The organism is Mucilaginibacter agri (assembly GCF_009928685.1).
Lineage (GTDB): Bacteria > Bacteroidota > Bacteroidia > Sphingobacteriales > Sphingobacteriaceae > Mucilaginibacter > Mucilaginibacter agri.
The window spans coordinates 230686-692058 of record NZ_WWEO01000045.1; the positions used below are offsets into that span (position 1 = coordinate 230686).

General features: G+C 42.0%; 385 protein-coding genes, 3 tRNA genes and 1 riboswitch (2 of these 389 cut by a window edge). Of the genes, 187 read left to right on the forward strand and 201 right to left on the reverse strand.

Going from position 1 to position 461373, the window contains the following annotated elements; translation table 11 throughout:
* Positions 1-1895, forward strand: the 3' portion of a protein-coding gene (locus GSY63_RS21180) for an endonuclease MutS2 (RefSeq protein ID WP_166587853.1). Its footprint begins 472 nt before the window's first position; 1895 of the gene's 2367 nt are visible here — the last part of the coding sequence; its start codon lies off the left edge, out of view; it ends in the stop codon at positions 1893-1895.
* Between the two features lie 34 nt (positions 1896-1929).
* Here the strand turns inward: GSY63_RS21180 and GSY63_RS21185 are convergent, their stop codons facing one another.
* Positions 1930-2499, reverse strand: coding sequence for a Crp/Fnr family transcriptional regulator (locus GSY63_RS21185; protein WP_166587854.1), 570 nt, complete (start codon positions 2497-2499; stop codon positions 1930-1932).
* Positions 2500-2561: 62 nt separating this feature from the next.
* Here GSY63_RS21185 and GSY63_RS21190 point away from each other — a divergent pair, with 62 nt between their 5' ends.
* The gene (locus GSY63_RS21190; RefSeq protein ID WP_166587855.1) at positions 2562-3638 is read left to right on the forward strand and encodes an SGNH/GDSL hydrolase family protein; all 1077 of its coding nucleotides are present in this window, start codon (positions 2562-2564) and stop codon (positions 3636-3638) included.
* 31 nt (positions 3639-3669) lie between these two features.
* Here GSY63_RS21190 and GSY63_RS21195 read toward each other — a convergent pair whose 3' ends face one another.
* Complete coding sequence (locus GSY63_RS21195) at positions 3670-4242, reverse strand: hypothetical protein (RefSeq protein WP_166587856.1); 573 nt, start codon at positions 4240-4242, stop codon at positions 3670-3672.
* Between the two features lie 164 nt (positions 4243-4406).
* On the opposite strand from GSY63_RS21195, the gene GSY63_RS21200 reads away from it, so the two are divergent.
* Positions 4407-5096 carry a CoA transferase subunit A gene (locus GSY63_RS21200; RefSeq protein ID WP_166587857.1) on the forward strand — a complete coding sequence of 230 codons (690 nt, stop codon included), beginning with the start codon at positions 4407-4409 and terminating at the stop codon, positions 5094-5096.
* Positions 5097-5225: 129 nt separating this feature from the next.
* Positions 5226-5855 (forward strand): 3-oxoacid CoA-transferase subunit B, encoded by a 630-nt coding sequence (locus GSY63_RS21205; protein ID WP_166588507.1) that lies wholly within the window; start codon positions 5226-5228, stop codon positions 5853-5855.
* Between the two features lie 59 nt (positions 5856-5914).
* Here GSY63_RS21205 and GSY63_RS21210 read toward each other — a convergent pair whose 3' ends face one another.
* From GSY63_RS21210 to GSY63_RS21220, 3 genes are read right to left on the reverse strand one after another with little or no spacing between them, the layout of a single operon-like run.
* Positions 5915-6559: a uridine kinase family protein gene (locus GSY63_RS21210; protein WP_166587858.1), complete on the reverse strand. Its 645-nt coding sequence runs from the start codon at positions 6557-6559 to the stop codon at positions 5915-5917.
* Positions 6552-7757 carry a LysM peptidoglycan-binding domain-containing protein gene (locus tag GSY63_RS21215; protein WP_166587859.1) on the reverse strand — a complete coding sequence of 402 codons (1206 nt, stop codon included), beginning with the start codon at positions 7755-7757 and terminating at the stop codon, positions 6552-6554. The genes GSY63_RS21210 and GSY63_RS21215 overlap by 8 nt, the downstream gene beginning before the upstream one ends.
* Before the next feature lie 19 nt (positions 7758-7776).
* Positions 7777-8529 carry a DUF4905 domain-containing protein gene (locus GSY63_RS21220; protein ID WP_166587860.1) on the reverse strand — a complete coding sequence of 251 codons (753 nt, stop codon included), beginning with the start codon at positions 8527-8529 and terminating at the stop codon, positions 7777-7779.
* Between the two features lie 105 nt (positions 8530-8634).
* On the opposite strand from GSY63_RS21220, the gene GSY63_RS21225 reads away from it, so the two are divergent.
* Positions 8635-9114: a Dps family protein gene (locus GSY63_RS21225; RefSeq protein ID WP_166587861.1), complete on the forward strand. Its 480-nt coding sequence runs from the start codon at positions 8635-8637 to the stop codon at positions 9112-9114.
* A 95-nt stretch (positions 9115-9209) separates the two neighbouring features.
* Here the strand turns inward: GSY63_RS21225 and GSY63_RS21230 are convergent, their stop codons facing one another.
* The gene (locus GSY63_RS21230; protein WP_166587862.1) at positions 9210-10667 is read right to left on the reverse strand and encodes an OmpP1/FadL family transporter; all 1458 of its coding nucleotides are present in this window, start codon (positions 10665-10667) and stop codon (positions 9210-9212) included.
* Positions 10668-10694: 27 nt separating this feature from the next.
* Complete coding sequence (locus GSY63_RS21235) at positions 10695-11603, reverse strand: hypothetical protein (protein ID WP_166587863.1); 909 nt, start codon at positions 11601-11603, stop codon at positions 10695-10697.
* Between the two features lie 103 nt (positions 11604-11706).
* On the opposite strand from GSY63_RS21235, the gene proS reads away from it, so the two are divergent.
* The 8 genes from proS to GSY63_RS21275 all read left to right on the forward strand — a co-directional run bounded on the left by proS (position 11707) and on the right by GSY63_RS21275 (position 20087).
* Positions 11707-13179: a proline--tRNA ligase gene (gene proS / locus GSY63_RS21240; RefSeq protein WP_166587864.1), complete on the forward strand. Its 1473-nt coding sequence runs from the start codon at positions 11707-11709 to the stop codon at positions 13177-13179.
* A 118-nt stretch (positions 13180-13297) separates the two neighbouring features.
* Positions 13298-14437 carry a cystathionine gamma-synthase gene (locus GSY63_RS21245; protein WP_166587865.1) on the forward strand — a complete coding sequence of 380 codons (1140 nt, stop codon included), beginning with the start codon at positions 13298-13300 and terminating at the stop codon, positions 14435-14437.
* Positions 14438-14540: 103 nt separating this feature from the next.
* Complete coding sequence (locus tag GSY63_RS21250) at positions 14541-15368, forward strand: TIGR02757 family protein (protein WP_166587866.1); 828 nt, start codon at positions 14541-14543, stop codon at positions 15366-15368.
* An 83-nt stretch (positions 15369-15451) separates the two neighbouring features.
* A complete protein-coding gene (locus tag GSY63_RS21255) occupies positions 15452-16033 on the forward strand; it encodes an HD domain-containing protein (protein ID WP_166587867.1) in 582 nt (193 codons plus the stop codon).
* Entirely contained in the window at positions 16034-16660 is a 627-nt protein-coding gene (locus GSY63_RS21260) for a chloramphenicol acetyltransferase (RefSeq protein ID WP_166587868.1), read from the forward strand.
* Positions 16661-16780: 120 nt separating this feature from the next.
* Entirely contained in the window at positions 16781-17329 is a 549-nt protein-coding gene (locus tag GSY63_RS21265) for a hypothetical protein (RefSeq protein WP_166587869.1), read from the forward strand.
* A gap of 78 nt (positions 17330-17407) precedes the next feature.
* A complete protein-coding gene (mnmE, locus tag GSY63_RS21270) occupies positions 17408-18778 on the forward strand; it encodes a tRNA uridine-5-carboxymethylaminomethyl(34) synthesis GTPase MnmE (protein ID WP_166587870.1) in 1371 nt (456 codons plus the stop codon).
* Between the two features lie 163 nt (positions 18779-18941).
* Positions 18942-20087, forward strand: a complete 1146-nt coding sequence (locus GSY63_RS21275) for a glycoside hydrolase family 130 protein (protein WP_166587871.1) — start codon at positions 18942-18944, stop codon at positions 20085-20087.
* Positions 20088-20135: 48 nt separating this feature from the next.
* Here GSY63_RS21275 and GSY63_RS21280 read toward each other — a convergent pair.
* The 6 genes from GSY63_RS21280 to GSY63_RS21305 form a co-directional block, all read right to left on the reverse strand.
* Positions 20136-20222 (reverse strand) — tRNA-Ser (locus tag GSY63_RS21280).
* 82 nt (positions 20223-20304) lie between these two features.
* Positions 20305-21291, reverse strand: a complete 987-nt coding sequence (locus GSY63_RS21285; protein WP_166587872.1) for a YihY/virulence factor BrkB family protein — start codon at positions 21289-21291, stop codon at positions 20305-20307.
* A gap of 11 nt (positions 21292-21302) precedes the next feature.
* A complete protein-coding gene (locus tag GSY63_RS21290) occupies positions 21303-21710 on the reverse strand; it encodes an acyl-CoA thioesterase (RefSeq protein ID WP_166587873.1) in 408 nt (135 codons plus the stop codon).
* Positions 21710-22762, reverse strand: a complete 1053-nt coding sequence (mltG, locus tag GSY63_RS21295; RefSeq protein ID WP_166587874.1) for an endolytic transglycosylase MltG — start codon at positions 22760-22762, stop codon at positions 21710-21712. The genes GSY63_RS21290 and mltG overlap by 1 nt, the downstream gene beginning before the upstream one ends.
* Positions 22763-22768: 6 nt before the next feature.
* Entirely contained in the window at positions 22769-23083 is a 315-nt protein-coding gene (locus GSY63_RS21300; RefSeq protein WP_166587875.1) for a rhodanese-like domain-containing protein, read from the reverse strand.
* Positions 23067-23855, reverse strand: coding sequence for a PASTA domain-containing protein (locus tag GSY63_RS21305; RefSeq protein WP_166587876.1), 789 nt, complete (start codon positions 23853-23855; stop codon positions 23067-23069). The genes GSY63_RS21300 and GSY63_RS21305 overlap by 17 nt, the downstream gene beginning before the upstream one ends.
* 185 nt (positions 23856-24040) lie before the next feature.
* On the opposite strand from GSY63_RS21305, the gene GSY63_RS21310 reads away from it, so the two are divergent.
* From GSY63_RS21310 to GSY63_RS21325, 4 genes are all read left to right on the forward strand, one after another.
* Positions 24041-24703: an HAD family hydrolase gene (locus tag GSY63_RS21310; protein WP_166587877.1), complete on the forward strand. Its 663-nt coding sequence runs from the start codon at positions 24041-24043 to the stop codon at positions 24701-24703.
* A gap of 81 nt (positions 24704-24784) precedes the next feature.
* A complete protein-coding gene (locus GSY63_RS21315) occupies positions 24785-25777 on the forward strand; it encodes a D-alanine--D-alanine ligase (RefSeq protein WP_166587878.1) in 993 nt (330 codons plus the stop codon).
* A gap of 99 nt (positions 25778-25876) precedes the next feature.
* Complete coding sequence (locus tag GSY63_RS21320) at positions 25877-26512, forward strand: ABC transporter ATP-binding protein (RefSeq protein WP_166587879.1); 636 nt, start codon at positions 25877-25879, stop codon at positions 26510-26512.
* Entirely contained in the window at positions 26512-27627 is a 1116-nt protein-coding gene (locus GSY63_RS21325) for a hypothetical protein (protein WP_166587880.1), read from the forward strand. The genes GSY63_RS21320 and GSY63_RS21325 overlap by 1 nt, the downstream gene beginning before the upstream one ends.
* Before the next feature lie 88 nt (positions 27628-27715).
* Here the strand turns inward: GSY63_RS21325 and GSY63_RS21330 are convergent, their stop codons facing one another.
* Positions 27716-28138 carry an acyl-CoA thioesterase gene (locus tag GSY63_RS21330; protein ID WP_166587881.1) on the reverse strand — a complete coding sequence of 141 codons (423 nt, stop codon included), beginning with the start codon at positions 28136-28138 and terminating at the stop codon, positions 27716-27718.
* Positions 28139-28325: 187 nt separating this feature from the next.
* On the opposite strand from GSY63_RS21330, the gene rpsO reads away from it, so the two are divergent.
* The 6 genes from rpsO (at position 28326) to GSY63_RS21360 (ending at position 34393) form a co-directional block, all read left to right on the forward strand.
* Positions 28326-28604, forward strand: a complete 279-nt coding sequence (gene rpsO / locus GSY63_RS21335) for a 30S ribosomal protein S15 (protein ID WP_166587882.1) — start codon at positions 28326-28328, stop codon at positions 28602-28604.
* A gap of 129 nt (positions 28605-28733) precedes the next feature.
* Entirely contained in the window at positions 28734-30875 is a 2142-nt protein-coding gene (pnp, locus tag GSY63_RS21340; protein WP_166587883.1) for a polyribonucleotide nucleotidyltransferase, read from the forward strand.
* Between the two features lie 155 nt (positions 30876-31030).
* Positions 31031-31300 (forward strand): hypothetical protein, encoded by a 270-nt coding sequence (locus GSY63_RS21345; RefSeq protein WP_166587884.1) that lies wholly within the window; start codon positions 31031-31033, stop codon positions 31298-31300.
* 153 nt (positions 31301-31453) lie between these two features.
* Entirely contained in the window at positions 31454-32113 is a 660-nt protein-coding gene (rpe, locus tag GSY63_RS21350; RefSeq protein ID WP_166587885.1) for a ribulose-phosphate 3-epimerase, read from the forward strand.
* A gap of 170 nt (positions 32114-32283) precedes the next feature.
* A complete protein-coding gene (gene serC, locus GSY63_RS21355; protein WP_166587886.1) occupies positions 32284-33351 on the forward strand; it encodes a 3-phosphoserine/phosphohydroxythreonine transaminase in 1068 nt (355 codons plus the stop codon).
* A gap of 79 nt (positions 33352-33430) precedes the next feature.
* On the forward strand, positions 33431-34393 hold the full coding sequence (locus tag GSY63_RS21360; RefSeq protein ID WP_208094630.1) for a D-2-hydroxyacid dehydrogenase: 963 nt from the start codon (positions 33431-33433) through the stop codon (positions 34391-34393).
* A 113-nt stretch (positions 34394-34506) separates the two neighbouring features.
* Here GSY63_RS21360 and GSY63_RS21365 read toward each other — a convergent pair whose 3' ends face one another.
* From GSY63_RS21365 to GSY63_RS21380, 4 genes are all read right to left on the reverse strand, one after another.
* Positions 34507-35901 carry an MBL fold metallo-hydrolase gene (locus GSY63_RS21365; RefSeq protein WP_166587887.1) on the reverse strand — a complete coding sequence of 465 codons (1395 nt, stop codon included), beginning with the start codon at positions 35899-35901 and terminating at the stop codon, positions 34507-34509.
* Positions 35902-36018: 117 nt separating this feature from the next.
* Positions 36019-37848: an ABC transporter ATP-binding protein gene (locus GSY63_RS21370; protein ID WP_166587888.1), complete on the reverse strand. Its 1830-nt coding sequence runs from the start codon at positions 37846-37848 to the stop codon at positions 36019-36021.
* A 21-nt stretch (positions 37849-37869) separates the two neighbouring features.
* Positions 37870-38412 (reverse strand): hypothetical protein, encoded by a 543-nt coding sequence (locus tag GSY63_RS21375; protein WP_243749294.1) that lies wholly within the window; start codon positions 38410-38412, stop codon positions 37870-37872.
* Between the two features lie 15 nt (positions 38413-38427).
* Positions 38428-39204 (reverse strand): SAM hydrolase/SAM-dependent halogenase family protein, encoded by a 777-nt coding sequence (locus GSY63_RS21380; protein WP_166587889.1) that lies wholly within the window; start codon positions 39202-39204, stop codon positions 38428-38430.
* A 105-nt stretch (positions 39205-39309) separates the two neighbouring features.
* Here GSY63_RS21380 and GSY63_RS21385 point away from each other — a divergent pair, with 105 nt between their 5' ends.
* From GSY63_RS21385 to GSY63_RS21400, 4 genes are all read left to right on the forward strand, one after another.
* A complete protein-coding gene (locus tag GSY63_RS21385) occupies positions 39310-40266 on the forward strand; it encodes a PhoH family protein (protein ID WP_166587890.1) in 957 nt (318 codons plus the stop codon).
* Between the two features lie 86 nt (positions 40267-40352).
* Positions 40353-41297 carry a phosphoribosylaminoimidazolesuccinocarboxamide synthase gene (locus tag GSY63_RS21390; protein WP_166587891.1) on the forward strand — a complete coding sequence of 315 codons (945 nt, stop codon included), beginning with the start codon at positions 40353-40355 and terminating at the stop codon, positions 41295-41297.
* A gap of 55 nt (positions 41298-41352) precedes the next feature.
* Positions 41353-41730, forward strand: a complete 378-nt coding sequence (locus GSY63_RS21395; RefSeq protein ID WP_166587892.1) for an STAS domain-containing protein — start codon at positions 41353-41355, stop codon at positions 41728-41730.
* Between the two features lie 22 nt (positions 41731-41752).
* Positions 41753-42670 carry a ribonuclease Z gene (locus GSY63_RS21400; RefSeq protein ID WP_166587893.1) on the forward strand — a complete coding sequence of 306 codons (918 nt, stop codon included), beginning with the start codon at positions 41753-41755 and terminating at the stop codon, positions 42668-42670.
* A 30-nt stretch (positions 42671-42700) separates the two neighbouring features.
* Here GSY63_RS21400 and GSY63_RS21405 read toward each other — a convergent pair whose 3' ends face one another.
* The gene (locus tag GSY63_RS21405; protein WP_166587894.1) at positions 42701-43645 is read right to left on the reverse strand and encodes an MlaD family protein; all 945 of its coding nucleotides are present in this window, start codon (positions 43643-43645) and stop codon (positions 42701-42703) included.
* A gap of 30 nt (positions 43646-43675) precedes the next feature.
* The gene (locus tag GSY63_RS21410; RefSeq protein ID WP_166587895.1) at positions 43676-44554 is read right to left on the reverse strand and encodes an N-acetylmuramoyl-L-alanine amidase family protein; all 879 of its coding nucleotides are present in this window, start codon (positions 44552-44554) and stop codon (positions 43676-43678) included.
* Between the two features lie 145 nt (positions 44555-44699).
* On the opposite strand from GSY63_RS21410, the gene GSY63_RS21415 reads away from it, so the two are divergent.
* Genes GSY63_RS21415 through GSY63_RS21425 form a run of 3 tightly spaced genes read left to right on the forward strand, consistent with a single transcriptional unit; the run spans position 44700 to position 50268 of the window.
* The gene (locus GSY63_RS21415) at positions 44700-47366 is read left to right on the forward strand and encodes a putative LPS assembly protein LptD (protein ID WP_243749295.1); all 2667 of its coding nucleotides are present in this window, start codon (positions 44700-44702) and stop codon (positions 47364-47366) included.
* 6 nt (positions 47367-47372) lie between these two features.
* Positions 47373-48617, forward strand: a complete 1245-nt coding sequence (locus GSY63_RS21420; protein WP_166587897.1) for a competence/damage-inducible protein A — start codon at positions 47373-47375, stop codon at positions 48615-48617.
* A gap of 49 nt (positions 48618-48666) precedes the next feature.
* Positions 48667-50268, forward strand: a complete 1602-nt coding sequence (locus GSY63_RS21425) for a dihydrolipoamide acetyltransferase family protein (RefSeq protein ID WP_166587898.1) — start codon at positions 48667-48669, stop codon at positions 50266-50268.
* A 2-nt stretch (positions 50269-50270) separates the two neighbouring features.
* Here the strand turns inward: GSY63_RS21425 and GSY63_RS21430 are convergent, their stop codons facing one another.
* The 6 genes from GSY63_RS21430 to GSY63_RS21455 form a co-directional block, all read right to left on the reverse strand.
* On the reverse strand, positions 50271-50891 hold the full coding sequence (locus tag GSY63_RS21430; RefSeq protein WP_166587899.1) for a DUF1579 family protein: 621 nt from the start codon (positions 50889-50891) through the stop codon (positions 50271-50273).
* 125 nt (positions 50892-51016) lie between these two features.
* Entirely contained in the window at positions 51017-51808 is a 792-nt protein-coding gene (locus tag GSY63_RS21435) for a polysaccharide deacetylase family protein (protein ID WP_166587900.1), read from the reverse strand.
* Positions 51789-52745 (reverse strand): glycosyltransferase family 2 protein, encoded by a 957-nt coding sequence (locus GSY63_RS21440; RefSeq protein ID WP_166587901.1) that lies wholly within the window; start codon positions 52743-52745, stop codon positions 51789-51791. The genes GSY63_RS21435 and GSY63_RS21440 overlap by 20 nt, the downstream gene beginning before the upstream one ends.
* Positions 52742-53914 (reverse strand): glycosyltransferase family 87 protein, encoded by a 1173-nt coding sequence (locus tag GSY63_RS21445; RefSeq protein ID WP_166587902.1) that lies wholly within the window; start codon positions 53912-53914, stop codon positions 52742-52744. The genes GSY63_RS21440 and GSY63_RS21445 overlap by 4 nt, the downstream gene beginning before the upstream one ends.
* Positions 53915-54202: 288 nt before the next feature.
* Positions 54203-55258 carry a homoserine O-acetyltransferase family protein gene (locus GSY63_RS21450; protein WP_166587903.1) on the reverse strand — a complete coding sequence of 352 codons (1056 nt, stop codon included), beginning with the start codon at positions 55256-55258 and terminating at the stop codon, positions 54203-54205.
* A gap of 55 nt (positions 55259-55313) precedes the next feature.
* Positions 55314-56639 (reverse strand): O-acetylhomoserine aminocarboxypropyltransferase/cysteine synthase family protein, encoded by a 1326-nt coding sequence (locus GSY63_RS21455; protein WP_166587904.1) that lies wholly within the window; start codon positions 56637-56639, stop codon positions 55314-55316.
* A 237-nt stretch (positions 56640-56876) separates the two neighbouring features.
* Positions 56877-56988: riboswitch (SAM riboswitch) on the reverse strand.
* 206 nt (positions 56989-57194) lie between these two features.
* Between GSY63_RS21455 and GSY63_RS21460 the strand changes: the two genes are divergently transcribed.
* A complete protein-coding gene (locus tag GSY63_RS21460; RefSeq protein WP_166587905.1) occupies positions 57195-57353 on the forward strand; it encodes a Loki-CTERM sorting domain-containing protein in 159 nt (52 codons plus the stop codon).
* A 3-nt stretch (positions 57354-57356) separates the two neighbouring features.
* Here the strand turns inward: GSY63_RS21460 and GSY63_RS21465 are convergent, their stop codons facing one another.
* Positions 57357-58478, reverse strand: a complete 1122-nt coding sequence (locus GSY63_RS21465; protein ID WP_166587906.1) for a trans-sulfuration enzyme family protein — start codon at positions 58476-58478, stop codon at positions 57357-57359.
* A gap of 93 nt (positions 58479-58571) precedes the next feature.
* Between GSY63_RS21465 and GSY63_RS21470 the strand changes: the two genes are divergently transcribed.
* The 7 genes from GSY63_RS21470 (at position 58572) to GSY63_RS21500 (ending at position 65796) form a co-directional block, all read left to right on the forward strand.
* Complete coding sequence (locus GSY63_RS21470; RefSeq protein ID WP_166587907.1) at positions 58572-59108, forward strand: hypothetical protein; 537 nt, start codon at positions 58572-58574, stop codon at positions 59106-59108.
* 74 nt (positions 59109-59182) lie between these two features.
* Entirely contained in the window at positions 59183-60376 is a 1194-nt protein-coding gene (mqnE, locus tag GSY63_RS21475) for an aminofutalosine synthase MqnE (protein WP_166587908.1), read from the forward strand.
* Positions 60377-60396: 20 nt separating this feature from the next.
* Complete coding sequence (locus GSY63_RS21480; RefSeq protein WP_166587909.1) at positions 60397-61011, forward strand: histidine phosphatase family protein; 615 nt, start codon at positions 60397-60399, stop codon at positions 61009-61011.
* 12 nt (positions 61012-61023) lie between these two features.
* On the forward strand, positions 61024-61767 hold the full coding sequence (locus GSY63_RS21485) for a menaquinone biosynthetic enzyme MqnA/MqnD family protein (protein WP_166587910.1): 744 nt from the start codon (positions 61024-61026) through the stop codon (positions 61765-61767).
* A gap of 87 nt (positions 61768-61854) precedes the next feature.
* Complete coding sequence (locus GSY63_RS21490) at positions 61855-62661, forward strand: SDR family oxidoreductase (protein WP_166587911.1); 807 nt, start codon at positions 61855-61857, stop codon at positions 62659-62661.
* 301 nt (positions 62662-62962) lie between these two features.
* Positions 62963-63466, forward strand: coding sequence for a hypothetical protein (locus GSY63_RS21495; protein WP_166587912.1), 504 nt, complete (start codon positions 62963-62965; stop codon positions 63464-63466).
* 134 nt (positions 63467-63600) lie between these two features.
* Complete coding sequence (locus GSY63_RS21500; RefSeq protein ID WP_166587913.1) at positions 63601-65796, forward strand: bifunctional alpha,alpha-trehalose-phosphate synthase (UDP-forming)/trehalose-phosphatase; 2196 nt, start codon at positions 63601-63603, stop codon at positions 65794-65796.
* Between the two features lie 52 nt (positions 65797-65848).
* On the opposite strand, the gene GSY63_RS21505 is transcribed toward GSY63_RS21500, so the two are convergent.
* Entirely contained in the window at positions 65849-67918 is a 2070-nt protein-coding gene (locus GSY63_RS21505; RefSeq protein WP_166587914.1) for a tetratricopeptide repeat-containing sensor histidine kinase, read from the reverse strand.
* A gap of 304 nt (positions 67919-68222) precedes the next feature.
* Here GSY63_RS21505 and GSY63_RS21510 point away from each other — a divergent pair, with 304 nt between their 5' ends.
* Both GSY63_RS21510 and GSY63_RS21515 read left to right on the forward strand, forming a co-directional pair.
* The gene (locus tag GSY63_RS21510) at positions 68223-69383 is read left to right on the forward strand and encodes an MFS transporter (protein ID WP_166587915.1); all 1161 of its coding nucleotides are present in this window, start codon (positions 68223-68225) and stop codon (positions 69381-69383) included.
* A gap of 353 nt (positions 69384-69736) precedes the next feature.
* A complete protein-coding gene (locus GSY63_RS21515; protein WP_166587916.1) occupies positions 69737-70027 on the forward strand; it encodes a hypothetical protein in 291 nt (96 codons plus the stop codon).
* Positions 70028-70100: 73 nt separating this feature from the next.
* Here GSY63_RS21515 and GSY63_RS21520 read toward each other — a convergent pair whose 3' ends face one another.
* On the reverse strand, positions 70101-70832 hold the full coding sequence (locus tag GSY63_RS21520; RefSeq protein WP_166587917.1) for an outer membrane beta-barrel protein: 732 nt from the start codon (positions 70830-70832) through the stop codon (positions 70101-70103).
* Positions 70833-71105: 273 nt separating this feature from the next.
* Here GSY63_RS21520 and GSY63_RS21525 point away from each other — a divergent pair, with 273 nt between their 5' ends.
* Complete coding sequence (locus GSY63_RS21525; protein WP_166587918.1) at positions 71106-72890, forward strand: DUF885 domain-containing protein; 1785 nt, start codon at positions 71106-71108, stop codon at positions 72888-72890.
* A gap of 169 nt (positions 72891-73059) precedes the next feature.
* Complete coding sequence (locus tag GSY63_RS21530; RefSeq protein ID WP_166587919.1) at positions 73060-74724, forward strand: ATP-binding protein; 1665 nt, start codon at positions 73060-73062, stop codon at positions 74722-74724.
* Here the strand turns inward: GSY63_RS21530 and GSY63_RS21535 are convergent.
* A complete protein-coding gene (locus GSY63_RS21535; protein ID WP_166587920.1) occupies positions 74721-75731 on the reverse strand; it encodes a PAS domain-containing protein in 1011 nt (336 codons plus the stop codon). The genes GSY63_RS21530 and GSY63_RS21535 overlap by 4 nt on opposite strands.
* A gap of 93 nt (positions 75732-75824) precedes the next feature.
* Complete coding sequence (locus tag GSY63_RS21540; RefSeq protein ID WP_166587921.1) at positions 75825-76817, reverse strand: hypothetical protein; 993 nt, start codon at positions 76815-76817, stop codon at positions 75825-75827.
* A 271-nt stretch (positions 76818-77088) separates the two neighbouring features.
* Between GSY63_RS21540 and GSY63_RS21545 the strand changes: the two genes are divergently transcribed.
* The gene (locus GSY63_RS21545; protein WP_166587922.1) at positions 77089-78063 is read left to right on the forward strand and encodes a hypothetical protein; all 975 of its coding nucleotides are present in this window, start codon (positions 77089-77091) and stop codon (positions 78061-78063) included.
* 71 nt (positions 78064-78134) lie between these two features.
* Here GSY63_RS21545 and GSY63_RS21550 read toward each other — a convergent pair whose 3' ends face one another.
* The 3 genes from GSY63_RS21550 to GSY63_RS21560 all read right to left on the reverse strand — a co-directional run bounded on the left by GSY63_RS21550 (position 78135) and on the right by GSY63_RS21560 (position 83020).
* Positions 78135-78722: a DUF4142 domain-containing protein gene (locus GSY63_RS21550; protein ID WP_166587923.1), complete on the reverse strand. Its 588-nt coding sequence runs from the start codon at positions 78720-78722 to the stop codon at positions 78135-78137.
* A gap of 230 nt (positions 78723-78952) precedes the next feature.
* The gene (locus GSY63_RS21555; RefSeq protein WP_166587924.1) at positions 78953-81040 is read right to left on the reverse strand and encodes an ATP-binding protein; all 2088 of its coding nucleotides are present in this window, start codon (positions 81038-81040) and stop codon (positions 78953-78955) included.
* Positions 81041-81235: 195 nt separating this feature from the next.
* Positions 81236-83020: a glycoside hydrolase family 15 protein gene (locus GSY63_RS21560; protein ID WP_166587925.1), complete on the reverse strand. Its 1785-nt coding sequence runs from the start codon at positions 83018-83020 to the stop codon at positions 81236-81238.
* 338 nt (positions 83021-83358) lie between these two features.
* Here GSY63_RS21560 and GSY63_RS21565 point away from each other — a divergent pair, with 338 nt between their 5' ends.
* The 7 genes from GSY63_RS21565 (at position 83359) to GSY63_RS21595 (ending at position 91575) form a co-directional block, all read left to right on the forward strand.
* The gene (locus tag GSY63_RS21565) at positions 83359-83556 is read left to right on the forward strand and encodes a cold-shock protein (protein WP_074489033.1); all 198 of its coding nucleotides are present in this window, start codon (positions 83359-83361) and stop codon (positions 83554-83556) included.
* A 109-nt stretch (positions 83557-83665) separates the two neighbouring features.
* Positions 83666-84928, forward strand: coding sequence for an MFS transporter (locus GSY63_RS21570; protein WP_166587926.1), 1263 nt, complete (start codon positions 83666-83668; stop codon positions 84926-84928).
* A gap of 46 nt (positions 84929-84974) precedes the next feature.
* On the forward strand, positions 84975-85886 hold the full coding sequence (gene hemF, locus GSY63_RS21575; RefSeq protein ID WP_166587927.1) for an oxygen-dependent coproporphyrinogen oxidase: 912 nt from the start codon (positions 84975-84977) through the stop codon (positions 85884-85886).
* 119 nt (positions 85887-86005) lie between these two features.
* Complete coding sequence (locus GSY63_RS21580; protein WP_166587928.1) at positions 86006-86404, forward strand: hypothetical protein; 399 nt, start codon at positions 86006-86008, stop codon at positions 86402-86404.
* A gap of 165 nt (positions 86405-86569) precedes the next feature.
* Positions 86570-89191, forward strand: a complete 2622-nt coding sequence (gene gyrA, locus GSY63_RS21585) for a DNA gyrase subunit A (RefSeq protein ID WP_166587929.1) — start codon at positions 86570-86572, stop codon at positions 89189-89191.
* Between the two features lie 50 nt (positions 89192-89241).
* Positions 89242-90315, forward strand: a complete 1074-nt coding sequence (locus GSY63_RS21590) for a tetratricopeptide repeat protein (RefSeq protein WP_166587930.1) — start codon at positions 89242-89244, stop codon at positions 90313-90315.
* A 6-nt stretch (positions 90316-90321) separates the two neighbouring features.
* Positions 90322-91575: a tetratricopeptide repeat protein gene (locus tag GSY63_RS21595; protein ID WP_166587931.1), complete on the forward strand. Its 1254-nt coding sequence runs from the start codon at positions 90322-90324 to the stop codon at positions 91573-91575.
* A gap of 95 nt (positions 91576-91670) precedes the next feature.
* Here the strand turns inward: GSY63_RS21595 and GSY63_RS21600 are convergent, their stop codons facing one another.
* Complete coding sequence (locus tag GSY63_RS21600) at positions 91671-92162, reverse strand: SRPBCC family protein (protein WP_166587932.1); 492 nt, start codon at positions 92160-92162, stop codon at positions 91671-91673.
* Positions 92163-92285: 123 nt separating this feature from the next.
* On the opposite strand from GSY63_RS21600, the gene GSY63_RS21605 reads away from it, so the two are divergent.
* Positions 92286-93488, forward strand: a complete 1203-nt coding sequence (locus GSY63_RS21605; protein WP_166587933.1) for a DUF763 domain-containing protein — start codon at positions 92286-92288, stop codon at positions 93486-93488.
* Here GSY63_RS21605 and GSY63_RS21610 read toward each other — a convergent pair.
* From GSY63_RS21610 to GSY63_RS21620, 3 genes are all read right to left on the reverse strand, one after another.
* Complete coding sequence (locus tag GSY63_RS21610; RefSeq protein WP_166587934.1) at positions 93480-94013, reverse strand: DUF4142 domain-containing protein; 534 nt, start codon at positions 94011-94013, stop codon at positions 93480-93482. The two genes, GSY63_RS21605 and GSY63_RS21610, sit on opposite strands and share 9 nt — an antisense overlap.
* A gap of 91 nt (positions 94014-94104) precedes the next feature.
* Positions 94105-94419: a hypothetical protein gene (locus tag GSY63_RS21615; RefSeq protein ID WP_166587935.1), complete on the reverse strand. Its 315-nt coding sequence runs from the start codon at positions 94417-94419 to the stop codon at positions 94105-94107.
* 167 nt (positions 94420-94586) lie between these two features.
* Positions 94587-97166, reverse strand: a complete 2580-nt coding sequence (locus GSY63_RS21620) for a phosphoenolpyruvate carboxylase (protein WP_166587936.1) — start codon at positions 97164-97166, stop codon at positions 94587-94589.
* A gap of 181 nt (positions 97167-97347) precedes the next feature.
* On the opposite strand from GSY63_RS21620, the gene GSY63_RS21625 reads away from it, so the two are divergent.
* The gene (locus GSY63_RS21625; protein ID WP_166587937.1) at positions 97348-99537 is read left to right on the forward strand and encodes an FUSC family protein; all 2190 of its coding nucleotides are present in this window, start codon (positions 97348-97350) and stop codon (positions 99535-99537) included.
* On the opposite strand, the gene GSY63_RS21630 is transcribed toward GSY63_RS21625, so the two are convergent.
* The 3 genes from GSY63_RS21630 to GSY63_RS21640 all read right to left on the reverse strand — a co-directional run bounded on the left by GSY63_RS21630 (position 99529) and on the right by GSY63_RS21640 (position 104527).
* Complete coding sequence (locus tag GSY63_RS21630; RefSeq protein ID WP_166587938.1) at positions 99529-100884, reverse strand: PhoH family protein; 1356 nt, start codon at positions 100882-100884, stop codon at positions 99529-99531. The two genes, GSY63_RS21625 and GSY63_RS21630, sit on opposite strands and share 9 nt — an antisense overlap.
* A gap of 1630 nt (positions 100885-102514) precedes the next feature.
* A complete protein-coding gene (locus GSY63_RS21635; protein ID WP_166587939.1) occupies positions 102515-103270 on the reverse strand; it encodes a TIGR03915 family putative DNA repair protein in 756 nt (251 codons plus the stop codon).
* Complete coding sequence (locus GSY63_RS21640) at positions 103271-104527, reverse strand: putative DNA modification/repair radical SAM protein (RefSeq protein ID WP_166587940.1); 1257 nt, start codon at positions 104525-104527, stop codon at positions 103271-103273.
* 88 nt (positions 104528-104615) lie between these two features.
* Here GSY63_RS21640 and GSY63_RS21645 point away from each other — a divergent pair, with 88 nt between their 5' ends.
* Positions 104616-105029, forward strand: a complete 414-nt coding sequence (locus tag GSY63_RS21645) for an organic hydroperoxide resistance protein (protein ID WP_166587941.1) — start codon at positions 104616-104618, stop codon at positions 105027-105029.
* A gap of 97 nt (positions 105030-105126) precedes the next feature.
* Here GSY63_RS21645 and bioB read toward each other — a convergent pair whose 3' ends face one another.
* The 6 genes from bioB to ribD all read right to left on the reverse strand — a co-directional run bounded on the left by bioB (position 105127) and on the right by ribD (position 110516).
* Positions 105127-106134 carry a biotin synthase BioB gene (gene bioB, locus GSY63_RS21650; RefSeq protein WP_166587942.1) on the reverse strand — a complete coding sequence of 336 codons (1008 nt, stop codon included), beginning with the start codon at positions 106132-106134 and terminating at the stop codon, positions 105127-105129.
* A 25-nt stretch (positions 106135-106159) separates the two neighbouring features.
* Positions 106160-107509: a magnesium transporter gene (gene mgtE / locus GSY63_RS21655; RefSeq protein ID WP_166587943.1), complete on the reverse strand. Its 1350-nt coding sequence runs from the start codon at positions 107507-107509 to the stop codon at positions 106160-106162.
* A 90-nt stretch (positions 107510-107599) separates the two neighbouring features.
* Positions 107600-107878 (reverse strand): hypothetical protein, encoded by a 279-nt coding sequence (locus GSY63_RS21660; protein WP_166587944.1) that lies wholly within the window; start codon positions 107876-107878, stop codon positions 107600-107602.
* A 103-nt stretch (positions 107879-107981) separates the two neighbouring features.
* The gene (locus GSY63_RS21665; RefSeq protein ID WP_166587945.1) at positions 107982-108596 is read right to left on the reverse strand and encodes an IMPACT family protein; all 615 of its coding nucleotides are present in this window, start codon (positions 108594-108596) and stop codon (positions 107982-107984) included.
* A complete protein-coding gene (locus tag GSY63_RS21670; protein ID WP_166587946.1) occupies positions 108597-109463 on the reverse strand; it encodes a DMT family transporter in 867 nt (288 codons plus the stop codon). It lies immediately after the preceding gene.
* Positions 109464-110516 carry a bifunctional diaminohydroxyphosphoribosylaminopyrimidine deaminase/5-amino-6-(5-phosphoribosylamino)uracil reductase RibD gene (gene ribD / locus GSY63_RS21675; RefSeq protein WP_166587947.1) on the reverse strand — a complete coding sequence of 351 codons (1053 nt, stop codon included), beginning with the start codon at positions 110514-110516 and terminating at the stop codon, positions 109464-109466.
* Between the two features lie 33 nt (positions 110517-110549).
* On the opposite strand from ribD, the gene prmC reads away from it, so the two are divergent.
* Positions 110550-111416 (forward strand): peptide chain release factor N(5)-glutamine methyltransferase, encoded by an 867-nt coding sequence (gene prmC / locus GSY63_RS21680; RefSeq protein ID WP_166587948.1) that lies wholly within the window; start codon positions 110550-110552, stop codon positions 111414-111416.
* 71 nt (positions 111417-111487) lie between these two features.
* On the opposite strand, the gene xerD is transcribed toward prmC, so the two are convergent.
* On the reverse strand, positions 111488-112387 hold the full coding sequence (xerD, locus tag GSY63_RS21685; RefSeq protein WP_166587949.1) for a site-specific tyrosine recombinase XerD: 900 nt from the start codon (positions 112385-112387) through the stop codon (positions 111488-111490).
* A gap of 40 nt (positions 112388-112427) precedes the next feature.
* On the opposite strand from xerD, the gene aroQ reads away from it, so the two are divergent.
* Positions 112428-112847: a type II 3-dehydroquinate dehydratase gene (aroQ, locus tag GSY63_RS21690; protein ID WP_166587950.1), complete on the forward strand. Its 420-nt coding sequence runs from the start codon at positions 112428-112430 to the stop codon at positions 112845-112847.
* 42 nt (positions 112848-112889) lie between these two features.
* Positions 112890-115490, forward strand: a complete 2601-nt coding sequence (locus GSY63_RS21695) for a mechanosensitive ion channel domain-containing protein (RefSeq protein ID WP_166587951.1) — start codon at positions 112890-112892, stop codon at positions 115488-115490.
* On the opposite strand, the gene GSY63_RS21700 is transcribed toward GSY63_RS21695, so the two are convergent.
* Positions 115456-116502, reverse strand: a complete 1047-nt coding sequence (locus GSY63_RS21700) for a glycosyltransferase family 2 protein (RefSeq protein ID WP_166587952.1) — start codon at positions 116500-116502, stop codon at positions 115456-115458. The genes GSY63_RS21695 and GSY63_RS21700 overlap by 35 nt on opposite strands.
* A 4-nt stretch (positions 116503-116506) precedes the next feature.
* The gene (locus tag GSY63_RS21705; protein WP_166587953.1) at positions 116507-117385 is read right to left on the reverse strand and encodes a lysophospholipid acyltransferase family protein; all 879 of its coding nucleotides are present in this window, start codon (positions 117383-117385) and stop codon (positions 116507-116509) included.
* Positions 117386-117423: 38 nt separating this feature from the next.
* On the opposite strand from GSY63_RS21705, the gene GSY63_RS21710 reads away from it, so the two are divergent.
* Together GSY63_RS21710 and corA are read left to right on the forward strand one after the other, a co-directional pair.
* Positions 117424-118038 (forward strand): WbqC family protein, encoded by a 615-nt coding sequence (locus tag GSY63_RS21710; protein WP_166587954.1) that lies wholly within the window; start codon positions 117424-117426, stop codon positions 118036-118038.
* Positions 118039-119154, forward strand: coding sequence for a magnesium/cobalt transporter CorA (corA, locus tag GSY63_RS21715; RefSeq protein WP_166587955.1), 1116 nt, complete (start codon positions 118039-118041; stop codon positions 119152-119154).
* 259 nt (positions 119155-119413) lie between these two features.
* Here corA and GSY63_RS21720 read toward each other — a convergent pair whose 3' ends face one another.
* The 4 genes from GSY63_RS21720 to GSY63_RS21735 all read right to left on the reverse strand — a co-directional run bounded on the left by GSY63_RS21720 (position 119414) and on the right by GSY63_RS21735 (position 121669).
* Positions 119414-119653: a hypothetical protein gene (locus tag GSY63_RS21720; protein WP_166587956.1), complete on the reverse strand. Its 240-nt coding sequence runs from the start codon at positions 119651-119653 to the stop codon at positions 119414-119416.
* A gap of 66 nt (positions 119654-119719) precedes the next feature.
* A complete protein-coding gene (msrA, locus tag GSY63_RS21725) occupies positions 119720-120376 on the reverse strand; it encodes a peptide-methionine (S)-S-oxide reductase MsrA (protein WP_166587957.1) in 657 nt (218 codons plus the stop codon).
* Positions 120377-120463: 87 nt separating this feature from the next.
* Complete coding sequence (locus GSY63_RS21730) at positions 120464-120709, reverse strand: DUF3820 family protein (RefSeq protein ID WP_317168593.1); 246 nt, start codon at positions 120707-120709, stop codon at positions 120464-120466.
* Positions 120710-120724: 15 nt separating this feature from the next.
* Positions 120725-121669 carry an MBL fold metallo-hydrolase gene (locus GSY63_RS21735; RefSeq protein ID WP_166587958.1) on the reverse strand — a complete coding sequence of 315 codons (945 nt, stop codon included), beginning with the start codon at positions 121667-121669 and terminating at the stop codon, positions 120725-120727.
* A 133-nt stretch (positions 121670-121802) separates the two neighbouring features.
* Between GSY63_RS21735 and GSY63_RS21740 the strand changes: the two genes are divergently transcribed.
* Positions 121803-122027: a hypothetical protein gene (locus tag GSY63_RS21740; RefSeq protein ID WP_166587959.1), complete on the forward strand. Its 225-nt coding sequence runs from the start codon at positions 121803-121805 to the stop codon at positions 122025-122027.
* A gap of 15 nt (positions 122028-122042) precedes the next feature.
* Positions 122043-122993: an aldo/keto reductase gene (locus GSY63_RS21745; RefSeq protein WP_166587960.1), complete on the forward strand. Its 951-nt coding sequence runs from the start codon at positions 122043-122045 to the stop codon at positions 122991-122993.
* An 80-nt stretch (positions 122994-123073) separates the two neighbouring features.
* On the opposite strand, the gene GSY63_RS21750 is transcribed toward GSY63_RS21745, so the two are convergent.
* Entirely contained in the window at positions 123074-123868 is a 795-nt protein-coding gene (locus GSY63_RS21750) for a hypothetical protein (RefSeq protein WP_166587961.1), read from the reverse strand.
* 344 nt (positions 123869-124212) lie between these two features.
* Between GSY63_RS21750 and GSY63_RS21755 the strand changes: the two genes are divergently transcribed.
* Both GSY63_RS21755 and GSY63_RS21760 read left to right on the forward strand, forming a co-directional pair.
* A complete protein-coding gene (locus GSY63_RS21755) occupies positions 124213-125505 on the forward strand; it encodes a PQQ-dependent sugar dehydrogenase (protein WP_166587962.1) in 1293 nt (430 codons plus the stop codon).
* Complete coding sequence (locus GSY63_RS21760) at positions 125505-125945, forward strand: c-type cytochrome (protein ID WP_166587963.1); 441 nt, start codon at positions 125505-125507, stop codon at positions 125943-125945. The genes GSY63_RS21755 and GSY63_RS21760 overlap by 1 nt, the downstream gene beginning before the upstream one ends.
* 103 nt (positions 125946-126048) lie before the next feature.
* Here the strand turns inward: GSY63_RS21760 and GSY63_RS21765 are convergent, their stop codons facing one another.
* From GSY63_RS21765 to GSY63_RS21785, 5 genes are all read right to left on the reverse strand, one after another.
* A complete protein-coding gene (locus GSY63_RS21765; RefSeq protein ID WP_166587964.1) occupies positions 126049-126570 on the reverse strand; it encodes a tetratricopeptide repeat protein in 522 nt (173 codons plus the stop codon).
* Between the two features lie 316 nt (positions 126571-126886).
* Positions 126887-127159 carry a hypothetical protein gene (locus tag GSY63_RS21770; protein ID WP_166587965.1) on the reverse strand — a complete coding sequence of 91 codons (273 nt, stop codon included), beginning with the start codon at positions 127157-127159 and terminating at the stop codon, positions 126887-126889.
* Positions 127160-127202: 43 nt separating this feature from the next.
* The gene (locus tag GSY63_RS21775) at positions 127203-127952 is read right to left on the reverse strand and encodes an ABC transporter ATP-binding protein (protein ID WP_166587966.1); all 750 of its coding nucleotides are present in this window, start codon (positions 127950-127952) and stop codon (positions 127203-127205) included.
* Positions 127945-128817 (reverse strand): ABC transporter permease, encoded by an 873-nt coding sequence (locus tag GSY63_RS21780; RefSeq protein ID WP_166587967.1) that lies wholly within the window; start codon positions 128815-128817, stop codon positions 127945-127947. Before GSY63_RS21780 ends, GSY63_RS21775 begins: the two co-directional genes overlap by 8 nt.
* Complete coding sequence (locus tag GSY63_RS21785; RefSeq protein WP_166587968.1) at positions 128818-129789, reverse strand: ABC transporter substrate-binding protein; 972 nt, start codon at positions 129787-129789, stop codon at positions 128818-128820.
* 80 nt (positions 129790-129869) lie between these two features.
* Here GSY63_RS21785 and GSY63_RS21790 point away from each other — a divergent pair, with 80 nt between their 5' ends.
* The 9 genes from GSY63_RS21790 (at position 129870) to GSY63_RS21830 (ending at position 145420) form a co-directional block, all read left to right on the forward strand.
* Positions 129870-131015, forward strand: coding sequence for a methionine aminotransferase (locus GSY63_RS21790; RefSeq protein WP_166587969.1), 1146 nt, complete (start codon positions 129870-129872; stop codon positions 131013-131015).
* A 53-nt stretch (positions 131016-131068) separates the two neighbouring features.
* Positions 131069-131848 carry an amidohydrolase gene (locus GSY63_RS21795; RefSeq protein WP_166587970.1) on the forward strand — a complete coding sequence of 260 codons (780 nt, stop codon included), beginning with the start codon at positions 131069-131071 and terminating at the stop codon, positions 131846-131848.
* Positions 131849-131911: 63 nt separating this feature from the next.
* Positions 131912-134506 (forward strand): phosphatidylglycerol lysyltransferase domain-containing protein, encoded by a 2595-nt coding sequence (locus GSY63_RS21800; RefSeq protein WP_208094631.1) that lies wholly within the window; start codon positions 131912-131914, stop codon positions 134504-134506.
* 39 nt (positions 134507-134545) lie between these two features.
* On the forward strand, positions 134546-135979 hold the full coding sequence (locus GSY63_RS21805) for a virulence factor family protein (protein WP_166587972.1): 1434 nt from the start codon (positions 134546-134548) through the stop codon (positions 135977-135979).
* A gap of 79 nt (positions 135980-136058) precedes the next feature.
* On the forward strand, positions 136059-137333 hold the full coding sequence (locus GSY63_RS21810) for a TolC family protein (RefSeq protein ID WP_166587973.1): 1275 nt from the start codon (positions 136059-136061) through the stop codon (positions 137331-137333).
* A 31-nt stretch (positions 137334-137364) separates the two neighbouring features.
* Positions 137365-138465: an efflux RND transporter periplasmic adaptor subunit gene (locus GSY63_RS21815; protein WP_243749296.1), complete on the forward strand. Its 1101-nt coding sequence runs from the start codon at positions 137365-137367 to the stop codon at positions 138463-138465.
* A 57-nt stretch (positions 138466-138522) separates the two neighbouring features.
* Positions 138523-141642, forward strand: a complete 3120-nt coding sequence (locus tag GSY63_RS21820) for an efflux RND transporter permease subunit (RefSeq protein WP_166587974.1) — start codon at positions 138523-138525, stop codon at positions 141640-141642.
* Positions 141643-141767: 125 nt separating this feature from the next.
* Positions 141768-144806: a GH92 family glycosyl hydrolase gene (locus GSY63_RS21825; protein ID WP_166587975.1), complete on the forward strand. Its 3039-nt coding sequence runs from the start codon at positions 141768-141770 to the stop codon at positions 144804-144806.
* A 71-nt stretch (positions 144807-144877) separates the two neighbouring features.
* Positions 144878-145420, forward strand: a complete 543-nt coding sequence (locus tag GSY63_RS21830) for a contractile injection system tape measure protein (RefSeq protein WP_166587976.1) — start codon at positions 144878-144880, stop codon at positions 145418-145420.
* A gap of 8 nt (positions 145421-145428) precedes the next feature.
* Here GSY63_RS21830 and GSY63_RS21835 read toward each other — a convergent pair whose 3' ends face one another.
* Complete coding sequence (locus tag GSY63_RS21835) at positions 145429-146310, reverse strand: polyphosphate kinase 2 family protein (RefSeq protein ID WP_166587977.1); 882 nt, start codon at positions 146308-146310, stop codon at positions 145429-145431.
* 105 nt (positions 146311-146415) lie between these two features.
* Between GSY63_RS21835 and GSY63_RS21840 the strand changes: the two genes are divergently transcribed.
* The 4 genes from GSY63_RS21840 to msrB all read left to right on the forward strand — a co-directional run bounded on the left by GSY63_RS21840 (position 146416) and on the right by msrB (position 153269).
* On the forward strand, positions 146416-148740 hold the full coding sequence (locus GSY63_RS21840; protein ID WP_166587978.1) for a transglycosylase domain-containing protein: 2325 nt from the start codon (positions 146416-146418) through the stop codon (positions 148738-148740).
* Between the two features lie 43 nt (positions 148741-148783).
* Positions 148784-151984, forward strand: a complete 3201-nt coding sequence (locus GSY63_RS21845) for a DPP IV N-terminal domain-containing protein (RefSeq protein ID WP_166587979.1) — start codon at positions 148784-148786, stop codon at positions 151982-151984.
* 101 nt (positions 151985-152085) lie between these two features.
* Positions 152086-152706 carry a fasciclin domain-containing protein gene (locus GSY63_RS21850; protein WP_166587980.1) on the forward strand — a complete coding sequence of 207 codons (621 nt, stop codon included), beginning with the start codon at positions 152086-152088 and terminating at the stop codon, positions 152704-152706.
* An 86-nt stretch (positions 152707-152792) separates the two neighbouring features.
* Entirely contained in the window at positions 152793-153269 is a 477-nt protein-coding gene (gene msrB / locus GSY63_RS21855) for a peptide-methionine (R)-S-oxide reductase MsrB (RefSeq protein WP_166587981.1), read from the forward strand.
* Here the strand turns inward: msrB and GSY63_RS21860 are convergent.
* Positions 153259-153612: a GIY-YIG nuclease family protein gene (locus tag GSY63_RS21860; RefSeq protein WP_166587982.1), complete on the reverse strand. Its 354-nt coding sequence runs from the start codon at positions 153610-153612 to the stop codon at positions 153259-153261. The genes msrB and GSY63_RS21860 overlap by 11 nt on opposite strands.
* 85 nt (positions 153613-153697) lie before the next feature.
* Between GSY63_RS21860 and GSY63_RS21865 the strand changes: the two genes are divergently transcribed.
* The 6 genes from GSY63_RS21865 to GSY63_RS21890 all read left to right on the forward strand — a co-directional run bounded on the left by GSY63_RS21865 (position 153698) and on the right by GSY63_RS21890 (position 157968).
* On the forward strand, positions 153698-154471 hold the full coding sequence (locus tag GSY63_RS21865; protein ID WP_166587983.1) for an XRE family transcriptional regulator: 774 nt from the start codon (positions 153698-153700) through the stop codon (positions 154469-154471).
* A 63-nt stretch (positions 154472-154534) separates the two neighbouring features.
* The gene (locus GSY63_RS21870) at positions 154535-154909 is read left to right on the forward strand and encodes a hypothetical protein (protein ID WP_166587984.1); all 375 of its coding nucleotides are present in this window, start codon (positions 154535-154537) and stop codon (positions 154907-154909) included.
* Between the two features lie 66 nt (positions 154910-154975).
* Positions 154976-156103 carry an aminotransferase class I/II-fold pyridoxal phosphate-dependent enzyme gene (locus tag GSY63_RS21875; protein ID WP_166587985.1) on the forward strand — a complete coding sequence of 376 codons (1128 nt, stop codon included), beginning with the start codon at positions 154976-154978 and terminating at the stop codon, positions 156101-156103.
* Positions 156096-156704, forward strand: a complete 609-nt coding sequence (bioD, locus tag GSY63_RS21880) for a dethiobiotin synthase (protein WP_166587986.1) — start codon at positions 156096-156098, stop codon at positions 156702-156704. The genes GSY63_RS21875 and bioD overlap by 8 nt, the downstream gene beginning before the upstream one ends.
* A gap of 21 nt (positions 156705-156725) precedes the next feature.
* Positions 156726-157613: a 3-hydroxyacyl-CoA dehydrogenase family protein gene (locus GSY63_RS21885; RefSeq protein ID WP_166587987.1), complete on the forward strand. Its 888-nt coding sequence runs from the start codon at positions 156726-156728 to the stop codon at positions 157611-157613.
* Positions 157614-157674: 61 nt separating this feature from the next.
* The gene (locus GSY63_RS21890; protein WP_166587988.1) at positions 157675-157968 is read left to right on the forward strand and encodes a YXWGXW repeat-containing protein; all 294 of its coding nucleotides are present in this window, start codon (positions 157675-157677) and stop codon (positions 157966-157968) included.
* A 221-nt stretch (positions 157969-158189) separates the two neighbouring features.
* On the opposite strand, the gene argS is transcribed toward GSY63_RS21890, so the two are convergent.
* Positions 158190-159956, reverse strand: coding sequence for an arginine--tRNA ligase (gene argS / locus GSY63_RS21895; protein ID WP_166587989.1), 1767 nt, complete (start codon positions 159954-159956; stop codon positions 158190-158192).
* A gap of 82 nt (positions 159957-160038) precedes the next feature.
* On the opposite strand from argS, the gene GSY63_RS21900 reads away from it, so the two are divergent.
* The 4 genes from GSY63_RS21900 (at position 160039) to GSY63_RS21915 (ending at position 165021) form a co-directional block, all read left to right on the forward strand.
* Complete coding sequence (locus GSY63_RS21900; protein WP_166587990.1) at positions 160039-161484, forward strand: arginine deiminase family protein; 1446 nt, start codon at positions 160039-160041, stop codon at positions 161482-161484.
* Positions 161485-161574: 90 nt separating this feature from the next.
* Complete coding sequence (ctlX, locus tag GSY63_RS21905; RefSeq protein ID WP_166587991.1) at positions 161575-162510, forward strand: citrulline utilization hydrolase CtlX; 936 nt, start codon at positions 161575-161577, stop codon at positions 162508-162510.
* A 204-nt stretch (positions 162511-162714) separates the two neighbouring features.
* Positions 162715-164109, forward strand: coding sequence for an arginine decarboxylase (locus tag GSY63_RS21910; protein ID WP_166587992.1), 1395 nt, complete (start codon positions 162715-162717; stop codon positions 164107-164109).
* A 189-nt stretch (positions 164110-164298) separates the two neighbouring features.
* Entirely contained in the window at positions 164299-165021 is a 723-nt protein-coding gene (locus GSY63_RS21915; RefSeq protein WP_166587993.1) for a hypothetical protein, read from the forward strand.
* On the opposite strand, the gene GSY63_RS21920 is transcribed toward GSY63_RS21915, so the two are convergent.
* Positions 165022-165741, reverse strand: a complete 720-nt coding sequence (locus GSY63_RS21920; RefSeq protein WP_166587994.1) for an RluA family pseudouridine synthase — start codon at positions 165739-165741, stop codon at positions 165022-165024. It lies immediately after the preceding gene.
* Positions 165742-165886: 145 nt separating this feature from the next.
* Between GSY63_RS21920 and GSY63_RS21925 the strand changes: the two genes are divergently transcribed.
* Positions 165887-166369: a hypothetical protein gene (locus tag GSY63_RS21925; protein WP_166587995.1), complete on the forward strand. Its 483-nt coding sequence runs from the start codon at positions 165887-165889 to the stop codon at positions 166367-166369.
* Between the two features lie 47 nt (positions 166370-166416).
* Here GSY63_RS21925 and GSY63_RS21930 read toward each other — a convergent pair whose 3' ends face one another.
* From GSY63_RS21930 to alaS, 4 genes are all read right to left on the reverse strand, one after another.
* Positions 166417-167106 carry a response regulator transcription factor gene (locus tag GSY63_RS21930; RefSeq protein ID WP_166587996.1) on the reverse strand — a complete coding sequence of 230 codons (690 nt, stop codon included), beginning with the start codon at positions 167104-167106 and terminating at the stop codon, positions 166417-166419.
* Between the two features lie 96 nt (positions 167107-167202).
* The gene (locus tag GSY63_RS21935; protein WP_166587997.1) at positions 167203-168315 is read right to left on the reverse strand and encodes a redoxin domain-containing protein; all 1113 of its coding nucleotides are present in this window, start codon (positions 168313-168315) and stop codon (positions 167203-167205) included.
* Positions 168316-169785, reverse strand: a complete 1470-nt coding sequence (gene gatB, locus GSY63_RS21940; protein WP_166587998.1) for an Asp-tRNA(Asn)/Glu-tRNA(Gln) amidotransferase subunit GatB — start codon at positions 169783-169785, stop codon at positions 168316-168318.
* Positions 169786-170396: 611 nt separating this feature from the next.
* Positions 170397-173039: an alanine--tRNA ligase gene (gene alaS / locus GSY63_RS21945; RefSeq protein WP_166587999.1), complete on the reverse strand. Its 2643-nt coding sequence runs from the start codon at positions 173037-173039 to the stop codon at positions 170397-170399.
* A gap of 317 nt (positions 173040-173356) precedes the next feature.
* On the opposite strand from alaS, the gene GSY63_RS24700 reads away from it, so the two are divergent.
* The 5 genes from GSY63_RS24700 (at position 173357) to GSY63_RS21965 (ending at position 178981) form a co-directional block, all read left to right on the forward strand.
* A complete protein-coding gene (locus GSY63_RS24700; protein WP_208094632.1) occupies positions 173357-173749 on the forward strand; it encodes a hypothetical protein in 393 nt (130 codons plus the stop codon).
* A 56-nt stretch (positions 173750-173805) separates the two neighbouring features.
* Positions 173806-174144, forward strand: a complete 339-nt coding sequence (locus GSY63_RS21950) for a MerR family transcriptional regulator (protein ID WP_166588000.1) — start codon at positions 173806-173808, stop codon at positions 174142-174144.
* A gap of 78 nt (positions 174145-174222) precedes the next feature.
* The gene (locus tag GSY63_RS21955; protein WP_166588001.1) at positions 174223-176325 is read left to right on the forward strand and encodes a ComEC/Rec2 family competence protein; all 2103 of its coding nucleotides are present in this window, start codon (positions 174223-174225) and stop codon (positions 176323-176325) included.
* Between the two features lie 72 nt (positions 176326-176397).
* Positions 176398-177045 (forward strand): hypothetical protein, encoded by a 648-nt coding sequence (locus GSY63_RS21960; RefSeq protein ID WP_166588002.1) that lies wholly within the window; start codon positions 176398-176400, stop codon positions 177043-177045.
* Between the two features lie 67 nt (positions 177046-177112).
* Positions 177113-178981, forward strand: a complete 1869-nt coding sequence (locus GSY63_RS21965; RefSeq protein WP_166588003.1) for an LTA synthase family protein — start codon at positions 177113-177115, stop codon at positions 178979-178981.
* Here GSY63_RS21965 and GSY63_RS21970 read toward each other — a convergent pair.
* Genes GSY63_RS21970 through GSY63_RS21985 form a run of 4 tightly spaced genes read right to left on the reverse strand, consistent with a single transcriptional unit; the run spans position 178971 to position 182278 of the window.
* On the reverse strand, positions 178971-179597 hold the full coding sequence (locus GSY63_RS21970; RefSeq protein ID WP_166588004.1) for a hypothetical protein: 627 nt from the start codon (positions 179595-179597) through the stop codon (positions 178971-178973). The genes GSY63_RS21965 and GSY63_RS21970 overlap by 11 nt on opposite strands.
* Position 179598: 1 nt before the next feature.
* Positions 179599-180864 (reverse strand): adenosylmethionine--8-amino-7-oxononanoate transaminase, encoded by a 1266-nt coding sequence (gene bioA, locus GSY63_RS21975; RefSeq protein WP_166588005.1) that lies wholly within the window; start codon positions 180862-180864, stop codon positions 179599-179601.
* Positions 180861-181301: an NUDIX domain-containing protein gene (locus GSY63_RS21980; protein WP_166588006.1), complete on the reverse strand. Its 441-nt coding sequence runs from the start codon at positions 181299-181301 to the stop codon at positions 180861-180863. The genes bioA and GSY63_RS21980 overlap by 4 nt, the downstream gene beginning before the upstream one ends.
* Entirely contained in the window at positions 181301-182278 is a 978-nt protein-coding gene (locus GSY63_RS21985) for a cation diffusion facilitator family transporter (RefSeq protein ID WP_166588007.1), read from the reverse strand. The genes GSY63_RS21980 and GSY63_RS21985 overlap by 1 nt, the downstream gene beginning before the upstream one ends.
* Before the next feature lie 89 nt (positions 182279-182367).
* On the opposite strand from GSY63_RS21985, the gene GSY63_RS21990 reads away from it, so the two are divergent.
* Positions 182368-183561 (forward strand): pyridoxal phosphate-dependent aminotransferase, encoded by a 1194-nt coding sequence (locus tag GSY63_RS21990; RefSeq protein WP_208094633.1) that lies wholly within the window; start codon positions 182368-182370, stop codon positions 183559-183561.
* A gap of 77 nt (positions 183562-183638) precedes the next feature.
* Here the strand turns inward: GSY63_RS21990 and GSY63_RS21995 are convergent, their stop codons facing one another.
* From GSY63_RS21995 to GSY63_RS22010, 4 genes are all read right to left on the reverse strand, one after another.
* Positions 183639-184208 (reverse strand): hypothetical protein, encoded by a 570-nt coding sequence (locus GSY63_RS21995; protein WP_166588008.1) that lies wholly within the window; start codon positions 184206-184208, stop codon positions 183639-183641.
* 378 nt (positions 184209-184586) lie between these two features.
* Positions 184587-187766, reverse strand: coding sequence for an efflux RND transporter permease subunit (locus GSY63_RS22000; protein ID WP_166588009.1), 3180 nt, complete (start codon positions 187764-187766; stop codon positions 184587-184589).
* Positions 187767-187791: 25 nt separating this feature from the next.
* A complete protein-coding gene (locus tag GSY63_RS22005; RefSeq protein ID WP_166588010.1) occupies positions 187792-188934 on the reverse strand; it encodes an efflux RND transporter periplasmic adaptor subunit in 1143 nt (380 codons plus the stop codon).
* Positions 188935-188942: 8 nt separating this feature from the next.
* The gene (locus GSY63_RS22010) at positions 188943-190319 is read right to left on the reverse strand and encodes a TolC family protein (RefSeq protein ID WP_166588011.1); all 1377 of its coding nucleotides are present in this window, start codon (positions 190317-190319) and stop codon (positions 188943-188945) included.
* A gap of 300 nt (positions 190320-190619) precedes the next feature.
* Between GSY63_RS22010 and spt the strand changes: the two genes are divergently transcribed.
* From spt to GSY63_RS22065, 11 genes are all read left to right on the forward strand, one after another.
* The gene (gene spt, locus GSY63_RS22015; protein WP_166588012.1) at positions 190620-191828 is read left to right on the forward strand and encodes a serine palmitoyltransferase; all 1209 of its coding nucleotides are present in this window, start codon (positions 190620-190622) and stop codon (positions 191826-191828) included.
* The gene (locus tag GSY63_RS22020) at positions 191825-192943 is read left to right on the forward strand and encodes a hypothetical protein (RefSeq protein ID WP_166588013.1); all 1119 of its coding nucleotides are present in this window, start codon (positions 191825-191827) and stop codon (positions 192941-192943) included. The genes spt and GSY63_RS22020 overlap by 4 nt, the downstream gene beginning before the upstream one ends.
* Positions 192940-193923, forward strand: a complete 984-nt coding sequence (locus GSY63_RS22025) for an NAD-dependent epimerase/dehydratase family protein (protein ID WP_166588014.1) — start codon at positions 192940-192942, stop codon at positions 193921-193923. Before GSY63_RS22020 ends, GSY63_RS22025 begins: the two co-directional genes overlap by 4 nt.
* Before the next feature lie 27 nt (positions 193924-193950).
* Complete coding sequence (locus tag GSY63_RS22030) at positions 193951-195273, forward strand: inositol-3-phosphate synthase (RefSeq protein WP_166588015.1); 1323 nt, start codon at positions 193951-193953, stop codon at positions 195271-195273.
* A gap of 333 nt (positions 195274-195606) precedes the next feature.
* The gene (locus GSY63_RS22035; protein ID WP_166588016.1) at positions 195607-198150 is read left to right on the forward strand and encodes a DUF5686 and carboxypeptidase-like regulatory domain-containing protein; all 2544 of its coding nucleotides are present in this window, start codon (positions 195607-195609) and stop codon (positions 198148-198150) included.
* Between the two features lie 22 nt (positions 198151-198172).
* Positions 198173-198898, forward strand: coding sequence for a CDP-alcohol phosphatidyltransferase family protein (locus GSY63_RS22040; RefSeq protein WP_166588017.1), 726 nt, complete (start codon positions 198173-198175; stop codon positions 198896-198898).
* An 11-nt stretch (positions 198899-198909) separates the two neighbouring features.
* Positions 198910-199497, forward strand: a complete 588-nt coding sequence (locus tag GSY63_RS22045) for a DUF4833 domain-containing protein (protein WP_208094634.1) — start codon at positions 198910-198912, stop codon at positions 199495-199497.
* An 8-nt stretch (positions 199498-199505) separates the two neighbouring features.
* Positions 199506-200135 carry a sterol desaturase family protein gene (locus GSY63_RS22050; protein WP_166588018.1) on the forward strand — a complete coding sequence of 210 codons (630 nt, stop codon included), beginning with the start codon at positions 199506-199508 and terminating at the stop codon, positions 200133-200135.
* Complete coding sequence (locus tag GSY63_RS22055) at positions 200135-201082, forward strand: phosphatase PAP2 family protein (RefSeq protein ID WP_166588019.1); 948 nt, start codon at positions 200135-200137, stop codon at positions 201080-201082. The genes GSY63_RS22050 and GSY63_RS22055 overlap by 1 nt, the downstream gene beginning before the upstream one ends.
* Before the next feature lie 187 nt (positions 201083-201269).
* The gene (locus tag GSY63_RS22060) at positions 201270-201995 is read left to right on the forward strand and encodes a hypothetical protein (protein ID WP_166588020.1); all 726 of its coding nucleotides are present in this window, start codon (positions 201270-201272) and stop codon (positions 201993-201995) included.
* Between the two features lie 124 nt (positions 201996-202119).
* A complete protein-coding gene (locus GSY63_RS22065) occupies positions 202120-202698 on the forward strand; it encodes a CAP domain-containing protein (RefSeq protein WP_166588021.1) in 579 nt (192 codons plus the stop codon).
* Between the two features lie 3 nt (positions 202699-202701).
* Here GSY63_RS22065 and GSY63_RS22070 read toward each other — a convergent pair whose 3' ends face one another.
* A complete protein-coding gene (locus GSY63_RS22070; RefSeq protein ID WP_166588022.1) occupies positions 202702-203166 on the reverse strand; it encodes a DinB family protein in 465 nt (154 codons plus the stop codon).
* 47 nt (positions 203167-203213) lie between these two features.
* On the reverse strand, positions 203214-203606 hold the full coding sequence (locus GSY63_RS22075; protein ID WP_243749297.1) for a DUF5655 domain-containing protein: 393 nt from the start codon (positions 203604-203606) through the stop codon (positions 203214-203216).
* A 156-nt stretch (positions 203607-203762) separates the two neighbouring features.
* Here GSY63_RS22075 and GSY63_RS22080 point away from each other — a divergent pair, with 156 nt between their 5' ends.
* Positions 203763-204623 carry a YitT family protein gene (locus GSY63_RS22080; protein ID WP_166588023.1) on the forward strand — a complete coding sequence of 287 codons (861 nt, stop codon included), beginning with the start codon at positions 203763-203765 and terminating at the stop codon, positions 204621-204623.
* Positions 204624-204716: 93 nt separating this feature from the next.
* Positions 204717-207485 (forward strand): TonB-dependent receptor, encoded by a 2769-nt coding sequence (locus GSY63_RS22085; RefSeq protein ID WP_166588024.1) that lies wholly within the window; start codon positions 204717-204719, stop codon positions 207483-207485.
* Positions 207486-207548: 63 nt separating this feature from the next.
* Here the strand turns inward: GSY63_RS22085 and GSY63_RS22090 are convergent, their stop codons facing one another.
* The 5 genes from GSY63_RS22090 to GSY63_RS22110 all read right to left on the reverse strand — a co-directional run bounded on the left by GSY63_RS22090 (position 207549) and on the right by GSY63_RS22110 (position 212216).
* Positions 207549-208433: a TIM barrel protein gene (locus GSY63_RS22090; RefSeq protein ID WP_166588025.1), complete on the reverse strand. Its 885-nt coding sequence runs from the start codon at positions 208431-208433 to the stop codon at positions 207549-207551.
* Between the two features lie 114 nt (positions 208434-208547).
* Entirely contained in the window at positions 208548-209570 is a 1023-nt protein-coding gene (locus GSY63_RS22095) for a PorP/SprF family type IX secretion system membrane protein (RefSeq protein WP_243749298.1), read from the reverse strand.
* Between the two features lie 9 nt (positions 209571-209579).
* Positions 209580-210533 (reverse strand): T9SS type B sorting domain-containing protein, encoded by a 954-nt coding sequence (locus GSY63_RS22100; RefSeq protein WP_166588026.1) that lies wholly within the window; start codon positions 210531-210533, stop codon positions 209580-209582.
* A 22-nt stretch (positions 210534-210555) separates the two neighbouring features.
* On the reverse strand, positions 210556-211266 hold the full coding sequence (locus tag GSY63_RS22105; RefSeq protein WP_166588027.1) for a hypothetical protein: 711 nt from the start codon (positions 211264-211266) through the stop codon (positions 210556-210558).
* A gap of 20 nt (positions 211267-211286) precedes the next feature.
* Positions 211287-212216 (reverse strand): hypothetical protein, encoded by a 930-nt coding sequence (locus tag GSY63_RS22110; protein WP_166588028.1) that lies wholly within the window; start codon positions 212214-212216, stop codon positions 211287-211289.
* Positions 212217-212469: 253 nt separating this feature from the next.
* Between GSY63_RS22110 and GSY63_RS22115 the strand changes: the two genes are divergently transcribed.
* Positions 212470-212976: a molybdopterin-dependent oxidoreductase gene (locus tag GSY63_RS22115; protein WP_166588029.1), complete on the forward strand. Its 507-nt coding sequence runs from the start codon at positions 212470-212472 to the stop codon at positions 212974-212976.
* Positions 212977-212979: 3 nt separating this feature from the next.
* Here the strand turns inward: GSY63_RS22115 and GSY63_RS22120 are convergent, their stop codons facing one another.
* Both GSY63_RS22120 and GSY63_RS22125 read right to left on the reverse strand, forming a co-directional pair.
* Complete coding sequence (locus tag GSY63_RS22120; protein WP_208094635.1) at positions 212980-214038, reverse strand: cytochrome-c peroxidase; 1059 nt, start codon at positions 214036-214038, stop codon at positions 212980-212982.
* 108 nt (positions 214039-214146) lie between these two features.
* Entirely contained in the window at positions 214147-214662 is a 516-nt protein-coding gene (locus tag GSY63_RS22125; protein ID WP_166588031.1) for a DUF2306 domain-containing protein, read from the reverse strand.
* A 263-nt stretch (positions 214663-214925) separates the two neighbouring features.
* Here GSY63_RS22125 and GSY63_RS22130 point away from each other — a divergent pair, with 263 nt between their 5' ends.
* A complete protein-coding gene (locus tag GSY63_RS22130) occupies positions 214926-216164 on the forward strand; it encodes a dicarboxylate/amino acid:cation symporter (RefSeq protein ID WP_166588032.1) in 1239 nt (412 codons plus the stop codon).
* Between the two features lie 70 nt (positions 216165-216234).
* Here the strand turns inward: GSY63_RS22130 and GSY63_RS22135 are convergent, their stop codons facing one another.
* From GSY63_RS22135 to GSY63_RS22175, 9 genes are all read right to left on the reverse strand, one after another.
* Positions 216235-217317: an efflux RND transporter periplasmic adaptor subunit gene (locus GSY63_RS22135; RefSeq protein WP_243749299.1), complete on the reverse strand. Its 1083-nt coding sequence runs from the start codon at positions 217315-217317 to the stop codon at positions 216235-216237.
* Between the two features lie 7 nt (positions 217318-217324).
* Complete coding sequence (locus GSY63_RS22140) at positions 217325-220567, reverse strand: efflux RND transporter permease subunit (RefSeq protein WP_208094636.1); 3243 nt, start codon at positions 220565-220567, stop codon at positions 217325-217327.
* A 5-nt stretch (positions 220568-220572) separates the two neighbouring features.
* On the reverse strand, positions 220573-221961 hold the full coding sequence (locus GSY63_RS22145; protein WP_166588034.1) for a TolC family protein: 1389 nt from the start codon (positions 221959-221961) through the stop codon (positions 220573-220575).
* An 83-nt stretch (positions 221962-222044) separates the two neighbouring features.
* Positions 222045-222413, reverse strand: a complete 369-nt coding sequence (locus tag GSY63_RS22150) for a hypothetical protein (protein WP_166588035.1) — start codon at positions 222411-222413, stop codon at positions 222045-222047.
* 133 nt (positions 222414-222546) lie between these two features.
* Positions 222547-223221: a flavodoxin gene (locus tag GSY63_RS22155; RefSeq protein ID WP_243749300.1), complete on the reverse strand. Its 675-nt coding sequence runs from the start codon at positions 223219-223221 to the stop codon at positions 222547-222549.
* A 17-nt stretch (positions 223222-223238) separates the two neighbouring features.
* The gene (locus GSY63_RS22160; RefSeq protein ID WP_166588036.1) at positions 223239-223751 is read right to left on the reverse strand and encodes a nuclear transport factor 2 family protein; all 513 of its coding nucleotides are present in this window, start codon (positions 223749-223751) and stop codon (positions 223239-223241) included.
* Between the two features lie 26 nt (positions 223752-223777).
* Positions 223778-224239, reverse strand: a complete 462-nt coding sequence (locus tag GSY63_RS22165; protein ID WP_166588037.1) for a cupin domain-containing protein — start codon at positions 224237-224239, stop codon at positions 223778-223780.
* A gap of 13 nt (positions 224240-224252) precedes the next feature.
* A complete protein-coding gene (locus GSY63_RS22170; protein ID WP_166588038.1) occupies positions 224253-225236 on the reverse strand; it encodes an aldo/keto reductase in 984 nt (327 codons plus the stop codon).
* A gap of 17 nt (positions 225237-225253) precedes the next feature.
* The gene (locus GSY63_RS22175; RefSeq protein ID WP_166588039.1) at positions 225254-226105 is read right to left on the reverse strand and encodes an aldo/keto reductase; all 852 of its coding nucleotides are present in this window, start codon (positions 226103-226105) and stop codon (positions 225254-225256) included.
* Positions 226106-226257: 152 nt separating this feature from the next.
* Between GSY63_RS22175 and GSY63_RS22180 the strand changes: the two genes are divergently transcribed.
* Positions 226258-227154 (forward strand): helix-turn-helix domain-containing protein, encoded by an 897-nt coding sequence (locus GSY63_RS22180; protein WP_166588040.1) that lies wholly within the window; start codon positions 226258-226260, stop codon positions 227152-227154.
* A gap of 4 nt (positions 227155-227158) precedes the next feature.
* Here GSY63_RS22180 and GSY63_RS22185 read toward each other — a convergent pair whose 3' ends face one another.
* The 3 genes from GSY63_RS22185 to GSY63_RS22195 form a co-directional block, all read right to left on the reverse strand.
* On the reverse strand, positions 227159-228109 hold the full coding sequence (locus GSY63_RS22185; RefSeq protein ID WP_166588041.1) for a hypothetical protein: 951 nt from the start codon (positions 228107-228109) through the stop codon (positions 227159-227161).
* A 47-nt stretch (positions 228110-228156) separates the two neighbouring features.
* Positions 228157-229062 carry a metallophosphoesterase family protein gene (locus tag GSY63_RS22190; RefSeq protein ID WP_166588042.1) on the reverse strand — a complete coding sequence of 302 codons (906 nt, stop codon included), beginning with the start codon at positions 229060-229062 and terminating at the stop codon, positions 228157-228159.
* A gap of 114 nt (positions 229063-229176) precedes the next feature.
* Positions 229177-230667 carry a TonB-dependent receptor gene (locus GSY63_RS22195; RefSeq protein ID WP_166588043.1) on the reverse strand — a complete coding sequence of 497 codons (1491 nt, stop codon included), beginning with the start codon at positions 230665-230667 and terminating at the stop codon, positions 229177-229179.
* Positions 230668-230979: 312 nt separating this feature from the next.
* On the opposite strand from GSY63_RS22195, the gene GSY63_RS22200 reads away from it, so the two are divergent.
* Together GSY63_RS22200 and GSY63_RS22205 are read left to right on the forward strand one after the other, a co-directional pair.
* Positions 230980-231066: transfer RNA gene (locus GSY63_RS22200), tRNA-Ser, on the forward strand.
* 212 nt (positions 231067-231278) lie between these two features.
* The gene (locus GSY63_RS22205; RefSeq protein WP_317168609.1) at positions 231279-231407 is read left to right on the forward strand and encodes a helix-turn-helix domain-containing protein; all 129 of its coding nucleotides are present in this window, start codon (positions 231279-231281) and stop codon (positions 231405-231407) included.
* 113 nt (positions 231408-231520) lie between these two features.
* Here GSY63_RS22205 and GSY63_RS22210 read toward each other — a convergent pair whose 3' ends face one another.
* From GSY63_RS22210 to GSY63_RS22245, 8 genes are all read right to left on the reverse strand, one after another.
* Positions 231521-231748, reverse strand: a complete 228-nt coding sequence (locus tag GSY63_RS22210; protein WP_166588044.1) for a tautomerase family protein — start codon at positions 231746-231748, stop codon at positions 231521-231523.
* Positions 231749-231750: 2 nt separating this feature from the next.
* A complete protein-coding gene (locus tag GSY63_RS22215; protein WP_166588045.1) occupies positions 231751-232161 on the reverse strand; it encodes a cupin domain-containing protein in 411 nt (136 codons plus the stop codon).
* Positions 232162-232179: 18 nt separating this feature from the next.
* Entirely contained in the window at positions 232180-233349 is a 1170-nt protein-coding gene (locus GSY63_RS22220; RefSeq protein ID WP_166588046.1) for an NAD(P)-dependent alcohol dehydrogenase, read from the reverse strand.
* A complete protein-coding gene (locus tag GSY63_RS22225) occupies positions 233346-233918 on the reverse strand; it encodes a sugar O-acetyltransferase (RefSeq protein WP_166588047.1) in 573 nt (190 codons plus the stop codon). Before GSY63_RS22225 ends, GSY63_RS22220 begins: the two co-directional genes overlap by 4 nt.
* Positions 233919-234004: 86 nt before the next feature.
* Positions 234005-234304 (reverse strand): DUF2255 family protein, encoded by a 300-nt coding sequence (locus GSY63_RS22230; protein ID WP_208094637.1) that lies wholly within the window; start codon positions 234302-234304, stop codon positions 234005-234007.
* A gap of 1 nt (position 234305) precedes the next feature.
* The gene (locus GSY63_RS22235; RefSeq protein WP_166588048.1) at positions 234306-235019 is read right to left on the reverse strand and encodes a carboxymuconolactone decarboxylase family protein; all 714 of its coding nucleotides are present in this window, start codon (positions 235017-235019) and stop codon (positions 234306-234308) included.
* 10 nt (positions 235020-235029) lie between these two features.
* Positions 235030-235491 carry a cupin domain-containing protein gene (locus GSY63_RS22240; protein ID WP_166588049.1) on the reverse strand — a complete coding sequence of 154 codons (462 nt, stop codon included), beginning with the start codon at positions 235489-235491 and terminating at the stop codon, positions 235030-235032.
* Between the two features lie 12 nt (positions 235492-235503).
* Positions 235504-236346 (reverse strand): SDR family NAD(P)-dependent oxidoreductase, encoded by an 843-nt coding sequence (locus GSY63_RS22245; RefSeq protein WP_243749302.1) that lies wholly within the window; start codon positions 236344-236346, stop codon positions 235504-235506.
* Between the two features lie 77 nt (positions 236347-236423).
* Between GSY63_RS22245 and GSY63_RS22250 the strand changes: the two genes are divergently transcribed.
* A complete protein-coding gene (locus GSY63_RS22250) occupies positions 236424-237320 on the forward strand; it encodes a helix-turn-helix domain-containing protein (protein WP_166588050.1) in 897 nt (298 codons plus the stop codon).
* Positions 237321-237527: 207 nt separating this feature from the next.
* Here the strand turns inward: GSY63_RS22250 and GSY63_RS22255 are convergent, their stop codons facing one another.
* Both GSY63_RS22255 and GSY63_RS22260 read right to left on the reverse strand, forming a co-directional pair.
* A complete protein-coding gene (locus tag GSY63_RS22255; protein ID WP_166588051.1) occupies positions 237528-237998 on the reverse strand; it encodes a nuclear transport factor 2 family protein in 471 nt (156 codons plus the stop codon).
* A 35-nt stretch (positions 237999-238033) separates the two neighbouring features.
* Positions 238034-238789, reverse strand: coding sequence for an SDR family NAD(P)-dependent oxidoreductase (locus GSY63_RS22260; protein ID WP_166588052.1), 756 nt, complete (start codon positions 238787-238789; stop codon positions 238034-238036).
* Between the two features lie 105 nt (positions 238790-238894).
* Here GSY63_RS22260 and GSY63_RS22265 point away from each other — a divergent pair, with 105 nt between their 5' ends.
* The 4 genes from GSY63_RS22265 (at position 238895) to GSY63_RS22280 (ending at position 241350) form a co-directional block, all read left to right on the forward strand.
* Complete coding sequence (locus GSY63_RS22265) at positions 238895-239254, forward strand: winged helix-turn-helix transcriptional regulator (RefSeq protein WP_166588053.1); 360 nt, start codon at positions 238895-238897, stop codon at positions 239252-239254.
* A 71-nt stretch (positions 239255-239325) separates the two neighbouring features.
* Positions 239326-239904 (forward strand): TetR/AcrR family transcriptional regulator, encoded by a 579-nt coding sequence (locus GSY63_RS22270; protein ID WP_166588054.1) that lies wholly within the window; start codon positions 239326-239328, stop codon positions 239902-239904.
* A gap of 104 nt (positions 239905-240008) precedes the next feature.
* Positions 240009-240338 (forward strand): nucleoside triphosphate pyrophosphohydrolase family protein, encoded by a 330-nt coding sequence (locus GSY63_RS22275; RefSeq protein ID WP_166588055.1) that lies wholly within the window; start codon positions 240009-240011, stop codon positions 240336-240338.
* 4 nt (positions 240339-240342) lie between these two features.
* Complete coding sequence (locus GSY63_RS22280; protein ID WP_243749303.1) at positions 240343-241350, forward strand: saccharopine dehydrogenase family protein; 1008 nt, start codon at positions 240343-240345, stop codon at positions 241348-241350.
* Between the two features lie 73 nt (positions 241351-241423).
* On the opposite strand, the gene GSY63_RS22285 is transcribed toward GSY63_RS22280, so the two are convergent.
* Genes GSY63_RS22285 through GSY63_RS22295 form a run of 3 tightly spaced genes read right to left on the reverse strand, consistent with a single transcriptional unit; the run spans position 241424 to position 243511 of the window.
* Entirely contained in the window at positions 241424-241765 is a 342-nt protein-coding gene (locus GSY63_RS22285) for a nuclear transport factor 2 family protein (protein ID WP_166588056.1), read from the reverse strand.
* A 10-nt stretch (positions 241766-241775) separates the two neighbouring features.
* A complete protein-coding gene (locus tag GSY63_RS22290) occupies positions 241776-242693 on the reverse strand; it encodes a helix-turn-helix domain-containing protein (RefSeq protein WP_166588057.1) in 918 nt (305 codons plus the stop codon).
* The gene (locus GSY63_RS22295; protein WP_166588058.1) at positions 242690-243511 is read right to left on the reverse strand and encodes an SDR family oxidoreductase; all 822 of its coding nucleotides are present in this window, start codon (positions 243509-243511) and stop codon (positions 242690-242692) included. Before GSY63_RS22295 ends, GSY63_RS22290 begins: the two co-directional genes overlap by 4 nt.
* A gap of 960 nt (positions 243512-244471) precedes the next feature.
* Between GSY63_RS22295 and GSY63_RS22300 the strand changes: the two genes are divergently transcribed.
* Both GSY63_RS22300 and GSY63_RS22305 read left to right on the forward strand, forming a co-directional pair.
* Positions 244472-244660, forward strand: a complete 189-nt coding sequence (locus GSY63_RS22300) for a hypothetical protein (protein ID WP_166588059.1) — start codon at positions 244472-244474, stop codon at positions 244658-244660.
* Between the two features lie 2 nt (positions 244661-244662).
* Positions 244663-246408, forward strand: a complete 1746-nt coding sequence (locus GSY63_RS22305; protein WP_166588060.1) for a c-type cytochrome — start codon at positions 244663-244665, stop codon at positions 246406-246408.
* A gap of 2 nt (positions 246409-246410) precedes the next feature.
* On the opposite strand, the gene GSY63_RS22310 is transcribed toward GSY63_RS22305, so the two are convergent.
* The 6 genes from GSY63_RS22310 to GSY63_RS22335 all read right to left on the reverse strand — a co-directional run bounded on the left by GSY63_RS22310 (position 246411) and on the right by GSY63_RS22335 (position 253370).
* On the reverse strand, positions 246411-247379 hold the full coding sequence (locus GSY63_RS22310; protein WP_208094638.1) for a transporter: 969 nt from the start codon (positions 247377-247379) through the stop codon (positions 246411-246413).
* A 117-nt stretch (positions 247380-247496) separates the two neighbouring features.
* Positions 247497-248036 carry a DUF4199 domain-containing protein gene (locus GSY63_RS22315; protein ID WP_166588061.1) on the reverse strand — a complete coding sequence of 180 codons (540 nt, stop codon included), beginning with the start codon at positions 248034-248036 and terminating at the stop codon, positions 247497-247499.
* A gap of 115 nt (positions 248037-248151) precedes the next feature.
* Positions 248152-248622 carry a response regulator transcription factor gene (locus GSY63_RS22320; RefSeq protein WP_166588062.1) on the reverse strand — a complete coding sequence of 157 codons (471 nt, stop codon included), beginning with the start codon at positions 248620-248622 and terminating at the stop codon, positions 248152-248154.
* Positions 248623-248689: 67 nt separating this feature from the next.
* On the reverse strand, positions 248690-250381 hold the full coding sequence (locus tag GSY63_RS22325) for a sodium:solute symporter family transporter (protein WP_166588063.1): 1692 nt from the start codon (positions 250379-250381) through the stop codon (positions 248690-248692).
* 64 nt (positions 250382-250445) lie between these two features.
* Positions 250446-253190 carry a DNA ligase D gene (gene ligD, locus GSY63_RS22330; RefSeq protein ID WP_166588064.1) on the reverse strand — a complete coding sequence of 915 codons (2745 nt, stop codon included), beginning with the start codon at positions 253188-253190 and terminating at the stop codon, positions 250446-250448.
* Between the two features lie 6 nt (positions 253191-253196).
* Positions 253197-253370 (reverse strand): DUF3606 domain-containing protein, encoded by a 174-nt coding sequence (locus GSY63_RS22335; protein ID WP_166588065.1) that lies wholly within the window; start codon positions 253368-253370, stop codon positions 253197-253199.
* Between the two features lie 77 nt (positions 253371-253447).
* Between GSY63_RS22335 and GSY63_RS22340 the strand changes: the two genes are divergently transcribed.
* Entirely contained in the window at positions 253448-253687 is a 240-nt protein-coding gene (locus GSY63_RS22340; RefSeq protein ID WP_166588066.1) for a hypothetical protein, read from the forward strand.
* Positions 253688-253690: 3 nt separating this feature from the next.
* Here the strand turns inward: GSY63_RS22340 and GSY63_RS22345 are convergent, their stop codons facing one another.
* From GSY63_RS22345 to GSY63_RS24705, 13 genes are all read right to left on the reverse strand, one after another.
* Positions 253691-254476: a mechanosensitive ion channel family protein gene (locus GSY63_RS22345; RefSeq protein ID WP_166588067.1), complete on the reverse strand. Its 786-nt coding sequence runs from the start codon at positions 254474-254476 to the stop codon at positions 253691-253693.
* A 219-nt stretch (positions 254477-254695) separates the two neighbouring features.
* A complete protein-coding gene (locus GSY63_RS22350) occupies positions 254696-254920 on the reverse strand; it encodes a hypothetical protein (RefSeq protein WP_166588068.1) in 225 nt (74 codons plus the stop codon).
* A 286-nt stretch (positions 254921-255206) separates the two neighbouring features.
* Entirely contained in the window at positions 255207-256634 is a 1428-nt protein-coding gene (locus GSY63_RS22355; RefSeq protein WP_243749319.1) for an alpha-amylase family glycosyl hydrolase, read from the reverse strand.
* A gap of 10 nt (positions 256635-256644) precedes the next feature.
* A complete protein-coding gene (locus GSY63_RS22360) occupies positions 256645-259098 on the reverse strand; it encodes a glycoside hydrolase family 31 protein (protein WP_166588070.1) in 2454 nt (817 codons plus the stop codon).
* 59 nt (positions 259099-259157) lie between these two features.
* On the reverse strand, positions 259158-260210 hold the full coding sequence (locus tag GSY63_RS22365; RefSeq protein WP_166588071.1) for a SusE domain-containing protein: 1053 nt from the start codon (positions 260208-260210) through the stop codon (positions 259158-259160).
* 13 nt (positions 260211-260223) lie between these two features.
* Positions 260224-261813, reverse strand: coding sequence for a RagB/SusD family nutrient uptake outer membrane protein (locus tag GSY63_RS22370; RefSeq protein WP_166588072.1), 1590 nt, complete (start codon positions 261811-261813; stop codon positions 260224-260226).
* An 11-nt stretch (positions 261814-261824) separates the two neighbouring features.
* Positions 261825-264821 (reverse strand): SusC/RagA family TonB-linked outer membrane protein, encoded by a 2997-nt coding sequence (locus GSY63_RS22375; protein WP_166588073.1) that lies wholly within the window; start codon positions 264819-264821, stop codon positions 261825-261827.
* Positions 264822-265032: 211 nt separating this feature from the next.
* A complete protein-coding gene (locus tag GSY63_RS22380; protein ID WP_166588074.1) occupies positions 265033-266652 on the reverse strand; it encodes a DUF6377 domain-containing protein in 1620 nt (539 codons plus the stop codon).
* Between the two features lie 170 nt (positions 266653-266822).
* Positions 266823-267752, reverse strand: coding sequence for an alpha/beta fold hydrolase (locus GSY63_RS22385; protein WP_166588075.1), 930 nt, complete (start codon positions 267750-267752; stop codon positions 266823-266825).
* A gap of 18 nt (positions 267753-267770) precedes the next feature.
* Entirely contained in the window at positions 267771-268907 is a 1137-nt protein-coding gene (locus tag GSY63_RS22390) for a sensor histidine kinase (protein WP_166588076.1), read from the reverse strand.
* Between the two features lie 2 nt (positions 268908-268909).
* The gene (locus tag GSY63_RS22395; RefSeq protein ID WP_166588077.1) at positions 268910-269323 is read right to left on the reverse strand and encodes a hypothetical protein; all 414 of its coding nucleotides are present in this window, start codon (positions 269321-269323) and stop codon (positions 268910-268912) included.
* Positions 269324-269575: 252 nt separating this feature from the next.
* Complete coding sequence (locus tag GSY63_RS22400; RefSeq protein ID WP_166588078.1) at positions 269576-271525, reverse strand: sigma 54-interacting transcriptional regulator; 1950 nt, start codon at positions 271523-271525, stop codon at positions 269576-269578.
* Between the two features lie 136 nt (positions 271526-271661).
* Complete coding sequence (locus tag GSY63_RS24705; RefSeq protein WP_208094639.1) at positions 271662-274313, reverse strand: sigma-54-dependent Fis family transcriptional regulator; 2652 nt, start codon at positions 274311-274313, stop codon at positions 271662-271664.
* A gap of 211 nt (positions 274314-274524) precedes the next feature.
* Between GSY63_RS24705 and GSY63_RS22410 the strand changes: the two genes are divergently transcribed.
* Complete coding sequence (locus GSY63_RS22410) at positions 274525-275418, forward strand: AraC family transcriptional regulator (RefSeq protein WP_166588079.1); 894 nt, start codon at positions 274525-274527, stop codon at positions 275416-275418.
* 19 nt (positions 275419-275437) lie between these two features.
* Positions 275438-276715, forward strand: coding sequence for an NAD(P)/FAD-dependent oxidoreductase (locus tag GSY63_RS22415; protein ID WP_166588080.1), 1278 nt, complete (start codon positions 275438-275440; stop codon positions 276713-276715).
* 17 nt (positions 276716-276732) lie between these two features.
* On the opposite strand, the gene GSY63_RS22420 is transcribed toward GSY63_RS22415, so the two are convergent.
* The 3 genes from GSY63_RS22420 to GSY63_RS22430 form a co-directional block, all read right to left on the reverse strand.
* The gene (locus tag GSY63_RS22420; RefSeq protein ID WP_166588081.1) at positions 276733-277185 is read right to left on the reverse strand and encodes a DoxX family protein; all 453 of its coding nucleotides are present in this window, start codon (positions 277183-277185) and stop codon (positions 276733-276735) included.
* A gap of 63 nt (positions 277186-277248) precedes the next feature.
* A complete protein-coding gene (locus tag GSY63_RS22425) occupies positions 277249-279567 on the reverse strand; it encodes a sensor histidine kinase (RefSeq protein WP_166588082.1) in 2319 nt (772 codons plus the stop codon).
* 280 nt (positions 279568-279847) lie between these two features.
* Entirely contained in the window at positions 279848-282043 is a 2196-nt protein-coding gene (locus tag GSY63_RS22430) for an alpha-galactosidase (protein ID WP_317168595.1), read from the reverse strand.
* Between the two features lie 462 nt (positions 282044-282505).
* Here GSY63_RS22430 and GSY63_RS22435 point away from each other — a divergent pair, with 462 nt between their 5' ends.
* Positions 282506-283423 carry a phytanoyl-CoA dioxygenase family protein gene (locus tag GSY63_RS22435; RefSeq protein WP_243749304.1) on the forward strand — a complete coding sequence of 306 codons (918 nt, stop codon included), beginning with the start codon at positions 282506-282508 and terminating at the stop codon, positions 283421-283423.
* Between the two features lie 3 nt (positions 283424-283426).
* Here GSY63_RS22435 and GSY63_RS22440 read toward each other — a convergent pair whose 3' ends face one another.
* The 7 genes from GSY63_RS22440 to GSY63_RS22470 form a co-directional block, all read right to left on the reverse strand.
* On the reverse strand, positions 283427-283750 hold the full coding sequence (locus GSY63_RS22440; protein WP_166588085.1) for a DUF6686 family protein: 324 nt from the start codon (positions 283748-283750) through the stop codon (positions 283427-283429).
* Between the two features lie 81 nt (positions 283751-283831).
* Positions 283832-284860 carry a hemin-degrading factor gene (locus GSY63_RS22445; RefSeq protein WP_166588086.1) on the reverse strand — a complete coding sequence of 343 codons (1029 nt, stop codon included), beginning with the start codon at positions 284858-284860 and terminating at the stop codon, positions 283832-283834.
* An 11-nt stretch (positions 284861-284871) separates the two neighbouring features.
* Positions 284872-285660: a heme ABC transporter ATP-binding protein gene (locus GSY63_RS22450; protein WP_166588087.1), complete on the reverse strand. Its 789-nt coding sequence runs from the start codon at positions 285658-285660 to the stop codon at positions 284872-284874.
* Positions 285657-286706, reverse strand: coding sequence for a FecCD family ABC transporter permease (locus GSY63_RS22455; protein ID WP_166588088.1), 1050 nt, complete (start codon positions 286704-286706; stop codon positions 285657-285659). The genes GSY63_RS22450 and GSY63_RS22455 overlap by 4 nt, the downstream gene beginning before the upstream one ends.
* Entirely contained in the window at positions 286706-287551 is an 846-nt protein-coding gene (locus GSY63_RS22460) for a heme/hemin ABC transporter substrate-binding protein (RefSeq protein WP_166588089.1), read from the reverse strand. Before GSY63_RS22460 ends, GSY63_RS22455 begins: the two co-directional genes overlap by 1 nt.
* 137 nt (positions 287552-287688) lie before the next feature.
* Complete coding sequence (locus GSY63_RS22465) at positions 287689-289050, reverse strand: HmuY family protein (protein ID WP_166588090.1); 1362 nt, start codon at positions 289048-289050, stop codon at positions 287689-287691.
* Positions 289051-289095: 45 nt separating this feature from the next.
* On the reverse strand, positions 289096-291357 hold the full coding sequence (locus GSY63_RS22470) for a TonB-dependent receptor (protein ID WP_166588091.1): 2262 nt from the start codon (positions 291355-291357) through the stop codon (positions 289096-289098).
* Between the two features lie 526 nt (positions 291358-291883).
* Between GSY63_RS22470 and GSY63_RS22475 the strand changes: the two genes are divergently transcribed.
* From GSY63_RS22475 to GSY63_RS22490, 4 genes are all read left to right on the forward strand, one after another.
* Positions 291884-292651, forward strand: coding sequence for a helix-turn-helix transcriptional regulator (locus GSY63_RS22475; protein WP_166588092.1), 768 nt, complete (start codon positions 291884-291886; stop codon positions 292649-292651).
* 204 nt (positions 292652-292855) lie between these two features.
* Complete coding sequence (locus tag GSY63_RS22480) at positions 292856-294448, forward strand: flavin monoamine oxidase family protein (RefSeq protein ID WP_208094640.1); 1593 nt, start codon at positions 292856-292858, stop codon at positions 294446-294448.
* Positions 294449-294473: 25 nt separating this feature from the next.
* Positions 294474-295646, forward strand: coding sequence for a pyridoxal phosphate-dependent aminotransferase (locus GSY63_RS22485; RefSeq protein WP_166588093.1), 1173 nt, complete (start codon positions 294474-294476; stop codon positions 295644-295646).
* A gap of 111 nt (positions 295647-295757) precedes the next feature.
* Positions 295758-296753 (forward strand): Hint domain-containing protein, encoded by a 996-nt coding sequence (locus GSY63_RS22490; RefSeq protein ID WP_166588094.1) that lies wholly within the window; start codon positions 295758-295760, stop codon positions 296751-296753.
* A 58-nt stretch (positions 296754-296811) separates the two neighbouring features.
* Here GSY63_RS22490 and GSY63_RS22495 read toward each other — a convergent pair whose 3' ends face one another.
* A complete protein-coding gene (locus GSY63_RS22495; protein WP_166588095.1) occupies positions 296812-297180 on the reverse strand; it encodes a DUF1304 domain-containing protein in 369 nt (122 codons plus the stop codon).
* 165 nt (positions 297181-297345) lie between these two features.
* Here GSY63_RS22495 and GSY63_RS22500 point away from each other — a divergent pair, with 165 nt between their 5' ends.
* On the forward strand, positions 297346-298605 hold the full coding sequence (locus GSY63_RS22500) for a BamA/TamA family outer membrane protein (RefSeq protein ID WP_166588096.1): 1260 nt from the start codon (positions 297346-297348) through the stop codon (positions 298603-298605).
* A 47-nt stretch (positions 298606-298652) separates the two neighbouring features.
* On the opposite strand, the gene GSY63_RS22505 is transcribed toward GSY63_RS22500, so the two are convergent.
* A complete protein-coding gene (locus GSY63_RS22505; protein WP_166588097.1) occupies positions 298653-300341 on the reverse strand; it encodes a mechanosensitive ion channel family protein in 1689 nt (562 codons plus the stop codon).
* Positions 300342-300890: 549 nt separating this feature from the next.
* On the opposite strand from GSY63_RS22505, the gene GSY63_RS22510 reads away from it, so the two are divergent.
* Positions 300891-301307, forward strand: a complete 417-nt coding sequence (locus tag GSY63_RS22510) for an ankyrin repeat domain-containing protein (RefSeq protein ID WP_166588098.1) — start codon at positions 300891-300893, stop codon at positions 301305-301307.
* Positions 301308-301588: 281 nt separating this feature from the next.
* Here the strand turns inward: GSY63_RS22510 and GSY63_RS22515 are convergent, their stop codons facing one another.
* From GSY63_RS22515 to GSY63_RS22535, 5 genes are all read right to left on the reverse strand, one after another.
* Positions 301589-303556, reverse strand: a complete 1968-nt coding sequence (locus tag GSY63_RS22515; protein ID WP_166588099.1) for an OmpA family protein — start codon at positions 303554-303556, stop codon at positions 301589-301591.
* Positions 303557-303562: 6 nt separating this feature from the next.
* Positions 303563-304558 carry a PorP/SprF family type IX secretion system membrane protein gene (locus tag GSY63_RS22520; RefSeq protein ID WP_166588100.1) on the reverse strand — a complete coding sequence of 332 codons (996 nt, stop codon included), beginning with the start codon at positions 304556-304558 and terminating at the stop codon, positions 303563-303565.
* Positions 304558-315624: a gliding motility-associated C-terminal domain-containing protein gene (locus tag GSY63_RS22525; RefSeq protein WP_166588101.1), complete on the reverse strand. Its 11067-nt coding sequence runs from the start codon at positions 315622-315624 to the stop codon at positions 304558-304560. The genes GSY63_RS22520 and GSY63_RS22525 overlap by 1 nt, the downstream gene beginning before the upstream one ends.
* Before the next feature lie 239 nt (positions 315625-315863).
* The gene (locus tag GSY63_RS22530) at positions 315864-318434 is read right to left on the reverse strand and encodes an NACHT domain-containing protein (protein WP_166588102.1); all 2571 of its coding nucleotides are present in this window, start codon (positions 318432-318434) and stop codon (positions 315864-315866) included.
* Between the two features lie 221 nt (positions 318435-318655).
* Entirely contained in the window at positions 318656-321448 is a 2793-nt protein-coding gene (locus GSY63_RS22535; protein WP_166588103.1) for an SdrD B-like domain-containing protein, read from the reverse strand.
* Between the two features lie 124 nt (positions 321449-321572).
* Between GSY63_RS22535 and GSY63_RS22540 the strand changes: the two genes are divergently transcribed.
* Genes GSY63_RS22540 through GSY63_RS22550 form a run of 3 tightly spaced genes read left to right on the forward strand, consistent with a single transcriptional unit; the run spans position 321573 to position 324362 of the window.
* Positions 321573-322106, forward strand: coding sequence for a hypothetical protein (locus tag GSY63_RS22540; protein WP_166588104.1), 534 nt, complete (start codon positions 321573-321575; stop codon positions 322104-322106).
* 11 nt (positions 322107-322117) lie between these two features.
* Positions 322118-322981, forward strand: a complete 864-nt coding sequence (locus tag GSY63_RS22545; protein WP_166588105.1) for a fimbrial biogenesis chaperone — start codon at positions 322118-322120, stop codon at positions 322979-322981.
* Positions 322950-324362, forward strand: a complete 1413-nt coding sequence (locus tag GSY63_RS22550) for a hypothetical protein (protein WP_166588106.1) — start codon at positions 322950-322952, stop codon at positions 324360-324362. Before GSY63_RS22545 ends, GSY63_RS22550 begins: the two co-directional genes overlap by 32 nt.
* Before the next feature lie 63 nt (positions 324363-324425).
* Here GSY63_RS22550 and GSY63_RS22555 read toward each other — a convergent pair whose 3' ends face one another.
* On the reverse strand, positions 324426-325832 hold the full coding sequence (locus GSY63_RS22555; protein ID WP_166588107.1) for a glycoside hydrolase family 30 protein: 1407 nt from the start codon (positions 325830-325832) through the stop codon (positions 324426-324428).
* 306 nt (positions 325833-326138) lie between these two features.
* Here GSY63_RS22555 and GSY63_RS22560 point away from each other — a divergent pair, with 306 nt between their 5' ends.
* A complete protein-coding gene (locus GSY63_RS22560; protein WP_166588108.1) occupies positions 326139-328049 on the forward strand; it encodes a hypothetical protein in 1911 nt (636 codons plus the stop codon).
* Positions 328050-328143: 94 nt separating this feature from the next.
* Positions 328144-328509 carry an SPW repeat domain-containing protein gene (locus GSY63_RS22565; protein ID WP_166588109.1) on the forward strand — a complete coding sequence of 122 codons (366 nt, stop codon included), beginning with the start codon at positions 328144-328146 and terminating at the stop codon, positions 328507-328509.
* A 17-nt stretch (positions 328510-328526) separates the two neighbouring features.
* Here the strand turns inward: GSY63_RS22565 and GSY63_RS22570 are convergent, their stop codons facing one another.
* On the reverse strand, positions 328527-329357 hold the full coding sequence (locus GSY63_RS22570) for an MBL fold metallo-hydrolase (protein ID WP_166588110.1): 831 nt from the start codon (positions 329355-329357) through the stop codon (positions 328527-328529).
* A gap of 112 nt (positions 329358-329469) precedes the next feature.
* Here GSY63_RS22570 and GSY63_RS22575 point away from each other — a divergent pair, with 112 nt between their 5' ends.
* The 8 genes from GSY63_RS22575 (at position 329470) to GSY63_RS22610 (ending at position 336242) form a co-directional block, all read left to right on the forward strand.
* Positions 329470-329733, forward strand: coding sequence for a hypothetical protein (locus tag GSY63_RS22575; protein WP_166588111.1), 264 nt, complete (start codon positions 329470-329472; stop codon positions 329731-329733).
* 371 nt (positions 329734-330104) lie between these two features.
* Positions 330105-330791, forward strand: a complete 687-nt coding sequence (locus GSY63_RS22580) for a GNAT family N-acetyltransferase (protein ID WP_166588112.1) — start codon at positions 330105-330107, stop codon at positions 330789-330791.
* Positions 330792-330798: 7 nt separating this feature from the next.
* Positions 330799-331992 (forward strand): argininosuccinate synthase, encoded by a 1194-nt coding sequence (argG, locus tag GSY63_RS22585; protein ID WP_166588113.1) that lies wholly within the window; start codon positions 330799-330801, stop codon positions 331990-331992.
* A gap of 44 nt (positions 331993-332036) precedes the next feature.
* Positions 332037-332411, forward strand: coding sequence for a cupin domain-containing protein (locus tag GSY63_RS22590; protein ID WP_166588114.1), 375 nt, complete (start codon positions 332037-332039; stop codon positions 332409-332411).
* A gap of 19 nt (positions 332412-332430) precedes the next feature.
* Positions 332431-333462, forward strand: a complete 1032-nt coding sequence (gene argC / locus GSY63_RS22595) for an N-acetyl-gamma-glutamyl-phosphate reductase (protein WP_166588524.1) — start codon at positions 332431-332433, stop codon at positions 333460-333462.
* 33 nt (positions 333463-333495) lie between these two features.
* The gene (locus GSY63_RS22600; protein WP_166588115.1) at positions 333496-334626 is read left to right on the forward strand and encodes an aspartate aminotransferase family protein; all 1131 of its coding nucleotides are present in this window, start codon (positions 333496-333498) and stop codon (positions 334624-334626) included.
* Between the two features lie 44 nt (positions 334627-334670).
* Positions 334671-335618 (forward strand): Rossmann-fold NAD(P)-binding domain-containing protein, encoded by a 948-nt coding sequence (locus tag GSY63_RS22605; RefSeq protein WP_166588116.1) that lies wholly within the window; start codon positions 334671-334673, stop codon positions 335616-335618.
* A 3-nt stretch (positions 335619-335621) separates the two neighbouring features.
* Positions 335622-336242: an FMN-binding negative transcriptional regulator gene (locus GSY63_RS22610; protein ID WP_166588117.1), complete on the forward strand. Its 621-nt coding sequence runs from the start codon at positions 335622-335624 to the stop codon at positions 336240-336242.
* Here the strand turns inward: GSY63_RS22610 and GSY63_RS22615 are convergent.
* Entirely contained in the window at positions 336231-337490 is a 1260-nt protein-coding gene (locus tag GSY63_RS22615) for a cation:proton antiporter (protein WP_166588118.1), read from the reverse strand. The genes GSY63_RS22610 and GSY63_RS22615 overlap by 12 nt on opposite strands.
* Before the next feature lie 51 nt (positions 337491-337541).
* A complete protein-coding gene (locus tag GSY63_RS22620) occupies positions 337542-338846 on the reverse strand; it encodes an NAD(P)/FAD-dependent oxidoreductase (RefSeq protein WP_166588119.1) in 1305 nt (434 codons plus the stop codon).
* A gap of 222 nt (positions 338847-339068) precedes the next feature.
* Between GSY63_RS22620 and argB the strand changes: the two genes are divergently transcribed.
* From argB to GSY63_RS22640, 4 genes are all read left to right on the forward strand, one after another.
* Positions 339069-339890 carry an acetylglutamate kinase gene (gene argB, locus GSY63_RS22625; RefSeq protein WP_166588120.1) on the forward strand — a complete coding sequence of 274 codons (822 nt, stop codon included), beginning with the start codon at positions 339069-339071 and terminating at the stop codon, positions 339888-339890.
* Position 339891: 1 nt separating this feature from the next.
* Positions 339892-340704, forward strand: a complete 813-nt coding sequence (gene proC, locus GSY63_RS22630; RefSeq protein ID WP_166588121.1) for a pyrroline-5-carboxylate reductase — start codon at positions 339892-339894, stop codon at positions 340702-340704.
* 97 nt (positions 340705-340801) lie between these two features.
* On the forward strand, positions 340802-342178 hold the full coding sequence (locus GSY63_RS22635; RefSeq protein WP_166588122.1) for an aspartate kinase: 1377 nt from the start codon (positions 340802-340804) through the stop codon (positions 342176-342178).
* Positions 342179-342346: 168 nt separating this feature from the next.
* Positions 342347-345181, forward strand: coding sequence for an alpha/beta hydrolase family protein (locus GSY63_RS22640; protein WP_166588123.1), 2835 nt, complete (start codon positions 342347-342349; stop codon positions 345179-345181).
* Positions 345182-345248: 67 nt separating this feature from the next.
* Here GSY63_RS22640 and GSY63_RS22645 read toward each other — a convergent pair whose 3' ends face one another.
* Complete coding sequence (locus tag GSY63_RS22645) at positions 345249-345677, reverse strand: hypothetical protein (protein WP_166588124.1); 429 nt, start codon at positions 345675-345677, stop codon at positions 345249-345251.
* Between the two features lie 54 nt (positions 345678-345731).
* Positions 345732-346421 (reverse strand): 2,3-diphosphoglycerate-dependent phosphoglycerate mutase, encoded by a 690-nt coding sequence (gpmA, locus tag GSY63_RS22650; RefSeq protein ID WP_166588125.1) that lies wholly within the window; start codon positions 346419-346421, stop codon positions 345732-345734.
* A 101-nt stretch (positions 346422-346522) separates the two neighbouring features.
* Between gpmA and GSY63_RS22655 the strand changes: the two genes are divergently transcribed.
* Both GSY63_RS22655 and GSY63_RS22660 read left to right on the forward strand, forming a co-directional pair.
* Positions 346523-347128: an acetate uptake transporter gene (locus GSY63_RS22655; protein WP_166588126.1), complete on the forward strand. Its 606-nt coding sequence runs from the start codon at positions 346523-346525 to the stop codon at positions 347126-347128.
* Between the two features lie 23 nt (positions 347129-347151).
* A complete protein-coding gene (locus GSY63_RS22660) occupies positions 347152-347535 on the forward strand; it encodes an SRPBCC domain-containing protein (RefSeq protein WP_166588127.1) in 384 nt (127 codons plus the stop codon).
* A gap of 127 nt (positions 347536-347662) precedes the next feature.
* Here the strand turns inward: GSY63_RS22660 and GSY63_RS22665 are convergent, their stop codons facing one another.
* From GSY63_RS22665 to GSY63_RS22675, 3 genes are all read right to left on the reverse strand, one after another.
* Complete coding sequence (locus GSY63_RS22665; protein ID WP_166588128.1) at positions 347663-349018, reverse strand: OmpA family protein; 1356 nt, start codon at positions 349016-349018, stop codon at positions 347663-347665.
* A 413-nt stretch (positions 349019-349431) separates the two neighbouring features.
* Positions 349432-350613: a trans-sulfuration enzyme family protein gene (locus GSY63_RS22670; protein WP_166588129.1), complete on the reverse strand. Its 1182-nt coding sequence runs from the start codon at positions 350611-350613 to the stop codon at positions 349432-349434.
* 18 nt (positions 350614-350631) lie between these two features.
* A complete protein-coding gene (locus GSY63_RS22675; protein ID WP_166588130.1) occupies positions 350632-351060 on the reverse strand; it encodes an OsmC family protein in 429 nt (142 codons plus the stop codon).
* A 103-nt stretch (positions 351061-351163) separates the two neighbouring features.
* On the opposite strand from GSY63_RS22675, the gene GSY63_RS22680 reads away from it, so the two are divergent.
* Entirely contained in the window at positions 351164-351640 is a 477-nt protein-coding gene (locus tag GSY63_RS22680; protein ID WP_166588131.1) for a hypothetical protein, read from the forward strand.
* On the opposite strand, the gene GSY63_RS22685 is transcribed toward GSY63_RS22680, so the two are convergent.
* Positions 351637-352044: a DUF3052 family protein gene (locus GSY63_RS22685; RefSeq protein ID WP_166588132.1), complete on the reverse strand. Its 408-nt coding sequence runs from the start codon at positions 352042-352044 to the stop codon at positions 351637-351639. The genes GSY63_RS22680 and GSY63_RS22685 overlap by 4 nt on opposite strands.
* A gap of 84 nt (positions 352045-352128) precedes the next feature.
* Between GSY63_RS22685 and GSY63_RS22690 the strand changes: the two genes are divergently transcribed.
* The 7 genes from GSY63_RS22690 (at position 352129) to GSY63_RS22720 (ending at position 363724) form a co-directional block, all read left to right on the forward strand.
* Positions 352129-353367 carry a nucleoside recognition domain-containing protein gene (locus GSY63_RS22690; RefSeq protein ID WP_166588133.1) on the forward strand — a complete coding sequence of 413 codons (1239 nt, stop codon included), beginning with the start codon at positions 352129-352131 and terminating at the stop codon, positions 353365-353367.
* A gap of 28 nt (positions 353368-353395) precedes the next feature.
* Complete coding sequence (locus tag GSY63_RS22695; RefSeq protein WP_166588134.1) at positions 353396-355447, forward strand: S9 family peptidase; 2052 nt, start codon at positions 353396-353398, stop codon at positions 355445-355447.
* A gap of 191 nt (positions 355448-355638) precedes the next feature.
* On the forward strand, positions 355639-360351 hold the full coding sequence (locus GSY63_RS22700) for a PKD domain-containing protein (protein ID WP_166588135.1): 4713 nt from the start codon (positions 355639-355641) through the stop codon (positions 360349-360351).
* A gap of 7 nt (positions 360352-360358) precedes the next feature.
* Complete coding sequence (locus GSY63_RS22705; protein ID WP_166588136.1) at positions 360359-361393, forward strand: PorP/SprF family type IX secretion system membrane protein; 1035 nt, start codon at positions 360359-360361, stop codon at positions 361391-361393.
* A complete protein-coding gene (locus GSY63_RS22710) occupies positions 361317-361847 on the forward strand; it encodes a hypothetical protein (protein ID WP_166588137.1) in 531 nt (176 codons plus the stop codon). The genes GSY63_RS22705 and GSY63_RS22710 overlap by 77 nt, the downstream gene beginning before the upstream one ends.
* A complete protein-coding gene (locus GSY63_RS22715; RefSeq protein ID WP_166588138.1) occupies positions 361847-362260 on the forward strand; it encodes an OsmC family protein in 414 nt (137 codons plus the stop codon). The genes GSY63_RS22710 and GSY63_RS22715 overlap by 1 nt, the downstream gene beginning before the upstream one ends.
* Positions 362261-362587: 327 nt before the next feature.
* Entirely contained in the window at positions 362588-363724 is a 1137-nt protein-coding gene (locus GSY63_RS22720) for a mechanosensitive ion channel family protein (RefSeq protein ID WP_243749305.1), read from the forward strand.
* Here the strand turns inward: GSY63_RS22720 and GSY63_RS22725 are convergent.
* From GSY63_RS22725 to GSY63_RS22745, 5 genes are all read right to left on the reverse strand, one after another.
* Positions 363711-364199 (reverse strand): DUF4126 family protein, encoded by a 489-nt coding sequence (locus GSY63_RS22725; protein WP_166588139.1) that lies wholly within the window; start codon positions 364197-364199, stop codon positions 363711-363713. The two genes, GSY63_RS22720 and GSY63_RS22725, sit on opposite strands and share 14 nt — an antisense overlap.
* Positions 364200-364354: 155 nt before the next feature.
* Positions 364355-367765 carry an efflux RND transporter permease subunit gene (locus GSY63_RS22730; RefSeq protein ID WP_166588140.1) on the reverse strand — a complete coding sequence of 1137 codons (3411 nt, stop codon included), beginning with the start codon at positions 367763-367765 and terminating at the stop codon, positions 364355-364357.
* A gap of 20 nt (positions 367766-367785) precedes the next feature.
* On the reverse strand, positions 367786-368898 hold the full coding sequence (locus GSY63_RS22735) for an efflux RND transporter periplasmic adaptor subunit (protein WP_166588141.1): 1113 nt from the start codon (positions 368896-368898) through the stop codon (positions 367786-367788).
* A 32-nt stretch (positions 368899-368930) separates the two neighbouring features.
* Positions 368931-370286 carry a TolC family protein gene (locus GSY63_RS22740; protein ID WP_166588142.1) on the reverse strand — a complete coding sequence of 452 codons (1356 nt, stop codon included), beginning with the start codon at positions 370284-370286 and terminating at the stop codon, positions 368931-368933.
* Between the two features lie 34 nt (positions 370287-370320).
* Positions 370321-370932: a TetR/AcrR family transcriptional regulator gene (locus GSY63_RS22745; RefSeq protein ID WP_166588143.1), complete on the reverse strand. Its 612-nt coding sequence runs from the start codon at positions 370930-370932 to the stop codon at positions 370321-370323.
* Positions 370933-371036: 104 nt separating this feature from the next.
* Here GSY63_RS22745 and purB point away from each other — a divergent pair, with 104 nt between their 5' ends.
* From purB to GSY63_RS22760, 3 genes are all read left to right on the forward strand, one after another.
* Positions 371037-372380 carry an adenylosuccinate lyase gene (purB, locus tag GSY63_RS22750; RefSeq protein ID WP_166588144.1) on the forward strand — a complete coding sequence of 448 codons (1344 nt, stop codon included), beginning with the start codon at positions 371037-371039 and terminating at the stop codon, positions 372378-372380.
* Between the two features lie 90 nt (positions 372381-372470).
* Positions 372471-373019, forward strand: coding sequence for a NifU family protein (locus tag GSY63_RS22755; protein ID WP_166588145.1), 549 nt, complete (start codon positions 372471-372473; stop codon positions 373017-373019).
* 278 nt (positions 373020-373297) lie between these two features.
* Positions 373298-373690: a VOC family protein gene (locus GSY63_RS22760; protein ID WP_166588146.1), complete on the forward strand. Its 393-nt coding sequence runs from the start codon at positions 373298-373300 to the stop codon at positions 373688-373690.
* A gap of 158 nt (positions 373691-373848) precedes the next feature.
* On the opposite strand, the gene GSY63_RS22765 is transcribed toward GSY63_RS22760, so the two are convergent.
* The 4 genes from GSY63_RS22765 to mtaB are packed head-to-tail and all read right to left on the reverse strand — an operon-like array spanning position 373849 to position 377602.
* Positions 373849-374640 (reverse strand): inositol monophosphatase family protein, encoded by a 792-nt coding sequence (locus GSY63_RS22765; protein ID WP_166588147.1) that lies wholly within the window; start codon positions 374638-374640, stop codon positions 373849-373851.
* Positions 374609-375091: a GtrA family protein gene (locus GSY63_RS22770; protein WP_166588148.1), complete on the reverse strand. Its 483-nt coding sequence runs from the start codon at positions 375089-375091 to the stop codon at positions 374609-374611. The genes GSY63_RS22765 and GSY63_RS22770 overlap by 32 nt, the downstream gene beginning before the upstream one ends.
* Positions 375081-376250, reverse strand: coding sequence for a prolipoprotein diacylglyceryl transferase (locus GSY63_RS22775; RefSeq protein ID WP_166588149.1), 1170 nt, complete (start codon positions 376248-376250; stop codon positions 375081-375083). Before GSY63_RS22775 ends, GSY63_RS22770 begins: the two co-directional genes overlap by 11 nt.
* Positions 376251-376282: 32 nt before the next feature.
* A complete protein-coding gene (gene mtaB, locus GSY63_RS22780; protein ID WP_166588150.1) occupies positions 376283-377602 on the reverse strand; it encodes a tRNA (N(6)-L-threonylcarbamoyladenosine(37)-C(2))-methylthiotransferase MtaB in 1320 nt (439 codons plus the stop codon).
* 111 nt (positions 377603-377713) lie between these two features.
* Between mtaB and GSY63_RS22785 the strand changes: the two genes are divergently transcribed.
* The gene (locus GSY63_RS22785) at positions 377714-378079 is read left to right on the forward strand and encodes a DUF4174 domain-containing protein (RefSeq protein WP_166588151.1); all 366 of its coding nucleotides are present in this window, start codon (positions 377714-377716) and stop codon (positions 378077-378079) included.
* An 80-nt stretch (positions 378080-378159) separates the two neighbouring features.
* Here the strand turns inward: GSY63_RS22785 and GSY63_RS22790 are convergent, their stop codons facing one another.
* Positions 378160-379044 (reverse strand): fructosamine kinase family protein, encoded by an 885-nt coding sequence (locus tag GSY63_RS22790; protein ID WP_166588152.1) that lies wholly within the window; start codon positions 379042-379044, stop codon positions 378160-378162.
* A 74-nt stretch (positions 379045-379118) separates the two neighbouring features.
* Between GSY63_RS22790 and lepA the strand changes: the two genes are divergently transcribed.
* Genes lepA through GSY63_RS22805 form a run of 3 tightly spaced genes read left to right on the forward strand, consistent with a single transcriptional unit; the run spans position 379119 to position 382143 of the window.
* The gene (gene lepA, locus GSY63_RS22795) at positions 379119-380906 is read left to right on the forward strand and encodes a translation elongation factor 4 (RefSeq protein WP_166588153.1); all 1788 of its coding nucleotides are present in this window, start codon (positions 379119-379121) and stop codon (positions 380904-380906) included.
* 20 nt (positions 380907-380926) lie between these two features.
* Complete coding sequence (locus GSY63_RS22800; RefSeq protein WP_166588154.1) at positions 380927-381262, forward strand: hypothetical protein; 336 nt, start codon at positions 380927-380929, stop codon at positions 381260-381262.
* On the forward strand, positions 381262-382143 hold the full coding sequence (locus GSY63_RS22805; protein WP_166588155.1) for a bifunctional 5,10-methylenetetrahydrofolate dehydrogenase/5,10-methenyltetrahydrofolate cyclohydrolase: 882 nt from the start codon (positions 381262-381264) through the stop codon (positions 382141-382143). Before GSY63_RS22800 ends, GSY63_RS22805 begins: the two co-directional genes overlap by 1 nt.
* A gap of 159 nt (positions 382144-382302) precedes the next feature.
* Here the strand turns inward: GSY63_RS22805 and GSY63_RS22810 are convergent, their stop codons facing one another.
* From GSY63_RS22810 to GSY63_RS22820, 3 genes are read right to left on the reverse strand one after another with little or no spacing between them, the layout of a single operon-like run.
* The gene (locus GSY63_RS22810) at positions 382303-382743 is read right to left on the reverse strand and encodes a hypothetical protein (protein ID WP_166588156.1); all 441 of its coding nucleotides are present in this window, start codon (positions 382741-382743) and stop codon (positions 382303-382305) included.
* Positions 382744-382751: 8 nt separating this feature from the next.
* Positions 382752-383081, reverse strand: a complete 330-nt coding sequence (locus GSY63_RS22815) for a Rieske (2Fe-2S) protein (RefSeq protein ID WP_166588157.1) — start codon at positions 383079-383081, stop codon at positions 382752-382754.
* Positions 383082-383088: 7 nt separating this feature from the next.
* Positions 383089-383856 (reverse strand): hypothetical protein, encoded by a 768-nt coding sequence (locus GSY63_RS22820; RefSeq protein WP_166588158.1) that lies wholly within the window; start codon positions 383854-383856, stop codon positions 383089-383091.
* Positions 383857-383954: 98 nt separating this feature from the next.
* Here GSY63_RS22820 and GSY63_RS22825 point away from each other — a divergent pair, with 98 nt between their 5' ends.
* Both GSY63_RS22825 and GSY63_RS22830 read left to right on the forward strand, forming a co-directional pair.
* Positions 383955-384578 (forward strand): 7-carboxy-7-deazaguanine synthase QueE, encoded by a 624-nt coding sequence (locus GSY63_RS22825; protein ID WP_166588159.1) that lies wholly within the window; start codon positions 383955-383957, stop codon positions 384576-384578.
* 37 nt (positions 384579-384615) lie between these two features.
* Positions 384616-386523: an OmpA family protein gene (locus GSY63_RS22830; protein ID WP_166588160.1), complete on the forward strand. Its 1908-nt coding sequence runs from the start codon at positions 384616-384618 to the stop codon at positions 386521-386523.
* A gap of 51 nt (positions 386524-386574) precedes the next feature.
* On the opposite strand, the gene recQ is transcribed toward GSY63_RS22830, so the two are convergent.
* Positions 386575-388767 carry a DNA helicase RecQ gene (recQ, locus tag GSY63_RS22835; protein WP_166588526.1) on the reverse strand — a complete coding sequence of 731 codons (2193 nt, stop codon included), beginning with the start codon at positions 388765-388767 and terminating at the stop codon, positions 386575-386577.
* A 255-nt stretch (positions 388768-389022) separates the two neighbouring features.
* Here recQ and GSY63_RS22840 point away from each other — a divergent pair, with 255 nt between their 5' ends.
* Positions 389023-390108 (forward strand): mannose-1-phosphate guanylyltransferase, encoded by a 1086-nt coding sequence (locus GSY63_RS22840; protein WP_166588161.1) that lies wholly within the window; start codon positions 389023-389025, stop codon positions 390106-390108.
* Positions 390109-390331: 223 nt separating this feature from the next.
* Here GSY63_RS22840 and rlmB read toward each other — a convergent pair whose 3' ends face one another.
* The gene (gene rlmB, locus GSY63_RS22845; protein ID WP_243749306.1) at positions 390332-391099 is read right to left on the reverse strand and encodes a 23S rRNA (guanosine(2251)-2'-O)-methyltransferase RlmB; all 768 of its coding nucleotides are present in this window, start codon (positions 391097-391099) and stop codon (positions 390332-390334) included.
* A 323-nt stretch (positions 391100-391422) separates the two neighbouring features.
* Between rlmB and dnaB the strand changes: the two genes are divergently transcribed.
* Positions 391423-392976 (forward strand): replicative DNA helicase, encoded by a 1554-nt coding sequence (gene dnaB, locus GSY63_RS22850; protein ID WP_166588162.1) that lies wholly within the window; start codon positions 391423-391425, stop codon positions 392974-392976.
* A 148-nt stretch (positions 392977-393124) separates the two neighbouring features.
* Here dnaB and chrA read toward each other — a convergent pair whose 3' ends face one another.
* Entirely contained in the window at positions 393125-394300 is a 1176-nt protein-coding gene (chrA, locus tag GSY63_RS22855; RefSeq protein WP_166588528.1) for a chromate efflux transporter, read from the reverse strand.
* Positions 394301-394337: 37 nt separating this feature from the next.
* The gene (locus GSY63_RS22860) at positions 394338-394682 is read right to left on the reverse strand and encodes a tetratricopeptide repeat protein (protein ID WP_166588163.1); all 345 of its coding nucleotides are present in this window, start codon (positions 394680-394682) and stop codon (positions 394338-394340) included.
* 47 nt (positions 394683-394729) lie between these two features.
* Between GSY63_RS22860 and GSY63_RS22865 the strand changes: the two genes are divergently transcribed.
* The 5 genes from GSY63_RS22865 to GSY63_RS22885 all read left to right on the forward strand — a co-directional run bounded on the left by GSY63_RS22865 (position 394730) and on the right by GSY63_RS22885 (position 400180).
* Positions 394730-395467, forward strand: a complete 738-nt coding sequence (locus tag GSY63_RS22865; protein ID WP_166588164.1) for an electron transfer flavoprotein subunit beta/FixA family protein — start codon at positions 394730-394732, stop codon at positions 395465-395467.
* Between the two features lie 30 nt (positions 395468-395497).
* A complete protein-coding gene (locus GSY63_RS22870; RefSeq protein ID WP_166588165.1) occupies positions 395498-396475 on the forward strand; it encodes an electron transfer flavoprotein subunit alpha/FixB family protein in 978 nt (325 codons plus the stop codon).
* 30 nt (positions 396476-396505) lie between these two features.
* Positions 396506-397105: a bifunctional nuclease family protein gene (locus tag GSY63_RS22875; RefSeq protein WP_166588166.1), complete on the forward strand. Its 600-nt coding sequence runs from the start codon at positions 396506-396508 to the stop codon at positions 397103-397105.
* A 430-nt stretch (positions 397106-397535) separates the two neighbouring features.
* Positions 397536-398795 (forward strand): nucleoside permease, encoded by a 1260-nt coding sequence (locus GSY63_RS22880; RefSeq protein WP_166588167.1) that lies wholly within the window; start codon positions 397536-397538, stop codon positions 398793-398795.
* Between the two features lie 140 nt (positions 398796-398935).
* Positions 398936-400180 carry a DUF3667 domain-containing protein gene (locus tag GSY63_RS22885; RefSeq protein WP_166588168.1) on the forward strand — a complete coding sequence of 415 codons (1245 nt, stop codon included), beginning with the start codon at positions 398936-398938 and terminating at the stop codon, positions 400178-400180.
* A 451-nt stretch (positions 400181-400631) separates the two neighbouring features.
* On the opposite strand, the gene GSY63_RS22890 is transcribed toward GSY63_RS22885, so the two are convergent.
* The 13 genes from GSY63_RS22890 to GSY63_RS22950 all read right to left on the reverse strand — a co-directional run bounded on the left by GSY63_RS22890 (position 400632) and on the right by GSY63_RS22950 (position 422496).
* A complete protein-coding gene (locus GSY63_RS22890; RefSeq protein WP_166588169.1) occupies positions 400632-402911 on the reverse strand; it encodes a glycoside hydrolase family 3 N-terminal domain-containing protein in 2280 nt (759 codons plus the stop codon).
* Between the two features lie 44 nt (positions 402912-402955).
* On the reverse strand, positions 402956-404719 hold the full coding sequence (locus tag GSY63_RS22895) for a glycoside hydrolase family 9 protein (protein ID WP_166588170.1): 1764 nt from the start codon (positions 404717-404719) through the stop codon (positions 402956-402958).
* Positions 404720-404874: 155 nt separating this feature from the next.
* Positions 404875-405486, reverse strand: coding sequence for a porin family protein (locus tag GSY63_RS22900; RefSeq protein ID WP_166588171.1), 612 nt, complete (start codon positions 405484-405486; stop codon positions 404875-404877).
* A 123-nt stretch (positions 405487-405609) separates the two neighbouring features.
* A complete protein-coding gene (locus GSY63_RS22905) occupies positions 405610-406938 on the reverse strand; it encodes a TolC family protein (RefSeq protein WP_166588172.1) in 1329 nt (442 codons plus the stop codon).
* Between the two features lie 7 nt (positions 406939-406945).
* The gene (locus GSY63_RS22910) at positions 406946-407623 is read right to left on the reverse strand and encodes an ABC transporter ATP-binding protein (RefSeq protein ID WP_166588173.1); all 678 of its coding nucleotides are present in this window, start codon (positions 407621-407623) and stop codon (positions 406946-406948) included.
* A gap of 255 nt (positions 407624-407878) precedes the next feature.
* The gene (locus GSY63_RS22915) at positions 407879-408913 is read right to left on the reverse strand and encodes a DUF4097 family beta strand repeat-containing protein (protein ID WP_166588174.1); all 1035 of its coding nucleotides are present in this window, start codon (positions 408911-408913) and stop codon (positions 407879-407881) included.
* Positions 408914-409054: 141 nt separating this feature from the next.
* Positions 409055-411529: an ABC transporter permease gene (locus GSY63_RS22920; RefSeq protein ID WP_166588175.1), complete on the reverse strand. Its 2475-nt coding sequence runs from the start codon at positions 411527-411529 to the stop codon at positions 409055-409057.
* Between the two features lie 217 nt (positions 411530-411746).
* A complete protein-coding gene (locus GSY63_RS22925) occupies positions 411747-412775 on the reverse strand; it encodes a DUF4097 family beta strand repeat-containing protein (protein ID WP_166588176.1) in 1029 nt (342 codons plus the stop codon).
* Between the two features lie 141 nt (positions 412776-412916).
* On the reverse strand, positions 412917-415340 hold the full coding sequence (locus tag GSY63_RS22930) for an ABC transporter permease (RefSeq protein ID WP_166588177.1): 2424 nt from the start codon (positions 415338-415340) through the stop codon (positions 412917-412919).
* 89 nt (positions 415341-415429) lie between these two features.
* Positions 415430-417853 (reverse strand): ABC transporter permease, encoded by a 2424-nt coding sequence (locus tag GSY63_RS22935; protein ID WP_166588178.1) that lies wholly within the window; start codon positions 417851-417853, stop codon positions 415430-415432.
* Between the two features lie 92 nt (positions 417854-417945).
* A complete protein-coding gene (locus GSY63_RS22940; RefSeq protein WP_166588179.1) occupies positions 417946-420339 on the reverse strand; it encodes an ABC transporter permease in 2394 nt (797 codons plus the stop codon).
* Positions 420340-420425: 86 nt separating this feature from the next.
* Positions 420426-421103, reverse strand: a complete 678-nt coding sequence (locus tag GSY63_RS22945; RefSeq protein ID WP_166588180.1) for an ABC transporter ATP-binding protein — start codon at positions 421101-421103, stop codon at positions 420426-420428.
* A gap of 139 nt (positions 421104-421242) precedes the next feature.
* Entirely contained in the window at positions 421243-422496 is a 1254-nt protein-coding gene (locus GSY63_RS22950) for an efflux RND transporter periplasmic adaptor subunit (protein WP_166588181.1), read from the reverse strand.
* A gap of 633 nt (positions 422497-423129) precedes the next feature.
* Here GSY63_RS22950 and GSY63_RS22955 point away from each other — a divergent pair.
* From GSY63_RS22955 to GSY63_RS22985, 7 genes are all read left to right on the forward strand, one after another.
* Entirely contained in the window at positions 423130-426372 is a 3243-nt protein-coding gene (locus GSY63_RS22955) for a SusC/RagA family TonB-linked outer membrane protein (protein WP_166588182.1), read from the forward strand.
* A gap of 21 nt (positions 426373-426393) precedes the next feature.
* The gene (locus GSY63_RS22960; RefSeq protein WP_166588183.1) at positions 426394-428055 is read left to right on the forward strand and encodes a RagB/SusD family nutrient uptake outer membrane protein; all 1662 of its coding nucleotides are present in this window, start codon (positions 426394-426396) and stop codon (positions 428053-428055) included.
* A 167-nt stretch (positions 428056-428222) separates the two neighbouring features.
* Positions 428223-429581 carry a sigma-54-dependent transcriptional regulator gene (locus GSY63_RS22965; RefSeq protein WP_166588184.1) on the forward strand — a complete coding sequence of 453 codons (1359 nt, stop codon included), beginning with the start codon at positions 428223-428225 and terminating at the stop codon, positions 429579-429581.
* Positions 429571-430920, forward strand: coding sequence for a sensor histidine kinase (locus GSY63_RS22970; RefSeq protein WP_166588185.1), 1350 nt, complete (start codon positions 429571-429573; stop codon positions 430918-430920). The genes GSY63_RS22965 and GSY63_RS22970 overlap by 11 nt, the downstream gene beginning before the upstream one ends.
* A complete protein-coding gene (locus GSY63_RS22975; RefSeq protein ID WP_166588186.1) occupies positions 430920-431456 on the forward strand; it encodes an NADPH-dependent FMN reductase in 537 nt (178 codons plus the stop codon). Before GSY63_RS22970 ends, GSY63_RS22975 begins: the two co-directional genes overlap by 1 nt.
* A gap of 89 nt (positions 431457-431545) precedes the next feature.
* Positions 431546-433429, forward strand: coding sequence for a molecular chaperone HtpG (gene htpG, locus GSY63_RS22980; protein WP_166588187.1), 1884 nt, complete (start codon positions 431546-431548; stop codon positions 433427-433429).
* Between the two features lie 148 nt (positions 433430-433577).
* Complete coding sequence (locus tag GSY63_RS22985) at positions 433578-434078, forward strand: DUF4251 domain-containing protein (RefSeq protein ID WP_166588188.1); 501 nt, start codon at positions 433578-433580, stop codon at positions 434076-434078.
* Between the two features lie 92 nt (positions 434079-434170).
* On the opposite strand, the gene GSY63_RS22990 is transcribed toward GSY63_RS22985, so the two are convergent.
* Complete coding sequence (locus GSY63_RS22990) at positions 434171-436795, reverse strand: MGH1-like glycoside hydrolase domain-containing protein (RefSeq protein WP_166588189.1); 2625 nt, start codon at positions 436793-436795, stop codon at positions 434171-434173.
* A gap of 115 nt (positions 436796-436910) precedes the next feature.
* On the opposite strand from GSY63_RS22990, the gene GSY63_RS22995 reads away from it, so the two are divergent.
* The 3 genes from GSY63_RS22995 (at position 436911) to GSY63_RS24880 (ending at position 439475) form a co-directional block, all read left to right on the forward strand.
* The gene (locus GSY63_RS22995) at positions 436911-437705 is read left to right on the forward strand and encodes a glycosyltransferase family 2 protein (RefSeq protein WP_166588190.1); all 795 of its coding nucleotides are present in this window, start codon (positions 436911-436913) and stop codon (positions 437703-437705) included.
* A 126-nt stretch (positions 437706-437831) separates the two neighbouring features.
* Positions 437832-438236 carry a response regulator transcription factor gene (locus GSY63_RS23000; RefSeq protein WP_166588191.1) on the forward strand — a complete coding sequence of 135 codons (405 nt, stop codon included), beginning with the start codon at positions 437832-437834 and terminating at the stop codon, positions 438234-438236.
* A 3-nt stretch (positions 438237-438239) separates the two neighbouring features.
* Positions 438240-439475 (forward strand): sugar transferase, encoded by a 1236-nt coding sequence (locus GSY63_RS24880; protein ID WP_166588192.1) that lies wholly within the window; start codon positions 438240-438242, stop codon positions 439473-439475.
* Between the two features lie 465 nt (positions 439476-439940).
* On the opposite strand, the gene GSY63_RS23010 is transcribed toward GSY63_RS24880, so the two are convergent.
* From GSY63_RS23010 to GSY63_RS23025, 4 genes are read right to left on the reverse strand one after another with little or no spacing between them, the layout of a single operon-like run.
* Positions 439941-440330: a hypothetical protein gene (locus tag GSY63_RS23010; RefSeq protein WP_166588193.1), complete on the reverse strand. Its 390-nt coding sequence runs from the start codon at positions 440328-440330 to the stop codon at positions 439941-439943.
* Positions 440331-440390: 60 nt separating this feature from the next.
* Positions 440391-441005, reverse strand: a complete 615-nt coding sequence (locus tag GSY63_RS23015) for an acyltransferase (protein ID WP_166588194.1) — start codon at positions 441003-441005, stop codon at positions 440391-440393.
* A gap of 13 nt (positions 441006-441018) precedes the next feature.
* On the reverse strand, positions 441019-442191 hold the full coding sequence (locus GSY63_RS23020) for a glycosyltransferase family 2 protein (protein WP_166588195.1): 1173 nt from the start codon (positions 442189-442191) through the stop codon (positions 441019-441021).
* Complete coding sequence (locus GSY63_RS23025; RefSeq protein ID WP_166588196.1) at positions 442192-443112, reverse strand: glycosyltransferase family 2 protein; 921 nt, start codon at positions 443110-443112, stop codon at positions 442192-442194.
* 46 nt (positions 443113-443158) lie between these two features.
* Here GSY63_RS23025 and GSY63_RS23030 point away from each other — a divergent pair, with 46 nt between their 5' ends.
* Genes GSY63_RS23030 through GSY63_RS23045 form a run of 4 tightly spaced genes read left to right on the forward strand, consistent with a single transcriptional unit; the run spans position 443159 to position 445745 of the window.
* Positions 443159-443731, forward strand: a complete 573-nt coding sequence (locus tag GSY63_RS23030; RefSeq protein ID WP_166588197.1) for a hypothetical protein — start codon at positions 443159-443161, stop codon at positions 443729-443731.
* Positions 443731-444873 carry a fused response regulator/phosphatase gene (locus GSY63_RS23035; RefSeq protein WP_166588198.1) on the forward strand — a complete coding sequence of 381 codons (1143 nt, stop codon included), beginning with the start codon at positions 443731-443733 and terminating at the stop codon, positions 444871-444873. The genes GSY63_RS23030 and GSY63_RS23035 overlap by 1 nt, the downstream gene beginning before the upstream one ends.
* A 3-nt stretch (positions 444874-444876) precedes the next feature.
* Entirely contained in the window at positions 444877-445212 is a 336-nt protein-coding gene (locus GSY63_RS23040; protein WP_166588199.1) for an STAS domain-containing protein, read from the forward strand.
* Between the two features lie 17 nt (positions 445213-445229).
* Positions 445230-445745 carry an ATP-binding protein gene (locus GSY63_RS23045; RefSeq protein ID WP_166588200.1) on the forward strand — a complete coding sequence of 172 codons (516 nt, stop codon included), beginning with the start codon at positions 445230-445232 and terminating at the stop codon, positions 445743-445745.
* Here the strand turns inward: GSY63_RS23045 and GSY63_RS23050 are convergent.
* A complete protein-coding gene (locus tag GSY63_RS23050; RefSeq protein ID WP_166588529.1) occupies positions 445742-447085 on the reverse strand; it encodes an oligosaccharide flippase family protein in 1344 nt (447 codons plus the stop codon). The genes GSY63_RS23045 and GSY63_RS23050 overlap by 4 nt on opposite strands.
* Before the next feature lie 87 nt (positions 447086-447172).
* Here GSY63_RS23050 and GSY63_RS23055 point away from each other — a divergent pair, with 87 nt between their 5' ends.
* Together GSY63_RS23055 and GSY63_RS23060 are read left to right on the forward strand one after the other, a co-directional pair.
* Positions 447173-447961: a glycosyltransferase family 2 protein gene (locus GSY63_RS23055; RefSeq protein WP_166588201.1), complete on the forward strand. Its 789-nt coding sequence runs from the start codon at positions 447173-447175 to the stop codon at positions 447959-447961.
* 53 nt (positions 447962-448014) lie between these two features.
* On the forward strand, positions 448015-448788 hold the full coding sequence (locus tag GSY63_RS23060; RefSeq protein WP_166588202.1) for a glycosyltransferase: 774 nt from the start codon (positions 448015-448017) through the stop codon (positions 448786-448788).
* A 24-nt stretch (positions 448789-448812) separates the two neighbouring features.
* On the opposite strand, the gene GSY63_RS23065 is transcribed toward GSY63_RS23060, so the two are convergent.
* From GSY63_RS23065 to GSY63_RS23090, 6 genes are all read right to left on the reverse strand, one after another.
* The gene (locus tag GSY63_RS23065) at positions 448813-450015 is read right to left on the reverse strand and encodes a glycosyltransferase (protein WP_166588203.1); all 1203 of its coding nucleotides are present in this window, start codon (positions 450013-450015) and stop codon (positions 448813-448815) included.
* 14 nt (positions 450016-450029) lie between these two features.
* Positions 450030-451559 carry an O-antigen ligase family protein gene (locus GSY63_RS25100; RefSeq protein ID WP_317168597.1) on the reverse strand — a complete coding sequence of 510 codons (1530 nt, stop codon included), beginning with the start codon at positions 451557-451559 and terminating at the stop codon, positions 450030-450032.
* Between the two features lie 139 nt (positions 451560-451698).
* A complete protein-coding gene (locus GSY63_RS23075) occupies positions 451699-452886 on the reverse strand; it encodes a glycosyltransferase (RefSeq protein WP_166588204.1) in 1188 nt (395 codons plus the stop codon).
* 3 nt (positions 452887-452889) lie between these two features.
* Positions 452890-455055: an exopolysaccharide transport family protein gene (locus tag GSY63_RS23080; protein ID WP_166588205.1), complete on the reverse strand. Its 2166-nt coding sequence runs from the start codon at positions 455053-455055 to the stop codon at positions 452890-452892.
* The gene (locus GSY63_RS23085; RefSeq protein ID WP_166588206.1) at positions 455055-455765 is read right to left on the reverse strand and encodes a TolC family protein; all 711 of its coding nucleotides are present in this window, start codon (positions 455763-455765) and stop codon (positions 455055-455057) included. Before GSY63_RS23085 ends, GSY63_RS23080 begins: the two co-directional genes overlap by 1 nt.
* 200 nt (positions 455766-455965) lie before the next feature.
* Complete coding sequence (locus GSY63_RS23090) at positions 455966-457915, reverse strand: polysaccharide biosynthesis protein (protein ID WP_166588207.1); 1950 nt, start codon at positions 457913-457915, stop codon at positions 455966-455968.
* Between the two features lie 633 nt (positions 457916-458548).
* Between GSY63_RS23090 and GSY63_RS23095 the strand changes: the two genes are divergently transcribed.
* A tRNA-Pro gene (locus tag GSY63_RS23095) sits at positions 458549-458622 on the forward strand.
* 80 nt (positions 458623-458702) lie between these two features.
* Here the strand turns inward: GSY63_RS23095 and GSY63_RS23100 are convergent.
* The 3 genes from GSY63_RS23100 to GSY63_RS23110 form a co-directional block, all read right to left on the reverse strand.
* A complete protein-coding gene (locus GSY63_RS23100) occupies positions 458703-459668 on the reverse strand; it encodes a hypothetical protein (RefSeq protein ID WP_166588208.1) in 966 nt (321 codons plus the stop codon).
* A 176-nt stretch (positions 459669-459844) separates the two neighbouring features.
* Positions 459845-460819 (reverse strand): FimB/Mfa2 family fimbrial subunit, encoded by a 975-nt coding sequence (locus GSY63_RS23105; protein ID WP_166588209.1) that lies wholly within the window; start codon positions 460817-460819, stop codon positions 459845-459847.
* Positions 460820-460859: 40 nt separating this feature from the next.
* On the reverse strand, positions 460860-461373 hold the 3' portion of the coding sequence (locus GSY63_RS23110) for a hypothetical protein (RefSeq protein ID WP_166588210.1). 455 nt of this gene lie beyond the right edge of the window; the window shows 514 of its 969 coding nt (coding positions 456-969); its start codon lies off the right edge, out of view; it ends in the stop codon at positions 460860-460862.

The window sequence follows — 461373 nt, forward strand, 5'->3', positions numbered from 1 at the left end:
CATCGGGGATTACCCGTGCAGAACAGGAAGCCCGCAAAAAGATCGACCAGATCTTTAAGAGTGCCACAGCCAATGGTTGGACAGCAGACGGGTCACTTACCATACGTGATGGCCGTTTGTGTATCCCGATTCTGGCCGAAAACAAGCGTAAACTGAAAGGTTTTATCCATGACGAGTCGGCCTCGGGGCAAACCGTATTTATGGAGCCAGAGGAAGTTTTTAGTTTGAACAACCAGATTCGTGACCTGGAATTTGAGCGTCGTCGCGAGATAATAAGGATATTAACTATTCTTACAGACGAACTAAGGCCGTACGTCCCATTATTATTGTCGTACCATAGTCTGCTTACTAAACTCGATTTTGTACGCGCCAAGGCCTTGTTTGCAATAGATATAGAGGCCGAAATGCCTGTGGTAGTTAATGAAGGAAGTGTGCGATTGGTTAATGCCCGCCACCCTTTACTTACGCTTAGCTTTAAAAAGGAAAAGAAAACTGTTGTTCCGCTTAATGTGGTAATAGACGAGGGTACGCGCATTGTTGTAGTATCGGGCCCGAACGCTGGCGGTAAATCGGTTTGTATGAAAACCGTTGGTCTATGTCAGATGATGGTTCAGGCTGGTTTATTGATTCCCGCAGATGAGCATAGCACCGTTGGGGTGTTTAAGCAGATCTTTGCCGACATTGGCGACGACCAGTCGATAGAAAGTGATTTGAGTACCTACAGCGCCCACCTTTCTAAAATGAAATATTTTGTAGAGCAGGCCAATGGCAAAACATTGATATTAATTGATGAGTTTGGTACCGGTACCGACCCACAATTTGGTGGACCTATTGCCGAGGCGGTGCTCGAATCCCTGAATCATAAAAAGGTGAGGGGCATGGTTACCACGCACTACTCCAATCTTAAAGTATTTGCCAGCAATGCAGAGGGTATCGAAAATGCTTCAATGCTGTTTGACAACGTGCAAATGAAGCCGCTATATATCCTGGAAGTTGGTAAACCGGGAAGTTCGTATGCATTTGAAATCGCACAGAAGATTGGCTTACCACCCAATGTGCTTAACCTGGCCAAAAATAAGATCGGTTTTACGCAAAAGAAAGTAGACACGTTACTGGTTGATCTGGAGCGTGAAAAAAAGGAGATTTTCGACACCAAAACCAAACTTGATAAACAGCAACGTAAGGTTAACGAGTTGTTAGCTGAAAACGAGAAGCTGAAAAGTTATCTCGAAGAGAACAAACGCACCCTGATCCGCGAAGCTAAACAAGAAGCGCAGAGTATCATTTTAAATGCTAATAAGCTGGTTGAGAACACCATTTCCGGTATAAAAAGTGCGCAGGCGGATAAAGAAGTTACCCGTCAACTGCGTGAGAATCTAAACCAGGAGTTAAAGAAAAATACAGTTAAATCGACAGCTCCTAAACCCTCGGTATCTGCCGAAGATGAAGAATTAAAACCAGGTGACTGGGTCAAATTTACAGACTCTGAAACAACCGGGCAGGTGATGGAGATAGCCAAAGACAATGTAATCATAGCCATTGGCGAACTACGTACGGTAGCCAAGCGCAAAAGGGTGATCAGGATCTCGAAGAAAGAGGTTCCGAAAGATATTCGCCGGACATTTAGTGCGCAAACAAGTGATGTTGCCAGCTTTAGTCCCGAAATTGATGTGAGAGGTATGCGAGGTGAAGATGCCGTGCATGCCATTGAAAAACTGTTTGATCGTGCATTGATGATGGGTGTAGGTTCGCTAAAGATCCTTCACGGCAAAGGCGATGGTATTCTTCGCAAACTAATACGGGATTATCTGAAGAAGTATGATCAGGTTGGCCGTATGGAAGACGAACATGCCGATCGTGGTGGTAGCGGAATTACCTATGTGTATTTGAAATAACCTCTCCCAACCCTCTCCAAGGAGAGGGCTTTAGCTATTTTTTCGATTTTAAACGGCTCAGGGTTTCCTGCGATATGCCCAGGTAGTCGGCAATAATTTTGGAAGGCAATTTCTTGATAAGCTCGGGCTGGCTTTCTAAAAGCAAGTTATATCTGTCCTTAGCGTCCATGGTAATCAGGCTTTCTATACGTTGTATAGACTCGATATAGGCTTGTTCTATGCTAATACGGTACATGGTTTCCCAACCGGGTACTTCTTTTAATAAACGCTCGCGATCATGATAACTTAAGGTAAGTAATTCAGATGGCTCGGGGCTTTGAATGGTTGCTACCGATGCTTGCTGTAGTATGTAGCTTGGAAAGGCTGTTCCCATGTTACCTTCAAATATCAGGAACCGGGTTGATTCGTTGCCGTCTTCGCTCGTCAAAAATACGCGTAGATATCCCTTAACCACAAAATAAAGGTGGCGTGCAATGTCACCCTTTTGTAGTAGCACTTCATTCCGTTTAGTGAATTTGGGTTTAAAGCAATTACCCACCAATGCCTCATGCTCAGGCGAAAGTTTGAGCTTACCTTCAAGATATTTTTGTAGTGCGGGGTGCATACTGCAAATTAATATTTGGCTTTTATATTATTCGAATATTGATTTTTTTATATTTATCAACCATGAGACGATACCTGATAACCCTTACGATTCTGCTATTACTAAATCGATATTCTTCTGCACAATCTATCATTAAAAACGACGATAGTCACATCCATTATATGGGTAGGGTAGCGGTTACCGATAGCGCAACAATATTCAGTTGGGCGGGGAACTCGGCCACCATTAATTTTACCGGAACCGGAGTAAAAGCTTTGTTAAAAGACGAGCACGGTACCAACTATTTTAAAGTAATTGTAGACGGTAATGTGCAACCAGATATTCAGCTAGATAGTACTAAACGTTTGTATACGCTGGCAAGTGGTTTATCCTCAGGCAAACACAACCTCGTATTATTCAAACGTGGTGAATGGGCATTTGGCAAAACATGGTTTTATCAATTTGTATTGGATAAGGATAGCAGGATTGAGATGGCTCCCGCTGCCAAAAAGCGAAAAATAGAGTTTTTTGGCAATTCTATTACCTGCGGGTATGCGGTTTTGGATACGGCAGGCAAAGATCGCGGAACAAGCCCGTTTGAAGATAACTATATAGCTTATGCAGCCACCACCGCACGTTATTTCGATGCCGAGTATAGTTGCATTGCCAAAAGTGGTATTGGTGTGCTGGTAAGTTGGTTTCCGTTGATTATGCCCGAAATGTATGATCGCTTAGATGCTACAGATGCTAACAGTAAATGGGATTTTAAGAAATATACGCCTGATGTTGTAGTGATCAACCTGTTTCAAAATGATTCGTGGATTGTGATGCAGCCGCAAAACCCCGAATTTAAGCACCGCTTCGGCACTACACCTCCAGGTGACGATAAGATTGTTGCGGCTTATAAAGACATGGTGAAAAATATTCGCGGCAAATATCCTAAAGCACAGATCATTTGCGTGTTAGGTAGCATGGACGCTACTAAGGAAGGGTCGCCGTGGCCGGGTTACATTGTGCAGGCCGTTAATCAATTAAAAGATAAAAACATCAAAACGCATTTCTTCCCTTATAAAAACACCAACGGTCATCCAAGCAAAGCTGAGCAAAAAGCAATGGCCGATGACCTGATCAGTTATATTGAAAAGAATATTAAATGGTAATAAAAAAGCCCCTTATTAAGGGGCTTTTTTATTAGGTTTCTATATGTTCTTTTTCTTCTGGACTATTGCTGCCATAATCGGGGCCACGCTCATAGTCTGAGTTCCAATTGGCTTTACCAGGTTCGCTTTGATTGCCGCCATCGCCAATTTTATTTTGTACGGGGTTGGCATTAGCGGGTTCGCCCTTTTGCGTGCCACCGTCATAATCTGAAGTGCCTTCCTGGTAAATATTGCTGTTGGTAGATTGCCCTTGGCCATCTTTGGTGGGCGATCCTTCCTGATGGGCCGGCTTAAAGTTGCTATTCTCAGGATGCTCTTCTGCCGGTTCAGTGCGTTTAAAGTAGGCATTGGTATAACCGGCGTTACGCGACGGGTTAGCTGAATCATCGCCCGAAGTAGTTACATTGGTTTTGCCAAAATTTTGGCCGCCGTCGCCTACACCTTCGTGACCAGGACTATCTGGATCGGCCATGTGTGCTTCGCCAAACAGATAATGGCGTTTCAAATCTTTTTCTTTAAGATTTTTATCATCATCAACATGGTAGCCCCGCGGTTCGTTGCTGCTATCGGCATCTTGCGGGTTATTATATTCTTCTGCATTCATAATTGTAGATATTGATTATAAATACAAGTTGCCTACAGTTGATTTTGTTTCATAATAATTAAATTGATGGAGGGCGCTAATTATCGTTGATCATAAATGATTGGCATACGGTTAAAACATTCAACCTATTTACTACTTTAGCCTTAAACCAATTATATAATTTCATGAATAAAGTTGTCAGTAATGCCGAAGAAGCAATTGCTGGTATCAGAGATGGGATGACGCTGATGCTCGGTGGTTTCGGTCTGTGTGGCTTGCCCGAAAATTGCATCGCCGCCCTGGTAAAAAGTGGGATTAAAGATCTTACCTGTATATCTAACAACGCCGGAGTTGACGATTTTGGCATCGGCCTGATGCTCAAACAGCGCCAGGTTAAAAAGATGATTGCTTCCTACGTTGGTGAGAACGCCGAGTTCGAACGTCAGTTACTCAGTGGAGAATTGGATGTTGAATTGATTCCGCAAGGTACGTTAGCTACCCGTTGCATGGCTGCCGGTTATGGTATGCCGGCAATATTCACCCCCGCCGGTGTAGGTACCGAGATTGCCATCGGTAAGGAAGTAAGAAATTTCAACGGTAAAGATTACCTGATGGAAATGGCTTTTGATGCTGATTACGCCATTGTAAAAGCCTGGAAAGGAGATACGATGGGTAATCTCGTTTATCGTTCAACCGCACGAAACTTTAACCCGGTAATGGCCATGGCCGGCAAAATAACTATTGCAGAAGTAGAGGAACTTGTTGAGCCGGGAGCATTAGATCCCGACCATATTCACACTCCAGGGATCTATGTACACTGTATTTTCCAAGGTAGAGATTATGAGAAACGGATTGAGAAGAGAACTGTAAGATAAAATAATACTTGTCATTGCGAGGGACGAAGCAATCTCGTAGCTGTGCAGATCGAGCAATTTATGCAAGGAGATTGCTTCGTACCTCGCAATGACATCGAAGAGAAACTACCAAATCCTCAAATTAACACCATGTGGACTAAAGAAGAAATTGCACAACGCATTGCGCTAGAAATAAAGGACGGCTACTATGTAAACTTAGGTATTGGAATTCCAACATTGGTAGCCAACTATATACCCGAAGGTATGGATGTGGTTTTACAATCGGAAAATGGATTGTTAGGCATGGGGCCTTTTCCATTTGAGGGTGAAGAAGATGCGGATACCATTAATGCGGGTAAACAAACCATTACCATGTTACCAGGCTCGGCGGTATTTGATTCAGCTATGAGTTTTGGGATGATCAGAGCTAAGAAAGTAAATCTTACTATCCTTGGCGCTATGGAAGTATCAGAAAATGGAGACATAGCTAACTGGAAAATTCCCAGCAAAATGGTAAAGGGTATGGGGGGCGCTATGGATCTGGTGGCGTCGGCAGACAATATTATCGTGGCTATGCAGCATGTAAACAAAGCGGGCGAGTCAAAGCTACTGCCCGAATGCACATTGCCCTTAACCGGCGTTAAATGTGTAAAACGAATAGTAACAGAATTAGGGGTGTTGGACGTGCTGCCTGAAGGTGGTTTTAAGATTGTGGAGTGTGCACCCGGAGCGAGCGTAGAGGATATTAAGAATGCGACAGCTGGACGAATACTGACCTAAGATGTTATCTATAAATCGTCATCGCTGTAAGGTACCTCAATGACGATTTAGCCAATTTTTTAAATATCCTGTGAGAACACCTTCTTATGCAACTCCTTCGAAATTTCTTCAGTTATTATAATAATATCTTGTGCTACGTGAGTATTATTGGTGACAACTCTATCCGTTTGATCTTTGTATGGTAACAGATACTCCTCGTAAGCCGGTTGAACATGGTTGTGCCATTTATACAGTACATCGTCGTGCGAGTAGCCGCGTTCCAATAAATCGCGTTTTAGGCGGCGTTCTAAGGCAACGTGCTCTTCGGTATCTATAAAGATCTTCATGTCCAGCAGGTCGGCGATCTCTTTAAAGTGCAGAATGAACAGACCTTCCACGATAATAATCGGAGCTGGCTTAACCTCCAAAGTTTTGGGTACGGCTGTAGGATTGTTAAAAGTATATTCCTGTTTGTAAACCGTTTCATAACGCATTAGCTTTTGGATATCATCCAAAAAGTGTTCGTTATCTATGGTTGCAGGTAAATCAAAATTGTAAAGTTTATTTTCCTCAGGCGTCATGTTGTGCGCCACAGGGATATAATAGTCGTCCTGCGAAACAAGGCATACTTCTTCGGGCTTAAAATGTTCCAGAAAACATTTTAAGAAAAAGGTTTTGCCTGAGCCGCTTCCGCCCGCAATACCAATAATATAAGGTTTATTCATTCGAAACGCCGTAGCTTATGTTTACATGAAAACGTTTGTCCAAAGCACCTAATGACTCAGCAACACTTTTGGTCATTACAATAATAACATCCTTTGTCGACTCATTATCTGTAAAGCTACCAACAACTTTGGCAAAAGTTGTACGGTTGGTCATGGGGTTGGTAATTTTTATAACCGTACCAATGGGGGCGGTACGGTGCAATATTAATTTCTTGTTTTGATCGAGGGTTGGATCATCCAATGTAGTGGCTACGCCTTTCTCATTTTTCTCAAACAACCCGTATTTAGATGGCGAATGATGTTCAACATTGGCGCTATCAGCAATTCCAGCCAAATTACTGTCGCGTTTGGCAGGAGGGATAGTATCTGTAACCGGAGGTTTCTCCTGCACCACAACGCCCTGTGGAGCGGCCGCTGTGGCAGACGAAGCACCTTGCAAAATATTTAATACCATACCGGGGGTAAGACTATTGCTTTTGAGGTTGTTACGCTGTTTTATATCTTCAACTGTACTGTTAAAGCGTTTAGCTACACTATAAAGATACTCGTGCTTGGCAACCTTATATTGGATAATAGTGCCGGTTTCGCCGGTATTAGCAGCGGGCTGTTGAGCAGGAGCCTGAACAGGAGCGGCCGCAACAGGAGCCGGTTGAACAACTGGCTGAGTTGGTGCAGGTGCAGTAGTTTGCGGTTGCGTCTGAATAGTTGTACCTGCACCCTGGCGAATGTTTAATAACTGGCCCGGAGTAAGGGTACTGCTTTGCAGGTTGTTTAATTTTTTAATCTCTTCTGCAGTGGTATTAAATCGGCGAGCAATACCATATAAGTACTCGTGCTGGGCGACTTTGTACTGTACAATGGCGCCTGTTTCTGCAGAATTAGCCGCCGGTTGTTGGGTTTGCACGGCAGGGGCGGCTGCTACCGGCGCTGCTTGTTGTGCAAACGGAATATCTGTAGGCACTTTAACAATATCGCCAATATGCAAAGTGGCGTTGGTGTTAAATTTAATAAGAACCTGTGGTTTTACATTGTATTTGCGGGCTATGCCGTAATAGGTTTCTTTAACTTCTACTTTGTGTAATATGACTTTCTTCCCGTTCTGATTTTCTACACCAACCGAATCAACAAGCGGGTTGGCCAATAGCTTGGCAGACGTTGCAGAAAATGCTATAACGAGTAATAAAATTCTGAATCTCATAAAGGGGATTATGCTGTATTTACAGGTTTAAAACTTTTATTTCCGATCGGTTCTTAAGCCAGATCAGTTTATTTTTATAGCTAATAAACGCTTCGGGTTGCAATTTTTGTATGTCATTATTCAGAATATCGTCAAATAACAAATTGCCGTCTCTATCAAATACATACATGTTCTGTGTTAAATGGCTCCCATCAAGCGCGTGCAAAGATACAATTCTAAAGTTATTGTACTCCAGATAATGCACTACATTTAGATGCGGCTCCAAAACTAATAGTTGAGGTGGTAAGGTCTCTGCCTGTATCATTTCTGGTAGCTTTATATTGCTTTCAACAGCGGTTGCCGATGATATATAAGACTCGCGACGGAGCCCCGTTTGCTCATCAATAACAAATAGGTTCTTAGGTTGGATCCGGGCATCATAAACCACAATGCCTTGAATGGTAAGTGCCTCGAAGTTAATGTTATAGTCGCTCCATAGTATGTCTCCAGTAACACCGTCGACACCGGTTAAACCTCTGTGAACAGGCATTGATTCTGACTGATAACCGTGCAAAACCAGTGCGCCATTATAAGCAGTTTCTATTCCACAAAGCCAGCGCTCGGGTAAAGTAAGCGCCTTGAAATTCGCATTGCCGTTTGATAAATTGATGGCTGCAAAGCTAACCCGCTTGTCGGCATTATCGCGTAATTCGGCAAAAAGCGTGTCGGTAATTTCGTCAATTTCCATGCGCCAAACTGGTGCGTCGAAAGGCTCTGTTATAAAGGTTTTCAATAGCATATCAATTTTACAAATATCAGAAATTAACGCCAATCGCTTAGTTTTGTATTCAAACAATGACACTCAAATCACTGTTACATCAATCACAAATTATCACTTATGGATGCTAAAGAAATAGGCCTTGAAGAAGGCAAAGTACGCCCGGTTGTTGACCACTTAAATGATTACCTGGCTAATTACCATATTCACTATCAGAAACTGCGCGGCTGCCATTGGAATGTTAAAGGTAAAAGCTTTTTTACCCTGCACGTAAAGTTTGAGGAACTTTATACAGATGCCTTAACCACTATTGACGAGCTGGCCGAAAGGATACTGGCTTTAGGTAAGCCGCCGATCAGTACTTTTAACGACTACATCACCACTTCTAAACTTAAAGAGATCAACACCATTGGTATGCTGGATACCGATATGGTGAAGGCTATTATTGATGATATGGCCTCATTAATTGACGTGGAGCGTGAACTTCTTACGATCACCGCTGATGCCGGCGACGATGGCACCAACGATATGGTTAACCGCTTTATGCAGTTTAAAGAGAAAAATACCTGGATGCTACGTTCATTTGTAAACGAAGATTAATAAATCCAAAAGAACACAACATTTGTGCTTATACTAAAAACGAAAGAAGCCCGGTTGCTATGCAGCCGGGCTTCTTTCGTTTCAATCTTTATTTGTTAGAAACGAATACCCAATGTCAGATAAACATTGTTGAATTCGTTTTTTAAATCTGCTACGGGGCTATCCAAACCTAAATCGTAAGGGATGTTGGTGCTGTAGCCTTTAACATGGGTATAAGTAGCATCGATATAATAAGAACCGAAACGGTAACCTAAACCACCACTTGCAGTTTTGGTATCCTGACCGCCATTTTTATATGGAGTGCCTTGTATGCCATAACCACCGCGTAGAAAGAAATTACCCGGGATGCGGGCTTCTGCACCGAAACGTGCGTTAACAGCAGATTGGTAGTTTCTTTTGATATCGTCGTTGTCAAGGCTTACATCATAGTCGCCACTTGATAGGTGGGTGCTAGAATAATCCAGATAATCGATATCAGCCGTTAAGAAACCATATTTGCCAATAAATACTGCAGCACCGCCTGATACTTTAAGCGGAGTGCGCAGGTTGTAGCTAGCGGGGTAAGAAGCACCGTCGGTATAGCGTTGACCACCAGTATAGCTTGTGTTTAAGCCTTCCGCACTATTATCGTCAATATTGTACCAGGTAGGGGTTGTAAGGGTAGCACCTAAACGTAATGCCTCAACCGGTTTATAGATTACACCAAAACGGGCGTTAAAACCTGTTCCGCGGGTAACCTGGTCGCGTACGTAGTTAGAAACATAATCCTGGTGCACGTTAACGTACTCGGTATTGTCTTCACTAAAAATAGAGGTTGAGTTATATCTGATGTCGGTAATACCGAAACCAAAACCTAAGTAAAGTTTATTACTGTAGTTGGCACCCATAGAGAAACTCATTTCTGTCTGGCCGCCACTGCTGGTGATTGCGTTTGATTGCGTACCGCCCAAGGTTGTACTTGGCTCGTAAACATTGGCGTTCGCATTGTTATTAATAAGGCGCTGACGATACGCCCAGCCTTCAAGGTAACCATCCAGGGAGTAGTTATTAGCTACATCATAATTAGCCAAATTAGCATAATAATCGGCAATGGAGCTGGTATGGTTAATGCCTGAATAATAGGTGTTTTGATAAAAATCGTTAGTACGGTTGTAAGATAAACCATAGTTTAAACTTAACCAGCCTTTAGATTTATCCTGACCTCTAGGTGTATTTAAACGGGTGTAAAACACGGCCGAAGCATTATTAAAATTGCCCTGATCGTGACTGGTAGAATTACTTGAACCCAGATAAGAAGAGCTCACTTTCGAATTATTGTATTCAGGAGTAATGCTCAACTCTGAGCGGGTAAAGAAACCTAAACCCGCGGGGTTTCCACTAACGTTACTTAAATCGCCACCCACCGCTTGCTGGGCGTTACCAACTGCTTTGATACGTGATGTAGAACCCGTTTGCGCACCCGAAAAACGGATAGCATCTTGCGAATACTGCGCAAAACTGGTCTTAGTAATAGCTACTGTAGCTATTGCCAATAGTAAGTATTTATTTTTCATACGATGTTTCTGTGATAGATTAGCTTGTTATGGTCTTCCCGGACGGCCGCCACCTCTGCTGCCACCACCTGAACCGCCGCCCATATTACCACCACCGCTGTTGTTGCTCGGCATAGAGTTGGTAGTACGTTGTGGTGGATTATTATAATTGTTTGGATTATCTGAGCGTTGTGGGCGAGCCGGACGACCCTGGCCATAGCCATAATTTGCATTACCGCTATAAGCGCCATTGGTACGCGGAACGCCGCCGTTAACTGTACGACCAGGGTAGTAGCCCGCTGCATTTGGATATGCACCATTGTAGCCTACTCCACGTACAGAACGGTTTACATAATTGCTGCCACCCGGTACGCCAGAACCACGGTAAGGCCTTGCGCGTGCATAGTAACCGCCACCGCCCCAGCCGCCATAGCCGTAAGCAGAATAGATACCCCAATAAGGATAACCACCACCCCAGCCAATGCCGTATGGAGAGTAACCATAATAAGGATAGCCGTAACCCCAAGGGTTGTAACCGTAGTAACCGCCATAGCCGAAACCAAAACCTATACCCAGGCCAAAGCCGTAGCCACCATAAGCATAAGAATTTACACCCCAACCAGCGTTACCATAAGTAGTAGGTGAGGCGTAGTCGTAGTAATAATCGTCGTAGTAGTTAAACGGAGAGTTGTAGGCAAACCTGTTGATACGCGATGCGTAGCTATCATAGTAATAATAGTCATCATCCGCCGCGTCAGCGTAAGGCGGCTGCTGGTCTGCATACACATTTACGTCTTGTTGACGGTAAACTGGTACTGGTAGTTCGTCGCCCGCTTTGGCCTTGCTAAAATATACATCGTCATCAGCTTTCTGATCAGATGCGAGTTTCTGTGTTGAACATGAAGCTAATGCCAGGGCGCTTACAAGCATTAGTCCACTAATTATATTGCGTTTCATTCTGCAGAAGTTAAAAGTTCAGTTCAAATAACGTTTAAATTTATAATTTTGGCAGCAAGTATACATAATTCAATAGTCAAATTCTATTCCATAAATATATAACATGAGCAAAGGTATCATCAGTAAAGACGAAGATTATTCACAATGGTTTAATGACCTGGTAATAAAAGCTGATTTAGCTGAATATTCTCCGGTGAGGGGCTGCATGATCATTAAACCGTATGGTTATTCGATCTGGGAGAAAATGCAGGCAGTGCTTGATAAAATGTTTAAAGATACCGGGCACAGTAATGCTTACTTTCCGCTGTTTATACCAAAATCTTTCTTCTCAAAAGAAGCCAGCCACGTTGAAGGCTTTGCCAAAGAATGTGCTGTTGTAACACATTACCGTTTAAAAAACGACGGCGAAGGCAACATTATTGTTGATGAAGAAGCTAAGTTGGAAGAGGAGCTGATTGTTCGCCCAACTTCGGAAACTATTATCTGGAACACCTATAAAGGTTGGATCCAATCGTACCGCGATTTGCCGATTTTAGTTAACCAGTGGGCTAACGTTGTACGTTGGGAAATGCGTACCCGTTTGTTTTTACGCACCAGCGAATTTTTATGGCAGGAAGGCCATACTGCCCATGCAACAGCTGAAGAAGCGATTGCCGAAGCAGAACAAATGCTGGAAGTATATGCAGACTTTGCCGAGAACTGGCTGGCTGTACCGGTAGTGAAAGGCCGTAAAACGCCTAACGAGCGCTTTGCAGGGGCATTAGACACTTATTGTATCGAAGCTTTGATGCAGGACGGTAAAGCTTTACAGGCAGGTACTTCACACTTTTTGGGCCAGAACTTTGCCAAGGCGTTTGACGTTAAATTTACCGATAAAGAGAATAAACTCGATTACGTTTGGGCAACCTCATGGGGTGTTTCAACCCGTTTGATGGGGGCACTGATTATGTCGCATTCTGACGATGCTGGTTTAGTTATCCCGCCAATGCTGGCGCCAATACAAGTTGTTGTTGTGCCGATTTACAAACACGACGAAGAGCTGGAAAATATTACGGCCTACGTAAAGGGTTTAACAACCGAACTGAAAGCAAAAAATATCTCTATCAAATTTGATAATCGCGATACGCAACGCCCGGGCTTTAAATTTGCCGAGTATGAACTGAAGGGTGTGCCTTTGCGCGTAGCCATCGGTAGCCGCGATATGCAGAACGGTACGGTTGAATTGGCTCGTCGTGATACACGTACAAAAGAGACAGTAGCGCAGGAAGGCTTAGCAGATCGTATCGAAGCTTTGTTGGAAGAGATCCAACAAAATATTTTCAAAAAAGCATCAGATTTTAACAAAGAAAATACAACTGAGGTAGATACTTACGAAGAGTTTAAACGTTTACTGGACGAAAAACCGGGCTTTTTGTCTGCACATTGGGACGGTACACCAGAAACCGAACAACGTATAAAAGATGAAACTAAGGCTACAATCCGTTGTATACCTTTGAATAATAAACAAGAAGAAGGTAAATGTATATTAACCGGCAAACCATCAACCCAAAGGGTATTGTTTGCAAGGGCGTATTAAGCCCCCCGGCCCCCTAAAAAGGGGGGGCAGGAGTGGCAAATTGTAGTGCATATCCTTTCCCTAAAGGATAAGATGTTTTTAATGCTCCCCCTTTAGGGGGCTGGGGGGCTGTAGCTATATGAAATTCGGAACAAAAGCAATACATGCAGGGCAGGAGCCCGATCCATCAACCGGCGCGGTAATGACGCCCATATATCAAACGTCAACCTACTGGCAGAAAGCCCCTGGCGATAACCAGGGTTATGAGTATTCGCGCGGAACAAACCCAACCCGCAAGGCTTTGGAAGACTGTTTAGCAGCCCTGGAAAACGCTAAATTCGGTTTGGCATTCTCGAGCGGTATGGGCGCCACAGATGCGGTAATGAAATTGCTACAACCTGGCGACGAAGTAATTACAGGCAACGACCTGTATGGCGGTTCGTACCGGATCTTCACCAAAATATTTGCTAACTACGGCATTAAGTTTCATTTTCTTGATCTTTCTGATCCTGAGATTGTTAGCCAATACACAAACGAAAAAACTAAATTGGTTTGGGTAGAAACTCCAACCAACCCAACAATGCAAATTGTTGATATCGAGGCAATCGGTAAAATCACCAAAGCTAAGAACCTGCTTTTTGTAGTGGATAATACCTTTGCTTCTCCGTATTTGCAAAATCCTATCGATCTGGGAGCAGATGTGGTTATGCACTCGGTTACGAAATACATCGGTGGTCACTCTGATGTTGTAATGGGAGCACTGATGTTAAATGACGAGGATCTGTACAAACGCCTTTGGTTTATTTACAATTCATGCGGCGCTACACCGGGGCCAATGGATAGTTTTTTAGCGTTACGTGGAATCAAGACCCTGCACCTGCGTATGAAAGCACATTGCGAAAACGGTCGCGCGATAGCCGAATTCCTTAAAACGCATCCAAAGGTTGATAAAATTTACTGGCCTGGCTTTACAGATCATCCTAATCACGAAGTTGCCAAAAAGCAAATGCGCGACTTCGGTGGCATGATCTCAATTACCTTGAAAGATGCGGATTTGCAAGAAACCTTTCGTATTGCATCAAACTTTAAAGTATTTACCCTGGCCGAATCATTAGGTGGTGTTGAATCACTGATTAATCACCCGGCTACCATGACCCATGGTTCGATACCAAAAGAGGTACGCGAAAAAGTTGGTGTGGTTGATAGCCTTCTTCGCTTAAGCGTAGGAGTAGAGGATGTAGAGGATTTATTAGAGGATTTGAAGAACGCTTTGGCATAAAATAGAAACAAGAGCCAAGAATCAAGAAACACGAGCGAGTTCCTAAAGAACGGATTCTAAAGGTGTCTTGATTCTTGGCTCTTGTTTCTTGATTCTATTTTACATGGTAACCGACATCAAAGCCTTCCTCGATGCCAAAGTTGAACAGTATAACCGTCCGGATTTTATTGCAAATGATCCAATAGTTATACCACACAGCTTCACGCAGAAACAAGATATCGAGATTATGGGTTTTTGGGCAGCTATACTGGCTTGGGGACAGCGTGTTACCATTATCAATAAGTGTCGCCAGCTTATCGAACTGATGGACGGCGTACCTTATGATTTCATAATGAACCATGAGGAACCTGATCTAAAGAAACTGCTTAACTTTAAGCATCGCACCTTTAATGATGTGGATACGCTTTATTTTATTAGTTTCTTTAGATGGCACTATGAAAACTTTGATAGTCTGGAAGATGCGTTTTTGCCAAACTCAAAAATCGTTGTCATTCAGAGCGACAGCGAAGAATCTTCTTCGAGCGTCGAATCCTCACTAAATCACTTCAGAAGATACTTTTTCTCTTTACCCGATTACCCGCATCGTACAAAAAAACACGTATCATCACCCGCACAAAAATCAACCTGTAAACGCTTAAATATGTTTTTGCGCTGGATGGTTCGTCAAGATAATAATGGCGTAGATTTCGGCATCTGGAATCGCATTAAACCGGCAGACCTAATTATGCCCTGTGATCTTCACGTAGACCGCGTTGCGCGGCGACTTAAACTGATTACCCGTAAACAAACCGACTGGCAAACTGCCGTCGAATTAACCGAACATCTCCGCAGCTTCGATCCTCTCGATCCCGTGAAATACGACTTCGCTTTGTTTGGATTGGGGATTGAAGAACTATGGGGGATTGAGGGGTTGCTTTATCCGGGTGAATAATTAAGCTAATTATCAAATCTTGAAATCGAATTCCGGTTATTTTTTTGATATTTAGGCGCTTTCTAATAACCAATTATTAAATAATGAAAGTTGAAGCCAAGAAAATCCTGGAGTTTCTTCACGTTGCCGAAAATCTCAAAAAACTTATCAGGCATAGTTGGCTGTCTGATGGCCGGCAAGAAAGTGTAGCAGAACACACCTGGCGAATGTCGCTGATGTTTTTGTTGGTTGAACCCCACTTAGGGATTAAAGTAGATGCCCAAAAGACGCTCGAAATGATTATAATCCATGATATTATCGAAGCACTAGTCGGCGATATCCCTGCGTTTGAGCAGTTTGATGCAGAAACGAAGTTGCAGAAAGTAAAAATGGAGACTAATGCCATAAATGAGATCAGGCAGACATTAGACAACCAAACCGGGGAGAAATTCTATGAGCTTTGGCATGAATTTGAAAACAAGCAATCGAACGAAGCCAAAGTAGCCAACGCTTTAGATAAGCTCGAAGCGCAAATTCAGCACAATGAAGCAGATATTTCAACATGGCTCGATATTGAAAAAGAAATGCTCTACATGATGCAAAAACATGTGGAATTTAATGAGTTTTTAACCGTTTTTAAGGATGTGATTGTTGAAGAAGGTGAATTAAAATTGACTATTAAATAAATGAAACAAAAACTTGACCTCGATAGCTGGAATAGAAAAGAACATTTTAAATTTTTCAACCAATTTGAGGAACCCTATTATGGGGTAAATGTCACTATAGATTGCACTACAGCATATAAGGCTGCTAAACAAAACGGGGTTTCTTTTTTCTTGTATTACTTATATCAATCGTTATCAGCAGCTCAAATTATCGAACCTTTTAAGCTACGGATTGAAGAAGATGAGGTTTTTATATATGATCGTGTAGATGCTGGTTCAACGATAGGTCGGCCTGACGGCACTTTCGGTTTCGGCGATTTTATTTACTACGCTACGTTCAACGAATTTTATCCCGAAGCGCTAAAAGTAATGGAAAGAGTCAGTAGCTCTACTACATTAGATCGTTCGCCTGCGAAAAATGTAATTCGTTATTCGCCATTGCCCTGGATAGATTTTACGGCCCTTTCTCATGCGCGGATGTTTTCATTTAAAGATAGTTGCCCCAAAATATCCTTTGGCAAAATGACCGACAACTCGGGTAAAAGAACCATGCCGGTTTCGATACATGTTCACCACGCATTGGTAGACGGATTGCATGTGGGACAATATATTGATTGTTATCAGCAGCTGCTTAACACGGCTTTGTAAACCAATATTTGTTTTCTGGGTTAAATATTAACTTGCATGTTGGCTTAGAAACGAGAGGAGTTTGGGGTGTAGGATTTTAGCTTACAATAGCTATATTAGTTGCCAAAACCAACCCTTATTATGGTAACCAAAGAAGACCTGCAAGCTAAATATGCCACGTATTCAACCGCTCAACTACTGGATTTAATTGACCATAAATTTGATTACACAGAATTGGCAGTTAGTATTGCTATCGAAGAGCTTTCAAAACGAAATGTTTCTGAAGAAGATATTAAGGAATATAAAGAAAGCAAGGTTGAAAATGTTGCCACTTATATCAGAAAAAACATTGTAGATGACCTTACACTACTTCAGAAGAATGTGTTTTATTTCTTATGGGTTCCGTTTGTACGTGGTGCTATTAAAATGAATTTTCACGATGATGGATCTATTCTAAAGCTAAAGCAAGCCAACTATTATCAGTTTTACGGTTTTATATTCTTTTTAATTGCTGGTGTTATATCGGTTAAATTTGATCTTGATGTTTGGGCTACTGCTGCGGTATGGATACTCTTCTTTATTCCTACCTATTTGTTTGATGAATCATTTAACAGAAATCGGCTCTACAATAAATTAAAAGACTTATATAATATTAGCGACGAGCCGGAAAATGATAACGTAATAAAATAAATGGCTGACTTAAAGCCAAAACATGATTTTGTATAGACGCTGCAATACCATAATTATTCCGAACTTTGTTGCAACGATATGAACTATACTACCGACGATACCATAGTGGCCTTAGCCACGCCGAATGGAATAGGGGCAATTGGCGTTATTCGCCTTTCGGGACCTGATGCCGTGCAGATAACCCAAAAAGTTTTTAAGGGTAAGGATCTTACCAAACAGGCTTCGCATACCATACACTTTGGCCATATTGTAGATGGTGACGTTATTTTAGATGAAGTATTGGCATCTTTATTCATCGCACCAAAATCATATACACGTGAAAACGTTGTGGAGATCTCGTGTCACGGATCGGCATACATTATCGAGTCGGTTATTAAACTATTAGTAAAAAGCGGAGCCCGTCCTGCACAACCAGGTGAGTTTACGTTGAGAGCCTTTCTTAACGGGCAGATGGATCTTTCGCAGGCCGAGGCCGTTGCCGATTTGATCGCCGCTAATTCGAAGTCCTCACAGCAGGCTGCTATGAATCAGCTAAGAGGCGGCTTTAGCAATCAATTAAAAGGCTTACGCGAACAATTGGTGAATTTTGCTTCGCTGATCGAACTCGAACTAGATTTTTCTGAAGAAGATGTAGAGTTTGCTAACCGCGATCAGCTGAAACAATTGGTAGTAAATATTCTCACCATCTTAAGTAAATTAATCCAGTCGTTCGAATTGGGTAATGCCATTAAGCAGGGCATTAATACCGTTATCGCCGGTCGCCCGAATGCAGGTAAATCGACCTTGCTAAACGCACTGCTTAACGAGGAGCGTGCCATTGTAAGCGATATAGCCGGTACTACGCGCGATACCATCGAGGAGATCTTAAACATTAACGGTGTAAACTTTCGCTTAACAGATACTGCTGGTATTCGCGAAGCTACTGACACCATCGAGGCCATCGGTGTACAAAAAGCCTACGAGAAGATTAATCAATCGGCGATATTGATCTACGTGTTTGACGCTGTGCAAACTTCATTAGAGGATTTAAATGCCGATTTAGAAAGCCTACAACGCCCGGACTTTCCGATGCTGGTTGTAGCTAATAAGATCGACCTCCTGAGCGAAGAACAATCTGAAAACATCCCGCACTCTGAAAATATGCTGAAGGTTTCTGCCAAGCAAAAACAGCACATAGAAGAGTTAAAGCATAAAATTTACCATACGGCCATTAAAGGTCAACTAGGCGGCGACGAAACGCTGGTAACTAATGTTCGCCACCTGCAGGCGCTTCAAAAAACCGAAGACGCCTTAAGTAAAGTATTGGAAGGTATAGATAACCCCATTACGTCTGATTTTCTCGCTACAGATATTAAACAAGCGCTACACTACCTGGGCGAAATAACCGGTACTGTAACTACCGACGATTTGCTCGAGAATATATTTTCGAAGTTCTGTATCGGCAAGTAACCTATTTGCATTTAGATGGCCGATATTTAAAAACCTTATAACTTCTGCAATTATTTTAATCCATAAAAAAAGTTTATAATAGTAACTTATACCAATGCCTAAACGGCTGTTTTAGAAACAGCCTGCAAACTCTCGCTATATCAAACCAAAACATATAGTTAGCATGGAAAATGTTACTGTTTTTATCAAAACCCTTATACTATTTCTCATAGTTTCCATTAGCGCCGTAGCACAACAAAATCGTTTGCCGGACTGGGCGTTTGGAGGGTTTAAAAGACCCGCCAATATTAATCCGATCATTTCTCCGGATAGTACTTCTCAGTTTGTCGATCCGGTTTTAAATCAAACTGTGCGCTGGGAATCTAACGATACGTTTAACCCGGCGGCTGCACTGATTAATGGCAAAATAGCGGTCTTATATCGTGCAGAAGATAAATCTGGTGTAGGGATCGGTTTCCGCACCTCACGACTGGGATATGCATCGAGCTCAGATGGTTTACATTTTAAGCGAAACCATACGCCTGTGTTCTATCCTGCTAATGACAGTCAGAAAAAGTATGAATGGCCTGGTGGTTGTGAAGATCCTAGGATAGCAGTTACCACTAACGGAACATATGTTGTCTTTTACACCCAATGGAATCGTGAAGTGCCACGGCTTGGTGTAGCTACCTCAAAGGACCTGAAACACTGGACCAAGCATGGCCCAATATTCGAGGATGCCTACAATGGCAAATTCTTAAACATTCCGCATAAATCTGCATCGATATTAACAAAGGTGGTAAAGGGCAGGCAGGTGGTTACCAAAATAAATGGCAAGTACTGGATGTACTGGGGGGAATTACACGTGTATGCAGCAACCTCTGACAACTTGGTAAACTGGAAACCTCTCATTAATGCAGATGGCTCGCTTAAAGAGTTGATTTCGCCAAGAAAGGGGTATTTTGATAGTGAATTAACCGAGTGCGGCCCTCCTGCAATATGGACGAATAAGGGGATAGTCCTTTTTTATAATGGCAAAAACAAGGCGGGAGAAGAAGGCGATAAGCGTTTTAATGGGAACTCTTATTGCGCCGGCCAGGCGTTGTTTGATAAAAATGATCCATCAAAACCAATAACCCGCCTCGATGTGCCGTTTTTGCGGCCGATGGAAGCATTCGAAAAAAGCGGACAGTATATCAATGGAACAGTATTTATAGAAGGGATGGTATTTTTCCATAAGAAGTGGTTTCTTTATTATGGATGTGCAGATTCCAGAGTTGCTGTGGCCATATATGATCCGGCTCACCCTGCATTTCCAGATCCGTTTTAAAATCAAAAAGCCTGTAATATTTACTACTACAGGCTTTTTGATTTTAAGCGGAGAGTTAGGGATTCGAACCCCAGGAACCTTTCACAGTTCAACAGTTTTCAAGACTGCCGCAATCGACCACTCTGCCAACTCTCCGGGGACAAAAGTACAAATCCGGAGCGGATTGACAAATTTGATTTTAACTTTTTTTTAACACAAATAAAATACTGACAGTCAATTATTTATGCTGGTTAATTCCCTTTTGGTTACTTTTAAATGTATTGAAACGCGGCTTGCTGATCTTAATATTCCGCTTAGAAAGGTCGATGCTGGCGTTAAGTTCAAAGCCAATCAGGATGATCAGCGAGTTTAAATAGAGCCAAATCATAATCACGATCAATGTACCGATCGAACCGTAAATTTTGTTGTACGCTGAGAAATTATTGATGTAATAACTGAACCCTAAAGAGGTAAACACAGCCAATGCGGTGGCTAATATCGCACCTGGACTGATAAACTTCCACCGGGTTTGTTTGTGGGCCGGGCCGTAGCGGTAAAGCAGCGCAACGGTAAAAAAGAAGATCACAATTACTATCAGCCATCGGCCTAAAAAAATAAGGTAAGTCCAGAACGAGCCATTGGTGTCTATTTTAGATTGCAGCACGTTTACAACGGCTTGGCCAACTATCAATATAATAATGGCAAGAAACAACGATATACTGATCACTACCGTTAAAATTAGGGCTATCCAGCGCTTTCTAACCCATGTGCGTGTCTCTACTGTTAATGTAGACTTGTTGAAAGCCTGCATCAGCTTATAAACCCCGTTTGTTGCAAAGAAAAGGGCTGTTGCAAAACCAACGGATAACAACTTGCCATTTTGGTTTTTAATGATGTCTTTGATAGTGCTCTCGAATGCCAAATAGGCGTTGGTAGGTAATATTACCTCTATAAGTTTTAACAGCGTATCTTGAAAATGCGGAACAGGTATATAGGGGATAAGCGTGAACAAAAAGATAATGCCCGGAAAAAAAGCCAACATAAAAGTATATGCAAGCGAGGTTGCCTTATTAACCAACGACTCTTGCTGAATCTCTTTGAAAAAGAAAACGGCAACCGTATGCAGGGGCAAGGGCCTGAAACCGGGAAGGTATATCACCTTAGTCCAGTCAACCAGGTACTGATAAAATTTAAAACGGCTTAAAAAACGGTGTAACCATTTCATTTAAGTCAAACTTACTCAAAAAAATGCTTCAAAGCATCCAGAAACTCTTGTGATGGTAAGCATGGGCGACCGGTAGTCATGTTTACAAATGCCAGCAGGGTTTCGCCCACATGTATCAGAACATCAGCTTCGTTATAGAGCTCGTAGGTGAAGTGGATTTTTACCCCGGGCATCTTGTGCATAATTACCTTAACGCTAATCAGCTCGTCATAGCGGGCAGGTTTAATGTATTTACATTTGAGCTCCAGCACCGGCATCATGATACCCGAAGCCTCCATAGATGCATAAGTCAAGCCTAGGCTGCGCAGCATTTCTACACGGCCAACTTCAAAAAACTCGGCGTAATTACCATAGTACATGTAGCCCATCTGGTCAGTTTCGCCATAACGGACGCGTATTTTAGTTGTATGGGTAAACATCAGCGCTTAATGTTTCTTGCGTCTAAAGCCTGTTGAAAGCGACGTGCGTTAGCTCTGTGATCAGCTTCGTTGGTAGCATAGTTATGATAGCCGGAAAAATCTTCTTTTGCACACATATACAAATAGTTATGTTTTTCATGGTTAAGTACTGCTTTAACCGCGGCAACAGATGGCATCATCACTGGGCCGGGCGGCAAACCAGTATGTACATAGGTGTTGTAGGGCGATGGATTAACCAAATATTTATTCAATACGCGTTTTATAGTAAAGTCGCCTGTCGCAAAAATAACGGTCGGATCGGCTTGTAATTTCATCCCTTTGTTAAGGCGATTAAGATATAGGCCAGCTATGCGTGGCATCTCATCATCGTGCAATGCTTCGGCATCAACTATAGAAGCTAAGATCGATACCTGAACAGGGGTGAGGTTAATGGCTGCTGCCTGTTGCTTACGCGCGGGCGTCCAGAATTTTTCGTAATTGGCATACATGCGATTGAAAAACTTCTCTGGCGATGTATTCCAATACATCTGATAGCTGTTTGGCAAAAACATGGTGTACACATCTTCGGTAGTGAAACCAAATTTCTGCACATATTCGGTCGAGTCTAACAAACGCAATATTGATAACGAATCTGGCTCGATCTTTTTGGCAATAAAGCCAGCAAACTGAGTTTTTAAACGCAAGTTGTGGAACGACACGGTAACCGGCTCCTGAGTGCCCGACGCCAGCATGTTGATGAGGCGACGGTTGCTCATACCCGAATGTAAATGGTACCTGCCCGGTTTAACCCGGGTAGTATAATTCATGTTTTGGGCCGCCCAGTTAAAGGTGGTAGTATCCTTAACAATTTCTTTAGTGCGGATGCTGTCATAAACATCTTTATAGGTTGCACCTGTGTGGATATATAAATATTCCTGTTTATCAGTTACGTTAGGGCCAAAATAACGCAGGTAGTAAAATACTCCCGTGCCTGCAAGGGCCAATATGATAATGACCACCAATGCAATGATGAATTTTTTGAATGTTCCGCCTTTTGGTTGGTTCTCAGACATATGTTTTTAAATAGATTGAAGCTTTTCTATTGCCAGCAAACCACCTGTAAGGTTCCTGACATTTTGATAACCATTTTCTTCGAGAATTGATTTAGCTGTTTCGCTGCGCAAACCTGCACTGCATATAACTATAATTTCATCGTTATATTGCCACGGCAGGTTATTGAGGTTTTCCTTAAGCTTATTTACAGGAATATTTAACCCGCCAATGTTGTGGGTATGATATTCTATATTTTCGCGCACATCGAGCAAATTAAGCGCTTCGTTGTGGTTTAAACGTTGCTTAATTTCTCTGGCATTAATATCACTGCTGTGGCTCATCGGTTTTCTTGCCTTGCGAAACGGTTAAGTTAATGCGTGTCCCTATACTGGTTTTGCTTAAAGAGTCTGTTTTCATTGGCGATTGAGCTGTTACAATAACATTGGTTGAGTCGGTAATAGCGCCCGAGTACATAATAGTACCAATAGTTAAGCCAGCACCTTTAATAGCAAATTTGGCGGCATCCAGATCAAGGTTTATTAACTCTGGAATATCAACTTCGCTTGCGCCTCCGCCATCGCCCAATACCAAATCAACTTTAGAGCCTTTTGGTAGCTTGGTGCCTGGTTTAATAACCTGCCCGCCGAAACGGATTTCCAATACGCGGTCGCGCGCTATGTCAGAACGATAGGTAGTGTCACCGATCTTAATCCCGAAATTGGAAAGAGTGGCTTCTGCCTCACGGAAAGTACTCTGCTCTACATCGGGCAAGGCAATATTAGGCGCCAGTTTAGTTACTACCGTTAAATAGATAGTACGATTTTCTTTAACATTAGTTCCCGCATCGGGGTCTTGTTCAATAACAGTTCCCGGATCATGGTCGAGCACGTAAACAGAATCTACCTGATATTTGAAACCTTGTTGCTCCAGTAAAGCAGCAGCACGGTCTATGTTCATTCCTTTTAATTGCGGTACTGGCACACCTTCACCATGGCGGGTGTAGTAGCCTAATGAAAAATATGCCACCAACAATACAAACACAACTGTGCCTATGGCTGCAAGGAAATTATTACGAAAGCTTTTGGTTTTTAAGTAAGTCCAGAATTTACTCATTTGTAGTTATTGATCAGAATTTACGTCCTGAATTAAGCAATCAAACATAACTATTATTTTCTAAATCAGAACTCGAAATTTGGAAGTGCCCTGGTTTCCAGGGCATGTTTTTGCGAAACGATAATAACGTATATCCGAAACAAATAGCTTATCCGAGCTGAAAAAATAATAGCTTTGGTTAACCTATGAAGTTAAAAGCAATAATATTTGACCTGGATGGCACTATCGCCGATACATTGCCACTCTGCATCGCTGCATTTAAAAAAAGTATAGAACCCTTACTAGGCAAATCGCTCAGTGAAGAACAAATTATTGCGACGTTCGGTCCATCAGAAGAAGGAACCATCCGCAAGCTCATTCCACAGTATGAAGCTCAAGGAGTTAGTGATTACCTTGTTCATTACGAAAACCTGCATGGCACCTGTCCGGATGTTTTTCCTGGTATTAAGGAGCTGCTGGAGTTACTGCATCAAAAAGGCATTCAACTAGCAATGGTAACCGGGAAAGGCACCCACAGTACGCGTATTTCGCTTAAGCAATTTGGTGTCGAAAGCTATTTTGAAGTGTTGGAAACCGGTTCGCCCGAAGGCCCCAATAAGGTTAATGGTATTCGTAAAGTATTGAAGCGATTAAATGTTGATGCAAAAGAGAGCCTATATATTGGTGATGCGCCAAGCGATATTAAGTATTGCAAGGAATTAGGCGTTCCGATAGCCGCCGCGGCCTGGGCGAGCACAACGAATGCCGATGAATTGATACCCTTACAGCCGGAATATATTTTTTATTACGTTGAAGATTTTAAAGAATGGATAGCCACAGTGTTGGACAGTGGCGAGTTTGGAGGCTAGGCTAATTTAACTTCTACACAGCTTTTGCCGCATAAAATTTAGCCTCACAGTTTATTATAGTATATATTATATTTGGCCATTATGTCGAAAAAAAACATCGCCCTGGTAGCCGGTGGATATTCCGGTGAATACGAGGTATCTATTAATAGCGCCAACAATATAGCAGCCAATTTGCCTGCAGAGCAATTTAATGTTTACAAGATCCTGATCAATCGCGATAGCTGGTTCCACGAAGCGGCCACTGGGAAAGTCGAAGTTGATAAAAATGATTTCAGCATTACCGTTGATGGCAGCAAGATCAATTTCGATGCTGCATTTATCACTGTACACGGTACACCTGGTGAAGACGGGAAGCTGCAAGGCTATTTTGATATGCTGGGCTTACCATATAATACTTGCGATGCGGCAACATCGGCTTTAACCATGAATAAGGCACATACTAAAAGCATCGTACATGGCATTAAACACCTTAACGTTGCCAAATCGTTGCAGTTATTTAAAAAAGACATGCACGATGTAGGTACTATTACCGCTTCTTTGAAATTTCCTTTATTTATCAAACCTAATAACGGCGGTAGCAGCGTAGGCATGAGTAAAGTGCACAATGCAGCCGAGCTTCCGCATGCATTAGATAAAGCCTTTAAAGAAGACAGCCAAATATTGGTTGAAGAATTTATAAAAGGTCGTGAATTCAGTATTGGTATCGCGCGGCTTAACCATCATTTAAAGGTGTTACCTGCTACAGAGATCATTAGCTCGAAAGAGTTTTTTGATTACGAGGCCAAATATACCCCAGGTGTATCCGAAGAAATTACACCGGCCAACCTTACCGCCGAACAAAACGAACGTATATCAGAGGTTGTTGCCGAAGCTTACCTGCGGCTAAACTGTAAAGGCATGACCCGCATAGATTTTATTTTGCAGGAGGAGACAGATGATTTTTACTTCATCGAGATCAATACCACACCAGGCCAGTCTGCCGCGAGTTTGATACCGCAACAGGTACGCGCCGCCGGAATGGATGTCCAGCAATTCTATACAGATATTATTAACGGCGCGTCGACAAGCGCTTAACCGATTAGTAAAAGAGACACAAGGTATTGTGTCTCTTTTACTTTATGCCTTTTCTGTAACAACACACAAGATATTGTGTCTCTACGTAGAATTACTTTCATGCTTCAGTTTGTAAACTTTCAAAAAAATTACGGCAATTTCGCTGCACTAAAGATCGATGAACTACAGATCGGGCAGGGCTTATATTGGCTTAAAGGGGTTAACGGTTCCGGCAAGAGTACACTCCTGAAATCCGTTGCCGGTATGCTGTCTTTTAATGGCGATGTGTTACTAGACGGGAACATCAGCGTTAAAAAAGATGCTGTAAATTATCGCCGATTAGTAAGTTTTGCCGAAGCGGAACCCTTGTTCCCGGAATTTTTGACGGGGCGCGAAATGATCAATCTCTTTGCTAAAGCACGGGGGGCCGAAGCAGGGCAGGAGGAGCTTTATATCGAAAGCATGCAGATGCAACACTACGTCGACAGGCCGATTGGTTCTTATTCGAGTGGTATGAATAAAAAACTTTCGTTATTGCTGGCATTTTTAGGCAGGCCAAGATTGATTTTGCTCGATGAACCACTAATCACCATAGATACTGAGTCCTTATTGATTCTCTACAAATGGATCAACGAGCGACAGGAGCAGGAGGGGACCAGTTTTATCCTTTCCTCCCATCAGGCGCTCGACCGGGAGATATTGCCTAATGCCGGTGAATTGTTGATCGAGAATCAAACCTTAACCCACATTTTGTAATGGGCAGCCCGCTAACCAATGTGCTGAATAAGATTTTTGTAATTGGGTTTTACAGAGCACATGCCGGTATACTGTTGTTTATTTTCCTCGTATTGTTTGGTGCTGTGCCGGGTGATATGTTACTGAGTTATCACAAAGCGCTTATGATAGCTTTTTTAACCAGTCCGTTGCTATTTTCGGTTGTATTTGTGGTGTGGTTACTTTACTTATTTAAAACATGGCATTACATGGCGGGGCAGTTATCAGCACCGCATCATCAGTTTTTATTCTACAGTATTTCGGCCTATAGTTTGCGATCGCAATTCTTGGGCTGGCTGGTTGTGCAGTTTAATATGCTGTTACCGGTTATTGTTTATTCTGCTATTACCGTTAGTGTTGGCCTTGCAAATCATTGTTACCTCGCGTCGGCGGGTATTGCGCTATATCTTTTATTGTTATGTATTGCTGGTGCTTTGTTCTGCATCAAATTAACGCACACTTTGCCTGAGGGCAATAAGTTATCCCTGTTGCTGAGATTTGGGCACTCCATTCCTAAACCATATTTCAGTTTGTTTATCTTGCATATTTTTAATCAAAAGAAACTTACTTATGTAATAATTAAAGGGATTTCCTGGTTAATTATCACTGCCGTTTTCGCGCTCTTTGCTGATGTTAAACACGACGCACGTGTGGCCGGTATTGCGGTGCTGGCTATTGTGGTAGCACATGTGGCAATTGTATTTGAGGAAAGGGTGTTCGAAGAAACGTTCCTTCGCTTTGGTCGGAATCTTCCTTATAGCAGGTGGACTTTGTTCGGCGGATTTATAATGGTTTACCTGATTATGCTCTTACCCGAGATCATTTGGTTATATAACCGTTTTGATCCTTTATTTGCAACGCAGCTAATGGTATTTGGATTGAGCTGTATCATATTATTCCATAGTTTACTATACCGAATTGGTTTAGCAATGGACATTTACATGCAGTGGGTGCTTGGCTTGTTTATGCTCATCTTTTGGATTGTGATGTTCAAGGCTATGTTATTTGCCGCTGCGTTATGCTTAACGGCAGCCTTTGCTTTATTCTATTACAACTACTACAAGTCCTTCGCCGTATTGCCGGAGGATGAGAAATAGGTTGAAAAAAGACGCAAAAAAAGAGACACAAAGCTTTGTGTCTCTACCTAATATTTTTTATCCGGCTCCCCCTTTAGGGGGCTGGGGGCTAATGCTGATAATGATCAATAATATCTTGCGGAAGCCTCGCTGCTTTATTGGTTTTAATATCTATGAGGCTAAAATCAAACCAGCCATCGCAGCAGATCTTTTTAGTGGCTTTATTGCTGATCACAAAATGGACCTTACAGCCACGCTCGTCGATGGTGTCTATATTGGTTTTCACCAAAAAGTAATCGCCCAGCATTAAAGCCCGTTTATATTCTATAAACGCCGTGCGTACCACCCAGCCGTATCCACGTTCCATAAAGCTTTCCATCGACATGCCGTAGAATACGTCCATCTGCTCGTAGCGCGCAGCCATTACGTAATCAAAGTATTTGCTGTTGTGTACATGTTGAAACATATCGATGTCATCGGGCCGTACCCGGTGTTCGGTTTCAAAGCTGGCATATTTCTTTTTGGTAGTCATCTTAAAGTTTGTAAAGTTTCGGGTCAAAAGTATAATTAAAAGCACTATGCGGGATTAATGTTTTACTTTTATACCGCGGGATGTCGAGGCTAAATGTTTTTGAATTCGGGCTTTTTAATCTCAACTATAAAAACTACCTTTGTGCCACAATTAACAAAATATTTAACGCTTTAATATCATTCAAGTAATGTATCTAAGTAAAGAAGCGAAAGCAGAGATTTTCGCAAAACACGGTGGCGAAGCCACTAACACTGGTTCAGCAGAAGGTCAGGTTGCATTGTTTACTACTCGTATTGCACACTTAACCGGTCACCTGAAAAAAAACAAAAAAGATTTTTCTACTCAATTATCACTGCAAAAGTTAGTAGGTAAACGCCGCGCGCTGTTAGCTTACTTGTATAAAAAAGATATTGCAAGATACCGTGCTATCATCAAAGCTCTAGAGCTGCGTGATATCATCAAGTAACTTTTTAGAAATTTCAATAAAAAGCCGTTCGAATTTATCGGATGGCTTTTTTTCATTAAAAACAACGATTTTTAAATAAGCAAAACGATACGCTCCGAAAGATGAAAAGCGTATTACAAAACAACAAAAATGAGTTACAACGTAATTAAAAAAACCATCGATTTAGGTGACGGCCGCACCATTGAGATCGAAACCGGTAAACTGGCTAAACAAGCAGATGGCTCTGTAGTAGTTAAAATGGGCGACACCATGTTATTGGCTACTGTAGTTTCATCGCCAGAGGCAAAAGAAGGGGTAGACTTCCTGCCACTTTCTGTTGACTACCAAGAAAAATATGCTGCTACAGGCCGTATCCCAGGTGGTTTCTTACGCCGTGAGGCACGTTTATCAGACTACGAGGTTTTGATCTCGCGTTTGGTTGACCGCGCTTTACGCCCAATGTTCCCTGAAGATTATCACGCTGATACGCAGGTAATGATCTCTTTGATCTCTGCCGACAAAAACATTATGCCAGATGCGCTTGCTGGTTTAGCAGCTTCTGCTGCTTTAGCTGTTTCGGATATCCCTTTCAACGGTCCGATCTCTGAAGTTCGCGTTGCTAAAATCGACGGTCAACTGGTAATTAACCCAACCTTGAGCGATTTAGAGCGCGCTACCTTAGAATTTATTGTAGCAGGTTCTGAGCACGACATCAACATGGTTGAAGGTGAATCAAAAGAAATTCAGGAAGCTGAATTGGTTGAAGCCATCAAATTTGCTCACACTGCGATTAAAATTCAGTGCTTAGCTCAAAAAGAATTAATGGCTGAAGTTGGCAAAACCGAAAAACGTATTTATAGCCATGAGAACAGCAATGAAGACTTGAAAAAAGCTATCTACGCTGCTACTTACGATCAGGTTTACGCTATTGCTTCTTCTGCTTCTGCGAAAGACGAGCGTGCTACCAAGTTTAAAGAAGTACGTGATGCTTATATCGAAACTTTAGGTGAGATTGATGACGTTACTAAATTCTTAGCTAAAAAATATTACCACGACGTAGAGTACGATGCTATCCGTAACCTTGTATTAGATGAAGGTAAACGTTTAGATGGTCGTAAAACTACTGAGATCCGTCCAATCTGGAGCGAGGTAAGCTATTTGCCATCTGCTCACGGTTCGGCAGTATTTACCCGTGGCGAAACTCAATCTTTAACCACCGTTACTTTAGGTGCTAAAGATGATGAGCAAATGATTGATGGTGCGTTTATTAACGGTTACCAGAAATTCTTATTACACTACAACTTCCCAGGTTTTTCAACCGGAGAGGTTCGTCCTAACCGTGGCGCAGGCCGTCGTGAAATTGGTCACGGTAACCTGGCTATGCGTTCATTAAAACAAGTATTACCGGCTGAAGACGAAAATCCTTACACAATCCGTGTGGTTTCTGATATCCTGGAGTCGAACGGTTCATCGTCTATGGCTACTGTTTGCGCTGGTACATTGGCGTTAATGGATGCAGGTGTTAAAATTAAAGCACCGGTATCTGGTATCGCAATGGGCTTAATCACCAACGAAATGGGTACTAAATATGCTATCCTTTCTGACATTTTAGGTGATGAAGACCACTTAGGTGATATGGACTTTAAAGTAACTGGTACCGAAAAAGGTATTGTTGCTTGCCAAATGGACTTAAAGATCAATGGTTTATCATACGAAGTCTTAACCAACGCGTTGGATCAGGCTAAACAAGGTCGTTTGCACATTCTGGGCGAAATGGCTAAAACCATCAGCGCACCTCGCGAAGATTACAAGCCGTTTGCACCACGTATTGTTACCATTAAAATTGATAAAGAATTTATTGGTGCAGTTATCGGTCCCGGTGGTAAAATCATCCAGGAAATGCAACGCGAAACCGGTGCAACTATCTCTATCGAAGAGAAAGACAATCAAGGTATCGTACAAATTTTTGCTGATGACAAAGCGTCTATCGATGCTGCGGTATCACGCATCCGAGCCATTGCTTCTAAACCAGAAGTTGGCGAAATCTACGAAGGTAAAGTAAGATCGATTATGCCATTCGGTGCATTTGTTGAAATTATGCCAGGTAAAGATGGTTTACTGCACATCTCTGAGATCGACCACAAACGTATCGAAACTATGGACGGCGTGTTCGAAGTAGGCGAGATGGTTAAAGTAAAACTGATCGACGTAGATAAACAAGGTAAATTGAAATTATCGCGCAAGGTTTTATTACCAAAACCAGAGCGTAAAGATGCGGAGCCAAAAGCTTAATTGCATATAAATCATATACTTAAAGGGGTGTCTAATACAGACACCCCTTTTTTGTTTTAGAAAGTTTTCCACATTTTAAAACAATTCAATCGGATATGTACTTTAGTCACTGTAATGTTCCAAGATCCTTTAAAATACGTCGCCCCCTATAAGTAATGGTAACTGCCAGACAAGATCCTTTAAACTTTTTAAATGAGAAGCCGGTAGTTAGTCAGCATAACGAGACCGACATTGTGCAATCCCTGCTTTACGAAATTGTAAGGGTAAAGGAGCTTATTGGTTATTACGAAGAAATTCCAAATGGGGTGGGCCAACTCGGCGCATCCATACTAACAGAACTGGTATCAGAAGCCTACAACTCACTGGTTAACTACGATACCCAACTTATGTTCAAATATTACGACCTGTTGCTTAATTGTGATTGATGTTAAGTTGATTATGTTGGATTAGGTTGATTAAGTTTTAATTGATAATAGTTTGGTTTATGAAGTTTGTCACAGAACACCTAACGGAACTTCAAGAATCTAATCAATCCAGTCGCAATTCAACTATTCACCCAATATACTATCTTTGAATCCATGAACCACCTAGTTGCTCCATCTATACTTGCGGCAGATTTTGCCAATTTACAGCGCGATATCGAAATGATTAACCGAAGTGAGGCCGACTGGTTTCATGTTGACGTTATGGATGGCTTGTTTGTACCCAACATATCATTTGGTTTCCCGGTAATGAAAGCAGTTGCCAAATACGCAACTAAACCCTTGGACGTACACTTAATGATTGTGGATCCTAACCGGTATCTAAAGGAATTTGCTGAAGCTGGTGCGCATGGTATTACCGTGCACATAGAAGCTTGTCCGCATTTACATCGTACTGTGCAAAGTATCAAAGAACTTGGCTGTAAAGCAGGGGTGGCACTTAACCCGCATACACCGGTATCTTCGTTGGTTGATATTATCACCGATCTGGACATGGTGCTTATTATGTCTGTTAATCCGGGCTTTGGTGGGCAGAAGTTTATACCCAACACTTATAAGAAGATAAAGGACCTCACAATGCTTGCTGCCGAAGCAAATCCCAACCTTATTATTGAGATTGACGGCGGAGTTGACCAAAATAATGCTGCACAATTGGTAGAAGCCGGGGTAACAGCGCTTGTTGCAGGCAGTTCAGTATTTGCAGCGCCGGATCACGAAAAAGCCATCATGGGGCTCAAAAATCCACTAAAATCATAGATTTTATATACTATCGCCTTCCAATAAGCAATAATCTTTTTAAACAGAGTGATTTAATGATATTGCTGTGTTAATAAATGATTCATTTTTTTGCCATAATTATATTCCATTTATTTAATTTCGGGGCGGCTAATAAAACTTTTAACCCTTAGCCCATTATACAAACTGATATGAAACATAATTTTGGAGCCGGTCCAGGCATCCTGCCTCACGAGGTATTGAAACAAGCTGCGGAAGCTGTTGTGAATTTTAACGGTATTGGTCTTTCGGTACTTGAAATTTCGCACCGCTCGTCGGAGTTTGAGGCGGTACTTGATGAAGCAGTAAGTTTGGTAAAGGAGCTTTTTGAAGTTCCTGCTGGTTACTCGGTTTTATTTTTACAGGGAGGAGCAAGCACTCAGTTTGCGATGGTTCCGTATAACCTGTTACCAGAAACTGGTAAAGCTGCTTACGTTGAATCTGGCGTTTGGGCAAATAAAGCTTTGAAGGAAGCCAAATATTTTGGTGGGGTAGAGGTTATTGCTACTGCTAAAGAAAGCAATTTTACCTACATCCCTAAAGATTTCACCGTACCATCTGATGCAGCGTATCTGCATTTAACATCAAACAATACGATCTATGGTACTCAGTTACATGAGTTCCCTGCATCTCCAATCCCGGTTGTTTGCGACATGTCGTCTGATATATTCAGCCGCAAGGTTAACGTTGCCGACTTCGGTATCATTTACGCCGGCGCTCAGAAAAACATGGGCCCTGCAGGTGTTACTTTGGTAATTGTTAAAGACGATATCCTGGGCAAAGCAGATCGTAAGATACCTGCAATGTTAAACTATCAAACGCAGATAGAAGGTGGATCTATGTACAACACACCTCCGGTATTCGCTATTTTGGTATCTATGCTTACCCTGCGCTGGTTAAAAGCTAAAGGTGGTGTTGAAGCCATTGAAAAAGAAAACGATGCTAAAGCAAAAGCTTTATACGCCGAGATTGACCGTAACCCATTATTTAAAGGTGTTTGCGTACCAGAAGACCGTTCTAAAATGAATGTTTGCTTCGTGGTAGAAAATCCTGAACATGAAAAACCATTCCTTAAATTCTGTGATGAAAAAGGTATCGTAGGTATCAAAGGTCACCGTAGTGTAGGTGGTTTCCGTGCATCAATTTACAATGCATTGCCTATCACAAGCGTGCATGTACTGATTGACGCAATGCAGGAATTTGCAGAAAAGAATAAATAAATTATTCCTCCGCCCCCTAAAGGAGGGCACTAAACAGACTCCCCCTTTAGGGTGCGGGGGGCTTAACATTAAGAAAATCATGATCAAAATATTAGCCAATGATGGCATCGACCCGATAGGAAAAAAAATGCTTGAGGAAGCAGGTTTTGAAGTTGATACCAATACCATCCCTCAAGACGAATTACCAATTAAATTACAGGCTTACGACGGTATTACTGTACGTAGTGCAACTAAAGTGCGTAAAGCATTAATAGATGCTTGCCCTAATTTAAAAATGATTGGCCGTGGCGGCGTTGGTGTAGATAATATCGACGTGGCGTATGCTAAAGAAAAAGGCATCCCGACCTATAATACTCCGGCATCTTCTTCTAACTCTGTTGCAGAATTGGTATTCGGTCACTTGTTTACCGGTGCCCGTTTTCTGCAAGACAGCAACCGCAAAATGCCGGTTGATGGTGCAACCAAATTTAACGACCTGAAAAAATCATATGCTAAAGGCGCTGAACTGCGCGGTAAAACTTTGGGTATCCTTGGTTTTGGTCGTATTGGTCGCGCGGTAGCTAAAATCGCTTTAGGTGTTGGTATGGATGTTTTAGCATTCGATGTTTATGATTTTGATCCGGAGCTTGAATTAGAACTGGGTGGTGGCAATGTGGTTAAAGCATCTGTTAAAAAAGCTTCACAGGAAGAGGTTATTGCTCAAAGCGATTTCGTAACCCTGCACACGCCTTTTATAGACAAACCGATTTTAGATGCAGCTGCCTTTGCTACCATGAAAAAAGGTGCGGGCGTGATCAACTGCTCACGTGGCGGCTTAATCAACGAGCTCGATCTGATTGATGCCCTTAACAGCGGCCAAATCAGCTTTGCTGGCTTAGACGTGTTCGACAACGAGCCTACACCAAGAGCAGAGATCTTATCTCACGCTAAAATCTCTTTAACCCCGCACATTGGCGCTTCTACAAACGAAGCTCAAGAGCGTATTGGTGTTGAATTAGCTACGCTGATCATTAACCACTTTAAGAGTTTAGAGTTAGCGTAAGCGTTAGAACTAAGAAAGGAGAATCAGGAGTTAAGACCTGATCTTGCATATAAACAAAGTCCCGGTCCATTAAGACCGGGACTTTTCTTTTTTACATATTCTCCATTTTAGAATTACAGCTCGTAACTCAATCCTTTTTCTGGAATTATAACCGGATATTCCTCAGTTTCCAAAGCTACAGCCAATGCTTCCATACTTTGCGGATCACCGTGTACCAGGAATACTTGCTTTAGCTTGGTTTTATCCTGCTCCTTAACAACGTTCATCAGATCGTTATGGTCGCCGTGGGCACTGAACAGGTCAGTTTGTTTAATGGTCGCATATACCGCGAGATCACGGTCTTTAATATGCACTATCGAATCGCCGCGCAATAAGCGATGACCTAAAGTTCCCTTAGCACAATAGCCAATAAACAGGATGGTGCAGTAATAATTTTGGATGTTATAAAAAAGGTGGTCTTGTATGCGGCCACCCTCCAGCATCCCAGCTGAGGAGATGATGATACAAGGCTCAAAATAATTAGAGATCTGCCTGCTGTCCTTAAGATTTTCTATATAGGTAAGGTTATCGAATTCAAATTCGTCGCCCTTTTTATTATAAAAATCATGTGCTTCCTCATTCAGAAGGCTATGAAATTTGCGGAACGTTTGTGTCGATCTCGCTGCCAGTGGGCTATCAACAAATACTTTAACTGGTGGCAGTAACCCACTGCTAAAGATCTTGTTAAGTGAATAAACCAGTGACTGTGTACGACCAATACTAAAGGCTGGGATTATCAAACGGCCAGGCTCTTTAATGCAAGCTTTTTCTACCGTTTCTATCAATACCTGTTCTACTGTTTTATCTGTACTATGGAAACGGCCGCCATAGGTCGACTCTGTGACGAGATAATCAACCGGAGGGATAGTTTGTGGGTCGTTAAGCACAGGATAGTTCTTGCGTCCTATATCGCCCGTAAAGGCGATAGATTTTTCTGTGCCCTGATCATTGATCTTCAATACTGCTGCGCCAGCACCCAGTAAGTGTCCAACGGGGATAAATGTAAGTTCGATATCGCCGGTTAACCGGAACGGTCTGTTAAAGCCGATAGTAACAATACGATCCATGGTATCCATTACATGCTTATGCAGATATAATGGCTGGCTAATTTGATGGTGTTTACCTCCACGGCCACGTTTGCGCGAGCCTTGCGCCTTGTTTAAAAAGATGCTTACCGAATCCATCAGCAACATTTCTGTAAGGTCGGCTGTGGGAGGGGTGCATAAGATCTGGCCTTCAAAACCCAAGCGTACTAATGTGGGCAAATTGCCCGAGTGGTCGATATGGGCGTGGGTTAGTATCACCACATCTATATCTTTGGGTTTAAAGGGGAAATTCTCGTTCGATTGCACACTGCGGTCTTTCTCGTAATCAAGTCCGCAGTCAATCAATATTTTATATCCGGCAACGTCGAGCAAATGCATGCTTCCCGTTACCTGACGGGCTGCCCCGTGTATGGTTAACTTCATTTGTTAGGGTAGGCTTTTTTTGTTCATAGTAGATGGTTCATAGATCATAGCCGTTAAAAATCCAAGCCTCAATATAGTTCATTTACTATGAACAATGAACTATTAGCCATGAACAAGCTACGCTTCCAGTTGCAATTGGCTCAGATAGCGGTACAATCCTGCTTCATTATGCATTAACTCGGCGTGGCTGCCGGTTTCGGTAATGGTACCTCTGTCTAACACAATAATTTTATCAGCTTCGCGAATAGTTGACAGACGGTGTGCAATAATGATAGAAGTACGGTCTTTCATCAGCACCTCTAATGCTTCTTGTACCAAACGTTCAGATTCTGAGTCTAATGACGAGGTTGCTTCGTCTAATATTAAAATAGACGGATTTCTGAGTAAGGCCCTGGCAATGGCAATGCGCTGGCGCTGGCCACCTGAAAGTTTGACACCACGTTCGCCAACCATCGTATCATATCCTTCGGGGAAGTTACTGATGAAACTATGGGCATTGGCTTTTTTAGCCGCCTCCATAACCTCATCCCGGCTCGAACCTAGTTTTCCATAGGCTATATTCTCCAGTATACTGCCGCCAAATAATAATACATCCTGTGGTACAATGGCCACCTGGTTACGGATATCGGTTAATGCAAACTGATCAGCTGTTTTACCATCAAAAGTGATATTACCCTCTTGCGGATGATAAAATTGTAAAATCAACGACGCCATGGTAGACTTACCCGAACCACTCGGGCCTACAATGGCAATCTTTTGTCCGGCTTCAGCATCAAAAGAAACACCTTTTAACACTTCAATTTCGGGACGTGAGGGGTAGTGGAAGTTAACTTTGTTAAAGCTGATGTTACCATCAATTTTTTGTTTTATTTTGTTTTCTTCCGCATCGATAGATACTTCTTCACCTTGTTCAGCCAGTATTTCCAATACGCGCTCGCTTGATCCTACGGCCTTTTGGATATTAGCATATAGATCGGGTAAACTACCCATTGCTGCACTTATGAAGGCTGCATAGACGATAAAGGTGGTTAATTTACCGAAGGTAAATCCGTTATCATGGATTGATACCAGGTACGAACCATACCAGATCTCACCGAAAATAGTTCCGAACAAACAGAATACGATAAACGCACCGAACAGCCCGCGGTATTTGGAACCTTTAATAGCAAGATTAACCACATCGCGCAGGTTACGATCATAACGACCTGCCTCAAAAGCTTCATTTACAAAGGCTTTAACATTGGCTATGCCTTGTAAAGTTTCTTCGACAATGGTGTTAGAATCTGCTAATTTATCTTGTGCCTGGCGCGATAGTTTGCGGATAAATTTACCGAAGAAAATTGCGGTTGCGATTAAAAAGGGCAATACGATTAATAGCGCGAAGGTTAATTTTATGGAAACGACCATTAATAAAATGATACCGCCTACAAGTATAATTATTTGCCTGATAGCCTCAGCAATAGTGGTTGTTAAGGTATCCTGTATTTGTGATAAATCGGCTGATATGCGGCTGTTTAATTCACCAACCCTGCGGTTAGAGAAGAAGTTCATTGGCAGCGTGATCAGTTTGAAATAAGTATCCCTGCGGATATCGGCCAGTGATTTTTCGGCAACTTGCACAAACCACGTAATACGGAAATAGGATACAAAAGCCTGAACAAACAACACAGCAATGGCTACCTCACCAATGGTTGTAAGGTTAGCGGGCATAAATGCGTAGCGTTGTTTACCTTGTGCGGCATCAATCAACGCTCCAAAAAAGCCAGGAAAAGCGAGGCCTGTTAAACTTGATAATACCAGGAAAATAAGGCCGCCTATAAATTTAGCGCGATATGGTTTGATGTAGCTTAAAAGCTTGCCAATATTTTGCAGGCTCTGTTTATTTAATTTTGCTTTTGGTAATTCCTTCTCCGCAGCGTTCCCACTGTTCAATCTTTGTCGCGCCATGTTTATTTCAAAGCAGCTAAATTACATTTTAATCGCTCGCTTTTTACTTAAAACAAATAAAATTGACGTTATGATGAATAGGAAGATCACTGCAATCAGCCAAAACTCCATCGTCGACTGGCCTTTTTCGGCGTTTTTAATACCAGCTTGTAGCTTATCGTTTTGGTCTCTAAGCTTGTTAATGGTATTCATATAAGCAAGCACATTACTCTCAGTTTCATGCACTTTAGTCTGGATGGTTTGTTGTTGGAAAACGCGCGAATCGAGTTGGTTATTCTTAAATGTCAACAATACTTTGGTTTGCTTTAAAATGTCGTTGTCGGTTTTTACAATATCCATCAAAATATCGTTAGAGCGGCGGATATCCTTTTTAGTTTGCATGCCGAAAATGCCCGTATGTTTGCTCAAACTGGCATCGTACTGATCGAATTTGGCCGAACGGGCAGCCAGCATGGCATTGATTTTTTGACGTTGGTTTTGATAAGCAAGCGAATCGGTATTGGGCTGGGCATAAATGCTGCCGCAAGCCAGGCAAGTAATTATCAGCAAAAAGTATTTCTTCATAAGTATTGGGTCAGATCAATGAAAATCTATGATCACGCTGTCACCGAGATTCAACCCTAATAACCCACTTGCATTGCCTTTGTTTATGGCAATTTCTAAATGGTCGCTTATGCCGAATAAACAAAGCTTTTCACCTTCGGGCACTTCGTTATAGTGCCAGCTAAGCTGGGTAATAGTCTCGTTGCGTTTAAAGTAAAGAACGAAGCGACGGCCGTGTTGTACTTTGTTGAAGAAATCTTTAGTGATATTGGTGATCACATTCTGGAATGAATCGATGTAGATCACTACACCTTTAATGAGGTTGCGCTCAACCGCAGGTTGCAGGTTCATCTTCTTCTCGATACTGGTAACGGAGATGCCTATTTCGGTAAGTTTACCGCCTTGCGCCAGGTGGCAGGCTGCCTTTACAAATATGTCGGCGAGTGGGAAGTGCAAAAATTTTAAATCCTGCATAATGTTAAGCTCTACAATTTCGTCGGGCTCGGCATTAAACATCAAAGAAAAAATTCCATTATCAGCACCAACGAAATAATGTTCTTTGTATCTTACTGCCAGGTACCGGGTATGTGCATTGTAAACCGTGTCTATACCTATAAGGTGTACCGTATTTGCAGGAAAATAATGATAACTGTTTTTAAGAACAAACGCTGCCTGCTGCACGTTAAAAGCAGCTACGCTGTGCGTAATGTCAATAATACTAACATTTGGCAACAAGCTAAGTATGCTGCCTTTGAGGGCAGCCTGGTAGATATCTTTATCACCCAGATCAGTTGTTAATGTTATTATCGGCATTACTTTTTTAAATATTTATTGTTAATCTTGTACAAGGAGATTACAAGCTGCAAATATTCAAAATTTTTAAGCATAAAAAATCTGTAACTATAAAATCAGTTAATATTGAACGAACTTAAATTATCTCTAGAGAATATAAACCCGGCGGTATTGTGGGGACCTAATAATGATCACTTCGAAATTATTAAAAAACAATACCCTAAGCTTAAGATCGTTGCACGCGGTAGTGAGGTAAAAATATTGGGCGACGATAACGAACTAAACGTGTTCGGCGAGAAGTTTCAACACTTGCTCAATCACGTCGAAAAATTCGACAATCTCAATATTACTGATATCGAACGCATTCTTGGATCGAAGGTGCAGATTCAGCAGGCAGAACCAGCTAATGATAAATCGACCACAGGCGAAGTAATTGTATTTGGCCCCAACGGCATAATGGTTAAGGCGCGTACAGCCAACCAACGCCGCATGGTCGATAGCATTGTTAAAAGCGACATCCTGTTTGCTATTGGCCCCGCAGGTACTGGTAAAACTTATACGGCGGTAGCTTTGGCTTGCAGGGCGCTGAAAAACAAGGAGATCAAAAGAATTATCCTAACCCGACCGGCCGTTGAAGCAGGGGAGAACCTGGGCTTTTTACCGGGCGATTTAAAGGAAAAGATCGATCCGTATCTGCGCCCATTATATGACGCGCTGGATGATATGATCCCTGCTGAGAAATTAAAAACTTACCTGGAAAACCGTACCATAGAAATTGCCCCCTTGGCATTTATGCGCGGCCGTACACTGGATAACTGCTTTGTGATATTGGATGAAGCACAAAATGCCACCGATATGCAGCTTAAAATGTTTTTAACCCGTATGGGCCCAACCGCCAAGTTTATTGTAACCGGCGACGTAACCCAAATCGATTTACCAAAAAAACAACAGTCGGGCCTACACACTGCTTTGCGTATCCTTACGGATATAAAGGGCATTGATATTATATACCTGACGGGCGAGGACGTAGTGCGCCACAAACTGGTTAAGCGTATTTTGGAAGCCTACGGGGATATACAATAAAATTTCAGAATCAAGAATCAAGAGTCAGGAATCAAGACTATATTTGCGGCTCTTGATTCCTGACTCTTGACCCTTGATTCTATACTATGAATGCTATAAAAGAAACACACTTCAACTTTCCTAACCAAACATCTTTTTATAAAGGAAAAGTACGTGATGTGTACACCATCAATAACGAATACCTGGTAATGGTTGTTAGCGACCGCATCTCTGCTTTTGATGTGGTTTTACCGGAGCCGATTCCGTACAAGGGGCAGGTGCTCAATCAAATCGCTGCCAAATTCTTAAAATCGACAGAAGATATCGTACCTAACTGGGTGGTATCTGTACCAGATCCAAGCGTTACTATTGGCCGCATTTGCGAACCCTTTAAGGTAGAAATGGTAATTCGCGGTTATCTTGCAGGGCATGCCTGGAGAGAGTACAGCGTCGGTAAACGCGAAGTTTGCGGTGTGAACCTACCCGAAGGTTTGAAAGAAAACGACAAACTTCCGGAGCCTATTATTACCCCAACCACCAAGGCCTCAGTAGGGCACGATGAAGATATTTCGAGAGAAGATATAGTAGGCAGGGGCATTGTAAGCAGTGAAGACTACGAACAATTGGAAAGATACACCCGTGCTGTTTATCAGCGTGGTACTGAGATTGCCGCCCAACAGGGTTTAATACTAGTTGATACCAAGTACGAATTTGGTAAATATGATGGTAAAATTTACCTGATTGATGAGATCCATACGCCAGATTCTTCACGTTATTTCTATAGCGAAGGGTATGAAGAACGCCAGGAGAAAGGCGAGCCACAGAAACAGCTTTCGAAAGAGTTTGTAAGAAAGTGGTTAATAGAAAACGGCTTCCAGGGTAAAGACGGGCAAACAGTTCCGGAAATGACGCCTGAAATTATTACTTCGATCTCCGAGCGCTATATAGAGCTTTACAATAAAATTACCGGCGAAACATTTGTTAAACCAGAAGGTGGCGAAGTTACAGCGCGAGTTGAGAAAAATGTTAATGCAGCGCTTGCCGCACTGTGATTTCATTTGTAATCAAATTAATGTATCTTAGCTTATAATTTATAAACAGACAATAATGAAGTTTACGATTGATAAACACGAGAAATATGTAGTTCTGAAGCTGAACGAATCGAAATTGAATTCGTTATTCACCCCGCAGCTAAAATCAGAGCTAATACTTGTGAATGCAGAGGGGCAGCGAAATATAATCCTTGACTTATGCCACGTTAAGTTTGCAGATTCATCGGGCTTAAGTAGTTTACTGGTAGGTCATCGTCTATGCAAAAATGCTGAGGGTGTATTTATTCTTTCGGGTTTAAGTGAGGCAGTAGCGCGTTTGATCACGATCTCTCAGTTAGACACTGTTTTAACCATTGTGCCAACTACTGAAGAAGCTGTTGACCTGGTATTTATGGAAGAAATAGAAAAAGAACTAAAAAAAGAAGCAAAATAAGCCATTTGTATGTTTAGCCTTCATGAAGTTTGAAGTAACCATACTTGGCAGCAGTTCTGCTACCCCAATATACAACAGAAACCCTACTGCACAGGCGCTCAATATAAACGAACGCCTATATTTAATTGATTGCGGCGAAGGCACCCAGCAGCAAATGCTAAAGTTTGATGTAAAGGCCAGCCGCATTGATCATATCTTCATCAGCCATCTTCACGGTGATCATTATCTAGGACTTGTTGGTTTACTATCTTCCTTGCATCTTAACGGGCGCTCAAAGCCGTTAAAACTATTTGGGCCAGCCCCGCTTAAAGAGATCATCGATCTGCAATTTAAATACTCTGACACTACGCTCAACTACGAAATAGAATTTTATCCGACGGACCCTACCCAACCCGCCGTTATACTGGATACCAACGAAATTACCGTAGAAACAATACCGCTCGATCACCGCATTGCCTGTACTGGCTTTTTCTTTAAACAAAAGAAAACACTGCGCAAACTAATTAAAGAGAAAGTTGAAGCACTTGCTATCCCGGTAAATTACTTCTCGTTGTTAAAGCGCGGGCAAAATTATGTGGCTCCGGATGGAACGGTTTACCAAAATGATGAACTGACCATCGATTCCAGCGTTCCTAAATCATATGCTTATTGTTCGGATACACTGTACAATCAAAACTATTTCGCGCAAATAGCCAATGCAGATTTACTTTATCACGAATCGACATTCCTGCATAATATGCTCGATCGTGCTTTGCAAACGCACCATACCACAGCCTGGCAGGCAGCAGATGTAGCCTTGCAAACTGGCGCACATCAGTTACTGATCGGCCATTTTTCGGCGCGCTATAAAACCTTGAATGAACTTTTGGATGAAGCCAGAAGTGTTTTCCCCAACACCGAGCTGGCTATAGAAGGCAAAACATTTACAGTAGGAGCTTAGCCCTGCTGTAAATGTTTTGATTTTAAGATCTTATTTATCTTTTTTTCCGAATACTGAGAAGCTTACGTAACGGCTTGGGTGGGCTTTGATATCTATAAACAGGTTGTTTAAGTTACCCGATGCTGCATTAAGATTTTTATACATCTGATCGTCGTTGATCAGTAGAGATAAAGAACCAGTGCCGCTATTGATTTTGTTAACTGTGGCTTGCAGGTCGGCCATTGTTTTATTGGCGTTGTCTAAAGTCTGTTTAATATTAGAGCTGGCCAGATCGTTACTAAATGTTTCGAAGTTGGATGATACATTTTGAAAATGCTCTGTAGTAGTTTTTAAGTTGGCTGACACTACCTCCGCATTTGCCAATACATTATTAATGTGCCCTGTTTGTGAGCCAACAAGATTATCTATTTTCTTAGTAGTGCCTTCTAATGTTTGTAATGAGTTGGCAATGCTCAAAAAGCTGCGGTCTACGTTTTTCTGAAAATCAGGATTAAGGATCTTGTTAACGGAGCTTAAAGTCGAATCCATTTTAGAGATCAGCAGCTCGGCTTTCTTTTGTACGGGTTGGAGGCTTTCTGCAAGGCTGCCTGCTACATTAGCACGGAGCGTATCTTTATCTTCCGCATATTCCTTACTGGTACCTAGCTGAAATACGATGGCTTTACTGCCTAAAAGGTCGGTACTTTCCAACTCCGCCAAGGTGTTAACGGGTACGTTATATTGGTGCTCTATCTTAAATTCAACAATAGTACGGCCATCTGGCAGTAACTCCATTTTTGAAACCTTACCGATAGGGAAACCATTTACTAAAACAGGTTTTGAAACTGTAAGCCCTTCTACACTTCGATAGATGGCATAAAAACGATTGGAGCTCGAGAATACCTCCGATCCCCTCAAATAACTGAAGCCTAATAATAATATGGTGATGGCAAGTACGGTAAGTATGCCTACTTTGGTTTCGTTCGCTATTTTCAAAATGTAGATGTTTAGTTTTTCGGCTTAAAGTTAATTAGATTGTTCTACTTGTTGCTTATATATCTGTATAGATCGAATTAAAGTTGCCACAATTTCGTCCTGTCCGGCGTCTGAGTTAAGATAATCTTCCTCCTTAGGGTTATTAATATATCCCGTTTCAACCAGTACCGAAGGCATAGCACTATGGCACAAAATTAAAATACTTTGCTCTCGCACACCTTCGCTCGGTCTTCCATCGGTTTCTTTAAATTCATCATTAACAATATCTGCAAAACGGATACTTTGTTTGCGATACTTATTTTTAAATGCGTTTAGTAAAATCATCTGCGTTGGGTCATTAAAATCAACCCCACTGCCACCTTTAACATCTTTTTCCTCAAATAAGTTTTCCCTTATTGCTGCAGCTTCTTCTATATCGCCGCCATTTGCGTTGCCGCCACGGTGAAAACCATATACTAGAACCAGTACTCCGCGTCCGGATTGGTCGGGAACGCGCTTTTTACGGCCATTTACGGTAATAGTCTTATCCGACAATGAATTGCAGTGCAGTGAAATAAAAAGATCGCCTTTAGCGTCGTTAGCAATGTCAGATCGTTTTTGCCACAGAATATCGTCATCAGTGGTACGTGTCATTACTACTTTAACATCGGGCACATCTTTTTCTATTGCTTTCTGCAATTTAAAAGCCAATGCCAGCGTTACATTCTTTTCGAGCGAATAAGCGCCATTTGCACCGGCTCTTTTTCCACCATGGCCAGCATCAACAACAATTGTTCTAACTTTATATCCGTTGTAAACGGAGCTATCCTTTTTAGTTGTGTCTGGCAAAATTTTAAAAGAAAATAATGGAAGAGAGAACAGTAATACACAAGTACGGTAAATGAATCTTTTGAATGCTTTATTTTTCATTATTTTTGAACGCTGTTATCTTTAACTGCAAAAATACTATTCGAAACTAATTTTGAAATTCGCCAGTCTATTTTTTCTCTTATCACTTGTTATCGCGGCGAATGTATCATTTGCTGCCCCTAATAACGCTTTAAACCGGCATTTATTGGCAATTGATACAATTATTAAACGCGATAGCCTACCAAAAGTAAAATCACCCGCAGGTAAAAAAAATCTACCTGCTAAGGGGGCTAAGCCGGCTACCGCAGCTAAAGATACGTCATCGAAGTCAAAAGGCAATCTGGAAAATTTAGTTAAATGGACTGCAGAAGACTCCAGCTATGTGGATAAAGAGCGTAATATCATGTATTTATATGGCAGGGCACGTGTTACTTACGAGGATTTTGAGGTTGATGCCGACTATATACGTGTAAATCAAAAGACCCATGAGATCTTTGCCCGCGGACAAAAGGATCCTAAAACGCATCGTTACGTAGGTAGGCCTATTGTTAAGCAAAAGAGTGATAAACCTGCTGCTGCCGATTCTATGTTTTATAATTATGAAACAAAGAAGGCAAAGGTATTTAACCCCGCATCTGAGCAAACGGGTAACTTTATATCTGGCGGTGTGGCCAAAAAATTAAACGAAACCGAGGTAGCTTATCACAATGTACTTTACAGTACCTGCGATCTGCCTTATCCGGATACGCACTTTGGTATAGTGATCACCAAAGGTATTGCCGAAAAAAATCAGATCGTATCGGGGCCAGCATATCTGGAAATAGCCGGAGTGCCATTACCGCTGGCCATTCCGTTCGGATTTTTCCCAAAACCAAATTCAAGGGCGTCGGGTGTTATCCTGCCCACATTTGGAGAGGATGCCAAGCGTGGTTTCTTCTTACAGAACTTTGGTTACTATGTGGGTATTAATGATAATATCGACTTAACCAATATGGCGTCGGTATATTCAAAAGGATCATACGAGTTAAGCACTACCGCGCGATATATCAAAAGATATGCCTATCAGGGTACAGCCAAACTAAGCTACAGCTCAAACAAATATGGTAACCCCGGCGATCCGGCTACAAAAAGCTATAATATTTTATGGTCGCATGCACAGGATCCTAATGCAAGCCCAGGTTCAATATTCAGTGCCTCGGTAAACGCAGGTTCAAGTAATTATTATTCAAATTCGCCCGGCACGCAGAATTATAATTATCAGCAAATGACCCAGGCAACTCTGCATTCCAGCATTGCATATTCTCGTACCTGGGCCGGTACTCCGTTTAACCTTGCAGTAAGTGCCACACATAGCCAGGATATAGCCAATAAGACCATTAGTATCGAACTACCTTCATTTACTTTCAATATGGCCAGTATAAGCCCATTTGACTCTAAGGATAGGGTAGGCGAGCAAAAATGGTATCAGAGGCTTACGATAAGCTACAGCTCTACAGGTACCAACAAGGTGGATAATGTACCGGAAAATAATTTATTTAAAAGCTCCATTACCAAGCGTCTGCAAAGTGGTTTTAAACAAACCATCCCTGTTGGGTTGAACCTTACATTCCTGAAATATTTTCAGTTTAGTACCAATGCTACTTATAATGAATTTTGGAACTTCCAGACAGTTAATCAACATTATGATCGCTTAAACACCAGTATTACCAGCACAACTTCGAGCTCAAATCCAAATTTGGTTATAGATACAGCATTTGGCTTTAAAAGAACTGGTCAGTATAATTTAGGAGCATCGCTCTCTACTAAATTGTATGGAACCATGAATTTTAAAGGCAAACTTCAGGCTATCAGGCACGTAATGACACCATCGTTCAGTTTTAACTATTCGCCTGACTATACAAATGCGAGTTATAACAAAACCATAGTAAGTCAGGTTGCCGTTCCTTACCCATATCAGCTTACCCGTTATTCTACATATGCTAATTCGGCTTATCCCGTAACCGCTACCCCCAAACAGGCGGGAATAGGTTTTAGTCTCGACAATACGCTCGAAGCAAAGATTCGCCCTAAGGCAACCGATACTTCGCAAACTGCTAAAAAGGTGCAGATATTGCAGGGCTTCTCTATATCAACGTTTTACAACTTTGCGGCCGACTCATTTAGGTTATCAACTATTTCGTTAACCGGACACACTGCCGTATTTAATCAAAAATTGAATATCAGTTTTGGCGGTATTTTAGATCCTTACGTGCTTAACGTACGCGACTCGATACAAAATGGGGTAATTGTAAAATATTCAAAGCTTGTTGATCGGTTCACGCTTCAGGATGGCCATTTGCCGCGCCTTACGAGTTTCTTTGTGTCCGCGAGTATTAACCTCAATTCGAAATCAAAGATGCCTAACAAATTCAATCCGAATTTGCCGAATAGTATAAATGCCAATACCATGCGGGGGCTAACGCCTGATCAGGCAGAACGGTTGGCATTGGTAAGTCAGGATCAAACCGCATTTGTTGATTTTAACGTGCCCTGGAACGTAAATTTGAATTATAATTTCACTTACGGGAATACCAATGGTTACCAAACCACTGTGGCGCACACTATACAGGCTAATGGCGATTTAAACATTACGCCGAAATGGAAGGTTACGGTACAGTCTGACGTGGACATCCGAAAGCAGAAGGTAAGTAATATACAATTTGGCTTTTACCGCGATTTACATTGTTGGGACTTATCGATGCAATGGACGCCATTTGGATATTACAAAATGTATAACGTAATGCTTAGGGTTAAGGCGTCAATATTACAGGACCTGAAACTTAGTAAACGAAACGATTATACAACAAACTCGAGCTACAACCCTTATTATTAGAAAAATATGCTTGCTGAAATTATCACCATAGGAGATGAAATACTGATAGGGCAGATTGTTGATACCAATTCTGCTTGGATGGCTACACATTTAAATGAAGCTGGCATCCGTGTAAAACAGATCTCATCCATATCGGACGATAAGCAGCATATCCTCACGGCTTTGGCAGAAGCGCATCAACGAGCTGATGTTATCCTGATTACAGGCGGCCTTGGGCCAACCAAGGATGACATTACTAAAAAAACGCTGGCTGAATATTTTGGTGTGGGTTTCCGGATGGATGAGTCGGCGCTCGAAAATGTCAAAAAAATATTTGCCAAATACAACCGCCCGCTGCTTGATGTTAATGTAAAACAGGCCGAAGTGCCCGAAAATTGTGAGGTAATACCTAACAACAATGGCACCGCGCCGGGTATGTGGTTTGAGCATGAGGGCAAGATTTATGTGTCGATGCCGGGTGTGCCTTTTGAGATGCAATATATGATGGAGGAAACGGTTACCCCGAAATTGATGCACCGTTTTCAACTACCTAGAGTGATCCATAAAACGATACTGACAGTAGGCGAGGGCGAATCATTTTTAGCCGAAAGAATTGCTGATATTGAGAACAGTTTACCGCCAACCATTAAGCTAGCTTATTTGCCAAAACTAGGGCAAGTGAGGTTAAGGCTAAGTGGGTACGAAGATAAGGCAGGCGATTTGCAAAAGCAGATTAACCATTATGCCCAATTGCTTATTGAGCGGATTGGCAAGGTTGTAGTTACCGACCAGGATGTGCCACTGGAGAAAGCTATTTTAAATAAAATGGCCGTTAAAGGTCTTACACTTTCTGTTGCGGAAAGTTGCACAGGTGGGTACATCTCTCATTTATTTACCCAACATGCCGGTTCATCTGAAGTATTTTTTGGTGGGGCAGTATCCTATTCGTATGAGTTAAAAGAAAGCCTTTTGGGTGTTAAGAATGAAACCTTATGGCAACATGGGGCTGTGAGTGAGCCCACGGTTATTGAAATGGTTGAAGGGGCGCTCGCTAACTTCAAATCTGATTATGCAATTGCCGTTACCGGTATTGCCGGGCCAGGTGGAGGTTTACCCGATAAGCCTGTGGGTACGGTTTGGATAGGCGTGGCCAGTGGTGGTAAAACTATGGTTAAAAAGCATACTTTTGGTAGCAAGAGATTACAAAATATCGAAAGAACGGCTATCGCGGCTTTAGGGATGTTAAATACTTTATTAACAGAACTTGATTAATAGCCCCGAAATAGTTTAATTTTGACTCATTAATAATAGGAAAGCATCTATGTCTAACTATCAGTTGTTGCTGCCAAAAATGGGCGAAAGCGTAGCGGAAGCAACCATTATAAAGTGGTTAAAGAACCCTGGCGATTATATCGAAGCAGATGAAGCGGTTTTAGAAATAGCTACCGATAAGGTAGATTCTGAAGTGCCTTCGCCTGTGGCAGGTAAATTAACCGAGCAACTTTTCCGTGTTGATGATGTAGTACAGGTGGGTTCGCCCATTGCACTGATACAAGTTGAATCGCCCAATGGCGTTAGTGCACCCGAGCCCGCCAAGGCAGCACCGGTTGCTACGCCGGCTCCACAACCTGCCGCTTCAGAACAAACAACATCTAATATTCCTGGCATCGATCAGCTGGAAAACAGATCTGCAGCATCAGCACAAAAGCCGTTGCAAACCGGCGGCAGCCAATCTAATAAGTTTTATTCGCCTTTGGTAAAAAGTATTGCCGCACAAGAAGGTATTACTATAGCCCAACTGGACACTATTGTGGGTACAGGAGCCGAAGGTCGCCTTACCAAAGAAGATCTGCTAGCCTATCTGCAAAACAAGAATGGCAGCACGTCACAAGCGGCAGTTACAATTCCACAACCTTTAACTCAACAACAACCAGCGCAGCAGCAATACCAACCGCCTGTGCAACAAACAGAGCAACCCCAAGCAACGCAGCAAGTTGCGCAGCCTTATGGCGCGCCGGTTCAACAACCGTATCCGCAACAGTTTATGCCGCCTCCGGGGTATCCGCAAATGCCTTACATGGTGTTTCAGCAAATACCACAACCTGTGTATTATGCAGTGCCGGGCTATCCGCAACCATATCCGGTTCAGCCCGAAGCTCAACAACCGCAACCACTGGCGCAACCTGCAAATAAACCTGCTGTTTCTTTAAGTGCAGGTGATGAGATTGTGGAGATGGATCGTATGCGAAAGCTAATTGCAGAGCATATGGTAAACAGCAAGCAAACTGCGCCGCATGTTACATCATTTATAGAGGCCGACGTTACTAACCTGGTACAATGGCGCGATAAGAATAAACAGCAGTTTGAAACGCGCTACGGCGAAAAGTTAACCTTTACTCCAATCTTTGTAGAGGCGGTAGCCAATGCAATTAAGGCCATGCCGATGATCAATGTATCGGTTAGCGGCACGCAGATCATCAAACGTAAAAATATTAATATAGGCATGGCTACTGCTTTGCCAACCGGTAATCTAATTGTTCCGGTTATACGTAACGCTGACGGGCTTAATTTACCCGCATTAGCAAAATCTGTTAACGACCTGGCCAACCGCGCGCGCAACAATAAATTGCAGCCCGATGAAGTTAAAGATGGCACTTTCACCATTACCAACGTCGGTACGTTTGGCAATGTAATGGGCACGCCGATAATTAACCAGCCTCAGGTAGCTATACTAGCACTTGGCGCTATCAAGAAAAAGCCGGCCGTAGTAGAAACGCCTTCAGGAGATGTAATTGCTATCCGACATATGATGTTCCTGTCCTTATCTTACGATCATCGTGTTGTGGATGGATCACTAGGTGGATCATTCATTAAAAAAGTAACCGACTATCTGGAAAGTTGGGACGTTAATAGAGAAGCGTAATATCATTTAATCCGGTTGTAGTCTAACTCGCGCACTTTGATATCTTTTCCATTATTGATCTCGAAGTACTCTTCTTTGTAGTGATCTTGATCGATTACGGTCAATACGCGTTTGTTATTAACTAAAGCACCCGGTGTCAATAAATCATCCCAGATAAAGGTAAATTGCTTTTTATCTGGGTTATAATCGCCGGTTTGCTCCTGAATATCGCTGCCGATGTGGTTATTGATACTAGTCATCACAAATTTTTTGCGCGGGTTATCATAGCCTTCTATTTGCATGCTTTGGTAATTGTCTTCTTTCATTTGCCCGTTGGCAACCGGAACGCTTAGCTTACCGCCGGTGAGCTCCACCAAGAAGAACCGTCCACTGTAAATAGCTTTACGGGTCAAAGTACCTTTAACGAAAGCCAGCTTCGCATCCTGAAAGTTCCAATTGCCCACCAACTGCGCAAGAAGCAGGTGATTTGCGCCTGGCGCCGAAAGACTTAACATCTGCTCCATAGGATCGGGCTGCTTTGCATCATTCTGTGCAAATGCATCGATACGGACCGTAAATACGACTGCAGTAATTAAAATGGCTGTCTTGAAAAAGATACTGTACTTGGTTTTCTTATTTTTCATAACCTATGTTGCTAATTACTAAGATACAAGGTATCAATCAACTACGTGTTCATGTTAGTCGATTGTTCATTAATGAGAAAGTGCTTTACACAAGAAAGGCCTTCCAAATTGGAAAGCCTTTCTTGTTATTTTTCTGATTCTATTTGTATCTTCTTCACAAAATTATCTGTTCTGTCAAAGACATAACCTTTGCTTTGAGCCCAGGCTATAAAATCAGTCAACCGTTTTACAAAAGCATCACCAGTATTTTTGGTTACATATCCCGGGAAGCCATATTTTTCGGGCTTATTCAGATCCGTAAATTCCCATGGGTGAAAATAAAGGTTAAGGTAACCATCTTTACGGTGCGTTGTCTTGCTAAACCATTTCAACAAACCCATGGGCAAGTTATGAAAGCTTAGCCAGAACAATGGAAATCTGATTAAAGGCGACACCGAAGATGGTAATTGCAATACATTCTGATAGTAAAACCAACGGCGCGGCTTGCTAAAGTTATTATACCTGCCCGGCAACCAGGTTGGATTAATAGACGAATTATATACGTAACCTGCTTTTTCAATCTCCTTTTCATCAACCGGCATCATACGTGCCATACGGTAACCAATTACCGGTTTGCCTGTCAGTTCCTCGAGCTTGAGTTTGGATTGAATCAGATGCTCTGGTTTAAAGTCGGAATGGTAATACCCGTGCGAAGCAACTTCGTGTCCTTGCGCAATAATGTCATTAATTACTTCGGGCTTATGCTGCGCGTAATTGGCTGTGCAGTAAAACGTAGCTTTAACTCCAGCTTGTTTCAGGATATTCAGAATTTTGTTAGTGCCTTCCGTTGATACGGCTAATTGCTCGGGAAACGACAATTCTTTGTTGTATTCAAACGGCATATCGAATTCTTCGATATCAAAACTTAACAGTATCATTATTATTTACACGTAGTAGGTTAGTAGATCTGATAATATAATTTGGCCGTTGTTTACTCTGCATAAACAACTTGCCGAGGTACATGCCTATAATACCTAACACCATTAATTGTACCCCACCAAAAAACACAATGGTAGCCAAAATAGACGACCACCCTGAAACCACATGTCCAGTGAAATAACTAATTAGGATATAAGGGATGTACAAAATAGCCAGCAGGGAAAAGAAAAGCCCAATGCCTGTAGCAATGTAAAGCGGCCTTACGCTGAACGCGGTAATACCCTGAACAGCAAATTTCACCATCTTTTTTATGGTGTATTTGCTTTTGCCAGAGAAGCGTGCTTCTGCCTGATAATATATGGCGTATTGTTTAAAGCCCAGCCATTTAATAAGGCCACGCATAAACAAGCCATTTTCATTTAAAGTGTTCAACACATTGGCGACTTTGCGGTCGATTAAGCGAAAATCAGCGGTGCCTTTTTCCAGTTTGGTGTCAGACAGGGAATTAATCATGCTGTAAAACAGATCGGACGACTTGGTTTTGAAAATGGTAGCTTCATCCTGATATTCGCGGCAAGTGTACACCACGTCGTAACCTTCTTCCCATTTCTGCATAAACTGCGGAATCATTTCGGGCGGATGCTGCATATCGCCATCCATGCTGATAATGCAATCGCCATCGGCATAATCATAGCCGGCCTTAAGTGCGTTCTGATGGCCGAAATTGCGCGACAACTCTAAATAATATACATTGCTATCCAGATCGCTGATGGACCTGAGCTTTTCAATGGTACCGTCGGAACTGCCGTCGTCCACAAAAATAACTTCGTAAGTGTAAGGCAATTGTTTCAGGACACTCATAAGCCGGCTCGCTAAAACCTCGATATTGCCAACTTCGTTAAAAGAGGGTATTACAACTGAAATCTTCTTCTTCATGATAAAACCACGTTTTCAGTTTGATTAGGGCTGAATTTTCTTGTCAAAATTTCGTAACTAATTCTAAGCCAAATAACAAAGCAAGGTAGTGCTTTAAATGCATAAGGCTTTATATAATTTTTGTTGATGTATTTCGGAAACAAATCGGAAGGGGATAAGCTGGTTATTAGCAAAGCGAAAACCAACAAAAATATCTCAAAACCTGTAACCGGTCTGTCTAAATTCATAAACCAGATGGCTACGCCGGTAAAGGCAATAATATAGGTAGGCGACTCGGACCCAGTGCTGAAGATCACTGTAAAAATCAGCGTTGAGGCCAATAAAAGGTATCTGAATTGCAAGTTGCTAAACCATTTAAATCTCAAGTAAGCTGTAGCAAACAGTAATAGCCCTGGCAATATTACCAACGTGTTAGATAGTTCTGGATATTTGAATATCCGTCTTATCATGCCCATCACCGAAATATCCTGCATGGTAGATATCGCGTTACTTGCGTTTTTATGCGCCAGGCTGTCATACCAATCCTGGTACGACTGGATTACAAAATGAGGCGAGGATACTACCATCGGCAATACAAATAATACAACCAACCACATCAAAAAGCTCCAGATAAACTTCACTTTATCTTTGGAAAAGAAGAAGAAAGCCAGGCCGACAATACCATATAATTTAATCATCGTACCGAGCACTATCATTAAAGTGGCCCAGATATCCTGCTTACGGTTAACAAATACGAAGGTGAGGATGATAATAGCTGCCATGCATGGATTAAACTGCACGTTGAAAGACGCGGTCATTAACTCGTGTGCGCATATAAGCAGTACTGCCAATCTTTGATTAACCGTAAAAGGCAGTTGCCAGATAGCCACGTACAGGATTAACGCATTGCACATTACCCAAATAATACATCCCGCCCAATCGGGCATAAGGGCAAACGGGGCAATCACAAGGCCAAATAATGGGCCGTAGTGGTTAGAGTCGAAATAAAACTGGGGCTGTTCGTTGTATAGATTATGTTGGTCTATAAGATTAAAGTAAACGTACTTATAGATATCGTAGTTGTTGATGTGGTGATGAGCAACCTGCTTAATGACAGCAAACAGGCTAAGGCCGAACCAGAGAATTGCAACAAAATATTTGTTAAACAGGAGTTTATTTAGTTTTGACATTAATTAGAGTTTGTCAACTTTCTGTTACAAATATAATTATTAGCCACAGATATCGCGTTAGCAGGCCATAAAAAAGAAAAGGTCCCGCCGAGCGGAACCTTTCTTTTAAAAACAACATCAGGAATTTTAACAATTCAGGTTATTTGGCTGCCCATTTAACCGACCCCTCGTAAACAGGCAATAACCTTAACTGACTAAATCATATACGGTATTGCCTAACACTCAGTTTTTTAGATATTGCTTTTTTTGTTAAAAACTGTTAAACACTCAAAAAATCTTTTGCAACCCTTAAGCAGATTGCTGTAACTCTATTATTTTACCCTTTACATCGGTTTTAAAAAAAGATGTGGTGATGTTGGTAAGGGCTTCTGTTTCTATTAAAAAGCCATCGTGGCCATAAAATGAATCTAATTCTGCAAACGCTGCTTTGGGTATATGCTGAAATAAGTACTGCTGTTCTTCCAATGGAAATAACACGTCAGAGCGGATGCCAATTACCAGCGTTTTAGCTTTAATAGTACTTAAAGCCTTCTCAACACCTTTACGGCCACGACCGGTATCGTGCGAATCCATCACTTTGGTCAGGTACCAGTAACTATAAGCGTTAAAGCGTTTTACCAGCTTTTCGCCTTGGTAGTTTTGATACGAAGAGGCTTTAAAATTATCAGTCAGGTCCGCATTTTCTTCCTGCTGTGTAATGGCGTAGGTTTTGTAGTTACGGTATGATAATAATGCGAAGCTGCGTGCTGCCTTTAAACCTTTAGCGCCACCCTGTGGTGTATTCGCATAAAAGGTACGGTCTGAAGTGATAGCAAGGCGCTGCGACTCGTTAAAGGCAATGCCCCAAGGCGAGTGCTTAGCATTAGTGGCAATCAATATCAGGTTTTTAATTCTTTCTGGTTGGTCGATGCTCCATTCCATGGCTTGTTGGCCGCCTAATGAGCCGCCAATTAGGATGTGTATATCATCGATGCCAAGGCTTGCCGCCAACACCTGATGAGCTTTTACGATATCTCTTACTGTAAATTGTGGAAAGCTTAAATAATACGGAGCGCCTGTTGTCGGGTTTGTCGATAGCGGATTGGTTGTGCCATAAGGTGAACCCAGAATATTAGCGCAAACAATAAAATGCTCGTCAGGATTAAAGAAACTACCTTCACCAAAATAGCCTTTCCACCAGTCGAATACATCGGAGTTTGCGGTGAGGGCATGGCATACCCACACCACATTATCGCGATGTTTATTTAACCGGCCATACGTGTGGTAACCTATTTCGAGGCCGGTGATCTTTTTACCCGATTCCAGAACAAATTCTTCCGGATGTTGATATACTTCAGTATTCATGTATTACTATAACCCCTCCTGACCTCCCCGAAGGGGAGGAAAGTTGGTTGTGTGTTTATGCTGTTTCTAATTTGTGTTCTGTAACGTTTATTTTGGCAAATGCCTGTTCAAAATCGGCTTTGATATCATCTATATGTTCAATGCCAACGGCTACACGTAGTTGTGTTGGTGTAACTCCCGCAGCCAATTGTTCTTCGTCGCTTAACTGCTGATGTGTAGTTGCCGATGGCTGTATGATCAGTGTTTTGGCATCGCCTACGTTTGCAAGGTGGCTCACTAACTGCAGGCTATCAATCACCTTGGCAGCATTGGCTTTATCACCCTTTAATTCGAATGATAAAACTGCGCCAAAGCCATTTTTAAGATATTTTTTTGCTAACGCGTGGTGTGGTGAAGAGGGCAGGCCAGGGTAATTAACTTTGGCTACCTGCGGTTGTTGTTCCAGCCACTTGGCCAATTCGAGGGTATTGTCCACATGGCGTTGTACGCGCAGAGAAAGCGTTTCTAAGCCCTGTATTAACAGGAATGAATTGAATGGCGATTGTGACGAACCAAAATCGCGTAAACCTTCAACACGCGCACGGATAATGAATTGGATATTTCCAAACGGGCCGCCAATGCCAAATACATCTGCAAAAACTAAACCGTGGTAACCTTCTGATGGTTCGGTAAATTGAGGGAACTTACCATTAGCCCAGTTATAATTACCGCCATCGATGATAACACCGCCTATGCTGGTGCCATGTCCGCCGATCCATTTGGTGGCCGACTCGACCACGATGTGTGCGCCATGTTGTAACGGACGGAACAGGTAGCCACCTGCGCCGAATGTATTATCTACTATTAAGGGTAGATCGTGTTTGTTAGCCAGTGCAGCTAGTTTTTCAAAATCGGGAATGTTGAAGCCAGGGTTTCCAATGGTTTCAACGTATATCGCTTTGGTCTTTTCGTCTATAAGTGGTTCAATAGCTTCTGCTGTATCGTCTTTAGCAAAACGCACGTCGATGCCCAGGCGTTTAAATGCTACTTTAAACTGGTTGTAACTGCCACCATATAAGTAAGGCGAGCTTACAAAGTTATCGCCTGCTTGTAAAATATTATTTAATGCTATAAACTGCGCTGCCTGTCCCGATGCTGTTGCCAAGGCTGCCACACCGCCTTCTAAAGCAGCAATACGCTTTTCAAAAACGTCGGTAGTGGGGTTCATTATCCGGGTGTAAATGTTGCCAAACTCTTTTAGTGCGAACAAGTTGGCGCCGTGCTCGGCGTTGTTAAAAACGTATGAGGTAGTTTGATATAAAGGTACAGCACGTGAACCGGTTGTTGGATCAACTTGTTGACCAGCATGTAGCTGTAGTGTTTCGAATTTTAATGTAGACATGGGAGATAGATTTAGTAGTTAAACAAATTATTATTTAAAAACACACGACCGGATATAGGATATCCATGGATACACGTAACAATTTCAGGAAGGAGAAAGGGAACGTGTTATCGCATTAGCGACAGCAACAACAAGCCTGCATTCGGTTGTTAGCTTTAACGGGAATTAAAACTACGGTTAAACCTTGCTGAGGTGCTAAATACTGCTGAATGATGCGAATTAATTTTTCCATTTTATCATTTATATGCCCCGGGTCAATTATTTCCGGGTCAGGAATTGGCACCTTCTCCACTTTGGAGGGTTGCCAGCGGGTTTCTGAGCCTGTTCTCTCGCCGCTTCTATATAAATCAAAAACCTTTTGAGGGAGATTGATCGTGGTATTGCTACCAAATATTATTTCAAAGGTAGGCTAAATGGAATTACAAATCCAAATTAAATTTCAAATTTGTTGGAAAGGGTGTGTCATAAGCGATTCATATTTGTTAACAGAATGATAACATCAGCCCGAAAACAATTCCTTTAAAGCAACACTTGTACTTTTAAACACCAAATAAGATGAACTATCCCGTAACAGGCTTAATTGTATTAGCGGTGCTAATAGGCATTATTTACCTCATTAAACGTAACCGCAAAGACGAAAAAGATTTCGAAAAGCAAATAGGGCGCTCCGACATTAAGCCAGAGCGTCATAACGATCCTGAAAACAGGCCTTAGCTATTAAATAGCAGCAAGCGCAGCCGACATATCTTCAATCAAGTCGTCGATATGTTCGAGCCCTACGGATACCCTTAGCAAGTTTTTTGGCGTCTTGGTGTCTGGCCCTTCTACAGATGCACGGTGCTCTATCAGGCTCTCTACGCCTCCTAAACTGGTAGCCTGAGTAAAGATCTTAACTGTGTTAACAACTTTACGGGCTTCATCGGCACCGCCTTTTACAGTAAACGATAACATCCCCCCAAAAGCCAGCATTTGTAGCTTGGCCAATTGATGCTGTGGATGACTAGGTAGCCCTGGATACATCACCTGGCCAACTTTTGCATGGTTTTCTAAAAACTCTGCAAAAAGTTGGGCATTATTAACATGCCCGCGCATGCGGTATGGCAATGTTTTAATACTACGGGTAAGCATATAACAATCGATAGGGGCCGGTATGGCGCCACCCATTTCCTGCACCTGCCTAATGCGTGCCCACCAGTCGTCTTTTACCGGCGTAATTAACACGCCGCCTGTAATGTCGCTATGGCCCCCAAAATATTTGGTGGTTGAGTGCATTACCAAATCGGCACCAAGTGTTAAAGGAAGTTGGCAGATAGGTGTAGCAAACGTATTGTCAACCACCACTTTAATGTTATTTTCGTGCGCAATTTTTACGAGGCCGGTAATGTTGCTTAGTTTTAATAAAGGGTTGGATGGTGTTTCTATCCAAAGTAAACCGGTATGTGGTTTTATGGCCTGTTGTACCATTTCCGGATTGCTCTGATCTACAAAGTCAAACCAAAGTATCCCTGCAAAAAGTGTTTTAAGCTGGTTGCGCAAACCGTGATACATATCATCGGGTGCTATAATATGAGTGCCTGGCTTTAACGACTGGAACACAGCCATACCTGCAGCATTGCCCGATGAAAAAGCCGCTGCTTCTTCGCCCAGTTCTAGCTTAGCCAAAACGTTTTCTAATAATGCTCGGTTAGGATTGCCTGCGCGGCCATAAATAAACCCTGAGGGGTATTCACCGTCGGGTCCACGTTCAAACGTGGTCGACATTACAATTGGTTGTATAACCGCTTTAGATGATTCGTCGATATGGTTTCCGGCATGTATGGCAATAGTCTCGATGTGCATGGTATCAAAATAAAGAAGAAAATTTCAGCTTTGGTTGTAGCAATTAAAAATATTACCACGTACTGTTTACAACGAACCAATTAACATATAGGTATGAAAAGCGCATTACATTTATTACTCTCATTAAGCGTATTATTATTTGCCGCCTGTAAAAAAGATAATATTAGTAAAAAGAGTGAGTACGACGATAGCTATGAAAAATTTCAGGCTTTTAAAAAATCTTCGGCCAATACTTATTCTTATGTTGCTGCAAGCGGTTCTGTTTTTGGGGTATCGAGCTCAACAACTATTTCGGTGATAAATGGCCAGGTGGTATCACGCTCTTATAAACGCTATCAAACTCGGGGTAATGGTGGAGGGAATGTTTTAGTTACCAGCTGGACTGAGGATAAAGCCACCTTAGGGTCACATACAGAGGGTTACCAAGCCTTAACATTAGATAAGGTATACGAACAGGCAAAAAACGTTTGGTTAAAGGCCGATAAAAAAGCTAATGATATTTATTTTGAGGTTGATGCTAATGGCCTTATATCTAGCTGTGGCTATGTACCAAAGGGTTGCCAGGATGATTGTTTTACAGGCATAACCATAAGCTCAATTAGTACCGTGATTGCGGACTACGCAAAATAACGCAACTTTTGTTACACCGATGTGATAAGGAATAAGGCCTTTATTGTTACTTTTGCAACAAAAAAAGTGATTTAATGGACGCTGAACAACATCTACAGTTATTATTAAATGACGACCGCCTCTCAGACGATCTAAAAAATATAGCCGCTAAAGTACTTCATAACGAACGCATTACCTTTGATGAAGGAGTAATCCTTTACGAAAAAGGAGAGCTTGGATATCTCGGGGTTTTAGCTAATTACATTCGTGAAAAGCGCCATGGTGATAAAACCTATTTCAACAGAAACTTTCATATCGAGCCTACCAATCTGTGTGTTTACGACTGCAAGTTCTGCTCGTATTCGCGCCTGATTAAGCAAAAATCGGAAGGATGGGAGTATACCATGGACCAGATGCTGGACATGATCAAAAAATATGATGATGAGCCGGTTACCGAAGTGCATATAGTTGGTGGTGTTTTGCCGCAATACGATGTGCCGTTTTATGCTGAATTATTCCGTCAGATTAAAGCACACAGACCAGAACTACATGTTAAGGCATTAACGCCGGTAGAATACCACTACATTTTCAAAAAAGCCAAAATCGACTATGCTTCTGGTATGGCCCTGATGAAGGAAGCCGGATTGGAATCAATGCCTGGTGGTGGTGCCGAGATCTTCCATCCGGAAATTAGAGATCAGATAGCTAAAGATAAATGTACTGCCGATCAGTGGCTGGATATTCACCGCGAATGGCATAAACTGGGTATGCGTTCCAACGCAACTATGTTATACGGGCATATCGAAGAGTTTCGCCATCGGGTTGATCATATGGAACGCTTGCGTCAATTGCAAGACGAAACCGGTGGTTTCCAGACTTTCATTCCGCTGAAATTCCGTAACAAAGATAACCAGATGTCCAGCGTTGCCGAATCGACCGTTGTGGAAGATTTGCGCAATTACGCTATTGCTCGTATCTATCTGGACAACTTCGACCACATTAAAGCTTATTGGGCAATGATTAGCCGTACTACGGCGCAACTGTCATTAAACTTTGGTGTAGATGATATCGATGGTACCCTGGATGATACTACCAAGATTTACTCTATGGCTGGTGCCGAAGAGCAGAATCCGGGCATGAGCACCAAAGAGCTGGTGAACCTCATTAAAAATGCAGGCCGTGTTGCAATAGAACGCGATACTTTATATAATGTAGTTACAGATTTTACTAACTACGAATTTCCGGAAGAAGCAAAACCACAATTTTACAGACTACCGGTAGTTAACTAAGCATATACTTTATACAATAAATGGTCATTAAAACTTTATACATCGTACGTCACGGGCAAACTGATCTGAATAAACAAGGGATAGTACAGGGGCGGGGCATGAATACAGATTTAAATGACGAAGGTCGCAGGCAAGCAGACTTGTTTTTTAAGGCATATAATAACGTTGCTTTTGATAAGATCTACATATCTACTTTAAAACGCACCCAACAAAGCATTCAAGGTTTTATAGACAAAGGTATACCTTACGAAAAGCTTGAAGGGCTGGATGAGTTAGCCTGGGGCGTGCACGAAGGACAAGCCAGTACACCAGAAACCAAAGCAGCCTTTTTGCAACTAATGCGCGACTGGACTGCCGGACGCCTCGATGTAAAGTTTGAGAACGGTGAAAGCCCTAATGAGGTAAAAGCAAGACAAGAGAAAGCTTTAGACCACATTATGAGCCAGCCAGACGAAAAAACGGTACTGATATGTATGCACGGCAGGGCGATGCGTTTATTGTTATGCCTGCTTACCAACCAGCCGCTTACTAAAATGGAAAGCTTTCCGCACCAGAATTTGGTATTGTATAAAGTAACCTACGATGGCGATAAATTCGACATTGTAGATTTTAACAATTCTATCCATTTAAAATAATAATACTCCGTTTTGAATAAGATCCGCATATCGGCTGTTAGTTATACTAACACCAAACCGTTTTTGTATGGTATTAACCATACCGATATTATCAATAAAATAGACCTTAGCCTGGATATCCCGGCAGACTGTGCGCAGAAACTAATAGACGATAAAGCAGATATCGGCTTGATACCGGTAGCCGCAGCGCTTAACTTGCCCGAATGGCATATCGTGTCTGACTATTGTATCGGTGCGGTTGGTAGGGTAGATTCGGTATTTATTTTTAGCAATTGCGAGATTCACGATATAAAGACTATTCAGCTGGATCCGGAATCGCGTTCATCAAATAACCTGGCTAAGGTACTGATGAAAAATCACTGGAATATTACTCCTGAACAAATTGTGGGTGCCGCTGACTACAGCCATTCTACCGAACCTAATACCGCATTTGTACAAATAGGCGACCGTACTTTCGGTAAAAAAGATAAGTACCACTACGTATATGATTTAGCCGAAGAATGGCAGAAGCTAACCGGCTTGCCATTTACTTTTGCGGCTTGGATCTCCAATAAGCCAATCCCTCAGGAGTTTATCGAAGAGTTTAATAAATCTTTGCAGTATGGCCTCGATCATCGTGAGGAACTGTTCAAGGAACTTCCTATGCGCGATGACTTTGACATTAAAGACTACCTAATGCATAAGATAGACTACCCGCTTACGGATGCCAAGAAGCAAGCCTTATACCGGTTCCTGGATTATATTAAGGCACTCTAACATTAACAAATTGCTAATTCTGGTCTGAGCCAAAACATTATCGGGGGTATTTTATTGGTTAAATATCAATCAACAAATATCCCGATAATGGATAATACTACATTAAAAGGCCAGGCCGCCCTGGTAACAGGCAGCGACAGCGGAATAGGAAAAGGCGTAGCACTCGAATTAGCTAAAGCAGGCGCCCGCCTGGTTATCAACTACGCACATAATCACGATGCCGCCGACGAGGTGGTAAAGGAGATTACAGATGCCGGTGGTGAAGCCTATGCCCACCAATGCGATGTAAGCCACGAAGGTGAAGTGCAGGCCATGTTTCAGGAAATGTATAAGCGATATGGAACTATCGATATACTGGTTAACAACTCCGGCTTACAAAAAGACTCCAAATTTATAGATATGACGCTCGATCAGTGGAACACCGTGATCAGCGTTAATTTAACCGGCCAGTTCTTATGCGCCCGCGAGGCTGCCCGCGAGTTTATACGTAGGGGAGTGGTTGAAGGTGTAAGTAAAGCCGCGGGTAAAATAATATGTATGAGCAGCGTGCATGAAGTTATCCCCTGGGGAGGACATGTTAACTATGCAACCAGCAAAGGCGGTATTATGATGCTGATGAAAAGTATGGCGCAGGAACTAGCATCGCATAAAATCCGCGTAAACGCTATTGGCCCAGGTGCAATACAAACACCTATTAATAAAGAAGCATGGGATACACCCGAGGCTTTGGATAAACTTTTAACCCTGATACCTTATAATCGCATCGGTCAGCCAGATGACATCGGTAAGCTGGCCGCATGGCTGGCGTCAGACGAGTCGGATTACATAACCGGAGTAACTATTTTCGCTGACGGCGGCATGACATTATATCCCGGTTTTGCCGATAACGGTTAAAAAAAGGAAAAAGTATATAACAGAAAAAGAAGAGGCTGATGCCTCTTTTTGTGTTTCTAAAGGTCGTTTTTGCGCAGAAATTACTTATTGTAATAATAACACTAACTGCTTATTGTAAAATATACACTAAGTATCTGCAAAAAACTTTACCATATTGTAAAAATAACACTAAGTATAGGGCATTTTTTTACAAAAATTCAAATCAAAGCAGTTTAATTATTAAATTATCATAAAAATTAAAATAAATTTATCATTTATTCATTTATGACTTACCTTTGTTAAGGATTTAAAAATAAAGACGATGAAAAAATTGATTTTAACCGCAGCTATTGCTGCTACCTTGAGCACTGGCGCATTTGCATTTGAAGGCACTAAAAGTGCAGCTAAAAATACTAACACTGTTTCTTATCAAGTACTGAATCAATTCGATGTTCAGTTCCAAAATGCTGAGAACGTTAATTGGTCTGCAACTTCTAACGGTCAGAAAGCTGACTTCGTTATCGATGATGTTAAAATGACTGCATTCTACGATAACCGTGGTCAATACATTGGTTCTACTGAAAACGTTGAATTCAAAAAATTACCTGCTGCAGCTAAAAAAGAAATTGCTGAGAAATACAAAGGTTACGAAATTGGTGAAGTAATTAAATTCCAAAGCGGCGAACCAGCTTCAAGCGCTTTAGACCGTTTAGTTGGTGAAACTGATCCATTAGCTTACTTCGTTGATCTTAAAAACGATAAAGAAGAAATCCTGGTACGCGTAACTCCAGCTGCTAGCGTATACTTCTACAAACAAATCAAATAATTATCCCAGTATATATATGAGAGCGACGCCCTTCGGGACGTCGCTTTTTTTGTTTTACGGGGGGCTAAAAAGCCTTTTTTCGACAACAAAAAGGGGCAAATGGTGTTATAATACTTTAACATTTATTTGCTACTATGCCAAAAACAATAATTGTATCCAACCGACTTCCTGTAAAAGTAACAAAACAAGATGATGCCTATCAACTCTCGTCTAGCGAAGGTGGATTGGCTACCGGTTTAGGATCGATTTACAAACAAGATGACAATTTATGGGTTGGCTGGCCCGGCTTGGAGATTGATAGGCACGATGACCAACTATCTGTAACCGAACAATTAAAAGAACTGAGCTTAATGCCGGTTTTTTTAAGTCAGGACGAAATCAATCAATACTACGAAGGTTTCTCTAACGAAGTTTTGTGGCCGGTATTTCACTACTACGCTTCAACATACGCACATTACGCCGAAGCCAATTGGGAGTGCTATCAACGCGTAAATCAAAAATTTTGCGACGCTATTTTAGAAGTTGCTAATCCGGGAGATACGATCTGGGTGCACGATTATCAATTAATACTGTTACCCAAGCTTATCCGTGATGCAAGACCCGATGTTTCGATAGGTTTTTTCCAACATATTCCTTTTCCTTCCGACGAGATGTTCAGGCTAATTCCCTGGCGCTCGGAGTTATTGGAAGGTATGCTGGGCGCCGACTTGATCGGTTTCCACACGTTTGACGACGTACGCCACTTTTTAAGCGCAGTGCAACGACTATTGCCTGTACAAGTATCGGCTAATATTATTACCAGTGGCGAACGGGCTATCGTTATCGAATCGTTCCCAATGGGAATTGATGATAAAAAGTATGGTAATTTATCACAACAGCCTAATGTAAAGATAGAAGCAGAGTTGATCAAAGAAACCTTTAAAAACCAAAAGCTAATTTTATCTATAGACAGGCTCGATTACAGTAAGGGTATTCTACAACGCTTGCACGCCCTGGAGGTACTGTTCGAAAAACATCCTGAGCTGATTACCAAGATCACTTTATACATGATCGTGGTACCCTCTCGCGATCAGGTACCCCAGTACAAAGAGCTGCGCGATAACATAGATAAAAAGGTGGGAAATATTAATGCACGCTACCGAACGCTGGAGTGGAGCCCGATTCAATATTTCTACAAATCCTTTCCGATTGAAACGCTTTCAGCGCTCTTTAGCACCGCCGATGTGTGCCTTATTACACCTATGCGCGATGGAATGAACCTGGTGAGTAAAGAATATGTTGCCAGCAGAATGCATAACGATGGTGTGCTGATTCTCAGTGAAATGGCCGGGGCATCTAAAGAATTAATTGATGCTATAATAGTAAACCCAAGCAATGTGCAGGAGGTGAGTCGCGCTATTGTGAAGTCCATCAATATGCCCAAGGCAGAACAAGCGCGCCGCATGGTGCAAATGCGTCAAAATGTATCAAAATTCAATATTTCGCATTGGGTTAAAATCTTTATGGATCGCCTGAGTGAGGTTAAACAAATGCAGCGGTCTATGCAAACAAGGCATGTGAGCAATGGTACGCGGCAGTCTATTATTAACCGCTTTGCTAAAACCCATCAGCGCATTATATTTCTGGATTATGATGGTACATTGGTTGATTTTAAAGCTAATGTAGATCAGGCAAAACCAGATAGAGACTTGTACGAACTTTTAGATCAATTAACATCAGACCCAGCTAACGATGTAGTATTAATAAGCGGCCGTAAGCACGAAAACCTTGACGAATGGTTTGGTCACCTGCCAATATATCTCGTTGCAGAACATGGTGCGTGGTTTAAACAACAGCATACCCAGTGGCATAAGTTGGGCGGCATGTCTAACAACTGGAAACAGGATATTTTCCCAATACTCGAAACTTATGTAGACCGCACGCCAGGTACCTTTATCGAAGAGAAAACATACTCATTGGTATGGCATTACCGCAAAGCACAAAACGGCCTTGGAGAACTGCGTGCTAACGAGTTAACTAATACGCTTAAATATCTTGCCGGCGACAAAGGCTTACAGCTACTGCCCGGAAATAAGGTTGTAGAGGTAAAGAACATGGAGATTAACAAAGGGAAAGCAGCGCTTACCTTGTCGGAGAAAAAGGACTACGACTTTGTGATTGCCTTTGGCGATGATTATACCGATGAGGAGATCTTTAAAAGCTTACCAGATTCGGCCATAACTATAAAAGTGGGAGGGAACCTATCTGCGGCGAAATTTTATCTTCGCAACCCAGCCGAGGTACGTGATCTGTTACGCTCTCTAACTGTACCCGCTTCCGTTAGTCATTAACAAATTACTGCATACTATAAAAAACAGCTATCCATAAACAGATAGCTGTTTTTTATGTTGCCGGTAGTTCCAGATAAAAGGTAGTGCCTTCCCCTGGGTTACTTTCAAACCAAATACGTCCCTGGTGCTTTTCTACAATGCGTTTCGAAATAGATAAGCCCAAACCAAAGGGCTGCTCGCCGTTGGTGCCAAATTTTTTCGCCGAAGTAAACATCTCAAAAATGCTTTCTTTTTCGCTTTCCGGAATTCCGATACCATTATCGGCTATCGATATAAGTACGGTGTCTTTTTGCTGTTTAATGCCAACATTAATTATTCCTCCATCGTGGCTAAATTTAATGGCGTTTACAATCAGATTATTAAACACCCGCCATATCTTTTCGTGGTTTATGTTGGCCATTATTGGCTTATCACCACTATCAAAAACTATCGTCTGGCTTTTTTCTTTCGCTTTAAACTGCAACAACTCGACAGAGTCGTAAAGCAAAGCCTTTATATCCAACACGTGCTTTTTTAACACGCCATCGTCTTCTGCCAAGCCAGATTTTAAGAGTTCGGCTATCATTTCCATCGAATAGATGCCTGTTGTCTCAATCAGCTTAATCATTTGGCGGTTGTCGTCCGAAAGGTCATCCTCACTCAGCAGCACTGTAGCCAACCCGGTCATGCCCGAAAGCGGATTTCTTAAATCGTGCGCCATAACACGCATAATCCGAATGTAGTTTTGGTTTACGCGTGCAAGCTCATCGAGTGTAGCACGTAATTCCTCATTTTGTTGTGTGGCACTTTTATGGCTAAGCTGACTTTTCTTTAGGTTTCTGGCAATCAATATCATAATAACAATAGCCAGAAAGACAATAACGCTGATACCGAACAAGTAAACCTTCTTAATATGGTTACGTTGTTGCAGGTCGATCAACGACTGTTTTTGACTTAACGAATTCAGCTCCCGGTCAACATCCAGCTGATACAGACTTGAGGAGTTATTAAAAACGGAATCCCTGAGCCTGATATAGGCATCTTGGTATCTATAAGCCTCAACAGAACGCTTTAACTTCAAAAGATACTGCGCGTATAGTCTATTCCATTCTATGTTTGATTCGGGATTGGCTTTATAAAAACGGTTTAATAGTAGCCGCGACTGATAAAATGCATCTTCGGCCTTTTTATTATTACCGGTCAGCATACTCACCTTCGCCAGTTTAATAAACGGAGGGATTTTCATCCCATCTATATTTGCTGTTGGGATAGAAAGGCTTTGATCGAGGTATTTCTGTGCCGAAGGCAAATCGCCTTTAACGATGCTTAAACCAGCCAGATTATCATATACTACAACCCGTGCGCCATTAATATAAGACTTATTAACAAGGTGATCTGAGTCTGCCTGCGCGGTTAGCTTAAGATCTTCGGTAAAATAATAATTGGCAGTATCATACCGGCCAGCCTTAAAAAACGAGTACCCTGCATTATTGAGTGCGCCTTGTTGTTTAAAGAATATTTTTTGTTTTGAATACCGATCGTGGCAGGTTGCTAATTTTGAGTTACTTTCTACCCAGTATTTGGCCGCCAATTCGTATTTCTTTTGGCTAAAAAAGATATATGCCATTTTAGAGGATAGGTCGCCATTGTCGCAACTACCCTCGCTTGTTAACGCCTTTTTTGCCTTAAAATAATAGTTTAGTGCAGAGATATATTTCTGTGAGCGTATACCGGCATCACCCTTAACCAGCATCGTTTGAAAATACTCGTTGGGATATTGTTTAATGCGCGATTGATCTTTCTCAAAAAAAGCCAATGCACTGTCTGCATACAAGTTTATCTGCTCGGCGTTGGTGGTATCTACCGTACCGCCATCAACATAACCGGCTTTCATGCAATAAAAAGTGGCAATGTTAGGGCTGTTGTCTGGTATTAATGATTTTAGGCTATTGAGCAGGCGGAACGCACTGTCTCTTTTCGAAGCGATAAAAAGACTATCTACTGTTTTAAACTGTCTTTTTATTTTTTCGTTATCGATTGTCTTTTCCCTGCCGCAAGATGGTAATAACAGAATAAGCAGCAAAAACGATGCTATTGTTATAATATTATTTATAGCCGGTTTTCTGAAATATAGCTGATACATGAGATGGTTAGGTTGATGCAAAGTACGTTAATTTTTAACACAGCATAATACTTTAACATCATACGGCTTTGAATTTAACAAAACCACTTCAGACATATTTACAGAAAAAGTATTTCTTAAAGTCATAGTTTTTAAAGTTTCTTTAAGGGCAAAAAGCATTTTTCCTTTTAAGAAAATTTGGTGATAATAATGGTTTAAATTCTGTATGTGGAGTATGTACGATAGAATTGTAAGGTTGGTTTTTGAGTGCCTATATTGGCTACATTCCGCTTTTGTAAAAGTTAAAAACCTATTTTTGCAGTACATGTCTGCTGCTGTACCACTTACGCCATCTCCGCGAAATATCCGGATAGCTAATGCTATATTTTTCTTCATATCAGGTTTTGGTTATTCGGCCTGGGCATCACGTATCCCCAGCATAAAACACAATCTGCATCTTAACGAGGCACAATTAGGGGCCATATTATTTGCATTGCCTGTAGGTTTGATACTTACCATGCCCTTAACTAATTATTTACTGAGCAGGTATACAAGCAAAGCCATCATGTTGGTAGGTGCTATTGCCTTTAACATAATGTTGTGTTTTGTGGGGTTTGCTTCGGCACCGTGGCAGTTGGTTATCGTCTTAGTCGGTTTTGGCTCATCCCGTAATTTGTTTAATTTGAGTACCAATGCACAGGCTGTAAGTGTACAGCGGTTGTATAGCAAGTCTATTATCACCACTTTTCATGGTATCTGGAGCATGGCGGGTTTTGCAGGTGCAGCACTCGGATATATTATGGTTAGTTTTAATGTGGCTACCAATTGGCATTTACCAGCAGTAGGGCTAAGCATGACATTGCTATCCTTATTTGCTTATTCTAATACACTTTATGAACCTGTTGTTAAGCAAACAGAAAAGAAACCCATATTTTCTTTACCCGATAAGTTCCTGATCAAATTTTCGGTTATCGCTTTTGTAAGTATGGCCTGCGAAAATACCATGTACGATTGGAGCGGTATTTATTTCGAGAAGGCTGTACATGCGTCGAGATCAACTGCCACCGCCGCGTTTGTATTTTACATGATAGCTATGACCAGCGGCCGTTTCATCGGCGACAAATTGGTTAACCGTATCGGTATCAAAAGAATATTGTTCTACAGCGGCATTTTTATAACGCTCGGCCTTTTTACGGCTGTATTATTGCCATATACGATAACCGGCTTTATTGGTTTTATGTTTACGGGTTTGGGCGTATCGTGCATAGTGCCTTTAATTTATAGCCTGGCGGGTAGGGTTAAATCTATGAGTAGCGCCAGGGCACTGGCCTCAATTTCTACCATCAGTTACCTTGGTTTCTTAATGGTACCGCCATTGGTTGGTTTTATTGCCGAGGCTACCAATATCCGTGTTTCCTTCGCCGTAATCGGTTTAATGGGCGGCATCGTAATCTGGATGGTTTCGAAGATCAATGAAGAGGATTAGGCATTGTATTCGTTACGTTTCGCCTAACAAATTTCGTGGGTTTTCTGCTGGTGGAATTCTGACATTGAAAATGACTTAAAAGTTATTAAAAGTGGAACATGTTTTATTTTTTATGACTTAAAAGTATTGAATGTAATTTTCTGAATATCAAATAAATATGGATAGGTATTAGAAAAAAAATGACTTAAAAGTTGGAACGCAGTGGTGCATGTGGAACTTTGCACCATGCACCGGCCGGCCGCCTAAAGAACTATAAATCATTCGCCATAATTTAATCTCCCATCATAGAAATTTCAAACAATCATATCCAAATCCTGTTGACCTTATAACTGTTTAACCAAAAACGAACAACAATGGATAAGATAAGAAAATTCGATTTGATGGAAAAGATTGTCCACGAATTGCAGGACTTGAAAAACAGTCAACAAGCTGTAATCCAAAAACTGGCCAAAATTGAAGTCGACAATATAGACCTGGGCGACAAACGCCTTGATAAAGACCTGCCAGATATGCACCAACGTGTTGCAGACAACCTGGATACCATAGCTGCTATATTAGAATATTTTGCGGGCCAAACTGATGCTTTCAGCGATAAAAATAATATTGCCGCATTGAAAGAACAGGAAGCGATATCTAAGGTTTAAGCTTATTAAAATCATTTTAAAAAGAGAAAGCCTCCCAAAATTGGGAGGCTTTCTCTTTTTATTTTACAGCTGCCTACAGCGCAAAGCGTAAACCTAAGCTTGTTTGGTATACCGACATTGGCTGATGATCAACCGTGCGGCCGCTATGTGCATCGGTCGAAATTTTAAAGCCAGTTGGTGCATCTATTAAGTTTTCTCTTAACACCAGGCCAACACCGTCAGAAAGTTTATAGGTAAATGAAGCGCTGCCGCCATAGGCCCAGGCAAATGATTTTGAGCTATTTTGTGTAAACGTACTGGTTTGGATGTTTTCGTAATTCTCCAAAATCACAACAACTTTTGGAGAGGAGAAGCTTTTCAAAGCACCTACCATAACACGCGCATCAACAATAAATTTACCGAAAGCAATATTATATTGTGGACCAGCCATTAATGCGAAGGAACTGTAACGTTTGCTCGCTGTAACGGTAGATGTGTAAGCACCATCTTCTAAACGGTAGCCGTCAGATAATGCAGTAGCGTCGTCAGTATTTAAACGGCCTTGATCCTGATAGGTAAGCATTACGCCTAAGCCCCAATTTTTGTGTAGGTAAAACCCACCTTCAAAATCATACATTACACCTTTTTTTGCAAAACCGGCTTTGTTGTTACTGTAATCGGCTTTCTTAAAATCACCAAATGGTGTTGAAAGACCTGCTGTGATACTTAAATAGCTACTTGGTTTTTCGGGAGGGGTATCTTGGGCTTTTGCAGTAAAAACAAAAAATACACTGCACAGTAGGGGTAATAGTATGGTTTTTTTCATCTGAAACTTAACGACGTGGTTGTTTTATTATTACATTATATTCCGCACCAAAATTAGATAAATATGTTAAACCGAGGCAGTATTTGAACCAAAATGCATTCTATTTCACATTTTTTAACATATACAACTTAATCACAACCAGTTAATGTGTTTTGCTGTAAGTAAATAGCTTAATACTTTCTCAAAAAAAACAGAAACATTTTGCGCTTTAGAATATCTAACGTGTATTAAGTTTTACGGCTATCTTAGCTAATTATAAAAATACATCTTGTAATGAATAATAAATCTTTATTCGGGAAGGCCGCTGCACTGGCCATTTGTATAGCCCCGCTGAGCGCAAGGCTGCAACCTAAACCCGAGGCTAAGGCCTGGGTTGCAAAATCGGATCAATACACTCAGTGGCTAATAGACCTTGATAAGAAATATTCGCCGGAATATGGGTCATCACAAGGCTTGGCCGAGTATGATACCAAAATATCGGTGCCTACGCTCGCAAATGAACTAGCGGAACGTAAGGACGAAGAGTCTCTGGTAGCCCGTTACAACGACGCTTTAAAAACGGAGAAAGACGCGCCCGTAGCACAAGATCTTAAGATTTTGATTGCTCATTTAACGCTCGGGTTTCGATCTCAAGACTTTGAGAAAAAAAAGGAGGTGCCATTTTTAAATGCTACGGATATAATTTACAATGGCTTGGATATTTTGCTGGATGAGCAAACACCCGAAGCACGCCATACGGCGGCTGTTGAACGGATCCGTAAGTATGCAGGTTTGGAGAAAGGCTATCGCCCCCTAACCGAAATACTCCAAGAACGGGTTGCCCAACAAATTGCTAAACCCGATATGATTTACCCGGGTAAACAACAAATGGAGGTGCAACTATCTCGTAATGCCAGTATTTTGGCGGGTATCCCTGAGCTATGTAAAAAATATAAGCTCACAGGTTGGGAAGAGCCGTTTGCTAAATTGAAAAAGCAGGTCGAGGCCTATGATCAATGGACTCGCGAAAATGTATTAAGCAAAGCCAGAACTGATTTCCGCTTACCGCCCCAAGAGTATAAACTAGCTTTAGAAAATTATGGGGTTGATATTGCTCCTGCAGATTTAGCCAAAATGGCTCATGCAGCTTTTATCGATATCCAAAATCAAATGAAACCGATAGCGGAAGAAGTGGCTAAACAACGCCATCTGGCATCCTCAGATTATCGCGATGTGATCCATGAACTTAAAAAAGAGCAGATTCATGGCGATTCTATTATCCCGTTATACGAAAAGCATTTAAAGGATATTGAGGCAATTATCCGCGAACATCAATTGGTAACCCTGCCAAGCCGCCCGGCCATTATCCGTCTGGCCACCGCTGCCGAAACCGCGCAGGGGCCGGCTCCGCATATGGTTCCGCCACCATTTTTAAACAATACCGGCCAGCGTGGCGTTTTTGTGTTGCCTTTAAACATGCCACCTGCGCCGGGTGAAAAGGAAGCCTCGAAATTTGACGATTTTACTTTTGATGCCGCATCATGGACTATCATTGCGCATGAAGCCCGCCCCGGTCATGAGTTACAATTTGATAAAATGGTGGAGGAAGGCGTATCGAAAGCCCGCGCCTTATATGCATTCAACTCAACTAACGCCGAAGGCTGGGGACTTTACGCAGAATATATCACCCGCCCTTACATGCCGCTCGAAGGCCAATTGGTGTCATTAGATTATCGTTTATTGCGTGCGGCGCGCGCATTTCTTGATCCTGAATTGCAGGCTGGTACAGTAACCCAACAACAGGCACTCGACGTGTTGATGAAAGACGTTGTACAATCGCCTGCTATGGCGCAACAGGAGGTTGAACGCTATTCGCTTCGTTCTCCCGGACAGGCTAACAGCTACTTCTACGGGTATACCAAAATGATAGCGTTGCGCAAGGATACGGAGGAAGCTCTGGGAAATAAGTTCAATGCCCTGCATTTTCATGATTTTATCCTGTCTCAGGGATTATTGCCTCCTGCATTGATTCGCGAAGCCGTGATGAATGATTTTATTCCGGCAGAGAAAGCGAAATAATTTAAGTGCCAGATCTTAAAAAAGGACAGCACCTGGTAATTAGATTATCGGGTGCTGTCCTTTTAATTTTCAGAGCGCCTGGATTATTTCTGTTCAGATGGAACCAACAGTTTCAATATTGCGTTAAATAGTATTAATTTGTGTTTTTACTCAACAAAGCATAAAATTGGTGAACCAGCAATCAGATATTCAGGCAGACATTGAAGCGATAGGGCAGATCCCAATTGTTGAAAATCTTTTGGAAGTAATTTGTCGCTCTACAGGTATGGGCTTCGCAGCTATAGCGCGTGTTACAGAAGAACACTGGATAGCTTGCAGTGTACGCGATGAGATTAATTTTGGTTTAATACCGGGCGGCGAGTTAAAGCTCGAAACTACTATTTGCCACGAAATTCGCCAAAGCGGTAGAGAAGTAATTATTGACCATGTTGCTGATGACCCGCAGTTCTGCACGCATCATACCCCAGCGATGTACGGTTTCCAAAGTTATATTTCGATGCCTATTATCCGTAAGGATGGAAGTTTCTTTGGTACCCTTTGTGCTATAGATCCCCGGCCAGCGAAGCTTCAGAATCCGCAGACAATAAATATGTTTAAGCTGTTTGCAGATCTTATCGCTTTCCATCTTAATGCCATAGAACAGATGGATACGGAGTATAAAAACATTTCAGACGAACGCAGAGATATTGAGCGCCGGGAGATATTTAACAGAGAACTAGAAGCTGCCAACAGAAAGCTGGCGGAAACCAAAAGGGAACTTCAGGCGGCTGTAACCAGACTGACGGAAAGCGAAGAAAAACTATTGCAAGCTATTGAAACCGGACGAATGGGTACCTGGAGTATTGATCCGGCTACCACGCAGGTTACCATGTCGGGCTTTATTAAGGAAATGTTTGGTTTTCCAACGGATAGTGAACCATCCATGGAAGAGATTATGGACGCTGTTGACCCAGATTATCGTCAAATGCTAATAGATGTGCTTAGTAACGCCATATCCAATCACCAGTCAAGCGATACCGAATATCCCATTACTAACAGGCTTACCAATGAGCGCAAGTGGGTAAAGGCTACTGGCAGGGTATTTTTAGATGCTAATGGAAATGCTACTGAGTACTCGGGTGTGCTGATGGATATTACCGAACGTAAAACCGACGATCTTCGTAAGAATGATTTCATCGGCATGGTAAGCCACGAGCTTAAAACGCCACTCACCTCCCTTGGTGCCTACATTCAAATGCTTTATGCGAAGGCACAAAAAACGGAAGATGTATTTACTGCGAACGCTTTGGAAAAGGCCAACACACAGGTTAAAAAAATGGGAACCATGATTAATGGTTTCTTAAATGTTTCGCGGTTAGAGTCGGGTAAAATTCAGTTACTCAAAATGGATTTCAGGCTGGATGAACTTGTAAAGGAGGTAATAGCAGAAATATCGCTGGTAAATCCGTCACACAACATCATATTTTTGCCATGTCAACCATTAACTATAAATGCAGATAGCGATAAAATAGGTAATGTGCTATCTAACTTACTTAGTAACGCCATTAAATATTCGCCTAAAGGGAAAAATATAGAAGTAGTTTGCCAAATGGTTGATGATTATGCACAAGTCAGCGTACATGATCAAGGGATGGGTATTAAACCACATGATATCGAGAAACTTTTCAATCGCTTCTACAGGGTGAATAACAAGCATACTCAACACATTTCCGGCTTTGGGATAGGCCTCTACTTAAGCGCCGAAATTATAGAACGGCACGACGGTAAAATTTGGGTAGAAAGTGAATCGGGAGTGGGGTCTACTTTTTATTTTAGTTTGCCCTTAGCCGGCTAGGCAACTGTTTTATCAACAATCCTTCTGATAACTTCGTCTAGTTCAAAGGCGGCTACTTTGAGATGTTCTAACAACTCACGACTTGACTCGTCCGTTATTTTTTCACTATCAAACAATTGTAGCAGCCCCAGAATGCTCGCAACGGGCCTCCTTAATTCATGCGAGTTAATTTGGGCGATATCAGTTAGCCGCTCATTTTGATTGCAAATGCGGAGTTCTTTCTCTTTTAGTTCGGTAATATCCTGCATGGCGCCAACCATACGGATAGCTTTACCATCGTGGTTTCTGATGATATAGCCTTGGTCTATGATTAACGCAATAGATCCGTCGGCCCTGTAGTATCGATATTCTTCACGCCAAAATTTATCACTCGGCGTAGTTATTGCCTCGCGGATGCTGTTTATTACGCTTTCTTTATCATCCTCGTGTATATGCTTGGACCAGGTTGTAATGGGTTCTTTTTTTTGACCAGTTGGATAACCGAAATTATCTTCGAAGCTTTTGCTCCATTTTAAGGTATTTCGTTTTAGATCCCAATCCCAAATCACATCATGAGTGGCAGCTGTAACCAATTTATATCGCTCGTTGCTGAGTTTAAGCTTTTTAAGTGCATTTTGCTTAATCTTATTAGCAATTATTATATCCGATACATCCCTGGCTGAAGCATAAAGCGTACCATCAGGCAGTTGGTTGGCATTCCAAGAAAGCGATTTATATTCACCATCGGCGCAGCGGTATCGGTTACGGAATAATAACGCACTTTCGTTTCTGGTGAGAGCTTTATATTTCAGAAACGTTGCCTCCACGTCATCGGGGTGGACAAAGTCTATAAAATCCTGTAATACTATGTCTTCATCCTTGTAGCCCAATGCATTTTTAAAAGCGCAATTAGCTTTAAGGATTTTGCCGTCTATAGAAAACAAGCATAACAAATCTGGTGAAAGGTTAAACAATACATCGATCCCTGCAATAAAGTTATAGGCGTTTATCTCTTTTGTCTGTCCCATCTGGCGCATATCTTTCTATCAAACAATATATAAAAGATATACACTCAGCATCTGTTCATGTTCTGTTCATTTTCAGATAATAAAATGTAAAATTTAATAATTGGTATAAACCGTGGCAGTATCGGCGTGAGGATCAGGTGCTGCAGTGCGCCCTTTTACGTGAAGCGAGATAGTACTTGCGTGAGGCATACCTAACGTACTTCCAGGTATTACTTTAAAATAATACATTAGGTAAGAGTTCATAATAGCCTCAGATTCTTTGATAAATGTTTTCTCGAAACCTGAATCTGTAAAAGGCACCAGCGGCTTCCCGTAATGCATCGCACCCATATTGTCTACGTAAACGGTAAACGAGTAATAAAAATCGCGATATGCCTTGTTAATGACGATGTCGAATGTAGGAGCGAGGTAATCGTCGGAAGTATCGAAGTGGTTTTCGAGCGTTGGTTTAGTCTTTCGCTGTTTGGCAAAAACCAAGGGGCTTTGGCTGATAAGCTGCACAGGCTGTCGCGCCGAAAAAGCTTTAGTGTAGTCGGTATTGGCCTTAGTTACTAATTCTTTTACATAAGCAGTATCTCTGCGACTTGGATGGCGCACAACAGCCTCGGTAGTGTGAAGGGTATTTTTGATATAATTGTCGGCATATAGTATCATATAAACTTTAGCACCCGAAACGTCCACCGAATCATTATTGGATTTAAGGATTTCCAGAACCAGGCTATCCTTATTCATCTTTTTAACCTTTAACCAGGTACGCGCGGTGTTAAAAATAGAGTCGTAACCACGACTAAGCGGAAAATTAATCAATTGCTTTTTGATGGGGCTGTAGATCCGGGTCGAGTCATCGGATATAAAGCTCAATTTCCACTCGGGCTCCAATTGGTAACCATAATCATTAAAAGATAAACCGTTTTGTAGACGGCGGGCCACCTCTGTATACTTAATGCCCTCTATAGATTTAAATGAAATCAGATCTTTAGCACCGTTGTGGGCCACAATGCCTTTACGTTTACAACTTGTAAAAACAAGGGATGCGAATAATAATAGTGTGAGATATTTTAGAGCCTTTTGTTTGATAGTTAGCATAGTTAGATATGTACTTCATTTTACAGTCCCGAATATAAATTGTTTTTTAAACAATGCCCGGAACCAGAGAATTTTAAAATCAATTATGAAACGGCTGAATGTAAAATTATTGTCTAAATCTTGTATCACATTTAATATGTTGTTTCATATTTAATTAGTGCAACCGGCAATTGTAGTTTTTAGGGTAATTTTAATGATAATTAACCGCCGCTTAGCACCTTATCGTTAAAATATGTGGTTACGCGGGATATAGTTATTTTATAAATTACCTATGAAAAACTACAGTCAATCTACACTTACCCAATTACAACACAAGGCTAGGGCAATACTTTTATGCAGTATCACATTGTGTTTGTTATCTGCTGTTAGTTATGCTCAGAGTGAAACTTCATTACTCGCAGCTAACAGTATCAATGCCAATAGCCTGAGATATTTACATATCGATACGGCACTGCAACCAGAAAAAGTTCATACAATGCGCGATGTTCCCTGGTTTGTAGAAAAGTTTAAACTCTCGCTCGGCGTGTTCTTCCCCGTAAATAATACCGATATAAAAGTTAGTAATGTACACACCGGCAATGGTACAGATCTGGATTTTGAAGACGATTTAGGTTTCAATAAAAATTCGACAACCTTTTTAGCCGATTTTCAATGGAGGTCATCCAGTCGTTCGAGATTTGATCTGAGCTATTATCGCATCAACAGGAGCTCTGATTATTCCTTGAAAAAAGACATCACCTTTGGCGATCATACTTACAATATAAACTCTAGTGTAAATGCATTCTTTAACACCAGCATTTACCGGTTTTCTTACGGTTACGCTATTTTAAGCAAGCCTACCTATGAAGCAGGCCTTTTGGTTGGAGCACACGTAGTAAAGGCCAATTTAGGGATCGGTTTAAATGGAGAGAACTTAAATTTAGCCTATAGCGATGATCTTGGATTTACAGCACCGCTGCCAGATTTTGGACTTTGGGGTGGAGTTAGCCTAAGCGACAGGTTTGCTTTAAACGGAGAGGCTGACTATCTATCCCTAAAGATAGGGGATATATGGGGCCGCATTTTAGGTTTTAACTTTTTAGCGACTTATAAAGTGCTTCCCAATTTGCAACTTAGCGCGGGTTACACCGGGTTAAATTTTAAGGTAGATGTAACCAAAACAAACCTCGAAGGCAACCTCAAGTGGGGATACAATGGACCTAACATCACCGCGGCCTTTACCTTTGGCCGCAAAAGCTGGCAATAATGTATTGCATATAAAATCAAAAGGGGAGCCGGTATATCCAGTTCCCCTTTTGATGCATAATTTTAAGGCTATTATTTCAAGCCGTCGTGAATTTTGTTGATAGCATCTAAGTGTGCTTTAACAATCGGTGCAGTTTCGGTAGCGAAAGCTTTTAATTCGGCATCTTTACCGTCTTTAGCTTCGCCATTCATCAGGTCTAAAGTTTTCTTATGACCGTCTACCATAGCGTCTACGTAAGCTTTATCAAAGTCTGAACCTGTTTTTTTGCTCAGTTCGTCCATTTTTTTCTGGTGATCTTCGTCAACCGCCATCGGTAAGGTAATGTTTTTAGTTTTAGCAAGCGCCATCAGTTTTTCGTTGGCTTTACCATGGTCTGATACCATCATGGTAGCAAACTCTTTAACAGATGGGTTAGTGCTTTTTTCTAAAGCCAGTTTGCCTAAGGCAACTTCTGCCATGCCACCAACTGCTGCATCGGTAGCAAATTTAGCGTCGCTTTGGTCTACCGCAATGCCGCCTGTAGCTGCTACATTAGTGGTAGTGTCTTTAGTTTTGTTTAAACTGTCGGCGTTTTCTTTAGCGTCTTTGGGTTGATTGCTACAGCTTTGAATTGTTAATGCTGTTGCAGCGATCATAACCATGTAACTTAACTTTTTCATAATAGATGTGTGTTTTTTATAGATATGTGTAAACAACATACAACACCTGCGTTAAGTTTTAATTAATATGTTTTTACCAGCGGATATATAGCAGTATTATTGAATAATAAAACATAAATAATTGCGTATGAGGCTTATGCCTTGACGGTAAAATCGCGCTGGTTAATAGCTTAGCGTCCGTTCGTTGGTGCCTGCCCATTTGATTGGACGCGGTGGACAAACCGGGACGACTAAGCTACCGGCAGGGTAAACCAAAAGGTACTGCCGTGTCCGAGCTCACTGTCGACACCTATTTCGCCGCCATGCCGCTTAACGATCTCTGAGCTAATATAAAGGCCAAGGCCAAGGCCCGAATACTGTGAACCCGCATAGTCCGCGCGATAGTATCTGTCGAAAAGATGCTCTATTTTATCTGCCGGTATACCAGGGCCGCTATCTTTAACCGAAATCTTTGCCATATTATTAGCGGCCTTCTCCACAATCAGATAAATCTCTCTGCTATCGGGCGCATATTTAACAGCATTATTTACCAGGTTAACTATCACCTGGTCTATACGATGCTCATCGGCATAAACCTCGAGTTCCGGGTCTCCTTTAAATATCAACTCGTGTTTACCTGCCACCCTAACATGGTTACAGCATTCGTTAAGCATGTTTGCTACATTAAAAACACTGCGGGTTAAATGCAACTGGCCTTCTGTTGTGCGGGTAGAGTTAAGCAACTCGTCAATAAGAATGGTTATCTTGTCTATACTCCGGTTTGCCTGTTCTATTAAACGCGGAAATATTGGCGAAGGCTTATCCTTCATCCGATCTAACAGCTGTAGAGAAGCTTTTAATGCCGTTGTGGGGGTTTTTAATTCGTGGCTGGCTATGCTTATAAAATCGTCTTTACGTTGTTCTTCCAGCTTCTGATCGGTAATATCCATCACAATACCCGAAAAATTAGCCGGATTATTACCGCTTTCAGCATAAAGTTTACCGGTTGCTTTTACCCAGCGCAATTGCTTATCGTGAAAGCCTGTAATTGCATATTCCAGTTCGTAATTCGTATTGTTTATGATAGCTTCATTTACGGTACGTATTACCTCATCGCGGTATTCGTCGGTAATTTGTTTGGTTGCCAGCTCGTTGGTCATCTCCTCGTGAGCATAGAAGCCGAAAATTTCTTTAAGCCGTGCCGAAAATACGTACTCGCCCTTATTAACATCGAAATACCATGTGCCCAACTGGGAGGCTTCTATGGCCATTCTTAACTTGTTTTCGGCCTGCTCCACCTGCTGACGCGATAATACCTTGTCTGTAACGTCTATAACGGTGGCAAGGACGCTTACTAGTTTACCGGCGGTATCTTTTAAGGGTTGGTAATGATAATCGACGTAATAGAGCCTTTTAGTGCCATTGGCTTTATTAAATATTACCGGCTTTTCGCGATTAACTATGATTTCGCCTGTGTTTAAAACATGTTTCCACTGTGCGGGGAAAGGCTGACTCCGAAGTTCGGGAAACACTTCGAGCATGGGTTTCCCCAATACCTCGTCGCGGGTTTTATCCCAAAAGGATAGTAGGGCTTCGTTAGTGGTGGTAATAACCTGGTCGGGACCTTCTAAAACAACAACCGGTGCGGGCAACTGGCTCAGTATCTGATCCAACCATGTTTCGCTACGCTTCAGTTCACTATTTAAATTTTCGAGCGCTTCTTGCGATGTAACGAGTTTCAACGTGCGGTCGAACACGCGTTCTTCCAGTTCTACATTTAGAGAATAAAGGTTCTCCTGAGTTTGTTGTAGTTCGTCATTTATGGCGCTTAATTCTTCATTGGCCGATGCCAGTTCCTCATTAGCAGAAGCAAGTTCTTCGTTCAGTGCCTGCTCGCGAAACAAAGCCTCTTCTCGCTCTGCTGCTAATTCGATGGCCTGCTGGCCTAAAAAGCGCTCGGTGATATCAGTTGCGGTATGTAAAATGCAAATGGTTTTACCTGCTGCGTCTTTTATAGCCCGGTACTCAAAATCAAAATAAACGGTTGTTAACGTTCCATCTATCATCAGGTCGGCAGGGGTATCTGTACCCGAAATGGTTAAGCCTTCATTCCAAACCCTTTTAAACATATCTATAAAGGGTTGGCCTTTTAACTCGGGTAGGGCATCTTCCAAGGTTTTGCCAATAACGCTACTATCTTTATCCCATACTCTAAGCATGGCTTCGTTAGCCAATTGTATTATAGCATCTTCGGTTACGTGTATGGCGGTAGCAGTTTTTGTCAGCGATAATACGTCTATGAGCTGCTCATTACTTAGAAAATAGTCGGAAGAGTTCATCAATAGGAAAGATAGAAATAAAAGCCTAAAGTTAAATTATTCTACTATAACAAGAGTAGTGCCGAATATTTTGATGTAGAGCTTTTGAGAATATCCAAATGCGATTATTTTGAATGGGGGATCCAACTATTTCGAAAAAGTCTTCGACGCCATTTGCGTCGAAGACTTTTCGTTACTGATAGAGCCTTCTTAATCCTATAGAAATATCGGTCTGTCCAATTTCATAGCGATACGGTAGGCGGCGTTCATCAAGCCTACGTGGCTGTAAGCCTGCGGAAAATTACCCCACATGCTACCGCTTTCTTCGTCAACATCTTCACTAAACAGTTTCAGGTGGTTACTGTACTGTAGCAGGTTTGCAAATTCTTTTTGAGCGTCATCTAAACGGCCTACGCAAGCCAACGCTTCCACATACCAAAATGCGCAGATGAGGAAGGTTGTTTTTGGCTTGCCGAAATCGTCGGCGTGCAAATAGCGGTAGAAGAGCCCGTTAGGCGTTTTAAGTTCTTTCTCAAGTGCTATCAAATGATCCTTCGCACGATCACTTTCCGGGTCGAGGTAATTCATCATGATCAGCTGCAGCGTGCTGGCATCCAGATATGGGCTTCCTGCTGCATTGGTATATACCTTACGTATTGGATCGTAACAGCTTTCAATATGCTCTGCTGCGCGATTTTTAAGAGCTATTGCTTTTTCAATTAGTTCTTCATTGTTTATGGTGCGGGCCATTTTCTCGGCAGCGTTTGCACCCGCCCATTGAAACAGGTTGCTGTAACAGTGAATATTAGCCATGTTACGGAACTCCCAAATCCCGGCATCTTTTTCGTCAATAGTGAGCTCTATTTTGCTTAAAATATAACTGATCCATTTAGCGGAATCTTTCCGTTCGGCAAAGATGAACCGGTGATCGGTATAAAGCGGTAGCATAGAAACCATAACCTGGCCGTATATGTCATTCTGGATATGCTCATAAGCCTGGTTGCCAATGCGCACGGGTTGTTCGCCCTCGTAGCCTTCCAGGTCGCTTAATATTAGTTCTACCAGATCTTTTTTACCTGTAATACCATAAAGCGGCTGGTATCTGAAATCTTCGGCGAAAGAAATATCGGTTACGTAACTGAAATACTTCTCCATTTCCTCAAAATGGCCTATGTGATTTAAGGCCTGTATCACATAGTAGGTATCACGCAGCCAGCAATAACGGTAATCCCAGTTACGCGTACTACCCGGAAACTCGGGCAAACTGGTGGTACTGGCTGCTATGATAGCGCCTGTATCTTCATACTGGTGTATTTTTAAAGCCAGGGCCGAGCGGATAACATACGGCTGGTAAAAGCCCGCGATAGACGAGTGCTTGATCCAGCGGCGCCAGTAGGCGGTAGTTTCGCTTAAAAATCTGTCAGCGGTGCTGATTAGTGGGGCTTCCAGTGGCTCCCCGTAAGTGAGCACCAGGTATTTACATTCGTTAAGCACAAAAGCCTGTTCGGCAAATACATAACTGATAGGTATATTAGTGGTAAGCCTGATGCGCTCGTCGCCACCCAAAAACTGAATGTGATTGCTGCCTCGGTTTACGGTTAGCCTGGTTTCGCCATAATCCGACATCGGCGAGCATTTTACGGTGATGCGGGGCGAGCCCTCCAGCGCCTCAATTTTACGAATCAGCATTAGCGGTTTATAGTAACGCTGGTGCTCAAAAAAACGAGGTGCAAAGTCGGTTACACGATAGCTTTCACCATTTTCTAAGGTAATTTCTGTGATGAGTACGTTGGTGTTCTCGAGATAATATTGATTACTGGTGTACTCACCTTCGGGACGAATGTTAAATTCGCCGCCTTTGTGCTTGTCGAGCAAACCTCCGAAGATGAATGTACTGTCGAATCGCGGCCAGCAAAGCCAGTCGATATTTGTATTTTTATTTACGTGGGCTAAAAAACCGCAATTGCCTATAATTCCGGTCTCATAAACGTGTCTTTCCATTACAGCTTGAACAAGCTTGCTGGTGATTTGTTGATGTAACCCCTACGTTTATTTATCTTTTTATGGTATTTTAAATAAAATTGAAAAAAATGTCTCGCACGGCAAGCAGTTGTTTACAACAATCAACCTAAAAGACCTTAAAATAACCTAAAATGCCCCATAATGAACTTGCTTTTTTCGATGAAATTCACGAAAAATTAATTTTTATTATTTCAAATACATTTTTATATATTTGAGATGTAAGGGTTAATCCTTTTGCTTTCTGATAATTAAGTGTTATTTTTCAGTTGGGCTAATGAAATTAATCTACAATAAATCTTTAATACGTATTTATAATTATGAAAACTGGAAAAGTAAAATGGTTTAACACACAAAAAGGCTACGGATTTATCGTAACTGAAGATGGTAAAGACCTTTTTGTACATTTCAAAGATGTACAAGGTGGCGTAAATGCCATTAAGGACAACGACGACGTAGAGTATGATGTGGAAGAAGGCAGAAAAGGATTACAAGCTGTAAAAGTGAAAAAGATATAATCTATCGTTCTGATATGATAAGACCTCTGCAAGTGCGGGGGTTTTTTTATGCTTTTTATTTTGGTGTTGGCGTACATTTATTACTTTAGATATTCCAATTATTAAGCTAATGACCCCAACATCTGATAAGATCACTAAAAACGTTGTATTTCTTGTGCTGGTTGCCGCATTAGGCTATTTTGTAGATATCTACGATTTGGTTGTATTTTCGGTAATCCGTATTAAAAGTTTGCAAGATATTGGCATATCCGAGGCCGATATGCGTACTACAGGTGCGTTTATACTCAACATGCAAATGTTTGGATTGTTGGTAGGAGGCATTATATGGGGCATTATAGGCGATAAGTTTGGCCGTATCAAAGTATTATTTGGCTCGATACTAATGTATTCAGTAGCCAACTTTGCCAACGGGTTTGTGCATGATATTACCTGGTATGCCATTGTACGTGTTATTGCTGGTATTGGCCTCGCGGGCGAGCTAGGCGCGGGTATTACCCTGGTAAGCGAAACGTTAAGCAAAGAGAAACGCGGCTACGGAACCATGATTGTGGCGGTAGTTGGTTTGTTTGGGGCAGTTGCAGCGGCACAGGTTGGTAAACACTATGAATGGCGTACGGCTTATTTTGTGGGCGGTAGCTTAGGTATAGCATTGCTGCTGCTACGTATGGGCACTTTCGAATCGGGAATGTTTAAAAATGTTGAGAAGGCCAATGTATCCAAAGGCAACATGCTGATGCTGTTTAATAACTGGGGCCGCTTTAGCAAATATCTTTGCTGTATACTCATAGGCGCTCCACTTTGGTACGTTGTAGGTATCCTGATCACTCAATCGCCGGAGTTTGGTAAGGCTTTGGGCGCCACAGAAAAACTTAGCCCTGGGGATGGAATTATGTACTCTTACATCGGCATCGCAATCGGGGATATAGTAGCGGGCTTATTTGCTCAGTTTACACGCTCACGTAAGCTTACCATGGCTATATTTTTATTGCTCACGCTAGTAAGCACTTTTACCTACCTGGGTAGCACAGGCATTACGCCACAGAAATTTATCTGGTTAAGCTTCTTTATGGGCTGCACCGTAGGTTACTGGGCAACCTTTGTTACCATTGCATCAGAGCAGTTTGGCACCAATATCCGTTCTACAGTTACTACAACGGTACCTAATTTTGTACGTGGAGCACTAATCCCCATTAGCGCGGGGTTTAATGCCCTGGTTTTACATTACGGCATGATTAAAAGTGGTTACATTATGATGGTTATTTTAACGGTAATATCATTAATTGCCCTTAGTCGTTTGAAAGAAAGCTTTGGTAAAGATTTGAATTACGTGGAGGCCGACGGCGAATCGGTTAGTCATGTAAATGTAGCTTAGTGATATTAGTTTTTGTCAGTTCCATTATTTCTGCATTTTTGCGCCCATGATCACTAAGGACCAGATAGCCGAAAGTTACCGCTTAATTCAGGATGAAATTTGTGCAGGTTTAGAGGCACTCGACGGCCAGGCCAAATTTGAAGAAGAGTTATGGGAGCGCGATGGTGGCGGTGGTGGCCGTACCCGTGTTTTGCAAAATGGCAACATCCTCGAAAAAGGTGGCGTAAACTTTTCTGCTGTGTATGGTGAACTACCCGAGGCTATTAAAAAAGCTTTTAAAGCTGAAAGTAATGAGTTCTTCGCTACCGGAGTATCTATCGTGATGCATCCCAACCATCCAATGGTGCCTATCATCCACATGAATATCCGCTACTTCGAAATGCCGGCTGCGGTGGCAGGAGAGGAGCCGATCCGTTGGTTTGGTGGTGGGATAGATGTAACACCTCACTATGTTTTGGAGGATGATGCACGATTCTTCCACAATCATCTTAAATCTGTGTGCGATCAGTTTAACGCAGATTTCTACACCAAATTTAAAACCTGGGCCGATGATTATTTCTACATCAAACACCGCGAAGAAACCCGTGGTATTGGCGGTATATTTTACGACAGGCTAAAAGCCGACGAGAACCTAAGCTGGGAAACCATATTTGAATTTTCTAAAGCTGTTGGTCGTTCATTTTTACCTATCTATACAGAACTGGTAAATCGTAACAGAAATAAAACCTATACCGAAGCAGAGCAACAATGGCAATACCAACGCCGCAGTCGCTACGCAGAGTTTAATTTGGTTTATGATGCAGGCACTAAATTTGGCCTGGAAACTAATGGCCGTATCGAATCTATATTGATGAGCTTACCGCCAACAGCAAAATGGTTATATAATTTTAAAGCCGAAGCAGGCAGCAATGAAGAGCATACTTTGTCGTTATTGAAAAAAGGAATTGATTGGGTGTAAATATCCAATTTTGTCATTGCGAGCGATAGCGTGGCAATCTCGTCGCATTTATTATTCGATCTGCAGGGCTACGAGATTGTTTCATGCCGCGCAATGACAAATTACAGAACAACATCGTCATGAAAAAACTTTTTCTATTCATACCATTACTGCTTGTTATCTTTTGCTCGTGGCAGCAACCTAAAACCCTTAAGGGTAAATGGCAGTTTGTAAGCGGTGTTTATAACGGCAAAAAAGATACTGCTACCACCGAGTATACGTTGCGACGAAACTACGATAAAGACCATTTCGAAGCATTTATAACTGAGCCGGGTGAGAAGCCCGTTAAATATCAGGCAGGAGATTATACTCTACAGGGCGATACCTGTTTAGAGACGGAGACCTTTAGCACACAACCTTCCAATCTTACCCATAAAACCATCCATTACTATATTCAGCTTAGGCACGATACACTCATTTTGAGCGGGAAACTGCCTACGGGCATGGAGGTAGAAGAGTATTGGAAGAAAATTAAATAATTACGTATTGGTTTTACCCTAGAAACGCGTTGTGACGTGCCCTGAGGCCACAGTGTTGGTAACTTAATGTGGTTTTTATGTTAAATTTCTTATCTTCGCAGGTCGCTTATAAAACATCTAAAAACCAGTTACAAGCGTAAAGATTTCTACAGAATAATTTAAAAAATGGCTGAAGATACAGAGAACGAAAATCAACACAGAGAAGACAGAATAATTCCCATAAATATTGATGAAGAGATGCGTTCGGCATACATTGATTATTCAATGTCTGTTATCGTATCACGTGCCCTTCCCGATGTGCGCGATGGTTTAAAACCGGTACACCGCCGTGTGCTTTACGGCATGCTGGATCTTGGTTTAAATGCCAATAAACAACATAAAAAATCTGCCCGTATTGTGGGCGAGGTGTTAGGTAAATACCACCCGCATGGTGATACTTCGGTTTATGATGCTATGGTACGTATGGCTCAGGACTGGAGCCTACGCTATCCGTTTGTAAACGGACAAGGTAACTACGGTTCGATAGACGGTGACCAACCTGCGGCAATGCGTTATACTGAGGCAAAGCTTGAGCGTATTGCTGAAGAGATGCTGGCCGACATCAATAAGGATACTATTGATTACCAGTTAAACTTTGACGACTCTTTAGAAGAGCCGACTGTACTGCCTGCCAAAATCCCTAACCTGTTGGTTAACGGAGCTTCTGGTATTGCGGTAGGTATGGCAACCAACATGGCGCCGCACAACCTTACCGAGGTTATTACAGCGACCGTTGCCTATATAGATAACCGCGATGCAGAGGTTAGCGAACTGATGCAATACATCAAAGGCCCCGATTTCCCTACAGGTGGTATTATCTACGGTGTAGAAGGAGCGAGGGAGGCTTTCGAAACCGGTCGTGGAAGGGTTGTTATCCGTGCACGTGCCGAAATTGAAACCTACAACAACGAGCGTGAGCGAATTATTGTTAGCGAGATACCTTACCAGGTGAACAAAGCGATGATGATTGAGCGTACTGCCGAGTTGATCAATGATAAAAAGATTGAAGGTATTTCAGCTATTCGCGATGAGTCTAACCGTGAAGGTATCCGTATCGTTTATGAAATTAAACGTGAAGCAAACTCATCTATTGTATTAAATAACTTATACAAATACACGTCATTACAAACATCTTTCAGCGTAAATAACATTGCGTTGGTAAAAGGTCGCCCGATGCTGCTGAACCTTAAAGACCTGATCCACCATTTTGTGGAGCACCGTCATGAGGTGGTTATCCGTCGTACTAAATATGACCTTGCCGAGGCAGAAAAACGCGCACATATTTTAGAAGGTTTATTGATCGCATTAGATCATTTGGATGAGGTTATCCAGTTGATCCGTAGCTCAAATACGCCAGACGAGGCCCGCGATGGTTTAATGACCCGTTTCGGCTTAAGCGAAATTCAAGCCCGTGCTATTCTGGATATGACCCTTAGAAGGTTAACCGGACTGGAGCGTGACAAGATCAAAGACGAGTACGCAGCCTTAATGGAAACTATCGAGTACTTGAAAAGCATTCTTGCTGATGAAGGCCTGCGTATGCAGATCATCAAAGATGAACTGATAGAGATGCGCGACAAATATGGCGACGAACGCAAAACCGAAATAGTTCACTCTGCTGCAGAAATGCAAACTGAGGACTTTATCGAGGACGAAGACGTTGTTATCACTATTTCGCACGAAGGTTATATTAAACGTACTGCACTTACCGAATACCGACGTCAGGCGCGTGGTGGTAAAGGCGCCATCGGTAGCAATAGCCGCGATGAAGATTTTATCGAGCACTTGCTTATCGCGTCTAACCATAACTATATGCTGTTCTTCACCGAAGCCGGCCGTTGTTTCTGGTTACGCGTATTCGAAATTCCGGAAGGAACACGTACTTCTAAAGGCCGTGCCATCCAGAACATTATCAATATCCCTAAAGAAGAGAAGATCAAGGCTTACATCAAACTGATCAGCCTCAAAGATCAGGAATACCTGGAGAACAACTTTATTATTATGTGTACCACCAAAGGTACCATCAAGAAAACTTCATTAGAAGCCTATTCTCGTCCACGCTCTAACGGTATCAACGCCATTAACATTAACGAGGGTGATACTTTATTAGCAGCTACGTTAACTACAGGAACCAGTGAAGTTGTAATGGCGTTAAGATCTGGCCGTGCTATTCGTTTCAACGAATCGACAGTTAGACCGATGGGCCGTACTGCAACGGGTGTACGCGGTATCACCTTAGAAAACGAGCAGGACGAGGTTGTTGGCATGATTGCTATCAATGATCCAGGTACTTCGGTTCTGGTAGTATCAGAAAAAGGTTACGGTAAACGTACTGATATTGACGACTACCGCGTTACTAACCGTGGTGGTAAAGGTGTTAAAACTATCAGTGTAACTGAAAAAACCGGCAAACTTGTTGCCATAAAAGATGTTACTGATCAGGATGACCTAATGATCATCAATAAATCGGGTATTATTATCCGTATCGCGGTTAGCGAAATGAGGGTAATGGGCCGTGCAACACAAGGTGTAAGGCTGATAACCCTTAAAAACAATGATGAGATTGCTTCGGTAGCAAAAATTGAGCACAGCGAAGAAGAAGAACTGGAAGATGCGATAGCAGAAGACGGAACCGAGGGAACATCTGCACCGGTTGCAGCCGCTACTCCAGCCAGTGAAGAAGATGCTGATGAAGCTACAGACGAGCCAGATACCGAAGAAGATCAGGACGACACTGAAGAAGAATAACTAATATAATTATGCCAGGGCGTAAAATAATTTTATCGCTTTTTATCTTAATGTTTACTTCGCCTTTGGCGTTTTGCCAAACGGAGGCGCTTAAAGGCGTAGTAAACAACTTGGCTTTTTACAGGCAGCAAAAAGATCTAAAGTATCTGAGCAATGCTAAAAGGCAGGTTGATAGTTTGATCAAAACCAAAAAAGATTCGGCTAACGTTCCAAAAAGTGTTTTTAGAGCCGTTGTTTACAGTAGCATCCTTTATACAGATTCGCTCAACAAACTTGGTTTACCCGCTAATACTTTAGGGGATATAACTAATCTGGTAGATCGCCTGTCTGCAGGTAACCGGGTTTTTAAATACCAGGTGGAGATCGATTTCTCTAAACGTTGTCTCAGCAATGTTTACATCCGTAAAGGCGATGGTGAATTAAAAGGCCAGAAATACGAACAGGCATTGGCGTCTTTTCAAAAAGCGCAGGAATATGCGCCACGCTACAAACGTATAAGCGCATATATTGCTTATACAAATACCCGCTTGGGTAACCTTCCAGAAGCTGCAAAGGGTTATGCGTCTTTATTAAATACCGACACCATACGTATTGATGACATTGTAGCTGCCGCAAATGTGTACAAAGCAATGAAGGACACTACTAAGGCGTTACAAGTAATACAAAAAGGCCGTAAACTTTTGCCCGATAATAAAGATTTGTTATTTGATGAGGCAAATATTTATTATAACCGTAAGGATTACAGGGGGTTACAATCTATTTTACCGCAATTGTTAGAAAAAAATCCAGGCAACTATGAAGTAGCATTCATAGCAGCTAATTGTTACGACCATTTAAACGATTACGATAGGGCAGAGTCTATGTACCTGCAGGCGATTGAGTTAAGAAGCCGTTATTATGATGCCATTTTTAATTTAGGCCTGTTATATTTTAAAGGTTATACCACCAAAAACGGCGACCAGCAGAAAAATATTGATCGAGCCATTCAATGGTTTGAAAAAGCAAATACTATATTGCCAAATAATTTACAATGCCTGCAATTGTTGCAGTGGGCATATTTAAAAACCCGTAACGAAGACCAATTAAATAGGATAAACGACAAATTAAAACAACTAACAAACTAAATAACCATGAAAATCAGATTTTTGATGACCGGCGTGCTTGGCCTTGTTGCAACAGCAACCTTTGCACAAAAAGGAGAGTTGAACAACGCGCAAACCGAGTTCGACAAATATGAGACCTCAAGAGGGAATAAAGTAACCGCTTCAATTGCTGCCACAAGCATTGTTGCTGCAAAAACTTCGATAGATAAAGCAGCGGTTAATGAAAAGACCGCTAATCTGCCACAAACTCAGGCATTAAAAGGAGCAATTTACTCATCTTTAGCGGTTCAGGATTCAGTTCCGGCTACATCGGCTCCTTTATTTGCAACTGCCGAAGAAGCAGTAAAAAAAGCAAAAGAGCTGGATACTAAAGGAGAAAACAAAAAGCTGATTGATCACGCTAATGTTAACCTTGCGCAATACCAATTATCAAAAGGGGTTAAGAGCTACCAGGATAAAGACTACAAAAGCGCATACAAGGCATTCGATTACTACCGCACTGTATTACCAGAGGATACTAATGCAATTTATTATACTGGTTTAGCTGCAGCTAACGCTAATATGCTGCCAGAAGCAATTACCAACTATAACAAATTATTAACTACCAACTATTCTGGCAAAGAGCGTGTTTATACCGACTTGTCGAGCCTTTATTTAATGAATAAAGACACTGTTGGTGCTTTAAAAGTAGTTAGCGATGGTGTTGCTAAATATCCAACCAATGCAGACTTCCGCAGACGCGAAGTGGAGATCTATTTGCAAACAGGCAGACAAAAAGAGGTTACCGATAAGATCAACGCAGCTATTGCTAACGATCCTAAAAATAAATCTCTTTACTATTATGGAGGCTTAACTTACTCAACAGCCGCTGAAAGTGCAGCTAAAGATTTAAAGACTGCTAAGGATCCTGCCGCTAAAGCTACAGCTCAAAAAAGCAAGGAAGAAAATTATGCTAAAGCTGCCGAGATGTACAAAAAGGCATTAGAAATTGATCCAAATTATTTCGAAGCTAATTTAAATTTGGGTTATGTATTAATTAATCCAGCAATTGATCTGTACAATGCTGCTAACAAATTACCTGCAAACCAACAAAAAGCTTATGATGCTGCTGTTGCTAAAGCAGGTGCACAGTTTGATTTAGCAAAACCATATTTGTTAAAAGCGGTTGAGCTTAATCCAAAGTCATACGATGCCTTAAACAATTTGAAAACCTACTACTTAGGTAAAAAGGATGCGGCTCATGCAGCTGAGATCCAAAAGCAAATTGATGCATTAAAATAATATTAAAAGCCCCTTGGAAAAGGGGCTTTTAAATAAATCATTTACTTAACATAATGTTAATTATAGGAAATAATAATTAGTCTTTAAATAGGACGTTATGACTTAAATTTAGTTAGTAACACGTCCAGCCGTTCGTACGATTCTTTTATACCACGTTCCATATCTGCGGCGTACATTCCATCACGATCTGCCACAGTTTGAAAAATAGATTGATTAGTAAATTTGGTACGCCGGTTATCAAGTGCCTCAAATTTGCTGGTTTCTAAAACCACGTGACCACTTTCTGGTAAGCCGTCAAATTCAAAAGTTTTTATAATCCGCTCAGGAAATTTAATCTCGTGATAAACGCCATGAAATTTGTAATCATTTCCAGCTGAATCAGAATGTACAAATTCATAGCTTCCGCCGGAGCGACTATCAGAAATTACAGATTTTGTAACCAGATCCTTTGGGCCTAACCATTGTTTGTACAGCTCAGCATCTGTAAAAGCGCTGAAAACTAATTCGCGCGGCGCGTTAAATTCCCGCTCTATTAATATTTCTTGTTTACCGGGTAGTATGGTAATTGTTGTCTCTAAGGTTGTCATGTTTTCGATTTATTGATACCCAAATGTCTGAAATTTATTAAAGCGGTATCAGCACTAACCGCGACATGATACAGGTGCATTTACGACAAAATAATGAATTAAATTTACTAATTTTGTTAGTAAATGAAACGCTCAGGATCTGCAGATTTGCCTTTGCATTATGGCTATGTACCACAGTGGCTTGCTGTTCGTATGGCTAAACTTGGGCACGCAGTGGCAGAAACTATTGTAATGGATTTCGGCGCAGACGAATTTATACGACGATTGAGCGATCCGTTTTGGTTTCAAAGCCTTGGCGCGGTTATGGGCATGGATTGGCACTCGTCGGGTATTACAACTTCGGTTATGGGTGCGCTTAAAAGATCCATTAATCCGCATGCTAAAGAACTGGGTATTTATATTACAGGCGGCAAAGGCAAGTATTCGCGCGAAACTCCGAATGAATTGATGAAAATTGGCAATCAAACTGGCCTAAACGGCATTGAGTTGGTTAAATGCAGCAAATTGGCAGCCAAGGTTGATAATACAGCTATTCAGGATGGATATCAGTTATATACTCACAATTTTGTTGTAAGTAACACCGGTCAATGGACTGTTGTTCAGCAAGGTATGAGCGCTGAAAATAAAACAGCAAGGCGCTATCACTGGCATTCTGACGGTTTAAAGTCATTCGTAAATGATCCACACACATTTATATATGGCCAGAATGCCGGCACGATCTTAAATATGGCCGACAAAAACGCCAATTCTTCGCGAAATGCCATTATGCAAATGGCTGGCGAACATCCAAACGACATGCTGGCTGAGGTAAATAAACTTGTAATGCCACGCCATCATGATGTACGTGCCGAAGATGTAGATTTAAAAAGATTAGGTTCGGTTTTGTGGTTGGCTCACGAAAAGCAACCTAAGGATTTTGAAGATCTATTGTTATTAGAAGGTTTAGGTCCGCGAACGCTGCAATCTTTAGCACTGGTAAGTGAAGTTATTTATGGAACGCCGGCCCGTTTCAAAGATCCCGCCCGTTTTTCGTTCGCCCATGGCGGAAAGGATGGTCACCCCTTCCCTGTTCCAATTAAAGTTTATGATGAGACTTTGAATACTCTACAAACTGCAATTCATAAGGCAAAGCTGGGGCAGTCTGAAAAAAAAGATGCCATTCGTCGCTTAACAGAGATAGTCCAAAATGCAGAGAACGACTTCACTCCTAACGCCAATTTCGATAAAGTGATTCAACAGGAGCGCGATAATTCCTGGCGATATGGTGGCCGCACGGTTATGGGCAAAGCTAAGCCGCCAGTGGAGCAGCAATTACGTTTATTTTAACGACGCAAAAATAGCTTTCGCCGAATCCAAATGCATGTTTAAAGTCGGAATTGTTTCTTTCGCAAAATTGATAACCTTTTTATCGGTATTACCTGTTGCATCCTGGAATAATTGCACCGCTTTACTATGATCGTTTTGCATCATTTGCATATAGGCTTTGTCAAATTCAATCCCCGTTAATTTCATCATTCCGTTGATCATGGCTTTATGGGCTTGCGATATCGTGTCGGTTAAAGTAACCAATTTATCTGCCGCAATGCTTTTAAGTTGGTTGCCCAATTGCGCATGATCAGTAATCATCATTTTAGCAAAATCAATTACCCGGGGATTTTTAGAGTTGTTTTCGGCAAGTGTAGCGGCTTTTATTTCTGCAAGTCCGGCTTCATTTGCTTCTTCTAAAAATTGGTGGCCTTTATCATCCACAAGAGTTTTTTGATTGAAGTTTTTTGCTTTTCTATTATCGCCGCACGATTGCACAACAATTAGCAAAGCCATGATTGCTGATAAAAGCATCAAATTTTTCATGTAGAGTTAATTAGTTTCAAATTAATTAACAGCTACACATCAGTATTGGTTTACACTAAAATGACAATAATAAAATCAGGTTTAAATAAAACTATTTAACGAAGAAATCCTCAGTGGAAGCAACTAATGAAAGTAGTTCGAGTTGCGGTTCAACCTCTAGCTTACTGGCCCAAAGGTCTTCATCAAATTTTTTGAATGAGTTCAACGACGTTAGAATATTATGCGCTTCCTCGCTCTCAAACTGATCGAAATGCATGAATGTCTTTCCGTCTGGCAATAGCCAGGCACCGTATTTAATCCCATGATGATTTAAATCCTTTAGCTCTGCAACTATGGCTGCAATATTAGCCTGGTTTTTGGGCGCAAATTCGGCTGTGGTGGTATAATGCACTCTTACAATTTTCATGGTTCAATAATTTATTGGCTATCGATCATGTAAATATCGTTGCAAAGTATCGACAACAAAATGACCATACCGGACTATTTGCGGGGTGATTTAAGACAAAAAAGCTTTAGATTTTTGAAGAGAAATTAATCCCGATAATCTTCGTCAATTACCGGGATTAATAAGATTTACGCCAGGTTACGGCCGGCATTTACAATGCCATATACTGTGCGGATTACCAACTTGTTGTAAGTGCTGATCAATTCTTCGTCAGTTGTATTATTTAAGCATTCTAACGCATAATGTTGAACAATAACCAATGGCAAAATAATTCTTTCACGGATGGCTATCGAACGCTTTTCCAATGGGTAAGCTTGCATTAATACCTCCGTACCGCTAAGTTCCAATAACAGCGACTTGGTTTGCTCAAACTCGTTGTGAAGCATTTCCCAAAACTGGCCGAACTTTGCATCGTCTTTTAAATGCGCCGTGATCCTGAAATCTGATTTCGACATAGACATCATGCAGTTGTCGATCATCGTTTTAAAGAAACCCGATTTCTGGTATAATTCTACAACTTCATCCCAACGGCCTTCAGCTTTTACTTTCTGAAGTGCAGCGCCAACGCCGTAAAAACCCGGGATATTTTGTTTCAATTGGCTCCAGGCTGTCACGAAGCTAATAGCACGCAGATCCTCCAATTTCAAAGGTGCATCGCTGTTGCTGCGTTTGGTTGGCCGGCTACTGATATTAACGCCAGACAATAATTTCAGCGGACTTAGTTTCTCCAGATATTCTGTAAATAACGGATGCTTGCGTAAGCCCATAAACAAGGCGTAGCTTTCATCAGCCATTATAGAAATTAATTCTTTATGCTTGTCGTCCAGTAAGTCCTTGTTGCTCTGGTGTAAAGCTGATGCAATACCTGCATTAAATAACTGTTCGATATTAAATCTGGCCGTGTCAACCGAACCGTATTGCGAACTTACCGTTTGACCTTGTATGGTTAACTGGATATGATTATTGGCAATTTCTTGCCCCATCGACGCATAGAAACGGTGTGTTTTACCACCTCCGCGAGCTGGAGGCCCCCCTCTCCCATCAAAAAACGCCAAATCGATATCGTATTTACGGGCCATAGCTGTTAACTCAACCTTGGCTTTATAGATAGACCAGTTAGCCATTAAATAACCACCATCCTTGGTACTATCAGAGAAACCAAGCATAATAGTTTGTTTGTTGCCTCTATTGGCAAGGTGTTTTTTATAGAATGGATGAGTATATAGGGTCTCCATTACTTCTGCCGCAACCTTTAAGTCGTTAACGGTTTCAAATAATGGCATAAAATCAATAGGCAAAGCATCCTGTTTCCAGCCGCTCCATAAAAACAGATTGATGAGCTGTAAGATATCCGAAGCCTGTTGGCAATTGCTGATAATAAACCGCTGGCAGGCCTTAAAACCGTTCTGTTGCTGAATTTGTTTAACCAGGCGAATGGTGTTCAATGTATCCTTAATCAATGGCTCGGCATCATCCGGGCAATGGAAATCTGCCTCACTAAAAGCAATCGCCTTTATCTTATCGCTTTCAGAAAGGTCGTCGTATCCTTCGGGTAAAGTTACGCCTACTCTTGGCGCTATATAATGATTTACATCGCGCAATACGCGGCTATCTTGCCTGATGTCGAGCGTCGCAAAATAGCAACCAAATATTTTAATCTTATGGGCCAGATCGTCGATAATGTCTACAAATAAACCGTAGTTGTCGGCAATCAGCATTTCTTTAACAGACTGTAGTAAAGAAAGCATTTGACTCTGTAAATCCTCTGGCGATTCTTTAGGGTTAAATGCGTTTTCGTACAGGATATTTTCCAACGATTGCATTGCCCCTTCAACACCTCTAAAGGTAATACGGCGTTTCAATAGCCTGAAATCGCGGTAATAGCAACGGAATATAATTTGCCTTAATAAGGAAGCAACTGTTTTGGTAGAATCTGTTTTAACGTTCGGGTTGCCATCGCGGTCGCCGCCCGGCCAGAAACCTAATTCGAGCAATTGGTTAGCAAAGCCGTCAACATCAAACGCCTCGTTTAATTTAGATTGTGTTGCTGCCAGTGCATGATAAAATACATTCTCCAGGAACCAGATCAGGCTCACTGCTTCATCAACCGGAGTTGGCGAAGTTTTATTGAAGAACGGCGTTTTACCCAATTGCTGTAAAAGCAGATTGATGGAGTTGATATCATTAGTTTTCAGAGCCTCAATAAGGTCCGTCATGATACTGAGTACCCTGCTTGGATAAAATTGTGTGGGGTGCGCTGTAAGCACCAAGCGCAAAGAGAAATTTTTCAGTTTCTCTTTAATGGCGTCGCGTTGTTGATCATCATCGCCTATCTGCTGCAATAAAGTTTGTAAGGTGCCACTCTCGTCGGCCTTGGTAGTTTTACTGAATGATGAATCTTCTATGGCATCAAACAACACCACCTGGCGTTCTATATATTGTATAAACCTAAACAAGCGGTTAAGCTGTTCTTTTTGGTCGATATCGGGTACGTACTTTTTAAAGAACGATTTAATGATATCAGAAGGCGACTCCTGGTTGGCCGTTCCCTTTTCGCAATGGGCGCTAAAAAATGGTAACAGGTTGCCGGTATCTTTAACCTGGTAAAATGGTAACGTTAAAAATAAACTGTTGTACAGCTCGAAGCGGGTGATAACTTCCTGATTAAATACCGACTCGCGCTGACTTAGAGTGTTTGCAGATGACATAGACGATTTAGAGAGAACTGAAAAAAACGACAGACCATGTTACGATCTGTTTTAATTGTTCTGTAAATATAATTATCTACCGAGATTATCGACAATGTTTTTGTTACAATCTTCGCACGTTTTTAAAGCAGGAACATTATTTGTTATAAATTTGCAGTCACCAACCGCTGCAATCTAAAAAATGGCCGTTCACCAACGCGAAATAAAAAGCTTCTTTTACAGTCAGTATTTTTCGGATGGGTTGCGCATCACCCTTGGGGTTTTACTCCCATCTCTCATATTAGCGCAATTTGGGCAGCTTGAGTTAGGACTTACCTTATCGCTGGGTGCTGTTTGCGTTTGCGTGGTTGATACCCCCGGGCCCGAAGTTTACAAGCGCAATGCGATGCTTATTTGTAACGCACTAGTTTTACTCGTGGCAATAATAACGGGTTTTGCAAGGCTTAATGTATATACACTAGGTATTGAGGTGGTGGCCGCATCATTCGTATTCTCTATGTTTACGGTATACGGTAACAGGGCTGCATCTATAGGCACATCGTCACTATTAGTGATGATATTTATGATGGACAAAGGCCTGCAACCCAATGAAGTACTAAAATACAGCGCGATCATTACCGCTGGCGGGGTTTGGTACATGATTATGAGCCTCGTGTTTTTTGGCATCAGACCATATCGCGCAGCACAGCAGGCCCTGGGGGAAAATATTGTTGATGTGGTGAAATTTCTGCGTATCAAAGCCGATTTCTATTTACCAGAAACCGATATAGAGCAAAACTATCGTAAGCTAGTTTCTCAACAAATAAAAGTAAGTCAGCATCAAGACAATGTGCGCGAGTTGCTATTTAAAACACGTTTAATTGTAAAGGAATCGACTCACGCGAGCCGGGTACTGGTACTTACGTTTGTTGATCTGGTTGATATGTTTGAGCAGATTATGGCCACGCATTATGATTATCAGGAAATTCGCGACCGCTTTGCCGGCACTGATATATTACCGCACATTGGCCATCTGATACATCAAATGGCAGGCGAATTGGACAACGTGGGGTACGCCATATTAGCCAACTCGAGGTATCGGCGCATCAAAAATTTCAATACCCAGTTGGAAGAATTGAAGTTGGAAATCGATAATACTTCGGCCCATCTTTCGGGATCAAGTAATTTGGTGCTCAAAAAAATCCTCATTAACCTTCGCGATTTTAATCAGAAGATCATTGATATCTGCAAATACTATAACTCAAAATCTGCGGAAGGCCTGATCTCAAAAAAGGGAGATGTGGAATACACCAAGTTTGTTGCCCATCAGGATTATACACCGCATATATTATTTGATAACCTTTCATTTAAATCGTCGGGATTTAAACATGCTTTAAGAGTATCATTAGTTTGTTTAGTTGGCTTTATTATTACCAAAAGCAACGGCTTGCTCGAACTAATTAATGATTTCACCGGCCAGAACATCAAATTCGGACACCATAGTTACTGGGTATTACTTACCATTATCGTAATCCTTAAACCTGGTTTCAGCCTATCAAAACAGCGGAATTACGAGCGAGTTGCAGGTACTATTATAGGCGGCGCCATAGGTGTTTTGATACTAACCTTTCTTCATAACAAAACATTGGAAGTAGTGCTGCTAATGTTGTTTATGATGGGGGCTTACAGTTTTTTAAGGGTGAATTATATTACTAGCGTTATTTTTATGACGCCCTATGTACTCATCCTCTTCAAATTTTTAGGCGTTGGACACCTGGATGCAGCCGAAGAACGTATTATCGATACCATCTTAGGCGCGTCTCTTTCATTTTTGGCCAGTTATCTCCTATTCCCATCTTGGGAGTCGGAACAGCTACGGGAAACTTCGCTGGATGTGGTGGATGCCAACATTAGATATTTGATTACGCTGGGCGAAAACCTTACTGGCAAGCCACGATCAACAATGGACTATAAACTGGCTCGCAAGGATGTGTTTGTAAAATCCGCCAACCTTTCGGCAGCTTTTGAACGCATGGTGTCCGAACCCAAAAGCAAGCAAAAGAAAAGCAAAGACGTGCACAAATTTGTGGTTTTAAACCATATTCTATCATCTTACCTCGCAACTATTGCGTCAAATATTGCAGCAAACACCGTGATCCATCTGCGTGCAGACAATTTGAAAATGCTGAAACGCGATATCGCCGTGTTAAATGAAAGCAGTAAAAAACTGGGTGGCAATAGCTTTGAGTTTACGGCCGAAAAAACCGTAGCCGACGATGAGCTGACACCTGAAAGTACAGCAGATCAGGAACTACTGAAAGAGCAACTGGGCTTCATCAATAAAATAGCCAACGATATTGGCCGGATAACCGATAATCTGGTTTTACAATAATTCGGTAGCCAGGTTAGCCAGTTCGCTCCGCTCCCCTTTTTGCAGGGTGATATGCGCATAAAGCGGATGGTCTTTCGCCCGATCTATCAAATAAGACAACCCATTACTTTCCGCATCTAAATAAGGTGTGTCTATCTGATAAATATCACCCGTGAATACAAACTTGCTGTTTTCGCCGGCACGCGATATAATGGTTTTAATTTCGTGCGGAGTAAGATTTTGAGCTTCGTCTACTATAAAGAAGATTTTGGTAAGCGTACGCCCACGTATAAACGCAAGCGGAGCTATCGATATTTTGTCTGTAGTAACCAGTTCATCTATCTTGATCTGCATTTTAGGATCATCGGCAAATTGCTCGCGGATAAACTTAAGGTTATCCCAAATGGGCGCCATGTATGGGTCCACCTTGCTTTTTACATCGCCCGGCAAAAAACCAATATCTTTGTTGCTTAGCGGAACTATCGGGCGGGTAACATAAACCTGTCGGTAAGTTTTGCGCTGTTCTAACGCACTGGCAAGCGCTATAAGGGTTTTACCCGTGCCGGCGTTACCTTGTATGGTTACCAGCTTAATTTCGGGGTCTAACAGGGCGTGTATAGCAAAGGCTTGCTCAGTGTTTTTAGGTGAGATTCTAAAAGCAGACTGCTCTGCTACATATTCTACCGCCTCGGTTGCTGAATTGTAGAAACCCGGAATCGATTTGTTTTTACTGTTTAAAATGTAAAAGCGGTTGCCTGGAGGCGGTTTAATACCCAAAGTATCTGGCGAGGCAATACGTTGCTTAATAAACTGATTGATGGTTTTATCAGTAAGCTTATCCAGTACCGTTTTACCGGTATAAAGCTCGTCTAAATTTTTAATCTTACCAGTTTCGTAATCTTCGGCATTAAGGTTAAGTGCTTTGGCTTTCAGGCGGAGACATATATCTTTAGAAACTAATATCACCCGCTTGTCCGGGCTTTCCTCTTGCAGGCTCAATGCTGCATTTAATATCCTGTGATCGGTTTTGTTATCGCCGAAAATAGCTACGGCATCTAATGTGGCAATTGATTTATCCATTACCACCCGGAAGCTACCTTTGTTATGTCCTTTTAGCGGCAACCAATCGTTGAGCGTATGTTCACCGGCAAACTCGTCCATTAGGCGAATAAAGCTTCGGGCTTCGAAATTACGGGTATCGTTACCCGTTTTCATATTGTCGAGTTCTTCCAAAACCTGCACCGGGATGGCCACATCATGTTCCTGGAAGTTTTCAAAAGCATTATGATCGTAGAGGATCACAGACGTATCTAATACAAATATTTTTTTAGTACCGGCAGCTGCACGGCCCCTGCTCTCTTTAGCCATTATGCTAAATTAAAAGATTTTACGAATGGCGAAGATAAATGGACAGTTTTTATGGATGCATTTTACGATGAGCAACCTTGACAATGCGAATCTTGTGGAATTAGATTTAGCAACACATTTGTCATCTCGAACGATAGTGAGAGATCTTCTGCGCTTTTATAGGCGATGAAGTTTATAAGCAATATGATATGCACAGGCATTGCGCGTCCCCATAGCCATGGAGAGTATCCGCTCCTGCTGGTGGAAAAGTAAGAATGACAAGATATTTAGGGGGGGGCAAGTAATCAACGAAAACCTGTATAAAACGAAAACGGAGATCAATATTCTGTTCGAATACGATCTCCGTTTTACACTTCATGATAAACCGTAGCCTCTCGTGAAGCACCAATAACGCTGTGTAGTAATTTAACCGATTTACCTTTCTTAAACTGCAACGCAGTAGCTTACTTGTTAAATCATTGCTTTAGTTCCACTTTTTCAACACATTACCCCGTAGAGCAAGCATCTTAATTTGTAACCACAATACCTCTGGTAAATTAGCTTCAGTAATTTTATCACCTTAATGATCTTCTGCTTGCGCATATCTTCATTTTGGATAAGTTTTTCGCTCACGCGAATCCTTCATCTTTTTGCAGTGACATTGATTGTCCGTAGTAACTTAGGGTCTTCCCTTGATCTTTAGCGCTTCCGAAGATTTGCCCGATTCAATTTCCGTATCCCAAGGCTGTCAAAGTACGTCGTTCTTGATAAATGCAATATCGGACGAAAATCAATACGTGTCAAGTAAAAAGTTAAAATAATTAAAATATATTTATTAAGTTATTGATTTTCAGTTAGAATAATTTAATCTTAAACCTCTAAACTAATATAACTATGCCTGAGTGCAGATTATATGTATTTCCAGCAAGCAGATTTCTCCTAACGTCGAAATACAAAATTTATATTGGAGAAGGTTATAAATGCAAAACGGAGGCCAACTTCCGTTAAGATGTTGCCTCCGTTTCTAACTCCGCATTGGGCCGTGGCCTTCAGAAGAGCACCAAAACGCTTATAGTACGATTTAACCGATCAGACTTTCCGCCCCGCCGAAGCAAAGCATACTTGTCAACGATCATTGTTTTTGCTTGCATTTTTCGCGCTACACTCCGTAGAGCAAGCGGCTAATTACAAACAACAATACCTCTGGTAAATTGGCCCCGGTGATTTCATCATTATTGTGAGGTTATACTTGCGTAAATTTTCACACCGTAAAACATACACTCACGTTTATGTTAAACTCTTAATGAAGATTGATCTTCCGTGGTAATTTAGGGTCTTCCCTTGATCTTTAGCGCGCCCGAAGGTTTGCCCGATTCAATTTCCGTATCCCAAGGCTGTCAAAGTACGTCGTTTCTGATATTTCTAAGGTACTGTGTTACAATGCTTTTGTCAAGCCTAAAATCGAACTTTTTCTTAACAGGCTTATTAACAGAAAAATGATCGTTATTAACATTCTAAAAATGAGTCAATTAGCTATTAAATGCTATTTAACCCCTTTTTCACTACAGTAATTAACATTTAACTTATAAACATTTTGCAGGTGTTTAACGCTTTATTTTCAATCTGTTACCTGTTAAAATTATTTACGAGCTTATATTTTTTCGGTTAAATGTTTCCAGTATCGCTTGGGCACATGGCGTAAATGGAGCTTGGTATTTTTGCGGGCTGGTATATTTACGCTGGTAAAATAGTTACGCCATAAATCCTGATATACCGCCTCGTCATCATTATAGGCAGAGATTACGTTACCTGGATTAACGGTTGCAAAATCGAGTGAGATAAATTGGGTTTCGTTCATGTCGTAATACAAGCCGTAGTTTCGTCTGACGTCATAAATGATCCACTTTTGATCGGCATAACGGTTTCTGAAATGCCTTATCAATAAAGGCAATACATTATAATCGGGTTCTATGGCCGAGTAAAATGTTTTATCCTTCAATTCCTGAAAACGGATAAATGCTTCCATCCTGTGCTTTTCGCGCCGCACCATGCGCACTATTTCGGATACGCGCATCACATATTTGTTGCCGTAATCTTCCTCAATATTTTTAGGTGAATCAAATACATAACGTATATAGCCAATCAAATTATCGTCCTCCCCTTCCATTTCGGCCATGTGAGCTGCATATAAGCGCTGCAGGCCCTGCGCGGATAGCTTTTGCTTTATTCCTTTCAAAACCCTGCTCGCCCTGTTGTCGTCGGTTACTACCTTAATCACATTTTCAAATAAGGCCGTATTGTGCCACTCACCTTTTTGCATACGCACATGGGTTAGCCGGTGTTCATAAATTTCAAAAACGGCCGTCAGTAATCCTTCAAACGTGCCGTCGTATATCAGCGTAGTCATTTAAAAGAGATTGAGTTGTGTAGTCGAGTTTTTAATGTATTTACTTTGCGATTCAGCCAGTATATATTGCTTAATCGCCGTGCCGGTTAAATCACGCCGCTCGTGTTGCGGGCTATTACAGGTGATAAAGTATCGCGCCCTGTTTACGGCGATGCCCAGATTTTTCAAATGATCCCAATTTAATTTTCTAAACTGGCGCGCTGCAACGATTTTTTGTGCCGATTGCACCCCGATACCGGGTACTCTCAAAATCATGCGCAGATCGGCTTTATTAATATCTATCGGAAACTCTTGCAGGTTGCGTAAGGCCCAACTTAGTTTAGGGTCGATATCCAGATCGAGGAGCGGATTATCCTGGTTAACGATCTCGTTCACCTTAAAATGGTAAAACCGCATCAACCAATCAGCTTGATAGAGTCGATTCTCGCGTACCATCGGCACAGCTGTATTTAAAGCAGGCAAGCGATTATCGCTTAACACCGGAACGTATCCCGAATAATATACACGCTTAAGTTTAAAGTCCCTATAAAACTGATCAGACATTTGCAGAATCTGCTGGTCCGTTTCTGGCGTTGCCCCTATAATAACTTGCGTACTTTGCCCTGCCGGTGCAAACATCGGGGCCTTTTTAAACAGCTTCTTTTCTTCAGTCCGCAGGATGATTTCATTTTTAAGAAACCCCATCGGATCTATCATATCCTGCCGGTTCTTTTCAGGAGCTAAAAGTTTCAAGCCTTCTTCGGTAGGCATTTCGAGGTTTATACTCAACCGATCAGCATACAAGCCAGCTTCGCGCATTAATTCGTCGCTAGCTCCGGGAATACTTTTTAAATGGATATAGCCATTGAAGTTATGCTCAAGCCGAAGTTTCTTAGCTACCTGTACCAAACGTTCCATCGTGTAATCGGCATCTTTAAATATGCCCGAACTCAGAAATAAACCTTCAATATAATTGCGCCGGTAGAAATTGATAGTTAAATCTACTACCTCCTGTACGGTAAAAGCTGCGCGTTTAATATCGTTGCTTTTACGCGAAACACAGTAAGCGCAGTCGTAAATACAAACGTTGGTGAACAAAATTTTTAACAGAGAAACGCACCGCCCGTCTTCGGTATAAGTATGGCAAATACCATTACTGGCATTACCCAAACCTTTATTTTTATTCTCCCGCTTACTGCCACTTGATGCGCACGATACATCGTATTTAGCTGCATCGGCCAATATGTTCAACTTCTCGGTTATCCTGTCCACGTTCATACAAATCAAAAATACTAAAAATATTAGCAAATTAAAATTATTGCAAACTATAATCAGCACAGCAGGTTGTAAAAGAAAATATTTATAAATGGAACCAATATATACCGCTGTGGTTACAGCAAAGGGCGGCCGCGATGGCCATATTAAATCTTCTGATGGTGTGTTAGATCTCGACCTCAGAAAACCAAAAGAAATGGGCGGCGAAGGCGGCGCTTATACTAACCCGGAACAATTATTCGCCGGTGCATACGGTGCCTGTTATTTAGGCGCCTTGGGATCGGTTGCCAAAAAGCACGATATCGACGTAAGTGAAGCTACCGTGGATGTTCACATCATTTTTAACAAAGACGACAATGCGTTTGCGCTGTCAGGAGAATTGCATGTGAAAATTCCTGGCATTAGCGTAGAAGAAGCTCAGACGTTGGCTAATAAAGCTCACGTAGTTTGCCCTTATTCTAAAGCTACAAGAGGAAGCATGGATGTGAAGGTAATAGCGGAGTAGAGAAGCAAGAATCGAGACAAATTTTCTCATTCCATTAACAAGCAAAAAGAAAGGCCCGATCAACGACCAGGCCTTTCTTTTTGCTATTTAGTAAATATTATAAACTTACTTCTTCTTTAACTTCTTCTACCCTATTTGGTCTGCCGTTTTTGAAGGCTTTGCGTGGGGTTAAACCTAACAGCTCAAACATGGCCATATCTGTATCGAAAGATGGATTTGGCGTAGTTAATAATTTCTCACCTGCAAAAATGGAATTGGCGCCGGCCATAAAGCACAGTGCTTGTTCTACAGTGCTCATTTCTGTACGACCCGCAGATAAACGAACAACTGTTTTCGGCATTACAATACGTGCAGTTGCTATCATACGCACCATATCCCAAACAGAAACACGCGGCTGATCTGCCAGTGGTGTTCCCTCTACAGGTACCAGGGCGTTAATTGGTACAGATTCCGGGTGCTTAGGCATGCTCGATAATGTTTTCAGCATCGAAATACGATCTTCTACTGTTTCGCCTAAACCAATGATACCACCGCTGCAAACGCTAATTTTAGCTTTACGCACGTGGTCTAAGGTTTGTAAGCGCTCATCGTAAGTACGGGTAGTGATAATACGTTTGTAATCATCTTCAGACGTGTCTAAATTGTGATTATAAGCATATAAGCCTGCATCCGCCAAACGTTGTGCCTGGCTTTCGGTTAACATCCCCAGGGTACAGCAAACTTCCATACCCAGGCCGTTAACGGCAGTTACCATTTCCAATACTTTATCAAAGTCGCGGTTGTCGCGCACTTCGCGCCATGCCGCGCCCATGCAAAGGCGTGATGCGCCACCAGCTTTGGCTTTTTCGGCAGCAGCAATAACTTCTTCTTTAGGCAATATAGCGTGTACGTTTACTCCGGTATTATAACGCGCTGCTTGTGGGCAATAAGCGCAATCTTCGGGGCAGCCGCCTGTTTTTACAGAGATCAGCGAGCTAATCTGCACTTCGGCGTAGTCTTTATTTTCGCGGTGAACAGTTGCTGCGCGATAAATCAGATCCAGCAATGGGGTATGATATATTTCAGCAATTTCTTCCTTGGTCCAGTTGTATCTTACTTCAGTCATAGCGTCAAATAATATGGGTCCAAATTTATAATAAAAGTGCGGATGCTAGCCATAAAGGCAGCAAAAAGCCTATACAATCCGTAAACGTTGTAATAATAATGGATGATGCCACGGCAGGATCAATCCCTAATCGCTTTAGCAACAAGGGTATAGTAGCCCCGGTAAGGCCGGCAACAATAAGATTGCCTGTCATAGCTAAAAAGAGTACGAGGCCCAGCATGGGATTGCCGTCGTAGAGTAAAGCTACTATAAATACAATAACGCCATTTGAAGCGCCGTTAAGCATGCCTACCAAAAACTCTTTTAATACAGTATTATAAGCTTGTTGATCCGTAAGGTCGCTTAGCGAAATACGCCTAACGGTAACAGCGAGAGCTTGCGTAGCAGCGTTACCACCCATACCGGCAATAATAGTCATGTAGGCTGCAATGATGGGCAACTTGGCTTCCAGTCCGGCAAAATGCCTGATTACCGATGCTGCTAAAAATGCAGTGCCCAGGTTAATCACCAACCAGGGTAAACGGCTTTTAACCGCATCCTGCCATCCCCCGCTCAGCTCTTCATCTTCAGATACCCCCGAGATCTTTAATATGTCCTCGGTGCTTTCTTCCTCCATTACGTCGATGATATCATCTACCGTAATGCGGCCCAGCAAACGCAAATTATCATCCACAACCGGGATGCTCGTCAGGTTATATTGAGATATTAACCGGGCAACCTCTTCCTGGTCAACATCGGCTTTTACATAAACGTAGTCGGCTTTTAATATATCGCTTACCAGCACATTAGAGCGCGATTTGATAATGTCTTTCAAGGATACAATGCCCTGCAGCACGTCGGCATCATTAACGGCGTAAATGGTATAAAATTCCTCCATCTCTTCCGATTGCCTAATCACCTCTTCCAGTGCAACCACTTTATTAAGCTTCACATTGAGTTTAATAACGTCGGTGTTCATCAAACCACCCGCCGTGTCTTCCTCGTAGTTTAGCAGCGCACGGATGTTTGTAGCATCCTCCTGATCGATATGTTCTAATACCTGTTCCTGCTCATGTTCCTCGAGTTGGGAGATAATGTCCGTAGCGTCATCATAGTCCAGCTCTTCGATAATCTCCGAACGTTTCTCGGGGTGCAGGTTAAAAAGAATCTGCTCGGGGTGGTTCTCTTCATCCATTTCGGAGATAACCTCCGAACCCACATCTGATGGCAGGATGTTGATAATCCTTTCGTGCTCCTCGGGTGAAAGTCGTTCAAACAGGATTGCAATCTCAGAAGCATGGTACTCCTGCAGAACCCTCTGAAGCTCAGCGTCATCGCCTTCGAGGGCGGTTTTGAGCTTTAAAAGGTCTGATTTATTGATTTCAAAAGATTGCATACCCGCCCAAAATAAGCATTATAAGGGGTATATTCAACAAAAAAGCCCCAATTTCTTGGAGCATTTTGAGCATATTTCTTTCAAAAAGATTTATTTAACTTTTTGCAGTTTGTAAGAAGTATTATCGTCGTGAATCACCATTTCTTCGGGATTGATAGATTCGATCATGATCTTTTTCTCTCCCTCCTCATCGTAATCGTGGATCAACAGATACAAATGATCGTCGTTTTTGATCATGCGGAATGGAGAAATAATAGTACGCGCCAAACGCGCGCCTCCGTAGTAAGTGATCTTTAAAAGATGTTTAACGAAGTCGAATTCGAATCGTTTTTCATCCTCCATGTAGGTTCCAATTGGTAGCGTACTCATAGCAGGTCAAAAGGTTTAAATACATTTCAACCTTAAGTTAACAAAAAAATGTTTGCTATGTTTTAAAAGGTTCTCTTAAATATTAAAAAAATTTTTGTGACGATCAGCTACTGTGCAGATAGGTTAACTTAACTCCATTCAATCTGCGTAATTTTTGCTCGGCCTGATCAACGTGTGTTTTTCTTATGCTGAATTTTAACATGCAGGTGGTATCAAACTGCGTTTCCAAAACATCAAGATTTTGGTCTTTAACTACCTTCATTACATCGTTCATTTGCAGGTAGTCAAAATCAACCCGATAAACATCATTAAAGGTTCGTTCTATCACCTTTGCGTTTGTCAAAGCTTCTTCCGTAGCTATTTTATACGCGCTGATTAAGCCTGGGATGCCCAATAGTGTTCCGCCGAAGTATCGCACCACTACCACCATAATGTTTGTAAGGCGCTTAGATAAAAGCGTATTGAGAATCGGACGGCCTGCAGAGCCTGCAGGTTCACCATCATCGTTAAACCGTTGCGCCGATTGGTCATATCCCAGCCTCACCGCCCAACAATGGTGATTTGCCTGCGGATGCAAAGCCTTTAATTTAGCCACGATGGGTTTTATTTCGGTTTCGCTTTTTATGGGATAAGCAAAACTCAGAAATTTGCTCCCACTCACGCGATGGATACCTTCTGTCGGCTCCTCAATGGTTAAATAAGTATCGTCGAATAACATTTAGTGCGTTTGCGCGTAGGCAATAATTATAACGGCAGTAATGGCCAGTATAATACCGACGCGGTTAAGACTGCTTGTTTTTTCTTTAAATAAAAAGGTGCCAGCCATTGTTCCGACTGCAATAACACCAATGTTCATGGCCGAAAATACGACCGACGGACTTTTAGCCATCGCTTTATGGGCCAATAGGTAAAACAAAATATTACCAAAGTTAGCTACGCCCAACATCCAGCCGAAACCGATATATCGCCACAAGAATTTAGTTTTTTTAGTGGCTACCATGTAAATAAGCCCGATAATAGACAGTACGAAAGCAATAACATAAATGGCAAATAAAGAAGTAGCAAAAGAAACATCTTTTACCAATGCCAATTGCCTAAACATTACATCTATAACCCCGAAGCCTAAAAATACCACTATTGGATATAGCCATGATGCCGTAGTAAATGTATTACGGCGTTGGGTTTTAGGTTTCATGAGCAGCAAAATAATAGCCACCAGGCCTACCGCAATGCCAATTAATTTATAGGTGGTAAGTTGCTCATTAAAAAGAAAAAATGCAGCCAATAAGGGAATAACCAGTGACAACCGCTGCGCCGTATCGGTACGTACAATGCCTGTAAATCTTACCGAAGCTGCAATAACCACAAACAGCGACGGAAGCAGAATACCTAATATGGTATAGTTATAAACCGGCGCGGCTGATAAGCTGCCCAGTTGCGGCTTTAGAAATATTAAAGTTAAAATAATAGCTATCGAATAATTCCAGGTGATGGCCTGAAAAACATCGATACTATAGCGTCTGGCTAATTTTAGCATGATAGAAACTGCCACACTGCAGCAAACGCTCAAAAAGATGTAGATCATTTATATGTTTTTCTGGTATATAATTTCTAAGATATCATCCCCCACTTTATAATGCTCGGGTATAGTGCCGAGAACGGTTGGTGATGGAATACCTTCATTTAAAACAGAATTTCCGGTAAATACGCGTGCTTCATCCCACAAACCAGCTTCAATAAAGCTGTTTAACGTATGCGCCCCGCCCTCTATAATTACCGACTGGATATCCTGCAGGTATAATTGGTATAAAATATAATGCGGTACAAAACGGTCAAAGTCTTCAAGAGCAATGTATTTGATATTGCCTTCAACGTCCGTTTTTACCTCATTAAAGATAAGCGTTTCAACGCTCTGGTCAAAAATATTTAATTGGTGATCGAGTTCAAGCCTGCGATCTATTACCACCCGTTTAGGTGCTTTGCCTTCCCAATAACGTAAATTAAGCTGAGGATTATCGGCCACAACCGTATTCTTGCCAACTAGCACTGCATCTTCGTCGGCGCGCCATTGGTGTACCAAACGGCGCGATTCGGGGCCAGTAATCCAAAACTGGCTGCCATCGTCGGGCGAAAAGAAGCCATCCGTAGTTTTAGCCCATTTTAAAATAATATATGGGCGTTGATGTTTTACGTGGGTAAAAAAGCGTTTGTTTAAGTCGCGGCACTCAGTTTCCAGCACACCTGTAATTACATTAACACCAGCCTCCTGTAGTTTTTCGATGCCTTTACCGTTAACCTGGTCAAAGGGATCTCGGCAGCCAACTACCACTTCGGGGATGCCGTGTCTGATAATCAAATCTGCACATGGTGGTGTTTTGCCGTAGTGTGCACATGGTTCTAGCGAAACGTAAATGGTAGATTCTTTAAGCATTGCTTCAGCATCCGATTGGTTAGCTAGTACCATGTTCACAGCATTAACTTCGGCGTGCGGATTGCCATATTGCTGGTGATACCCCTCGCCAATAATTTTGTCCCGATGAACAATTACAGCGCCAACCATAGGGTTCGGGCTCACATACCCGGCTCCCAAACGGGCCAGTTCAATACAGCGTTGCATGTATTTTTTGTGTTCATACATCGTACAAATTTAGCTTTTATGTTTATTTGTTGAATGAAAACTGTAGCCGACGTACTGAATACTTTTAAACATGGCCTTAACGCTGTTTACGACAGTCTTGAAGTTGACGCCATAACCATGCTGGTATTAAGCGAATTAACCGGTTACAGCAAGGCCAAACTCAAGGCTTTCCCCGAGACTGAACTAACCGGGGAACAACAGGAACGGCTAACCTCAATGTTGAACCAATTGCAAACCGGCCAGCCAGTACAATATATTTTAGGCTATACGGAGTTCTATGGCTTAAGATTCGAAGTAAATTCAAACGTGCTTATCCCTCGCCCGGAGACGGAGGAGTTGGTAAACTGGGTTATTGAAAGTGCACCCATTCCTGCCGTAAACATCCTGGATATTGGCACAGGTAGCGGCTGCATTGCTATCACACTAAAGCATGAATTAAAGCAGGCAAAAGTTTCTGCTATAGATATTTCTAAAGGTGCATTGGAAGTTGCAAAGCGAAATGCAGATAGCAATCACACACCGGTTAATTTTATTCATGCCGACATATTGAACTATGAAGCCATTAATATGGATAACCGATTGGATATCATAGTAAGTAACCCTCCTTACGTTACCGAAACCGACAAGCGCCAGATGCACACCAACGTAACGGACTTTGAGCCTCACAGTGCCCTATTTGTTCCGGAGGAAGATCCACTATTGTTTTATATAGCCATAGCCGATTTTGCGATTAAAAATCTGAAACCTGGTGGCCTGTTATTTTTCGAAATCAATGAATCTTATGGTAAAGAAACAGTTGAGATGTTATTAAATAAGTCATTTAAAAACATAGAGTTAAGAAAAGACATGAGTGGTAGAGATAGGATGATTAGGTGTAGTTACCAGGTTAATTGTTATTAAGTTACTGAGGGCCGTGCTATAAAATGCGAAGCATGATTAACTTAGTAACTCAACAACTTAATAACTAATTCTCAGCTCCTTGGATGATACTGGATAATCGTACTTTTCAGATAATCCCTATCTAAATGCGTATAGATTTCTGTAGTGGTAATACTCTCGTGACCCAGCATTTCTTGCACAGCGCGAAGATCGGCACCTCCTTCAACCAGGTGAGTTGCAAATGAGTGGCGAAACGTGTGGGGACTGATCTTTTTCTTTAGGCCGATTACTTCTGCTAAATCCTTAATCAGCATAAAAATATAAACCCGGCTTAAACGAGTACCGCGACGGTTAAGAAAAACCAAGTCCTCCTCTCCTTTCTTGATGAGGATGTGCACACGAACCTCATCCAACCAGATCTTTAAAGCCTTTGTAGCCGAACCACCGATGGGAACCAGTCGTTCTTTGCTGCCTTTGCCAACTACTTTAATAAATTCTATATCGAGGTAGAGGTTAGAGATGCGGAGCTCGGTAAGTTCGGACACGCGGAGGCCGCAGCTATACAATACTTCTAAAATTGCTTTGTTACGTGCGCCGTCGGGTTTGGAGAGATCGATAGCATTAATCAGGTTATCAATATCCAACATGCTTAGCGTATCGGGTAGCTTACGGCGTGTTTTGGGCGATTCGAGCAGTTCTGATGGATCGATTTTGATTTCGTCTTCCATCAGCAGGTATTTGTAGAAAGCTTTGATGCCTGATAAAATTCTTGCCTGCGATGTTGGTAGCATTCCTAACTCGCTTAACCAGGTTAAAAAACGGCGAAGATCGGCTAAAGAAATTGCAATTGGTTTAATTATAACTTCCTGCGATTCAGAAAACTGTTTTAGTTTATCTATATCTCTACTGTAAGCTTGTATAGAGTTAGCCGACATCGATTTTTCTAACTTCAGATAACTTTTAAATCCTTTTATTGCCTGCTGCCACTCCACCTGATTTTAGTTTTCCCGATTTATAGTTAAGTTTGGATTGATGAAGATACAAATTATTAACGGCCCAAATTTAAACCTGCTTGGCGTAAGGGAAAAATCTATTTACGGAGATAGCAGTTTCGATACATATTTAGAGCAATTGCGCCACCAATATACTGATGTTATCATTGAGTATTTCCAAAGCAATAAGGAAGGCGAACTGATTGATAAACTACACGAAATTGGCTTTAGCTATGATGGTGTTATCTTAAATGCAGGCGCTTATACCCATACTTCTATTGCCATTGCCGATGCCATTGCGGCCATTAATACACCTGTAATTGAGGTGCATATTTCTAACGTACACAAACGCGAAGCTTTTAGGCACCACTCCATGCTGGCGGCAAGTTGCGTGGGTGTTATAGCTGGTTTCGGCCTTAATTCATACCGGTTAGCACTCGAACATTATTTAACCCGATAAATATTTCGGCATCCGTAAAACGGAACCTTACCAATTGTGTTAATGAAACCTATGCAAAAGTTTTTGAAGTATCTATTTGTTCTGGTGTTTACCGGTTCGCTGGTCTTTTGCTTTTCAGATGGCTATAGCCAACTGCGCCGAAAAAAACGGACACAGAGCGATTCGCTGCGCACAAGTATCCTGCGCCGGGATTCGATGATGCGCACCCTGAAACATTCGGATACCTCGTTAAATATGCTTCTGCAAAAGGTGGAGTATTACAATAACTCATTTACCGAAATCAGTGTAAGCCTTTCGCACGGATTTGATACCGTGGATATCAGCAACGGTTTACCCAGCTATCAAAAACGGGTTACCATAGTAAAAAATCTCATAGATAAGGATAAATCGAATACCTTACGTTATCTCTACGCTATCCGTGATATTTTAACCCGATCGGAAGACCAGTTGGATGAATGGCAGGATCGGCTTGCAGATATAAATAGCAAGCTGGTGCAAATGCGTAGTGACTTAAATGAGATAAAGAAGGATACTACGTTTAGCACAGTTCCGGCTGATACAAGTTTGCAGGAAACTGCCAATCAGCCTATTAAAGCAGTACTTTCTAAACATCGTCAGCTAGATTCGCTTAATAAGGTTAATCTGCTGAAAATTGGCTTGCTGCAAAATCGGGTTGCTGATATTTATATATCCATTCTTGATCAAAAAGACCGTCTGAATACCAAAATACGCAGTTTTGGTGAACTGGCGTTTTCTTCGGAAAGTAATGTCATTTGGGACATGAAGTCTACGCCTGGGACATCCTTTAACTCGGCGTTGGACGACACCGTGAACATGAACTACAAGCTGTTGAAATTTATGATCAGCCGCGAAACAGTGGTTCACTTCATTGGTTTTTTTATCCTCGTCCTATTCTTCCTGTGGATTTATACCAACCGTCGCAAAATTTTAAATACCCGTACCACTCCAGATAAAATACTGGCACAAACCAATTACGTGGCTCAATACCCCATATTGTCGGCCATTATTGTCTGCATGGTTATTCAGCCTTATTTTTATGATCATCCGCCGGCTGTATTTTTAGAGGGCTTGTTCCTTATCGCTTCTACCTGTGTGTTGATATTGGTCAAAAGAACCTATCATCCGGTTCTGTATAAATTTCTGCGCACTATTTTCTTCATTTCGCTTATTTACGCTGTAAGTAACCTGTTTGTAGAAATTTCTAACGTCGATCGGGTAATTGTACTATTGGTATCAGGCGCCGCTGCGGTTATCGGTTATCGTTTTTTACGGGCCAACAAAGATGCAGAAGGCTATCCACCTTACTGGCGACTGGTTTTAAAGATATTTATCGGGCTGCAGGCTGTTTCTTTTGTGTTTAATATAAGCGGCCGCTTTACGCTGGCTAAGATAATGGCCGTTACCGGCAACCTTAATTTGTGGTTGGGTTTTACGTTTTATCTCTTCGTTCAGATATTAATGGAAAGCTTGTTTTTACAACTGGAGGCCAATAAAAGTGACACGGGCATCAGCTCGTTCCTTGATTTTAAATTGCTGCAAAGTAAGTTCAGAAGCGTACTTAACAAAATTGCAGCCATTATGTGGGCGGTAATGCTGGCGCAAAACCTGGGTATAGAAGACAACATTTGGGATTGGGTGACAGATTTTATGCAAAAATCTCATAGCCTGGGCGGCACGCAATTTACCTTCGGGGGCATTATTGTTTTTGTGGTGGTAATCTGGCTATCATCAATTACAGCAAAGGTTATTAATTACTTTTATGATTTTGCCGGTCAGCATAAAGGCACCCAGCCGCAAAAGCGTAAAAGCAGAACCTCGATGCTGCTTATCCGCATCAGTATATTCGCCGTCGGTTTCTTTATAGCCGTGGCGGCCTCCGGTGTGCCGATGGACAAGATCACCATTATTATTAGCGCCTTTGGTGTGGGTATTGGTTTTGGCTTGCAAAACATAGTAAACAACCTGGTATCGGGTTTAATACTGGCGTTTGAAAAACCTGTTGAAATTGGCGACGTTATCGAGGTATCGGGCAAATCGGGTACAATTAAAGAGATTGGCATACGATCCAGCAGGCTATTAACCGGCGATGGTGCTGAGGTTATAATTCCCAATGGTGATCTGATATCGCAGCACGTAATCAACTGGACGTTGAGCAACAGTAATCGGCGGGTTGAACTGATCATTGGCGTGGCTTACGGCTCTGACGTGGAAAAGGTAAAAGAAATATTGAGAGATTTGCTCGCCAATCGCGATGATATAATGACCGACCCCACCCCGGTGGTATTACTTCATAATTTAAACGCGAGTTCTGTTGATTTCAGAATGCTGTTTTGGGCATCCGACATAGCCATATGGCAAGAACTAAAAAGCCGCATTTTGGCAGAAGTATATAGCACATTTGCCGCCGAGGGCATTTCCTTACCTTTCCCACAACAGGATGTACACCTTTATTGGGACAAGGATTCGGAATTACCCCTACCTCACCACAAAATAGAACCACAAACTCCTCCAAGTGATGAGCCTGCGCTTGCTGCCAACAAAGCAGAAGCTAAGGAAAGTAACTTAAGAGAAAGCGAGGATAGAACGACTAGCGATAAAACTGCTGAGGATCCAGATCAGTAAAGTGTTTCTTTTTATTGAGAAAGAACTCCCTTACTATACTCAGCTTAAACATACCAGTTAAATTAGCCTGCCCTTTAATGGCGGGCTTGGTTTTGGTACGCTTATCTGATGGAGAAAATAGCTTACGAACAAAATTTTGGTGCGCACGACTAATAGCCCAGGCGTCCTTGCGTTTGCCCTCATTCATAAAACGGAAGATAGCCAGCAGATCCATCCCGAAACGAATACTAATTATCGGCAACGATTTGTATACCGGCATATTCTTCTTCAACAGCAGCAAATTATTGCGGAAATTGAGGTACGTTTTAAACGGGTTCTCTTTATCCAGTGTGCCGCCGCCAACGTGGTAAACTTCAGATTCGGCGCAATACATAACCTTATAGCCCATATTTTTTAAACGCCAGCAAAGATCTATCTCTTCCATGTGGGCAAAAAACTGCTCGTCGAAACCGCCCGACATATCCCAATACTTTTTACGTATAAATAAGGCCGCGCCTGATGCCCAGAAGATCTCGCCCGACTGATTGTACTGGCCCTTATCCTCTTCCACATCGTAAAATATTCGGCCACGGCAAAAAGGGTAACCAAAATGGTCTATAAAACCTCCGGCAGCGCCGGCATGCTCAAAGTGGGTCTTCTCTGCGTATGATTTGATCTTTGGCGCTGCAGCTGCAATTTTCTCATCGGTTTCCATCAACTCAATTACCGGTTCAATCCATCCCGGGCCAACTTCAATATCAGAGTTTAGCAGGATATAGTAATCAGCTTCAACTTGTTGTAAAACGCGATTATATCCCCCTGTGAAGCCATAGTTCGCATCGTTTTCAATAATAGTAACGGTTGGGAACTGTGCTTTCAAAAAAGCAACCGAGCCGTCTGACGATGCATTATCGCCCACCACAATTTCGAGATTGGTGTATGTCGATTGCATTACGCCTGGTAAAAACAAGCTCAAATATTTTAGCCCGTTCCAGTTTAATATTACTACAGCTACTTTAGGTTTAATCTCCATTAATTCAGTTTCCTTCGGGCTTAAATTTCCATCTCCTGTGCGACCATAACCAGTAAGCCGGTTCTTCTTTGATCACTTTTTCAAGATACTGTACGTGCGCCTGGGTTATTTCGTATTGTTTAGTCTGTTTCGGTTCTTCAACCAAGGGCACAAATGTACACTCATAATATCCTCTTTTTACACGTCTGATATCGGCAAATACCACAACCGAATTAAAAAGAGTTGCTATTTTCTCAATACCTAAAAATACAGCCGTGGGCTGATTTAAAAACGGTGTAAAGTAATGTGCTTCTTCCCGCACTGGTGTCTGATCTGATGCAAATACACTAAGTGATAGTTCGCTTTTAAGCTCCGCCATTTTACGTAGGGTGCTTTTCATGGGTATCAACGTTGCACCGAATTTCTCGCGCATACGCTTAAACAGCTGGTCGGATGTTTTATTATTCAGTGGCTTATAAATAATTACCCGACGATGGTGCGTCATGGTGCCGGTGCGCAAAGCCCCCCACTCCCAGTTACCATAATGGCCAACAACAGCAATAATGCTGCGGTTCTGCGCAAAATAACCGTTAATCACCTCGAGGTTGGTTAAGTACATGCGCTTTTCCATTTCAGTTTTAGAAATGGTAATAGATTTTATCGTTTCAACAAACAGGTCGGCCAGGTAATGGTAGTATTTCTTTTCTATGGCATGTAGTTCCTCAGCATTTTTTTCGGGGAAGGAGTTTTTAAGATTTTGTTGCACCACGCCTCTGCGATAGCCTGTTACGTAATACATAATCACGTACAAAAAGTCGGCGATGAGATACAGCAACCAAAATGGCAGTAATGATATGAGGTACAAAAAGAAGACCGCTAAACTTGTAAGCCCTTTTTTTATCATTAATTTCGAAAAAAATTTAAGCTACAAACATAAAAGATATGATTGAAAAAGGTGCGTTGCTGCCCATGTTTTATCTGCCGCCGGTTGAATATTTTACACAATTAAACAAATATAAACCCGATGTATGGATAGAGCGCGATGAGCATTTTCCAAAGCAAACATACCGTAACCGGGCCAACATTTACTCGCCCGATGGCCAGCTGGCGCTTGTAGTGCCGGTGGTAAAAGGTTCTAAAGTGCATACCCCCACAAAGGATGTGAAAATAAGTTACGATTTTAACTGGCAGCGAATGCATTGGATGAGCTTGCAGGCTTGCTACCGCCGTTCTGCCTATTTTGAATACTATGAGGCTGATTTTGCTCCCTTCTACGAGCAGAAAACAACGCATTTGTTCGACTATAATCAACAGCTTTTAGAGTTATTACTGCGTTTACTAAAGATAAAAACCACACTTAATTACACCAATGAGTACCAAGCACGATACCCCGAAAGTGTGGTTGACCTGCGCCATGCCATGAGTGCTAAAAAAGATGTTACAATTGAACAAAAGCCGTACTTTCAGGTTTTTGAAGAGCGTAATGGTTTTTTAAAGAACCTGAGTATTGTAGACCTGTTGTTTAACCAGGGCCCGCAAGCAGTAAATTACTTATAGATGAGCAAAAGATCGCGTTTTAAGCATAAGCGTATGGGCCAGGTGGGCGATGCCCCGGGCATGATACGAATCCCCGACGATGCCCTGAAACCCAAAATCAGCGTATTTTCTTACAATGCCGATGAGGTGGTAACATCTTCAGGCAATGATATTGGCGTGATTATAGACCAATTTAATAAGTGTAAGTGCCATACCCACTGGATAAAAGTTAACGGCCTTGGCGATGCGGTGCTGATTGAAAAAATGGGCGAACTGCTCAAAATTAATGTACTGGTGCTTGAGGATATCACCAATACGCATCAGCGGCCAAAATTTGACGAATACGAAGACTATTTTTTTGCCACCAGCCGGATGATAGAGATCTCGCAGTCTGGCGATGAGATGCTGAATACGCAGTTTTCGGCCATTGTTAAAGACGATCTAATAATCAGCTTCCAGGAAAATTACGAAGATTGCTTTGAGGCGGTAATAAACAGGCTTAAACTGGCAAAGGGTGTAATACGTACGGCCGGGCCTGCATATATGTGCTACGCACTGATGGACACGATTATTGATACCTATTTTGTGGTACTGGCAGACATCGGCGAATCATTAGACACCCTGGAAGATCGCTTGTATGACAAAGCGGATAAAAGCATTATGTATGATAGTCAGCACATGAAGCGTGAATTGATTATGATGCGTAAGGTTAGCTGGCCGGAGCGGGATAAGATAAACGATATGATCCGCAGCGATAGCCCCTTGTTAACACACGAGGTGAAAACTTACCTGCGCGATGCATACGACCATTGTATACATATTATGGACGTTATTGACAGCTATAAGGAGATTACCACAAGCATTACAGATCTGTATCTTTCGATGGTAAGTAACCGGATGAATGAGATTATGAAGGTGCTAACCATTATCTCGGTAATATTTATTCCCCTAACATTTATCGCGGGCATCTACGGAATGAACTTTGCCCGGCAGGATGATAAAGGACATATTATACCCGATAATATGCCAGAGCTTTACATGCACCATGCCTACCCAGTTACCATTGTAAGCATGTTGCTTATAGCAGGTACGCTAATATTTATTTTCTGGCGCAAAGGGTGGTTTAGCAGGTTATAAAAAACGAATTAAATCGCAGAGTTTTGCCACCAAAAATACTTATAAGTCATAAAAAGTGGAACTCTGTTTATTTTTAATCGATAAGAATATACTTTTTAACTAATTAATTATCAGTATAATATCGCATTTACTTAAAGTGAAAATGACTTTTAGGTAGGAACACAGTGGTGCGTGTGGAACTTTGCACCACTGCACCACTTTTTACATAAAAAAAGCCACCCGTTAAGGCAGCTCTTCTTGTTAAGGTTTTATAGAAAATTTAATCCTTTTTCTTTTCAGGGATATCGTCGTCTAAATTCAGTGTGAACGACGATTCGGCGGCGTCATAAGCTCGCTGTAAAGCCTGTACGTCGGCCTGCTCATCAACGGGTTCTACATCGTTTCCGTTGCCCGACAGGTCGCTTTCCAGTGTTTGGGCGTTTTCTTGTTCGTTACTCGAGTTTCTTGGGTTATCGTTGTCCTCATTATTTAAGGCAATTTCGTTTTCTGGGATGCTCATAGTCGTATTTTTTTAGATGTTGTTTGTGTACAACTAAGTTAAACAATCATTGTTTCAATAACCACATTATTTCTGAAACTCAGGTTTTAAATATGCATGCATGGCTTCGCGCATTTTCAAAACCTTAGGCAATGATACCGACTCGATATACTGGCTATCGCCATGCTTTCTAAAATATCCCTGGTGATAGATTTCGGCAGGGTAAAATACCTTAAAAGGTACTACCTGAGTTACAATTTTATTGCTGTAGTGATGGCCGTCGTTTACTTGTTTAATTACGTCCTCCAAAGTACTTTTTTCTTCAGGGGTTCGGTAGAAGGCGATGGAACGGTAGTCGGTGCCTTCATCCGGCCCCTGGCGGTTTAACGTGGTGGGGTCATGGGCATAAAAAAAAGCATGTGCCAGGGTCGTATAGCTAATTTCCTGCGGATCATAATAAACCTGTACTACCTCGGCATGGCCGGTTGTACGGGTGCAAACGTCTTCATATGTCGGGTTTTTAGTGCTGCCCCCGGCATAACCGGCAATAACCTTGTCTACACCTTTCAATTCCAAAAAAGCTTCACTGGATGCCCAAAAGCAACCTCCGCCAAAAGTGGCTACAGCCTGCCCGGCAGCCGGAGGCGGTACTTTTGCAAATTGATTTTCGCTTGCCGAAGTTTGCGCGTTAGCACAACTGTATAGCATCACAATGGCGGCTATATAGAACACAAAATTTTTCATGTCGATCAATTGGTTTTATAATATAAACGTAGTTAAAACTACGCTGGTTTAGCCGTTTTGTAAGCACAATGCCATTAAGCAAAACGTTTAGCGTGGTTGTGGTGGTAACCTTTTTTTTAACTCATACAATATACTCATCATTCCGTTGATCTTGATCTCGTGTATTGTCGAAAGCATCATGCCCAGTTTTCCCGGCGGCATGCCATTGCGGTACATCCACTCCAGGTACGATACCGGCAGATCGGCTATAATGGTGCCTTTATATTTACCGAAAGGCATGCGGGTTTGTAATACGCCAAGTAATATCGAGTAGTCGGGTGTTGCTGGTTCCACCCGGTAAATATACTGCTATGATACCGATTTGTGTATTTGCCGGGCAATTATAAATCCGGCTACGAGTCCTGTAATTATAGTTGCTGCCACGAATTTTCGGTTAGTTTTAAAAGGTGGCACATATAAAACTCCTGTTTCGTCTGAAATTACCGGTTGTTCGCTGTACCGGCCATTTTTTGGGACGGCCACATCGTCGAAATTTTCAACCAGTTCATTTAGGGCGGCTTGCAATTCGCGACCACGCATTACCGGACCATGTCCGGTGCCTGCAATTCGCGGTTCCAGTGCCGCTAACCGGGTGACAGACTCTTTAGCAGATTCCCAATCTGTGGTGGCATACATAGGCGGGCCGGATAGTTTCTTAATATTACCCAAAGCATATACGGGCGACTCAGCCTTAGTTGTTACAAATGCATCACCCACAATTAAAGTAGTATTCAGCGGGAAAAATAAAGAGATATGTCCTGGCGAATGTCCCGGTGTATATATAATCTTCCATTCAGGTAATTCGGGCACGCCTGTCGCCATATCAATAACCCTAACGCGGTTGCCCAATTTTAAGGGCTTCCTGCTGAACAATACTGAAAAAAAACTAATAGCCCCGCCTCCTACTGTTGGATCTGGTGGTGGATATGATGATTTGCCGGTGAGGTAAGGTAACTCATATTCGTGAGCGTAAACGGGTACATCCCAGTGCTTCAATAAAGTTTTAAGTGAACCAACGTGATCTGTATGTCCATGCGTGAGAATAATTGCCGTTGGGCGCGTTCCTACTCCGAAAAGCGCTTCGGCCATGGCTATAATTTTATGAGCTGAACCTTTAGGGCCGGTATCGATAAGCACCCACCCTTTTTTAACGCCACGGCGGTTGGCTATCATGTATATATTGACGAAGGTTAGTTTCATTCCCCAGACACCCTGGGCTACCTGAAAATAATTGGCATTGGTTTTCTTAATCATCTCAGAAAATAAGTTTACTGATATTTTCAACAATACGATAGTTGTATAGTTTTAATGTAAGACTTGAAAATACTCCAGTTAAAATATTAAACACAATGCCTTAATTTGCTGTTACACTACCAACAAAAATATTATGGAACAAGAATTTGATGTTGTACTTACCGGTTCTGACGGACCTGTTGAAGGCATTGCAAAAAGACTAGCTCACAGCGCTTACGACGAAGCATACGAGTTTATTTCTGTGGACGAAACTATTCACCTGCTGATAGCTAAAGAGCACGGCCAATGGATCCGCGTGGCGGGTACCGATCCTTATTTCAGCGGCTGGGCCGATGAGCTTGCCGAACAGGTAAAATAAACTATCACACTATTTATGGAGAAACGTGAGTTAGGCAAGTCGGGCATCAAAGTGGTGCCGTTTTGCTTTGGAGGAAATGTATTCGGCTGGACCATAGAGGAGCCAACTTCTTTTCAACTTTTAGATGCCTTTACCGATGCTGGCCTCGATTTTATTGATACTGCCGATGTATATTCTTATTGGGCGCATAATGGTGTAGGCGGGCAATCTGAAACCATTATTGGTAACTGGCTTAAAAAGAGTGGTAAGCGTAGTGATGTTATCATCGCTACTAAGGTCGGCAAGCCCATGGGAGATAATAAGAAAGGCTTATCTGCCAAATATATTAGCCAGGCTGTTGAAGATTCGTTGAAACGCTTGCAAACCGACTACATCGACCTATACCAATCGCATGATGACGATCAGAATACTCCTCTTGAAGAAACGCTTGAAGCTTATGATAAATTGATTAAAGCCGGGAAGGTACGCGCTATCGGCGCGTCTAACTATAGTGCTGGGCGTTTAAAGCAAGCTCTAAAGGTAAGTAAGGATAACGGGTTTGCTGCTTATCAAACCCTGCAACCTGAATATAATTTATATGATCGCCAAGGTTACGAAAAAGAGTTAGAGCCAGTTTGTTTGGAGAATAGCCTTGGGGTAATTACCTATTATTCGTTAGCAAGCGGATTTTTAACCGGCAAGTATCGCTCGAATGAGGATTTTAACAAGAGTAAACGCGGGGGCGGTATGCAGAAATACCTGAACGATCGTGGTGTTAAAATTTTGAATGCGCTGGATCGCGTTGCAAAAGAGTACGAGGCTACACCTGCCGCTGTATCATTATCATGGCTGATAGCCCGCCCAAGTGTTACGGCGCCTATTGCTAGTGCAACCAGTGTTGAACAATTGAGTCAACTGGCTAAGGCTGTAGAACTGGATCTTGATAAAGAAGCGATAGACTTGTTGGATGAGGCCAGCGCATATTAAATCGCGAACGATATTAAAAATAAAAGGCCACCTTATAACATCGGTGGCCTTTCGCGTTTATATGATAGTTGGGGAGTTGCTTAGAATCTGCTCGGACGGGTAACTCCAATTTTAGTTGCAGCAAAACGTTCATCGTTTCTGTTACCACCTCTATCCTGCCCTCCGTTTTGATTTGGCTGACCTTGTGGTTGGCCACCATAGTTGCCACGGCCCTGGCCTTGTTGACCACCATTTTGATTGTTGTTAGCTGGTTGTCCGTAGTTACCGCGGCCTTGCTGACCATTGTTTTGGTACTGACCGCCGTTATTGTTTTGTGGTTGACCATAGTTGCCACGATTAGGGGCATTATATTGTCCGCCACGGTTGTTGCCGTTCCAGCCTCTGTTATCGTTACGGTTGTTATCGAAACCTCCTCGGTTATCGAATCCACCACGATCGCGGTCGAAACCTCCCCTGTTAGCATATTGATTATTATCAAAGCCACCTCTTGGCTGATCGAAGCCGCCAAAACGGTTGCGGTATTCATCGTGGTGCATGTAAGGGCGTGGTGCGCGCACTTCGTAGTGACGGGCAGTCCTCCAGTCGAAATCATGGTAGCGACCAGGTAAATATGCCGCAGATACCCAACGTGCGCCGTCGTTGTAATAGTAGCAATGTTGCGGTACGCTATAGTAAGCTTCTACATCCGGCAGGTAATAATAATCATCCGCGTTATCGTAGTAATCGGTTTGCACAACTCTAACGGGCGCTGGCGCAACAACGCGGGTTGCAACCGGACCAAAGTTTAAACTAACGTGTAATCCTATTTGTGCATTGGCAGTTTTAACAGTTAATAAACCCGCACCTGCTGCTAATAATATTGCTAACTTTTTCATGTTAAGTAGTTTTAAAGTGTTATTGAGATTGCTTGGAGTTGTATTGTTTCTTTCTCTCCCGAGCCTCTCATCTTGTTTCGATTTGCATATAGGACTACTGCAATACCAGCAAGGTTTAATACCAATTATCACAAATATTACAAGTGCTATTTTAAATGAAATTTAATTTCATTTATCTTGAACAAAAAAAAATTTAATTTTAAAAAACTATCTAATTTATTTACTTATTAAAATTTTATTATTGAAAATATTTCATAACGTTCATGAGATTGTTACTAATCTTTATCAATCATATTTCTATAATTAAGGGATATTGACGTATTTTGAGTACAAACATCAACTTTATGAAAAATAAGTTTTTAATAACCTCCTTATTATCTACAGTCGCTGTCGCAGCTTTGCTGTCTTTTACCTGTGTAGATAAAATGCAAGTAGAGACTAATCACGCGGACAACGCCGGACTTAAATTACCCGCTGGATTTAAGGCAAATGTGATTGCTGAGAATTTAGGCACAGCCCGGCACATTACTGTGACTCCCGAAGGAGATATCTATGTTAAGATCAACTACAACGCACGCCGTAACAAAGATGCTAAAGGTATAGTTGTACTGCATGACAATGGCAACGGCCCTGCAACTGTTAAAACCAGTTTCGGAACATTTCCAGGCACTGGTATTTATGTTAAAAATGGGTACTTGTATGCATCGTCGGATGTTGACGTATTCCGTTATAAATTGAACGACAAGAATGAAGTTATCGACCCTAATAAACCTGAGCGTATTGTAACAGGCCTGATAAGCCGTCACGAACATGAGGCAAAGGCTATTTTGTTGGACAATGCTGGTAACCTTTATGTAAACATTGGCGCTTACTCTAACTCCTGCCAGGAGAAAGACCGTCAGAAAGGCTCAATGGGACAAAAAGGTTGCCCTATATTAGATTCGGCCGGTGGTATCTGGCAGTTTAAAGCTGATAAGCCGGATCAACACTATGGCGATGGTGTGCGTTATGCCACTGGCCTGCGTAATGTTGTTGGTATGGACTGGAATACAGAGCTGAACCAACTGTTTGTAATGCAACATGGCCGCGACCAGCTGCATGATATTTTCCCTGATATGTTTACTGTACAGCAGTCAGCTTTATTACCGGCTGAGTGTATGTACGCTATTAAAAAAGGCGATAACGCAGGTTGGCCTTATATGTACTATGATCAGCAACAACATAAAAAAATCTTAGCACCCGAATATGGTGGCGATGGTAAAAAAGCTGGCGGTGAAAATGCCATCGATCCGGCAGCGGCATACCCTGGTCACTTGGCACCGAATGGTTTGTTGTTTTATACCGGTAACCAGTTTCCTGCTAAGTATAAAAATGGTGCATTTATTGCCTTCCATGGTTCATGGAACCGTGCACCAGAACCACAGGCTGGCTATTTTGTGGTGTTTCAACCATTTAAAGACGGGAAGCCTTTTGGCGATTGGGAAGTATTTGCCGATGGCTTTGCCGGTACTCCGGAAAACGTTGCATCTGGCCGTGCTGACCACCGCCCTTGCGGATTAGCCCAGGCACCGGATGGTTCTATCTACGTAACTGACGATTCAAAAGGATGCATCTACAAAATATCTTATCAAAAATAATGACCATTTTAAGAGTATTTGCGCTAACTGCTTTTTGTATTGCAGCAATAAGCAGTTATGCGCAGCATAAAACAACCAAAACTGCAGTAAAGCCAAAGGCTACGCTTTCAGCCTCGATAGCGGCTGGCCAAAAAGTATATTCACAGTATTGTATATCCTGCCATCAGGCTGATGGCGGTGGCGTACAACACATGAACCCGCCGTTGATTAAGACAACTTATGTTTTAGGCGATAAAGGCAGGATTATCAAAATTGTATTGAACGGCTTTAGCGAAGATGTGGACATTAACGGCGAAAGCTACTCTAATACAATGCCATCCTTCGATAACCTGAAAGACCAGGAGATTGCTGATGTACTGACTTACGTGCGTAACAGTTTTACCAACAAGGCAAGCGCTGTTAAGGTTAGCGAAGTTACCGCACTGAGAAAGAAGAAATAGGCATTTTGTTTTCTGAGGTCAGATGTCCGATTTTAGATTCTATTAAAACAAGAAAGGCTTTCCAAATGGAAAGCCTTTCTTGTTTGCTACAATGCTGATTCTATTAATCAACAACCGTATAATTATAACCCTGAGATTTTCTGGCCTTTTGGCTTACGCGTTTAAGGCTTTCTTCAATCTCTTCCTTAAGCGCTTTATCTGTAACTTCTAAAAATGCATTACGATAGTGTGCGGTAGCAGTTGTCCAGTCCCTATGTCGCTCAGCAATCAGCCCTGATAACAGGTAAATTGAAGCTAAATTAACCCCAGGTACGGTAACAGCTTTGGCCTTAACCGCCTCAAAGTTTTTCTCCATCTGTAAAAACTGCAACAAGTGCATGTAATGGAAATATAAATCAGGGAAGTTTGGTTCCAGTTCGTTTGCTGTTTTAAAGTGAAAACCGGCGGTTTGATAATCGTTCAAATCGTAATAGTGAATTTTACCCAATTGAAAGTGCGCGCGCGCATGTAACGGATCATTGCTAATGATCTCGTTTAGTAATTGCAAACTTTTAGGGGTTTCTCCGTATTTCAGTTCTTCAACAGCCAGAAGATATTTTTCTTCTAAGGTGTAATAAGTGTCCATTGTAATATAAAATCATTTAGAACGGTCTGCCATGATCAGATCGATCTTTAATTAAATTAAAATAAATTGATAAGTGAAAAGTATCCCTGCGTGGGATTAATGATGCTATGTAAATAGCTACACATTACCGGGCATACCGCAAATGGGATGCTGATTGATAATGATAAATTGGAGTTTTCTGTACAACATATTATTAAAGCTTATGCAAGATAGGCAATTAAACCCTAGCTTCAAAGCATGTTGCTAAAAGATGATACTATGCATACAAAGCAAAATGCCTGTATGCATAGCAGTTAGAGGTGATTGAGAGAATATTTTAAGCTGATAAACGGGCAGATTGTTGTTCGCTTATTGGGAGATTAACGTTTATGCCCTCGATTACATAATTGAGCTTTAGCTCACGCTCTGACACAATTACGCAAAAGTCTTCAAACCTTACGCCCTCTTCAAAAGGATAAAGGGTATAACCCCGTTTATTTGCATCGTAAGCGCCAAGTTCAAATATCTCGTCGTAGTTTTTGCCTTTTATTTTTGCGCCCTCTACCAATTGGTACGCGTCGCTTATTTCTTTAAAATTAATGTTTTTCATAGTAATTGCTGTATTACAATTACTTTGCCACTAATTAAATTTTTTAACTAAACCATTCAAATAAATGGTTTTGCTGCATAGCTTCCTTTTGTGCAGTGCTTAAATCACGGATTATCTGCCCCTCTCCCATTTGTATCAGTCGGTTGCCATAGGTGTAGGCATCTTTTAAATTATGCGTAATTAAGATTGCAGTGAGGTTAAATTCTTTGATGAGCTTATCAGCAGTTTGCATCACAATGTTAGCCGACCGTGGGTCGAGCGCAGCGGTTGGCTCATCAAGTAAAAGTATTTTACAACTGTCCATAACGCTCATTAGCAAGGTTAAAGCCTGTCTTTGGCCCCCGGATAAAGTACCCATTTGCTGGTTAACTTTGTCTTCCAATCCTAATTCAAGGGTGGCAATTTTGTCTTTTACCTGTTTTATAAACTGGTCGCTGATGCCAATTTTAAGCCCTTTAGGTTGCGTCCTGATTGCTGCTAAACGGAAGTTATCGATAATGCTTAAGCCCGAAGCGGTACCGCTTAAGGGGTTCTGAAAAACGCGCGCCAGCCATTTGCTTCGCTGGTGGTCGGGTAGTTTAGTAATATCTTCGTTATCTAAGATAATGCTGCCCGCCGTTGGCATTACACTGCCCGCAATAGTGTTCAACAATGTAGACTTACCCGAACCGTTAGATCCTACGATAACCACAAATTCATTAATGTCGACCTTAAGATTAATTCCGTTCAGCGCTTTTACCTCGCTAACTTGTCCTTTGTTATAGATTTTATATACATCCCTTATCTCAATCATTTTGCCTCCGGAATGATAAACGTGGTAAACTAACTATTAACAATACAAACACAGCGGTAATTAACTTCAACAGATTAGCATCTACGCCAATGCTAAGCGTTATGGCTAATACCATTTGAAATACAATTGCACCACCTACAACCAATGCTAAACTCCAGATTATAGAGGTGATTTTAAGCCAGTTGATCAGTGTCTCCGCAATGATTACGGAGCCCAAGCCTGTTATTACAATGCCTATGCCCATATTAATATCTGCAAAGCCCTGAAACTGGGTCATCATAAAGCCGCTTAGAGCAGTTAGTGCATTCGCCAAAGCCAGACCGGTAATTTTCATCCGATCGGTGTTTACACCCATTGCACGAATCATTTGCTCGCTGTCACCAGTGGCACGCATGGCAATACCGAAATCCGTTTTAAGTAAATAGCCGATAATGGTTACCAACAATATCACAATTACAACCAGTATGATAAGGCTATTTTGGTTCGAATCGCCGGTGATATTAATAAGATTGAATATAGATGGCGTGTTTAACAGCGGCACGTTAGAGCGGCCCAGTATTGTAAGGTTGATGGAGTATAGAGCCGTCATTACTAATATCCCCGCTAATAGCGCATTGATCTTAAGCTTGGTATGAATTAATCCCGTCAAAGCACCTGCAATGCCACCGACTATAAATACCGCAAGCGTAGTAATCCACAGTGATTGCTGATGAGTAAGCATTGCAGCTGTAACCACGCCGCCTAAGGTATAGCTCCCGTCGGTAGTTATATCTGGGATATTAAAGATCTTCATGGATAAGTATACCCCGAGTGCAATGGCCGAAAGGCATAAACCCTGCAATAAAGCGGTGAGGTAGAAATCCATTTACTTAACAGCCTGAAAATTTGACGGGATAGTTAAATGATATTTTTGGGCAACCACCGGGTTGTAAACACGTTTGCGGATCTTCACCATCTCAGGTTTCAAGCCCTCGGTCGAATGCGTTTTTAAATATTGTGCAGCTTGTAAACCGGCCTGATATCCCCATTGATAAATATCAGCACCGAAAGCGGCCACCGCTCCACGTTGCACTAAACCTGCTTCGCTAGTGAAAATAGGCACATTTTTTTCGTTGCAGCTTTTCAATATGGTTTCAAACGAAGCAAATACCGTATTATCCGGGTTTGCAAAAAAGGCATCTATATTTTTGCTTAATAATGATTGCGTAACCAATTGCGCATCAGCAGATGAATTAAGCGGTAAAGCAACAATGGTAATGTTCATGCCGTCGGCCAATGATTTAATTCGGGCTAACGCATCTGCCGATTGTGGTTCTGATTGATTATAGATCATTCCGACTACCAGTTTCCCGGATTTGGGCTTTAAAATTTTAGGAATTAGGGCAAATGAAGTATCTATATATTGAAGGTCTTCTACCGCACCAAATAAATTAGCAGGGGCTTTGCCATCGGCACCGATTAAGTGAGCACGTTCGAGCGTTGGCGAAACCATCATAAACACCGGGATCGTCTTTGTTTTTTGTGAAGCAGTTACAGAAGATAACGTAGTACAAGTAGCCAATAGATCGACCTTATTGCTTACAAATTGATTGACAATCTGCGTTAAAGTCGGGATACTTCCCTGCGCATTTCTGTATTCTATCACAACTGTTTTTTTGTCCTCGCTAAAGCCGTTTTGTTTTAGCGCGTCGGTAAAGCCAACACGAGCCTGAGATATAGTAGCATCTTCAAAAGCATCAACAAAACCTACTACCGGAACGCCCTTTGGATGGTTTTGCTGACACGATACAAGGCCGAAAATTAATAACAATGCGGCTAACCTAACCATGTTTTTCATGCGTCTAAAATAAACAATTAAGAAACATTAGGTTCATAAATGTATACGTCTTCCTTCATTTTTACGTTAATTTGGCATACATGATACCAATAATATCTAAGCTTCCCCAAACACCGACCACCATATTTACCGTGATGTCGGCCCTGGCCAACGAGGTCGGCGCTATTAATTTATCGCAGGGTTTTCCCGACTATGAATGCTCGCCAATACTCACCGAACTGGTGCATAAAGCCATGAAAGATGGATTTAATCAGTATGCACCTATGCCGGGGTTATTAACACTGCGTGAGCAGATCAGCCATAAAACTGAAAAGCTTTATGGAGCCGTTTATGACCCCAATACAGAAGTTACTATTACCGCGGGCGGAACGCAGGCTATCTTCACAGCCATAAGCGCCATCATTCATCCAAACGATGAGGTTATCATATTTGAACCAGCCTACGATTGTTACTCACCTACTATTAAGTTAAACGGTGGTATCGTAAAATCGTTAGAGTTGCATCCGCCAGATTATCGCATTCAATGGGATATGGTCAAAAAACTCGTTAGCAATAAAACGCGGATGATCATTTTAAACTCGCCGCATAATCCTACGGCAACTATTCTTAACGAAGAAGATATTAAGCAATTAACAGATATTGTAAAAAACCGCGATATCATTATTCTTAGCGATGAGGTTTACGAGCATTTGGTTTTTGATGGTAATCAACACCTGAGCATGGCCCGTTACCCGGAGTTGCAGCAGCGTAGTTTTATTGTAGCATCCTTTGGAAAGCTGTTTCATACCACCGGGTGGAAGGTAGGTTATTGCCTCGCCCCCGCTTACTTAATGCAGGAGTTTAGAAAAATACATCAGTTTAATGTATTTAGTGTAAACACCCCAATGCAAGTAGCTGCTGCCGAATATTTAAAAGATGAGGACAGTTACTTAAGCTTGCCCGATTTCTTTCAGCAAAAGCGCGACTACTTTCGGGAGGGTTTAAAGCAAAGCAGATTTGATCTATTGCCTTGTGCCGGTTCATATTTTCAATCCGTTCGTTATCAAAATATAGCAGATGAGAAAGATAGTGAATTCGCTATTCGGGTAACTAAAGAAATAGGAGTTGCTGCCATTCCTGTTTCAGCCTTCTATTCGAGGGGAACCGACCACCAGGTGCTGCGCTTTTGCTTCGCAAAAAAACAGGAGACCTTAGATAAAGCCATCGAAAGATTAATAAAGCTTTAAGATTCAACCAATTTTTTACATAAATTATAAACATCTAGCCGAACTAAAACTTTATGGAGAACCTTAAAATAACCGTGTTTCAGGGACATCTTTTTTGGGAAAACGTTGAAAAAAACCTTCAAAATATAGGACTACGACTTGCCGGTATCCGCGAGAAGACCGACTTGATTATTCTACCCGAAATGTTCAATACGGGCTTTACCATGAATGCCGAAAAACTTGCTGAACCCATGTATGGTAAAACTATGCAATGGATGCAGGAAACAGCCCAAAAGTTTGGTGCCGTAATTACAGGTAGCCTTATTATAGCCGAAGGCGGCCACTATTATAACCGTTTAATATGGATGCGTCCCGATGGTACATATGCGCAATATGATAAACGTCATCTGTTTACGATGGCTAAAGAGCAGGAAACTTATACAGCCGGTCGCGAGAAACTAATTGTGGAACTAAATGGCTGGAAAATATGCCCCGTTATATGCTATGATTTGCGATTTCCGGTATGGTTACGTAATGTAGACACGGCCTATGATTTGATGATCATTGTGGCTAACTGGCCCGAAAAGCGATCGTTACACTGGCGTACGCTTATACCTGCACGCGCTATAGAAAACCTCGCATACGTTATTGGTGTTAACCGTGTAGGCTACGATGGTAATGAGGTATACCATTCGGGCGATTCGACGTGCATAGACCCAAGCGGCAATGTGCTATATTATAAACGAGACGAAGAAGATGTATATACCTTTACGGTGTCGGGAGATGAAGTAACTAGAGCCCGGCGCTATTTTCCGTTCCTAAAAGACGCCGACGCGTTTACTATGCCGGAATGATGTTTGATTGGCACTTCACTTTAACTTCATTCGCGTTCTTGAAAATTGCAATACGAACGAAGGATGAGGTTAAAGATGAAGGGCTATCAGGTACATTTAAAAAATAAAAACTTCTATTTTAAAGAGATACTTGGATTTCTCTTCCTTCTTTTTGCCGTCTATTTTATGCGGCACCAGTCGTACGAGCTTAAAAACATTGGCACAGTATTAAAGACCACGCAAACTAATTGGATACTAATTGGCCTCGGTGTCACACTATTCTACATAGCTACTCAAGCTTACATGTATATCTACAGTTTTCGTACTGTGGGTGCAAATATCGGGCTTTGGGATGGTACAAAGCTTTTCTTAAAACGCAACCTCATAAGCGTTTTCTTGCCCGGCGGCGGGGTTACTTCCCTGGCGTTCTTCACTAAGGAAATTGAGCAGCAGAAGATCAGCAAAACGCGTATCAATTTTGCCTCATACATTTATGGTTTTGTCGGCATTTTTACCGTATTTCTGGTAGCGATACCTGCTATGCTATGGCTGTTGCTAACGCACCAACAATTTGCCGGCGAATTATGGGCTTTCGTTGGCGTGAGTGTATTGCTTATCATATTAGCGTTGGCTACCTGGTCGCTTTTAAAACAAGGTATAGTTTTCAAGCTTGTTGCACGTTTCAGTCCTGAGATTGAGTTGGTTTGGAAAGAAATTATATCTGATAAATTTTCATACAAGGCTTTTATCCAAACAGTTCTAATTTCGCTGCTTATCGAATTTCAAGGGATATCACATTTACTTATTGCTATGGCTGCTATCGGTAAAGTACCATTGTTCGAAGCAGCTGCTGTTGGTTATATCATAGCCACCTTATTTCTAATCGTCTCCCCGTTTTTGCGCGGTATGGGCGCTATAGAGCTGTCGCTGATATTATTTTTAAAACACTACGGATTTACCACCAACGAGGCAGCCGCAATTACATTACTTTACCGCATGTTCGAGTTCTGGTTACCACTTGTAGCCGGGGTCTTTAGTTTCATATTTAACAAAGGCAATATCTTCCTGCGTATTTTCCCGGCTGTGTTGTTGTTTGGCCTTGGGCTAGTCAATATCATATCGGTACTTACACCTGCAATAAAATCGCGACTTCGATTAATTGTGGAATTTCTGCCGGTACAAACCATTTACATATCGAATTTCCTGGTGTTAATCATTGGCATACTGCTAATCGTTACATCTGCTTTTTTGATCAGGGGTTTGCGTAACGCATGGTATTTCGCACTGGCTTTGTGCGTGTTTTCATTAGTTGGCCATATAACCAAAGCCTTTGATTATGAGGAGGCGTTGATAGCTTTCTTTGTATTAATCGCCTTGTTGTTAACCCAAAAGCAATATTATATTCGCACCAACAGAAATTTGCAGAGTCTTAGCCTAGGTGCAGCTATATGGATATTTGCAGCAGTTACTATTTATGGCATTGTCGGTTTTTACTATCTCGATAAAAAGCATTTCGATGTAGACTTCACATTAGCCGCCTCTGTTCGCAATACTTTTGTCAACTTCATATTACTTAACTCCGATGGCCTGGTACCTCGTACCCGTTTTGCCAATTGGTTTTTATATTCCATTAACTTATTCGGAGTTACGGCTATTACGCTGGTCTTTTATGCTTTTATTAAACCTTACTTTCTGGAACGGGAAATTGACGCGACAGAACTGAACAAAGCACAGCAATTACTGGAAAAGTACGGCAATTCGCCGGTTGATTACTTTAAGACTTATGCCGATAAATTATTCTTCTTCTCTGAAGACCACGACGGTTTTTTAGCCTACCGGGTGGCAAATAATTTTGCCATTGTATTGGAAGAGCCGGTTTGTTTCAATAGTGTTGGTGTAAAGTCGTCCATCCTGCGCGAATTCGAAAAATTTTGTCAACAACAAGGCATTAAGGCCGCTTATTACCGTGTGGATGGGCTTAGTCTCGATTTGTTCGGTTACCTCGGCAAAAAATGGATGGTAATAGGCCAGGAAGCCATACTCGATTTAGATACTTTCTCCATGGAAGGAAAAGACCGCAAATCGATGCGTAACGCTGTAAACAGCATGCAAAAGAAGGGCTTTATCACCCAAATTTATGAGGCTCCGATAAAGGAGGGCCTGCTACAAAAACTAAAACTGGTAAGCGATGAGTGGCTGCAAAGCATGGAGCGCGAAGAGTTGGTTTTCTCTCAGGGTATGTTTGACTGGGAACAGTTGAAAAACCAAACCATCATCACCCTCGAAAACGAAGATGAAAAGGTACTCGCCTTTTTAAATATCATCCCCGACTATACCGCCGGCGAAGCAACTTACGACCTAATCAGGAAAACACCCGATGCACCGGGAGGCAATATGGACGTGCTTATTATCGAATTGATTAATTATTGCAAAAACAAAGGTTATCACTATTTGAATATGGGCCTCGCCCCTATGTCGGGTATCGAAAAAGCGCAGGACCTGCCGGAGCGTACCATTAAGTTTGCGTATGAAAAGATCCAGCAGTTTAGGCATTATCGTGGACTTCGTGATTTTAAAGAGAAGTTTGATCCGTTGTGGCGCAATAAATACCTCGTGTATGAAAATACTTACGACTTGTTGCAGTTGCCACTGGCGATTTCTAAAGTGATGAAACCGTAAAAAATTCGGATTTCGAATGTTCAATTTCGAATTTATAACATGAAGAAGATCATAAAAAGCTTAACGGTACCATTCGCTAAATTCATATTGATTATACTCTCATCTGCTTCATTCAACTACGCGCAAGCCAAATCTCAAGAAACCGATTCTATTCGTTATGGCGGTTTCGGCTATCTTCATTTATATAAACCAACGCAAGCTATAAATAACGTGATTATTTGCGTGTCCGGCGACGGCGGCTGGAATGAAGGTATCGAAAGTATTGCCTTAAAAATTAAATCGCCCAATACTTTATTAATCGGTGTTGATGTTCGTCGCGTACTAAAATATATGCGCGAGAGTAAATCCGCATGCTTATATCCCGCTGCTAACTTTGAGGAAATGAGCCAGTTTGTACAAAAGGAAATGGGATATAAAACTTACTTCACGCCCGTTTTGCTAGGTTATTCTTCTGGCGCAACATTAGTTTATGGTTTATTGGCGCAGGCCCCACAGAACACTTTTAGAGGGGCTATCGTATTTGGGTTTTGCCCCGATCTGGAAATTAATAAGCCGCTTTGCATTGGATCCGGAAAATTTGAGTGCATCAAAAGAAATGATAACAAAGGATATGATATTGGACCAACAAGTAATTTAAGTACGCCCTTTATATCCATGCAAGGTAATGTAGACCAGATATGCGACTATGCATTAACAGTTGCCTTTCTAAAAAAGGTATCTCATGCCCAGGTTATTTCTTTACCCAAAGTTGGCCATGGGTATACTGAAGATAAAAATTGGGTGCCGCAGTTTAAACAAGCTTACGCCCATTTGTTAACTACAACGCGGGACGTTCCTCCACCAAACGAAGCCAATATGAAGATTGATCTGCCTATTAAAGTAACCGAGGCCAGCGGGACAGCCACTTCTGACAAGATGGTTTTAATGATCTCTGGCGATGGCGGCTGGACTGGTTTCGACCAGCAAATTGCCTCCGAATTTGCATCGCACGGTGTGCCGGTCGTGGGGCTAAACTCGCTTAAATATTTCTGGATCAAGAAATCGCCTGAACAAACTGCACAGGATGTTCTCATGCTGATCGATAAATATTCTGTAACTTGGAAAAAAGAGAACATCGTACTGGTTGGTTATTCATTTGGGGCTGATGTAATGCCCTTTATTTACAATAGGTTACCGGAGAATATCAAAAACCGGATTCAGTACGTAGGCCTCCTTTCCCCTTCAAAAGACACAGATTTCGAAGTACATGTAAGTGATCTGCTAAATTTCGGCTCGTCGGATCGTGAATTAAAAGTACCAGCCGAAATAGAGAAAATGAATGCCCCTCATATTACCTGCTTCTTTGGCAAAGATGAGGAGGATGTGCCTGTAAATGAGCTACCAAAGCAAAGTTGCAGGGTAATAATTTTAGAGGGCGGACACCATTATGAAAATAGCTTTAATATCGTTTATAAGAGTATACTATTTCAATAAACGGTTCATTTAGTTATTACTTCATACAAAATTCATATCCGTTATTAAAATTTGTATCGATGAATAGGGAACAGAAACAATGCAAAACTTTAAGAAACTAACTTTAATTTTACCTGCTTTTACACTTATTACTTCACTAAACGCTAAGGCCCAGACAGATACGCTAAAGATAAATTTTCAGGATGCTGAAAAGCAATTTTTGCAAAACAACCTAAGCCTGGTTGCACAGAAGTATAACGTAGAATCTACAAAAGCACTCATTGATCAAGCCAAACTTTGGGACAACCCCACCCTTAGTACAGATCAAAACATTTGGGATGGTGGCACAAAAAAATTCTTTTATCATGCTAATGATAATGGTCAGGTGTTTTTACAATTAAGCCAGGTATTTACCACCGCAGGCAAACGCGGGAAGCAGGTACAGGTTGCTAAAGACAACGCTCAAATCCAGGAAGCTGAGTTTAACGATCTGATGCGTAACCTGCGTTACAATCTTCAGCTCGATTTTGGTCAGGTAGCTACGTTGGTGCAGCAAGGCCAGGTTTATCAGAAAGAGATTACAGCAGCAAATAACCTAGTTGACGCCACCCAGAAGACTTTCGATGCAGGAAACACCTCGATGAAGGATCTTATCCGTTTGAAAGCTCTTTTATTTGGGTTACAGAACGATATGGTAGAAAACTCGCGCCAAATCAATGAACTGCAAACCGAACTTAAAACATTGCTACGTGTTAAAGAAACCAGCTTTGTTTTACCGGTAGTAAATGATACACCAGTACAGGATGTTAATCTCGACGTGATGGCTTTAATTGAACAGGCCAAAACAAACCGTCCCGATTATTTATCTAACCAATACCAGTTAAAATCATCTACCCATAACCTGGCTTTGCAAAAAGCTATGGCTGCGCCAGATGTTACTATTGGTGGCTCGTTTGATAAAAATAGTAGTTATGCACGTAATTACTACGGTTTACAAATCGGTTTACCCCTGCCGGTTTTTAATCGCAATCAAGGCAATATCAAATCTGCTAAGTACGATGTAATGAGTCAGCAAGCCACATTACAGGATAACGAAGTTAGGTTACGCAATGACGTGGTACAGGCTATTAATCAGTACAAGTTAAACCAGCAACTGTTTAGCACACAGCAAACACAGTTTAATGAGCAGTACGATAAGCTTTTTAATGCCATGTCTACCAGCTTAAAGCAGCGTCAGATTGGTTTGGTGGAGTTTATCGATTTCTTCGATAGCTACAAAGACACCAAGCTTAAGATTTTGCAACAACAGTATAATCTGCAAAAATCTATTGCCGACCTCAACTTCGCCGTTGGTGTAACCGTGATTAAGCCTTAATTAATTTAAACTCGATAACAACAAACTATAAATGATGAAAACGAAAGCGTTAGTAACCGGCTTTGCCGCTTTAACGTTGCTGGCAGCATGCAAGCATAAAACCGAAGAGACTGTAGAAAGCAAACAGGTGTGTGTAAGCGACTCAATGGCTAAACAAATAACTATTGATACCGCTAAAACAGCCACCATGAAAGATGAATTAACACTTTCGGGCGAGGTTTCTTTTGATGATAACAACGTGGTTAAAGTGTTCCCTTTTTCGAGCGGACAGGTTATGGAAGTTAAAGTGTCGCTTGGCGATAGAGTAACGAAGGGCCAAACCCTTGCTGTAATACGCAGTGCGGATGTTGCCGGTAACTATACCGATTTAACCGCTACACAATCCGATCTGGCAATTGCTAAACGTCAGCTTTCGCAGGCGGAGTACCTTTATAAAAACGGTATCTCGAGTGAGCGCGACTATACCGAGGCTAAAGAAAACTATAATAAAGCAGTAGCTGCAAGTAGTAAAGTAAAAGATCAGATCGCTATTAATGGCGGTGGTAATACTAATGCGTCCGGCACGCTGGTGGTTAGAGCACCTCAAAGTGGCTATGTGGTAGAAAAGAATATCACTCAAGGCAGCTTTATCCGCCCGGATAACAGCGCCAGTTTGTTTACCATTTCAAATATGCAGGATGTTTGGATCTGGGCTAACGTTTTTGAATCTGACATTAGCAAAGTAAAAAAAGGTTATGCTGCTAAAGTAACTACAATAGCCTACCCTGGTAAAGTATTTACAGGTGTGGTTAACGAAGTAAGCTCGGTGCTTGATCCGGATAACAAGGTAATGAAGATAAAGGTTGTACTACCTAATCCTGATATGCTTTTAAAACCCGAAATGTTTACCAGCGTAACCATTACCAACAGCGATAACCAACAAGCTGTTGCTATCCCGGCTAAGGCAGTTGTGTTTGACAGCAGCAAAAATTATGTAGTGGTTTACAACAGCAAATGCGACCTCAAAGTGCGCGAAGTAAGCGTAATTAAAACTGTTGATGATGTTACGTATATCGGCTCGGGCTTAAAACCCGGCGATAAAGTGGTATCAAAAAACCAACTGATGTTATATGATGCGTTAACTGCCGAGTAACAGCTCGATAAGGCAGTTTATAAAGTTTAGTCGCTAATTATTACACTAATTTAAGCAATGAATAAATTCATTAAAGGCATCATACAATTCTCTCTGAAGAACCGCTACTTCATATTTTTTATGACGGCAGTAGTGGTTGCGTTAGGGGTATGGAGCTATAGCAATACACCTATTGAAACGTTTCCAGACGTTACCAATACACAGATCATCATCATAGCCCAATGGCCCGGTCGCAGTGCCGAGGAAGTGGAAAAGATGATCACTATTCCAATGGAGACAGTACTGAACTCAGTACAAAGCAAATCGAATTTGCGTACCACCTCTTCATTCGGGTTATCTTATATCCGTATTATTTTTGATGACGGGGTCGACGACGCCTTCGCACGTCAGCAAGTATTGAGCCGTTTAAGTAATGCCGATCTTCCGGACGGCGTTAAGCCGGAAGTTGAGCCACCTTACGGCCCAACCGGCGAGATCTACCGTTACACCCTAAAGAGTAAAACCAAATCATTGCATGAGCTTACTGCCATACAAGATTGGGTGCTCGATCGTCAATTTAAAGCTATACCCGGCGTAGCCGATGTTAACAGCTTTGGTGGTGAGGAAAAAACCTACGAAGTAAGTGTTAACCCTGCCCTGCTACGTAAATATGAGCTGACTTCGTTAGATGTCTTTAACGCTATTAACAGAAGTAACATTAACGTAGGCGGCGATGTAATTGAGAAAAACGATCAGGCTTATGTAGTACGAGGTATCGGTTTGATCAATAATATCGATGAGATCTCCAATATCATTATTAAAAACGTAAACAACGTACCGATACTAGCCAAAGATGTTGCCGAAATTAAAGAAAGCGGGCTACCGCGATTAGGCCAGGTAGGTCGCGATAAGCAAAACGATGTTATAGAAGGTATCGTGGTTATGCGTAAAGGTGAAAACCCTGCCGAAGTACTGGAACGTGTACGCGACAAGGTGAAAGACCTTAACGAGAACATACTACCTAAGGATGTAAAGATCGATACTTTTTACGATCGTACCACCCTGATGGAGTTCTGTACTGAAACTGTTATCCATAACCTTTGCGAAGGTATAGTACTGGTAACCGTTATCGTATTCCTCTTTATGGCCGACTGGCGCACTACTTTAACGGTAACGCTTGTTATCCCATTAGCACTGCTATTTGCCTTTATCTGTTTGCGCTTAAAAGGCATGAGTGCCAACTTGCTATCAATGGGCGCAGTCGATTTTGGTATCATAGTCGACGGGGCTGTGGTAATGGTTGAGGGTATCTTCGTTGCGCTAGATCACCGTGCGCATGAGGTTGGCATGGAGAAATTTAATAAGCTGGCTAAACTAAGCCTGTTTAAAAACGTGGGTACAGAAATGGGTAAAGCCATTTTCTTCTCCAAAGTAATTATCCTTACCTGTTTGGTGCCAATCTTCGCTTTCCAGAAAGTAGAAGGCAAAATGTTCTCGCCATTGGCTTACACCCTTGGTTTTGCATTAATTGGTGCATTAATTTTCACGCTAACGTTGGTACCTGCCCTATCGAGCATATTGCTGAACAAAAACGTAAAAGAGAAACACAACCCTGTGGTGTTATTCTTTGAAAACGGCGTACGCCGCATGTTTAACTTTACCTATAAAAACCAGAAACTAAGCCTTATCATATCACTGGTGTTTATGGTGTTAACTTTTGGTTCTGCCAAGTTGTTGGGTACAGAATTCTTACCTCAGCTTAATGAGGGTGCTCTTTGGGTAACCGCGCAGTTGCCAATGAGTACCTCGTTAGAGAGCTCGGTAAACGTTACCAATAAGATGCGTGCTATACTGGCCACATATCCCGAGGTTAAGCAAACCCTTTCACAAGTTGGCCGTACTAACGATGGTACCGATCCTAAAGGTTTCTTTAACGTACAGATTCAGGTGGATTTATTGCCTAAAAAACAATGGAAACGTAATATAACCGAAGAAGAGCTGATTGCCGATATGTATAAGAAGCTGAGTGAGTACCCGGGTATTATTTACAACTTCTCGCAACCGATCAGTGATAACGTTGCCGAGGCTGTTGCGGGTGTACCTGCTTCGATGGCGGTTAAAATATTCGGACCAGACTTTGAGGTGCTCGACCATAAAGCCAATGCTGTTATGGATGTGCTGAAAAAAATCCAGGGTGTTGAAGACTTAGGTGTACTGCGTAACCTTGGGCAACCAGAATTCCGTATCGAGCTAGATCAACGCAAAATGGCGCTTTATGGTGTATCAACTGCCGATGCCAATGCTGTTATCGAGATGGCAATAGGCGGTAAAGCCGCAACCCAATTATATGAAGGCGAGCGTAAATTTGACATCCGCATTCGTTATCAGAAAGACTCACGCGATACCCAGGAAAAGATTGAAAACCTGATGGTGCCTACGCTTAATGGTTCGAAAATCTCGATCAAAGAGATTTCTACCATTAAAACCTTAACCGGTCCTGCGTTTATTTATCGCGATAACAACATGCGTTATATAGCCGTAAAATTCTCGGTACGTGGCCGCGACTTAGGTAGCACTATTGCCGAAGCTCAACAAAAAGTTGGCGCCGCTGTAAAATTAGATCATGGCTACAGCTTTACTTGGAACGGTGAGTTTGAAAATCAGATCCGCGCGTCTAAGACATTATCGCGTGTGGTACCTATCTGTTTACTGGTAATCTTCCTGATCTTGTTTATGACTTTCGGTAACGCTAAAGATGCCTTCCTGGTAATCCTCAACGTGCCATTTGCTTTGATCGGTGGAATTTTGGCCTTGCACATTACCGGCATCAACTTCAGTATATCTGCAGGTATTGGTTTTATAGCCCTGTTTGGGGTGTGTATCCAAAATGGTGTGATCCTGATCTCTGTATTCCGCAAAAACCTGCATGAGGGTATGCCGTTAGACAAGGCTATCCTTGATGGTGTAATATCACGTGTACGCCCGGTTGTAATGACCGCGCTAATGGCCGCTATAGGTTTAATGCCGGCTGCGGTATCAACCGGTATTGGTTCAGAAACGCAGAAGCCTTTGGCCATTGTGGTTATTGGAGGCTTAGTTACCTCAACCATACTTACTTTGCTAATACTCCCTATTATTTACGCAATTGTATATCGCATTATACACAGGCGCGAAAAAAGGAAGCTATCAACCCGATAAAAGAAACTGTTAACTACTGACTATTGACTGATAACCCCAACGTCCCGCATGTATTTGCGGGGCGTTTTTTATTGGTACGTAACCGTAATTTATTAATTTGCGTATTGTTATTGTAAACCCTACTAATGCATTTAAATAAATTGAGATTATTGAAGCCGCTTTTCTTGCTGCTTGCACTGTCATATATAACTAACGTATCTGCCCAAAAGAAAAAGGATTACACGCTTCTGGTTAACCCTTTTATAGGTACCGGCGGGCATGGCCACACCTACCCCGGCGCGGTTGTTCCATTTGGCATGGTACAGTTGAGCCCCGATACCCGCCTGGAGGGTTGGGACGGTTGCTCAGGATATCACTATACCGATACCGTGGTTTACGGGTTTTCGCATACCCATTTAAGTGGCACAGGCGTTGCCGACTATTGCGACGTATTGTTTATGCCAACCACTGGCGAACCGAAGTTTTTAAATACGGAGTACAGTTCGGGATTTAAGAAGAAGAATGAGATCGCAACGCCAGGTTATTATAAAACGGTACTGGATAAATATGGTGTAATTGCGGAACTTACTGCTACGACACGCGTGGGTGTGCACCGTTATACTTTCCCAAGTACGCCAGAAGCCAATATTATTATCGATCTGAAACATCGCGACGAAGTCCTGGATTCATGGATAGAGGTTGTTAATGATCATGAAATCCGCGGATTCCGACAATCTAAATCCTGGGCGCAAAATCAATATGTTTATTTCTATGCCAAATTCTCAAAGCCTTTCAAAACATATGGTATTGCTTTAAACGACGTTTTACAGACAGATAAGCAAAAGGCAGAGGGCAAGAACGTAAAAATGTTTATCCAATTTGATGACCCTAAAGAGGTCATCGCAAAAGTTGGTATCTCATCAGTAAGTGCCGAAGGCGCATTAAAAAACCTTGATGCCGAGGTATCTGACTTCGATTTTAAAACCGTGCAAAAGGCAGCTAAGACAGAATGGATGAATGCACTCGCTAAAATTGAGGTAGAAGGCGGCGCACCAAGCATTCAGACCCAACAACAGCAAAATGCCACTTATAATCCCTATGGGTCAAACACACGTACCAAAAGACAAACCCCTCCTGTTGATTATGTAAAACAAAAACAAACGATATTTTACACGGCCCTGTACCATACCATGCTGGCACCAAACGTTTATAACGATGTAGACGGTCAGTATCGCGGTATGGATCAAAAGGTACACACGGCAGAAGATTTTAACTATTATACAGTGTTCTCGCTATGGGACACGTTCAGAGCTGAACACCCTTTATTTACATTGATAGATCGTAAACGCACACTCGATTTTATCAAGAGCTTTTTAGCAATGTACGATCAAGGTGGGTTGTTACCGATATGGCCTTTGGCATCAAACGAAACTTATTGTATGATCGGCAATCACGCTATCCCCGTTATTGTTGATGCATATGCTAAAGGCATAAGAGACTTTGATGCTGAAAAAGCCTTTACAGCCATGAAAGCTGCGGTAAATCGCAATCAATTTGGCTTAGATTCTTATCGTAAAAACGGGGCTGTGCTGGTTGATGATGAACACGAATCTGTTTCCAAAACATTGGAGTACGCTTATGACGATTGGTGTATTGCCCAAATGGCCAAGATGATGAACAAGGAAGCCGACTATCACCAGTTTATTCAGCGAGCGCAGTATTGGAAGAATGTTTATAACAATCAAAACGGTTTTATGCAAGGCCGCACTAATGGTGGTTGGTTTGAGCCATTTAAAGCCACAGACGTTAATAACAACTATACTGAAGGTAACTCCTGGCAATACTCATTCCTCGTGCCGCAGGATGTGGAGGGATTAATGAACCGAATGGGCGGCAAAGAAGCATTTGAATCTAAGCTTGATGAACTGTTTACCACTGCTGATCAGATTACTGGTCGCAAGCAGGATGATATTAGCGGATTGATTGGCCAGTACGCGCATGGTAACGAGCCGAGTCACCACATGGCTTACCTATACAATTTTACCGACGATCCGAGCAAAACACAACGTTACCTGGGGCGCATCATGAACGAGCTTTACAGCAACAATCCGGATGGCTTGGCTGGTAATGAAGATTGCGGGCAAATGTCAGCCTGGTATGTAATGAGTTCACTGGGTTTATATAACATCGCACCCGGGCAACAACAATTTCAAATCGGGCTACCACAGTTTGACAAGGCGGTAATTAACTTCGAGAACGGCAAGAAATTTACCATCATCAATACGAGCGCAGGCATGAGCCGCGGTAATTTCTACCTTCAGGGAATGAACCTTGGCAAATCGCCTTACAACAAACTATACATTAATTACGATGACATAGCGAAAGGCAACGAGTTTGAAATTTTCACAGGCCGCTTACCTAACAAGTTATTCATACAGGATTTGGAGCACCCAACCTCCAAAATAATCGATGATCAGATAGTGTCGAACCCCTATTTTACGGTATCGTCAAAGATCTTCTATCAACCTTTCAGCCTCGAAATTAAATGTGCCGAAAGCGATGCAAAGATCTATTATACTTTAGACGGCAGTACGCCAACTATCTCATCTACTCTGTATAACAAACCATTCCTCATTTCGTCTACAACAAATATTAAAGCCATCGCCGTTAAGAATGGCAAAACGAGCTTTGTAAACTCTGGTACCTTTAGTAAAATGCGCGACGACCTGAAGTTAAAGCTCAATACCCACTACCTCTCAAATTACGCAGCCGAAGGCGATATTTCGCTTATAGATGGCCTAAGGGGTAAAACTGACTGGCGTTTGGGTAACTGGCAAGGCTATCAGGGAAGCGATTTAGATGCGGTAATCGATCTGCAAAACAAAAAATATGTGAAGCAAGTAACGCTATCCACACTGCAAGACACTCGTGCATGGATCATCTTCCCTAAAGCGGTGCAGGTCTTAATATCTGATGATGGGAAAAACTTCAAACCCGTTGCAACAGTTAACACCAAGGTGAAAGCTGATGACCTGACTGTGCAGACGCAAAATTTTTCGGTACCAATTGGCATAAGTACCCGGTATATAAAAGTGGTAGCCAAACAATACGGCCCGCTCCCCGACTGGCACGAAAGCAAAGGTAACCCGTCGTATATTTTTGCCGATGAAATAATTGTAGAATAAGCATCAAAGCAGAAATCACAGCGATTTGCTATTTTTTATAATTCATAAGCCTAAATCAAAACCTCAATAAGATGTTATCCGAAAAACAAAACAATAGTGTTATTAATAAAGGTGGAATTTCAGTTAAAAATGCTGGTATAGTATTATTAAATACCTATATACCAATGCTTTTTGAGCGCTTAAACCTCATGGCGGATAAGAAGTTTTTAAATACGGATAACCAAACGGCTGCCGTACAATATTTGCAATATGTAATAACCGGGTTAACAAGTACCGAAGAAATATTTTTACCACTAAACAAAGTGCTTTGCGGCTTACCACTATCCGCATCAGTACCCGAAGAGATTAATTTATCCGATAATGAAGCTAGTTTAATATCCGGACTTATCGATGCAGTTATTAGTCACTGGCCTGCAATAGGAGATTCTTCAATTGATGGCTTTAGAGGCAATTGGTTGGTGAGAAACGGTCTCCTACTTGAACAGAACGAAAGATGGGAACTTATCGTCGAAAAACGGGCCTATGATATACTTATCAATAGGTCGCCGTTTTCATTCTCAATTATTAAGTATCCATGGATGGATAAACCACTTCATGTCCAATGGCCTTATTAGGCCATAGTTTATTTTTCTGCCTCTAACATAGTTCTGATCTCAGCAAACTTTTTGGTTTCATCATCGGATAATACCGGATCTTTCAGATCAAGTTGCTTCATTGTTTCTAAAATAATAGTGGAGATAGCGATACGCGTAAACCATTTTTTATCCGCTGGGATAATATACCACGGTGCTTCATCGGTGGCAGTTATGTTAATTGCATCTTCGTAGGCTTTTTGATAATCTTTCCAATAACTGCGTTCTTTTACATCGGCCGATGAAAATTTCCAGTTTTTAGCTGGAGTATCTAATCTTTTTAGAAAACGCTCTTTTTGTTCATCTTTAGAAAGATGCAGAAAGAACTTGATAATCTTGGTGCCATTACGGCTTAGGTGCTTCTCAAAATCTTTAATGCTCTTGTAGCGCCCCTTCCAAAAGTCGTCGGTAATATCCTCAACGCTTTCAATACCGGGAATACGCTCACCCAATATAATTTCCGGATGCACTTTAGTAATTAGCACATTTTCGTAATGCGATCGGTTATGAATACCAATTCGACCGCGCTCGGGCAAAGCTTTATAATGTCGCCATAAAAAATCGTGATCAAGCTCTTCGGTGTTTGGTTGCTTAAAGCTGAACACCTGGCAGCCTTGCGGATTTAAACCCGACATGGTGTGCGCAATGGCTCCATCCTTGCCCGCCGCGTCCATCGCCTGAAAAATGATGAGTACCGAATAACGGTTGGCAGCATACAGTCGTGTTTGTAGAGCTGAAGTTTCTTTAATTAATGCGGTAAGGGTTTCCTCCGCATCATCTTTCTTATAGTCAGCAGTGTAATTGGTATCGTAATCGTCAAGCGATATTTGTTTATCGCCGGTTATTTTAAATTGCTCTATTATATTAGCCATGTGTTAAAAAGTTAAGTATTTTAAGTAAAATTTCGTGGTTATAATTACGTTGTTAATATTTGTTAACCACTATGAAATAGTGGCATAAATTCACATCTTTACCCAATGTTCAAACGTATAAACAACATATACCTCCGTAGTTTTGTAATTTTTATATATTTTGTAATTATTTTCTTCTGTGCCATTGAATTGAACTTCTTATGGCTGTTCGGGTACTCGCCTGACATGCAGGATATTAAAACACCTACCATGTCCGTAGCCTCCGAAGTTTACTCGGCCGATGGTAAATTATTAGGTCGTTATTACAAAGAAAACCGCTCTCCTGTCGAATTTAAAGATATATCGCCCAATCTGATCAATGCCTTGGTAGCAACTGAAGATGCACGTTTTTACAAGCATCATGGTGTCGACTTCTTTTCGTTTTTTACAAGCGTAGTTTCAACTGCAAAAGGCGATAAACGGGGTGGCAGTACTATTACCCAACAGCTGGCCAAAAACCTTTTTCAAACACGTAAACGTAAGTCGCAGGGCTTTATAAAGCATATTCCGGTATTCCGCACCATTGTTTATAAATGTAAGGAATGGCTTACGGCATTTAAAATAGAACACCTTTATACCAAGCAACAAATACTTACCATGTATTTTAATACCGTGCCTTTCGGTAATAATTCATTCGGTATAAAAACGGCCACGCTTAAATATTTTAACAAAAACCCTAACCAGGTTAATCCCGCACAAGCGGCTATGTTAATAGGTATGCTTAAAGGTACGTCAGTATACAACCCTATCCGCTACCCGCAGCGTGCGCTCGAAAGGCGCAACACCGTTTTGGGGCAAATGCAGAAGTATAATTACATTACTAAGGCCATTTACGACGAAAATTCGCACTTGCCGCTAAATCTCGATTTAAGTTATGTAGAAAACGATTCGCAAGGAGATTCATACATCCGCCATGCTGTTGAGAAATGGCTCGACAAGTGGCTGAAAGCCAATGATTACGATCTGTATGAAGACGGTCTTAAGATTTACACCACCATTGATTCCCGTTTGCAACAATTTGCCGAAGAAGCTGTAAACGAGAAGATGAGAATGCTGCAAAGGCGCTTTTACAGCATTTGGGGAAAGAAGGCACCTTGGCGAGATTCTAAAGGTGTAGAGATCAAAGATTTTATCTTGAAGGCGGAGCAAAAGCTGCCAATTTATGATTTGCTTGATAAAAAATATAAAGGTGATACGGTGCAAATACAGGCATATTTCAAAAAGCCTAAAAAGATGACTGTATTTGCCTGGGGCGGCGATCGCGACACTACCCTATCCAGCGCAGATTCATTAAAATATTATGCCAAAATATTGAATACTGGTATGATGACCATTGAGCCGAGTACTGGTAAAATTAAAGTTTGGGTTGGTGGTATCGACTATAAGCATTTTAATTTTGATCACGTAAATCAGTCAAAGCGTCAGGCGGGCTCTACATTTAAACCATTTGCTTATTTAACGGCTTTAGATAATGGTTATACCCCATGCGATAAGTTTACCGATAAACCGGTTTCTATCAGTTATATGGATAATGGCAAACCTGATGTTTGGGCACCAAACAACGCTGATTTCCATTTCTCTTACCGTGAAATGTCTTTACGTTGGGCTATGGGTAAATCGGTTAACTCGATTACCGCACAACTGACCGAAAAGGTTGGTTGGGATAAAGTTGTTGAGTATGCCCATAAATGCGGTATCGAAAGCCCGCTTAAATCTGTACCTTCTGTTTCATTGGGATCTAACGATGTTTCTGTTTATGAAATGGTGCGTGCTTACAGTACTTTTTTAAACCGAGGCAACAAAATCGATCCTTTGCTCGTAACTAAGATTACAGATAACAATGGAGGCCTGTTGGAAGAATTTACATTGAAGACCGAAAAAGTATTGAGTGAAGAAACCGCATGGTTAATGTTATACATGTTCCGTGGTGGTATGGAAGAACCTGGAGGTACTTCACAAGCTCTTTGGGAGTATCCTGGTCTATGGAAAAAGGCAAGCAACCAAATTGGTGGTAAAACCGGTACTTCTTCAGACTACGTGGACGGCTGGTATATGGGCATTACAAAAGATTTAGTGACTGGTATTTGGGTGGGTGCGGATGATCGCAGTGTACATTTCAACACATCGGAAAGTGGCGAAGGTTCACATACTGCCTTGCCAATATTCGGTCGTTTTATGGAAAAGGTTTATGCTGATCCAAAGAGCGGATATCAACCTGGTTCATTTCCAAAACCATGGAGCAAGATCACTAAAGACTATAATTGCCCGTCTCCGCATATTTCGGAAGATACTACATCGGCAGATACATTGTCAGCACCAGTTGATACTACATTGGCGGTACCGCAGCCGGCTACAACAGAACCGACTTCTGCGCCTCCGACTACGAATTAATAAACTGAATTGTTAAATTTAACAAACGTTAGCTTGCTGATATATGCGTAAACTATACCCCTGGTTAAATAAATTCAATCGTACAGCCATAGTCGTTCTTTGTTTGTTATTTGCTTTACTTGGTACCCAGAAAGCGAATGCGCAGTATTTCGGCCAAAACAAGGTGCGATATAAAAATTTAAAGTTTAAGGTTTACAAGACCCCGCATTTCGAGATCTATTATTACATGAAAAATGATAGTCTTGTAAAGCGTTTTGCCCAGGAAAGCGAACTATGGTACACCTTACATCAACAGGTTTTCAGAGATACATTTCGCAAGGCAAATCCGATTATTCTATACGCAAATCACCCCGATTTCCAACAGACAACGGCAATTGACGGCGAGATTAGTGTAGGTACCGGCGGTGTTACCGAAGGTTTAAAAAACCGGGTAGTGATGCCTATCATGGAAACTAACCAAACTACGCGGCACGTTATCGGTCACGAGTTGGTTCACGCGTTTCAATACCATTCGCTTTTAACAAGTGATACGGCCAGTTTGGCCAGCATCGGCAATTTACCTTTATGGATGATTGAGGGTATGGCGGAATACCTTTCCCTGGGTAAAAAAGACGCATATACGGCTATGTGGATGCGCGATGCCTATCTGAACCACGATATTCCTTCGGTTCGCGATCTTACCGAAAGCACTAAGTATTTCCCTTATCGTTATGGGGAAGCTTTTTGGTCCTTTCTGGGTTCTACTTATGGCGATACCATCATTGTTCCGTTCTTTAAAAATACAGCCCGTTTTGGGTTAGAGTATGGTATAAGGCGCACTTTTGGTTATGATGACAAAACGCTCTCCAAACTGTGGAAAAACTCAATAGAAGCTACTTATAAACCATACTTAAAAGATACAACACAAACGCCTGTAGGTAAGCGCATTATCGATAACAAAAATGCGGGGGAAATGAACGTTGCCCCGGCTGTTAGTCCGGATGGCAAATACCTGGCTTTCTTGTCGGAAAAAGATCTCTTTACGGTTGACCTTTATCTCGCGGATGCCAGGACTGGGCGAGTCATAAAGAAACTCACCAGCAAGGTGTCTAACACACATATAGATGAGTTCAATTTCATAGAATCGGCGGGAGCTTGGTCTCCCGATGGCAAAAAGTTTGCGTTCAGCGTATTCAATAGTGGCCGGAATCGTATGCTTATCGTAAGCGTACCAAATGGGCGTGTGCTGAAAGATATTTCTATGGGGAAAGTTGAGCAGTTTAGTAATCTGTCCTGGTCTCCTAATGGTAAAGAAATTGTGTTTCAGGGTATGTCTGAGGGGCAGGGAGATTTGTACACCTACAATCTTGAAACCAAAAAAGAGACACAACTTACTAACGACAAGTATTCAGATTATCAGCCGAGCTTTTCGCGCGATGGAAAAAAGATCATCTTCTCTTCCGACCGCAGTACTTACGACGAATCCCTAAGCCAGGAAATTACCTTCAACCTCGCTGAACTAGATCTGGCAACCGGAAAAGTAACCGATCTTAAAGTATTTAACGGCGCTAATAATCTTAACCCTCAATACTCCGCAGACGGCTCACAGGTTTATTTCCTGTCTAATAAAGACGGCTTCCGCAATATGTATCGTTATACACTGGCTACGGGCAAAACCGAGCAAATGACAGACCTGTTTACAGGCATTAGCGGTATTACCGAATACTCGCCGGCGTTGAGCGTTTCTAGTAATGACGATATTGTTTATTCTTACTATCGTGCACAGAAGTATGCTTTATATAATGCCAAGGCAGCAGATTTCAAACCAACAGTGGTTGATCCTGGTATTACTAATTTCGACGCTGCCTTATTGCCTCCGCCACGTGCCGTTGGTGTAGATCTGATTAATGCCAACTTGAATAACTTTCTGGCTTATCAGCGTATTCCAACGGATTCTATAAAAAACACGCCATATCGACCGCAATTTAAGCTCGATTATTTGGCTAGTAGCGGTGTTGGCGTAGGCGTGAGTACTTATGGCGCAGGTTTGGCAAGTGGCATACAGGGCGTATTTAGCGATATATTGGGGCGTAATCAAATCTTTGCCGGCGCCTCTGTTAATGGAGAGATTTATGATTTTGGTGCCCAGGTTGCCTATATAAACCAGCAAGGTCGTTGGAATATAGGTGGCTCGATCTCACATATTCCTTATCAGTACGCCAACTATAACCTTGTGCCTTCTACCTATAATTACAAGGGTAAGAATATTCCGGTGTTGGAAGAGCGTTATGATATCATTCGCATTTTTCAAGACCAGGCAACGATATTTACCTCCTACCCGCTCTCGAAGGTTACCCGGATGGAATTTGGTACCGGTATTTCGAGGTATAATTATCGTGTAGATAGATATAGTACGTATTATGACACCACCAATTTTCAGCCAATAAACACCGAGAAGCATCACATCTCTCGTTCAGAATACGAAGCCGATCCTTATAACAACGGCATCAGCCTGCAGCCATTTACCATTATGCAGGTAAATACAGCTCTTGTAGGCGACAATTCTTACTTTGGCATAGCCTCACCGTTAAACGGCTACAGATATCGCCTGCAGGCAGAATATGACTTTGGCTCGGCACATTATTTTGCCCCAAGTATTGATGTAAGGAAGTACGAACGCCTTAGTCCGATTACACTTGCGGCGCGATTTTACGCCTACGGTCGACTTGGCGATACTAAGAATTTGCTTTACCCAATGTTTATCGGGTACCCTTTCCTGATTCGCGGTTACGAGTACAATAGTTTTTATAACAGCAATAAGGTAAGCACCAACGGTTTTACTGTTGATCAGTTGTCAGGTAATCGTATTGCAGTGGCTAACTTCGAGATCAGGTTACCATTTACCGGACCAGAGAAGTTATCGCAAATAAAATCAAAGTTCTTCTTCTCAGAACTGAATCTGTTCTTTGATGCCGGGTTAGCGTGGAACGCCGGTAACCAGATCAAATTTCAGAAAACACCGGATATTATTGGCACGGCAGATGTAAAAGATGCAAACGGAAACCCCATATTGGGTTCTAACGGACAGCCGGTTACGGCACCTGTATACAATACCAACCAACGGGTACCGGCATTGAGTGCTGGCGTTTCTCTGCGTGTTAACTTATTCGGTTTCTTTGTGTTAGAGCCTTACCTGGCGATGCCATTTAATCGTAATGATGTTAAAAAGCCCGTATTTGGCCTCGGTTTCACACCTGGATGGTAATAAGATCTTTACTCCAAATAAAAATAGCGGCTTATAGCCGCTATTTTTATTTAAAACAACCTGTATGGTAAATAGTTAAGTATCTATCATTACAAGATTTTATGCGAAGGGTATTATTACTCATAACAATAGTTTTTATTAGCATTGGCGTATACGCACAGAAAGTAGCCATGCCTTCTACCCCGGTTACTGATAGTGTTAGGGTTAAAATAAACAAAAGTAAAAAGGTAACAGAGGTAGACGGTGTCGACATGTACGCCTCCAAAGACATCGTTCAAAACTTAACCAATGCTCCGCGGTTCAGCATCGTACTTAACGCCATAAGGAAGGCTGGATTAATTGGTACATTCAAAAGTAAAGGGCCTATTACCATGTTCGTGCCTACTAACGAGGCCTTTAAAAAACTTCCGGAAGGCAGATTGGATACACTTTTAAAGATAAATCATAATCTCGATTTGTGTCAGCTGTTGGCTTATCATGCCATTGTGGGGAAAGTAAACAGTAAAAAAATTTCTAAAGAGATACGCGCCGGAAAAGGTAAAGCCATATTTACCACCTTAGCCGGTAGTAAACTAATCGCTACTGAAGACGATAAGGATAATATTGTACTTACCGACGAGTTTGGGAACAACAGCCTGATACAGGTTGACGACATTGAGGAGAGCAATGGTATAATTCATGTCATAAACGGGGTGTTAGTGCCCAAACGCAGATCCATTTAAAAATGGTATCGTAATTAGAATAACACGTTGTCTGTAAATAAGCGTGCTGTAAACAACCAGATACAGAAACATAAATGTTAAACCAAATGAAAACGATAGCGAGTTTAATGGTGTTTAGCGCAGCTTTATTGTTAAGCTGTCAGCAAATGAGTGGGCAAACTAATCAAGGTAAAACCACCAGGGTTGAGGCAGAAAAGTGGAAGAACAAGCTCACGCCCGATGAGTACGATATTATGGTGAATAAAGGCACAGAACCTCCGTATAAAAATGCTTACTGGAATAACCACCAGAAAGGCATTTATGTGAGTGCCGCGACAGGCGATACACTGTTTAGTTCTAACGATAAATTTGACAGCGGCACGGGCTGGCCGAGCTTTACTAAGCCGGTTAAAGCCGATAAAGTGGCGTTTATAAAAGACAGTAGCTTTGGAATGGAGCGTACCGAAGTAGTGGAAAAAAGTACCGGCTTGCACCTCGGCCATATATTCGACGACGGCCCGGTTGATCGTGGTGGCAAGCGATATTGTATGAACTCCGGCGCTCTGAAATTTATTAAGCAGTAGCTTTTAAACGCGATGCAAACGACGGCCGAACATAAGTTCTGGTGCGCATACCGTGTTCGTATTTTAATCCGATGGTAAGGTCTACCCAATCAGCATTTACAGACCTAATCATTTTTTCTTTCTGGCTACGGGTAAATGTGCTTACAAATTTAAAGCGCTCCATGGCCATATCTTCATTATTAATCTCCTCAAAATAAACCAGGCGGTTTAGTTGTTGTGCATTATCAAAAAATAAGGTGGGCATATCGCTGTAAAACTTCAAGGTTTTAACTAGATCTGAGCATAAACCTACGTGCAAATTTTTTCTGTTTCTGTCTGTAATAATATAGATGAACCTTTTCATTTGATAATAATGTTTGCTAGTCAAAAAATAATTACTAATTTTATGAGCATAAAGTTACTAACAAAATTAGCAATTCCAAATATTTATGTCAATAATTTCATCCAACCTAAAATTTCTTAGAAAGAAAAAAGGTTTAACCCAACAACAATTTGCAGACGAAATAGGTATCAAAAGGTCGTTGGTTGGCGCTTATGAGGAAGATCGGGCTGATCCAAAATACGATTTGCTAAAAAAATTAGCAGTTTTTTTTGATGTTAGTATTGATGCCTTAATCAATGAAACTATCGATGAAAAATGGGCACCAAAGCCTAAAGGCAACCCGGCTAATCTGCGTGTGTTGAGTATTACAGTAGATAAAGAAGATAACGAGAATATAGAATTGGTACCCGTTAAAGCCAGCGCAGGGTATTTAAATGGCTACGCCGATCCCGAGTTTGTGGGTACATTACCGAAATTCTATTTGCCTATGTTTAAACAGGGCACCTTCCGCGCTTTCGAGATAAAGGGCGATTCTATGTTGCCTTTATTATCCGGCAGTATTGTTATTGGCGAATATGTTGAGAATTGGGCTGATATTAAATCGGCAGAAACCTATGTAGTAATTTCTAAAACCGAAGGCGTAGTATATAAACGCATCGGTAACAGGTATAAAGAAAATAAGAAACTAAAACTGATATCAGATAACCCGGTATATGAGCCTTACGAAATTAGCGGCGAAGACATTTTAGAAGTATGGAAAGCTAAGGCTTATTTTTCAACCCACATGCCCGAGCCTACTCCCGAACCTACCATGGAAAGCCTTACCGCCATGATGACACAGATGCAAAGATCCATTTCAAAACTGCAAAGCAACAATTAAGTTACAGCCTTGTTATTAAACCATTAGGGTATATCTTTATCCTAACTATAAAAAACTGAAAACATGAAAAAGATCTTTTTAATGTGCTGTTTAGTGGTGGGCTTTGCAGCAGCATCACATGCACAGGGCGGCCGTATGCGTATGAGCCCTGACGAGCAGGCTAAAGCCATGCAAACCCAGTTAAAATTAACTGATGATCAAACTGCTAAGATCACGTCTATTTTAACTGTCCAGGCTACTAAAATGGATAGCGTTCGTACAGCTTCAAACGGCGACAGGCAAGCTATGATGCAAGGTATGCAGCCAATCAGACAAGATTCACAAGCTAAAATTGTTGCTATTTTAACACCAGAGCAAGCAGCTGCTTACAAAAAAATGCAGGATGAGATGCGCGCGCGTATGCAAAACGGCGGTGGTGCTCCTCCACAAAACAACTAATTGCAAAAATTGCAAATAGAAGAAGCGGCCATTGTGCCGCTTTTTTTATTTTAGCTGCAGATTAAAATGTCGCATCAAGCAGATACATATCTTACCGACAGGCTCAACCAGCGCAAGCATGATAGTAGTTATCGGATGCTAAAATCTGAGAACGTGGATCTTGTAGATTTTGCTTCAAACGACTATTTAGGCTTTGCCCATTCTCCTATTTTAAAGCGCAATATAGCGGACGAACTCACTAAGCATCCAGAGTATCTAAATGGATCAACAGGCTCTCGCCTACTGACCGGAAATACCCGGTATGCACAAGATTTAGAATTGCAGCTGGCACTATATCACGGCTTCGAGGGCGGTTTACTTTTTAACTCGGGCTATGATGCTAATGTTGGTCTGTTTTCCAGTTTGCCGCAGCGTGGTGATACGGTAATAACCGATGAATTGATCCACGCCTCTATTATAGACGGTATACGCCTCAGTAACGCCAATCGATATACTTTTAAGCATAATAACCTGGAGGCCCTTGAGGAGAAGCTAAAACATGCTAAAGGGTTAATTTATGTGGTGATAGAGAGTGTATATTCGATGGACGGAGATATCGCCCCCATTGCCGACATTCTTGGCCTAACTGGACAATACAATGCGCATTTAATAGTGGATGAGGCGCATGCTATAGGCGTGTTCGATAAGGGTTTAGTAGATCAATTAAGATTGCAGAACCGTGTTTTCGCGCAGATCATAACTTTCGGGAAAGCTATGGGTACGCATGGTGCCATTGTTTTGGGTAGCCGGATATTATGCGATTATTTAACCAACTTCGCGAGATCTTTTATTTATAGCACTGCCGCATCCTTTCACCAATTGGCCGGTATTAAAATGGCTTACAAACTTCTCGACGCTTCACAATCGAAAATAGATCAACTGCAGGATAATATTAAACTGTTTAAAAATCTGCTATCAGGCTACCATATTGAAACTAATAGTTTTAGTGCAATTCATTGCATTATTATAGGGAATAACGATACAACTAAAAATGCATCGCAGGTTTTACAAGATAAAGGTATTGACGTAAGAGCTGTACTGAGCCCCACTGTGGCAATTGGTACAGAACGGTTACGCATCTGCTTGCATGCTTATAATACCGCTCAGCAAATGGAGTTGCTGGCACTTACACTAAATAACATCATCAATGGATAAACCATTATTTATAACCGGTATCGGAACCGGCATAGGAAAAACAATTACCGCCGCTATATTGACCGAAAAGCTACAGGCAGATTATTGGAAACCGATACAGTCTGGCGATTTGGATGATAGCGACACGCTTAAAGTACAGTCGCTAATTTCAAACACTAAAACTGTTTTCCATCCAGAGACTTATCGACTTACGCAGCCATACTCGCCTCATAAATCTGCAGTTATTGATGGTATAACTATTGATATTAACAGATTTAGAATACCTGCTACAGATAATCAACTCATTATTGAAGGTGCAGGCGGTTTAATGGTACCGCTGAACGAAACCGATTTAATTATAGACCTAATCAAAAAGTTGGACGCAGAAGTAATATTGGTATCTCAAAATTATTTGGGAAGTATTAATCATACGATATTATCATGGAAAGCCCTTATGCGCGAAGACATCCCCATCAAAGGCATTATCTTTAACGGAAATCCCGATTCTGAATCGGAAAGATATATTCTGCAGTATACAGGCTTAACTTTAATAGGCAAAATTCCATTATTGGAAACCTTGAGTAAAGACGCTGTTAGAGCTGCTGGGGATTGGCTTTATTAAACCTTTTTTACACATTTGAAAATGGAAAAGATTACCGTTATAGGTTCGGGTACAATGGGAAATGGTATTGCCCATTTATTTGCGCAATATGGCTATAAAGTTGCATTGGCCGATGTTAGCCAACATGCTTTGGACAAGGCGATTGTGACTATCACCACTAATTTTGATCGCCAGATAAAAAAAGGCACAGCCGATGAAGCTGTTAAACAGAATGCGCTCGGTAATATCACAACTTTTACAAACCTGAAAGAGGCCGTTAATGGCTCGGGGTTGGTAATTGAAGCCGCTACGGAAAATAGCGAAGTCAAACTCCAACTATTTAAGGAGCTTAGCGAATATTGTTCGGACGATACAATCCTTGCGACAAACACATCTTCGATATCTATTACAAAAATCGCTTCCGTAACTAAAAATCCTGAGAATGTAATTGGCATGCATTTTATGAACCCCGTCCCCGTGATGAAACTGGTAGAAGTTATCAGAGGGTATGCAACTACAGATAGCGTTACCAACACAATAATGCGCCTGGCAGAAAAACTGGATAAAGTACCTGTTGAAGTAAATGACTATCCAGGCTTTGTAGCCAACCGCATATTAATGCCCATGATTAACGAGGCGATCTATACACTTTATGAAAGCGTAGCCGGCGTTTACGAAATTGATACGGTAATGAAATTAGGTATGGCCCATCCCATGGGGCCTTTACAATTGGCAGATTTTATCGGTTTGGATGTTTGCCTTGCGATATTAAATGTACTCCACAACGGATTTGGCAACCCTAAATATGCACCTTGCCCTTTGCTGGTAAATATGGTTACTGCCGGGCATAAGGGTGTAAAAACAGGCGAAGGTTTTTATAAATATACTGCCGGAAGTAAGGATCTTGCCGTTGCGCCGAAGTTTGCCTGAACAGCTGGTTAAACTTTTGTAGTAAGAGGTTGTCAAAAAATATATAACAACTGATTACTATATGAAAACTGCAATTAAATTAATATTAGCAGCTGGCATTGCGGGAACCCTATTCTCGTCATGCGGAAGCAGCAGCTATTACGTGACTGAAAGACCTGTAGAACCCGTTTACGTACGCCCCGCTCCTCCTTATGCTAATGCCTATTGGGTACCCGCCGAATGGGCGTGGCGAGGCAACACATATGTTTACGTTAACGGCTACTATACGCACCCACGTCAGGGACATGTATACCGACAAGGCTATTGGCGACAATCTAACCGTGGCCAGGTTTGGGTACACGGATCATGGAGATAAGTCCCGATTTCGAATTTATTTTAAAGAGCAAAGGCTTTCCAGTTGGAAAGCCTTTGCTCTTTTTTGCTTCTCGTCATCCCAAACTTGTTTCAGGATCCCGCAAGACAGGTAGCAGACTTTGTATATCTGCTTGGCAAATGGGGTGCTGAAACAAGTTTTGCATGACGGGCGGAGAGGTTTACCCAGTTAACTACTCACTTAATCAACCCCTCACCCTTCTCCTACATCCTTTCCGGAACCTCAATGCCCAGCAAGCTCATCCCTCTGCTGATTACACCTGCAGTAGCTGAAGAAAGTTGAAGCCTGAATTTTTTCAGAGTGTCATCCTCCGCTTGAAGTATAGATTTCTCGTGGTAAAACTTGTTGTAAGTTTTAGCCAGTTCGTAAACGTAATTAGCAATAATAGCTGGGCTATGGTTCTTTGCAGCCTGGCTTATTACCTCGCTAAACTGGGTCAAGGTGATTATCAGATCGCGTTCAACCGAATCTAACCGGTCAACGGGAGTTTGTGCGCTTAAATCTACTCCGGCCCTACTCAATACAGACTTGATACGTGCGTGTGTATATTGTATAAACGGACCAGTGTGTCCTTGAAAATCTATCGATTCGTTAGGGTCAAACAACAAACGTTTCTTGGGTTCAACTTTTAATAAGAAGTATTTCAATGCACCCATGCCAATCATATGATAAAGCTTATTTTTATCTTCATCACTGTAGCCTTCAACCTTACCTAAAGCTTCCGTTTGCGTTTTGGCAGTTTGCTCCATTTCAGCAATCAGGTCATCAGCATCAACCACCGTACCTTCACGCGATTTCATTTTGCCCGAAGGAAGATCGACCATGCCGTAAGATAAATGGTATAAACCTTTAGCCCATGCTTTACCCAATTTCTCCAGTATCAGAAACAACACCTTAAAGTGATAATCCTGCTCATTACCAACAACGTAAATAGACTGGTCCATTTGGTAATCGTCGTATTTTAGTTGCGCAGTCCCCAAATCCTGGGTAATGTAGACCGAAGTCCCATCAGCCCGACGCACGAGTTTTTCATCCAGGCCATCGGCAGTAAGATCTATCCAAGCAGAACCGTCTTCTTTTTTAAAGAATACGCCGCTTGCTAATCCTTCTTCAACAATATCCTTGCCTAATAAATACGTGTTAGATTCGTAATAGTATTTATCGAAGCTAACGCCAAGTTTATTATAGGTTTCGGTAAAGCCTTCGTAAACCCAGCCGTTCATGGTTTTCCAAAGTTCAATTACTTCGGTATTGCCTGCCTCCCATTGTTGCAACATTTCCTGCGCCTCTTTTATCAGCGGGGCGTTTTTCTTGGCCTCGTCTTCTGTCTGGCCTATTTCTTTAAGAAAGTCTATTTCCTTTTTGTATTCTTTATCAAAGATCACATAGTATTTACCTACTAAATGGTCGCCTTTTAAACCCGAAGAAGCTGGTGTTTCACCATTACCAAACTTTTGCCAGGCCAACATAGACTTACAGATGTGGATACCGCGGTCATTTACCAAGTTAGCTTTAATTACTTCGTAACCATCAGCAGCCAAAATTTCTGAAACAGAAAAACCCAACAGGTTATTACGCACGTGACCCAAATGCAGTGGTTTATTGGTATTTGGTGAAGAATATTCAACCATTACCTTTTTGCCATTTGGCTTAGCTACTGTAAAATCAGGCTTTAAGATAGTATTGTTCAGTTGATGTAACCAGTAAGCGTCGCTTAAAGAGATATTCAGAAAACCTTTGATTACATTAAAACCCGAGACCTCAGCTACTTCGTTTTGCAAGAACTCGCCAATATCTGTGCCCGTTTGCTCCGGCGATTTTTTAGAGAAACGCGTAAATGGAAAAGTAACAATCGTTACCTGGCCTTCAAATTCCTTACGGGTTTCCTGCAAATTGACGTCTGCAGCGGTAACGTCAGTATTATATAAGGTTTTGACAGCTTTAATGGCCGCCTCTATGATAAAATCCATTCGCCAAAATTAATAAATTGGCGCAACCTGCCCGAAATAATTATAACCTCAAAAATCTATATTAGATTTGTGTTACATACTTATGATAAACGATAAAGATTTTAAGATAAACGTAACTTCCGAAATCGGCCGCTTACGCGCGTTGTTGATACACAGTCCCGATAGTGGCTTAGGTAAAGTTGTGCCTTCAAAGGCCCAGGATTGGCTTTTTGAGGATATTATTCACCTGGATACCATGCGCAAGGGCGAATATGATTATTACGTTAAACTACTCATGTATTTTCTCGATGACCAGAAGATCGATGGTCGTTTGGGAGAAATTGACTTATCAGAAAATGCCCGTGGTTTTTACAAACCCGACAATGAAAAGTTTCATAACTCTAATAAAGTGATCGAATTTCAGTCGTTACTGGCAGATATTTTGGCTGACGAAGAAACACGCTTAAAATTAGTAGCCTCGGTTTGCGCGATAGAAAGCTGCAATTACCGGTTACAGGAACAGTTAACTAATACCGACCCTATAGAATTGGCTAAGATTTTAATATCGGGCTCATTGAGCGATGATAAAATGATCTTTGCCCCTATTCCTAATCTCATTTTCTCTCGCGACATTGGCATTATCATTAACGGATATGTTTTAATAAATAAACCGGCTAAAAAAGCACGTTCAAGAGAAACCTTACTGGCTCGATACATCTTCTTCAACCATTCTTTATTTGATGCTTATCAGGATAAGATCATCGAGATACCCGAGATGGAGCAATATTTCCTTCGCCCGGGTGAGGATAATGACGAACGTACCACTTTAGAGGGTGGCGACGTTATGGTGGTAAGTGCCGACCATGTGATAATTGGTTGCAGTGAACGTACATCGCCAAGTGGTGCAAATGAGGCCATCAAGTTGTTGTTCGAAAATAACGTGGTTAAAAAGGTGACCATTGTTAAAATTCCACACAAGCGGGATTACATGCACATTGATACCATTTTTACGCAGGTAAAACGTAATGTTTGGGTATTATTAGGATCGTTAGCGATAGCAAAAGCGGCAGTGAAAGAGATTGAACCGATTTCATGGTTCGTTGATAAGCGCTTAAAAGACCGCCCGGAAATTATCCAGTTCTACAGTAATCAGCAGCAGCCACGCATGTTTAAAAGCTTGGAGGAGTTACTGAATGATATTAGTCAGAACGATTTAAAAAGCACCGAGCCTACAAAATTCATTTATTCAGGCAACAATACTTTCCCTTTTGATGCACGCGAGCAATGGACGGATTCCTGCAACCTCTTAGCGTTAAAAGAAGGCGTGGTATTAGGCTACGATCGCAACGACAAAACGCTCGAAGCGTTTAAGGCCAATGGTTTTAAATCGATTAAAGTAAGTAAGCTGTTGCAGCAACTTGAGAACAAAAAGATTACAGTAGATGAGATTCAGGATACTTTAATACTAATGCCATCGTCAGAACTTTCCCGTGCCCGCGGTGGTTTTCACTGCATGAGTATGCCGCTGTTAAGGGATGAGATTAATTAGTTCATAGATTATAGTTGATAGATCATAGTAGCTGCCCTATCAACTATTTGGAACTGCTATGAACCATGAACTACTACTATGAACTAAAAAATGAAACAATCCACCACTACCCTACTAATGATCCGCCCCGTTAGGTTTGGTTACAACGAACAAACAGCAGAAAGCAACGCTTTCCAAAACAACGTTGAATTAAAGGCCGAAGAAGCACAGGCAAAGGCGTTAAATGAATTTGATGGCTTCGTAACCGTGCTGCGCGCTAGTGGGGTAAATGTTATTCTAATTGATGACACCGTTTCGCCTCATACTCCCGACTCGATATTCCCAAACAATTGGATTTCTTTACATGATAACGGAGATGTTGTACTTTACCCTATGCAGGCAGAGAATCGTCGGCTGGAGCGAAGAGAAGACATCATTGCCGACTTAGAAGATGGCTTCACCGTTAAACATGTAATTGATTTGAGTCGTTTCGAAGCTACTGATCAATTTCTGGAAGGCACTGGTAGTATGGTGCTGGATAGAATAAATAAAATCGCTTACGCGTGTTTGTCCCCTCGTACAGATGTGGAGGTATTGGAAGCCTTCGGTAAACAGGAAGGCTATCAAAGAGTTTTGTTCCGGTCTGTAGACTCAAATGGGCAGCCTATATATCATACCAATGTGCTAATGTGTATTGGAACAAACTTTGCAGTTATCTGCCTGGAAAGCATTAAGAATGAGCAAGAAAAGCAATCGGTCATAAATTCTTTAAAATCTACAGGCAAGGAAGTGATTGATATTACGTTTGATCAAATGAACCGCTTTGCCGGAAATATGCTGGAAGTGGATAGCGCAAGTGGCGAAAAATTGTTGGTGATGTCGCAAAGGGCTTACCAATCTTTACATGCTGAACAGGTTGAGAAACTAAATCAATATGCACGGTTGATTTATGCTGATTTGGATACGATAGAGACCCTCGGCGGAGGTAGCGCACGTTGCATGTTGGCAGAGGTGCATTTACCCAAAATTGATTCCGAAAAATTGTGATTTTTTTTCTGACTTCCTGAAGTTTATCAAAACACCAAAAATCGTATATAAATATCTGATTTTTAAATAATTATGAAGGTATTGAATCTTTCGATAGCTATTTAAAAATTAAGAAAAAGTAATCAAAACAACATATTACTATTATTACTTAATATGTTAAGCAAAAAAATCACATTTTTGCGCAAAATATATCGATACAAATAGATGCAAAGTTACCAGGAGTTCCTTGACCTGAGCGTGGGTTTCCCGCAGGATGGTTTCGAGATTATCGAAGATGAATTATTCTTTAATGATCTGAACCTGATGGAGATGATAGAAACGTATGGCACTCCCCTGCGTTTTACTTATCTGCCCATTATTTCAAAGAAAATACAGCAGGCAAAGCTGATGTTTCAGCAGGCTATTGTGAAAAACAATTATCGCGGTACTTACAAGTATTGTTATTGCACCAAAAGCTCGCATTTTAAGCATATTGTAGAAGAAGCGTTACGCAACGATATTCACCTCGAAACGTCGTCTGCATTTGATATGCCGATGATTGATACATTGGAGAAAAAAGGTGTGGTAAGCAAAGATATTACCGTGATTTGCAATGGCTTTAAAACCTTCCAATACAAGCAGTATATTATCGATATGTTGCACGATGGTTATAAAAACATCATTCCTGTATTAGATAATAAAGAAGAGTTCAACATTTTCGATGACGAGATCGAAATGGACACCCCTTGTAACCTGGGTATCCGTATAGCTGCTGAAGAGCAACCAGATTCTCAATTCTATACTTCGCGCCTAGGTATTCGTCAGGAAGATATTATCGATTTTTATTATAATAAAATTGAGAAGAACCCTAATTTCAAACTGAAGTTATTACACTTCTTTATCAACTCCGGTATCTCAGATACCCCCTATTACTGGAACGAGTTGGAGAAATACGTTACCCTTTATTGCAAACTGAAAAAGATCAACCCGGATCTGGATACTTTGGATATCGGTGGCGGTATGCCATTTAAAGACTCATTGGTATTTGATTTCGATTACGAATACATGGTAAACGAGATTGTTAGCCGTATCAAAGAAATTTGCGCAGAGCACGATACTATTGAACCGGATATTATTACCGAGTTCGGTAAATATACCGTTGCCGAGGCATCTGGAATCCTTTACAAAGTATTAGGCCGCAAGCAGCAAAACGACCGCGAGCGCTGGTTAATGCTGGATGGTTCGTTCATCACCAACCTGCCGGATGTTTGGGCTTTGAACCAAAAATATATTCTGTTACCGATCAACAACTGGGATTCAGAGTACGAGCGTGTAAACTTGGGCGGTATTACCTGTGACGGTCAGGATTATTACAACCAGGAAGCACACATGAACAGTGTGTTTATGCCTAAGACCCGTAAAGTACAATACCTTGGTTTCTTTAACACTGGTGCTTACCAAGAAGTGTTGAGCGGTTATGGTGGTATCCATCACTGTTTGTTACCATCGCCTAAGCATGTCATCATCCGCAGAAACCGCGATGAGACATTTAACTTCGAGGTATTTGGCGAAGAGCAAAATAGTAAGCAAGTATTGAAGATATTAGGTTATACAACTTAGGTGTGAGAACCCGAATCTTCAAAATTTAGGAATTATCGGAATAAAACAAAGAGGTGCACATAATGCGCCTCTTTTGTTTTATAACATTTGCGACAGTGATAATACGATTGTAGCTATCAAATCAGTGATTTCCTGATGGTTAAATTTTTTATATATTAGTATTTATTCAAATACTCGCAACCTTTATCTATGACCTCTGAAGAAGAACAACACCTGAAAGATCTTGTAAAAGATGCTTTAAAGGAACAGAAGCCCGGCTGGTTAACACTTATTGAGAGGACAATTATTCCCGTAATTCTTTGTATTTCCACCGTCGTATTGGGTATCGTTGGATGGCGGTCGAACGAAACTCAATTGAATTTGACTAAGGAGAAACAACGATTGGATTCTATTAATACAGATAGAAGTTTTCAGCTGAATCTTGTGGAGCAATATTCACAGGATATTTCATCAGGAGATACACTTAAACGAAACAATGCTAACTACCTGCTTAGGTTAATGGATAGTTCTTTCGCAAAAAAAGTATTGTCGTATCCATGGTATTCGTCCTATCAGGAAAAGGAAGGTGTAGTTTACAACAAAGAAGGTAATGATATTATTAAAAGCCAGAGCGATATACTGTTAAGCTACTCGAATATCAAGGTTTATTATACAGATGCATCTCAAAAAGCTAAAGCAACATCGATAAATAAATTGCTTAAAGACCGTGGTGCCCAATCCAATGTGTCTGTTCCGGGTTATTCTTTATCTAAGGTTAATAACCAAATTGTTTATTACAATGTAGCTCAACTAAATTATTGCAAGGCAGTGCAGAACTTGCTGCAGAAAAGCAATTATGGAAATTTTGAAATAAGGCAAAGCTCAGGTGCATCGCAAACTATCCCCTATTTCAAAATCTACGTAACCCAATAATTAAGAGTCAAACTTATCCAATAGTTTCAATAACGTATCGAAGTCCTTCGGATACGGTGCATGGATAGTTACTTCTGTTTCTTCATTAATTTTAAAGGTGACCTCGAAGGCATGTAGGGCAAAGCGTTTCATAATTGGTTGCTCTTCCTGGTCTTTGCCCAAAACATATTTACGTTTCAGCGACGACAGATATACCGGTTTACCTTTATACATAGCGTCTCCAGCGATTGAAGCCCGTTGAGTTGCCAGATGGATACGGATCTGGTGCATACGGCCCGTAACCGGGCGGCACTCCACCAGTGTATAGTGTTTAAAGTACTTTAACGATTGAAACCAAGTCTCGGCGCGCTTGCCTTCTTGGCGGCTGATGCTTACACTTCCCTTGCCCGTATTTAGAATGGGCAGGTCTACAAATAATTCATCAAATACATGCGTACCTTCAATTACCGCATGATATACCTTTTTTACTTTGCGGCGTTCAAACTGCATAGACACAAGGCGATACGCTTCCGGGTTTTTGGCGATAATTAAAGCACCAGAGGTTTCTTTATCCAGGCGGTGGCAAATCTGTGCATCATCATGATAAGCCTTTGCCAGGCGCAACATATTAATTTCGGCTCCTTCGCGCTCGTCGAGGGTGCTGATAAATGGTGGTTTGTTAACTACAATAATATTATCGTCTTCAAATATTATCAGGTCTGCAAATTTTGGAATCTTCATATTTTACGGCTACAAAAATACAGTTAATTACTGACACACCTGCTTTAACACCCAATAACTGTTTATGTGCTAAAAAACAAAACTTAATAACGCATGTTAAGCAGGTATAATTCAATAATTTACTTATATCAAACCCTATAAAAACATGAGTACTGAAGGCAAATCACCGGAAAAAGAGGAAAAAGGTTTCTTCGAAAAGATAATAGACCAGGTTAGCGAAATATGGGAAGGCACAAAAGATAAGACCGAAGACATAGTTGAAGACCTGAAAGAAGAGGCTGTAGAAGCCAAAGAAGTTGTGGGTAAAAAAGTATCGCAGGCCACTAAAGCCATTAAGAGCAAAGCGGCCGAGATTACATCCAAAACAACCGCCGCAAAGAAATCTACTACCGCTAAAGTTGATTCAGCTGCAAAGTCGACAACTGCAAAAGCCAAAACTACTGCTAAAGCAGCAGCAGATACAACTGCAAAGAAAGCAAGCGCCGTAAAGGCAAGTGCAACTAAAGCTGCCGACAAAGCCAAAGCGGCCGTGAAGAAAGAAACTAAGGCAGCCGTTAAAACGGTAAAAGCTGCAAAGCCGGCGGCCAAAGCCGCAGTTGCTAAAACAGTAGCAGCAGGCAAAAAATAATCAGCATTTTATAAAAAGAAAAGAGGCCCTCAATTGAGGGCCTCTTTTTATGCTTCAAATTTGTAGCCTACACCTTTTACAGTCGACACATATTTTTCGCCCAACTTCTCACGCAGTTTGCGGATATGGACATCGATTGTACGGTTGGTAACCACTACAGAATCTTCCCAAATATTTTTTAAGATGTTTTCGCGAGTATATACTTTACCTGGTTTTGAAGCCAGTAGATATAACAACTCAAATTCCTTTTTTGCTAATACCACCTTTTGGCCATTTTGGAACACCAGGTAAGCTTCACGATCAATCACCAGGTCACTTACTTCAAGCTTGTTATCGCTTACTTCTTCTGGAGAAGAGTTTCTGCGTAAAATGGCATTGATGCGGCTAACCAAGGCACGTGGCTTAATCGGTTTGGCGATATAATCATCGGCGCCAACGTTAAAGCCGGCAATTTCAGAGTATTCTTCGCTGCGGGCAGTTAAAAATACCATAAAGGTGTTTTTAAACTCCGGCATGGTGCGCATAATACGACAGGCTTCTATCCCATCCATTTTAGGCATCATAATATCCAGAATGATCAAATCAGGCAATACTTTCTTAGCCTCATTTACCCCTTCCTGGCCATTGCTGGCCGAGTACACCTGGTATCCTTCTTTTTTTAAATTATATTCTATTAGTTCCAGAATATCTGGTTCATCATCAACAATTAAAACTTTGTGTTTGGTCGAAGTACTCATAGGGCTAAATTTTGCATAAAAGTAACTGCTTTAAAGCACCAAATGATTAATCAAATGTTAACAAATTGTTAATCTTCATAATTAGTTAACAATGAGTTAGGGCTTACTGAACGTTTTCTTTAAAATTTCTTCAAGGTCAATACCTGTAACATTTTTAGCCACGATAACGCCCTGTGGGTCAATAAAGAAGTTCGACGGTATAGCTTCTATATGATATAACATTTCTGTTGGTCCTTCAAATCGTTTCAAATCTGATGCATGTTGCCAAGTTAACTTATCAGCATCTATAGCTTTTTGCCAGTCTTTTTTATCGGTATCCAATGATACTCCTAAAATATTGAGGCCTTTATCGTGGTACTGTTTATATAATCTTACCACATTAGGATTTTCCGCACGGCAAGGTGCACACCACGATGCCCAAAAATCTACCAACACGTATTTGCCTTTAAAATCGGCTAATTTAACCGGTTTGCCATCTATGCCAGTTGTTTCAAAGTCAGGTGCTTTATGACCTACCGAAAGTGGTTTGGCCAGCTCCATCTGTTTAACGAAGGTTCGTACTCCAGGGTTATCTTTAAAATTATCTTTAATGTCGTCGGCATATTTTACCAGATCTGCTTCGTAACGCATGGCATCAAGCGAGGTGGCTGCATAAAAGCCTGCCAGAGACGTTTTATTTTCGTTCACAAACTTCAAGATAGCCTGGCTATAATCGTTAAGATTGGTTTGGAATATTGGCGTATAAATTTTAAGCAGCGAGTCTTGATTGCCCTTTGTAGCTTTTGCCTGGTAATCGGCAACCAATTTGGTGTTTTTATCGCTGTAAATATTGCTGATCTTGTTAAAATCCTGAATCTTTTGCGATTCGTCCGAACCGCTTACCTGATATGTATGACTAGAGTCGGCTAAATCTGTTTTAAAGGTAATATCGTCGCCGTTTTTTGCGATCAGATCAAAAATAGCTTCGCCGGCACGCAATTTAAAAAGGTTGGGAAATGGTGTAGATTTTTTGAATTCGAATTTCCCATCGGGTGCAATTGCGGTTGAGTCAACCACGTTAACGCTTGCGCTGTCGGCAGCCAATAAATATACTTTTTTTGCTTTAGCGAAGTTTGTTACTTCTCCAGATATTTTAAAGCCATCTTTATTTTTACAGGCCGATAATGCAGCCACTAACAATGCTGCGCTGTAAAGTTTACTAATTTTCATTTATGCGTTTTCTAATGCTTTTATTAATAGTTGATTTGTTTTTTGCGGGTCGATCTTACCTTTAGATCGTTTCATAATTTCGCCCATAAACAAACCTAAAACTCCTTTTTTACCTTTTTGGTATTCTTTAACCTTATCAGGATGTTTTTGCAGCGCTTCTTGTATAAATTGTTGCAAATCGTCGCTGTTTTCGCTGATTAGCAAGTTTAGTTGCTCAGCCAGTTCGGCAACTGTTTTACCCGAATGTTTCAACAACGCCGGGAAAAGCTTTTGTGCGGCAACACTGTTGTTGATCTTGCCGCTGTCCACTAGGGTTATTACGTCGGCGAGATCATTAGGGTTTAATCCCGAATTAACTAAACTTGTGTTGTGCTCATTCAGGAATGACTTAACGGGACCCATCATCCAGTTTGCCGCCGACTTATAGTTGGCTGTATGCTGAATCAGTTGTTCGAAGAACAAAGCTAATTCTTTATCCGAGGTTAATACCGAAGCATCATAATCAGTGAGGCCTAAATTGGTTGTATATTTTTGATAAAGCTCAGATGGTAAAGCCGACATGCCAGCTTTAACGCGGGCAATGTATTCTGGCGTGATGCTCACCGGCACCAGGTCGGGTTCAGGAAAATAACGATAATCGTTTGCCATTTCCTTACTCCGTAACACGGATGTCTCGCCAGTATCGGCGTTAAAATTAAGGGTGTTTTGGCTTATATATCCACCATCCTCAATAACCGCCACCTGGCGCAGAAACTCATGTTCAATAGCGCGCTGAACGTTACGGATGGAATTTAAATTTTTCACCTCGCAGCGGTTACCATATTCGGTAGCACCTCTTTTTCGTACGGATATGTTGGCATCGCAACGTAAGCTCCCCTCCTCCATGTTGCCATCACAAATATCGAGGTAGCGTACCAGCTTACGGATTTCCGTTAAATACTGCCCCGCTTCTTCGCTGCTGCGCATATCGGGCTGCGAAACTATTTCCAGTAAGGGAACGCCCGCGCGATTAAGATCGATCAGCGAATTGGTATCGTGCTGATCGTGGATGCTCTTGCCTGCATCGTCTTCCATGTGGATATGGTGTATAGCAATATCTTTTTGCGTACCATCACTTAAACGCACTGGTATACTGCCGCCAATGCATATCGGTTGCTGATCCTGGGTTATCTGGTAACCGCGAGGCAAATCGGCATAGAAATAATTCTTACGGGCGAACGTATTAAAAGGGTTGATTTCGCAACCACAGGCCAGGCCCATTTTTACGGCGTATTCAACCATGCGCTCATTGGCGAAAGGCAAGGTGCCGGGGTGACCAATAGATATCATACTGATATGATGATTGGGCATGGCTCCAAAAGCAGCCGAATCTGAACAGAAGGCTTTGCTCTGCGTAGATAACTGGGCATGAACTTCGAGACCTACAACCAGTTCGTATTGTTCGAGTACCCTGTCTGATATTTCTGTCATAACAAAATTCGGTTATACCTTTTGGGGTACAACTTTAAATAGTTTATAGCTTGCAATATAGTGTAAATAGCTATAAACTTTAAAATCAGTTTCATTAAAAACACCGGATTTTTAAGACACCAATGCCCTAAAATAGATAACGCGCTAATCTGACCGAACATATCTAATCAAACTAACGCGTTTATAATTGGCTGGTCAAATCTAAATGTTATTTCAAAAAATCCAAATTATTTTTTGCGGCGCTGACAGCAATGTTACCTTACAAAAAGTGGTGCAGTGGTGCAAAGTTCCACATGCACCACTGTGTTCCAACTTAAAAGTCATTTTTACTTTAAATAGTTGTAAGTAACTATTTGTTTATCAATGTATTAGTTCTAAATTTTCAATTCGGATAAAATAGAGCATGTTCCACTTTTTATGACTTGAAAGTATTTTTGAGACAAAAGTGTGTCAGCAATTGTGTAGAGATTTGAGCGTTTTTTCCTCGAGCGCGGACGCTCTTAATGGCTTAATAAAAAGGGTGTCATGGCGGCAGTCGAAGCATGATGCGGATGGGCTCCGCGCTACACTTCGAGTGCCTCAGTATGACACCCCTGATATTTTGAAGCTGTTTACTGAATAAAGCTCTCGGCTTTATTCAAAGCTACTTCCAGCCCGTTAACATCTTTACCACCTGCTGTGGCAAAGAACGGCTGACCGCCGCCACCACCCTGAATTTCCTTGGCAAGTTCGCGAACGATGTTTCCGGCGTTTAAGCCTTTATCTTTAACAAGGTTTTCAGAAAGCATAACCGTAAGGTTCGGTTTGCCATCAAAATTTGCGCCCAATACCAGGAACAGGTTTGGCACAATGTCTTTCAGCTGATAAGCAAGTGTTTTAACAGCTTCTGCATTAGGCAGGTCTACCCTTTCGGCAATAAAATTAATTCCATTGATTTCTTTTGACTTCTGAGCTAATTTTGTCTTTAAACCGGCGGCTTTTTCGAGGATCGATTTCTCGATCTCCTTTTTCAGCTTGTTGTTTTCTTCCAGTAAACCCTCAACGCTTTTAGAAATATCCTTAGGGTTTTTTAACAGCTCTTTTAATTGCTGAACCAGTTTACTTTGCTCGTTAATATAATTTTCGGCAGCAATACCTGTAATAGCCTCTATGCGGCGTACGCCGGCAGCTACAGCACTTTCGGCTACAATTTTAAAGTAGCCTATCTGTCCGGTTGCTTTAACATGGGTACCACCGCAAAGCTCTTTAGAGTAGGTTTCGTCGAATGTTATCACGCGCACAAAGTCACCGTATTTTTCGCCAAACAGTGCAGTTACGCCGCTTTCAATAGCTTGTTGATAAGGTACACTACGTTCTTCACGCAGGAAGATATTTTCGCGCACTTTCTCGTTAACAATAGCCTCTATCTTGCCGATCTCTTCTTCGGTTACTTTACTGAAGTGCGAAAAGTCGAAACGCAGATATTCGTCATTAACCAATGAGCCTTTTTGGTTTACATGCGTACCTAAAACCTGTTTTAAGGCAGCATGGAGCAGGTGCGTAGCAGAGTGGTTGTTATTGGTTTTGTTTCTGCGTTCGGCATCAACAATAGCCGTTAATGCGTCGCCAACTGATTTTGGAATGGTGTCGGTAAAGTGAACGATTAAGCCGTTCTCCTTTTTAGTATCCGTTACCGGAACGATCTCGCCATCAGGGAAAACCAATTCACCCGTGTCGCCAACCTGGCCACCGCTTTCTGCATAAAAAGGTGTTTTATCCAATACGATCTGAAACTGCTCTTTACCTTTAGCTTTTACCTTGCGGTATTTAATAACATGGGCAACGGTTTCGGTTTCGTCGTAACCGGTAAACTCAACGTTGTCGCCTTCCTGAAGAACAACCCAGTCAGCAGTATCAATGGCTGTGGCTGCCCGCGAGCGATCTTTTTGTTTTTGAAGTTCAATTTCGAAACCTTCCAAATCAACAGAAAAACCAGACTCTCTTGCTATAAGCTCTGTCAAATCTATAGGGAATCCAAAAGTATCGGATAGCTCAAATGCGGTAAAACCCGAGATTATTTTATCGCTCTCAGCCGCACCCATTGCTTGATCGAAGCGGTTTAGGCCATTTTCTAGCGTACGCAGAAAGGACGCTTCCTCCTCCAAAACTACTTTTTGTACAAAATCTTTCTGCGTATACAACTCATCAAACACCCCCTTAAACTGCTCTGCCAATAAAGGCACTAACTGGTTTAAGAACGGTTCTTTGAAACCTAAGTATTGATAAGCGTATCTCACGGCACGGCGAAGAATCCTGCGGATTACATAGCCTGCTTTATTGTTTGATGGCAACTGACCATCTGATATCGCAAAGCTGATAGCACGGATATGATCGGCCATTACACGCATGGCCACAGCATCATTCCAATCAGCATCGCCTGGTACGGCAGATGCATTATATTTTTTGCCGCTTTTTTCTGCAATGAATTGGATCATCGGCTGAAAAACGTCGGTATCATAATTCGATGTTTTATCTTGCAATACACGAACCAAACGCTCGAAACCCATGCCGGTATCCACATGCTTGTTGGGCAATGGTTGCAGGTTGCCGTCTTTAAGGCGGTTAAACTGCATAAACACGTTGTTCCAGATCTCAATAACGTTCGGGTCGTCGGCATTTACTAAGCTTGCGCCGGGTACTTTTGCTCTTTCTTCATCGCTCCTGCCATCGTAGTGGATTTCAGAACATGGTCCGCATGGGCCTGTTTCGCCCATTTCCCAAAAGTTATCCTTTTTGTTACCCGGTAAAATGCGGCTCTCATCAACATATTGTTTCCAGAAATCGTACGCCTCCTGATCTTTAGCTAAACCTTCTTTTTCGTCACCTTCAAAATAGGTAACATAAAGTCGGTCTTTATCAATGCCGTAAACACTGGTTAATAGTTCCCAACTCCATTCAATGGCTTCTTTTTTAAAATAGTCGCCAAAGCTCCAGTTGCCTAGCATTTCAAACATGGTGTGGTGATAGGTATCGATACCTACTTCCTCTAAATCGTTGTGCTTCCCAGATACGCGCAAGCAACGCTGGGTATCGGCTACTCTTGGGAATTTGGCTGGTGCCTCGCCTAAAAATATATCCTTAAACTGGTTCATACCAGCATTGGTGAACATTAAAGTAGGGTCGTTTTTAACCACAATAGGTGCCGATGGCACAATAGCGTGCCCTTTAGAAGCAAAAAAATCTAAAAAAGCCTGACGTATTTCCTGAGCTGTCATAAGGATGCAAATGTAGTATTTACTCGGGAAGTCAGGAAGTCCGGATGCCGGAGTTTTTAGTTGCAGTAGCGAGTTGCAGTAGCAGTGGGGTAATTAGTCAAATAAAACAGAAGCAAAATGATATGCACCATTGCCTTTATTTAGATTGATGCGGCTATTTAACCGTGTTTTTCGGGCATTATTTGTTTTCTATATAGACATATCAGCCATAAATTATACAAAAATCAGTTACACAGGTATTTGTGTAGTTCGATGGTAAGTAAGAAGTGCTAAAAATGAGCTATTGATTGCTTATATTGTTGCGTAAAAAAGCTACCGTGGATTTGAGCATAATTATTAACAGCGCCGGACTATTTACTGCACTAAGTATCGATGTTTTTTTAATAAAAATGGTATCGTCTGATGATTCGCAAAAAATTGCTTTAGAGCTGTTTACTGTATCTTTTTTAGGGTTACTCACTGTTTTGTTTTGGGATTTTTTAAACGTTTTATATGCTGCTCCCTTAATGGTATTGGGTAATATAACATCAGATACAACGGATATATTTTCTGATGAGTTGATAGGAAACACCATACAGTATTTTTACTCTATATTGGTTTTTAATTTTACTTTATACAGCTACCTTAAATACTATAATATACTGATTACCAGAAGAAATAGACTAATTACCAGATTTAAGCTAGCGCAAATTCCAGCGTGGGAAAATTAGTGAATGTGTATACCTAACACATTTAAACTTGCCGACTAAATCCTTATATTTGCTATATGGCCGTTAAAGACAACGAAGAAATCACGAAGTTATATTACAGCATGGGCGAGGTTTCGACCATGTTTGATGTTAACCAATCGTTATTAAGATATTACGAGAAGGAATTTGACATTCTCCAGCCTAAAAAGAACAAAAAAGGAAACCGCTTTTTTACACCCGACGATGTCGATAACCTCAAGATCATCCTGCACCTTATCCGGGATAAAAAATTTACGTTAGAAGGCGCAAAAGAGCACATGAAAGAAAATATGAGCGCTGCCAAAGACAAACAACGCATTATTTCTTCTTTAGAAAACATGAAAAGTTTCTTATTGGAAGTTCGCGACGCGCTGTAGCCCATTTGAAATACCCGTTAAAATAAAAACAGGCAGTTAACAACTGCACCCCATCTAAACCTTAGTTTAATTTAATATATGATTGCCGAGCACAAAGGCGAAGTTCCGCTGGTAGTATACCTGCTTCCGTTTTTAGCCGGCATACTGTGCGCCCAACGCTTCGGGATTGAGGGGTTTGTTATCCCAATTGCGGTAATTCTCTGTTTGTCAGCCACCTTTATTTTATTCAATTTATTATACACAAGGTTAAGGCTTTACCATCGTTTTAAATGGTTAGGTGGCCTGCTAATTCATCTTATTTTATTTGCCGCAGGAATTGCAACCGTGCCATTGCACGATGATCGCAGCTACCCTGATTATTTTGCAAACTATAATCCGAGAAACGTATTGGTAACCATTAATACCGAGCCTGTTTTAAAAGGTAAATACTGGCATTGTAGCGCTAACGTGGTGCAGGTTAATTTACAAAGTAAAAGTATGGCCACCGGTGGCAAGCTATTACTAACTTTCATGGACAATGGTGTAACCATATTTAAATATGGCGATCAACTGTTAATACCTGCCAATTACAGACCTGTGGAGCCACCATATAATCCAGGTGTTTTTAATTACAAAGCCTACTTAGCCAATCAGCATATTCATCTGCAAAGCTTTTTGTTTCCGGGCCAGTTTAAGGTTGTCCGGCATAAGGAGGGCAATCCTGTTGTGGCCTATGCCATTGAACTAAGGCAACAACTAGTACAAAAGTTTAGAACTAACATTCACAATCTCGATGCCGCTGCCGTAGCTTCCACCTTGATTTTGGGATATAAGGCTGATCTGAGCGAAGATGTTTTACAGGCGTACACCAAAACAGGCACCGTGCATGTGCTATCCGTTTCGGGTGCACATGTGGCTATCGTGTTTGTATTTATCAGCTTTTTGCTGAGCTATTTAAATGGATCGAGGTACGGGCAATGGGCTAGGGCTGTCGTATCTATCATTTTGATTTGGGCTTACGCTTTACTTACCGGCTTCTCTCCCGCTGTTTGCCGGGCCGCCGTAATGCTGAGTATGATCATATTAGGCAAAGCGGGGTATCGTTATACTAATACGGCCAATTTACTGGCACTGTCGGCTTTTGCATTGTTGCTGTACGATCCGCTATTGATTGCGGATGTGGGTTTTCAACTCTCTTACCTTGCCGTGTTGGGATTGATTGTGCTGCAGCCTGTAGTTTATAAACTGTTTGATTTTAAGAATAAATATGTGCGCAAAGCCTGGTATTATATCTCGGCTTCCATGGCTGCGCAGGTAATAACATTTCCACTGAGCGCGTTTTATTTCCATCAGTTTCCACTATATTTTTTGTTGAGCAACCTGTTTATTATCATTCCTTCGGAGATAATCTTATTTACCGGTATTATCGGCCTATTAATACCACAATGGCCGGTTATAAGCAAAAGCGTTTTCTGGATATTGGAACAAACCATACTAGTAATGAATAAAGGCTTGCAATTGATAGAGCATCAACCTTACGCATCGGTAAATCAGATATGGTTCAATAATTACGATTGCATTTTGTTGTTCATTATGATAGTAGGCTTTTTTTACTTCTTGCATGGACGAAAGATTGGGGTGCTTTATTTAAGCCTGGCTTGCATGTTGATCGTGGTATCCTCAGTTGGTTTGCAAAAGATTAAAAGCCAGCAAACACAGAGCATTACCTTTTACAACCTAAATAAGCATCAGGGCATACTTTTTAAGAGTGGCGATAAGGGCGTAATATTAACAGATTTACAACCGACCGACGCCAACTACAAATTTTCTGTACAGCCGGGTATAGATAGTAACCGGATAAGTGATCTGCATTTAACTGGCATGTCGGGCAATTTTGAAACGCCATATTTGAAGAAGAAATCTTCGCTGATCCAGTTCTTAAATCAAAGGATCTTGGTCTATGACCCTCAATTAGAATTTATCAGAATGCCGAAAAAAATCGAGGCAGACTACCTGTACATAACCGGCAATCCACATACTAAATTGGTTTTTATTAATAGAGCTTACAGCTATAAAAAGTTAATTATCGATGGAAGTAATTCGCCTCAAACCATCGATAAACTTGTAAATGAGGCTGATAGCCTGCATGTAAATTACGCGGTTTTAAGGCGTAACAAATCGGTGGTAATTACATCTAACTGACATATCCGATTAAACGAAAAAGAAAATTTGTATCTAAATCGGAAAACGAATAACTTGTATCAAATTAAAACTATGAAATTAAATTTTTTAAACGTTGCCTTAGGCCTTGTGCTATCAGCAACTGCTATCAGTGCATCTGCGCAAAAAAAGTTAACCGAAGGCGTAGTTAGTTACACAGCTACCGCAGGCGGACAAACTGTTGACTCGAAACTATATTTCAAAGGTGATTCAAGTTCAACCAGCGGACAAAGAGGCCCGGCTACCATTAAAACTATTATGGCGAACGGTGGCGACTATCTAGCTATCCTGGTTGATGTGCCTGTTGCCAACATTAAAAAGGCGGCCATTGGTACTCCTGCCGAGTTAGAATCTTTTAAAGATCAGGAGCCTCAATTTACGTTTACCCCAAGCACAGAAACTAAAGTTATCAACGGCTTTAACTGTAAAAAAGTTGCTGTTAAAGATGGCAAAAGCGGACAGTCTTATGAAGCCTGGGTAACCAACGATGTAAGCATCCCGGTAACCTTGCTAACCAAGTACTTTGCTGCAATTGGTGGTGTGCCAATCCAGTTTACAACTATGCAAATGGGTCAACCATTGTCAATCCTTGTAAAAGGTATTACAGAAGATAAAGCACCGGCTGGTACATTCTCTATTCCGGCAGGTTATGACAAGATCACTATTACTGACTTGAGTTCATTGGGCGGCGGTCAGCACTAAGCTACTTCATTAACAATTCATTAAAAGCTCCTTAACATTGTAGTTAAAATAGTATTTTTGCTACCCCATGTTTAGGAGCTTTTTTAGTTTTTGCCGGTATTTCGTATTCTGGCTCATCGTTTTCTTCTGTACCCGCCTAACCTTTGAGCTTTATTTTTATAACAAGCTCACAACTGCATCTGTAAAAGAGATTCTGCTTACGTTTATACATGGTTTATGGCTCGATTATTCGGCGGCGGCATATATCTGTATCACTCCCCTACTTGTTTTTATAGTTAACTGGTTTATCCCGAAGGGTCATATCCCCGCTATCTGGTTAAAAATCTATACATGGTTTTGTGTGTTGGTAATTTCTTTTCTCACCATTATCGATCTAAACATTTTCCGCGAATGGGGTACCAAGGTTAACTATCGTGTATTCAATACTTTATACAACGCGCCTTCCGAAGCCGTGGCTTCTACTGGTTCCTCGCCTATTGGTTTAAGCATTACCATAGGGGTAACGTTACTGGTTGTGGGTGTTGTGCTCTCGTTATACGTGGTCGATTTTAAATTTAAAAAGCCGTACGAAAGCGTGAGCTTTAAAATTCCTTTCTCCTTGCTACTATGCTTCATTACATTAATTATTATCCGTGGTGGGTTACGTGGCGCGCCTATCAACGAGCAACGGGCATATTTCTCTAACAAGCAGATCCTTAATCAGGCGGTACTTAATACCGAATGGAACCTGATGAATAACGTGGTAGAGAATATGCGCAGGCCATACAACGCCTACGAATTTATGCCTGCCGATAAGGCGTTTACTCTGGTAAATGATCTTTACGCGGTTAAGAAGGATACTACCGTTAAAATCTTAAAGACCGACCGTCCCAATATCGTCATTATCCAACTTGAGAGCTATACGGCTGATATTATCGAATCATTGGGTGGTGATAAAGGTGTGTCTCCGCATTTTGAAGAGTTTATAAAGGACGGCTTGCTCTTCAATAACATCTACGCCGCGGGAGATCGTACCGACAAAGGTGTTGTGGCTATTCTGAGCGGCTTCCCATCGCAGGCTACGCGTACTATCATTACGGATGATGCAAAACAGAAAAAGCTGCCTGCTATATCGTCTACATTAAAAAAAGCCGGGTATACTACTTCATACTTTTATGGTGGTGCCAGTGATTATATGAACTTTAAGTCATATATATTACATCACAATTTTGATGACCTATCAGACGAGAGTAGTTTCTCTAAAGACGAGTTATTATCTAAATGGGGTGCTTATGATGAAGTAACGCTTCGTAAAAGTGTAGATTACCTGGATAAACAGAAACACCCATTCTTTTGCTACATACAAACCTTAAGCAATCACGAGCCTTTTGAATTGCTGGGCAAACCAAAATTCCCGGGTAAAGATATGGGCAACATGTTCAGAAGCACGGCTTATTATACTGATTCTTGCCTAAATGCTTACTTTGAGCAGGCAAAAAAACAGCCCTGGTATAAGAATACCTTATTTGTTTTGGTTGCAGATCATGGCCACCGTTTGCCACGCAATACTTCTGAGGCTTATGATCCTCGGAAATATCATATACCGCTACTATTTTTTGGCGATGTAATTAAAGACGAATACAAAGGCAAAAAGATAAGTGCACTTGGCGGCCAGACTGATATTGCTGCAACTATACTGGGTCAACTTAATCTGCCTTCAGAAGATTTCAAATGGTCTAAAAATCTTTTGAACCCGTATAGCAAGCAATTTGCATTTTTCGACTGGGATAACGGCTTGGGCTTTATACAGCCCGAGCAAGCTGTGTCATATGATAATGAGGGCGATAAAATTATCTATACCGGCAATAATACCGCCCCTAATGCTGTTACTGAAAACACCTTGAGACAAGGTCAGGCTTATCTACAAAAAGTGTTTACGCAGTACCTTAATTATTAACTGCAGTTGGGCTAACCTCTTTGGTTAACTGATTAACCCATTGGGTAAACAGATCTGTTTCAATTTCTACAGCCTGGGCAGCGTGGTGTTCCCAATCTGGTGAGAAGGTTTTCAGTTGGTTGATCATTTCTTCCAGGTGTCCTTCTTCTTCCAGGATAATCGATTTCACAGTTACCTTACTTCCTGTTTCGGTCAATACATCCTGATAAATCGGATATAGTTCATCTGCGCGCACTTCTATAGCGTACGTAACCAATAAGTATGCCGCGAAGCGAAGTTCGGCGCCTGATAATTTGAGTGTGTTTTTAAGGTAACGACAAACAGATACATCAAGCTGGTTTAAGTAATACTTACTGCTCGATGGCGCTAACAAATATTCGCCGGCGTAGGTTGGGCAAATGACCTCGCCTACTTTTTCTATTTGTTTTTTCAGGTAAAAGGCATGGCGGTGTTCTTCGGCGGCATGCTTTAAAATGATATAGGTAACGGTAATTGGGTCTTCGCTTGCTGAGATCTTGCGCGCGCCGGTATTCTCCATTAACGACAGCGTATTTAACCAGCGGGCATGTAATTGATCATCACCCACTATTGTCGAAAGCACATTACTTAAAGCCATATTAAATCTCGTTTAAAGCGTCAAAAATTTTGGTGTAAATATAGTTCAGTTGGTCGTTTGTAATACAATACGGAGGTAAAATATAAACGATATTACCCAACGGGCGCAGTACAATACCTGCTTCTAAGAAGTAATTATAAAGCCTGTCGCGCAACGGGCTGAGATACGAAGTTGAATTACCTGTCTCCCATTCCAAAGCTACTATTGTCCCTGTTTGGCGTGCGGTTCGAACCTTAGGATGTTTCTCTACTTTAGCTTTAAATAAACTATGTTGTTCTTTGATCCTCTTTATATTACCTTTTGTTTCCTCGCTTATAAACAGATCCATACTAGCCAAAGCCGCTGTACAGGCTATAGGGTTAGCCGTAAATGAGTGACCATGAAAAAGTGTCTTCATCTTATCGTCAGATAAAAACATATTATAGATCTCACTGGTGCAGGTTGTAACACCCAAAGCCATGGTTCCGCCGGTTAGGCCTTTAGAGAAACACATAATATCGGGTTGCTCGGTTAGATAGTCACAGGCAAAAGGTTTGCCGGTACGGCCGAACCCCGTAAAAACCTCATCATCTATCGTGAGCACGTTTTCTGCTTTACAGTGCTTCAACAGCTCATCTAACCACTCAGCTTCATACATAATCATCCCGCCGGAACCTTGTATCAATGGTTCGAAAATAAAGCAAGCAAGGTCGGATTTAAGATGTGAGATGTGAGATTTTAGATCTTCGATGTTTTCCCGTGTTGGGAGGTCGATAAACTCGACTTCAAATAGCAAGTTATCAAACGCAGCGGTGAATGCGCTTCTGCCGCTAACGGCCATAGCGCCAAAGGTATCGCCATGATACGCATTTTTAAATGCCAGCATTTTAGTGCGGCTTTTACCCTGGTTGTGCCAGTATTGCAGGCACATTTTAATAGCTACTTCTATAGCTGTAGATCCATTGTCCGAGTAAAATACGCGTTTCTGATTATCGGGTATAATGGTCAATAAACGCTCTGCAAGTTCTACCGCCGGCTGATGGGTAAAGCCTGCAAAAATTACATGCTCTAATTTGGTAAGCTGCTCGGCTATTTTTTTAGCAATATGAGGATGGGCATGCCCGTAAAGGTTAACCCACCATGACGATACGGCGTCGATATACTCTTTTCCGTTTTCATCAAAAAGTAAAGCGCCTTCGCCCCTTACAATACCAACCGGCAAGCCGGCGGTTTGCATTTGTGTATATGGATGCCATATAATTTGCGCATCTCTTTCGGCAAGTGTCATTGTTTTTCGTTTAGTAGTTTAACCACGTACTGATCTATCGGAAAAGTGACATCACTAACCTTAAGATCGGTTAAAGGCACCCATCTAAAGGCTTGTAAAACTTTTCCCGTTCCGTCAAAATCAAATACCTTGGTCTTAAAATTAAGTTGAAGCGGCTGCAGGTTTTTTACGATATAGTATACGCTTATGATCTGCGAATCGTTGAAAGCCGATTTTACATAAAAATCGGTAGTATAAAAATGATTCAGAACGTCGATTTCCGCATTACATTCTTCCAAAAATTCGCGCTTTAGTCCGTCTATAAGCCCTTCACCCAGCTCTAAGCCACCGCCCGGAAATTTGGTAAATTGATAGCCGTATTCTTGCTCGTCGCTGATCAGAATCTCGTTGCGGTCGCTTATTAGTAAGCCGTAAACACGTACATTAAAGAGCGCCATTATTGTTCAAAGTGTTTTTTATTGCGGGTTACGTTTTCCATGGTCCATTCAATATCGATGTTTTTAGGCTCTGAACGAATTGGGCAGTTAGGCATGCTGCAGTAATGGCAGCAATTGGGCAAACATGGATCGGTGTGGATGAAGAATTCCGTTTTAACGTTTGCGTTTCTGTTCACCAATTTATCAACCAGTTTTACTTCGTCGTGTACCCGGTTAAGGTCAAAATAATTCGGTAAGGTTAAATGGCAATCGATATGCAGTTCGTGCCCATATTTCTGCGCACGCAGGTTATGTACATCTATCCATTCTACCTTACGTTGTGCATTTAGTATATTAACAATATCGTTCACCACAGTAAAGTCAGCTTCGTCCATTAAGCCCGCTATCGACTTACGTAAAAGCTTATAACCCGTTACCACGATGTAGATACCTACTATAACGGAAAGTCCGCTATCGAGCCACGGATAAGGTAAAAAGTACATTAGCGTTAAGCCTATTACCAGGCCTGCGCTGGTTACCATGTCGGTAATCAAATGCCGGCCATCAGCTTCGAGGGTAATTGAGTTTAACTTTTTACCTCGATTGATCATGTAATACCCCAACCCACCGTTAATGGCCCCAGTAATGCCTATAATAATTGCACCGGTAAGTATTTTCTGAACCTCATGGGGAAAGAACAGGCTGTAAGTGCCCTTAAAAACAATGGTTATACCGGCTATGCCGATCAACGTACCTTCAATAAAAACGGAAAAGAACTCCACTTTACCATGGCCATACGGATGGTTTACATCGCGCGGCCTCGAAGCCAGTGAAATACTGAAGAATGCAAAGGCGCTGGCTATCACGTTTACAATGCTTTCGGCAGCATCGGTAAGGATAAAATTTGAGGAGGTGATAAAGTAGGCGCTGAATTTGGCGAACATGAGCACAATACTCACAATAAGCGCAACTATGATAATGGATCGTTTTTCCTTCAAGACTTTAAATTGAGCACAAATTTAAAAACAACTGGTCAATAAGCAGTAAACTAATTTTCTATATTTGCCGCCGACATATAAATACTGCTATGAGTACTTTAAGTAACCGGATTAACAATCTGTCTGAATCTCAAACCATTAAAATGGCAAAGATGGGCCGTGAGCTCGCTGCCAAGGGTGTTGATGTAATTAGTTTAAGTTTTGGCGAACCCGATTTCCATACGCCTGAGTATGTGAAAGATGCAGCCAAGAAGGCCATGGATGATAATTTTACTTATTACACCCCTGTTGCCGGATATCCTGACCTGCGAAAGGCGATTGTAGCTAAACTGAAGAACGAAAACGGATTAGATTATGATGCTTCACAAATTGTGGTATCAACCGGCGCTAAGCAAGCTATTGCCAACGCGGTACTTTGTTTAGTTAACCCGGGCGAAGAGGTGATTATCCCTACCCCTTACTGGGTATCATACTCTGAGGTAGTTAAACTGGCCGAAGGCAAAAGCGTGTTCATCAATACTACTGTTGAGCAAAACTTTAAAATCACCCCTGAGCAATTAGAGGCTGCAATTACTCCGAAAAGTAAATTATTTATGTTCTCGTCGCCTTGTAACCCAACAGGCAGTGTTTACAGTAAAGAAGAATTAGAAGGCCTGGCTAAAGTTTTTGAACGCCACCCGCATGTATATATCCTATCTGACGAAATCTACGAGCACATCAATTTTATTGGCGGCCACGAGTCTATCGCGCAGTTCGATTCTATTAAAGACCGTGTTGTTATCATCAACGGTTTTTCTAAAGCGTTCGCCATGACTGGTTGGAGAATTGGTTACACTGCCTCAAACAGCGAAATTGCTGCGGCTTGCGATAAAATGCAAGGTCAGATTACGTCTGGTACCTGTTCTATTACCCAGCGTGCTGGCACTGCTGCCTATCTGGGTGGCTTAGAGAGTGTGCACAAAATGCGCGATGCTTTTAAACGTCGCCGCGAACTGGTTTACGGTTTACTGAAGGATATTGACGGAATTAAAACTAACCTTCCCGATGGTGCATTCTATTTCTTCCCGGATGTTACTTCATTCTTCGGAAAAAGCTATAATGGCAAGACTATTAAAGATGCTGACGATTTGAGCATTTACTTGTTAGAAGAAGGCCACGTAGCTACTGTAGGCGGCGATTCGTTCGGCGATCCTAAATCTATCCGTTTATCTTACGCAGCTGCAGACGATAAATTGGTAGAAGCTTTAAAACGCATTAAAGAAGCCTTGGGCAAATTACAATAAGCTCAAAATTACATAAAATTAAAAGGGCCATTTGCAATATGCAGATGGCCCTTTTGTTATTAAAAGGTGATTGTTTGTTACAATTTAAAACCGTAAGCTACACGTAAAGCTACCTGGCCATAGTTAGGGCTATTGCCACCTGAGTAGTTATCATAACGCAAGCCTACGTCGATACCTGAACCAGACATTGAGTAACCGATACCTGGAGAAAGAATCAATTTGGTGCTTTTATCGTAACCGTTAAACGCGTTATCATTGGTTTCGAAACCAGCACCTACTTCACCGCTGATGTATGCATGTGGTGCAAAGAAGGCTTTAACACCTGCTTTTACCGGAACTAAGCCATAATCTTTAAAATCTGTTTTACCTACTGGGGTATCGTAATTTCTCGCAAAAAAGTTAGTATAACCAGATGTAAGCATCACAGATACACTACCATTTAAATCCTTCTGTAAACGGACTGTACCGCCTAGTCCAAAGTGAGAATAATCGCGCATATTTCCGGTAGGTAAACCCGGTTCTACACCGATACCAAAGCGCCATGCTTGTGAATCGTGTCCTTGTGCTTTAGTTACGTTACTTGTAAATAATAAACCAGCAATTGCAATAGCCGCGGCTGCTAATTTTGTTGTTTTCTTGGTAGTCATTTTTGTTAAATTTAGTGAACAATTGTTAGATTGTTTTCGGGTGACCATATTCAAATACATTGCCATTCGTGCCAAATTTTGGCGTTTTTAACATTTTAAAATGCTAATCGACGCGCTGATACGATTCTGAAAAACCCTTTCTAATGGCTGTAAAACAGGCGTTTGCTACCCCAATTTTGTTTAGTATGTTAAGGCAATGTAAACACTAATGAAAAGGAAATAATTGATTACAACACAAACAAAAAATTGTAACGGATAGGATACACTTCTGTACTATATTGACGATAAATAAGCCTTGGGTGTACAGTTTTTCACAGAATGGCACACAAAAAAAGGCTTCGATTTTTCGAAGCCTTTTATAACTATTACAGAATTCTGTTAATGTTGCGAGAATTTCTTCTCGCCGTCTTTATTATCTTCCTGTAGTTTTTTCAATTTTTTCTCGCCGTAAGCGAACTTGGTGATCACGTAAAACAATACCGGCACAATAAAGATAGCCATGGATGTTGCGGCAAGCATACCACCAAACACAGTCCAACCAATTGTCTGACGAGCTACACCACCCGCTCCAGATGCCCACACCAGCGGTAATACGCCCAATATAAAGGCCATAGAAGTCATAATAATTGGGCGTAAACGGAGCCTCACTGCATCTAACGTAGCCTGTTCCAGTTCCATCCCACCATCTACCCTTTCTTTGGCAAACTCTACGATCAGGATCGCATTCTTGGCCGAGAGACCAATTAAAGTAATCAAACCGATCTGTGCATATACATTGTTAGTTAACTCGGATTTAAACGTCAGGAACAATATGGCGCCGAACGCACCAAGCGGCACCGCGAGCAGCACAGAGAATGGTACCGACCAACTCTCGTACAGTGCCGATAAGAACAGGAATACGAAAGCGATAGATAATATGAAGATATAAACCGTTTTAGATCCTGATAATAACTCCTCGCGGCTTAAACCCGAAAACTCATATCCATAGCCCTGCGGCAATGTGCTTGCAGCCACTTCTTGCAGGGCTTTTAAAGCGTCGCCGCTACTATAACCTGGTGCAGGGTTACCATCAATCTCCGCCGAACGGAAGAGATTATAGTGTGATATCAAAGGCGCGTTCTCAATGATTTTATATGTAGTTACTGTACTTAACGGCACCATGGTGCCCGATGAGTTACGAACAAAGTATTGCCCTATGTTTTGAATGTTTGTACGATAGTTAGTATCGGCCTGGGCTACCACCCTAAAGTTCCGACCATAGATGGTAAAATCATTAATATAAGCACTACCCATATAGGTTTGCAGCGCATTATTAATATCTGCAATACTCACTCCCATGCGTTTCGCCTTTTCACGATCTATAACCAGCTGATAAGCAGGTGTACGGGCGGTGAAGAATGAGAATGCCTTAGCAATTTCGGGTCGCTTGTTAACCTCCGCTGTGAAATTTTGCAGTACCTTCTCAAAATTCTTGATGTCGCCGCCCGCTTCTTTCTCCTCTAATATAAAAGAGAAACCAGCGGTACTACCCAAACCCGGAATAGCCGGCGGTGGGATTACGATTACATTGGCTTCTTTAAAGCGCGACAACTTCTTCTGCAAGGTGCCTACTAATGTAAAAAGTTGATCTTTCTTATCTTCACGCTTATCCCACGGTTTCAGCTGAACGAAAATGGTTGCACTATTTGATTTACTTGCAAAGTTTACTGCGTTTAACCCACCCAGAGCGGCATAGTGGCCAATTGCTGGGATGCTATCCAGCGTCTTCATCATCTCGTGCAGTAAGGTAACTGTACGTTGGGTTGATGAAGCCTCTGGGATATCATAAGTTATATACACCCGACCATCGTCCTCTGTGGGGATAAAGCCCGAGGGCTTGTTTTTGAACAGGAATATGGTGCCAACAATGATACATAGCAGGATAAAGAATACTGTTTTAGAGTGTTTAATGCTTATATCAACCCCATTTCGGTAGCGGTGCGAAAGCCTGTCGAACCAGCCATTAAAGGCATCGAAAAATTTATCCAGAAAGTTCTTCTTCTTATCCGGATCATGTGGTTTCAGCAACAGCATACATAAAGCGGGTGTCAATGACAAGGCCACAAAAGCTGAGATTAACACTGAAATTGCAATCGTGATCGCAAACTGTTGGTACAAACGCCCCACAATACCCGGCACAAAACCTACCGGTACAAACACCGCCGCCAAAATCAATGCAATAGCGATTACCGGCGCCGAAATATCATTCATAGCATGTTGTACGGCATCATGAGGCGACATTTTTTCTTCATCAATATAGTGCTGTACTGCTTCCACTACCACAATGGCATCATCCACCACAATACCGATAGCTAAGACGAAACCAAATAAGGTTAAGGTGTTAATAGTGAAACCCAGCGGAATAAAGAATATAAAAGTACCTATAATGGATACTGGAATTGCCAATACCGGAATCAATGTTGCTCTCCAGCTCTGTAAGAATAAGAATACAACCAGAATAACCAGCAACAATGCGATAACTAACGTATCAATTACCTCATGCACAGACACTTTAACCACAGTGATGGATTCGAACGGCACAACGTAATCAACCCCGGCCGGGAAAGATTTCTTAAGCTGCTCCATCGTGGCGTAAACAGCATCGGCGGTTTCAAGTGCGTTACTGCCTGGTGCCTGGTAAACCAATAGATATGAAGCGCGTTTACCATCGACAAAAGAGTTACCAGAGTAGTTAAATTTACCCAACTCAACCCTCGCAACATCTTTTAAGTGTACAACAGCGCCAGTGCTCGGTTGCGTACGTACAATTACGTTCTCAAATTCTTCGGGCTTTACTAAACGGCCTTTGGTTAATACGGTATACTCAAAGGTTTGTCCGTTCTCTTGCGGTGGCGCACCAACAGTACCCGCAGCCACCTGTACGTTTTGTTCAGTAAGTGCGCCTGTAACGTCGGCTGCTGTCATGCCGAGGGCGGCAAGTTTATCGGGCTTAAGCCAAATACGCATACTAAAGTCATCGGCACGTGTAAACACGTCGCCCACACCCTTACTACGTAACAGCGCATCTCTAACAAATACGTTGGTATAGTTATCTAAAAAGGTAACGTTATGCTCTCCTTTGGGCGAAAAGATCGCCACGAGCATCAATATACTTGGGTTACGTTTACGTACTGTTAAACCCAAGCGCTGTACTTCTTGAGGCAAAGTTGGTTGAGCGATGCCCACGCGGTTCTGTACGTCGAGAGCTGCTATATTAATATCGGTACCAACTTCAAAGTTAACGGTCATGCTCATTTGGCCGTTGCTGGTACTGTTGCTTTGCAGGTAGGTCATGCCGGGAGTACCATTCACCTGTACTTCAACCGGTGTTGCAACAGTTTGCTCAACTGTTAATGCATCGGCTCCCGTATAGGTACCGGTTACTTGTACCGTTGGTGGTGTAATTTCCGGATACTGCCCTATCGGGAGGCTGCTCATAGCCAATAACCCTACCACCACAATTACTATGGATATTACAATAGCTGTTACCGGCCTGCGTATAAAGGTATCTGCGATCATCTCTTGTCTTTATGGTTACCGGTAATTATTTTCCTTGTTGTTTAGCTCCAGCCTGGCCAGGTGCGCCTTGCTGTTGCGGAGGTCCTAAAGTTATTTTTCCACCGTCTTTCAAACGTTGAAAGCCGTCGGTGATAACCTTATCGCCAGATTTTAGGCCGTGCAGAATCACGATGTTATCTCTAATCCTCGGGCCTATCATTACTTTAATCTGATGTGCGATTGTGTCGGCCGCAGTAAATACAAAGTATTCGCCCATTTGCTCGCTAATAGCTTTGTAAGGGATTTGCACACGATCGCCCGACTCATTATTCAATACATTCAGCACAGCGCTCATGCCATCTTTTAACACATCCTTTTCGTTGGCGAACTGTACACGCACTTTAATACTTCCGGTTGTGTTGTTTACACCGCGGTCAATAGCCACTATTTTGCCCGGTTTATCGTAAATGGTACCGTCAGACAGCTTCAATCTGAAAGTAGAGTCTGTGCTGCTTTTCTGGTAAGCATAGAAGCGTTGCAAGTCTTGTTCATTTACTACGATATCAACAGCTATCGGATGCTCAGTAGATATAGTATTTAATAAGGTAGTGCCAGGCGTAACCTGCGAACCTAACCTAACCTGCGATATGCCAATGCGACCAGTAAACGGTGCTGTGATAATGGAATAAGAAAGATCTGTCTGGGCTGACAATACACCGGCCTTAGCAACGTCTACCTGTCCTTTGCTGGTTTCAAGCGAAGCCACCGCCTGGTCGTAGGTTTGGCGTGCAACAGCGTCCTGCTTCAGCAGAAAAGTGTAACGGTCTTCATCCTTTTTCGCTTTTACCAAATTGGCATTTGCTGCACTTAGATTAGCCTTCGCTTGCTCAAAAGCAGCAATATATTTACGCCTGTCTATCTCGTAAAGCGCTTTGCCTTTAGGTACAACTTCACCTTCTTTAAAGAATATACCCGTAATAAAGCCCGAAACCTGGCTACGGAGCTCAACACTGTTAAGAGCCACCACGGTGCCCTGGTATGGATCATAGTATACTGCATCCGCAGTTTTTGCTTCTGTAACGGCAACGGGCGTTGGTGGAAGAGCGGCGTTTTGCTTTCCCTGTTGTTTACAAGATGCCAATAACGCTATACTTACTGCAGTACTTAAACCTAAGTATTTTATATTCATATGGTAGATTATCTAACTGTTAAAGTTCCTAATGCTTTTTCTAAATCAATTTTGCTGGATAATAATGTAAACAGCGCATTATAGTAGCTCAATTCGGCGGTACGCAGGCCAGACTGTGCTACAATAACGTCGAGATAAGTTTTAATCCCCTCTCGATATTGTAATTCTACTATAGTATCTACATCCTTAGCCAAATCAACATTTTGTTTTAAGAATAGCCAATTGGTGTAATTACTTTTATAGTCTGATAGTGCCTGCACATACTCGGTATTGATTACGTTACGTGTGTTTACAATATCGAGGTCTACCCTATCTTCCTGTAAACGCGCTTTGGCCAAATTCTGTAAACGCTTGGTTCCTGTAAAAATAGGCAGGTTTAGGCTTAGGCCAATAAGAGAAGTTGGATAGGCATTTTTGTACTGATCGCTGAAATGATCATTAAAATAAAGCAAGCTGTAACTACCAACAGCTGATAACGATGGCAGCCAGCCATATTTATAATAGTTTACATTTAAGGCTTGGAGATTCTTTTGAGCTGCCAGTTGCCTGTACTCTACCCTGTTTTCGATATTTAACACCTGGTTGGTATCGATAGTAGCAGTTTTAACAAATTGGGCAGAATCATAGGTAAGCACTAATTGCTTTTCGGGCGCCAAGCCCATTACTTGTTTGAGATAAGCTGCTTTACTTTTTATAGCCTCCAATGTTTGTTTGCGGCCGGCTAATGAGTTATTTAGATTGATGGTGGCTTGCTTATAATCAGTTTTATCAACTACACCTGCCTGGTAGCGGGAGTATGAATCCTTTAAACTACGCTGAAGCCTGGTAATATCTTCATTATATATATCGAGTTGTTTTTCTGAAAGCAGAACGTCAAAAAACGATTTACTAACGTCGGCCACCAAGGCTATCTGACTAACTTCAGTTCCCTGTTTATAATATTGCCTCGAATACTTTGCAGCGCGTGACGCCAGAAGTACATCGTTATTATAAATAGTCTGGCTGGCTTGCAGTGCAAGGGTTGATACATTTTTGCCAACACCAACAATTTGGCCGTTGCCTGTACCGCCGGTTGTGCCGCCCGTCCCCGTTCCTGTCCCGGTACCAGTTCCGCCTACGCCAGCTACCGCCCGTTGAAAATAATAATTGTATCCTGCCGTTGAAGTTAATTGTGGCAGCCAACCCGAAAGCCCTATACGTATATCACGTTCGTTTATTTGCTCGTCGATAGATGCCTGCCTTACCGCGGGCTGATTGCGCAGAGCAAAATCTATGCATTGTTGCAAATTCAATGTGCGGGTGGTAGAGTCGGTACTGTTTTGGGCTAAAATCGATTTAGTTGTTAACAGTAAAATAACTAATAGAGAGTAAAATGTTTTTTTCATCCAGGTAGTTGATGCCTTAAAAACGCATAATTACAACATAAGTTTACTTAATAAAAATAAACGCGAAAAATGTTACAATACTCAAACATATAAGTTTTTATGCATAAAATGCATACTTAAAAGTCCTTTTGGGCGTTGAAAATATTTTGTTTTTGATTACAGGATAAAATAAATTTTTAATTAATTTGCCCAATGGTATTTTGTTACGCTACGTAATGATGTGCAAAAAAATTACACGCCAAGTATAAGTTATAAGCTTTTTCATGGTATTTTTACAAAAAATTTAAGCAGAGTTAATACATGGGTAAAAAACTACATGATAAAATCGCTCAGTTTACGGAAGCTGCTGTAGCCCGGGAACGTGGTGTATACCCGTTCTTTAGGCCAATAGAATCCGGACAAGATACTGAGGTTATTATCAATGGCAAACGGGTGTTAATGTTTGGTTCAAACTCTTATTTAGGTTTAACCAATCACCCCGCGATTAAAGAAGCTTCTAAAAAAGCGATAGATAAATATGGCACAGGTTGTGCCGGTTCGCGCTTTTTGAACGGAACGCTTGATATCCACATAGAGTTAGAAGACAGATTGGCTGCCTACGTTGGTAAGGAAGCTGCTGTATTATTTAGTACTGGTTTCCAAGTTAATCTGGGTGTGCTTTCGAGCATTACCGGACGTAACGATTATTTAATATTGGATGAATACGACCATGCATCTATTATTGATGGTAGCCGTTTATCATTCTCAAGAGTAATTAAATACGCTCACAATGACATGCAAGACCTGCGCCGCAAGCTTAGCTTGTTGCCAGAAGAAGCTGTTAAACTGATTGCAGTTGACGGTATATTCAGCATGGAAGGTGATATTGTAAAATTACCTGAATTAGTACAAATAGCTGAAGAGTTTGGTGCTAATATTATGGTAGATGATGCACACAGCTTAGGTGTAATTGGCGATAAAGGTGCCGGTACAGCTTCACACTTTGGTTTAACCGATGATGTGGATTTGATTATGGGTACGTTCAGTAAATCATTTGCATCCTTAGGTGGTTTCATTGCTGCTGATCATGCAACTATCGACTACTTAAAGCACCGTGCACGTTCTTTAATGTTTAGCGCAAGTATGACGCCAGCCTCTGTAGCAAGTGTTATTGCAGCGTTAGATATTATTGAAGCCGAGCCTGAGCGCATTACAAAATTGTGGGATAACACTAATTATGCCATGAAACTTCTACTGGACGAAGGTTTTGACCTGGGCCCTACCGAAAGCCCGATATTACCTATATATATACGTGATAACGAGAAAACCTACATGGTAACCAAACAGCTACAAAATCAAGGCGTGTTTGTAAATCCTGTTGTTTCTCCGGCAGTACCTTCAGATTCTTCATTACTACGTTTCTCATTAATGGCTACACACACATTCAGCCAAATCGACGAAGCTATTGAGAAGATCTCTAAAGCTTGTAAAGAAGTTGGTGTATTTAATACCGTTAACGAAAAAATATGAAGAAAATACTGCCTGTGAGTTCCAAAAAGGAACTGGGGGCTTTTATTGATTTTCCGCATGATCTGTATAAAAATGATCCGAATTATGTTCCGGAACTTTTTATCGCTCAAAGAGATCTGTTGACTACTCACCCATTCCACAAACACTCATCGCTGCAGTGTTTTCTGGCATATGACGATAACAAAATAGTTGGCCGTATAGCCGCTATAGATAATACAAACCACAACAAATTCAATGAAGCCAATGATGGCTTCTTTGGTTTTTTTGACTCTATAAACGATCTGGAAGTCGCTCAGCTATTGTTTGATGCCGCTACCAAATGGCTTAAAGAGAAAGGTGCAACCAAACTGGTTGGCCCTGCCAATCCATCAACCAATGAGGTTTGTGGGTTATTGGTAAAAGGTTTTGACAGGCCACCAATGGTAATGATGCCCTACAACCCACCCTATTATGTTGAACTACTTGAAAAATTAGGCTTAACAAAACAGGTAGACTTATTGGCATGGTACTGGGACGATAAAAGCTACAACGATAAATCGCTTCAGTTGCTTGAGAAGTTGCAGGATCGTTTGAAGCGTAACAGTAACATTATCATCCGTAACATCAATCTGAAAAACTTTAAGCAAGAAGCTGACGCTTTACGCGACGTTTATAATAGTGCCTGGGACAAAAACATGGGATTTTTCCCAATGACTAACGAGGAGTTTGACTATACAGCCAAAGATCTGAAAATGATTCTTGATCCGGATTTTGCTTTCGTTGCAGAGCAGGAAGGTAAGATAGTAGGCTTTGGTGTTGCTATTCCAGATTTGAACCAGGTACTTAAAACTATAAAACGAGGCAGGTTATTGCCTACCGGTCTTTTTAAATTATTATTAAATAAAAAGAAAGTTAACGGTATCCGCATTATGCTTTTAGGAGTTATTGATGGTTACCGTAAAATGGGTATTGAAGCAGTTTTATACGGGTCTATTATAAGAGAATATCGCCGTAAGAAATTCAAATACGCCGAGGCCTCATGGACATTGGAGCATAATGATATGGTAAACATCGCCATTAAAAACATTGGCGGCGACCAATATAAAACCTATAGAATTTACGAAAAGGCTATATGAGGGAGCGGGTTTTAATAACCGGCGCAAGCGGATTTGTTGGATACCATCTTATTGAAGAAGCGCTGAGCCAAAACCTCGAAGTATTTGTAGCTTTAAGGAAGAGTAGTAAAACAGATCATTTTACACATCTAAACGTACAGCTTACTTATCCAAAGTTTAATGATATTGATGCATTAACCGAAGAGATTAGAGCTAATAAATACGATTATATTATCCATGCGGCTGGTGCAACAAAAGCTAAGTCGCAGGCGCAGTATAACCATATAAACGCAACTTATACCGTTAACCTTGCCAAAGCGGCAGTTGCAGGCGGGGTTAAAAAATTTGTGTTTATGAGCAGCCTCGCGGCGGGCGGGCCACGCACAACGTTAAACGGCATCATATCAGAAAATGATGAACCGCACCCGGTAACACAATACGGAAGAAGTAAATTACTTGCGGAACAAGAATTAAAGAAGATCCCTGATTTAAACTATACGATTTTAAGGCCGACTGCTGTCTATGGTCCCCGCGAACGCGATATCTTTATTGTAATAAAACAAATAGTTAAAGGCATTGAGCCATATATTGGCAAAGAGGAACAAAAACTAAGTTTTATATACGTTAAAGATTTGGCGGGTGCCACCATAAAGGCCTTATACGGAGGCAATCGCAGCACTTATAACATAGCCGATGGTAACTTTTACAGCAGGTACGAAATGGCAAATATTATTAAGGATGTACTCCAACTTAATACTTTCAAATTTCATCTGCCTGTCACCTTTGTAAAATTAGTTGCATCGATAAGTGAAAAAGTTGGTTCTTTGACGAGCAAAACTCCCGCATTAAATATCGATAAGCTAAATGAACTCTTAGGGGTTAACTGGGCTTGCAGTATTGAGGCGGCAAAGCAAGAGCTGGGATTTTACCCGGTGTATAATTTAGATAAAGGATTACAGGAGTCAATAAAGTGGTATAAAGAACACAAGTGGCTCAAATAAGATTTAACTCGAATAAAAATAGAATACATGAAAAATAGCGTTCAACCTGCTGAAGGTAAGCTTGGTATATTAATACCAGGTTTAGGTGCAGTAGCCACCACTCTGATTGCTGGTGTAGTAGCCGTTAACAAAGGCTTAGCAGAACCAATCGGAGCATTAACCCAAATGGGTAACATCCGTATCGGAAAAAGAACAGAGAATAATTACCCGAAAATTAAAGACTTTGTGCCTTTGGCTCACCTAAAGGATATCGTTTTTGGCGGTTGGGATGTTTACAGTGACAACGTTTATGAGGCAGCAGTACACGCTAAAGTGTTAGAAAAAGACCTGTTAAATAACGTTAAAGAAGAATTGGAAGCAATTGTGCCTATGACAGCTGCTTTTGATAAAGACTATGCTAAAAACTTGGACGGCGAACACGTTAAAACTGGTACCCGTTTAGAGTTGGCGCAACAATTAATGGCTGATATCGAAAACTTTAAAGCACAACACGGTTTAGACCGCGTAGTACTTTTATGGTGCGGGTCAACCGAGATTTATTTCGAAGAAAGCGACGTTCACCAAACTTTAGAGAAATTTGAAGCTGGTTTAGCGGCTGACGATAAATTGATCTCTCCTAGTATGCTTTATGCCTACGCTGCATTAAAGTTAGGCGTACCTTTCGCAAACGGTGCTCCAAACCTTACTGTTGATATCCCTGCAATGGTTGAGCTATCAAAATTAACCGAAACTCCAATTGCCGGTAAAGATTTCAAAACTGGTCAAACTTTAATGAAAACTATCCTGGCACCAGGTTTAGCAGCACGTTCATTAGGTGTTAAAGGCTGGTTCTCTACCAACATTTTAGGTAACCGCGATGGTTGGGTTTTAGACGATCCGGATAACTTCAAAACTAAAGAAGTATCTAAATTAAGCGTACTGGAAGAAATTTTCCAACCAGAGCTTAACCCTGAATTGTATGGTGAGTTATACCACAAAGTGCGTATCAACTACTATCCTCCTCACGGCGATAACAAAGAGAGCTGGGATAACATAGATATCTTCGGTTGGTTGGGTTACCAAATGCAAATCAAAATCAACTTCCTTTGCCGCGACTCTATTCTTGCAGCACCAGTTGGTTTAGACCTGGCTTTGTTTAGCGATTTAGCTAAACGTGCAGGTATGAGCGGTATCCAGGAGTGGTTATCTTTCTACTTGAAGTCTCCACAAGCTGCTCCAGGTTTACGCCCGGAACACGATATCTTTAAACAATTAATGAAATTACAAAACACCCTGCGTCACATGATGGGCGAAGACTTAATCACACACTTAGGGTTAGATTATTACCAGGATTTGGTAGAGTCTCTGTAAGCTCATTCTAAATACTCAGATAGCCACTCGTGGGGTATCAAATTTATTGGCAATAGCGTTTAAATTTGTACCGTGCAGGTGGCTATCCTGTTTTATAACAATTTCTATTTTTGAAGTTCCTTAAAAACTAATCAATCATTTGATTAATTTTTACTTTCCTGCAACAATTTTATTCAATTAAAATTTTCACCTTTGCAGCCGTGGATTAAACTTCGTGTTTATAAAACCGTCTCATCCGATTTTATAGTATATAGCGTGTAACTATTCAGAGGTTAGCATATCTATATAAAAAGGAAAATCAGGATTTGATCCGCTTGCATACTTGCATTTTAAATGAATTATAGAAGGTTTTTACTCTTACTGTTCTTTATCTCTTTATCTACTGTAGTTTTTGCACAAAATACAGTTGTAACGGGTACGGTTACAGATGCCAATAATCATCACCCACTCTCCTATGTTACAGTAGCTTTTACTGGCAGCAACATCGGTATGAATACTGATGACAAGGGTGGTTACAGGCTACAATCAGTAAAGCCATATACACAACTTACCGTATCGTTTGTTGGTTACAAGACAGCCACATTGGTTGTAGAACCGGGCAAAGAACAAACTATTAATGTTAAGCTTTTCCCCGAAGCTAAACAGCTTAACGAGGTTGTTGTAAAATCTGCGAAGCGCGAAAAATATCGTAATAAGGATAACCCTGCTGTCGAACTGATCCGTAAGGTCATTGCCAATAAACCTAAGAACAAACCCGAAGCCTATGACTACGTAGAATACAAGCAGTATGATAAACTGCAAATGTCTTTCATAAACGTTTCAGAGAAGTTATCAGAAAAGAAATTCTTTCGAAAATATAAGTTCTTGCTAGACAATAAGGATAGCACGGCGCTGCCGGGTAAAACCATATTGCCTATATATCTGGACGAGCAATTATCGCAGACGTATTATCGCAAAAACCCTGAGAAGAAGAAGACGATAATGATAGGGCATAAAAGTGTAAACTTTGGCAGCTTTATGGATAGCGAAGGGTTTGGCACCTATTTTCAACGAATGTACTCGGACGCTGACATTTACAAGAGTAACATATTTTTGATGACCAACATGTTCCTCAGCCCTATTGCCGACGACGCTCCTACCTTCTATAAATTCTTTATTACCGATACCATAACTAACGGTAACACAAAGCTTGTCCGGCTAAGTTTTACCCCGCGTAACACAACGGATATGTTGTTTGAAGGTGATATTTATATCACGCTCGATGGCAATTATGCCGTACAGAAGTCTGACTTTAGCATCAATAAAAATATAAACCTTAACTGGGTACGGGGAATGCACATTAATGAAGATTATGAGCAGAACCCAGATGGTCGCTGGCACCTGAGCCGTGCAGATATGCAGGCCGACTTTGGTACCAGCAAAAAAGGTAATCATGGTATTTTTGGGCAACGAACGGTAACATATAAAAACTACATCGTAAACAATGCCCGCCCGGATACTACGTATGATGGTGAGGCTGTCGAAATGTCGCCTGATGTTAAGAGTCGTAGCAACCAGTTCTGGGCCGAAAACCGCTTGGATACGCTTAGCAAGGCCGAGTCGAGGGTTTATAAAAACATCGACAGCCTGCAACACATGCCATCTTTCCGTCGCACAGCCGATATTGCTACGCTGTTGTTGGCGGGTTATAAAGGATTCGGCAAGTTTGAATTAGGGCCGGCGAACACATTTTATAGCTTCAATCCTGTAGAGGGTTTCAGGCTGCGTGTAGGTGGCCGTACTACGCCAGAATTAAGCAAACGATATTATTTTGAAACCTATACTGCTTACGGTTTTAAAGATCAGAAATGGAAGTACTTTCTGAGTGCAACTTATTCTATCAACGATAAATCTATCTATCGCTTTCCGCAACATTATATCAGGGCAAGTTTTCAGCGAGATACTAAAATCCCCGGCGAAGATTTGCAGTTTGTACAGGAGGATAACTTCTTGCTATCGTTTAAACGCGGTGTAAACGATAAATATCTGTACAATGACTATTATAAATTAGACTACGTGCACGAATTTGAGAATCACTTCTCTTATAGCATTGGTTTAAGAAACTGGACCCAATCTCCTGCCGGCTCATTATATTTTCAAAATATTGAGAATGGCCAGTTGCATACAATTGATAAGTTAACCACAACTGAGACTAACGTCCAGTTCCGTTATGCACCGCACGAACAGTATTATCAAGGAAAATTATACCGCACACCGATCTTCAATAAATATCCTATCCTAACCCTCGATCTGACCAATTCTTTCAAGAACGTTTTTGCGGGTCAGTATGGCTATCAAAAAATAAGGTTCAGATTAGATAAACATACATATCTATCGCAATTAGGTTATGCCGATATTGGCTTAGAAGGTGGCAAAATCTTTGGACAGGTGCCCTATCCGTTATTAACTATTCACCAGGCTAACCAAACTTACGCTTACGACTTAAACTCATATAACTTAATGAATTTTATGGAGTTTGTGAGTGATAAATATGCAAGCTTAAAGATCGATCAGCATTTTATGGGGTTCTTTTTTAACAAGATCCCATTGTTTAAGAAACTGAAATGGCGCGAGGTGGCTTCTGTTAAATCCTTATGGGGTAACGTAAGCGACCGTAATAATCCAACCTTACACCCTTCTTTATATCAATTCCCCGTGGCAGATAATGGCGTGCCAATTACCTACACCTTAGGTGGTAAGCCTTATGTAGAGGGCAGCGTTGGTATCGAAAATATATTTAAATTTATTCGTGTTGACCTTGTCAGACGTTTCGATTATTTAGATCATCCTGATGTTTCTAAATGGGGAATTCGTGCAAGAGTCAAATTTGATTTTTAACTTTGCAAAATCAGCAAACAATATGGAACAACAAACCACATCTTTACGCACAACACTTCAATTAAGCATCTATAAAGTGATAGATCCTTTTGTTAAAGTGCTGATTAAATTGGGGCTTACCCCCAATGCAGTTACAACTATTGGTTTTATCTTAAACATTGGTGTGGCGGTAATATTTATTTTGGGTGCCGAAGAAGGTAACCGTGGCGATCTTACTTACGTAGGTTGGGCCGGCGGACTTATTCTGTTTGCAGGTTTGTTTGACATGCTGGATGGCCAGGTTGCAAGGCTGGGTAACATGAAATCGATCTTTGGTGCGCTGTACGATTCTGTTTTAGATCGTTATAGTGAATTGGTTATGTTTTTAGGCATCTGCTGGTACCTGGTTGCTCACCATTACTTTTTAAGTTCGTTGTTTGCATTTGTTGCATTAATTGGCTCTATGATGGTTAGCTATGTGCGTGCCCGTGCAGAAGGTTTGGGTATTGAGTGTAAAGGTGGTTTAATGCAACGCCCGGAACGAGTAATAACTATTGGATTATGCGCCATCCTTTGTGGTGTTTCATCATTATATATTGGGGGCGACTATAAGCTGTACATCCCAGGCATCAGGTATCATGTTTTTGAGACCATGTCGATATTTACTTTTCCTATTGCAGCACTTGCTGTATTAACTAATATCACCGCTTTTAACAGGCTTAGAGATGCTAAAAAGAGCCTGATGGAAAAAGAACAATCTGGAAAATAATTTAATTTAATTTGAAGCAATACATTTTATTTTTTGCGCTGTGCCTTGGCTTAGTGAGTTTGCAAGAGCAAACGGCAAGCGCATTTACTATTAACAAAACTCTGGCTACAGATTCGACAAAAAAAGTAAAGCCTGCCATTAACTTTCCGGTGTTGCCTGCCAATATCAGTCGTTTATTTTATGTGCAGCGCGACCCGAATACTAACACCATCGTTTACGAACTAAACGAAATCAATGGTCAATTGAATACCGAGGAGCCCGTACACGTATACTGGATTAAGTATAATGAAAAAGGGCAACATGAGGAACTCAACTACATCCAACGCAAATTTGCCTATGGCTTAAATCAAAAGCCGCTTGGCAACGATAAATATGATATCCGCTTTGTGTCGTACAAAAAGTATCCTCTTACTTTAATGAAAGGTGCGGATGGCAAATATCACATTTACGCGACAATTGCGCATAAACAAGCCATACTTAATCGTATTTTTGTAAAAATTGAAGGCGGCTCTTTTTGGCTCCCTAACGTAGTATACGTTGAAGTTAAAGGAATAGATCCGGCAACCGGACAAGAAATAGTAGATAGATTTAAACCCTGATATAGCAAATGAAAAAGAATTATGTGTCAAACTCGCAAGAGTCGGTACGAATGTTTAAGAGTGATTTTTTAGAAAGCTTATCTAAGGTTCATTTCTTTGTACCAATTATTATATACCTGCCTGTAATAATAGCGTGTATGTATATGGCTATTTTTGATGCTCATCAATCAATCGGCCGCATTTTGATCCTATTGGTATCTGGCCTTTTCGTATGGACCTTTGTTGAGTATTTTTTACACCGTTTTATATTTCACTTTGTACCAAAAGCTGAATGGGCATTGCGCCTGCATTTTATATTTCACGGTGTTCACCATGATTATCCAAGCGATAAAAAACGCTTGGTAATGCCACCTTCAGCAAGTATACCTTTGGCAGTAGGTTTCTTCTTCTTATTTTGGTTTATATTACCAACGCATCAGGATGCTTATGCATTTTTTGCATCGTTTATATTAGGCTACTTATTTTACGATATTGGGCATTATGCAATCCACCACTTCAATTTCAAGGGCGGTATATGGAAAAGCATTAAGAAACACCATATGTTACACCACTACCAGGATCCTACAAAGGGATATGGTGTAAGTTCGGCCTTATGGGATAAGGTGTTCAGGTCAGATTTTGAGAATCAAACCAAATAATGAGCTTCTACGCTTCTGCCGAATTATTTCCCCGGGTAAATATTAAAACCGCGATAACACTGGCTTTATTGTCTGTGGCGTACGTAGGTTTGTCGAGTATTTTGGTTGGTTTCAAATCAGACCAAATTGTGTTGATCGCACTGGTAAATGGTCTTTACTATCTATCTGGCCATACACGCAGGTTTGTTACCGGGTTTGCCATCTTTATTGTGTATTGGATCATTTTCGACTACATGAAGGCTTTCCCCAATTACCACTTCAATGCGGTACATATCGGCGACCTTTACAACCGGGAGAAGAGCCTCTTCGGTATTCACAGCAACAATACTATATTAACGCCTAATGAATATCTGAAAGCTAACAGCCACCCCTGGCTCGACGTTATTACCGGCGTATTTTATCTATGCTGGATACCAGTACCATTAGGGTTTGCAGCTTACTTGTTATTTACCCGTCCAAAAGAGTTTTTAGGCTTTGCTTTAACTTTTTTCCTGGTGAATCTGTTGGGCTTTGTAGTGTATTACACCTACCCGGCCGCTCCACCATGGTTTATACAGGAGCATGGTTTTAACTTTATACCGCTTACCAAAGCCAGCACAGCCGGACTGGCGCGCTTTGATAATTATTTTCATGCCGGTATTTTTAAAAGCATTTATTCTAAAGGCTCAAATGTATTTGCGGCAATGCCATCGTTACATTCCTCATATCCTGTTATTGTGCTTTACTACGGTTTAAAAAATCGTTTGAAGTTCGCCAATATCGTTTTTGCAATAGTGATGGTCGGTATCTGGTTCACTGCGGTGTATGCGAGTCATCATTATGTACTGGATGTTTTGGCCGGTATTACTACTGCCATTTGCGGAATCAGCTTGTTTAATGTTATATTAAATAAGAGTAAAGGTTTCCAAAATTTCATCAACAACTACGCTAAGTTAATCACTCGTTAATATTTAATTGCTTCTTAAATAGTGTCCAAAAAAAGCGATTATATTTTATCGTTTTTATTTAAAGAGGTAGTTTAAGTAAAAAATATTAATTCCTGATAATAAACTATTTATATTAAAATCTCATAAAACAGGCACAACCTTTGATATTATAAATCAGCATTATATAAAAGCTTGTATCAGCCTGTATATGAAAAAGTTATCACTTTTTACTTTAAGCTTATTTCTATCAATACATTTATTTGCCCAATCGGCATCTCCAGATAGTTTACAGAAGCAAATTGACACTACATCTTCGAGCGCACTGAAGGGTAAGTTGTATACCCAAATGGCCGAAAGCTATATGAAATATAGCGCCCTGCAGGATAGGACGCTTAAAAACCAATATCAAGAGAACGCACTTAAGTATACCTTGTTATCGTTGCATGAATTTTCTCGCACTGATGACAGCGTTGGTTTGCGTAAAGCGTTTGATAGATTAACCCGTGTATACCACGATCAAAAGAAATACAGCCAGGCTAAATGGTTTATTTTACAATCAAATACCATGGCCCGTGAGCAGAACGATGTACCAAATATTATACAGTCGCTAATCACACTCGCTGGCATTAAGATGGACATCCATGATTTTGATCTTGCCCGACGCGATCTGCGCGAAGCACTGGAGTTATCCTCGGCCAATTGCTTTGCCGATCAACAGTCGGCAGTGATGTTAAGCTATGCCCGCCTGTATAACAGTACCAACAGCGGCAAGCAGGCGGCCGCCGCAATGAAGCGCTATGCTTTTATGAAAGATAGCATGGCACGCGACTCGGAGGCGCGATCTATGGCTAAATTACGCCCAAGAAAAAAGTACTATACAGCCGGGTACAAGCCGAAAGACAAACCGGTTACACAACGCGTAGCTTCTCTTTAATTATTGGAAGTAGTTTGATTGCGATAATTTTAATCGTTATCGTCATTATAATTTACAGGAGAAAACAACATTCTTCTCAAAAAAGCAATTAAACCCTTAATTGCTTTTTTTGTCTTATAGCAGTATGGCAAAGTGGTGGATTACGAGTGGAATTTTATCAATAATCTTATTGAGCACGGCAGCTTGGGTTCAGTTTAATGAACAATCGGCGAGCGACAGGTTTAAGCAGGAATTTCTATATCGGATTAATAAAGCACGCGCTGCAGGTTGCAGTTGTGGTAAGCAATACATGCCTCCGGCTCCCCCACTAACCTGGAATGCTAATTTGGAAGCCGCAGCTATTGCACACGCACAGGATATGAACAACCGCAATTATTTTAGCCATACCAGTAAAGATGGCCGCACCAGCGAAGACCGCATTGTGGCAGCCGGTTATTCGATGATTGGCTATCGCAGCCTTGCGGTAGGCGAAAACATTGCCTTCGGGCAAACAAGTATAGCCGAAGTAAGCGACGGGTGGTTTAAAAGCGAAGGCCATTGCCATAACCTGATGAGCCGGGAGTTCAAAGAGATCGGCGTAGCGCATGTAGGCCAATACTGGACACAGGAATTTGGTGGCCGCGAAACCTTTACACCCGAGCAGCAAAAAATGCTCAAGGAAGGCCGCGGCCGTTTAATAATCCGAAAAGAGAGTACGGAATAATCCTTAGTCTATTACTCGCTTAAGGGCCATTATATAACCCATGTGCAGGCCTTCGTGAAAGGGCAAAAAGGCGACGGCCTCGTCTATACTGCTGATATCCATCCCATAACGGGTTGACCACGCTGGATAGTTTGCGAAACTTTCTTTATTCTCGTTAACGTCTGCCTCTAATTGATCAACGGTTGACAAAAGCAAAGTTTTGATCTCTTCAACGCCAGCTTCATCAACATCCTGTTCGGGTTTCGTTCCGGATTTATAAGCGTCGAAAAAAGCTTCATCAATTACTATAGGCAAGCCGGCGCGCTTATAACAAACACCTTGTAGTGTAGCGGCCAGGTGAGCCACATTCCAGATGATATTATTGTTAAATCCTTCGGGCACCTGGTTAAGCTGTTCTATAGAAAGATCTTTGATAATATCCAATACAGTTTGGCGGGTTTTACGAATAATTTGGATAGGGTATTTCATACGGTAAATGTAATAAGCTTTACATAAAATGCCATCGTTACCGCACCTTAATCTTCACCTAAATGATATGCTAACTGCATATAACTTAATACTTCATCGTTAAGATCTTCTATAAAATTCATGCGGAAATGATGGTTGAATTGATTGACATCACCGGGCACCTGAGCCATTTTTATAAAGCACGTATTATCGGGATATAACTGCTTAAACGGAAAAACTACATGAATAAAGTTCTTGCCCAATTGCGTTATCCAGGCAATGCGTTTGTTTGAGTTTGAGATCCCGATCATGGTTTTTGTAGGCCCCAATTCGACATCATTTCCCAGTTTCTTAAATTCCGAAACAAAATGATGGAACAACATTAAAGTATGCTCCGATTTTCCCGCCAAAAAATCGTCTATCGTTTTAGGTGCCTCATCCATAGGTTTGCCAGTAGCCATGTTTCAAAGTTTACCAATCTAAATTAGGTTTAATAAATCAACGCGCAAATACCCTTCCTGTGTCAGATTACTTAATTTAACACAGCTTTGTGCACCTAAATAGTTATTTTAGTCACATCCCCCTGTTATTCTAATTTAAAACATCTAACCATCTGCATGAAAGTTAAAGCCGAAATTAAAAATTTTGTATCTATCGCATTGGGCATTCTGTCCGCCAGTATCGGGTTGAAGAGTTTCCTGTTATCCAGTAAATTTATCGACGGTGGCGCTACGGGTATTTCAATGCTTATTGCCGAAACCACTCACCTACCTATCTCCGTACTCATATTTGTAATCAATGCACCGTTTCTATACATGGGATATCGACGGTTAGGCCTACTGTTTGCCATTAAAAGCGCCATAGCTATTGGGGGGCTTGCGCTTTGCCTCGCCTTTGTACACTTCCCCGATGTTACGCCAGATAAGTTACTTACCGCTGTATTTGGTGGTTTCTTTATCGGCGTGGGTTCGGGTTTGGCTATGCGTGCGGGTGCAGTATTAGATGGGACTGAAATCGCCGCTGTATTGGTAAGTAAACGCGCTCAGTTTCTAAGCGTAAGCGATGTAGTATTGCTATTGAACGTAATTATATTCGCCACTGCGGCTTTGTTTTTAGGTATCGAATCTGCACTTTACTCGATCCTGACCTATGTTGCAGCCTCTAAGATGATAGATTTTATATTGAACGGATTTGAACAATATACAAGCATTACAGTGGTATCAACCAAAAGTGATGTTATCCGCAGGGTAATTACACAGAAGTTAGGTCGCGGAGTAACTATATACCAGGGCAAGAGTGGTTATGGAAAAGACGGACAGATCAACGATCCTCGTGACATTATCTTCACCGTGGCTACACGCCTCGAGATTCCGTCTATTAAACAAGCTATTTTGCAAATTGATCCTTCGGCCTTTATTGTACAACAAAGTATTGATGATACTACAGGTGGTCTATTAAAGCGAAAAGGTATCCACTAAGCCTTGTATGCAACATTTGTATGACATAAGAAAAGCACGTTAAACTAAGGATTATCTTCATGGTCAATAGGGAAACCCCTTACCCCTATTAAAATGACCAGAATTCTACTATTCCTTGTTCTAACCGTGCTTTTCATCGGTCGTGCATCAGCGCAGCAAACCCGTGTAGTAACTGGTACAGTGATTGATTCTGCCGGTTTTGTTCCGGGTGTAAACGTTAAGTTGATATCCGATAAGGATAGCATCATTGTTGCAACGTCTGCAAAAGGAGCATTTGCTTTTCCTACCGTTATCGGTAAGAATTTCAAACTCACGGTTTATGGCCTAGGTTATCAAACATTTATTCGTCGTTATGTGATGGATAGTGACACAAGGCCGGTTGTCCTAGCGCCCATCAAACTATCTATCGAAAGTAAAATGCTGAAGACGGTGAATATTACAGCCGTTAACCCGATTACTATTAAAGAAGATACCGTTGAATACAAGGCTAGTGCCTATAAAGTACGTGAAGGTTCGCCGGTAGAAGATCTATTGAAAAAGCTGCCGGGCGTTACCGTTGATAAAGACGGCAATGTAACAGCACACGGCAAGCAGGTAACCAAAGTACGGGTTAATGGTAAAGATTATTTTACCGGTGATGTGCAAACCGCCACGCAAAACTTACCCGCTGATATTGTCGACAACATCCAGGTAATTGACGATTACGGCGACCAGGCCAACTTAACCGGTATTAAAACCGGCGACCCCGACAAGATCCTGAACATTACTATACAAAAGGGAAAACGTGTGGGCAAATTCGGGCAAGGCTCTGTCGGTGCGGGTAATGATGACCGATATGTTGCCCGCTTGTCTGCAAATGCATTTAAAGAAGATACCCAACTGTCGTTATTAGGAACGGTAAACAACAATAATACTAACGCCTTTAATTTTGGTGGAGGAAGTGGCGGGGGCGGACGCGGAGGGCAAAGTGGTGGTGGTAACCAAACCAGCACCGCCAACGGTATAACAGTAAATAAATCGTTAGGCTTTAACTACCGTGACGCCTGGGGCAAGAAAATAACTGCTTATGGCAGCTATAGTTTTGCTGATCGGAACAAGACAACCGAAAGCAATTCCCTGCAACAAAATCTGTTTCAATCAGGGTCGATACTCAACAGCGATAGCACGCTCGATAAGAACCATAACATTAACCATCGTTTTGATTTTAATATTGAATATAAGATAGATACAGCCAATTACTTAAAGATAAACCCGAACTTCTCCTACACTTCAACCAACGACGAGAATATGGATAGGTTTATGAATAGCAGGCTAAGTACGGTAACTAGCGGCACCGAATATAGTGTAACCAATGCTAACTCTCCTACCGGCGGAGCTAATGTTTTGTTCAATCATAAATTTAAAAAAAAGGGACGCAACTTTAGTATATCTGGCAGCGCCAGTTTCTCAAAAAGCTCGTCGGACCTGGATGATCAATATAATACCCAAACACATTCGGTTATTGTTCCCCTTCATCAGCAGATCAACACCGATAACAGTTCGCAGAAAATAAATGCCCATGCGTCTTACATCGAACCCATAGCCAAAAGCACTTATCTGGAAGCCAATTATACTTATAGTTTCACAAATACAGACAACAATCGATTGAACTACCGCCTGAACCCGGTTACAGGTACTCCCACTTATATCGACTCGCTAAGCACATTATATAACTATCAGTTTATTACCAATAGCTTCGGCTTAAACATTCGTGGCGTAAAACCTAAGTATAATTATACCATCGGTTTGGTGGCAAAACCGACTTCGTTAAATGGCGAATCACATAATTTCGAGACCTCAACCCATACATTTAATTTGGTTTCTACCGCTCATTTCGTGTACAATTTTGCTAAGAACCATACTTTTAACTTCAACTACAGTGGCACCAATAATATGCCCAGCTTTGCGCAGCTACAAATGCAGCCTGACTACTCTAATCCGCAGAATATAGTTTATGGCAACCCTAACTTGAAACCGGAGTTTAGTAATACTATTACCATGCGTTATAATCAGTTTGATATAAAGAGTGGTAACTCGCTGTTTACCAACCTGAGCTTCAATGAAACACAGAATAAAATAGTGACCAATACGCAACCCGTGTTAAATAGTCAACTAAACCCCGGCAACACTAAAGACAGCACCATACAGGAAACCCATTATTTAAACACCAATGGGTTCTACTCCGTAAATGGCAACTACGCTTTCACGAAACCTTTTGCCGAGCGGAAATACACCGTAACCATTAACGGCGGCGCCAGCTACAGCAATAACATCAACTTTATTGAAGGCGAACGCGACCTTGCCAAAAACTTAGTCTGGAACCAGGGCGCCAAGTTCAGGGTTGATCTGGACAGCATTATGGATAGCGAAATTAGCGCAAACTATAGTGTAAATACTACTAAATACAGTATCCCATCAACTGTCAATGGCGATGCTAAAACATGGACGCTTGGTTTAGACGGGCGCAATTTTTTCTTCTATGATTTGATTTTGGGTTATAACCTCACCCAAACAATCAATCACGGTTTTAGCAGCACTGTAAAATCAAATCCTACCTTGCTAAGCACTTATGTAGAATATCAGTTTATGAAAAAGCACATAGCCTCGCTCCGGTTCCAGGCGTTTGATTTGTTCGACCAAAACACAGGCATAACCCGCACCGTAAGCGGCAACAAGATTATCGATACCCGTACCAACCGATTAGGGCGTTATTTCCTGCTTTCGTTTACTATGCGATTACAAAGATTCGTGGGCGGTAAAGGTCAGGGGCCGAGAGGCGAAGGCAGACGCAGCGGAGGCGGCGGACGGAGAAGCGGATTCTAAGCTAAAAGAAAAGCCGCCTACCCTTTGGGAGATAAGCGGCTTTTATATCTATATGGTATAAAATTACACCAGGTTCTTTTTGATATAAGTAATACTTTGAATGATGCTGGCATAAGGATCGCCAGGGCATTTATCCTGCTCGACGAAGAAATACTTCAGGCCTGCTTTATCAGCATGTGCAAATATCTTTTTAAAGTCGATGATACCATTACCAACTTCGGTAAACATACGCTGAGGTGTTTTGTCCAAATCTTTCACATGCCATAGCGGGAAACGTCCCGGATGCTCATTGATTAAAGCAATAGGATCTTGGTTGGCTTTGGTAACCCAGTAAAGGTCCATTTCCATTTTTACCAGGTTCTTGTCGGTTTCGTTTAGCAAGATCTCGTATGGGAATTTGCCGTTTTGCTGCACAAATTCAAAATCGTGATTATGGTAAGCCAATTGGATGCCTGCTTTTTTACAACGCTCGCCTGCCTTGTTAAAAGTCTCGGCAATTTGCTTGTAATGATCAAGGCCGCCACGTTCTGGCTCAGAAAGATAAGCGCAAACCATATATTTAATACCTAGTTCTGCTGCATCATCAACCGCGCGGTCCCAATCGTGTAACAAAGTACCTTGCGTATCTGCTCCGTTAGTTTTTTCTTCGCCTAAACGGTAGTGGCTGCTTGGCATTATCAGTCCGTTTTGTTTTAACAGCGCACCGAATGTTTTAGCATCCATGCCATAAAACTTCTCGCTTCCGGTGTAGGTTGCACCTTCTAATGATGTAAATCCTATCTGGGCAACTTTAGCAAGCGTAGCAGCCGGGTCGGCTTGCATGTAATCTCTTACGGTATACAATTGCAGGCCAATGTATTTTTTATCGTAAGCAAATAAGTGCGGTGCCGCTAATAGACCCGCCGATAGCATAGCCGTTGTTTTTAGAAATGAACGTCTTGAAGTCATAATTTTGGTTGGTTTATTGTGTAAAATTAACACATTAATTTATTTACCAAAGACTTCAGAAGTTTAAATTGGTTTAACATTGTAAAAAGATTGTGCTAATTATAAATGGTGCTTTTAAAAATAGCATCTGTTAAAGTTAGAACGCTCGCGCCCGTGCCTGAGATAAATACCTATAGATAACTCGTGAGAACCATAGCTGTAGTTGCTTAAGGCTGTTAGCGAATAATCGAAGGCATACCCTATCCTTAATTTCTCGGTAGCAAAAAACTCTATCATACCCACCACCGCATTGGCCTTTTGCAATGATTGCTGTAAATTCGATTTATCCCAACTTGGTATAGCAGTGCGATAAGTGCTACCAATCCAAATACGCTCGCCCAGCAGCATAAATAAATTCAGATCCAGGCTGGTTGGGCCTGCCCTATCGTCTTTTATTAAAAATGATGGTTTTAACTTAACGCCCTCGTCGAGGGGGATCATTGCACCGGCGGTTAAATAATAATGTGGTTGCGGCACCGGCACCGATATGGTTGTAGATTTTAAACCTTTGGCAAAGTGAGCCACCATATTATCAGCAGAAAAGCCGGCAAACCAATCGTTATTAGTGTATAAAACTCCTAAGCGTGCATCGGGTAAGATAAAGCTCTGGCTGCCTACGGGCACGTATTCATCGCCCGGTTGCCCGGCATGAAGTTTCGAGCCATCTAACCCATTCTGTATAAAGCCTGCTCCTAAACCGAAGCTTAGTTTACTACTCTCGTTATCACCAATCTGTATTTTGTAAGCGTAGTTGCCATAAACTGCTAAACTACTTTGGGCACCTATCCGATCTTGCGATATCATCAAACCCAAGCCAACCCTTTCATCGGCAACTGCGGCATCAGCGGCCAGCGAAAATGTTTGAGGGGCACCATCGAGACCAGTCCACTGCGAACGATAAAAGCCACTCAGATAAACATCTTGCTTATAACCAGCGTAGGCAGGGTTGATATACAGGCCATTAAATACATACTGACTAAACTGCGCATCTTGCTGGGCTTTGGCGGTAAATGTTGTAAACAGACAAAATGCACCCATTAAGATTGTCGCCAACAGCTTCCATCTTTTAAACCTTATGTTATTTTTTCTTCCAGCCATTTCTATGTCTTACTTAGATCTTAGCAGTGTTACATATCCCTGATAACTATCCCACTCGCCTGACACATTTTTCACTTTAAGCACATAGAAATACGTACCTTCATTGAGCCCCTCGCCTGTCCAGTCGTTATGATAGCCCTTCTTCTGATACACGGCATTGCCCCAGCGGTTAACAATTACTATCTCGTTTTCAGGGAAATTCGATAGATCAGGTATCACAAACTCGTCGTTTTTACCATCTCCATTTGGTGTAAATACGTTGGGGATATCGAGGCCTTTAATCTCTTTGGTATCGGTTGATAGGTTATTGGCTAAGTTGGGGTCTATTTCGGCTGCCGTAACCTTGGCCTTGTTTATCACAATTCCCTTTTGGCGCGCCTTCGTCATAAAGGTAAGTTCGGCCATATCATTAGCGGCGAAACTGCTTATACTCCAGCTTAGTATCCTGGTATCGTTGTTATAATTGGGTATGCCTTTATCCCAACTCACTACTGATAAAAACTCGAGTCCTTTTGGCAGTGTATCGGTAACCATTACATTGCTCGAAGCGTAATTACTATTATTTTTCACCGTTAATTTATAGGCATAAGGCGCTCCGATAGTCACTATTTTATCTTCCGACTTCTTGACGATAGCCATATCGATTGGTGCAGGTTCTGTTAGTACCTGTACTTCTTCGGAGGCAGACGATGGACAAGCTACCGCGTTTAATGCCTCTACTTTATACTTACCGGCCTCGGTTGCCTTATAGTTAGGTGCATTAGCGCCGGTAATAGTATGCCCATCTTTATACCATTGGTAGCCAGACGCTCCGGGTGCTTCGCCATGTATAGTCACAGATTTACCAGGTGTCAGCGTAAATACCTTAGTTTGTGCCGAGGCTTGGCTATTAAGCAGCACAAAGCCTGCTACCACAAAAAGCGATAGCAGGCGTAAAAAAGATATGTTAAACCCTGGTTTCAAATAGGTGGAACAGGGTTACAGCTTAGTTAAAGCTAATTGTCGGCGTTGCCGGTGGATTTACCACAGTAATCTGCGAATCAGCAGACTCTTTGTAACAGCCAGTACTCAACACAAATGTTACTCGTAGTTTATATAAAATTGGCGTTCCGCTTGTTGCGGTATTCTCCGCTACATCGTAAGTTGGTTGAGTGCCTTGCGTGGTGGTGATTGCAGTGCCATTTCTGTACCATTGATAGTTATAGGTATAACCTGAAGGGAGCGGTGACTGTAACGCTAAAGTAACCGTGGTTTGGCTGCTTGAACAGATCGGGCCAGCTGTATTTAAACTTAAACTTAAATCTGGCAATACATATACTTTTTGTATGTTGCTAATAGCAGAAGAACAACCGGCTGCATTTATTACAACTAACTGATAATCATAATAGCCGGCATCCGTCGATTGGTCTTCGAAGCCATTATCACCATTAATACCTTCTTTAACTAATTGCTTTGTACCCGTGTTGTCAATTTTATACCATTCGTATTTATTGCCGGTAACATCTGTTGGACCGGTTAAAATTATTTTTGAACCGTAGCAATATACTTTACTAACATCAGAGGCTTGCGCTGGAGGTGTAGTTAAAGCATCTTTACTTGGTCCGGTAACTGTAACTACAGCCGCCGATGCAATTAATGACGCTGATGATAGCAGCACTGTAATTGCTAAATTTAAGAGTGTAAAGTGTTTTTTCATTCTTTGTTGTTTTAAAATTTTTATCGTGGTGTTATTGTTGGTGTTGGTGGAACTGTATTTGTAAGGTTGATGTAGGTTGTACACAATGGGGCAAAAATGATGTCATCCAGTGCGAAATCGTTTCCTCCGCCGGTAATATTCTGGTTGACGATGCTGATAGTTACTTTGGTATTGGATTTGGATTGCCAGGTAGTCGTAAAATTTATCCACTGCCCTAGGGTTGTCGTTGGAGAAATAGGAGTTTGATTTTGCAAGACATTATTAATAGAAAAAAGTAACTGAGCAGGATTATTAATACTTGCACTACTCACAGATGTACACCAAACGGAAAATATATAGGTTGTATTAGGCTTTACTACAAGATTCTTTTCAGACCAAATAATTTTGTTTTTAACATCAGCACCATTTACGATCATCATGTTACGATCATCCGTAGTATTATTGGTATGGTCAGCGAGGGATGTGAATTGATCATGAACTGCATTAGGATTTGTTCCTACGGTATATGCACCTTCAGGATATAAAGTGCCACTTCCGGCAGGTATTTTGTAAACGTAGTCGCTAATAAACGCGGGATTGGCAGCATTGAATCCTGTAAATGAACCATCTACTACTACATCATCGTGCATATTAGCGGTTTGCCAGGAGTAAATACCCGGTGATGAAACTGATATAGACTGAGTTGTTTCACCTGTGTTCCAAAGCCAGTAAGGTGCATCTGGATCAGCTGTTAACGTAGCGGGGAAAGTGCATGTATTTTGGGGTAAGGTCTCACCGCAATGTGCTGGAGTATATACTGCTGCATACTTATAATAGGCTAATCTTGTAGATGCATTAAAACCTATAACGTGATAATAAGCGTGCGGCATAAACGTCGGCGCGCCGAAAAAAAGCACAGCAACACATACTATGTTTAAATATGAATGGCATTTTAAGTAAGCCGCTCGCATGGGGTCGTTTATACGTATAATCGTCAATAGCAAATACAGGCCTTGTTACGTATAAAGCACATTAGAAGTTTAGTACTTTTAGGAAATTTTTAAACCTATAGAGAATGTGGATGCTATGTAACGAAATTTAAACATCCTGATTTTACAGATAAGCAAATTAGCCTGAAAATTACCTTTGGCGATCCTTACAGTATTTCCAGAATGCAGGTTAATGCTTCATGTTGTCATTTAGTATTCATAAATTACACCTGATATGAAAAACATCAAGATCGCTACATTTGCTCTCGCCCTGGCTTTAACCGGCTTATTTAGTGTACAAGTTTATGCGCAAACCGCAGAAGTTGCCATAGGAGGCGACGTAGCACAACCTTATAAATTAGACGCTGCAACATTTGCCACCCTGAAACAGGTGAGCGTAAAAGTTACTGCGAACGATGGCCGCGAGCACGAGTATACTGGTATTTCGTTATACGATATCTTAACCAAAGCTGAAGCCATACCTAACAAACAACTTCGCGGGAAATCATTAACCAAATATGCTCTAATTTCTGCCGCTGATGGCTATCAGGTAGTAATTGCCCTTCCCGAGATAGATCCTGCTTTTACAGACAAGGTGATCATCTTAGCCAACAAAGAAGATGGAGAAGATCTTGCTGCAAATTTTGGCCCCTATAGATTAATTGTGCCGGGTGATAAAAAGCCCGCTCGCAGCGCCATGCGCGTAGTAGCAATAGATGTGCTGACGGCAAAGAAACCTTAAATTTTAATGATTGTTAAAACGACGGTCGTTGATAAAATCTACGTCGGTAAGTGTTTTTAGAAAGGCGATGATTTGCGTTTGCTCTGTGGCGGAAATAGCGATTCCTGGCTGTTGGTTTTGAGTAAACACTTTATCCAGATTAGCATGTTTCTTCATGCCGGCATTATAATGCTGTAACACTTCTTTTAAGGAGTAAAATCGCCCATCGTGCATGTATGGGCCAGTTATTTCTATATTTCGCAACGTTGGTACTCTAAACTTACCGTTGTCGCTGCGTTGATGGGTAAGACTATCCCGGCCAATATCTATTGAAGTTTCTTCGAGTCCATTGTTTCGATAGCTGAGGTCAGTAAATAACGGCTCCGTATGGCACGAAGCGCATTTTTGCTTAAAGAACTCGTAACCCGCTTCTTCGTTTAAGGTGAAGCTTGCCCCTGCTTCATGTCGCATGTATCTATCGTATTTCGAATTGGCGGAAATGAGCATGGCCGTGAATTGAGACAAGGCATCGAGCACCATCTGCTGCGTGATCTTAGAGCTACCAAATACTTCTTTAAAACGAGATGGGTAAGAATTATCCTTCTGTAAGTTTAAAAGCAACTTATCAATGCTATTCCCCATTTCGCAGGGATTGGTTAAAGCATTTACCGGAACCAGTTGCATGGCATTGATGCGGCCATCCCACATATACTCTTTTTGCCAGGCGAGGTTAAATAAGGGCGGCGCATTACGACTGCCTTTACACCCCTTTATCCCTTTGCTTACCGCACTGCCTAGATTGGCAAAAGCTGCCGACGCCTGGTGGCAATTACCACATGCTACCGTACCATCTGCAGACAAACTGGGATCGTAGAACAACGCTTTGCCTAAAAGGAAACCTTTGGTTGTAATAGGATTATGCTTGAGATCGTAAGCCGGCACAGGGAAATTTGACGGCTGTTTAAAGCTTATGGAATCGGCTAAATTTGAACGCGAGACTTTAGGTGCATACTGAAATGCTGTAAGTGCGATAATGCAACCGATAGGGATAAAGAAAATTAAGAATTTAGCGCTCACTTGCATTGGGTATCACATATCAAACGTAAACATATTGATTTATACCAAACAACCCAAAGTAAAAAGCCCGGCTAACTGAGCAGCCGGGCTTAGAAGAGTTTTTGTTTACGATCTTTAGTTTACTTCCTGAATGTTTGAAAGCATTTTGCGGCGAGTGCGTAATACAATAACCTGATAAATTACTCCTGCTAAGAAAAGTACAAATGCAACCATCATTCCCATTTTTACCAAAGGATCATCTTGGCTCGCTGCCAACGGATGCGAGATCGGTAAACGTGTAAATGATTCATTAACTGCCGGTACGAAAGATAGAAATAAGGTAAATGACATAATGATTACCTGTACATAAATGGCCTTTTTGCCGAAGAATTTTATCGATTTAGCATAAACTCCTATTGGCAATAATAGCAGCACAATTATAGTAAGTGCATGCGCAGGGCCAAAATGCCCGGTGCGCATTATCGGGAAACCGGTAACACATGTTAACACAGTTAACCAAACATAATATTTACCCCATGTAGCCTTAGGGTCGATAGTGCCATATTTGGCCAGGGCAACAAAAGCTGCGATGATAGCGAGGATGCTAATAATGGTATGGATAATACCTAAGATAGAAAGATGATTTGGCATGGTTGTAAGTTTTAGTGATGAATTTGGTTTTCGAGTATAGCATGTATTACAAGCAATGTACCATAAATATAAATATTTAGTAATGAGCATATTATATAGTTTTCAGAAATTATAACTAACGATATATCGTCACATCGTACGGAATCAGTCCGAAATATCAATTTAGTGACAGAAGCAGATGAAAGTAGCAGGCTGTAAGTAACTAATCCAATTATCTGATATATTTACCGATTACAGCTAAACAGTATAACAAAAGAATATCAATGAGTAATTGGGTTAAAAATTATAGCGGAATGTTTTGGCTTATAGCCGGTATTGTAACAGGAAGCGTAGCCGGGGTAATATTTGGTAAACAAGCTGAGATATTAAAACCCGTAGGCGATATATTTTTAAATCTGCTTTTTGTAGCTGTAATTCCATTGGTATTCTTTGCTATATCCTCGGCCATTGCCAACCTACACGGCGCACAAAAGCTATCACGGATTATGGGTATTATGGCGGCTGTATTTGTGGGGACTGTAATTGTTGCTGCACTGCTAACCATCGTTTCCTTCTGGTTATTTCCTATCAACCAACATGTTGGCTCCGAAATAATGAACGTAGATGCCAACAAGCAAAAATTAACGGGCGACCAAATCACCCAGATCTTTACTACCGGCGAGTTCTACCAGCTCCTCTCCCGCAAAAACATGCTTGCTATGATCATATTTGCCATACTGGTTGGGTTTGGTACATTACACGCGGGGGAAGACGGTAAACCTTTTCGCCAGTTTTTAAACTCGGGTAACGAGGTTTTTAAGAAAGTTTTTGTGATTATCATGAAACCGGCTCCTATTGGCTTGGGCGCTTATTTTGCTTACCAGGTAGCCGTATTTGGCCCATCGTTATTTGGCACATATGCGCATACCCTGGGTATTGGTTATGGGGTGAGTTTATTTTATTACGCTGTATTTTATACACTTTATGCCTTTATTGCCGGCGGCATAACCGGCATTAGAAAGTATTGGAAAAATAACATTATACCATCTGCCACGGCCGTTGGTACTTGCAGCAGTATTGCCACTATCCCAGCCAATTTAGATGCTGCGAAGAAAATGGGTATTTCTGATGTTATTGCAGGCATTACTATTCCATTAGGTGGTACACTGCATAAGGACGGTTCGAGCGTATCTTCTATCTTAAAAATGGCCGTTGTATTTGCCATGTTTGGCAAAAGTTTTAACAGCCCCGAGGCAATTGGAATTGCGTTGGCTATGACGGTTTTGGTGAGCATGGTGGAAGGCGGTATACCTAACGGTGGATACGTAGGCGAAATGCTTTTTATATCAGCTTACGGTTTTCCACCTGAAGCTTTACCGCCGGCAATTATCATTGGTACGCTGATTGATCCTGTTGCAACGTTACTTAATGCCACCGGCGATACTGTCGCGGCTATGTTGGTTAACCGCTTTGTAGAAGGTAAAAACTGGCTAAAGGCAAGAGAATTAAATTTGGAGGAATGATTTCCATTAGCCACAACAAAAATAGCCGCGCAACTTAAAAGTTGAGCGGCTATTTTTGTTGTGGACTCTTTTATAATTTATCTCCGGTTTTTATCTCGTCGCTGGCGTGTAACAGGATATGGTCGTCGGCTTTCAGGCTACCAAAAACCTCTGTCGAATCGTGACTGGCTAAGCCTTCTTTCACCGTAATTGTAACAGCCTTGCCATCTCGCACGGCCACCACATATTCCTGCTCCGTCGAGCGCACAATGGAATTGTTAGGCACCAGTAAAGATTTAGCACCCGAGCGCATCGGAATCTTTACTTCGGCGTACATACCAGGTTTCAAATACTGTTTAGCGTTATCAACATCTATTTCGATTGCTTCCGAACGCATGCTTCCCAAAGCATTGGCCGAGCGGCTGATCCTGGCTGTATGTTCGTCACCCGGCATAGCGTTAAATACGAAAGTAACCGGTTTATTCAGGTCCACTTTGTCCACGTAGTCCTCAGGAATATAAACCTCCAAACGCATCTTACGAATATCTTGTAATACCAACATCGGCTGATCTGTGGCCTTGCCAGGTGCTACTAAGGCGCCCGGGGATACATTACGCTGCACAATCATGCCATCAAAAGGTGCGTAGATATTTAGGTATCCCTGCATAGTACGCACCGATGATACATTAGACCGCTCCGAATTTGCTATCGCGTCATCCGCCTTCATTCTGGCCAAAGCATTATCCAGCTCTAGCGGTGATACTGACCCTGGTTCGCGCGCTGCTTCTTTAAGGCGTTGATACTTTTCTTTGCTTGCAAGTGCGGTTTCCTGCGCCTGCAGATAACGTGAGTTGGCGGATTGGTATTGCGATTCCATCTCTGGCGCTTCGAGCGTGAGCAACAACTCTCCTTTCTTCACAATCGACCCCCTGTCTACAAAAAGCTGCTTCACAAAACCATTTACCTTTGGAAATAAGTTAACCTCATTAAAGGGCTTCAACTGACCGGGTAAACGTGCCGCTGTTGATAAGGCCTTTTCTGTCACCGTGCCAATTTCGTTTTTATTTGATTCTTTCTTGCTCTCGCCAGTCATATCAACCGGCTTTTGATTGCCTGAGCAGGCATATAAAATGGTGCTAACAATAGCAACCGCGAATAATTTATTGTATTTCATGATGATGTTAAGCATTAATAGGTTCTTCGGTTAAAGTTTCATCTTCCGGCATTAGTGCTAGTGAGGTGTAAGTTGTTTTATCCTGCACCCAGGCAAATACCAATGGTAAAATAAATAGAGCGGCTAACGTAGAAGCAAACAAGCCACCGATAACTGCACGGCCCAGCGGGGCAGACTGTTCGCCTGCCTCTCCCATTCCAGATGCCATTGGGATCATGCCCGCAATCATAGCCAAACTGGTCATTAGAATTGGTCTTAAACGTATTGATGCACTGGTTACAGCAGCACGCGTGGCGTTGCGATAATCCAAACGAAGGCTTTCTGCATTGGTAACAATCAGTATCGCGTTAGCTACCGAAACCCCGGTAGACATTATCATCCCCATATAAGATTGGAGATTCAGTGTCGAGCCTGTCAACAACAATGCTGTTAATGAACCTAAAATTACCGCAGGCACCGTTGATAGTACGGTTAATGATACTTTGAAAGATTGATAATTAGCTGCCAACAATAGGAAAATCACCAGGATTGCCAGCAATAAACCATTCTGTAAACTACTTAGCGTTTCCGTCAATAGAGTCGACATGCCACCAAGTGTTGCCAGCAAGCCCTTTGGCGGTGTACCTAACGAGTTTACTGCCTTTTGCACGTCGCTGGTGGCCTTGCCTAAATCCTGTTTGTAGATGTTAGCGCTTACGGTTAAGAATCTACGTGGGCCTGCCCTATCGTATTCACCCGGAACATACGTTGTTTTAAATTCGGCAATGTCGCCAAGTACCGGACTACTTTGTCCTTTTACCAAGGGGATCTCTTTAAGCTGATCCATATTATTCATCACATACTCCGGCACCTGTACTTGTACCTGATAAGTGTAAGCACCTTTTTCATCCAGCCATAAATTTTTATCCGTAAAACGGCTTGATGATGTACTGGCGGTAACGGAGCGGGCTATATCTTTCACATTTAAACCTAGTTGAGCAGCTTTCAATCTGTCTATTGTGATAGATACCACCGGAAATTTAAGCGGCTGTTGAATTTGAACATCGCGCAGGTATTTAATACCCTTTAATTTCGCCACTACTTTATTCGCATAACCTTCAATTTGCTTCATGTCCTTTCCGGCCACTTGTACTTCTATTGGCGAGGATGCTCCCTGACTCATGATTTTCTCGGTCATGTCAATCGGCTCAAAAGTGATCTGCAATTCGGGCAATTTATAATGGATATTCTTGCGTAGCGCATCTTTTAGCTCATCCATATTCACTTTGTACTTTTCGTCGAGGTTTACTTGTAAAACCGCCTCTTGCGTACCCGTGTTAAAAATGTACAAGTTACTGGTGCCATAGCTGCTTGGTATCAAACCAACATAGCCCGAGGTAATTTCTACATGGTGATCTACCGTTTCATCAATAACTTTCAATACTTGTTTAAACGCATCTTCGGTACGCTCTAAACGTGTACCATCTGGTTCTTTAATGCGAATTTGAAACTGCCCATTATTGATCTTCGGCATCATATCTTTACCAATAAAAACGAAACATGTTCCGGCAAGCACAATTACCAATACTAAATAGACCGGTACAATTATCCGTTTATTAGGCATCCATCGTTGTAATATATTCATAAAACGAAGCTTCACCTTTTCAAAAAAGTCATTTTGTTCGGGTTCGTTTTGTTCATGTTTCAGGTGATCGCTAACCTGCTTTTCTTCAATATCATTTAACGACTCGCCTGCGTGAGCATGTACTTCGCCATGGTGATAGTGCTGATAACGTTCGGCTTTAATAAGCCAGTTACTTAATATTGGAACTACTGTTTGCGCCAGGATGTAAGACACGATCATGGTTAGACCGATAGACAGCGACAGTGGCAAAAACATCGCTTTAGGTACGCCGCTCATCATAAATGATGGCGCAAATACAGCTAGTATACAAAGCAAAATCAACAATAGTGGAAACGAGATCTCTTCACAAGCATCATAAATTGCGCGTCGCTTGGTTTTACCCATTTCCAAATGCTGGTGAATATTTTCTATGGTTACCGTTGCCTGGTCGACGAGGATACCGATAGCCAACGCCAGTCCGCTCAGCGTCATGATATTGATGGTTTGCCCGAAAAGACTTAGCAACAACACACCAATCAGTATAGAAACCGGGATGGTTATTACTACAATTAAACTACTACGCCAATCGCGCAGAAATAATAATACCATTAAGCCGGTAAGCAATGCCCCGAGGCCACCCTCAGTCATTAAGCTTTTCACGGCATTAACCACGAATATTGACTGGTCAAATTCATAGCCGATTTTCACATCGTCGGGCAATAAGCTCTGCATTTCGGGCAGCTTGCTTTTTAGGGTTTGTACCACTGTCCAGGTAGAGGCATCGGCTGTCTTTACCACCGGAATATATACCGAACGTTTGCCGTTGATTAAAGCGTAATCCACTGTAACGTCCGTCGCATCGGCCACGCGGGCAATGTCTTTAATGAAGATCGGCACGCCGTTCTGCGTCTTAACCGGAATCTTGCCAAAATCGTCCGACTGCTTTATTAACGAGTTCATAGTGGTCAAAAACATCGTGTTATCCAGGCGGAGGTTACCGGACGGCGACATAACGTTGAATTTAGATAGTGCATCAACCACTTCGTCTGGCGTCAGATTATAGCTCCTCAATTTGTCGGGATCGACACTGACCGTTATAGAACGGGCATTGGAACCAAAAGGCGGAGGTGCCGAAAGACCGGGTATAGTAGCAAACATCGGCCTGATTTTGGTGGCTGCTAAGTCGTAAACGTCTTTTAAGCTACGTGTAGGGCTCGAGAATACCAACTGGCCAACCGGTAACGACGAAGCATCGAACCTGATTACCTGTGGAGGCAATGCTCCGGGCGGAAAGAAGCTCGTAGCGCGGTTTACCTGCAAAGCAACCTGCGCGGAAGCTTCAGCCATATTGGTGCTTTCATAAAAAGAAAGCTTAATGAGCGTTAGCCCCTGAATATTTTTACTGGTAATGCTTTTAATACCGTTTACGTACAAAAACTGATCTTGCAAACGCGTAGAAAAGAAACCCTCCATTTGTTGCGGCGACATACCGCCGTAAGATTCGATTACATATATGGTAGGCAGATTTAACTGCGGAAATATATCTATCGGTATATTGATTGCACTAAGCACTGCAAATATCAAAAGGCTCATGGTGATAACTACAGTAGTTATCGGCCTTTTTAATGCAGACGTGACCATTGACATAATTTCTATTTTAAAGTGTTAAGTAAAGCGGTTACCTGGTTCTCTGTAATGGCTTTTTGGAAAAGCGCGTTGAAATACGAGTAGCGCGCCTGCGCATAATCAGTTTCGGCACGGTACAGGATGTTAAGCGCGGCATTTAGCTCGATGATATCGGTAAGCCCACTTTTGTATAATGATAACTTTTGCCTGTAACCGGCGTTGGCAGCTTTAAGTTGGTTTGGTATCTCTTGCAAACGCTGTTGAGCAGTTTCCAATTCTACCGATGCCTGATCTGCGCTAACGGCAAGCATTTGCTTTTGCTCACTCAATTTCTTGCGCGCATAATCCGTTACCGTCTTTTGCGTACGCAGCTTCAGTTGCTTCCGGCGCAGATCGAATAGATTATACGATATCCCAAGGCCTACCAGATAGTTTCCGCGATCGAAGTCAAATCCACTCCCTACATTACCGAAATGATCGTTAGCATCCACGCTCGACCCTCTGCCCCATGCAGCCGCCTCAAACATAATTTTAGGGTTGTATTGCTTACGCACTAAATCTTCGCGTTGCAGGCTATTCTGGTAAACGGATTTATAATAGTTAATTATAGGATGCGTTGAAGTATCGGCATTTGCCTGGGCAATAATCACATTATTAATAAGCGTATTTTGTGTCGAAGTATCGGGTAATATTGAGGTATATGGCAAACCAGTGATGGCGGATAGCTTCAACTGCACCTGGTGCAACTGATTATTGAGCTCTATATAATTGAGCTTCGCTTTAGAGAGCTCGGCCTCGGCAATACTGGTATCTACACCAGGTCTTACACCACTCTTGGCTAATGAGCGGATAGAGCGGTTAATCTCCTGATTGCGCTTAATGTTACGCTGCTGAATAGTAAGGTAGTCTTGCAAACGTGTTAATTGCAGGTAATTGCCGATTGCGTAGGCTTGCAATTGGTATTTGGATTGGGCAAACTGGTTTTGCTCCACCTTAATATCTGATTGTGCCACCTTATTTTGGGCACCGTAACTACCAAAATTGTAGATCTCCCAATCAAGCGCCGCTATCCCCAGGTTTGCACCTGTGGCAGTGGTGTTACTTTCGGTACGTACGCCGCGCGAGTTTGAGGGGATAATACCAAACCCGAAATACGGCCCTGCAACATTGTTATTTGTACCAATATCTGCCTGGTAATTTAATCTAAGATTAGGCAACCAATTGCTTTTTGTTTCTGTAGCCTGCGATTGCCTGATAAGTACTGCGGCCGAGTCTGTAAGTAGTGTTGGCGCCTTTTGCTCAACCTGATTGAGCAATTGCCTAAGGGTGATTGTTTGGGGTATTTGTTGAGCCTGCAGCTGTACTGCTGTTAACAGACAAACTACAATGCCCACGACTTTTTTAAAGCCTGACATACTGAATTTGAATAAAATAAATATTGAATTGATTATCAAGAAGGCCTATGCAGAACGCTTAGTACCTATGGTTTTGCAGATAATCAAATAGATAATTTACCGGTAAGCAAGTAGGTTTGCTCATCCTGTAAACTATTAAGGGAAAGGCGATCAATAAATTGCGTTGTAATTCTTCTGCTGAGTGCAATAAACGGGAATAACAGCGATAATAAGGCAGAGATAGCCAGCATTAAAGTTGCCGGCGGGTTTGAAAGCAGTTGTTGGATAGAAGCTTTTTTTACCTCGGCTTCCTGCATGTACTCGGGTTTACGTTTTGCAAATGCTTTAACCAATATAAGGCTATCGCTGCTTCTGCGTAGTAAAGCTATACCCTGATATCCAATAAACGGCTTGGCAATGAAACACATTGCTGCAAACACGAATACCAATTTTATAAACTTTAACTGAGACATCTCAAACACAAAAATGAGAATTAATTAATGATTGTTTTGTCGGTAACGTTAATGTTGCAATTCGTATTATTTGCGGATTCTGAAATTTAGATCATATCTATTCTCGCCAGGTTGTATGACGATGGGTATTTTATTATTTTATGATTTTTATTCTGTTTAACCAGGTGATAATCTGTACCTCAGTCTGTTTTTCTTTTTCACCATCCATTACAAAAAGCACCCCATCTCTTTCTACTCCTCCCTTTGTACTAAAACCATCTAATACAATGCTTTTTGGGCACATTTCCTTCACAGTTTGAAAAGTGCTGCCAATTCCATAGCCGGCATTCGTATTAAAGGGAATAACTGTTTTCCCGTTCAGGTCGTATTGCTTTAAAAAGCTTTTCATAGGAGGCGGCAGCTGCATGCCCCAGGTTGGAAAGCCTACAAAGATCTTATCATATTGAGCTATGTTATCAATCTTTGTTTTAAGCGGGGGCAAAAATCCGGAATCATTTTCCTGTGATACCTGCGCAACAATTGCCTGATAGTTTGCCGGATACGGTTTATCAAGTTCCAATGCAACTAAATCCCCACCGGCCTGTTTCTGAATTAGCTGTGCAACAACTTTAGTATTGTTGGTGCGAGACAGATATACGATCAGGATTTTATGGTTATCATCTTTAAGCGCGTTGTTGCCGGGCGTTATATTTGTCACCATTTTAAATGCCTCCGCTTGCGCAATTATACTTTTGGCACCTACCCTTGAAGCAAATAAAGAGCCAGCAACAAGCGTCAGTCCATTTTTTAAGAGCTTACGACGATTCATAATCAAATACTTGGTTTTTAATGCTGCTGTTCTAAAGGTTGGGCTATATTGGTTTTCATCTTAACGGGTCTGATTAAAGTTGAGAAAGTGAGCGAGCCCATCTTCCATTTCCCGTTTTCTTTAAGGTAAACCTCGGTTACCATAAATGCGTGCACAACTTCATTGCCGCCCACTACGGCCAGCAGATCGATATCATTTAAAAGAATGGCGGTATTACCAAAAATATTTACCGATGCACCATAAACCTCTGCTTTCTTATACCAGATAAAGCCGCCTTTAATGGTATTTAGTTCCTGCGTTTTTCCCCAACTGCCGCCCATATGCACAAATACGCAATTCTCGGCAAAGAGCCCGTTTAACGCATCTACGTTTTTGTCGGCCATCAATCCCCATTTTATTTTAGAAAGATCAAGCAATTCCTGTTCTTCTTTAGATGGAGTTTTGGTTGCGGAACCCGGTAAGTTAGCTTGAGCCCTTGATAACTGCACACTAACCATAAGCAAGAATAATCCGATGAATACTTTTTTCATAATGCTAATTTTAGGTTGTGAGCTGGTTAATTATCGGATATTTTATACTCGGCATCTGTCAGCCTTTGCAGCCAAATGGTTTTGTTGTTCTTGCTATTGGTACTTACGGCAATATAAGTGAAAGAACTTTGCGGCGAAGCGCCGTGCCAATGTGCAATTCCAGGAGCGCATTTAATAACGTCTCCTTTATGAACCACTTGAATTGGCTTGCCTTTTTCCTGGTAATATCCCGTACCATCAGTAATCATCAAAATTTGCCCGGCTGGGTGAATGTGCCAGTCTAGTTTTGCACCGGGCGCAAAGGTTGCGGTTGCTATGGCCACATCGATAACGCTGTCCGGCTTATTCAATTCAGTTAGCCAAACTGTTCCGGTGTGGTTATTTGTGGTCGAGATTTCACCTTTGGGAAAAATTGCCGTGTTCTGGGCTGCTGCCCGGATTGAAAACCCCGCCGATAATGCGAGTGTAATCAGCCATATTTTTTTCATACTTCTTAATTTATTAGCGGTTAATCATTTTTTGTCCTTGTTCTGAATACCTATGGCCCTGAATTTCGATATTGGATAAGCCTTCACCGATAGCCTGCAGATCTTTTTCAGAAAGCTTAATATTGGCAGCACTGATATTTTCTTCCAAGCGGTGCAGCTTTGTAGTGCCTGGTATTGGAACTATCCACGACTTTTGCATAAGCAGCCATTTTAAGGCGATCTGTGCAGGTGTTGCGTTCTTTTCCGCTGCAATTTGCCCAAGTACATCAACTAATGCGTGATTTGCTTTTCGGTTATCTTCAGAGAAACGGGGTACAGTGTTTCGGAAATCGCTTTTATCAAATGTGGTATGCTCATTAATTGCACCTGTTAGAAAACCTTTACCCAACGGACTGAATGGTACGAAACCAATGCCAAGCTCTTCAAGCACGGGTAATATTTCTTGCTCCGGCTCTCTCCACCATAAAGAATATTCACTTTGCAGCGCCGCAACCGGTTGTACTGCATGTGCTTTGCGGATAGTACTTGCGCCAGCTTCTGAAAGACCAAAGTGTTTAATTTTCCCCTCATTGATCAAATCGTTAACCGTTCCGGCCACGTCTTCTATTGGTATGTTCGGATCAACACGGTGCTGATAAAACAAGTCTATACGATCTGTGCGCAGGCGTCGTAGTGCGGCTTCGGCTACCTCACGAATACGCTGCGGGCTACTGTCCATGCCAAGGGGCGGCTTTCCATCTTTAAAACCAAATTTAGTGGCTATAACCACCTGGTCGCGAAAAGGTGCCAAGGCCTCACCCAATAATTCTTCGTTAGTAAAAGGACCGTATGCTTCCGCAGTATCAAAGAATGTTACACCTCGCAAAAAAGCCGATCGTATTAAGTTGATTGCTACTTGTTTTTCCGTTGCCGGGCCATAGCCAAAGCTTAGCCCCATGCAGCCGAGTCCAAGCGCGGAGACTTCCAATCCGCTATTTCCCAATGTTCTCTTTTCCATGTTTCCTGTATGTAGAATTAACTTTGTAGTTGTCGTTCACCCAACCATTTCACCATTTTCGGGTCACGATGATCAAAGAAACTACTGGCGTTTGTATCCAGTGTTTTAATCTTTTCCATTTCTTCAGTCGTTAATTCGAAATCAAGACTGTTTAGGTTTTCGGCCATGCGTTCTTTACGGACTGATTTTGGGATGGCAACAACGCCTCTTTGTGTAAGCCAGCGTAATATTACCTGGGCAATAGATTTGCCATATTTGTCGCCGATAGACTGCAGCAATTCATTTTTAAACATATCATTCTTACCCTCGGCAAAAGGCCCCCACGATTCGATCTGAATGTCATTATCAATCATGAATTGCTGGGCTTCAATCTGCTGATGGAAGGGATGTGTTTCTACTTGGTTAACGGCCGGTTTGATCTCGTTATGAGTAATAAGGTCGGTTAATCGGTCGGGGTGAAAATTGCTGACACCAATTGCGCGTATCTTCCCTTCTTTGTACAACTCTTCCATAGCCCGCCATTCGCCGTATATATCGCCATAAGGCTGGTGAATCAGGTATAGATCGAGATATTCCAACTGCAGTTTCTTCAAAGAGGTTTCAAAAGCTTTTTTGGTTCCGTCGTAACCATTGGATTGAATCCAAAGCTTGGTGGTTATAAACAGTTCTTCCCTCGCTACGCCGCTGCGTTTTATGGCATTGCCCACGGCTTCTTCATTCATATAAGATTGCGCAGTATCAATAAGCCGGTACCCGGTTTCAATAGCATCTACTACACTTCTTTCGCACTCTGCCAAATCGGTTACCTGGAATACACCAAATCCTAACACCGGCATTTCAACACTATTATTTAACTTCACTGTTTGCATAATTCGTTTTTAATGATCAATACAAAGCTCGTACCTGGAATGCTGAAAATTGGGATATAGATTACGGATATATCTACCATTATTACTGATTTCATCTGCCTTGCTGCCAACAGATTGATTAATAGTGTAAATTCGAATTAAAAGAGAGAGTTATGGATAGCATGCGCCGTTTCAATAGTATTAATGAATACAATGCGTTTAACAATAATGAAACTAAGCACCCTTTGGTGAGCGTGGTTGATTTGTCTAAAGCGGATCCCAGACGTGGCTCGCAAATGTACTTTGGTTTTTATATTGTGTTTTTAAAGGAGGTAAAATGCGGCGACCTTGTGTATGGCAGAAACACCTATGATTACCAGGAAGGGACTTTAGTGTTAATGGCGCCCGGCCAGGTAGCGGGCATCAATAGCAATAACGAATATTACCAGCCTAAAGGATATGCGCTTGTATTTCATCCTGATTTGATTCATGGCACATCTTTGGGCAAACGGATTCATGAATACTCTTTTTTTGGTTATCAGTCCAACGAAGCTTTACACCTATCAGAACGCGAAAGAAATATTGTGTTGGATTGCTTCTCGAAGATTGATTACGAATTGGAGAGAGGTGTAGATAAGCATAGTAAACGCCTGATAGTTTCCAACATTGAGCTTTTTTTAGATTACAGTGTTCGTTTCTACGAACGACAGTTTATCACCCGAGACCATGTATTACAAGGTGTTATAGAACGGTTTGAGAAGTTGTTGAACGATTTTTTCTCGTCTGGGAAACCCCAAACCATAGGGTTGCCTTCTGTTGCTTACTGTGCCGATGAATTGAATTTATCGGCAAATTATTTCGGGGACCTTGTGAAAAAGGAAACAGGTAAAACTGCCCAGGAATATATACAGTTTAAACTGATAGATCTTGCGAAAGAAAAGATCTTTGATGGAGATAAAACGGTTAACCAGGTTGCATTGGAATTGGGATTCAAATATCCACAGCATTTTTCGAGATTATTTAAAAAACGGGTTGGAAAAACGCCTCAGGAATATCGCTTGATGAATTAAAACGTTAAAAGTAGCGGCCTTTGGGTGTCACTTCAATAAATTTTCGGTGATCACGATAGCTACGAAATTCATACAGTTTATAAATATCCTTCACTTTGGTGTCGCTGCATATTAACCAACTTTGCTTTGCTAATTGAAAAGAACAAGGTCCATAGGTAAAAATCCGGATCGGCTTCTGAAACGACTCTTGTTTCAGCTTATCTAAAACTTCTTGTAAAATATTTCCCTCAAATGGTGTATACAGATAAAAAACTGTGCCGTTGGTATAATCGACTTTACGGGCATCCTCATTGATAAATAATACGTCATTCAGTTTAAGTTGAGTAGCCTTACCTACGGCATATCGATGATAAGCCGGCTCAAATTCAACCCCGACGGTTTTATTTCCGTTAAGCAAATTTATCAATATGGGTACGTGGCCTAAGCCTGAACCGAGGTCATACAAGACTTCATCTACCTGCAACATTTCTGCCAGTTTAAATATGATTCTTGCAGGTGTTTGTTGATAAAACACCATCTCCGGCTCCCGAACAATTGTAGGCTCGGGCAGGGTGCTTTCACAAAGTATTCCATTAATGAGTTCATCTAAATAGTCATACCCTGGTTGATCAGCTTCCCTATTATACGCATTATCCAAATGACTAATCAATAATTCGTTAAGCTCTGAAGGGTATAGTTTTTTGCTTTTTATCGTTTCTCTTAAATGGGCAAATAACGCTCGATTAATCGCTTCTAGCTGTTCTTTCAATTCTTCGGCAGAGCGCCTTATCCGAGTAAAATCAGGATTGGGCGTCGAATTTTGATGGATGATATCTATACGGTTAATAATATGAAAATCAATGAAATCGATAGCCCTGACGCGGGTTTCGAAGTTTATTGGATTGTATAAGCGTTGATCATCCTTAGCGGATTGCAAGTCTTGGCTAATTTCTAAAAAAATAAGGTCTGAACTCATACACTGTAAAAGTATGAGTTCAGACCTTATTTTAAAAACTGGCGGGTTTATAGGTAATTTACATACCGTTCGTCAAAACTACCGTCTGCATAAAGATCTATCAAGCCATAGCCGGGTGCCGTTTCCCGTCGGTTACCATTCCACCAGGCACCAGACACGGCACCATTGCATAAGTAGGTTACGTTGTTGTACACAACTTTATCGCGCATATGTAAATGCCCGCTTAAGCATAGTTTAACATTAGGATGCTGATAAAAAAGGTTAATTATTTTAGCTGTATCTGTATGCATATCGCCACCCAGCATTTCCCATCTGTTTACAATATTGTCTTCGATCATTAACAAGGCCGTCAAGATCGGAATGTGCGACATAACCATTACAGGGGTGTGGGCATCGGTTGATTCGAGCTCGTTTTTAAGCCATGCGAATTGCTCGTCGCCAAGTTTGCCAATATACCAGGTATTGTCGATATCCAAATGGACGCTATCCAAAACAATTATTTTCCAGCCGTTCTGTACCATGCTGTAATAAGGTTTAGCAAGGCTGAGTTGATCCATTGCATATTTCTTACCGTATAGCGCTTGCCCTTTGTCATCTTCGTACCACCAGATATCGTGGTTTCCCATGCAATAATGAATAGGCAAACTGCTTTCATTCTTCATGATTCCGTTAACCAGCTTCCATTGCGCATTAATGCTATCGATATTTTCTTTATTCATATCGAAAACAACATCGCCCCCATTTAAAATCAAATCTACCTTGGGGCTTTGTCGCTGTATGTGATGCAGGCATTTTTCAAATTTCTGTGGCGCACCTAAATCATTTTTTAAATGTACATCGGTAATATGCGCAACCCGCAACACAGGGGTGCCTCTATCTGAGTTATTGTTGAGTACTAAAGATGGCGCCAGTAACAGGCCACCAATATTTTTAAGGGCAGATCTTCTTTCCATTTTTATAACGTTGGAAAGCCAAAATTACTTTATAAATATTGGTGTAGGCCTATCAGAGTATTATACTTGTGTTAAGAAAGCAAAAAAGCCCGCGCATCGCGGGCTTTTTTGCTTTTATGCTTTATCCAACTCCTTTTCAGGATCGGAGGTCTTCTTCATCTTTTCCCTAAATTGTGGTTCGCAGGCAAAGCCAAACAGGCAGCGTTCTTTTATCATAGTAGCCACTTCTGCGGGAACGTAGTCTTCCCAGCCAGATGCGCCTTTTTTGATAAGCTGTAACACATTATCCGTATCAACATTAAGATTATTTTCGTTGTAATGCCTAATGTCCTCAATCTTATTATTAGCCAACAAATAACGGAACAAATCAATAAGATGCGGCGGCGGGAAAAACTTCAAACAATTTAAAATATTGCCGTCGCGCAGGGTTGGATAAATAAACAGCTTTACCTTGCGGCTAAATAGCGTAGCGAACGATTCAAGAATACCGCCGGGCAAATCTTTGTAGTGCTCTTCCGAAAATATATACTCCAGGTTAGGATAACCCAACACCACGCCCAGTTTAAGCTTGGTAATTTTCGATAAATAAGCCACCAATTTATAGTACTCGTGGAAATTGGAGATCAATACCGTTTGCCCAAGTGAGCAAAGAATATCTACCCTATCTAAAAAATCTTTTTCGTCGATATCGGCGTTAAGATCGGCATCACGTTCTTTTAACGACTGTAGTGTAAGCTCGGTAATTACCGTAACATTTTTGGGATCAACATCCGGCTCTTGCAAAAATTGCTTCACGCCGGTATTCAGCATGTCCATATGTACGTTAATGAGCGGGCGGAAACGGCCGCGCACTACTACCGTATGTTTTTTATACAAGGCTTCCGAAGGCTGTTGATTATTACCATCCGGGCCGAATAGCGCCGCATCAGAGAAACCGTATTTAACCAAATGAAGGCTCATTAAACGATTATCGACTCTATCAAAATCAGGACCTTCAAAACGGATCATATCGATCTGGATACGATCTCTCGATAGGTTATCCATTAAAGAGAGCAGGAAAACCGGGGGAACTGCATTATAATAAAAGCAGGCGTAAATAAGATTTACACCTAGAATACCAGCAGCCTGTTGTTGTAGATTATTATCATTATCCAATAGCTTAACGTGTAGTACAACATCGTTAAAAGCACCGTTGGGCGTAAGCTGAAAACGCACGCCCATCCAGCCATGACCTTCATTAGTTTTATTATAGTTAAGGGCTGCAATAGTGTCTGAAAAAGCAAAGAAAGTTGTTTGATCTCCCCTTTGCTTGGCTAATCGTTCTATCAACAAACCATATTCGTGGTTAAGCATAGATATCAACCTCGACTCGCTCACATACCTACGCACCTGTTGTGCGCCATAAATTGCATCAGAGAAAGTCATATCATAGGCCGACATGGTTTTGGCTATAGTACCAGATGAAGCGCCGGCTTTAAAGAAATTAGCTGCCACATCCTGCCCCGCTCCGATTTCGGCAAAAGAGCCATAAATCTTGTCGTTGAGGTTAATAGCAAGCGCCTTTTGCTTAGTTCCGATATCTTTATTGTGAATGATGCTATCCATATTTGAGTTATTTGTATTAAGCCAGTATAAAAACTGAACCAATCATCGCCGAGACTTGCATTAAATCGAGGCCGTTTTGCAGGGGTTGTTAAATATGTACGCAAAAATAAGCAATTAATGCGTTTTTGCGCTATTTACTTTCAGGATGTTTGTACAAAAATCGGGCTATTTGCAGCTATTTTCTGTCAAAAAAAGTTAATTTTTTAACATTATTTGAACTTAAAACACAGAGTGTCAATCAGTACAAAAAATGCCGTGAAAAAAGTTAAAAACAGATTTGCCAATCCGCTCCGGATTTGTACTTTTGTCCCCGGAGAGTTGGCAGAGTGGTCGATTGCGGCAGTCTTGAAAACTGTTGAACTGTGAAAGGTTCCTGGGGTTCGAATCCCTAACTCTCCGCACTAAAATCCATTAATTGATTGATTTTCAATATTTTAAAATCAATCAATTAATGGATTTTTACATTTGATTAAAAATTTAAATTGCTGATAATCAAGGCATAAGAGTTCGAATCCCTCAAACCCTCTAAGTTTACTACATTTATAAGTTATTGATGGCGATCGGCCCAGGAATATATCCAGCATAAACTTATCGATGTCGCCAAAGAACAAATAAGTGATCTCAGCAAACCAATCAGCACCATTGCTTATGGCCTTGGTTTTAAATACCCTCAGCATTTTACCCGGTTATTTAAACAGAAGGTAGGTTTATCACCGCATGATTATCGGCTATCTAACTGAACCCAACTATTGCTTGCGATTTAGTAGTGCAGATTATTAGAACACTGTAATCTTGCATTAATCAAAGACCAATCACTAACCTGTAATAGTTAGTGATTGGTAAATAGTAGACGTTACAAAGGATTATATCCCGGCTTTTTGTAAAGTTGATCCCAATGGCCAGCGATATCCGGCTTATATACTTTTTCTACCCAATCTGCTTTTTCAATGTCCTCAATACTTACGGTTACATTGGCCTCATTAGCACCGATCGAGTTTACTATTGCAGCTGTCAGGGCTTCCGCAAGTTTTGCTTTTTCCTCGTCAGTTTTACCAACGATCTTAACGTGTATGTGTGGCATTTTTATTTAAAACTGTAGTATTGTTCATCAGTAACCTGCTCCAGCCAATCCACTACGCCTTTTTCGGTATTGATTCCTACGGCATAATGTGTAAATCGGCCATTAGGGGTTGCGCCGTGCCAGTGTTTAATGCCGGGCAGTACGTTAACGATATCACCCTCTTTGATCTCTTTGATCGGTGAACCCCATTCCTGGTAATACCCGACACCTTGTGTTACGATCAGGATCTGGTTGCTCGGGTGTGTATGCCAGTTATTACGGCAACCAGGTTCAAATATGACTTCGCCAATACCGCAATTGGTGATCTCGTCAGCAACGACCCGCATTTTCAGCCAGGCAGTTCCTGTAAAATACTGTGCCAGTACCGGTCCGAATCCTTCGGGTGCGTTATATTTTGGTTCTTGATTTTCCATCTTTTAAATATGAGTTTTTTAAATGGTTGCTGCATCTATCACATAACGATAGCGCGCCTGTTTATTCACTACCTTATCCCAGGCATCATTGATCTCTGAGGCTTTAATGATCTGTATCTCGGGATAGATCTTATTTTCAGCACAAAGGTTCATGACCTCCTGCGTTTCTGGTATCCCGCCAATCAGCGAGGCATTAAAGTTTACCCGGCTGAAAAAGAATTTGGCGTTATCGATCTTGAACTCTCCGTTAACAGGCTGTCCAACCTGGGTAAAGTGACCATAGGGTTTTACACAAACCGCATAGTCTGACAGGTTATAAGCGTAAGGTATCGTCGAGATCATATAATCCAGCTTACCCGCATAAGGTTTCAATTTGTCGGGGCTATCTACAACGATCACTTCTTTGGCGCCGAATGATAAAATGTCCTGCCGTTTGCTTTCGCTGGTGGTAAAGGCATAAACCTCGGCACCTTTTAATACCGCCAGTTTAATGGCGAGGTGACCTAAACCACCGATACCGGCAACACCCACTTTATCACCTTTCTGAAACCGGGCTCTTGTTAGGGGCGAATATGTAGTAATACCTGCGCATAATAAAGGTGCTGCATTTTGCAGGCTGATGCTTTCGGGAATCTTAATAGCGAAATGCTCCTTTACCACCAGGTTATTGGAATAACCGCCTTGCGTAATACCGCTTGGTGAGGTCTTATCCGATGCGCCATAAGTGCCGACCATACCGGTAGTTTCGCAATGATGTTCTTCGCCGTTCTTGCAGCTGTTGCACTGCATACAACTATCTACCATACAGCCAACACCGGCTTTGTCGCCAACCTTGAATTTGGTTACGTTCTTGCCAACAGCGGCAACAATACCTGCAATCTCATGGCCGGGAACCTGTGGATAAACCTGCTCTCCCCAATGGCCGCGAATGGTATGGATATCAGAATGGCAGATGCCCGAAAATTTAATATCGATCAGGATATCATTATCGCCGACTGCGCGGCGTTCAAAGTTCCATAAAGTTAGCCCGCTGGTTTTATCATGACCGGCATAGCCTTTTGATTTGATTATACTCATAGGTTTGTTATTATTTGTTTCTGAGAAAAGTTGCAGTGGGCCAGTCAGCATCAGGCCGGCACCGGCTACTGTTGTTTTTTGGATGAATGTTCGCCTGGTTTCTTTTTTCACGATCTTATAGATTTAATGATTTGGGCAGGTATACCGCCAACAACGGTGTTATCAGGAACATCTTTCGTGACTACGGCGCCTGCGGCTATTACCGCGTTTTCGCCAACGGTTACACCTGGCAAAACTGTTGCCGCGGCACCAACCCAGGCACCTTTTTTGATAACTATCGGATACGAAACTGTCGCCCTTCTTTCAGCCGGGTTCAATGGATGATTGGTGGTAATCAGGTTTACCTTAGGCCCGATCAGCACATTATCTTCCAGGATAATGCCACCACGATCCATAAAAGTGCAGCCATGATTGACGAATACGTTTTTACCGATATTGATGTTCTCCCCGAAATCCGAATAAAAGGGCGGGATTATAAAAAAGGTTTCATCTACCTGTAGGCCTATCAGCTCGCTGAAGATCCGGTTGATCTCGGACAGGTCATCAATTACCAGGTTATTCAGTTTTGATGTTGTGAGAATAGCCTTATGAATGATCTTTAAGAGCACCGGATAATCCGGGTCGTCCAACGGGATCACTTCGCCGTTTTTGTCCCTTGTTAAAATATCGTTATTAGTCATTACCTTATTTAATTATTGGGCTATTATCCTCATTGTTGCCGATCGTGCGCGGCTGCTGATCATGTGCGCCATGTAGGGGCTTTTGCTTATTTCTGTTGGTAAGCCGCGTTGATTCGCTGATTGATAACAGCATCATCAATTGGCTCAAAAATCACCTCTTTGATCAGGCCAGCAGCATGAATCCGTCCGGCTCTCTGTTTGAGGGCCGATTGATACCAGCGTGACGATGTTCCATTATAAGCCCGAACAAACAACTCACCATCCACAACTACTTCCCAGATCCAGGTGGGCGTACCATAAGTTTTCCCATCTTCACGAAAAGGTGAAATCTTCAGGTCATCGGCCTGATTGATTTTTGCCAATTCTTCTGTTGTAAACGCGCTCATGTTATTGTTTTTTTGCTTCGATCACTTTTTTCAGCGTTTCTCTTGCAGTATCTCCCTGTGTTTGGCTCACCGTTTGGTCAATAATGCCGAACGCTGCTTTAAACTGGCTCTCGGTTAGCCCGGTATTCATACCCATACCAATGTGGGCCTGTAATTGCGGCGTAACTCCTGTTATCGCTGCTAAAGCCGAAACTGTTATTAATTCGCGCTGCTGAAAGCTTAGTACGTCACGGCTGAATATGTCTGCGAAAAGATGTTCTTTCAGGAAAGTGTCAATAGCCGGGGCAAAGGCGTTTGCACCGGAAAGTATTTTTTCCTCACGCCCGGTGAGCTTTTGCAGGTTCTTTTTACCGGTCTGGTATTTATCAGTATCGGTAACCTGGGTTGCGGCTTTACCTTCGGCATCGGTAATACCTTTCGCCTTACGGTCTTCCAATACGGCCATAAAGGCATTGATACCGTTCAGGCTGCGCGGGAAACCGCAGTAAGCATAAAGCTGCACCAGTATATCTTTGATCTCATTAATGGTAAGGCCATTGTCCAGCCCTTTGCTCAATTGAACTTTAAGCTGTCCGATATCACCGGTTGCAGTTAAAGCGGATATGCTGACCAGGCTTTGATGCTTGTTATCTAAATTTTGATTTTCCATTTGATGTTGTGCTTTACTGCTATTAGTTATGATAACCAATAGCATGATGGCAATGAGGTGTTTCATCGGCGATGATTTATTTGTTAGTTGTTGAGCCGTTGTATTCCGCATCGGTAACCGGCCTCAACCATTTCACTACGCCTTTATCGGCGTAGGTATTTAGAGAAAGTTGCACCATGGAACTGCCCGGCAAAGCGCCGTGCCAGTGCTCCACATTCGGCGGACAAGTGATCACTTCGCCCTTGTGGATAACGCGAATCGGTTTGCCTTTTTCCTGGGTATAACCGGTACCATCCAACACCATTAATATTTGCCCGGCATTATGCGTATGCCAGTAGCTGCGCGCACCCGGTGAGAAGGTTACCGCACCGGCAACCAAATTGAAAACACTGTCTCGAGGTACCAATGGCTGCACCCACACTTTGCCAGTAAAGTTGGCGGCTGTTAATTTACCCTGCGGGAAAATGCTGGTTTGCGCCTGGCCGTTTAAACAACAGAACCAGGTGAATGCGATGGTAATGATGAATATTCTTTTCATAGGTAAAAATATTTAAATGGTTAAGCCGCCATCGACCACTAAATTGTGACCCACGATCATACTGGCCGCATCGCTGCAAAGGAAAATCACCGCGCTGGCAACCTCTTCCGGACGGCCCATTCTTCCGACAGGTACCGCTTTTGTCATCGCCTCCAGTGCTTCCTTTTGTCCGCCCGCAATCATTTCCTCGGCCATGCCGGTATAAAAAAGGCCGGGGCTTATGCTGTTGATTCGGATGCCCCGTCCTGCATATTCTACTGCTGCGCTGATAGTAATACCGATAACAGCATGTTTGGCACCATGGTAAACACCCCGCTGCGCACCGGCACGGATACCGCCGATAGAGGAACAATTGACAATTGCTCCGCTGCCTTGTTTTTTCATTTGCTGTAATTCATATTTCATGCAACTCCAGATACCCCGGTAGTTGATATTGTTTACCTTTTCGAAATCTTCGAACGTTTGATCTGCTGCTTCCGCCAGCACGTTTTGCACACCGGCATTGTTATAAGCATAATCCAGCATGCCGAATGTAGCTACCGTCTTGTCAACCATGCTTTTTACCTGCGCGTCGTCCGATACATCGCATTGAATAGCCAGTGTTTTGAAACCTTCAGCAATGAGTTTGTCCGCCGCTTCCTGTACCTTTTTTTCATTCCAGTCTGCCAAAGCCACTGTTGCACCTGCTTCCGCAAATGCTTTCGCCGTTGCGAATCCCAAACCCGATGCAGCACCTGTAACCAGTGCTACTTTTCCTTCCATTATTTTCATGATCTTATGTTGTTGCTTTAATGACACAAAGGTCAGACCGCTGTCGAGAAAAACACTAACACAGATTACAGGTTCTCCTACCATATTTACAGGTTGGTTGATGGGAATAGGATAAGACGTCCGTTAACTGTTAAATTTGGATAGATTTAAGATCAGAAACGATGGACGAGATATTAAGGATAGACACCGTAAGCGAGCATGATAAATTTTATGAACAGGAAAACCTGCACCCGCTGGTGAGTATTGTTGACTTTACGGATAAAGTCCCCGCGTTTTATGCCACCCGTATGAATTTCGGCTTTTATGCCGTTTACTTAAAAGATGTGAGGTGTGGTGATATCAAATATGGCCGGGACACTTATGACTACCAAGACAGAACGCTGGTTTTTGTGGCGCCGGGTCAAATGATCAATGTGAGCATCGATCAGGATTATAAACCACAGGGTTATGCACTGATGTTCCATCCAGACCTGATCCACGGAACTCACCTGGGTAAGCATATCGGCGAGTATACCTTTTTCTCTTATGATTCTCGTGAGGCTTTGCATCTTTCTGAAAAGGAAAGAAAGATCGTGCTGGACTGTTTTGAAAAGATCAGCTATGAACTGGAACAGCGGATGGATAACCATAGTAAAACACTCATTGCCGCCAACATCGAATTATTCTTGAATTATTGCGTTCGCTTTTATGAGCGACAGTTCATCACCCGTAAAGATGTTAACCGTAGCTATATTGAAAAGTTCGAGCAACTACTGAACGAGTACTTCCATTCAGACAAACCTCAAACCCTAGGGCTCCCTGCTGTGAATTACTGTGCAGAACAACTGCATTTATCACCCAATTACTTTGGCGACCTGGTTAAAAAAGAAACGGGTAAAACCCCCTCTGAATATATTAACTTTAAAGTGATGGATATGGCCAAAACGCGTGTTCTGGATACGAGCCGTTCGATCAGTGAGATCGCCTATGAGCTGGGTTTTAAATACCCGCATCATTTTACCAGAGCGTTTAAAAAAAGTACAGGATATACACCAGTCGAGTATCGATCTTTGAACTAAGTTATTCAGAATTTCTACTTCTGGGTCCAGGTATATAAACGTGTGAATACCGATCGATAACTACCTTAAAAATACAGTTGACCAACATCTTTAATTATCTCATCAGTAATAATTTTTAAATAAAAGCACTCAAATAAATCATTGAGTGCTTTTCGGACAACCTGATCTCAATTAGGCCCACTGAATATTTACTTCTACTGGAACTATTTAAATATCTGTGAGAACTGACGGGTCGCCTGTTAGCCAAACGTTGTCAATCGTGACCTTCTGGATAACCCAATCATTATTCCCTCTGATCAACTCTACATCATACCTGTTTTTCATCAGATAGAAACGCGAATGATCATTTGAGGGTAAATGTTGCGCTTCTACAAGCGCATCCATCTTGGCTTTGTCTCCACTAATAGTAACCCGCGGATTACTAACCGAATGAGTCGTATCAATCTTGGCCAGCGAGCCTGAAAGTGCTGCAACGATATTTTCCCGTCCTTCCAGCACCGGGTATTCAAATCCAGCCTTTTTACCGGCAGGCCTGAAATCGGATATGGCATCTGCTGCAAAGGCTGATGCAAGAAGATCATTATCACGCAGGTCAATACCGGCAGCGAATCTGTAAAGTGTTTCAATTACCGCAATTTTGTCTGCGGTTTCCTGTAGATTTATGGTTTGATTTTCCATTATTTAAAATTTATGAGTTGAATTTTTAACGAAGTTTAATAGCCAACACCTCTGACGCCCCCCGAGGCCCTGATTGATTCACCGGTTACCCAATTTGAATCCTCCGAGGCAAGAAATACCGCCAACGGGGCGATATCTTCCGGTTCGCCGAACCTGCCCAGCGGGGTGCCTGCAATGAGTTTTTCACCCAATTCGCCATCAAAATTTCCCGCGGTTGCAGGTGTATTGGTATGTCCCGGTAATATTGAGTTAACCCTGATCTTGCGGGGACCAAGTTCCCTGGCGAGGGCCAGGGTCAGGGTATCGACAGCGCCCTTGGTCGCCGAATAAACACTTGATGCGAGATAGGGATCTGTACTCAGGATCGAACTGATATTGATGATACTTCCGCCACTCGTCATTTGTTTAACGGCAGCCTGGCTCGCCAGCAGGTAACCCAATACATTCAGGTTAAACTGCTTGTGAAAAGCCGCTTCCGTCAGGTCATCGATCATCTCGAATACCGCTAAACCGGCATTATTAACAAGGATATCCACCGGACCGAATGCCGTTTTCACTTCCTCAAACATCTGGTTGATATCGGGGGACTTGCTCAGATCCGCCTGTATCGCGAATGCCCGTCCACCTGATGCCTGTATCTCACCGACCACCTGATCGGCCTCTTTTTTACCCGACGCATAATTTACAATGACCATCGCACCAGCTTTGCCGAATGCCCTGGCAATACCTGCGCCTATGCCCTTTGATGCCCCGGTAACCAGGGCTACCTTATCTTTGAGTTTTAATTCCATTTGATCTTTTCTTCAATAAATGATGGTTCAAAGGTAGATACACCTAACTTTACTTTTGATATGGGTTTCCTCAAGTAAAGCGGCTTCCCTGTAATCTATCAGCAAATGGAAAAGACAAAAACGATCTACGAAGAAGAGGCAGACTGCTCCAAAATACTTTTTGCCATACAGGATACCCTGGACCTGATCAGCGGGAAATGGAAGATCAAGGTTGTTGGTGTCTTGCTTTATGGCAAAAGAAACTTTACCGATCTGCAAAGAAAGATCGATGGTCTCGGTGCCAAAATGCTTTCAAAAGAATTACAGGACTTGGAAATAAACGGCTTGATCACCCGGACGGTGAATACCTCAAAACCCATTACGGTAACCTATGAACTGACGCCCTACGGGCATACCCTTGAACCGATCATACAGGCGCTTGCGGATTGGGGAATAGAACATCGGCACCAGATCACGGGACGATAAGTACCATTGAAATTTAAAATGACATTATTTTGTAACACTTGTTCTAAAATAAGTTTAAGTTTGCAGCTTAAATGGCACGAAACTTAGAATTCAACGAAGAAGAAGCAATCAAAAAAGCGATGGAGGTCTTTTGGGAAAAAGGCTATGGAGGGACCTCTATCCGTGATTTGGCTGAAGCTATGAATATCAAGATCAGTAGTATTTATAATACTATGGGTGATAAACATCAGTTGTTCATCAAATGCATCCGTAACTACACCCAGACACGGGCCATTGAAGCGCAAAACAGCACAGCCAGAACGAAATCGCCCTTAAAAGCGATCATCAGTTTTATAGAAGGTGCTGTGCATACGATTCTTTATAGCCCTAACAGCTGCCTGGCCATCAAAACCACTTTCGAGGTTGCTGCGACCGATCAGGATCTGCAAGTTATTCTTCGTGAAGATCATGAGTTTACCTACGGGTTATTGACCGGTCTTATCAAAAAAGCGATTGAATTAAAAGAATTACCGTCAGGTACAGATGCGGGCACACTGGCCGATTTTATTCTCAACAACTTTACAGGCTGGCATGAGTCTTATATCATTCACCAGGATCCGATCAAGATCAAAAAAATGGCTAAATATCTTATTGGGCAGATAGCAAAGTAAACAGTTTATCTATATTCCTTATTGTTCTATAACACAAACAGGCATAATTTTGTAACAAGTGTTCTAAAATATTATAATTAATCGCATACAAATACATAGAAAAGATGAGCAAAGAATTGAATTTTAAGGAAGTGATTACCCGGTCAGAAAAGATCAGGGGATTATACCACGAACTCGAAAGAATACATCATGGCAGTGAATGGACCGTTGAAGAAGATGCCCTGGCCTTCTTAACGGATGCTGGCTTAGTAGGCAGGCTAACCATGTCGCAACAAGGACGCTGGCCAAAGGGAGGTGCTACGAGTGAGGAACTTTCGCACAAATTAGGTGAAAGTATCTGGTGGCTCATTATACTGGCTGGTCGCATGGACATTGATATAAACGTAGCGCTGGAAGGTTTCCTTTCCAAAACGGAGCAACTTTTAAAGAAATAACCACATGACAACTATGCAACAAACAAAAGGAACATTGCTGATCTACGGTGCTACAGGCTATACTGGAACCATGATCAGTCACGAGGCCGTACGAAGGGGCCTTAGTTTCGAGATTGCGGGGCGGAGCGCTGATAAACTCGAACTACTGGCAAGAGAGCTCAATGTTCTTTACCATGTATTTACGGTTGATGATCAGGCTGGCTGGGAAACCGCTCTTGTTGGTAAAACCGCTTTGCTAAATATAGCAGGACCGTTCAGTGAAACTGCAGAGCCGGCCATGCATGCCTGTATCAGGGCTAATGTGCATTATATAGACATTACGGCTGAAGTAGATATTTACCGCCTCGCGGAAACAAAAGATGAGACCGCTAAAGCTGCGGGTGTTATGTTGCTTCCAGGTGCCGGGCTTTTTGCAACTTACGACCCGCTGGTATTGCACGCATCTAAGCGGGTGAAAGATCCGGTAAAGCTGCGCGCGGCTTTCAAATACTCGGGCGGTTTTACCCCAGGCTCCATCGCCAGCAGTGGCAATATCATCAATGCCGGAATTTTGGTACGTAAAAACGGAAGCATTGAAAAGCTGTCAAAAGCCTCCGCGGCCGCTTTTGACTTTGGTAACGGACCTGAAGATTGCTTTCCGACCCCGCTTGGCGGTGTGGTGCTCTGCTACAGGTCTACCGGCATCCCGGATATTGAAGAATATTTTCAGATGGCGCTGCCTGCAAACGATCCCGATGCAAAAACGGTGGATACGCAAAATAAGGAAGTAAATGCAGGCCAGGCTGAGAGCCTAAGCCTGATCATTGCGGAGATCACCGGTGCGGACGGAATGATCGTAAGGTCATTAGCGGAAATGCCGTCGGGCTATTTGCCAACCGTAAGATCGGCTGTCGAAATTGCTTACCGCGTACTTAACGGGGATTACAAAGCCGGCTTTCAATCCCCCGGCTCTGTTTACGGTGAAGAGTTGCTTTCGTCATTGCCCGGTGTTAAGATAATTGATCTGGATTAATCAGGTTATCAAACAAAAACACCTTACAGTTGATCGCTGTAAGGTGTTTTTTTATCCAATGGTTATAAAGTGATCAATCTAAATACGCATCGATATGTGCGATCAGCCCGGCATCATTCACACGGAGGTCCAGGCCACCGGTCTCGCGTCCGAAATCCCCGGTGAAATCCACCGTAGCCAGAATCTTATAAGGCGCGGTAGGTTCCAGTGACAGTAATTTAGTTGATGTATGATAGCCGACAAAAAAGGTTAGGAAGTAGTCTTTGATCCCTGCTGTATGTTCAAATTTATCACCCACAGAAACGTCATCGATTACTGCGTCGTCCGCGAAAAGGGCAAGGACAGCTTCGGTGTCAAAACGGTTGGCCGCAGCTATGAATTGTTGAGCGATCTGCTCAAGTTCAGTATTTTTCATAAAGAGATTGTTAATTTAGAGACTGCCTGAAATTCAGCGGAGATACTTTAGTCTTGCTTTTGAACAGGCGGTTAAAGGATTGCGGGTGTTCGAAACCCAGTTGGTAGGCCACTTCAGCTACGCTCAGTTCGGTTGCGCTTAATAGTTCCTTTGCTTTTTCAATCAGTTTGGCATGGATATGCTGCTGTGTATTTTGCCCGGTTAGCGAACGAAGCATATCACTCAGATAGTGTGCTGAGACATTCAGGCTTGCTGCCAGCTCATCCACGGCCGGCAGGCCATTGGCTAATGGCTTACCAGTATCAAAGTATTCAGCGAGCAAACCTTCAAAACGAACCAGAAGATCATTGCTGGCCGATTTACGGGTAATGAATTGCCGGTTGTAATAGCGTTTGCTGTAGTTCAGCAACAATTCAATCTGAGAAATCAATACGTCCTGGCTGATCTGGTCGATCGCGGAATCCAGTTCCGTTTCGATGTTCTTGAACAGCCCCACGATGACCTGCTTTTCCTTCTCCGAAAGGTATAGCGCTTCATTCACTCCATAAGAAAAGAACCCAAAATTCTTAATGCTTTTTCCCAAAGGGTAAGTATTTATAAAATCAGGGTGTACCAATAAAGTATAGCCTCCATAATCAGCCTCTCCTTCCAATGCCGTGATCACCTGGTTCGGTGAAACAAAGGATAATCCCCCTTCATCAAAATCGTAATGGCTTTGACCGTATTTCACCTTACCGCTAAAATCCTTTTTATAGGAGATCTTAAAAAAGTTGAACAGCATGCCTTTTTCCAGTTCGGCCGTATCCACGGTAATTGAACTGTAATCGACCAGACTGATCAGCGGATGCAGGGGTTTAGGTAAACCCAATACCCGGTGAAGTTCCGAGATCGAATTGAATACAATGGGTTGTTTCCTTACATTTTTCATGCTTGTGGATATGGACTTTGCAAGTTAAGGTAATTTCTCAGACCGATGCGGTAATCTTCCGGACCTTCCGCCAGGCGTTTGGTATAAAGCCGCACCGCGTCGTTACCTGCCGGGTAAGTCAGTTGGTCCTTTTCATCTGTCGCCGCCTTGTAAACCACTTCGGCGATCTTTTCGGCCTCTGTAAATTCCATCAAGGTACCATCACTAAAACCTTCGGTCATTTTAGCCATGGTTGTCTCATAGGCTTTGTCTTCGGTTACCTGCATGGCTTTAATAAAATCACTTTTAATACCGCCAGGCGCTACGTTCTTGATCCCGACGTTAAATTGTGCGAGGTCGTACGACAAGCTTTCCGCCAATCCCTGCATGGCCCATTTTGATGCATTATAGATGGCGGACTGCGGATTGGAAACCAAGCCACAAAGCGAGGTGGTGTTGATAAACAAACCTTTATTCCGCTGACGGAAATAAGGAATAAATGCACGAATAACTGCCAGAGTGCCAAAGAAGTTGGTGTCGAATTGCGCCCGGATCTGTTCATCTGTATGAGATTCGATCGGCCCAATCAGGCCATACCCTGCATTATTGAATACCACGTCGACGTCATGCAGCTTTAACGCCGCTTTCACCGTATCGTCTACTTGCTGATTATCCGTAATATCCAGTGGCAGTAATGTAATGTTCTCTAATTGACGAAGTTCTGTTTCCTTTTCGGGTGATCGCATGGTAGCGATTACATTCCAGCCTTTAGCCTGAAATAATTTAGCGGTTGCTTTGCCTAACCCAGTCGACGTGCCGGTGATCAAAATAGTTTTCATGTTGTTTTCCTTTTGTGTGATACAAAGGTGAGGCTTCACAAAATCAGGATGATAACCGAAACGGATGGCGTAGTAGCCAAAATGAAGAATAATACGTATTTCGATTTGATAAATAATTTTGCATCCCCAAATTATAAATATCTAAATGCGAGTTGATTAATAAACTATAGCCACATTTCAGAAACACCAAATACTTATTTATTTCAATTTTAGACTATCCACAAACTTTAAAAATGAGGTTAAGTGTTCGATTGTACTTCCTAACTCTCCGCTTTAAAAAAAGTAAAGCCTGTAGTAGTAAGTATTACAGGCTTTTTGATTTTACATCCCCTCATTTTAAGTGGTAAAATCTAGCACTTAGTTTGTAACCCGATTTTTACTGATTTAAACCAGCGAGTAGTTGACACTTAATGCCTGAATTGTATATTTGCTTTAATGCGTGTATGGTTTAACTGTATGTTAATTCTTTTCGTAAGCGGCCTATGTACTGCTTCGAGTAGCCATGCCAATCCGTTAACGACCGTATTCACAGCTAGGTCAGTTGTTGCACAAATCACCGCGGCGATTGTACAACAACAAGACGATAACCAACATTGTGACTCACTGGATAATTCTGAAGTACTTACAGCGGCTTGCTCACAACAAAGTATTTTTGGACCGGCCGTAACGTCGTCGTATCACGAAGTAAAAACAGCAGTTTTTCCAAAACTTAATTCGTCGTTCACTCACGGGCAAAACAATGTCCCGATCCAGCCATTTTATCACCAGCTTCTCTTTCCCTTTCACGGTTTCTGGTAATGCGCAATTAGAGGTTAATAGTTAAGGCGGTATCACTACCTGCAAAATTTCTATTTGCCTATTTAATAGTATCTTATCTATCCATTTTTATAAATATCGTGATTGGGCATTGCTTATCTACTGGGCATGCTCATCTATTATGTATCAAAAATCTATGAAATCATGAGCAAAAATCATTTAACCAATAAAACACAACTTAAATATACAGGTCAACACTTTGAAGGCTTTGAGCATGAAAAACCGTACATGACTTTTCTAGGCTATGATTGTACCAGTTGGTATACCATATGGGTAGATTATCTTGGCAAAATCATGTTTGTTACAGTGAATGATGTAGAACTTGCTGCATAAGCATGAGGCACTTACTACTGAGCCTATTTTTATTTTTTAATTGGCCTGCCGTGATTTCTAATCAATCACGACAGGCCATAAAACCAATTGTAAAAAACAGCGGCCTTCTATTACCTGTCGGCTTTACTGCCACTATTGTTGCAGATAGCCTGCCCGGGGCCGCTCGCCATTTAGCTGTTAATTTCAACGGGGATATTTATGTTAAACTTCGCTTTCCTGATAGTATAGGCGGCAACGTAGCTCTGCGCGATACTAATGGAGACGGACGTGCAGATCAGATCAGGAAGTTTGCAAACTACGACGATAAAGGTAGTTACGGTACAAGTATGCGCATCCATAGAGGCTATTTGTATTTTAGTTCGGAGATCAACGTATACCGGATGAAACTTGATCCGAAAAAGTTAATTCCAGACGGCCCGTTGGAGCTAATAGTGCATGACAGTATGGGGCCACACGAACATGATGCAAAACCCCTCGCTTTTGACGATGAAGGACACATCTATGTCGCTTTTGGCGCACCAAGCAATGGCTGCCAGATAGAGAACCGTGTGCCTGGCTCGCCGGGCATGAATGGTTGCCCACTGCTAAAACAATCCGGCGGCATCTGGCAGTTTGATGAAGCCAAGCTTAACCAGGAACAAAAAGATGGCAAACGCTATGCTACCGGACTGCGTAGCGTAGTGGCGATGGATTGGAATGCTAGAGAGCGTTGTTTATATGTAGTAGCGCATGGTCGTGACGATCTGCACCTCCTCTTCCCCAAGAAATTTAGTGCCTGGCAAAGCGCCGTATTACCGGCCGAAGAATTTCTGAAGATAAAAGAAGGCAGTGATACCGGATGGCCTTACTATTATTACGACCCTTTTAAACAATGTAAAATACTAAGCCCCGAATATGGCGGCGACGGCGAAAAAAAAGGTAATGGCCGGGCATATACTCAGCCAATTATGGCCTTTCAGGCGCATTGGGCACCAAACGACTTGTTATTTTATACCGGAAATTTGTTTCCATCACGTTATAAGAATGGGGCATTTATCGCTTTTCATGGTGCAACCAATCGCTCTCCATATCCTCAAGGCGGTTATTTTATCTGCTTCGTTCCTTTTAAAAACGGGAAACCCGCAGGCAATTGGGAAATATTTGCCGATGGCTTTACCGGACAATCAAAAGTGATTAGCGCCGGTGAAGCACAATACAGGCCAATGGGATTGGCCATGGGGTCAGACGGTTCGCTGTATATTTCGGAAACCGAGAAAGGGAAGATCTGGCGTATTGACTACAAAGGCAATCGTAACAACTTTGGCGAGATGCAACTGGCTGGAATGGAGGCCCGGAAAAAGTTGCCCAACTTTAAACTCCCTAACCCAGCCTTGGACAATCAGGCAAAAGGTATTATTGGCCGCGGTGCCGCCTTATATCGTACTTATTGTGCCGGATGCCATCAACAGAATGGCAAGGGCGATGGCAATCTGTTCCCACCTTTGGCTGGTTCTGAATGGGTGAATGGCGGCCCATATATGGAAAAGGGGCTAGCCATACAAACCTTGCTCAAAGGTCTTGAAGGACCGGTGAAGGTTTTAAACAAGCCCTATAATAGTGCAATGCCATCGCATGCTTTTTTGCCCGATCGGGATATTGCCGCGTTACTAACTTATATACGCAGCCATTTTGGTAACAATAGTAGCATGGTAACTGCCGGAGAAGTTTTGCAAGTGCGACAAAAACTTGGCTTGAAGCCGGTTCGCTAACCTCAAAAGAAAATATACTGATAAGCCAACGAGTAAGAATTATAGTTATATCCCCGGTTGGTAAATACCCCGCTATGAAATTGGAACTTTATAGATTGGCCACCTGCTACAGGTACAGACCATGCCCCTCCGCCGCGCCAATTATCAAAATCGGCTCCCGAAACATTGCCGTTAACCCTTACCTCACCACCGCTGAACCAGTTTCCATCGGCGCTTATCCACATTTTATTTTTGAAATAGTAACAAACATGAGCTTGAAAACTGCCCAGTGGATTTTGGCTTAATACCTTCCCGTCCAAATAATTGGTGTTGTGGGTATAAAACCATGTGCCCACGTAAGCCTCGAGGTATAACCTGCCAACGCGTTGAGAAATACCGATCTCCGGCTTGAAACCCCAGCGATTTGTCCCCATATTAATTAGTTTAGAGGGATAGTAAGTCCCTGTGGGCATGCTGGTAACCAAGCTGATACCTACTACGGTTTTTTGTGTATAGGAGGCAAATTGTTTCTTATTTAATGCCGGTGAACCTATCAGATTAATACCAAATCGGATACGTGCATCACCCCAGCCGAAACGGGATGCGGCCGTATCCCGCCCGTTTAATTGTGCACTGCCGCTGATAGTAGCGAAAGGAAGACTTGCGGATATCCTGGCTAATTTATCACCTATTCCAAACGTGCGTACATAACCCAGGCCGCCCGAGTAAAGCGTTACATCTAAATTATTAATCGGTAGCGAAGGTTCAGTTAAAACATTACCATTGGATATGCCCGCTACAATGGCCAACGCATTTAAATTTGTCGGAAGTGCGGCATACGAACGGGGTTCAAGTTCCTGACCGCTAACCTGATTGATCCACAATCCTAAAACGAATAGGATGTAAATCCTATTTTTAATAAAATATTTACGTCTTGGATTTGGCCCAAGTTTTTGCGTACAAATTGCGAGTAACGAGTTTAAGTGTGCCACAACACAAAGAGACGTTAAGGGACATTAATTAGTGCATCTTAACGTGGAAATTGGGTTGCATTTTCAAAACTGGAACAATGAGAACACTTTGAATATCTTTACCGTTATTCTTTATAGCTAGGCTGATGCTAATATCTGAGGTTGCGACTTGCGTTTTAGTATTAATGCCGCTATTAGGATAACCACCAGTCCTACGGGTAAAATTTCTAAATAAGTAAGTGCAATCACCATCAATGGGTTCTTATACATTTGGATATAGTCGTCCATCTGCACTCTTTGCTTAGCAATTTCGGTTGAACTTAAACCATCCTTTTGCGCTTGCGCCATTATATGGGCGGTGTATTTTACCATATAATCGGGGATAAAGCAATAGTAAATAATTAGCCAGTTGAGCACGTAAATGGTAGACGCGATGAGCACAATGTACAAACCGATTTTAAATGCCTTACCAAAACTGATAACACCCTCGTTAAACTTATCCCGATAGTTTTTAATACCTACAAAAACAAACGAAAAGGCTACGAGCATGGAGGCATAGCCCATCCACATACTACCTTGAAAATCAGGATTGTAATGGCCGTAAGTTACAACTACAATTATCCATGCGGCAACTATTAAGCCTGCTATTACACCGAAAACAAATACATTCTTTTTCATATCACATTGTGTTAAGTATTTGATTGCAAATTTGAAGGTTCAGAAAATTTCTGAGGTCATACTTTCAGGTGATTTTAAATAAAAATCAACTTTTAACACTAAAGTATGAATGAAGCTATTGTATGATACACAGCTTTTTGGCCACATCTACAGCTTGAGTACGCCGTTTTACTTCCATTTTCTCGAACAGGTTAGCCGTGTGGGTTTTTATGGTGTTAAGCGAAACGAATAACCGATTAGAAATTTCCTGGTTACTTAAACCTTCGGCCATTAATTGTAATACTTCGAGTTCGCGTTTGCTTAAATTCAGGCGTTCCAACTCGACCTGATTAACGACAAAATTAGAGCCATTCAAATAAACCTGCTTCTCTACAACCACGGTTTTAACCTTTGGCTTGGCAAGTTTTAAAGCAAGCCAAATACCTAGCGCAGTAAATACGACAGCAATAGCACCAGCATACACTTCCATAGCATGATCTACGATAACAAAATGCCATTCGAGCCACTTCAATAAAAACAGCAATGCTGCTAATGCAGCTCCGTATAATATGGCGGGTTTATTCTTTACCCACAAATTGGCAAGCATGATGACACGTTGATTATCCTGTTCCTAAATTTAGAATATTTTCAAGATAAATTATACAACCTATTCCCTACCAGAACCTGATATAAATCGCTGATAACAGAATCAATATTACCGCAATCATTATTACCGAGGTACTGCTCAGCTTAAACATAGCTTTGTTTACAGAAATAGCTTTGGTATTAACTACTGGCCCGAAGAGACTGATAATAATCATGACGATAAACGTGATCAGAAACGACCAGCTTAGCGAGATAAAAAACGGAATTTCGTAACTACCTTCGGAATTAATAAATGCTGAGTATAGCCAGGTATTTGCTCCTAATAAATTCACCGCAAATTGGCTGAAAAATACAGATGCAACAAAGCCGGTTATTATACCGACAATAGCTGCTTCGGCAGTGGTACGTTTCCAAAACATCCCCAACAAAAAGGTAGCCAATACACCCGGACTAACGAAGGCTGAGTACTTTTGAACGAACGTGTATCCGCCGGCGCTACCAATACCCAAAACATCATTCCAGGTAAACAGCACCCCTATTAGCAGACTCATAATAATAGCGATACGGCCTGTCCAAACCATACGGCGTTCGCTGGCTTCTTTAGAGATATATTTTTTATAAACATCTAACGTAAAAATCGTAGCTATACTATTAACCTTGCCGGCCAGTGAGGCCACAATGGCGGCTGTTAATACGGCTAAGGATAAGCCCTTCAGCCCGGAGGGAAGGAATGAGAGTATTGCAGAATAAGCACCATCCTTGCTCCCGTCTGTTAATTGTGGCAAATGTCCATGTTTGTATAATACATAAGCAACAATACCCGGAAGCATTACGATTACCGGCATTAATATTTTTAATAAGCTGGCAAATAAAATACCCGTACGTGCTGTGTTAATGTTGGCACCCAAAGCGCGTTGGGTTATATATTGATTACAGCCCCAATAGTTAAGGTTGCTGATCCATTGCCCCGAAACATACATAGCAAAGCCCGGCAATATCAAATACTTGCTGATAGTGGCTGCCGAAGCCGTTGACGCGGGCTTTTTAAATATTAAATGGAAATGGTCGGGCGAATCTTTTAACAACTGATTAAAGCCAGCCAAAGCATTATGCCCCAATCCAAACTTTTCGCTTACAATGGTGAGCGACAGATAGGTAATAGCCAGACCGCCGACTATGAGTACCCCCACCTGAATCACATCTGTATAACCAACCACCTGCATTCCTCCCAGCGCTATTAGTACGCCGAAGACAGCCAGCACGATCATCACTTCGTGAAAATGGCCGCCGCCTAGCAAACTATTGATAGCCAGCGCACCGAGATATAAAATGGCTGTAAGGTTGATGAATACATACAAAAAGAGCCAAAAGATTGACATTACCAGCGCAACGCCACTATTGTAACGGTTTTGCAGAAACTGCGGCATGGTGAATATCTTATTTTTAATATACACCGGCATAAAAAATACTGCTACTATAATTAAAGCCGCTGCCCCTACCCATTCGTAAACAGCCACGGCAATGCCCGCAAAAAAACCGTCGCCGCTCATGCCTATAAATTGCTCGGCGGAGATATTGGAAGCGATAATAGACGCTCCGATAGCCCACCAGGTAAGCGACCCTTCGGCCAGAAAGAAACTTTGCGAACTATTATTGGTTTCGGTTTGCTTGCGTTGATACACATAGTAGCCATAACCAGCAACCAGAATGAAGTATCCAAAGAAAACCAGAATGTCGGCCGTAGAAATATGATTCAGCATTCGAATAATTGAGATTGGGCGTTAAACCGGGTTTAATTACTCAAACCTAATAAATAAATTGAATTTACTTACTGAATATGCTCTGCGCCTTCTTAATGGTTTTTTCCAGATCTATTCCTTTACCCAGTACGCCTTTAAAAAGGTCACCTTCGGTTTTTAAGCGATCTACGGAATTGAATATGGTAAAGTGTTTCATGGTGAGGCCGGGTTTAACCTCGTCCCAATGAAGTGGCATAGACACTGTTGCCCCTGGTTTGGGTCTTAAAGAGTAAGGACCGGCAATGGTAGCTCCCGGACGGTTTTGCAGAAAGTCGAGATACATTTTACCTTTTCGGTTGGCCACCATCCTTTCCAGACTGGTATAATCCGGGATTTGTTTCTGCACAATGCTCACCACAATTTTGGCAAACATCTGTGATTGATCATAAGAATATTTAGCCCCCAGCGGAATATATAAGTGCATCCCGGTTGAGCCGGACGTTTTAGGGTAACAAGGCACATCGATAGCGTCGAGCACTTTTTTTACCTCTTGAGCAGCTTCTATCACCTGATCAAAGGTGTTTTTATCTGGGTCGAGGTCTATCACGCAATAGTCAGGATTGTCCGGTGACTGTACCCTGCTGAACCAGGGGTTCATTTCGATACAGCCTAAAGATGCCATCCACAAGAGGTATGACTCGTCCGATCCCACCAGATATTCCTTATGCTCACCATCACTTGTGGTGTATGGAAATGTTTTGGTAATCCAATCGGGTGCTTTCCCCTTAACGTCTTTTTGATAAAAGCTCGATCCGTGTATGCCTCCGGGGAAGCGGTTAAGTGACATCGGCCTGTCTTTCAGATAAGGCAATATATAATCGGCCACCTGGTAGTAATAGTTAAACATATCGCGCTTGGTTACGCCATCTTCGGGCCAATAAAGTTTACTGAGGTGCGTAAACTTTAAATCGTGTCCGCATATTTTGCGTACCTGCGTTTCCTCGGTTGGGTTTAACAATGTTCTACGCTCTTTCTCTTTAGGTGGTTTAATGGCTTTGGTGTGTTTATCTTCATCCTGCAGCTGCTTTGCTTCAGCAACAGCTTCAGTAGTGTCTTTAGGCTTTTCCAAAATAACCTCCTTTGCTTTTTTATCAATCCGCATTCCCTGGAACGATGCCTGACGGAACACTCCGTCGCTGGTGATTTCGGCAAATGCCACTTCACCAACCAATTCGGGTTTTAGCCATGTAGGCTTAGCTCCTAATCTTTGCGGCCTGAAACGAGATGGCTTATCCACATCAGGCTCCACCTCAAATGGACTTTTACCGGTAATGAGCGGTTTAAACTGCTCCATCATTTCTTTCTGTAATTTGTCGGAAAAACCGGTCCCCACTTTACCTACATATCTTAGCTTACCTTCGTCATAAACCGCCATTAGTAAGGCACTAAAAGCCTTGGCCGTACCGGCATTTTTGGTAAAACCAGCTATGATTACTTCCTGCCGTTTGTGAGCTTTAATTTTCACCCAGTCCTTGGAGCGAAGATCTGAAGTATAGGTACTATTGGCTTTTTTGGCAATGATGCCCTCCAAACCCATCTTCTCCGCCGCATGGAAAAAGTCGATACCGTTAGCGTTAAACACATTACTTATACGGATACGATCATCATCGGTAGGAGTTATTTCCTTTAAAATAGCCTGCCTTTGCGTTAATGGAAGGTCCATCAGTTTTTTTCCCTCGTACCAAAGAATGTCGAATACATAGAAAACCAATTCACCATCGGCCTCGCTGCGCCAGTTTTGCAGGGCACCAAAATCGGAGATGCCTTTGTCGGTAAGCACCAATATTTCACCATCTATCACTGCATTAAACTTCCAGCTTTTCAACAAATCGTGAATTGGGTAAAAGCGCTCGTTAAACGGAATATTGTTGCGGGAAATCAGCTCTGCATCACCATCGTTAATTATACCAATAGCACGATAACCATCCCACTTTACTTCATAAACCCAGTTGGGGTCATCAAAAGGCTCGTCTACCAAGGTAGCCTTCATAGGTTTAATGTTTGACGGGATTTTTGATTTCGGTGCTTTCTTGATCAGTGCGTCTATGTCAAAGTCTTTTGCATCGTCAGTTGTAGAAACATCTTCTGCAATTTCAACGTCCGGCCGTTCAGCGGCTTTTTTTTTACTGCTTTTAGCTTTGATCGGTTTCTCTATATTTTCTTCGTGCCCATGTTGCCAGACTTTCTCCCCTGTCTTTTCCATTTGCTCAATGGTTTTGCCGGAGAGGATAGACTTGTCTTTCCTGGTGATGTCTTTTGTGCTGGCAAAATCGTCATTATGTTTAATCAACAGCCAACCGTTTTCACCCATGCCGTGGGTTTTTACCAGTGCATACTCGCCTTCCAGTTTTTCGCCATGAAGTTTGATTTTTAACGAACCGGAAGCTAATTGTTTCAGCAGAAATTTTTCCTGCGCTTTTTTACCACCCTTTACTTGTTCAAGCGGTTCGTAAGTGCCTTCGTCCCACACAATCACAGTGCCGCCACCATATTCGCCCTCGGGGATTATGCCTTCAAAATTGCGATAATCAAATGGATGGTCCTCCACCATCATAGCCAATCGCTTGGTTTTTGGATCTGTGGATGGCCCCTTTGGTACAGCCCAGCTTTTCAATACGCCGTCCATCTCCAGCCGGAAATCATAATGCAATCTCGATGCATCGTGCTTTTGTATCACAAACATCAAATGGTTTTTATCCTTGCTTCTTCCTGCTTTCGGTTCTTTGGTTTTGCTAAAGTCCCGCTTTTCGGCATATTTCTCCAGGCTCATAATTAGTTATTTGTTCAAATATTTGGTTACCGCTTTAACAGAAGTGCCCACCGCCTGAACCGCATGCCGCAACTCATCGCGCGTGATGCCAAACTTTTTAGTCCAGTAGGATAACTCATAGTTTTCATGAACGTTGATGAAATTCTTATCAGAACCGCTGACTTTTCTTTTATCGTCCATGGTTAATTAATAATTGATTTATTTTCACAACAATAAGCCGTAATAAATGGTTTGATGATTAATAATAAAACAATAACATGGATAAGTTTTTAGTTACCGTTGCACAGGACGAGGATGTTTATCACTTTGAAGTACAGGAGTACTTGCACCACGAGCATGACGACAAATGTAAGTTTGAGATATACAACGAAGGCCGACTGGTAGCCGGCCTTGAACCCGATAAACAGGAGTATTTGAAAATATGTAAGAATCCGGGTAAAGTAGATGAGGGTGTGTTACACCTCATTATTGAGCAACTCGAAGCTTACAATTTATAACATTTACATGCCGGGGATCTTAATACCGGCATCTTTAATATCCTGCAAAATGGTTTCCTGTACGGCCTGTTTGGTATCCTGAAACCCGTGCGCATTTACCCATACGTTAACCCCTACGCGGTAGCCATCAGACTCGAGCATTACCACGCCGATGCGGCGCTCGGGTTTCTCGAGTATGTTTTCGCTTTTATCGACGGCGGCGTTGATCACCTCCTTAACCTGTTTGAAATCGATATTGTTGGTAAATTTCAGTTCGATATCTAACCTCCGGTTTCCTTCGCGGCTAATATTGACAATCACCTCGTTAGATAATTTACTGTTAGGTAATATTACTGTACGATTATCGAACGTTTTTACAATGGTATAGAAGATTTGTATAGAGCTTACGGTACCTTCCAGCCCCTGAGCAATAATGTTATCGCCAACCTCAAAAGGTTTAAGCAGAAGGATAAGAATACCGCTGGCAAAGTTTTGTAGCGTGCCGGAAAGCGCCAAACCAGCTGCCACGCCGAAAGCGCCAACAACGGCTGTAAAGAGCGTCATCTGGATGCCGACGATTTGCATTACGCCAATAACAAGCAGCACCCGAAGCGCTACGCCGATAAGGCTTGTTAAAAAGGGTTTAATAGTAGGGTCGACATTGCGTTTATGTAAGCCAGATTGCGACCATTTAATAATGAAATTAATGAGCCACAAGCCGAGCATCAATACAATAACACCTACTAACAATTTGGGGCCAAACACAATTACCCAGTCATAAACATGACTGTAGAATTTCTCGATATTCATATCAGTAATAGCAAATAAAATAGAACAAAAATTGAATCAAAGGCTATTATTTCGCGGTGTGTCCGAAAGGACAAACCGAATAAAAGAACCACAGATGATACAATTTTAGAGCCTGAGTGTTTGGGCGAATTTTGCAATGAGCTTTTAAATTGGGTTCAAGCGATTGCTGAACAGGTGATTAACCGAATAATTTCTGCCATGCAAATTTTGGCTTCAAGCTCAGATCCGATAACGCAAGGAGATCATATTGCCAATAGCATTTATCAGTCCCGAGTTCTGATCTTCGGCATTTTGGGTTCCCCATTTACCTTCTGATTTTTGAAGTTGATAGGTCTCTCCTTTCAGCATAATTTCTATTTGTTGTTTGCTGAATGACGGCTTTTTGTTGAGGATGTAAAATACTACATCCGAGTTTTGATAGGTCAGTCGTAAAGGTTGGCTCATGGTAAGGTAATTTTAAAGTCGATAGCTAATGTGATGTTGTTGCTGATCTCCAATCCAATTCTGTACCAAATAAAATTATTAACCGGCATATATTTTTATATAACTACAGGTTTAAAATCGGGTCTAATTGAGCATATAGGTCGAAATCGTTGTATATTTTAATATCCACCGAGGTGTAGCAAAGTCAGGAAGCGAATGGAGTTCATAACTACTCCTTAACGAAAAACTCCTGCACTTTGCCTTAACAGGCAGCGTACAGGAGTTTAATCATCAACGTAAGTTCTGACTATTTCTTCTTCAGAACTAAGTAGCCATACGGCTGAAATGTATATTGATCTGTTAGGGTCAGATCGGTTTTTGTTAGTCCGTTAGTCCAGCTGGTGTTTTGTAGATTGGTTGGTATGCTAAAGTTAATCACGCTATTACGTGCATTCACTAATATCAACACGTCATCGGTACCCGATTTCTTTTCGAAGGCAATTATGTCGGCGTTATTATACACCGTCATTGTGCCCGATTTTACAGCTTCGCTGCCAGTACGGAACGCAATGATCTTTTTATACTCAGCTACCATATCCGGATTGGTTATCCAGTCAATAGGGTCATTGGCGAAATAATTGATCTCCTTTGAACTACCAACCTCCTGTCCATCATAAATCAGCGGAACACCATTCATGTATGCGGCAAGCACAAACGCCGCAAGCGCGCCCTGTTTGCCGTTGTAAATATCAACCGTGCTGCCATCAGATAAGGTCACATCATGATTGGTGCTATACCTAAGCTTAGCCCCGCCTGCTGCCAATGTATTGTTCTCGGCGGTGTTGGTGGTGAATAAATTGCTTGGGGCCTGTTTACCGGCGAAAATATCCTTTAGTGTCGAATAAAAACTAAAGCCATAATTCATTTGAAAGCCAGCGGTAAACTGTTCCTGTTTACTGCCTTCCGATAAAAAGATCAACTTACGATCTGTAAACTTTTTCAACGTATCTAAAGATTGTTTCCAGAAGTCTGTTGGGATCGGATCCGCGTAGTCGCAACGATAGCCATCAACATTGGCGGTAAGCACCCAGTACTTCATGGCACGAATCATAGCTGTGCGCATTTCCGAGCTGTTGTAATTCAGAGCTACCACGTCGGCGTAGTTAGTTCCTGGCGGTGGTATAAGTGCGCCGCTGGCATTTTGCTGATACCATGATTTATTTGCGGTCCAGGCATTATCTGGCGAAGTATGATCTGCAACCCAATCCAAGATCACCGACATATTGCGCTTATGCGCTTCAGAAACAATGTTGCGCAAATCGTCCAACGTGCCGAAATCTGGATTAACCGCATTATAGTCTTTAACAGCATAAGGTGAACCCAATGGTTTTACGGCGTTAACTTGCCCTACCGGGTAAATTGGCATCAACCATATTACGTTAACGCCAAGTGCTTTTATAGAATCCAATCTGCTTAAAACACCCTTGAAGTTTGCATCCTTGCTAAACGCCCTGATGTTAACCTCATACATAATAATGTCTTTAGTATCCGGTACACCTGTAAAAGGCGTTCCGTAAGCAGCAGGATCTTTATACCCATCTGTAGGCGGTGGCTTAACCGGGGTAACCGGCGTTGGTGTATCGTGGCCTCCTTTGCTGCAACTCATTAATGTGCCCGCTGTTACCAACAATAACATTAAACTCAATATTTTAAACCTGGCAATTCGAATAATCATTTTCACTGTTTTAATATTTTAATTGGATGCTGCCCTGCTGGTTGCTGATTGTGGCATATTTAACGGGGCAAGCGTCAGCGTAATAACGTTCTTTAATATCGGTGCTGGCGGCGTTAAGGAATGAATATTTACCATCCTGAATCTTTATCTGTTGTTTACCCGCGGTAATTGTAGCACTGTTATCGAAACCATGTAATACCAGCCTGATGTGTTTGAAATGGGAAGTATAGCTTCCTTCGACAGCATTAAAGGTGATTGCGTGTTTCTGAGGATCGAAATTGATTGTCCGTTTATAGAAGTCGCCTTTTTCGTAACCAAAGCTTTTGCCATCATCTTCGTAATAAACCATGCTGTTGGCGGTACTGCCATTGTAAACATGGATATCAAGCGTATCCGTAGGCTGCTCTGCCGTGGTTTGCACCAGCGATTGCATCGGAATAATGCTTCCACCTTTTACATAAACCGGCAATTTGCTGATGGTAAGCGGAACAATTTTTTCCTGGCCTCCTTTTTCTACAGAACCTGTATACAGATCATACCATGTTCCTTGCGGCAGATAGATCTTACCATACTCTTTACCACTTTCAAACGGTGCTACCATAAAAGCATTACCAAACTCGTATTGATTTTGAAAAGTCGCGTCCATTACCTTCGGATCGAAGGTGTAGTTGATGGCCAACGACCTCACCACCGGCATCCCACTTTGGGTCGACTCATAAAAAGTAGAATAGATATAAGGTAGCAACTGATAACGTAAACCAATGTAGTTCCGGGTAATATCCAGCACGTCCTCTCCCATTGTCCACGGTTCGGCTGATTTAGCCTGATTAGCCGTATGATTTCTGAAATATGGTGTAAAAGTGCCTAACTCCATCCAACGGGTATAGAGTGGTATCGATGGGTTGCCTGTAAAACCGCCAATATCCATCGCCGCAAACGATACGCCGCTTAAGCCCAAGCTGCTTAACAAACGCACACCTTGCAGCATATGGTCATCTTCGGCGCGGTTGTCGCCCGTCCAGATGGCAGAATAGCGCTGCATACCAGCATAGCCCGAACGACTCAAAATAAACGGACGCTCGGGAAAGTGCTCCTTCGCCCCTTCGTAGCTCGAACGCACCATTTGCATGCCGTATACGTTGTGAGCCTGCAGGTGATTGGTTTGCTTGCCATCGTAATCAAACATCACGTTATCAGGCATTTTCTGGCCCCATGTAGAAATCTCGTTCATATCATTCCAGATACCACTTACGCCTGATTGGGCAAAGAAGTTAACCTGTTTACGCCACCATGTACGGCCCTTTTCGCTGGTAAAATCCGTAAAGTTGCACCAGCCCGGCCAAACCTGACCAGTATACGGCTGCCCATCCGGATACTTAATATAAACGCTATCCTTTAAGCCACTTTCGTAAGCTGGCGCGCCTTTTTCAACCTTAATTCCGGGGTCAACAATTACGGTGGTTTTAAAGCCAAGCTTTTTTAGTTCGGCATTCATACCAGCTGGGTTTGGAAACCGATCTTTATTCCAGGTAAATAACTGGTAACGATCCATGTAGTGGATGTCCAGCGTAATGCCATCAGCCGGGATGCGTTTCTCGCGCAGGGTGTGTGCAATGTGCATCACCTCTTCTTCAGGATAATAGCTGTAACGGTTTTGCTGATAGCCTAAAGACCACATTGGCGGCATGGGCATACGGCCGGTTAAGTAGGTGTATGATTTAATAATATCAGCTACTTTTTTGTGGTAGATGAAATAGTAATTCATTTCGCCGCCACGTGCGCCAAATGATGAGAATCGATTATTACTCGCGCCAAAGTTAAAATCGCTTTGGTAGGTATTATCCAAAAATATACCATAGCTAAGCCCGTGGTGAATACCGATGTAAAACGGAATGGTTGAATACAATGGGTCCTGGGTAACGCTATAGCCGTATATATCGGAGTTCCAATTGGTAAAGCCACTGCCCTTCCGGTCGAGTGCGCCCGTTTTCTCCCCCAGGCCTACGAAGTGCTCGTCATCCTGCATTTTTTTGTAGGTGGTAACAGCAGTTCCAACCCACGATGTATTTAAGCCCTGCTCGTCCTGGTTTATCATTTTACCGTCGGGTGTGTAAAATGCAATAGAGAAAGGCGTTTTTTGGATTACAGCTTTGAGTGAATCGGTGGCAATACCAATTTCCTTATCAGTTTGCGTTACGTTAACCTTGGTGGGTGTAACCTTACCAATAACTGCGTAAGAAAAATCCGTATCCAAAGGTTTACTGTCCATGCGCACTCTGATAACAGATGGCGTGTATGCAGTTACTTCTACCGAAGCATTACTGGTTTTAATAGCGATCTTCTGTCCGTTTGCCTGCACAGAAACAACGGCTCCAGTTGGCGTAATACCGTTGCGCTGACAGAAGCCCTGTTTTACGTTAAGTAAGGTGGCAAACAGCGTAATAGCAAGGTAATGTATCTTCATTGTTTAAGAAAAAGTTAGCCGCTTTTAAGGCGGCTAACAGGGTATTAGATGATGTATTGTTAATTTTTAACTACCGTGTACTGGTATTTCTTTCCGGCCGACTGGGTCATATCTATTGTTACCGTATAATTGCCAGCGGTATTTATAGTGATGGCGCCATCGGTTTGGATAAGGTTACCTGTTAAAGCGTTGCTATCAGCCGGGCCATAGTTGATATCCCAGGCGTCATTAGCGCGGAATTTGAGCGCACCCGGCACCAAGGCCACTGTAACACTCCAGGTGTTATTGGCGGCGTTATAGGTCATAGGGGTTGATGAATCCCACGCATGTGGTGTGGCAGTACCGATAATACCAAAAGTGTTAATCAGCGCCGTGGCGTAAGTAAGGTTCTTAATATCCACGTTTAGCTTGTAATAGCCTGGTGTGCTCACTTTTATGCCATCTGCATTACCATTGGTTGTCAATTTACCGTTGCCGGCATCGCCATAGTTAATGTGATTAAAGTCTGGCGCGGAGGTAAACTTAAACTGGTTGGTATTGCTGATGTATACATAACCTTCGTAAGTGTATGTAGTAACAGATGGCAATGTTGCAGCAGCGCCGGGGTTCCAGCCCTGGTAATCGCCCGGAACATACAATTTGGCTGGGGCGAGTTCTTTGTAAGTTGTTACCACCAATTTAATTGGCGACGAAAACACAGAATCTTTGCCATAGATAGCCGAACCAACGCGCATTTCTATAGTGGAAGTTGCATTGGCAGGCAAGCCAAGGCCACTCATTACAGCATTGTTTAAAGCACCATAAGTTAATGATAGCGTATCGACGTTGGTGGTAGTACCAACCGTTGTCTTCTTGGCAAAGTTACTGCCCGATGTGCCAATTTGTACAAAATAGCTAACTACAGCTTGTACGCCATAGTCCGCACTACTCCATTTTACTTTTAGTTGTTGTATGGTGTCAGCAGCTGTTACCACGATAGCTGTATTGGTGGCCGGGGTTGATAGCACCGGTGCTGTAATATTTGATGATACGGTGGCCTTATTGCTTTCGTCCTTTTTACAGGCGGCTAAAAAAGCAACAGACAACACCATTATAGTTAATATTTTTTTCATGATTTGTTGAGGTTTAATAGCCGGGGTTCTGTTGTAGGTTCGTGTTCAACTGTCTATCTGATGCCGGGATCGGGAATATATTCAGGTGGGCATCCGTAGCGGTACCGTTTTGTACGTTGCCTTTAAAATCCCACAGGTAAGTGCCACCAGTAAACAAGCCGAAGCGGATCAGGTCGGTTCTTCTTAAAGCTTCCCAGTACAATTCACGGCCACGCTCATCAATCATAAAATTCAGGGTCAATTGCGAGGCATTGATATTACCTGTTGCGTTGCCATAAGCACGCTGACGGATGGCGTTAACGTAGTTGAGTGCTGTACCTGCGTCTCCGCCTGTACCACCGCGCAATACGGCCTCCGCATAGTTCAGGTAAATCTCAGAAAACCTGAACAGCGGAAAGTCCGTATCAACAAAAGTATCGTTGCTGCCAAGTTTACCTGTAGAGGTTACGTTTTTAAACTTGGCGCATAAATAACCTTGTGTAAAAATGGTTGGGTTAGTGATGGTTAATGTTTGACCGGCAGTGTAAAATATTGCGCGTGAATCTGTGTTACCAGAAGGATCGGCAAATTTGTTTACAAAAGTTGTCGTCATGCGGTTACCAGCCCATCCGCCCGAAGGGATACCGAACATGTTGGTAGCATCTTCAGAGCCCCCAACGGCAGCATGGATCACAAAGGTCATATCACCATAGCTTTGAGTATTGATACCATCTTCGGCTATCGGCATAATAATCTCGTCGCGATAGTTACCATTATCTGCCAAAAACAGGTTACGGTAATTGTTGTGCAGGCTGTATTTGCCCGAGCTGATTACCTTATTGCAATAGGTGATACAATCGGTGTTACGTTGTGTGCCTGTATAAACCTGTGCGTTCAGATATAAACGACTTAATAATGCCCAATCTGCAGCTTTATCGGCACGCGCATATTCGTTAGCGCCCGGATCGGCAAGATCGCCTTGGATAGCCAACAATTCCGACTCTACATATTTGAACAAATCTGTTCTTGAAATCTGCTTAGGTGTAAATGTACCCGGCAAATCTGCTTCTGTAGCAAATGGTGGGTTACCAAACAAATCCATAGCGATGTAATAGTAGTAGGCACGTAAGAAACGAGCTTCAGCCAGGTAATGAGTTACATCATCTTTTAACGGGCTTTGTAATGAAGCCAATTTGGCGTTTACATCGCGGATATATTCGTTACAGTAAGCAATGTTGATGAACAAGCGCTCATACATCAGCTTTACGTAAAGGTTATTGTCAGACCAGATGCCACCGTGATATTCAACCAAACCACCATCGCCCCAGGCGTTGATACATTCGTCGGTTGTTACTTCCTGAGCTGCCCAGTACTCACGTAAAAATGCCGTAGTACCCTCGTCTGATGCCTGGATCTCAGCTGCGCCAAACTGGCCTTTCTGGCCAGTAAGCGCCATAGCCCCATATAATTTGGCCAGAAATTGTTTGTAAGATGCAGGATCATCAAACACCGTTGCCGATGTGCTTACCAGCGGGTCTATCGGCTTGGTATTAAGGTCTTTGGTACATGATGTTACCAAAGCTACCAACGCCGCTTGTATGATTAATATTTTATAACGTTTCATTACTGTCTTGATTAAAAATTAGCGTTTAAACCTAACTGATAAATGCGTGCGCGTGGGAAGAAATTGTTATCCAACCCTCCGGCTATTTCAGGATCTAAACCTTTGTATTTGGTGATTACAAACACGTTTTGCACCCCGCCTGTAACACGTAGTTTTAACTTGTTGTGCAGGTAATTCGGGAAGGTGTACCCCAGGTTCATGTTATCCATACGGAAGAATGAAGCATTTTGGATATAGTAATCTGAGTACACGGTTTGCAGCGCGTTAGTAAATTTGGTATCATCTGCAGCCTTGGTTTGGTTGGCCAGGTAACCTAAAGACGAATACAAGCCGCGGTAAGTACTACCTGCTGCAACGTTGTTATAGTTATAGTTACCCAGGCTTACTCTGCCCGAGAAAGTGAAATCAAATCTTTTGTATGATACATGTGAGTTGATACCCATCAATACCGTAGGATCAGGCTTCTTGTACAAGTAAAGGTCACTGCTGTTGATCTGGCCGTCTTTGTTGCGGTCTACATAAGCATCCTCCAATGGTTTGCCATCAGAGTTGTAAATCTGTTGGAAAACATAGAAAGAGTTGATAGGATAACCCACTTGCGAAGCCTGGATCAGACCTGATGTTGTGCCGGCAATGCCAGAAAATTGGTTTTGAAAAATAAAGCCTGCATCGCCTTCGCCGCCAATTAGTTTGGTAACCTTGTTTTTATTGTAGCTGACGTTATAGCCCAATTGCCAGTTCCAATCTTTAGTAGCGATAATCGCAGCATTCAGGTTTAACTCAATCCCTTTGTTATTCATATCAGCAACGTTTTGCAACAGGGTTGCCGAGAAATTACTTAACACGGGTACGTTGGTTACAATAAGCAGGTTTGTTGTTTTCTTATTATAAGCATCAATACTACCGGTTAAGCGGTTGTTAAAGAAACCAAAGTCAACACCGACATTGGCTGTTGTAGTCGATTCCCATTTAATACCGGCATCATATCCTTCCGGGCGCAGGGTATTGTAGAAAGTGCTGCCAAACTGGTATCTCGATCCGTTATCGCTTTTGGTGAAACGCGCCTGATATGGGTAGTTGTTATTATCGCCCAAATCTTGCTGACCAGTTTTACCGTAGCCTACGCGTAATTTCAGGTCAGAGAAGGTTTTGCTGTTGCGCATGAAGCTCTCGTCAATTATACGCCATGCTAAAGCACCTGCCGGGAATAAACCCCAGCGGTTTTCTGGCGCAAATTTAGAGGTGCCATCGTCTCTTAACGTAGCGGTTAAGATGTAGCGGTTTTTGAAAGTATAGTTGGCCCTGCCGAAGAAAGAAGCGAGGTAGTATTCGGTTTTGTAAGGCGCAGCCGGGTTAGAAACTGTGCCACTATAATCGGACAGTTGAGAGTTGCCTTGTGTATAAAAATGCGACCACGAATAACCGCCTGTTACATCAACAGTACTTTCAATAGATTTAAAATCATTTTTATAATTCAGATAAGCTTCTGCCAGTTGGTTTCTATTTACAGTATTGTACACTGAACGCTGGCCGCCCGATGCAACGGGAACATATACCCACTGCGTGCTATCCCTTACGTTGTTATGGCCAAAAGCTTCCGCATAGTCATAACCTAAGTTTACGTTGGCACGCAGGCCCGATACACCCGGAATTTTATAGTCGAACTGAACATTACCAATGCTTCTTCTCGAAGTTGATTTGTTATCGGTAAGGTCTAAACGAGCCACTGGGTTAGCCGGGGCCAAGGTTACAGGTGCACCGTTTATGTCGGTGTTACCATTAGTAGTCCAGGTGGTATAACCTCTCCAGCGAGTATTGCCATTGTAAACCTCTTTTGTAGGGTCGTAGTTAACTGCATTTGCAATTGCGGTTTGATCGGCAAAATCGTTGGTGTTGTATAAACCTTTAATGTTGATGTGAATGTTCAGCGTATTTTTAAACAAGCTTGGATCTAAGCCAATAGCTGCTGTTGTACGCTGAAAATTATACGTTTTCAAAATACCATCTGAGTTATTATATCCTACAGAAACACGGTATGGCAAGTTCTTAGCTGTGCCGGAGAAGCTCAGGTTATGATCTTGCCCGAAAGCGTTTTTATAGATCTGATCTTGCCAATTGGTATTTGCGGTACCCAACAAAGATGTAACTGCTGTTTGACCCGCATAAACATTATTGATTAGCGCGCGGAACTCGTCGCCGTTGTACACGGGCACCTGTTTCGGCAAAACCGACAACGAAGTAGTTACATTGTAACCAACAGTAAACTTCTTAGCACCACGTTTAGTAGTGATTAAAATTACACCACTCGAACCCCGTGAACCATAGATAGCGGTGGCGGAGGCGTCTTTCAACACGGTTACGTTTTCGATATCGTCGGGGTTAATGGTCGACAGCAAGTTAGCTGTACCACCTACCGGCACGTTGCTGATTGGCACGTTGTCGATTACGATCAGCGGACTGTTACTTGCACTGATGGAAGTAGTACCACGGATTTTGATGGTTGATGTGTTACCTGGTGCACCGCTGTTTGAAGTAATAGTTACACCTGGTAATTTACCCACTAACGCATCTTGTATGGAGTTTACCGCGCCTTTATTAAAATCTTTGGAGGTAACTACGTCAACAGAACCTGTTGCATCGCTTTTACGCACGGTACCATAACCAATTACGGCAACCTGCTCCAGCAACACGGTTGATGATTTAAGTTGAATGTTTGCCGTAGTGTTGGCGCCACTTACCGTAACCGGTTGTTCCAGCGCCTGGTAACCGATAAATGTAGCAACCAGGACCTGCTGGCCCGACGGCACCTTAACTAATTTGAAATAACCGTTGGGGTCGGCGGCGGCACTAATGGTGGTGCCTTTCAAAACAACCGTAGCGCCCGGAAGTGGCTGATTGGTTTCGTCGATGATGCGACCTGATATTGTACCTGTTTGGGCCATAACCCAGTTAGACAGGCAAATAAAAAGCACCAGAAACCTGTACCTTAAAAAGTAAATCTGTTTCATTAATTGGTATGATTTAAAATTGGTTTTGCTGAATTTGGTATTGGATCCAAATCCAAATCAAAGAAAAGCACACCTTATGCGAAACACAATACTGCAAAGGTTCAATATAGAAAATATAGAACGGTTTGTTGATTTAATAAATTGAATACCAATTAGTTAAATCAAATACCAAGAGTGGGAAATATAGATTAAAAATAAAGGATTTATAGCCTTAAACGGCCTCTATTTCCATAATTCGGTGCTCGAATTCATCATTCGAAACCAGCGAGCGGTTCTTGATTCGGTTTTTGTAGGCGTAGATGGTATTAACGGAGTAGCCTAGCAATTTGGCAATACGATCGTTATCGTGAATGCCCATGCGAATGAGGGCAAAAATACGGTGCTCGGTACTTAGCAATTGTCCTTTAGGAACACAGATTTCTTCTTCGCTGGCGAACAGCTCATTAAACTTGGTAATAAAGTTGGGGAACAATCTTAGGAATACTTTATCGAAGGTATCGAACAGTTGCTCACGCTCGGTTTCGAGGTTAAGGCTTTTGAGCGTGGCGTGCGCGTCTTCGTAACGCTTGCTGGTCAATTTTTTATCAAGTGACTTCTGAAAACTTTCCAGCTTTTCGATATAAATAGAATTTACGTTGAAGTAATAGCCAATGTATTCGTTCTTGATCTTATTGGCTGTACTCAGGCTCTTGTTAAGATTCTCCAGCGACTTGTTGTTCTCTTGCAGCGTCGCGTTGGCTTCTTTAATAATATTATCAGCAATGCGCAGTTTTTTCAACTGTCTGAAAATGATAAATGCAAAAGCGATAACAAAGAATACCAGCACCGTAATAATAGACGAATAAATGAAAAGCGAGCGCCTTTGCTCCTCAATAGTCTTAATACGTTTGGCCTCTATAATTGGCATAATGCTGCTTATTTGCACCTGGCGGTGGCGCGCACCGTAGTAAGTGGCATCGTCCATGGCTTGCTTAATGTATACAAAGGCATTGTTGAGATCGCCTTGTTTGTATAGAAAGTCGGCAAGCTTATAAATAGCAACTGTTTCTTTAGTAGCGGATTCCAGATCGGCAATCGCGGCCCTGATGAGCAAGGCTATTGACTCATCCTGTTTGCCTTGTGTTTCATAAATAAAACTTAGTGAACAGGCACTCACAGCAAACTCATGCGCAGTGAGGTTCGGCAACTTAAGTAGGGCCGTATAATCTTTTATACCTTCAGAATAATTGCCATTTCTGAGATATCTCAGACCATTAAGCGCCAAATAATTGTAAGTGCCGGGTTTGCTGAATCTAAGTGCCGAATCGATGCATTTAGTACCCAGGGGATTATAAATCGCACCGTAATCATTGTTATGGTCAAAATCCGATAAATCGAAATAACTGCGTGCCTTCAGAAAATAGTATTCGGCTTTGCTGCTGTCGGTGAGGTTAGCGAGTTTTATACTATTGAGCGTTTCCAATGTTTCTTTAAACATCCCAGCCGATATCAGCGAAAATCCCAGTTTCATTTTTGCAGACGCGATCAATTTTGGATCTTTTAACTGTGTAGCCGTGATCTCAGCCTTCTTGGCATAATTATAAGCCGAATCGTACTGAAAGGCTTTATACTCATCATATAGTGCCAGGTATAGGCTGTACCGGTCCGCCGTGGTTGGCGTTTGCGCTAATTTGCCGTTGAGCGCATTAATACGCCCTTGCTTTTTGGCAACGTAAGTTTCTTTATTGGCTAGGGCATTGTTTAATGCATTCAGTAAGCTATCGTTAGCTGCGCGTGCATCCAATTCAAATACAAGGCACAAGCAAAAAACAAGCAATACCGATAGCTTCATTATAATCAGGAATATTTAAATATCTGGTGGTTTATAAGGCGCTAAAATAACAACTTTTGGCAGCTTAAAATTACATAAAAGCAATAAAGCCTTAATATAGTTAAATATTAAGGCTTTACTTTTTATATCAGACATGCGGAAAAACTTCCGTTGGTACAGTCATACTCCTGCTATCTTAAAAAGAAATCGAGCAATGCTTTTTGAACCTGGGCTGTTTGTTCTTGTACAAGCCAATGCCCTGCATTTTTAATCTTTACTTCGGTTACATGAGTAGCCACTACGCGGCCCACATCTCCCAAAAACTCTCCGGTACTATGATCGCCACCAACGGTAAGTAGTGGCATGGTGAGTTTAGTTTTCACCAATATCGAGTTATCCTTTACATCTTGCGAAAATGCAGCAAACCATTTAAACGTGCCTGTAGTTGCGCCAGGGGTAGCATACGCACGAATAAACTCTTCGCTCTCTGTTTTGGTAAACGCATTTTTTACATAACCAACCACGGGCCAGAAATTTGTTAAAAACATTCGTTCGCGACCTCTAACCAAGTCTCCCGAGGCAGGCCATCCAAAAAAACCCCACCACCATGCTTTTGCTGTATAGGTATCCCATGATGGTTGTACGCCGGGGATCAAGGCATCCAGCAAAGCCACTTTGTTTACTTCAGACTGGTATTGCGCTGCGTAAGCATAAACAACCATTAAACCTATATCGTGGCCGGCTATGTCTACTTTCTTGAAACCTAGTTTTTGTACCAGCGCATGTATATCACTGGCCATAGTTTTCTTATCATAACCAGTTGCCGGTTTATCAGATTCGCCCAAACCTCTCAGATCCGGCGCTATCACGGTAAAATGTTTAGAGAGTTCGGGCAGTAACCTATTCCACATATACCAATTCTGACCAAAGCCATGTACCAGCACCAAAGGTTGCCCCTTGCCGCCGATTACGTAGTGGATATTAATGCCGTTTACTTTTGCTATGGTACTTTTAAAATTTGCCGGCGGCGCGGCAGGCTTTGTCTGCGCTAATGTATTAACGCTTAAAACAATCCCCAACAACAGGGTAAAACCAATGTTAAATATGTTTTTCTTCTTCATAAGGTATGGGTAAAATTCTCAGTAACCTGCATTGGCTACTGCGTAATGTGTTCTTGCAAACTTTTGCTCTTCATGCAATGGAAGGGTGAAGTAAAATACAGCGCCACCCTCCTTACCCCGTTCTGCCCTTACAGAACCATAATGCTCAGTAATGATCTTTTTTACAAGGTATAAACCAAGTCCCTTACTGTTTTTTTGCCTTACAGCCTTTTGGTCGCAGCGATAAAAGCGTTGAAACAGTTGCTGCTCTTGCCCAAATGGTATGCCTATCCCCTGATCGTGAACAGCAACCTCAACTTCACCATTTACATAAGATACATTAACTTTTACGTGCGAACAGGTAGGTGAAAAGTTAACGGCATTGGTAATGTAGTTGATCAACACCTGCACTATCTGGTATTTATCGGCCCTAACCATCAGCGGTTCGCCAGGCTCTTTATAAAAACGGTAGCTGGTATGTAACGTCTTCATTTCGTTTATCACGGTGTCTACTACATCGTGGATATCGAAAACAGAAAGATTAAGCTGTTTTACCCTCAGCTCATCGTGCGATGTGCAAAGGTAATCTTCTAATACCTTCGTCATGTTGTCAATGTGCTGGTCTACACTATTTAACAGCTTTATCGGCCCTTTATTTAATGTGCCCGCAAACTGATTGATCAGCATTTGAGTATTAAGCTTGATGATGGTTAGAGGTGCGCGCAATTCGTGATTTACAATAGCTAGGCTCATGCATTCTTCGTTAACCTTTTGGGTCATATCTTCAATGGTGCCTACCATTTGCTCCGCTTTGCCCCAGCGGCGGTAATAAAGTATCCCGGTTATGCGCATCCATTTTACTTTGCCTTTTGAGGTGGTTAACCTCACGTTGCGTTCAAAGTTGATCCCGTTACTACAAGCTTGCTGCATTTCGAAAATAAGCTCACGGCGTTGTTCGGGTTGCATCAGTTTTAATATGGCGCGCATACCACTTTCTTTTGTACGGGTTATTTCGAGCATTTTGCGCACTTTAGAGCAAAATGTGAGCTTGTTTGCACCAAGGAGTAATTTCCAATACCCCACGTAAGTCCCCTCACCAGAGTATTCGGGCGAAATGCCAGACCTGTTAATCATTGCCTGCCCTTCGCGTTTGTTAGTTAGCCATTTTTCCTGCATAATTACATCCCTTCCGTTAATAACCCTTTTTTCATTTGTGATAGCTCATCTATATTTATAGAGATCATTTGCCTGTGCTCAAATAACCGGTATCCACCGATTACAATAATCTGAACGGTAATGATCGGTATTGGCAGTACTAAAAACGCCCCGTAGAAAATACCTGCTATAGCCGCCAGCAGATCGGCTGTCAAAAAACCGAGCGCAAGCTGGTTAAGGTTAACCTTGCCTGGCATCAGTACTACAGTGCAGGCTATATATTTAATTAGTAAGAATCCCTGAAGAATAACGAGTGAAGCGTCTGCCCCATCAACATTGCCAATGAATTCGTTTTTAAACCTGAAGCTTATTCTTGCTGAAATAAACATGATGATACTTGTGAAAGTAGCTACCGAAAAACAACCTATTCTTCTCATAAAGATTATTTTAGATGACCATTTTACCAAACTCACCGAAATACTCCTTTTGGTTGTTAATTCAATCTGTTTGATGAAGTAAAGTTGAGGTAGAAACCGGAGGCTATCAATGTATCAATTATGGTTTCCTTTGTACAAAACATGTATTTAATAGAAATATCTTTCCAGGCATAGAAAATTTATACCTAACAAAGCAAAAAGCCGCCGATTTAATAAAAATCAGCGGCTTCTGTATTAGTGCGTTTGCAGTTATTAATACCTGCTATTTCTTTTAATACCGAGCTTTTTAAGCTTAGAGTGTAAGGTTGATGGTTTTAAACCCAGTATCTCAGCAGCACCGTTTTCGCCGTTGATCTTACCATTGCAACTTTGCAAAACATTAAGGATATGCTCCCTGGCATTTTCGTCAATAGTTTTAACTACGGTTGTCTCTGTAGTATAATCGGTAGGTTTAAGGTTATTAAATTTGGGCAATTGTACTTCTTTAATTACCGGCCCATCTGCAAGTAAAATGCTGCGTTCTATCAAATGCTCCAATTCGCGCACGTTACCCGGCCAACCATAATTAATGAGCTGGTTTAATGCTTCGGGGGAAAAACCTGTTATCGGTTTGGCTATTTTTTGAGATAAGCGGTCGATAAAAAACTGGGCGAGTAGTGGTATATCTTCCTTACGCTCGCGCAAGGCTGGTATAGAGATCGGGAATACACATAAACGGTAGTAAAGGTCTAAACGGAACCGGCCTTCTTCCACTTCCTTTTCGAGATTTCGATTAGTGGCTGCAATAATACGTACATTAATCTTTATCACACCCTTACCACCTATTCGTTCAATTTCCTGTTCTTGCAATACACGCAGCAGTTTCACTTGTAATTCGGCAGGCATTTCACCGATCTCATCTAAAAAGATGGTGCCCTCATTGGCCATTTCAAACTTACCGATGCGTTTTTCCTGCGCGCCAGTAAAAGCCCCTTTTTCGAACCCGAAAAGCTCCGACTCGATAAGATTGCTTGGCAGTGCAGCACAATTAATAATAACTAATGGCTTATGTTTGCGTGGCGATAGGTTGTGGATACTTTTTGCAATACGCTCTTTACCGGTGCCACTTTCGCCCAATATTAATACCGAGGTATCTAAAGGAGCCACAATAGATACGTGATCTAATATGGTAAGCATCTGGTGGCTTTTGGCAATAATATTATCAAAATTAACAGGTGCGCTAACTGTTTTAGAAGTGGAAGCCGCAATATCTTCTGGTTGCGACGCACGTACTGCAAACCTTTCTATTGGTACAATACTGGTTATTGCAGTAACCAAAGATTGTTGTAACCGGCTCAACAGCTTCACATGGTCTGGCGCGTAGCAATCGGGCTTGCGACTGTAGAACGAGCAGGATATGATTTGCCCCTTGGCCATTAGCAAAGGCAAATTTAAAAATGACTGTACTTTTAGATTTTTGGCAATCAATCGCTTTATAGGGTAATATCTGATGATATCGTTAAAGTCGGCGTTATTGTAGAACTCTGTTTTAGTGCTCAAAGGACTGTCTTCTGCCATTTTCTTTAACTCGGGCGTGTTGACGCCGATCATTTTCATAAAATCGTCTGTACCTATAGTTTCATATTCGTCGAAGCCCGTCCTGAGGTAGCTTAAACCATTATTGGGGATGTCGCCGGCATTATTTAAGATTATGGTGATATAATCGAAGGGTACATAGGGTTGAATATTCCTGACTATTTTCAGTAGTTTTTGTTCCCATTCGCCCGATTCTGCTACGATATTTTTAAATAAATCTTCCAGCAATTGCTCCTGCCGAAGTTTGGACTCAATGCTATTTTGATGCCTGTAAAAAGCAACATCTAAGGTTATCAGTAGTTCCTTCTCGCGGAATGGCTTTACCAAAAAGCCGTATGGTTGGGTTTCTTTTGCCTTTTCGAGAATACTTTCCTGAAAATTGGCTGAAAGGTAAATGAACGCAATATTTTTGACAGTTAGCTTTTTTGCAAGGTCTATACCAGTTAACGATCCTTTGAGGTAAATATCCAATAGCACCATGTCTGGTTCTTCCTCTTCGATCATCTCCAGTGCTTCGGCTACAGAGTCGGCAATGCCACTCACCTTGTAGCCAGCCCGTATGAGTATCAACTTCAGGTCGTAAGCTATCAGCGATTCGTCTTCTACTATTAATATCTTTTTCTTCATAGCTGCGTGTTAAGGATAGGTAGCTATTGCCCTGCTCTTTCCTCATGCTTTTCAGGTAGGGAAAATAGCCAATATTGGCAATGTCATCAATGTATTAAATATGGTTATTGAGGTATAAATTATCTGTAATAAGATCTTAGTAATCGTCTTTTGCTATACCTAACTTCTTCATCTTAGAGTGTAGCGTGGTTGATGGCAGGCCTAATAATTCGGCGGCTCCGCCTGCCCCTTTTATTTTGCCATTGCAGCGCATTAAAATAGCCTTGATATGATCGCGCTCGCTTTCATCCAGCGACTTTATTTTTACAACTTCGGGGTTGACAGGCGTTACACTCTTACTATTATTCGGCATATATACCTCGCGTATGGTACTGTCTTTAGCCATTAAAGCACTACGCTCTATAACATGCTCCAGTTCGCGTACGTTGCCCGGCCAGGTGTGCGCCATTAGCGCGCTCATAGCATCGGTGCCAATATTTTGAATGTTTTTCCCCAACTTACCCGATAGCTTATTCATAAAATATGAAACCAAAGCCGGAATATCTTCTACGCGCTCTTTAAGCGATGGTATCGTAATAGGAAATACATTTAACCTGTAATACAAGTCGCTGCGAAAGCGGCCTGCTTCTACTTCCTGGTATAAGTTACGGTTAGTGGCCGCAATAATGCGCACATTGGTTTTAATCACCTCTTTACCGCCAATGCGCTCGATCTCTTTTTCCTGTAAGGCCCGTAGTAGTTTCACTTGCAACTCAAGCGCCAGTTCGCCTATTTCGTCCAAAAAAAGTGTGCCGTTGTTAGCCAGTTCAAATTTACCTATACGCCGTTCGGTAGCACCGGTAAAACTGCCTTTTTCGTGGCCAAAAAGTTCGCTTTCTATCAGGGTAGCCGGCAAAGCGGCGCAGTTTACCTTAATAATCAGTTTATCTTTTCGCGGCGATGCACTATGAAGTGCACGTGCAACCAGCTCCTTCCCCGTACCCGTTTCGCCTAAAATCAAAACCGTAGTATCTGATGCCGCTACGCGCGATATCAGGTTCGATACCTCTTTCAGCCCACCGGCATGGCCTATCATATCGCTGCTATCATCAAAAGCCGTTTTAATTTGCTGGTGCAGGTATTGGTTCTCTTCTTCCAACAGTGCTTTGTAGTAGTCTATCTCTTTAAGCTGCTGTTGAATTTTCTCATACGCCCTAATATTAGACACGGCAATTGCAATTTGCGAGGCAATGCCCTGCAGCAGGCTTAGTGGGTAACGCTCAGTAGCAATCTTTTTTTCCATGTACATAAAAATGGCTCCGATTACCCGGTTGTTCTCTATCAATGGAATTGCAATACCCTGCCTGATGCCATTTTTATAAAAAGAATCGATATACGACGGAGCGCTTCCACGAGTCAACAATTCTTCCAAATCGAGCATCACGGCACTTGTAGATGATGAGACGCTTTCATAAATACCATCAACTAAGGGATATTTTCGTGTTGATCGTTCTGCTTGCGGGGGGGCACCCGTTAAATCATGTAAAAAAGTACTGTGTGTTTCACCATCATCATTTAGTACCGAGATTACTACTTCTTTAGCATCTATTAAATTTTTGAGTTTATAATTGATCACGTTCAAAAACTCATTTTTACTACGGCAGGCTGTAATATCTTTACTTACCGACAGTAATAACGATTTCTCCTTTTCCTTTTCTACTAAACGTTCGTTGGCGATAATATTAGCCACGGCGATAGACATCTGACTGCCTACACCATCCAATATTTTAAAGTACCGATTGTTGAAATTGCCTTTATTTTTTGCGAACAGGCATAGCACGGCGAAGGCCATATACTCATTACTGAGGGGCACTGCAATCATTTCTTTAATGCCCAATTGCAGGTTCTTTTTTATAACTGCGGGCAATCGCCCTTTGTTGTTCTCCTGCTCAAGATCGAATATCTGTGTATGTTGAGTGCTGATGGTTTCTGATATGATATCATTACTATCTATATGGTAATCTTTAAACGACGTCAGAAAGCTATCATCGTTTACGGTAACCGACTCCGGGTCCCGCAAGAAAATACTAGCAGAGTTAGTCTCCCGGTTAATAACACCAATGCCACAATGCGAACAATCAAACAGCGTTTTAAGCCGGTTGTTAATTACACGCAACAGATCATCCCTATTACGCGTTCGGGCTATATCATAACTTACAGAGAGCAGAAATTCCTTCTCTTTTTCGCGCTCCAAAATATCCTCTCTAAAAAGAATATTGGCTATAGCAATACCGGTTAGCCGTGCAATCTCTTTAACCATTAGAAGCTGATCTTGGGTAAAGACTTTTACCTCTTCCGCAAAGAATAATATCCCTCCTATATACTTTCCATGATCTCGCAGACCCACAACCACAATCTCCTGCACGCCTGCCAGGTGAAGATGCTTAACGTGTTCGGGCACATCGTTGTCTGTAACCAGTTTAGCTACATCAAAAAACAATGGCTCTTCGGCATTAAGTATCTGTTCAAACATGCCGTCGAGGCAAGTATACACATCGCCCGAATGCGTATGCCAGATCCTATTTGCCCGGCTATCATTATTGGGGATAAAAGGAATAAATGCAGTGCGGCTCTCATTCAAAATATTGATGTCAGGATTACTGTAAAAGCCAACTTGGTTAAGGTTATTGCAAAGCATAGCCAGTAGCTCCTCTTTATTTCTAACCGCGGCAATGTCGCTGTTGAGCTTTAAAAGGAAGCTTCTTTCGTTCTCCTTTTTTTCAAATGCTTTAATGAGTTCACTGTTCATAGAATAAGGTAATAGACAGATGTGGAGGTATCTTTTCGGGAAGCGCGAAGAACATTATAAATGTACGATATTTCGTCACTTAATTCAAAATGATGAAATATCGCCATCATTTATCCCCATTAAATATATATAAATACCTAAAAATCAAATACTTAATATTTAGGCATGGATTTGGCCTAGGAGTTATAGCATTCATCAAATCTAAAACACTATGAAACACCTTCACAATTTTCAGGCAACGGCGGCAAAGAATATTTCCGACAGCACCTCATTTAACATCTGCACCATACAATCGGTGCTCTGCCACCGGCAGCACGAAAATATGAATGATCATAACAATCATTTCGCAATTATCTGGGTTACCAAAGGCGATGGAAACTACTGGGCCGATATGCGCCCCTGCGAGTTCCAAAACAATTGCCTTTTATTTATTAAACCAGGGCAATTTGAAAGCATACAACTACGCAATGCCTCGGAAGGTTATATATTCTCTTTCTCGAAACTGTTTTTGGGGATAGAAGACCACGACTCGGAATCATTGCTGAGAAGTTTACACCAGATGTTTGCAACACAATCTGTTTTACTGCAGGAAGAGAACATTGCCGAAATGCAGGATCTCACTAACCGGATGATAAAAGAGTATAGCGATTTTAATTTATACCGCACAGAGATGCTGCGACGTTATTTTAAGATCTTCCTGATCCATTTAAGCCGACAGTTTGAAAACTTGCTGCCGGTTACGCCACAGTCACGAAATATTGATCTTTTACAGAATTTCGTGTCGTTGTTAGAGCAAAATTTCCGCAACCAAAAAATGGTGGCCGATTATGCCAATCATCTGGCAGTAACGCCTAACTATCTTAACGAGGTAGTGAAAAAAATAACCGGTTACCCTGCAGGTCACCACATACGCCAACGCGTGGCTTTGGAAGCCAAAAGAAAGGCTGCCTACTCCGACACCGGCATGAAAGAAATTGCCTACGATCTTGGCTTTTTCGACCTGGCACATTTTAGCAAATTTTTTAAAAACACCACCGGTATGAGTTTTTCTGATTTTAAGAAAAACAGAATGGGCATTTCGAGTGCTTCATTAATGGTAAACTAAAACATACCTGCACGGCGCAATGAAAATCGAAAATAACGCCCTAACCAAAGTTGTAATTATCGGCGGCGGGTTTGCCGGCCTTAACCTGGCTATGCAATTGGCTAAAGACAAAAGCTACGATATAACACTGGTTGATAAGAACAACTATAATTACTTCGTACCGCTTCTTTATCAGGTGGCAACCAGTTTTTTAGAACCCTCGAGCATCAGTTATCCCTTCCGCAAGCTCTTTCGTAAAAACGGGGTTAAGTTTCGTCTTGGTGCCTTATTAAAAGTAGAACCCGAATTAAAAACCTGCCATTTAGATACTGGTGAAATTACTTACGATAAGTTGGTGTTTGCAACGGGTACCCAAAGTAATTTCTTCGACATGGAGAACATTAAGAAGTACGCCATCCCAATGAAAAACATTGACGATGCACTGAAAATGCGAAACGCGCTTTTAAAAACCTTAGAGCGGGCCAGCGTTACTAACGACATGGTTGAACGCAAACAATTAACCACCATAGTTGTAGCTGGTGGCGGCCCCACCGGCGTTGAAGTGGCAGGCATGTTGGCCGAACTCAGGAAGTTCATATTAGCCAAAGATTACCCCGAGTTAAAAGGGTCGTCGGGAGATATTTATATTGTTGATGGCGGCCGTAGCCTCCTATTGCCTATGAGCGAAAAAACGCATAATGAAACATTCGACGTACTAAACAACCTGGGTGTCAAGATCATTTTAAACACTCACGTATCCGACTATCAGAACGGACAGGTTAGCTTATCAACCGGGAAAATTATCGAAGCCCGCAGTTTAATTTGGGCTGCAGGCGTTACCGCCAACGTTTTTGAAGGCATTCCTGCCACCAGCCTTGGCGTAGGCAAAAGAATGATAACCAACGAGTTTAACCAGGTTGAGGGGTTAACGGACGTTTATGCCATAGGCGATGCCTGTGTAATGACAACCGACAGCAAATTCCCTAAAGGGCACCCTCAATTGGCGCAGCCCGCTATACAACAGGGACAAGCTTTGGCCAAAAACTTCAAGGCTGTGTCGGCAGGTAAGCTAATGAAACCTTTTATATATAACGATAAAGGCAGTATGGCTATCATAGGCCGTCGATATGCCGTGCTTGATTTGCTAATACCCACCGCAACACACTTACGAGGCTTTCCCGCACTTTTTGTCTGGTTATTTATCCACCTCATGTCATTGGTAAATTACCGTAACAAATTGAGCACCTTTATAAATTGGACGGTATCTTATCTAACCAGGGACCAGGCGTTAAGGATGATCTTCCGCAGCGGCGATTAGCGGACAAGAAATCATTTTTATCGGCGACGCTTTTTAGAAAGATAGTTATCAAGGCTCCAATAATAGGCTGGCACGCAGGCAAGTAACAAACTGCCAGCGCTATCTGCAAAAACAGAATAATAGAAAGGTACCTTGGGATCCGAAAAAATGAACATGCATATTGCAAATATCAGCGTAAGCAAAAAGCTACCTATAGCTGCAGCTTTTACCTTAAACCCTATGAGAAATGCCAGTGCGATAGATACCTCGCAGATGGTGGCCAGTACTCCCATAAAACTTGCCGTGCCCCTGCTTAAAAAAGGCATTAGCGTGTTGGTGTAAGCGGCAAAGTTTTCCCAGTTGCCCCAGCTTACTGCGTGCTGACCGGCAGGACCAAGCAAACCTAGCCTATCGGCAACCGGCAAAAAGAAACCAATACTTAAAGCTAATCTGAAGTATAATTGCGGAAATTTTGAAGAGGTGACGGTCATTATGATTATGATTGGAACTCAAAACTAAGCATCTGGAAATCATTTATCAGCTTAATAGTATCACTAGTTGTATGCAACGGCTTCGTTTACGGTTCCAAGTATTTTTTCGGTAAAGAAATCTATAGAGATAATTACACCTTCTCTTTTATTTTTGATAGCGAACTTCCCTCCCAATTGTTTACTCAGTACCTTCATCATTTCCATACCTAAGGAGTTGGTGTTTTTGAGGTCGAAATTATCCGGCAGGCCGACGCCATTATCAGCTATGGTTAACCGCAACGCGTCGGTAGCTACATATTTCAATACAATGCTTATTCTGCCGCCTTTGCCGCCGGGGAACGCGTACTTAATGGCGTTGTTTATCGCTTCATTTAAAATTAATCCCGCCGGAATTGCCTGGGCAACGTCCATACGCACGGGTTCAATCTGCTGTTCGAAACGGATATCCCTATCGCCGGTATTATAGCAACCTACAAGATAGTTCACCAAATCAGCAATATAAACGGCCATATCAATACTCGAAACATTTGAGGTGCTATACAATTTCTGATGGATTAAGGATATTGCCTGCACTCTATTCTGACTTTCACGAATGGCTGTTATAGCCGCGTTGTTTTTGAGATAAGCGGACTGGGTGTTAAGCAAACTCATCACAATTTGCAGGTTGTTTTTCACCCTATGGTGCACCTCTTTAAGCAGCCAATCTTTTTCATTTAATAAGCGATCCTTTTCATCTAATAATAGCTGTAAGGATTGGTTTTGTTGATTAATCTCGTCCTGCTTGGTTTGTAAAATTAAATTGCTTTTCTGTTTTTGCCGGTAGCCATAATAAGCTAAACCCGCCATAACGAAAAGCATCCCAACGCCCACAAAAGTAATATTTCGCTCCAAATTCAGCTTTTGCAATTCGGTCTGCTGGCTTTTGCTTTGGCTTTGCAGTAGTTTAATAGATTGTTCTTTTTGCGAGGTTTCGTACTTGATTTGTAAATCGGCTATTTGCTTGCTTTTGGTTGCGTTGTACAACGAATCATTGATATCCTTATGCGCCTCAAAATGCTGAATAGCCGGTATGAACTGCCCGGAAGCTGAATCGACCTCGAACTGCAAGCGATGAATTTTACTTAGCGTAACCGGCCGAACCGTGCCTTTTGGCAACTCCAATATCTTACCGAAATAGAAACCGGCTTTAGGGAAATCTTTGGTCAAAATGTAAAAACCACCCATGGTTTCGTTATAGTGCACAAAGTCTAAAACCATTTGCTCGTTGGTGGTATAAAATACCCTGTTAAAATTGGTGAGTTTATATATCTGCATCATTTGCAGGTAGTAGCGCTCTGCCTTAGCATACTGTTTAAGGGCAACGTAGCAATTGCCATAGGCTTCAGCAAGGTCAACACGCTGGGGATCATTCATCGGAGGCACCTCTTTTTCGGTTTTCTTTACCGCTTCCAGGGCGAGCTGTGGCTTTCCAGAGGTTATCAGATCGTATACCTGCAGGCTAAAATCTCCATAATAGTCTTCGAACTGACGCTTGGCTTTTAGTATTTCCATTGCCCGCGTTATCCAGGTATAGCTTTGCGGATACATACTTAAATCCGAATATACCAGGGCCAGTTTAGCGTAAACATAATCGGCCACATCCATATCATGCGAAGCCTCCATACTTTTGCGGGCCTCCATGCGGTAAAACAATTCTTTATGCAGATCGGCCTTTGCCCTGCTGATGCTGGCCAGCAGATCATAAGTATAATGCAGCTTTTTATACCCGATGGCCTTGTAGTCGTTTAATACTTGTTGCAGTTCATTTTCTGCAAGGTCTATTTTATTCTGTATCAGGTGTGCTTGTGCAATCTTTTTGTTAGTGGTAATTTCCTCTTCGCGATTGTGGGTTTGCTTAAACAAATCGCGGGCTTTTTCATAGTAAGAGATCTTATAAGGGGCATCGTTTTTATCATCAACCCAAATAAAATCGCCAAAATTTGCCCAGGTATTAGCTTCCTTGACGGAGTCGTGTTTTGCTTTATAGTAGTTAGTAAGCTTTATAAGACGTTTACGAGCAGCGGCAAAGTCGCCCATTTTAGTAAAGGTCAACCCTTTAAGTTGCAATATTTCATTTTGAAGTTTAATTGCGTTTAAACTGTGGCTCAGATCGTCTGCCTTATCAAAAAACGAGAGGGCAACTTCCATATCTGGTTTTAAGCCGCCTGCTTTATAAAGAAAATGGTTGCCGGCCTGTATGAGTAATCGTACACGGTTGGTATCGGGCTTACTTTGCTGAATGCGTGTAAAAATAACCCTGATCGGAATCTCTTTAGCCGTTTGGGCTGGTGCTTCCAGGCAAACAATCAGCAGGATAAGGCAGGCTAACAGAAACTTCATCATAATCTGAGTTGCTTATTTCGATCTAAAAGATTCTGATCGAAATAGGTGAAACACGTAATAAGTTTGCCGAACTTTTGGCGATAAATATTTAGTTAGTGGTAACGGCTTATTGGGGCTTAAAGGCAGTGCTTACCATTAAGCTATGTTGCGTGAATATAGGCATAATAGTAACCTAAAAAGATGTATAGTTTAAGGTTTTAGTTGTATCGCTTATTTATGCCAATTAAAAATAAAAGCCGCCTCGTTGGAGACGGCTCTAGCCCATTGAATATTTAATGGTTTATTTAACCTCGTTAATTTGAACTATAACACTGCTACGGCTAGTGTTCACTGCCGGATTAAAGCCAATTTTCATTAAGAAGTCGCCCGAGTAGACTCTTTCTGAATCGATGCCGGATTTAGAGCCCGGATAAAGATTAATCTCCTGAAGTTTATATCTCTTAACAGCATCTAGTCCTTTGAGTTTAAATGGCGTTGGACTGCCTTCGCCATACCGGCTGTTTACCAGATAATTAAACATAACACCAGATGATTTCGAGGCATCCACGTACATTACAGAAGCAACGCTTCCGGTCCGCGGATCGGCCAGGCGGTATTGGTCGCCATGCCAGATAATTTGTTTAACGCCATCATAAATTTTAACTGCATCCTGGCTAAACTTGCGATCGGCTGCGCTTAATTTATCAATCACAATATCAAAACCCAATTTGCCCATCATGGCAACGTCTATGCGGTACTTAAGTGGTTGTTTACCCCAATCGGTAACGTGGTTAGAGCTAGCAATTGCAGGGTAAAAATAAGAATACTCCCACTGGATAAAAATGCGCTCTAAGGGATCGGTGTTATCGCTTGGCCAATATTCGGTGAAGTATTGCAGTGCACCATAGTCAACCCGGCCGCCGCCGCCCGAGCATAGCATCATAGGCACGGTTGGATATTTGGCACGAATGCGTTTAAGCACCTTATACAAACCGTTTACATAATCTACATAAAACTGCGACTGCTTATTTTTAAGGTGTACCGAATAAGCATTATAGATAACCGCATTACAATCCCACTTAATGTAAGCTAAGCCAGGGGCTTTAATAAAAAGCGAGTCGATAGTGTGGAACACAAAATCCTGTACCTGGGTATTGGTTAAATCTAAAACCAATTGATTGCGGTAGTAGTATTCTTCGCGTTGTGGCTGCTTAATTACCCAATCAGGGTGTTTGGAGTATAAAGCGCTTTTCGGGCTAACCATTTCAGGCTCTATCCAAATACCAAATTTTACACCATCTGCCTGCGCTTCTTTATCTAGCGAGGCAATGCCGTGCGGCAGTTTGGTGCGGTTCTCTTCCCAGTCGCCCAGCCCAGTGTGGTCGCTGTTGCGCGGATATTTGTTGGCAAACCACCCATCGTCAAGTAAAAACAGATCTACTCCCAGGCTCTTGGTGTCCTTCAATAGGCCACTTAAACGGGTTTCGTTAAAGTCGAAATAGGTTGCTTCCCAGTTATTTAATAATGTTAAGCGCTGGCCCTTACCATCAAGTATCTTATAATCACGTGCCCAGTTCTGTACATTTCGGCTTGCCTCGCCTTTACCCATGTCAGACATGGTATACCAAAAGGCAGGTGTAGTTAAAGATTCACCCGATTTTAATTCGTACGGTGATGCATAGTTATTAATACCGGATATGATGCGCAGGTTATTTTGCGGGTCTACCTCAAAGTCTGTCTTGAAATTACCACTCCATTCCAGTCCGCCGTAAAGCACTTTACCTTCGTCTTCACCCGCCGGTTTATCAAACGATACCATAAATACCGATGGCATGAACAGGTTGATGCGGGTACCTAACTTAGTGTCGAGCGTTTTGATGCCGTGGGTTAACTGTGTTTCTTCAGGCTGCATTTCGCGGGCCCAATCGCCATGGTACTGGCGCAACCAATAGCTATTGGCCTTTAAATTTAAATTGGCTGAAGCAAATTTCTGTAAAGTGATTGTCCCTTTCTCTGTATTGCGGATCTCGCTCCATTGCTCTATAATATCTTCTTTATAATAGACTTTATAATAGAGTGTTACATTCGTAGCATAAACCGGGTCTTTAAGTTCGATACGGAGCAGGGAAACATCGTCGCCTTGTTTAGTTACTTCGTGGCTTACATATCTTAAATCGAGCGAATTATTGCCGTCAGCATGTGTTACGGCTATAGCGGGCTCGAGCAGGTTGCGCGACCCGGCGGCTGTATAAGCGGCGTTATACAGCCCGGTATAATCTTCCGCCTGTTTATAGGTGTCGGGGATCGCACTATACTCGGGCGCGTTGCTTAGTTTCTTGCCATAATAAATGGCGTTTAATTGTTTTGCAACGTTGCTTTGCAGAACCAAGGCATTGTGGGCAGTTTCTACCGGAATAGTAACCACTTGCGCCTGCGCAAAAGTAGCCGATATCAGGGTAAAACCGAACGATAATAAAGGAGTAAAAAGGTTCTTCACTTTTAAAGTATTAGGTATAATAATTGGCACCATTTGGGTTTACAACAATAAACAATAATTGGGTGTAATAAAACACTTTAGCAAAATATTTAATGTTGAATTGACATTAATAAATTCTGAAATAGTGGAGCGCAGCAAATCAAATAATGACTTATAAGTTAGTAAAAGTGGAACATTGGCTTAATTTTACTAACTAATACTGAACCAATAACTAACTATTTATTAACTCAATAACCAAACCCACTTAAAGTAAAAATGACTTTTAAGTAGGAACACAGTGGTGCATGTGGAACTTTGCACCATGCACCACTTTTGAAAACATTTTTATCACTGGCATACAATTTAAACTATATTTATTGCAAGCTTAAACTTATCAAATCCATGTCCACCCAACAATTAATTTCATCACAGGAAACTGGAAAATTGCAGATAAAGCACCTCAAAAGATACTGGCACAAACACATGCTAAAGAAAGAGGCTAAACTCGATCAGGGAGATTTTGAAGACGAATGGCAAACCGATGCGACGCTATTGAGTACCTTGGGTTTAGGCCTCGAACCAACATTGAAATATCTTTATCACACCTCACCTTCATTTGATGAATTTGAAAATTGGATATTGGCCACAACTCCGCAACCTGATCTGAATAAGATTTTTAATTTCAATAAACTATTCTCTAAAGAATATCAATCCTTTGGTTTTGAATCAATTTCGTACGAAGTATTGTCGCCGGAGGATTTAAAGTTTTGGGAAGAGAATGGATATGTAATTATCAGAAATGCGGTGAGTAGGGAAATTTGTGATCTTACTATTGAAGCGCTTTGTGACCATATTGAGGTTGACCGTTATGATGCCTCCACGTGGTATAAGCAGCATCAAAGTAGACAAGGTATAATGGTGCAACTGTTTCAGCACCCTTTGTTGGAACAAAACCGGCGTAGTCTTAAAATACGCAAAGCTTATGAAGAACTTTGGCAACGTACGGACATTTGGGTAAATACTGATCGTGTTGGCTTTAACCCACCGCAAACGGCGAGTTATAAGTTCCCCGGTCCTTATTTACATTGGGATATGAGAACCTTTACCACTCCTGTTCCATTCGGCTTACAAGGAATACTCTATCTATCTGATACGGCTGAAAATCAAGGAGCATTCACGCTGGTGCCGGGGTTTCAGCATAAGATTGATGACTGGCTGGTTAATTTACCAAAGGGAGTCGACCCTCAAAAACAAGACCTGTATAGTTTGGGAGCTAAACCCATAGCCGCCAATGCCGGTGATTTCATTATCTGGCATCATGCGTTACCACATGGTAGCCGCCCAAACACGGCTAAGTTGCCCCGCTTTGTTCAGTATATAAATTATATGCCGGCTAATTAAGCTTCACCGCGAGTACATCGCCTTATAAACCTCATGTAGGTATAAGGCATCGCTTAATGCGGTTGCAAGGTTGCGCCATTCCGTTCGGGTAAATACAAAATTGATGTCGGCATTGGGCGTACACAAAACTGCCCGTTCCGAACCGTCGGGAAATGGAAAACTCCGGCTATCAAAATCGAGTTCGGTTATAAACTGATGAAACGCCTCCATTTGTTGGGGCGTAAAACTTAGCATCAGGTTTTGATGCCATATACTCATCATTCCGCATTCGGGGCAATCGCATATTAACGCGGTACCGCATTGAGCTAATGTACGTGTTTCACACATGGCAGGTAGTTTTAATTGGTGCCTGCATTACCTGCGGCGCATTAAGCTATGCCGCAGGTAACCAGGACTTTTTGTTTTCAATTATTTTTTGGTACTGTCGGTTAGCAACGCTCTCCAACCCTCACTTTCTGGAATACCTGGTTTGCGTTTGCCGAAGAACTGCACAATGGTATTGCCGTCTTTATCAAAAACTTCGATGCTGTGCACCCAGCCATCTTTAGTTGGCTTTTTAACCAACCAAATGGTGTTAATACCATCCATGCGCAGGTGCATATTAAAATCGGGATCAAGTACGTTGAACCAAGGGCCGGTTTCCACCAATTTGGTAATTGGCCCAGTGTGGATCTGAATGCAACCAGCACTACCGGTAAATACCATAATCTCTAAACCACTTGCTGAAGCACCTTCGAGAATAGCCTTCAATACCGATGTTTCTAATTGAACTGCGAAATCATCCGGTGCTAAACGCAATGCCTGTGTACGGCTTATCTGATGTTTTTTTAATAGTGGATGAAAATCGTGAGTATCTTCTAGGTTTCTCCAACCCTCCTGAAATTCCGGCACGTTAATATCGCTGTCTGGTAATTCCGCAATTGGCGAAGCCACAGGCAATACTGCCAAATCTTCGTACTGATCTTCTGCCTGATATTTGTTTACCAATTCGTTGTAAGCTTGAATATTGCTTTCTTCTATTAAATAGATCTTGTGTACAGCTTCGCCATGCTTATCGAAAAACTGCAGGCTATGTCTGTCGTTTTCGTTTACAGCGAACCCGAATTTCCAGTGCATCATAAATAAACGCAGGTCGATATCTGGCGTCACCACTAAGCCGATGTGGCCGTTGAAAGATGCTTTCTTGTAAATACCCTTTCTTTCATGTACACAATAATCGTTGCGGGTTAAAGCCATAACTTTGCCCAACGTATTTACTTCTTTAAGTAGTTCCTGAAACTGATCGTTCAGTCGGGTTGCACTTGTGCCGATTCCCGTATTTACCAGATCTGCTTCGCTAACGCCTAATTGCTTAGCTGCATCTCTGATACGTAGTTTAGAGTTTTCAGTTTTTAAAGCGTCCCATTGCGCTTTTATAGTTTGTGTTGTACTTTCCATAATTTTAATAATTAAGCTTGATTAATTCGTCCGGTGGTAATTACCAGCGGACATCTAAAGTTTTCGTTTTTCATTAGTTGCACCTTGATACCAAAAGCATCATGGATATTTTCGCAGTTGATCACCTCATCCGGTGAACCAAGCGCTTGTTGTTTGCCCTGTTTTAAGATCAATATCTGATCGGCATAAGCTGCGGCCAAATTAATGTCGTGCAGGATGCAGATCACGCCGTAGCCCCTGTCGGCCATATCGCGCGCCTGTATTAATAATTGCTGCTGATGCAAGAGATCGAGTCCGTTGGTTGGTTCATCTAATAAAAGCCATCCATCGGCAACATCTTGTATCTGCGCAATAACGCGCGCCAGCTGCACTCGTTGCTGCTCCCCTCCTGATAAGGTTTCATACGTGCGGCCGGACAGGTGTGTGATACCGGTTGATTGCATGGCGCCTTTAACCATTTCTAAATCATGTTCGGTTGGCTGACCATCAAAATGAGGATAACGGCCCATCAAAACCAATTCTTTTGCCGTAAAGGATAAACTCAACGTATTATGCTGTGTTAATACCGACCGCTTGCGAGCCAACTCTTTTAATTGATAGCTTGGCAACGCCTTATCATAAAATATAATCTCACCTGCCGATGGCGTTATCTCGTTGCACAACAATTTAAGCAAAGTACTTTTGCCGGCGCCGTTGGCTCCCAGAATGGCCATAATCTCCCCTTGCTTAGCTTCAAAGGACACATTCTTCACTATCTCTTTCTTACCAACCAGGTAAGAAACATTGTTAACCTTGATCATACCTGTTGTTTTTTAAGTTGAGCACCGATCATGTAAATAAATACCGGCGAACCTGCTAATGCAGTTACGATACCTATGGGTAATTCGGCGGGTGCAACTATAGTACGCGAAGCCAGATCTGCCAGGGTAAGCATTGCCGCGCCCAAAATAGCAGAGCCAGGTATTACCAGACGGTTATCGGCCCCAAACCCGATCCGTATAATGTGTGGTACAACTAAACCCACAAAACTGATAATACCGGCCACTGCAACTGATGCCCCAACCGACATCGTAGCTAACAGCAACACTATGCGTTTGATATTTGCTACGCTGAAGCCCATATGCCCGGCCTGTACTTCGCCAAGCGCCAGGGCATTTAATGATTTCCCCATAAAAGGGAGTATAATAAGCGGAATTGCTATAAATGGTAAAACGCTACCAAATGAAATCCAGCTTGCTCCGCCAAGGCTTCCTAAACTCCAAAAAGTGAGGTTGCGTAACTGCTCGTCTGTTGATATATAAGTAAGCAGGCCTGTAAACGCAAAAGCAAGGGCGTTAATAGCGATACCAGTTAACAGTAGCGACGTAATTATGGTACGGCCTTGATGCATAGCCAGGCGGTAGACCAAAGTTGCGGTTATTAGTGCGCCAACAAATGCCGCGGCCGATAGCAAATAATATCCGTAGTTACCACCTATTGCCACCAAAAGCTTTCCGCCAAAAACAATCATTAGGGCGGCAAACAGCGTGGCTCCAGATGATATACCGATCAACCCCGGTTCGGCAAGCGGATTGCGAAACAACCCCTGTATAGCCGACCCCGAAATGGCCAACGCAGCACCGATCAACGCACCTAGCAATACCCTTGGCAAACGAAGGTTAAATAGCACGGCAAATTGTTGTGTGGTGAATTCGGGGGTTTTGCTTAACCCAGTATGATAGGTTATCATAGACCAAAGCTGACTAACCCCGATATGCACCGCCCCCATGCAGACCGAAGCAATTATAGTGGCAACGAGCAGTATGGTTAAACCAATAAGTATATAGCTATGATTTTTAACAAACATTATTTAATCTTCTGCGCTAGTTCACCTACTGCCAATCCTAACCTGGGGCCAAAACTGCTTACCAGTTCGCCATCCATGGTTACAAATTTTTTGTTCTTACCTGCGTTTGTTTGGGCTACGCCTTGTACGTTTAATAAACCTGCCGTGCCTCCTAAACTATCCATGCCGCTGCTAAACAGTAGAATTACATCTGGGTTAGCTGCAATTAATGCCTCAGGGGTTAATGGTTTAAAATCCGTAAAGCCTTTAACAGCATTTACGCCGCCAGCTAATTCAATTATTTGCTGCATTTGGGTACCTTCTCCGGCAACCATCATGGTGCCTGTACCACGGGCATAAATAAATAGCACTTTAGGCTTATTGCCTTTGCTTATTTTGGCTGCGGCAGCCAGATCGCTATCTAATTTCTTAATCAGCGGTTCTGCTTGTTTAGGCTTGCCAAAGGCCGCAGCAACCTCTTTAATCAGTTTACGAGTGCCATCAGGCGAATAGGTTTGTGTAAATAATACCAGTTTAATACCGGCGCTTTTTAGTTGTGTTACCAGTTCGGGTTTTAGTTCTGTAGAAAGTCCGGTTACTACTTCAGGCTGTAACGCAATAATGCCTTCGGCAGACAGGTTGCGATTATGACCAACTTTGGGTTTAGATTTAAGCGTTGCCGGGTAGTTGCTGGTAATATCGGTGCCAATAATATTGGTTTCCATGCCAATACCCGCTAATATCTCACTAATAGTACCATTTACAGATACAATTTTAGGTGATGCCTGTGCATTGGCACGTTGGGTGTAGCCGGTTAGCACAATTGCGATACCTGATAGTAATATTTTAATTTTTTTGAATGTCATTGTTGAGGATCTTAGAAAATAAGTCCCGCCCCCAGACCAACGGGGACGGAACATGGAATCAACTGATTTATTAACTAACTATTATAAAGGTTCGATTTTGTATGATTATGTGAATGGACTAATCAGTATACATTAGCTTATTTAACTAAAGCATATTGTACTACAGGATAACCGCGTGTACCGCCATCATTTGTAGTGAAGCTTATAAATTTCACTTTATAAACGTTACCCGAGCCATCTTTAACCACATAGAAACGATCTGTTTTAACACCAATCGTACCTGTTGTAGCACGCCAGTTTGAACTGATCACATCGCGGCCAGTGCTGAAAGTCGTTGTCGCAACGTTGCTTGCTGAATATGCATCATAGGTAACCGTGCTGGTTAACACCTCTGCACTAGATACATTACCTAAATAATTAGTGAATACTAAATCCGCAAAAGCGTATGGAGTTGTCCCGGTGTAATAAATGCTGTACGTCCACTCCATATCCCAGTGATCTTTAGTTGGCTCTACATTTACAGCGCCAGTATCAAAAGAAACATAGCTAAAGTTATACGAAGTGTTTTTGGCGATAGTAAGCGTTTTAAATGTGGTTTCGTTTATTTTGGCGTACTGCAAAGTATAGCCATTCGTAGCGCGTAACACGCGGATTTTATAGAAATCTGCAACAGCCGAAGTTGTTCCCGAACCACCTGCTCTGTTTATTACATAAACTTTGTTGTCCGCATCCGTAGCCGACACCGCAGGTATTGCAGTTTTGGTTAAGTCGCCATTCACATCATCAAAAATGCTGAATGTGCCTTTTCCAAAGCCTAATTCAAGGCTTGCTGCAGTAACATCACTAGCGGAAACCTGGTTTATATCGTTTTTATTAACCGCTACTACAGAAGCTGCCGTAGTGTTGTTAAGAATAACCCGAAAATCGGTACCGCTGTAAAAGCCAAGGTCCCAGCTTGCGCGTTTAACAGATGTTTGAGTGTTGGCACTAAAATCAACAAATACAGAGTTAACAGCCGCCGAACCACCGTCGCCACCGTTTAAGGTTAAAGTTGTACCGGTTGATGTAATCGCTGCAAAGCTTACCTTTAGTTCGCTGGTTGTACCTAAAACTACCGAGCCGCCCACCGTTTTAATTTTGAAGCTTACAGACTCATTACCGTTAAGAAATACGCCTGCAGTCTTATTTAATTTTACAGTAACCGAATTACTGCCAGCTGGAATAGTTGCAGTAATTGTACCATCAGATGCCGCAGCTGGCGTAGTAGAAAACTCTTTACCATAAGTTACGCCGGTAGTTGTTAAACTAAGGGTTACTTGTGTTGCAACATCTGCCGCTCTGCTTAGATTAAGGGTTACATCTGCAGATGTAGCTGCAGATTCCATCCCTTGTGCTGATGCCGAAAAGTTAATGGCATTATCCGGCAAAGGTGGATCACTTTTTTTACAAGCGCCGATTGCCAACGCCAATCCTAACATCAGGTATAGAACTTTTTTCATTTTTTGTTTTTTGGTGTTTTATATTAATAAAGAATTAGTTGCTTGTTAATTTTTACCGAACTTGAAGTCGATACCTAAAAAGTACGACCGGCCATAACCTAGTGGTACAGGCCCGCCCGTACTATGCGCCTGGCCAACATTAAGCGAAGTATTATTCACGTTGGTAACGTCAAACAGGTTTTTGGCACCGGCTGCTAAACTGATGGTCTTGGTGATAAACTTGTTAAACGTAATGTCGGCCGTGCTGAAAGCCGAGCGTTTAGCGAGATTGATGATGGTTGCGCCTGCTGTATTGGTTACTACTTCATAAGTAGGCAGGGTGCCATTAAACTTGTAAAAAAGACTGATATCTCCTTTTAACTTGGTAAAATGATATAATAAAGTACTGCTTACCTCAGGATACCACACAAAGCCAGCCTGGTTTAAGGTATCGCTAGCAATCTTACTATATGTGCCTATGTATGCAAAACCAATTTTAGCCTGCAGATTTTTGTAATAGACGGTATTATCAATACTGCCGCCTTTGGTTTTAGATTTATCAATGTTGATATAAGTCATCACCGAAGGATTCGACGGATCGTAACCGGTTGTAATCAGGTTGGTAAAATCATTATAGAAACCGCTTAAAGCCGATTTAAATCGTACTGTACCAGAACCCAATGACAGCCAACTTATAGATCCGTTGAAGCTATTGGAAAACTCGGCTTTTAAATTTGTATTGCCTCTGATGGAGTGATTGGCATCAAAGAAATCAAAGTAAAGCTCCCTTAAAGCTGGCGAACGAAAGCCACGGGCGTAAGCCAAACGCAGATCGAAGGCATTTGATAACTTAAATTTGGTATTAATTGAAGGTATCACCGGTGGAGCGTCATAAACAGAATTTTTGATGAATCGCAGTCCTGGTCTGATACTTATCGTCGAAATAGGTTGTATCTCAGATGAAATAAAGAAGGCGTAATCATTAATAGTGGGCGTTCCTTCTATACGTGCACCACTACTGCCGGTAAGGTTAACCTCTACACCTGGCTGTAACGAAAACCCGTTTGCAACTCGGTATTGTGCAGTCGCTCTAAAAAATTTAGTGTCAAATACAGATTTATCCTGTTCGCCGGCGCCAAGTGTTAAAAATCGTTCGCCGGTTAGGGTATTATAAGTGGTTGTCTGTGTTCGTCTACTGTAATCGGTATACGATGCCACGCCGCTAAAACTCAAATCTTTATTAACCGACCATTCGCCTTGTAACTGATGCATCCATCTGTAGGTGATATAATGAGCGTCAGTTTCGATACCGTTATTTACGTTCGGCTGCCCGTTATTTTTTAAAGTTTCGTTTTCCCCATCAAGCCTGTACCATATATGGAATTTGTTGGTACGATACCCTGCTGTAGCGTTGCCCAGCCATTGATCTTTAGGCATCCAGCCAGCCATCGCCCCGTCAAAATTATTGCGGGCAAAATTGCCGCCAGCCTCCCAGCCCTTGTGGCTCCAGTTTATCCCAACGTTTTCGTAATGTGTACCACTGCCATGAAAAGCGTCATATTGCTTACCTGCAGTTTCTTCCTGCACGCGGGCATGTACATCCAGATGTTCGCCGCTATTGGGCTTCTTTGTAATCAGGTTAATTACCCCGGCAAGGGCATCACTACCGTAACTCACTGACATAGGGCCCTCTACAATTTCAATATGATCAATTGAATTGATATCAATCTGGTTAAGGCTTTCGCGCGTTTCACCGCGATCCAAAAGAGGCACACCATCCAATAAGATCTTAACCCGCTGGCCAGAAATCCCCATTAAGGACACATCCGAAGTTCCAAGTGTTAAATCGTTACTGAATCTAAACCCAAGCTGGTCACTTAATACTTCCTGAACTTTGGTTGCATTTCTTAAACGGATTTGTTCGCTACTAATGGTTCTCACCATATAAACCGAGTTCTTTAATGATTGTGGAGCATATTGGCCAGTCACTACCACATCTTTTAATTGAAATGAACTGAGTTCGAGTGTTACTTCATCAACTTTAGTAGTCTGCCCGCCCACAACTTCAATACTTTGTTGTTTTGCAGCCATACCCATTGCCTTAAATTGAATTTGATACTTGCCAGGGCTAACTTTAAGTAAATAAGTACCATCAGCCTGGGTGGCTGCCCCGAAGCGGGTATCGAGGAGAGAAACCGAAATTCCTTGTGCTGGCTTACCATCTTTGGTTATAACATGACCAACCACTTTTCCATAGCTATCCTGAGCAGAAACTCTGCTGCGGACGGAAACAATGAGTAAAAATAGATATATAATTCGACGCTGCATTTATTTAGACTAATTATTAATAGTGGCGCAAAAGTGAGGTATATTTAAACATTGAGGTAACGCCAAACGGATTAAAAACAACGCGAAACGGATCGAAACAAGAATGTTGCAAATGCCTAAAAGTATTCGTTAAATGGCCGTAGTCCGACGATTTCACAGCGAGAAATATCAGATTAGAAAAATATATTTTTTGCATTTATTTAGACTGATTAAAAATAATGATGCAAATTTGCGCAAACATCAGTGTAGCGGTTAACGCAAAACGGATTGAAAACAACGTTAAACGGATTTTATGCAGATCACATTTACATCATTGCCCAAACACCAACCTGAGCTTAATCTATCATATCCTCACGAATTCATTAGTTCCAGTCATCTTGAACAACGTAGTTCCTCAGCCTCCTCCGACTGGGGAAATTTGAGGATAGAAGAGTTATGGTTTGAAGGTGCGTGTTTGATTAATACCGATTTTGAGATTCATAGTCATTGTGGAATGAATGTGCGATGCAACAATTTTTGTTGGATCATGAACTTTGTACTCAACGGCGAGATAAGTATCCAGTCAAATGACTCACCAACTCGATTCAACCTCGAAAAAGGAAATTATCATACATTTTACTGTTCAGCAATGGATATTGATATGATGGTTTACGGACCTACTAAGGTTTTTACGATCTGCCTCACCCGCAGATTCATTAGTAAACTGGTAGGTACAGATATGCTGCCCGAACACATTGAAGAAAACGAACAAGAGCCATTGACATTGGTTACAACAGACGAATATCGCGACAGCCGTTTTAAAGTATTGATCAGGGAAATTTTAGAAGCTAGCCAACCTGACTATATCCGCAGAATATTTTTAGAGGCCAAAATCCTCGAACTATTATCGTTACAATTAGAAAGACTGGAGAACAAACAATTAACACCTGCGAATTTCAGCAAGGAAGATGTTTCACGTTTAGAGGAAGCCAAAACCCTAGTTGAACAAAACTTGCAAACACCCTGCTCGCTAATAGAACTAGCCCGCAAAACCGGGCTTAACGATTTTAAACTTAAAAAAGGCTTTAAAACCCTGTTTGGCCATACCGTGTTTGGTTATTTATTTGAATTGAGAATGGATACTGCCTATCAGCTGCTGAAAGACGGAAAATCAGTTAGTGAAGTATCTGAAATTGTTGGATATAAGAATCCGCACCACTTTACTTCTGCTTTTAAGAAGAAATATAGCCTTCTACCGAGCCAAATCGGAAAAATATTAGCGCTTTTGATAAGTGGTTTCGTTCAATTTGCTTAAATAATCAAAAAATACACTTAAATATGTCACAAAATTTAAATTTTACTGCATTTTAACCAGTTAATAACGTAAAATTTGAATCTATTTATGAAAAAATAGCTAACATTTGGGATAATAAACACCATTTTATCAACATTTTGTTAAAAAATTAAAGAAAAACTTATCTTTATAGCATCATTTATTAATGATTTATAAAAATCTGTTTTGAAAAACATCTCCAGACGCGATTTTTTAGGTAAAGGTGCTATGCTTGCAGGCGCTTCATATCCGGCTATGCTTGCACTGGGTATGTTAAAATCGGCTCCGGCACATGCATTTAATCTTGAAGGAAGCGGAAATGGCAAAAAGGTAATCATATTGGGTGCCGGACTAGCCGGTATGACTTGCGCTTACGAGCTAAACAAGTTAGGTTATCAATGCAAGATACTTGAGGCCAGGCAACGCACTGGGGGCAGGTGCTGGAGTATTAGAAACGGAAGTACAAATACAGAATTTGACAAAGCTACGGCAACTGCAAATTTCGATGCCGGTCTTTATTTTAACGCAGGTCCATCACGCATCCCACATCACCATCAGCTCACGCTACATTATTGTAAGGAGCTAGGTGTACCAATACAGGTGTACAACAACGTTAACGAAAACACCTATTATTTTGCGGAGGGAAAAGGGTCTCTATCCAATAAAAAAATACGTACCCGCGAAATTCATAACGATGTGCGCGGTTACATGACAGAGATGCTGGCCAAAAGCATCGATCATGGTAATTTAGATGCTGCACTTTCTAAGGAAGACGCACAAAAAGTGATTGAGTATCTGATGGCCGAAGGCGGATTAGATGTAGATAAACTATATAAGGCTTCTGCGCGTCGCGGCTATATCGAATCGCCGGGCGCAGGTAACAAGGTGGGTAAAATAGCCGATCCACATAAGCTGGCAGACATTATTGAATCGGGCTTGATGGACCCCGATTTTTACAATGTTGCCGAATACACCTACGAATTACAGGGAACTATGTTTCAGGCTGTTGGTGGCATGGATCAGATCGCTAAGGCATTAGAAAAGAAAGTCGCCCCTATACTAACAATGGGTGCCGAGGTTACCAATATTACTAACATATCCGATGGCGTTAAGATAGTTTATAAAGATGCCCTGGGCGAACACAGTATCAACGGAGATATGTGTATTTGCACATTACCCCTGCCTATACTGAGTAATATTAATCATAACTTCTCATCGGATGTGAGCCGTGCAATTGATTTTATCGGCTATATGAAAACCGGTAAAATCGGCATGCAGTTTAAGCGCCGGTTTTGGGAGGAAGATGAAGCAATTTATGGTGGTATCACGCACACAAATAACGATTTGACACAGATATTTTATCCATCGTACGATTACCTGGATAAAAAGGGAATCCTTATTGGATACTATAACTTTAACGAGAAGGCAGAGCGTGTTGGCGATTTAAGTTACACAGATCGTGAAAAACTGGCTTTAGATAAAGGACGATTGATTCATCCACAATATGATAAGGAGTTTGAGCGCTCGTTTTCGGTTAGCTGGCATAAAACTAAATACAACATGGGTGGCTGGGCAGTTTATACAAACGATACCCGCAGAGACCATTACCCGGCATTATTGAAACCGGATGCCAATGTGTATTTCGCTGGTGAACACCTTACTTATTTAAACGCCTGGATGGCGGGCGCATTTGAATCTGCGCGTAGTGTGGTGGCATCTTTGCATGGGCGGGTTACCGAAACTAGGGTTGCATATCCGGAAACGGGTACTAAAGGCTAAGAAACTAAACTAAAACATCATAATCATGGCAACAATTAATCGTAGAAACTGGATCAGATCGAGCGCCTTGATGGCTGCCGGGATAACCGTGTTTTCCGGCAGCGTCAGCAAACTAGTAGCTATGCCAGCGAAACTAATGAGCGGCTCGTTTGATGATATGGCCGTTACAGACGAATCAGTTATTACTTCGGCGTCAATGGCTATCAAAGCAAGACTTTCGGCAAATGAAAACCCTTTTGGCCCCTCGCCTGCGGCTAAAAAAGCAATACAAGATGCTTTGGATCTTAGTTACCAATATCCATTTATGCGTTTTAGTGACTTGACTGGTAAAATTGCAGCATATGAAGGTATAGATCAAAAGAACATTCTGATGGATGCCGGTTCTACCCCATTGTTGCATGCTGCAGCCCAGTACTATGGAAAAAATGGTGCCGAAATTATTTGCGGCGATCCATCTTATGACGACCTGCCTCGCTCTGCTGCGAAATTGGGTAGCAAGTTAGTAAAGGTTCCGCTTACACCAGATTACAAACTTGATTTGGATGCTATGGAAGCGAAAATCGGTCCAAATACCGGATTAATATACATCTGTAACCCCAATAACCCGACTGCTACGGTTTTGGATACCGCCAAATTGAAAGCGTTTTGCGAGCGCGTCAGCAAAAAAGTGACAGTATTTATAGATGAGGCTTATATAGACTACCTCCCCGATCCGCAAGGCACAACTTTGATCAGCGGCGTTAAGGCCGGCCAAAATATTATTGTGGCACGTACTTTCTCTAAGCTTTACGGCTTTGCTGGTTTGCGTTGTGGCTATGTTGTGGCACAACCCGAAACCGTAAAAACGCTATCTGATTATGCAACAGGCATCATGAGTCTTTCGGCAACGACAGTTGCTGCTGCAATAGCAGGATATCAGGAAAAAGAGTTTTTGCAGGCGGCTCTTAAAAAAACAATGGAATCTAAAGAATACCTCTATTCGGTACTGAAGAAAGAGGGTTACAACTACATCCCATCATCAACCAACTTTGTAATGTTTGAAATTAAAATGGATGGAGCTCGTTTTGCCAACGAAATGGCTAACCGAGGTGTAAGCATCCGGCACTGGGAATTCAACAACAAAAATTGGTGCAGAGTAAGTATAGGCCGCATGGACGAGATGCAGGCCTTTGCAGATGCCTTTAAACAATTGTCATAATTATAAATAAACAAACTACGAAAACTACCGGGACCTAAGCGATCAACGACTACCCCCGACGCCATGCGGGGGTAGTGATTGCTTTTTGTCTGTCGATTATTATTATTTTAAATGCGCAACACTACTCTTACATTTCTATTAGCTTCTACTCTCTATATAGCGCAGGCGCAAACCAAGGTTACCCCTCGCCCGCTAACGCTTGACGAATACGATAAAGCTAAAACCTTTGCCGTTGCCGACCTGGACAAAGACACTTACGTAAAATTTGATAACACCTACGTTTTAGACCGTTACGAAAGCCGAAAACCTTATTTTATTACTGGCGACGATGGTTTAAAGAAGCGTATTGATCTATATAAACTTATTGCCAAAGATGGCATGCAAGAAATCGGGACGATGGTATTTTACACCAATGAAAAAGGTGAGGTGTTTAAGGCTATCGTTCCCGATTTTACTGCAGACGGAAAAGTGTGGGAGAAATATTTTCAGGATATTGACGATATCAACAAAAAAGAGAAAAACTACATCCTTAAGCTCTCGTACGTACTTTCTAAAGAGCTAAGTTTTCAACAATACAAATTACTGAATGGCGGTAAGGATATGAAGGAAGAGGGTGCAACATACGGTAACGATATCTGTTTCCCTGGTGACGAAGTGATTAGCATGGCGAGTGGTGGCACCAAAATGCTGAAAGACGTAAAAAGCGGCGAAGAGATTATCACCGTTGACCCTGCCACCAATAAATCTGCCGCTGTTAAAGTAAAAGGCTTAACCGTACACGAAGCTAAAAATTATGCATTAACCCGCTTGGTATTGGTATCTGCCAAAACAAATAACACCAAAAATGGACTAGAAGTATTTTTAACCAACAAAATACTACAAGCCACTCCTAACCACCCCATGATGACCAAAGATGGTAACCGCAAAATGGGCGAAGTACTGCAAGGTCAGGAAGTAATATGCCTGAATGAGAAAACAGGTAAATATGAGGCGTTCACCGTATTACAAAAAACAGAGCACTCTGAAGGTGTGCAAAAGGTTTATAACATTGTTGCCGATGGCGGCAGCACGCTATTGGTTAATGGTGTAATGGTAATGCAAAAATAGTTCGATTTTCAATAATTAGTAATGCAACAAGGCTGATCTTCAGATCGGCCTTTGTTATTTACAATAAGAGTGATAGTGTAACTGCTAAAGCTATGATAGCCGGTAAGGCCTGTTTAACGAAAATGCCCTTTGACGCGGTAATACTGCCGTATATTCCAGCAACAACTACACATGAGAGGAAAAATATTGCCACATAAATGCTCCATAATTGATCACCGATTAATAACGACCATATAAGCCCGGCGGATAGAAATCCATTATATAATCCTTGATTGGCGGCCAGCGCTTTGGTTGGTTCAAAAAGTTCTGAAGGGAAGGTTCGAAAAGTTTTTCTTCCGGCTGTGGTCCAGGCAAACATCTCTATCCATAAAATATAAAGATGTTCAATGGCAACCAGTCCGATTAATATTTGTGATAACAGTTTCATTATTGCAGTGTTTAAATTGATTTTTAAATATAGTTAAATAGGCGTTAAGCGCTTCTACTCTATCTGGTTCTAAATAAGCTGCTTGTTATTTTATCTTTTAAACTTTTACTCCCGATAAATTATAGTAAAATTGCGCTTTAAACTATCTGAATAATTGCCTGTAATTTGAAACATAAGTATTTAAAATGGTTGAGTGGTACGAGCATTGGCTTATTGTGGAGTATCGGTGTACACGCCCAAACAGATAAAAGCGTTTCATTACCTGAATTAGTCAGAGGAAAGAAGAATCCAGCTGACACTATTAAAGTAGAACCCAAACGGAGTGACCAGAAGGATCTTCCCGATGTTATACGTGATCTTTTCCATGTAAAGAGTGCCCCACAGCCAGACTCCGTTACCAGCAAACCCGAAATTTCGGTAGTACCTGCAATTGGTTATACACTGGTTTCCCGTTTGGCAATTGTACTTTCGGGTAATATGGCATTCCGCACAGGACCTCAGTCGCGAATTTCTACTATAGTAGCTAGCGCATCATATACGCAGAATAAGCAATTTGTAATGCCGGTGTTATCAAGTATCTGGACCAAGAACAACAAGTTTAATTTTGTGGGCGACTACCGTTATTATAAATACCCACAGGATACTTATGGCTTAGGATCAAATTCGCCAATAGAGAATAAAGATCCGATGGACTTCTCCTTCGCCCGTTTCTATGAAACGGCACTGCGACACATTACCGGTAACTGGTATGCTGGTGCTGGGTATGCCTTAGACGTGTACTGGAATGTTTCTCATACCGGTACAGTTGATGGCGCCCCTTCGGACTATACTCGTTATGGTGCATTTAACAGAAGTATCTCTTCGGGTTTCACGCTAAACGTACAACACGACTCGCGCGACAATTCCATTAATCCTTATAAAGGCTGGTTTGGCAGCATACAATACCGAAGCAGTAATGAGTTTTTGGGAGCCACGCAAGATTGGCAATCACTTATTGTGGACTTGAGAAAATACATTAGGTTTCCTGCAAGCTCTGATAATGTACTCGCATTCTGGTCATATGATTGGGTGATTTTGCATGGCAGTCCATCCTATCTCAATTTACCAAGCACTTCCTGGGATCCTAACTCCGCTACTGGTCGGGGCTATATACAGGGTAGGTTCAGAGGCGCTCAAATGGTATATCTCGAAAGTGAGTACCGTTTTAAAATTACACGCAACGGCTTACTGGGTGGTGTTATGTTTGTTAACGGACAAAGCTTATCAGCCCAGCAAGGTACTGCTTTGCAGAAAATACAGCCAGCCTTTGGCCCAGGCTTGAGGCTCAAACTTAACAAAACATCGCGCACCAATATCGCAGTAGATTATGGCTTCGGCCGCGAAGGTTCGAGAGGCTTATTTATCGACGTTGGCGAAGTATTCTAAATCTGGAATCGAGAATCACGAGTCAAGAATCAAGATAACTCTTTAGTTTACTTTTCGGCTTTTCGTGGTTGAGTCTGGAATGCAGGTGGTACATAGTCCTTTGCCAGATAATCGGCCGGAATTGTTGTGGTGTTGCCGTCGCGTAAAGCTTTGTAATGCGGCGACATAATCTCCACCCCTGCCTTATTAAAGTGATCCTGAATATTTTGATGCAGGGCCGAGTAAACAGAAGCCTGTTTATTCGCCATTTTGGTATACGCACTTATCCGGTAGCTAACATAATAATCGTCGAGACTGGTTTGATAAACGTAAGGGATCGGTTCCTTTTCAATCAATTCCGTATCTAGGGCTGCATCAATTAATAGTTGATGTACTTGTCGCCAGGGCGCATCGTACCCAATAGTTACCGTTGTATGTATGATTAAACCTTTTTCTTGTGATTCGCTGCTGTAGTTTTTAGTATGGCTACTCATTACCGTAGAATTAGGTATGGATACAACCTCGTTAAAAATGGTTTGCACCCTGGTAACTAGTATGGTTTTTTCGATGATATCACCGGTAACCTCACCTATCTGCACCCTATCCCCTAGCTTAAAAGCTCGCATGTAGGTTAGTACCAAACCGGCCACTACGTTACTTAAGGCCCCGGCCGAGCCGAAAGTAAACAACACCCCCATAAATACAGACACCCCTTTGAATATCGGGGAATCCGAGCCGGGCATGTATGGAAAGATAACAATAAGCATAAACGCAAGCGTAAGCACTCTTACAATCTGGTAGGTTGGGTTCGCCCAGTCCGCATAAAAACCGGGAATTTTTAATACTCCTTTTTCTATTTCATTTCTTAAATACTGGAAAAAACGCAGTACGTATCTGAAGATAACCACCAATACAATAATGGTGATTAGGTTGGGTACATAGTCCCAAATACCAATACCGATACGTTTTAAAGGATTAATAAAATAATTGATCAGTTGATTTGAGATGTCCCGCGTAAAAGGAAAAATGGCGAACATAACGGGCAAGGCCAGGTAAATTACCACAATTACGGTTATCCATTTAATAAGATTGATAACGCCTCCGAGAACGCTGAGCTCTTGCTCGGGATCTAAAATTTGATAGTTATTGAGCTTTACTCCCTTAATATATTTCTCCTTTTTCGACCTCAGCTTTTTTAATATCCATTTAAAAATGCGGCCTATAATGTAGATAAGCAAGATAACCACCACCACTACAAGCAAAGCAAGTAATGTCTCTTTAAGTAAGGTTTTCCACCCATATTCTACCTGGTATCTAACTACTGCATTACCGATAGCGATATTCAGTTTTGCGGCAAAGCTGTCTCGGGTGCTTTTTTGCCACAAAGCGTCCCGATCAGATACGGTAAGTAATAGCTTATCTTTGTATTGAATATCTGTCGTCTCCTCTTCCGAAACTACGTGGAGCGAATCTTTGCTAAACGAGTAATCGTCCGCAAGTTTATTAATGCGCTCGGCAACCGCTGCGGCACGACGTTGAGGAGTAAAACTACCCTGACGAACGTAGATATAAAACAAGGTATCGTGAAATGGCACTACCGGCGCGCCCTTAACAGTTTTGCGAAGTGAATCGATCTGTACCTTTTGGCGGGCAAGTTTGATAGAATCATACTTGCGCATTTGTTTATCAGTTTGCGCAAAGATCAACTGCGTTACAACTACCAGAGTAAAAATTAAAAGGAGCTTGATACTTTTCATACCGGGCAACAAATCAGTTTACTAAAGCAATGTATCTAAAAAAATATTTAGATAACTGATAATGAGGTTTCATTTATCAAAATCGTGTTGCAAATTCCTATCAAATACCGATACAACTATTGGGAGTAAAGTTTTTTGTAACAAAAATGTCATCTCGGGTAAACTATTAGGTAAATGAATAATAAGTTAAAACGAAAATGACGCACTGATAGGTAATTTATAAAACTCAATTTTATGTTGAAGAGCGTTACAAAACTGTTGAAATAATCTAAAACAAGTAGTGTAGTCATTACACTAAGAATCACCGGAATTTATGTCGATAGAACATTTTTTTTAATGCCAATTCAACAGTATCTCATCATTGCAATAATTTGAAAATCATTATCAATTAGCTATTAATTTTTTAAAGAAATATTACATCCATTAATTTTCATATTAGTTAATCGAGCTTTAAGAGCGTTTATCTCTAGGCAAAAAGACCCAAATCCAAGAGAAATATTTTTAACGTAAGTGCTGATATTTAAACTTTTAAACGCCCAAAAACACAAAATGAAGAAACTAATTACCCTTTCCGTTGCCCTGTGCTTAACCGTCACGTCATTTGCACACGATCTTTTTACTGCAGTACAAACCAACGATATGGCAGCAGTAAATTACCTTTTAAATAAAGGCACAGACCTTAACGCCAAGAACGAAAATGGCGAAACCGCCCTGATGATTGCTATCCAAAATGGCAACGACCGTATTGCTTGTTTCCTGGTTGAGAGAGATGTCAATCTTAATGCGCAGAGCAAAGCAGGTCTGTCTCCGTTAATGTATGCGGTTCAAAAGCAAGATGTTCAAATGGTTAGCATTTTGCTGAATCATGATGCTAAGCTTAAATTAAAAGATGCAGCTCACAAAACTGCTTTAGACTATGCCGTGGAGCAAAACAATGCAGAGATTATTGCGCTTTTAAAAAGCTAATCATATTCAAAAAAAGATATTAAAAGCCATACAGCTACTCCTGTATGGCTTTTTTTGTTTATGCCTTAAAAACAAACAACAACAGCATATTTACTATACTTAGCGAAAAGTTCGCTACCGCTAACATCAATTTATCAATACGCTCTGTGCCCGACAGGCGATAATACCTTGCAAAACGGTATTTTATCAAATGCCATATTCCATACGCACATAAAAGAATTGAAAGTATAATCTGTAAAGGCCCAATGGCACTAAAAATTTGAACATCCATATATCACTTATCAATCTGTTTTTAACACAGTAAATTCTGTTCTGCGGTTTAACTGCCTGCCATCAGGATTATCTTTACCATCGGGCATTGAGTTTGGTGCTATTGGTTTTGTTTTACCATATCCCTTAGCGAAAATTCTTGCTTCATCTATTCCTTTTGAAACAATATAATCAACACATGATTGCGCCCTGTCCTGAGATAGTTTTTGGTTGTAAGCATCGCTACCTATCGAATCGGTATGCGAGCTGAGCTCAATCTTGAATTTAGGATTATCTCTGAGTATGATCACCAATCCATCTAATTCCGTTTCCGATTCGGGCCTCAAAGTAGATTTACCAAAATCATATAAAATGTTATTGATAACAATTGGCTTGTTCACCACAAAAGCTTGTAAGCAGATGTCCGGGCTAAATAAAGTATCTGCCGACATTTTGCCCTGCATAGTTAACGGCAATACTTTCGCGAAATAACCATCTTTTTCAAACTTAAGCATATATGGCCTTTTGGTGGTAATTTTAAACCAGTACTTACCAGTGGCGTCAAGTGTTACCTGTTTTAAAGTGTCTTTACTAAGTGAATCAATAAGAGATACACTTGCTCCTCCAAGAGGTTTGTGGGTATTACAGTCGACCAAAAAACCTGCGGCGAAATAGCGTTGATCCTGCACCTCAAAAAGTTCAAGGCAGCAATCAGATTCACGGTCTGAGCTTACGTAGAATTTGTTTTCGTTATTAGGATCTGGCGAGTAATACAAATCGTCTTTAGCCGAATTCATCGGATACCCCATATTGCGCGGAGTGTTCCAGCGGCCTGGTTCGCCATTACTTTCAAAAAAGTCGAAACCACCCAAACCAATAAAGCCTTTAGAGCTGTATATCAAACGCTTCATACCCTCGTCATAATAGGGCGCCTGCTCATCCATTGATGTATTAATAGTAGGCCCCATATTGATGGAACTGGTAGGGTTACCATTACTATCGAGATTTGCTAACCACAGATCGTACCCGCCCTGGCCACCGGGTTTATTAGATACGAAGAACATTGTTTTTCCGTCTTTACAAACAAATGGCTGTATCGCGTTAAATCCATCAGCGTTAACATTAGCATTAAGCTTTTGAGGCGAAGTCCACCCACCGTTCTCCGTCCAATCGCTTTTATAAATAGCGTGTACTATTTTGGTTCCGGTTTTATACCAACGGGTTAAATACAGGCGGTTACCGTTGGGGCTTAGTGATGGTGTGCCATATTCGGTCTCTTTATCGCTACCGGCATCCCTAAAATTAATTATCTCGGGTTTAACCATTTCTGCAGTAGTATGGTAGATTCTGTTTAGATGCTTTTTATCGCTCTTTAAAAATCTCGATGAAGTGAAATAGAAATTATTGTCGCGGCGTACTACTGCGTAATTAGATCCGTCGGAATTCCATTGTCCTTTAAGCTTATTTACGGCTAGTAATATTGGATACTGATACTGCTCTTTTGCAAAACGGCAATTTTCAATCTCTTTGGTGGCCATCTCCGCCAGTTTGATATCGCCATGATAGTTTTTCTGAAACAATTCGAACTGCTGAATCGCCTCATCAAAGTGCTGATCGGCCCTTAAACAGATTCCATACCAAAGCCTTACCAATGGATATTTCGATTCGGCATTCTCATTCACTACCTGATAGTACCACGGTTCGGCCTCGAGATAATTCTCATACAAACGGTACGAATCGGCAAGCTGGTACCTGATATAGTTAAGGTCTTCAGCCTTTCCCTTAGGCTCTTTCGAACTATTATCGGGTTGAAACGGGACTTTAGTTTCGGGAGTTATTTTTAAACCTTCGGCGGCTTTCCTATAATAATATGCTGCTTCGTAATAATCTTTATTATGGAATGCCTTATCGGCCATTGCTTTGAAATTGACCGGATTATATTGAGCAAACGCTGTGCTTGCTATGAATAGAATAACAATAAATAAGAGTGATTTTTTCATGGTAGGTTAAAGTCTTGGACAAACAGGTTCTGGTTGAGTCATGCGTTTTTTGAATACGTAGCTGATTGAAAGCTCTATCCCCCCCTGGCCGTTAGTAGCTCGGTTTAGGTTCGATGTGTTAAAATCATAGCTTGCGCCAATGATCATATTATTCACATGATAACCCACGTCGGCTACGGCTGCATCATTAATACGGAATAAAGCACCAAATATTAACCCCTTATCTTCCTGAAACTTAACTTCCGAATAAGCACCAAAAGCTTTGATATTTGTATTTTGTTGTTTGATATAAAGTGCATGCGGCACTACATCGAAATAGTCCGATGCCTTAATGCGTACGCCGCCATGTACAGCATACCGGATAGGTATTTTGCTGCTACCATCGCCCGATAATCCATCTTTCGGCCTATTTAGGTGACCTGCACTAAACCCGGCAAACGGATTTAACGTTGCTGATGGATCGCCGTCGTAATAAAATATACCGGCGTTAGCGTCGAATATAGTACTGCTGGTGCTTGCCAGGTTTTCGAAACTTGGTAAGTTGGGATCGAAACCAAAAACCGGGTTATATTGGCTGCCAAATTGAAGTTTATTCATATCGAAAGCACGATTTATTACGCCCGCCTGTAAACCGAAGTGCAGTTTTTGATTTCCATCGTCAGATAGCGTAATGCCATATCCCAACGATCCGTAGGCGCTGAAGTAATTATAACTCGCCCCTCCTGCCGATTGATTAAGTATGTTAACTCCCAGACTCAGTTTCTCGGTGGTTCTGAAATCAGCAGAAACTGCGGCAGTATTGTAGGCATTATTAATTGTGGCCCACTGATTTTTATAGTTTGCAGCAACCCTTGCTTCGCCATTTATAACACCGGTAAGTGCTGGGTTAAGCCATAGTGGATATGCATAATATTGTGAAAAATGCGGATCTACTTGCGCTGAGGTTTTAATTACTGCCCCTATTTGGAGCAGTAATGCTATTATGATTAGTTTGGTTCTCATTATCGTATCAGGTTAATTGTACCTTTTTTCTTAATTGTCTGTCCGTCGTCCATAGTGGCTTCCAGATAGTAAACGTATACGCCTACCGGCTGAGGTTTACCTTTGTAAGAGCCGTCCCATCCACTGCCCTGAGTGTTAGAATGGTACTGCATTTCACCCCATTGATCATACACCCAGAAGTCAATTTTCTTAATAGAGTTGCTGAACACATTCAATACATCGTTCTTACCATCTCCGTTAGGGGTAAATGCATTAGGTACAAATACATCGTCGCCCAAAGGATTACTGGTTATGGCTGTTAATGCGCTTGAGACAGCATTCAGCGAACATGGTGATGGCCCAACGGCTTTCACAACAATGGATATACTCTTGTTAGGCAATAAGTTGGCTATGGTGTGGGTAAGCCCATTAATACCCGAACTTGGTGTTATAAACGTAAGCCCGTTGTCTAAGCTAATCAGATAGCTTGTTGCACCAGTTGTACCAGTCCACTGGAAAGTGATACTTGTAGCAGTAACCGTTGCAGTAACCGTAGGCGCTACTGGCGCAGCGTACACCGTAATCGTGGCTGGCGATCTGGTAGTACTGCTGCATCCGCCAGCATTAGTTGCCTGAGCGTAGTACGTTATATTGGCGCTGATCGACGGCGTAGTAAAGCTCGCGCCTGTTGATAATGCCGTGCCGCCCGTTGCGCTTGAGTACCAGGTAATAACCGCATTCGGATCGCTGCTTGTTGCGGTTAAGGTAGTAGTGCTGCCTGGACAAACAACTTTGTTACCCGCAATTACCGGTGTGCCTGGTGCACCCGAAACAGTTACCGTTGCAGGAGTGCGAGTTGCGGAACTACAACCACCGGCGTTAACTGCCTCTACATAGAAGGTTGTATTAGCTGATAGTACAGGTGTGGTAAAATCTGTGCCCGTGTAAACCGGCGCGCCGCCTGTTGCGGCAGTATACCAGTTATAAGTCGAGCCGCCCATAGGGTTTGAAACACTTAGAGTTACCTGGCTGCTTGTACATGCTGATACAGCACCATTCACAACCATCGGAGCCGCCGGTATTGGATTTACCGTCACCTGTACGCTGCCAACTGAAGGACTTGTACAAGACCCGCTGGTAGCATCGACGTAATACGTAGCATTAGCTGTTATTGGCCCAGTGGTAAAGCTTGCACCAGTGCCTAGTAAATTGGTCTTAGAAGGAGAATCATACCAGTTGTAAACTGTTCCCGCCTGAGGCGAAGATACGGTTAGCGTAGCACCGCTGCCTGCACATGCTGCTACAGTAGCAGCACTTGGAACTGGTGTTGCCGGTTGAGTGCCTACGTTTACATTTACCGCTAACCTTGTAGATGGGCTGCAGCTTTGTGAGTTTACGGCTTCAACATAATAGGTGGTGTTACTTGTTAAAGCGCCTGTTGTATACACAGGCCCCGTAAATACAGCAGTGCCGCCCGTTGCTGCAGCATACCAATTGTAAGTTGTGCTAGCATCAGGATTTGTAATGTGAATAATTGCCGCACTGTTTTGGCAGATTGTCAAATCGGCGGCATTTACCTGTGGTTGAGGCGCAGTTGTATTGTTAATAGTAACTTGCACCGAACCACGGTTAGCCGATATGCATCCACCGTTATTACTAACCGCCTCTACATAAAACGTGGTGTTGGCTGTTAATGGATCAGTAGTGTATGTTGGTCCTGTAAATACAGCAGTGCCACCTGTTGCAGTAGTATACCAGTTAAAGGTAACGTTTGAAGTAGTACTTGTAGCAACTAGTATAGCGCTGCTTCCTAAACATACTGATGGGTTAGTAGCGCCACCTTGCGCTGTTACTACAGGGGCAACCGGTGCCGGATTAACATTAATATCAACCTGTGTACGCGTGCCTGATGTACAACCTGTTGCATTCACAGCTTCTGCATAATAAGTAACACTCGTTGTAAGTGCAGCTGTGTTAAAGCTAATACCGGTGCTCACCGGGCTGCCACCTGTAGCTGCAGCATACCAATTATAAACGAAACCAGATTGCGGATTTGAAATAGAGAGTACCACCGATGCTCCTGAACAACTTTGTACGGTAGAGCCATTGGCTACTACCGGCGCCCCTGGTGTTGGCGACACAATTACCTGTGCGGTAGCGGGGTTAGCACTGTTGCATCCATTGCTGTTAACCGCACGGACATAATAAGTAGTATTATTACTAATAGGTCCGGTAGTAAAGGTTGCACCGGTTGCTACCTGATGCGTAAGCGCAACATCATCAAACCACTGGTAGGTGATACCTCCTTGCGGAGAGTTTACAGCTAAAGGAGCTGTTGCACCTGCGCAAATTGTTGGATTAGCTGATACCAATGTTGGATCGGCAGGTAAACTGTTTACGGTCACAGCCGCGGTTGTACGCAATGACGGGTTACAACTTGATGGATTAACGGCTTCTACATAGAATGTAGTATTAGCTGTTAATGGATTAGTGGTGTAAGCGATACCTGTAAATACCGGACTTCCCCCTGTTGCAGCTGTATACCAATTGTAGGTTGTCGATGCATCGGGATTAAGGATATGAATAGTTGTTGTACTATTCTGACAAGCAGTCAAATCAGCTGCATTTACTTGCGGCGCTGTTGCTGTTGTTGTACTAATAGTAACCTGCACCGGTGTGCGAGTAGTTGAAGCACAGCTTCCGGTATTAGTAACGGCTTCTACATAGTATGTGGTATTGGCTGTTAAAGGATCTGTGGTATAAGTTGGACCTGTAAACACAGGGGTACCACCAGTTGCAACTGTATACCAGTTGAAGCTAACATTTACTGTAGTACTTGTGGCAACCAATACAGCAGTAGTGCCCGAGCAAACTGATGGCGTTGTAGAGCCGCCCTGAGCGGTTACTGTTGGCGCAACCGGTAGTGGCGTTACGGTAATATCAACCTGGGCGCGGGTGTTAGAAGCGCAACCTGTAGCGTTTACGGCCTCCGCATAATAGGTGGCATTAGTGGATAACATGCCGGTTGTAAAACTTGGCCCGGTTGCCACTACAGTTCCACCTGTAGCAGTTGTATACCAATTATAAGTTATACCAACTTGGGGATTCGAAATATTCAGCGTTACCTGCGAACCGGCACAACTTTGCGCAGTACTACCATTTGCTATTACCGGCACACCAGGGGCAGGCGAAATAGTTACCTGCGCTGTAGCCGCGTTTGCACTGATACAGCCATTAGCATTAAAAGCACGAACATAAAAAGTTGTATTGGTGTTAATAGCCCCCGTTGTAAACGTTGCACCTAGAGCTACCTGATGAGTAAATGCTGCATCGTCATACCAATGATAGATGACGCCAACTTGAGGCGAGTTAACTGCCAGCGTTGCGGTTGCACCTAAACATACGGGTACACTTGCCGCAGCCAGTGTTGGATCAGCAGGTAAACTGTTTACTGTTACCGCTGCTGTTGTACGTGCTGATGGATTACAACTTGCTGGATTTGCGGCTTCTACATAAAATGTGGTATTAGCTGTTAATTGGCCAGTAGTATACGCCGTGCCGGTAAACACTGGGCTACCACCTGTTGCGGTTGTGTACCAGTTGTATGTTGTTGATGCATCCGGATTGACAATATGGATAGTTGTTGTGCTGTTTTGACAAGCTGTCAGATCAGCTGAATTTACTTGTGGAGCGGTTGCTGTTGTTGTGCTAATGGTAACCTGTACCGATGTACGAGTGGTTGAAGCGCAGCTTCCGGTATTGGTAACTGCTTCTACATAGTAAGTAGTATTGGCTGTTAATGGATCAGTGGTATAGGTTGGACCTGTGAATATTGGTGTGCCTCCCGTTGCTGCTGTATACCAGTTGAAGCTAACATTTGGTGTAACACTCGTAGCAACTAAAACAGCATTTGCTCCAGAGCAAACGGACGGTGTGGTTGAACCACCCTGTGCCGTTACTGTAGGTGCTGTTGGTAAGGGAGTTACGGTAATGTCTACCTCTGTACGGGTAGCCGAAGGACAACCTGTTGAATTTGCTGCTTCTACATAGTAAACCGCATTTGCAGAAAGCATGCCGGTTGTAAAGCTTACGCCTGTATTCACCGGGCTACCACCTGCGGCGGCAGTATACCAGTTATAAGTTAAACCAGTCTGCGGATTCGAGATATTTAAAGTAACCTGCGAACCGGCACAGCTTTGTACGGTTGTACCTTCTGCAACTAATGGCGCAGCTGGCGCTTGTTGTATAGTTATTTGCGCTGTTACGGCATTTGCGCTGGTGCAACCTGTAGCGTTTGATGCACGTACGTAATACGTAGCGTTAGCTGTCACGTTGTTTACTACAAATGTTGCGCCTGCAAAAACCAGATGAGTTAGCGTTGGCTCATCAAACCATTGATACGTAATACCAGGTTGTGGTGAACTCACTGCTAAGGTTGCGTTGCCGTTTAAACAAACTGGCACGTTTGCCGCCGCCAATGTTGGATCTGCTGGTAAACCATTAACCGTTACCGGCACAGCAGTACGCGTTGATGGGTTACAGTTGCCCGCCTGTGCGGCCTCTACATAATAAGTAGCGTTGACAGTTAAGGCCGGAGTATGGAATTCTGTACCGGTAAATAATAGTGTACCATTAGTTGCAGCATCGTACCAACGATATACCATGTTAGTCTGCGGATTAAGAATATTCAATACAGCCGAGGAACCGACGCATACACTATTGCCACCCGCCGGTATTACCACTTGTGGAGGTGTTGGCGCTGGTATTACGGTAATGTCTGTTTGTGTACGGGTTGCGCTGGTGCAAGTACCGTTGCTCGCCTCTACATAATATGTGGCGTTAGCCGTAACGTTATTCAGAGTAAGCGTTGTGCCAGTGAATACAGGTGTACCACCAGTTGCTACGGTGTAAAAGTTATATTGTAACCCTGCAATAGGGTTAACAACGCTGACGCTCGCACTTCCACCTGCACAAACTGAAGTAGTGGTAGCGCTTAATGTTGGGGCAGCAATTTGACCGTTGGTGGTAACGTTAACCGCAGTACGGCCACCATTGTTGGTACAGCCAGATGTACTTACAGCCTCAACATAATAGGTAGTATTTGCGGTAATAGTCGGGGTTGTAAATGATGTCCCTGTGCCGGCAATAGTGCCACCTGTTGCTGTAGTGTACCAGTTGTAAGTTACGTTTGCTTCTGGGCTGAGAACAGCCAGGGTTGCAGTACTGCCGGTACACACACTTACGTTGTTGGATACTACACCAGGTGCTGATGGACGAGGATTAACTGTAATAACACCCGCAGTTCTTGCAGGGCTGGTACATGTGCCATTAGCTAATTCGGCATAATAGGTTACCGATGCAATTGGTGATACCGTATAAACCGGGCCTGTAAATACTAGCGTTCCGCCGGTTGCTGCATCATACCAGTTTACAGTGTTGGTCCCCGCGTTGGTAACTGTTAAAGTAACCTGATCACCAGAACAAGCAGGTGAGCCTGTTACGCTCACAACAGCGTTAACCGGCGACGGTGTAACGTTTATAGTTGCTGCCACTCTGTTAGGGTTAGGGCAGCTATTAGCAGATCTTACACTTTGAACATAGTAAGTTGTAGTTGCTGCCACGTTGGTTGCAGTGTATGTGTTACCTGTGTGCACTAGCGTGCCTCCTGTTGAGGCATCATACCATTGATAGGTAACTCCCGCGCGTGCATTGCTTACAGTGAACGTAGCGTCGGCCCCAGAACAAATGTTTTGGGTCGAAACAGCCAATTGTGGTTTTTCAACCTGCTTACTGGCATATAATATGTCGACAGAGTTATTTACACCAAGCAGGGCGCTATTCAAAGTAACTACCACCCTATCAAAGGCAGCTTGTGGCGCAAAGCGAATTAAGGCTGATGTACCATTGGCTAAAACCTGTACTTTAATCAGGTTATTATCGAGGAAAATAGCATCACCATTATTGGTAGCACCATTAAATGAAGCGATGCTGATCCGGTTCAATAATCCCGCTGAAATGATGGCGGCAGGGAAATTCAAAGCTACAGTAACCGAATCGCCTACAGTTCCGCTTTCACCAAATATTAGGGTTTGAGCAACATACGAACCAGCCACACCCGCCAGTATATGCATGTGGCTAAAATTGGTTAAATTGTTATCTACTGCATTGTTAGGGTTATCGATACCGCAACCTGCACATAACGCGCCTCCGTTTACATCGTTTGTTTGCGATGATGCAAAATCGCAACTTGTTGAAAATACCGGCACTACCGTAATGGTGGCCGCTGTACGTGTGGTACTTGGGCAACCACCTGTTGGGCTAATGCTTTCTGCATAATATGTTGTGGTTGAAGTTAAGGCCGGAGTTGTAAATGTTGCACCTGTAGCTATCGGCGTTCCGCCTGTAGCTGCAGTATACCAGTTAAAGGTTGCACCGCTTGTTGTAGATGAAGCAGTAAGCGTTGCTGTTTGTCCGGATTGAACCTGGGCGTTCGCAGGGTTAATAACCACAGTCGGCGCAGCCGGTAATGGGGTTGCTGTTACATCAACTTCCACTCTATTCGGGCTAACACAGGTTCCGGCTGACGCTTCAACGTAATAAGCCGTGTTTGCTGTTACTGCCGGCGTAGTGTACTGCGCACCAGTAAACACCGGAGTTCCACCGGTTGCTACAGTATACCAATTAAAGATTACACCAGCTTGTGGCGAAGTCGCAGTAAGCACTGCCGGTGAACCTGCACATACCGGAACTGTTGTTTGAGCAACAACCGGATTTGCTATTGCATTGTTTACGGTAGCAGTAACTTGCGTACGAGGCGCTGTGCTTGGGCAAGATCCCGTTGTGCTAACGGCTTCTGCATAATAAGAAGTTGTGGTGGTCAATGCCGGTGAGGTAAATGAATTACCGGTACCGACTAAGTTACCAGCGGTTGGCGCATCGTACCAGTTAACAGTTACACCGGTAACCGCCTGCGCATTAAATGTAGCCGTACTGCCTGCGCAGATAGTTACATTATTGGTAGCAACAACAGGCGCAACAGGCACAGGATTAACCGTCACCGTTGTTGGAGTACGTACAGCTTGCACGCAACCATCTGCAGTTCGGGTAGCTTCAGCGTAATAAGTTGTAGTAGCAGTTAGCACCGGGGTGGTAAATGTTGGGCCGGTTGCTACCAGGTTACCTCCAGTTGCTGCGGTATACCATTTGATGGTAGCATTATTGCTGGCGGTTGCGGTAATTGTGCCTTGCGATCCGGCGCAAATGGCAGGGCTCGCAGCTGATATAACAGGGGCGGCAACCTCTTGCGTTGCGTCATAAATATTCAGTGAGCTTAGTACACCCACTGCCGAGTTATTTCTTATTTCAACTCTGTCGAAATCTGCGGTGGCAGCAAACGCCACGCGGAAGCGGTTTGTGCCATTTAGTAATGTGATGTGTAATAGTCCGCCGTTTACGTTAAATCTGTCATTGTTATAAGTTGTGCCGTTATAAGTAGCGATACTGATGTTCGACAGTAAGCCTACGCTGGCTAACGAACCTGGAACACCTAATTCTACGATTACGCTGTCAGCAGCGTGACCGGTAGCAGCAAACCGAAGCGTTTGTCCAACGTAAGCTCCTACCAAGCCTGCTAGTACATTTAATTGAGAGAAAGTGTTGCGGTCATTGTCAACTGAACCACCCGGATTATTTACCGTACAATTTACGCAAACCAGTCCGTTTACATCGGTGGTTTGACTTATGGCAGCATCGCAGGCAACCGGGCTTACGCCGGTTTGATTTACAACCACATTACCAACCCCTCTTGTAGCAGACACTGCACCTGTAGCCGGAACGGTTGCTTCGGCATAAAATGTAGTATTAGAAAATTCTGCAGGAGTAGTAAAAGTGGCGCCGGTAAATATTGATGTGCCACCTGTTGGTGTAGTAAACCAATTGAACACAGCACCAGGCGTTGTAGATGAAGCTGTAAACGCAGTGGTTTCGCCAGGGTTTATAGTTTGTGTTGGTGGGGTTACGGTAATATCCGGTATTACTATTGGAGTAACTGTTACAGTTACCGGGGTACGTGTTGTAGACGTACAAGTACCAGAAGTGCTCTCTGCATAATAAGTAGTATTAGCTGTTAAAGGCGGAGTTGTAAAATTATTACCAGTTGCTAATGAAGTACCACCGGTTGCTGCAGCATACCAGGTAATAGTGGCGTTAGTCGGGGCTGTTCCTACTAATGTCGCTGTCTGCCCGCTGATAATAGTTACGTTGTTGGCCGCTACGGCAGGCGCAGCCGGCACATCGTTAACCAAAATAGTTACCGGGAAGCGTACTGGGCTTGTACAACCATTCCGCGAATATTCGACATAATATGTGGTATTAGCGTTGAGTGCAGGTGTGGTAAAAGATGCACCCGTGTGCACAATAGTCCCACCGGTTGGCGCATCATACCAGGTAAATGTCCCGCTCGAGGGTGAAGTTATATTAAGCGTGGCCGAACTGCCCTTACATATTTCGGGGCTGAGCGGATTTATAACAGGGCGTTGAAATATTTGTTGTGCATAATAAATTTGCAATGTGCTTATCAGGCCCGCTACTCCAGAGTTTAATCTCACGGTTACCCTGTCATAAGCGGCTGTGGCCGGTATAGTTACTATATAACGACCCGTGCCACCGCCAAGTAACCGCACTTTAATTAGAGAATTATCTAGTGCATAAGTGGCTACCTGCGTTGTTCCGTTATAAACAATCACTTGTACAGAACCTGCAACAGCTGCGGTTAACAAGTTTGCGTTTGATTGTAAACCCAATTTTATGGTATCGCCAGCCAACCCTGGTTGTTGAAAAACCAACTGCTGACCTGCATATCCTCCTACTAAACCAGCTAAAACACTAACTGTTGAAGCCGTGGTGGTATCAGCATCGGCAGATAACGCTGCGTTAGTGATGTTACAACCTATACATAAACCATTTATATCCTGCGTTTGGACATTTGCAAAACTACAAGGCGTATTATTGTTGATGGTTACGTTAATAGTTATTGCTATTCTGCTTGCCGACGTACAGTTTGAACCATTTGTACCTCCCACATAATATGTAGTTGTAACATACAGCTGGGGCGTTGTATAGGTATTACCGGTAAATACAGGCGTAGACGCTGTAGCAGAAGTATACCAGTTATAATTAACTCCAGTTTGTGCATTGGTTACACTAACGGCGGCCGTTTGACCGGCAACAACTGTAGTATTATTCGCTGAAAGAATTGGATCTGTAGGTAACGGTGATACCGTTACCGTGGCTTGTGCGCGCTGAACACTACTGCAACCTGTGCTATTTACCGCTTCAACATAATAATTAGTATTGCTATGCAGAGCAGGTGTAGTAAAGTTTACGCCAGTTCCTAATAATGTCCCTCCAGTTGCTGCACTATACCAATTATAGGTTTCGCCAGTCACAGGATTATTTACGGCTAAAACGGCAACATCGCCGTCGCAAATTGTAGGATTGGCTGTTGTAAGTACCGGTGTAACTGGTAAAGTACTGATGCTAACAGTTACCGCAGTACGTGTTGGGCTGGTACAAGTACCTCCCGATACCGCTTCGGCGTAATAAGTTGTATTTGTGTTTAAAGCAGGTGTAGTGAAGGTATTGCCGCTTGCAATTGGTGTTCCACCTGTAGCAGCTGCATACCAGTTGACCGTAACTCCAGTAACGGCAGTTGCATTAAATGTTGCTGTTTGTCCGGGGCAAATTGTTATCGCGTTATTCGCAACCACAGGTGCGGTTGGTATGGTATTAACCGTTATGATTACCGGTGTACGATCTGATGCGTCGGTACAACCAGTACGGTTAGCCTGAACATAGTAAGTAGTAGTTGTGTTTAATGGCCCTGCAGTAAAACTTGTACCTGTTGCTACCGGGCTACCACCGGTTGCGGTGGTGTACCATGTAAAAGTAGTGTTTGGAACGGCGGTAACAGTTAGCGCGGCCGAACCACCAGTACAAAGCTGCACATTTTCTGCAACAACATTGTTAAATTTAACAATTGGTCGTGGTATCACGCGCTGTACTTCGTATAAATTCATGCTGGATAGTACGTTGGCTATACCACCACCCAGCGTAACCTGCACTCTATCAAAAGTGCTGGTTGGCGCGAAAGTAACCGTCTGACGTCCGGTGGCTGCATCAAGCAATCTTAGCGTCAACAGTCCGCCACTTAAAGTTTGTGTATCATTATTGCTGGTATTACCATTGAAAGTAGTAACCGAAATATTACTTGTTACACCCGCATCTATCAACGCTTGCGGAAGCGATATGGTTAAGCGAACGGAATCGCCAACTGTAGAAACATTGGAGAATATTGCTGTTTCTTGAGCCGCAGCGCCAACCAACCCAACGCCTGCATTTAAAGTTGCCGCAGTGGATGGATTACCATCTATTGCGTTTTGCGGATTTTGTACACCGCCTACTCCTAAGTTCCCGAGGCCGAGCAAGTTAGACGACACGCCGTCCAGCTCATCAAACGCCGTATTACAGGCGACTGCACCGCTTAGCGGATAAAAAGCTTCGTATAAATAAATTGAATTTAGCGCCCCGACTAATCCGCCGTTAAGAGTTACCCTTACCCTATCATATTGCTGGGTGGGTGTAAACGTTAATTCTGTTTGATTATTGTTCGCCAACAAACTCACCAAACTACTGGCTGCGATGGGCGAACCAATTGCAGTGCCATTGTTGTAGGCTTGGACACTGATTGCACCTAAGGCTTGCAAACTAAGCAGATTGTCTCCGCTACCCAATTTTATGGACACTGGAGTATTTGCAGGCACTTTTGTAGTTGGTGCACCGGGAAATAATAATTCTTCCCAGGTAGATGCGGCGACACCGACCCCTACATTAAGCGTTGAATAGGTTTGCAAATTACCGTCGGCCGCGTTGCCCGCATTAGTTACCGTACAACCAAGGCAGAGAACACTTGAAGATCCAGTGTGTGTAGTTGAAGCGAATGTCCGTTGAGCAACGGCTTGGCTTACAGTTCCTGCTAACAAGCAGATTATGAGCAGGAAATAGAACGTGATAAAGGTAAAAATTTTCATAAGGCACGTCGGGATAAAATATTTATACATATCTACGACGTAGTTTGAGATAGTGTCAAAAACACTTTATTCATGATTTTTAAGATGTATTCATTTTAATTATTTTATATTTTTTCAAATCCAGACATAAAATTATTTCGTAGGCAGCAAAAATTCAGTAAACCGAATTTTCCAACCGTAACTATTCGGCATAAAAAAAGTCGACGATAAGCCGACTTTAATACATAAAAATCTACAAATCAGTAGACTATCTTATTGCCAGCTCTTTCATAGTTAAATAAGAACCACTGCGGATTAAATTCGGTAGAAAGTATAAGTTTTTTAAATTTTACATATGCAGCCCTGTTCACTTCTGTATTTTTTTCAAACTTTTCATGCTCGAGGTAAATAGATAGTGTATTGACTTCAATTAATTTATGACTCGTTTTCTTAGTGCTATAAACCATTTTTTCTATAACCGTTTTCATGTGTTCTCCATCGCCCGAATATTTCAGTACAGAGGCCGATAAAAAGTCGAGATGCACTTTCATAAACGGCGTATACTTTACCTGGTTATTTCTGTATTCGCTTAAAACCTCATGGTATAATTTAAGCCCTTGCTCAATGTTACCCGAAGCCAATAAAGCATCTGTTTCTACAACCTGTAAAAAGAAATTATAGGTAGGGTTAAAAGTCTCTTGTTGGGCATGCAACTGTTTAAGTTTCTTTACCAACCTCATCGACTTTGTCTGATTACTGGCTATTTGTACAGTTCCAGCCACTAGCAGGTATAAAACATTGTTAGATCCTACATTATTTAATTTCGTCTTTTCATTAGGCCCGTTAAATAAGAACCGGGTTATCTGTATCAAGGCCTTTTTTGTTACTATTCCAAATTTGAAATAGTTATAGATAGTCTCGATACAGTAAAGTGGATTGATCTGGAAGTTTGAAAAAGCTTCATCGGAAAATGCTCGTAATGTTTTCATGCTCGCCTCTACTTCTTCGGCATTCAGCTGAATAATATAAATAATGGCTAAACAGACATTGATCCATATCTTTAGCACCTCATTTAAATCCAACTTAAGCAAGTCTTTCAGAGCCTGCTCGTATTCAAATGATACGAACTCAAACCCAAAAAAGTATTCGAAAATCCCCTCCTGCTTATCTGAAAAGAAAATAGCATCGGCCTTGGCACCCGGCGGCAATAAGAAATTTCTTTTGATCAGGCTACTTAAAAAACTTAATAGCAAAGCCTTTTCTGAGGCAGACAGATCTATCTTGCTCAGATGGGTAAATATCTCATACTGCTTGGTTTTAACGGCATTAAAAATGCACCACTTTAACACGTAGACCCTGTATTCCGGAACAATTTTGTTCGATATATCAAGGCACATCACATCGTTGTAACTGCCACAGTCGTGCAGTAACTTAGCGGCCATGGTAGCTGCAAACAGACGTTTATTCGTAAACTCAATATACTCCTCATATTGCGCTTCTTTACTTTGGTTCACCTCACGCAAAAAGCCAATGCTGATCAGGTCTTGATAAGCATCTTTATAAGTTTTCAGATATTCATAAACCTTTATCTTATCTATGATGTATTTTCCGTTTTTAAAGTGTCCGTTATCGAGTAATACCCGCATTAATAACACTTTCTCCGTGGTATATTTACCAACATAGATCTTGTCATATATGTAGGAAGAAATGACCTCATATATCTTGAAATAATCTAACTCTTCCATTAAAAAATCGGTGTGATTTTTCTGATAATAGTATTGGAAGAATAAAGGATAACTAAAGAAAGATAGCACCTCGGGCTGTAAGATTTCGGGTAGCCTTATAGAAGGATTTATCCGTAAACAAAGCTCTTTTATTTCATGTGTATTAAATGGCGATACATTGCGATCGTAACGCTCATTGTTCATAAAACCAAGAAACCAATCTTCACCTTTATCGTCAAGATCTAATCTTTTCTTACAGTCTTGCCACGCTGTGGATCGCATGGTTAAAATAACTTTAATGCCCGGCCAATCGCTGGTTACAGCCAAAAAGTCGAGCAACATATTAAAAAGTAACTCTAAATGTTCTGGCTTAAATGCATTGCCGTCAAACTCATCTATTATCAAATAGAAATTATCCCGTTTTAGTCGCTCGGTATCAAATATCTTTCTAAAGCTATAGGCAGGCAACCCTATTAGCGCTAAAAGCCAATCTATTAACGTAACTCCTGGCGACAAGCCCGCCAAGACCTTACTGTTAAGAAAAAGTATGTTATCATTATTTTCATTAATGAGTGCTTTGTTTAGCTGGGCTTCAACCCAACGGCATAAGCCCACGGTTTTGCCATATCCGGCCGGCGAAGTTAAAACCGTAGCTCTAAACTCCCCCGTTAAAAAAACTTCCAGGTGTTCATTAATGCCATCGCGATCGATTGTGAGATTAAATGGTATTACGCATTTATTCTTTAATACCTGTAATGTATTATGGGTAGTTTTGCGGATAATATCTAAAATACTTTCCGTATCCTTCTTTATCTCTTTTACATTAACTTCGGTAGATTTCTTAGCGTGCTGATCGCTAAAATTATCCCAGGATGGGTATCCGCAATATTCAGCTAATAAGTTAAGCGTATAAACAGATGGCACAGAGTTACTTAAAGCAAATCCATAAATGCGTTTGATTGTAGTATCACTAATTTGCTTTTTTGTTTGTTTTGATATTTTGTAAGCTAAAGCCTGGCAATCGGATGATGTTATTGTGGACAGGTCGGATTTATCCAATACTTCTTGTTTCAGCTGTTCGAAAACAAACGGTAAAACTATTCGCATAGGTAATAATTGTTACGTCCTGTATTCTATCTTCTCACAATATAATTCAGGAACTATAAGGGCGTTTCTTAGGTTAATTGGCTGTAATTATAATAAATATAAGTTAAGTATTCCTATTTCGAATACACAGGCAATTAAATAATTTAAAAGTTGGCAAACTAAATTTTTTTTATACTAACGAAACCTATCTTTAGTCAAAGTAAACAAAAGTTAATTTTGTTTTAAAACTGCTTTACAATTACCTTGTGTGCCTCATCTATCAGATTAAAAGAAATTTCTTTATTAGCCTCCTGACGCACATATAGCTGCTGATTAGGGTTAGATACCGAATATTTTTGATGATCTACATCCAAAGTAATTCGGTAATTATTTACCGGTAATGCAAATTCAAATTCGCCAAATTCGTTCGTAAGGGTCGAAAACGTTTGATTTTTATCATCGACAGCTATAACCTTCAGCCCTTCCAAATTTGGCTTGGTAGTAACATATTCTTGCTTAGCAGGCACAACATTTCCCTTCAGCCAACCACTTTTAACCATTGCAATAGCCAGCTTTTGATTGTGTGCCAGGTTTACCTTAACAGTTTCGCTGAGGTGCCAGCCGTTACCACGTACAATAGACACCGCATAATTATTCTTCGGGAGGTTAGCGTAGTTTACTCCACCATTTTTATTGGTTATAGTAGTTAGATCGGCATTATTGGTGCTGGTTTCGGGGAGGATACTAACGATCAGACCTTCTATTGGTGCATCCCCATTATCAAAAACGCCATTATTATTACGGTCTTCATAGAACTTCAGATCGAGGGTATTGGTGCCGGGAGTAGTTGTTCGTACAAACTGTTTGCTGATGCCAACGCGGGTTTGCAGACTGTAACTGTTGACATAGTTAGGATAACTGTTATAAAACACCTGACCTGATATCTGCCAGCCTTTCTTAAACCGATAGTTAGCCTGCGCGCTTAATGCATTATTACGCTTTACATTATAGCTTATAAAGTTTAAATACTCGTTAGCCGATATATTTAAGCGGTTGTCCAAACCACTTAAATGAATGTTAGGGCCAAAGGAATAATTATAATAGCGATTGGCATTACCAGAATAACTAGCCGCAATTTCTTCCGACAAATAATAGGGTGCATTTTGTGCCAGTACGCTCATTCCCCACCACTTGTTAAAATAGTTAGCGTTTACGCGGACTCCCCAATACTTTTGATGCAATAAATCGGGATTATCACTTTTAGTGTAGCCAACATCTGTTATTGCCGAGATCTGCTGCCCATTTCCTATCGCATAGTTAATATCCAAACCAGTGCGTATAGCTGTTGATGATAAGGGACTGCTTACCTGAAAATAAGGGTTGCTAAAGGTTTGGTTAATATCCTGTCTAAACCAATAAGGATGCAGCGTTAAGTTAACAGATCTATAATTAAAGTTCAAACCGGCTTCGTATCTCAATGTATTATTATAAAAGCCGGGTATGGTAAGCGTGTCAACCATGTATTTAGGCGAATTTTTAATCAGCTCATAGCGACCGAAAATTGCAGTATGGGCGGTTGCATGGAAACTAATCAAATTGTCGAGTTGCGTTGTTCCGCGCTGCAGGCCGCTATAATATGGCGAACTATAATAGTTATTTAAACCGATCTCCCATTTACCGGTTCTGAAGTTGTACAAAAAACCAGCCGCAACACCCGAGTGAGATTCGCCTGTTGTAGGCAATTGCTCGTTGCTATAACCAGCCCTTATATCCAATTTTTGGTTTGCACCAAGCCTAATATGCGCGTTACCATTTGTAAAACGGGTATCGATGCCGGTTAACGGATTATGACTGTATAGCAACGAAACCTTGGCCGCATTACCTCCATAAGCGAAGTTGTAACTACCCGCAAATACTGAGGCACCCGGATATTGATTAATGAGTTGAGAAAATAACACGTAGCTATTACGTACATAATATAGGTCGAAACTATTATGAGAGTTGAGGAAGAGCGACGTTTTTACTCCACGGCCAAACAATGAATAATCTAAATTCTCCATCAGGTTTCCGGCTGTTATGCCAAAGTGCTTCGTACGATAACTTGCCCAGGTATCAAATGCATCAAACGCGTGCTGCTTGTCATAGTAGTTAAGGTTGAGATTGTAAGCCAAATGATCGTCGGAATTGGTTGCAATATTGCCGTTTGCCAATAATGAATAAAATGAATAAGACTTGTTTATGGTGGTATAACTTACCTCTGCAGTGTTGGATAACTGGTTAAAATATTGCCCTGCCGACACAGCCTGCTCTCGCTTATTACTCCCAATTTCTGCTATCTGTAAAGTGGCAATCGAAAGGCTATTTCCATGCTCGTCTATACATTCAACCGTAACATTATAATTGGTGGCGAAGTTTAAATTATTACTTAAAACCTTGGCGTCAAATTCAAATACCTGATCTGTAGCAGCATCAATAGAAAAATCACTTAATGAATTAACTAGCTGTAAACCAGTAGGATTTATAGTAAATTTTAATCTACCAGTCACTTTAGAGTAGCCTCTGTTCGAGCAATATAATTTAAAATGCGCCAGCCCGGTTACCGTATTTAAGTATACTATTGGATCGGGTAAACTTAAGATTAATTTATTTGCCTGATTCACTTTAATGGCAAATGAAGCGCTCGTTTTTTCACCATTTGAGAGGTTGGTGTAACTCACATTTATCTTGTCCGATCCACTTGCTAATAAGGCGGCCGATCCAAAATATTTTACAGGAAATGCGAGTACTTCGCCTGGCTTTACCACAACCGTATCAGGTAACTTTAATAAAACGTCTGCCGTAGTAGTCGACTGAACAAGGGTTATTGCCTGACTGGATCTGTTTTCGAACCTTAATTTATTTGAAAAAGTTTGTCCGTAATCAATCGCCAAAGTATCCGAAGTAAACGAACACGATACACCGGATGATTGGCTAAATGAGTAAGTGGGTAGCTCAATTAAAAGGAACAGGAAAACAAGAATTTTAAAACAGTTCAATGCAAATAATTTGGAGTTCAATCGCGGTACTTTTTACTTATTTATAAATCTCAACTCGGTTTAATTATTTCACTTATACGAAAATATAAATACAAATGTTTAACAAAATCTCTAATTAATTTTTATGAAAAAATTTCTAATGATCTCATTAACAATGAGTTTACTATGCATCGGTGTGGCTAAAGCCCAAGTAACCGGAACTACAAATGTTCACGTAAAATTGGTTGATGTATTGGCACTTTCGGTAAATAACTCCGACGTGAATATCAACTTTAATAACGCGGCTGATTACCAAAATGGAGTAAGCGTACCAATGGCTGGTCACCTTACGGTAACAAGTAATCAGCCATATACCTTAAATATTAAAGCAGCAGGAAACCTTGCTGGCACGGGGGCTAACACAGACGTACTTGATCCATCGATTTTAACTATTGCTTTACCTACAACGGGTAATAACACGGCACTGGGTGCAACACCTACAACAGTTGGAGGACTAGCCACAACCAATGCTGCTTTAATTACCAATGCATCGCCTGGTTTATTAAAACTGGTCGACGTAAATTATTCGGTGCCATCGTCTATATCTACCACAAGTGCTATTCTCGGTAAAAAGGCAGATACCTATACAACTACGGTAACGTATACTATTACACAGTAACAATACATCAAATGCAGACACAAAAAAAACATCAGTATAGGTTGATTATCAGTAAGTTTTGCTGGTGTTTTTTAATGCTCCTATTCACTATAGCTATGGGTCAGCGTACGCTGGCCCAGGCTATATCCATTAGCCCTTCACGTATGTTCTTTTCTGGCGATAAAGGTCAGGAACTGAGCCAACAGGTTACATTGAACAACACAGGCAAAGCCACATTGTCTTTCAAAGCCTCGTTGATGGACTGGAGCCGCGATAGTACGGGCGAAAAGCGCTACTATCCCGCAGGCACACAAGCTTCATCTAACGCAACTTGGGTTGAAGTAATGCCCAACGTTGTAGAACTTCCGCCGGGATCAAAACAACAAGTTACCGTAACCATGCACGTGCCTAAGGATGCACCCGCAGGGACAGTGACGCATTCGATGTTGTTTTTTACCCAGATAAATGAGCAGGCATCAAGTAAGGTAAATACTAACCATGCAAGCATAGGCGTAATTGTAAAACTGGAATTTGGTGTACACCTTTATTATACTTCACCCGGCTCGGTAAAAAAAGATCTGGACTACCTGGCATTTTATAACGATGGCAACAAAACCATTGGCAACGCGCAAGTGCACAGGATAGCTGTAAAAATTAAAAACACAGGTAATGTGGTAACAGACGGCTTTATCAGCCTCGAAGCCACCAATAAAACTACAGGCGACGAATTAAAGTTACCACCGCGGGCGATAAGCATGTTGCCTAATGACGAACAGGTCGTTTATCTCGATCTGCCATCAACATTAAAAGGACATTATTTACTGGTAGCACTATTAGATAGTGGAGAAGAAACAAACTTAAAAGTTGCAAAGAAAGAGCTGGACTTTACTGATTAACATTTGCCTTGTTATTACACTAACAGCAAATAACGCTCGTGGGCAGGTAAATTTTAGTATTACTTCGAGTAATATTACTCAAACCAGCCTTACGGTAGATAATCCTACGACTGTTTATACGGCACCTTTAGTAGCACTCGCCCCTACTATAACCTTAAAATCTACAACAGGTGGTACACTTACTAAAACAGGCGGCGGTACAGGTGTATCAGTTAGCCTATTCTCCGCGAAAATTATTGGTAGCGGTGGCAGTTTGCTTAACCTATTAGGTACTACTCCCACTATTACCCTATCCTCTACCCCTCAAAGTATTTACACCTCTGTTTTGACAGCCTTACCTTCGGGGGCTTTAAATTTTAGATATACGCTTTCAGGTGTTAACACTACAACGTGGCTGGCTGGCAGTTACACATCCGACTTAACCTTCGCCGCATCTGCTGTACTCACCAACCCCGGAACATTAAGCCCAACTGTAGGATCGTTAAACCTGAATGTGGCTGCTTTTATTACCGCAAGCGGTTTACCGGCAAGTATGAGCCTAACCGTAACTTCTCTGGATTTTTACCGAAGCAGTACGCTTTCTGGCACATATAGCATCGCCACTACCACCACTGTACCTTATGGTATCAGGTTAAAAAACAGCGCATCAACTTTTACTTATAGCAACGGTTATTCGGGAGCACCAAACCCAAACACCGCCACAACTTTAATGACCGGCCAAATGACTGCGCCAAGCACGGGCACGGCCATTACAGGTGGTAGCTCTTTTAATAACCTGGCAACCGGTCTTGCAGTTCCTACCAACAATGCCCAAACCAGCACGATAACGTTAAGCATTAAACCAGCCGACTTGAAAAGTGGCTTCACGCAGAAAGGTACCTATACTACAAATGTAAATTACGAGGTATTCGATAGCCAAACCACTCCACTTGCTACAACCCAGGCATTCTCTTGCCCACTTACCATAACCGTTAATGACCTGTCAGAACTAAAGGTTAATCAAACAGATATCAACCTCAACTACAATACCTCCAGCGATTATACTAACGGTGTGTTTGCCGATGCTAATGGCCATATAACGCTAAGTAACACCAATCCTTACGATGTTTATGTAAAGGCGAGTAGTACCACGCTGACCAATGGGGCTAACACATTACCCGTCGGTGTTATAACTATTTCACCCACACCTGCATCGGCTGGCAGCTTTTCTACGGTAAGTTTATCAGCCACTGCTCAAAAAATAATATCAGCATCATCGCCGATTATAGACAGAACGCTAAATGTGCGCTATGCCATTCCTGCTGCCAACTCTGCTCAATTACTAGGGAAACCTGCAGGCACCTACAATACCACAGTTACCTACAGCTTAATAGCACCCTAACTATAAACCATGTGATATAAAAAACGCCCCGTTTTAAGCGGAGCGTTTGGTGTTTTTATGCTTTTAATTCCAAATGTAAGTAGCCACCGAGCCGGGCTTTAAGGCCTCAGTCACTCGCTGATCTTTATATTTTATGTCGAAGTTTTTGGCTTCGGAACCGTTGTTGATCACAATCAATACTTTTTTCCCTTCAGGGGTTTTAAAGGCAACATTAGGCAGATCATCAATTAAATTAGAGCCAATGCGTACCGAGCCTGGCCGTACGAATTTAGCTGCGTGCGCCACCACATAATAGGCGGGATTACGCGTGAAACTGTCTTTATTGATAGTAATACCACCCATGCATATATCGCAACCGCCCCTGTCGGTATGCGGACCATATTGCTGGTCGGTGGCCAAATTCCACTCAATAACAGTTCGGCTCCAGTTGCGGGTTGCGCCAATAGTAAGTTTGGTGATATGGTCGGTTACATCTCTTTTAAAATCCCCAGGCGCGCCCATCCATTGCTCTGTGAAATACAAGTTACGATCAGGGTGTGCATTATGAACCTCCGATAAAGCCTCTATTTTACCACCATACAAATGAAACGCCGAACCATCTACATATTTCTTTGCATCCGGATCATTCAATATTGAGATTGGGTATTCCGGCTTATCGCAATTGTGGTCGTAAATAATGATCTTGGTTTTTATATCCTCAGCTTTAAACATTGGCCCCAGATTGGTTTTGATGAAATTAGCTTCATCAAGAGCCGGCATTACCATACTTGGATTATTTCCGCCATGTAAGGGCTCATTCTGCACGGTCATAGCGTCAATGGTAATACCATTCTGTTTCATGGCTTTCACATATTTAACAAGGTATTTAGCATACGCATCAAAATATTCGGGTTTCAGACTTCCGCCTTTGGTATCGCCCGTTGTTTTCATCCATACCGGTGGCGACCATGAGGAACCTAAAATCTTAATTTTCGGATTAATGGTTAGTATTTCTTTCAATACCGGAATAACATCCTTCTCATCAGGGCCTAAATCAAATTTGGTCATGTTAACGTCCGTTTCTCCTTTAGGCAGGTCATCGTAAGAGAAAACATATTCGTTTAGGTCAGATGCGCCAATAGTTACACGCAGGTAACTGATGCCGATATTAGTGCCATCTGTAGCGAACAAATCCTTTAACAATTCAGCACGCTTTGCAGCATCCATCTTCATTATTAATTGTGCACTACCGCCTGTTAAACAAAAGCCAAAACCATCTATAGATTGGTAGCTTTCTTTTTCGTTGATCTCGATAACAGGGTTCGAATTAGTGTTTTTGCTAAAAGGGGTTTCCTGATTTTGACGTTGAAACAAAGCCGACTGATCGGCATTAGTTAACCACGTTTGTACGGATCCTTTTTGCTGGGCCGACGCTGCTGCAACAGAAGCGGCCATAACTGCTGTAAAAGCCAGTTGTTTGATGTTTACCATGTATAGTTTATTGATATATTATTCTTCATTGGCTTAATAATTTCTTACACGTTTTCGGATAGATGCCCTTTGATAAAAGACAAGACAGTAACGGGCAAGAACTTTTTTCGATAACTAATTAATTTAGAGGCTATGCCGAAATGTAGCGACAACCCGATTTGTCAGGAATGTCTTTGCCATATTTCGGCGCTAAAGTAGAAAAGTTATAGATGAACTTAAAAGAGAAAAAAGAAATAGTATATTAGGCTGAGGTAACTAATTGTTGTAGAAATTAATTAGCAATCCGTTTCAAGAAACATTCAACCTGTGTATTACAATTCGAGAAGAGATTTTATTAAAACTGCCGCTATTGGTGGTTTAAGTTTAAGTAACATTGGTAGTCTTGCCAAAGGTTTCTTATCAAGTACTCCAACCCCAACAAAAGATCTGTACCTATTAGCGCAAACGCTTATGCAACAATGGGCCGATGGCCTATTAGCTTTACAGGTAAAAGATAAAACGAGTACAGATTACGGCGGCATTTACTGCCCTGCAGATAAGGCAGTGCATGGCCGTGTTGGAGATACTATTTTTCCCTTTTTCTACCTTGCCAATAAAACCGGCGACAGTAAATTTACTGATGCAGCGTACCTGTTATATGATTGGATTGAACGACGAGTAAGTCGTCCGGATGGTTCTTGGCTCAATGAAACATACGAAAAATCGTGGAAAGGCACCACCGTTTTCGCTGCTATTGCATTGGCCGAGACTCTGAAAAATTATAGCGATCTGGCTAACAATACGTTTAAAACTGCCGTGTCCGAGCGTCTGATCAAGGCTGGCAACTATGTTTACGATAATTTTAACATGCAATATGGTAACATCAACTACCCTGTAACTGCAGGTTATGGGTTATCATTATTAGGCACGATACTCGATGTGCCAAAATTTAAACAACGCGGTAAAGAGCTTGCCTATGATTCATTGAAATACTACACCCCTAAAAATAAGTTTTTATATGGTGAAGGCCGTTTAACGGCCAGTCCCAAGGGGTGTTATGCGGTGGATCTCGGTTACAATGTAGAGGAATCTTTGCCATCATTGGTAATGTATGGCTTGTTGAACAATGATAACGAGATACTGGATACAGTTACTGAAACTATGAAAGCCCATTTAGAATTTATGTTGCCGGATGGAGGCTGGGATAACAGCTGGGGAACAAGAAATTACAAGTGGACTTACTGGGGCAGCCGAACGTCCGACGGTTGCCAAAGTGCATATGCATTAATGGCTCACCGCGATCCGCGTTTTTACAAAGCTGCCCTGCTTAACACGCAATTAATGCATCAATGTACCGTAAATGGTTTATTACAAGGTGGTCCACATTATGCCAGTCATGGTATAACCCCTTGCGTGCATCATACGTTTTCGCATATTAAAGCGCTTACAACAATGTTACAGTACAGCAAAATTCATGAACCTATTAGTACAGCTAATGTGATTTTGCCTAAAGAAGAAAATTATGGCAGCCGTTTTGTCGAAGACTTGCAGATCTATCTGATATCAAAAGGTGGATTTAAAGCCACTATTACGGCCTACGACACAGAGTACAAGGATTTCAAAAATGGGCACCCAACAGGCGGTGCTCTGAGTATGCTGTGGCATGCTAAAACCGGCCCGCTGCTTTCGGGCAGCATGAATGAATATCAGATCTATGAATTTGGTAATCAGCAACAGGATACAGATCCCTATTCGATGGCCTTAACGCCTCGCATCGAGTTGAAAAAAGATGATAAACTGTACATGAATATCAGCGATTTGACGGCACGTATGGAAATTAAACAGGATGCAGATCAGTTAACTGTGAACACTTTTTCCAAACTGGTAGATAAAAATCAGACTGGCCCGTCAACGGTTATCAATTGCGAGGTATCGTATACTTTTGCCAATGATAAAACTACGATAAGGTTTAAGCACGATAAAACTGAATTTGACGGCGACGTAAAGATTATCGTACCTGTGATATCTAAATCGACAGAAAAAACAAAGATGCTTAACGATAGAACGATGATGATAAAAAAGAATGCGGCAAAAATAAAAGTTACCACAGATCAGCCGATGGTTACTTTGCCCACCTGCGGTTGCCGCATATTTAATTACGTACCTGGGCTTGAAGCCGTTCCTTTACACATCAGCGGAAACGAATGCACCGTACAACTGGAGATTATGAATGCCTGATTATTGAATCGTGTTAATTAACTTTAAATCAACAAACAAAGCCTATCTAATTAATGTTCTGTTGTTAATTTTGATTATTTAATCATTCAACATCATGACCACATTTATCTCAACTAAATTTCTTGGTGTATTAGATTACATCACCAGTATCGTAATTGCAGCTTCACCCTGGTTATTTCATTACGATCTGTCACTTAGCGCAGCAATATTGTTTATTCCGGTGTTTTTGGGCTGCATGCAGTTACTGATGACTATTTTCAGCAATTATGAGTTCGGCATGATCAAAGTATTCCCGATGCCGGCTCACTTATTTCTGGATGGGTTTGTTGGTTTCATGTTACTGATATCGCCGTTTTTGTACGGTTTTGCACATGCTGTATTTTTACCACAAGTAATTTTAGGGCTAATATTGTTATCGATGTCAATCTTCACTAAAGATTCGGTGTTAGAGGAAGATTAATGCCCCTTCCTTATACTTTATTGAAATAACGAGTACTGTATAGGTTCATACTCATAATGTGGCTTCACCGTATTAGAAACAGCTTCTCCGATTTGGAAAACGGCTGATTCCTGATAACGTGAGGCCACAATAATTTCAGTGCCATCAGCGTGCTCTTCAAACAAAGCTTTTACCAATTGCGGATCGTTATTGTCTTTAGATAGGTGCGACAATAACAGGTGGCTCATAAACGACGGCCTGTGTTTAATAAACAGCTCCAAAGCTTGTGTATTGGAAAGGTGCCCATGGCCGCTGCTGATGCGGCGCTTTAAATGATAGGGATAACGACCGCTGGCCAGCATATGCTCATCGTAGTTGGCTTCTAAAAAAGCAGCGTGGCATTGCGAAAAATTACGGATTACATGTTCGCAAGCTGAGCCAATATCTGTAATTACCCCAATATTGATATCGTTACAACTTACTACAAAACTATGCGGTTCTGCAGCGTCATGAAATTTAGGAAAAGCTGTTACAGTAATGTCGCCAACCCGGATTGGTTGATAGGCTACAAATGGATAAACCATTTGTGGGTTTAAAAACTGCCTGCCGGTAAAGTTAGTACGTGGTGTAATGTAAACCGGCAACTGATATTTTTTGGCCAACACCGGGATGCCCGAAATATGATCCGAATGTTCATGAGATACAAAAATAGCCTTTATATTGCTCATTGGCAGACCTATACGCTCCATTCGCTTTTCTGTTTCGCGACAAGAGATACCGGCATCAATCAGCACCGCTTCCTGATGGTTACCTACATAATAGCAGTTGCCATTACTTCCCGAATTTAGTGAGGCTATGAACACAGACATATCTACTACAAAGTAACCGGTTTTTGCTAAATTTTATAGCAGTAATTAAAAATTTTATTTCTGTTTATTCGATACGATCAACACACTCCTCGTGTTAATTTGTATATAGATTATGGTCAAACATCTTTTTGATACAGAGTTTAATCTTCAGGATGGAACGTTGATTTCAGGCCCTATCACAACTGAGGACGACTCCAACTTTCTGTTTCATAACACCCACAGTTCAGTCGATTTTCACTTTCGAATTAGGTTGCATAATGAAAGGTGGCAATTTGTTGATGGATCAGATGGTTTGAGCCTTTTAGATGATATTATTGAGACCGTCGGCAAACAAATTGAAGATCACTACCTGGGAAATCCTTCAGAGCTGGATTAAGCGCCCTCAAATAACACCGGGATCAACTGTATGTCAGCTCAAAAACCTATTATTAAAGTATCTCATTTTTTACTTGCATAAGTAAAAATTAATGCAATAATTTGCACAAAATTACAAAACAGTAATACGCACATTAAAATGAACGTTCAAAACTTAAATAAACCGGTAAACAGAGCATACTTTGCTCCTGTTACTGCTGTTTTGAGTTTAACTGATTTTGTTGTCACACCGTCACGACGACGGATCTTTATTCCCCGGGTTTGAATGTAGCCTAAGATGCTACATTCATCTTATCAAAAAGTGTAAAACACTTTTCTCCTTAAACAATTAATTACTTACGGTACAGCGCCATCGTTTAAAGGGTTTATTCAATGACCATACAAGATTTTGATATTATAGTTGCTTCAGATAAGCACGTTGATTTTGCAGAACAGATTACCATTGAAATGGCAGAGTCGGCAAAAGCACGTGGTACCGGTATAGCACAACGTTCGCCAGAATATGTAGCCAATAAAATGCTTGAGGGTAAAGCGGTAATTGCTTTCCATAAAGACGGCCGCTGGGCTGGCTTCTGCTATATAGAAACCTGGAGCCACGGCGACTTCGTGGCCAATTCGGGTCTTATTGTAAATCCAGAGTTTAGAAAAGCAGGACTGGCTAAAGCTATCAAACATAAAATTTTCGAGCTTTCTCGTCAAAAATACCCCAATTCCAAAATATTTGGTTTAACAACTGGCTTGGCTGTAATGAAGATCAACTCTGATCTTGGATACGAGCCTGTTACCTATTCTGAACTTACCCAGGATGAGGATTTTTGGAAAGGCTGCCGCAGTTGCGTAAACTACGACATTCTGATGAGCAAAGACCGTAAAAACTGTATGTGCACAGCAATGCTTTACGATCCTGCCGAGAAGCAGAAGGACGAAGAAGAGAAATTTAAAAAGATTGCGCACAAGGCGACATTGCTTGAGCGTATTGAGAATGCATTAAAACTGCGCTCAACTAAAATATTAACCATCATAGGAGCATCGGCTCTTATCCACAAACTTTTTGACTAATACAACCATGAAGAAAAAAGTAGTACTTGCATATAGCGGCGGCTTGGATACATCCTTTTGCTGCATCTATTTAACGCAGGATCTGGGCCTTGAGGTCCACTCGGTAATTGTAAACACCGGCGGTTTTAGCGACGAAGAATTAAAGAGTGTTGAAGAACGCGCTTTTAAGATGGGCGTTACCTCGCACCATGTTGTTGACGAAACCGAAAACTTCTACAATACCTGTGTTCGCTTTTTAACTTATGGTAACGTATTAAAAAACAATACTTATCCATTATCGGTGAGTGCAGAACGCGTTAGCCAGGCTACCGCAATTGCCAACTACGCTAAAGAAATTGGTGCCGAATACGTGGCTCACGGTAGTACTGGCGCTGGTAACGACCAGGTTAGGTTTGATATGATCTTTAACATCCTGATTCCGGGCGTGCAGATCCTTACCCCTATCCGCGACCTGAAATTAAGCCGCGAAGAAGAGATCACTTACCTGAAAGAGCATGGTGTTGAAATGAACTTCGAGAAGGCCAAGTACTCTATCAATAAAGGCATATGGGGTACGTCGGTTGGTGGTAAAGAAACCCTGACCTCTAATTTAGGTTTACCTGAAGACGCATGGCCTACCCAAGTTACTGCAACCGAGCCTAAAAATATTGAGTTAACTTTTGAGAAAGGCGAACTGGTAGGTATTGATAACGAAACTTACAGCCATCCTACCAAAGCAATTCAAGCGCTACAAGCTATTGCGCAACCTTATGGTATTGGCCGCGATATTCACGTTGGTGATACCATTATTGGTATTAAAGGTCGCGTAGGTTTCGAAGCTGCTGCGCCAATAGTTATCATCAAAGCCCATCATACTTTAGAGAAACATGTGTTAACCAAATGGCAATTATCATGGAAAGACCAGTTATCTTCTTTCTATGGCAACTGGTTGCACGAAGGTCAGTTCCACGATCCGATTATGCGCGATATTGAAGCATTCCTGACCAGCACCCAGGATAAAGTGAGCGGTAAAGTTTTTGTTGAACTATATCCATACCGTTTCCAGGTTACAGGTATCGAATCTTCACATGATTTGATGTCGAACAAATTTGGTAGCTATGGCGAAATGAACAATGCCTGGACCGGCGAAGACGTTAAAGGATTCTCTAAAATCTTCGGTAACCAGGTAATGATTTACCATAAAGTAAACAGTCAAGACTAAGACCCCAGCCCCCTGAAAGGGGAGCAAAGTAAGTTACTTATTCTATGAACACTATAAACCCCAAACAAGAAGATATTCTTCCTCGCCCTTTAGGGGGACGGGGGGCTCCATATGCTTGGGGTGATAATTGTTTGGCATGGAATCTTATAGATAGAGATGATCTTTCTATAAAACAAGAATTAATGCCTGCCGGAACTGCAGAACAATTGCATTACCACAACAAGGCAAACCAGTTCTTTTTTATACTGAAGGGCGCCGCTACTTTTGAAATTGACACCGTGCAAACGGTGATAACAGAACATCAGGGTATCGAAATAAAAGCAGGTCAACAGCATCGGATCATGAATCTTGGCACTGGAGATCTGGAATTTATTCTTTACTCGCAACCATCTACAAAAAATGACAGGATCAACTGCTAATACAGGCGTACCAACCGTAATGGTTCCATTATCGGGAGGCAACAAAGTAAAAGCCGGAATTATAGGCGGAGCAGGTTATACCGGCGGCGAATTGCTGCGGATATTGGTTAACCACCCATCGGTAGAAATAGCTTTTATACATAGTAACAGCAATGCCGGTAACTATATTTACGAAGTACATACCGATCTTTTTGGCGATACCGACCTGAAGTTTACGGGTGAGTATAACTTTAATATTGACGTACTATTTCTTTGCGTAGGCCATGGCGACGCTCGTAAGTTTTTAGCGGCTAATCCATTCCCGGCAAGTGTAAAGGTTATCGACCTGAGCCAGGATTTTCGCCATTCTGAAAAGGCTTCTATCTCTTACGATACAACTCAAAACTCGCAACCCACAACTCGCAACTTCATTTATGGCTTACCAGAGTTAAATCGCGAAGCAATTAAAACTGCTGATAACATTGCTAACCCCGGCTGTTTTGCAACTTGTCTGCAACTTGGGCTGTTACCCTTGGCCGCTAATAATACCTTAAATAGCGAAGTACATATTACGGCTACCACGGGCTCAACCGGTGCAGGGCAAAGCCTTGCGGCTACCTCGCATTTTACCTGGCGAAATGATAACCTGTCAGTTTATAAAGTATTTGATCACCAGCATTTAACGGAAATCAGGCAGTCGCTTACGCAATTGCAACACAACTTTGATCAGGAAGTTAACTTTATCCCCTATCGGGGCGACTTCACCCGTGGTATAATCGCATCGATGTATTTGAACAGCGACCTATCTGCCGAAGAAGCGGTTAAACTTTATACAGATTATTACGCTGGGCATCCGTTTACGCACGTAACCACCCGCAATATTGATCTGAAACAGATAGTGAATACCAATAAGTGCTTTATACAGGTGCAAAAGAAAGGCAATAAACTTTTCATTATCAGCATTATGGACAATCTGCTTAAAGGGGCATCCGGTCAGGCAGTGCAAAACATGAATTTGCTTTTTGGCTTAGAGGAGACCGCTGGTCTTAAACTCAAAGCCGTAGCTTTTTAATATATTTTTAAACCATTAACCTCAACTTAGTAAATGAATCTATTTGATGTTTATCCTATCAACCCAATTGAAATTACAAAAGGACTGGGTAGTTTAGTTTATGATGCTCAAGGTACCGAGTATCTTGATTTATATGGCGGTCATGCCGTTATATCTATAGGCCATACTAACCCCCGATATGTAAAACGATTGGAGGATCAGTTACATCAAATCGGCTTTTACTCTAACTCAGTTGAAATCCCTTTGCAAAAGCAATTAGCTGAAAAACTGGGTGAAGTTTCGGGCAAAACAGATTATCAATTGTTTCTGTGCAACTCTGGTGCTGAGGCAAACGAGAACGCTTTGAAATTGGCTTCTTTTTACAATGGTAAAAAGAAAGTGATTGCGTTTACAGGCTCATTTCATGGCCGTACATCTTTAGCTGTTGCTGTAACAGATAACCCGAAAATTGTAGCCCCGGTTAACGAGACCCCTAACGTGATCTTTTTGCCATGGTGTGATGAGGCCGCTTTAGAGCAAGCTTTTGTTGATCATAAGGACGAGATTTCATCGGTAATTATAGAAGGCATTCAAGGTGTTGGTGGCATCCAGGTGGCTACGGAAAGTTTCCTGCAAAAGATCCGCACACTTTGCGACGAACATAATGCAGTATTTATTGCCGATAGCGTACAGTGCGGTTACGGCCGTACAGGTAAATTCTACTCGCACGATTTTTCAGGTGTTAATGCCGACATTTATAGCATGGCTAAAGGTATGGGCAACGGTTTCCCAATCGGCGCTATTAGCATTGCACCTAAAATTAAACCTGCTTACGGTATGTTGGGCACAACCTTTGGCGGTAACCATTTGGCTTGCGCCGCTGGTTTAGCAGTGTTGGAAGAAATGGCCGAAAATAAACTGATGCAAAACGCAGCCGAAATTGGCGGTTATTTGATTGAAGAACTTAAAAAGTTCAGCGAAGTTAAAGAAGTACGCGGTCGTGGTTTAATGATCGGTATTGATCTGCCAACCGAGTTGAGCAACGTAAAGAAAGACCTGTTGTTTAAACACCACATCTTTACCGGCGAAGCTAAACCAAACGTAATCCGTTTGCTGCCTGCACTTAATTTAACCAAAGCTTATGCCGATAGATTTTTAGAGGCATTTTCTACTTTAGTAAAATAATTGAAATTTAAATCACCTCCCCTTTGGGGAGGCCGGGAGGGGTAATGAAACTTTTTTCTTCTGTACACGACGTTACTAACATCGGCGAGCTTGTAGCCGAAGGGCTTCAGCTTAAACAAAGTCCGTATGCATTTCAGGATCTGGGCAAAAACAAAACCATAGGTTTGGTTTTTCTTAACCCAAGCTTACGCACCCGACTCAGCACACAAAAAGCTGCCTTAAACTTAGGCATGAATGTAATTGTACTGAATATGGATAAAGAAGGCTGGGCTTTAGAATTGCAAGATGGCGCCATTATGAATGGCAGCACTGTAGAGCATATTAAAGAAGCTGCTGCTGTCATGGGGCAATATGCCGATATCATTGGTATCCGCTCGTTCCCCGGGTTAAAAGATCGCGACGAAGATTATAGTGAGTCTATCTTCAATAAGTTTGTTAAATATTGTGGTGTGCCCGTGGTTAGTTTAGAATCCGCTACCCGCCACCCGCTGCAAAGTTTAGCCGACTTAATTACCATTGAAGAGCTAAAAACTAAACCGCGCCCTAAAGTAGTGTTAACCTGGGCTCCTCACGTTAAGCCGCTGCCGCAGGCTGTACCAAACTCGTTCGCAGAGTGGATGTGTAAGGCTGATGTTGACTTTGTAATTGCACACCCGAAAGGTTATGAGTTGAATGCCGACTTTACAGAAGGTGCAACCATAACAAATAACCAGGATGAAGCGCTGAAAGATGCCGATTTTATCTATGTGAAAAATTGGTCGGCTTATGAACCTTATGGTAAAGTGTTACCGGGTAATGAAGACTGGATGCTGACATTAGATAAACTACAACCAACTAACCATGCTAAAGTAATGCATTGCCTGCCTGTTAGGCGCAATGTAGAACTAAGCGACGAGATTTTGGATAGTGATAGCTCTGTTGTGATCCATGAAGCGGGTAACCGTGTTTGGGCCGCACAAGCTGTGCTAAAACAAATGCTGCAAACTTTGTAAGCAATGTACATCCCCAAACATTTTCAGATAAGCGATGAGCAGGAAGCGGTTGAGTTTATCAAACGCTATAGCTTTGGTACGCTGGTTACTACCGAAAATGATTTGCCCATTGCTACCCATATCCCATTTACGGTTAGTCAGCGCGATGAACAGATGATCCTTACATCGCACATTGCGCTGGCTAATCCACAATCTAAAACCCTGTTACAAAACAGGGTTCTTTGTATTTTTACAGAACCACACGCTTATATCTCTCCAATTCATTATGAAAAGGAACTAAGCGTACCCACCTGGAACTATTTAGCCGTTCATGCTTATGGAAAGGTGGAATTGATAGAGGATGAAAATGCCAAACTAGTTATGCTGGAGGATATGATTCGTTTCTACAACGATACCGCCTACCTAGACCAATGGACTCGCCTACCGCTCGATTTCAAAACCAGGATGGCTAAAGGCATTACCGCCTTCAACATTATCGTAGATGATCTTCAAGGCAAAAAGAAATTGAGCCAAAACAGAACGACAATAGAAAAGGACAATATTATTAAAGCGTTTGAAACCAGTGCAGATGCTAACGAAAAAGAAATTGGCCGTTATATGAGCAAGGAGCAATCAGCTGATTAATTCTTCTTCCTGAGGCTCATAACTTCTTCTGATTAGTCTGTTTAAAGACAATCCCTGTACAATCACCGAAAATATTACGATAAAATAACTCCCCGCCAGAATAATGTAGCGGTACTTATTGTGCGGTAGCGATAATGCCAGCGCTATAGATATACCACCACGCAGCCCTGCCCAGGTAAGTATATTAACATCTTTGTATTTAAGGCTTAGCGATCGGCGCAAGAATGTGAGCGGTATAGAAATACTAACCCAACGGGCCACAAGTATTAGAACTATCGACACAGAGCCCGTTATCCAGTAATTGTTTAAAAAAGGCAACTCCACAATCTGCAATCCTATCATTACAAATAATATGGTATTTAATATCTCATCTATGAGCTTCCAGAACCGCTCGAGCGATTGATGTGAGGTTTCCTTATTGCTAATATTGATAGAGCGAATGCCTGATACAATCCCCGCCGAAACTACCGCTAGCGGAACTGATAAATGCCAATAGGTTGCCAACACAGAAAGGCCCATGACCAAAGCAAGCGACAATAAAACTATGGTTTGAAAATCGGTAATAGATTTCATTAATCGGTATACAAAATAACCGCAAACCATACCCAGAGCTATGCCTCCGAACACCTCTCGGCAAAATAGCACAGCGGTTTGGGTTATATCAATTTTATCTGTGTTAGAATGTATAAACTCCAGTATGGTAATAAATAGCACGACGCCTATCCCATCATTAAAAAGCGATTCGCCGGTTATAATGGTTTCTAGATGATTGGGGAGCTTTGAATTTTTAATTATGGCAGAAACTGCCACGGGATCAGTCGGTGAAACTACAGCGCCAAACAGAAAACAGTACATTAACGGCACCTTAATGTCGAACAGACGCATGCCATAATAGAATAATATCCCAAACGCTGCCGTAGATAGTATTACGCCGATGGTGCTCAACAACAGCACTGGTCGCATTTCGCGTTTTAGTTTATTGGTATCGAGGTTGAAAGAACCCGCAAATAGCAGGAAACCCAACATAATATTGAGCACCGCTTCAGAAAAATCTATGTTTTTGGCGAGTGCCGTAAGATATTTCTGAAATGCCGGGTTTACATTATCCAGCACAATAATGCCGATAGAAACCACAGTCGCAATGGTCATAATACCAATAGTTACCGGTAGTTTAATAAAGCGAGCGTTAATGTATGAGTAAAACGCACTTACAATTACCAGCAGGGCTATGATCACAAATAAATTCATTCTTTAAGCTTCGGACGTTAATTTACCCTTAACACATAAAACAGAATTTAGTTATTTCGAAACCGGATCTACCATCATCGTTTTATTATCAAAGTAGCGTACAATCAACCTGTTATCACTGTTTTTAGTGAAATAATTAATAGCCCAACTAAAAAACACGATGAGCTTATTGCTAAAACCTGCCAATGAAATGATGTGCACTATCACCCACAATACCCAGGCAACAAAACCCTGAAACTTAACCTTACCCAAATCTGCCACCGCTTGATTACGACCTACCGTAGCCAGTGTGCCACGATCAACATATTCAAATGGTTTGGTAGGTTTATTATTAATTATAGCTACTAGGTTTTTTGCTAATTGCTTGCCCTGTTGAATAGCTACCTGTGCAACCCCAGCATGGCCGTTAGGCGATTTTGGTGTTACCACAAGCGAAACATCGCCAATGGCAAATACGTTTGTAAATCCCACAACCCTGTTTATTTCGTCGGTTTGGATACGCGTACCCTTGGTAATTACCTCAGCGGGGATCCCCTCCGGAACCTCTCCCCTTACGCCCGCCGCCCAAAAAACATTCTCGGTTCTAATTTTAACACCGTTATCAATCACCACGCAATCACCGTCGTAGCTTTGCACATGCACATCGTTATAAATAATTACACCTTTTTCAGTGAGGTATTTTTTGGCTTTTGCAGATGCCTCGGCCGACATGGCGCCCAACAGTTCAGACTTGCCCTCGGCCACATAAACTTTCATAGTCTCGGGCGTAAGTTGAGGGTAATCTAGCTCCAGCATGTGCAGACGCATTTCAGCCAACGCTCCAGCTAGCTCGACACCTGTAGCACCACCGCCTACAACTACAAAAGTCAGCAAGGCATCCTTCTCAACAGGATCTTGTGTTACCAGCGCCTTCTCCAGGTTCTGCAATATTAAACTACGAATGTTCAGAGCCTCGGGAATATTCTTCATCGGCATGCTGAAATGTTCTATCTGCTTATTGCCAAAAAAGTTGGTATTAGCTCCCGTCGCCAACACTAAATAATCATATTTAACCTCGCCGATATTGGCAGTAACCGTATTACTTTCGGCATTAACACGCTGTACCTCGGCCAAATGGAAAGTAAAGTTCTTTTGGTGATGGAACATCCGTCTAATAGGGAAACCGATAGAGTCACCATCAATGGCCCCCATGGCAACCTGGTAAAGCAAGGGCTGAAATGTATGATAGTTATGCTTATCCAGCATTATAATTTCTACCGGTTTGCCGGCTAATCTTTTAGCAACCTGAATACCGCCAAACCCGCCGCCAACAATTACAATTCGGGGTAGCCCGGGTGTGGTTTGTGATAAATCCATATATAATTTTATACCAATATTTAAATGTCAAACAACACACTTCTAACCCCCGCCACAAACTTATGTTTGATAAAAGCCAATTTTATAAAAATGATTATGCATAATTAGTATTTTAGTCGCGATTAAAAAGTATATAAGAAACATTTACTTATTACTGACAGGCTTGGGATAGACGAAAGCGAAAGGTGTTTTGCCTGTTATCAATTTTATTTGGGTTAAATAATGACTACAAAACATACAGATACTGTCGGGAAGGGCTCACTTCATGTCATCAAAATTGGTGGCAACGTTATAGATAATTCTGAAAATTTACATCACTTTCTAAAGGATTTTACTGCTTTAGAAGGCCATAAGATCCTGGTACATGGTGGTGGTAAAGTAGCCACTCAGTTGGCTGATACATTGGGTATTGAATCAAAATTGGTTGATGGTCGAAGAATTACTGATATCGAAACTTTACGTGTGGTGACGATGGTTTATGGCGGATTGATCAACAAAAACATTGTAGCACAATTGCAGCGTTTTGGCACCAATGCCATCGGTTTAACTGGTGCCGATGGTAACTTTATTCGCGCGGTAAAACGCCCGGTAAAAACGATAGATTACGGCTACGTTGGCGACATTAAAAACGATTCCGTTGACGCAGCAGCAATTAGCCGTTTAATGGAAGCAGGCTTTACGCCGGTATTTTGTGCCCTTACTCACGATGGAGATGGCCAAATGCTGAATACTAATGCCGATACCATTGCTTCCGCCCTTGCGGTCGCTTTGGCTAAACAATACGAAACCACGCTGATTTACTGTTTCGAGAAAAAAGGTGTATTGCAGGATATTAACGACGAGGATTCACTGATCAGAGACATTGATCCGGTACGTTACGAAGAATTGAAGAAGCAGCAGATCATTCACAGTGGTATGCTACCCAAGTTGGATAATGCTTTTACAGCAATATCTTGCGGCGTAAAGGCTGTAATTATTGGCAAGGCTGATGAATTAGGTACCTTGCAAAAGAATGAACCATTTGGTACCCGTTTAAGCAAATAACATGGACACAAAACATATAACCGTTTTAGGCAGCGGTAACATAGGCCTTTCGCTGGCTAAGGGATTGGTTAAAGCCAATATCTTCCAGCCTGCAAATATCACGTTGACGCGCCGTAATGCTGCTGCGTTGCAGCCTTATGCTGATTTAGGTTACCAAACTACCGCTAACAACGCAGAAGCCGTTGCCAAGGCTGATATTGTGGTGCTTGCAGTATTGCCACAGCAACTGAACAAACTGTTAGACGAAATTAAACCGGCCCTAAACCCGGCTAAACATTTGCTGATCTCCGTAATATCGGGTGTAAGCTGTCAGGATATTTGCAATCATTTAGACTTTGATATCGAAGTGGTGCGCGCTATGCCAAACACTGCGATAGCCATCGGTCAATCTATGACTTGTTTGGCTACAAGCAATGCATCAGCAGAGAACCTAGCGTTGGTTAAATCGATGTTTGATACCGTTGGCGTTAGCATTCAAATCAACGAAGAATTGATGACTTCTGCCACAGCGTTGTGCGCTTGTGGTATTGCATTCTTTCTGCGATCTATCCGCGCGGCATCGCAAGGCGGTACGGAGATTGGCTTCCACGCGCACGACGCGCTTAAAATGGCAGCACAAACCGCAAAGGGCGCGGCAGACTTGTTACTTCAATTAGCCTCACACCCGGAACAGGAAATTGATAAGGTTACATCGCCTAAGGGTTGTACCATTGCAGGTTTGAACGAAATGGAGCACAACGGCTTCAGTTCTGCTATGATAAAGGGTATTAAAATGTCGGCTGATAAGGCTGGCGTATTGTATAAGAACGATTAAAAGGTTGTTTGTTGTGAGTTGTCTGTTGTCAGTAAGCCTCGCAGCAGACAACAACAACTAATCAGAAAACTGACAACCGACAACTGAAAACTAAGTAATGTTAACTGTAGAAAAAATTGGGGGCACGTCTATGACTGCCCTGCAAGATGTGATCGAGAATCTCATCCTTTTTAACCGTAAAGACGAGCAATTGTACAACCGCATATTTGTGGTTTCGGCATTCTCGGGAGTTACTAACCTTTTACTGGAGGATAAGAAGACGGGTAAGCCGGGTGTTTACCATAAGCTGGCTAACTTTCAAAACTACCATCAGCCACTCAAAACGCTGGTAACACGCTTAAAAGAGATTAACAAAAGCTATGCTGGTATTGGCCTTAACGTAGCTGTTGCCGATCAGTATATAGAACAACATATTAAAAAGGCTGAAGGCTATCTGGATAACCTTTCTAATATCCTGGCTTCGGGATATGTAAATAAAGAAGGCATCTTATTGGCAGCGCGTGAAATCCTAGCCTCTATCGGCGAAAGCCACTCTGCTTATAATTTCACCAATATTCTGCAAAATAAAGGTATTAACGCCACATTGGTTGATCTGAGCGGTTTCGACGATCACAGGTCTTATACCATAGATCAGCGTATCAGAAAAGAATTGAAAGATATCGATTTCTCGAAAACCATTTGTATCGTAACCGGCTATGCCAAAGGTACAGAAGGTATCATGCGCGAGTTTGACCGTGGCTACTCAGAGGTTACCTTCAGCAAAATAGCGGTAGCAGTTAAACCACAGGAAGCGATCATTCACAAAGAATATCACTTATGTACAGCCGATCCGGTTTTGGTGGGTGTAGATAACTGCCAGCCTATCGGTTTCACTAACTATGATGTGGCTGATCAATTGGCAGACGTGGGCATGGAAGCCATTCACCCTAAAGCGTCAAAACCTTTAGAGATTAATGGAATAAACCTCCGCATTAAGAACACTTTCGAACCCGAACACCCGGGCACGCTAATCACCCAGGATTACATTTGTCCACACAAACGTGTTGAAGTAATTACCGGCACCAAAAAGGTAACCATGATTGATATCTACGACCCGCTTATGGTTGGCAACGTGGGTTCGGATTTGCAGATTATGCAATTGTTTTACAAGCATAGCGTAAGCTATAGCTTTAAGGCAACCAGTGCTAACAGTATTTCTATTGTGATTTGGGAGAAAGATTTCAGCAAAAAACTGATCCAGGAACTGGAAGACGAGTTTGAGAAAGTAACTGTTGAACACCAGGCCATGGTTTGTCTTATTGGCTCTAATATGGACCAGCCGGGCTTATTAGCCAAGGCTGCAGCGGCGTTAGCGGATGCCGGCATCAATATTAAAAGCTGCGGCTTTGCATTGCGCAAGGTAAACATCCAGTTTTTAGTCGCCCGCGAAGATTTCGATAAGTCTATCCTGGCACTTAATAGCGCGATGGCCTAACGGAGTTACAAGTGGAAAGTTTAAAGTAGAAAGTACTTAAGCTGAAAGCAACTTTTGACTTTGCACTCTAAACTTTCCACTTTAAGAATGTAACTTTTCTATGGCTCACAATACTCCGTTCTGATTTTTTAAGATATTTAATACCTTAATTAACTCAGAACTATTACTATGCGTAAACTTCTACTGCTTACCGTTGGTATTGCGGCCGCCTATGGCGCACATGCCCAGCAAGCATCCAAAAAACCTATCGATCATTCTGTATATGATGGCTGGCAAAGTGTGGCCAACGAACGTATCAGCAATGATGGTAAATGGATAACCTACGTGGTTAAACCACAACAAGGCGATGCCAGCCTGGTTATAACCGATGCCAAAAACAACAAACCTTTTCATGTTCAACGTGCAGATACGGTACGCTTTACCGGCGATTCAAAATATGCAATATTCCTGATCCGCCCGTTTTACAAGGATATTCGCCAGGCTAAGATCAAAAAGAAAAAGCCTGAAGATATGCCTAAAGATACTTTGGGTTATGTTGCTTTGGGCAACACCGCGGTAACTAAAGTACCATCAGTACGTTCGTTCAAAATTGCGGAGTCGGCGCCGGTTGTAGCTTATCTTGCACCTGCAGATACCGTTAAGAAACCGGCTGCTGGCGATACCTCTAAAAAAGCCGTAGCAACCACTATAGCTACGCCGACACGCGAAGGCGCTAACCTCACCATTTTGCAATTGCTTAACGGTAAGCAACGCACTTTTAAATATGTAACAGAATATCAGCTTTCTAAAAACGGTAAGTTGCTGGCGTTTGCTGTTACCGCTCCGCGTAAATCTAAAGACGTAAAGTCTGCCTTATACATTTATGATGTAGAGAAAGATGAGCTGAAAGATATCAGCAATGGTCGTGGCACTTACAAAAACATAGCTTTCGATGAAACAGGTAAACAATTGGCTTTTACTGCCGAGAAAAACCCTGAAAAAGCACAGGTAAAGCCTTACAAACTATATTACTATACATCCGGTAAAGATAGCGCGCAAGTTATAGCTGCAGCGGGAACCGAAGGTATGCCCGCTAAATGGGCTGTTAGCGGCGATGGCCGTGTTTACTTTAGCAAAAGTGGCGGTAAACTATTTTTCGGCACTGCCCCTATCCCCAAACCTGCTGATACCACTATCGTTGATTTCGAGGTTGCCAAGGTCGATATCTGGAATTATAAAGACGATTACCTGCAGCCCCAGCAGCTTAAAAATCTGCAACGCGAATTACGCCGCAACTATCTGGCTGTAATTGCACCTGCCGAAAGTAATAAGCTTATTCAACTGGCGGATAAAGGCATTCAGGATGTTGCCGTGGCAGCTAACAACGATGCACACTATGTTTTAGGCACAACTGATACCGGTACACGCATCCAATCGCAATGGGAAGGCGGAGGCCGTTCTGTAGCTTGGTTAATTGATACTAAAACCGGTCAGCGTAAACAGATCAGCGAGCGTTCTAAAGGCCGTTACCAGATCTCTCCTGCAGGAAATTATGTGGTTTGGTTTGATCCGAAAGAACAAAACTGGTTTAGCTATAGCGTTGCAATCGGTAAAAAAACAAACCTTACTGCCACAACCGGCACCAAAATGGGCGAAGAAGATAACGATGTACCTGATGATCCAAATGCTTATGGGTTGGCTGGCTGGACCACTGGCGACAAATCAGTATTAATTTACGACCGCTACGATATCTGGAGCATTGACCCTGCAACTGGCACTGCTACAAATTTCACCAATGGTGCAGGTCGCAAAAGCAAACTGATATTCCGTATGGGTATGGCGGTTGAGCGTGGCTTTAACGCTGCTGCAAGCGAAGACGAAAAAGCAATACCGGTTAACAAGCCTTTCTGGATGCTGGTTCAAAATGAAGAAACCAAGCAATGGGGCTTCTACAAAAAAACTATCGGTACTACTGCCGAACCAGTAAAAGTAGTTATGGCACCTTACGCTTACAGCCCACTGCAAAAAGCTAAAAACAGCGATGTTTTTATTTACACCAAACAAAGCTATGTACAGTCGCCAAACCTGTACACCTCAGCCGATCTTAAAAAAGAAACACAGCTAAGTACTATTAATCCTCAACAGGCAGAGTACAACTGGGGCACAGCTGAATTAGTGCACTGGACTACGCCGAAAGGCTACCACTCTGACGGTATCTTATACAAACCAGAAAACTTCGATCCGAATAAAAAGTACCCGATGCTGGTATATTTTTATGAGAAACTGAGCGATGGATTGTACGGGTATATGCCGCCGTCTCCTACACCATCTCGTTTACCTATATCGTACTTTGTTAGTAATGGTTATCTGGTCTTCGCACCGGATATCAGCTATACAACCGGCCATCCGGGTGCGTCGGCTGTTGAGTTTATTAACTCTGGCGTAGAGGCGTTAAAGAAAAATGCCTGGGTTGATGGCGCGCATATCGGTATACAGGGCCAAAGTTGGGGTGGTTACCAGGTTGCATACCTCATTACCCAAACCAACATGTATAAAGCTGCGTGGGCTGGCGCACCTGTTGCCAACATGACTTCGGCATACGGCGGTATCCGTTGGGAAAGTGGTGTTAGCCGCGAGTTCCAATACGAAAAAACGCAAAGCCGTATTGGTACAGACCTGTGGAGCAACCCGCAATTATACATCGAAAACTCTCCGTTATTCCAGTTGCCGAAGGTTCAAACACCAGTGGTTATTATGTCCAACGATGCCGATGGCGCTGTACCATGGTATCAGGGTATTGAAATGTTTACCGCACTACGTCGCTTAGGCAAACCGGTTTGGTTGTTAGAGTACAATAACGAAGCTCACAACCTCGTACTGCGCCAAAATCGCAAGGATATTACCATCCGCGAAGCCCAATTCTTCGACCATTATTTAAAAGGTGCGCCAATGCCGGTATGGTTGGAAAAAGGTGTACCAGCTGTAGATAAAGGAAAAGATTGGGGATTTGAGATAGAAAAATAGCCTTCTTATAAGAAAGAAAAATATCTTTTGGCAAAAGCCTCCTAATACATCAGGAGGCTTTTGTATTTTATTGCTTTTTTAAACGATAATTACTTATCGTAGAACTACTCTTATTGATCAGAAACAAACTGTCTCCTTTGGTTGAATAATTATATGAACCGTTTAAAATAATTCCCCAATTGAAGTTTGCGGGATGAACAGACGAATCTGCAAATGTGATCTGCTTATCATTGTTTACTACAAAACTTCCATCTGCCCCCGCAGCAAAGTTATCAGATGGCGATGTCGACTTGTATTTAGAGCCAGAAAAAGTTACCGTAACATTGCCTTGTAGTCCTTCGCCATATATCGTTGCTCCATAATAGCTATAAGTAAATTGCCCGATGTAGACACCTGATAACTTAATTGGTGTCGGCTGTGTCACTACCTTATCTTTCTTACAGGCTGCTATCGATAATAGCGCCATAGATAAAACACTCAACTTAAAGGCTTTCATAATTGGTGGTTTAATATTACTACGCACCAAATCACCATAATGATACAATACCTGTTATTCTAAATAATAGTGATTAATTTGGTTTAACCTATCATCCAACTCATAAACCCAGGGCACAGCGGTTGGTATATCCAATTTGGCTACATCTTCATCAGACAGGTTATCAATGTATTGCACCAAGGCGCGTAAACTATTGCCGTGTGCGCAAATAATTACCTTTTGATTTTGGCGTAGCGCCGGCACGATGCTTTCGTGCCAGAAAGGTAACGCACGATCCATGGTTTCGCTCAGATTTTCTGTTAACGGCAGTTCGCGATAAGTCAAGTCGTTGTATCGTAGGTAATGGCCAGGAAAACGTTCATCCTCTTCAGTGATAGCAGGCGGATGCTCGTGCGGGTCGCGGCGCCATTTGTGTACCTGCTCTTCGCCATATTTTTCAATGGTTTCGGCTTTGTTTAAACCCTGTAATGCTCCGTAAAAGCGTTCGTTTAACCTCCACGATTTCTCGACCGGAATCCAGAGCATATCCAGTTCATCGAGAGCGACATGCATTGTTTTAATTGCCCGTTTCAAAACCGATGTAAAACCGATATCGAAAGTGTACCCGTGTTTTTTAAGTAATTGGCCAGCCCGTTTAGCCTGTGCAAAGCCTTCCTCAGAAAGATCCACATCTGTCCAGCCTGTAAAACGGTTCTCTTTGTTCCACTCGCTTTCGCCGTGTCGTATCAATACCAGTTTTTGCATATCCCAAATAACGGAATTTACGGTTATCAGTTTGAGCCTTATTGCTATTTGTTTACAAATCAGCTACATTGCAGTAACCAATTTTAAAACTTATTTATTTTATGACCCTTATCCCAACTACACCCGTTACGGTGAAAGCCGGCGATGGTATTGCTAATCCTGCGCCGCTTGGTTTATGTGCCTTCGGTATGACAACTGTATTGCTCAACATCCACAATGCTGGCTTCTTTGAAATGAACTCCATGATATTTGCTATGGGCTTATTTTACGGAGGCTTGGCTCAAGTAATTGCCGGCATTATCGAGGCCAAAAAGAACAATACCTTCGGCCTGACTGCTTTTACATCATATGGCTTTTTCTGGCTTTCGTTAGTTGGCCTGTTAGTAATCCCGAAATTGGGATGGGCGCCGGCGGCTTCAGAAGATGCCATGATCGTGTACCTAAGTATCTGGGGAATCTTTACATTCTGCCTGTTTTTCGGAACTTTGAAATTGAACAAGGCCTTACAATTTGTATTCGCCTCGTTAACAATCTTATTCTTTTTATTGGTAGCCGGTGATGCAACTGGTGACGCCAGTATTAAACACCTTGCAGGTTACGAGGGTATTATTTGCGGGTTATCGGCTATTTATACCGGCATTGCCAATGTATTAAATGAGGTTTACGGAAAAACTGTATTACCTATTGGACCTGTTGCAGCAAAGTAAAAAGGTATTGCTAACTTGCAGCTGTGAAAGATTTCAAAAAATACTACATCGTTCCTGCCGATCCGGCGGATGTTTACAACGCTATAACCAATCCCCTAACGCTGCAGTTATGGACCGGCGATCCAGCCATAATGTCGACAGAACCAGGATCTGAGTTTTCGCTTTGGGAAGATAGCATTGTGGGCAAGAACCTGGAGTTTGAAACCAATAAAAAAGTGGTGCAACAATGGTATTTCGATGGCCAGGATGAGCCTTCTATCGTTACCATTAAATTACACGAACATAAAGATGGCACTTCGATAGAATTGCGCCATACCAACATTCCCGATGAGGCTTATGAAGATATAACTGAAGGCTGGGTTGGTGCCTATTTAGCCGGACTTGATGATTTCTTCGGAAGCTTTTAAGTAAAATTTGTTGATGAAATAATTTGTTGATTTATCAGTTAACACGGCTTAACCGCAAATCATAAAATACAAAAGCCGTCCCTACATTAGTCGGGACGGCTTTTGTTTTAATTAAGTTCCTTATCGCTTAGAACAATGTAAATTCAACACGACGGTTTTTCTGACGTCCTGCTGCGGTCTTGTTAGTTGCAATTGGTTGTGTTTTACCATAACCTGTAGCTTCAATTCTTGAGGCATTTGCACCTTTGCTTACTAAATAAGCTTTAACAGACTCTGCACGGTCTTTAGATAATTTAAGGTTAGCATCTGCCGAACCAACGTTATCGGTGTGACCAGCTAATTTCAAGCTAAAGTTTTTGTTGATCAGGATTTCTGCAACATGGTCAAGGCTTTCGAATGAATGCTGTTTGATGGTTGCTTTACCAAAATCAAACTCAAGGTTAGCAATCGCATTTCTAACAACGCGTCTGTCTTCCTCGGTAACAACAATTTTAGCCGGAGGTAGTGGACAACCTGCACCGTCAACTTTTACACCCGCTGGAGTGTTAGGGCATTTATCAAATAAATCGATAACACCATCACCATCCTGATCGGCGGTAAATTTATCATTAAGTGATTTCAGGTTAGCATTGGTTGCATCCAGGTCGCTTCTTAACTTTTGGTTGTTTGCACGCTCTGCATCCAGTTGGTTTTGCAATTGCATTTCTTTAACTAAATACTCAGTGCGCATCGAGTTAACCGGGTTATGCGTTGCTAACTGCGGTTTTGAAGATTTACCCAAAGCAAACTCTAAACCGATGTGTGCATACGAGAATTTATCGTTGCTCGAACCAGCATTGTAACCGTCGAAGTTGTCACCATCAACAAAGTTAACCTGGTAGCCTAAATCTAAGTTAATTGATCTCGACAAGTTAAACTTCAAACCTAAGCCCACCGGGATGTAAGCAGCTTTTACGCTACCGCTCGATTTGAAATCGGTTTCGGCACCGCTAGCGGTTCTTAAGGTTGGTTGGAAACCCATTAAACCAAAACCTGCAGAGAAGTAAGGTTGGATACCATTCTTCTGGTTTCTCCAGCTGATGTTCGCCAGGGTAAATTGTCCACTCAGGTCAACTGCATAATTAATTTGAGTTTTGTAGCTATCGCGGATAGTAGTTGCAGGGCCAGGTACCGGTCCCGAACCTTCTACGTTACCTCTGAAAAAACTCAATTGACCTGCAAATGAATGCGAGAATTGGTTTCTGATGTAAGCACCATAGCCAACATTACTACGGTCGGTACCGTAATCGTCATGGCCTCTGAAAATGGTATAAGGAGTAAGCAAGCCTCCGTCTACACCGATAGACCAGGTGCGGAATACTTGCCCTTTAGAAAATGGCTGAACATAGTCGGCTTTGCTAAGGGAATCTGTTTGAGCCATTAACTTGCCACTGACAAGCATTGTTGCTAACAGTAGCATTTTTTTGTTGGAATTGATTTTCATATTAGTTGGTTAAGTATAAAAAACAGGCGGGGCCTGTGGTTGGGTCATTTGCAACATGTGTGCCAATAACCTGTAGCCCTCAACTCCAAGTTAGGCCCGATTGTTTCTAAAAAAGTTGCAGAGTTGTTAACACGCGGTTGATGTACAAAACATATTAAACCTTTAATTAATACATTTTGACCATAAATTAACCAAAGAGAAAAAGCGGCAAAAAACTAAGATTTAAACATTTATAACGCCACGCGCTGGAAAAGCAAAATCCATACTATTCTAAAAATCAACATGTTATACAAAATGAGAAAATATGAGAAACAAAACGCCCTTGCAAAAAATTGCAAGGGCTTTTTCATTATAAGAAAAATAATTTTTATCTAATATTTTGCTGCAATAGCCTTAATATTTATGTTGATAAATCACAGTGCGCTCTTCTCAAGTGCCTGTTCAATATCGGCTATTATATCGGTCACTTTTTCCAAACCAGCAGAAATCCTGATCAATCCTGGCGTTATGCCAACATCTAAACGCTGCTCTTCTGTAAGCTTGGAGTGTGTGGTACTTGCCGGGTGCGATGCAATGCTACGGCTATCGCCAAGGTTAGCGGTCACCGAAAGCAGCTCCAGCGCATCTAAGAATTTACGACCAGCCTCTAAACCGCCTTTAACTTCCAGACAGATGATACCTCCACCGGCAGTCATTTGCTTTTTAGCAATATCATATTGTGGGTGCCCTTCTAAAAAAGGATATTTTACCCATGATACATGCGGGTTACTTTGCAAGGTTTCGGCCATAGTAAGGGCGTTTTTGCAATGGCGTTCCATACGCACGTCAAGTGTCTCTAAACTTTTGCTAAAGATCCACGCGTTAAATGGCGATAAAGCAGGGCCAGTATTACGGCAAAACAGATAAATCTCTTTGATCAGATCTGCACGGCCTACCACTATACCGCCTAAAGCCCTACCCTGTCCGTCAATCCATTTGGTAGCTGAGTGAATGACAAGGTCGGCACCGTATTCAATTGGCTTTTGCAGTAAAGGCGTTGCAAAGCAATTGTCTACGCTTAATATCAGGTTATGTTTCTTGGCAAATTTGCCTGCCCACTCCAGATCAATCAGCTCCAATTGTGGATTGGTTGGAGTTTCCAGGTACATCATTTTAGTGTTTGGCTGTATAGCCGCTTCCCATGCCGCTTCATCATTAGCAGGCACTAAAGTGCATGTAATGCCATATTTAGGCAGATATTTTGTTACCACTGTAAAAGTACTGCCAAATACAGAGCTTGAGCAAACCATATGGTCGCCTTGTTGCAAAAGGGCGAAGAATGAAGAGAACACCGCGCTCATGCCTGTTGCAGTAGCAAAGCCGTCTTCTGCCCCTTCCAGCATACACATCTTCTTAATAAACTCGTCAACGTTAGGATTGCTGAAACGGCTGTAAATATTGGCGTCGCTTTCGTCGGCAAATGCAGCGCGCATCGCTTCAGCCTCGTCAAATGTAAAGCTGCTGGTAATATACAGCGGTGTAGAGTGTTCCTGCTGTTGAGTTTTTTCTGTTTGTATTCGTACGGCCTGGGTAACCGGGTCTAGTTGCTTTGACATAAAAAAAGTAGAATTATATTATTTAGATGCGTGTACAAAAACTTTGGTAGTAATAGTTGTGCCCGAGCCCGTAAGCGTAGCAGCTACAGAGCAATATTTTTCGAGCGAAAGATCGACTGCGCGCTTGGCTTTGTCTTCGTCAACATTACCGTAGATATGAAAATCGATATTAACATTTTTCCATAACGACGGCTCTTTACCCGCCTCGCGGTCGCCGCTGATAGTCATTTTATAATCTTTAACATCCTGACGTTGCTTTTTAAGTATGCTGATCACATCGATACCCGCGCAGCCGCCTAAACCCATTAACAACATTTGCATGGGGCGTACACCGAAATCCCAACCACCGCTTTCGGGGCTACTATCCATACGTACGGTGTGTCCGGCTTCGTCTGTAGCTTCGAAACCAAAATCGCCTTTTACTCTTTTTAATTCTATTGTTGCCATGGTATTATGTGTAAAATATTGGTTGCGAAGTTATCATTTTGCGGTTTTATTTCGTTATAAAAACGCACAAACACTATCTTGTCTATCTGATAATGACTATTATATGAAGAAGTTGCTCCTAAGCCTTATTTTAACCTGTTCGGCCTATATCGGCTTCGCACAAAATCAACAACTAATCTCTTACGAAGATATTCGCTATCTGTTGCACAATAACCTGAGTAAAGCTGATACCTTTTTAGCAGCTAAGGGTTATACCTTAACAGAAAGTAAAGCTCAAAAGAATAGAAAATATAGTTTGAGCCTTCCTCAAAATACCTTGAATACCATCGAAATGCGTTCGGATGGAAAGAAGATCTTCATGTCGGTACAAACCAATGTGTTGGAGCAATACAATCTGCTGCTTAACTCTATCTCACAATACAAAACCACTACCAGCAATGTGGGCGACGTACAGGTTTACCAGGTAAAAGATCTGGCAACCATTTATATCACTGTTAATGACAGTGCGCAATTCGATCCGCTTAAAAAAGACTACGACATACAGATAGTGCCCGATAAAAACGTTGTGGCCATTAATTAAAGGCGATCTTTAACAGGGACCACCAGTTTCAACCCCGACCATATTTCGTCAACCGCACAAACTTTAACATCAACTAATCCAATTTTCAAGGCGAAGTTTCTGATGAAATCTTCGTGCAAGTCTGTGGGAACTTTAGATGCTTTCTTAGGCCACGAGACCCAGATGATGCCATTGGATTTGATATTGTTCCTGATTACCGGTAACAGTTCTGTAAACTCGTTAGCCTGTTTAGTAAAGAAGTGAACGAAATCTTGTTTCTGATTAGTAAGATCGGTAATTGTTAATTCGGAGGGCAGATCTGTAAACAGTGAGAAGTAATGTTCGGGCACATTAATGAGGCTGATCTGTGCCCCTTCTTTGATTCCCAGTTTTTTAGCGAGTGGTGTGCCAGAATATCCTGCCATCTCTGTTATTTAATATTACCTGTACGTTAAATCCGGTTTCCAAAATCAAACAAAACAGCTAACTTCAAACCCTTAAACTATAGCATGGCTTTAAATTACATTTGGATAGCTTTTTTTGTAATTGCGTTTGGCGTTGGACTTCTAAAATTAATATTTTTTGGCGACACCGAGATCTTCAAAATGATGGTTGAGGGGATTTTTGATTCCACTAAATCATCAGTAATGGACATCGCCCTACCGCTTGCCGGCACTATGGCTTTTTGGCTAGGTATTATGAACATCGGCGAAAAAGCAGGTGCTATTAATTTTCTTTCTCGTATAGTTGGTCCTTTCTTCAACCGTATATTTCCTGAGGTTCCTAAAAATCACCCGGCAACCGGCCAAATGGTGATGAACTTCTCGGCCAATTTATTGGGTCTTGATAATGCCGCTACCCCACTTGGCTTAAAAGCCATGGCTAGTTTGCAGGAATTGAATCCCGATAAAGAAACGGTTTCGAATGCGCAGATCATGTTTTTAGTGTTGCATGCATCGGGCTTTACCCTACTGCCCGTCGCTCTCATTGCACAGCGCGCTATACTCGGCGCGCATGATCCGTCAGACGTGTTTATCCCTTGTATGATAGCTACTTATGTAGCCACACTTACAGGATTGCTTGTAGTAGCCATTAAGCAACGAATTAATCTGTTTGATGGCGTGGTGATGGCCTGGCTGGGCGGGCTCACTACCTTTATTGTGTTGCTGGTGGTTTACTTTAAATATTATCTCACCGCCGCGCAAATAAGCGAAGTATCTAAAGTGGCCAGTAACGTTGTGCTTTTTGCCATACCCGTAGCATTTATATTAGGCGGCTTGCGTAAAAAGGTAAATGTTTTCGAGGCTTTTGTTGATGGAGCTAAAGGCGGTATAGAAACCTCCATCAAAATCATCCCTTATTTGGTAGGCCTGTTGGCTGCTATTAGTGTATTCCGCACTTGCGGGGCACTGGGTTATATTACCGACGGCTTTAAATGGTGTTTCTCGCATTTACATACCGACACCCGTTTTGTTGACGTAATACCTGTCGCCCTCATTCGCCCGCTGACCGGCTCTGGAGCAAAGGCAATGATGATCAGCAATATGAAAACCTTTGGTGTTGATAGTTTTGTAGGCCATGTATCCAGTGTGCTTTACGGTTCGGCTGATACCACCTTTTACATTGTAGCGTTATATTTCGGCTCAGTTGGCATAAAACGTACCCGGTATGCTATCCCAGCAGGTTTAATATCCGATTTGGCCGGTGTAATTACAGCTATTTTGGTGGGCTACTTATTTTTCGGATAATTAAATCCGAAGCTACTATTCATTCAGTATGAAACGACTCTTATATATTTTAATGTTAGGTATGGCTATAGAAAACGCTTCGGCGCAAAGTAAACAAACCATGACACCCGAATTGCTGTGGAAACTGGGCCGCTTAGGCAGCAGTAATTTAACCACCGATGGCAAGCACCTTATTTATACGGTAACTCATTATAACATGGCCGAGGCTAAGTCTGAAGCCAATATCTACAGTGTGCCGGTAACAGGTGGCGCCCCCACCGCTATAACGCACGAGTCGGCCGGCCGCCAGATAGTTAAGGTTAATCCCGATGGTAGCATAATTTACTTTTTTGACGACCATTTGTACCAAATGGATGGCACTGGCAAGCAGGTAACCAAACTGAGCGATAAGGCTTTGGCTGATGCCGACAATGTGCAGATCTCGCCTGATGGCAAAAAGATCATGTTCAGCCGCGAAGTGCCAGTGGTTAAGATTCTGGGGAAAGACCGTTTTGCTGATCTACCTAAATCTAATGCATACGTATTTACCGACCTGAATTATCGCCACTGGGATACTTGGGAAGATGGTAAGTTTTCACACGTCTTTGTGGCCGACTACGACAATGGTAAAGTAAGCAACGAGAAAGATATTATGGTTGATGAACCATACGATACGCCTCAAAAACCGTCTGGCGGTGCTGAAGACTTGATCTTTAGCCCCGATAGCAAAAGCATTATCTATGTTTGCAAAAAGAAATTCGGTAAGGCTTACGCTATAAGCACCAACACCGATCTTTACCAATATGACATAGCCACGGGCACCACTTCCAACCTTACCGAAGGTATGATGGGTTACGACACCTCACCTGCCTTTACCAAAGCCGGTAATAAACTAGCCTGGTTAAGTATGAAGGAAGATGGTTACGAGTCGGACAAAAACGACATTGTAATCAAAGATCTTAAGACTGGTAATAAAGTAAACCTTACCGAAAAGTGGGACGAAACAGTATCGTCGTTTCAGTTTAGTGATGATGGCAACCGAATCTTCTTTGTCGCACCTAAAAACGGCACGGAACAGTTATTTCAGATCGATTTGCGTTTACGCTTAGCGCCAGGTTCGCCACAAGCTATTAGGCAAGTAACTAACGGCCAATGGGATGTAAACGACATTATAGCACAAACAGGTAATACGCTGTATGTACAACGTGCAGACCTTAACCATGCTAATGAAATTTATTCGGTTAGTTTAACCAATGGTAGCATGGCACAGGTTACCAGCATTAACAAAGCTGTTTACGATAACCTGCCGTTGAGCCGTGTAGACGAGCGCCACATTAAAACCACCGATAATAAAGACATGCTGGCCTGGGTAATTTACCCACCCGACTTTGATCCGGCTAAGAAATATCCTACCCTTCTATTTTGTCAAGGTGGTCCACAAGCACCGTTAACACAAGCTTATTCTTTCCGTTGGAATTTTCAACTGATGGCAGCACAAGGCTATATTATTATAGCGCCTAACCGCAGAGGCATGCCAGGCCATGGTGTAGAATGGAACCGCGAGATCAGCGGCGACTGGGGTGGCCAACCGATTAAAGACTATTTATCGGCTATTGATGATATCGCCAAAGAACCTTATGTAGATAAAAGCCGTTTAGGTTGCGTAGGCGCAAGCTATGGCGGTTATTCTGTGTATATGCTTGCGGGTGTGCATGAAGGGCGTTTCAAAACCTTTATTGCGCACGATGGCCTTTTCGACCTGAAAAGCTGGTATGGCACCACAGAAGAACTTTGGTTTGCCAATAAAGATATGGGCGGCAATTATTGGGATAAAGACAATAAGGTTGCACAAAAATCTTACGATAAATTTAACCCAAGCAATCTGGTAAGCCAATGGAATACACCAATTATGGTGATACAGGGCGGCAAGGATTATCGCGTGCCAATTGAGCAGGGATTGGGCGCTTATCAGGCGGCTCAACTAAAGGGAATTAAGAGTAAATTACTATATCTTCCGGATGAGAACCACTGGGTTTTAAAACCTCAAAATGCGCTGGTTTGGCAGCGCGAATTCTTCGGCTGGTTGAAAGAAACGCTTTAACCCGAGATAAACTTAATTCACCAATAGAAAATATACTTTCAGTAATTGAATTTAATTATCTAATAATCAGATAGTTAAATTCAATGACTTTTTTATTACAAACCTAACTTAAACACATACCGTATACCGCTATAATCATCCAAAAACCACCAATATCACTTTTAAGAGACTGACGATTAAAAGTATATTTGATGAAGACGTGCCTTAAAGGGGTTACAAAGATTTTAGCTGTTACTGTATTATTATTTGTCACGAGAAACGCAGTTGCGCAAACTGTAAATATCACCAAAGTCGATCCAGGTCCTTACGGCGTAGGTTCGTCCATTGCAGCTAAAATTGCTATTAATTACGCCGCCGGTTGTTTGCAAAAAACAAACAAGTTTAACCTGTATTTATCTGATGCAGCAGGCGATTTCACCAATGAAAAACTCATTGGTACTTATGATGGCTATGGCAGCGGCAATGGGCTTTACGCCACTTTTGTAAATGGAACTATCCCTAACGCAACCCTACCGGGCGTTGGCTACAGGATTCGTATTAAAACAACAGCTCCGGCCTCAACCAGTGTTGCATCCGATCCTTTTGTTATCAACGCCTCGCCAGGCGTACAAGCCGGAATTAGCTCCAGCAGCGCCATGGATGGCTATGCCGAAGTATTCGGCAAATGTATTGTAAGTAGCACATTTAAAGACACCTATAATTTTCAAAACACGTCTGCCGCAGGTACAACCGTTAGTGCGAACTTCTACAATGAACAAGATCACAAAGACAAAGGCACTCAAACGTTCACCAGCAATTTTATCAGTTTTACTGCCGACACTTCTACTTATACCGTTTTTGTTAAAGCCACTAACGGAACTTCCGTTGGTACAAAAGCTTATCTATTAATTGAGAATAGAGGAATCACCACCTTATCGCTCGTTACGGCAGGTCCTGTTTGTCTCGGCCCTAATGGTGCCAGCGTCATTTATAATATCGATTACCAGTCGCCTAATGGTTTACAACGCAACTTTCCAGGTACGCTCTATAACATTAACTGGGGCGATGGAACATCAAGCGATATTACCATCTGTGACATTCTGGCGTCGCAAGGCACACTCTCACACAACTATTTAAAATCATCGTGCGGGCAAAAGGACGGCAGTACCACAACCAATAAGTTTAAGGTTGCACTAACCGTAAAAAATCCGTTTTGCGCAAGCACTAACAGCATTTACGGCCAGCAGCCGGTGTTAATGCCGCCAAACAACATTTTAAACGGGCCTTCATTTGCCTGTACTAATAACGAGGTGACATTTACCAACGGATCGTACCCTGGCCAGTCTGCAACTACAACAAACACCAACTGCGCCGACAATTCTGCCACCTATAGTTATTATGTAGATGGCGTATTGCAAGCTACTGGCTTAAAGCTAAATGAAAAATTTAAATATACATTCACCACACACGGTCAGCACATTGTGACCCTCCATTTGGAGAACAGTGCCAGCGGTTGTATTCCCGAAGATGCAACTGTAAAATTATGTGTGCAGGATGCACCTCAGCCTAAGTTTACTTTAAGCAATACTACCACTTGCACACCCGGAACGGTAAATGTTACCGATAATTCGGTGGTAGATAATTCTTGTAGCGGCACTTACACTTATTTATGGACGGTAACCCCTTCTACAGGTTTTAGTTATGTAGGTACTAACAAAAACAGTAAAGAACCCGTGTTTAAATTTACTACCCAGGGCAAATATGCTATTCAGTTGCAGATTAGCGCCCCGGGTAATTCCTGCGTTGCGCAAACATCGGTAGATACCGTTTATGCCAACAGCATTCCACAAATTGCCCTTTCCCCTAATTTTGCTACTTGCGGTAAAAATCAAACACTTCGTTTCGGTGCTGAACCTGGTAAAACCAAAGTTACCTACTCTGGCACTTACCAGCTACAGCCCGATACGTATGTTTGGACAGTAACGCCCCCGTCTGGTGGAGCACCCGCCACGTTTGCCAACGGCACAACCGCCAATAGCCAGTCGCCAACTATAACATTCCCAGATTTTGGGATGTACGTTGTCTCTGTAGTTCAAAAAAACGGTTGCGGAACTTCTGCTGTTGTAACCCAAAACATTACATTTCAAAATGCCCCAACTGTTAATGCCGGTGAAGACGCCACTATTTGCGCTAACCAGGCGGCACAATTAAACGCTACTATTAGCGACGCCGCTACTGCGGCAGGCGCGCCAACGTGGAGCGGGGGTACTGCAGCCGGATTTAGCGATATTCATAGTTATCAAACTACTTACACACCTACTGCAGCAGAGGCAAATGCTGGGTTTGTGGTACTTACTATTACAGTGCCTACAACTTTACAAGGCGATTGTAGCTCGGTGAGTGATGAGGTTAGGATCAACATTCGTCCGTTTAATACAGTTACCAGTGCCGCAACAAAGGGAATTTGCTCGGGCAAGCCGATGTCTTATCAAATCACATCAACACTGGCTGGCAGCACCTTTACATGGACAGCAAGTGGATCTGTCAATGCGGGTGGCTACACGGCGTCGGGTAGCGGCGATATTAATGAAGCAACGTTGACTAACAGCAGTGCTACCGAAAATGCCACGGTTACGTATAATATTATACCGCACAATAATGGCTGCGACGGAACACCTTTTATTTACACAGTGACCATATTGCCGCAACCCGTTATTAATGCACAGGGCCCGGCATCTATTTGCAGCGGCCAAAAGTCGGCTATTAAGCTTTCATCAAACATTAGCAGTACCACTTACACCTGGACTTCTACCACTTCAGATCCTGCAAATGTTACAGGACTTAGCAGCGCATCTACCCCGGCAACGGTTACCGAAATTCAGGACATACTAGCCAACACAGGTTTGGCCCCTGCTACCGTAACGTATAACATCACCTCTTACAATACGGCAAGTACCGATAACTGTCCTGGTAATACACAAACAGTTACCATAACAATACAGCCCGCTACTCCCGTCGCCAACGCGGGTGATGATAAAAGCCTGTGTAACGCACCTACCTACCAGTTAAATGGCAATAACCTCGGTCCTAACGGTCATGGCATGTGGACAGTGCAATCGGGCCAGACAGGTGTAACATTTGACGATCCCACAAAATACAATGCCACTGTAAGTAACTTACAGGCTAACGAAAATTATACTTTCCGGTGGACATCAACCGGCACTGCTCCTTGCGGCGATAATTTTGATGAAGTGATCATCAGAAATATATTTAATGATGTTAAAGCGAACTTTACTGCCGATAAAACCACCGGCTGCGATGCCACAACTGTTAATTTCACTAATACTTCTACCCCACCTTCGGGTTTAAACTATGCCTGGGATTTTGGCAACGGTCAAACCTCCACCTTAATGAACCCGCAGGCGATAACTTTTGTGCCTCAGACAAATGGCAAGGACACCACTTACATTGTAAAGCTAACAGTATCAAATAGCTGTAAAGTGGATAGTAAGTCAATGGAAATTACTATCAAACCTAAAACACCGGTTGTACAGATTGCGCCCGATAAAACTACCGGCTGTGTTCCGTTTACGGTTAACGTAGAAAATTTGTCGCCAGGCACTAATGATAAATACACGTACTTTTTAACAGATGTAAACGGCACGGTGCTTTCAACCAAAGTGCGCACCGATAAGGAAGATCAGCCTTTTACGATCACCACAGTTGGCACCTACAAGGTTTACATGCAGGCGCAAAGCCAATGTGGTAGTGCTAAAAGTGTTTCTTACACACTGGTAGTTAGCCCGGCTACGCTTACCCCCCGCTTAACTGTTAATGGCGACGAAGGCACAGGATGCGGCCCACTTACCGTTACTTTCCATAATAACACTACGGGAGGCTCATCATTCTGGTACGATTGGGGCGATGGCACAACTCCCCTAACCACAACCAGTACAGGCGATGTAAACCACACGTTTATCAAAGGTGGCAACTACACCGTTATGCTGCATGCATCGAACAGTTGTACGCCTGATGTTACCGCGATACCTGTAACAATACATGTACTTGCACAGCCAGTATTGGCCTTTAATGCCGATAATACTTCGGGCTGTAAAAAGCTGACCGTGCAGTTCACCAATACCAGTACCGACCCAAGCGTAAGCCAAACTGGCGATTTAATGTATGACTGGGATTTCGGCGATGGTTCTCCTCACTCCAGTGCTGTTAACCCTTCGCACCACTACGGCTTTGTAGGGTCGCCATTTACCGTTACGCTGAAGGCCACCAATGGCACAGGTTGTACATCCACGTTGGTGATCAAAGATATGATCAGGGTTAACCAATCGTCGTTAACCGATTTTACGGTAAAGCCTGATAGCGTTGTTAATATCCCGGTTTACACGTTTTCGTTTGTAGATCAAACAACGGGCGGTCCGCTCAGCTGGCATTGGGATTTTGGCGATGGCAGCACCTCAAACTTAAAAAATCCACAACATACGTACGCCGATACCGGTCGCTACAAAGTTACCCTTACCACGGCTAACGCTTATTGCGATAGCACCAAGTCTCACTACGTACGTATTACAGGCACACCAGGCCAGGTTTATTTACCTAATGCCTTTATGCCAAATAGCGTTACGCCAGAGCTAAGAACATTCGGTGCTGTAGGCTCGGGATTACAAGAATGGCACCTGCAAATACTAAATGGCTATAACCAGGTAATATTCGATTCTACAGAGCTGGATGAACGGGGGCGTCCCACCGGCAAATGGGATGGTACTTTCCGGGGCACGCCAGTACCGCAAGGCGTATATATGTGGCAAGCCACAGGCAAGTTTATAAATGGGAATGAATGGAAAGGTATGTCGTACAATGCCGACGGCTCGGGGCCGAGACGAAGTGGCGTAATACATTTATTAAGATAAGTTGAAGATGAAGAAGAGTATTTTATTAGCCGTATCTGTATTAATTAGCCTGTTTGCTTCGGCGCAGGACCACATGTATTCGCAGTTTTTCAACTCGCCTATTTACCTTAATCCTGCACTAACGGGACAGTTTAAAGGCGATTTACGCATGAGCATGATCTACCGCAATCAGTGGACCACTGTTGGCGGCGGAGGTGGTTTCCAATACCTAACTGGATCGGTTGACTATAACGTGCCGCAGTTTGGCGGCGGCATTGGTTTAATCTTTAATCGCAGCAGCGAGGGCGCCGCTTTTCTGAATAAAACTAACGTAGCGGCAACTTATGCCTACAGTGTCGGATCTGAAGACTTTGTATTATCATTTGGCTTGCAGGCTGGCGTTACCAACCGTACTATTGATTTCAGTAAGCTGGTCTTCACGGATCAGATCGATGCGAGATTAGGCTTCGTTCCCGGTTCGGTATCTGTAGCCGAAACACCTGCCTTTGATAATCGCTATTATTTCGACGCCGGCGCCGGGATTAACCTGGTAGCGGGTAAATTTATGATCGGCGGCGCCATGCAGCATATTAACCGTCCGGACGAATCCTTTAGCGGCGTTGCAGCGCGTTTGCCGGTGCGTACAACTGCGCACATGAGTTATATGCTAAACCTTACCGGCGACGACAATATTGACGACGACGACCGCTCATACGTTATCCCATCAGTAGTTGTATACAAACAAGCAAGCGCATCAGACTATAATGTAGGGATGCAGTATAAACGCCGTGGCATCAATGCGGGTCTATGGTATCGCAGCAGCGGACAATCGGGTCAACCGAGTGCCTTTGTGTTATCGTTTATCTTCGATCTCTTTATCAACCGAGATGGCGGCGAACGCCTGCGCTTCGGTATCAGCCACGACGCGAGTACTTCCAGGCTAAATTACACCAACACAAGTGGTACTACCGAGGGAAGTTTGAACTATGAAACCACCTTACCGTCGCACTCAGATCCTTACCGGAAGTTTGAAGGTGCACGCCGATGCTACGATTTTTACTAATCTGCTTTGCCAGTTCGAACCTTTGTTGGATATTTACCCTATGGAGAAAAATGTTTACCTGGGTACAAAATCTGCCAATAAGAAGAAAGCATTTAAAGGCGTTTGGTTAATCATCGCATTTGCTATAATTTTTATTGTGATTGTGTTAAGGTACGCGCAAAGCAACGAACACCGGATTATCAGCCGGAGTTTGCCCGAGCGTGAAGAAGCATATAGCGTAGCCAAAGATTTTTTGCGCGATGAGTTTCAAAGCGGGCAGCACATTAGTTTCCCGGATGATGGTTTTTCCTACGGTAAAAAGACCGATTCTGTATATGTGATCAAAGCCAGTTACGAACAAAGCCTTGATGGTGGCGACAGCAAGAAAGGCGATTTTTCAGTGACCATGCGTTTTAAAGGCGGCAATATAGATGATAAGAGCAGCTGGGATGTATTAAGTATCAACAAAGAGTAATGGGTATTAACTTAATAAAAGAAACAAAGGCTACAGCTCAGGCTAAAACCGGGTTTACACAATATCAAACCGTAATTACCAGCGGTAAGCATTCCATTGTTGTTGATGAACCCGAAAGCGCAAAGGGTACGGATACAGCTATTGATCCTTTGAGCCTGTTGGCTGCAAGCCTGGCAAGTTGCACGTCTATTACGCTGCGCATGTACATCGACCGGAAAATGTGGGTAGTAAGTGAAATAACTGTAGATGCGGAAGTTTTTAAAATTGAAGGCGGCACTTTGATAGAACGCAGAATTCACTTTAAAGGCGAGCTTAATGAAGAACAACGGAAGCGACTGGTACAAATTGCTGACGCTTGCCCGATACATAAAATATTAGTAGGCGACATCATGATCGACACCAAACTGGTATAAAAAAAGCAGACCGGAACAAATCCGGCCTGCTTCAATCACTCTAAAACAATCACCTCTAACTTTAGAAGTCTCTTTATATAAACAATACTTAGTGTATTGATCTATCACTTATTATTATACTACAAAGATACGGAAAACCGGGCTTACACAAGGAATCAGTTCTAGGTTTTTACCTCTGTATGACAGTGATTTAGCCCGTTCTTAGTGTACATTTAACATATTAAACGTGTAAAATCGGCTTTCATTGTGTCATAAAGACAATTTATTAAAATAAAACTTTTTTTTATTTCATATCTTATCTTGTTGTCACACCATAGCCTGCAACAGATGAGTTTACCCAATAAGTTACCACCCGATCTGCTGGAAATTTCTGAAAACATGCCCTCATACGCATGGAACGCCTTAACTGCCGCAGTTGCTATCGCAATTGGTTTGGCGGTTAAATTAATAATCACCCGCATTTTAAAGTATTACGAAAAAAAGGCCGACTATCAGAATTATTCATTCTTTCGCTCATTCATAGTACACCTAGGGGTGCCTTTCACCTATTTTATCCCGCTATTTTTACTCAACATCGCATTGCCGCTGATGCGGATGAATAAACTTTGGTACGATCCGCTGAACCGCATTGTAGACATCCTTTTGGTACTCTCTTTTGCAAACATCCTCATTAACTGCGTAAAGGTTGCCGAAGACTATGTGTACCACGTGTACGATCTTAACAAGGCAGACAATTTAAAGGAGCGTAAAGTACGCACACAGTTAACATTCATACGAAAGCTATTTGTTGCCATTATTATCTTTGTAACCATAGCTATTATATTGCTCAGTTTTGAGAGTATGCGGAAGATAGGCACAGGGCTTTTAACGGGCGTTGGTATTGGCGGTATTATAATTGGTTTTGCAGCCCAAACTTCGTTAGGTAACTTATTGGCCGGTTTCCAGATTGCCTTTACACAACCTATTCGTATTGATGACGTATTGATTGCCGAAAATGAATGGGGGCGTGTTGAGGATATAACCCTTACCTACGTGGTAATGCGCCTGTGGGATCAACGCCGATTGATACTGCCCATTAATTACTTTATCACCAAACCCTTTCAGAACTGGACGCGGATTTCTGCCGATCTGATAGGCACAGTATTCATTTATATGGACTATTCGATACCCTTAGACCCGATAAGGGAGGAGTTTGTACGCTTGCTAGGTCTTACCAAACTTTGGGATAAAAAGGTGCAGGTGGTGCAGGTAACCGACGCAAAAGAGCATACGATAGAGGTGCGTTTCCTGGTAAGCTCAGGCAACTCTTCAGACGCTTTTGATTTACGCTGCTATATCCGGGAAAACATAATCACTTTTATCCAAAAGAATTACCCGGAAAGCCTACCACGTCTCCGAGCCGAATTTAGTGGTCTCCCCTCGCAACAGCCACCGCCCGAGATCAGCGATTTTAAACAGCCGTAGTAACTAACGCTACGCCGCCACCTGCAACTAACGCATCTTCTATCGCGCCAACAATAGGATCGATAATATGGCTCCGTTTTACGGTTATTTTACGAATAAAAAAGCTAGCAAAAGTTGACGCCACGGCTGTTGCGCCCCCAATTAAACCACCCGTTACCGCATTGCCACCGGCAGCTTTGTAGATACATGCACCGGCCAAAGCGCCCGATAAACACCTGCCGCCTAAAGCTATTGGGCTAATACGATTTGGGGCCGAAGGCAGCTTATCGCCAACAAGTTCTGATACTGCGAGTACCTTCAATACCAATGCAACTTTCTCTGACTGGATGAGGTTTAGCGCCGAACCTTCTAAACGTTTAGAATGGTGGTGACTTAATATATGACTGGTTATTGCCGGCGCCGACATAGAGCGCATGCCTGCAAGCGTACCCAAGCCCAATGTCTGCCAAAACGGATCTGTTATTTTTAATGCCATAGTGTATTTAATTTTTAATTCCTGTTTTTATAACAGATGCTTTTAAATAACCACTATGTTGTTAGGTTGTTTAAATAAAAAAGACCGCCCTAACACTAGTCGGGACGGCCTTGAATTTTTAAACGTTGTACGTATAACGTTAAACGTATTACTTATTAAACTGCTGGTGCAAGCTCTTTCTCTTCAGCAACAGGTTTCTTTTTGAAACGATCTTTAATACGGATACGGATAATGTACATACACGGAACCAATATCAAAGTAATAATGGTTGCGAATCCTAAACCGAAAATCATCGTCCACGACAACGGGCCCCAGAAAGCAACGTTATCACCACCAAAGAAAATATGCGGTTTAAATTCGGTAAACAAGCCCACGAAATCGATATTGAAACCAACTGCCAACGGCACCAAGCCCATAATAGCAGCACTGGCTGTTAGCAATACCGGTGTCATACGGGTACGTGCCGCTTCAACCACAGCATCGTGTACGTTGTGGGTTTCTTCCATCAGCATGTCTGTAAACTCCACCAGTAAGATACCGTTTCGCACTACCACACCCGCAAGGGCAATGATACCAACACCGGTCATTACGATAGAGAACGTCATGTGGAAAGTACTTAAACCGAGCAATACACCTATGATACTGAAGAAGATCTCGCTTAAGATGATCAATGTTTTACCAACTGAATTAAACTGAGCCATCAGGATGATCAGGATCAATCCGAATGAGATCATCAACGCTGTACCTAAGAAGGTGGCTGTTTCAATCTGGTCTTCCTGTGCACCACCCATTTTATATGATACACCGTCAGGGAACTTGAAGCTGCGCAAAGCATTCGTTATTGCCGCGTTAACCTCCGTAGGGTTATTTGGCTTAATAACGCTCGAACCTAATGTAAGTACACGTCGCGACTGCTTGTGCTTGATATTTGCATACGTGTTGGTGTACCTGATATCTGTAAAAGCCGAAATAGGTACCTGGCGTATTGCACCACCACTCGCTAAATCACGGTAGGTGATCTTTAAATTACGCAGCATATCGATATTATAACGCTGATCTTCCTGCGCACGCACGTTGATCTCGTAGTTATCTTCTTTGGTATTCCTAAAGTCTGAGGCTTTATAACCATATACCGAGGTAAATAACGCACCGGTAATTTGCTGAGTAGTGATACCCTCGCGGTTGGCACGTTCGCGGTTAATGTCGAACACAATCTCTGGCTTGGTATTCTCTACGTCGGCCACCAGACCTTCAATACCCGGAATTTTTTGCTCATCGATAAATTTCTTCATGCGAGCGGCGGTTCTAACCAAGGTGTCAAGATTATCACCGGTAATTTCCAAACTGATATCTTTTTGCACCGGCGGACCAGAGTTTTCCTGCGCTACAGAAATTTTAGCGCCAGGTATACCTTGCACCGTTTCACGAATGTGTTTCAGAATAGCTTTGGTGTCTTTACCATGGCGTTTGGCAAATTCAACAAACGCAACCGTAATTTTACCTTTGTTGTAATAGGTACCCTGATCTTCGTCCGTAGGATCTGTTACCCCTACCGATACGTTAGAGATGATAGATGACACCACATCTTTATCGGGCTCAACAACCTGTGCAACACGTTTCTCCAGTTTCGAGATCACATCGTTGGTCGCATTTTGATCTGTACCGATAGGCATAGTTACGTATACGTAAGCAAAGTTAGGGTCGCCGGATGGGAACTGCTCTACCTTGAGGTTGCTTACAACCGTAAATGCAATACTCACGAAAAACAGGGCAATAACGCCACCCAATATCCACCACGGGCTTTGAACCGCTTTTTCCAAAATACGCGCATACCAATTCTGGAAACGAGGCCAAATATTCTTTTGGAAACGATCTATTACCCTTAGTAATATAAAATGGTTGAGTAGGTATAAGAAAATAACAAATACCACAAAGTTTCCGATGCCCACGTTCATGAAATAACCCAAAACAGCTATTACACCTAAAATGATTACGGCACGTGTTGTCTTCTTATCAAACTTAGGGTTATCATGCTCGCCATCGTGATGTGGTTTCATAAAATCAACCGCAAAAACCGGGTTCATGATATAAGCCACCAATAGCGACGCTAACAAAGTAATGATCAGCGTAATTGGCAGGAAGAACATGAAGTGACCAATCAAACTGTTCCAGAAAGCCAATGGCACAAATGGTGCAAGAGTTGTCATAGTACCGGAGAATACCGGCAAGAACACCTCACCTGCCGCCATCTTAGCGGCCTGTTTAATAGGTACGGCACCGTTATTAAAGATCCTATGTGTGTTTTCTATTACCACAATAGCATCATCCACCACTATACCCAAGGCCAGCAGGAAGGAGAATAGCACGATCATATTGAGTGTAAAGCCAATAGCCGGCATCACCAAAAAGGCAATAAAACATGATAGCGGTACCGACAAGGCCACAAATATGGCGTTGGTAGTACCCATAAAAAACATCAGGATAACCGTTACCAGAATAAAACCGATAATAATAGTATTGATCAGGTCATCCAGTGTAGAACGGGTCTTGTCAGACTGGTCGCCGGTAATGGTAATATCAAGGCCTTTAGGGAAGATCGTTTTCTGCTTTACCTTAATCAGGTCATAGATCTTATCCGAAGCCTCGATCAGGTTCTCGCCCGATCTCTTACTTACATTAAGCGTAATTACATTTTTAAAGTTAGGATTGTTAGGTGTTTTTAAACGGGCAAAACTCTCCTGATCTTGAAAACCATCTGCAATCTGGGCAATATCGCGTAAGTAAACGGCTTTGCCTTGCGGGTTACGAACAACCAGGTTGTTAACTTCGTTGGCATCCTTAAAATCTTGTTTAATGTCAATGGTGCGCTGTACGCCGTCGTTTACGATAGCACCTGCAGACGAGATCACGTTCTCATTGCCTATAGCCTGGATAATATCGTTGTAGCTAATCTGCGCTGCAGTCATTTTGTTAATATCCACGTTGATCTGGATGTTGGGTTTCAAGGCACCCACCTCATCAACTTTAGATATTTCTTTCATGCCCTCGATATCATCTTTAATATTATCTGCGTACTCCTTCAACTTCTTCAGGTCGTAGTTACCCGAGATGTTGATGTACAGGATAGGCAAATCGGCAACGTTAATATCGGAGATAACAGACTCTTTTAAGTTGTTATCATTCTGAGGCAAATCTTGCTTTGCTTTATCAACTGCGTCTTTTACATCCTGCTTGGCATCTTTGATCTTAATGTCGGCGTTAAATTCCGCAGTAATGATAGATACGTTTTGCTGGGTGTTCGAGGTAACCTTCTTTAATCCTTTTAAAGATTTAAGTTGTTTTTCCAACTGCTTGGTTACCAGTGTCTCAATATTTTGAGGTGACTGACCGGCGTAAATGGTGGAAATAAACACCTTAGATTGTGCAATATCCGGGAAATTCTCTTTAGGTAACCTGTTATAACTTAACAGACCAAGCAAGGTAATGAGGAATATCATTACATATACCGCCGTTTTGTTATCTATGGCCCAACTCGATGGGCCAAATTCTTTTACTGAATCTTTCATCTCAAAATCTGTTTAAAAGATTAATTACCTGATGTTGAAGATTTAACCTTGTCGCCGTCTTCAATATCATTTGCACCGTCGGTTATTAATTTGTCGCCCGCTGCAATACCAGATAGAATTTCGGCGCTGCCTCCATAAGTACGACCTATTTTAATGCCTTTTTGTTTAGCCACTCCGTTTTCGTCAACAAAAACGTAATCGCCTTGCTCCGATTTCTGGATAGCTTTAAATGGAATAACTAATGCAGTTTTGTTGTTGTAGTCGGCTATTTTTAACGTAGCGGTCATGTTAGGGCGCAGTGTGTTGCGAACAGGCAATTTTACCTCGATACCAAAACTACGTGATCCCGGATCGATAACTTTTGCGGCGAAGGTTACCTTGGCATTCAGCGAGTCTGCAGCATCTGGAACCATTACTTTAACAATATCACCTTGGTTAACGCGGCCTGCATAAGACTCAGGAACATCTGCCTTTACCTTTAATACATCAGCATTAACAATACGGATACCAGTTTGACCTGGTTGAGCCATTTGGCCTAATTTCAAATCCATTTGATCGATAGTGCCGTTAATCGGCGACTTAATGCTGTACATAGCTGCCTGTTCTTTAAGGGAGGCCAATTGTTTCTGGCTGCCTTCTAAAGCAGTTTTAGATTGCAGGTATTGTACTTCGGTACCGATTTTCTGGTCCCAAAGATTTTTTTGGCGTTGGTACAAAGTTTTGTTCAGGTCAACCTGAGTGGCAACCTGCGCAATGTTTTGCTTTAAAACGTTATCATCTAACTGCACCAATACCTGGCCGCGACTAACGTGATCACCTGCTTTTACATAAATATTAGTAATGGTACCAGGCGATTGCGAATAGGCAGTAACGTTATCCTGCGCATCTATACGGCCTTGTATCTCAATATAGTTAGTGAAACTGGTTGGTTTAACCTCGTAAACGTTAACGTCGGTAACTTTTGACGAGTCTTGACCGCCACCATTTTTAGCTTCTAAAGCTGCAATTTTACCTGCTATTTCAGACTGCTGTTTTTTAAGATCAGCCAGCTGGGCTTTATCATCTTTTGGTTTGCTATTGCAGGCCGCTAAAGCCATTAAAGCTACTGCACTTGTGTATAATATTTTTTTCATGTGTTGTTTGTCTTATGATGGTTTAGCTATTCTTATTGTAATCTTCCGTATGCTCTATCTAAGTCTACCTTGCTAATCAGGGCATTGTATAGGCCTTGTATATAATTGTTATCTGCTACTACAAGCGAAGTTTCGGCTTGCGTCACCTCAACGCTCGAGCCAACTCCTTGTTGGTATTTAATTCGTGTGACCCTTAATACTTCGTTAGCAACTTCACGGTTGTGCTTTTGGTTGTTAAGCGATTGCAAACCGTTAACATAGCCTATGCGAGCGGCGTTGGTTTGTAGGTTTAACCCGTTTTTCAGGTTATCCATATCGTTCTGAGTTTTCTGTATTGCAATTTGCGCCTGCTTTACCTGATTAGTCCGCTGAAACCCGGTAAAGATTGGCACTTTCAAATTCAACCCGATATAGCTTGATGGAAATTGCATACTGTATAGCGAGCTAAAACCATTGTTTTGGTATGATGAAGTGTAGTTTGCAATTGCGCTCAACTTGGGCAAAAACTGCGATTTCTGTCTTTGCAAATCAAGTTTATTCAATTTCAATTGGGTCTCGTACAAACTGTACTCGATACGTTTCTGATATGCAGTTGTGTCTGTAGTTGCAGCCATAGCCATACTTTCATCAAGCTTAATGTCCTCCAGCTTATCCTTTAACTCTAACTCGGTGTCAATCGGCATGCCCATCTGAAATTTCAGCATTTGTAGGTTAAGTACCAGCATTCTTAAAGTATTAATGCGCGTAGTTACCAGGTCATTATATTGTACGCTTAAACGGTCTACATCAATCTTTTCAACAAAACCTTGTTTGTTTTGTGCGATAGTTTGATCGTATTGCTCTTTAATTTGTTTGATGTTAGCATCAAGTAATCTAACCGCTTCATTGCTTACCAATACCTGATAGTAAGCCTTGGTAACCTGTACGTTGGCCTCGATAAGGCTACGTGTAACATTACGTTGCGATAGTTCTTTATATGTCTTGGAAGCTTTTAATCCAACTAAATAACTACCGTCAAATAATATCTGACTAGCATCTAATCCTAAATTTGATTGATACTTCACGCCAAATTTAACCGGTACAAATGTGCCAGGTTGACCGAAAAAATCGCCAGGCAATAATGTAGTTGGTATTTTAACATAGTCTAAAAACGATGCCGATCCATTGATTTGCGGCAAACCTATCCCTGTTGTTTCTTTTACTTTGTATTCTGCGCTTTTTACATCCAGGCGGGCATTACGCACAGTATCCTGATGCTCATAAGCGTAGTTAATACAATCGGCCAGTGTAAAGCTGTACGATGGACTAACGGCGGGCGTTGTTTGTTGGGCATAGCTACTTATAGTAGTTATACATAACAATAGTCCCACTTTTATTACATTCTTCATGTGTTTGGAAATATATTATGGTGTGTGTTGGTTATTAGTTTTGGTTTATGTTTTGATACTCGCAAAGCATTTTGTAGCCCTCCAGCGTAACTATGCCATAGTTAAAATGCTCTAAAAACTGTTGCTGAACTTTCCATTGGTTAAATTCTGTTATCGGGAAAACCATGTTGTCGAATCCTGTTTCTACCTGTAGCATCCGCATGCGGGCGATAATCTTTACATCCAGCTCGGGGCGTATGAAGCCTTCTTTAATACCACGGGTTAACAGTTCTTCCAGCGTAACTACCAGCGTTTTAGCTTTAAACTGCTGGATCAGTTTCCACCCTTCCGGATGGTACTTCTGCATATCGTGTATTACAATCGGGTTCATCTTGGCTAAAATCTCTTCCGAACACTTCATCATATCAATCAGCTGCTTAATCACGTTGTCTTGCCCTTCTAACATCTCCTTCATCATCCGCTCGTCCTCTTCCATTCGGGTTTTAGTTAAAGCCACAACTAATTCGTTTTTATCGGAGAAATGCTGATAGATGGTTTTTTTCGACATACCTAAATGCCGGGCAATATCATCCATGGTTACGCTCTTAATGCCTGCCTGCATAAACAGTTCGAGCGCCCCTTCTAATATCCTTTGTTCCTGACTCATCTTACCCGCAAAACTATGGAAACATTTTTCGATTTCAAAGTTTCCATCTTATTTTAATTCTCCTGCCAATCGTTAATTGTTACCTTTGTACAAACTTATTTTTAATGGACCTTTCTGCACTTACTGCTATATCTCCTGTTGACGGTCGCTACCGCAACGTAACAAAAGATCTTTCTGCCTATTTCTCAGAATACGCTCTGATTAAGTACCGTGTTTTTGTAGAAGTTGAGTACTATATTGCACTTACCAAGTTTAATATCCCTCAGCTTAGTACTTTAGATACTACTGTTACACAAAAGTTACAGTCTATTTATAAAAATTTCAGCGAGGCAGATGCACAAGCCATTAAAGACATTGAAAAAACAACCAACCACGATGTTAAGGCCGTTGAATATTTTATTAAGCAAAAGTTTGATGAGATTGGCCTAAGCGAGCAGAAAGAGTTTATCCATTTTGGTTTAACCTCTCAGGATATTAACAATACTACTATCCCCTATACTTTTAAATTAGCTTTAAATGAGGTTTATTATCCGGCTATTGCCGAACTGATTGACCTATTAAAGCAATATGTAAACGACTGGAAAGATGTATCTATGCTGGCCCACACGCACGGTCAGCCAGCGTCGCCAACACGTTTGGGTAAAGAGATACAGGTGTTTGTAGAGCGTTTAGAAAAACAGTTAGAGTTATTGAAACAAGTACCCTACTCTGCTAAATTTGGCGGTGCTACAGGTAACTTCAATGCACATCATATTGCCTATCCAGATCATGACTGGAAAGGTTTTGGTAACCACTTTGTAAATGAAGTTTTAGGACTAAACCGTTCGCAGTTTACTACTCAGATAGAACATTACGACAATTTTGCGGCACAATGTGATGCATTAAAACGTATTAATAACATTATCCTTGATCTCGACCGTGATATGTGGACCTACATATCGATGAACTACTTTAAACAAAAGATAAAGGCTGGTGAGATTGGATCATCGGCTATGCCGCACAAAGTTAACCCGATAGATTTTGAGAACTCGGAGGGTAATGTAGGCATTGCTAATGCCCTTTACGAACACTTAGCTGCTAAGCTGCCCGTATCGCGCTTACAGCGCGACCTTACCGATTCTACCGTGCTACGCAACATCGGCGTGCCAGTAGCGCATACATTAATTGCTATTAAATCGACTATTAAAGGACTAGGTAAACTTTTACTTAACGAAACTGCTTTGCAGGCCGATCTGGAAGCTAACTGGGCTGTAGTAGCCGAAGCTATCCAAACCATTTTACGTCGCGACGGCTATCCAAACCCTTACGAAGCACTTAAAGAGCTTACCCGTACCAATACCGGCGTTAACGCGCAAACCATTGCTGGCTTCGTAGATACTTTAGATGTGAGCGAAAGCACCAAGCAAGAACTTAAAAATATAACGCCAGGTAACTACACGGGTATATAGTCATGTATAGGTCAAAACAATACGGGGGGTAATATTAAATCAATTTCCTGTATAACTTTGTTAACTTAGATTAGATAAAAAGAAATTCTCATGAATATCAACGTATATACCGAAAGCACACCGAACCCAGCTACAATGAAATTCATTGTTAACAAATTGCTGATTAATGGAAGTGTGGATTATCCTACTAAAGAAAGCGCCGAAAAATCAACTTTTGCAAAAGAGCTTTTCAAATTCTCTTTTGTAAACGGTGTGTTTTTTGCAAGTAACTTTGTTACTGTAACAAAAACTGAAGGTACCGATTGGGACGATATCGAACCGATTATCAAAGAGTTTGTAAAAGGTGCTGTTGAATCCGAATTAAAAGTTCAGGAAGAAGAGCAAGCTGATGTAAACTTTGAAGGCACTGACGCTGAGGTGAAAATTCAGCAAATCCTGCACGACTATGTTCGCCCGGCTGTTGAGCAAGATGGTGGTGCTATCGCCTACAAATCATTTACCGAAGGTGTAGTAACTGTTGAACTTCGCGGTTCTTGCAGCGGCTGCCCGTCATCAACCATTACCCTTAAAGCCGGTATCGAAAACCTGCTTAAACGTATGGTACCAGAAGTACAAGAAGTTGTTTCTGAAGCTATGTAATTTATATTGATTTCACCGATTGTAGGGTGATTTCATTTATGATATATAAAGGCGATCTGATTGGATCGTCTTTTTTGTTGAGTTCTAAAATGAGTTGCGTGAAGACACACCCAGGCCTTTCTCAGGAGGGGAATAAAAATCTTTCCCACCAAGGCATTGAGCATTAGCAAGACGTGTAATGCCCCGATAAACGTTAATTACCAAAATTTGAACAACACATGTGCACCCTCCCAGGAATATTATAAATTTCCTAACTTTATTAAATCAATCACCTAACTATGGAAATCACACCTGTTACGCTCATTCCAACTTTATCTGTGCGCAATGGAAATGCGGCGATAGAATTTTACAAAAACGCTTTTGGCGCAATGGAAATATTTGTTGAACGCGATCCCCTGGGCGCAGTGGTAGCCCAACTGGCTATCGACGGCGTTAGCTTCCTGGTAGCAGATGAATCGCCCGAGCATGGTAATTACAGCCCGGAAACATTGGGTGGCACCACTATACGCATGGGCTTGCAGGTTATGGATCCGGATACTTCCATGGCACGTGCCATAGCGGCTGGCGCAACGGAAATTTACCCGGTAGCTGATCAAAGTTATGGCTACCGCCTCGGCCGTATAGCAGATCCTTATGGACATCATTGGGAAATATTCAGGCCGATGAAGTAAGTATGATGCGCGTTTAAGCGTTCACGCTCAAACTATTTTACCGATGGAGCGTCCGCGCTCCTTTTAAATACTATTAATTAGGAGCTTACACGTTCTATTGGGACCGGGTTCAAGTCTGGACGCTTGAACCTGCGAGCTGCGGTCAGACTTATAAAAACTTAATCTTTAAAATACTCGCCAATTTTTGACACCAGCTCATCAGCTATCAAGCCATTAGTAGCTACTACATCGCATTTTTCTAAAACATCATTGCCGCCGTTAAAAGTGGTTACCACTCCCCCAGCCTGTCGCACGATGACGATACCTGCTGCAATGTCCCAGGGCTTTAAGTTGTACTCGTAATAACCATCGAAACGGCCGCAAGCAGTATAGGCCAGATCTGTAGCGGCCGAACCTAAACGGCGCAGACCGTGACAATGCTGCATCAGGTCTGTAAACAGACTGATGTATTGAGGCTGTTTGGTAAAATCGTAATATGGAAAACCGGTAGCCAATAAACTGTCGGCAATTTTAGGCGCTTTACTCACGCGGATTTCTTTACCGTTTAAATAGGCTGGCGCGCCTTTCCAGGCGTAAAAACATTCGTCGAGGTTAATTTCATAAACTACACCAGCAACTAATTCGTCGTACTCTTTAAGCGCAATGCTTACGGCGAACACGGTTAATCCATGAATAAAATTAGTAGTGCCATCCAGCGGATCGATGATCCAGTTATAGCGTTCGCCGGTACGATTAATGGTTTTTTCTTCGGTAAGGAAACCGGCTTCGGGTAATATTTTCTCTAGGCCGGCAACGATCATACCTTCGGCTGTTTTATCAACGTATGACACAAGATCATTGAGACCTTTGTATTCTATTTTATCAGCATTAAAGTTTTGGCGTTCCTGGCGGATAAATGCACCAGCCTGTTTGGCTACTTCAATTACCTGTTGGGTTATGGTTTCCAGCATGATCTCGTAGTTTTAAGTTGAATGAAAACAGTTTATGAATAAAAAAACTTGCGAAAAATAAACTTAAAGCAGCAGCCGGTCGGGCAATTGGTGGATACATGTGCAGGTAAACTACCATAATTTTCAATATGGCCAGATTAGCGAAATACCCAATAAACGCTACCGACACAAATCGTAAAAACTGCTGCGTGGGCTGCAATTTAGATTCTGAAAATACCAGATAGCGGGTGATCAGAAAGTTAACAATTACACCCAGGCAATAAGATATACTGAACGATAAGATATAATTGCTAACGTGATAGTTAATTACCCTGTATGATTGCGCCTTGAATAGATAATCGAAGAGCAAGTTAAAAGAGCAAACATCTACCAAAAAGCCTATCCCTGCAGATATGATGAACCTTAAAAACTGATTTCCCAGTATTTTTTGACCTATGCTTTTATCCTGCATGCGTTACCCCTTTTTGGTTACGCAATGCATTTACACAAAGAGCAATACCGCCAACTACCAAACAAAGAGATATCATTTCTGCCTGGGTAAATGAAAGGCTGCCAATATGGTAACGGGTATTTACGCGGATCAGCTCGATGAAGAAACGTTCTATTCCGTTTAAAACAAGATAGATACCAAACATTAAGCCCGGTAGTTTAATACGATCGCGGATGCTCCACAATGCCAGGAAAAGCAGTAAACAAACAACAGATTCGTAAAAAGACGTTGGATAAACAGGTAACCGCAGTTCATTGCAGAATTTACCTATACAACCTGGAATCGGGTTATTAAAGTCGACCATGTTTACGTTATGCGGAAATTTGAACGACCACATCCAATCCGGAGCCCAGCTTAACCAGCTTGGTTTAGGGTCTAAATTGGGAACGCCCCAATCACCATCACCACTCATTTGGCAACCAACACGACCAACGGCATAAGCCAGCATCATTCCAGGGCCACCTATATCGAGCATGTGCAAAGGCTTTACACCATTCTTATTGGCAATATATAGTACAGCTGCCCCACCGCAGATTAATCCCCCATAAAAAGTTAAACCACTAAAGCCGATCAGCATACCAACCGGGTCTTTCATAAAGTCGTCCCAGTTTTCGAGTGCGTTAAACAGCTTGGCACCTGCAAAACCAAATACTGCAGCCCAAACTAAAATGCTTCCCATTAACTCGTGCGGTTGTTGTAAAACTCGTTTAGTTATTGGCTCTGCAAGCTCTTGCTTTTTGGCATCTGAGTAAGCCCAGTATACAAAACCTGCACCCATTAGAATTCCACCCAACCAGTTTCCGCGAAGCGAAAGAATAAAATCCTGTGGATCATTAACCAATTCTTGATAATGCAATACGGCATCAAGTAATTTATAACCGGCCAGGAAACCGAAAAAACCATTGCCGATCAAATCGGTCCATTGTACTTTGGCACCAATGGTGATGGTTTTCTCCGCAGACTTTATAATCCCAAGTTTTTCTTTACGCTTAAACTCTTCGAGAAAAGCCCAATAACCTCCCATAAAGGCAAGTGCGACAAAAAAACCAAAGGTTTGAAAAGGCAACGGAATATTAGCGCCTGTAAAATATCTGATCAGTTCAGAAAGGGTTGGAAACATTCAGGTAGTATTTTGTGGAGCGAATATAAAACTTAATGAACTAATATTTCTTCGCCTTCTGTAATTTCAACATCACCATCTGGTGCAATGGCAGTTAAGGTAACTGTACGCAGCTCGTTAACCAGCACCGGATCATATTTGGCCTTTACCTTTACATAGTTGCGGGTAAAGCCGTGCATATAACCTTCCTTAATATCACCTTCAAACAGAACCTGGCCGGTTTGGCCCAGTTGCGATTCGTAAAAAGAACGGCGTTTTTTATCAGAAAGTATATGCAGCATTTTGCTTCTCTCCGCGCGGGTCGAACCCGGTACACTACCGCTCATTTCGGCAGCAAGCGTATTTTCGCGTTCCGAGTAGGTAAATACGTGCAGGTATGAAATATCTAGTCCGTTAAGGAAATTGTAGGTATCAATAAAATCTTCGCGTGTTTCGCCCGGGAAACCAACAATCACATCTACACCTATGCAGCAGTCTGGCATCAGTTGTTTGATCTTGGCTACGCGATCAGCATATAAAGCACGTTTGTAACGACGGCGCATTAAACTCAATATCTTATCAGAACCTGACTGTAGCGGGATATGGAAATGTGGCACAAATCTTTTAGAGGTAGCCACAAACTCGATGATCTCGTCGGTCAGTAAGTTTGGTTCGATAGAAGAAATGCGGATGCGATCGATGCCCTCAACTTCGTCCAGTGCTTTTACAAGGTCGATGAATTTGTTAACGCGCTCACCGTTTTGCAAACCGAAATCGCCAAGGTTTACACCGGTAAGCACAATCTCGCGCACACCAGAAGCCGCGATATCAGCAGCTTGCTTTAACACACTTTCGATATTGTCGCTGCGGCTATTGCCACGTGCTAGTGGAATGGTGCAGAAAGTACAAGAGTAATCGCAACCATCCTGAACCTTTAAAAAGGTACGGGTTCGATCGCCAAATGAATAGGAAGTAACAAACTCTTTTGCCTCAGAGACCGGCTGATTATAGATAAGCGTTTTAGGCTGTTTGGTTAAATCGGTGATGTGCTCAACAATCTGGAATTTTTCGGCTGCGCCAAGCACCATATCCACACCGGGAATCTCAGCAATTTCGGCAGGTTTTAATTGGGCGTAACACCCAACAATTACCACATAGCCTTCGGGTGAGATTTTTAACGCCTCTTTAACGATCTTTTTGCACTTCTTATCGGCGTTTTCAGTAACCGAACAGGTATTGATCACAAAGATATCGGGGGTTTCCGTAAACGCAACCGTTTGATAGCCTGCCTGCGTAAACAAGCGGCCAATAGCCGACGATTCTGAATAATTCAGCTTACAGCCCAGCGTATAAAAAGCAACTTTCTTATCCATTTTAAGGCTGCAAATATAAGGATTTAAAAAATAACCGACCTACACGCTTTTGTCTCGTAAATGTTATAAAAGTTGTTCACAACAAATTGAAATTGGCCATGTTATATCTTTATGTTGAAACACCTTTTAATTGGTATGCTGGTGATAGGCAATTACACACAACATTCCAACCCAAAACGCACCCTATTGTTATTTGCCGATAAAGCCTCACAATCTACGCTTAAGCAACAGCAGCACCTTTTAGAAGCCGACAAAGCTGGCTTAAAACAACGCGACATAGAGGTGCTAAATTACGACCCTAAAAGTGCCGTTGCTCGCGCCAACCATATACAGGGTGGGTTCACAGTTGTGCTTATAGGTAAAGACGGAGGCGAAAAACTACGCAGCCACAAACTGGTAACCACTAAAAAACTCTTTGATATTGTTGACGCTATGCCGATGCGGAAAGAAGAGATGGCGCACGCGGATCAGGAATGACAAAACAGAGCCGGGAATCAAGAGTCAAGATAATCTCTCCATAGCCCTGTTTGAAAGCATCATTTTTAGTTGAAGTCGAATTACACGTAATTTTTCAAACCATCTCTAACCTGCTCTAGATATCCAGCTCCAAATAGGTTGAGATGTAATAATAAAGGATACAAATTCCATAGATCAGTACGTTGCTGCCAGTCAGGATGCAGCGGAAAATTTTCCTGATACGACTCATAAAAGGTATCCGAAAAACTGCCGAATAAGGTGGTCATCGCAAGGTCGAATTCGCGGTTACCGTAACTTACGGCTGGATCTATGAGATAAGGCTTTTCCTCCGCACTGATAAGGTAATTACCTCCCCACAAGTCGCCATGAATAAGCGATGAACGCTCCTCTTCAAATATGTTGTTAAGGTTTAAGTAAAGTCTCTCAAAATTTTGAATATCAGTATTATTAAGCATGCCATTATCGGCTGCCATCTTAACCATAGGCTGTAGCCGTTCTTCTATAAAAAAGCCAGCCCAGCTAAACTGTTGATTGTTGCGCTGCGGTAAAGACCCCATATAATTATCGCTGTCGAAACCAAAGTAAGGCGCAGTAATACGATGCAATTCAGCGAGGTCTCTACCTAACGCTTCTGACGCCTTTTCGGTGGCTCTGCGGTTTTCAATCCACTGTAGAATCAGGAAACTGTTATCACCGAGATCGTCCTGCAAAATCACTTCGGGCACGGCAATCGTGTTGGTAGCGGCTATAGTTTTAAGTCCGGTGCTTTCACAGGCGAACATATCGGGATAGGCGCTCTTGCTATTGAGTTTCAGCATATATCTACCCGTGTTTGCATGAAGGCAATAGGTTTGATTTATACTGCCCCCACTGATAGGTTTAGTGCTATCAATGTATACCGTTTGGTTTAAAACCACCGATAGCCTGCTCTGAATAAACCCCACTAATTCAGCAGATAAAGCCATATACTAATGTAATGCTTTTATAGATATTTTAATATCAAAATTATCCATCAAAAACCTTATTTTTGCGGTTCGAAATGCAGCACATACGTAATTTTTGCATCATTGCACACATCGACCACGGTAAGAGTACACTTGCCGACAGGTTGCTTGAATATACCAACACCGTTACCAAACGCGAATCGCAGGCACAACTGCTTGACGATATGGACCTGGAACGTGAGCGCGGTATAACTATTAAGAGTCACGCCATACAGATGAATTATACGCTGGATGGACAGGAATATGTATTAAACCTTATTGATACTCCTGGACACGTTGACTTCTCGTACGAAGTTTCACGCTCTATTGCAGCCTGCGAAGGTGCTTTATTGATTGTGGATGCTTCGCAAGGTATACAAGCCCAAACTATTTCCAACTTGTATCTCGCGCTGGAGAATGATCTGGAAATCATTCCGGTACTAAATAAAATGGATCTTCCCGGCGCTATGCCAGAGGAAGTTAAAGACCAGATTGTTGATTTGATAGGTTGTAAACGCGAAGAAATTTTAGCAGCATCGGGTAAAACCGGGCTAGGTGTACATGATGTACTCCGTGCTATTGTTGAGCGTGTGCCCGCTCCTGTTGGCGATCCGGAAGCTCCCTTACAGGCCTTGATCTTCGACTCGGTATTCAACTCATTCCGCGGTATTATTGCTTATTATAAGGTAGTAAGCGGCGAGATCAGAAAAAATACTAAGGTTAAATTTATGGCTACCGGTAAAGAGTATCTGGCCGACGAGGTGGGTACTTTAAAGCTACAGCCAGTACCTAAAGATGTAATTAAAACCGGCGACGTAGGTTACATCATCTCGGGTATTAAAGAAGCCAAAGAGGTTAAAGTTGGTGATACCATTACTTTAATTGAACGCCCTGCAGCCGAGGGTATCCAGGGGTTTGAAGAAGTAAAACCAATGGTATTTGCCGGTATTTACCCTGTTGATACGGAAGATTACGAAGAACTACGCGAATCAATGGCCAAGCTTCAGTTAAATGATGCTTCGCTGGTATTTGAGCCTGAATCTTCTGCGGCATTAGGCTTTGGTTTCCGTTGCGGATTCTTAGGAATGCTGCACATGGAGATCATCCAAGAGCGTTTAGAGCGCGAGTTTGATATGACGGTTATTACTACAGTACCCAACGTATCATATCTGGCCTATACAACTAAAGGCGAAGAATTGCTGGTAAATAACCCTTCTGACCTGCCCGACCCAAGCAAACTTGATTATGTAGAAGAGCCTTATATTAAGGCCAACATCATTAGCAAAGCGGAGTTTGTTGGGCCGATTATGTCGTTATGTATCCAAAAACGCGGCACTATAGTTAACCAATCTTACCTAACCTCAGATCGCGTTGAGCTGATCTTCGAGATGCCGATGGGTGAAATTGTATTCGACTTTTACGACAGGTTGAAAACCATTTCTAAAGGTTATGCCTCGTTTGATTATACGCAGATTGGTTACCGCCAGTCGGACTTAGTACGTTTGGATATTCGTTTAAACAGCGAGCCTGTTGATGCGTTATCTTCACTAATTCACCGCAGTAATTCTTACGATTTTGGTAAAAGAATTTGCGAGAAGCTGAAAGAGCTGATCCCACGTCAACAGTTTGAAATTATTATCCAGGCATCTATCGGTGCTAAAATCATAGCACGCGAAACGGTGAAAGCTCTGCGTAAAGACGTAACCGCCAAATGTTATGGTGGTGATATTTCGCGTAAGCGTAAACTGTTAGAGAAACAGAAAAAAGGTAAAAAACGCATGCGCCAGGTTGGTAACGTAGAGATACCACAGTCGGCGTTTATGGCAGTATTGAAATTAGACTAAAATAGATTTGAGATGACGCCATGCAGTATCTGCAATTAAGCTTTTATACTTTAATAGGTGTTAAAAAGATAATTGATCTTGGCGATTTTTCTTGGGGCGAATGGATCGTTTATGATAATCGGATACCGAAATATCATATCAATTTACATACAGAACTAAGTTCTGACATGATGATTAATTCAATCATCAACAAAAAGGAAAATACGATTGAGGGTATTATTAGAAATATTAATATCCGATACGGAACAAAGTTATCGTTAAAAACACGACCCTTAATTGAGTTGGTAAAGAAAGAAGAACTAATAGAACTCGATTTAGGTCCTCTTCCAGAACAGTGGGTTAAAAACATCATATAATGCAGCTTTTAGACGGAAAATACGTATCAGAAAAACTGAAGCTTGAAATAGCTGAAGAAGCAGCGAAAATATTGGCTAACACAGGCCGTAAACCACACCTGGTTGCGGTATTGGTTGGGCACGATGGGGGCAGCGAAACTTATGTGGCCAGCAAAATGAAGAATTGTGAGGCTGTAGGTTTCAAATCGTCTTTAGTACGTTACGAAAGTGACGTTACCGAAGAAGAGTTATTAGCCAAAGTAGCCGAGCTAAATGCCGATGCTGATATTGACGGCATCATTGTTCAGCTTCCTTTACCAAAGCATATCGATCCCGAGAAGGTAACTGAAAAGATTAACCCTGCTAAAGATGTGGATGGCTTCCACCCGGTTAACCTGGGCCGTATGCAGCGCAACCTGCCATCATTTATCCCGGCCACTCCTTACGGTATTACGCTGATGCTGAAAGAATATGGCATTGATACCGCAGGCAAACATTGTGTGGTAGTTGGTCGCAGTAATATTGTTGGTTCGCCAATGAGTATTCTGATGGCGCGTAATACGCAACCGGGTAACTGTACTGTAACCATTTGCCATAGCCGCACACCAGATATTAAGAAATTCACCCTTGATGCCGACATTCTGATCGTAGCTATCGGTAAAAAGAATTTTATTACCGCAGACATGGTTAAAGATGGCGTGGTTGTGATAGACGTGGGTATGAACCGCGAAACCTCTACCCTAACCAAATCTGGCTATAAACTGTATGGCGATGTTGATTTTGAAGGTGTTGCTCCAAAATCGTCATGGATTACCCCGGTACCGGGCGGTGTGGGCTTAATGACCATTATTGGCTTGCTTAAAAACACATTAGCATCAGCAAATAAAGAAGTATACGTTTAGTTATTGGTTATTAGGTTAATCAGTAAGATATAAAGCAGAAGGGATCACAATTGTGATCCCTTCTGCTTTTACTGCTTTTGGTCATGATGTCCCAGTGAGTATCGGAACAGGATGACGGACGTCATGGGCTTAATAACTCAATAACCTAATAACTAAATGCTACCTTCCGATATGATATTCGTGTGGAATTATATAGTTCTCATTCTCATCTTGCCATGCCATTGATGAGATAAGCCATTTGCCTTCTGTTTGGATACATTGCACATAATTTATTCCTCTGGGTATTCGGCCCGATTCGTGATCGGTAAACGAGTACTCGTAAACGCTCACCCGTTGGGCAATTTTGCCGAAAGTTTCTGTTTTTGAGAATAACTCGCGTTGTACAAATTGCTGCATAGTGCCGTCAGCTACCTGGGTTTGAATTGCTTTGACAAAACTTTCGGGTGTAAAACTAAGCGGACGGCCAAAGGTGTTGTTAATCAATACGGCCTCATCATAAAAAAGGGCTTCCAAAGCATTAAGGTCGGGCTCTTCACCGGTTTGAAAACTAAGGGTCTGGTAAAAGTCTGTTACCAACAGATCTATATCGCTACTGCTCATAAAATGTATTAAGTTCCTTTTAACGAATCCCAGAAAGACGGGATGCCTACATAGACTTCATTATTTCTGATCTCGACCTTATAGGTCGGAACGAAATCATTTTGTCCGGTGTTGCCCCTTCCCGTTTCCAGATCGTAAGCATAACGATGAAACGGGCATATCAGTTTTCCATTTTCGCACCAACCTTCACTTAAATCCGCGCCTGCATGCGGGCATCTGGCCGAAAGGGCAAATAATTTGCCTTCATAATTCACGATACAAAGCTTCTTACCACCAACGGAAACTTTACTGATCGGAGGTAATACTTCGCCAACTGAACCAACCTTATACCACTTCATTACGCGGCTAAAAATCCACCTTCAGATCCATCATAGTTGGATTTTTCATCATCTCATCCATATTAGTAACCAGCGTAACGGTTTTTCGATCCGCCGACAGCATGGCGCGGCTATTATTGATCTTCTTTACAGGCTTGGCGAAGCTCAGGATTAGCTTATATGGCGTCTCTATCAATAACGCTTTAGCCATTACAAAAGTAGCCTGGGTTTTCTTCAAAAAGTTATTGAATTTGGTTTTATCGATAATGCGGTAAAATTTATGCGGAGTGATTTCGTAGTCATAATAATCCTGGCCTACAACTAATTGGCCGCCCTCAAAACCTTTTATACTTTTGCTATCCTTAGTAACCGAACTAAGCCGGCTGTTATTAGCCACTTTAGAGATATGTTCTATATAATATTTCAGATCAGCTGCATCTTTGGCCTGGTGGTTAATGCTAATCTTCATCAGGCTTTTATGCAAATCCATTTTAACGTTAAGGTTGCTGCTTTTGGCCAATTTAATTTCCTCTGCGCTTAGCTTCTGCTGAGTTGTATCGGGTATGGCACTGTAAAAGTTGAGGGAAGTATCCTTAGCCATGGCAAATTGAGGCGTTGCCGCTACTGAATCCGAAACCAGATTCATGAGCACGGCAACCGCATGACTCATGTCGAAATCATAAACCACATTGCACGATCCGTCTGCCTTAAAGTTGTAATGCTCTTCTATATCAACACATGAACTCAGGCAAGTTAATACACTGCAAAGTATAATTAAAAAGTAAAGTTTTCTCATTGGTTGAATTTCAAGTAATTATAACCAATAATATTAACATTTAAAAGGCCAAAAATTTAAACCATCGGCGTAGTTATTTTTATCTTTGCAAATTGAATATGACAGCACAGGTTCCGGAAGATGGCACATTGCTCCCCTTAATGGAGGAGTTCTATACAATACAAGGCGAAGGATATAACACCGGCAAGGCCGCATACTTTATCCGCTTAGGCGGATGCGATGTAGGCTGTCACTGGTGCGATGTTAAAGAGAGCTGGGATGCAAGTATCCACCCCCTTACCTCTGCCGACCAGATTGTTACCAATGCGCTGCAATTTCCGGCTAAAACTGTGGTAGTTACCGGTGGCGAACCATTGATCTACAATCTTGATTACCTTACCGCTCAAATGAAAGAAAAAGGTGTAACTACCTTTATAGAAACTTCGGGTGCGTACCCCCTTTCGGGGCACTGGGATTGGATATGCTTATCGCCCAAAAAATTCAAAGCACCTCAACCAGCCATTGCCCAACAGGCGCATGAACTAAAGGTTATCGTTTTCAATAAATCGGATTTCGACTGGGCCGAACAATATGCCGAACTGGTATCGCCTGGCTGCAAACTTTACCTGCAACCCGAATGGTCTAAAGCTAAGGAAGTTACCCCACTTATTATTGATTATGTAATGGCCAACCCTAAATGGGAGATCTCTCTACAAACCCACAAGTATTTGAATATCCCATAAAAAACGTATTTTAGGGTCAGCTTCTTATATAACCTAAATGAACCGGATTCTATTTATCGTGCTATTTACTGCCTTACCGTGCCTGTTATTTGCACAGCAACGAACGTACACCACGCGCGATGAAACGGCTATCAAGTATTACGCTACAGCAGGTTCCAACTACGATGCCCGAAAAATAGATGATGCCATTTCTTCCTTACAACAGGCCATTACAGCAGATGATCGCTTTGTTGAAGCCCACATCTTTCTCGGCGACTTATACCACCTAAAACAGCAGCATAAAGAAGCAGCCGAACAGTATCTAAAAGCAATTAGCATTAATCCGGAGTTTACACAAGGGGTTTATATCAAAGTAAGTGAGGTTGAGATTTACCTCGGCAGGTACAAAGATGCACAGCAACATTTATTAAAATACCTCACCTATCCCTACATAACCGATCGTGACCGTTTCCGTGCCAAGAAAATGATGGGCGATTGCGATTTTGCACTTACAGCTTTACAACATCCGGTGCCATTTACACCTGTTAATTTAGGCCCCGAAATAAATACCGCCGACGACGAATATTTGCCCGTAGCCACTGCCGATGAAAGCATGCTCATCTTCACCCGCAAAATTAATAATAACGAGGATTTTTATAAAAGCGCTAAACTTAATAATAAGTGGCAGACCGCCAGCTATCTGAGCAAGCAAATTAACACACCCAACTATAACGAGGGCGCACAATCCATATCACAGGATGGTAAATACCTTTTCTTTACCGGCTGTAACCGTCCGGATGGTTTAGGTAAATGCGACATCTATGTTTCGCAAAAAAAAGGCGACGACTGGTCGACACCTTTTGATTTAGCGAAACCCATTAACTCGCCGGGTTGGGAATCACAGCCCTCTATCAGCGCCGATGGCCGCACGCTTTACTTCGTAAGCAACCGGAAGGGTGGTTACGGGGGCTACGACATCTGGAAATCGACACTTAAATCTACTGGTTGGGGTGAGCCAGAGAACTTAGGCCCCAATATTAATACCGCCTTTGATGAGCAATCGCCGTTTATACACCCTGATGATAGTACGCTCTACTTCTGCTCAAGCGGTTGGCCGGGCATGGGTAACAAAGACCTTTACATCAGCCGTTTAGGACAAGATGGTAAGTGGCAAAAACCGCAAAATCTGGGATACCCTATTAACTCAAGTGGCGACGAAAACGGACTTACCATTTCCGCAAGCGGTGGTTACGCTTACTTTGCTTCTAACTCGGCTAATTTAAACGGCTTGGGGGGCTACGATATCTACATGTTCGAGCTGCCTGTTACGGTACGGCCGCATACCGTTACCTATGTAAAAGGTAAAGTAACAGACGCCAAGCTTAAAAAGCCGATAGAAGCCATTGTAGAAATTACCGATCTCGAGAAAAACCAGGTAGTTTATAAAGACGTAAGCTCGCCTTTGGAAGGTTATTTTCTAGCCACACTTACAAGTGGGAAAAACTACGGTTTAAATATCTCCAAAGAAGGCTATCTGTTCTATTCGGAGAACTTCTCTTTAGAAGGGCATGCTCCTACCCAACCGTTCATCCTGAATGTGTCTCTATCACCTATCGAAGTAGGTAAAACCGTTATATTGAAGAATATCTTCTTCGATACCGATAAATATGATCTCGAAACCCAGTCAAAAGCCGAGCTACAGCAAATAGCCGATTTTTTAGCTGCTAACCCAACGGTTAAAATCGAAATTTCGGGCCATACCGACAATACCGGTAACGATCAGTTGAACCAAACGCTGTCGGAAAACCGGGCTAAGTCTGTTTATCAATATTTGGTTGCTAATGGCACCAATCCAACTAAACTAGTGTTCAAAGGCTATGGGAAAACACAGCCAATTGCACCTAACACTACAGACGAAAACAAGGCTAAGAACCGGCGTACCGAGTTTAAGATTATTGCTAAATAAAAAGGCTTCCCAACTAATCGGAAAGCCTTTAAATACAAGTAGATAAACTAATTAGTTACCCAGTTCGCTCATAAACTTAATGCGCATCAGCTGAACTTCTTCGCGGGTGTAATCCTCATCGCCGAGTTCGGCCATGGCATGGTCTATAGAATCATCTTCTGCCGTGCGGAAGTAATCAAATACTTCGTCTTGCTTGTCTTCATCTATTACCTCATTAATGTAATAATTAAGGTTAAGCTTGGTGCCCGAATTTACGATGGTTTCTATCTCACGTAAAATGTCTTCGTAAGCCAAACCTTTAGAACTCGCGATATCTTCCAGATCTAAATGACGGTCGATATTTTGGATGATATAAACTTTAAGAGCCGACTTGTTTGCAGCACTCTTAATCACCAGATCAACCGGGCGATCGATATCATTCTCCTCAACGTATTTCTTAATCAGGTCTATAAACGGCGCACCAAATTTGGCTGCCTTACCCGTACCTACCCCAGAGATCTGTTTCAGCTCATCCATAGTAATCGGATAATGCGTACACATTTCCTCTAAACTTGGGTCCTGGAACACCACAAACGGAGGCAGACCTTTTTGCTTGGCCAGCTTTTTACGCTGGTCTTTAAGCATCTGTAGCAACTGGGCATCCAACGCGCCGCCGCCTTGTTTGCCACCATCTTCCGAGTCATCATCATCAGTGCCTTCAATTGGCCTGTTCATAATGAAACGGATACTGTGCGGGTTATCAATAAAGTTTTGTCCTTTTGCGGTTAAACGCAGCAGCCCGTATTGATCAATATCTTTCGATAAATAATTATCAAGTAATATCTGGCGCAATAATGATTTCCAAAGATTTGCCCCTTGTGCCTTACCCGATCCAAATACATCAAGTGTATGATGTTCGTAGTGGTGCACCTGTGGGTTATCCTCGCCCATTAAAACGCTAACAATGTGATGATCGTCAAACTTCTCGCCTAGTTGTTTAATGAGGCTTAAGGCACGGTGTAAATGCTCTTCGCCATCAAAGTATTCTTTGGTAGCGCTGCAATTATCACACATGCAGTTACAACCAGCCTCGTTAAAGTTCTCGCCAAAGTAATGTAATATCTGCTTACGGCGACAAACTGACGACTCAGCATAGTCGATAACTTCCTTTAATATCTGGGTACCGATCTCACGTTCAGAAACCGGCTTGTCTTTCATAAACTTCTGTAGCTTATCTACATCTTTTTCAGAGTAAAAAGCCACACAAACGCCCTCGCCCCCATCACGGCCTGCCCTACCTGTTTCCTGGTAGTAGCCTTCCATGCTTTTAGGCACATCGTGGTGTATAACATAGCGTACATCCGGTTTGTCTATACCCATACCAAAGGCAATAGTAGCCACAATCACATCCACATCTTCCATCAGGAATTTGTCTTGCGTATCTGCACGTACCTTGGCATCTAAACCGGCATGGTATGGTAATGCTTTAACCCCGTTAAGGCTAAGTGCTTCAGCAACTTCTTCTACCTTTTTACGGCTCAGGCAATATACAATGCCCGATTTACCGGGATGCTGTTTTACAAACTTAACTATCTCTTTAAGCACATTGCGCTTGGCGCGTACTTCGTAAAAAAGGTTACCACGGTTAAAAGATGATTTGAAAACCGTTGCATTATTCATCTGCAGGTTTTTCTGTATATCGTGCTGCACTTTTGGCGTAGCAGTAGCTGTTAAGGCTATAATTGGAATATTTTCGCCAATATTGCTGATTACCTGACGGATCTTACGATACTCAGGCCTAAAATCGTGCCCCCACTCCGAAATACAATGCGCCTCATCAACTGCCACAAACGACACTTGGTTCAGCCTTAAAAAATCAATATTTTCTTGCTTGGTAAGCGACTCGGGAGCCACATACAATAATTTGGTCTTACCACCCAACACATCTTCCTTAACCCGCAATATCTCTGCCTTGGTTAACGATGAGTTTAAGAAATGGGCGATGCTGTCTGATCCGCCAAAGGCTCTTAGCTGATCTACCTGGTTTTTCATTAACGCAATAAGCGGGGAAATCACAATCGCTGTGCCGTCGCTCATGAGGGCCGGTAACTGATAACACATTGATTTGCCCCCACCAGTAGGCATAATTACAAATGTGTCATTACCAGCCAAAATGTTCGTAATAATCGCTTCCTGTTCCCCTTTAAAATTGTCGAATCCGAAAAAGTTTTGAAGGTTATCAAAAAGCGACTTTTTTGTCTCAATCATTGTTGGTGTATTCTATGCATTCTATTAAACGGACAAATTAACAAATTTTTTCCATATCGCGCCACAAACGATTATAAACTCAATAAATATGATATTTATTTGAACATTTATCATACATTAGTTGTCTGTAGTGGGGAAATAAAACTTACAGTTAAGATACGCTTTTACAGCTTCTTTTATTTCATCGCACATAAGAAATAATTTGCATTTAACATTACAATTATAATTTTGCGTAGCTCTAATTAATCGCTTATGAATAAAAATTACTTTGCCATCATTATGGCCGGTGGTATTGGAAGCCGCTTTTGGCCAATAAGCCGTACTTCTTATCCTAAACAGTTTATCGACATACTAGGTACAGGGAAAACATTGATCCAAAATACCTACGATCGTTTTTTAAAAATCTGTCCGCCGGAAAACATATACATTGTAACCAATGAGAACTATGCCGATCTGGTAAAAGAGCAGTTACCTGCTATCGAAAACCACCAGATACTTACCGAACCTGTGATGCGTAATACCGCGCCTTGCGTGGCATACGGATCATACAAGATTGAGAGTTTAAACGCAGACTCTGTGATAGTTGTTGCACCGTCAGATCATTTGATATTAAATGAACAAGCGTTTGTGGACAGCATTAACAAATCGTTAGAAACCGCCGCCACCCAGGATTGTCTTATCACCCTAGGTATTAAGCCTTCGCGCCCTGATACAGGCTATGGTTACATCCAGTACACAGACCAATTATTGAACCATGATTTTCATAAAGTAAAAACCTTTACCGAAAAACCTACTTTAGAAATTGCCAAAAGCTTTTTGCAAAGCGGCGACTTTTTATGGAATGCAGGGATCTTTGTATGGTCGGCTAAATCTATCGTGAAAGCATTCGGCAAACACCTGCCAGATATGCACGATATTTTTGCTGAAGCCCGTTCGGTTTATAATACCGATAGGGAACGTAATCATGTTAATACCGCTTACCAGCAGTGCATTAACATCTCTATCGATTACGGAATTATGGAGAAGGCTGAAAACGTTTATGTACTGCCTTCTGAATTTGGCTGGAGCGATTTAGGTACCTGGACCTCAGTTTACCAATTGACCGAAAAGGATTACGTAGGTAACGCCGTTATCCCTTCAGAAAAGGTGATCATGTATGATTCGTCAAATTGTATGGTAAACGTACCGCAAGAAAAACTGGTGGTACTACAAGGCCTGCATGACTTTATCGTAGTAGAATCAAATAATACCCTGATGATTTGCCCACGCGATCAGGAGCAATCTGTTAAGCAGATCGTAGCCGACGTTAAGCAAAAATTTGGAGCGAAATATATTTAACACAATTGACAGATATCGGTTGTCTGTTGTCAGATAATACAAAAAATAAGGGCCAAGCATTAATGCTTGGCCCTTATTTTTAAACCCTCTCGTCATGCTGAACTTGTTTCAGCACCTCACTTGCTAAGTATGAGATGAGATGTGATTTGTATGCGTTTGACCCGGTCTGCGGGATTCTGAAATAGATTATGATGGGCTGCTGGAAGCTCCCGATAACCAACAACTAAATTCCCCTTTGTCTTATCGCTTCGTAAACAATAACTGCGGTTGATACTGATACGTTAAGCGAGGCTATCTCGCCAAACATTGGGATTTTAGCCAAATGCTCTGCGGAGCGGATCAGTTCATTACGAATCCCATCTTCTTCCGACCCCATAATGATTACCGTTGGCGGCGTATAGTCAACGTCATAGATGCTATCGGTAGTTTTCTCGGTACAGCAAACCACCTGCAAACCCGATTCTTGTAAAAATTTAACTGTATTCACCAGGTTGTCGTGGCGGCAAACCGGAATTTTAAAAAGCGCGCCAGCCGAAGTTTTAATAGCGTCGGGCGTAACCTGCGCCGACCCTTTAGATGGGATCACAATGGCATCAACACCTGCGCACTCTGCCGTACGTGCAATGGCGCCCATGTTCCGAACGTCGGTTATACTGTCAAGCACCAGCACCAATGGTACTTTACCGGCCTCAAAAACCTGCGGAATAATATCCTCTATGCGCTGGTAAGTAATAGGCGAAATAACGCCAATAACCCCTTGGTGATTTTTAGGTGTGATGCGATTTAGCTTTTCAACCGGCACCTGTTGCGCCGAAATTCCATGCTCTTGCAATAGACTTTTCAGCTCCAAAAAAAGTCCACCGCCTAAACCACGTTGTATAAACAAAGCTTCTATCTCTTTACCAGCCTTAATGGCTTCTATAACGGCACGGATACCGAACACCATTTGGTTTACCTCGCGCTTTGCTGAATTTGAATTATTGAAGGACATTTTCCTGATGAATAAGTCAGCAAAAATAGAAATTTTAATCCAGTATGCCCGTTTTAATAACTTACACCACCTCGCCGCCCATCGCACTTATTAACACCAACAAGATTTATGAACAATGCCTTAAAAATATTAACAAGCAAGAAAATATAACTTTTTAACAATCTTCTCCACATAACCTGTTAATAATCAAATCTCTAATCGCCGTTTTTATTATTACAGGCGGATGTTAAAAATTCATCTCAATATTAAGTTTAGATTTTTAGAAACATGTAGCCGGGATTTTGTATATTTTTGTTCCCCTCGCTCAGGGACACTCTAATTACATGGATAACGAAAATCAACAATACAACCGCTCAAACACCGACAGACGAAGCAGATTTAGTGCGCCTCAATCAAACGGGCTGGTAGGCAAACTCCCACCACAGGCACGCGATCTGGAAGAAGCCATTCTTGGTGCATTAATGCTCGAAAAAGATGCCCTGTCATCGGTTATCGACGTGTTGAAACCCGAAGTTTTTTATGTTGAAGCGCATCAACGTATTTTTAAGGCTATTCACACGCTTTTCGAGAAAACCTCCCCGGTTGATATTTTAACGGTTACTGCCCAGTTAAGGCAACAAGGCGAACTAGAGATGATTGGCGGTGCTTATTACATTACTGAGTTAACAAACCGCGTAGCTTCTGCGGCCAACATTGAGTTCCATGCCCGTATCATTATCCAAAAGTTTATCCAGCGCGAGTTGATCCGCATCTCCACGGAGGTTATCAGCGCCGCTTACGAAGATACTTCCGACGTACTCGATCTGTTAGACAAGGCCGAGAAAAACCTGTTCGACATAGCACAAAACAACCTCCGCCGCGACTCGCGCAAAATGGACGAGATCCTGCACGAATCGTTACGCGAACTGGAGGCATTAAAAGATAAACAAGACGGCTTAACCGGTGTGCCATCAGGCTTTACCGATTTGGATAGAATTACGTCAGGCTGGCAGAAATCGGATCTGGTGATCATCGCGGCTCGTCCGGCGATGGGTAAAACGGCATTCGTGCTAAGCTGTGCCCGTAATGCTGCGGTTGATTTTAATAAACCAGTGGTTGTGTTCTCACTCGAGATGTCCTCTGTGCAGTTGGTAAATCGTTTGATTTCTGGCGAAGCGCAGATTGAGCAGGAAAAGATCCGTAAAGGGAACCTCGAAGAATGGGAATGGCAGCAACTGCACTCTAAGATCGGTCGTTTGGAGCAAGCTCCACTGATCCTGGATGATACCCCTTCATTAAACATATTTGAATTTAGGGCAAAATGCCGCCGTCTGAAATCGCAGTACGATATCCAGTTAATCATCATTGACTACCTGCAGCTGATGCATGGTAAATCTGATGGTAAGGGTGGTAACCGTGAACAGGAGATCGGTAGTATCTCCCGCGCCCTTAAAACCGTGGCGAAAGAACTGGAGGTACCCGTAATTGCGTTATCGCAGTTGAGCCGCGCGGTAGAAAGCCGTCCAGGTGGATCGAAGAGACCAATGCTCTCGGATTTACGTGAATCTGGTTCTATTGAGCAAGATGCCGACATGGTATTGTTCTTATACCGTCCGGAATACTACGGTTTAGAATTTGACGAAGATAATAACCCTACCCAAGGCGTTGGTGAGGTTATCATAGCCAAACACCGTAACGGTGAAACCGGCCGCGTAAGGTTGAAATTCGTAGGTAAATATGTGAAGTTTACTGACCTGGAAACCAACATCGACACCTTCGGCGCTGCACCAAACGCGTTTACAGGCTTAACCCCATCGCAAGACTTCGATAAGCCAAACAACTTCATTATCCGCCCATCGCGTATGGATGATATGGAAGATGATGCGCCACCGTTTTAATTAAATTATAAGGAGTGAGTGATAGAATGAGTGAATGTTCGCTGTTCTATTAGCCAAATAAAAGAATCTTGAGGCGCCGTTACTAGGTACAAATTAATGGCGCATTATTTTCAGATCTTGATACTTGATACTAACTACTTGATATTTCTCAAAAAAACCATCCCAACAACACCCCTATTACAATTATTACGGGTGTTTTAATGCGTGTAAACTTCAGCAAGAGAAAAGTGGCGATCATGATGGCATACGCCATCCAATTGAGGCCGAATGGTCTTACAAGCATTATAAAAGCCGTCATCATAAAGCCTACTGCCACGGCATTGATGCCGCTTAACGAGTTACGGATGCGGGTTATCTTTTTTAAATCTTCCCAAAACGGAACTATGAAAAGGATTAGAATTAGGCCCGGTAAATTTACGCCGATTACGGCCACGATAGCCCCCATAATTTGCCCGGCTAAGCCCGAGCCCTTGTTGGCCATGGTAACCGTTCCTAAAAACGAAGTAAATGCAAAAGTAGGCCCCGGTAAAGCCTGCTGAAGTGCGTAGCCAGATAAAAACTCTGTATTGCTGAGGTAATGTTTCAGCTCTACAAACTCGGTGAACATTAATGGCACCAGCACCTGCCCACCGCCAAATATCAAGATACCATTGCGGTAAAAGTTCTCAAATAAACGAATCGGTAAACTTAATGGCGAAGTACGATTTACCAAAGCACCCAATGCCGCGAATAATAGCAGTATTCCAATAAAATATGCTACTTTATTGGGGTTTACGTTAGAAAACAACTTTACCCTTAACTCATTTTCTTGCGGTTGGGTTTCTAGGGCCGACGATACAATGCCCCCCATCAACACCAGTAAGGGAAACGCATAAGGATTCTGCAATATAAGGGTTGCAATGGCGGAGGCTGCGGCCAGCATCATACTTACCCTGGTTTTTAATATCCGTTGACCAAAGCTGTAGGCCGCATAAGCTACAATGCCGACAGCTATAGGCTGTATGTATCGTATAACATCGGCGAAGTGATTGCCTTTGGAAAGCATTTTAAAGCTAATCCCCGCAAAACACATCACGGCTGCCGAAGGCAGTATCCATATCAAAAAAGTAATAAGCGCCAACGGCAGGCGACCCACCTTCCAGGCAATACCTACTAAGGTTTGGGTTGATGATGGCCCCGGTAACATTTGCGACAGGGCGTTTAGCTCCATCAACTCATCCTCGGTTATGTAGCGGCGTTTCTCTACAAATTCGCGCAGCAAAACGGCCAGATGCGCCTGCGGCCCACCAAAGGCCGTAAACGTATAAAGCAGCGCATCGCGCATAAAAAGCAGGTGCCGGCGACTCAAAATTGATCAGGGGTTAATAGTCATCATAGTCGTCGTCATACAAACCGCTGGCTTGCATATAGGCCGAGTTAAGTTCAGATAAAGCGTGATTATTGCGTGCTGCGCGAGCGGCCTCCATACCTTTTTGATAGGTTGTAATGGCATCTTCCTTCCGGTTTAGTACCTCATACAGCTTGCCCAAATGATAGTAAGTGCCCACATAACCAGGGTGGTTAGTAACCAGCCCTTCGTAATAGTTTAATGCCTTGTCTTTATCATCCAGGCGCAGGTATTCTGTGGCTAAAGCGTACTGCAAAAACTCATCATTAGGCTCATTTTCAATAAATTCCAGTAGCTTTTCTAAACGGGATTGCTGCATTTTAAACTCTTCCTTTTTTAATTACCTTTGTAAAAACCTATGATATAATGAACATCTTAGTATGTATTAGCAACGTACCAGATACCACTACAAAAGTAACTTTTAACGCTAACAACACCCAATTTAATACAGCGGGTGTGCAATTTATTATCAACCCTTATGATGAAATTGCTTTGGCCCGCGCTATTGAGTTAACTGATGGCGGCAAGGGTGCAGTTACCGTGATACACGTTGGCGAAGCCGCTAACGAACCCACCATACGCAAAGCCCTGGCCATAGGCGCAACAGATGCTGTACGCGTTAATGCGCCGGCTCACGATGCTTACTTTGTGGCAGTGCAAATTGCGGAGTATGTTAAGCAACATCCTTTCGATCTGATATTGACAGGGCGCGAGTCTATCGATTACAACGGTTCTAAGGTAGCTGCCATGCTTGGCGAACTGCTGGACATTCCGTCTGTTTCCATCATCAAAAAACTGGATGTCGACGGCGCTAACGGAACGGTTGAGCGCGAGATTGAAGGCGGCAAAGAAGTGCTTACTATTCCACTACCTTTTGTTGCCGGTACTGCCGAAGGTGTGGCCGAGCCAAAGATCCCTAACATGCGTGGCATTATGTCGGCACGCACCAAGCCATTAACGGTAGTGGAGCCTGTTGAGGTTAAAGCGTCGTCCGAGATTATCAGTTATGAAACTCCAGCTCCGCGCGGACAGGTAAAACTGATCCCTGCAGATGATGTGGCCAAACTGGTTGATCTGCTGCACAACGAGGCAAAGGTTATTTAATCCATCCATTAACATTTACCAATCAACAATATGTCGGTTTTAGTATATGCAGAAAATGCGGACGGCAAGTTCAAGAAATCGGTTTTCGAAGCGGTTTCTTACGCCCGTGCTATTGCAGATCAAAATAATACAACCCTTACAGCTATCTCTATAGGCAACGTTGCGGCTGATGAGTTAAGCGCTTTGGGCCAATACGGTGCACACAAAATTTTAAATGTAAGTACCGATAAACTGAAGAATTTTATAAATCAGGCTTACGCCTCAGTTATAGCCAAAGCTTCGGAAGCAGAACAGGCCGACGTGGTTGTAATCTCCAACACCTTCTCCGGTCGCGGGTTGGCTCCGCGAGTAGCGGTAAAACTGGGCGCTGGTATTGCAGATGGCGCAGTTTCGCTTCCAGATACTGGTAACGGTAAATTCCTGATCAAAAAAACAGCATTTTCCGGGAAAGCATTTGCTACGGTCGAACTTACATCGGCCAACAAAGTAATTGCTTTGATACCAAACAGTTATAAAGTAATCGAAAACGCTACGGGTGCCAAGCCCGAAGATTTTACAGTAGAAACCAACGAATCGGACTTTAAAGCGTTGTTAAAAGAGATTGTTAAATCGACAGATAAAGTATCTTTACCCGATGCGGAGATTGTGGTTTCAGCCGGTCGTGGTTTAAAAGGTCCGGAAAACTGGGGTATGATTGAGGAATTGGCTGATTTACTAGGTGCTGCGACGGCTTGCTCAAAACCGGTATCTGATGCCGGCTGGCGGCCACACAGCGAACATGTTGGGCAAACGGGCATAGCTGTCAGTCCAAATTTGTATATTGCTATAGGCATTTCGGGGGCTATACAGCACTTAGCTGGTATTAGTTCGTCAAAAGTTATCGTTGTGATCAACAAAGATCCCGAAGCTCCGTTTTACAAGGTAGCCGACTATGGGATAGTTGGCGATGCATTTGAAATTGTTCCAAAATTAATAGAGGCAGTAAAAACATATAAAGCTTCGGCATAAAAAGGGATTTTTGTTGTGATGGGTAATAACATGAAAAAAATTAAGCTCGATATTGTTGGTTTATCTTACAGCCAAACCCAGTCGGGCGCATATGCTTTGGTTTTAGGTGAGGTTAGCGGCCGCCGCAGGTTGCCGATTATCATAGGCAGTTTCGAGGCGCAGGCCATCGCCATTGAGATTGAAAAGATGACGCCAAGCCGCCCACTTACGCACGATCTTTTTAAAAGCTTTGCCCAGGCCTACAACATCAACATACAGGAAATTATTATCTACAACCTGGTAGATGGTATTTTCTACTCTAAACTTATCTGCTCCGACGGTAAAAAGGTAATCGAAATAGATGCGCGTACTTCTGATGCTATTGCTATGGCTGTACGTTTCGACTGCCCTATTTATACTTATGAGTTTATCCTGTCATCGGCAGGTATAGTGATTGAGGGTAACGATTTTGTTTATCTCGAAAACCTGAACGAAGGCCAGGACGAAAAAACGGTAAGCGTAGCCTCTACCGGCTACAACGGCCTTAGCGAAGACGAACTGCGTACCAAGTTACAGGATGCCCTAAATGAAGAAGCTTATGAAAAGGCCGCCAAAATCAGGGATGAACTGAGCAGAAGACGGTCTTCGTAAAATATCTAATTTCTTGATTAAAGATTACTTGTCATCCAGAGCGCCAGCGAAGGATCTCCTGCGACTTGTTTATGCCTGGCGTTTTATAGAAGATTCTTCGCTACCGCTCTGAATAACAATCCCCATGCTGCCGCAAGTTTTAAAACTTGTGGTAAATCTGTTGTAAGGTTTCACCTTACGTAAGCTGGAAGCTTACAATAGATTTGGTCACAAGTTACGCTACGCTAAACTTGCGACAGCGAATGAGCATCTTACAGGAGATTCTTCGCTGGCGCTCTGAATGACAATCTTTTTAGTCCACCTGCAATATTTCCCCTATTAACACATCCCTCCGTAATTTCTGCCTTTACCATTTTCCGGTTTCGCAATATTTCCTTACTTTTCGGCATTAATTTAAAACTAACTGTAACTCGCTTTAACCCCGTGCTGTATGAATATTAAGTTTCGCTTAATAATGATGAATTTTATGCAATTTTTTGTTTGGGGATCGTGGTTGCTCACCATTGGCAACTACTGGTTTTCAAATAATTTGGGCACGGGCACTCAGTTTGGCGCAATCTTTTCTACCATGGGCATTTCGGCTATTTTTATGCCTGCCCTAACCGGTATTATCGCCGATAAATATATAAACGCCGAAAAACTATACGGGATCTGCCATATTTTGGGCGGCTTAGTTTTGTGCAGCCTTCCGCTGGTTAAAGATCCAGTAATATTCTTTTGGGTAATGTTATTAAACATGGTATTTTACATGCCTACCCTGTCGTTATCCATTACTGTAGCTTATTCGGCTTTAAAAAACGCTGGCGAGGATGTTGTAAAGGTTTATCCTCCTATCCGCACATGGGGTACTGTGGGCTTTATAGTTGCTTTGTGGACTGTTACGCTTACCAATAACGAAACATCATCAAACCAATTCTATATTGCCGCTGGGGTGGCATTTATATTAGGGTTATATGCATTCAGTTTGCCCAAATGCCCTCCTTTATTAAATAATGGCGGCGAAAAGACACTTGCCGACCGTTTAGGCTTAAAAGCATTTACGCTGTTCAAAACGCCTAAGTTTGCCATATTCTTCGCCTTCTCTATGTTGTTAGGCGCTGCTTTGCAACTTACAAATGCTTATGGCGACGCGTACATTGGCGAGTTTAAAAACATTCCGGCTTATCAGGCTACGTTTGCGGTGAAACACCCGGCGTTTATCATGTCGATATCGCAAATGTCGGAAACCTTATTTATCCTCACCATTCCATTCTTTTTGCGCAAGTTCGGCATCAAAAATGTTATGTTATTTAGCATGCTGGCATGGGTTTTGCGTTTTGGTCTGTTTGCATTTGGTAACCCTGCCGACGGTTTGTGGATGATCATCCTTTCCTGCATTGTGTACGGTATGGCGTTCGACTTCTTTAACATCTCAGGATCTTTATTCGTAGAAACCCAAACCACGCCTGAAATACGCGGTAGTGCACAAGGGTTATTTATGATGATGGTAAACGGCTTTGGTGCCCTATTTGGCAGTTTAGCGAGTGGCGTTATTATCGATAAATTCTTTACCCTTGCCGACCATAGCCGCAACTGGCACGGCATATGGCTTACCTTTGCTGCTTATGCATTGGTTATTGCAGTTATCTTCCCATTTGTGTTTAGATACAAGCACAATGCGGCATTAAAACACGCGATAGCTCACGCTTAATAGCCGCCGATTGCGATAGTGATAATAATTGCGGCAGAATTGCATTAAAAGTGGCAATTTTCCTATTTTAGGGCAACAAATTCTTTATCAACTTAAACATGCCTTATCCCATTTACAACGGTGGGAAGTAATTTGACCGAATGAAAAAACATTATCGCCATGAAAACGACTGCCTCAATTGCGGAACCGTATTAGAGGGCAAATTTTGTCATCACTGTGGCCAGGAAAATTTGCAGATCAAGGAGAACTTCGGTCATTTGATGAACCACGCTGTTAGCGATTATTTTCACTTCGACCACCAATTCTTTCATACCCTAAAACCCCTGCTTTTAGAACCCGGAAAGCTAACCAGCGAGTATATGGCCGGCAGGCGTGTGCAATACCTGCACCCTATAAAAATGTACATTTTTATAAGCCTTATTTTCTTTATTCTATTTTTTAAGCATAGCAATAGTGAGGATGAATCTGATGGTAAAAAGCATGCCGATAGAGAGGCAATTGCCAAGGTAAAAAAGGACATGGAGAACGACAAATCCATGAATCCTTTACAAAAAAAGATAATGGAAGGCGTTGTGGAAAACGCTCAAAATGTTTCTGTTGATACTACAGACGACACTACTAACAAAGGTGGATTTCATTTAACCGTAGATAAAAATGCTTTAGCTGGCGGTAGTAATAATGTTAAGATAACCACAACAAAATCCAAAGATTCTACGCACTCAAAGCATAATTGGCATTCAGCCAAAGTAAACAAAGTTGTTGTTACTGGGACTGCCTCTAAGGACACGGATGATAAGGATGACGAGGATGACGACACTAGTGATGGCTCGTTTACATCGCGCATGTTAAAAGACAGCAAAGACTCAACCTACGCAGCTTATTTAAACTCGCAGAAAAGCATGCCGGCTGATGCAAGGGATAACTTTTTTGAGCGCATGTTTGAAATGAAACGCTTTGCCTACAAAAAGTATGGCGATCGCGCGAAGGAGGTTTTCCTGGAAGATTTTAAGCACAATGTACCCAAAATGATGTTTGTGCTACTGCCGCTGTTCGCGGTGATATTAAGGTTTGCATTCTGGAAGAACAAGAAGTTTTATGTAGAACACCTCATCTTTTCGTTTCACTTGCATTGTTTCCTGTTCTTGTTTCTTACCATTATTATGTTGTTGATGATGCTACCCCTATCATCTACGCTGAAAGGCTGGATTGATTTTGCCGCAACTATGGGCGTTATCATATACATTTATAAATCGCTAAGAGCAGTTTATCACCGCAGCCGCTGGCGTACAATCAGTAAAATGATCGGGATGTCTTTCGCATACACGTTTGTATTTTCGTTTTGTATGCTGATACTGGTAATGATCACAGCAGTAACAGCCGTGTAAGAGAGAGCCTGGAATCAGAAATCAAGACATAATTTTATTGAAATGAAGGATCAAGGACAGGCTAGTCTTTGATCCTTTATTTTTTAAATACTTATCTTTCTTCCTTGCCCATCTTGTCCTTCTTCGGCAAATAAAAAATTGCAAAGTAACGCAATTACAGTGTAACATCTGCTGGAAGTGTTTTGACAGCGAAAAAGACTTAAAAGTTAGCAAAAGTGGAACATCCGCATTTTGGAATCAGTAAAAATATAATTGATAACCACCTAACTTTTAACCTATTATTCAAAATCATTTAAAGTAAAAAGGACTTTTAAGTAGGAACACAGTGGTGCATGTGGAACTTTGCACCACGCACCACTACGCGGCGCAAAATTGACTGATCCTTACAAAAATAAAAAAGCTACCTGGATTCCAGGTAGCCTTTTACTTTTAATTTAATTGATCTGTTTATCTATAATTTTCCTGTACGCGCAGCCTGAACTTTGGTTGATAAGTAGTTGAAATTTTGTGTCTGGTCGCCCAACTGAATTTTAAACTCGCCCGGTTCGGTTACCGATTTGCTCTGATCGTTAATAAACGAAAGATCGGCTGGTGTGATGTTAAAGCTTACGGTTTTGGTTTCGCCGGCTTTAAGGTCTATCTTATCGAAACCACGTAAACGTTTAGTATCGGGCGCTATGCTGGCATACAAATCGCTTATGTACAACAACACCGACTCTTTACCCTGGCGCTGGCCGCTGTTGGTTACGTCTACCGAAATCTTTAAGGTTTGACCGTCTTTCAAATCAGCGTTGCTTAAATGCAGGTTACTGTAGCGGAATGAGGTATAGCTTAAACCATAGCCAAACTCATATAAAGGGTTGTATCCATGGCTATCGTCTGAGTTACCATTTTCGAGATTTTTGCGATAATAGTTAACCAAAGCATTGGCGTAACGCGGGTAGGTAACCGGTAACTTACCAGATGGGTTCACATCGCCAAATAAAATGTCTGCCAGAGCGTCGCCGCCCTCATTACCCGATAGGTAGGTCATCACCGTAGCCGCTGCCATGTTATCAGCCTTAGTCACAATGCGCGGACGACCTTCTGCTAGTACCAATATTACCGGTTTACCGGTTTTGGCTAATTCTTCAGCTAATTTAAACTGTGCATCCGGCAGGTTCAGATCGTCTATATTGCCCACGTTCTCGGTGTACGATAGTTCGCCAAGGCAAAGCACGATAGCGTCGGCTTTTTTGGCAGCTTTAACGGCATCATCTACGTTGGCCAAGCTATCAAATTTGGCGCCCTCCTCATATGTTACATTGTCCTTACCAATCTTCTGCTGAATAGCCTCAAGGATAGTGTTCTTGGCTGCCGCAAACTTATCTGTTTGCTCACCTTGCCAGGTATAACTCCAGCCACCGTTTAATGAGCGCATGGTATTAGCCGTTGGGCCGGTTACCAAAACTTTCATTTCCTTTTTAAGCGGTAGTACATTGTTGTTGTTCTTCAACAGGGTGATGGCTTCGCGAGCAGCCTGCACACTCGCTGCGCGAAATTCCTCAGATCCAAATTTTGGATAATCTGACGGGTTACCAACAGGGCGCTCAAATAAGCCCAACTCATATTTCACCTTCAAAATGCGGTGTACCGCTTCGTTGATACGCCACATAGGCACTTTGCCTTCATGTACTAGCTGTACCAGGTAATCAAAAAAGGTATATTCGTAAGGCACCATGCTCATATCCACACCCGCGTTAACGGCCAGCATCACTGCTTCTTTCTGAGAAGCCGCCACGTGGTGACGGGTGTACAAGTACTGGATATCGCGCCAGTCGGTTACCGCAATGCCGTCGAACTTCAATTCGCCACGCAATACATCTGTTAACATGTATTTGCTGCTGTGGATTGGCACGCCATTTATCTCGCCCGAATTGATCATCAGGGTCTTCGCTCCTGCCTTAACTGCATCGGCAAATGATGGTAAAAAATACTCGCGCATGTAACGGTCGGGTATCCAGGCAGGGGTACGATCTTTACCACTCAGAGGCGCACTGTAGCCTAAATAATGTTTCATGCAGGCTGCGACGTGATATTTGTCGCCCACATTGTTACCCTGATAACCTTTTATAATAGCCGCACCCATTGTTTTAACTACATAAGGATCTTCACCAAAGGTTTCGTAGATACGTGGCCATAACGGATTCTTTCCTAAATCCAGCACCGGCGAATAATTCCATGGGATATAACTTGCGCGGGTTTCATAAGCAGTTATTTCACCTGCTTTGTGTGCAAGGTCTTTATTAAATGTCGCAGCCATGGCTATTTCCTGTGGAAAAAGCGTACTGCCAACCGTATAAGTAACACCATGTATCGCATCGATACCATAAATAACCGGAATTTTTAAACGGTCTTTAGCAGCAACAGTTTGGATGGTCGATATCACATCGTACCAGTGCTGACGATCATAAGCTGTTCCGCTCACGTTTAATATAGAACCAACGTGGTATTTGGTGATAGCTTCATTTAATTTAGCATCGTCAAGTTGATGCGAGCTTGCACCTGTTTTGGACACTACATCGAGGGTTACTTCGGTCATTTGGCCTACTTTTTCTTCGAGCGTCATACTGGCAATCATGGCATCAACTTTTTTGTCGAGTGCGCTCGTTGTCGGAGCCTTTTTCGTTTGCGCCATCAGGCCTACAGAGCCGGCAAGCATAAGACTACAAATGGTTGTAAATCTTTTCATGTGTGGTTTAATTGTGAGGTTATAAAGATTGTTGATTGAGTTTCTTATTTCTTCGTTCGTTTAGCGCCCGTTTCTATCGCTTGTAGGGCGTTGGCTAGATAAGCAAATGGCGCATTCCAATTAATAGCTATTTCGTTTACGGCATAAGCTCTATCGTCGTCTACAAAAGCTTCGTCTGGTACCGAAGATGGTGTGGGTATCTGATCTTGCCGACCGGGATTAGGTCCACCTGATAGCAAGCCAGGCACCGGGTCAACTATGCCATCTGCAACCGAAGGCCTGTGGTGTGGATGCATCACAGGTTTATGCCCGAAGCCCGTTAAATAACAATATCCCGTTCCATTTCGCCCGAGTAAATAATCCATGTTGGCTGTGGCATTATCCAGGTAGATTTGTTCCCCGGTTAATTTATAAGCTAATAACATTGCTATGCCTTGATTTGCGGCTACCGAGCTGCTTCCCCATCCAAAGTTTTTGGGTGATTTATTCATTACAGTTTGATACGCGTTTTTATCGGCGTCCGCGACTAGTACCGCAGCGAATTTTAAATAATCTGCACGCAATTGCGCCAATTGGCTAAACGATGTTTTTGAAACTTCGTTCGGATGTTTCAATATCGTGTAATAGCCTATTGTACGTACGTCTCCCCAAGTTGGTACCGTTATGTTATCAGTTAGCTTTACATACGGCACGTACCTATTATCTTGAGTAGTTACGAGTAATTCGGAAGCTGCCCATACAAATTCATCGTCCAGTTTTCTATCTCCATACCCCCCGGTTACTATCTGGGGCGAATAGATCTTATTCATCGCATCCTGATCATAAATTATATCGGGATTTTTAACAGCCCAGTCCCATGCCTTTATAGATGCTTTACGACAGGAATCGGCCAACCCAGGTAATTGCGTAGGGAATTTTGCGAAGATGCGACTAGCCTGTGCCATAACTGCAGCAAAATCGAGTGTTGCTGCTGTGCCCTTTTGTACAACGTAACGGGGTTTAGTGGCGGCATCGGGCATAATCATACCATCAAATGCAGGATTCGTTAATTTGTGATAAACCCCACCGTCAGCAGAATCTTGCATGGTAAGCATCCAGCGCAGGTTCCAAAGCACTTCATCCAAAACGTCAGGAAGCTGGTTATTACTCTCCGGAATATTGAGTTTAGCAGATTGCATATATGTTGGAAAGTCTTCATACAAGGATAAAAGCGTTCCGGTAGATATTCCGCTATTTACTATGTATTTGTTATAATCGCCGGCATCGTACCAGCCGCGCGGCGAACTTATTACCGTGCCTTCAGGCCTGCCCGGACTAACTGCGGAGGCGTGGATCAAAACCTTGTCATCGGGATGACCTTCTGCCCTGCTCCATTTGCCCGCATACTTCTTATCTAATGCAGTAGAAGCACGAATATAGTAGAAACCTTTAAGTGAAGCATCAGCTACGCTTTTAAGGGCATTATTGTTAATAGTAAAAGAATAAGATCGATCTCCGGCGGGAGAAACGAGCGTGTAAGTGCCCGGAGTTTTAAATGAGGAAAAATCGGCGATCCCTGTATACCGTCCGTTAAACGCAGGATTGTTAGATTTAACTATTACTCCCGAGTATACCTTTAGGCCTGATGAGTTTTTTATGAAAAAAGATCCTTTATCAGCATTAAGAATAATTGCCTTTTTGAGTGAATTGGGATAAAATCCGATCTGGTTAAGCCTGATACTATCGACCTGTTGACTGTATGCATTGGTATATTGCAGAAAGCAAAATACGCAAGCTGTTATAAACAAAGTTTTGCCTGTTATTTTCATTCGACTATTGCAATTAAGCTTGCTGAGCAACAACACTATATTTATCAGAACCGGGGTTTAATTGGCTGATAAATATAGTGTAATTACTACAACAAGTACAATAGCACAAATGTAAACTAGCATAGCACAAATGTTTTATGTACTATGTTATGGTGCTATAAACCGAATAAACGATAAGCTACGGTAAGGTTAAACATATTGATTTTAGCGTGAGCGTTATCAGCATAATTATCCACCTTGTTTAGGCCCAACTCGTAGCGGAAATCAAAAGAAATACTGCGGATATCTAAGCCTGCACCAAATTGCCATGCATAGTTTTGGTTTTTATAATGCAAATTATAAACATCATTTGTGATAACTCCGGATATGTCCTGAGTTTTATCAATCGCGAAAGATACCAGCGGCCCGGTGTTAAAGCGTACGCCCAATGGCCCTGCACCTATGCGTGTACCAACTAATAGTGGCACATCAATACTTTTAAATTCAGCCTTGTTTTGAACTGCGCCTTCGGTGAAAGTTACGTTTTTGCTTGTGTAGTAAAGTTCGGGCTGAAAATGGATTCCTGCGCCGCCAACTCTAGCCCAAACGCCGCCTAAAAATCCGGCACGGTTGTCAGTATTTAAATTATTAAATACATTGCCCGAGGTTGAGATGTTAGAAAGGTTAACCCCTCCTTTTATACCGAACTGAAACGTAGGTAGCAACTGGGCTGTAGCGCCGGTTACCATAAAAGTAACTGCAATGAGTAGTAGAGTGATCTTTTTCATAATGATAATGTAGTGTTGATTATAACAGCTTTGTTTGCTTTTTGTGCGCAAATATATCATAACTAAAAAGCCGGACATATTGCCCGGCTAATAAATTGTGTTGTTTTAGATTTAAATATCGGATTACAGCGCTAATTTTCCCTGGTAATAGTCTAATATTTTTACGCGGATAAAATAGTCGTACCGGGCGCCAATAAGGCTGAGTTTTGCCCGGTCGATATTACCTTTCACCGTAATAAAATCCACTGAGGTTATTACTCCGGCGTTAAATTTTGTTTCTGCCACGCGGAACGATTCCGAGTAAGCATCCACCTGGTCGGTAAGTGTTTGATAACGCTCATATGCCGATCTCATGTTGATATACGCCTGATCGACATTCTTTTTTAACTGTATCTTGGTGGTTTCGGTGGTATATTGAGCCTCCAGCCTATCGATCTTAGCTAACGACACATTATTGCGGGTTTTAAAATTACCAAGAATAGGCAAATGTAACCCAACGCTGAAACCATAGCTATAATTATTATTAATCTGCGTATGATATCGGGTGCTATCGAAACTTGAGTAGTTACTTGCCAAGCCGCCTTGCAACACAATAGATGGATAATACAAGCCCTTTGAGGCTGAAACAGCTTTCTCTGCGCTTTTGAGGCGAAGGTCCGCAGCTTTAACCAACGGCAAGCCTGTTAGCGCATTGGCATAAACCTGGTCAACCGTTAAGCTATACTGGCCGGGAAGCAAATCGGCTGGCAAACGTTTTAGCTTTACGTCTTTATTGTAAGGCACATTCATTAACTGCATCAGGTTAAGTTTTGCAGCATATTTTGCGTTGTGGGCATCAATCAAAGATATTTTGTTGGTAGCCAACTGACCACGGACATCTGACAGATCAGATGGAGAAATGCTCCCTTCTTTGTTTAACACAGTTAACCTATCAACCTGTTGTTTAGATACCTCTATCTGGGTCTCCGTTTGCGACTCCTGATCTTCACTTTGCAGTACCTGCAGATAGGTTGTAATTACATTTAGGGTGATATCGTTTTTAGCCTGTTCAAAGTCCATTTTACCAGCCTGGTATGCCAGTGAGGTTTGCTTAATACTGTTCATCAGGTTTAACCCATTAAAAAGCACCACGCTGCTGTTAAGTCCATACTGATCATAGGTGATCTGTTGGTTAACGTAAGTATAGGTAGTTGGATCCTGGCTACGACCATTGTTGATATTGCGCGATACATCGCCACTCAAGGTTGGGATAAGGTTTTCACGAGCCTGATTCCAATAGATTCTATCGCGGTCCATTTGCAGTCCGCTTTTCTTTACATCGAGGTTGTTTCTTATAGCTATATCAATGCATTGTTGCAGGGTGTATACAGAGTCGGCCTCACCAACCTGGCTAAATGCCGGCACAGATGAGCATATTACCAATGCAGCAAATATGTATTTAACGTATTTCATTTTAATATTAAAGATTTCTTGAAGAGTCAATTTTTCCGTCCAATACATCTATAATGCGCGAGCCGTACTCGGCATTTTTTTCGCTGTGTGTTACCTGGATAATCGTAACCTTATCTTCTTTATTCAACTTGCGGAAAAGCTCCATAATCTCCTCTCCTTGTTTTGAGTTAAGGTTACCGGTAGGCTCATCAGCTAAAATCAATCGGGGTTTGGTGATCAGCGCACGGGCTATACCAACCAATTGTTGCTGTCCACCAGATAACTGTGCCGGAAAAAGATCTTTTTTGCCTACGATCTGGAAACGATCCAACATATCGGCCACCAAAGCTTTTCGCTCCGCGCTTTTTATGTTTTGATAAATCAACGGCGTCTCGATGTTTTCATAAACAGTAAGCTCATCAATGAGATGGTAAGCTTGAAATACAAAACCGATATACTCTTTATACAACGCAGAGCGCGATTTCTCTTTCAGTTGGTGAACCGCCTCGTTCATGAAATAGTGATAACCTTCAGAAGGCTCATCAAGCATCCCGATAATATTTAGCAAAGTAGATTTTCCCGAACCTGAAGGGCCCATAATGGATACAAACTCGCCGGCATCCACATCGAGGTTTACATTGTTGAGCACCGAAATTTTGTTGCCCCCGGCCTGGTAGTATTTAGAGATATTTTTTAAGGATAACATATACAATATAATTTGTGATCTGTTGTTTTTGGTTGTTTAACCGTACACTAAAGTATCAATAACATACCAAACATATAACTAATTGATTATCAGTGAATTTTTATATAATTTAAATAAGTTACTGTTCGGTAGTGTAACACGGTGCGTACGGTAATGATACAATTTTCTGTTAATTGTAGCCTCATTAGTTTGCATAAAAAAAGCAGGCTGAGTATATACTCAGCCTGCTTTTTATTGATAAATATTATAATGCTCTTAATTGAAAGATAAGCTCACGCGGCCGCTACCTGCATCTGCACGTACAACCGAACCACCTCCGTTAACTGTACCTCTGATATGCTCTTTATCGGTATCGCCGCTAAAATTGCTTAATTCTCCCTTAGAGATGCTGCTAGCGCGAATATCGAGGTTAAGACCCTGTTTGGCAGGTAAAGCCAAATCAATGTGACCTGCGCTAACATCAAGCTTTACGTATTTACCCACCTGCTTAAATTGCGCATGCAGGCTGCCGGCGCTGGTTGAAGCATCAAGACTACCGTTTAAATTAGTGAGATTAATACTGCCACCGCTGGTGCCGGTTATTAATTCACCGCCGATCTCGTCGCCGTGAATGCTACCGCCGCTTGTGTTGGCTTTAATGCTACCGCTTAGTCGGGTTAGGTTTAACGAGCCACCGCTGGTCTCTAAACGAATTGTACCCTGGCAATTATCAGCCGTGATGCTGCCACCGCTGGTCTCCAGATCTATATTATCTTTTGAGTTTGACACATGGATACTGCCGCCGCTGGTTTCGCCTTTAATAACCCCGGTAAGCTGCTCTACATGAAGGCTACCGCCACTTGTTTGAAATTTCTCGTTACCCTGCAAATTGCTTAACCAAATGCTACCGCCACTGGTGTTTAAATCTGTAGCCGATTTCACCGGCACATAAACTTTGAAAGAAATGCTGAGACCGTTGTTGCCCCAATTGAAACTCCTTTTTGTTTTGGCCGTTGCATGCAATTCGCCATCGTGCACATCTACATCAAGGGTATAGTCTTTTTCAATACGGCTTTTTGCTTCTTCTTTAGTAAGTACATTACCGTTATTGCCATTTACATATACTTCAACGCGGGTGTCTTTATCTGTTGTGCCCATTACTTTGATGCTGCCACCAGAAGTATTGACAAAAGATTCCTTAATGTTAAAGCCAGCTAACGACTTTACTAAAAATGGTTCCTGGTTATCTTTTTGTGCCATAGCCACAGTACTAGCCAGGCAAAGCATTGATAAAATTAGGTTGCTTTTCATATTGTTTAATTTAGTTATCTATCAGATGCGCTTATTTAATGAAAGGTTGCATCTGATGAAAAATTTATTTTATAATTAGCTATAAATTAATGAAGAGTGAATATTAAATCAAAACTCACTAATTCACTCCCTCGCAACTAATCACTCGCTTCGAAGACTTTTGATCGGATTGGTTAACGCCGCTTTAATAGATTGAAAACTGATAGTAACCAACGCAATAACTAACGTAATCCCTGCAGCGAGTGAGAAAACCCACCAGCTTACCGTTGTACGATAAGCAAAATCCTGCAACCATTTATCCATAGCGTACCATGCAATAGGGAATGATAATATAGAAGCGATGATTATCAATTTCAGAAAATCTTTAGAGAGCATGGTAACCAGGTTTTCGACAGAGGCACCCAACACTTTACGGATACCAATCTCTTTGGTGCGGCGTTGTGCTGTATAAATAGCCAAACCCAACAGACCCAAACAGGCGACTGTAAGCGATAAGAACGTAAATACACTAAACACCTTCCCAATAGTTTGATCTGCTCGGTAAAGGGAATCAAATTCGGCATCGAGGAAAGTATACTCGAACGGATTATCGGGCATAAAGGATTTCCATTTGTTTTGGATGCTGCTGATGGTAGCCGCATAATCACCGGGTTTGATTCTTACAGTGATAAAGGAAGTATTTGATCCGTAAGTTTTCGAGGTTTTGTAAAACAAAGCAAACGGTGCAACCTGATCGTGCAGGGATTCTACGTTAAAATCTTTGACCACACCAACCACTTTAAACTGACGGTTATTTCCTCCCGGATAGGTCATGGTTTTTCCAATCGGGTTTTTCCAGCCAATCTGTCGCGCCGCCGATTCATTAATCACAACCGATGACGAGTCGGCGAAATCTTTAGAAAAATTTCTGCCGGCCAGCATTTTCAGTTTTAGCGTAGGTGTAAAAGCTTCGTCAACTATAAAAGATGAAAGCAGAATATTATTCTCACCGCTTTTAACCGCCCCCTGTTCCAGTTCGGGAATATAGGTATCTGCAAATTTGTTTTGGGTTGGGATGCCTGTAGATACACTGGCGCTGATAACGTCTGGCAAACGCAATAATTCCTGGCGAAGGCTCTCTTCACTCTGGCCCAGGCGCTCGGCATTGTTTATGATCAGCACATTTTCTTTAGCGAAACCAAGATCTTTGGTCTGTGTATATCGAAGCTGTTTGTAGACAATAATGGTGCAAATAATGAGCAGGGTAGACACCGTGAATTGAAAAACTACCAGTGCGTTACGCATCAAAAATCCACTCGAATCTTTAAATATGCCGCTACCTTTTAATATGCTTACAGGCTTTAACGAAGTCAGAAAAAACGCGGGGTAACTACCTGCTAATAAGCTGGTAATAAGAATCAACACAAGTATTGCTACAAGTGACTTAATGCTAAACAGCAAACTGATGTTGAGTGCTTTTTCTGACAGTTGGTTGAAGGCCGGTAAGGTAAGAGCAACGATAACGATGGCAATCACCGCAGCAAACAAACAATATAAAATAGCCTCGGCGATAAACTGACCGATAAGCTGCTTACGAGCCGAACCCAACACTTTACGAATGCCTACTTCTTTAGCCCTGCGTGCTGCCTGGGCGGTAGATAAGTTCATAAAGTTAATACAGGCCAAAAGGATAATGAATAAGGCAATGGCCGAGAAGATATACACGTATTTGATATCTCCCGGATTAAAATAACGGGTGCCAATATTTGCAGAATGTAAATGTAATTCTGTTATAGGTTGCAATAAAAGGTCTAATTTGCCGCCTTTCTTTTTAAACTCGGCCCAAGGCTGCCCAATCCGGTTAAATGCGCTAACGGCTTGCTGGTTAACCATGGCCGGGAACTTAGCTTCCAGTTTTTTAATGCTGGCAGCATCATTCGGCACGTTATCTTTTAACTTTACGTAGGTACCCATTTGCAACCACACCCAGCTCCAGCTAAAACGTTTAATAGACGGAATACTTTCGGTAGACTGTAGCACATCAAATTGGAGCGTAGCTTGCGTGGGCAGATCTTTTAAAACCGCTGTTACCACAAACGGCGTAGTATATTCATCAAAGATTAGCGTTTTACCAATGGGGGAAGAAGAACCGAAATATTTCTTTGCCGCCTTTTCAGTCAGCACAATAGAATTGGTACCTTTTAAGCAGGTTGCAGCATCGCCTTCTAATAAGGGATAGGTAAGCACTTGCAGAAAATTAGAATCAACAGCAAGCAGGTTCTTTTCCGTTAATGATTGTTTTTGGCCCTGATTTTCAAAATGAACTATCTCATTGCCCGGCTTAAATATACGGGCGTAGCTCTCAATCTCGGAGAAATTATCTTTGAGCGCTGCGCCAACCGGAGGCGGCGTATGGCCGAGTGTGTAAGCCTCGTTGCCCATTTTGCCATCGAGGTTTACACGGTAAATGCGGTCAGCATTTTTAAAGAAACGATCGTAGCTCAATTCATCCTTAACATACATCCCGATAAACAATACGCAGGCCAGCCCGATAGCTAAACCACTGATATTGATAATACTGCTTATCTTATTGCGACTAAGGTTTCGCCAGGCTATTTTAAAATAATTTTTAATCATGGGTTTGGTTATTGGGCGTTACGCTTAACCTATTACCTTAAAAATCCATACCACACTTACAAATATCTAATAATTAAACATTTAACCACAAACACCCAAACAGAACTGTACGATTGTGCAACATTGAGCGTTCGCTTTCGATACACCAATATTTAAATAGCAAGGCATAAAAAAAGCCGCAGTAGATGCAGCTTTCCGATATCTTGATAATGTTTTGTTAAATAAATTTCACCTTCACTTCGCCTGTTATTGCACGCACTTCTACGGGCACTCCCCCGCCGTACACAGCACCACTTAGTTTCTTACCATCATTGCTCCCGGTAAATTTCTTCGGCATATCTCCGGTTATTGTCTTGCCTTCTACATTAAGGTTGAACCCTTCTTTTGCGGTAAGTGCAATGTTGGCATCCCCACCTGTGGCATTCAATTTAATTGATTTGCAGGCTTTAGATAGTTCCGCGTTGATGGTTCCTGCGGCGGTTGAGGCTGTTAAATGGCACGACATCCTTTTTAGTGTAATGTCACCGGCCGTCGTAGCAGTATTAAATGTACCGTCAATCTCATCGCTTTCTATATTTCCCGAAGCCGTGGTAGCGTCAATATTACCTTTTAAGCGACTAAGATTAATACTTCCCTTATCCGTATTGAGCTTAATTTTCCCCTGGCAATTTACGGCGACAACGTTACCACTAGTAGTGGCAAGATCTATGTCGGGGCTCGAATTAGAAACATTGATATCCCCTCCTGTTGTCCGCCCTTTAACCACACCCGTAATACGTTCTAAATTTACCGCACCCTGGGTAGTAAAGGTTTGGGCACCGTCTAAGTTCACCAAATTAATACTGCCAGTTTTTGATGTTAAATTGCAGGTAACAGAACGCGGTACAAATATTTTGAATGAAATACTAAGGGCCTTTTTCCAGTTGCTATCGCCATATTTGCAGCTCGCAGACACAATAAGCTGATGATTTTTCACGATCATGTCTATCGCATAATCCTGGTCAACCAATCGTCTCAAATCGGCTTTTGAGGCGGTTGCTTCATTAATGGCATCAACGTAAACTTCAATGCTAGGTTTATCGCTGGTTCCAATTACTGCTATATTGCCAGCAACAGTTTTAACGGTAACTCCTCGTAAAGATTCCTTTATTTGTTTAAGTATTATCGGCTCATTGGTCCAGTTAATCTGGGCAAATGATACACTACATATTAATACAAAAAACAGCGTAAAGGCAGGAATTTTCATACAACGAGGGGTTTTAGCCAAATATCTGATTTTTTTGATACTTCGCAGCCCCGGTTGGTAAATTAGTTAGGAGTTTTGAATTAGTGAATTTGTGGCTACAAAAAATCACTAACTCAAAACTCAATCATTCGCTAACTAATTTTATTCGCTTCGCAAGCTCTTAACAGGATTAATTAATGCTGCTTTGATTGATTGAAAGCTAATCGTTACGAACGCGATAACAATAGCCCCAACTCCAGCCAGTGCAATGACCCACCACTGTATGTTTTGGCGATATGCATACCCCTGAAGCCATTGATGCATTGCAAACCAAGCCAGCGGAGCGGCTATAACAATAGATATAAGCACCAGTTTGATGAAATCAAGCGATAGCATAGCTACAATTGATGATACGCCTGCACCCAAAACCTTACGGATACCAATCTCTTTGGTGCGTTGTTCGGCTGCATAAGCTGCCAACCCAAATAAGCCCAAACAGGCAATAATAATAGCCAGTGAAGTAAAGGATACAAATATTTTACCCATACGTTGTTCGGTGCGGTAAGTAGCGTCAAAATCTTCATCCATAAATGAGTATTCGAACTGCTGGTTTGGATTGATTGATTTCCATTGTTTTTCTACCCGGGAAACAAAAGCCGGCATGTCTGCAGATTTAACGCGTATACTCAATGCACCCCGCTCCTCACCCAGCACCATGGTTAACGACGAAACATTTTCGCGCAAGGTATTAAAGTTAAAATCCTTCATGATGCCTATGATGTGATACCCCTTAACATGTTTTGCCTGCTGATCTAAAGGCATATACAAGGTTTTATCTAATGGGTCGGCAAGCCCCAGTTTTTTAGCAGCAGACTCATTGATGATCATGGCCAATGAATCTGTAAGCATCTGCTTTGAGAAATTTCGCCCTTTGATCATTTTAATATCTAACGTATTAACATAATCTTCATCTACATACCACATCTGCGTATTCAATGCGTTCTTAACGTCAAGTGTAGCAGTCTGAAACAACGAATTACTATTGCGGTAATCCATTGTAGGTGTATAACCGGTTAATGTGGCATTTGCAACTTCGGGCATTTGCTTAATCTCATCTTTAAAAGTTTTTGCCTGGTTGCCTAAAGCATACAGGTTTTTCACTACCAGAATGTGGCTACGATTATACCCTAAATCTTTGTTTTGAATGTATTTAAGTTGATTGTAGATTACCAGCGTACCGATAATCAAAAATATTGATATTGAGAATTGAAACACAACCAGAAAACTTCTCAAAAAGCCTCCTTTAAATCCGGCTGCCAATTTGCCTTTCAGTACTTCAATTGGTTGAAATCCCGACAGAAAGAATGCAGGATATGACCCAGCCAAACACCCAATTACCAAAATGATGGCAATAACAGCGGGAACAAGCCAAACCAACGACTGCATGGAGATACTTAACTCTTTACCCGCCATCTGATTAAATATTGGCAATAGCCCCCACGCTATGATCAAAGCAATTATAGTAGACACCATAGTTACCATGATAGATTCGGCCAAAAACTGTGCAATAAGATGCTTGCGCGCCGAACCGAGCACTTTGCGTACCCCAACTTCACGCGCGCGGTTTGCCGAGCGTGCCGTGCTTAGGTTCATAAAATTAACACAAGCTATAAGGAGTATAAACAGAGCGATAGCTAAAAAGATGTACACGTACCTTATGTTTCCATTTGGGCCTAATTCCGCCTGCATATTAGACTCCAAGTGTATTCGCTTTAGTGCTATCGTACTTAGTTTAAAGTAACTGCCGGTTTTGGTAAAATCGTCATAACTCATGTGGATCACATTTTGCAATTGAGGATCCACGTGTTCTTTTACCATTTTAGGAAACTTGCTCTCCAGTACTTTTACGTCGCTCCCTGGTTTAAGCAGTATATAGGTTTGAAAATTATTATTCAACCAGCTTGGCTCTTTACTTTCAGCAAGCGTTATCATCGATATAAAAAAATCGGCGTTTATGTGCGATTGCTTTGGTATATCTTTAATAACCCCGGTAATCTTAAAGTTAACGGTATCGTCTAGCAACAATGTCTTGCCAACTACATTAGTACTATTAAAGTACTTATTAGCCATACGTTCGGTAATTACTACAGCTTTAGGATCTTTTAACGCCGTATTAGGGTCGCCGCTGAGCATCGGGAATGTAAATACAGAAAACACATCCGGGTCGGCATATATAAAATGGTGTTCCTGTATATCCTGATTTCCTTTTTTTACCCTAAAACTTCCATTTTGCCTAAACCTTACGGCTTTTTCTACTTCCGGAAATTCAGCCTGTAAGGCAGCTGCCATCGGGGCCGGGGCAACAGCATAGCTATTTTCAGAGCCACCGAATTTGATGTCGTTATTGACACGATAGATCCGGTCTGCATTAAGATTATACCTGTCATAGCTCATTTCGTCTATCACATAAAATACTATAAGCAGGCAGATGGCCAGGCCGAGAGCCAACCCCAAAACATTAATTAAGGTAAAACCCTTATTTTTCTTCAAGCTGCGAAACGCAGTTTTAATATAGTTCCTAAACATAATCTTATGGATATTTTGTCTGTGATTATCTGTTGTCGATCGTTATTAGGTAGTCTTTTATCTTTTCCTCCGATTCTTTGTTATGCGACCTATTCATTTTTCAAACTCTTAACCGGATTAGTTAATGCTGCTTTAATTGACTGAAAACTAATGGTTATAAATGCAATAAGCATAGCAGTTACAGCGGCAATGGCAACGGTATACCAGTGTATATTTACGCGATAGGCAAAATCCTGTAGCCATTTGTGCATAAAATACCAGGCTAATGGAGTTGATATAACTATGGCAACCAGTATTAATTTAAGGAAGTCTTTAGTGAGCAAGCCAACAATTACAGACACACTTGCACCTAATACCTTGCGTATCCCAATTTCCTTAGTGCGTTGTTCGGCAGCGTAAGCGGCAAGCCCAAATAGTCCTAAACAGGCAATTAGAATAGCTAACGATGTAAACACAATGAATATCTGCCCTATGCGTTGTTCGGAACGATAAGTGGCCTCAAAATCCTGATCCATAAACGAATACTCAAAATGAGCAGATGTTAACGAACTCCACTTGCTTTTGATCTGATTGACCAATGCAGGTAAATTTGAACTATTTACCCTAACACTTACATTACCGTTATCATAATTAAACCTCATTATAACCGGGGCAATGTTTTCGTGCAATGAATTAAAATGAAAATCCTTAACCACACCAACAATCTGATAGGCTTTAACGTGTTCGTGATTACCATCTACAGACTGATACAGCAGCTTACCTACCGGATTGCTCATGCCCAAAAACCTGGCGGCAGTTTCGTTGATGATCAATGCCGAAGAATCCGTTGCCATACTGGTAGAAAACTCGCGACCGGCAATCATTTTCATTCCAAGGGTTTTAATATAGTCTTCGTCGATAGACCAGGTTTGCGGGAAAATGGCGTTTTTCTGATCCGTAGTGCCTGCCTCTTTATAAAAAATGGAAGTATTACGCGCCTGACCAGTTGGCAAGTATCCGGATAGTGTAGCGTCGCTAACACCTGGCAACTGCTTTACCTCCTGCTTAAAGGTTTGAGAGTGTGTATTTAACTCATAGGCATTTTTAATTACCAATACCTGATTGCGATTATAGCCCAGGTTTTTTGATTGGATATAATTCAACTGGTTATAAATAACCAGTGTACCAATAATTAAAAAGATGGAAATTGAAAATTGAAACACCACCAGAAAATTTCGTAGGTTACCGCCTTTAAACCCAGCGGATAATTTGCCTTTAAGTACATTAACTGGCTGAAAACCTGATAAAAATAACGCGGGATATGATCCGGCCATAAAGCCTACTATTAATATAATAAGTAAAGATGCAGGCAGAAGCCATGCGAAAGTACCAAGCCCTATGCTTATTTCTTTACCTGCCAGTTGATTAAACGCAGGTAATAGCGCATAGGTAGCAAAAAGAGCAATTATTGTTGAAACCAGCGTGATCATGTTCGACTCAGCCAAAAACTGGATTACCAGGTTGCCGCGCGAAGAACCCAATACCTTACGCACTCCAACCTCGCGGGCGCGGTTAGCAGAACGAGCAGTAGACAGATTCATGAAGTTTACACATGCTATTAGCAGAATAAACAGGGCAATTGCCGAAAATATATAAATATACTGCGCTGATGAATTGGCACCCAATTCGCCACTTATATTAGAGTGCAGATGGATATCTGTAAGCGGGATGAGATTCATACGGAAATAGCTGCCGCCTTTTTCAAAATCATCTATACTCATTTTCATGTCAGACTGCATTTCACCGGCAGAATATTTTCGGAGAAAAGCCGGGAATTGTGCCTCGAGCTTTTTCGGATCCGCTCCCTTTCTGAAAAGCACATAGGTATTATAATCGCTACGCAACCATTTATCAGATTTACTATCTGGAAACGAAGACATTGAAATGAAGAAGTCGAAATTAAAATGCGATGTTTTCGGAACGTCTTTTATTACCCCTGTAACCTTGAAGCCTCCCTGATCATTAATCACCAGCGATTTGCCAACCACGTTTGTACTGTTAAAATATTTTAGCGCCGTGGTTTCTGTAATAACAATAGAGTTTGGCTCTTTTAGCGCAGTTGACGCATTACCATTTATCATGGGTAAAGTGAATACGTCAAACAATGAAGGGTCTGCAAAGGCAACTCGGTACTCAAGAATGTTCTCACTGCCCTTTTTAACATGTATACTGTAGGCATTTTTTAATCTTACCGCATTCTCTACTTCGGGGAAATCTGTTTTTAAAGTTTGGGCCAATGGTGGCATACATACAGCGTACTGCACGCTGTTGTTACCCAGTTTCAGATCTTCGTTTACGCGGTAAATACGATCAGCCTTAGTATTATAACGGTCGAAACTAAGCTCGTTAACCACATATAGTACAATTAATAAACAGGCGGTAAGGCCTAATGCCAAACCAAGTATATTAATTGCAGTAAAACCTTTATTTCTTTTTAAACTGCGAAAGGCAGTTTTTAAATAATTTTTAAACATAACGTATCGGTATTAATGTATAATTCTGTTAGATGCGGTCAGTCATTTGTTTTAATTCCTTATCCCTCAATCTTATCTTCAGTTATCAGATACTATTCGTTCTTCAAGCTGTTAACAGGGTTGGCCAGGGCTGCTTTAATTGATTGAAAGCTAATGGTGAGCATTGCAATTATTACTGCAGCACCACCCGATAAAGCGAATACCCACCAATTGATGCCTACACGGTATTCATAATTATTTAGCCATTGCGACATGCCTAGATAAGCTAGCGGAAATGCTACCAAACACGATACGCCGATGAGTTGCAAAAAGTCTAACGATAAAAGGGTAGTTATGCCTGTAACCGTAGCGCCGAGCACTTTGCGGATGCCAATCTCTTTAATGCGGCGTTCGGCAGTGTAAGCGGCTAAACCGAATAAACCAAGGCATGATATGATAATCGCTAATAGTGCAAATACTCTCGATAATTCGCTTATTAATGTCTCGGTTAGAAACCGTTGATTAAACTGATCATCGACAAAATGATAATCGAAGGGATAGCCGGGATTATATCTTGATACAATATTTTTAATTTCTGCTACTCCTTTAGTAATGTCTTTTTGTCCGTTCAACTTCACGTACATAACATAAGCATCCTTTGGCTGAACAATATTAAATATCACCGGATCGGGCGTGCCGTACATGTTACCATATACATAGTCATTAACTACCCCCACAACTCTTAACTTCATCGTCGGATCGCCTTCATTATAAAGCAATTTATTAATGGGACTTTGTTTGCCCATTAATTTGGCCATAGACCGGGTTATAACGATATTGGTAATCTTCGAGCTGTTTTCTGTAGCTACTAATGAGTCGGGAACCTGCAGACCGCGACCTTCGATAATATGCATTCCGGATGTAGCGAAAAACTCTGGAGTAACACTCCGCCCGGAGACTAGCACTTTACTGCCTGCTGCTTTTCCCTCCCAGGATAATTTATCGGTATTATTACCATCGCCAAGTGTAGTGTGATCTGATAGCGCTGCGTTAACTACGTAACCGGTATTAATCATATCTTGCTTAACCGGGATAAAGTTCTTGGCAAGGCTGCCATGCACAGCTACCTCGAGAAGATTATCCTTGTTTAATCCTAAATTTCGAGACTTAACATGTTGTATTTGCTGGTAGATTACAATAGTGCCTACAATTAATATAATAGATACCGAGAACTGAATTACCACCAATGCTTTCCTGATAAACGCTGCGCCACTATCTTTTAACTTCACTCCCTTCAGTACAAATACCGGATTGAAGGACGATAAATAGAATGAGGGGTAACTACCTGCAACCAAGCCGCATATCAGGGTCATAGCCAATAATGCACCAATGTGTAAAGGTTTATCTAAGCCAAGAGTTAATTGTTGCTGAACCAGTATATTAAAGAATGGCAAGGTTAGCGTTATGATTAAAACTGCCAAAAAGCTTGCAGCGAAAGCCAAGATTAATGCTTCGCCAATGAATTGGGCAATCAACATCTTCTTGCCCGCGCCGAGCACCTTACGCACACCTACCTCGCGGGCCCGTTTCTCACTACGGGCTGTTGCAAGATTCATAAAGTTAATGCACGCTATAAGTAAAATTATCCAGGCTATAATGGCGAATAGATTTACATATTCAATTTGTCCGCCAACTTGCTTTCCATTTTCGAAGCCCCAATGCAAATGCCAGCTTTTCATATTAAACAAAAACGGATGGCTGATAGACTGCGGAGCACGACGCTGAACAAAATTCTTCAACTGCTTATTAACGGCTTCCGGATCGACACCGGGTTTTAACTCTACATAGGTGGTGATACCGCTATTATCCCAACTCTTCATCCATGGATTTTGATTGTAGGTTATTTGGAATGGCGCAACCCACTCAAATTGCATACTCGAGTTCCGCGGAATATCCTTTATCAGTCCGGATACTACATAGTCTTGTTTATTATCGACACGAATTGTTTTACCAACAACATTTCGATCCGTACCAAAAAACTTCAGGGCTGTGCTTTGGGTTATAACAAGTGAATGTAACTGTGAAAATGCAATTTGGGCATTCCCCTCCATGAATGACAGCGTAAACATGCTGAACAACGATGGTTCGGCATACTTACCGCTGGCATACATGGACCTATCGCCCACACTAAACAACATTGAGGTCTCGCCCTCAGAAGTGCGGCAGGTTTGCGCAATTCCAGGAATTTCTGACTGCATTGCAGCCGCCAACGGCGCTTGGGTTGAAGTATGGGTGAATATAGATTTATCATAGGGTTGATTAACCATTGTTAGATAAACCTGATCTTTTTTTGTGTTAAATTGATCGTAGCTCAACTCATTTTCAACCCACAAAAAAATAAAAGATGCGCAAGCTATACCTATGGCAAGACCAAAAATATTAAGAAAACTATATCCTTTGTTTTTGTACAAACTGCGGAAAGCGGTTTTAAAATAATTCTTAAGCATAGGTATATGGTTTAGTGGTGACTATTGAAATTGAATAAGTGAGTTAGCAATTTGGTAACCCACTCATTCGAAATCCTGTACTTGCCTTATATCATAATGTTCTCCATCACGGTATGGCCGTCCAACAGTCGGATAATACGGTGACTGTAGCGGGCATCGTGCTCCGAGTGGGTTACCATTATAATGGTTGTTCCTTGTTCGTTTAAGTCGGTTAACAGTTCCATTACCTCGTTACCATTGCTGCTATCAAGGTTACCTGTGGGCTCATCCGCCAGTATTAATTTAGGGTTATTGACTACAGCACGGGCAATGGCCACACGTTGTTGTTGACCACCAGATAGCTGTTGTGGGTAATGGTTGCGGCGGTGCATAATCTGCATTTTGTCTAACACTGCTTCTACCCTCTTTACACGTTCAGAGGCGGCAACGCCGGTATATATTAAAGGCAACTCAACGTTTTCGAATACGGTAAGCTCATCAATAAGGTTAAAGCTCTGGAAAACGAAACCGATATTATGCTTGCGCAAATCGGCACGTTTACGCTCGTTAAAATGAGCTACCTCGGTGTCGTTAAAAATATAACTGCCTGCATCCGGATCATCCAGCATACCCAGTATGTTTAGCAATGTTGATTTGCCACAGCCCGACGGGCCCATTATGGCTACAAACTCGCCTTTGCGCACCTCCATGCTTAATTTGTTTAGTGCAATGGTTTCTACTTCTTCGGTGCGGTAAAATTTTTCCAGATCAGTAATCTTTATCATTTGGCCTCCTTACCCGTGTTAGGGTGATTTTTATTTAGGTTAATATTTTATGTTCGGTTATCTTGTTGTGTTGTCGGTTGTCTGTTTTCTGTTGTCAGAAATTCTATTCCCCGTTTCTTTTGTCTTTTAAGCTCCCGTGCTACTTCTTCAGTACCAACTCCTGCATGTCGCCGTAGTTGTCATAACCTGACGTTACAACTTTATCGCCTGGTTTTAAGCCTTGCAATATTTCGTAGTAATCCGGGTTTTGGCGGCCAAGTTGGATATCGGCGCGGTAAGCAGTTTTGCCATCTTCGCTCAGTTTAAATATCCAGTTACCACCGGTTTGCTGGTAAAAACCACCTTTAGGTACTAATAGCGCCTGCGTTTCGTCGCTCAAAGCCAGTCTGATCTGCAGTGTTTGCCCGCGGCGGATGGTTTTAGGCACTTCGCCTATAAATTGCATATCTACCTGGAAACGCCCGCTGGTTACCTGTGTAAATATCTTTTTGATCTTTAGCTTATATGTTTTATCGCCCAGGGTGAAGTCGCCCATCAGGCCATTAAAAATACGGGTTATATAGTGTTCGTCAATATCCACACGTACTTTATAGCCGGTTAAAATATCGATTTGCCCTAAACGCTCTCCTTGTTTTTTATTCTGGCCAATTTCGGCATCCATCGAAGTCAGCTGACCGTCAACCGGAGCACGAACAATCAGGTCACCTACCTTTTTACGCATTAGTTCTAAGGTCGATTTCATGTGAGCGTATGACTCTTTCATTTGTACCGACTGTGCTTTGGTTGATGCGGTATCCTGGGTAAGGATCTGCATGTTCAGTTTTTTGCGCCTAACCTGATAGTTATAATCGTTTTGTGCTTTTTGAAACTCCTGTAAACCGATAGCTTTTTGACCATATAATTTCTGATCCAGTTTGTAAATACGTTCAGATTCTTTAAGCGCATTATCAACATCAGCCATCTGATTTAATTTACCGATAGTATTCTGTTGAGCGTTGTCGCGCGATATCTGCATTTGAGTAAGCACGTTAAATACGGCTGTTTCCTGATTAGCCAGGTTAAGCTCAAGGTCGGTATTAGCCAATTTCATTATGGGCTGTCCCGCTTTCATCTCAGTACCGTCTTCAACAAATTTTTCTTCAACACGGCCTCCTTCTATCGCATCAAGATATATGGTATTAATGGGCATTACTACTCCGTTAACAGGTATAAATTCCTGAAACGGGCCTTTATGTATTTCACTTATCGTAATACGTTCTGTATCTACATTTAATTTACTTTTTCCGGAGGTAAACAAAATACTTCCGCCAACAAGTATTACCACTGCTGCAATACCTGCAATGGTCATGATACGCTTGGTATTCCACTTCTTTTTTTCAATTTTTCTGTCCACAGCTATAATATAATTTTCAAAGTACTATCAAAAACACATGCCACAATATAAATAACTAATAATCAATAACATAAAACCATATAACTGTATTTGAGCGTTCGCTTCTGTTACAGCATGTGTACGATATCGATACACTGTTGCCTTTGCTATAATTAAACATGGTTACGACGTACCAGGCAAAAAATTGAGGAGGTAAAAGATAAATATTTAAGGAAGGTTATTTTGCACTGTTTTTTATCAAAAAATTCAACTTTTAAAGTAAAAAATAAACAAATCTCATTTTTTAATCAAAAAAATATTAAATTCTATATTGATAAATTTATATTATTTAAAAATCACAGTTAAAATTTAATCTTAAACGAAATATTTAGCCAAAATTTAATCGTTTTGACATTTTTATTAAAAAAATCTTAGAAAAATCAATACAAAATTGCAACAACTATCAAAATACTATAGATTATATTTTATAATAATAACAATTAAGTGAATTTAATATTAAAATAATCACAAATAATTGTTAACGTCGTTAGAGTTATTTTACAATTCGCTAAAAATATTCAGTCACATTGTAATTGAAATGTTACACCATATCTTGTATGTGTCAATCTAACTAACTGACTTAATTAAACAAGTATGAAAAAACACTTACTCAAGAACTTACTTTGGGTTTTGATGTTACTGTCTGGCAATTTAGCCTGGTCACAAACCCGTACTGTAACAGGTACCGTAACAGCTCAAGACGACGGTTTGCCCATCCCAGGGGTAACCGTAACAGCCAAAGGCACACGGGTTGGAACCCAGACATCAGCCGAAGGTAAATTCACATTAAACGTTCCTTCAGGAGCAACAACTCTGGTTTTTAGTTTTATTGGTTACAGCACCACCGAAGTACCAATTGGTGGCGGACCGGTAATGGTAAAGCTAGCTACCAACAACAAACAGCTAAATGAAGTTGTGGTAACCGGTTCGGGTGTTGCAACCAGCAAGGCCAAATTGGGTATTTCGCCTGAGAGTATATCTGCTAAAAACTTACCGGCGGCACCTTCTGCGTCTGTTGACCAAGCCTTAGTTGGTAAAATACCCGGCGCTCAGATCTCCTCTGTAGATGGTACACCGGGTGCGCGGACCAACATCTTGCTTCGTGGTATTAATACCATACAGCGAGGTACCTCACCAATGATTTTGGTAGATGGAGTTGAATCTGGCGCTACAGACATTAGCCTTTTAGACCTTAGTAACGTTGACCACATTGAGGTTGTACAAGGTGCAGCGTCATCAACCATTTATGGTGCGCAAGGTGCAAACGGTGTTATCCAGATCTTCACCAAAAAAGGTATGCAGGGCAAAATGCAGATCAATGTATCTAGTAGCGTAGCAGCCAACAGCATTATCAACAGCGGCGATGTACATCAGGCCAAAATGAACAGCTTTAAAACCGATGCCAACGGAAACTTTGTTGATGGCAGCGGTAACATTATCCAACTTGATGAAGACGGAACATATAACGGCGTAACCTGGGCTTATGGCGCTGGCTCTAACCCTACGGCAATGGCAAACCCATTAAACATAGCCAACAAACCATATGGTACCAACCTTAAGTACTACGACCATATCGACCAGTTATTTAAAACTGCTTACACTACTAACAACAGCGTAAATATATCTGGAGCCAACGAAAAAGTTGATTATAACTTCGGAGTATCAAATAACCATCAACAAAGTACTATTCGCACTAACGGTTATAACGATCGTACTAACTTAACTATGAACCTAGGTATGGAACTTTTTAAAGGCTTTACCCTGCGTTCTACCACGCAATTAATTTATAACAAAAACACCCTTAACCCTAGTATGGGCGTCGGTAACAGCGGGTCTATCTTCTCTGCCCTAAACGCATCGCCGTTCTACGATTTCAATCAAAAATTGCCCGATGGCACGTACCCTAACTCATTAAACTCTGGTACTGTGAGTGTTAACGGCTCGAACCCGTTTTATCTTACCGAGTACTCTAACAATAAGGATAACCGTGTTGACATCTTACAAAACATTCAGGCTAATTATAAAATCAATCACTTTGTTGAGTTGAACGCCAAATATGGCTTGAACCACAGCAACCGCGATGTAAATTGGACATTCTTAAATCAGTCTGGCAATGCCAACTCTAACGATTTGGAATCTTGGACCTATTACAACAACGGCAATGACAATACCGGTGAGTTAGACAAGTTTAACTACAAAACCACTTTCCAAAACTTTAACGGTTCGGCTATTATCCGTACAGACTTCGAGAAAGACTTTCATTTAAACGTGCCGATCACTACATCGACATTATTACAATATGACTACCGTAAAACCAATTACCAGGAGTTCTTCACTTATGGTTATAGCTTGCCAAGCTATCCTATTTACAACTTCCAGCAAACATCAACCCAACAGGTTACCAGAGATTACACTGAACCGTTTGTTACCTACGGTTATGTAGTTAACCAAAAAATTGACTTTGGCGATTTTGGTGGTGTTGCAGGTGGTTTCAGAAGTGATTATTCATCGGCATTTGGGCAGGGTTCTAAACCGTTTACGTTCCCCAATGTAAATGCTTACATCCGTCCATCATCCTTCGGGTTCTGGAAAGACGGCAGCCTCGGCAAAATATTCCCTGAGTTTAAATTGAGAGGCGCTTATGGCGAGGCAGGTATCCAGCCACAACCATTTGACCGCTACCCAACCATTGTACCGGGTAACTTAGGATCTAACCTTGCGTTCTCATTACCTAACGCTCAAAATAACCCCAATATTAACGTAGAGGTTTCGAAAGAAACCGAGTTTGGTACCGATTTCGCAATTAAAGGCTTTAGCGGTGGATGGTTCTCCGATTTTAACTTTAGCGGCACCTATTGGAAACGTAAGGGTAACAACATTATTTACAATGTGAGTGTTGCACCATCAACAGGCGCGTCAACCTTGAAAAATAACGCGATCGACATTTCTTCACATGGTATTCAGGCTTCATTAAACATGAATATTTACAAAGCTAAAGACTTTAACTGGAATCTTACCACCAACTTCAGTAAGCAAACCTCGAAGATTGATAAGATCAATGGTCCACCGATTATCTTAACAACATCTGCAGGTAGCTCATCTCTGGTATTAACTGCAGGCTCTAAAATAGGTCAGTTATATGGTTATAAAGTAATCAGAAGCCTTGATGAAAAAAACCAGGAAGGTGTGCCTTACATTCAGCCAGCCGACTATGGCAAATATGAAATTGTTAATGGCATGGTTGTAGATAAAACTACTAAGGGTATCCAGTTCACCAACGAAGCCTATGCTTTCGGCGATCCTAACCCTAAGTTTAACATGTCGTTCATCAACTCATTTAACTATAAAGCGTTGAGCTTTGGTTTCCAGTTTGATTGGGTACATGGTAGCCACCTGTATAACCAAACCAGGGAGTGGATGTACCGCGATGGTATCAGCAGTGATTACGATACTCCTGTCACCATTGCTGGCACAACGGCTGCATATACTGCTTTTTACCGCAGTGCATACGCCGATTATTTTGGCGCACGTAACGGCCCGGCACGTAATGGCACTAAAGATTACTTCTACGAAGATGCTTCTTTCGTTCGTTTAAGAAACGTTTCATTGGCGTACGATTTCTCAACCCTGATCAAAAACAAAATTTTCAGAAAGGTACAGCTGGTATTTACAGGCCGCAACTTGCTGACATTTACCGACTACAAAGGCTTCGATCCTGAGATCAGCTCTGGTAGTTCATCTGGTGCCAGCCAAAACTCGGCATTTGACCGTGGCGTTGACAACAGTTCATCTCCAAACCTTAAATCGTACCAAATTGGTTTAAACCTTGGATTTTAATTGACCTTTAAATTGTAAGTAATGAAAAAACAACATAAAATAATTTCAACCTGGGTACTTACGGCAACTTTGCTTGGCGCAACATCATGCAAAAAGCAGCTGGACGTGCAAAATCCCAACTCGCCGGTTATAGAACAGGCGAAAACCGAAACCGGTATCGAATCACTTGCGTCTGGAGGTGTTTATATTACTGGCTTTAACGGTAGCAACCCTACGGTTATCAGCGGTCAAAACTGGCTTGGCGATAGTTACTTCTCCTTAGCGGTTGGTTATCACGAGCTATTGGGCGATAATATTTCTGCCGAAGCATCAAACCAAAACATCAACGTAATAAACCTGCCTGCTACGTTCACTGCAGACAACGGCTCTACTACTACCAATACCTCTCCATCAAAAAGTGTACTGCGTATCAGCAACTCTCGCGATAAAAAAGCTGCCAACGCATTCTTTTACGAATGGACTTACATGTACGGACTAAACAATGCTTGTAATAACATCCTTTCTTTGGTTGATGGTATCACATTCTCTGGAGATGCGGCAGCAAAAAAGAACACCTTAAAAGCCTGGGCTTATTGGTGGAAAGGTTTCGCGTACTCAAAGATTGGCTCTTTGTACTATGCAGGTATTATTACCAACGAGGCCAATGCAGTAACGCCTAATCCCAACTATGTTAATAGCGCAGCCATGATTGCAGAGTCGAACAAAAATCTTGATGCTGCCGCTGCTTTGTTAACCAGTATGAGTAATACTACAGATTACACGGCTGTACTGAGCAAACTGATTCCCGACTTCGTGCAAACTGGCAAAGGCCAGGTTCCTACGCCAACCATGTGGATTCACAACATTAACACTTTAAAAGCACGCAATTTGCTGGTAAACAAAAAAGTTGCCGACATGACCGCTGCTGATTGGGGCTCCGTTGCAACCCTTGCAGCAAGTGGAATAACTGCTACAGATTATGTATTTACCGGCCGTACTACGGGCACAAACGGTTTCTTCTCGGCAGGCGGCGGTTCTGTAGCAGCCATGTCTACAGGGTTACCAAAGCAATCTACCTTTAAAATAAGCGAAAGGTTGATCCAAAACTACAGTGCTGGCGACCAGCGTTTGGCAAACAACTTTACCCAAGTTGACCCTTACTACAACCAGGTTGGTGGTTTTACCTTTAGCACCAGATGGCAATTAGTTGATGGTGGTAACGGTATAGACGGGGTACAAGTGTTAAGCGATAAAACACCAGGTAACTACGAACTTTTTATTGCCGGTAGCTACGAAGAAAATGAGCTGATGAAAGCTGAAGCAGCTATTAATACCGGTAATATCCCAGCCGGATTAATAAGCATCGACAATGTACGTAAATATCAGGGTGCAGGCTTAGCATCTGTAGCCGGTGGTACTTATACCCTCGCAACAGCTACCGCTTTACTGCGCAGCGAGCGCCGTGTATCGTTGGTTTTCAGAGGGCTGGCATTTTATGATGCACGCCGCTATGGAATTATTTATGACGGAGTGGGCATAAACAATGCTGTTGTAATTACCCAGCCGGCTTCTGGCAGTACGCCAGTAGTTAATACCCATGGCATCATCAACTATAACTTCCTCGACTATTGGGACGTTCCGGCAGACGAAACCGTGATTAACCCGCCTGCATCTGGCAGTGCGCCGGTTAAAAATCCAAATTAGACATCTATCGTTTCTATCAGTTATTAGTTAAGTTAATGGAAGGCCACCTTTTTGGGTGGCCTTTTTTATTTTCAATCCAGTGTAACGTTTCAAGTTTAAAGCCGTCCTTTAGTACAATTGATCTCTTTTTATTAATTTTAAACCCATTACCTTATTATATACCTATAATGATATTAAAAAAGGCCACCGTACTTGTAGTAGATGATGATCCCGATGTGTTGACTGCAGTAAAGCTACTGCTTAAAACGGAGGTGCACGAAGTTATTACTGACAAGAACCCCGAGAATTTAAACTCGCTGCTGCAAAGAAATCAGGTTGATGTACTATTACTCGACATGAACTTTAACAGCGCTATCAATACAGGCAACGAAGGTATTTATTGGTTACGCAAGGTTAAAGAATGGAAACCTAACCTGTGTGTAATTATGATAACCGCTTATGGCGACATAGACTTAGCCGTGCGCTCCCTTAAAGAGGGTGCTAACGATTTTGTGGTGAAACCCTGGCATAATGAGAAACTGATAGAGACGGTAACCGACCTATTGGAGAAAAAGGACGGTGGAAAATCGACCAAATCCTCTGGCAAGGGTAAAGCAGGTTCTACTATGATACTCGGTGATTCTGAGGCCATGGATGATATATTCCATAAAGTGAATAAGATTGCCCCTACAGATGCAAACATATTGATCCTTGGAGAAAATGGCACTGGCAAAGACCTGATGGCTAAATCTATACACGAGCGTTCACTACGCGCCGATAAACCCTTTATTAAGGTAGACGTGGGCGCCCTAACTGATACCTTATTTGAAAGCGAACTCTTCGGCCATAAAAAGGGGGCTTTTACCGATGCCCGGGAAGATCGTCCCGGCCGTTTCGAAGATGCACACGGTGGAACATTGTTTTTGGACGAGATTGGCAACATTACCTTGCAACAACAGGCTAAACTGCTTACCGTGCTGCAAAACCGACAAGTAACCCGTTTGGGTACCAACAAGCCCATGGATATTGATATCAGGTTAATTTGTGCAACCAACGTACCGCTTAGCGAATTGGCGAATGAGAACCGTTTCCGTAAGGACTTAATTTACCGCATTAACACCGTTGAAATTACCATGCCACCACTACGCAAGCGTAATAACGACATTGTTTTAATAGCTAAGCATTTCGCCAATCAGTACGCTACCAAGTATTTAAAACCCACAATGGATTTTGATGCTTCGGCCGTGAACAAATTAAAAAGCTACCACTACCCGGGCAATGTGCGTGAGTTACAGTACACCATTGAGCGTGCAGTAATTATGGCCGACGAACACATTCTAAAAGCCGACGACCTCATCTTCTCTGCCCTGGAATCTGGCATGGACGACCGCGCGGTAGAGAATGACAATATTCAATTAAGCGAGCTGGAAAAGAACGCCATTTTACGTGTAATAGAAAAGCATAATGGCAACATTACCCGTGCTGCCAAAGAATTGGGGCTTACCCGTACCGCGCTGTACCGCAGATTAAGCAAGTATGACATTTAACCGTTACGAATGGCGGCTGGTGCTGCGGGTGCTGGTTATGTTTGCAACCGTGTCAACCATGTCGTGGCTTTGGGTAAACCAGTATTACTTATACACTGTCGTATTGGTGCCCATCGTGATATACGAGGTTATAGAATTGATTCGCTTTCACCAAAAGGCTCAGGACGAGGTAGAGCAGTTTGTTGAATCCATTCATTACCGTGATTTTTCCCGCCATTTTGACGAACGTCGAGCGCCTAATGAACTAAAGCCCTTACGTAAGGGCTTTAACGAGATTAACTCAACCTTTAAACTGATTAGCCGCGAACGCGAAACCCAATACTATTATCTGCAAAAGATATTGGAGCTTGTGGATACAGGCATCCTTTCTTACGAGCAAGACACCGGCGAAGTAGCCTGGATCAATGAGTCGTTTAAAAAGCTGATGGGCATCCCCTATCTTAAAACCATTGGCTCATTGCAAAAACGCGAAGAGAAACTTTATAACGAGGTAATAGACATTAAGCCTGGTGATAGCAAGGTTGTATCATTCACCCGCGAAAGGCAGATCTACAAAGTACTGGTAGCCTCGAGCCTATTGCGTAGCGATGATAAGCTTTACAAGCTGTTGGCCTTTCAAAACGTTAGCGAGGCATTGGACGAAACCGAGTCTAAAGCGTGGTCGAAACTATTGAACGTAATGACGCATGAGATCATGAACTCGGTTGCGCCTATATCGTCGCTAGCAGATACCCTTAAGAACCGGCTTCAAAGCATGGACAAAAGCAGCATGCCCGACACCGGCGACCTTGAAGATCTGGAATTAGGTATTGATACCATAAAGCGGCGAAGCGAAGGCTTATTGAAATTTACAGAAAGCTATCGGAACCTAAATAAAATTACAAAGCTCGATCTTGAAAAGATAATGGTTTGCGACCTTTTCGAGAACCTCAACACTTTAATGTTGCCAACGCTCGAGAAGAAGTATATTGAGCTAGATATTATTTTACGCGACCTAACGTTAGCTATAGAAGTTGATATAAATCTAATAGAGCAAGTTCTAATAAACCTGCTCATTAACGCTATCGAAGCCGTTAAAGATCAGGATGAACCACAGATCACACTCTCTGGCGAGTTGCAGGCCAATAATAAAACCATAATTAAAATTGCAGACAACGGTGTGGGCATGCCACCCGATATTATCGAAAAGATCTTTATTCCATTCTTCAGCACGCGTAAAACAGGTAGTGGTATTGGGTTAAGCTTATGCAAGCAAATTATGATGTTGCACAAGGGTAATATCCAGGTACAATCTGTTGAGGGCAAAGGCTCCGTATTTATATTAACCTTTAACGAATAATGGTTACTGGTAAACCATTAAATATCATGGCCGTTTCGGGCAGCTTGCGTGCCGATTCATCAAATACTGCAATCCTCAAATATTTACAAAAAGCCGTCCCACAACATAATTTCTGGATATATGATGGGTTAGACAAACTACCCCATTTCAATCCGGCTTTAGACACCGACCCTTCGCCTGTACAGGTTCAAGACCTTCGCGATTTAATAGCAGACGCAGATGGCTTAATTATCTGCACACCAGAATATGCTTTTGGAGTTCCTGGTTCGCTTAAGAATATGCTCGATTGGACGGTATCTTCCGGTAGTTTAGTTAACAAACCTGTAGCCTTGATCACGGCATCAAGTGTTGGTGAAAATGCACATGCATCCCTAATAAAAACTCTCGAAGTGCTAACTGCTCGAGTCGTTGATGAAGGCACTCTCCTAATACCTTTTATCCGGACAAAAATGAACGCTGCAAACGAAATTACGGATACACAAACCGAACGCGACATCCAAAATGTATTAACTGCACTTTTAGCAGAGATCGTCTGATCAAAAATTTCTGACAATTTGACAACAAACATAAGTTTGGACTGTGAGTTGATATTTACTTGTCGACCAAAAATATTTATAATAACGATATGCAAGAAAAAGGAACAATATCAATCCACACCGAAAACATTTTCCCTATTATCAAGAAATTTTTATACTCTGATAATGAGATATTTTTACGTGAGCTGGTATCAAACGCAGTAGATGCAACCCAAAAAATTAAACGTCTGGCTTCATTGGGTCAGTACAATGGCGAACTGGGTAAACTACAGGTAGAAGTTGCTTTAGATGCCGAAAATAAAACCATCACTATTTCTGACAACGGCTTGGGTATGACCGCCGATGAGATCAAGAAATATATAAACCAGATTGCATTTTCGGGGGCTACTGAGTTTATGGAGAAGTTTAAAGAAGCTAAAGACGCCAATGAGATCATCGGTCGCTTTGGTTTAGGCTTCTACTCCGCATTTATGGTGGCCGATGTGGTAGAGATTAACACCCTATCGTATCAGGAAGGTGCTGAGCCAGCTCGCTGGACTTGCGATGGTAGTACCGAGTTTGAAATTACCGAAGGCAGTCGTACAACCCGCGGTACAGACATCATTCTTCACGTAAATACCGAGTCGGAAGAATTTTTAAATAAACAACGTCTACAGGAAATTTTAGATAAATACGCCAAATTTTTACCTGTGCCAATTAAATTTGGCACTAATGAGCAACAAGAAGAAGACGGCCAGGACGAAGAAGGTAAACCAAAATATAAAACGGTTGAAACGGATAACATCATCAACGAAACCAATCCAATCTGGACTAAATCTCCAAACGAGCTAAAGGACGAAGATTACCTGAACTTTTACAAAGAACTTTATCCGTTCTCTGAAGACCCGCTGTTCTGGATTCACCTGAATGTTGATTATCCATTCAACCTAACAGGTGTATTATACTTCCCTAAGTTGAAGAATGATTACGAATTTCAACGTAATAAGATCAAATTATTTTCTCGCCAGGTATTCATCACAGATGAGGTTAAAGACATCGTTCCCGAGTTTTTAATGTTACTTCACGGCGTTATAGATTCTCCGGATATTCCATTGAACGTATCACGTAGTTTCTTGCAGGCAGATAGCAACGTTAAAAAGATCAACAGCTACATCACCAAAAAAGTGGCTGACAAACTGGCTGAACTATTTAAAGCTGATCGTAAAGCTTACGAAGACAAATGGAATGACATTGGTTTATTTGTTAAATACGGTTTTATCAGCGACGATAAATTCTACGAAAAAGCAAAAGACTTTGTGCTGTTAAACAATACGGCTAAAGAAACCTTTACATTAAACGAGTACAAAGAAAAAGTAGAGGCTACACAAACTGACAAAGAAGGTCGCCTGGTGTACATTTACACCAATGATCCGGACAAACAGGATGCCTTTATCCAATCGGCTAACCGGAAGGGTTACGATGTATTGTTGATGAACTCTCCTATCGACAATCACTTTGTAAGTCACCTGGAACAAAAACTAGATAAAACCTCGCTAAAACGTGTTGATGCCGATGTTGCCGATAAATTGATCAATAAAGAAGACGCACCAGAGCACATACTTACAGAAGAACAAAGCACTCAGGTAAAAACGATCTTCGATTCGGCTATCAATAAACCTGCGTTTAAAGTTGAGTTGGAAAGCCTTAGCCCTGACGAGTTACCTGTAACTGTAACCATGGACGAATTTATGCGCCGCATGAAAGAAATGGCTGCAATGGGTGGCGGAATGGGTTTCTACGGGCAAATGCCCGATAACTACAAAGTTGTAGTTAATGCTAATCACAAATTGATTACCCGCATCTTAAGCGAGGAAAACACCGACACTCGTGCTCAATTAGCTAAACAAGCATTTGATTTGGCTTTATTATCGCAAGGATTATTAACCGGTGCAGAGTTAACTGAGTTTGTTAACCGCAGCGTTAGCCTGATTTAAAATTTGCTACAAATACATAAAAGTGAAACAAATAAAAAGCTGCCTTCGGGCAGCTTTTTTGGTATATTTAACATTGTAAAACCAAACAACCACATTCTTGATTACGAGAAATGTTGACCGAATCGGAAAGTCAAATCAATGTTATGTCATGAAAACCATAAAACTGATCTTCTCACTATTTATCGTCCTCGCAACTTTTAAAGGTGTTTTAGCTCAAACAAAGGCCGAAAAAAAAGCGGCTAAACAAGCAGCTGTAACTAAAATGATAGATGCGCAACACTATACCTTTGTAGCGCAATATGCCAACCCGCTTGGCGGCGGCCATCGCTACCTTAATTCTGATTATGATTTAAAAGTCAGAAAGGATTCGCTTATTGCTTACTTGCCCTACTTCGGTCGTGCTTATTTCGATGCAGGATATGGAGATTCTAACGACAGTGGTATAAAATTTACCTCGACTAAGTTTACCTATAAGGCCACTCCAAAGAAAAAAGGCGGTTGGGATATTGTGATCAACCCGTCCGATGCTAAATACATCACACAAATCAACATGTACGTCTCCGCTGATGGATACACTAACGCCCAATTTACAATTACCAATAAAAGCGCGATATCATTCGATGGATATCTAAAGGATAAGGCTAAGTAATTGATTTGTTGATTGAGTTAACCTTTCGAAAAGCCATCTTGAACCCTGTAAACATCTAATTAACAAATCGACCAAATTACCTAACCAACAAACTACTCGTCTGGGTGCAGGTTCACGCACAGGGAACTTACTATTAAGCCTGTCCAACCGGTTTGATGTGAGGCGCCTAAGCCACGACCTGTATCACCATCAAAATATTCGTAGAATAAGATATGATCTAGAAACGCCGGATCGCTTTGTAGTTTAGTATTAGTGCCGTATACCGGTCTTACACCCTCTTTGTTTTTCTTGAAAATGCTCGAAAGTCGCCTACGCAGTTCGTTTGCAACTTCTTTTAAATTCATAAATACTCCCGAACCTGTCGGACATTCAACCTTAAATTCGTCGCCATAATATTGATGAAAACGTTGCAGGCTTTCTATCAGCAGATAATTCATTGGCATCCATATTGGGCCGCGCCAGTTGCTGTTGCCGCCAAATAAACCGCTATCGCTTTCGGCGGGTAGATATTTCACGCTAAACTCTTCACCATCAACAGTAATACGATAAGGGTTTTCAAGATGATATTTCGAGGCCGATCTGATACCGTAATCGCTCAAAAACTCGTTCTCATCAAGCATACGCTTTAATAACATTTTCATACGGTGGCCGCGCAATAAACTTACTAAGCGTTTGCCTTCAGGGTTCAGCTCATTAAGCCGGGAAATCTGATTGGCAAGATCAGGACGGTTATCATAAAACCACTTCAAGCGTGTGTTGAATATAGGGCTTGCAGTAATCTCATTATCAGATAGTACTTCTACGGCAAATAAAGGAATTAAGCCGACAACACTTCTCACTTTTAAACGCTTCGTTGTACCATCCGGAAGTTCTAACCCGTCGTAAAAAAAGCCGTCTTCCTCATCCCATAGTCCTGCATGATCCAAACCAATTGTAGACATTGCACCGGCTATATACATAAAGTGATCGAAAAATTTTACAGCTATTTCTTCATAGGTTTTATTGGTTGCGGCAAGCTCAATGGCAATTCGCATCAGGTTTAGCGAATACATAGCCATCCAACTCGTTCCGTCGGCCTGTTCTATGTAGCCTCCTGTTGGCAGCGGCGCATTACGGTCAAATACACCGATATTATCCAAACCGAGAAACCCTCCTTCGAATATGTTATTACCTGCAGAGTCCTTACGATTAACCCACCAGGTAAAATTCAGCATCAGCTTGTGGAATATCGCTTCGAGAAAGAATATGTCACCTTTGCCACCGTTAGCCAGCTTATCAATCCGGTATACATTCCAGGTTGCCATGGCATGTACAGGTGGATTGGTATCGCCCATGGCCCATTCATAGGCAGGCAGCTGACCATTGGGATGCATATACCACTCTTTGGTCAGCAACAAAAGCTGCTGTTTTGCAAAATCGGCATCTATACTCGCTAACGGCAAACAATGAAAGGCCAGATCCCAGGCAGCAAACCAAGGATATTCCCACTTATCGGGCATAGAAATAATTTCACGGGCTGCAAAATGTTGCCATTCGGCATTTCGCATTTTATAACGATCATCGGGCGGTTTGGGTTGGCTCGGATCACCATGCAACCATTGAAAAATATTATAGTTATAAAATTGCTTGCTCCATAACATTCCGGCAAAAGCCTGCCGTTGTATCATAGCTAGATCGGGATTCGACTTGGCACTGTTTTGCTCCAGTTCCTCGTAAAACTGATCAGCCTCGGCTAAGCGCGATTGAAAAATCTCATCAAAATCATTAAACTGATTAGCTGGATTTCTAGTCAGCCTTAACCTTAGAGTTGCGCTTCCTTTTGCTGGCACGATCAAATCGTAATTAGCCGAGGCTTTAGTTCCCTTTTGCTGCGGATTAATAGTTGACGCACCGTGAATCAAATGATCATTGATGCCGTCTTTCGCGTAAGCCTTATTGTTATCATAATTATATAAACGGCTGGTGTTCGTCTCATTATCGCAAAAAAGCCATTCGGGCTCTCCTTCTGCAATTAGCCAATACTCGCCACCGATGTTTTTGTTATACAATTCTATTACCCCATGCGAATCGGCGTTTATAGCAGGCACACTCGTGTGCCGCCCCCAGGCCCAGGTGTTGCGGAACCACACAGTTGGCAGCACATTAATGGGTGCATCTACTCCGGCGCGGTTATGCACCGTTATTTTGATCAGGATATCGTCGGGCGCATTTTTGGCATACTCAACAAATACATCAAAGTATTCATCGTGATTAAAAATACCGGTATCTATCAATTCAAATTCAGGCTCGGTTCTTGGCCGCCTGGCATTTTCCTGTTTTAGTTGCTCGTATGGAAAGGCCTGTTGCGGATATTTATACAACATCTTCATGTACGAATGCGTTGGCGTGCTATCCAGGTAATAGTACAATTCCTTTACATCTTCGCCATGATTACCTTCTGGATTGGTGAGGCCGAAATACCGCTCTTTAATTATGGGATCTTTTTTATTCCATAAGCCAATAGCGAAGCACAAATACTGTTGATCGTCGCAAATGCCGGCAATACCCTCTTCGCTCCAGCGATAAGCCTTACTTCTGGCCATATCATGCGAAATATAATTCCAGGCATCGCCATTGGCGCTGTAGTCTTCGCGAACGGTACCCCATTGGCGGTCGCTTACATATGGCCCCCACTGTTTCCATGCAGGGTCTTTGAGTCGTAATTGTTCCGGATTCATCTATTAGTTAAACAGCTTACTCCAATAATAATTTATATTATCGAAACTTAAATATAAAGAATGATGTAAAAGGTTTTATTTTACATTTAAAATAGCTTTATTAACTTACACCTATATGAGGCCAGTCGGAATACCAGATTACGTTAATCATTACCTAAATGATAAAATTGAACCAGCAGAAGTTTACCAAGCTTATCAGAAATTACGTAAAACAGGACCGGCTGAGGTAACGATTTCCATACCCGCCTATAACGAAGAGCTCACCATCGTGCAAACGCTTTCTTCACTATGCAACAACACAACAAACCGCGCGGTGGAGATTGTGGTAGTTAACAATAACTCCAAAGATAAAACCGAAGAATTGGTAAAAGCCTGCGGCGTTACCTGTGTTTTACAAAGTATACAGGGTATTACCGTATCACGAAATATGGGTTTGGATACCGCAACGGGAAAATATATCCTTAATGCCGATGCCGATACCATTTATCCAAAAGACTGGATAGAAGAAATGGTGAAGCCTTTAGCGAACTCCGATAAGGTTGCTATTACCTACGGACGCTTCTCATTTATCCCGGTAGGAAACACGGGGAGGTTTACCTATTTCTTTTACGAATACTTTGCCGATTTTACCCGGCTTTATAATAAATTTTTCAAAAACGAAGCCGTTAACGTGTACGGGTTTAATTCGGGCTTTAGGCGCGAACAAGGTTTGCAGGTTGACAGTTTTAATCATCCTCCGGGCACTAACGAAGATGGCTTTCTGGCATTAAAACTTAAGGACAAGGGCTTTGGCAACTTGTACCGCGTTACAAGCCCCAAAGCTATTGTTTGGACTACCGACAGGCGCATACAAATAGACGGTGGTTTGTGGAAGGCGACCTTCAAAAGATTGAAACGTGTGTTTGGTTAATAAATTTTCAAAAAATGTAATTTTTGAAACTGTGCAGGCGATTTTTTCGTAAAAGTGGTAACACAACATCAAAAATTTTACGGTATATTTAACAGTACCTAATTTAAAAACACAACTATCCATACAATGGGTTTAACTGATTCTGACCGCACCAAAATCCTTGCAGTAGACGACGACGCGTACATGCAACTGATACTCAAAAAGTTTCTTAGTAAAACCTATGATGTAGAGATACTTCCAACAGCAATGGATGCTATAGTGTATCTACAAAACGGAAACATTCCCGACCTCATTATTTCCGATTTGAACACTCCCAACCTAAGCGGTTTAGAACTGGTTGCACAACTAAGCGCAAGCGACTTTTTTAAATCAATCCCGGTAATTATACTTTCGGGAGAAGATAGTTCCGAAACCCGTATAAAATGCCTCGATAGTGGTGCCGACGATTTTATCGTAAAACCATTTAATCCGGCCGAGGTTGAAGCGCGTGTAAGAGCTATTTTAAGACGTATTGGTAAAATAACCTACTAATTTATGGTCGATTCTACTTTATCTGGCGACGCCATTCAATACCTTGCCGTGATACACGGAACTGAAGACGTAATTGCCTTATTGAACTGCTGTAATTTTGAAGACAGGCAAATCCTGTACTTTAATAACGGTGTAGAACTTTCTACCGCGTGGGAGAATAAAAAACTCAACATAGTAGGTATTATTTCGCAAAGTGAAATATTGGCCCCATCGGGCATTAGTTTACTGGAGGCTTTAAAAAACAAAGGACTTCCACACGTGCCTTTTTTCCTGATATCAAATCAATACAACAGCAACTTACGCAAACTTGCCCTTAGCGCCGGTGTGGTCGACGTTTTTAAGGCCCCTGCCAAAATGCATAAGGTGCAAACCAGGGTAAACTTTTTGGTAGATAACTGGGACCATATTAAAAGCAACGTACACGTAAAGGTTAATGATAATTATGTAGTGCCGGCAGGTAAGCGTGCTTTTGATATTTTCTTCTCAGGTATGGCTTTATTGATGCTGTCGCCAATATTCCTGATTATTTACTTACTGGTGAGATTGGAGTCTAAAGGCCCTGCATTTTATTATTCGTTACGCGTGGGTACCGGATACCGCGTGTTTAAGTTTTACAAATTCAGGTCGATGTATGTGAATGCCGATCAGCGCCTGAAAGATCTTAAACACTTGAACCAATACTCAGCAGCTTCGGAGACACCTGCGCCGGAAACCGTAGCTACAGTAGAGGTAACCGCAGCACCATCTACCCCACTTACGCCAATGCTATGTAACGATTGCTTGAAGGCAGGCAAATGCCAGTTCCCGATCTACACAGATAAGGTTAGCTGGTGCGAGAAAGATTACATGAAAAACAAGAAGACGGCAGCAGGCTCAGCCTTCTTTAAATTGAAAAACGACCCGCGCATAACCAAGGTGGGTAACTTTATACGTAATACCAGTATCGATGAGCTTCCACAATTGTGGAATGTGTTTATAGGTGATATGAGCATTGTGGGCAATCGTCCGCTACCGCTTTATGAGGCTGAGAAATTAACAACGGATAAATATGCCTTACGCTTCAACGCTCCCGCGGGCATCACCGGCTTATGGCAGGTAGAAAAACGCGGTAAAGGCGACATGAGCGAAGAAGAGCGCCTGATGCTGGATAACGTTTACGCCAAAAACCACAGCCTTAAAAACGATTTACGTTTGATATTTAAAACGATACCAGCGTTATTGCAAAAGGAAAGCGTATAATTCGGTTATCTGTTTTCAGTTGTCGGTTGCCGGCAGCATGATATAAAAAAAGAGGTTTAGCAGAATTGCTAAACCTCTTTTTTTATATCTGTACTTAGGAAGATAACTGGAGCGTGGAGCGGATCGTCCACATCGTCCGCGGGAATCCGACGTATAAGTTATTATTTGGCCTAAAATTAGATTTAAATACCTTACAATCAATCCATTAAATTACACACCTAAAAGTCATGGTGTGCTGAAAACCGTCCACTTTTATGACTTTTAAGTCCTTTTATTGAGGTGTTCTACATCCTTTAAAATGGACGCTTAAGCAAACTAAAATTTTGCTATCGAAATTTAGCGAAGCGTAACTTGTGATTTATAATGGGTAAGCTTTCAGTTTAGGTAAGGTGAAATCTTACAACATTATTATCCCAAGTTGGAAACTTGCCGTAGCACTCAAGTACTAACCGAAAATAGAAAACGCTATTTCTCCCAAGCCTTCACCAATTCTTTATAATCCAAAACGCCACCCGCTTTTCCGTCTCTGTAAATATTTACCTGGTAGACATTCTTCTCTTTCGACAAAGAATCTCCCTTATTTACTTTAGATTGCCAGTCGGGATAAAGCATAAATGTGTTTCCATCGGATAGCAAGAGAGTCCTTGCATTGGCTTTATTTTTATCCAAATAAACAGAATCAACCCGTCCGTGAAATTCCTGTAATGCGGCATCTTGCAAAACCAACTGTCCGCGGTGCACCGTGGCATCTTCAGACCAGATCAGAAATGGCGCCACGCATACCACAATCAGCAGCACCAAGCTAACTAATATGATCTTTAATTTTCTATCGAATACAAACTTTTCTTTCTTCATCCCAATAACCTCACCAGTCTTAATTCCCCGACCTCCGACAACTGATAACAGACAATCTCTTTAGGCCCTTACCCACTCCTTCGCGTCGAAATCGTAACGTTTAATAACCTTAGCGGGATTCCCAGCTGCCACCGAATATGGCGGGATACTTTTGGTTACTACGGCGCCACCTGCTACAACACTGTGTTTGCCTACGGTTACGCCAGAGGTTATCACAGCGTTGGCAGCTATCCAACAATCATCTTCAATAATAATGGGATTGGTAATTACAGGTTGATCTACGATAGGCACATCTACATCTGTATAAACATGGTTTAGCGCGCTGGCCACAATGTTTTGGGCGAAGATCACATTGTTACCAATAGTAACCGGACCTATAATTACATTGCTCATCCCAATGAGCGTTTTGTTGCCTATCAATACATCGCCTACGCCATTATTTATAGTAGAGAAGCTTTCTATGGCAGAGTGGTTGCCAAGTTCGAAACGATTGAAGGGTAACACATCTATACGTGTACGGTTTCGGATTACTGAACCCTTGCCCCGTTTATGTATAAAGGGATTTACAAACCATTTAACCCATAACCTAGGCCTGGCCTCGCCGCTGGGTATCAGCATCCAGTGTACAAAGGCTTTTAATGATGGGCTGCTTTTGATCTTATCCTTTAGCGACATATAAACGGTGTAATTATTTCCTTTTTGCTTTTTCCCAAACCGCGCTTTGTTTTCCGGCCGAGTACCTGAATATACCGCGGATAACCGCGTAATTCATCATGCAAAAATAGTAGGGTATGAACAGAATTTTAACTTTAATTTCCCGGGTCTCCAGTAACCAGCCCAGTAACGACATAGCATAAAACATTACCTGCCCCAATAAAAGCAACTCGTATAACCAACTGGTATAACCGCTGGCGACAATTACAATATTGAGTATCAGGGCCAGTATCATTAGGAAGGGAACCACCGTCCAGCGTAAAACCCGGTGACTAACATATTGAAACGTAAGCACAGGCATTTTAAAAGGATTTAACAGGCTTTTGAGCCACACAATAGATTGTATGCCGCCGGCTGCTATGCGTATCTTACGTTTAAGCTCTTCGCCTACACTTTCCGAGCCATTCTCGGTAGCATAAGCTTCAGGCTCGTAAACCACGCGATAACCTTCGCCTGCAACCAGTAATGAGATCATAAAATCATCCAGGATGGTATTTACAGGCACCGGTCGATATAAGTTGGTACGAATACTAAACAACTCTCCGGCAGCGCCTACTACAGTATGCAGCTCGGCATCCCACGTCTTTAGTTTCGATTCGTATTTCCAGTAAAAACCCTCTCCTGCCGTAGCGTCGGCAGTTTCGTCGGCATGTACTCGCTTTTCACCCGCTACCGCGCCAATTTCAGGGTCGGCGTAATGGCGACAGATTTTGATCAGTGCATCGGTATTCAAAAACGTATTAGCATCGGTAAATACCACTACATCAGTAGTAACGGTATCCATTGCGCGGTGCACGGCAGCAATCTTACCGCTCCGGCCCTCGTTATGCATCAGTCTAATCTGAGGATAAGCAGCAACTAACTCGGGTGTAGCGTCAGTAGATCCATCTGTAACGAATATAAACTCAACTTTACCAGCAGGATAATTGAGTTCCAAGGTATTCTTAATCTTCTCTACAATAAAGTCCTGCTCGTTGTAAGCAGCGACAATCAGCGTACAGCTCGGCAACAGATCAGCGTTAACTATAGGAGGTTTTCGTTCACCTTTAATTGCCCTCCTGATTTTGATCAGGAAAAACAACAATATTCCATATCCAAAAAAGGCGTAAAATACTATAAACAGACTAAGCCAAAGTGCAATTTTCATTTATCGTGTAATGGGGTATCCTAAATTATTACTGTCTTTCTTCTCGGTAATATTCCACCAAATGGCTTTAAGTAAAAGCGTTGTAAAACCTTTTTGCTTATTCTTCAAATAGTTTAAAATATTTCGGGGCGTAACAACCAATACAAAGTAAACATAAAAAAATATCCTTGCTAAAAACGGTGCGTTGCGGCGAATGAATAAAATGCGGTTTCGGTTCATAAAATACTCCTTCAACCCGCTGGCCTTACCTACCGAAACCGACTCTTTATGATAGATCAGTGCTTGCGGCACTAACCATATTTCATAACCTTCACGTTTAATATGGTCGCACCAGTCCATTTCTTCGTAATACAAAAAGAAATTTTCGGCCATTACACCTACTTTGTTCATCGATTCGCGTTTAAGCATCATGGCAGCGCCGTGTGCGTAGCCTGTTGGGCCAAGGTTTTTATCATACTGGCCTTTATCTAACTCAAACTGGCCTATACAATAGTTGCGGCAGGTATAATAGTTCATTTCTGTAAAACCGGCGTACTGAAGTGTATCTGGCTGATCAAAGTATCTTATCTTTGGCGAAACCATACCCACCGACGGATTTTGGTCCATTACATCAACCAGCGTTTCGATTAATCCGGGAGTAAATTCGGTATCGTTATTTACAAAGAATAAATATTCGCCTTTTGCTTCTTTTATGCCTAAATTGTTACCACCGGCAAAGCCGAGGTTAATGTCCGACCGGATAAACTTTATATCCGGATATTTGACTGTCCACTCTGGTACGCTATTTTCTTTGCTTCCGTTGTCTACAACAACAATTTCTATGTGCGAATACACGTTTGTAGCACGAATAGAGGCCAAGAGTTGTTCGGTAACAAAACTTTGATTAAAATTAACGGTAATGATAGAAACTGTTTTTTTCATTTAATGATACCAGTGTTAAACGTATTACACAGCCGATTAAGTTACGTTGAAAATATTGATCCAGTTGGAGAATAGAAAAATAATATCAAAAGAGATTTCAGATCTTCAAAAACTGCACGACAAGCAGCGCGATATCGACCAGAAATTGGATGAGTTAATCCAGTTGCTAAGCGACAGCAAATTGGATAGCGAATCTGTGAAATCTATTCAAAAAAAATTTAACAAAGCCCTGGAAATCACAGATCTTAGCCAGGATAAAATAAGTGAATTTAAGAAAATAGACGAACTAAGCGCAACCTCCTCTCGCGAAGAATTATTGGATGAGTTTACTATATTACTTACCAACAATAGAGTAGACAACCATGTGGCGCGCAGATTTATCCGGCAGGAACGCGTTTCGGCCGCGGTGCTTATTTCTATCGGCGTTATTATGATTGGCCTCGGTTTCGCTATGATTATCATGCCCGCCCCTCCCTATTTCGAGATGTTTACCATTTACTATTTTAACCCCAATGATGGAGTTACCATAATGGATGTTATTTCCCTACTGATTATATTAGCCGGAATATATCTGCTTATAAAAACACTTACCAAGAAAAATATCAGCCGATCACGATAATGACCGCCACACCAACACTTAAGAAAATACTGCTGGTTGACGACAATCCGCTTTTTTTGAAAATGATGGCCAAGGCTTTTAACAAAGCTGGATTTGAATGTGTTATTGCCCACTCTGCTAATGAAGCCATTCGGCATATGGCTACCGATGTTCCGCATGCTATCTTGTCCGACTACCAGATGCCGATTATGAACGGTATTGAGTTTAGGAAATATGTGCTTAAACAACCATTACTAAAAGATATCCCGTTTATATTTCTTACCGATTTTTCTGATAAAGACCTTGTAATAACTGGATTGGGCTTGCAGGCGATTGATTATGTATTAAAAGACACGCCCGTTAGTGTAATAGTAACCAAACTTTACAATCTGCTTAATACCGTAAGTAAACAACGGGAACTATCTGAAATGGAGGTAAAAAAGGCAGCCGCGGCGCTTAACATACGCACCGTGCCGCAAAAGGCTCCTGATATTGAGGGCTATGAAATAAATTTTTGGCATCAAACATTTCAGGATATACCCGGAGGCGATTTTATTGATTTTATACCGGTAACAGATCGCTTTAACTTTATAATACTGGGCGACGTTATGGGTAAAAAATGGATGGCCTGGTTTCTGAGTTTTAGCTTTTTGAGTTACATCCGCGCTGCGGTACGCTTCGGTGTGTCCAGTCAAGAGTATTCGCCCGCGGGAATATTGGCAAAAGTTAACGAGATTATTTGCGGCGACGACGCCCTGAAAGACATCTTAGCTACGCTATCATTGTTAATGGTAGATAAAGAAACAAACCAGATTACTTACGCTGGCGCGGGCGATTTGCCGGTGATTCACTATCAAGCTAAAACGAAAAAATTTGAACAATTAAGGTGTTCAGGCTTACTTTTGGGTATGTTTGCCGATGGTCAGTATGACGAAAAGCAAATTGATATGAGGTCTGGCGATCAGTTGTTTATTTTTACCGACGGAATTATTGATTATGCAACGGCCGACGGCGCAAAAAGTGATTACAACTTGTTTACCGCTCAACTGGAGAAATTAACTGGCAGCAGTAACTCGTTTAACAAGGTCAAGCAGTTTTTAATTCAACATCCGCCACATACCGTTGTTGATGATAGCAGTATTATACACATTTATAAAAAGTAGAAGATGATAGATATTATCAAAGAGCAAAACAATTACTTACTGGTAGACATTAAGCTGCACGAAGCCAATATGGCCAGCGCAGATGCGTTTAAAACAGAAATTGTTAGCCTGCTTGATACCCATCATAAAAAAGTAATCCTGAGCCTGCACCAGGTAAACTATATCGATAGCACCTTTTTAGGGGCATTGGTATCTGCGCTAAAACATGCAATATCGCTAAAACTGGATATCGCATTAGTTGGCCTTAAAAAAGATATTTACGACCTAATGACCTTAATACGCCTGGACAAGGTGTTTAAAATCTACGACTCCTTTACCGACGCCACAACGGCAGATTAACCATAGGAGGCGATAACGTGCTTGTACAAAAATCTTTTAAGCTCGGTTACGCAGCATCCATGCCTGCTGATTTACTGGAGGAAATATTATGGCTTATAAAAAGCAATATATCCGTGGATGCCGGAATTAGTGGGGTGCTTTTTAAATCGAAGTTTATTTTAACGGAGCTGCTTACCAACGCCATTAAGCATGCTAATACAGATGAGGTTATTTTAAATCTGGAGATAACAGATAGCCTTGTACGCTTCATAAAAACAGACCATGGTACGCCGATGAATTTCCCTGGGCTGGAGAATAAATCCTTTGAGGGTGGAATTATCATAACTGCCGATATTATGCATACGCTTTATGCAGTAGAGCAAAATGGCAGGCTTTGCTTTTATTGCCACGAAAATAGCGCCCCGACCATTAACATAAATGATTTCCCGGAGCACTTTGGCCTGCTCATTATTACCAAAGCGGCCGATGAGTTTTGCTATCAATACAACAAGCAAAACCATGCGAATACCTTTACAGCAAGTATAAATATCTAATGGGCAGGCCTGATTGCCGCCAGGGTTTTATTTAGCAATAATTTAGTTTCAGTAAAACCAACTGAATAAATACTCCAGAATGAATATTTCTGGTACTTTCTTAACTCCACGTAACTGATAATTACCGCAATTAAAACCGGCACTACGGTGGTTATGGCCACACCGTAAACATTACCAAGCACCTTTATACCGAGATAATCGAAAATAATGTTGGCAGCCAGCATCACCAGTACTTTATAGAAATTAACCTGCGGGCGATGGATTACATCGAGCGTAAGGGCAGAGAACCGATCGGCGGGGTATAACAAAGCAAAAGTCATAAACAGACGGAACACGTTGGCAGCTTCTGTATGTACATATTTGCCGCCACCTATCAACCCAATAGCGAAATCGGCCAGCAAAACGGCGATAAGGCATGCCGGGATCAGTATAATAGTGAGCATACCCGCATATTTCTTCATGGTGAAGATAACGCCCTCGCGGTCGTTTTGGTTATAGCGTGCCGATAGTTCGGGCATACCTGTGGCGGCAAAACTAACCAGTGGTACCTCTACCAGTTGCATCAGGCTTTGCCCCAGGTTATAGATGGCCAACGCCGCCGGCCCCAACATAAAATTGATAATATAGGTATCAGAGGTGCGAAACATATTGGAGCTGAGCGTTGTACCTACGCTATATTTACCAAAATTATAGATTTCCATAATACCCGCTTTGGTACGTTTACCCAATGTATTAATACGCGACCAACCCATTGCCAATGTGTAGATACTAGTTATAAGATTAGACAGCAGATACGCGTATAACAAGGTGTCCAGGTTAAGCTTCCTCATAACAATGAGGATAATAATAAACGCGATAAACGATCCACGGTTTACAAAACGTACATACAGCAGTTGGTCGAACCGTTGTTCGCCTTGTAAAACGCAGGTAGCCATAAACATGGGCAACGTAAATACATAAGCCATACCAAACCATTTAATAAACAGTAATAGGCCCGAATCACTTATAAAGCTCCTGCAGAAAAATGCGGGAATATTAGCTAACACTAACACGCCAGTAATCAGCAAACATACAAACCAGGTTGATCCCGCCACTTCGGCCGTGCGCTTTTCGTCAGAACCGGCGTAGAACTTAATAAAGGCGGTGGTGATAAATCCCGAACGAAAAGTATCTATCAGCAGGAACGTTGCCTGGAAGAAGCCCCACTCTCCCGCTTTTGCTATCGGAAGAGCCCTGAAGATGATGGCGGTGGTGATCATACTTAGTACAATCATGATTCCGTTACCGGCCAAAGAGAGAAAATGTTTATTTTTTATCGCACTAATTACTTTCGACCACATCTTTATCAGCAAATATTCGTAAAACAAGGTTACTTAAAATAAATCTATTTATTAGATATTAGCGTAAATTAAGCACCTTTATACCACATGGCTAAACTGTATTTTCCGGACGTTACCCTGCTTATCACCCACTACAACCGTAGTCGCTCGTTAGAGAGACTATTGAAAACTTTTGCCGACCAGCAATTTAGCTTTGGCGGCATTGTTGTATCTGATGATGGCAGCAAGCCCGAACATCTCGAATACATTAAAGGTTTACACCAGCAATATCAGTTTAACCTGGTTACAACTCCGGTTAACAAGGGTCTCGGTAATAATATCAACAAGGGCCAGGATGCGGTTACTACACCCTACACGCTTTATGTGCAGGAAGACTTTGAACCCAAACCCGCTTTTGCCGAACATTTTACAGATGCCCTTGGCTTTTTAACGGCCGACCCAACATTGGATATCGCCCGCTTTTACGCCTACTTTAAATATCCTTATACGAAATCTTATAAGAAAGGATTTTCCGAAATGATATTTAAAGCGTCGCCGTTTTATAGTAACCATCTTAAGTTTTACGTTTACAGTGACCACCCCCATTTAAGAAGAAGCAATTTTTTTGAAAAGTTTGGTCGTTATCCTGAAGGCATTAAAGGTGATTTGACAGAGTTTAGAATGGCGGCTTCGTTTATACAGCACAAAGGCCGGGGCTTGTTCTTCGATAATTTTACCGAATTATTTTATCAGAAAAACTCTTCAGACGAGCCGAGCACCATGGGCCGTGCTAGCTGGCGCGAGAGCAAAAACCCGGCGGCACTGGCTGTCCGTTACTTTTATCTTCGCTTTAAGTTATTAAAGTGGACCTACGAGGTGCTCTATAAGAAACGCTAATAATATATTGATATTGAGTTATATTTATAAGTTTATATAATCTAATTGTTCATATGCCGCAGCAGTTTAATGCCGTCACACTTTTAATTACCCATTACAATCGCAGTCAGTCGCTCGAGCGTTTGTTGCAAAGCTTTGCCAAGCAAGAAATAAGCTTTGGTGGCATTGTGGTATCTGATGACGGCAGCAAACCTGAGCACCAGGAGTATCTTAAATCTATTCAGGATAGGTACAATTTTAACCTGGTGACTACTCCAAAGAATAAAGGGCTTGGTAATAACATCAATAAGGGTCAGGATGCGGTTACTACGCCGTACACACTATATGTGCAGGAAGATTTTGATCCGTTCGAGGGATATGGCAAGCATCTGGCCGATGCACTATCTATTATGGAAGAGCGTGCAGACATTGACCTTGTACGCTTTTACGCTTACTTTAAGTATCCATACTTAAAACCGTACCGCGACGGTTATTCGGAAATGTTATTTAAGATCTGGTATCCGGGTTACCGAAAGTTTCATTGCTATAGCGACCATCCGCATTTACGCCGTACTACCTTCTTTGAAAAATTCGGGCGTTACGCAGAAGGCATTAAAGGCGACCGCACAGAGTTTCTGATGGCATTATCTTTCCTTAAAAATAAAGGCAAGGCAATGTTTTATGAAGATTTTAAAGGATTGTTTGATCAGGTAAATTCGTCGGACGAACCAAGTACCATGACCCGCAGCGACTTCCGCCAAAGCAAAAATATCTTCATAGCTGCAGCACGAGCCGTATACCGTAATGTGAAGCACACTTACGAGCTACTAACTTTCCCAACAAAATAATTCGATACAGGGCTTTAAACAGAATTATATTTCTGTGCTATTGATGGCGCTATAAATGGCCTTTGCGTTATTCTCCCAGGTATGACCTGATGCGAATTCGATGCGTTGTTTTTGCAACTGCTCTGTATTCTCTTCAAGCGCTTTAGTGATCAGCGGAATATAGTCCTCTTTAGTTTTGGCCAAGTAGACATGCTCACTGAAAACACTCATAGCCTCGGTAAGCGTAGCAACAGTTGGTTTCCCCATCGCCAGGTACTCGTCAATTTTACGGGGATAGTTGCCGATAGTCACCTCGTTAACAATCTGAGGATTAATGCATACATCAAAACCAGCAATATAGGCCGGTAACATGTAAGGATATTTACTACCCAGAAAATGCACATTTGAATATTGATGCAACTTACTCGCCGTAAACTCGCGATCTTCCGGTCCCACTAAAACCAACTGCCAATCGGGTTTCTGTTGCGCTATGTGTTCTAATAACTCAATATCAAGACGAATGCTCTGCAACGCACCTACATAACCGATAATTGGTCTTTTAATATCCATCAGATCGGCCGGAAGTGCGGCATCAAAGTTGGTAAACATATCCAGGTCGCAGCCCTGCCCCACATAGTAAGAGTTCGGGTTATATCTTTTACAATAACTGGCCAGATAACTCGAGTTAGCCACGCACACATCACTTTTAGCTATCAATTGAGGCTCCAAGCGGCTACCATGATATTTCCAATAATCAACTGCTACCATATTATCCCTGCTATAATAAACACTCACCGCAGGCTTTAAAAGCTCCTTTAAATAAAAGCAGCGAAAAATATCATTATCGTTAAAGAGAATGTAGTCTTTAAACTCAAGTTGCTCTGCGGCTTTTAAAATAGACCTGGAGAACCGTTTATTGTTAATCTTATTTAATACAGTATGTAAAGATGTGTTTTTGATCCAATTAATGGATTCGATCATCTCATCCGGATAAAGGTTCCAAATGTTGTCTTCTACTTTAATCAAACTTTCCGCCCTACCCTTCAACACATCATACCGTTTACGGATAGCCGGCTCATGCCTGTTTTTTAGATAATTGACGCGATCTAAAGGCGAGTTAACATATAAGATCCTATTGTGCTTACTAAACTCTACCGCCAGGTTTTTACAGTTGCTGCCTATTTCAACATCCCACGGTTGTTGGCCTACTACTATAATATCCCTGTTAACGATAGTGTCTATGTTCATCTGCAATATCGGGCTTATACGGCTGCTTCAATTAATTGTTTACTCTGAGCTTCTCTCAATTGTTTTTCGTCATCAAGTCGCTTAGTAATAACCATCAATGCACAAAATAGATAAAATAATATATTTGAAGGGAACTGTACTAATGCTTCTTGCGGAAAATTGGCAACATTGTACGTAAAAACGATTAATGTTGCCGCTAAACAGTACGATTTAAGTTCGGGATCTTTAATGAGATAAAAATTATTGATGCCCGTTTTCATCATCACAAACATCATGGTACAAAAAAGAATAAGCCCAAGATATCCGTCTTCTACTGCTACACGCATATAGCCGCTATCAGGAGCAAAATTTCCAAGGTACGAGCCCGGTGCAAACTTTTTGCCCCATTCGCCCACAGAGCCTAAACCGCCGCCCATCGGATGGCCCAAGATGTAAGGCTGAATCCTTTTCTGATTTTTTTTACGAACGTTGTAGGAATCGTCGTTATTAGGCCTGAAAGCTGATTGAAAACGAACAATAGTTTGATTACCAGTAGGAAAATTGATCAACACGATAAAGAAAAATGCAGCGATACACGAAAATATCAGCACCTTTTTATTGTAGTTAAGAATGGCAAACATAAACAATGCTGCGGGCAGCAACACGTTAGCACCCCTGGTACCAGAGTATAACATTGCCACAAAGCAAAACAGAATCATGAAGGCCGCAACTCCCTTTTTCCATGCCTTAAATTGTCCGAATATAATGCAGATACATAAAATGCAAGGCATTACCATGTTATAAGAGAACGCTACAGGATCTGAAAATATCGAATATTTACGCCAGTGCCCATTTATGAACAATAACGCAATCAGGTCGGGCGTGTTCAGAAAGGCCATCTCTGAGTCCGAAAAGCCAATGTATTCTTGTTTATACGCCCATAGTGCTCCGATAAAAGCAAGCCCGAGCCAAAGCTTAAATAAAAACCGTACAAACTCTATGGTACGAACGTTGTACAAAAATATAAAATAACTAAATTGGAGGATGGCCACCGAACGAACGGTGTAGACCCATGCCAAACGGGATGCCGCAGTTGGGTTAGCTACTTCTATAATGTTATAAGCAACCCAAAGCAGTATCATAACACTTATGGGGCCTTTAAATAAGGCCCAGTTATCTTCGCGTCGCTGGTTAACAAGCAAGGCCAATAACAACAATAGTTGTAAGGCGTCCATAACGGTACCCAAAGGCCCGGGAACCCCTATACGCCCCAATTGGAACAGGAAATAGGCCATTAGCAGCAGCACAACGGTGCCAAATTTAGGATAGGCCACTACCCCGTAAATAAGTGGTACCGCCACGCAAATAGCTACAACAATGCCGCCAAAGGTAGCGCCGCCGGAGGCTACGCCGTATCCCATGATTATGGCGCACCCAATAAACATCATCATGCCAGCCGGGCTGCGTAGTTTTTGAACCACGAGAATCTCACGAAGCGTTTCTTTAAAGCTTTTTTTACGCTTACGCGCAACTCTATCGTTAACTATCGTAAAACTTTCTGCCACTTAAAAAAATAGTATTTTAAAAATCAACGTGTAAGTACTTAAAAATGCTACAACCAATGCAACAATGCGAGTTACCTTATTCGTTTTTTCTTGCAGCTTGGCCGCAATTTCATCTTTGTAGATTACTTTTTCAGACGGATTAATTCTCATCGCTTAACTCCTCATCCTTTTGACTATGATAGTAATGCGTAGTGGCTACCGAATGTTTGTTGGCTTTACGCACTTTCATTAACGATAATACCTGGTAGAAAATAAACTTCGGAATATTAACCAACGATTGGTAGATACTTTTATCTGTTTCAGATTTAGCTAGTGAAAGGTAAAAGCCAAACACAAATGTGATAAAGGCAACCAACCATATGATAACTGCTGTGGCGCTTATAAAAATGTTAGCCAACATAAAAAATGCCGACAAGATCAAAAATATAAACAACGGCGGGCGCAGTAAAATAAGGCCGAATACAAATTGGTTCCAGCTACCACGGAAAACAAGATCAAACCCTAACACAAAATATTTAAACCAGGTATTGATCCATCGCGAACGTTGTTTTACTAACTGATCACTCTGAGTAGTTTTCTCGTCGTACACAATTGCGTGTTCTGCAAAGGCTATCCGCTGGTTGCGTTTCAATATAGCATGCTGTAAAACCTTATCAAAACCCGCACCTGTTACATCAAGATGCTCCAAACAATCGCGGTAAAGCTGCGTGGTAAACGCCATCCCCGACCCTGCCAGCGTAGCCGACGAACCAATACCGAACAAAATTTTACCATCGTAAAAATGATAGTAAATATCGCGGGCTGCATCCAGGCGGGCATAGGTTGTATTTAAATTTTTGGCATCGCGCACCCCCTGCACGGCCTGAAAACCAGCAGCAAAATAAATATCCAACTGGTTTAAATATTCCGGATCGGTAAGGTTATCGCTGTCAATAATAGTTATACGGCTGTGGGGGCGCTTAAAACGGTTAATGGCGTAAAAATGTGACCTTGTATTACTCGCAAGCGTTTCTTCGGGACGGAGAATGATCACGCGCTCATCGTTAAAGTTTAATCCGGATATGTCGCACTTATCCGCAACAATGTAAATAAGGTAATTGGTATAGTTGAGCTTCAAAAGCGACTTAACCACATCGGGTATGGCAGTTACCTGCTCGTAAGCGGTTACTATAATACCATAGTCGGCATCCTGAGCGGTAAACAAATCGGCCCGAACCATAGGCTTACGCTTTTTTGCAGCATATATAAGGTACAATAAAAATGGAAGCACCAAATTGTAGCCAATAAGTACCTGTATAACTATCCAGATATAGTTTATAACAACCATTGCCTATTTTACTTTAGCGGTGTCAACCAGCTCGTCTGGCATAACCATGTTCATTACCCAACCAATAAACTTATTACCGTACGATTTTAAATATTCCAGATTAAGCTGCTGAGGTTCTTTAAAACTTTGTCCGGCTTCAAATACGGTTAATATCCTATCAGAAAAAGTTATCCACTCTTTCGATTTGTTTAAAGTTTCTAATGCTGATGCCTCGATAATGATCACATCAAACACTTGTTTTAAGGCTTCTATTTTAGAAGTGATAACCTGCTGCGAGGCTACTTCTAAAAGCGATGCGCTACCATTTCTGTTACCCATAAAAGTAATATTCGATACAGATTCGTTGTTGCTGGCATCTACCTTACCATTTAAATAATCTTCGAGGTAAATTTTAGGGTTAATTAGTTTAGTAATGCCCGGATTGATAAAGTTACCGTCGATAAGTAAAACTTGTTTGTTGATGGCCGCAAAAGCATAAGCCAGGTTCATAGACAAATAGGTTTTACCTTCGCCTTTCGTTATACTGTTAACTAGCAATACCTTATCGTCCTGCATTTCAGTTTCAATCTCAAATCGTATTGATTGTAGCAGATTGCGAAACGTGGCAACATCCGGCGTATTTTGCCTGTCGTGCCAAACCTTATTCAAGTCGATAGAGGCAGTATTTAAAAGATTTAGGTAACCAAGAACGGGTGTTTTGGTTTTGTTGGCCAAGTCTCTTGGGGCTTTTAACGAAGTATCTAACAAAAACAGCACGAAGAATACTGCGATACAGAACACAAAACTTACAATGCCGCTAATAATAACCAACAGCATTTTTTTAGATGGCTGGGCCATACCCGGCATAGCCATGCTAACTTGTTTTAAGCGTGCCGTAAAGTTAGATTCCAGGCTCATTTGATTATACTTCTGCAACACGTCGAGATATTCCTGACTGGCAACAGTAATTGCACTTTCATCGCCTTGTACAACAGCTTCATGTGGCACCAGGGTATGCAGCCTGTCATTCAACGCCGCCAATTGCGATGTCATGGAGCTGATGCTGTTTTGAGCAACTTCTTGTTGTACCTGCAGATTTAGTTTTTGCTGTATAAGGTTCTGTTTGTTGCTTAGCGGATTGGTTATATATTTATCGGATGATTGGTTAACCTGGCTTTCAATTACTCTTCGTAATGAGTCAATAGAGTTCTTATACCTCGGATTAAAATTGCTTTGCACATATTTGCTATTCAAATCCTGCAATTGGGCACGACTGTTTACAATGCTTTGGTTAATCCTAACCATGGCGCTCTCTAAATATTTTCGGTCGTTAGGATCAAACTGCTTGTCGATATTACCAATAGCACCCTGAAAAGCCACTGCATCTTTTTTTGCCTGATCTAACTTGGTTTCAAAATCTGCTATCTGGCCGTAAAGCGCTCTTGCCTGTTCGTTAAGATTGAACACATGATTTTTGATCTTATAATCCTTCAGATCGTTCATGCGCTTGGTTAGCGTATCTTGTTTAGCTTTGGCCAAAGTACCCAGGTAGCTTACGGCCTTACGCTGGTTGTCTTTTAACAAAAAGTTAAAGTATTCGATCATCTCGCCGCAAAGTGTGTTTACAATCGACGCAGCAAGCTCCGGATTATCCGTTTCCATTTCTACCTGTACAAAATCGCTATTCTCACTACGGTATACGGTAAGCGTTTTTAATATCGACTGATCATCGTAATGCATAGAGGTCAACAAATCATACATCCCCTTTTGGTCCTTATCAAACAACGAAAGGCTTTGACGATTTTTATATAAGTTGCTGTAAACGGCAACCGCATGCTCCCTTGCACTCTGGTTCATGCTTTCCATCAGCTTACTCGGAGTACGGTATGGGGTTTTGCTCGTAAGGTCATGGATCATGATCTGGTACGAAACCTGATCGAGCATTTTTTTGGAACGGATCAGTTGAATAATATTGGCAAACTCCTGGTTTATCCTCGATTCCTGAAGCACTTCCTGTCCTAAAGTTTGTTGAGTTTGGTCGACAATACCTGTGGAAATTTGTGCCTGAGAACTATAACTGTTAGGCTGGTTACGTACCAAAAAATACGTGATTATAATTGCCACTAATGGAATAATGACAAGGGTGTACTTATGCTTTTTAAGTAAGGTAATAAATCCTTTAATCTCCATTATTTAACGCTTTCGAGTGTTTGTCCAAGTAATTCTTCCAGATCGGCGCGGGCATTAAGCAGGTTAGCTTCCGCCGCTATACGTGTTTGGTTGCGGTCGGCAAATGTTACCTGCGCTTTGTTATAATTTTCGTAGGTATCTTCACCCTTCTCAAATTTATGCCTCAATGTTTTTACGATCTGATCCGCATCCTGCGCCGATTGCGATTGAATCTTTAATTCGTTTAAACGCAATATGTATGTGTAATACCGTTTTTTAACCTCCGTTGTGAGGGTTAAAAAATATTCGTCGCGCTCACTATTGGCTACCAACAATTCTTGCTTGGCCACACGTACAGCATAAGGTTTTTGCAAAAAGTTACCAAGGTTAAAGAAAACGCCGGCCTGTATACCATTAAAATAGCTGTAATTTTGTCCCGTAGTTGTGCCACCAGCGGTATTAACTATGGTTGCGCTATGCGGCTGGTAAACGTATGAAAACGTAAATGCATCGAAATACGACGCCCTGGCCTTACCTATATTTTGTTGGGCTATTTCAATATGATTTTGCAGGTTTTTTACCCGGGGATAGTTAGCCTTGGCAGTGGCGATAAGTTTACTTAAATAAGCCGTATCGATATCTTGAATTATTGATGATTGAGCTTTGGTTGATTGGCTAACCGATAATAAGATTATTACAAGTAATAGTATATAAGTAGGTGTCTTTTTCATTAACAAACAAGTCATCGTCAAATAAGCTTAATACGATCGGGTGCTTAAAAGTATGCAAATCATTTTACACGCCCAACTAACAAGCTAAAATGAATATATAGTTACTACGATGTGCGCCAAAAAAAAGTTTTGGATAGCTATAATATATTTAAGGCCCGGCAATTTGCCGGGCCTTAAACGCTCAAATTATATTAAAACTATTAATTTGACAGCTCTGCCTTATAATCCAACGACTCGTAGATAGAATTGTTAGACTTAAACTCCGGCACAATTTCTTTCATTTTAGATACCATACGGGTTGTATTACCTGTAGCTGTGGTCTGTATCAGTTCATCTACTTGTTTTACAACCAGCTCAAAGCTGTATTCTCTAACTTTAGCCACCATAATTTTATGATGGTGTGTTGGTATGGTGTTCTCTTCGTCGTTAAGCAATTCTTCGTAAAGCTTTTCGCCTGGACGTAAACCGGTAAATTCAATGGCTATATCCTGGTTAGGTATTAAGCCCGAAAGACGGATCATCTTTTTAGCAAGTTCAACAATTTTGACTGACTTGCCCATATCAAAAATAAAGATCTCACCGCCATTACCCATCGAGCCAGCCTCTAATACAAGCCTGCAGGCCTCTGGAATGGTCATAAAGTAGCGTGTAATTTCGGGATGGGTAACGGTAATCGGCCCGCCTTTCTCAATCTGAGCCTTAAATCTTGGAATAACCGACCCATTAGAACCCAATACGTTTCCGAAACGGGTAGTGATAAATTTGGTTAGCTCTTTTCTACGGTTGTTATTAAGATGACTTAGGCCGTTTTCATAAATAACGCCTCGCTCAGAGAAAGAATTGAACAATGCCTGTACATAAATCTCTGCAATCCGTTTAGAAGCCCCCATGATATTGGTTGGGTTCACTGCCTTATCTGTAGACACCATTACAAATTTCTGCACGCCGTATTGCACCGAAAGATTGGCTATAATTTTGGTACCTAATATATTGGTACGGATTGCCTCTGCCGGGTTGTGCTCCATTAACGGAACATGCTTATATGCGGCTGCGTGATATACATAATGTGGCTGGAAAGTCTTGAATAACGTATCCATGCGATTCTTATCCCGCACATCACCAATAAAAGAATGAAAGATCTGGTCTTTACAGGTATCTTCCAGTTCTAGTTGTAATTCGTGCAGAGGTGATTCGGCCTGATCGCTCAAAATGATCAGCTGCGGATTAAAATGAATCAGCTGACGAACAATCTCACTACCAATTGAACCCGCAGCACCGGTAACTACAATACGCTTGCCGCTAATCTGCTCGGCAATCGAATCGTTGTGAATCTCTATCGGCTCACGTTCCAATAAATTTTCAATTTTTATCTGCTGAATTTGCTCAGAGTTAATATGCCCATTGATCCAATTAGTAACGGGGGGCAATGTTAGTACACGGATGTTATGCTTCAAACAGATATCAACTATCCTATTCTTCCTTTCCGAACTCAGGTTGTTTATAGCGATTATCAGATCATCTATCTTATCGTGGAGTTTTATTAGCTTCTCGAAAGAGTTAACCGCATGAATTTTTACACCTTCAATATTCTTACCTTCTTTCCGGGTATCGTCATCAAGAAACGCATTTACAGTCATGTTAACTACAACATCATGGTCGAGCGTTCTTTTTGCTGCCATACCAACTTCGCCGGCACCATAAATAACTACATGTCGCTTGTCGAGGTTTAAATTCTTAATATATAAGAAAAAGTACTTCACTAACACTCTGTAGCTAACCAGCAACACAAAACTGCACAATGCATTTATCACCAAAACCACGTTTGATATAGCCGGTTTTAAACCATAGGCCATCAGCGTCATATTGGTGATAAAAAAAGCAAAATTACTAATGCTGATTGATAACACTATGCGATGGGCATCCTGAAAACTGGTATAGCGTATGATACCCGCATAGGTTTTCACACAAACAAAAACGATAATATTTATTGATGAAAAAATAAAGATGTTTCTCCAGAAAGAAACCGCGTCAATATTATAGATATCAAAATTATACCGTATGAAATATGCTAGTCCCAGTGAAAACATGCAGATAATCATATCCAGCATAAATATTATCCAGCGTGGAACTATGTTTATTGATTGAAACATTAGATAGGTGTAGAGTTAAAATCAGATATATTAAGAATCCTTTACAATATTAAAAATAAAATATTCACAAACCTAACCTTTAAATACCGTGCTGTATAAACACAAGGTTAATTTTTTTACAAAAAGCCAGGTTTATTAGAGTGTTATTTACATTACGCAGGCTTTTAACTGTATGATACAATCAAATGACAATTCTGTTTCAATTTTATGGAGATGCATAAATTACTATTAGATGAATAAGTCATTCAAAAACCTGACAAACAATTATTTATGTTAAAATAAGCCCTCAAAAAATAATTAAACCTAAAGACCAGGAGTTTTTAATTATTGTGCCCGATGGCTAATGAGTTCAATGTTCGGGAGTAATTTCGCACAGCAAAAAGGTTAACATTAAATATGGCGTTTTTTTTTCTTAAAATTAAATAGGCTCCGAAAATTGGGTGTTTTAACGGTATCAAGCTTTAGATGGATAAATATTTGAAGGCAAGAAAGATAAAAGTTCTTAACCATTTAATTATCAGCACAATGAAAATAGCCGTAAAAAAGGCAAAAAAGGCTCCGAGGTAGGGTGCCATTTTTTTTAAAAAAAACTTTGTAATAGTGGTTCCATAAACCTACCTTTGCATTCCCTTTCGGGATGTAGCGTAGCCCGGTATCGCGCCACATTTGGGATGTGGAGGCCGCAGGTTCGAATCCTGCCATCCCGACAAAAAGCGATACCAAAAAAGCCTGTAATTTTTACAGGCTTTTTTTATTTTCAGACAATTTTATAAAGCGCAAATCCTAATTAATAATCTGTAAATGGTAATGTTGTTGAGCCTCCCCAAACCGGGTTTGCTGATACATTTGCCGATTGGGAATTATCGAATAGTGTACCTGTGAAAGTAACCATGGTATTAGCATCTATTTGCGTATTATCTGATACGTATCTTGTATACAGCTGATTACCGGCTGCATCGTACGCAAATAATTGGATCGAAATACTCGTAGCAAAAGTTGTGACGCCGAATGTGAAACCCTTCTTCCCAATTTCGGCCGGTGTAACCTGATGATGGAATGTTAAAATAGGTAAACCGCCGCCATTACCATAGTTAGGCGTGCCTGTAAATAAATCATAAGCACCTGGTAAGCTTTGCCATAAACAATCTATACGTGCAACATTTGTAGGTATGGCATCTTGTATTACCACTTTTGCCTTGCCTACTATACGTTCCATAACCACGTCGTAATTGGTACGTGCATTAACTGTAAGGTTAAGTACTTTTGCGAAATTATCACCGATAGAATCGCTTCGGAAGAAACTACCGTCATCGGATGCATATAAATCCCACTGTGAAACAGGCACTTCGTAATCAAATGACATCGCCCCTACTTTTATTCGGCTACCGGTAGAACCCAAAAACACTACCCTGTAATTTCCATTCGGTAGGGTGTCTCTGATGGTTCCAAAATTAGCATCGGTTGATTTTTGAACAACCTTTTTAATAATAATGCCGGGGCTGTCAACACTTGTTACATAGTATGATAAAACTTTGATTACGTCTTTTAACGCCTGCGTTTGCTTAACCGCCGTTACAGCCTTCGTTCCAAACGCACTTGTTTGGCTGCTAAAAGCAGATGCAGAAAATGAAACCGGATATTTGGTTACCGCGACAGTAGGATCTGGCTGATTTTTAACAACCATCGTGTTGTCTTTTTTGCAGCTGGCCAAAGCCAACACAAAAATCATTAATAATGTAAAGTTTGCTTTCATAGTGGTAGAATTAATTTCAAGTTGTATTTACCAATATTTGTAGAGTGATCTAATGTAGGTGAGAAATATTAAAATGAGTCCAAAAACGGCAGAATGGACACTATCTGAGAAATTATGTTCATTCAACTATATCGCTTTTGCAATCCGGCGAAAACGATACAATACGCAAATTTTTATTAATAGTCTGTAAACGGAACCGTCTTGATGTTGCCCCATGTAGGGTTTATACCCACAATAGTCGTCGAAGGATTATCGAACATATTGCCAGAAAAGATAAGCTCCGTATTAGCTATTACAGGGTATCCGCCACCATCGGCTGCATAACGGTCAAATAATAATTTACCCGCCGCATCATAAGCTCTTAGATTTATTTGTGTACCATCTTGAGGAAAACTCATGGCGTAAAACGTTAAGTATCTCGTCCCTATTTCGGAAGGCAAAACCTGATGAACAAATGTTGTATACGGAAAGCCGCTGCCACTACCCTTATAGTCTTCGTTGGTAATCAGGTTATATCCATCAGTAAAAACTTCTCTGCATTCTATACGGGCTACATTTGCAGGGATAGGATCCTGTATAACTACATCTACCTTCGCCGTTAACCTTTCCAGTTCTATGTAAGTGAAGGCCCTTTCGGAAACTGTAACTTTAACTACTTTTACGAAAATGTCTCCCAACGGACGAGGTGGGATATAGCTTTGTGCTTCATTAAAAGCGAATAGATCCCAGGTTGATTGCGGGGCTTCCCAATCATAAGAATATGGAACAACATCTGTTCCGCCTTCTGTTTCGCCTAAAAAAACCACCCTATAATTTCCTTTTGGCAGCGTATCTCTGATGACCCCGAAATCAGGATCTGTAGATTTTTGGATAACCGTTTTAATAATAATTCCCGGGCTGTCAATTCGGGTTACGTAGTATTTTAAGAAATTGATATAATCTTTTAAAGTACCCTGGGTTTTCTTGACACCGTTTATTGCTTTTAAACCAAGGGGCTTAGAGTTGGCACTAAAAGAGGTTGAAAATGAAACAGGATATTTGGTTACCGCAACTGGAGGGCTGGGCTTATCTTTAACAACCATAGAGTTGTCTTTTTTGCAGCTGATCAATGCAACCGCAATAACTATTAAGAGTGTAAGGTTTGTTTTCATAGGGATTTAATAAAAATGATTTTATATATCCATAGTTTGATTAATAGTCTGTAAACGGTAATGTTGTTGCCGGCCCCCATACCGGGTTTGTGGTTATATTGGTGATTGAAGAATTATCGAACAGCGTGCCCGAGAAAGTAAGCGTTGTATTAGCTTTTACAGGTTCGTTGTCGGACACATAACGATCGAATAATACATTACCTGCCGCGTCAAACCCGAATAACTCGATGTTGGCGCCCGTAGGGAAGCACGTTGTGGAAAACGTAAAGCCTTTAGTGCCGATGTCGGAAGGTACAACGTTGTGAAAAAACGTTATAAGAGGAACGCCATTGCCGGTACTAAACACCTTATTTGAGATTATGTCATACCCTCTTGGCAGACGCTCCCTACATTCTATGCGAGTTACATTTGCTGGTATCGCATCTTGTATAACTACATTTATCTTTCCAACTAACCTATCCATAACAATATCGGTGTTGGTTCTGGTAGTTACCGTTAGGGTAAGTACTTTTAGGAACACATCACCCATGGAGCTCGGAGACAGGGGGTAACTA

Excerpts from the sequence above, each read along its gene's own strand:
- GSY63_RS21375 (WP_243749294.1), bottom strand. The coding sequence starts at position 38,412 with ATGAAGAAATACTTTTTGCTGATAATTACTTGCCTGGCTTGCGGCAGC.
- GSY63_RS22140 (WP_208094636.1), bottom strand. The coding sequence starts at position 220,567 with ATGTCAATGGTCACGTCTGCATTAAAAAGGCCGATAACTACTGTAGTT.
- GSY63_RS21275 (WP_166587871.1), top strand. The coding sequence starts at position 18,942 with ATGGAAAATGTTACTGTTTTTATCAAAACCCTTATACTATTTCTCATA.
- GSY63_RS22675 (WP_166588130.1), bottom strand. The coding sequence starts at position 351,060 with ATGGCAACAATAGAATTAAAAAGAGTAAAAGGCGATTTTGGTTTCGAA.
- GSY63_RS22995 (WP_166588190.1), top strand. The coding sequence starts at position 436,911 with ATGAGGCCAGTCGGAATACCAGATTACGTTAATCATTACCTAAATGAT.
- GSY63_RS22960 (WP_166588183.1), top strand. The coding sequence starts at position 426,394 with ATGAAAAAACAACATAAAATAATTTCAACCTGGGTACTTACGGCAACT.
- GSY63_RS21645 (WP_166587941.1), top strand. The coding sequence starts at position 104,616 with ATGGAACCAATATATACCGCTGTGGTTACAGCAAAGGGCGGCCGCGAT.
- GSY63_RS21370 (WP_166587888.1), bottom strand. The coding sequence starts at position 37,848 with ATGGCGCGACAAAGATTGAACAGTGGGAACGCTGCGGAGAAGGAATTA.
- GSY63_RS22800 (WP_166588154.1), top strand. The coding sequence starts at position 380,927 with ATGCAGTATCTGCAATTAAGCTTTTATACTTTAATAGGTGTTAAAAAG.
- GSY63_RS22470 (WP_166588091.1), bottom strand. The coding sequence starts at position 291,357 with ATGCAGCGTCGAATTATATATCTATTTTTACTCATTGTTTCCGTCCGC.
- GSY63_RS22760 (WP_166588146.1), top strand. The coding sequence starts at position 373,298 with ATGGAAATCACACCTGTTACGCTCATTCCAACTTTATCTGTGCGCAAT.
- GSY63_RS22505 (WP_166588097.1), bottom strand. The coding sequence starts at position 300,341 with ATGAAAAGTATCAAGCTCCTTTTAATTTTTACTCTGGTAGTTGTAACG.
- GSY63_RS21850 (WP_166587980.1), top strand. The coding sequence starts at position 152,086 with ATGCGAAGGGTATTATTACTCATAACAATAGTTTTTATTAGCATTGGC.
- prmC (WP_166587948.1), top strand. The coding sequence starts at position 110,550 with ATGAAAACTGTAGCCGACGTACTGAATACTTTTAAACATGGCCTTAAC.
- GSY63_RS22315 (WP_166588061.1), bottom strand. The coding sequence starts at position 248,036 with ATGAAAAAGAATGTATTTGTTTTCGGTGTAATAGCAGGCTTAATAGTT.
- GSY63_RS22770 (WP_166588148.1), bottom strand. The coding sequence starts at position 375,091 with ATGCAGGATAAAAGCATAGGTCAAAAAATACTGGGAAATCAGTTTTTA.
- GSY63_RS22635 (WP_166588122.1), top strand. The coding sequence starts at position 340,802 with ATGTTAACTGTAGAAAAAATTGGGGGCACGTCTATGACTGCCCTGCAA.
- GSY63_RS22785 (WP_166588151.1), top strand. The coding sequence starts at position 377,714 with ATGTTGAAACACCTTTTAATTGGTATGCTGGTGATAGGCAATTACACA.
- GSY63_RS21425 (WP_166587898.1), top strand. The coding sequence starts at position 48,667 with ATGTCTAACTATCAGTTGTTGCTGCCAAAAATGGGCGAAAGCGTAGCG.
- GSY63_RS21265 (WP_166587869.1), top strand. The coding sequence starts at position 16,781 with ATGGTAACCAAAGAAGACCTGCAAGCTAAATATGCCACGTATTCAACC.
- GSY63_RS22325 (WP_166588063.1), bottom strand. The coding sequence starts at position 250,381 with ATGCTGAATCATATTTCTACGGCCGACATTCTGGTTTTCTTTGGATAC.
- GSY63_RS22400 (WP_166588078.1), bottom strand. The coding sequence starts at position 271,525 with ATGAAGAAAAAGATATTAATAGTAGAAGACGAATCGCTGATAGCTTAC.
- msrB (WP_166587981.1), top strand. The coding sequence starts at position 152,793 with ATGAAAACGATAGCGAGTTTAATGGTGTTTAGCGCAGCTTTATTGTTA.
- GSY63_RS22125 (WP_166588031.1), bottom strand. The coding sequence starts at position 214,662 with ATGCCAAATCATCTTTCTATCTTAGGTATTATCCATACCATTATTAGC.
- GSY63_RS23060 (WP_166588202.1), top strand. The coding sequence starts at position 448,015 with ATGCCGCAGCAGTTTAATGCCGTCACACTTTTAATTACCCATTACAAT.
- GSY63_RS22435 (WP_243749304.1), top strand. The coding sequence starts at position 282,506 with ATGCTAAAGAAAGAGGCTAAACTCGATCAGGGAGATTTTGAAGACGAA.
- GSY63_RS22105 (WP_166588027.1), bottom strand. The coding sequence starts at position 211,266 with ATGAAAAAACACTTTACACTCTTAAATTTAGCAATTACAGTGCTGCTA.
- GSY63_RS22245 (WP_243749302.1), bottom strand. The coding sequence starts at position 236,346 with ATGGTAGGAGAACCTGTAATCTGTGTTAGTGTTTTTCTCGACAGCGGT.
- GSY63_RS21900 (WP_166587990.1), top strand. The coding sequence starts at position 160,039 with ATGATAAACGATAAAGATTTTAAGATAAACGTAACTTCCGAAATCGGC.
- mltG (WP_166587874.1), bottom strand. The coding sequence starts at position 22,762 with ATGTCTGAGAACCAACCAAAAGGCGGAACATTCAAAAAATTCATCATT.
- GSY63_RS23090 (WP_166588207.1), bottom strand. The coding sequence starts at position 457,915 with ATGTTTCAATCAATAAACATAGTTCCACGCTGGATAATATTTATGCTG.
- GSY63_RS21780 (WP_166587967.1), bottom strand. The coding sequence starts at position 128,817 with ATGGATTTCTACCTCACCGCTTTATTGCAGGGTTTATGCCTTTCGGCC.
- GSY63_RS22905 (WP_166588172.1), bottom strand. The coding sequence starts at position 406,938 with ATGAAATACGTTAAATACATATTTGCTGCATTGGTAATATGCTCATCT.
- GSY63_RS22875 (WP_166588166.1), top strand. The coding sequence starts at position 396,506 with ATGAAAAAAATTAAGCTCGATATTGTTGGTTTATCTTACAGCCAAACC.
- spt (WP_166588012.1), top strand. The coding sequence starts at position 190,620 with ATGGGTAAAAAACTACATGATAAAATCGCTCAGTTTACGGAAGCTGCT.
- GSY63_RS22270 (WP_166588054.1), top strand. The coding sequence starts at position 239,326 with ATGGCACGAAACTTAGAATTCAACGAAGAAGAAGCAATCAAAAAAGCG.
- GSY63_RS23055 (WP_166588201.1), top strand. The coding sequence starts at position 447,173 with ATGGCTAAACTGTATTTTCCGGACGTTACCCTGCTTATCACCCACTAC.
- GSY63_RS22640 (WP_166588123.1), top strand. The coding sequence starts at position 342,347 with ATGCGTAAACTTCTACTGCTTACCGTTGGTATTGCGGCCGCCTATGGC.
- GSY63_RS22420 (WP_166588081.1), bottom strand. The coding sequence starts at position 277,185 with ATGACCGTCACCTCTTCAAAATTTCCGCAATTATACTTCAGATTAGCT.
- GSY63_RS22060 (WP_166588020.1), top strand. The coding sequence starts at position 201,270 with ATGAAAAAGTTATCACTTTTTACTTTAAGCTTATTTCTATCAATACAT.
- GSY63_RS22885 (WP_166588168.1), top strand. The coding sequence starts at position 398,936 with ATGAAAAAACATTATCGCCATGAAAACGACTGCCTCAATTGCGGAACC.
- GSY63_RS21635 (WP_166587939.1), bottom strand. The coding sequence starts at position 103,270 with ATGACTACGCTGATATACGACGGCACGTTTGAAGGATTACTGACGGCC.
- GSY63_RS22115 (WP_166588029.1), top strand. The coding sequence starts at position 212,470 with ATGAAAAACATCAAGATCGCTACATTTGCTCTCGCCCTGGCTTTAACC.
- GSY63_RS21595 (WP_166587931.1), top strand. The coding sequence starts at position 90,322 with ATGAAAATCAGATTTTTGATGACCGGCGTGCTTGGCCTTGTTGCAACA.
- ctlX (WP_166587991.1), top strand. The coding sequence starts at position 161,575 with ATGAAACAATCCACCACTACCCTACTAATGATCCGCCCCGTTAGGTTT.
- GSY63_RS21805 (WP_166587972.1), top strand. The coding sequence starts at position 134,546 with ATGAAGAAGATCATAAAAAGCTTAACGGTACCATTCGCTAAATTCATA.
- GSY63_RS22825 (WP_166588159.1), top strand. The coding sequence starts at position 383,955 with ATGACAGCACAGGTTCCGGAAGATGGCACATTGCTCCCCTTAATGGAG.
- GSY63_RS21540 (WP_166587921.1), bottom strand. The coding sequence starts at position 76,817 with ATGCTAACTATCAAACAAAAGGCTCTAAAATATCTCACACTATTATTA.
- GSY63_RS22545 (WP_166588105.1), top strand. The coding sequence starts at position 322,118 with ATGCAGACACAAAAAAAACATCAGTATAGGTTGATTATCAGTAAGTTT.
- GSY63_RS21935 (WP_166587997.1), bottom strand. The coding sequence starts at position 168,315 with ATGAAAATTAGTAAACTTTACAGCGCAGCATTGTTAGTGGCTGCATTA.
- GSY63_RS22460 (WP_166588089.1), bottom strand. The coding sequence starts at position 287,551 with ATGACATTCAAAAAAATTAAAATATTACTATCAGGTATCGCAATTGTG.
- GSY63_RS21710 (WP_166587954.1), top strand. The coding sequence starts at position 117,424 with ATGATTGAAAAAGGTGCGTTGCTGCCCATGTTTTATCTGCCGCCGGTT.
- GSY63_RS21825 (WP_166587975.1), top strand. The coding sequence starts at position 141,768 with ATGCATTTAAATAAATTGAGATTATTGAAGCCGCTTTTCTTGCTGCTT.
- GSY63_RS22525 (WP_166588101.1), bottom strand. The coding sequence starts at position 315,624 with ATGAAAATTTTTACCTTTATCACGTTCTATTTCCTGCTCATAATCTGC.
- GSY63_RS23025 (WP_166588196.1), bottom strand. The coding sequence starts at position 443,112 with ATGAAAAAAACAGTTTCTATCATTACCGTTAATTTTAATCAAAGTTTT.
- dnaB (WP_166588162.1), top strand. The coding sequence starts at position 391,423 with ATGGATAACGAAAATCAACAATACAACCGCTCAAACACCGACAGACGA.
- GSY63_RS21960 (WP_166588002.1), top strand. The coding sequence starts at position 176,398 with ATGAAATTAAATTTTTTAAACGTTGCCTTAGGCCTTGTGCTATCAGCA.
- GSY63_RS21470 (WP_166587907.1), top strand. The coding sequence starts at position 58,572 with ATGAAAAGCGCATTACATTTATTACTCTCATTAAGCGTATTATTATTT.
- GSY63_RS22380 (WP_166588074.1), bottom strand. The coding sequence starts at position 266,652 with ATGAAGCTATCGGTATTGCTTGTTTTTTGCTTGTGCCTTGTATTTGAA.
- GSY63_RS21445 (WP_166587902.1), bottom strand. The coding sequence starts at position 53,914 with ATGTCAAAACTAAATAAACTCCTGTTTAACAAATATTTTGTTGCAATT.
- GSY63_RS21500 (WP_166587913.1), top strand. The coding sequence starts at position 63,601 with ATGCCAAAAACAATAATTGTATCCAACCGACTTCCTGTAAAAGTAACA.
- GSY63_RS21560 (WP_166587925.1), bottom strand. The coding sequence starts at position 83,020 with ATGGAAAGACACGTTTATGAGACCGGAATTATAGGCAATTGCGGTTTT.
- GSY63_RS21820 (WP_166587974.1), top strand. The coding sequence starts at position 138,523 with ATGAATAAATTCATTAAAGGCATCATACAATTCTCTCTGAAGAACCGC.
- GSY63_RS21480 (WP_166587909.1), top strand. The coding sequence starts at position 60,397 with ATGGTCATTAAAACTTTATACATCGTACGTCACGGGCAAACTGATCTG.
- GSY63_RS23085 (WP_166588206.1), bottom strand. The coding sequence starts at position 455,765 with ATGAAAAAGACACCTACTTATATACTATTACTTGTAATAATCTTATTA.
- GSY63_RS21330 (WP_166587881.1), bottom strand. The coding sequence starts at position 28,138 with ATGACTACCAAAAAGAAATATGCCAGCTTTGAAACCGAACACCGGGTA.
- GSY63_RS22210 (WP_166588044.1), bottom strand. The coding sequence starts at position 231,748 with ATGCCACACATACACGTTAAGATCGTTGGTAAAACTGACGAGGAAAAA.
- GSY63_RS22135 (WP_243749299.1), bottom strand. The coding sequence starts at position 217,317 with ATGAAATACAATAAATTATTCGCGGTTGCTATTGTTAGCACCATTTTA.
- GSY63_RS22440 (WP_166588085.1), bottom strand. The coding sequence starts at position 283,750 with ATGTGTGAAACACGTACATTAGCTCAATGCGGTACCGCGTTAATATGC.
- GSY63_RS22170 (WP_166588038.1), bottom strand. The coding sequence starts at position 225,236 with ATGGAAAAGAGAACATTGGGAAATAGCGGATTGGAAGTCTCCGCGCTT.
- GSY63_RS22890 (WP_166588169.1), bottom strand. The coding sequence starts at position 402,911 with ATGAAAAGATTTACAACCATTTGTAGTCTTATGCTTGCCGGCTCTGTA.
- GSY63_RS22365 (WP_166588071.1), bottom strand. The coding sequence starts at position 260,210 with ATGAAAAAAATATTAACTATAATGGTGTTGTCTGTTGCTTTTTTAGCC.
- GSY63_RS22565 (WP_166588109.1), top strand. The coding sequence starts at position 328,144 with ATGACCACATTTATCTCAACTAAATTTCTTGGTGTATTAGATTACATC.
- lepA (WP_166588153.1), top strand. The coding sequence starts at position 379,119 with ATGCAGCACATACGTAATTTTTGCATCATTGCACACATCGACCACGGT.
- GSY63_RS22075 (WP_243749297.1), bottom strand. The coding sequence starts at position 203,606 with ATGGCTACTGGCAAACCTATGGATGAGGCACCTAAAACGATAGACGAT.
- GSY63_RS21525 (WP_166587918.1), top strand. The coding sequence starts at position 71,106 with ATGAATAATAAATCTTTATTCGGGAAGGCCGCTGCACTGGCCATTTGT.
- GSY63_RS22010 (WP_166588011.1), bottom strand. The coding sequence starts at position 190,319 with ATGAAAAAAACATTTTACTCTCTATTAGTTATTTTACTGTTAACAACT.
- GSY63_RS21400 (WP_166587893.1), top strand. The coding sequence starts at position 41,753 with ATGAAGTTTGAAGTAACCATACTTGGCAGCAGTTCTGCTACCCCAATA.
- GSY63_RS22690 (WP_166588133.1), top strand. The coding sequence starts at position 352,129 with ATGGCTTTAAATTACATTTGGATAGCTTTTTTTGTAATTGCGTTTGGC.
- GSY63_RS21950 (WP_166588000.1), top strand. The coding sequence starts at position 173,806 with ATGGCCGTTAAAGACAACGAAGAAATCACGAAGTTATATTACAGCATG.
- GSY63_RS21320 (WP_166587879.1), top strand. The coding sequence starts at position 25,877 with ATGCTTCAGTTTGTAAACTTTCAAAAAAATTACGGCAATTTCGCTGCA.
- GSY63_RS22925 (WP_166588176.1), bottom strand. The coding sequence starts at position 412,775 with ATGAAAATTCCTGCCTTTACGCTGTTTTTTGTATTAATATGTAGTGTA.
- GSY63_RS22005 (WP_166588010.1), bottom strand. The coding sequence starts at position 188,934 with ATGAATATAAAATACTTAGGTTTAAGTACTGCAGTAAGTATAGCGTTA.
- GSY63_RS22830 (WP_166588160.1), top strand. The coding sequence starts at position 384,616 with ATGAACCGGATTCTATTTATCGTGCTATTTACTGCCTTACCGTGCCTG.
- GSY63_RS22385 (WP_166588075.1), bottom strand. The coding sequence starts at position 267,752 with ATGAAGAAGAAAAACATATTTAACATTGGTTTTACCCTGTTGTTGGGG.
- mqnE (WP_166587908.1), top strand. The coding sequence starts at position 59,183 with ATGGACGCTGAACAACATCTACAGTTATTATTAAATGACGACCGCCTC.
- GSY63_RS22725 (WP_166588139.1), bottom strand. The coding sequence starts at position 364,199 with ATGGCATTAAAAATAACAGATCCGTTTTGGCAGACATTGGGCTTGGGT.
- GSY63_RS21460 (WP_166587905.1), top strand. The coding sequence starts at position 57,195 with ATGAACTATCCCGTAACAGGCTTAATTGTATTAGCGGTGCTAATAGGC.
- GSY63_RS22130 (WP_166588032.1), top strand. The coding sequence starts at position 214,926 with ATGAGTAATTGGGTTAAAAATTATAGCGGAATGTTTTGGCTTATAGCC.
- GSY63_RS21600 (WP_166587932.1), bottom strand. The coding sequence starts at position 92,162 with ATGACAACCTTAGAGACAACAATTACCATACTACCCGGTAAACAAGAA.
- GSY63_RS22860 (WP_166588163.1), bottom strand. The coding sequence starts at position 394,682 with ATGCAGCAATCCCGTTTAGAAAAGCTACTGGAATTTATTGAAAATGAG.
- GSY63_RS21430 (WP_166587899.1), bottom strand. The coding sequence starts at position 50,891 with ATGAAAAATAAGAAAACCAAGTACAGTATCTTTTTCAAGACAGCCATT.
- GSY63_RS22580 (WP_166588112.1), top strand. The coding sequence starts at position 330,105 with ATGACCATACAAGATTTTGATATTATAGTTGCTTCAGATAAGCACGTT.
- GSY63_RS21860 (WP_166587982.1), bottom strand. The coding sequence starts at position 153,612 with ATGAAAAGGTTCATCTATATTATTACAGACAGAAACAGAAAAAATTTG.
- GSY63_RS22985 (WP_166588188.1), top strand. The coding sequence starts at position 433,578 with ATGAAAACCATAAAACTGATCTTCTCACTATTTATCGTCCTCGCAACT.
- GSY63_RS22495 (WP_166588095.1), bottom strand. The coding sequence starts at position 297,180 with ATGAAACTGTTATCACAAATATTAATCGGACTGGTTGCCATTGAACAT.
- rpe (WP_166587885.1), top strand. The coding sequence starts at position 31,454 with ATGAACCACCTAGTTGCTCCATCTATACTTGCGGCAGATTTTGCCAAT.
- GSY63_RS21795 (WP_166587970.1), top strand. The coding sequence starts at position 131,069 with ATGGAGAACCTTAAAATAACCGTGTTTCAGGGACATCTTTTTTGGGAA.
- GSY63_RS22450 (WP_166588087.1), bottom strand. The coding sequence starts at position 285,660 with ATGATCAAGGTTAACAATGTTTCTTACCTGGTTGGTAAGAAAGAGATA.
- GSY63_RS22285 (WP_166588056.1), bottom strand. The coding sequence starts at position 241,765 with ATGAAAAATACTGAACTTGAGCAGATCGCTCAACAATTCATAGCTGCG.
- GSY63_RS22530 (WP_166588102.1), bottom strand. The coding sequence starts at position 318,434 with ATGCGAATAGTTTTACCGTTTGTTTTCGAACAGCTGAAACAAGAAGTA.
- mnmE (WP_166587870.1), top strand. The coding sequence starts at position 17,408 with ATGAACTATACTACCGACGATACCATAGTGGCCTTAGCCACGCCGAAT.
- GSY63_RS21670 (WP_166587946.1), bottom strand. The coding sequence starts at position 109,463 with ATGATCTACATCTTTTTGAGCGTTTGCTGCAGTGTGGCAGTTTCTATC.
- GSY63_RS21515 (WP_166587916.1), top strand. The coding sequence starts at position 69,737 with ATGGATAAGATAAGAAAATTCGATTTGATGGAAAAGATTGTCCACGAA.
- GSY63_RS23105 (WP_166588209.1), bottom strand. The coding sequence starts at position 460,819 with ATGAAAACAAACCTTACACTCTTAATAGTTATTGCGGTTGCATTGATC.
- GSY63_RS22160 (WP_166588036.1), bottom strand. The coding sequence starts at position 223,751 with ATGAAAAAAGTATTCATCGGATTATTCTTGCTTATGGTTAGTGTGCAG.
- GSY63_RS21965 (WP_166588003.1), top strand. The coding sequence starts at position 177,113 with ATGTTTAGGAGCTTTTTTAGTTTTTGCCGGTATTTCGTATTCTGGCTC.
- GSY63_RS21410 (WP_166587895.1), bottom strand. The coding sequence starts at position 44,554 with ATGAAAAATAAAGCATTCAAAAGATTCATTTACCGTACTTGTGTATTA.
- alaS (WP_166587999.1), bottom strand. The coding sequence starts at position 173,039 with ATGACAGCTCAGGAAATACGTCAGGCTTTTTTAGATTTTTTTGCTTCT.
- GSY63_RS21620 (WP_166587936.1), bottom strand. The coding sequence starts at position 97,166 with ATGTCATCTGCAAACACTCTAAGTCAGCGCGAGTCGGTATTTAATCAG.
- GSY63_RS24880 (WP_166588192.1), top strand. The coding sequence starts at position 438,240 with ATGGTCGATTCTACTTTATCTGGCGACGCCATTCAATACCTTGCCGTG.
- GSY63_RS22250 (WP_166588050.1), top strand. The coding sequence starts at position 236,424 with ATGGACGAGATATTAAGGATAGACACCGTAAGCGAGCATGATAAATTT.
- bioA (WP_166588005.1), bottom strand. The coding sequence starts at position 180,864 with ATGACACTTGCCGAAAGAGATGCGCAAATTATATGGCATCCATATACA.
- GSY63_RS21800 (WP_208094631.1), top strand. The coding sequence starts at position 131,912 with ATGAGGTTAAAGATGAAGGGCTATCAGGTACATTTAAAAAATAAAAAC.
- GSY63_RS22360 (WP_166588070.1), bottom strand. The coding sequence starts at position 259,098 with ATGAAGATACATTACCTTGCTATTACGCTGTTTGCCACCTTACTTAAC.
- GSY63_RS21740 (WP_166587959.1), top strand. The coding sequence starts at position 121,803 with ATGGAACAAGAATTTGATGTTGTACTTACCGGTTCTGACGGACCTGTT.
- GSY63_RS21565 (WP_074489033.1), top strand. The coding sequence starts at position 83,359 with ATGAAAACTGGAAAAGTAAAATGGTTTAACACACAAAAAGGCTACGGA.
- GSY63_RS21345 (WP_166587884.1), top strand. The coding sequence starts at position 31,031 with ATGGTAACTGCCAGACAAGATCCTTTAAACTTTTTAAATGAGAAGCCG.
- bioB (WP_166587942.1), bottom strand. The coding sequence starts at position 106,134 with ATGACTGAAGTAAGATACAACTGGACCAAGGAAGAAATTGCTGAAATA.
- GSY63_RS21955 (WP_166588001.1), top strand. The coding sequence starts at position 174,223 with ATGATTGCCGAGCACAAAGGCGAAGTTCCGCTGGTAGTATACCTGCTT.
- GSY63_RS22710 (WP_166588137.1), top strand. The coding sequence starts at position 361,317 with ATGAAACCACCTTACCGTCGCACTCAGATCCTTACCGGAAGTTTGAAG.
- GSY63_RS22490 (WP_166588094.1), top strand. The coding sequence starts at position 295,758 with ATGCGCAACACTACTCTTACATTTCTATTAGCTTCTACTCTCTATATA.
- GSY63_RS22970 (WP_166588185.1), top strand. The coding sequence starts at position 429,571 with ATGACATTTAACCGTTACGAATGGCGGCTGGTGCTGCGGGTGCTGGTT.
- GSY63_RS22645 (WP_166588124.1), bottom strand. The coding sequence starts at position 345,677 with ATGAAAGCCTTTAAGTTGAGTGTTTTATCTATGGCGCTATTATCGATA.
- GSY63_RS22900 (WP_166588171.1), bottom strand. The coding sequence starts at position 405,486 with ATGAAAAAGATCACTCTACTACTCATTGCAGTTACTTTTATGGTAACC.
- GSY63_RS24705 (WP_208094639.1), bottom strand. The coding sequence starts at position 274,313 with ATGAACAGTGAACTCATTAAAGCATTTGAAAAAAAGGAGAACGAAAGA.
- GSY63_RS21225 (WP_166587861.1), top strand. The coding sequence starts at position 8,635 with ATGGATGCTAAAGAAATAGGCCTTGAAGAAGGCAAAGTACGCCCGGTT.
- GSY63_RS22915 (WP_166588174.1), bottom strand. The coding sequence starts at position 408,913 with ATGAAAAGCAACCTAATTTTATCAATGCTTTGCCTGGCTAGTACTGTG.
- GSY63_RS22215 (WP_166588045.1), bottom strand. The coding sequence starts at position 232,161 with ATGGAAAATCAAGAACCAAAATATAACGCACCCGAAGGATTCGGACCG.
- GSY63_RS21260 (WP_166587868.1), top strand. The coding sequence starts at position 16,034 with ATGAAACAAAAACTTGACCTCGATAGCTGGAATAGAAAAGAACATTTT.
- GSY63_RS21450 (WP_166587903.1), bottom strand. The coding sequence starts at position 55,258 with ATGAATACTGAAGTATATCAACATCCGGAAGAATTTGTTCTGGAATCG.
- GSY63_RS22745 (WP_166588143.1), bottom strand. The coding sequence starts at position 370,932 with ATGAGTCAGGAACAAAGGATATTAGAAGGGGCGCTCGAACTGTTTATG.
- GSY63_RS22790 (WP_166588152.1), bottom strand. The coding sequence starts at position 379,044 with ATGGCTTTATCTGCTGAATTAGTGGGGTTTATTCAGAGCAGGCTATCG.
- GSY63_RS21760 (WP_166587963.1), top strand. The coding sequence starts at position 125,505 with ATGACCATTTTAAGAGTATTTGCGCTAACTGCTTTTTGTATTGCAGCA.
- GSY63_RS22350 (WP_166588068.1), bottom strand. The coding sequence starts at position 254,920 with ATGAGCCAACCTTTACGACTGACCTATCAAAACTCGGATGTAGTATTT.
- GSY63_RS23020 (WP_166588195.1), bottom strand. The coding sequence starts at position 442,191 with ATGAAAATTGCACTTTGGCTTAGTCTGTTTATAGTATTTTACGCCTTT.
- bioD (WP_166587986.1), top strand. The coding sequence starts at position 156,096 with ATGGATAAACCATTATTTATAACCGGTATCGGAACCGGCATAGGAAAA.
- GSY63_RS21360 (WP_208094630.1), top strand. The coding sequence starts at position 33,431 with ATGATCAAAATATTAGCCAATGATGGCATCGACCCGATAGGAAAAAAA.
- GSY63_RS22190 (WP_166588042.1), bottom strand. The coding sequence starts at position 229,062 with ATGGAAAGAAGATCTGCCCTTAAAAATATTGGTGGCCTGTTACTGGCG.
- GSY63_RS22520 (WP_166588100.1), bottom strand. The coding sequence starts at position 304,558 with ATGAGAACCAAACTAATCATAATAGCATTACTGCTCCAAATAGGGGCA.
- GSY63_RS21545 (WP_166587922.1), top strand. The coding sequence starts at position 77,089 with ATGAAAAACTACAGTCAATCTACACTTACCCAATTACAACACAAGGCT.
- ribD (WP_166587947.1), bottom strand. The coding sequence starts at position 110,516 with ATGTATGAACACAAAAAATACATGCAACGCTGTATTGAACTGGCCCGT.
- chrA (WP_166588528.1), bottom strand. The coding sequence starts at position 394,300 with ATGCGCGATGCGCTGCTTTATACGTTTACGGCCTTTGGTGGGCCGCAG.
- GSY63_RS22085 (WP_166588024.1), top strand. The coding sequence starts at position 204,717 with ATGACCAGAATTCTACTATTCCTTGTTCTAACCGTGCTTTTCATCGGT.
- GSY63_RS22445 (WP_166588086.1), bottom strand. The coding sequence starts at position 284,860 with ATGGAAAGTACAACACAAACTATAAAAGCGCAATGGGACGCTTTAAAA.
- GSY63_RS22815 (WP_166588157.1), bottom strand. The coding sequence starts at position 383,081 with ATGAAGTGGTATAAGGTTGGTTCAGTTGGCGAAGTATTACCTCCGATC.
- GSY63_RS21505 (WP_166587914.1), bottom strand. The coding sequence starts at position 67,918 with ATGTATCAGCTATATTTCAGAAAACCGGCTATAAATAATATTATAACA.
- GSY63_RS22990 (WP_166588189.1), bottom strand. The coding sequence starts at position 436,795 with ATGAATCCGGAACAATTACGACTCAAAGACCCTGCATGGAAACAGTGG.
- GSY63_RS23065 (WP_166588203.1), bottom strand. The coding sequence starts at position 450,015 with ATGAACATAGACACTATCGTTAACAGGGATATTATAGTAGTAGGCCAA.
- GSY63_RS22680 (WP_166588131.1), top strand. The coding sequence starts at position 351,164 with ATGAAGAAGTTGCTCCTAAGCCTTATTTTAACCTGTTCGGCCTATATC.
- GSY63_RS21300 (WP_166587875.1), bottom strand. The coding sequence starts at position 23,083 with ATGAGCCACAGCAGTGATATTAATGCCAGAGAAATTAAGCAACGTTTA.
- GSY63_RS21215 (WP_166587859.1), bottom strand. The coding sequence starts at position 7,757 with ATGAGATTCAGAATTTTATTACTCGTTATAGCATTTTCTGCAACGTCT.
- GSY63_RS22555 (WP_166588107.1), bottom strand. The coding sequence starts at position 325,832 with ATGGTAAACATCAAACAACTGGCTTTTACAGCAGTTATGGCCGCTTCT.
- GSY63_RS21290 (WP_166587873.1), bottom strand. The coding sequence starts at position 21,710 with ATGTTTACCCATACAACTAAAATACGCGTCCGTTATGGCGAAACTGAC.
- purB (WP_166588144.1), top strand. The coding sequence starts at position 371,037 with ATGGACCTTTCTGCACTTACTGCTATATCTCCTGTTGACGGTCGCTAC.
- GSY63_RS21640 (WP_166587940.1), bottom strand. The coding sequence starts at position 104,527 with ATGAACGTGGACAGGATAACCGAGAAGTTGAACATATTGGCCGATGCA.
- GSY63_RS22395 (WP_166588077.1), bottom strand. The coding sequence starts at position 269,323 with ATGAGAAGAATAGGTTGTTTTTCGGTAGCTACTTTCACAAGTATCATC.
- GSY63_RS22870 (WP_166588165.1), top strand. The coding sequence starts at position 395,498 with ATGTCGGTTTTAGTATATGCAGAAAATGCGGACGGCAAGTTCAAGAAA.
- GSY63_RS21250 (WP_166587866.1), top strand. The coding sequence starts at position 14,541 with ATGGTAACCGACATCAAAGCCTTCCTCGATGCCAAAGTTGAACAGTAT.
- mtaB (WP_166588150.1), bottom strand. The coding sequence starts at position 377,602 with ATGGATAAGAAAGTTGCTTTTTATACGCTGGGCTGTAAGCTGAATTAT.
- GSY63_RS23075 (WP_166588204.1), bottom strand. The coding sequence starts at position 452,886 with ATGGTTGTTATAAACTATATCTGGATAGTTATACAGGTACTTATTGGC.
- GSY63_RS21230 (WP_166587862.1), bottom strand. The coding sequence starts at position 10,667 with ATGAAAAATAAATACTTACTATTGGCAATAGCTACAGTAGCTATTACT.
- GSY63_RS21315 (WP_166587878.1), top strand. The coding sequence starts at position 24,785 with ATGTCGAAAAAAAACATCGCCCTGGTAGCCGGTGGATATTCCGGTGAA.
- GSY63_RS22230 (WP_208094637.1), bottom strand. The coding sequence starts at position 234,304 with ATGAGCGCGTTTACAACAGAAGAATTGGCAAAAATCAATCAGGCCGAT.
- GSY63_RS22300 (WP_166588059.1), top strand. The coding sequence starts at position 244,472 with ATGAGCAAAAATCATTTAACCAATAAAACACAACTTAAATATACAGGT.
- GSY63_RS22765 (WP_166588147.1), bottom strand. The coding sequence starts at position 374,640 with ATGCTGGAAACCATAACCCAACAGGTAATTGAAGTAGCCAAACAGGCT.
- GSY63_RS22705 (WP_166588136.1), top strand. The coding sequence starts at position 360,359 with ATGAAGAAGAGTATTTTATTAGCCGTATCTGTATTAATTAGCCTGTTT.
- GSY63_RS22340 (WP_166588066.1), top strand. The coding sequence starts at position 253,448 with ATGGATAAGTTTTTAGTTACCGTTGCACAGGACGAGGATGTTTATCAC.
- gpmA (WP_166588125.1), bottom strand. The coding sequence starts at position 346,421 with ATGCAAAAACTGGTATTGATACGACACGGCGAAAGCGAGTGGAACAAA.
- GSY63_RS22150 (WP_166588035.1), bottom strand. The coding sequence starts at position 222,413 with ATGTCTCAGTTAAAGTTTATAAAATTGGTATTCGTGTTTGCAGCAATG.
- GSY63_RS21755 (WP_166587962.1), top strand. The coding sequence starts at position 124,213 with ATGAAAAATAAGTTTTTAATAACCTCCTTATTATCTACAGTCGCTGTC.
- GSY63_RS22920 (WP_166588175.1), bottom strand. The coding sequence starts at position 411,529 with ATGATTAAAAATTATTTTAAAATAGCCTGGCGAAACCTTAGTCGCAAT.
- GSY63_RS22265 (WP_166588053.1), top strand. The coding sequence starts at position 238,895 with ATGGAAAAGACAAAAACGATCTACGAAGAAGAGGCAGACTGCTCCAAA.
- GSY63_RS22575 (WP_166588111.1), top strand. The coding sequence starts at position 329,470 with ATGGTCAAACATCTTTTTGATACAGAGTTTAATCTTCAGGATGGAACG.
- GSY63_RS22295 (WP_166588058.1), bottom strand. The coding sequence starts at position 243,511 with ATGAAAACTATTTTGATCACCGGCACGTCGACTGGGTTAGGCAAAGCA.
- GSY63_RS22965 (WP_166588184.1), top strand. The coding sequence starts at position 428,223 with ATGATATTAAAAAAGGCCACCGTACTTGTAGTAGATGATGATCCCGAT.
- GSY63_RS21980 (WP_166588006.1), bottom strand. The coding sequence starts at position 181,301 with ATGGCGCTCTTTAATGTACGTGTTTACGGCTTACTAATAAGCGACCGC.
- GSY63_RS21930 (WP_166587996.1), bottom strand. The coding sequence starts at position 167,106 with ATGAGTACTTCGACCAAACACAAAGTTTTAATTGTTGATGATGAACCA.
- GSY63_RS22070 (WP_166588022.1), bottom strand. The coding sequence starts at position 203,166 with ATGAAATACCCTATCCAAATTATTCGTAAAACCCGCCAAACTGTATTG.
- GSY63_RS21235 (WP_166587863.1), bottom strand. The coding sequence starts at position 11,603 with ATGAAACGCAATATAATTAGTGGACTAATGCTTGTAAGCGCCCTGGCA.
- GSY63_RS22730 (WP_166588140.1), bottom strand. The coding sequence starts at position 367,765 with ATGAAAGATTCAGTAAAAGAATTTGGCCCATCGAGTTGGGCCATAGAT.
- argB (WP_166588120.1), top strand. The coding sequence starts at position 339,069 with ATGACTACAAAACATACAGATACTGTCGGGAAGGGCTCACTTCATGTC.
- GSY63_RS21885 (WP_166587987.1), top strand. The coding sequence starts at position 156,726 with ATGGAAAAGATTACCGTTATAGGTTCGGGTACAATGGGAAATGGTATT.
- GSY63_RS21770 (WP_166587965.1), bottom strand. The coding sequence starts at position 127,159 with ATGAAAAACATTAATTTTAAAGAAATAAGCGACGCGTACCAATTGGTA.
- GSY63_RS22540 (WP_166588104.1), top strand. The coding sequence starts at position 321,573 with ATGAAAAAATTTCTAATGATCTCATTAACAATGAGTTTACTATGCATC.
- GSY63_RS22655 (WP_166588126.1), top strand. The coding sequence starts at position 346,523 with ATGACCCTTATCCCAACTACACCCGTTACGGTGAAAGCCGGCGATGGT.
- GSY63_RS22275 (WP_166588055.1), top strand. The coding sequence starts at position 240,009 with ATGAGCAAAGAATTGAATTTTAAGGAAGTGATTACCCGGTCAGAAAAG.
- GSY63_RS21705 (WP_166587953.1), bottom strand. The coding sequence starts at position 117,385 with ATGATAAAAAAAGGGCTTACAAGTTTAGCGGTCTTCTTTTTGTACCTC.
- GSY63_RS22035 (WP_166588016.1), top strand. The coding sequence starts at position 195,607 with ATGAATTATAGAAGGTTTTTACTCTTACTGTTCTTTATCTCTTTATCT.
- GSY63_RS21380 (WP_166587889.1), bottom strand. The coding sequence starts at position 39,204 with ATGCCGATAATAACATTAACAACTGATCTGGGTGATAAAGATATCTAC.
- GSY63_RS22020 (WP_166588013.1), top strand. The coding sequence starts at position 191,825 with ATGAAGAAAATACTGCCTGTGAGTTCCAAAAAGGAACTGGGGGCTTTT.
- GSY63_RS21920 (WP_166587994.1), bottom strand. The coding sequence starts at position 165,741 with ATGAAGATTCCAAAATTTGCAGACCTGATAATATTTGAAGACGATAAT.
- GSY63_RS22080 (WP_166588023.1), top strand. The coding sequence starts at position 203,763 with ATGAAAGTTAAAGCCGAAATTAAAAATTTTGTATCTATCGCATTGGGC.
- argG (WP_166588113.1), top strand. The coding sequence starts at position 330,799 with ATGAAGAAAAAAGTAGTACTTGCATATAGCGGCGGCTTGGATACATCC.
- GSY63_RS22155 (WP_243749300.1), bottom strand. The coding sequence starts at position 223,221 with ATGAATCGTCGTAAGCTCTTAAAAAATGGACTGACGCTTGTTGCTGGC.
- GSY63_RS21810 (WP_166587973.1), top strand. The coding sequence starts at position 136,059 with ATGCAAAACTTTAAGAAACTAACTTTAATTTTACCTGCTTTTACACTT.
- GSY63_RS21970 (WP_166588004.1), bottom strand. The coding sequence starts at position 179,597 with ATGGCTTTAAGTAATGTGCTTTCGACAATAGTGGGTGATGATCAATTA.
- GSY63_RS21520 (WP_166587917.1), bottom strand. The coding sequence starts at position 70,832 with ATGAAAAAAACCATACTATTACCCCTACTGTGCAGTGTATTTTTTGTT.
- GSY63_RS22910 (WP_166588173.1), bottom strand. The coding sequence starts at position 407,623 with ATGTTATCCTTAAAAAATATCTCTAAATACTACCAGGCCGGGGGCAAC.
- GSY63_RS21845 (WP_166587979.1), top strand. The coding sequence starts at position 148,784 with ATGCGTAAACTATACCCCTGGTTAAATAAATTCAATCGTACAGCCATA.
- GSY63_RS22975 (WP_166588186.1), top strand. The coding sequence starts at position 430,920 with ATGGTTACTGGTAAACCATTAAATATCATGGCCGTTTCGGGCAGCTTG.
- GSY63_RS22390 (WP_166588076.1), bottom strand. The coding sequence starts at position 268,907 with ATGCAGGAAAAATGGCTAACTAACAAACGCGAAGGGCAGGCAATGATT.
- GSY63_RS21285 (WP_166587872.1), bottom strand. The coding sequence starts at position 21,291 with ATGAAATGGTTACACCGTTTTTTAAGCCGTTTTAAATTTTATCAGTAC.
- GSY63_RS21865 (WP_166587983.1), top strand. The coding sequence starts at position 153,698 with ATGTCAATAATTTCATCCAACCTAAAATTTCTTAGAAAGAAAAAAGGT.
- aroQ (WP_166587950.1), top strand. The coding sequence starts at position 112,428 with ATGAAGATACAAATTATTAACGGCCCAAATTTAAACCTGCTTGGCGTA.
- GSY63_RS21630 (WP_166587938.1), bottom strand. The coding sequence starts at position 100,884 with ATGGCTAAAGAGAGCAGGGGCCGTGCAGCTGCCGGTACTAAAAAAATA.
- GSY63_RS22880 (WP_166588167.1), top strand. The coding sequence starts at position 397,536 with ATGAATATTAAGTTTCGCTTAATAATGATGAATTTTATGCAATTTTTT.
- GSY63_RS22515 (WP_166588099.1), bottom strand. The coding sequence starts at position 303,556 with ATGAAAAAATCACTCTTATTTATTGTTATTCTATTCATAGCAAGCACA.
- GSY63_RS21615 (WP_166587935.1), bottom strand. The coding sequence starts at position 94,419 with ATGAAAATTGTAAGAGTGCATTATACCACCACAGCCGAATTTGCGCCC.
- GSY63_RS22180 (WP_166588040.1), top strand. The coding sequence starts at position 226,258 with ATGGATAGCATGCGCCGTTTCAATAGTATTAATGAATACAATGCGTTT.
- GSY63_RS21580 (WP_166587928.1), top strand. The coding sequence starts at position 86,006 with ATGAAAAAACTTTTTCTATTCATACCATTACTGCTTGTTATCTTTTGC.
- GSY63_RS22510 (WP_166588098.1), top strand. The coding sequence starts at position 300,891 with ATGAAGAAACTAATTACCCTTTCCGTTGCCCTGTGCTTAACCGTCACG.
- GSY63_RS22355 (WP_243749319.1), bottom strand. The coding sequence starts at position 256,634 with ATGATTATTCGAATTGCCAGGTTTAAAATATTGAGTTTAATGTTATTG.
- GSY63_RS22240 (WP_166588049.1), bottom strand. The coding sequence starts at position 235,491 with ATGAAAAGAATATTCATCATTACCATCGCATTCACCTGGTTCTGTTGT.
- GSY63_RS21550 (WP_166587923.1), bottom strand. The coding sequence starts at position 78,722 with ATGAAAAAGTTAAGTTACATGGTTATGATCGCTGCAACAGCATTAACA.
- GSY63_RS21785 (WP_166587968.1), bottom strand. The coding sequence starts at position 129,789 with ATGAAAAACATGGTTAGGTTAGCCGCATTGTTATTAATTTTCGGCCTT.
- GSY63_RS22940 (WP_166588179.1), bottom strand. The coding sequence starts at position 420,339 with ATGCTTAAGAATTATTTTAAAACCGCTTTCCGCAGTTTGTACAAAAAC.
- GSY63_RS21775 (WP_166587966.1), bottom strand. The coding sequence starts at position 127,952 with ATGATTGAGATAAGGGATGTATATAAAATCTATAACAAAGGACAAGTT.
- GSY63_RS21210 (WP_166587858.1), bottom strand. The coding sequence starts at position 6,559 with ATGAATAAACCTTATATTATTGGTATTGCGGGCGGAAGCGGCTCAGGC.
- GSY63_RS21395 (WP_166587892.1), top strand. The coding sequence starts at position 41,353 with ATGAAGTTTACGATTGATAAACACGAGAAATATGTAGTTCTGAAGCTG.
- GSY63_RS21915 (WP_166587993.1), top strand. The coding sequence starts at position 164,299 with ATGACCTCTGAAGAAGAACAACACCTGAAAGATCTTGTAAAAGATGCT.
- GSY63_RS22685 (WP_166588132.1), bottom strand. The coding sequence starts at position 352,044 with ATGGCAGGATATTCTGGCACACCACTCGCTAAAAAACTGGGAATCAAA.
- GSY63_RS21305 (WP_166587876.1), bottom strand. The coding sequence starts at position 23,855 with ATGAGTAAATTCTGGACTTACTTAAAAACCAAAAGCTTTCGTAATAAT.
- GSY63_RS21495 (WP_166587912.1), top strand. The coding sequence starts at position 62,963 with ATGAAAAAATTGATTTTAACCGCAGCTATTGCTGCTACCTTGAGCACT.
- GSY63_RS22700 (WP_166588135.1), top strand. The coding sequence starts at position 355,639 with ATGAAGACGTGCCTTAAAGGGGTTACAAAGATTTTAGCTGTTACTGTA.
- GSY63_RS22810 (WP_166588156.1), bottom strand. The coding sequence starts at position 382,743 with ATGAGCAGTAGCGATATAGATCTGTTGGTAACAGACTTTTACCAGACC.
- GSY63_RS21465 (WP_166587906.1), bottom strand. The coding sequence starts at position 58,478 with ATGCACATCGAGACTATTGCCATACATGCCGGAAACCATATCGACGAA.
- GSY63_RS21325 (WP_166587880.1), top strand. The coding sequence starts at position 26,512 with ATGGGCAGCCCGCTAACCAATGTGCTGAATAAGATTTTTGTAATTGGG.
- GSY63_RS21310 (WP_166587877.1), top strand. The coding sequence starts at position 24,041 with ATGAAGTTAAAAGCAATAATATTTGACCTGGATGGCACTATCGCCGAT.
- GSY63_RS22935 (WP_166588178.1), bottom strand. The coding sequence starts at position 417,853 with ATGTTTAAAAATTATTTAAAAACTGCCTTTCGCAGTTTAAAAAGAAAT.
- GSY63_RS23000 (WP_166588191.1), top strand. The coding sequence starts at position 437,832 with ATGGGTTTAACTGATTCTGACCGCACCAAAATCCTTGCAGTAGACGAC.
- GSY63_RS22755 (WP_166588145.1), top strand. The coding sequence starts at position 372,471 with ATGAATATCAACGTATATACCGAAAGCACACCGAACCCAGCTACAATG.
- GSY63_RS21245 (WP_166587865.1), top strand. The coding sequence starts at position 13,298 with ATGAAATTCGGAACAAAAGCAATACATGCAGGGCAGGAGCCCGATCCA.
- GSY63_RS21200 (WP_166587857.1), top strand. The coding sequence starts at position 4,407 with ATGAATAAAGTTGTCAGTAATGCCGAAGAAGCAATTGCTGGTATCAGA.
- GSY63_RS22260 (WP_166588052.1), bottom strand. The coding sequence starts at position 238,789 with ATGGAATTAAAACTCAAAGATAAGGTAGCCCTGGTTACCGGGGCATCA.
- GSY63_RS22600 (WP_166588115.1), top strand. The coding sequence starts at position 333,496 with ATGAATCTATTTGATGTTTATCCTATCAACCCAATTGAAATTACAAAA.
- argC (WP_166588524.1), top strand. The coding sequence starts at position 332,431 with ATGGTTCCATTATCGGGAGGCAACAAAGTAAAAGCCGGAATTATAGGC.
- GSY63_RS22740 (WP_166588142.1), bottom strand. The coding sequence starts at position 370,286 with ATGAAGAATGTAATAAAAGTGGGACTATTGTTATGTATAACTACTATA.
- GSY63_RS23040 (WP_166588199.1), top strand. The coding sequence starts at position 444,877 with ATGATAGATATTATCAAAGAGCAAAACAATTACTTACTGGTAGACATT.
- ligD (WP_166588064.1), bottom strand. The coding sequence starts at position 253,190 with ATGAGCCTGGAGAAATATGCCGAAAAGCGGGACTTTAGCAAAACCAAA.
- GSY63_RS21835 (WP_166587977.1), bottom strand. The coding sequence starts at position 146,310 with ATGGCTAATATAATAGAGCAATTTAAAATAACCGGCGATAAACAAATA.
- GSY63_RS22185 (WP_166588041.1), bottom strand. The coding sequence starts at position 228,109 with ATGAGTTCAGACCTTATTTTTTTAGAAATTAGCCAAGACTTGCAATCC.
- GSY63_RS22465 (WP_166588090.1), bottom strand. The coding sequence starts at position 289,050 with ATGAAAAAAGTTCTATACCTGATGTTAGGATTGGCGTTGGCAATCGGC.
- GSY63_RS22040 (WP_166588017.1), top strand. The coding sequence starts at position 198,173 with ATGGAACAACAAACCACATCTTTACGCACAACACTTCAATTAAGCATC.
- GSY63_RS21890 (WP_166587988.1), top strand. The coding sequence starts at position 157,675 with ATGAAAACTGCAATTAAATTAATATTAGCAGCTGGCATTGCGGGAACC.
- GSY63_RS22290 (WP_166588057.1), bottom strand. The coding sequence starts at position 242,693 with ATGAAAAATGTAAGGAAACAACCCATTGTATTCAATTCGATCTCGGAA.
- GSY63_RS22455 (WP_166588088.1), bottom strand. The coding sequence starts at position 286,706 with ATGTTTGTTAAAAATCATAGCTATATACTTATTGGTTTAACCATACTG.
- GSY63_RS22025 (WP_166588014.1), top strand. The coding sequence starts at position 192,940 with ATGAGGGAGCGGGTTTTAATAACCGGCGCAAGCGGATTTGTTGGATAC.
- GSY63_RS21440 (WP_166587901.1), bottom strand. The coding sequence starts at position 52,745 with ATGAAGAAGAAGATTTCAGTTGTAATACCCTCTTTTAACGAAGTTGGC.
- GSY63_RS21255 (WP_166587867.1), top strand. The coding sequence starts at position 15,452 with ATGAAAGTTGAAGCCAAGAAAATCCTGGAGTTTCTTCACGTTGCCGAA.
- GSY63_RS22235 (WP_166588048.1), bottom strand. The coding sequence starts at position 235,019 with ATGAAACACCTCATTGCCATCATGCTATTGGTTATCATAACTAATAGC.
- gatB (WP_166587998.1), bottom strand. The coding sequence starts at position 169,785 with ATGACAGAAATATCAGACAGGGTACTCGAACAATACGAACTGGTTGTA.
- argS (WP_166587989.1), bottom strand. The coding sequence starts at position 159,956 with ATGGATTTTATCATAGAGGCGGCCATTAAAGCTGTCAAAACCTTATAT.
- GSY63_RS22280 (WP_243749303.1), top strand. The coding sequence starts at position 240,343 with ATGACAACTATGCAACAAACAAAAGGAACATTGCTGATCTACGGTGCT.
- GSY63_RS22665 (WP_166588128.1), bottom strand. The coding sequence starts at position 349,018 with ATGAAAATCAATTCCAACAAAAAAATGCTACTGTTAGCAACAATGCTT.
- GSY63_RS22570 (WP_166588110.1), bottom strand. The coding sequence starts at position 329,357 with ATGTCTGTGTTCATAGCCTCACTAAATTCGGGAAGTAATGGCAACTGC.
- GSY63_RS21625 (WP_166587937.1), top strand. The coding sequence starts at position 97,348 with ATGGCCGTTCACCAACGCGAAATAAAAAGCTTCTTTTACAGTCAGTAT.
- GSY63_RS22165 (WP_166588037.1), bottom strand. The coding sequence starts at position 224,239 with ATGAAAAAAATATGGCTGATTACACTCGCATTATCGGCGGGGTTTTCA.
- GSY63_RS22695 (WP_166588134.1), top strand. The coding sequence starts at position 353,396 with ATGAAACGACTCTTATATATTTTAATGTTAGGTATGGCTATAGAAAAC.
- GSY63_RS21695 (WP_166587951.1), top strand. The coding sequence starts at position 112,890 with ATGAAACCTATGCAAAAGTTTTTGAAGTATCTATTTGTTCTGGTGTTT.
- msrA (WP_166587957.1), bottom strand. The coding sequence starts at position 120,376 with ATGAAAAATTTTGTGTTCTATATAGCCGCCATTGTGATGCTATACAGT.
- GSY63_RS21590 (WP_166587930.1), top strand. The coding sequence starts at position 89,242 with ATGTTTACTTCGCCTTTGGCGTTTTGCCAAACGGAGGCGCTTAAAGGC.
- serC (WP_166587886.1), top strand. The coding sequence starts at position 32,284 with ATGAAACATAATTTTGGAGCCGGTCCAGGCATCCTGCCTCACGAGGTA.
- GSY63_RS23050 (WP_166588529.1), bottom strand. The coding sequence starts at position 447,085 with ATGTGGTCGAAAGTAATTAGTGCGATAAAAAATAAACATTTTCTCTCT.
- proC (WP_166588121.1), top strand. The coding sequence starts at position 339,892 with ATGGACACAAAACATATAACCGTTTTAGGCAGCGGTAACATAGGCCTT.
- GSY63_RS21750 (WP_166587961.1), bottom strand. The coding sequence starts at position 123,868 with ATGAAAAAGTTAGCAATATTATTAGCAGCAGGTGCGGGTTTATTAACT.
- GSY63_RS21745 (WP_166587960.1), top strand. The coding sequence starts at position 122,043 with ATGGAGAAACGTGAGTTAGGCAAGTCGGGCATCAAAGTGGTGCCGTTT.
- GSY63_RS21870 (WP_166587984.1), top strand. The coding sequence starts at position 154,535 with ATGAAAAAGATCTTTTTAATGTGCTGTTTAGTGGTGGGCTTTGCAGCA.
- GSY63_RS21665 (WP_166587945.1), bottom strand. The coding sequence starts at position 108,596 with ATGTTATTCGACGATACTTATTTAACCATTGAGGAGCCGACAGAAGGT.
- GSY63_RS21420 (WP_166587897.1), top strand. The coding sequence starts at position 47,373 with ATGCTTGCTGAAATTATCACCATAGGAGATGAAATACTGATAGGGCAG.
- GSY63_RS22320 (WP_166588062.1), bottom strand. The coding sequence starts at position 248,622 with ATGCTTGCCAATTTGTGGGTAAAGAATAAACCCGCCATATTATACGGA.
- gyrA (WP_166587929.1), top strand. The coding sequence starts at position 86,570 with ATGGCTGAAGATACAGAGAACGAAAATCAACACAGAGAAGACAGAATA.
- pnp (WP_166587883.1), top strand. The coding sequence starts at position 28,734 with ATGAGTTACAACGTAATTAAAAAAACCATCGATTTAGGTGACGGCCGC.
- GSY63_RS22095 (WP_243749298.1), bottom strand. The coding sequence starts at position 209,570 with ATGGCTGGAAGAAAAAATAACATAAGGTTTAAAAGATGGAAGCTGTTG.
- rpsO (WP_166587882.1), top strand. The coding sequence starts at position 28,326 with ATGTATCTAAGTAAAGAAGCGAAAGCAGAGATTTTCGCAAAACACGGT.
- GSY63_RS21555 (WP_166587924.1), bottom strand. The coding sequence starts at position 81,040 with ATGAACTCTTCCGACTATTTTCTAAGTAATGAGCAGCTCATAGACGTA.
- GSY63_RS22225 (WP_166588047.1), bottom strand. The coding sequence starts at position 233,918 with ATGACTAATAACGATATTTTAACAAGGGACAAAAACGGCGAAGTGATC.
- GSY63_RS22720 (WP_243749305.1), top strand. The coding sequence starts at position 362,588 with ATGAGTTTACCCAATAAGTTACCACCCGATCTGCTGGAAATTTCTGAA.
- GSY63_RS21490 (WP_166587911.1), top strand. The coding sequence starts at position 61,855 with ATGGATAATACTACATTAAAAGGCCAGGCCGCCCTGGTAACAGGCAGC.
- GSY63_RS21720 (WP_166587956.1), bottom strand. The coding sequence starts at position 119,653 with ATGAGCATCCCAGAAAACGAAATTGCCTTAAATAATGAGGACAACGAT.
- GSY63_RS22735 (WP_166588141.1), bottom strand. The coding sequence starts at position 368,898 with ATGAAAAAAATATTATACACAAGTGCAGTAGCTTTAATGGCTTTAGCG.
- GSY63_RS22090 (WP_166588025.1), bottom strand. The coding sequence starts at position 208,433 with ATGACTTCAAGACGTTCATTTCTAAAAACAACGGCTATGCTATCGGCG.
- GSY63_RS23100 (WP_166588208.1), bottom strand. The coding sequence starts at position 459,668 with ATGAAAGCAAACTTTACATTATTAATGATTTTTGTGTTGGCTTTGGCC.
- GSY63_RS22425 (WP_166588082.1), bottom strand. The coding sequence starts at position 279,567 with ATGATGAAGTTTCTGTTAGCCTGCCTTATCCTGCTGATTGTTTGCCTG.
- GSY63_RS21765 (WP_166587964.1), bottom strand. The coding sequence starts at position 126,570 with ATGGACACTTATTACACCTTAGAAGAAAAATATCTTCTGGCTGTTGAA.
- GSY63_RS21455 (WP_166587904.1), bottom strand. The coding sequence starts at position 56,639 with ATGTCTACATTAAAATTCGAAACACTACAGCTACATGCTGGTCAACAA.
- GSY63_RS21925 (WP_166587995.1), top strand. The coding sequence starts at position 165,887 with ATGAGTACTGAAGGCAAATCACCGGAAAAAGAGGAAAAAGGTTTCTTC.
- GSY63_RS21365 (WP_166587887.1), bottom strand. The coding sequence starts at position 35,901 with ATGAAGTTAACCATACACGGGGCAGCCCGTCAGGTAACGGGAAGCATG.
- GSY63_RS22410 (WP_166588079.1), top strand. The coding sequence starts at position 274,525 with ATGAAACACCTTCACAATTTTCAGGCAACGGCGGCAAAGAATATTTCC.
- GSY63_RS22955 (WP_166588182.1), top strand. The coding sequence starts at position 423,130 with ATGAAAAAACACTTACTCAAGAACTTACTTTGGGTTTTGATGTTACTG.
- GSY63_RS22775 (WP_166588149.1), bottom strand. The coding sequence starts at position 376,250 with ATGTTTCCAACCCTTTCTGAACTGATCAGATATTTTACAGGCGCTAAT.
- GSY63_RS22000 (WP_166588009.1), bottom strand. The coding sequence starts at position 187,766 with ATGATCGCAGATACCTTTATACGCAGGCCGGTAACAGCTATTGTAATA.
- GSY63_RS21995 (WP_166588008.1), bottom strand. The coding sequence starts at position 184,208 with ATGACTACCAAGAAAACAACAAAATTAGCAGCCGCGGCTATTGCAATT.
- GSY63_RS22145 (WP_166588034.1), bottom strand. The coding sequence starts at position 221,961 with ATGTCAGGCTTTAAAAAAGTCGTGGGCATTGTAGTTTGTCTGTTAACA.
- proS (WP_166587864.1), top strand. The coding sequence starts at position 11,707 with ATGAGCAAAGGTATCATCAGTAAAGACGAAGATTATTCACAATGGTTT.
- GSY63_RS21390 (WP_166587891.1), top strand. The coding sequence starts at position 40,353 with ATGAATGCTATAAAAGAAACACACTTCAACTTTCCTAACCAAACATCT.
- GSY63_RS21700 (WP_166587952.1), bottom strand. The coding sequence starts at position 116,502 with ATGGAGATTAAACCTAAAGTAGCTGTAGTAATATTAAACTGGAACGGG.
- rlmB (WP_243749306.1), bottom strand. The coding sequence starts at position 391,099 with ATGTCCTTCAATAATTCAAATTCAGCAAAGCGCGAGGTAAACCAAATG.
- GSY63_RS23080 (WP_166588205.1), bottom strand. The coding sequence starts at position 455,055 with ATGGAGATTAAAGGATTTATTACCTTACTTAAAAAGCATAAGTACACC.
- GSY63_RS21195 (WP_166587856.1), bottom strand. The coding sequence starts at position 4,242 with ATGAATGCAGAAGAATATAATAACCCGCAAGATGCCGATAGCAGCAAC.
- GSY63_RS22475 (WP_166588092.1), top strand. The coding sequence starts at position 291,884 with ATGAACTTTGTACTCAACGGCGAGATAAGTATCCAGTCAAATGACTCA.
- corA (WP_166587955.1), top strand. The coding sequence starts at position 118,039 with ATGAGCAAAAGATCGCGTTTTAAGCATAAGCGTATGGGCCAGGTGGGC.
- GSY63_RS21910 (WP_166587992.1), top strand. The coding sequence starts at position 162,715 with ATGCAAAGTTACCAGGAGTTCCTTGACCTGAGCGTGGGTTTCCCGCAG.
- GSY63_RS23015 (WP_166588194.1), bottom strand. The coding sequence starts at position 441,005 with ATGTCGCTAAAGGATAAGATCAAAAGCAGCCCATCATTAAAAGCCTTT.
- htpG (WP_166588187.1), top strand. The coding sequence starts at position 431,546 with ATGCAAGAAAAAGGAACAATATCAATCCACACCGAAAACATTTTCCCT.
- GSY63_RS22930 (WP_166588177.1), bottom strand. The coding sequence starts at position 415,340 with ATGTTTAGGAACTATATTAAAACTGCGTTTCGCAGCTTGAAGAAAAAT.
- GSY63_RS22255 (WP_166588051.1), bottom strand. The coding sequence starts at position 237,998 with ATGGAAAATCAAACCATAAATCTACAGGAAACCGCAGACAAAATTGCG.
- GSY63_RS21875 (WP_166587985.1), top strand. The coding sequence starts at position 154,976 with ATGTCGCATCAAGCAGATACATATCTTACCGACAGGCTCAACCAGCGC.
- GSY63_RS22895 (WP_166588170.1), bottom strand. The coding sequence starts at position 404,719 with ATGAAAATAACAGGCAAAACTTTGTTTATAACAGCTTGCGTATTTTGC.
- GSY63_RS21990 (WP_208094633.1), top strand. The coding sequence starts at position 182,368 with ATGAGTACTTTAAGTAACCGGATTAACAATCTGTCTGAATCTCAAACC.
- GSY63_RS22375 (WP_166588073.1), bottom strand. The coding sequence starts at position 264,821 with ATGAAACAGATTTACTTTTTAAGGTACAGGTTTCTGGTGCTTTTTATT.
- GSY63_RS22610 (WP_166588117.1), top strand. The coding sequence starts at position 335,622 with ATGTACATCCCCAAACATTTTCAGATAAGCGATGAGCAGGAAGCGGTT.
- GSY63_RS22110 (WP_166588028.1), bottom strand. The coding sequence starts at position 212,216 with ATGCGAGCGGCTTACTTAAAATGCCATTCATATTTAAACATAGTATGT.
- GSY63_RS21190 (WP_166587855.1), top strand. The coding sequence starts at position 2,562 with ATGAGACGATACCTGATAACCCTTACGATTCTGCTATTACTAAATCGA.
- mgtE (WP_166587943.1), bottom strand. The coding sequence starts at position 107,509 with ATGCAATCTTTTGAAATCAATAAATCAGACCTTTTAAAGCTCAAAACC.
- GSY63_RS22865 (WP_166588164.1), top strand. The coding sequence starts at position 394,730 with ATGAACATCTTAGTATGTATTAGCAACGTACCAGATACCACTACAAAA.
- GSY63_RS22370 (WP_166588072.1), bottom strand. The coding sequence starts at position 261,813 with ATGAAACGTTATAAAATATTAATCATACAAGCGGCGTTGGTAGCTTTG.
- GSY63_RS21535 (WP_166587920.1), bottom strand. The coding sequence starts at position 75,731 with ATGGGACAGACAAAAGAGATAAACGCCTATAACTTTATTGCAGGGATC.
- GSY63_RS22415 (WP_166588080.1), top strand. The coding sequence starts at position 275,438 with ATGAAAATCGAAAATAACGCCCTAACCAAAGTTGTAATTATCGGCGGC.
- GSY63_RS21185 (WP_166587854.1), bottom strand. The coding sequence starts at position 2,499 with ATGCACCCCGCACTACAAAAATATCTTGAAGGTAAGCTCAAACTTTCG.
- GSY63_RS21735 (WP_166587958.1), bottom strand. The coding sequence starts at position 121,669 with ATGATTAAGAAAACCAATGCCAATTATTTTCAGGTAGCCCAGGGTGTC.
- GSY63_RS21510 (WP_166587915.1), top strand. The coding sequence starts at position 68,223 with ATGTCTGCTGCTGTACCACTTACGCCATCTCCGCGAAATATCCGGATA.
- GSY63_RS22620 (WP_166588119.1), bottom strand. The coding sequence starts at position 338,846 with ATGGATTTATCACAAACCACACCCGGGCTACCCCGAATTGTAATTGTT.
- GSY63_RS22615 (WP_166588118.1), bottom strand. The coding sequence starts at position 337,490 with ATGAATTTATTTGTGATCATAGCCCTGCTGGTAATTGTAAGTGCGTTT.
- GSY63_RS22335 (WP_166588065.1), bottom strand. The coding sequence starts at position 253,370 with ATGGACGATAAAAGAAAAGTCAGCGGTTCTGATAAGAATTTCATCAAC.
- GSY63_RS21840 (WP_166587978.1), top strand. The coding sequence starts at position 146,416 with ATGTTCAAACGTATAAACAACATATACCTCCGTAGTTTTGTAATTTTT.
- GSY63_RS23010 (WP_166588193.1), bottom strand. The coding sequence starts at position 440,330 with ATGAAGAAAGAAAAGTTTGTATTCGATAGAAAATTAAAGATCATATTA.
- hemF (WP_166587927.1), top strand. The coding sequence starts at position 84,975 with ATGATCACTAAGGACCAGATAGCCGAAAGTTACCGCTTAATTCAGGAT.
- GSY63_RS22715 (WP_166588138.1), top strand. The coding sequence starts at position 361,847 with ATGGGTATTAACTTAATAAAAGAAACAAAGGCTACAGCTCAGGCTAAA.
- GSY63_RS22120 (WP_208094635.1), bottom strand. The coding sequence starts at position 214,038 with ATGCAAGTGAGCGCTAAATTCTTAATTTTCTTTATCCCTATCGGTTGC.
- GSY63_RS22605 (WP_166588116.1), top strand. The coding sequence starts at position 334,671 with ATGAAACTTTTTTCTTCTGTACACGACGTTACTAACATCGGCGAGCTT.
- GSY63_RS22030 (WP_166588015.1), top strand. The coding sequence starts at position 193,951 with ATGAAAAATAGCGTTCAACCTGCTGAAGGTAAGCTTGGTATATTAATA.
- GSY63_RS22065 (WP_166588021.1), top strand. The coding sequence starts at position 202,120 with ATGGCAAAGTGGTGGATTACGAGTGGAATTTTATCAATAATCTTATTG.
- GSY63_RS21830 (WP_166587976.1), top strand. The coding sequence starts at position 144,878 with ATGTTATCCGAAAAACAAAACAATAGTGTTATTAATAAAGGTGGAATT.
- GSY63_RS22050 (WP_166588018.1), top strand. The coding sequence starts at position 199,506 with ATGAAAAAGAATTATGTGTCAAACTCGCAAGAGTCGGTACGAATGTTT.
- GSY63_RS22945 (WP_166588180.1), bottom strand. The coding sequence starts at position 421,103 with ATGATAAAGATTACTGATCTGGAAAAATTTTACCGCACCGAAGAAGTA.
- GSY63_RS21610 (WP_166587934.1), bottom strand. The coding sequence starts at position 94,013 with ATGAAAAATTTGATGCTTTTATCAGCAATCATGGCTTTGCTAATTGTT.
- GSY63_RS22670 (WP_166588129.1), bottom strand. The coding sequence starts at position 350,613 with ATGTCAAAGCAACTAGACCCGGTTACCCAGGCCGTACGAATACAAACA.
- GSY63_RS22195 (WP_166588043.1), bottom strand. The coding sequence starts at position 230,667 with ATGGATAGCATCATTCACAATAAAGATATCGGAACTAAGCAAAAGGCG.
- GSY63_RS22055 (WP_166588019.1), top strand. The coding sequence starts at position 200,135 with ATGAGCTTCTACGCTTCTGCCGAATTATTTCCCCGGGTAAATATTAAA.
- GSY63_RS22345 (WP_166588067.1), bottom strand. The coding sequence starts at position 254,476 with ATGAATATCGAGAAATTCTACAGTCATGTTTATGACTGGGTAATTGTG.
- GSY63_RS22485 (WP_166588093.1), top strand. The coding sequence starts at position 294,474 with ATGGCAACAATTAATCGTAGAAACTGGATCAGATCGAGCGCCTTGATG.
- GSY63_RS22590 (WP_166588114.1), top strand. The coding sequence starts at position 332,037 with ATGAACACTATAAACCCCAAACAAGAAGATATTCTTCCTCGCCCTTTA.
- GSY63_RS21435 (WP_166587900.1), bottom strand. The coding sequence starts at position 51,808 with ATGATACTGTTAAGTTTTGATATCGAAGAATTCGATATGCCGTTTGAA.
- GSY63_RS21605 (WP_166587933.1), top strand. The coding sequence starts at position 92,286 with ATGAAACGCTCAGGATCTGCAGATTTGCCTTTGCATTATGGCTATGTA.
- GSY63_RS21570 (WP_166587926.1), top strand. The coding sequence starts at position 83,666 with ATGACCCCAACATCTGATAAGATCACTAAAAACGTTGTATTTCTTGTG.
- GSY63_RS22805 (WP_166588155.1), top strand. The coding sequence starts at position 381,262 with ATGCAGCTTTTAGACGGAAAATACGTATCAGAAAAACTGAAGCTTGAA.
- GSY63_RS22820 (WP_166588158.1), bottom strand. The coding sequence starts at position 383,856 with ATGAGAAAACTTTACTTTTTAATTATACTTTGCAGTGTATTAACTTGC.
- GSY63_RS22305 (WP_166588060.1), top strand. The coding sequence starts at position 244,663 with ATGAGGCACTTACTACTGAGCCTATTTTTATTTTTTAATTGGCCTGCC.
- GSY63_RS21660 (WP_166587944.1), bottom strand. The coding sequence starts at position 107,878 with ATGAGTACGCTACCAATTGGAACCTACATGGAGGATGAAAAACGATTC.
- GSY63_RS22175 (WP_166588039.1), bottom strand. The coding sequence starts at position 226,105 with ATGCAAACAGTGAAGTTAAATAATAGTGTTGAAATGCCGGTGTTAGGA.
- GSY63_RS21205 (WP_166588507.1), top strand. The coding sequence starts at position 5,226 with ATGTGGACTAAAGAAGAAATTGCACAACGCATTGCGCTAGAAATAAAG.
- GSY63_RS22840 (WP_166588161.1), top strand. The coding sequence starts at position 389,023 with ATGAATAAAAATTACTTTGCCATCATTATGGCCGGTGGTATTGGAAGC.
- GSY63_RS23035 (WP_166588198.1), top strand. The coding sequence starts at position 443,731 with ATGACCGCCACACCAACACTTAAGAAAATACTGCTGGTTGACGACAAT.
- GSY63_RS21790 (WP_166587969.1), top strand. The coding sequence starts at position 129,870 with ATGATACCAATAATATCTAAGCTTCCCCAAACACCGACCACCATATTT.
- GSY63_RS21815 (WP_243749296.1), top strand. The coding sequence starts at position 137,365 with ATGATGAAAACGAAAGCGTTAGTAACCGGCTTTGCCGCTTTAACGTTG.